At 72.1% G+C, this 448,414-nt stretch carries 446 protein-coding genes, 2 tRNA genes, 1 pseudogene and 3 riboswitches (2 of these 452 only partly in view); of the genes and pseudogenes, 145 read left to right on the forward strand and 304 right to left on the reverse strand.

Annotation, left to right across the window (positions count from 1 at the left end):
- The 6 genes from gltB to trpC form a co-directional block, all read right to left on the reverse strand.
- Positions 1–2,436, reverse strand: the 5' portion of a protein-coding gene (gltB, locus tag NOCA_RS16795; RefSeq protein ID WP_011756458.1) for a glutamate synthase large subunit. The gene continues 2,124 nt to the left of window position 1, outside the view; the window shows 2,436 of its 4,560 coding nt (coding positions 1–2,436); it begins with the start codon at positions 2,434–2,436; its stop codon lies off the left edge, out of view.
- 106 nt (positions 2,437–2,542) lie between these two features.
- Positions 2,543–3,487, reverse strand: a complete 945-nt coding sequence (gene lgt / locus NOCA_RS16800) for a prolipoprotein diacylglyceryl transferase (protein ID WP_011756459.1) — start codon at positions 3,485–3,487, stop codon at positions 2,543–2,545.
- On the reverse strand, positions 3,484–4,107 hold the full coding sequence (locus NOCA_RS16805) for an SCO family protein (RefSeq protein ID WP_238383363.1): 624 nt from the start codon (positions 4,105–4,107) through the stop codon (positions 3,484–3,486). The genes lgt and NOCA_RS16805 overlap by 4 nt, the downstream gene beginning before the upstream one ends.
- On the reverse strand, positions 4,100–4,924 hold the full coding sequence (gene trpA, locus NOCA_RS16810; RefSeq protein ID WP_011756461.1) for a tryptophan synthase subunit alpha: 825 nt from the start codon (positions 4,922–4,924) through the stop codon (positions 4,100–4,102). Before trpA ends, NOCA_RS16805 begins: the two co-directional genes overlap by 8 nt.
- Entirely contained in the window at positions 4,921–6,201 is a 1,281-nt protein-coding gene (trpB, locus tag NOCA_RS16815) for a tryptophan synthase subunit beta (protein ID WP_011756462.1), read from the reverse strand. Before trpB ends, trpA begins: the two co-directional genes overlap by 4 nt.
- Positions 6,198–6,980, reverse strand: a complete 783-nt coding sequence (gene trpC, locus NOCA_RS16820) for an indole-3-glycerol phosphate synthase TrpC (RefSeq protein ID WP_011756463.1) — start codon at positions 6,978–6,980, stop codon at positions 6,198–6,200. Before trpC ends, trpB begins: the two co-directional genes overlap by 4 nt.
- Positions 6,981–7,184: 204 nt before the next feature.
- Between trpC and NOCA_RS16825 the strand changes: the two genes are divergently transcribed.
- Positions 7,185–7,532 carry a DUF4190 domain-containing protein gene (locus NOCA_RS16825; RefSeq protein ID WP_083768183.1) on the forward strand — a complete coding sequence of 116 codons (348 nt, stop codon included), beginning with the start codon at positions 7,185–7,187 and terminating at the stop codon, positions 7,530–7,532.
- Between the two features lie 76 nt (positions 7,533–7,608).
- Here the strand turns inward: NOCA_RS16825 and NOCA_RS16830 are convergent, their stop codons facing one another.
- The 6 genes from NOCA_RS16830 to NOCA_RS16855 form a co-directional block, all read right to left on the reverse strand.
- Positions 7,609–8,055 carry a DUF2752 domain-containing protein gene (locus NOCA_RS16830; RefSeq protein WP_041546621.1) on the reverse strand — a complete coding sequence of 149 codons (447 nt, stop codon included), beginning with the start codon at positions 8,053–8,055 and terminating at the stop codon, positions 7,609–7,611.
- Between the two features lie 13 nt (positions 8,056–8,068).
- Entirely contained in the window at positions 8,069–8,269 is a 201-nt protein-coding gene (locus tag NOCA_RS16835) for an HGxxPAAW family protein (RefSeq protein ID WP_011756466.1), read from the reverse strand.
- Between the two features lie 69 nt (positions 8,270–8,338).
- The gene (locus tag NOCA_RS25950) at positions 8,339–8,917 is read right to left on the reverse strand and encodes a Trp biosynthesis-associated membrane protein (RefSeq protein WP_049774386.1); all 579 of its coding nucleotides are present in this window, start codon (positions 8,915–8,917) and stop codon (positions 8,339–8,341) included.
- On the reverse strand, positions 8,910–9,281 hold the full coding sequence (gene hisI / locus NOCA_RS16845) for a phosphoribosyl-AMP cyclohydrolase (RefSeq protein WP_011756468.1): 372 nt from the start codon (positions 9,279–9,281) through the stop codon (positions 8,910–8,912). Before hisI ends, NOCA_RS25950 begins: the two co-directional genes overlap by 8 nt.
- Entirely contained in the window at positions 9,278–11,086 is a 1,809-nt protein-coding gene (locus tag NOCA_RS16850) for an ABC transporter ATP-binding protein (RefSeq protein ID WP_011756469.1), read from the reverse strand. Before NOCA_RS16850 ends, hisI begins: the two co-directional genes overlap by 4 nt.
- Positions 11,083–12,876: an ABC transporter ATP-binding protein gene (locus NOCA_RS16855; RefSeq protein WP_011756470.1), complete on the reverse strand. Its 1,794-nt coding sequence runs from the start codon at positions 12,874–12,876 to the stop codon at positions 11,083–11,085. The genes NOCA_RS16850 and NOCA_RS16855 overlap by 4 nt, the downstream gene beginning before the upstream one ends.
- Positions 12,877–12,991: 115 nt before the next feature.
- Here NOCA_RS16855 and NOCA_RS16860 point away from each other — a divergent pair, with 115 nt between their 5' ends.
- From NOCA_RS16860 to NOCA_RS16875, 4 genes are all read left to right on the forward strand, one after another.
- Entirely contained in the window at positions 12,992–13,624 is a 633-nt protein-coding gene (locus NOCA_RS16860; RefSeq protein ID WP_011756471.1) for a TIGR03085 family metal-binding protein, read from the forward strand.
- Positions 13,625–13,770: 146 nt separating this feature from the next.
- A complete protein-coding gene (sqr, locus tag NOCA_RS16865; RefSeq protein WP_011756472.1) occupies positions 13,771–15,015 on the forward strand; it encodes a type III sulfide quinone reductase, selenoprotein subtype in 1,245 nt (414 codons plus the stop codon).
- A gap of 4 nt (positions 15,016–15,019) precedes the next feature.
- Positions 15,020–15,334 (forward strand): TusE/DsrC/DsvC family sulfur relay protein, encoded by a 315-nt coding sequence (locus NOCA_RS16870; protein ID WP_011756473.1) that lies wholly within the window; start codon positions 15,020–15,022, stop codon positions 15,332–15,334.
- A 13-nt stretch (positions 15,335–15,347) separates the two neighbouring features.
- Positions 15,348–15,857: a DsrE/DsrF/DrsH-like family protein gene (locus NOCA_RS16875; protein ID WP_011756474.1), complete on the forward strand. Its 510-nt coding sequence runs from the start codon at positions 15,348–15,350 to the stop codon at positions 15,855–15,857.
- A 183-nt stretch (positions 15,858–16,040) separates the two neighbouring features.
- Here the strand turns inward: NOCA_RS16875 and hisF are convergent, their stop codons facing one another.
- The 7 genes from hisF to hisD are packed head-to-tail and all read right to left on the reverse strand — an operon-like array spanning position 16,041 to position 21,540.
- Positions 16,041–16,817 (reverse strand): imidazole glycerol phosphate synthase subunit HisF, encoded by a 777-nt coding sequence (gene hisF, locus NOCA_RS16880; RefSeq protein WP_011756475.1) that lies wholly within the window; start codon positions 16,815–16,817, stop codon positions 16,041–16,043.
- Positions 16,814–17,548: a bifunctional 1-(5-phosphoribosyl)-5-((5-phosphoribosylamino)methylideneamino)imidazole-4-carboxamide isomerase/phosphoribosylanthranilate isomerase PriA gene (gene priA / locus NOCA_RS16885; protein ID WP_011756476.1), complete on the reverse strand. Its 735-nt coding sequence runs from the start codon at positions 17,546–17,548 to the stop codon at positions 16,814–16,816. The genes hisF and priA overlap by 4 nt, the downstream gene beginning before the upstream one ends.
- Before the next feature lie 9 nt (positions 17,549–17,557).
- Positions 17,558–17,887, reverse strand: coding sequence for a hypothetical protein (locus NOCA_RS16890; protein WP_011756477.1), 330 nt, complete (start codon positions 17,885–17,887; stop codon positions 17,558–17,560).
- A 19-nt stretch (positions 17,888–17,906) separates the two neighbouring features.
- The gene (hisH, locus tag NOCA_RS16895; protein ID WP_011756478.1) at positions 17,907–18,545 is read right to left on the reverse strand and encodes an imidazole glycerol phosphate synthase subunit HisH; all 639 of its coding nucleotides are present in this window, start codon (positions 18,543–18,545) and stop codon (positions 17,907–17,909) included.
- Positions 18,542–19,150, reverse strand: coding sequence for an imidazoleglycerol-phosphate dehydratase HisB (gene hisB / locus NOCA_RS16900; RefSeq protein WP_011756479.1), 609 nt, complete (start codon positions 19,148–19,150; stop codon positions 18,542–18,544). The genes hisH and hisB overlap by 4 nt, the downstream gene beginning before the upstream one ends.
- Positions 19,150–20,238 (reverse strand): histidinol-phosphate transaminase, encoded by a 1,089-nt coding sequence (locus NOCA_RS16905; protein ID WP_011756480.1) that lies wholly within the window; start codon positions 20,236–20,238, stop codon positions 19,150–19,152. Before NOCA_RS16905 ends, hisB begins: the two co-directional genes overlap by 1 nt.
- 3 nt (positions 20,239–20,241) lie before the next feature.
- The gene (gene hisD / locus NOCA_RS16910; protein ID WP_011756481.1) at positions 20,242–21,540 is read right to left on the reverse strand and encodes a histidinol dehydrogenase; all 1,299 of its coding nucleotides are present in this window, start codon (positions 21,538–21,540) and stop codon (positions 20,242–20,244) included.
- Between the two features lie 111 nt (positions 21,541–21,651).
- On the opposite strand from hisD, the gene NOCA_RS16915 reads away from it, so the two are divergent.
- Together NOCA_RS16915 and ybaK are read left to right on the forward strand one after the other, a co-directional pair.
- Positions 21,652–22,317, forward strand: coding sequence for an LON peptidase substrate-binding domain-containing protein (locus NOCA_RS16915; protein WP_011756482.1), 666 nt, complete (start codon positions 21,652–21,654; stop codon positions 22,315–22,317).
- Entirely contained in the window at positions 22,317–22,808 is a 492-nt protein-coding gene (gene ybaK, locus NOCA_RS16920; protein ID WP_011756483.1) for a Cys-tRNA(Pro) deacylase, read from the forward strand. Before NOCA_RS16915 ends, ybaK begins: the two co-directional genes overlap by 1 nt.
- Here the strand turns inward: ybaK and NOCA_RS16925 are convergent.
- The 26 genes from NOCA_RS16925 to mraZ form a co-directional block, all read right to left on the reverse strand.
- Positions 22,795–24,396 carry a DUF3352 domain-containing protein gene (locus NOCA_RS16925; RefSeq protein WP_011756484.1) on the reverse strand — a complete coding sequence of 534 codons (1,602 nt, stop codon included), beginning with the start codon at positions 24,394–24,396 and terminating at the stop codon, positions 22,795–22,797. The two genes, ybaK and NOCA_RS16925, sit on opposite strands and share 14 nt — an antisense overlap.
- Before the next feature lie 10 nt (positions 24,397–24,406).
- A complete protein-coding gene (locus NOCA_RS16930; protein WP_011756485.1) occupies positions 24,407–25,012 on the reverse strand; it encodes a hypothetical protein in 606 nt (201 codons plus the stop codon).
- Positions 25,009–28,560 carry a DNA polymerase III subunit alpha gene (gene dnaE, locus NOCA_RS16935; RefSeq protein WP_011756486.1) on the reverse strand — a complete coding sequence of 1,184 codons (3,552 nt, stop codon included), beginning with the start codon at positions 28,558–28,560 and terminating at the stop codon, positions 25,009–25,011. The genes NOCA_RS16930 and dnaE overlap by 4 nt, the downstream gene beginning before the upstream one ends.
- Positions 28,561–28,706: 146 nt before the next feature.
- The gene (locus NOCA_RS26600; RefSeq protein WP_011756487.1) at positions 28,707–29,420 is read right to left on the reverse strand and encodes a GNAT family N-acetyltransferase; all 714 of its coding nucleotides are present in this window, start codon (positions 29,418–29,420) and stop codon (positions 28,707–28,709) included.
- Positions 29,410–30,348: an RluA family pseudouridine synthase gene (locus tag NOCA_RS16945; protein WP_011756488.1), complete on the reverse strand. Its 939-nt coding sequence runs from the start codon at positions 30,346–30,348 to the stop codon at positions 29,410–29,412. Before NOCA_RS16945 ends, NOCA_RS26600 begins: the two co-directional genes overlap by 11 nt.
- The gene (lspA, locus tag NOCA_RS16950) at positions 30,345–30,941 is read right to left on the reverse strand and encodes a signal peptidase II (protein WP_011756489.1); all 597 of its coding nucleotides are present in this window, start codon (positions 30,939–30,941) and stop codon (positions 30,345–30,347) included. The genes NOCA_RS16945 and lspA overlap by 4 nt, the downstream gene beginning before the upstream one ends.
- Complete coding sequence (locus NOCA_RS28485) at positions 30,914–31,765, reverse strand: TraR/DksA family transcriptional regulator (RefSeq protein ID WP_011756490.1); 852 nt, start codon at positions 31,763–31,765, stop codon at positions 30,914–30,916. The genes lspA and NOCA_RS28485 overlap by 28 nt, the downstream gene beginning before the upstream one ends.
- Positions 31,766–31,940: 175 nt before the next feature.
- Complete coding sequence (locus NOCA_RS16965; protein ID WP_140404000.1) at positions 31,941–32,696, reverse strand: DivIVA domain-containing protein; 756 nt, start codon at positions 32,694–32,696, stop codon at positions 31,941–31,943.
- Between the two features lie 97 nt (positions 32,697–32,793).
- Positions 32,794–33,084, reverse strand: a complete 291-nt coding sequence (locus NOCA_RS16970; protein WP_011756492.1) for a YggT family protein — start codon at positions 33,082–33,084, stop codon at positions 32,794–32,796.
- Between the two features lie 9 nt (positions 33,085–33,093).
- Complete coding sequence (locus NOCA_RS16975; protein WP_011756493.1) at positions 33,094–33,591, reverse strand: cell division protein SepF; 498 nt, start codon at positions 33,589–33,591, stop codon at positions 33,094–33,096.
- A 58-nt stretch (positions 33,592–33,649) separates the two neighbouring features.
- The gene (locus NOCA_RS16980; RefSeq protein ID WP_011756494.1) at positions 33,650–34,354 is read right to left on the reverse strand and encodes a YggS family pyridoxal phosphate-dependent enzyme; all 705 of its coding nucleotides are present in this window, start codon (positions 34,352–34,354) and stop codon (positions 33,650–33,652) included.
- A complete protein-coding gene (locus NOCA_RS16985; RefSeq protein ID WP_011756495.1) occupies positions 34,351–35,046 on the reverse strand; it encodes a polyphenol oxidase family protein in 696 nt (231 codons plus the stop codon). Before NOCA_RS16985 ends, NOCA_RS16980 begins: the two co-directional genes overlap by 4 nt.
- On the reverse strand, positions 35,043–36,248 hold the full coding sequence (gene ftsZ / locus NOCA_RS16990; protein ID WP_011756496.1) for a cell division protein FtsZ: 1,206 nt from the start codon (positions 36,246–36,248) through the stop codon (positions 35,043–35,045). The genes NOCA_RS16985 and ftsZ overlap by 4 nt, the downstream gene beginning before the upstream one ends.
- A gap of 338 nt (positions 36,249–36,586) precedes the next feature.
- Positions 36,587–37,321 (reverse strand): cell division protein FtsQ/DivIB, encoded by a 735-nt coding sequence (locus NOCA_RS16995; RefSeq protein ID WP_238383364.1) that lies wholly within the window; start codon positions 37,319–37,321, stop codon positions 36,587–36,589.
- 4 nt (positions 37,322–37,325) lie between these two features.
- Entirely contained in the window at positions 37,326–38,666 is a 1,341-nt protein-coding gene (locus NOCA_RS17000; RefSeq protein ID WP_011756498.1) for a UDP-N-acetylmuramate--L-alanine ligase, read from the reverse strand.
- Complete coding sequence (murG, locus tag NOCA_RS17005) at positions 38,663–39,760, reverse strand: undecaprenyldiphospho-muramoylpentapeptide beta-N-acetylglucosaminyltransferase (RefSeq protein WP_011756499.1); 1,098 nt, start codon at positions 39,758–39,760, stop codon at positions 38,663–38,665. Before murG ends, NOCA_RS17000 begins: the two co-directional genes overlap by 4 nt.
- A gap of 10 nt (positions 39,761–39,770) precedes the next feature.
- On the reverse strand, positions 39,771–41,024 hold the full coding sequence (ftsW, locus tag NOCA_RS17010) for a putative lipid II flippase FtsW (RefSeq protein ID WP_011756500.1): 1,254 nt from the start codon (positions 41,022–41,024) through the stop codon (positions 39,771–39,773).
- Between the two features lie 42 nt (positions 41,025–41,066).
- Positions 41,067–42,533 (reverse strand): UDP-N-acetylmuramoyl-L-alanine--D-glutamate ligase, encoded by a 1,467-nt coding sequence (gene murD / locus NOCA_RS17015; RefSeq protein ID WP_011756501.1) that lies wholly within the window; start codon positions 42,531–42,533, stop codon positions 41,067–41,069.
- Positions 42,533–43,627, reverse strand: coding sequence for a phospho-N-acetylmuramoyl-pentapeptide-transferase (gene mraY / locus NOCA_RS17020; RefSeq protein WP_011756502.1), 1,095 nt, complete (start codon positions 43,625–43,627; stop codon positions 42,533–42,535). Before mraY ends, murD begins: the two co-directional genes overlap by 1 nt.
- Positions 43,624–45,000: a UDP-N-acetylmuramoyl-tripeptide--D-alanyl-D-alanine ligase gene (locus NOCA_RS17025; protein ID WP_337998997.1), complete on the reverse strand. Its 1,377-nt coding sequence runs from the start codon at positions 44,998–45,000 to the stop codon at positions 43,624–43,626. The genes mraY and NOCA_RS17025 overlap by 4 nt, the downstream gene beginning before the upstream one ends.
- The gene (locus NOCA_RS17030) at positions 44,997–46,457 is read right to left on the reverse strand and encodes a UDP-N-acetylmuramoyl-L-alanyl-D-glutamate--2,6-diaminopimelate ligase (RefSeq protein WP_337998998.1); all 1,461 of its coding nucleotides are present in this window, start codon (positions 46,455–46,457) and stop codon (positions 44,997–44,999) included. The genes NOCA_RS17025 and NOCA_RS17030 overlap by 4 nt, the downstream gene beginning before the upstream one ends.
- Before the next feature lie 76 nt (positions 46,458–46,533).
- Complete coding sequence (locus tag NOCA_RS17035) at positions 46,534–48,294, reverse strand: peptidoglycan D,D-transpeptidase FtsI family protein (RefSeq protein WP_011756505.1); 1,761 nt, start codon at positions 48,292–48,294, stop codon at positions 46,534–46,536.
- A gap of 42 nt (positions 48,295–48,336) precedes the next feature.
- Positions 48,337–48,966, reverse strand: a complete 630-nt coding sequence (locus NOCA_RS25960; protein ID WP_011756506.1) for a hypothetical protein — start codon at positions 48,964–48,966, stop codon at positions 48,337–48,339.
- Positions 48,963–49,922: a 16S rRNA (cytosine(1402)-N(4))-methyltransferase RsmH gene (rsmH, locus tag NOCA_RS17045; RefSeq protein ID WP_011756507.1), complete on the reverse strand. Its 960-nt coding sequence runs from the start codon at positions 49,920–49,922 to the stop codon at positions 48,963–48,965. Before rsmH ends, NOCA_RS25960 begins: the two co-directional genes overlap by 4 nt.
- 1 nt (position 49,923) lies before the next feature.
- Positions 49,924–50,091 carry a hypothetical protein gene (locus NOCA_RS27625; protein WP_158305678.1) on the reverse strand — a complete coding sequence of 56 codons (168 nt, stop codon included), beginning with the start codon at positions 50,089–50,091 and terminating at the stop codon, positions 49,924–49,926.
- Between the two features lie 257 nt (positions 50,092–50,348).
- Positions 50,349–50,783, reverse strand: a complete 435-nt coding sequence (gene mraZ, locus NOCA_RS17050; protein ID WP_011756508.1) for a division/cell wall cluster transcriptional repressor MraZ — start codon at positions 50,781–50,783, stop codon at positions 50,349–50,351.
- A 493-nt stretch (positions 50,784–51,276) separates the two neighbouring features.
- On the opposite strand from mraZ, the gene NOCA_RS17055 reads away from it, so the two are divergent.
- The 3 genes from NOCA_RS17055 to NOCA_RS17065 are packed head-to-tail and all read left to right on the forward strand — an operon-like array spanning position 51,277 to position 55,936.
- Complete coding sequence (locus tag NOCA_RS17055) at positions 51,277–52,215, forward strand: AAA family ATPase (RefSeq protein ID WP_443189700.1); 939 nt, start codon at positions 51,277–51,279, stop codon at positions 52,213–52,215.
- Between the two features lie 50 nt (positions 52,216–52,265).
- Complete coding sequence (locus NOCA_RS17060) at positions 52,266–53,540, forward strand: DUF58 domain-containing protein (RefSeq protein ID WP_011756510.1); 1,275 nt, start codon at positions 52,266–52,268, stop codon at positions 53,538–53,540.
- Complete coding sequence (locus NOCA_RS17065; protein ID WP_011756511.1) at positions 53,540–55,936, forward strand: transglutaminase family protein; 2,397 nt, start codon at positions 53,540–53,542, stop codon at positions 55,934–55,936. Before NOCA_RS17060 ends, NOCA_RS17065 begins: the two co-directional genes overlap by 1 nt.
- Before the next feature lie 21 nt (positions 55,937–55,957).
- Here NOCA_RS17065 and NOCA_RS17070 read toward each other — a convergent pair whose 3' ends face one another.
- From NOCA_RS17070 to NOCA_RS17085, 4 genes are all read right to left on the reverse strand, one after another.
- A complete protein-coding gene (locus NOCA_RS17070; protein WP_011756512.1) occupies positions 55,958–56,419 on the reverse strand; it encodes a DUF3040 domain-containing protein in 462 nt (153 codons plus the stop codon).
- 146 nt (positions 56,420–56,565) lie between these two features.
- A complete protein-coding gene (locus tag NOCA_RS17075) occupies positions 56,566–57,324 on the reverse strand; it encodes a methyltransferase domain-containing protein (protein ID WP_011756513.1) in 759 nt (252 codons plus the stop codon).
- 33 nt (positions 57,325–57,357) lie between these two features.
- Positions 57,358–57,789: an SAV_6107 family HEPN domain-containing protein gene (locus NOCA_RS17080; RefSeq protein WP_011756514.1), complete on the reverse strand. Its 432-nt coding sequence runs from the start codon at positions 57,787–57,789 to the stop codon at positions 57,358–57,360.
- 203 nt (positions 57,790–57,992) lie between these two features.
- Complete coding sequence (locus NOCA_RS17085) at positions 57,993–58,442, reverse strand: hypothetical protein (protein WP_011756515.1); 450 nt, start codon at positions 58,440–58,442, stop codon at positions 57,993–57,995.
- Between the two features lie 57 nt (positions 58,443–58,499).
- Here NOCA_RS17085 and NOCA_RS17090 point away from each other — a divergent pair, with 57 nt between their 5' ends.
- The 3 genes from NOCA_RS17090 to NOCA_RS17100 are packed head-to-tail and all read left to right on the forward strand — an operon-like array spanning position 58,500 to position 60,658.
- Positions 58,500–58,973: a YbaK/EbsC family protein gene (locus NOCA_RS17090; protein ID WP_011756516.1), complete on the forward strand. Its 474-nt coding sequence runs from the start codon at positions 58,500–58,502 to the stop codon at positions 58,971–58,973.
- On the forward strand, positions 58,973–59,329 hold the full coding sequence (locus NOCA_RS17095; protein WP_011756517.1) for an ArsC/Spx/MgsR family protein: 357 nt from the start codon (positions 58,973–58,975) through the stop codon (positions 59,327–59,329). The genes NOCA_RS17090 and NOCA_RS17095 overlap by 1 nt, the downstream gene beginning before the upstream one ends.
- A gap of 30 nt (positions 59,330–59,359) precedes the next feature.
- A complete protein-coding gene (locus NOCA_RS17100; protein ID WP_011756518.1) occupies positions 59,360–60,658 on the forward strand; it encodes a phytoene desaturase family protein in 1,299 nt (432 codons plus the stop codon).
- Positions 60,659–60,677: 19 nt separating this feature from the next.
- Here NOCA_RS17100 and metF read toward each other — a convergent pair whose 3' ends face one another.
- Complete coding sequence (metF, locus tag NOCA_RS17105) at positions 60,678–61,568, reverse strand: methylenetetrahydrofolate reductase [NAD(P)H] (RefSeq protein WP_011756519.1); 891 nt, start codon at positions 61,566–61,568, stop codon at positions 60,678–60,680.
- 64 nt (positions 61,569–61,632) lie between these two features.
- Between metF and NOCA_RS17110 the strand changes: the two genes are divergently transcribed.
- Positions 61,633–62,709 carry a polyprenyl synthetase family protein gene (locus NOCA_RS17110; RefSeq protein ID WP_011756520.1) on the forward strand — a complete coding sequence of 359 codons (1,077 nt, stop codon included), beginning with the start codon at positions 61,633–61,635 and terminating at the stop codon, positions 62,707–62,709.
- 41 nt (positions 62,710–62,750) lie between these two features.
- Here the strand turns inward: NOCA_RS17110 and NOCA_RS17115 are convergent, their stop codons facing one another.
- A complete protein-coding gene (locus tag NOCA_RS17115) occupies positions 62,751–63,122 on the reverse strand; it encodes an Rv2175c family DNA-binding protein (protein WP_041546629.1) in 372 nt (123 codons plus the stop codon).
- A gap of 185 nt (positions 63,123–63,307) precedes the next feature.
- Between NOCA_RS17115 and pknB the strand changes: the two genes are divergently transcribed.
- The 8 genes from pknB (at position 63,308) to NOCA_RS17155 (ending at position 74,476) form a co-directional block, all read left to right on the forward strand.
- Positions 63,308–65,221, forward strand: a complete 1,914-nt coding sequence (pknB, locus tag NOCA_RS17120) for a Stk1 family PASTA domain-containing Ser/Thr kinase (protein ID WP_172419848.1) — start codon at positions 63,308–63,310, stop codon at positions 65,219–65,221.
- A 214-nt stretch (positions 65,222–65,435) separates the two neighbouring features.
- Positions 65,436–66,821: a DUF222 domain-containing protein gene (locus NOCA_RS17125; protein ID WP_011756523.1), complete on the forward strand. Its 1,386-nt coding sequence runs from the start codon at positions 65,436–65,438 to the stop codon at positions 66,819–66,821.
- A gap of 324 nt (positions 66,822–67,145) precedes the next feature.
- On the forward strand, positions 67,146–67,607 hold the full coding sequence (locus NOCA_RS17130; protein WP_011756524.1) for a hypothetical protein: 462 nt from the start codon (positions 67,146–67,148) through the stop codon (positions 67,605–67,607).
- 370 nt (positions 67,608–67,977) lie between these two features.
- Positions 67,978–69,978, forward strand: a complete 2,001-nt coding sequence (locus NOCA_RS17135) for a MarR family transcriptional regulator (RefSeq protein WP_140404043.1) — start codon at positions 67,978–67,980, stop codon at positions 69,976–69,978.
- A 467-nt stretch (positions 69,979–70,445) separates the two neighbouring features.
- A complete protein-coding gene (locus tag NOCA_RS17140; protein ID WP_011756526.1) occupies positions 70,446–71,330 on the forward strand; it encodes a deoxyribonuclease IV in 885 nt (294 codons plus the stop codon).
- Positions 71,327–72,211 (forward strand): DMT family transporter, encoded by an 885-nt coding sequence (locus tag NOCA_RS17145; protein WP_011756527.1) that lies wholly within the window; start codon positions 71,327–71,329, stop codon positions 72,209–72,211. Before NOCA_RS17140 ends, NOCA_RS17145 begins: the two co-directional genes overlap by 4 nt.
- Positions 72,212–72,485: 274 nt before the next feature.
- Positions 72,486–73,529, forward strand: coding sequence for a 3-deoxy-7-phosphoheptulonate synthase (aroF, locus tag NOCA_RS17150; protein WP_041546630.1), 1,044 nt, complete (start codon positions 72,486–72,488; stop codon positions 73,527–73,529).
- An 80-nt stretch (positions 73,530–73,609) separates the two neighbouring features.
- Positions 73,610–74,476, forward strand: coding sequence for an NADase-type glycan-binding domain-containing protein (locus tag NOCA_RS17155; RefSeq protein ID WP_011756529.1), 867 nt, complete (start codon positions 73,610–73,612; stop codon positions 74,474–74,476).
- Positions 74,477–74,483: 7 nt separating this feature from the next.
- Here NOCA_RS17155 and NOCA_RS17160 read toward each other — a convergent pair whose 3' ends face one another.
- The 6 genes from NOCA_RS17160 to NOCA_RS17185 form a co-directional block, all read right to left on the reverse strand.
- Positions 74,484–75,479, reverse strand: a complete 996-nt coding sequence (locus tag NOCA_RS17160; protein ID WP_011756530.1) for a threonine aldolase family protein — start codon at positions 75,477–75,479, stop codon at positions 74,484–74,486.
- Complete coding sequence (locus tag NOCA_RS25965) at positions 75,476–76,054, reverse strand: plastocyanin/azurin family copper-binding protein (protein ID WP_011756531.1); 579 nt, start codon at positions 76,052–76,054, stop codon at positions 75,476–75,478. The genes NOCA_RS17160 and NOCA_RS25965 overlap by 4 nt, the downstream gene beginning before the upstream one ends.
- A 51-nt stretch (positions 76,055–76,105) precedes the next feature.
- Entirely contained in the window at positions 76,106–77,407 is a 1,302-nt protein-coding gene (locus tag NOCA_RS17170) for a class II 3-deoxy-7-phosphoheptulonate synthase (protein ID WP_049774599.1), read from the reverse strand.
- 115 nt (positions 77,408–77,522) lie between these two features.
- Positions 77,523–78,980, reverse strand: a complete 1,458-nt coding sequence (locus NOCA_RS17175; protein ID WP_041546632.1) for an APC family permease — start codon at positions 78,978–78,980, stop codon at positions 77,523–77,525.
- A 98-nt stretch (positions 78,981–79,078) separates the two neighbouring features.
- The gene (locus NOCA_RS17180; protein ID WP_011756534.1) at positions 79,079–80,305 is read right to left on the reverse strand and encodes a pyrophosphate--fructose-6-phosphate 1-phosphotransferase; all 1,227 of its coding nucleotides are present in this window, start codon (positions 80,303–80,305) and stop codon (positions 79,079–79,081) included.
- A 243-nt stretch (positions 80,306–80,548) separates the two neighbouring features.
- Positions 80,549–81,799 (reverse strand): MFS transporter, encoded by a 1,251-nt coding sequence (locus NOCA_RS17185; RefSeq protein ID WP_197687728.1) that lies wholly within the window; start codon positions 81,797–81,799, stop codon positions 80,549–80,551.
- A gap of 75 nt (positions 81,800–81,874) precedes the next feature.
- Between NOCA_RS17185 and NOCA_RS17190 the strand changes: the two genes are divergently transcribed.
- Entirely contained in the window at positions 81,875–82,717 is an 843-nt protein-coding gene (locus NOCA_RS17190; RefSeq protein WP_011756536.1) for a DUF1028 domain-containing protein, read from the forward strand.
- Complete coding sequence (gene glpK, locus NOCA_RS17195; RefSeq protein ID WP_011756537.1) at positions 82,714–84,195, forward strand: glycerol kinase GlpK; 1,482 nt, start codon at positions 82,714–82,716, stop codon at positions 84,193–84,195. The genes NOCA_RS17190 and glpK overlap by 4 nt, the downstream gene beginning before the upstream one ends.
- 76 nt (positions 84,196–84,271) lie before the next feature.
- Here the strand turns inward: glpK and NOCA_RS17200 are convergent, their stop codons facing one another.
- The 3 genes from NOCA_RS17200 to NOCA_RS17210 are packed head-to-tail and all read right to left on the reverse strand — an operon-like array spanning position 84,272 to position 86,409.
- Positions 84,272–85,156 carry a hypothetical protein gene (locus NOCA_RS17200; protein WP_011756538.1) on the reverse strand — a complete coding sequence of 295 codons (885 nt, stop codon included), beginning with the start codon at positions 85,154–85,156 and terminating at the stop codon, positions 84,272–84,274.
- A 9-nt stretch (positions 85,157–85,165) separates the two neighbouring features.
- Positions 85,166–85,669, reverse strand: a complete 504-nt coding sequence (locus NOCA_RS17205; protein ID WP_011756539.1) for a flavin reductase family protein — start codon at positions 85,667–85,669, stop codon at positions 85,166–85,168.
- Entirely contained in the window at positions 85,666–86,409 is a 744-nt protein-coding gene (locus tag NOCA_RS17210; protein WP_011756540.1) for a lysophospholipid acyltransferase family protein, read from the reverse strand. The genes NOCA_RS17205 and NOCA_RS17210 overlap by 4 nt, the downstream gene beginning before the upstream one ends.
- A 112-nt stretch (positions 86,410–86,521) precedes the next feature.
- On the opposite strand from NOCA_RS17210, the gene NOCA_RS17215 reads away from it, so the two are divergent.
- The 3 genes from NOCA_RS17215 (at position 86,522) to NOCA_RS17225 (ending at position 89,138) form a co-directional block, all read left to right on the forward strand.
- Positions 86,522–87,295 carry an alpha/beta hydrolase gene (locus NOCA_RS17215; protein ID WP_011756541.1) on the forward strand — a complete coding sequence of 258 codons (774 nt, stop codon included), beginning with the start codon at positions 86,522–86,524 and terminating at the stop codon, positions 87,293–87,295.
- Positions 87,296–87,316: 21 nt separating this feature from the next.
- Complete coding sequence (locus NOCA_RS25970; RefSeq protein ID WP_049774387.1) at positions 87,317–87,775, forward strand: hypothetical protein; 459 nt, start codon at positions 87,317–87,319, stop codon at positions 87,773–87,775.
- Between the two features lie 118 nt (positions 87,776–87,893).
- Entirely contained in the window at positions 87,894–89,138 is a 1,245-nt protein-coding gene (locus NOCA_RS17225) for an ornithine cyclodeaminase (RefSeq protein WP_041546634.1), read from the forward strand.
- Here the strand turns inward: NOCA_RS17225 and NOCA_RS17230 are convergent.
- Genes NOCA_RS17230 through NOCA_RS17250 form a run of 5 tightly spaced genes read right to left on the reverse strand, consistent with a single transcriptional unit; the run spans position 89,071 to position 93,192 of the window.
- Positions 89,071–90,078: an ROK family protein gene (locus tag NOCA_RS17230; protein WP_011756544.1), complete on the reverse strand. Its 1,008-nt coding sequence runs from the start codon at positions 90,076–90,078 to the stop codon at positions 89,071–89,073. The genes NOCA_RS17225 and NOCA_RS17230 overlap by 68 nt on opposite strands.
- 14 nt (positions 90,079–90,092) lie before the next feature.
- Positions 90,093–91,034 carry an ROK family glucokinase gene (locus tag NOCA_RS17235; protein WP_011756545.1) on the reverse strand — a complete coding sequence of 314 codons (942 nt, stop codon included), beginning with the start codon at positions 91,032–91,034 and terminating at the stop codon, positions 90,093–90,095.
- Complete coding sequence (locus NOCA_RS17240) at positions 91,031–91,495, reverse strand: hypothetical protein (protein ID WP_011756546.1); 465 nt, start codon at positions 91,493–91,495, stop codon at positions 91,031–91,033. Before NOCA_RS17240 ends, NOCA_RS17235 begins: the two co-directional genes overlap by 4 nt.
- Position 91,496: 1 nt before the next feature.
- Entirely contained in the window at positions 91,497–92,729 is a 1,233-nt protein-coding gene (locus tag NOCA_RS17245) for an ArsA family ATPase (protein WP_011756547.1), read from the reverse strand.
- A gap of 22 nt (positions 92,730–92,751) precedes the next feature.
- Entirely contained in the window at positions 92,752–93,192 is a 441-nt protein-coding gene (locus NOCA_RS17250; RefSeq protein WP_011756548.1) for an SRPBCC family protein, read from the reverse strand.
- 149 nt (positions 93,193–93,341) lie between these two features.
- On the opposite strand from NOCA_RS17250, the gene NOCA_RS17255 reads away from it, so the two are divergent.
- From NOCA_RS17255 to NOCA_RS17295, 9 genes are all read left to right on the forward strand, one after another.
- Positions 93,342–95,144: an AMP-dependent synthetase/ligase gene (locus NOCA_RS17255; RefSeq protein ID WP_011756549.1), complete on the forward strand. Its 1,803-nt coding sequence runs from the start codon at positions 93,342–93,344 to the stop codon at positions 95,142–95,144.
- A 201-nt stretch (positions 95,145–95,345) separates the two neighbouring features.
- Positions 95,346–96,080 carry a Flp pilus assembly protein CpaB gene (gene cpaB / locus NOCA_RS25975; protein ID WP_011756550.1) on the forward strand — a complete coding sequence of 245 codons (735 nt, stop codon included), beginning with the start codon at positions 95,346–95,348 and terminating at the stop codon, positions 96,078–96,080.
- Positions 96,081–96,086: 6 nt separating this feature from the next.
- A complete protein-coding gene (locus NOCA_RS17265; RefSeq protein ID WP_011756551.1) occupies positions 96,087–97,274 on the forward strand; it encodes an AAA family ATPase in 1,188 nt (395 codons plus the stop codon).
- Positions 97,275–97,278: 4 nt separating this feature from the next.
- Positions 97,279–98,754, forward strand: a complete 1,476-nt coding sequence (locus NOCA_RS17270) for a CpaF family protein (RefSeq protein ID WP_011756552.1) — start codon at positions 97,279–97,281, stop codon at positions 98,752–98,754.
- Between the two features lie 19 nt (positions 98,755–98,773).
- Positions 98,774–99,754, forward strand: coding sequence for a type II secretion system F family protein (locus NOCA_RS17275; protein WP_011756553.1), 981 nt, complete (start codon positions 98,774–98,776; stop codon positions 99,752–99,754).
- 1 nt (position 99,755) lies between these two features.
- Positions 99,756–100,670, forward strand: a complete 915-nt coding sequence (locus NOCA_RS17280; RefSeq protein ID WP_011756554.1) for a type II secretion system F family protein — start codon at positions 99,756–99,758, stop codon at positions 100,668–100,670.
- Positions 100,670–102,277 carry a sensor histidine kinase gene (locus NOCA_RS17285; protein ID WP_011756555.1) on the forward strand — a complete coding sequence of 536 codons (1,608 nt, stop codon included), beginning with the start codon at positions 100,670–100,672 and terminating at the stop codon, positions 102,275–102,277. Before NOCA_RS17280 ends, NOCA_RS17285 begins: the two co-directional genes overlap by 1 nt.
- Positions 102,274–102,912 (forward strand): response regulator transcription factor, encoded by a 639-nt coding sequence (locus NOCA_RS17290; RefSeq protein WP_011756556.1) that lies wholly within the window; start codon positions 102,274–102,276, stop codon positions 102,910–102,912. The genes NOCA_RS17285 and NOCA_RS17290 overlap by 4 nt, the downstream gene beginning before the upstream one ends.
- Before the next feature lie 206 nt (positions 102,913–103,118).
- A complete protein-coding gene (locus NOCA_RS17295) occupies positions 103,119–103,322 on the forward strand; it encodes a Flp family type IVb pilin (RefSeq protein ID WP_011756557.1) in 204 nt (67 codons plus the stop codon).
- A gap of 61 nt (positions 103,323–103,383) precedes the next feature.
- Here NOCA_RS17295 and NOCA_RS17300 read toward each other — a convergent pair whose 3' ends face one another.
- From NOCA_RS17300 to NOCA_RS17325, 6 genes are all read right to left on the reverse strand, one after another.
- Positions 103,384–104,619 (reverse strand): M48 family metalloprotease, encoded by a 1,236-nt coding sequence (locus tag NOCA_RS17300; protein ID WP_011756558.1) that lies wholly within the window; start codon positions 104,617–104,619, stop codon positions 103,384–103,386.
- A complete protein-coding gene (locus NOCA_RS17305) occupies positions 104,616–105,839 on the reverse strand; it encodes a hypothetical protein (protein ID WP_049774388.1) in 1,224 nt (407 codons plus the stop codon). The genes NOCA_RS17300 and NOCA_RS17305 overlap by 4 nt, the downstream gene beginning before the upstream one ends.
- Positions 105,840–105,903: 64 nt before the next feature.
- Positions 105,904–106,887 (reverse strand): C40 family peptidase, encoded by a 984-nt coding sequence (locus NOCA_RS17310; protein ID WP_011756560.1) that lies wholly within the window; start codon positions 106,885–106,887, stop codon positions 105,904–105,906.
- Positions 106,888–106,899: 12 nt separating this feature from the next.
- Positions 106,900–107,056, reverse strand: a riboswitch (cyclic di-AMP (ydaO/yuaA leader).
- Between the two features lie 191 nt (positions 107,057–107,247).
- The gene (locus NOCA_RS17315; RefSeq protein ID WP_041546637.1) at positions 107,248–107,457 is read right to left on the reverse strand and encodes a hypothetical protein; all 210 of its coding nucleotides are present in this window, start codon (positions 107,455–107,457) and stop codon (positions 107,248–107,250) included.
- A gap of 77 nt (positions 107,458–107,534) precedes the next feature.
- On the reverse strand, positions 107,535–108,812 hold the full coding sequence (locus NOCA_RS17320; protein WP_011756562.1) for an NYN domain-containing protein: 1,278 nt from the start codon (positions 108,810–108,812) through the stop codon (positions 107,535–107,537).
- A 10-nt stretch (positions 108,813–108,822) separates the two neighbouring features.
- Positions 108,823–109,110 carry a hypothetical protein gene (locus NOCA_RS17325; protein WP_238383365.1) on the reverse strand — a complete coding sequence of 96 codons (288 nt, stop codon included), beginning with the start codon at positions 109,108–109,110 and terminating at the stop codon, positions 108,823–108,825.
- A 90-nt stretch (positions 109,111–109,200) separates the two neighbouring features.
- On the opposite strand from NOCA_RS17325, the gene NOCA_RS17330 reads away from it, so the two are divergent.
- Genes NOCA_RS17330 through NOCA_RS17340 form a run of 3 tightly spaced genes read left to right on the forward strand, consistent with a single transcriptional unit; the run spans position 109,201 to position 111,939 of the window.
- The gene (locus NOCA_RS17330) at positions 109,201–111,006 is read left to right on the forward strand and encodes a DEDD exonuclease domain-containing protein (protein WP_011756564.1); all 1,806 of its coding nucleotides are present in this window, start codon (positions 109,201–109,203) and stop codon (positions 111,004–111,006) included.
- Positions 111,007–111,025: 19 nt separating this feature from the next.
- A complete protein-coding gene (locus NOCA_RS17335) occupies positions 111,026–111,304 on the forward strand; it encodes an Lrp/AsnC family transcriptional regulator (RefSeq protein ID WP_011756565.1) in 279 nt (92 codons plus the stop codon).
- A gap of 8 nt (positions 111,305–111,312) precedes the next feature.
- Entirely contained in the window at positions 111,313–111,939 is a 627-nt protein-coding gene (locus tag NOCA_RS17340; protein ID WP_011756566.1) for a hypothetical protein, read from the forward strand.
- Between the two features lie 26 nt (positions 111,940–111,965).
- Here the strand turns inward: NOCA_RS17340 and trpD are convergent, their stop codons facing one another.
- The 3 genes from trpD to NOCA_RS17355 are packed head-to-tail and all read right to left on the reverse strand — an operon-like array spanning position 111,966 to position 114,380.
- Entirely contained in the window at positions 111,966–112,991 is a 1,026-nt protein-coding gene (trpD, locus tag NOCA_RS17345) for an anthranilate phosphoribosyltransferase (RefSeq protein WP_011756567.1), read from the reverse strand.
- Complete coding sequence (locus tag NOCA_RS17350; protein ID WP_011756568.1) at positions 112,988–113,407, reverse strand: Rv3143 family two-component system response regulator; 420 nt, start codon at positions 113,405–113,407, stop codon at positions 112,988–112,990. The genes trpD and NOCA_RS17350 overlap by 4 nt, the downstream gene beginning before the upstream one ends.
- 13 nt (positions 113,408–113,420) lie before the next feature.
- Positions 113,421–114,380: a cytochrome c oxidase assembly protein gene (locus tag NOCA_RS17355; RefSeq protein ID WP_049774390.1), complete on the reverse strand. Its 960-nt coding sequence runs from the start codon at positions 114,378–114,380 to the stop codon at positions 113,421–113,423.
- A 66-nt stretch (positions 114,381–114,446) separates the two neighbouring features.
- Between NOCA_RS17355 and ctaE the strand changes: the two genes are divergently transcribed.
- The 4 genes from ctaE to qcrB are packed head-to-tail and all read left to right on the forward strand — an operon-like array spanning position 114,447 to position 118,856.
- The gene (gene ctaE / locus NOCA_RS17360; RefSeq protein WP_011756570.1) at positions 114,447–115,094 is read left to right on the forward strand and encodes an aa3-type cytochrome oxidase subunit III; all 648 of its coding nucleotides are present in this window, start codon (positions 114,447–114,449) and stop codon (positions 115,092–115,094) included.
- 38 nt (positions 115,095–115,132) lie between these two features.
- Positions 115,133–116,002 carry a cytochrome bc1 complex diheme cytochrome c subunit gene (qcrC, locus tag NOCA_RS17365; RefSeq protein WP_011756571.1) on the forward strand — a complete coding sequence of 290 codons (870 nt, stop codon included), beginning with the start codon at positions 115,133–115,135 and terminating at the stop codon, positions 116,000–116,002.
- Positions 115,999–117,105 (forward strand): cytochrome bc1 complex Rieske iron-sulfur subunit, encoded by a 1,107-nt coding sequence (gene qcrA, locus NOCA_RS17370; protein WP_011756572.1) that lies wholly within the window; start codon positions 115,999–116,001, stop codon positions 117,103–117,105. The genes qcrC and qcrA overlap by 4 nt, the downstream gene beginning before the upstream one ends.
- Positions 117,106–117,107: 2 nt before the next feature.
- Positions 117,108–118,856 (forward strand): cytochrome bc1 complex cytochrome b subunit, encoded by a 1,749-nt coding sequence (gene qcrB / locus NOCA_RS17375; RefSeq protein ID WP_011756573.1) that lies wholly within the window; start codon positions 117,108–117,110, stop codon positions 118,854–118,856.
- A 126-nt stretch (positions 118,857–118,982) separates the two neighbouring features.
- On the opposite strand, the gene NOCA_RS17380 is transcribed toward qcrB, so the two are convergent.
- From NOCA_RS17380 to ctaC, 4 genes are all read right to left on the reverse strand, one after another.
- Positions 118,983–120,191 carry a L,D-transpeptidase gene (locus NOCA_RS17380; protein WP_011756574.1) on the reverse strand — a complete coding sequence of 403 codons (1,209 nt, stop codon included), beginning with the start codon at positions 120,189–120,191 and terminating at the stop codon, positions 118,983–118,985.
- An 86-nt stretch (positions 120,192–120,277) separates the two neighbouring features.
- On the reverse strand, positions 120,278–120,676 hold the full coding sequence (locus NOCA_RS17385) for a cytochrome c oxidase subunit 4 (protein ID WP_011756575.1): 399 nt from the start codon (positions 120,674–120,676) through the stop codon (positions 120,278–120,280).
- Positions 120,676–122,424: an aa3-type cytochrome oxidase subunit I gene (ctaD, locus tag NOCA_RS17390; protein WP_011756576.1), complete on the reverse strand. Its 1,749-nt coding sequence runs from the start codon at positions 122,422–122,424 to the stop codon at positions 120,676–120,678. The genes NOCA_RS17385 and ctaD overlap by 1 nt, the downstream gene beginning before the upstream one ends.
- A complete protein-coding gene (gene ctaC / locus NOCA_RS17395) occupies positions 122,421–123,356 on the reverse strand; it encodes an aa3-type cytochrome oxidase subunit II (RefSeq protein ID WP_443189689.1) in 936 nt (311 codons plus the stop codon). The genes ctaD and ctaC overlap by 4 nt, the downstream gene beginning before the upstream one ends.
- Before the next feature lie 149 nt (positions 123,357–123,505).
- On the opposite strand from ctaC, the gene NOCA_RS17400 reads away from it, so the two are divergent.
- The gene (locus NOCA_RS17400; RefSeq protein WP_011756578.1) at positions 123,506–124,645 is read left to right on the forward strand and encodes a cysteine desulfurase family protein; all 1,140 of its coding nucleotides are present in this window, start codon (positions 123,506–123,508) and stop codon (positions 124,643–124,645) included.
- Positions 124,642–124,890 carry a sulfurtransferase TusA family protein gene (locus tag NOCA_RS28015; RefSeq protein ID WP_011756579.1) on the forward strand — a complete coding sequence of 83 codons (249 nt, stop codon included), beginning with the start codon at positions 124,642–124,644 and terminating at the stop codon, positions 124,888–124,890. Before NOCA_RS17400 ends, NOCA_RS28015 begins: the two co-directional genes overlap by 4 nt.
- On the opposite strand, the gene NOCA_RS17410 is transcribed toward NOCA_RS28015, so the two are convergent.
- Positions 124,874–125,857, reverse strand: coding sequence for a carbohydrate kinase family protein (locus NOCA_RS17410; RefSeq protein ID WP_011756580.1), 984 nt, complete (start codon positions 125,855–125,857; stop codon positions 124,874–124,876). The two genes, NOCA_RS28015 and NOCA_RS17410, sit on opposite strands and share 17 nt — an antisense overlap.
- Before the next feature lie 63 nt (positions 125,858–125,920).
- Here NOCA_RS17410 and NOCA_RS17415 point away from each other — a divergent pair, with 63 nt between their 5' ends.
- The gene (locus NOCA_RS17415; protein WP_011756581.1) at positions 125,921–126,169 is read left to right on the forward strand and encodes a hypothetical protein; all 249 of its coding nucleotides are present in this window, start codon (positions 125,921–125,923) and stop codon (positions 126,167–126,169) included.
- 72 nt (positions 126,170–126,241) lie between these two features.
- Here the strand turns inward: NOCA_RS17415 and erpA are convergent, their stop codons facing one another.
- Positions 126,242–126,604 (reverse strand): iron-sulfur cluster insertion protein ErpA, encoded by a 363-nt coding sequence (gene erpA / locus NOCA_RS17420; RefSeq protein ID WP_011756582.1) that lies wholly within the window; start codon positions 126,602–126,604, stop codon positions 126,242–126,244.
- A 91-nt stretch (positions 126,605–126,695) separates the two neighbouring features.
- Positions 126,696–127,769 carry a glycerate kinase family protein gene (locus NOCA_RS17425; protein WP_011756583.1) on the reverse strand — a complete coding sequence of 358 codons (1,074 nt, stop codon included), beginning with the start codon at positions 127,767–127,769 and terminating at the stop codon, positions 126,696–126,698.
- Between the two features lie 49 nt (positions 127,770–127,818).
- On the opposite strand from NOCA_RS17425, the gene NOCA_RS17430 reads away from it, so the two are divergent.
- Positions 127,819–128,700 carry a GNAT family N-acetyltransferase gene (locus NOCA_RS17430; protein ID WP_011756584.1) on the forward strand — a complete coding sequence of 294 codons (882 nt, stop codon included), beginning with the start codon at positions 127,819–127,821 and terminating at the stop codon, positions 128,698–128,700.
- Positions 128,701–128,730: 30 nt separating this feature from the next.
- A complete protein-coding gene (nadA, locus tag NOCA_RS17435; protein ID WP_011756585.1) occupies positions 128,731–129,915 on the forward strand; it encodes a quinolinate synthase NadA in 1,185 nt (394 codons plus the stop codon).
- Positions 129,916–130,126: 211 nt separating this feature from the next.
- On the opposite strand, the gene pspAB is transcribed toward nadA, so the two are convergent.
- The 3 genes from pspAB to NOCA_RS17450 are packed head-to-tail and all read right to left on the reverse strand — an operon-like array spanning position 130,127 to position 132,477.
- Complete coding sequence (pspAB, locus tag NOCA_RS17440; RefSeq protein WP_011756586.1) at positions 130,127–130,705, reverse strand: PspA-associated protein PspAB; 579 nt, start codon at positions 130,703–130,705, stop codon at positions 130,127–130,129.
- A 4-nt stretch (positions 130,706–130,709) separates the two neighbouring features.
- Positions 130,710–131,639 (reverse strand): zinc metalloprotease HtpX, encoded by a 930-nt coding sequence (gene htpX, locus NOCA_RS17445; protein WP_011756587.1) that lies wholly within the window; start codon positions 131,637–131,639, stop codon positions 130,710–130,712.
- Between the two features lie 55 nt (positions 131,640–131,694).
- Positions 131,695–132,477 carry a PspA/IM30 family protein gene (locus tag NOCA_RS17450; RefSeq protein WP_011756588.1) on the reverse strand — a complete coding sequence of 261 codons (783 nt, stop codon included), beginning with the start codon at positions 132,475–132,477 and terminating at the stop codon, positions 131,695–131,697.
- Positions 132,478–132,628: 151 nt separating this feature from the next.
- Between NOCA_RS17450 and NOCA_RS17455 the strand changes: the two genes are divergently transcribed.
- Complete coding sequence (locus NOCA_RS17455; protein WP_011756589.1) at positions 132,629–133,213, forward strand: DUF3043 domain-containing protein; 585 nt, start codon at positions 132,629–132,631, stop codon at positions 133,211–133,213.
- 94 nt (positions 133,214–133,307) lie between these two features.
- Here NOCA_RS17455 and NOCA_RS17460 read toward each other — a convergent pair whose 3' ends face one another.
- From NOCA_RS17460 to paaA, 6 genes are read right to left on the reverse strand one after another with little or no spacing between them, the layout of a single operon-like run.
- Positions 133,308–134,315, reverse strand: coding sequence for an aldo/keto reductase family protein (locus NOCA_RS17460; RefSeq protein WP_011756590.1), 1,008 nt, complete (start codon positions 134,313–134,315; stop codon positions 133,308–133,310).
- 24 nt (positions 134,316–134,339) lie between these two features.
- On the reverse strand, positions 134,340–135,401 hold the full coding sequence (gene paaE, locus NOCA_RS17465; RefSeq protein ID WP_011756591.1) for a 1,2-phenylacetyl-CoA epoxidase subunit PaaE: 1,062 nt from the start codon (positions 135,399–135,401) through the stop codon (positions 134,340–134,342).
- Positions 135,402–135,415: 14 nt separating this feature from the next.
- On the reverse strand, positions 135,416–135,901 hold the full coding sequence (gene paaD, locus NOCA_RS28020; protein WP_011756592.1) for a 1,2-phenylacetyl-CoA epoxidase subunit PaaD: 486 nt from the start codon (positions 135,899–135,901) through the stop codon (positions 135,416–135,418).
- A complete protein-coding gene (paaC, locus tag NOCA_RS28025; RefSeq protein ID WP_011756593.1) occupies positions 135,898–136,641 on the reverse strand; it encodes a 1,2-phenylacetyl-CoA epoxidase subunit PaaC in 744 nt (247 codons plus the stop codon). The genes paaD and paaC overlap by 4 nt, the downstream gene beginning before the upstream one ends.
- Positions 136,638–136,919, reverse strand: a complete 282-nt coding sequence (paaB, locus tag NOCA_RS17480; protein ID WP_011756594.1) for a 1,2-phenylacetyl-CoA epoxidase subunit PaaB — start codon at positions 136,917–136,919, stop codon at positions 136,638–136,640. Before paaB ends, paaC begins: the two co-directional genes overlap by 4 nt.
- Positions 136,916–137,836 carry a 1,2-phenylacetyl-CoA epoxidase subunit PaaA gene (gene paaA / locus NOCA_RS17485; RefSeq protein WP_011756595.1) on the reverse strand — a complete coding sequence of 307 codons (921 nt, stop codon included), beginning with the start codon at positions 137,834–137,836 and terminating at the stop codon, positions 136,916–136,918. The genes paaB and paaA overlap by 4 nt, the downstream gene beginning before the upstream one ends.
- An 86-nt stretch (positions 137,837–137,922) precedes the next feature.
- Between paaA and NOCA_RS17490 the strand changes: the two genes are divergently transcribed.
- The 4 genes from NOCA_RS17490 to NOCA_RS17505 all read left to right on the forward strand — a co-directional run bounded on the left by NOCA_RS17490 (position 137,923) and on the right by NOCA_RS17505 (position 139,800).
- A complete protein-coding gene (locus NOCA_RS17490) occupies positions 137,923–138,480 on the forward strand; it encodes a GNAT family N-acetyltransferase (RefSeq protein WP_011756596.1) in 558 nt (185 codons plus the stop codon).
- Between the two features lie 88 nt (positions 138,481–138,568).
- The gene (locus NOCA_RS17495; RefSeq protein WP_140404044.1) at positions 138,569–138,766 is read left to right on the forward strand and encodes a hypothetical protein; all 198 of its coding nucleotides are present in this window, start codon (positions 138,569–138,571) and stop codon (positions 138,764–138,766) included.
- Between the two features lie 24 nt (positions 138,767–138,790).
- Complete coding sequence (locus NOCA_RS17500) at positions 138,791–139,501, forward strand: AzlC family ABC transporter permease (RefSeq protein ID WP_011756598.1); 711 nt, start codon at positions 138,791–138,793, stop codon at positions 139,499–139,501.
- Positions 139,498–139,800, forward strand: coding sequence for an AzlD domain-containing protein (locus NOCA_RS17505; protein WP_011756599.1), 303 nt, complete (start codon positions 139,498–139,500; stop codon positions 139,798–139,800). Before NOCA_RS17500 ends, NOCA_RS17505 begins: the two co-directional genes overlap by 4 nt.
- Before the next feature lie 24 nt (positions 139,801–139,824).
- On the opposite strand, the gene NOCA_RS17510 is transcribed toward NOCA_RS17505, so the two are convergent.
- Positions 139,825–141,831: a PTS mannitol transporter subunit IICBA gene (locus NOCA_RS17510; protein WP_011756600.1), complete on the reverse strand. Its 2,007-nt coding sequence runs from the start codon at positions 141,829–141,831 to the stop codon at positions 139,825–139,827.
- Between the two features lie 220 nt (positions 141,832–142,051).
- On the opposite strand from NOCA_RS17510, the gene NOCA_RS17515 reads away from it, so the two are divergent.
- Positions 142,052–143,110 (forward strand): zinc-dependent dehydrogenase, encoded by a 1,059-nt coding sequence (locus NOCA_RS17515; RefSeq protein ID WP_011756601.1) that lies wholly within the window; start codon positions 142,052–142,054, stop codon positions 143,108–143,110.
- A gap of 500 nt (positions 143,111–143,610) precedes the next feature.
- Here NOCA_RS17515 and NOCA_RS17520 read toward each other — a convergent pair whose 3' ends face one another.
- Positions 143,611–145,194 (reverse strand): M4 family metallopeptidase, encoded by a 1,584-nt coding sequence (locus NOCA_RS17520; RefSeq protein ID WP_011756602.1) that lies wholly within the window; start codon positions 145,192–145,194, stop codon positions 143,611–143,613.
- A 136-nt stretch (positions 145,195–145,330) separates the two neighbouring features.
- Entirely contained in the window at positions 145,331–146,077 is a 747-nt protein-coding gene (dapB, locus tag NOCA_RS17525) for a 4-hydroxy-tetrahydrodipicolinate reductase (protein ID WP_197687729.1), read from the reverse strand.
- Positions 146,078–146,152: 75 nt separating this feature from the next.
- On the opposite strand from dapB, the gene NOCA_RS17530 reads away from it, so the two are divergent.
- The 5 genes from NOCA_RS17530 to NOCA_RS17550 all read left to right on the forward strand — a co-directional run bounded on the left by NOCA_RS17530 (position 146,153) and on the right by NOCA_RS17550 (position 149,424).
- The gene (locus tag NOCA_RS17530) at positions 146,153–146,668 is read left to right on the forward strand and encodes a class I SAM-dependent methyltransferase (protein ID WP_011756604.1); all 516 of its coding nucleotides are present in this window, start codon (positions 146,153–146,155) and stop codon (positions 146,666–146,668) included.
- 69 nt (positions 146,669–146,737) lie between these two features.
- Positions 146,738–147,334: a hypothetical protein gene (locus NOCA_RS17535; protein ID WP_011756605.1), complete on the forward strand. Its 597-nt coding sequence runs from the start codon at positions 146,738–146,740 to the stop codon at positions 147,332–147,334.
- Positions 147,331–147,882: a hypothetical protein gene (locus tag NOCA_RS17540; protein WP_011756606.1), complete on the forward strand. Its 552-nt coding sequence runs from the start codon at positions 147,331–147,333 to the stop codon at positions 147,880–147,882. The genes NOCA_RS17535 and NOCA_RS17540 overlap by 4 nt, the downstream gene beginning before the upstream one ends.
- A gap of 61 nt (positions 147,883–147,943) precedes the next feature.
- The gene (locus NOCA_RS17545) at positions 147,944–148,549 is read left to right on the forward strand and encodes a carboxymuconolactone decarboxylase family protein (protein ID WP_011756607.1); all 606 of its coding nucleotides are present in this window, start codon (positions 147,944–147,946) and stop codon (positions 148,547–148,549) included.
- Positions 148,546–149,424 carry an RNA polymerase sigma-70 factor gene (locus NOCA_RS17550; protein ID WP_011756608.1) on the forward strand — a complete coding sequence of 293 codons (879 nt, stop codon included), beginning with the start codon at positions 148,546–148,548 and terminating at the stop codon, positions 149,422–149,424. Before NOCA_RS17545 ends, NOCA_RS17550 begins: the two co-directional genes overlap by 4 nt.
- Positions 149,425–149,468: 44 nt before the next feature.
- Here the strand turns inward: NOCA_RS17550 and NOCA_RS17555 are convergent, their stop codons facing one another.
- From NOCA_RS17555 to rpsO, 6 genes are all read right to left on the reverse strand, one after another.
- The gene (locus NOCA_RS17555; RefSeq protein WP_011756609.1) at positions 149,469–150,167 is read right to left on the reverse strand and encodes a cupredoxin domain-containing protein; all 699 of its coding nucleotides are present in this window, start codon (positions 150,165–150,167) and stop codon (positions 149,469–149,471) included.
- An 11-nt stretch (positions 150,168–150,178) separates the two neighbouring features.
- Positions 150,179–150,982 (reverse strand): hypothetical protein, encoded by an 804-nt coding sequence (locus tag NOCA_RS17560; protein WP_011756610.1) that lies wholly within the window; start codon positions 150,980–150,982, stop codon positions 150,179–150,181.
- A gap of 9 nt (positions 150,983–150,991) precedes the next feature.
- Complete coding sequence (locus NOCA_RS17565; RefSeq protein WP_011756611.1) at positions 150,992–151,738, reverse strand: hypothetical protein; 747 nt, start codon at positions 151,736–151,738, stop codon at positions 150,992–150,994.
- Positions 151,739–151,949: 211 nt separating this feature from the next.
- A complete protein-coding gene (locus NOCA_RS17570) occupies positions 151,950–153,281 on the reverse strand; it encodes a M16 family metallopeptidase (RefSeq protein ID WP_197687730.1) in 1,332 nt (443 codons plus the stop codon).
- Positions 153,282–153,307: 26 nt separating this feature from the next.
- Positions 153,308–155,536 carry a polyribonucleotide nucleotidyltransferase gene (locus tag NOCA_RS17575; RefSeq protein ID WP_011756613.1) on the reverse strand — a complete coding sequence of 743 codons (2,229 nt, stop codon included), beginning with the start codon at positions 155,534–155,536 and terminating at the stop codon, positions 153,308–153,310.
- Positions 155,537–155,813: 277 nt separating this feature from the next.
- Positions 155,814–156,089: a 30S ribosomal protein S15 gene (gene rpsO, locus NOCA_RS17580; RefSeq protein ID WP_011756614.1), complete on the reverse strand. Its 276-nt coding sequence runs from the start codon at positions 156,087–156,089 to the stop codon at positions 155,814–155,816.
- A 196-nt stretch (positions 156,090–156,285) separates the two neighbouring features.
- Between rpsO and NOCA_RS17585 the strand changes: the two genes are divergently transcribed.
- Positions 156,286–157,017 carry a L,D-transpeptidase family protein gene (locus NOCA_RS17585; RefSeq protein ID WP_238383367.1) on the forward strand — a complete coding sequence of 244 codons (732 nt, stop codon included), beginning with the start codon at positions 156,286–156,288 and terminating at the stop codon, positions 157,015–157,017.
- A gap of 9 nt (positions 157,018–157,026) precedes the next feature.
- On the opposite strand, the gene NOCA_RS17590 is transcribed toward NOCA_RS17585, so the two are convergent.
- Both NOCA_RS17590 and ptsP read right to left on the reverse strand, forming a co-directional pair.
- On the reverse strand, positions 157,027–157,272 hold the full coding sequence (locus tag NOCA_RS17590; RefSeq protein ID WP_011756616.1) for a DUF6458 family protein: 246 nt from the start codon (positions 157,270–157,272) through the stop codon (positions 157,027–157,029).
- A gap of 205 nt (positions 157,273–157,477) precedes the next feature.
- Positions 157,478–159,163: a phosphoenolpyruvate--protein phosphotransferase gene (gene ptsP / locus NOCA_RS17595; RefSeq protein WP_041547830.1), complete on the reverse strand. Its 1,686-nt coding sequence runs from the start codon at positions 159,161–159,163 to the stop codon at positions 157,478–157,480.
- Between the two features lie 89 nt (positions 159,164–159,252).
- Here ptsP and NOCA_RS17600 point away from each other — a divergent pair, with 89 nt between their 5' ends.
- From NOCA_RS17600 to NOCA_RS17615, 4 genes are read left to right on the forward strand one after another with little or no spacing between them, the layout of a single operon-like run.
- Complete coding sequence (locus NOCA_RS17600; protein WP_011756618.1) at positions 159,253–160,020, forward strand: DeoR/GlpR family DNA-binding transcription regulator; 768 nt, start codon at positions 159,253–159,255, stop codon at positions 160,018–160,020.
- Positions 160,017–160,973 carry a 1-phosphofructokinase family hexose kinase gene (locus NOCA_RS17605; protein ID WP_011756619.1) on the forward strand — a complete coding sequence of 319 codons (957 nt, stop codon included), beginning with the start codon at positions 160,017–160,019 and terminating at the stop codon, positions 160,971–160,973. The genes NOCA_RS17600 and NOCA_RS17605 overlap by 4 nt, the downstream gene beginning before the upstream one ends.
- A 3-nt stretch (positions 160,974–160,976) precedes the next feature.
- Positions 160,977–163,025 (forward strand): PTS fructose transporter subunit IIABC, encoded by a 2,049-nt coding sequence (locus NOCA_RS17610; protein WP_011756620.1) that lies wholly within the window; start codon positions 160,977–160,979, stop codon positions 163,023–163,025.
- Between the two features lie 37 nt (positions 163,026–163,062).
- Complete coding sequence (locus NOCA_RS17615) at positions 163,063–163,320, forward strand: HPr family phosphocarrier protein (protein ID WP_011756621.1); 258 nt, start codon at positions 163,063–163,065, stop codon at positions 163,318–163,320.
- 3 nt (positions 163,321–163,323) lie between these two features.
- On the opposite strand, the gene NOCA_RS17620 is transcribed toward NOCA_RS17615, so the two are convergent.
- The 8 genes from NOCA_RS17620 to rimP all read right to left on the reverse strand — a co-directional run bounded on the left by NOCA_RS17620 (position 163,324) and on the right by rimP (position 171,632).
- On the reverse strand, positions 163,324–164,298 hold the full coding sequence (locus NOCA_RS17620) for a hypothetical protein (RefSeq protein WP_011756622.1): 975 nt from the start codon (positions 164,296–164,298) through the stop codon (positions 163,324–163,326).
- The gene (locus NOCA_RS17625) at positions 164,295–165,227 is read right to left on the reverse strand and encodes a bifunctional riboflavin kinase/FAD synthetase (RefSeq protein WP_011756623.1); all 933 of its coding nucleotides are present in this window, start codon (positions 165,225–165,227) and stop codon (positions 164,295–164,297) included. Before NOCA_RS17625 ends, NOCA_RS17620 begins: the two co-directional genes overlap by 4 nt.
- 20 nt (positions 165,228–165,247) lie before the next feature.
- The gene (truB, locus tag NOCA_RS17630; RefSeq protein ID WP_011756624.1) at positions 165,248–166,117 is read right to left on the reverse strand and encodes a tRNA pseudouridine(55) synthase TruB; all 870 of its coding nucleotides are present in this window, start codon (positions 166,115–166,117) and stop codon (positions 165,248–165,250) included.
- Complete coding sequence (gene rbfA / locus NOCA_RS17635) at positions 166,104–166,592, reverse strand: 30S ribosome-binding factor RbfA (protein WP_011756625.1); 489 nt, start codon at positions 166,590–166,592, stop codon at positions 166,104–166,106. Before rbfA ends, truB begins: the two co-directional genes overlap by 14 nt.
- A 172-nt stretch (positions 166,593–166,764) precedes the next feature.
- On the reverse strand, positions 166,765–169,581 hold the full coding sequence (gene infB / locus NOCA_RS17640; RefSeq protein WP_011756626.1) for a translation initiation factor IF-2: 2,817 nt from the start codon (positions 169,579–169,581) through the stop codon (positions 166,765–166,767).
- A gap of 101 nt (positions 169,582–169,682) precedes the next feature.
- On the reverse strand, positions 169,683–170,048 hold the full coding sequence (locus NOCA_RS26615) for a YlxR family protein (protein ID WP_011756627.1): 366 nt from the start codon (positions 170,046–170,048) through the stop codon (positions 169,683–169,685).
- A 73-nt stretch (positions 170,049–170,121) separates the two neighbouring features.
- The gene (gene nusA / locus NOCA_RS17645) at positions 170,122–171,105 is read right to left on the reverse strand and encodes a transcription termination factor NusA (RefSeq protein WP_011756628.1); all 984 of its coding nucleotides are present in this window, start codon (positions 171,103–171,105) and stop codon (positions 170,122–170,124) included.
- Entirely contained in the window at positions 171,105–171,632 is a 528-nt protein-coding gene (rimP, locus tag NOCA_RS17650) for a ribosome maturation factor RimP (RefSeq protein WP_011756629.1), read from the reverse strand. Before rimP ends, nusA begins: the two co-directional genes overlap by 1 nt.
- A 73-nt stretch (positions 171,633–171,705) precedes the next feature.
- Here rimP and NOCA_RS17655 point away from each other — a divergent pair, with 73 nt between their 5' ends.
- Positions 171,706–172,152, forward strand: a complete 447-nt coding sequence (locus tag NOCA_RS17655) for a hypothetical protein (protein WP_011756630.1) — start codon at positions 171,706–171,708, stop codon at positions 172,150–172,152.
- Positions 172,145–172,576 (forward strand): ferritin-like domain-containing protein, encoded by a 432-nt coding sequence (locus NOCA_RS17660; protein ID WP_011756631.1) that lies wholly within the window; start codon positions 172,145–172,147, stop codon positions 172,574–172,576. The genes NOCA_RS17655 and NOCA_RS17660 overlap by 8 nt, the downstream gene beginning before the upstream one ends.
- A gap of 152 nt (positions 172,577–172,728) precedes the next feature.
- Here the strand turns inward: NOCA_RS17660 and NOCA_RS17665 are convergent, their stop codons facing one another.
- The 9 genes from NOCA_RS17665 to dxr all read right to left on the reverse strand — a co-directional run bounded on the left by NOCA_RS17665 (position 172,729) and on the right by dxr (position 183,112).
- Positions 172,729–173,442 (reverse strand): HAD family hydrolase, encoded by a 714-nt coding sequence (locus NOCA_RS17665; RefSeq protein WP_011756632.1) that lies wholly within the window; start codon positions 173,440–173,442, stop codon positions 172,729–172,731.
- A complete protein-coding gene (locus NOCA_RS17670) occupies positions 173,439–175,208 on the reverse strand; it encodes a proline--tRNA ligase (RefSeq protein WP_011756633.1) in 1,770 nt (589 codons plus the stop codon). The genes NOCA_RS17665 and NOCA_RS17670 overlap by 4 nt, the downstream gene beginning before the upstream one ends.
- Before the next feature lie 345 nt (positions 175,209–175,553).
- Positions 175,554–176,399 carry a GNAT family N-acetyltransferase gene (locus tag NOCA_RS17675; protein ID WP_011756634.1) on the reverse strand — a complete coding sequence of 282 codons (846 nt, stop codon included), beginning with the start codon at positions 176,397–176,399 and terminating at the stop codon, positions 175,554–175,556.
- 36 nt (positions 176,400–176,435) lie between these two features.
- Positions 176,436–176,945, reverse strand: a complete 510-nt coding sequence (locus NOCA_RS17680; RefSeq protein WP_011756635.1) for a hypothetical protein — start codon at positions 176,943–176,945, stop codon at positions 176,436–176,438.
- Between the two features lie 27 nt (positions 176,946–176,972).
- Entirely contained in the window at positions 176,973–178,115 is a 1,143-nt protein-coding gene (locus NOCA_RS17685) for an alkaline phosphatase family protein (protein ID WP_011756636.1), read from the reverse strand.
- The gene (locus tag NOCA_RS17690; RefSeq protein ID WP_041546640.1) at positions 178,112–179,377 is read right to left on the reverse strand and encodes an alkaline phosphatase family protein; all 1,266 of its coding nucleotides are present in this window, start codon (positions 179,375–179,377) and stop codon (positions 178,112–178,114) included. Before NOCA_RS17690 ends, NOCA_RS17685 begins: the two co-directional genes overlap by 4 nt.
- A 64-nt stretch (positions 179,378–179,441) precedes the next feature.
- Entirely contained in the window at positions 179,442–180,605 is a 1,164-nt protein-coding gene (gene ispG / locus NOCA_RS17695; protein ID WP_011756638.1) for a flavodoxin-dependent (E)-4-hydroxy-3-methylbut-2-enyl-diphosphate synthase, read from the reverse strand.
- A gap of 23 nt (positions 180,606–180,628) precedes the next feature.
- Positions 180,629–181,990 (reverse strand): M50 family metallopeptidase, encoded by a 1,362-nt coding sequence (locus NOCA_RS17700; RefSeq protein WP_011756639.1) that lies wholly within the window; start codon positions 181,988–181,990, stop codon positions 180,629–180,631.
- A 3-nt stretch (positions 181,991–181,993) separates the two neighbouring features.
- The gene (gene dxr, locus NOCA_RS17705; RefSeq protein ID WP_011756640.1) at positions 181,994–183,112 is read right to left on the reverse strand and encodes a 1-deoxy-D-xylulose-5-phosphate reductoisomerase; all 1,119 of its coding nucleotides are present in this window, start codon (positions 183,110–183,112) and stop codon (positions 181,994–181,996) included.
- Between the two features lie 113 nt (positions 183,113–183,225).
- Between dxr and gabT the strand changes: the two genes are divergently transcribed.
- The gene (gene gabT, locus NOCA_RS17710) at positions 183,226–184,578 is read left to right on the forward strand and encodes a 4-aminobutyrate--2-oxoglutarate transaminase (protein WP_011756641.1); all 1,353 of its coding nucleotides are present in this window, start codon (positions 183,226–183,228) and stop codon (positions 184,576–184,578) included.
- A gap of 10 nt (positions 184,579–184,588) precedes the next feature.
- Here the strand turns inward: gabT and NOCA_RS17715 are convergent, their stop codons facing one another.
- Both NOCA_RS17715 and NOCA_RS17720 read right to left on the reverse strand, forming a co-directional pair.
- Positions 184,589–185,581, reverse strand: a complete 993-nt coding sequence (locus tag NOCA_RS17715; protein WP_011756642.1) for a hypothetical protein — start codon at positions 185,579–185,581, stop codon at positions 184,589–184,591.
- Between the two features lie 97 nt (positions 185,582–185,678).
- On the reverse strand, positions 185,679–186,431 hold the full coding sequence (locus NOCA_RS17720; protein ID WP_011756643.1) for an isochorismatase family protein: 753 nt from the start codon (positions 186,429–186,431) through the stop codon (positions 185,679–185,681).
- Between the two features lie 343 nt (positions 186,432–186,774).
- Here NOCA_RS17720 and NOCA_RS17725 point away from each other — a divergent pair, with 343 nt between their 5' ends.
- Positions 186,775–186,990: a hypothetical protein gene (locus NOCA_RS17725; RefSeq protein WP_041546642.1), complete on the forward strand. Its 216-nt coding sequence runs from the start codon at positions 186,775–186,777 to the stop codon at positions 186,988–186,990.
- A gap of 407 nt (positions 186,991–187,397) precedes the next feature.
- Here the strand turns inward: NOCA_RS17725 and NOCA_RS17730 are convergent, their stop codons facing one another.
- From NOCA_RS17730 to NOCA_RS17735, 3 genes are all read right to left on the reverse strand, one after another.
- Entirely contained in the window at positions 187,398–187,802 is a 405-nt protein-coding gene (locus tag NOCA_RS17730) for an NUDIX domain-containing protein (RefSeq protein WP_011756645.1), read from the reverse strand.
- 160 nt (positions 187,803–187,962) lie between these two features.
- The gene (locus tag NOCA_RS27170) at positions 187,963–188,373 is read right to left on the reverse strand and encodes a hypothetical protein (protein WP_140404188.1); all 411 of its coding nucleotides are present in this window, start codon (positions 188,371–188,373) and stop codon (positions 187,963–187,965) included.
- Entirely contained in the window at positions 188,366–189,433 is a 1,068-nt protein-coding gene (locus NOCA_RS17735) for a nucleotidyltransferase domain-containing protein (protein ID WP_011756647.1), read from the reverse strand. The genes NOCA_RS27170 and NOCA_RS17735 overlap by 8 nt, the downstream gene beginning before the upstream one ends.
- 185 nt (positions 189,434–189,618) lie before the next feature.
- Between NOCA_RS17735 and NOCA_RS28030 the strand changes: the two genes are divergently transcribed.
- Positions 189,619–189,882, forward strand: a complete 264-nt coding sequence (locus NOCA_RS28030) for a hypothetical protein (protein ID WP_011756648.1) — start codon at positions 189,619–189,621, stop codon at positions 189,880–189,882.
- Between the two features lie 12 nt (positions 189,883–189,894).
- On the opposite strand, the gene NOCA_RS17745 is transcribed toward NOCA_RS28030, so the two are convergent.
- The 5 genes from NOCA_RS17745 to NOCA_RS17765 are packed head-to-tail and all read right to left on the reverse strand — an operon-like array spanning position 189,895 to position 194,562.
- The gene (locus tag NOCA_RS17745; RefSeq protein ID WP_041546643.1) at positions 189,895–190,560 is read right to left on the reverse strand and encodes a hypothetical protein; all 666 of its coding nucleotides are present in this window, start codon (positions 190,558–190,560) and stop codon (positions 189,895–189,897) included.
- A gap of 43 nt (positions 190,561–190,603) precedes the next feature.
- Positions 190,604–191,440 carry an ABC transporter permease gene (locus tag NOCA_RS17750; protein ID WP_011756650.1) on the reverse strand — a complete coding sequence of 279 codons (837 nt, stop codon included), beginning with the start codon at positions 191,438–191,440 and terminating at the stop codon, positions 190,604–190,606.
- The gene (locus NOCA_RS17755; protein ID WP_011756651.1) at positions 191,440–192,288 is read right to left on the reverse strand and encodes an ABC transporter permease; all 849 of its coding nucleotides are present in this window, start codon (positions 192,286–192,288) and stop codon (positions 191,440–191,442) included. The genes NOCA_RS17750 and NOCA_RS17755 overlap by 1 nt, the downstream gene beginning before the upstream one ends.
- Position 192,289: 1 nt before the next feature.
- Complete coding sequence (locus NOCA_RS17760; RefSeq protein ID WP_011756652.1) at positions 192,290–193,507, reverse strand: ABC transporter substrate-binding protein; 1,218 nt, start codon at positions 193,505–193,507, stop codon at positions 192,290–192,292.
- On the reverse strand, positions 193,504–194,562 hold the full coding sequence (locus NOCA_RS17765) for an ABC transporter ATP-binding protein (RefSeq protein WP_011756653.1): 1,059 nt from the start codon (positions 194,560–194,562) through the stop codon (positions 193,504–193,506). Before NOCA_RS17765 ends, NOCA_RS17760 begins: the two co-directional genes overlap by 4 nt.
- Before the next feature lie 179 nt (positions 194,563–194,741).
- On the opposite strand from NOCA_RS17765, the gene NOCA_RS25985 reads away from it, so the two are divergent.
- From NOCA_RS25985 to NOCA_RS17780, 3 genes are all read left to right on the forward strand, one after another.
- Positions 194,742–196,139 (forward strand): polysaccharide deacetylase family protein, encoded by a 1,398-nt coding sequence (locus tag NOCA_RS25985; RefSeq protein WP_011756654.1) that lies wholly within the window; start codon positions 194,742–194,744, stop codon positions 196,137–196,139.
- A gap of 341 nt (positions 196,140–196,480) precedes the next feature.
- A complete protein-coding gene (locus NOCA_RS17775) occupies positions 196,481–197,764 on the forward strand; it encodes an HNH endonuclease signature motif containing protein (protein ID WP_011756655.1) in 1,284 nt (427 codons plus the stop codon).
- A 512-nt stretch (positions 197,765–198,276) separates the two neighbouring features.
- Positions 198,277–198,633: a hypothetical protein gene (locus NOCA_RS17780; protein ID WP_140404058.1), complete on the forward strand. Its 357-nt coding sequence runs from the start codon at positions 198,277–198,279 to the stop codon at positions 198,631–198,633.
- A gap of 11 nt (positions 198,634–198,644) precedes the next feature.
- Here NOCA_RS17780 and NOCA_RS17785 read toward each other — a convergent pair whose 3' ends face one another.
- The 4 genes from NOCA_RS17785 to speB (NOCA_RS17800) all read right to left on the reverse strand — a co-directional run bounded on the left by NOCA_RS17785 (position 198,645) and on the right by speB (NOCA_RS17800) (position 204,127).
- Positions 198,645–199,868, reverse strand: coding sequence for a saccharopine dehydrogenase family protein (locus tag NOCA_RS17785; RefSeq protein WP_011756657.1), 1,224 nt, complete (start codon positions 199,866–199,868; stop codon positions 198,645–198,647).
- Positions 199,869–199,995: 127 nt separating this feature from the next.
- Positions 199,996–201,429, reverse strand: a complete 1,434-nt coding sequence (locus NOCA_RS17790; RefSeq protein ID WP_011756658.1) for a gamma-aminobutyraldehyde dehydrogenase — start codon at positions 201,427–201,429, stop codon at positions 199,996–199,998.
- Positions 201,430–201,508: 79 nt separating this feature from the next.
- A complete protein-coding gene (locus tag NOCA_RS17795) occupies positions 201,509–203,125 on the reverse strand; it encodes an amidohydrolase (RefSeq protein ID WP_011756659.1) in 1,617 nt (538 codons plus the stop codon).
- A complete protein-coding gene (gene speB, locus NOCA_RS17800; RefSeq protein ID WP_011756660.1) occupies positions 203,126–204,127 on the reverse strand; it encodes an agmatinase in 1,002 nt (333 codons plus the stop codon).
- 107 nt (positions 204,128–204,234) lie between these two features.
- On the opposite strand from speB (NOCA_RS17800), the gene NOCA_RS17805 reads away from it, so the two are divergent.
- Positions 204,235–205,605, forward strand: a complete 1,371-nt coding sequence (locus NOCA_RS17805) for an aspartate aminotransferase family protein (protein ID WP_011756661.1) — start codon at positions 204,235–204,237, stop codon at positions 205,603–205,605.
- A 24-nt stretch (positions 205,606–205,629) separates the two neighbouring features.
- Here NOCA_RS17805 and NOCA_RS17810 read toward each other — a convergent pair whose 3' ends face one another.
- From NOCA_RS17810 to NOCA_RS17825, 4 genes are read right to left on the reverse strand one after another with little or no spacing between them, the layout of a single operon-like run.
- Positions 205,630–206,499 (reverse strand): ABC transporter permease, encoded by an 870-nt coding sequence (locus NOCA_RS17810; protein ID WP_011756662.1) that lies wholly within the window; start codon positions 206,497–206,499, stop codon positions 205,630–205,632.
- The gene (locus NOCA_RS17815) at positions 206,499–207,392 is read right to left on the reverse strand and encodes an ABC transporter permease (RefSeq protein WP_041546645.1); all 894 of its coding nucleotides are present in this window, start codon (positions 207,390–207,392) and stop codon (positions 206,499–206,501) included. The genes NOCA_RS17810 and NOCA_RS17815 overlap by 1 nt, the downstream gene beginning before the upstream one ends.
- Positions 207,389–208,522, reverse strand: a complete 1,134-nt coding sequence (locus NOCA_RS17820; protein WP_011756664.1) for an ABC transporter ATP-binding protein — start codon at positions 208,520–208,522, stop codon at positions 207,389–207,391. The genes NOCA_RS17815 and NOCA_RS17820 overlap by 4 nt, the downstream gene beginning before the upstream one ends.
- Entirely contained in the window at positions 208,515–209,741 is a 1,227-nt protein-coding gene (locus tag NOCA_RS17825; protein WP_011756665.1) for an ABC transporter substrate-binding protein, read from the reverse strand. The genes NOCA_RS17820 and NOCA_RS17825 overlap by 8 nt, the downstream gene beginning before the upstream one ends.
- Before the next feature lie 149 nt (positions 209,742–209,890).
- Between NOCA_RS17825 and NOCA_RS17830 the strand changes: the two genes are divergently transcribed.
- Complete coding sequence (locus NOCA_RS17830; protein ID WP_011756666.1) at positions 209,891–210,379, forward strand: Lrp/AsnC family transcriptional regulator; 489 nt, start codon at positions 209,891–209,893, stop codon at positions 210,377–210,379.
- Positions 210,364–211,764, forward strand: coding sequence for an NAD(P)/FAD-dependent oxidoreductase (locus tag NOCA_RS17835; protein WP_011756667.1), 1,401 nt, complete (start codon positions 210,364–210,366; stop codon positions 211,762–211,764). Before NOCA_RS17830 ends, NOCA_RS17835 begins: the two co-directional genes overlap by 16 nt.
- On the opposite strand, the gene NOCA_RS17840 is transcribed toward NOCA_RS17835, so the two are convergent.
- Positions 211,765–213,225: a M1 family metallopeptidase gene (locus NOCA_RS17840; RefSeq protein ID WP_011756668.1), complete on the reverse strand. Its 1,461-nt coding sequence runs from the start codon at positions 213,223–213,225 to the stop codon at positions 211,765–211,767.
- A 217-nt stretch (positions 213,226–213,442) separates the two neighbouring features.
- Between NOCA_RS17840 and NOCA_RS17845 the strand changes: the two genes are divergently transcribed.
- Genes NOCA_RS17845 through NOCA_RS17855 form a run of 3 tightly spaced genes read left to right on the forward strand, consistent with a single transcriptional unit; the run spans position 213,443 to position 217,118 of the window.
- Positions 213,443–214,345 (forward strand): serine protein kinase RIO, encoded by a 903-nt coding sequence (locus NOCA_RS17845; RefSeq protein ID WP_041546649.1) that lies wholly within the window; start codon positions 213,443–213,445, stop codon positions 214,343–214,345.
- A 19-nt stretch (positions 214,346–214,364) separates the two neighbouring features.
- Entirely contained in the window at positions 214,365–215,450 is a 1,086-nt protein-coding gene (locus NOCA_RS17850) for an LOG family protein (RefSeq protein ID WP_011756670.1), read from the forward strand.
- A gap of 27 nt (positions 215,451–215,477) precedes the next feature.
- The gene (locus NOCA_RS17855; protein WP_041546651.1) at positions 215,478–217,118 is read left to right on the forward strand and encodes a TIGR03767 family metallophosphoesterase; all 1,641 of its coding nucleotides are present in this window, start codon (positions 215,478–215,480) and stop codon (positions 217,116–217,118) included.
- Between the two features lie 23 nt (positions 217,119–217,141).
- Here the strand turns inward: NOCA_RS17855 and NOCA_RS17860 are convergent, their stop codons facing one another.
- The 8 genes from NOCA_RS17860 to rpsB all read right to left on the reverse strand — a co-directional run bounded on the left by NOCA_RS17860 (position 217,142) and on the right by rpsB (position 224,189).
- Positions 217,142–218,323, reverse strand: coding sequence for a glycosyltransferase family 4 protein (locus tag NOCA_RS17860; RefSeq protein ID WP_011756672.1), 1,182 nt, complete (start codon positions 218,321–218,323; stop codon positions 217,142–217,144).
- A 100-nt stretch (positions 218,324–218,423) separates the two neighbouring features.
- Positions 218,424–219,554: a 23S rRNA (adenine(2503)-C(2))-methyltransferase RlmN gene (gene rlmN / locus NOCA_RS17865; protein ID WP_011756673.1), complete on the reverse strand. Its 1,131-nt coding sequence runs from the start codon at positions 219,552–219,554 to the stop codon at positions 218,424–218,426.
- 67 nt (positions 219,555–219,621) lie between these two features.
- A complete protein-coding gene (locus NOCA_RS17870) occupies positions 219,622–219,966 on the reverse strand; it encodes a hypothetical protein (protein WP_011756674.1) in 345 nt (114 codons plus the stop codon).
- A 64-nt stretch (positions 219,967–220,030) separates the two neighbouring features.
- Positions 220,031–220,957 (reverse strand): phosphatidate cytidylyltransferase, encoded by a 927-nt coding sequence (locus NOCA_RS17875; protein WP_011756675.1) that lies wholly within the window; start codon positions 220,955–220,957, stop codon positions 220,031–220,033.
- 14 nt (positions 220,958–220,971) lie between these two features.
- On the reverse strand, positions 220,972–221,526 hold the full coding sequence (frr, locus tag NOCA_RS17880) for a ribosome recycling factor (RefSeq protein ID WP_197687734.1): 555 nt from the start codon (positions 221,524–221,526) through the stop codon (positions 220,972–220,974).
- A gap of 45 nt (positions 221,527–221,571) precedes the next feature.
- Entirely contained in the window at positions 221,572–222,285 is a 714-nt protein-coding gene (gene pyrH / locus NOCA_RS17885) for a UMP kinase (RefSeq protein WP_011756677.1), read from the reverse strand.
- Between the two features lie 104 nt (positions 222,286–222,389).
- Positions 222,390–223,202 carry a translation elongation factor Ts gene (gene tsf, locus NOCA_RS17890; protein WP_011756678.1) on the reverse strand — a complete coding sequence of 271 codons (813 nt, stop codon included), beginning with the start codon at positions 223,200–223,202 and terminating at the stop codon, positions 222,390–222,392.
- 63 nt (positions 223,203–223,265) lie between these two features.
- Positions 223,266–224,189 (reverse strand): 30S ribosomal protein S2, encoded by a 924-nt coding sequence (gene rpsB, locus NOCA_RS17895; RefSeq protein ID WP_011756679.1) that lies wholly within the window; start codon positions 224,187–224,189, stop codon positions 223,266–223,268.
- A 404-nt stretch (positions 224,190–224,593) separates the two neighbouring features.
- On the opposite strand from rpsB, the gene NOCA_RS17900 reads away from it, so the two are divergent.
- Positions 224,594–225,229, forward strand: coding sequence for a M23 family metallopeptidase (locus NOCA_RS17900; RefSeq protein ID WP_011756680.1), 636 nt, complete (start codon positions 224,594–224,596; stop codon positions 225,227–225,229).
- Here the strand turns inward: NOCA_RS17900 and NOCA_RS17905 are convergent.
- Genes NOCA_RS17905 through NOCA_RS17920 form a run of 4 tightly spaced genes read right to left on the reverse strand, consistent with a single transcriptional unit; the run spans position 225,202 to position 229,262 of the window.
- Positions 225,202–226,140: a tyrosine recombinase XerC gene (locus NOCA_RS17905; protein WP_011756681.1), complete on the reverse strand. Its 939-nt coding sequence runs from the start codon at positions 226,138–226,140 to the stop codon at positions 225,202–225,204. The genes NOCA_RS17900 and NOCA_RS17905 overlap by 28 nt on opposite strands.
- Before the next feature lie 28 nt (positions 226,141–226,168).
- Positions 226,169–227,305: a DNA-processing protein DprA gene (gene dprA / locus NOCA_RS17910; protein WP_011756682.1), complete on the reverse strand. Its 1,137-nt coding sequence runs from the start codon at positions 227,303–227,305 to the stop codon at positions 226,169–226,171.
- Positions 227,302–228,888, reverse strand: coding sequence for a YifB family Mg chelatase-like AAA ATPase (locus NOCA_RS17915; protein ID WP_011756683.1), 1,587 nt, complete (start codon positions 228,886–228,888; stop codon positions 227,302–227,304). The genes dprA and NOCA_RS17915 overlap by 4 nt, the downstream gene beginning before the upstream one ends.
- Positions 228,888–229,262, reverse strand: a complete 375-nt coding sequence (locus NOCA_RS17920; protein ID WP_011756684.1) for a YraN family protein — start codon at positions 229,260–229,262, stop codon at positions 228,888–228,890. The genes NOCA_RS17915 and NOCA_RS17920 overlap by 1 nt, the downstream gene beginning before the upstream one ends.
- Before the next feature lie 171 nt (positions 229,263–229,433).
- Here NOCA_RS17920 and NOCA_RS17925 point away from each other — a divergent pair, with 171 nt between their 5' ends.
- Positions 229,434–230,582 (forward strand): MFS transporter, encoded by a 1,149-nt coding sequence (locus tag NOCA_RS17925; protein WP_443189701.1) that lies wholly within the window; start codon positions 229,434–229,436, stop codon positions 230,580–230,582.
- 26 nt (positions 230,583–230,608) lie between these two features.
- Here the strand turns inward: NOCA_RS17925 and NOCA_RS17930 are convergent, their stop codons facing one another.
- The 11 genes from NOCA_RS17930 to rpsP form a co-directional block, all read right to left on the reverse strand.
- Positions 230,609–232,330 (reverse strand): pilus assembly protein TadG-related protein, encoded by a 1,722-nt coding sequence (locus NOCA_RS17930; protein ID WP_011756686.1) that lies wholly within the window; start codon positions 232,328–232,330, stop codon positions 230,609–230,611.
- A complete protein-coding gene (locus tag NOCA_RS17935) occupies positions 232,327–232,827 on the reverse strand; it encodes a TadE family protein (protein WP_011756687.1) in 501 nt (166 codons plus the stop codon). The genes NOCA_RS17930 and NOCA_RS17935 overlap by 4 nt, the downstream gene beginning before the upstream one ends.
- Positions 232,828–232,941: 114 nt before the next feature.
- Positions 232,942–233,250 carry a DUF2469 domain-containing protein gene (locus NOCA_RS17940; protein WP_011756688.1) on the reverse strand — a complete coding sequence of 103 codons (309 nt, stop codon included), beginning with the start codon at positions 233,248–233,250 and terminating at the stop codon, positions 232,942–232,944.
- A complete protein-coding gene (locus NOCA_RS17945) occupies positions 233,247–233,969 on the reverse strand; it encodes a ribonuclease HII (RefSeq protein ID WP_011756689.1) in 723 nt (240 codons plus the stop codon). Before NOCA_RS17945 ends, NOCA_RS17940 begins: the two co-directional genes overlap by 4 nt.
- 21 nt (positions 233,970–233,990) lie before the next feature.
- Positions 233,991–234,794 (reverse strand): signal peptidase I, encoded by an 804-nt coding sequence (lepB, locus tag NOCA_RS17950; protein WP_011756690.1) that lies wholly within the window; start codon positions 234,792–234,794, stop codon positions 233,991–233,993.
- 36 nt (positions 234,795–234,830) lie between these two features.
- Positions 234,831–235,181, reverse strand: coding sequence for a 50S ribosomal protein L19 (gene rplS / locus NOCA_RS17955; protein ID WP_011756691.1), 351 nt, complete (start codon positions 235,179–235,181; stop codon positions 234,831–234,833).
- 188 nt (positions 235,182–235,369) lie between these two features.
- On the reverse strand, positions 235,370–236,527 hold the full coding sequence (gene trmD, locus NOCA_RS17960; protein ID WP_011756692.1) for a tRNA (guanosine(37)-N1)-methyltransferase TrmD: 1,158 nt from the start codon (positions 236,525–236,527) through the stop codon (positions 235,370–235,372).
- Complete coding sequence (gene rimM, locus NOCA_RS17965; RefSeq protein ID WP_011756693.1) at positions 236,527–237,081, reverse strand: ribosome maturation factor RimM; 555 nt, start codon at positions 237,079–237,081, stop codon at positions 236,527–236,529. The genes trmD and rimM overlap by 1 nt, the downstream gene beginning before the upstream one ends.
- A gap of 4 nt (positions 237,082–237,085) precedes the next feature.
- Positions 237,086–237,754, reverse strand: a complete 669-nt coding sequence (locus NOCA_RS17970) for a GNAT family N-acetyltransferase (RefSeq protein ID WP_041546652.1) — start codon at positions 237,752–237,754, stop codon at positions 237,086–237,088.
- A gap of 123 nt (positions 237,755–237,877) precedes the next feature.
- Positions 237,878–238,120 (reverse strand): RNA-binding protein, encoded by a 243-nt coding sequence (locus NOCA_RS17975; RefSeq protein WP_011756695.1) that lies wholly within the window; start codon positions 238,118–238,120, stop codon positions 237,878–237,880.
- A 5-nt stretch (positions 238,121–238,125) separates the two neighbouring features.
- Positions 238,126–238,677 (reverse strand): 30S ribosomal protein S16, encoded by a 552-nt coding sequence (gene rpsP / locus NOCA_RS17980; protein WP_041546653.1) that lies wholly within the window; start codon positions 238,675–238,677, stop codon positions 238,126–238,128.
- A 183-nt stretch (positions 238,678–238,860) separates the two neighbouring features.
- On the opposite strand from rpsP, the gene NOCA_RS17985 reads away from it, so the two are divergent.
- Positions 238,861–239,436: a hypothetical protein gene (locus NOCA_RS17985; RefSeq protein WP_041546654.1), complete on the forward strand. Its 576-nt coding sequence runs from the start codon at positions 238,861–238,863 to the stop codon at positions 239,434–239,436.
- 322 nt (positions 239,437–239,758) lie between these two features.
- Positions 239,759–240,646 carry a response regulator transcription factor gene (locus NOCA_RS25990; protein WP_011756697.1) on the forward strand — a complete coding sequence of 296 codons (888 nt, stop codon included), beginning with the start codon at positions 239,759–239,761 and terminating at the stop codon, positions 240,644–240,646.
- Positions 240,647–240,654: 8 nt separating this feature from the next.
- Here NOCA_RS25990 and NOCA_RS17995 read toward each other — a convergent pair whose 3' ends face one another.
- Both NOCA_RS17995 and NOCA_RS18000 read right to left on the reverse strand, forming a co-directional pair.
- The gene (locus NOCA_RS17995) at positions 240,655–241,740 is read right to left on the reverse strand and encodes an amidohydrolase family protein (RefSeq protein ID WP_011756698.1); all 1,086 of its coding nucleotides are present in this window, start codon (positions 241,738–241,740) and stop codon (positions 240,655–240,657) included.
- Positions 241,741–241,800: 60 nt separating this feature from the next.
- The gene (locus tag NOCA_RS18000) at positions 241,801–243,837 is read right to left on the reverse strand and encodes a glycoside hydrolase family 3 protein (RefSeq protein WP_011756699.1); all 2,037 of its coding nucleotides are present in this window, start codon (positions 243,835–243,837) and stop codon (positions 241,801–241,803) included.
- Positions 243,838–243,978: 141 nt separating this feature from the next.
- Between NOCA_RS18000 and NOCA_RS18005 the strand changes: the two genes are divergently transcribed.
- Positions 243,979–245,142, forward strand: a complete 1,164-nt coding sequence (locus NOCA_RS18005) for an ROK family transcriptional regulator (protein ID WP_011756700.1) — start codon at positions 243,979–243,981, stop codon at positions 245,140–245,142.
- A gap of 20 nt (positions 245,143–245,162) precedes the next feature.
- Here NOCA_RS18005 and NOCA_RS18010 read toward each other — a convergent pair whose 3' ends face one another.
- The 11 genes from NOCA_RS18010 to tnpB form a co-directional block, all read right to left on the reverse strand.
- A complete protein-coding gene (locus NOCA_RS18010) occupies positions 245,163–245,531 on the reverse strand; it encodes a hypothetical protein (protein ID WP_011756701.1) in 369 nt (122 codons plus the stop codon).
- Positions 245,532–245,741: 210 nt separating this feature from the next.
- Entirely contained in the window at positions 245,742–247,313 is a 1,572-nt protein-coding gene (gene ffh, locus NOCA_RS18015) for a signal recognition particle protein (RefSeq protein ID WP_011756702.1), read from the reverse strand.
- 137 nt (positions 247,314–247,450) lie between these two features.
- A complete protein-coding gene (locus tag NOCA_RS18020) occupies positions 247,451–249,673 on the reverse strand; it encodes a [protein-PII] uridylyltransferase (protein ID WP_083768192.1) in 2,223 nt (740 codons plus the stop codon).
- A 79-nt stretch (positions 249,674–249,752) separates the two neighbouring features.
- Positions 249,753–250,091 (reverse strand): P-II family nitrogen regulator, encoded by a 339-nt coding sequence (locus NOCA_RS18025; protein WP_011756704.1) that lies wholly within the window; start codon positions 250,089–250,091, stop codon positions 249,753–249,755.
- Entirely contained in the window at positions 250,088–251,395 is a 1,308-nt protein-coding gene (locus tag NOCA_RS18030) for an ammonium transporter (protein ID WP_083768193.1), read from the reverse strand. The genes NOCA_RS18025 and NOCA_RS18030 overlap by 4 nt, the downstream gene beginning before the upstream one ends.
- Before the next feature lie 198 nt (positions 251,396–251,593).
- Positions 251,594–252,724, reverse strand: a complete 1,131-nt coding sequence (gene ftsY, locus NOCA_RS18035) for a signal recognition particle-docking protein FtsY (protein WP_011756706.1) — start codon at positions 252,722–252,724, stop codon at positions 251,594–251,596.
- Positions 252,725–252,763: 39 nt separating this feature from the next.
- Positions 252,764–253,018, reverse strand: a complete 255-nt coding sequence (locus tag NOCA_RS18040) for a hypothetical protein (RefSeq protein WP_011756707.1) — start codon at positions 253,016–253,018, stop codon at positions 252,764–252,766.
- Between the two features lie 91 nt (positions 253,019–253,109).
- Complete coding sequence (locus NOCA_RS18045) at positions 253,110–253,559, reverse strand: acyl-CoA thioesterase (protein ID WP_011756708.1); 450 nt, start codon at positions 253,557–253,559, stop codon at positions 253,110–253,112.
- Positions 253,559–257,125: a chromosome segregation protein SMC gene (smc, locus tag NOCA_RS18050; RefSeq protein WP_011756709.1), complete on the reverse strand. Its 3,567-nt coding sequence runs from the start codon at positions 257,123–257,125 to the stop codon at positions 253,559–253,561. The genes NOCA_RS18045 and smc overlap by 1 nt, the downstream gene beginning before the upstream one ends.
- Before the next feature lie 267 nt (positions 257,126–257,392).
- Positions 257,393–258,499, reverse strand: coding sequence for a pyridoxal-phosphate-dependent aminotransferase family protein (locus NOCA_RS18055; RefSeq protein ID WP_041546656.1), 1,107 nt, complete (start codon positions 258,497–258,499; stop codon positions 257,393–257,395).
- A gap of 215 nt (positions 258,500–258,714) precedes the next feature.
- A complete protein-coding gene (gene tnpB / locus NOCA_RS18060) occupies positions 258,715–260,091 on the reverse strand; it encodes an IS607 family element RNA-guided endonuclease TnpB (protein ID WP_087530601.1) in 1,377 nt (458 codons plus the stop codon).
- A 456-nt stretch (positions 260,092–260,547) separates the two neighbouring features.
- On the opposite strand from tnpB, the gene NOCA_RS26625 reads away from it, so the two are divergent.
- Entirely contained in the window at positions 260,548–261,282 is a 735-nt protein-coding gene (locus NOCA_RS26625; RefSeq protein WP_011756712.1) for a nucleotidyltransferase domain-containing protein, read from the forward strand.
- 114 nt (positions 261,283–261,396) lie between these two features.
- Here NOCA_RS26625 and NOCA_RS18065 read toward each other — a convergent pair whose 3' ends face one another.
- The 12 genes from NOCA_RS18065 to NOCA_RS18115 all read right to left on the reverse strand — a co-directional run bounded on the left by NOCA_RS18065 (position 261,397) and on the right by NOCA_RS18115 (position 273,407).
- Positions 261,397–262,758, reverse strand: a complete 1,362-nt coding sequence (locus NOCA_RS18065; protein WP_011756713.1) for an FAD-binding oxidoreductase — start codon at positions 262,756–262,758, stop codon at positions 261,397–261,399.
- 17 nt (positions 262,759–262,775) lie between these two features.
- Positions 262,776–264,023: an MFS transporter gene (locus NOCA_RS18070; protein WP_011756714.1), complete on the reverse strand. Its 1,248-nt coding sequence runs from the start codon at positions 264,021–264,023 to the stop codon at positions 262,776–262,778.
- A gap of 12 nt (positions 264,024–264,035) precedes the next feature.
- Positions 264,036–265,541 carry a hypothetical protein gene (locus NOCA_RS18075; protein ID WP_011756715.1) on the reverse strand — a complete coding sequence of 502 codons (1,506 nt, stop codon included), beginning with the start codon at positions 265,539–265,541 and terminating at the stop codon, positions 264,036–264,038.
- A 38-nt stretch (positions 265,542–265,579) separates the two neighbouring features.
- Positions 265,580–265,789: a hypothetical protein gene (locus tag NOCA_RS18080; RefSeq protein ID WP_041546657.1), complete on the reverse strand. Its 210-nt coding sequence runs from the start codon at positions 265,787–265,789 to the stop codon at positions 265,580–265,582.
- Between the two features lie 86 nt (positions 265,790–265,875).
- Complete coding sequence (gene mutM / locus NOCA_RS18085) at positions 265,876–266,763, reverse strand: bifunctional DNA-formamidopyrimidine glycosylase/DNA-(apurinic or apyrimidinic site) lyase (RefSeq protein WP_011756716.1); 888 nt, start codon at positions 266,761–266,763, stop codon at positions 265,876–265,878.
- 13 nt (positions 266,764–266,776) lie between these two features.
- Positions 266,777–267,607 (reverse strand): ribonuclease III, encoded by an 831-nt coding sequence (gene rnc, locus NOCA_RS18090; RefSeq protein ID WP_011756717.1) that lies wholly within the window; start codon positions 267,605–267,607, stop codon positions 266,777–266,779.
- Entirely contained in the window at positions 267,528–267,713 is a 186-nt protein-coding gene (gene rpmF / locus NOCA_RS26630) for a 50S ribosomal protein L32 (RefSeq protein ID WP_083768195.1), read from the reverse strand. Before rpmF ends, rnc begins: the two co-directional genes overlap by 80 nt.
- Positions 267,714–267,756: 43 nt before the next feature.
- Positions 267,757–268,335, reverse strand: coding sequence for a YceD family protein (locus NOCA_RS18095; protein WP_011756718.1), 579 nt, complete (start codon positions 268,333–268,335; stop codon positions 267,757–267,759).
- Between the two features lie 58 nt (positions 268,336–268,393).
- A complete protein-coding gene (gene coaD, locus NOCA_RS18100; protein WP_011756719.1) occupies positions 268,394–268,873 on the reverse strand; it encodes a pantetheine-phosphate adenylyltransferase in 480 nt (159 codons plus the stop codon).
- A gap of 9 nt (positions 268,874–268,882) precedes the next feature.
- Positions 268,883–269,479: a 16S rRNA (guanine(966)-N(2))-methyltransferase RsmD gene (gene rsmD / locus NOCA_RS18105; RefSeq protein WP_011756720.1), complete on the reverse strand. Its 597-nt coding sequence runs from the start codon at positions 269,477–269,479 to the stop codon at positions 268,883–268,885.
- 7 nt (positions 269,480–269,486) lie between these two features.
- Entirely contained in the window at positions 269,487–271,739 is a 2,253-nt protein-coding gene (locus NOCA_RS18110; RefSeq protein ID WP_011756721.1) for an ATP-dependent DNA helicase RecG, read from the reverse strand.
- 9 nt (positions 271,740–271,748) lie between these two features.
- Positions 271,749–273,407: a DAK2 domain-containing protein gene (locus NOCA_RS18115; protein WP_011756722.1), complete on the reverse strand. Its 1,659-nt coding sequence runs from the start codon at positions 273,405–273,407 to the stop codon at positions 271,749–271,751.
- Between the two features lie 182 nt (positions 273,408–273,589).
- Between NOCA_RS18115 and rpmB the strand changes: the two genes are divergently transcribed.
- On the forward strand, positions 273,590–273,775 hold the full coding sequence (gene rpmB, locus NOCA_RS18120; RefSeq protein WP_011756723.1) for a 50S ribosomal protein L28: 186 nt from the start codon (positions 273,590–273,592) through the stop codon (positions 273,773–273,775).
- Positions 273,776–273,846: 71 nt separating this feature from the next.
- Here the strand turns inward: rpmB and NOCA_RS18125 are convergent, their stop codons facing one another.
- Entirely contained in the window at positions 273,847–274,797 is a 951-nt protein-coding gene (locus NOCA_RS18125; RefSeq protein WP_011756724.1) for a thiamine-phosphate kinase, read from the reverse strand.
- A gap of 103 nt (positions 274,798–274,900) precedes the next feature.
- Between NOCA_RS18125 and NOCA_RS18130 the strand changes: the two genes are divergently transcribed.
- On the forward strand, positions 274,901–275,137 hold the full coding sequence (locus NOCA_RS18130) for an Lrp/AsnC ligand binding domain-containing protein (RefSeq protein WP_011756725.1): 237 nt from the start codon (positions 274,901–274,903) through the stop codon (positions 275,135–275,137).
- A 12-nt stretch (positions 275,138–275,149) separates the two neighbouring features.
- Positions 275,150–275,674 carry a DUF3515 domain-containing protein gene (locus tag NOCA_RS18135; protein ID WP_011756726.1) on the forward strand — a complete coding sequence of 175 codons (525 nt, stop codon included), beginning with the start codon at positions 275,150–275,152 and terminating at the stop codon, positions 275,672–275,674.
- A gap of 28 nt (positions 275,675–275,702) precedes the next feature.
- Here the strand turns inward: NOCA_RS18135 and NOCA_RS18140 are convergent, their stop codons facing one another.
- Entirely contained in the window at positions 275,703–276,824 is a 1,122-nt protein-coding gene (locus NOCA_RS18140; RefSeq protein WP_011756727.1) for a D-alanine--D-alanine ligase family protein, read from the reverse strand.
- Positions 276,825–276,856: 32 nt separating this feature from the next.
- Here NOCA_RS18140 and NOCA_RS18145 point away from each other — a divergent pair, with 32 nt between their 5' ends.
- Complete coding sequence (locus tag NOCA_RS18145; protein ID WP_011756728.1) at positions 276,857–277,936, forward strand: trans-sulfuration enzyme family protein; 1,080 nt, start codon at positions 276,857–276,859, stop codon at positions 277,934–277,936.
- Between the two features lie 47 nt (positions 277,937–277,983).
- Here the strand turns inward: NOCA_RS18145 and NOCA_RS18150 are convergent, their stop codons facing one another.
- Positions 277,984–278,991, reverse strand: a complete 1,008-nt coding sequence (locus tag NOCA_RS18150; protein WP_011756729.1) for an NAD(P)H-dependent glycerol-3-phosphate dehydrogenase — start codon at positions 278,989–278,991, stop codon at positions 277,984–277,986.
- Positions 278,988–279,791, reverse strand: coding sequence for a lysophospholipid acyltransferase family protein (locus NOCA_RS18155; protein WP_011756730.1), 804 nt, complete (start codon positions 279,789–279,791; stop codon positions 278,988–278,990). The genes NOCA_RS18150 and NOCA_RS18155 overlap by 4 nt, the downstream gene beginning before the upstream one ends.
- A 90-nt stretch (positions 279,792–279,881) precedes the next feature.
- On the opposite strand from NOCA_RS18155, the gene cofC reads away from it, so the two are divergent.
- Positions 279,882–280,517: a 2-phospho-L-lactate guanylyltransferase gene (cofC, locus tag NOCA_RS18160; RefSeq protein WP_011756731.1), complete on the forward strand. Its 636-nt coding sequence runs from the start codon at positions 279,882–279,884 to the stop codon at positions 280,515–280,517.
- 68 nt (positions 280,518–280,585) lie between these two features.
- Here cofC and NOCA_RS18165 read toward each other — a convergent pair whose 3' ends face one another.
- The 3 genes from NOCA_RS18165 to leuC form a co-directional block, all read right to left on the reverse strand.
- On the reverse strand, positions 280,586–281,194 hold the full coding sequence (locus NOCA_RS18165; protein ID WP_011756732.1) for an HU family DNA-binding protein: 609 nt from the start codon (positions 281,192–281,194) through the stop codon (positions 280,586–280,588).
- 230 nt (positions 281,195–281,424) lie between these two features.
- Positions 281,425–282,033, reverse strand: a complete 609-nt coding sequence (leuD, locus tag NOCA_RS18170; RefSeq protein WP_011756733.1) for a 3-isopropylmalate dehydratase small subunit — start codon at positions 282,031–282,033, stop codon at positions 281,425–281,427.
- Between the two features lies 1 nt (position 282,034).
- On the reverse strand, positions 282,035–283,450 hold the full coding sequence (gene leuC, locus NOCA_RS18175) for a 3-isopropylmalate dehydratase large subunit (protein WP_011756734.1): 1,416 nt from the start codon (positions 283,448–283,450) through the stop codon (positions 282,035–282,037).
- Between the two features lie 112 nt (positions 283,451–283,562).
- Between leuC and NOCA_RS18180 the strand changes: the two genes are divergently transcribed.
- A complete protein-coding gene (locus NOCA_RS18180; protein ID WP_011756735.1) occupies positions 283,563–284,285 on the forward strand; it encodes an IclR family transcriptional regulator in 723 nt (240 codons plus the stop codon).
- Positions 284,286–284,348: 63 nt separating this feature from the next.
- On the opposite strand, the gene NOCA_RS18185 is transcribed toward NOCA_RS18180, so the two are convergent.
- A complete protein-coding gene (locus NOCA_RS18185; protein WP_011756736.1) occupies positions 284,349–284,828 on the reverse strand; it encodes a methylated-DNA--[protein]-cysteine S-methyltransferase in 480 nt (159 codons plus the stop codon).
- 1 nt (position 284,829) lies between these two features.
- Positions 284,830–286,314 (reverse strand): AlkA N-terminal domain-containing protein, encoded by a 1,485-nt coding sequence (locus tag NOCA_RS18190; RefSeq protein ID WP_011756737.1) that lies wholly within the window; start codon positions 286,312–286,314, stop codon positions 284,830–284,832.
- 303 nt (positions 286,315–286,617) lie between these two features.
- On the opposite strand from NOCA_RS18190, the gene NOCA_RS18195 reads away from it, so the two are divergent.
- Positions 286,618–287,721, forward strand: coding sequence for an LCP family protein (locus NOCA_RS18195; RefSeq protein ID WP_049774400.1), 1,104 nt, complete (start codon positions 286,618–286,620; stop codon positions 287,719–287,721).
- Between the two features lie 40 nt (positions 287,722–287,761).
- On the opposite strand, the gene NOCA_RS18200 is transcribed toward NOCA_RS18195, so the two are convergent.
- From NOCA_RS18200 to NOCA_RS18215, 4 genes are read right to left on the reverse strand one after another with little or no spacing between them, the layout of a single operon-like run.
- Positions 287,762–288,712: a bile acid:sodium symporter family protein gene (locus tag NOCA_RS18200; protein WP_011756739.1), complete on the reverse strand. Its 951-nt coding sequence runs from the start codon at positions 288,710–288,712 to the stop codon at positions 287,762–287,764.
- Positions 288,709–289,449 (reverse strand): SDR family NAD(P)-dependent oxidoreductase, encoded by a 741-nt coding sequence (locus tag NOCA_RS18205; RefSeq protein WP_011756740.1) that lies wholly within the window; start codon positions 289,447–289,449, stop codon positions 288,709–288,711. Before NOCA_RS18205 ends, NOCA_RS18200 begins: the two co-directional genes overlap by 4 nt.
- 1 nt (position 289,450) lies before the next feature.
- Positions 289,451–290,395 (reverse strand): SDR family oxidoreductase, encoded by a 945-nt coding sequence (locus NOCA_RS18210; protein ID WP_011756741.1) that lies wholly within the window; start codon positions 290,393–290,395, stop codon positions 289,451–289,453.
- A 6-nt stretch (positions 290,396–290,401) separates the two neighbouring features.
- Positions 290,402–292,168, reverse strand: coding sequence for a thiamine pyrophosphate-binding protein (locus NOCA_RS18215; protein WP_011756742.1), 1,767 nt, complete (start codon positions 292,166–292,168; stop codon positions 290,402–290,404).
- A 115-nt stretch (positions 292,169–292,283) separates the two neighbouring features.
- On the opposite strand from NOCA_RS18215, the gene NOCA_RS18220 reads away from it, so the two are divergent.
- Complete coding sequence (locus NOCA_RS18220; RefSeq protein WP_011756743.1) at positions 292,284–293,390, forward strand: helix-turn-helix domain-containing protein; 1,107 nt, start codon at positions 292,284–292,286, stop codon at positions 293,388–293,390.
- Between the two features lie 35 nt (positions 293,391–293,425).
- On the opposite strand, the gene NOCA_RS18225 is transcribed toward NOCA_RS18220, so the two are convergent.
- The 3 genes from NOCA_RS18225 to NOCA_RS18235 form a co-directional block, all read right to left on the reverse strand.
- A complete protein-coding gene (locus NOCA_RS18225; protein WP_041546659.1) occupies positions 293,426–294,214 on the reverse strand; it encodes a methyltransferase domain-containing protein in 789 nt (262 codons plus the stop codon).
- A gap of 1 nt (position 294,215) precedes the next feature.
- Positions 294,216–294,578: a DsrE family protein gene (locus NOCA_RS18230; RefSeq protein WP_041546660.1), complete on the reverse strand. Its 363-nt coding sequence runs from the start codon at positions 294,576–294,578 to the stop codon at positions 294,216–294,218.
- 273 nt (positions 294,579–294,851) lie between these two features.
- Positions 294,852–296,417 carry an HD domain-containing phosphohydrolase gene (locus NOCA_RS18235; RefSeq protein WP_041546661.1) on the reverse strand — a complete coding sequence of 522 codons (1,566 nt, stop codon included), beginning with the start codon at positions 296,415–296,417 and terminating at the stop codon, positions 294,852–294,854.
- A gap of 160 nt (positions 296,418–296,577) precedes the next feature.
- On the opposite strand from NOCA_RS18235, the gene NOCA_RS18240 reads away from it, so the two are divergent.
- Complete coding sequence (locus NOCA_RS18240; RefSeq protein ID WP_011756747.1) at positions 296,578–297,687, forward strand: carboxylate-amine ligase; 1,110 nt, start codon at positions 296,578–296,580, stop codon at positions 297,685–297,687.
- 6 nt (positions 297,688–297,693) lie between these two features.
- On the opposite strand, the gene NOCA_RS25995 is transcribed toward NOCA_RS18240, so the two are convergent.
- The 9 genes from NOCA_RS25995 to NOCA_RS18285 all read right to left on the reverse strand — a co-directional run bounded on the left by NOCA_RS25995 (position 297,694) and on the right by NOCA_RS18285 (position 307,571).
- Complete coding sequence (locus NOCA_RS25995) at positions 297,694–298,809, reverse strand: aminopeptidase (RefSeq protein WP_011756748.1); 1,116 nt, start codon at positions 298,807–298,809, stop codon at positions 297,694–297,696.
- Positions 298,806–300,317, reverse strand: coding sequence for an FGGY-family carbohydrate kinase (locus NOCA_RS18250; protein WP_011756749.1), 1,512 nt, complete (start codon positions 300,315–300,317; stop codon positions 298,806–298,808). The genes NOCA_RS25995 and NOCA_RS18250 overlap by 4 nt, the downstream gene beginning before the upstream one ends.
- A complete protein-coding gene (locus NOCA_RS18255; RefSeq protein ID WP_011756750.1) occupies positions 300,317–301,123 on the reverse strand; it encodes a BtpA/SgcQ family protein in 807 nt (268 codons plus the stop codon). The genes NOCA_RS18250 and NOCA_RS18255 overlap by 1 nt, the downstream gene beginning before the upstream one ends.
- Positions 301,124–301,193: 70 nt before the next feature.
- A complete protein-coding gene (locus NOCA_RS18260) occupies positions 301,194–301,817 on the reverse strand; it encodes a DAK2 domain-containing protein (RefSeq protein WP_011756751.1) in 624 nt (207 codons plus the stop codon).
- 3 nt (positions 301,818–301,820) lie between these two features.
- Positions 301,821–302,822 (reverse strand): dihydroxyacetone kinase subunit DhaK, encoded by a 1,002-nt coding sequence (locus tag NOCA_RS18265; RefSeq protein ID WP_011756752.1) that lies wholly within the window; start codon positions 302,820–302,822, stop codon positions 301,821–301,823.
- Positions 302,823–302,836: 14 nt separating this feature from the next.
- Entirely contained in the window at positions 302,837–303,931 is a 1,095-nt protein-coding gene (locus NOCA_RS18270) for an ABC transporter permease (protein ID WP_011756753.1), read from the reverse strand.
- Complete coding sequence (locus NOCA_RS18275) at positions 303,928–304,950, reverse strand: ABC transporter permease (RefSeq protein ID WP_011756754.1); 1,023 nt, start codon at positions 304,948–304,950, stop codon at positions 303,928–303,930. Before NOCA_RS18275 ends, NOCA_RS18270 begins: the two co-directional genes overlap by 4 nt.
- Positions 304,947–306,446, reverse strand: coding sequence for a sugar ABC transporter ATP-binding protein (locus NOCA_RS18280; RefSeq protein ID WP_011756755.1), 1,500 nt, complete (start codon positions 306,444–306,446; stop codon positions 304,947–304,949). Before NOCA_RS18280 ends, NOCA_RS18275 begins: the two co-directional genes overlap by 4 nt.
- Before the next feature lie 78 nt (positions 306,447–306,524).
- Positions 306,525–307,571 carry an autoinducer 2 ABC transporter substrate-binding protein gene (locus tag NOCA_RS18285; protein ID WP_011756756.1) on the reverse strand — a complete coding sequence of 349 codons (1,047 nt, stop codon included), beginning with the start codon at positions 307,569–307,571 and terminating at the stop codon, positions 306,525–306,527.
- 192 nt (positions 307,572–307,763) lie between these two features.
- On the opposite strand from NOCA_RS18285, the gene NOCA_RS18290 reads away from it, so the two are divergent.
- On the forward strand, positions 307,764–308,501 hold the full coding sequence (locus tag NOCA_RS18290; protein WP_011756757.1) for a DeoR/GlpR family DNA-binding transcription regulator: 738 nt from the start codon (positions 307,764–307,766) through the stop codon (positions 308,499–308,501).
- Between the two features lie 132 nt (positions 308,502–308,633).
- Here NOCA_RS18290 and NOCA_RS18295 read toward each other — a convergent pair whose 3' ends face one another.
- From NOCA_RS18295 to NOCA_RS18305, 3 genes are all read right to left on the reverse strand, one after another.
- The gene (locus tag NOCA_RS18295; RefSeq protein WP_148217935.1) at positions 308,634–309,707 is read right to left on the reverse strand and encodes a zinc-dependent alcohol dehydrogenase family protein; all 1,074 of its coding nucleotides are present in this window, start codon (positions 309,705–309,707) and stop codon (positions 308,634–308,636) included.
- 50 nt (positions 309,708–309,757) lie between these two features.
- Positions 309,758–310,864, reverse strand: coding sequence for a S8 family serine peptidase (locus tag NOCA_RS18300; protein ID WP_083768196.1), 1,107 nt, complete (start codon positions 310,862–310,864; stop codon positions 309,758–309,760).
- A gap of 65 nt (positions 310,865–310,929) precedes the next feature.
- Positions 310,930–311,235 carry a Wadjet anti-phage system protein JetD domain-containing protein gene (locus NOCA_RS18305; RefSeq protein WP_011756760.1) on the reverse strand — a complete coding sequence of 102 codons (306 nt, stop codon included), beginning with the start codon at positions 311,233–311,235 and terminating at the stop codon, positions 310,930–310,932.
- A gap of 105 nt (positions 311,236–311,340) precedes the next feature.
- Here NOCA_RS18305 and NOCA_RS18310 point away from each other — a divergent pair, with 105 nt between their 5' ends.
- From NOCA_RS18310 to NOCA_RS18330, 5 genes are all read left to right on the forward strand, one after another.
- Positions 311,341–311,619: a type II toxin-antitoxin system Phd/YefM family antitoxin gene (locus NOCA_RS18310; RefSeq protein ID WP_011756761.1), complete on the forward strand. Its 279-nt coding sequence runs from the start codon at positions 311,341–311,343 to the stop codon at positions 311,617–311,619.
- Positions 311,609–312,040, forward strand: a complete 432-nt coding sequence (locus tag NOCA_RS18315) for a type II toxin-antitoxin system VapC family toxin (RefSeq protein WP_011756762.1) — start codon at positions 311,609–311,611, stop codon at positions 312,038–312,040. Before NOCA_RS18310 ends, NOCA_RS18315 begins: the two co-directional genes overlap by 11 nt.
- Before the next feature lie 79 nt (positions 312,041–312,119).
- Entirely contained in the window at positions 312,120–312,599 is a 480-nt protein-coding gene (locus NOCA_RS18320) for an alcohol dehydrogenase catalytic domain-containing protein (RefSeq protein WP_011756763.1), read from the forward strand.
- Between the two features lie 62 nt (positions 312,600–312,661).
- The gene (locus tag NOCA_RS18325) at positions 312,662–313,294 is read left to right on the forward strand and encodes a class I SAM-dependent methyltransferase (RefSeq protein ID WP_011756764.1); all 633 of its coding nucleotides are present in this window, start codon (positions 312,662–312,664) and stop codon (positions 313,292–313,294) included.
- A gap of 135 nt (positions 313,295–313,429) precedes the next feature.
- Entirely contained in the window at positions 313,430–313,834 is a 405-nt protein-coding gene (locus NOCA_RS18330; protein WP_011756765.1) for a DoxX family protein, read from the forward strand.
- Between the two features lie 27 nt (positions 313,835–313,861).
- Here the strand turns inward: NOCA_RS18330 and NOCA_RS18335 are convergent, their stop codons facing one another.
- Positions 313,862–315,658, reverse strand: a complete 1,797-nt coding sequence (locus NOCA_RS18335; protein WP_049774401.1) for a hypothetical protein — start codon at positions 315,656–315,658, stop codon at positions 313,862–313,864.
- Between the two features lie 340 nt (positions 315,659–315,998).
- Between NOCA_RS18335 and NOCA_RS18340 the strand changes: the two genes are divergently transcribed.
- The 3 genes and pseudogenes from NOCA_RS18340 to NOCA_RS28035 all read left to right on the forward strand — a co-directional run bounded on the left by NOCA_RS18340 (position 315,999) and on the right by NOCA_RS28035 (position 317,842).
- Positions 315,999–316,517 (forward strand): helix-turn-helix domain-containing protein, encoded by a 519-nt coding sequence (locus tag NOCA_RS18340; RefSeq protein WP_197687699.1) that lies wholly within the window; start codon positions 315,999–316,001, stop codon positions 316,515–316,517.
- Positions 316,517–317,080 carry a DUF6036 family nucleotidyltransferase gene (locus NOCA_RS18345; protein ID WP_011756768.1) on the forward strand — a complete coding sequence of 188 codons (564 nt, stop codon included), beginning with the start codon at positions 316,517–316,519 and terminating at the stop codon, positions 317,078–317,080. Before NOCA_RS18340 ends, NOCA_RS18345 begins: the two co-directional genes overlap by 1 nt.
- Positions 317,081–317,291: 211 nt before the next feature.
- Positions 317,292–317,842 (forward strand): annotated as a pseudogene (locus NOCA_RS28035) (tyrosine-type recombinase/integrase).
- Positions 317,843–317,891: 49 nt separating this feature from the next.
- Here NOCA_RS28035 and NOCA_RS18355 read toward each other — a convergent pair.
- The 7 genes from NOCA_RS18355 to NOCA_RS18385 all read right to left on the reverse strand — a co-directional run bounded on the left by NOCA_RS18355 (position 317,892) and on the right by NOCA_RS18385 (position 324,530).
- Positions 317,892–317,967 (reverse strand) — tRNA-Glu (locus NOCA_RS18355).
- Between the two features lie 92 nt (positions 317,968–318,059).
- Positions 318,060–318,131 (reverse strand) — tRNA-Gln (locus NOCA_RS18360).
- A gap of 55 nt (positions 318,132–318,186) precedes the next feature.
- Positions 318,187–319,179 carry a CPBP family intramembrane glutamic endopeptidase gene (locus NOCA_RS18365; RefSeq protein WP_011756771.1) on the reverse strand — a complete coding sequence of 331 codons (993 nt, stop codon included), beginning with the start codon at positions 319,177–319,179 and terminating at the stop codon, positions 318,187–318,189.
- Positions 319,172–320,647: a glutamate--tRNA ligase gene (gene gltX, locus NOCA_RS18370; RefSeq protein WP_011756772.1), complete on the reverse strand. Its 1,476-nt coding sequence runs from the start codon at positions 320,645–320,647 to the stop codon at positions 319,172–319,174. The genes NOCA_RS18365 and gltX overlap by 8 nt, the downstream gene beginning before the upstream one ends.
- A gap of 7 nt (positions 320,648–320,654) precedes the next feature.
- Positions 320,655–321,464: a fumarylacetoacetate hydrolase family protein gene (locus tag NOCA_RS18375; protein WP_011756773.1), complete on the reverse strand. Its 810-nt coding sequence runs from the start codon at positions 321,462–321,464 to the stop codon at positions 320,655–320,657.
- A gap of 30 nt (positions 321,465–321,494) precedes the next feature.
- Positions 321,495–323,864: a penicillin acylase family protein gene (locus tag NOCA_RS18380; RefSeq protein ID WP_011756774.1), complete on the reverse strand. Its 2,370-nt coding sequence runs from the start codon at positions 323,862–323,864 to the stop codon at positions 321,495–321,497.
- Positions 323,865–323,927: 63 nt separating this feature from the next.
- Positions 323,928–324,530: an MOSC domain-containing protein gene (locus tag NOCA_RS18385; protein WP_011756775.1), complete on the reverse strand. Its 603-nt coding sequence runs from the start codon at positions 324,528–324,530 to the stop codon at positions 323,928–323,930.
- Positions 324,531–324,563: 33 nt separating this feature from the next.
- On the opposite strand from NOCA_RS18385, the gene NOCA_RS18390 reads away from it, so the two are divergent.
- Positions 324,564–325,475 carry a hypothetical protein gene (locus NOCA_RS18390; RefSeq protein WP_011756776.1) on the forward strand — a complete coding sequence of 304 codons (912 nt, stop codon included), beginning with the start codon at positions 324,564–324,566 and terminating at the stop codon, positions 325,473–325,475.
- 4 nt (positions 325,476–325,479) lie between these two features.
- On the opposite strand, the gene NOCA_RS18395 is transcribed toward NOCA_RS18390, so the two are convergent.
- Complete coding sequence (locus NOCA_RS18395; protein ID WP_011756777.1) at positions 325,480–325,947, reverse strand: CoA-binding protein; 468 nt, start codon at positions 325,945–325,947, stop codon at positions 325,480–325,482.
- A gap of 121 nt (positions 325,948–326,068) precedes the next feature.
- Here NOCA_RS18395 and NOCA_RS27630 point away from each other — a divergent pair, with 121 nt between their 5' ends.
- The 7 genes from NOCA_RS27630 to NOCA_RS18425 all read left to right on the forward strand — a co-directional run bounded on the left by NOCA_RS27630 (position 326,069) and on the right by NOCA_RS18425 (position 329,221).
- Entirely contained in the window at positions 326,069–326,230 is a 162-nt protein-coding gene (locus NOCA_RS27630) for a DUF6767 domain-containing protein (RefSeq protein WP_337998999.1), read from the forward strand.
- A 112-nt stretch (positions 326,231–326,342) separates the two neighbouring features.
- Positions 326,343–326,627, forward strand: a complete 285-nt coding sequence (locus NOCA_RS18400) for an excalibur calcium-binding domain-containing protein (RefSeq protein ID WP_011756778.1) — start codon at positions 326,343–326,345, stop codon at positions 326,625–326,627.
- A gap of 47 nt (positions 326,628–326,674) precedes the next feature.
- Complete coding sequence (locus NOCA_RS18405) at positions 326,675–327,277, forward strand: dienelactone hydrolase family protein (protein ID WP_011756779.1); 603 nt, start codon at positions 326,675–326,677, stop codon at positions 327,275–327,277.
- A 6-nt stretch (positions 327,278–327,283) separates the two neighbouring features.
- Positions 327,284–327,805, forward strand: a complete 522-nt coding sequence (locus NOCA_RS18410; protein WP_011756780.1) for a 2'-5' RNA ligase family protein — start codon at positions 327,284–327,286, stop codon at positions 327,803–327,805.
- Between the two features lie 5 nt (positions 327,806–327,810).
- Complete coding sequence (locus NOCA_RS18415; RefSeq protein ID WP_011756781.1) at positions 327,811–328,377, forward strand: M23 family metallopeptidase; 567 nt, start codon at positions 327,811–327,813, stop codon at positions 328,375–328,377.
- Complete coding sequence (locus tag NOCA_RS18420; RefSeq protein ID WP_011756782.1) at positions 328,374–328,643, forward strand: DUF2087 domain-containing protein; 270 nt, start codon at positions 328,374–328,376, stop codon at positions 328,641–328,643. Before NOCA_RS18415 ends, NOCA_RS18420 begins: the two co-directional genes overlap by 4 nt.
- Positions 328,640–329,221, forward strand: a complete 582-nt coding sequence (locus tag NOCA_RS18425) for a pentapeptide repeat-containing protein (protein WP_011756783.1) — start codon at positions 328,640–328,642, stop codon at positions 329,219–329,221. Before NOCA_RS18420 ends, NOCA_RS18425 begins: the two co-directional genes overlap by 4 nt.
- 9 nt (positions 329,222–329,230) lie before the next feature.
- On the opposite strand, the gene NOCA_RS18430 is transcribed toward NOCA_RS18425, so the two are convergent.
- Entirely contained in the window at positions 329,231–329,788 is a 558-nt protein-coding gene (locus NOCA_RS18430) for a TetR/AcrR family transcriptional regulator C-terminal domain-containing protein (protein WP_011756784.1), read from the reverse strand.
- 117 nt (positions 329,789–329,905) lie between these two features.
- Between NOCA_RS18430 and NOCA_RS18435 the strand changes: the two genes are divergently transcribed.
- From NOCA_RS18435 to NOCA_RS18445, 3 genes are read left to right on the forward strand one after another with little or no spacing between them, the layout of a single operon-like run.
- Positions 329,906–330,529 carry a biotin transporter BioY gene (locus tag NOCA_RS18435; protein WP_011756785.1) on the forward strand — a complete coding sequence of 208 codons (624 nt, stop codon included), beginning with the start codon at positions 329,906–329,908 and terminating at the stop codon, positions 330,527–330,529.
- A 5-nt stretch (positions 330,530–330,534) separates the two neighbouring features.
- Positions 330,535–331,227, forward strand: a complete 693-nt coding sequence (locus tag NOCA_RS18440; RefSeq protein ID WP_011756786.1) for an energy-coupling factor ABC transporter ATP-binding protein — start codon at positions 330,535–330,537, stop codon at positions 331,225–331,227.
- Positions 331,224–331,838 (forward strand): energy-coupling factor transporter transmembrane component T family protein, encoded by a 615-nt coding sequence (locus NOCA_RS18445; protein ID WP_011756787.1) that lies wholly within the window; start codon positions 331,224–331,226, stop codon positions 331,836–331,838. Before NOCA_RS18440 ends, NOCA_RS18445 begins: the two co-directional genes overlap by 4 nt.
- A gap of 31 nt (positions 331,839–331,869) precedes the next feature.
- Here the strand turns inward: NOCA_RS18445 and NOCA_RS18450 are convergent, their stop codons facing one another.
- Entirely contained in the window at positions 331,870–332,556 is a 687-nt protein-coding gene (locus NOCA_RS18450) for a helix-turn-helix transcriptional regulator (RefSeq protein WP_011756788.1), read from the reverse strand.
- A gap of 125 nt (positions 332,557–332,681) precedes the next feature.
- Between NOCA_RS18450 and NOCA_RS18455 the strand changes: the two genes are divergently transcribed.
- The 3 genes from NOCA_RS18455 to NOCA_RS18465 are packed head-to-tail and all read left to right on the forward strand — an operon-like array spanning position 332,682 to position 334,953.
- Positions 332,682–333,122 (forward strand): hypothetical protein, encoded by a 441-nt coding sequence (locus tag NOCA_RS18455; RefSeq protein ID WP_011756789.1) that lies wholly within the window; start codon positions 332,682–332,684, stop codon positions 333,120–333,122.
- Complete coding sequence (folE, locus tag NOCA_RS18460; RefSeq protein ID WP_011756790.1) at positions 333,119–333,778, forward strand: GTP cyclohydrolase I FolE; 660 nt, start codon at positions 333,119–333,121, stop codon at positions 333,776–333,778. Before NOCA_RS18455 ends, folE begins: the two co-directional genes overlap by 4 nt.
- Complete coding sequence (locus tag NOCA_RS18465; protein WP_011756791.1) at positions 333,775–334,953, forward strand: NAD(P)/FAD-dependent oxidoreductase; 1,179 nt, start codon at positions 333,775–333,777, stop codon at positions 334,951–334,953. The genes folE and NOCA_RS18465 overlap by 4 nt, the downstream gene beginning before the upstream one ends.
- Position 334,954: 1 nt before the next feature.
- Here NOCA_RS18465 and NOCA_RS18470 read toward each other — a convergent pair whose 3' ends face one another.
- From NOCA_RS18470 to NOCA_RS18485, 4 genes are read right to left on the reverse strand one after another with little or no spacing between them, the layout of a single operon-like run.
- A complete protein-coding gene (locus tag NOCA_RS18470) occupies positions 334,955–335,611 on the reverse strand; it encodes an SDR family oxidoreductase (protein ID WP_011756792.1) in 657 nt (218 codons plus the stop codon).
- A gap of 15 nt (positions 335,612–335,626) precedes the next feature.
- Entirely contained in the window at positions 335,627–336,148 is a 522-nt protein-coding gene (locus NOCA_RS18475; protein ID WP_011756793.1) for a GNAT family N-acetyltransferase, read from the reverse strand.
- 4 nt (positions 336,149–336,152) lie between these two features.
- Positions 336,153–337,565, reverse strand: coding sequence for an amidase (locus tag NOCA_RS18480; protein WP_011756794.1), 1,413 nt, complete (start codon positions 337,563–337,565; stop codon positions 336,153–336,155).
- A 45-nt stretch (positions 337,566–337,610) separates the two neighbouring features.
- Entirely contained in the window at positions 337,611–338,162 is a 552-nt protein-coding gene (locus NOCA_RS18485; protein WP_011756795.1) for an NAD(P)H-dependent oxidoreductase, read from the reverse strand.
- 75 nt (positions 338,163–338,237) lie between these two features.
- On the opposite strand from NOCA_RS18485, the gene NOCA_RS18490 reads away from it, so the two are divergent.
- Positions 338,238–338,855, forward strand: a complete 618-nt coding sequence (locus NOCA_RS18490; RefSeq protein WP_041546662.1) for a TetR/AcrR family transcriptional regulator — start codon at positions 338,238–338,240, stop codon at positions 338,853–338,855.
- 84 nt (positions 338,856–338,939) lie between these two features.
- On the opposite strand, the gene NOCA_RS18495 is transcribed toward NOCA_RS18490, so the two are convergent.
- The 5 genes from NOCA_RS18495 to NOCA_RS26010 all read right to left on the reverse strand — a co-directional run bounded on the left by NOCA_RS18495 (position 338,940) and on the right by NOCA_RS26010 (position 345,263).
- A complete protein-coding gene (locus NOCA_RS18495; protein ID WP_011756797.1) occupies positions 338,940–339,359 on the reverse strand; it encodes a hypothetical protein in 420 nt (139 codons plus the stop codon).
- 19 nt (positions 339,360–339,378) lie between these two features.
- Positions 339,379–340,800: an aminotransferase class I/II-fold pyridoxal phosphate-dependent enzyme gene (locus NOCA_RS18500; RefSeq protein WP_011756798.1), complete on the reverse strand. Its 1,422-nt coding sequence runs from the start codon at positions 340,798–340,800 to the stop codon at positions 339,379–339,381.
- The gene (locus NOCA_RS26005) at positions 340,790–341,917 is read right to left on the reverse strand and encodes a M20 family metallopeptidase (protein WP_011756799.1); all 1,128 of its coding nucleotides are present in this window, start codon (positions 341,915–341,917) and stop codon (positions 340,790–340,792) included. Before NOCA_RS26005 ends, NOCA_RS18500 begins: the two co-directional genes overlap by 11 nt.
- A gap of 22 nt (positions 341,918–341,939) precedes the next feature.
- Positions 341,940–343,532, reverse strand: coding sequence for a citramalate synthase (gene cimA / locus NOCA_RS18510; RefSeq protein ID WP_011756800.1), 1,593 nt, complete (start codon positions 343,530–343,532; stop codon positions 341,940–341,942).
- Between the two features lie 93 nt (positions 343,533–343,625).
- Complete coding sequence (locus tag NOCA_RS26010; RefSeq protein ID WP_011756801.1) at positions 343,626–345,263, reverse strand: serine/threonine-protein kinase; 1,638 nt, start codon at positions 345,261–345,263, stop codon at positions 343,626–343,628.
- A gap of 276 nt (positions 345,264–345,539) precedes the next feature.
- Between NOCA_RS26010 and NOCA_RS18520 the strand changes: the two genes are divergently transcribed.
- A complete protein-coding gene (locus NOCA_RS18520) occupies positions 345,540–345,770 on the forward strand; it encodes a hypothetical protein (protein WP_041546664.1) in 231 nt (76 codons plus the stop codon).
- On the opposite strand, the gene NOCA_RS18525 is transcribed toward NOCA_RS18520, so the two are convergent.
- From NOCA_RS18525 to NOCA_RS27635, 3 genes are all read right to left on the reverse strand, one after another.
- Positions 345,771–346,844: a branched-chain amino acid aminotransferase gene (locus tag NOCA_RS18525; RefSeq protein ID WP_011756802.1), complete on the reverse strand. Its 1,074-nt coding sequence runs from the start codon at positions 346,842–346,844 to the stop codon at positions 345,771–345,773.
- Positions 346,845–347,007: 163 nt separating this feature from the next.
- On the reverse strand, positions 347,008–348,084 hold the full coding sequence (locus tag NOCA_RS18530) for a 3-isopropylmalate dehydrogenase (RefSeq protein WP_041546665.1): 1,077 nt from the start codon (positions 348,082–348,084) through the stop codon (positions 347,008–347,010).
- A 10-nt stretch (positions 348,085–348,094) separates the two neighbouring features.
- Positions 348,095–348,232 carry a hypothetical protein gene (locus tag NOCA_RS27635; protein ID WP_158305681.1) on the reverse strand — a complete coding sequence of 46 codons (138 nt, stop codon included), beginning with the start codon at positions 348,230–348,232 and terminating at the stop codon, positions 348,095–348,097.
- A gap of 387 nt (positions 348,233–348,619) precedes the next feature.
- On the opposite strand from NOCA_RS27635, the gene NOCA_RS18535 reads away from it, so the two are divergent.
- Positions 348,620–349,186 (forward strand): O-methyltransferase, encoded by a 567-nt coding sequence (locus NOCA_RS18535; protein ID WP_011756804.1) that lies wholly within the window; start codon positions 348,620–348,622, stop codon positions 349,184–349,186.
- 305 nt (positions 349,187–349,491) lie between these two features.
- On the opposite strand, the gene NOCA_RS18545 is transcribed toward NOCA_RS18535, so the two are convergent.
- The 3 genes from NOCA_RS18545 to yczE are packed head-to-tail and all read right to left on the reverse strand — an operon-like array spanning position 349,492 to position 351,313.
- Positions 349,492–350,094: a class I SAM-dependent methyltransferase gene (locus tag NOCA_RS18545; RefSeq protein ID WP_011756805.1), complete on the reverse strand. Its 603-nt coding sequence runs from the start codon at positions 350,092–350,094 to the stop codon at positions 349,492–349,494.
- Positions 350,095–350,132: 38 nt separating this feature from the next.
- Positions 350,133–350,576 carry an iron chaperone gene (locus NOCA_RS18550; RefSeq protein WP_041546668.1) on the reverse strand — a complete coding sequence of 148 codons (444 nt, stop codon included), beginning with the start codon at positions 350,574–350,576 and terminating at the stop codon, positions 350,133–350,135.
- Between the two features lie 50 nt (positions 350,577–350,626).
- Positions 350,627–351,313, reverse strand: coding sequence for a membrane protein YczE (gene yczE / locus NOCA_RS18555; RefSeq protein WP_011756807.1), 687 nt, complete (start codon positions 351,311–351,313; stop codon positions 350,627–350,629).
- Positions 351,314–351,374: 61 nt separating this feature from the next.
- Between yczE and yczR the strand changes: the two genes are divergently transcribed.
- Positions 351,375–352,811 carry a MocR-like transcription factor YczR gene (yczR, locus tag NOCA_RS18560; RefSeq protein WP_011756808.1) on the forward strand — a complete coding sequence of 479 codons (1,437 nt, stop codon included), beginning with the start codon at positions 351,375–351,377 and terminating at the stop codon, positions 352,809–352,811.
- 17 nt (positions 352,812–352,828) lie between these two features.
- On the opposite strand, the gene NOCA_RS18565 is transcribed toward yczR, so the two are convergent.
- The 3 genes from NOCA_RS18565 to NOCA_RS18575 are packed head-to-tail and all read right to left on the reverse strand — an operon-like array spanning position 352,829 to position 356,404.
- The gene (locus NOCA_RS18565; RefSeq protein WP_011756809.1) at positions 352,829–353,308 is read right to left on the reverse strand and encodes a MarR family winged helix-turn-helix transcriptional regulator; all 480 of its coding nucleotides are present in this window, start codon (positions 353,306–353,308) and stop codon (positions 352,829–352,831) included.
- Positions 353,301–354,227, reverse strand: coding sequence for an LLM class flavin-dependent oxidoreductase (locus tag NOCA_RS18570; protein WP_011756810.1), 927 nt, complete (start codon positions 354,225–354,227; stop codon positions 353,301–353,303). The genes NOCA_RS18565 and NOCA_RS18570 overlap by 8 nt, the downstream gene beginning before the upstream one ends.
- Positions 354,224–356,404, reverse strand: a complete 2,181-nt coding sequence (locus tag NOCA_RS18575) for an LLM class flavin-dependent oxidoreductase (RefSeq protein WP_011756811.1) — start codon at positions 356,402–356,404, stop codon at positions 354,224–354,226. Before NOCA_RS18575 ends, NOCA_RS18570 begins: the two co-directional genes overlap by 4 nt.
- A 122-nt stretch (positions 356,405–356,526) precedes the next feature.
- Between NOCA_RS18575 and NOCA_RS18580 the strand changes: the two genes are divergently transcribed.
- A complete protein-coding gene (locus NOCA_RS18580; protein WP_011756812.1) occupies positions 356,527–357,513 on the forward strand; it encodes an NAD(P)H-dependent flavin oxidoreductase in 987 nt (328 codons plus the stop codon).
- A 323-nt stretch (positions 357,514–357,836) separates the two neighbouring features.
- Here the strand turns inward: NOCA_RS18580 and NOCA_RS18585 are convergent, their stop codons facing one another.
- Positions 357,837–359,174 (reverse strand): PucR family transcriptional regulator, encoded by a 1,338-nt coding sequence (locus tag NOCA_RS18585; protein ID WP_011756813.1) that lies wholly within the window; start codon positions 359,172–359,174, stop codon positions 357,837–357,839.
- Between the two features lie 189 nt (positions 359,175–359,363).
- Here NOCA_RS18585 and NOCA_RS18590 point away from each other — a divergent pair, with 189 nt between their 5' ends.
- The 5 genes from NOCA_RS18590 to NOCA_RS18610 are packed head-to-tail and all read left to right on the forward strand — an operon-like array spanning position 359,364 to position 364,287.
- Positions 359,364–360,881 carry an APC family permease gene (locus NOCA_RS18590; RefSeq protein WP_011756814.1) on the forward strand — a complete coding sequence of 506 codons (1,518 nt, stop codon included), beginning with the start codon at positions 359,364–359,366 and terminating at the stop codon, positions 360,879–360,881.
- Positions 360,878–361,600: an SDR family NAD(P)-dependent oxidoreductase gene (locus tag NOCA_RS18595; RefSeq protein ID WP_011756815.1), complete on the forward strand. Its 723-nt coding sequence runs from the start codon at positions 360,878–360,880 to the stop codon at positions 361,598–361,600. Before NOCA_RS18590 ends, NOCA_RS18595 begins: the two co-directional genes overlap by 4 nt.
- Positions 361,600–362,373: an SDR family NAD(P)-dependent oxidoreductase gene (locus NOCA_RS18600; RefSeq protein WP_011756816.1), complete on the forward strand. Its 774-nt coding sequence runs from the start codon at positions 361,600–361,602 to the stop codon at positions 362,371–362,373. Before NOCA_RS18595 ends, NOCA_RS18600 begins: the two co-directional genes overlap by 1 nt.
- Before the next feature lie 52 nt (positions 362,374–362,425).
- Positions 362,426–363,391, forward strand: coding sequence for an agmatinase (speB, locus tag NOCA_RS18605; RefSeq protein ID WP_011756817.1), 966 nt, complete (start codon positions 362,426–362,428; stop codon positions 363,389–363,391).
- The gene (locus NOCA_RS18610; RefSeq protein WP_011756818.1) at positions 363,388–364,287 is read left to right on the forward strand and encodes a polysaccharide deacetylase family protein; all 900 of its coding nucleotides are present in this window, start codon (positions 363,388–363,390) and stop codon (positions 364,285–364,287) included. The genes speB (NOCA_RS18605) and NOCA_RS18610 overlap by 4 nt, the downstream gene beginning before the upstream one ends.
- Here NOCA_RS18610 and NOCA_RS18615 read toward each other — a convergent pair.
- Positions 364,281–366,176 (reverse strand): glycoside hydrolase family 3 protein, encoded by a 1,896-nt coding sequence (locus NOCA_RS18615; RefSeq protein WP_011756819.1) that lies wholly within the window; start codon positions 366,174–366,176, stop codon positions 364,281–364,283. The two genes, NOCA_RS18610 and NOCA_RS18615, sit on opposite strands and share 7 nt — an antisense overlap.
- Before the next feature lie 84 nt (positions 366,177–366,260).
- Positions 366,261–367,865, reverse strand: a complete 1,605-nt coding sequence (serA, locus tag NOCA_RS18620; RefSeq protein ID WP_041547897.1) for a phosphoglycerate dehydrogenase — start codon at positions 367,863–367,865, stop codon at positions 366,261–366,263.
- A gap of 219 nt (positions 367,866–368,084) precedes the next feature.
- Here serA and NOCA_RS18625 point away from each other — a divergent pair, with 219 nt between their 5' ends.
- Complete coding sequence (locus NOCA_RS18625; RefSeq protein WP_011756821.1) at positions 368,085–369,635, forward strand: ABC-F family ATP-binding cassette domain-containing protein; 1,551 nt, start codon at positions 368,085–368,087, stop codon at positions 369,633–369,635.
- A 3-nt stretch (positions 369,636–369,638) separates the two neighbouring features.
- On the opposite strand, the gene NOCA_RS18630 is transcribed toward NOCA_RS18625, so the two are convergent.
- The 8 genes from NOCA_RS18630 to NOCA_RS18665 all read right to left on the reverse strand — a co-directional run bounded on the left by NOCA_RS18630 (position 369,639) and on the right by NOCA_RS18665 (position 376,433).
- Entirely contained in the window at positions 369,639–370,013 is a 375-nt protein-coding gene (locus NOCA_RS18630) for a Dyp-type peroxidase (RefSeq protein WP_011756822.1), read from the reverse strand.
- Positions 370,014–370,036: 23 nt separating this feature from the next.
- Positions 370,037–370,921 carry an iron uptake transporter permease EfeU gene (gene efeU / locus NOCA_RS18635; protein ID WP_011756823.1) on the reverse strand — a complete coding sequence of 295 codons (885 nt, stop codon included), beginning with the start codon at positions 370,919–370,921 and terminating at the stop codon, positions 370,037–370,039.
- Between the two features lie 53 nt (positions 370,922–370,974).
- Positions 370,975–371,682: a DsbA family oxidoreductase gene (locus tag NOCA_RS18640; RefSeq protein ID WP_011756824.1), complete on the reverse strand. Its 708-nt coding sequence runs from the start codon at positions 371,680–371,682 to the stop codon at positions 370,975–370,977.
- Positions 371,683–371,738: 56 nt separating this feature from the next.
- The gene (gene ilvC, locus NOCA_RS18645) at positions 371,739–372,767 is read right to left on the reverse strand and encodes a ketol-acid reductoisomerase (RefSeq protein ID WP_011756825.1); all 1,029 of its coding nucleotides are present in this window, start codon (positions 372,765–372,767) and stop codon (positions 371,739–371,741) included.
- Between the two features lie 45 nt (positions 372,768–372,812).
- A complete protein-coding gene (ilvN, locus tag NOCA_RS18650) occupies positions 372,813–373,367 on the reverse strand; it encodes an acetolactate synthase small subunit (RefSeq protein WP_011756826.1) in 555 nt (184 codons plus the stop codon).
- Entirely contained in the window at positions 373,364–375,121 is a 1,758-nt protein-coding gene (locus NOCA_RS18655; RefSeq protein WP_011756827.1) for an acetolactate synthase large subunit, read from the reverse strand. Before NOCA_RS18655 ends, ilvN begins: the two co-directional genes overlap by 4 nt.
- A 224-nt stretch (positions 375,122–375,345) precedes the next feature.
- Positions 375,346–376,020, reverse strand: a complete 675-nt coding sequence (locus NOCA_RS18660) for a 4a-hydroxytetrahydrobiopterin dehydratase (protein ID WP_011756828.1) — start codon at positions 376,018–376,020, stop codon at positions 375,346–375,348.
- Positions 376,017–376,433: a VOC family protein gene (locus NOCA_RS18665; protein WP_011756829.1), complete on the reverse strand. Its 417-nt coding sequence runs from the start codon at positions 376,431–376,433 to the stop codon at positions 376,017–376,019. The genes NOCA_RS18660 and NOCA_RS18665 overlap by 4 nt, the downstream gene beginning before the upstream one ends.
- A 36-nt stretch (positions 376,434–376,469) precedes the next feature.
- Here NOCA_RS18665 and NOCA_RS18670 point away from each other — a divergent pair, with 36 nt between their 5' ends.
- On the forward strand, positions 376,470–376,817 hold the full coding sequence (locus NOCA_RS18670; protein WP_011756830.1) for a UBP-type zinc finger domain-containing protein: 348 nt from the start codon (positions 376,470–376,472) through the stop codon (positions 376,815–376,817).
- Positions 376,818–376,922: 105 nt separating this feature from the next.
- Here the strand turns inward: NOCA_RS18670 and NOCA_RS18675 are convergent, their stop codons facing one another.
- Positions 376,923–378,128, reverse strand: a complete 1,206-nt coding sequence (locus NOCA_RS18675) for a kynureninase (RefSeq protein ID WP_011756831.1) — start codon at positions 378,126–378,128, stop codon at positions 376,923–376,925.
- Positions 378,125–379,522: a xylulokinase gene (xylB, locus tag NOCA_RS18680; protein WP_011756832.1), complete on the reverse strand. Its 1,398-nt coding sequence runs from the start codon at positions 379,520–379,522 to the stop codon at positions 378,125–378,127. The genes NOCA_RS18675 and xylB overlap by 4 nt, the downstream gene beginning before the upstream one ends.
- 61 nt (positions 379,523–379,583) lie before the next feature.
- Between xylB and NOCA_RS18685 the strand changes: the two genes are divergently transcribed.
- Complete coding sequence (locus NOCA_RS18685) at positions 379,584–380,468, forward strand: aldose 1-epimerase family protein (RefSeq protein ID WP_011756833.1); 885 nt, start codon at positions 379,584–379,586, stop codon at positions 380,466–380,468.
- Here the strand turns inward: NOCA_RS18685 and NOCA_RS18690 are convergent.
- The 8 genes from NOCA_RS18690 to thiE all read right to left on the reverse strand — a co-directional run bounded on the left by NOCA_RS18690 (position 380,455) and on the right by thiE (position 387,399).
- Positions 380,455–380,637, reverse strand: coding sequence for a hypothetical protein (locus NOCA_RS18690; RefSeq protein ID WP_041546672.1), 183 nt, complete (start codon positions 380,635–380,637; stop codon positions 380,455–380,457). The two genes, NOCA_RS18685 and NOCA_RS18690, sit on opposite strands and share 14 nt — an antisense overlap.
- Positions 380,638–381,615: 978 nt before the next feature.
- Positions 381,616–383,301 (reverse strand): phosphomethylpyrimidine synthase ThiC, encoded by a 1,686-nt coding sequence (gene thiC / locus NOCA_RS18700; RefSeq protein ID WP_011756834.1) that lies wholly within the window; start codon positions 383,299–383,301, stop codon positions 381,616–381,618.
- Positions 383,301–384,113: a bifunctional hydroxymethylpyrimidine kinase/phosphomethylpyrimidine kinase gene (gene thiD / locus NOCA_RS18705; RefSeq protein WP_011756835.1), complete on the reverse strand. Its 813-nt coding sequence runs from the start codon at positions 384,111–384,113 to the stop codon at positions 383,301–383,303. The genes thiC and thiD overlap by 1 nt, the downstream gene beginning before the upstream one ends.
- Positions 384,110–384,703, reverse strand: coding sequence for a thiamine phosphate synthase (locus NOCA_RS18710; RefSeq protein WP_011756836.1), 594 nt, complete (start codon positions 384,701–384,703; stop codon positions 384,110–384,112). The genes thiD and NOCA_RS18710 overlap by 4 nt, the downstream gene beginning before the upstream one ends.
- Positions 384,700–385,458: a thiazole synthase gene (locus NOCA_RS18715; RefSeq protein WP_011756837.1), complete on the reverse strand. Its 759-nt coding sequence runs from the start codon at positions 385,456–385,458 to the stop codon at positions 384,700–384,702. The genes NOCA_RS18710 and NOCA_RS18715 overlap by 4 nt, the downstream gene beginning before the upstream one ends.
- A gap of 5 nt (positions 385,459–385,463) precedes the next feature.
- Complete coding sequence (thiS, locus tag NOCA_RS18720) at positions 385,464–385,652, reverse strand: sulfur carrier protein ThiS (protein ID WP_011756838.1); 189 nt, start codon at positions 385,650–385,652, stop codon at positions 385,464–385,466.
- Positions 385,649–386,764 carry a glycine oxidase ThiO gene (thiO, locus tag NOCA_RS18725; RefSeq protein WP_011756839.1) on the reverse strand — a complete coding sequence of 372 codons (1,116 nt, stop codon included), beginning with the start codon at positions 386,762–386,764 and terminating at the stop codon, positions 385,649–385,651. Before thiO ends, thiS begins: the two co-directional genes overlap by 4 nt.
- A complete protein-coding gene (thiE, locus tag NOCA_RS18730; RefSeq protein ID WP_041547899.1) occupies positions 386,761–387,399 on the reverse strand; it encodes a thiamine phosphate synthase in 639 nt (212 codons plus the stop codon). Before thiE ends, thiO begins: the two co-directional genes overlap by 4 nt.
- Positions 387,368–387,477: riboswitch (TPP riboswitch) on the reverse strand. (Overlaps the previous gene by 32 nt.)
- A 15-nt stretch (positions 387,478–387,492) precedes the next feature.
- Here thiE and NOCA_RS28490 point away from each other — a divergent pair.
- On the forward strand, positions 387,493–387,624 hold the full coding sequence (locus tag NOCA_RS28490; protein WP_274378261.1) for a hypothetical protein: 132 nt from the start codon (positions 387,493–387,495) through the stop codon (positions 387,622–387,624).
- A 111-nt stretch (positions 387,625–387,735) separates the two neighbouring features.
- Here NOCA_RS28490 and bluB read toward each other — a convergent pair whose 3' ends face one another.
- From bluB to bioB, 9 genes are all read right to left on the reverse strand, one after another.
- Positions 387,736–388,404, reverse strand: a complete 669-nt coding sequence (bluB, locus tag NOCA_RS18735) for a 5,6-dimethylbenzimidazole synthase (protein WP_011756841.1) — start codon at positions 388,402–388,404, stop codon at positions 387,736–387,738.
- The gene (locus tag NOCA_RS18740; RefSeq protein ID WP_011756842.1) at positions 388,404–389,177 is read right to left on the reverse strand and encodes a cobalt-precorrin-4/precorrin-4 C(11)-methyltransferase; all 774 of its coding nucleotides are present in this window, start codon (positions 389,175–389,177) and stop codon (positions 388,404–388,406) included. Before NOCA_RS18740 ends, bluB begins: the two co-directional genes overlap by 1 nt.
- Positions 389,174–390,646, reverse strand: a complete 1,473-nt coding sequence (cobJ, locus tag NOCA_RS18745) for a precorrin-3B C(17)-methyltransferase (protein WP_049774609.1) — start codon at positions 390,644–390,646, stop codon at positions 389,174–389,176. Before cobJ ends, NOCA_RS18740 begins: the two co-directional genes overlap by 4 nt.
- A 104-nt stretch (positions 390,647–390,750) precedes the next feature.
- Positions 390,751–390,963: a hypothetical protein gene (locus tag NOCA_RS28040; protein ID WP_011756844.1), complete on the reverse strand. Its 213-nt coding sequence runs from the start codon at positions 390,961–390,963 to the stop codon at positions 390,751–390,753.
- Positions 390,960–391,583 carry a hypothetical protein gene (locus NOCA_RS18755; protein ID WP_011756845.1) on the reverse strand — a complete coding sequence of 208 codons (624 nt, stop codon included), beginning with the start codon at positions 391,581–391,583 and terminating at the stop codon, positions 390,960–390,962. The genes NOCA_RS28040 and NOCA_RS18755 overlap by 4 nt, the downstream gene beginning before the upstream one ends.
- Entirely contained in the window at positions 391,580–392,425 is an 846-nt protein-coding gene (bioD, locus tag NOCA_RS18760; RefSeq protein WP_011756846.1) for a dethiobiotin synthase, read from the reverse strand. The genes NOCA_RS18755 and bioD overlap by 4 nt, the downstream gene beginning before the upstream one ends.
- Positions 392,422–393,564: an 8-amino-7-oxononanoate synthase gene (locus NOCA_RS18765; RefSeq protein WP_011756847.1), complete on the reverse strand. Its 1,143-nt coding sequence runs from the start codon at positions 393,562–393,564 to the stop codon at positions 392,422–392,424. Before NOCA_RS18765 ends, bioD begins: the two co-directional genes overlap by 4 nt.
- Positions 393,565–393,677: 113 nt before the next feature.
- A complete protein-coding gene (locus NOCA_RS18770) occupies positions 393,678–394,982 on the reverse strand; it encodes an adenosylmethionine--8-amino-7-oxononanoate transaminase (RefSeq protein WP_011756848.1) in 1,305 nt (434 codons plus the stop codon).
- A complete protein-coding gene (gene bioB / locus NOCA_RS18775) occupies positions 394,979–396,103 on the reverse strand; it encodes a biotin synthase BioB (protein WP_011756849.1) in 1,125 nt (374 codons plus the stop codon). The genes NOCA_RS18770 and bioB overlap by 4 nt, the downstream gene beginning before the upstream one ends.
- A 241-nt stretch (positions 396,104–396,344) precedes the next feature.
- Between bioB and NOCA_RS18780 the strand changes: the two genes are divergently transcribed.
- Positions 396,345–396,953 carry a BBE domain-containing protein gene (locus NOCA_RS18780; protein ID WP_011756850.1) on the forward strand — a complete coding sequence of 203 codons (609 nt, stop codon included), beginning with the start codon at positions 396,345–396,347 and terminating at the stop codon, positions 396,951–396,953.
- 25 nt (positions 396,954–396,978) lie between these two features.
- Positions 396,979–397,737 (forward strand): aspartate/glutamate racemase family protein, encoded by a 759-nt coding sequence (locus tag NOCA_RS18785; protein WP_011756851.1) that lies wholly within the window; start codon positions 396,979–396,981, stop codon positions 397,735–397,737.
- 778 nt (positions 397,738–398,515) lie between these two features.
- Here NOCA_RS18785 and NOCA_RS18790 read toward each other — a convergent pair.
- The 3 genes from NOCA_RS18790 to ilvD all read right to left on the reverse strand — a co-directional run bounded on the left by NOCA_RS18790 (position 398,516) and on the right by ilvD (position 401,655).
- The gene (locus NOCA_RS18790) at positions 398,516–398,689 is read right to left on the reverse strand and encodes a YegP family protein (RefSeq protein WP_158305682.1); all 174 of its coding nucleotides are present in this window, start codon (positions 398,687–398,689) and stop codon (positions 398,516–398,518) included.
- A gap of 2 nt (positions 398,690–398,691) precedes the next feature.
- Entirely contained in the window at positions 398,692–398,919 is a 228-nt protein-coding gene (locus NOCA_RS18795) for a hypothetical protein (protein WP_140403981.1), read from the reverse strand.
- A gap of 1,032 nt (positions 398,920–399,951) precedes the next feature.
- Positions 399,952–401,655, reverse strand: coding sequence for a dihydroxy-acid dehydratase (gene ilvD, locus NOCA_RS18800; RefSeq protein ID WP_011756853.1), 1,704 nt, complete (start codon positions 401,653–401,655; stop codon positions 399,952–399,954).
- Between the two features lie 90 nt (positions 401,656–401,745).
- Here ilvD and NOCA_RS18805 point away from each other — a divergent pair, with 90 nt between their 5' ends.
- Both NOCA_RS18805 and NOCA_RS18810 read left to right on the forward strand, forming a co-directional pair.
- Positions 401,746–402,486: an HAD family hydrolase gene (locus NOCA_RS18805; protein WP_041547910.1), complete on the forward strand. Its 741-nt coding sequence runs from the start codon at positions 401,746–401,748 to the stop codon at positions 402,484–402,486.
- A 17-nt stretch (positions 402,487–402,503) separates the two neighbouring features.
- Complete coding sequence (locus NOCA_RS18810; RefSeq protein WP_197687701.1) at positions 402,504–405,062, forward strand: glycoside hydrolase family 65 protein; 2,559 nt, start codon at positions 402,504–402,506, stop codon at positions 405,060–405,062.
- Here the strand turns inward: NOCA_RS18810 and NOCA_RS26015 are convergent.
- The 3 genes from NOCA_RS26015 to NOCA_RS18825 form a co-directional block, all read right to left on the reverse strand.
- Positions 404,956–406,005 carry a hypothetical protein gene (locus NOCA_RS26015; protein ID WP_011756856.1) on the reverse strand — a complete coding sequence of 350 codons (1,050 nt, stop codon included), beginning with the start codon at positions 406,003–406,005 and terminating at the stop codon, positions 404,956–404,958. The two genes, NOCA_RS18810 and NOCA_RS26015, sit on opposite strands and share 107 nt — an antisense overlap.
- A gap of 94 nt (positions 406,006–406,099) precedes the next feature.
- Positions 406,100–406,570, reverse strand: coding sequence for an SRPBCC family protein (locus NOCA_RS18820; protein ID WP_041546678.1), 471 nt, complete (start codon positions 406,568–406,570; stop codon positions 406,100–406,102).
- Between the two features lie 31 nt (positions 406,571–406,601).
- Positions 406,602–407,690 (reverse strand): WD40/YVTN/BNR-like repeat-containing protein, encoded by a 1,089-nt coding sequence (locus NOCA_RS18825; RefSeq protein WP_011756858.1) that lies wholly within the window; start codon positions 407,688–407,690, stop codon positions 406,602–406,604.
- A gap of 75 nt (positions 407,691–407,765) precedes the next feature.
- On the opposite strand from NOCA_RS18825, the gene NOCA_RS18830 reads away from it, so the two are divergent.
- From NOCA_RS18830 to NOCA_RS18845, 4 genes are all read left to right on the forward strand, one after another.
- Positions 407,766–408,644, forward strand: a complete 879-nt coding sequence (locus NOCA_RS18830) for an EamA family transporter (protein ID WP_011756859.1) — start codon at positions 407,766–407,768, stop codon at positions 408,642–408,644.
- 110 nt (positions 408,645–408,754) lie between these two features.
- Positions 408,755–408,976: a hypothetical protein gene (locus NOCA_RS18835; protein WP_011756860.1), complete on the forward strand. Its 222-nt coding sequence runs from the start codon at positions 408,755–408,757 to the stop codon at positions 408,974–408,976.
- 46 nt (positions 408,977–409,022) lie between these two features.
- Entirely contained in the window at positions 409,023–409,937 is a 915-nt protein-coding gene (locus NOCA_RS18840; protein WP_011756861.1) for an alpha/beta fold hydrolase, read from the forward strand.
- A gap of 1 nt (position 409,938) precedes the next feature.
- Positions 409,939–411,108, forward strand: coding sequence for a PQQ-dependent sugar dehydrogenase (locus tag NOCA_RS18845; protein WP_011756862.1), 1,170 nt, complete (start codon positions 409,939–409,941; stop codon positions 411,106–411,108).
- Here the strand turns inward: NOCA_RS18845 and NOCA_RS18850 are convergent.
- From NOCA_RS18850 to gatC, 9 genes are all read right to left on the reverse strand, one after another.
- On the reverse strand, positions 411,095–411,916 hold the full coding sequence (locus NOCA_RS18850) for an ECF transporter S component (protein ID WP_011756863.1): 822 nt from the start codon (positions 411,914–411,916) through the stop codon (positions 411,095–411,097). The two genes, NOCA_RS18845 and NOCA_RS18850, sit on opposite strands and share 14 nt — an antisense overlap.
- The gene (locus tag NOCA_RS18855) at positions 411,913–413,505 is read right to left on the reverse strand and encodes an ABC transporter ATP-binding protein (RefSeq protein WP_011756864.1); all 1,593 of its coding nucleotides are present in this window, start codon (positions 413,503–413,505) and stop codon (positions 411,913–411,915) included. Before NOCA_RS18855 ends, NOCA_RS18850 begins: the two co-directional genes overlap by 4 nt.
- Entirely contained in the window at positions 413,502–414,626 is a 1,125-nt protein-coding gene (locus NOCA_RS18860) for an energy-coupling factor transporter transmembrane component T (protein ID WP_011756865.1), read from the reverse strand. Before NOCA_RS18860 ends, NOCA_RS18855 begins: the two co-directional genes overlap by 4 nt.
- Entirely contained in the window at positions 414,623–415,486 is an 864-nt protein-coding gene (locus NOCA_RS18865; RefSeq protein ID WP_011756866.1) for a hypothetical protein, read from the reverse strand. Before NOCA_RS18865 ends, NOCA_RS18860 begins: the two co-directional genes overlap by 4 nt.
- A 1-nt stretch (position 415,487) precedes the next feature.
- Positions 415,488–417,131 carry a hypothetical protein gene (locus tag NOCA_RS18870; RefSeq protein ID WP_011756867.1) on the reverse strand — a complete coding sequence of 548 codons (1,644 nt, stop codon included), beginning with the start codon at positions 417,129–417,131 and terminating at the stop codon, positions 415,488–415,490.
- A gap of 318 nt (positions 417,132–417,449) precedes the next feature.
- Positions 417,450–418,748 (reverse strand): ISL3 family transposase, encoded by a 1,299-nt coding sequence (locus NOCA_RS18875; RefSeq protein WP_011755226.1) that lies wholly within the window; start codon positions 418,746–418,748, stop codon positions 417,450–417,452.
- A 253-nt stretch (positions 418,749–419,001) separates the two neighbouring features.
- On the reverse strand, positions 419,002–420,495 hold the full coding sequence (gatB, locus tag NOCA_RS18880; protein ID WP_011756868.1) for an Asp-tRNA(Asn)/Glu-tRNA(Gln) amidotransferase subunit GatB: 1,494 nt from the start codon (positions 420,493–420,495) through the stop codon (positions 419,002–419,004).
- Positions 420,492–422,015 carry an Asp-tRNA(Asn)/Glu-tRNA(Gln) amidotransferase subunit GatA gene (gatA, locus tag NOCA_RS18885; protein WP_140403968.1) on the reverse strand — a complete coding sequence of 508 codons (1,524 nt, stop codon included), beginning with the start codon at positions 422,013–422,015 and terminating at the stop codon, positions 420,492–420,494. The genes gatB and gatA overlap by 4 nt, the downstream gene beginning before the upstream one ends.
- Positions 422,012–422,311 carry an Asp-tRNA(Asn)/Glu-tRNA(Gln) amidotransferase subunit GatC gene (gene gatC / locus NOCA_RS18890; RefSeq protein ID WP_041546680.1) on the reverse strand — a complete coding sequence of 100 codons (300 nt, stop codon included), beginning with the start codon at positions 422,309–422,311 and terminating at the stop codon, positions 422,012–422,014. Before gatC ends, gatA begins: the two co-directional genes overlap by 4 nt.
- 58 nt (positions 422,312–422,369) lie before the next feature.
- A riboswitch (SAM riboswitch) is annotated at positions 422,370–422,482 on the forward strand.
- A 37-nt stretch (positions 422,483–422,519) separates the two neighbouring features.
- On the opposite strand from gatC, the gene NOCA_RS18895 reads away from it, so the two are divergent.
- The gene (locus NOCA_RS18895; protein ID WP_011756871.1) at positions 422,520–423,857 is read left to right on the forward strand and encodes an aminotransferase class V-fold PLP-dependent enzyme; all 1,338 of its coding nucleotides are present in this window, start codon (positions 422,520–422,522) and stop codon (positions 423,855–423,857) included.
- 13 nt (positions 423,858–423,870) lie between these two features.
- On the opposite strand, the gene NOCA_RS18900 is transcribed toward NOCA_RS18895, so the two are convergent.
- Both NOCA_RS18900 and ligA read right to left on the reverse strand, forming a co-directional pair.
- Positions 423,871–424,173: a hypothetical protein gene (locus NOCA_RS18900; protein WP_011756872.1), complete on the reverse strand. Its 303-nt coding sequence runs from the start codon at positions 424,171–424,173 to the stop codon at positions 423,871–423,873.
- A gap of 114 nt (positions 424,174–424,287) precedes the next feature.
- Entirely contained in the window at positions 424,288–426,378 is a 2,091-nt protein-coding gene (ligA, locus tag NOCA_RS18905) for an NAD-dependent DNA ligase LigA (protein WP_041546681.1), read from the reverse strand.
- A gap of 196 nt (positions 426,379–426,574) precedes the next feature.
- Between ligA and NOCA_RS18910 the strand changes: the two genes are divergently transcribed.
- Together NOCA_RS18910 and NOCA_RS18915 are read left to right on the forward strand one after the other, a co-directional pair.
- A complete protein-coding gene (locus NOCA_RS18910) occupies positions 426,575–427,222 on the forward strand; it encodes a TetR/AcrR family transcriptional regulator (RefSeq protein WP_011756874.1) in 648 nt (215 codons plus the stop codon).
- Positions 427,222–428,814: a DHA2 family efflux MFS transporter permease subunit gene (locus tag NOCA_RS18915; protein ID WP_011756875.1), complete on the forward strand. Its 1,593-nt coding sequence runs from the start codon at positions 427,222–427,224 to the stop codon at positions 428,812–428,814. Before NOCA_RS18910 ends, NOCA_RS18915 begins: the two co-directional genes overlap by 1 nt.
- 78 nt (positions 428,815–428,892) lie before the next feature.
- Here NOCA_RS18915 and NOCA_RS18920 read toward each other — a convergent pair whose 3' ends face one another.
- The 12 genes from NOCA_RS18920 to NOCA_RS18975 form a co-directional block, all read right to left on the reverse strand.
- A complete protein-coding gene (locus tag NOCA_RS18920; RefSeq protein WP_011756876.1) occupies positions 428,893–429,429 on the reverse strand; it encodes a type 1 glutamine amidotransferase domain-containing protein in 537 nt (178 codons plus the stop codon).
- Positions 429,430–429,471: 42 nt separating this feature from the next.
- Positions 429,472–430,488 carry a methionine synthase gene (locus NOCA_RS18925; RefSeq protein ID WP_011756877.1) on the reverse strand — a complete coding sequence of 339 codons (1,017 nt, stop codon included), beginning with the start codon at positions 430,486–430,488 and terminating at the stop codon, positions 429,472–429,474.
- Entirely contained in the window at positions 430,485–431,585 is a 1,101-nt protein-coding gene (gene mnmA / locus NOCA_RS18930) for a tRNA 2-thiouridine(34) synthase MnmA (protein WP_011756878.1), read from the reverse strand. Before mnmA ends, NOCA_RS18925 begins: the two co-directional genes overlap by 4 nt.
- 7 nt (positions 431,586–431,592) lie before the next feature.
- Positions 431,593–432,792, reverse strand: coding sequence for a cysteine desulfurase family protein (locus tag NOCA_RS18935; RefSeq protein ID WP_011756879.1), 1,200 nt, complete (start codon positions 432,790–432,792; stop codon positions 431,593–431,595).
- 79 nt (positions 432,793–432,871) lie between these two features.
- Positions 432,872–433,474 carry an endonuclease/exonuclease/phosphatase family protein gene (locus NOCA_RS18940; protein ID WP_011756880.1) on the reverse strand — a complete coding sequence of 201 codons (603 nt, stop codon included), beginning with the start codon at positions 433,472–433,474 and terminating at the stop codon, positions 432,872–432,874.
- Between the two features lie 35 nt (positions 433,475–433,509).
- Positions 433,510–434,625, reverse strand: coding sequence for a glutamate 5-kinase (gene proB, locus NOCA_RS18945; RefSeq protein ID WP_011756881.1), 1,116 nt, complete (start codon positions 434,623–434,625; stop codon positions 433,510–433,512).
- An 18-nt stretch (positions 434,626–434,643) separates the two neighbouring features.
- Entirely contained in the window at positions 434,644–436,194 is a 1,551-nt protein-coding gene (gene obgE / locus NOCA_RS18950; protein WP_011756882.1) for a GTPase ObgE, read from the reverse strand.
- A gap of 97 nt (positions 436,195–436,291) precedes the next feature.
- Positions 436,292–436,546 carry a 50S ribosomal protein L27 gene (rpmA, locus tag NOCA_RS18955; protein WP_011756883.1) on the reverse strand — a complete coding sequence of 85 codons (255 nt, stop codon included), beginning with the start codon at positions 436,544–436,546 and terminating at the stop codon, positions 436,292–436,294.
- Between the two features lie 31 nt (positions 436,547–436,577).
- Positions 436,578–436,886 (reverse strand): 50S ribosomal protein L21, encoded by a 309-nt coding sequence (gene rplU, locus NOCA_RS18960; protein WP_011756884.1) that lies wholly within the window; start codon positions 436,884–436,886, stop codon positions 436,578–436,580.
- 165 nt (positions 436,887–437,051) lie between these two features.
- On the reverse strand, positions 437,052–440,264 hold the full coding sequence (locus NOCA_RS18965; RefSeq protein WP_011756885.1) for an Rne/Rng family ribonuclease: 3,213 nt from the start codon (positions 440,262–440,264) through the stop codon (positions 437,052–437,054).
- Positions 440,265–440,612: 348 nt separating this feature from the next.
- Entirely contained in the window at positions 440,613–441,323 is a 711-nt protein-coding gene (locus tag NOCA_RS18970; protein WP_011756886.1) for a TIGR03936 family radical SAM-associated protein, read from the reverse strand.
- Positions 441,324–441,340: 17 nt separating this feature from the next.
- Complete coding sequence (locus NOCA_RS18975; RefSeq protein ID WP_011756887.1) at positions 441,341–442,531, reverse strand: winged helix DNA-binding domain-containing protein; 1,191 nt, start codon at positions 442,529–442,531, stop codon at positions 441,341–441,343.
- 50 nt (positions 442,532–442,581) lie between these two features.
- On the opposite strand from NOCA_RS18975, the gene NOCA_RS18980 reads away from it, so the two are divergent.
- The 4 genes from NOCA_RS18980 to NOCA_RS26650 all read left to right on the forward strand — a co-directional run bounded on the left by NOCA_RS18980 (position 442,582) and on the right by NOCA_RS26650 (position 445,094).
- Positions 442,582–443,787 carry an MFS transporter gene (locus NOCA_RS18980; protein ID WP_041546683.1) on the forward strand — a complete coding sequence of 402 codons (1,206 nt, stop codon included), beginning with the start codon at positions 442,582–442,584 and terminating at the stop codon, positions 443,785–443,787.
- 134 nt (positions 443,788–443,921) lie between these two features.
- A complete protein-coding gene (locus NOCA_RS26645; protein ID WP_197687692.1) occupies positions 443,922–444,230 on the forward strand; it encodes a hypothetical protein in 309 nt (102 codons plus the stop codon).
- The gene (locus tag NOCA_RS18985; protein WP_011756890.1) at positions 444,220–444,450 is read left to right on the forward strand and encodes a YlcI/YnfO family protein; all 231 of its coding nucleotides are present in this window, start codon (positions 444,220–444,222) and stop codon (positions 444,448–444,450) included. Before NOCA_RS26645 ends, NOCA_RS18985 begins: the two co-directional genes overlap by 11 nt.
- Positions 444,447–445,094, forward strand: coding sequence for an NUDIX domain-containing protein (locus NOCA_RS26650; RefSeq protein WP_011756891.1), 648 nt, complete (start codon positions 444,447–444,449; stop codon positions 445,092–445,094). The genes NOCA_RS18985 and NOCA_RS26650 overlap by 4 nt, the downstream gene beginning before the upstream one ends.
- On the opposite strand, the gene NOCA_RS18995 is transcribed toward NOCA_RS26650, so the two are convergent.
- The 3 genes from NOCA_RS18995 to rodA form a co-directional block, all read right to left on the reverse strand.
- Entirely contained in the window at positions 445,007–446,998 is a 1,992-nt protein-coding gene (locus tag NOCA_RS18995; protein WP_011756892.1) for a TIGR03960 family B12-binding radical SAM protein, read from the reverse strand. The two genes, NOCA_RS26650 and NOCA_RS18995, sit on opposite strands and share 88 nt — an antisense overlap.
- A gap of 86 nt (positions 446,999–447,084) precedes the next feature.
- A complete protein-coding gene (locus NOCA_RS27640; RefSeq protein WP_158305683.1) occupies positions 447,085–447,243 on the reverse strand; it encodes a hypothetical protein in 159 nt (52 codons plus the stop codon).
- Between the two features lie 72 nt (positions 447,244–447,315).
- Positions 447,316–448,414: the 3' portion of a rod shape-determining protein RodA gene (gene rodA, locus NOCA_RS19000; RefSeq protein WP_140403967.1), read on the reverse strand. 47 nt of this gene lie beyond the right edge of the window; 1,099 of the gene's 1,146 nt are visible here — the last part of the coding sequence; its start codon lies beyond the right edge, outside the window; its stop codon occupies positions 447,316–447,318.

Consider the following 448,414-nt stretch of genomic DNA (forward strand, 5'->3'; position numbering starts at 1 on the left):
GTGCGGCTCGCCCTCGCGGCGCCACTGGTACTCGCCGCCGATCGGCAGCTCGCGGTGCGCCGGGGAGATGCCGCCGCGCGGGTACGCCGTGGCGTGCCGGAGCGCCACCTCCTCCGCGATCGTGTCGAGCTCGATGCCGCCGAGCTTGGAGACGGTGCCGGTGAAGTACTTGTCCACCACGGCCTGGGACAGGCCGACCGCCTCGAAGATCTGGGCGCCGGTGTAGGAGGCCACCGTGGAGACGCCCATCTTCGACATCACCTTGAGCACGCCCTTGCCGAGTGCCTTGACCAGGTTGGCCACGGCCAACTCCTGCTCGACCTTCACGTAGTAGCCCTCGCGGGCGAGGTCTTCCACGGACTCCATGGCGAGGTACGGGTTGACCGCGGCCGCGCCGTACCCGACGAGCAGCGCGACGTGGTGGACCTCGCGGACGTCACCGGCCTCGACGAGCAGCCCGACCTGGGTGCGGGTCTTCTCGCGCACCAGGTGGTGGTGCACGGCCCCGGTGAGCAGGAGCGACGGGATCGGGGCCAGCTCTGCGGTGGAGTGCCGGTCGGACAGCACGATGATCCGGGCGCCGTCGGCGATCGCGGCCGACACCTCCTCACAGATCTCGTCGATCCGCTGCGCCATCGCGGCGCCGCCGCCCTCGACGGGGTACAGGCCCCGAGCGACGTGGGTGATGAAGCCCGGCATGTCGCCGTCGCGGTTGATGTGCCGGATCTTGGCCAGGTCGTCGTTGGAGATCACCGGGAACGGCAGCTGCACCATCCGGCACGACGCCGGGGCGGGCTGGAGCAGGTTCGACTCGGGGCCGATGGTGCCGGCGAGCGAGGTGACGAGCTCCTCGCGGATCGCGTCCAGCGGCGGGTTCGTGACCTGCGCGAACAGCTGGCTGAAGTAGTCGAACAGCAGCCGCGGCTTCTCGCTCAGGGCCGCGATCGGGGTGTCGGTGCCCATCGAGCCGAGCGGCTCTCCCCCGGAGTTCGCCATCGGGGTGAGCAGGACCCGCAGCTCCTCCTCGGTGTAGCCGAAGACCTGCTGGCGCCTGGTGACCGACGCGTGGGTGTGCACGACGTGCTCCCGCTCGGGGACGTCGTCGAGGTGGATCAGGCCGGCGTGCAGCCACTCGTCGTAGGGGTGCTCGGACGCGAGCTGGGACTTGATCTCCTCGTCCTCGATGATCCGGTGCTCATCGGTGTCGACGAGGAACATCCGGCCGGGCTGGAGCCGGCCCTTGCGGACCACCTTGGCCGGGTCGATGTCGAGCACGCCGACCTCGGAGGCGAGGACGACCAGGCCGTCGTCGGTCACCCAGTACCGCGAGGGGCGCAGCCCGTTGCGGTCGAGCACCGCGCCGATCTGTGATCCGTCGGTGAACACCACGCACGCCGGGCCGTCCCACGGCTCCATCAGGGCCGAGTGGAACGCGTAGAACGCGCGGCGCTTGGCGTCCATCTCGGCGTGGTTCTCCCACGCCTCCGGGATCATCATCAGCACCGAGTGCGGGAGCGAGCGACCGCCCATGTGCAGGAGCTCGAGCACCTCGTCGAACGAGGCCGAGTCCGACGCGCCGGGGGTACAGATCGGGTAGAGCCGCTCCAGGTCGCCGGGGATCAAGTCGGAGGCCAGCAGCGCCTCGCGGGCACGCATCCAGTTGCGGTTGCCCATCACCGTGTTGATCTCCCCGTTGTGGGCGATGAACCGGAACGGGTGCGACAGCGGCCAGCTCGGGAAGGTGTTGGTCGAGAACCGCGAGTGGACGACCGCCATCGCGGAGGTCATCCGCTCGTCGCGCAGGTCGGGGTAGACCTCGTCGAGCTGGGCGGGGGTGAGCATGCCCTTGTAGATCAGGGTGCGGGAGGAGAGCGAGGGGAAGTAGGCGTCGGTCTCGTGCTCGGCGCGCTTGCGCAGGCAGAACGCCTGGCGCTCGAGGGCCATCCCGGTGACCCGCGAGCCGGCGCCGGCGACGAAGAGCTGGGCGAACGACGGCATCACGGCGCGCGCGGTGCTGCCGAGGGAGTCCGGGTCGACCGGGACGTCGCGCCAGCCGAGGACCGTGAGGCCCTCCTCGGCCGCGATCTCCTCGATCCGCTGGCGGGTCTTGGCCGCCTGCTCGACCTCGGCGGGGAGGAACGCGGTGCCGACCGCGTACGCGTGGGGGGCGGGCAGCTCGAAGCCGAGCTCCGCGGTGACCGAGCGCAGGAACGCGTCGGGGACCTGGATCAGGATGCCCGCGCCGTCGCCGGAGTTGACCTCCGCGCCCGCGGCCCCGCGGTGGTCGAGGTTCAGCAGGGCCGAGATGCCCTGCTGGATGATCTCGTGGCTGGCGACGCCGGTCAGGGTCGCGACGAACGCCACGCCACAGGCGTCGTGCTCGTGGCGAGGGTCATAGAGCCCCTGGGGTGGCGGGAATGCGTGCGAGTAGGGCACGGGCGTGCTCCCGTCGTCTGGTCGAGCAGTGCAGTGGTGGCCGAGAGAACCGGCCAGGTGCAGGGGACGACATTGGCCCTAGCGGAGGTGACACATTAGCACCCGGTCAGCCGGGCGGCGCTCCGTCGTCGTGGGAGCGGACACCGCCGCCCGCAGCGGGCAGGTCGCCGGATTCCTCGGCAGCTCCCGGGTCGACGTGCTCGTCGTCGTACACCTGCTCCTCACGGCCCGGCCGCAGCCGGCCGCTGACCACGAAGCAGACCGCAGCCACGACGAACAGCACGATCGAGGTCCACACGTTGAACCGCAGGCCGCCGACGTCGGACAGCTCGACGTCGTCGATGCGCAGCATCTCGATCCAGCCGCGGCCGAGCGTGTAGGCCATCACGTAGAGCGCCAGCACCCGGCCGTGGCCCAGCCGGAACCGGCGGTCGGCCCAGATCACGAAGCCGAACGCACCGAGGTTCCACACGCACTCGTAGAGGAATGTCGGGTGGAAGGTCGGGTCCTCGAGATAGCCGAGCGGGCGGTGGTCGGCGTCGATCTCCAGGCCCCAGGGCAGGTCGGTCGGCTTGCCGAACAGCTCCTGGTTGAACCAGTTGCCCCAGCGCCCCACAGCCTGCGCCACCAGGACGCCGGGCGCCATCGCGTCGAGCACCGGGAGCATCCGGATGCCCTTGCGGCGGGCGCCGATGTAGACCCCGAGGGCGCCGAGCGCGATCGAGCCCCAGACGCCGAGACCGCCGCGCCAGACATAGAGCGCCTCGATCGGGTGCCGACCGTCGCCGAAGTAGAGGTCGCTGTCGGTGAGCACGTGGTAGATCCGGCCGCCGACCAGCCCGAACGGCACGGCCCACAGCGCCAGGTCCTGGACGTCGCCTGCGCGGCCGCCCCGCGCGATCCAGCGCCGCTCGCCGATCCAGATCGCCGCGACGATGCCGGCGATGATCGCGAGCGCGTAGCCGCGGATCGGCACCGGGCCGAGGTACCACACGCCCGAGGACGGGCTCGGGATCGACAGCACGCTCACCTGAGCGATCAGGGTGGTCACCGGTCGGCCTCCTCGGCGAGCAGTGTGTGGAGGTCGGCGGCCAGGTCGGCCGACGAGGTGTCCTGCGTCCACAGCAGCGGTGAGGTGTCGTCGGCGGTGATCGCGGTGACCTGCGTGCTGTGGCTGTTCAGGTCGCGGCCCCCGCTGGGCAGCCGCTCGCCGTCGGCGACGTACACCGCCAGCGGCTTGCCGACGGCCGCGATCGTGTCGAGGTCACCGGTCAGCCCGATGAAGGACGGGTCGAACCGGTCGAGGTACGCGCGCAGGTGCTGCTCGGTGTCGACCTTCGGGTCCGTCGTCACGAACACCACGTCGACGGAGCTGCGGTCGGCCTCGTCGAGCCGCGTGAGTGCGGAGGCGATGTTGGCCATCACGACCTGGCAGATGTCCGGGCAGCTCGAGTAGCCGAAGAACACCAGCGTCACCGGCTTGTCGGTGTCCTTCGTCAGGGAGTACGGCTGCCCGCTGGTGTCGGTGAGCGGTGTCGCCGAGACCGTGTAGGGGTCGTGGGTCACGGCGGCGCGGTAGCCGCCGTCGGTCTCGGCCGTGCTGGTGGAGCAGCCGGCGAGCAGCGCCCCGGCCAGCACCAGGGCGCCGATCCCCGCGAGCCGCCTACGCACGCCGGACACCGGCGGCGAGGTCCTCGGTCAGCTCGCGGAGCGCGCGCAGGCCCGCGGCCGGGTCGTCCGGGTGGTCGAGGAGCGTGCGCACGAACGCCGAGCCCACGATCACGCCGTCGGCGCCGATCCCGTTCCTGGCAGCCAGCTCGGCGGCCTGGTCGCCGGTGCTGACGCCGAGGCCCACGCCGACCGGCAGGTCCGCGCCGGCCGCCGCGATCGCGCTCCTGGCCCGCGCCACGAGCGGTCCGGCCAGGTCGCTGGTCGTCGCCCGGGCGCCGGTCACGCCCATCACCGCGGTGGCGTAGACGAAGCCGCGGCACGCCGCCGTCGTCATCGCGAGCCGCTCCTCGGTCGAGGACGGCGCGACCAGGAACACCTTGTCCAGGTCGTGCTCGTCGGCGGCGGCGATCCACTCCTGCGCGCTGTCGGGGGTGAGGTCGGGCGTGATCAGACCCGCTCCCCCGGCGTTGGCGAGATCGGCGGCGAACCGCGAGACGCCGTACCGTTCGACCGGGTTCCAGTAGGTCATCACGACGGTCGGCGTGCCGGTCGCCGCGACCGCCTCGACGGTGCGCAGGACGTCGGCGGTGCGGACGCCCCGCTCGAGGGCCTGCTGCGCGGCCGCCTGGATGGTGGGCCCGTCCATGACCGGGTCGCTGTAGGGCAGCCCGACCTCGATCACGTCACACCCGGCGTCGACCATCGCCAGCATGGCGTCGATGCCCCCGGCGACGTCCGGGAAGCCCGCCGGCAGGTAGCCCACGAGCGCCGCCCGGCCCTCGGCCCTCGCCGTGTCGAACGCGGTCCGCGTGCTCATCCGATCGGCTCCCCGGCTCCGTGGCCTCCGGCGTGCTGGCCGTCGACCAGGCCGAAGTACTCGATCGCGGTGCCCATGTCCTTGTCGCCGCGCCCGCTCAGGTTGATCAGCACCGTCGCGTCCGGCCCCTGCTCCGCGGCCAGCCGCTCGGCGACCCGGAGCCCGCCGGCGACAGCGTGAGCGGACTCGATCGCCGGGATGATGCCCTCGGTGCGGCTGAGGAGGGCGAGTGCCGCCATGGCCTCGTCGTCGGTCACCGGGAGGTACGTCGCGCGCCCGGTCGCGGCCAGGTGCGCGTGCTGCGGGCCGACGCCGGGGTAGTCCAGCCCGGCCGAGATCGAGTGCGACTCGAGGGTCTGGCCGTCCTCGTCCTGGAGGACGTAGGTGCGCGCCCCGTGCAGGACGCCGCGGTCCCCCGCGTGGATCGTGGCGGCGTGCCGGCCGGTCTCGAAGCCCTCGCCACCGGCCTCGAACCCGTAGATCGCGACGTCCGCGTCGTCGAGGAAGGCCGAGAACAGGCCGATCGCGTTGGAGCCCCCGCCGACGCAGGCCGCGATCGCGTCCGGGAGCCGGCCGAAGCGCTCGAGGCACTGCGCCCGGGCCTCGTCGCCGATGCCGCGGGTGAAGTCGCGGACCATGCTGGGGAACGGGTGCGGCCCGGCCGCGGTGCCGAAGAGGTATGCCGTGTGGTCGACGGTGGCGACCCAGTCGCGCAGCGCCTCGTTGATCGCGTCCTTGAGCGTGGCGCTGCCGGAGTCGACGGGGACGACGGTGGCGCCGAGCAGGTTCATCCGGGCGACGTTGAGCGCCTGCCGCCGGGTGTCGACCGAGCCCATGTAGACCGTGCAGTCGAGACCGAAGTAGGCCGCGGCCGTCGCGCTGGCCACGCCGTGCTGCCCGGCGCCGGTCTCCGCGATCACCCGGGTCTTGCCCATCCGCCGGGTCAGCAGCGCCTGGCCCAGCACGTTGCGGATCTTGTGCGCGCCGGTGTGGGCGAGGTCCTCGCGCTTGAGCAGGATCCGGGCACCGACCTGGGCGCTGAGCCGCTCGGCGACGTAGAGCGGGCTCGGGAGGCCGGCGTACTCGCGCAGGATCGTGTCGAACTCCGCGACGAACTCCGGATCGGCCATCGCGTCCTGCCAGGCGACGGTGAGCTCGTCGAGGGCCGCCACCAGGGCCTCGGGCATGAACCGCCCGCCGAAGCCCTCCGCGGGGCCGCCGAACCAGCCGAGCGCGTCCGCGTCGTACGTCGTCGTCCGCTCGGGCCTGGTCGTCATGACTCGACTCCTGTCATCCTGCGCACTGCGCCCTCGGGGTCGCCGTCCTTCACCAGTGCCTCGCCCACGAGCACGGCCCGGGCCCCCTCGCGCACGAACCGCGCCACGTCGTCCGGTCCGAAGATCCCCGACTCGGCCACCTTGACGCGATCGTCGGGGACCAGCGGCGCGAGCCGCCCGAAGGTGTCGTCATGGATCGCGAGCGTCTTCAGGTTGCGAGCGTTCACGCCGACCAGCTCCGCACCGAGGGCCACGGCCCGCTCGGTCTCGGGCTCGTCGTGGACCTCGACCAGCGCCGTCAGGCCCAGCTCACGGGCCTCGTCGTGGAGCCGGCGCAGGTCGTCGTCGTCGAGGGCCGCGACGATCAGCAGCACCAGGTCCGCGCCGGCCGCCCGGGCCTCGACGACCTGGTAGCTCGAGACGATGAAGTCCTTGCGCAGGATCGGGGTGTCGACCGCGGCCCGGACCGCGCGCAGGTCGGCGAGGCTGCCGCCGAAGCGGCGCTGCTCGGTGAGCACGCTGATCGCGGCAGCGCCACCCGCCGCGTAGCTGCGGGCGAGCTCGGCCGGATCGGGGATCGTGGCCAGGTCGCCCTTGCTGGGGCTGCGCCGCTTGACCTCGGCGATCACGCTCGAGCCGGCGGCCCGGAAGTGCGGCATCGGGTCACGGGGCGGGTCGACGTCGGCCAGCGCGGCCCGCAGGTCGGCGAGACTGGTCGCCGACTCGCGCTCCGCCAGGTCGAGCCGCACGCCGGCCACGATGTCGTCGAGCACGGACATGCGGGCACTCACTCCAGTCAGCGGGGCAGGGTCGATCGGGGTGGATCAGGGCGGTACGGCACTCGAAGTCTGTCACGACCCTGGTGGCCCGCGGACCGCGCCTCGGGACGCGGACGGCGAGGCGTCGGTGTCGGGGTTCCCGCACCGGTAGTGTCCGCAGCAAGCGGCCGGCAGACGGACGGCCAGACGAAGGGTTTCGAGCACGTGAGCTACTCAGAGCCACCTCCCCCGCCGCAGTACGGCGCACCCGTGCCGCCGCAGGGCGGCCTTCCTCCGAAGACCTCGGGCAAGGCGATCGGGTCGATGGTGACCGGCCTGGTCGGCCTGCTGACGATCTGCTGCGGGTTCTTCGTGGTGACCAGCGTCGTGGCGATCATCCTGGGCTTCCTGGCCCGCAAGGAGATCCGCGCGTCCAACGGCCAGCTGAAGGGCGAGGGCCAAGCGCTGACCGGCATCATCACCGGCTTCGTCGGGATCGCGATGGTGATCGTCACGATCATCCTGGTCGCGACCGGTGTCCTGGACACGAACTTCGAGTACAGCACGTCCTGAGCGCAGCGCCGGAGAGGTGCGAAGGGCCGACCCCGGCGGGGTCGGCCCTTCGCGCGCCTCAGGGGGAACGTCGGCCTCAGGGCGCCAACCAGGACCCGGCCGGCAGGTTGCGCAGCACCGCGAAGACGACGGCGACCACGCACAGCGTCACGGTGCCGACGGTGACCAGGCGCCCGTCCGGCTCGCGCTCGCGGCCCAGCCAGCGGTCGACGACCCACCGCCCGAGCAGGAACACCAGCAGCGGCAGCATCGCGACGAAGAGCAGGTTGCTGGACGCCGCCGCGCCGACGTCTCCGTGGGTGAGGTCGTTGACCGCGCGCAGGCCGCCGCAACCCGGGCACCAGAAGCCGAGGGCCGCGCTGGGGCAGTAGCCCCAGGAGCCGCTCTCGTGGGGGTCGCGGATGTGCAGCGCGAGGGTCGCCGCGCCGAGCGCGCCGATGGTGATCGCGGGCGCCGCCATCCGCTGCCACCGGCTCGCGCCGCCGACCGCCGAGGGGGCGGTGGGGGGCGCGGTGATGGTCACGGCCGGGGTCCGCTCAGTGACCCGACTGGTTGAAGCCGAGCTTGGCCATCACGCCGAACACGACCAGCGACGCCACCCCGAGCGCGACGCCGACCCAGAAGACCGGGTAGCTGACCGGGTCCAGCAGCAGGCCCACGGCACCGACGACGAACCCCAGCATCGCGATCGCGACCGCCGTCCAGGCCGCGGGGGTGTTGCCGTGGTTGTTCGACATGCGGGGGCTCCTTGAAGCGGGGTCCGGACGGGCTCGGTGGTGGGGCTCGTGCGCTCTCGGGGGCACAGTCTATTCAGGCTCGGCGTCCGTCGGGTCGCGACCCTCGTCGATCGCCTTCCAGAGATCGAGACTGGTCTGCTCCTCGGGTGGCGTCGCGGACGCTGCTGGGGCGGCGCCGGGTGCGTCGTACCGGCTGCCCATCTGCGGCCAGGCCGGCACCCAGGCGACCGCGGCCGCGGCGGCCAGCACCGACAGCAGGGCGCCCACGCCGGCCGCCCAGAACCAGGCGGTGTGACCGACGTCCGCGGTCGTGACACCGACCTGGGCCAGCTCGTCGCGCAGCCGGTCGGGCACCTGCTCGAAGCCGGCGACCACGCCTGCGAGGGCGCCCAGCGCGGCGAGCACGGCGAGTCCGGCGACGGCGCGGCGCACCCGTCCGCGGGTGACCAGGAGGACGCCCCAGCAGGCGAGCACCACGAGCGCGAGCGCGGTCACCACCGGCAGGTGCGCGTCGTAGGTGACCAGGGCAGCGCCGGCACCCTCCCCGTCCGCCGCGGCGGCGGGCCGGTCACCGGCGATGGCCGCCAGGGCACCGGCGGTCAGGCCGCCGAGCACGACGGGGCCGAAGGTACGGCGCGGCTCAGCCACGGGCGTCGGGGCCGGGTCGGTCGGCGCCGGACAGCAGATCGGCGTCGAAGCAGGTGCGGTCGCCGGTGTGGCAGGCGGCACCGACCTGGTCGACCTTCACCAGGATCGTGTCGCCGTCGCAGTCCAGCCGGACCTCCTTGACCCACTGCACGTGCCCGGAGGTCTCGCCCTTGAGCCAGTACTCCTGCCGTGAGCGGCTCCAGTACGTCGCCCGGCCGGTCGTCAGCGTGCGGGCCAGCGCCTCGTCGTCCATCCACCCCAGCATCAGCACCTCGCCGGTGTCGTGCTGCTGCACGACCGCGGGCACCAGCCCGTCCGGGTTGCGCTTCAGCCGGCCGGCGATGGCGGGGTCCAAGGTGGTCACTGCTGAATTGTCCCCTGCTGGGCGGTCCACGACGCGTGCAGGCCCGCGTAGACCGATCCGGCCTCGGTGACCAGCACCGAGTGCGGCCCGCGCTGGACGATCCGCCCGCGGTCGACCACCACGACCTCGTCGGCGCTCTCGGCGGTGGAGAGCCGGTGCGCGATCGTCACCGACGTGCGTCCGCTCATCAGCCGCTCGAGCGCGCGGCCGATCCGCATCTCCAGTGCCGGGTCGACGGCGCTGGTCGCCTCGTCGAGCACGAGCAGGTCGGGATCTGCGAGCTGGGCGCGCAGCAGGGCGACCAGCTGGCGCTCACCGGCCGAGAGCGACTCGCCGCGCTGGCCGACCCGGGTGCCGAGGCCGTGCGGCAGCCCCGCCACCCAGTCGCCGAGCCCGAGCTCGGCAGCGCTGGCGAGGATCTCGTCCTCGGTCGCCTCCAGGCGGCCGTACCGGACGTTCGCGGTGATCGTGTCGTCGAACAGGAACCCCTCCTGCGGCACCAGGACGACGCTGCGGCGCATCGAGACCTGCGCGATCTCACGCACGTCGATGCCGTCGAGCAGGACGGCTCCCTCGGAGGGGTCCATCAGCCGGGTGAGCAGCTTCGCGATCGTGGACTTGCCGGAGCCGGTCTCGCCGACCACCGCGACCCGGGTGCCGGCGGCGATGTCGAGGTCGACGTCGCGCAGCACCGGAGGCCCGCCGGGATAGGCGAACGTCACGTGGTCGAGGTGCACGTCGATGGGCCCGCGCGGGAGGGTGCGGCCCTGCTCCCCCGGGTCCACCAGATCGGCCGGCGTCTCGAGGATGCCGATCACCCGGCGCCAGCCGGCGATGGCGTTCTGCGCGTCGGTGAGGATCTGGGTGCCCATCTGGACCGGTCCGACGAACAGGGTGACGAGGAACGCGAACGCCAGCACCTTGCCCGCCGTGATGTCGGCGCCGGTGGGCAGCACCTCGAGCCCGAGCCAGATGCCGACGATGAGCACCCCGGCGTTGGCGAGCCCGGCCGACACCCCGCCGAGCGAGAACGAGAAGGCGGTGAAGCCCTGGGCGCGGGTGCTCGCCGCCTTGTACTCGTCGATCGCGGCGTCGATGCGGGCCTGGGTGCGGGCCTCGACGGCGTACGACCGGACCACCGCGGCGCCGACCACTGGCTCGGAGATCGCCGAGAGCATGACGCCGACCTGGCGGCGCACCGTGCCGTAGGCCTCGGACAGCTTGCGCTGGAAGTAGCGCAGCGACAAGAACAGCGGTGCGAAGCAGAGCCAGACCACCAGCGCGAGCTGCCAGCTGTAGACCACCATCACGATGGTCGCGACGAGGATCTGCCCGATGCTCACCACGAACAGCAGGCCGCCGAACACGAGGAACTGGCTGACCTGGTCGACGTCGCTGGTGACGCGGGACACCAGGGCCCCGCGGCGCTCGGTGTTCTGGGTGAGCAGCGGCAGGTCGTGCACGTGGCGGAACGCCTTGATCCGCAGCGTGGCGAGCCCGCGCTCGGAGGCGGTGAAGAGCCGCGCCGTCATGGCGTACGACGCCCAGCTGGTCACCGCGATCGCGACCGCGGCCCCGATGCCGGTGAGCACCGTGAAGGAGACGTCCGGGCCGCCGGGGCCGTTGAGGCCGCGGTCGAGGGTCTGCTGGACGGCCACGGGGACGACGACCTGGCCGAGGGAGGCGAGGATCGCGAGCACCAGCGTCCGCCAGATGCCCTCGGTGAGCTCCGGGGAGTAGTGCACGCCCCGGCGCAGCGTGGCGATCGCGCCGATCTCCTCACCGGAGTCGAGGACGGTGCTCATCCGGCGTCCTCCACCAGGTCGGCGTGCTGCTCGTAGGCGTTGACCAGGTGCGCGTAGGACGCACTGCGCTCCAGCAGCTCGGCGTGGGTGCCCCGGTCGGCGATCCGGCCGTCCTCGAGGTGCACCACCTCGTCGGCCAGGCCGATCGTGGCCTTGCGGTAGGCGACGACGACGAGGGTGCTGTCGCCGCCGCCGGCGCGCAGGGCGTCGAGGATCCGGGCCTCGACCTCGGGATCCACGGCGGAGGTCGCGTCGTCGAGGATCAGCAGCCGGGGACGCCGGACCAGGGCCCTGGCGAGCGAGATCCGCTGCCGCTGGCCGCCGGAGAGCGACGTGCCGCGTTCGCCCAGCCGGGTGTCCAGGCCGTGCGGGAGGGCAGCCACGAACCCGTCGGCCTGGGCGGCCCGCAGCGCCGCCCAGACGTCGTCGTCGGACACGTCGGCACCCAGGGTGACGTTGCCGCGCACCGTGTCGTCGAAGAGGAACGCCGTCTGGGGCACGACCGCGAGCGTCTCGGCCAGCTGGCCGCGGGCCAGGTCGCGCAGGTCGGTGCCGTCGACCAGGATCCGGCCGGCGTCGGGGTCGACCAGGCGCGCCATCAGGGTGGTGAGGGTGCTCTTGCCGGAGGCCGTGGCGCCGACGACCGCGACGGTCCGGCCCGGCTCGACGGTGAAGGTCACGTCCTCGAGCAGCCGCTGATCGGGGTCGTAGCCATAGGCGAGGTGCTCGACCTCCAGCCGGGCGCCGCCCGCGACGCCGACGGCGGGCCGCTCGCCGTACGGCATCTCGCCGGTCGCGCGCAGCACCGAGCGCACCCGGTGGTAGCCCACGACGCTGCGCGGGAACTCGCCGAGCAGCCAGCCGATGGAGCGGATCGGGAACGAGACGATGGTCAGCAGGTAGGCGACCGTGACCACGTCACCGGCGTCGGTCGAGCCGTTCAGCACCCGCTCGACGCCGACGGCGAGGACCACGAGCACGCCCACGTTGGGCAGCGCGGCGAGGGTCGGGTCGAAGGCGGCGCGGATCCGGCCGGCGCGGATGTTGACCTCGCGCAGCTGGTGGGCCTTCTCGGCGAAGCGCGCGGTCTCCTCGGGCTCACGGCCCAACGTCTTGACGACCATCGCGCCGTCGAAGGACTCGTAGGCGACCTCGCTGAGCTCGGCGCGCAGCTGCTGCGCCCGGGTCATCAGCGGCGAGGCGAGCCGCTGGTAGGCGAGGTTGGCGGCGATGACGGCCGGGAAGACGAGCAGGCCGACGAGCGCCATCACGACGTCGGCGACGAACATCTGGACGACCGCGATCACCATCATCGCGACGGTGCCGACAGCCATCGGGAGCGGCGCGATCGGCCCCCAGGCCGCCTCGACGTCGGAGTTGGCGTTGGACAGCAGCTGACCGGTCGGGTGGCGCTGGTGCCACTCCATCGGCAGGGCGAGGTACTGCCGCGTGACGGCGCGGCGGGTATGGGCCTGCATGCGGTACTGCATGACGCCGGCGCCGAGCCGGCGGGCCACGATCCCGACCGCGCGCAGGATCGCGACGCCGAGGAACAGCGCCAGCACGGCGAGCAGCAGGCCACCGCCGACCTCCCCGTCCTCGAACGCCGGGAGCACGACGTGGTCGGTCGACCAGCCGAGCACCCACGCGTCGGCCACCGTCAGCGCGCCGAAGAGCACGCTGCCGATCGTCGAGACCGCGAAGATCCAGGGCTCCCGCTTGATCGCGACCGCCAGGACGGCGAATCCCTCGCGCGTGGTCCCGCGCCGGCTCCCCCGCTCGTTCGCCACCTGGTCCTGGCCTGTCCCTGTCGTCCCGGTCTTGGTCCTTCTCGCGGGCCAACCCCGCAGCCCGGACAGGGTATTCCCCGGTGCCGACTCCCCGGCACCGACATAGCCTCGTGACATGAGTGCTCCCCTCGCCCTGCGGGAACGGACCGAGCTGTGCGACCTGGCCCTGGCTCTGGGCCCGGACGCGCCGACGCTGTGCGAAGGGTGGGACGCCCGCGACCTGGTCAGCCACCTGCTGATCCGTGAGCGCCGGCCGGTCTCGGCGCTCGGCAACATCGTGCCTCCGCTCGCCGGCCTCACCGACCGGGCGATGGCGCAGGGTCGGGAGCGGTCCTTCGGCGTGCAGGTCGAGACGCTGCGGCGGCCCTCGCCCCCGCTGCGGCTGGTGCCGCTGCTGGACGGGCTGATGAACACCTTCGAGCTCGTCGTGCACCACGAGGACCTGCGCCGGGCACAACCCGGCTGGGAGCCACGGACCCTGCCCGCCGCCGACCTCGACCTGCTCTGGTCGCAGCTGCGTCGCGGCGGGGCGTTCTTCGGGCGCCGGCTGCCGGTCCCGGCCGTCGTACGACGCTCCGACACCGGCGCCACGGCCACCGTGCGCAAGGGCCCTGATCCCGTGGTCATCGCCGGGCCGGTGGTCGAGGTGGTGCTGTTCCTGTTCGGCCGCGACCAGGTCCGCGACCTGGACTTCGAGGGATCGGCCGAGCGGGTGGCGGCGCTGCGCTCCGCCGATCTCGGGGCCTGACCCAGCCACCGCACGGTCGCCCCGCGCCACCGGAAACTCCGGGCTGCAATACCCCCCGGGGTAAGGACGTTCGCCTCTGCTTCGGCTCCGTGCCGCTGCCTAGCGTGGGGTTGCGTGGAAGAAGGCACATCCCCCAGGAGGCGACCATGAAGACTCTCCTCGTGCTAGGCGGAGGAACCGCCGGCACGATGACCGCGAACCGGCTCCGCCGCCGGCTCGACCACCGCGACTGGAAGGTCGTCGTGGTCGACCGCGACGACGAGCACCATTACCAGCCGGGTTATCTGTTCCTCCCCTTCGGGGGGTACACCCACGACCAGGTGATCCGACCGCGACGCGGCCTGTTCGCCGACGCGATCGAACTGGTGACCGCGGAGATCGACCGGGTCGACCCCGAGGCCCGGAAGGTCGCGCTGGTCGGCGGGCGCGAGCTGGCCTACGACTACCTGGTGATCGCCTCCGGGACCACGCCGCGCCCGGACCAGACGCCCGGCATGCTCGGCAGCGAGTGGCGGCACAGCATCTTCGACTTCTACACCCTCGAAGGCGCCGAGGCGCTCGCCGCCGCACTCAAGACGTTCGACCACGGCCGACTGGTCGTGCACATCACGGAGACGCCCATCAAGTGCCCGGTGGCACCTCTGGAGTTCACCTTCCTGGCCGATTCCTGGCTGCGCAAGCAGGGTTTGCGCGACCGTGTGGAGCTGGTCTTCGTGACGCCGCTCGACGGCGCCTTCACCCAGCCCGTCGCCTCGGCGACGCTGGGCGAGATGCTCGCCGAGCGCAAGATCCTGGTCGAGCCGGACTTCATGATCGAGCGTGTCGACGACGAGCGCCGCGCGCTGGTCTCGTTCGACGAGCGCAAGGTGCCCTTCGACCTGCTCGTGACGGTCCCACTCAACATGGGCGCCGACTTCGTGGCGCGCTCCGGACTCGGCAACGAGCTGAACTACGTGCCGGTGGACAAGCACACGCTGCTGTCTACCGCCTACGACACGATCTTCGCCATCGGCGACGCGAGCGACATCCCGGCCTCGAAGGCCGGGTCGGTCGCCCACTTCGCGGTCGACATCTTCGTCGACAACTTCCTCGACCACATCGCGGGCAGGCCGATGACGAAGTCGTTCGACGGGCACGCGAACTGCTTCGTCGAGTCCGGTGACGACAAGGCGCTGCTGATCGACTTCAACTACGACACCCAGCCGCTCCCCGGCAAGTACCCCCTCCCCTACGTCGGCCCGCTCAGTCTCCTGAAGGAGACCCGGGCCAACCACCTGGGCAAGCTCGCCTTCCGGCACATCTACTGGAACGTGCTCCTGCCCGGGCGCCCCGTCCCACTTCCGGCTCACATGTCGATGGCCGGTAAGCACCAACCCGAGAAGGAGGCCTGACGCCATGCCGACCACGACGATCGACGGGCACGAGATCCACGTCAACGAGGAAGGATTCATGACGGATCCCAGCGAGTGGTCCGAGCCCCTCGCGAAGGCCCTCGCGGCCCAGATCGGGATCGAGCTGACCGATGAGCACTGGCAGGTGATCCGCTTCCTGCGCGACGACTACGCCAGCGAGGGCGAGACCGCCACGCTGCGGCGCATCAGCGTGGTGGGCGGCGTCCCGACCAAGACGCTGTTCCAGCTGTTCCCCCAGAAGCCGGCCAAGAAGCTCGCGTACGTCGCCGGGCTGCCGAAGCCGCACGGCTGCGTGTGAAGGAGGATCCTCCATGACTACCACCGAGACCGCCCCCCTCGTCCCGTCGTTCGGCGAGGCGGATGCGGGGCGCAAGCTGGCCATCATCTGCTCCAAGGGCAATCTGGACATGGCCTACCCGGCCCTGGTCCTTGCGAACGCCGCCCTGGGTGAGGGCGTCGAGACCCACCTGTTCTTCACGTTCTGGGGCTTCGACATGATCAACAAGAAGACCATGGGCGACCTGAAGTTCACGATGCTCGGCAACACCGCGACGCACATGCCGCAGGGCCTGGGAGGCCTGCCGGGCATGACCGCGATGGCGACCCACCAGTTGAAGAAGTCGATCGCCGACGTCGGCGTGCCCGAGGTCCCGGACTTCCTGCAACAGATCGCCGACTCCGGCGGTCACCTCTGGGCGTGCCGGATGTCGGCCGACATGAACCACCTGACCGAGGCCGACCTGTACGACGAGGTGGAGGGGATCATCAGCGCCTCCGACTTCATCGAGATGACCGAGGGTGGGCAGTTGCTGTTCGTCTGACGCGTGGCGCCACTGCGACGGCCGCCCCCGGGCGGCCGTCGCGGACCCAGTCCGCGGCGTCGATGGCGGCGGCCACGGCCAGACCCCCTGGCCGGCGGTGCGTGCGCAACCGTTCGCGTGGCTGGTTCGGTTGCCAGGACACCGCTGTACCCCCGGACGTGTCAGGAGAGCCGGAAGACCGGCTCAGCGGACCGGGTAGCCCGCCCCCGCCAGCGACGCCTTGACGTCGGCGATCCGCAACGTGCCGAAGTGGAAGACGGTGGCCGCCAGCACGGCGTCGGCGCCGGCCTCGACCGCCGGCGGGAAGTGCTCGACCGCGCCCGCCCCGCCGGACGCGATGACCGGGACCGTGACCTCCCGGCGTACGGCCCGGATCAGCTCCAGGTCGAAGCCGTCCTGCGTCCCGTCGGCGTCCATCGCGTTGAGCAGGATCTCCCCCGCGCCCAGGTCCGCGGCGCGCACGGCCCACTCGACGGCGTCGAGGCCCGCCGACTTCCGGCCACCGTGGGTGGTCACCTCGAAGCCCGAGGCCGTGCCCGGGGCGCGACGGGCGTCCACCCTCCTTGCATCGACCGAGAGCACCAGCACCTGGTTGCCGAAGCGGTCGGCGATCTCGGCCACCAGCTCCGGTCGGTTGATCGCGGCGGTGTTGACCGCGACCTTGTCGGCGCCCGCGCGCAGCAGCCGGTCCACGTCGGCCACCGAGGACACTCCCCCACCGACCGTCAGCGGGATGAACACCTCCTCGGCCGTGCGCGAGACGATCTCCATCGTGGTCGCCCGCCCCTCGAAGGAGGCTGAGATGTCGAGGAAGGTCAGCTCGTCGGCGCCCTCGGCGTCGTAGGTGCGCGCCAGCTCCACGGGGTCGCCGGCGTCGCGGAGCTCCTTGAAGTTGATGCCCTTGACCACCCGCCCGGCGTCCACGTCCAGGCACGGGATGACGCGTACGGCGAGCGTCATCGGCCACCGCGCGTCAGCGCCAGCGCGTCCTCGAGCGTGAACCGGCCCTCGTAGAGCGCGGTGCCGGCGATCGCGCCCTCGACCCCGACCGGGACCAGCTCCATCAGCGCCTCGATGTCGGCGAGCGTCGTCACACCCCCGGAGGCCACCACGGGGGCGGACGTGGCGGCGCAGACGTCGCGCAGCAGCTGCAGGTTCGGGCCCTGCAGCATGCCGTCCTTGTTGACGTCGGTGACGACGTAGCGCGCGCAGCCCTCGGCGTCCAGGCGCGCGAGCGTCTCGTAGAGGTCCCCGCCGTCCTTGGTCCAGCCCCGGGCGGCGAGCGTGCGACCGCGTACGTCGAGGCCGATCGCGACCCGGTCCCCGTGCTCGGCGATCACCCGCCGACACCACTCCGGCTGCTCGAGCGCCGCGGTGCCGATGTTGACCCGGCGGCAGCCGGTGGCCAGCGCCGCCGCGAGCGACTCGTCGTCGCGGATGCCGCCGCTCATCTCGACCTGGACATCGAGGGCGCCGACGATCTCCGCCTGCAGCTCGCGGTTGGAGCCGCGGCCGAAGGCCGCATCGAGGTCGACCAGGTGGATCCACTCCGCGCCGGCCTCCTGCCAGCGCATCGCGGCCGCCACCGGGTCGCCGTAGGTGCGCTCGGAGCCGGCCACCCCCTGGGCCAGCTGGACGGCGCGGCCCTCGGTGATGTCGACCGCGGGGAGGAGCTCGAGATAGTCAGACATGGGTGCCCTTCAGGTACGTCGGAACAGCATCGTGTGGAACACGGGGGCGGTCAGCACGCTGACCACGAACGCGGCGAGCCGGATCTCCCACTCGCCGAAGACGATCCAGACCAGCAGGTTGACCGCGACGAGGGCGGCGACCAGCGCGCCGTTCTGGCGGCGCCGCCGCTGCGCGAGCAGCCCGCTCGGCCGCTTGGGTGGCCTCGGCAGCCGGTCGGTGACCGCGCGCACCCGGGCGTCCCGCCGCTCCCTGCGCTCGGCCTCCGCCGCCCGGGCCGCCGCGACCGCCGCGGCCTCCCGCTCGCGCTCGGCCCGGCGCCGGGCCCGCTCCTTGCTCACGGCACCGTCACCTCCACCCTCATGACAGGGACCCGACCCAGTTGCGCAGCAGCGCCGCGCCGGCGTCGCCGGACTTCTCGGGGTGGAACTGGGTGGCGCTGAGCGGCCCGTTCTCGACCGCGGCCACGAACCGGTCCCCGCCGTGCGAGGTCCAGTGCACCAGCGGCGCCCGGGTGCGGTCGTTGGTCTCCAGCGTCCAGTCCCGCACCCCGTAGGAGTGCACGAAGTAGAACCGCTCGTCCTCGACACCCTCGAACAGGGTCGATGCAGCGGCCACGTCCACGGTGTTCCAACCCATGTGGGGTACGACGGGCGCCTGCAGCCGCTCCACCACGCCGGGCCACTCGCCGCAGCCCTCGGTCTCGACCCCGTGCTCGACCCCGCGCTCGAAGAGGATCTGCATGCCCACGCAGATGCCGAGGACGGGGCGGCCGCCGGCGAGTCGCCGGCCGATCACCTCGTGGCCGCGCACCGCGCGCAGGCCGGCCATGCAGGCGGCGAAGGCGCCCACGCCCGGAACCAGCAGGCCGTCGGCCTCCTGGGCCAGCGCGCGGTCGGCGGTCAGCGTGACCTCGGCGCCGGCGCGTTCGACCGCGCGCACGGCGGAGCGGAGGTTCCCCGAGCCGTAGTCGAGGACCACCACGTTCGGACGGGTCACAAAGCGCCCTTGGTGCTGGGGATCCCGGTCTCGCGCGGGTCGAGCGCGACGGCGTCGCGGAAGGCCCGGGCGACCGCCTTGAACTGGGTCTCCACGATGTGGTGCGGCTCGCGGCCGGCCAGCACCCGGACGTGGAGGGCGAAGTGGCCGTGGAACGCGATCGACTCGAAGACGTGCTGGGTCAGCGAGCCCAGGTACGCCGGCGTGGTGCCACCCAGCTGGACGTACTGCTGCCCCTCGGGCTCGCCGGTGTGCACGCAGTAGGGCCGGCCGGAGACATCGACCACGGCCTGCACGAGCGCCTCGTCCAGCGGCACGGTCGCGTCGCCGAACCGGCGGATGCCCCGCTTGTCACCGAGCGCCTGGCGCAGCGCCTGGCCGAGCGCGATCGCGGTGTCCTCGACGGTGTGGTGGGCGTCGATGTGGGTGTCGCCGTCGGTCTGCACGGTCAGGTCGACCAGCGCGTGGCGGGCGAACGCGGTCAGCATGTGGTCGTAGAAGCCCACGCCGGTCGAGACGTCGTGGCGCCCGGTGCCGTCGAGGTCGACCTCGACGAGCACCTTGGACTCGCTGGTCTGCCGCTCGATGCGTGCCGTCCTCGTCATCACATTTCCTTCCTGACCTGGGTCAGTGCGTCCTTGAATGCCTGCATCTCCTCGGCGGTGCCGATCGAGACCCGCAGCCAGCCGTCCGGGCCGGTCTCCCGGATCAGCACCCCCCGGCCCAGCAACCCCTGCCACACAGCATGCCGGTCGGCGAAGGTCCCGAACAGCGCGAAGTTCGCATCCGTGTCCGCGACCGTCAGGCCCTGCTCGCGCAGCCAGTCGACCGTGCGGTCGCGCTCGGCCCGCAGCTCGTCGACCTTGCCGAGCAGCTCCGGCGCGTGCCGTAGCGCCGCGAGCGCGGTCGCCTGGGTGACCGCGGACAGGTGGTACGGCAGCCGCACGACCCGGATCGCGTCGCAGATCTCCGGCGCCGCCGCCAGGTAGCCGACCCGGGCACCGGCCAGCGCGAACGCCTTGCTCATCGTGCGGGTCACCACCAGGTTGCGGTGCCGCGGCAGCAGCTCCAGCGCGCTGGGCGTGCCGGCCCGGCGGAACTCGCCGTACGCCTCGTCGACCACGACGACCCCGGGCTGCTCGTTCCCGGCCGCCGCCTCGCACAGCGCGGTGACGGCGTCGAGCGGCAGCGCGGTGCCGGTCGGGTTGTTCGGGCTCGGGAGCAGCACGACGCTCGGCTGGCGCTCCTTGACGAGGTCGTGCGCGTGGTCGAGATCGAGCGCGAAGTCGGACTCGCGGTGCCCGACGACCCACTCGGTGACGGTGTCGCGGGCGTACTCGGGATACATGGAGTACGTCGGGGCGAAGCTCAGCGCCACCCGGCCCGGGCCGCCGAACGCCTGGAGCAGCTGGAGCATCACCTCGTTGGACCCGTTCGCCGCCCACACCTGCTCGTGGGTGACGCCGTGGCCGAGGTACGACGCCAGTGCCATCCGCAGGTCGACGAACTCGCGGTCGGGGTAGCGGTTCAGCGTGCCCGCGGCCAGCGCGACCGCGGCCGCGATGTCAGCGGCGCAGGCCGGCGATGGCCCGTAGGGGTTCTCGTTGACGTTGAGCTGGACGGGAACGTCCAGCTGCGGCGCGCCGTAGGGCTCGATGCCCCGCAGCTCCTCGCGCAGGGGTGGGAAGGTCACCGCTCAGCCCCCGAACCGCACCCGGACGGCCGCGCCGTGGCCGGGGAGGTCCTCGGCCTCGGCCAGCGTGACGACGTGCCCGGCCACGGCGTCGAGCGCCGCGCGGGAGTAGTCGACCACGTGGACCGACTTGGTGAACGCGCGCACCGAGAGGCCCGAGGAGTGGCAGGCGCAGCCGGCGGTCGGCAGCACGTGGTTGGAGCCGGCGCAGTAGTCGCCGAGGCTGACCGGGGCGTAGGGGCCGACGAAGATCGCGCCGGCGTTGCGGACCCGGGCGGCGTACGCCGCGGCGTCCTCGGTGTGGATCTCGAGGTGCTCGGCGGCGTAGGCGTTCACGACCTCGAGGCCCTGCTCGAGGTCGTCGACGAGGACGACCCCGGACTGCCGCCCGGAGAGGCTGGTGCGGATCCGTTCGACGTGCTTGGTGGCCGCGACCTGCGTCTCGAGCTCGGCCGCGACCGCGTCGGCCAGCCGGTCGGAGGGCGTGACGAGCACGGCGGCGGCGAGCGGGTCGTGCTCGGCCTGGCTGAGCAGGTCGGCGGCGACGTACGCCGGGTCCGCCGTGTCGTCGGCGAGGATCGCGATCTCGGTGGGGCCCGCCTCCGAGTCGATACCGACCAGGCCCTTGAGCAGCCGCTTGGCGGTGACCGTGTAGATGTTGCCGGGCCCGGTCACCAGGTCGACCCGCCGGCACGGCCCGGTGCCGTAGGCGAACATCGCGATCGCCTGGGCGCCGCCGACGGCGTACACCTCCTCGACCCCCAGCAGCGCGCACGCCGCCAGGATCGTCGGGTGCACCGCGCCTGCGAACTCACGCTGGGGCGGGCTCGCGAGCGCGATCGACCCGACGCCGGCGGTCTGGGCCGGCACGACGTTCATCAGCACGCTGGAGACCAGCGGGGCCAGCCCGCCGGGGACGTAGAGGCCGACCCGGCCGACCGGCACCTTGCGGTGGGTGACCCGGGCGCCGGGGCCGAGGTCGGTGACGGCGTCCTGCTCGAGCTCGTTCGCGCAGGTGGCCCGCAGCCGCGCGATCGACTCCTCCAGGGCGGCCCGGATGTCGGGGTCGAGCCGCTCGAGCGCGGTGGCCAGCGCCTCCGGGGCGACCCGGATGTCGTCCACGGCGACGCCGTCGAAGCGCTCCGAGAGCTCGCGGATCGCGTCCAGCCCGCGGGTCCGGACGTCCTCGCAGATCGCATGCACCGCCGGGACCGCGGCCTCGATGTCGAAGTCGGCACGGGGCACGGCTGCCCGGTAGTCGACACCCGGGTCGGCGCCTCGCAGGTCGATGCGGCGGATCATGGCCCCGATTCTACGAGCGCGCGCCGCCCGGCCCCGATTCCGTCCGGCGGTTGAGGTGCGCGCGCAGCGAGCCTGGAAACCCCGGACCTCCCCAGCGGCTACGTTGGCGTCGTGCCCGAGACGCTGCCGATGTTCCCGCTGAACGCGGTGCTGTTCCCGGGGGTGAGCGTGCCGCTCACGGTCTTCGAGGACCGGTACCGCGCGCTCGTGCACCACCTGCTGCGCATCGAGGACCCCGCCGCGAGGGTGTTCGGGTCCGTGGCGATCCGCGAGGGCTACGAGGTGGGCGAGCACGGCGCCCAGTCGCTGTACCGGGTCGGCTGCCGGGTGCAGCTCACCGAGGTCGAGGCGCATCCCGACGGCAGCTTCGACGTCGTGGCGGTGGGCCTGGAGCGGATCCAGCTGGACCGCCTGGACACCACCGGGCTGTTCCCGGTCGGCCACGTCACCGACCGGCCGGACCCCGAGGCGCCGGTCGCCGAGGCGGTCCTCGACCAGGCCCGGGTCGCGTTCACGGCCTACCGCGCGGCCTTGGCCGACATCCGGGCCGACCCGTACGCCGGCGCGCTGCCGCGGGACCCGACGTACCTCTCCTGGACGCTGGCCGCCGTCGCGCCGCTCCCGATGCCCGAGCGCCAGTCGCTGCTCGAGGCGGAGGACGCCGAGACCCGCCTGGTGCTGGTCACCGATCTGCTGCGCGCCGAGCTGCGCGCGATGAACGTGATCCCCTCGCTCCCGGCCACCGAGGTGGCCCGGACCCGGTGGAGTCCCAATTGATGAGCAAGAAGAGGTCGCCGGGCGGTACTCCGGCCACGGTGGCACTCGCGAAGGCCGGGGTGCCCTTCACCCTCCACGAGTACCAGCACGACCCCCGGGCGGCGTCGTACGGCCTGGAGGCGGCCGAGGCCCTCGGCCTCGACCCGGCCGTCGTGCTCAAGACGCTGATGGCCAGCGTCGACGGGAAGCTGGCCGTGGGCATCGTGCCCGTGACCGGTCAGCTCGACCTCAAGGCGCTGGCCCGCGCGCTCGGGGCGAGCCGGGCCGCGATGGCCGAGGTGGCGGCCGCCGAGCGGGCGACGGGGTACGTCGCAGGCGGGATCTCGCCGGTGGGCCAGAAGCGCGCCCACCCGACCGTGCTCGACGAGAGCGCGCTCCGCTTCGACACCGTCTACGTCTCGGGCGGACGCCGCGGCCTGGACCTGGCGATCGCGCCGGCCGACCTGGTGCGAGTGACGGGGGCGACCGTGGCGCCGATCAGTCGGTCGTGAGCCGGAGCACCACGTGGCTGGCGTCGTCCTGGAGCCAGCCGCTCAGGCCGAGGCCCTGCAGCGGCTCGAGGTTCTCCTCGACCTCCGGGTCACCGTCCGCGAGGCTGGCCAGCCAGTCCCCGGCGTCGAAGTTCACGAACAGGATCGCGGCCGCGTCTCCGGCCTCGCGCACGACGTTCTCGAACACCTCGGAGTCCCCGAGGTCCCCGTCCTCGAGCAGCTGCTGGCGGTAGTCGCCGTCGGGGCCGATGGCGATCAGGTCGCCGTCGCTGTCACTGCCGAGGAAGGACTCGGCGCCGTCGAGCTGGGGGCGCAGCTTGTCCAGCACCGTCTCGATCGCGTCCGGGTCGCCCTGGACCTTCAGCCCGACCGGCACGCCGCTGCCGTCCGTGGAGTTCACGAACGTCTCGAGGTCGAAGTCGCCCCCGATGGCCAGCGCGGCGGACTCGCCGGTCAGCGTCTCGACGTCCTCGGGCAGGTCGAGGCCGGACTCTGAGGAGAGCTCGTCGAGGAGCTCGTCGCCGCTCAGGTCACCGCCGAGCTGGCCGGCGAACTGGTCGACGAGGTCGCCGAACCACCCGTCGGCGAACCCGAGGCCCAGCGCGGCCGCGGTGTCGTCGGGCAGCGTTGCCAGCACGTCGTCCCCGCCGTCGGCGCCGTCGAGCGCGTCCTGGGACCTGCCGGTGTCGGCGGCCACCTCCAGCTCGAGCGAGCCGTCGTCGAAGCGGAGGGTGGCGGCCAGGCCGCGGAACTCCTCGAGGCCCTGGGTGACCTCGGAGGGCATCAGGTCGGTGTCGGAGCCGGGGACGGCCTCGCCGAGCCCGTACATCGGCGGCATCAGTCCGCCGAGGTTGTCGGCGAGGACCTGCCCGGCCTCGGGGGCGAGGTAGGCCGTCGCGATCCCGGCGTCGCCGGCCGCGTCGGTCCAGGTGCGGTAGTCCTCGTCGTCCGAGAGCGGGGACTTCGCGGCGTCGGCGGCGACCCGGTCGACGATCTCCTGGGTCTCCCCCACCAGCGCCCAGCCGTCGGCGATCGACCAGGCGCCGCCGTCGCCGCCGCTGCAGTCCTGGATCTTCGCCAGCCCCTGGTCCGCCTGGTCCTCGTCGCTCACCTGGAGCACGAACACGGGAGACAGAGCGTCCTCGCCCGCGTCGACCGCGGCGACGGCGATCCGGTCGCCGAGCCAGGGCTCGACGTCGTCGCCGTAGTCGAGGTCCGGGCAGGCGCCGGAGCCCTGGATCTCCTCGAAGATCCGTTGACGGACGTCGTCGTCGGTCTGGAGCCCGATGTGGTCCTTGAACGCCGGGAACTTGCGCAGCGTCCGCAGCGCCTCGATCTTCTGGCCACCGCTCGGGTCGAGGTCGACGCTGGCGTAGGCGATCGTCGAGCCGGGCAGTGCCTCGGCCGGCTGCGGGCCGGTGGCGAAGAACGACCAGGCCGCCCACGCGCCGGCGCCGACCAGGGCGACGAAGGCCACCGCCCCGCCGACGATCCAGCCGGTGCGGCGGCGCCCGCCACCGGTCGGTTCGGACGGGGTCCGGAGCGGTTCGCCGGCTCCGCTCTCGAGGTACTCCGGGCTGTTCTCCACGGGCGGGAGCCTACCCGGCGCGGTGGTCCGGAGAGTGCCGATCCGAGCGGTGCTCGGGATGGTCGTGGTGGTGGTGATCGAGGGGGTGATCGTGGTCGTGGTGGTGCCGGCGCCCCGGCGCGAACCCGAAGAAGACCAGGGTGAGTGCGACCAGCGCTCCGGCGGGCATCGAGACCCACGGCGTACGGCGGGACACGTCGAGCTCGTCGGGCAGGTGCGTGCCGTTCTTCGCGGTGAGCGCGAGCTGGGTCGGGTCGGGCGGCCCGAGGGCCGAGCCGACGCTCAGCATCACCCAGGTGCCGACCGCGGAGCCGAGGATGACGGTGAGCAGGGTGAGCAGCGGCACCCGGTCGAGGAAGGTCGCGACGAGACCGCCCGCGAGCAGTCCGGTGATGGTGGCGACGATCACGAACCAGCCGGTGCCGGAGAACTGCCCGCGCAGGCCGGCCTCGTCCTCGGCGAGCCACCGGTGGTCGGCGACGACACCCGCGGGCGCGGTCCAGACCCACTCCCACACCACCCCGGCGAGTGCCCCGGCGGCGGCGAGGACGACCACGCCGATCAGGAGCTGGACCAGGCCGGAGCGCAAGGAGGTTCGATGCCCGGGGTGGCTCACCCCGTCAGGCACCCGGGCCCCAGCAGCTGCTTGAGGTCGGCGAACAGCGCCGGGCTCGGGGTGACCCGGAGCCGGTCGTCGAGGCGCATGACCAAGGTCTCCTCACGGGTCAAGAGTCGCAGGCGGACCTCGGTCATCCCCGGGTGGGTGCCGAGGACGTCCTTGAGCTGCTCGACGACCGGCGGCGTGCACCGGGTGGAGGGGAGGCTGATCACCACCGGCCCGGACGGGCCGTCGGAGAGGTCGGGGACGGTGACCTCCTGGCCGTGGATCTCCGGCTGGTCCTTCTGCCGGGAGAGCCGGCCCTTGACGGTGAGGATCGCGTCCTCGACCAGGTGCGGGCCGGCCAGCTGGTAGGCGCTCGGGAACAGCAACACGTCGATCGCGCCGTCCAGGTCCTCGACGGTCACCATCGCCCACGCGTCACCGCGCTTGGTGATCTTGCGCTGGACGCTGGTGACCAGGCCGCTGATCGTGACCGAGGACCCGTCCGGCCGGTCCTCGTCGAGCATCAGCTGGCCGATGCTGCAGTCGCTGCTGTTGGCCAGCACGTGCTCGAGACCCAGCAGCGGGTGGTCGGAGACGTAGAGCCCGAGCATCTCCCGCTCGCGGCTGAGCAGGGTCATCTTGTCCCACTCGTCGACGTCGGGGAGCGCGATGCTGACGTCGAAGACGACGTCGTCCGAGCCCGAGCCACCGAACAGCGAGTCCTGGCCCTCGTCCTCGCGCTTGAGGCCGACGTAGCGGTCCACCGCCTCCTCGTGCTTGAGGTGGAGGGCGCGGCGCTTGTGCTTCATGTCGTCGAAGGCGCCGGCCAGGATCAGCGACTCGAAGACCCGCTTGTTGCACACCTGGGCGGGGACCTTGGACAGGAAGTCGTTGAAGTCCTCGTAGCGGCCCTTCTCCTCGCGGGCAGCGACGATGCCGTCGACGACGTTGCTGCCGACGTTGCGGACGGCCGTCAGGCCGAAGCGGATGTCGTTGCCGACCGGCGTGAAGTTGTGGGCCGACTCGTTGACGTCCGGCGGGAGCACCTGGATCTTCATCCGGCGGCACTCGTTGAGGTAGATGGCGAGCTTGTCCTTGTCGTCCTTCGCGGACGTCAGGAGGGCGGCCATGTACTCGGCGGGGTAGTTCGCCTTGAGGTAGGCGGTCCAGTACGTGATGACGCCGTAGGCCGCGGAGTGCGACTTGTTGAACGCGTAGTCGGAGAACGGCAGCAGGATCGCCCAGAGCGTGTCGATCGCCGCCTGCGGGAAGCCGCGCTCGAGCATGCCGGACTGGAAGCCGGCGTACTGCTTGTCGAGCTCCTCCTTCTTCTTCTTGCCCATCGCCCGGCGCAGGTTGTCCGCGGCGCCCAGCGTGAAGCCCGCGAGGACCTGGGCGATCGCCATCACCTGCTCCTGGTAGACGATCAGGCCGTAGGTCTCCCCGAGCACCGGCTCGAGAGCCTCGGCCAGCGCCGGGTGGATGGGCTCGATCGGCTCGCGGCCGTTCTTGCGGCGGGCGTACTTGTTGTGGGAGTCCGCACCCATCGGGCCGGGCCGGTAGAGCGCGCTGACCGCGGTGATGTCGGCGAACTGGTCCGGCTGCATCGAGCGCAGTAGCGCGCGCATGCCGCCACCATCGAGCTGGAACACGCCCAGCGTGTCCCCGCGACCCATCAGCTCGTAGGTCGCCCGGTCGTCGAAGGGCAGCTCCTCGAGGACGACCTGCTCGCCCCGGTTGGCCTCGATGTTCGCGACCGCGTCGTCGAGGATGTGCAGGTTGCTCAGGCCGAGGAAGTCCATCTTGACCAGCCCGAGCGACTCGCACATCGGGTAGTCGAACTGGGTGATGATCGCGCCGTCCTGCGGGCGGGCCATGATCGGCACGACGTTGATCAGCGGCTCGCTGGACATGATCACGCCGGCCGCGTGCACGCCCCAGTTGCGGATCTGGCCCTCGAGCCCGACCGCGGTGTCGTAGATCCGGCGCACGTCCGGGTCGGAGTCGTGCAGCGACCGGAACTCGCCGCCCTCGCCGTACCGCTTGTGACCGGGGTCGAAGATGTCCTTGAGCGCGACGCCCTTGCCCATCACGTCGGCCGGGAGCGCCTTGGTGATCCGGTCGGAGATCGCGAAGCCGAAGTCGAGCACCCGGGCGGCGTCCTTGATCGCGGCCTTCGCCTTGAGCCGGCCGAAGGTGGCGATCTGGGCGACCCGGTCGGCGCCGTACTTCTCGGTGACGTACTTGATGACCTCGCCGCGGCGGTGGTCGTCGAAGTCGATGTCGAAGTCGGGCATCGACGGGCGCTCGGGGTTGAGGAAGCGCTCGAAGAACAGCCCGTGCTCGAGCGGGCAGAGGTCGGTGATGCTCAGTGCGTACGCCGCGATCGAGCCCGCACCGGAGCCGCGGCCCGGACCGACGCGGATGCCGTTGCGCTTGGACCACTGGATGAAGTCGGCGACCACGAGGTAGTAGCCGCAGTAGCCCTTCTGCGAGATGATCGCGAGCTCCATCTCGACGCGGTCCTTGACCTCCTGGGTCAGCCGGTCGCCGGGATAACGGGCCTCGATGCCGCGCCAGACCTCCTTGCGGAACCAGCTGTCCTCGGTCTCGCCGGCCGGGACGTCGGCGCGGGCCATGTAGCCGCCCGTGGACTCGACGAACTCCACCTCGCAGCGCTCCGCGATGGCGAGGGTGTTGTCGCAGGCCTCGACGAGGTCGTGCTGGGTCCAGAGCTGGCGCATCTCGGCCGGTGACTTGATGTAGTAGCCACCGCCGTCGAACTTGAGCCGGTTGGTGTCGGAGAGCCGCTTGCCGGAGGCCACACAGATCAGGGCGTCGTGGGCGTCCGCGTCGTCGGGGTTGTTGTAGTGCGAGTCGTTGGTCGCCAGCGGCGGGATGCCGAGCTGGCGGCCGAGCCGGAGCAGGTCGTCGCGGACCCGCTTCTCGATGGAGATGCCGTGGTCCATCAGCTCGAGGAACACGTTCTCGCGACCGAAGATGTCCTGCAGCTCCCCGGCCTCGCGGACCGCCTCGTCCCACTGGCCCAGCCGGAGCCGGGTCTGGATGGCGCCGCTGGGGCAGCCGGTGCTGACGATGATGCCCTTGCTGTGCTGCTGGAGGATCTCCCTGTCCATCCGGGGCTTGTAGAAGTAGCCCTCGAGGCTGGACAGCGAGGAGAGCCGGAACAGGTTGTGCATGCCCTCGGTGTTCTCGGCCCACATCGTCATGTGGGTGTAGGCGCCGCCGCCGGCGACGTCGTCGCCGCCCTCCTCGGCCGCGTCGCCCTTGCCCCACCGCACCCGCCGGCGCTCGCCGCGGCCGGTGCCGGGGGTGATGTAGGCCTCGATGCCGATGATCGGCTTCACGCCGTGCTTGCGGGCCTTGGAGTAGAAGTCGAACGCACCGTGCAGGTTGCCGTGGTCGGTCATCGCGATCGCCGGCATCTGCAGGTCGGCCACCCGGCTGAACAGTCCGTCGAGGAGCGAGGCCCCGTCGAGCATGGAGTACTCGGTGTGGACGTGGAGGTGGACGAAGGAGTCCTGGGTGCCGGTCGACATCGTCGCGGGCCACTCCTCGGAGCTTGTGATGTGCGGGCATGCAGGAATAGAGCCGCGATCACGTCGCGGCGGCGTTCTTGGGGAAGGACGCCAGACTACGCGACCGCAGGCCTCGATGTTGGCACCCGCCGCCGACAGTCCGGGATTCACCCCTCGGTGGCCGCGTCCATGCTCTCGGTGATGATCGCGTGCACGATCCGCTCCAGCCGTGCGACGCCGAGCTCGGGCGCACGCCCGGCCATCGCCTCGGCGATCGCACGCTCACGGGCCGCGTCGCGGGACCGGTCCGTCTTGTGGGCCTGGACCGCCCGGGTGAGCGCGGTGCGGCGGGCCAGCAGGTCGCCGAGCTGCTCGTCGACCTCGTCGATCAGACCGCGATAGAAGCCGAGCGGGTCCGCGCCCGGCCAGGCCATCCGGATGTCGGGGGCCTTCTCCTCGTTGCCCGAGCCGTCGGTGCGCTCGAGCTCGACCAGGCCGTGTCGCGCGTAGAAGCGGCGGGCGCCGGTGTTGCTCTCGAACACCCACAGCGAGAAGCCGTCCGGGCGCAGCGACTTCACGAGATCGAGCAGCACCGAGCCGATGCCGCTGCCACGCAGCTCCGGGTCGATGAACAGGTGGTCCAGCCAGACCGGCGACATCAGCACATACCCGACGAGCCGCCCGTGCGGGAGCGTCGCGACCCAGGCCTCGTGGTCGTCCTTGGCCAGCTGGGCCGCCATCCAGTCCCGGTCCTCGGCGTTCGTGTGCGACGCCGGCGGCATCTGCGGGACGGCCGCGACCCGGGCGGCGGTGTAGAGGTCGGCGATCGCCTCGGCGTCCTCCGGCCCGGCCGGCCGGAGCAGCAGGTCGCTAGTGCGCATCGCGGATCACCTCGAGCGCGTGCGCGAGGTCCTCCGGGTACTCCGACTCGTACTCGACCTGCTTGCCGGTCTCGGGATGCTCGAAGCCGAGGCGTACGGCGTGCAGCCACTGCCGCTCCAACCCGACCCGGCGCGCCAGGCTGGGGTCGGCGCCGTACGTGGGGTCACCGACACACGGGTGCTTGAGCGCCGCCATGTGCACCCGGATCTGGTGGGTGCGGCCGGTCTCGAGGTGGATCTCCAACAGGCTGGCGAACCGGTGCGCCTCGAGCGTCTCGTAGTGCGTGACGCTGTGCCGCCCGTCGGCCATCACCGCGAACTTGTAGTCGGCCTTGGGGTGCCGCCCGATCGGAGCGTCGATGGTGCCCTCGAGCGGGTCCGGGTGGCCCTGCACCAGCGCGTGGTAGACCTTGTCGACGGTGCGGCGCCGGAACGCGTTCTTGAGCACCGAGTAGGCGTGCTCGGACTTGCAGATCACCATCACGCCCGAGGTTCCGACGTCCAAGCGCTGGACGATCCCCTGCCGTTCGGGGGCGCCGCTGGTGGAGATGCGGAAGCCGGCGCCGGCAAGGTGGCCGACCACGGTGGGGCCGGACCAGCCCGGCGAGGGGTGCACGGCGACGCCGACGGGCTTGTCGATCACCACGATGTCGTCGTCGTCGTGCAGGATCTTGATCCCCTCGACGACCTCGGGGACGACCGCGAGCGGGTCGGCCTCGACGGGGATGGTCACGGCCACGGTCGAGCCCGGCAGCACCCGGTCGCTCTTGCCGACCGGCGCTCCGTCGACGAGCACGTTCCCGGCGGCGATCAGCTCGGCGCCGCGGGTGCGCGAGAGGCCGAACATCCGCGCCAGGGCCGCGTCGACCCGCTCCCCCGCGAGGCCCTCGGGCACCGAGAGCACCCGATGGTCGGCGTCGCGGCTCACTCCGGCGCCTCCGGCCCCTCCGGCCGCGTGCTCTCGCGGGCCGTCCGGGTGCCGTCGAGCCGGACGCCGCGGTAGACCTGCACGAGGATGAGCACCGCTGCCACGTCGATGCAGATGTCCGCCACGTTGAACACCGGCCAGTGCGGCAGCATGAAGAAGTCGATGACGTGCCCGCGCAGCGGGCCGGGCGAGCGCACCAGCCGGTCGGTGAGGTTGCCGGCGACCCCGGCGAGCAGCAGGCCCAGCGAGACCGCCCAGCCGACGGTCCCGATCCGGCGGGCGAGATAGAGCAGCACCAGGACCGCGATGATCGCGACCACGCTGAGGACCTCGGTGTAGGCGGTACCGGTGCTGAAGGCCGCCCCGGGGTTGCGCACCAGGTGGAGCTGGAACAGGTCACCGACGAGCTGGACGTCGGGGCGCCCGCTCAGCCGGTCGACGGCGAGGATCTTCGAGCCGACGTCGACGGCGTACGCCGTGAGCGCGACCGCGGCGTAGACGGCCAGCAGGCGGTGCCGTCGCGGTCGGGTCGGTCGGGGCCGGGCCGGATCAGACTGGTCGCCGGTCAGCGACGTTCCTCGCGCTGCTTGCATGTCATGCACAGTGTGGCACGCGGGAACGCCATGAGCCGCATCTTGCCGATCGGGTTGCCGCAGGACTCGCACACGCCGTACGTGCCGTCGTCGATGCGCGCCAGGGCCCGCTCGATCTGGGCCAGCTTGTCCCGCTCGCTGTTGAGGACGGTCAGCTCGTGGTCGCGCTCGAAGCTGGTCGCCCCGAGGTCCGCCTGGTCCTGACCGGCTCCGTCACCGGAGTCGCGCATCAGGCCGTCGAGCTCGGCTTCCTGGGCCTCGATGATCCGCTGGCTGTGCTCGCGCTGTTCGTGCAGCTCGTCGAGCACCTCCTTGAGCTCGGCCTTGGTCCAGGCGGCCTCGCCCTCCTTGACCACGAGTGCGCTGGGCGACACCTTCTTCGCCGGTGCCGCCTTCTTGGCGGGTGCCGCCTTCTTGGCGGGCGTCGCCTTCTTGGCGGGTGCCGCTTTCTTGGCGGGTGCCGCCTTCTTGGCGGGTGCCGCCTTCTTGGCGGGTGCCGCCTTCTTCGCGGGTGCCGCCTTCTTCGCGGGTGCCGCCTTCTTCGCGGGTGCCGCCTTCTTCGCGGGCGCGGCCTTCTTCGCGGGTGCCGCCTTCTTCGCGGGCGCGGCCTTCTTCGCGGGTGCCGCCTTCTTCGCGGGCGCGGCCTTCTTCGCGGGCGCCGCCTTCTTGGCGGGCGCCGCCTTCGCCGCCGTGCCGTTCTTCTTCGCCGTCGTGGCTCCCGGAGTCGACTCGGTCGCAGCCTTCTTCGCCGGCCGGCGCGGCATCACCTTGCGGGCGGCAGAGGCCGCGTGTCCGGCGAGCGACTTCCTCGTGGTGCGAGCCATGGTCGGGCCTCCTCGGGCCTCGGCGGCTGTGGGGTCGGACCCACAGGTGTGCGTGGAGGGTAGCCGGTGATCCCCAACGCCTCCAATGCGGCACACCGCGATGCCCCGGGAACGCCACTGCGGCCGGCCCCCAGGGGGCCGGCCGCAGTGGTACGACGGTGTCGCGGAGCGTGGCTCAGGTCTCGTCCTCACCGAGGATGGAGCGCAGCCGCTTGGGCGCGGGGGCCTCGTCGCCCGAGGACATCGGGGCCTCGGTGCCACCGCTGAGCGCCTCGAGCTGCTGGGTGAAGTAGCTCTTGAGGCGGGACCGGTACTCGCGCTCGAAGGAGCGGAGGTTCTCGACCTCGCCGTTGAGCTTGTCGCGCTCCTTCTCCAGGTCGCCGAACATCTGACGGCGACGCTCGGCGGTCTCGGAGTCGAGCATCTGGGCGCGGGTGCGCGCGTCGGACTCCATCCGGTCGGACTTGGTCTTCGCCTCGGACTCCAGGCGCTCCGCCTTGGTGCGGGCCTCGCCGACGATCTTGTCGGCCTCGTTCTTCGCGTCCTCGACGAGCTCGTCGGCGTTGCGGGTGGCGATCTCGAGCAGGCGGGCCGCGGCGTTGGACGCCTCGGGGACGGTCTCGACCCGGATCGTCTCGACCGGGCTCGCGGCGACCACGGGGGTGGGCGCGGCGACCGGCTCGGGCTCGGGCTCGGGCGCCCGCTCCTCGACGCGCGGCTGGGGCGCGGTCTCGGTGGCGCCTCCGGAGCCCTGCGCCGTGGCCAGCTTCGACCGGAGGTCGTCGTTCTCCTTCGTGAGCCGCGCCAGCTCGGCCTCCACCTCGTCGAGGAACTGGTCGACCTCACCCATGTCGTAGCCCTCACGGAGCCGGACGGGAGTAAAGCGCTTGTTGCTCACGTCCTCAGGCGTCAGCGGCATGACCTCACCCATTCATTGATCGTCAAAGAAACTGTCCGTCGAACAATAGCGCCTGCTCCCGGGCCCGGCGCACTGCCCGGGACCACTTCCGCGCGGCGTACCGGGTCCATCAGAGCATGATCTCCCGGTTGATCTGGAGGAGCACGTAGGCAGTGATCATCACGATCAGGAAGCTCAGGTCGAGCGAGATGCTCCCGATCCGCAGCGGCGGGATCACCCGGCGCAACGCCTTGATCGGCGGGTCGGTGGTGGAGTAGACGGCCTCCAGGACCAGCAGCATCGGACCCCGCGGCACCCAGGACCGGGCGAAGATCTGCACCCAGTCCACGACGAACCGGATCCAGAGCAGGGCGATGAAGACCCAGAGGACGATCTCGATGATCGACCCGACCACGTGCACGTGCTGCCCTCAGCTCTGGTTGAAGAATCCGCCCTCAGCGATGCGCTGCTTGTCCTCGGCAGCCACCGAGACGTTCGGCGGTGAGAGCAGGAAGACCTTGTTCGTGATGCGCTCGATGGTGCCACGGGTCGCAAACACCAGGCCAGCCGCGAAGTCGACGAGGCGCTTGGCGTCGGCATCGTCCATCTCGGAGAGGTTCATGATCACCGGCGTGCCGTCGCGGAAGTTCTCCCCGACGGTGCGCGCCTCGTTGTAGGTGCTCGGGTGCAGGGTCGTGATGCGGGACAGCTCGGCCACCACTCCGGTCGGGCCGGACGCCGGACGACGGCGCTCGGACAGGTCGGACACGGGCGCCGGACGGCTCTCCCGCTTCGACGAGCGCGTGGCGACCGGAGCGGTCTCCTGGGTCTCGTAGTCCCCGGCGTAGTCGCCGTACTCGTCGTCGTACCGGCCGGTGTCCTCGAGCAGGCCGAGGTACTCGCCGATCCTGCGCATCGCGCCGCTCATGACTGTTCGCCTCCGGAACTCCGCGCCCCGGCGGGACGCATTCTTGGTGTTGTGGACACTACTTGAACCGCGGTCTCGATCCGAGGACCGCGGAGCCGATCCGCACGTGTGTCGCGCCGACGCGCACGGCGTCCTCGAGGTCCGCGCTCATGCCGGCCGAGAGCCAGGTCGCGTCGGGCCGCTCGAGCAGGAAGTCGCGGCGGAGGTCGGCCAGTCGGGCGAACGCCGCGGCCGGGTCCTCCCCGAGGGGCGCGACGGCCATCAGGCCTCGCAGCCGCAGCCCCGCGGCCTGCTCGACCGCGCCCGCCAGCGCGGGCAGGTCGGCCGGGTCCGCGCCGGAGCGGCCCTCGGCGCCGGGGGGGTCGAGGCTGACCTGGAGCAGCACCTCGACCGGCACGTCGCGCCGTTGCGCGCCGCGGCCGAGCGGGCCGACGAGCTTGAGCCGGTCCACCGACTCGACGACGTCGGCGTACTCGGCGACTGCGGCGGCCTTGTTGCTCTGCAGGCCGCCGATGAAGTGCCAACGCAGGCCGAGGTCGGCGCACTCGGCGGCCTTCGACTCGGCCTCCTGGTGGCGGTTCTCGCCGACGTCGGTGACACCCAGCTCGGCGAGCAGCCGCACGTCGGAGGCGGGGAAGAACTTGGTGACGACCACGAGCCGGACGTCGGCGGGGTCGCGACCCGCGTCGGCGCAGGCCGCGGCGATCCGGTCGCGGACGGTCTCGAGGTTGGCGGCGAGCTGGTCGCGGCGCTCGTTGCTCATGCCGCCCTCCAGACCACGCCGGCCAGCCGGCCCGCGGCTGCCCCGTCGCGGCGGTGGGAGTGCAGGGCGGGGAGCTCGCGGGTGCAGCCGCCCACCTCGACGACCGAGCATCCGGCCGCGTCCAGCTGGTCCCGGACGCCGGCGCCGAGGTCGAGCGCGGGCGTGCCCCAGCTCGTGGTGGCGCGGGTCGCCGGGACGGCGGCCGCGACCTCCTCGCGCAGCTCCTCGGGGACCTCGTAGCAGGCACCGCAGATGTGCGGGCCCACCCAGGCCCGCACCTGGCCGGCGCCCAGTGCCCGGAGCCGCTCCAGCGCGGCCGTGACGACCCCGCGGCGTACGCCCTCCCGTCCCGCGTGCACGGCACCGATCAGACCGGTGTCGGCCGCCAGCAGCACCGGCACGCAGTCGGCGGCCCGGGTCAGCAGCGCCCGCCCCGGCTCGGCCGTGAGCAGCGCGTCGACCTGCGGGTCCCAGGTCGGCGAGCGCCAGTCCTCGACCAGCAGCACCTCGGCACCGTGCACCTGGTGCATGAGGTACGGCGTCGCCCCGGTCGCGGCGGCCACCTCGGCGAGCCCGGCCTCGCGCACGGCAGGCGCCGCGCGGTCGCCGAGGTCGAGGCGCCGCTCGGTGAACCCGACCGACACCGTCCCCACCGGCCCCCAGGACACGGTGTCGCGGTAGAGGAAGGTCACTTCAGGAAGTCGGGGATGTCCAGGTCGTCGTCGTCGAACTGCACCTGCCGGGGCGCGGGCCGGGTCGCCGCGTCCGGGGTGGTGCCGCCCTGGGGCCGCGACTGGGCGCCGGCCGCCACCTTCTCCTTGTCCGCATCATCCGACCCGGCGGCGATGGCCTGGGCCGCGGCCCGGGTCTCCTGCTGGGTCTGCTGCGGGGCCGGAGCCTGCTTGGGCTCGCGCCGCAGGACCGTGCCCTCGCCGGTCCGCTTCGGCATCCCGCCGTCGAACCCGGCAGCGATGACCGTCACCCGGACCTCGTCACCGAGGGCGTCGTCGATGGTCGCGCCGAAGATGATGTTGGCCTCGGCGTGCACGGCCTCGGCGACCAGCGCCGCGGCCTCGTTGATCTCGAACAGGCCGAGGTCGGAGCCGCCCGCGATCGAGAGCAGCACGCCGTGCGCCCCGTCGATGCTGGCCTCGAGCAGCGGGCTGGAGACGGCCATCTCCGCGGCGGCCACGGACCGGTCCTCGCCCCGGGCCGACCCGATGCCCATCAGCGCCGAGCCGGCGTTCGACATCACGGACTTGACGTCGGCGAAGTCGAGGTTGATCAGGCCCGGTGTCGTGATCAGGTCGGTGATGCCGGAGACGCCCTGGAGCAGGACCTGGTCGGCCTGCTTGAAGGCGTCGAGGACCGAGACGTTGCGGTCGCTGATCGAGAGCAGCCGGTCGTTCGGGATCACGATCAGCGTGTCGACCTCCTCGCGCAGGCCCGCGATGCCCTCCTCGGCGGAGTTGGCGCGGCGCCGGCCCTCGAACGCGAACGGCCGGGTGACGACACCGATCGTCAGCGCGCCGAGCGAGCGGGCGATCCGGGCCACGACGGGCGCGCCGCCGGTGCCGGTGCCGCCGCCCTCGCCTGCGGTGACGAAGACCATGTCGGCGCCCTTGAGGACCTCCTCGATCTCGTCGGCGTGATCCTCGGCGGCCCGGGCCCCGACCTCGGGGTTGGCGCCCGCACCGAGGCCACGGGTCAGCTCACGGCCGATGTCGAGCTTGACGTCGGCGTCGCTCATCAGGAGCGCCTGGGCGTCGGTGTTGATCGCGATGAACTCGACGCCCTTGAGGCCGACCTCGATCATCCGGTTGACGGCGTTGACACCACCACCACCGATGCCCACGACCTTGATGATGGCCAGGTAGTTCTGCGCTGCTGCCACGGCGGGTTCGCCTCTCGCTGCTCGGGTGCGGATGTCTGTGCTGGTGACGCTGATGACGCTGATCTGGTCTGAGTCGGCTCGGTATGTCGGAACTCTTACCCTCAGGCTGAGGGTTATAGTTATGTCAACCTCGCCGTGGTCACGACGATAGGGAGCGCGACCGCCGATTCCGTGGCGACACGCCCAGTGCACGGCGAGCGTCCGACGAAAGTGTTGGCCCAATCCCGGAACTTCTCGGCCGAAGTTTCGGGCCAACAGTTCCGGTTTCCCCGGTTCACCGGGGAAACCGACCTCGCTGTGGGTTCGCAGCAGGAGGGCCAGAGTTCCCGGGGCCGACGTCAGCCGCTGGTGGTCGGCTGGCCGGGCACGCTCACGTCGTAGTGCTGCGCCTTCCGGGCCACCAGCAGGTCGGCGATCACCTCGGCCTTGAGCTCGGAGTCCTCCGCACTCCCCCACTCCACGGTCCGCCCGTCGCGCAGCTGCAGCGAGATCTCGTCGATCGTGGACGCCTCCACGTGGTCGACCTTGGCCCGCAGGTCCGCGGGCAGGGCCGCGACGACGAGCGCGGCCTCGCGCAGCGCCTCGCTCCCGGTGGTGGCGCCGGTCTCGACCCGGGGCAGCTCGGGCGGCGCCTGGGCATAGTCGCGGAACACGACGCCGTCGGCGTCCATCCCCTGCAACCGGCCGCCGATCTCGACCACGGCCACCGCCACCCGCTCCTCCACGTCGATCAGCACCTGGTCGGGCCACTGGCGCGAGACGTCGGCGGAGCGTACGGCGGCCAGCGCCTCGACCCGCGCGCGGACCCGGTCCAGGTCGACGCGCGCGAGCGCCTCGCCCTGGGGCACCGCCGCGGCCTGGCGGACCTGAGTGGCGCTGAGCAGGCCGACCCCCTGCACCTCGACCCCCTTCACCGACAGCCAGCTGGAGAAGTACACGAGCCAGCTGCCGCCGCCGACGATCGCGACCAGCACGAGCACGGCGACGACGTACCGCCACGCCAGCCAGCGCCGCGCCCACTGCCGGCGCGCGAACCGCCGGCGGCTGCGGTCGGCCGGGTCGCGCCCAGGCATCCGGCTAGCCATCCAGCAGCCCCAGCACCCGGGGCCCGATCGCCGTGACGGTTCCGGCGCCCAAGGTCAGGACCAGGTCGCCGGGCCGGGCCCGGGCGACCAGCTCCGCCGCCACCGCGTCGAAGTCGGCGACGTAGGCGACCCGCTCCGCGGGTAGCGGCACCGCACCGGCGACCAGCGCGCCGGTGACCTCGGGGTCGGGATCCTCGCGGGCGAGGTAGACGTCGAGCACCACGACCTCGTCGGCCGCCCCGAGCGCCCGGCCCATCGCGGTGCCGAAGATCCGGGTCCGGGAGACCAGGTGCGGCTGGAAGGCGACGACGACCCGGCCGGACCCGGCGACGGCGCGGGCCGCCTGCAGGTCCCCCGCGATCTCGGTCGGGTGGTGGGCGTAGCTGTCGTAGACACGCACCCCCCCGGCCTCGCCCTTGCGCTCCATCCGCCGCTTGGTCCCGGTGTACGACGCGAGCCCGCGGGCCAGGTCGGCGGCGGCGTACCCGAGCTCGACGCCGGCGGCGAGCGCGGCCAGCGCGTCGGCGAGGTAGTGCTCCCCCGGCGACCAGAGGGTCACGCCGTCCAGGGCGCCGGCGTCGCGGGCGGAGACGGTCACCACCCGCCGCCCGGCCGCGCGGTGCCGCTCGGCGAGCGCCGCGGCACCGGGATCGTCGGCCACGCAGACCAGGAAGCCGTCCGGCGCGAGGGTGTCGGCGAACTCGTCGAACGCCGCGGCGTAGGCCTCCGGCGTGCCCCACTGGTCGAGGTGGTCGGCCTCGATGTTGGTGACCACGGCGGCGTACGGCGAGTAGTGCAGGAAGGCTCCGTCGCTCTCGTCGGCCTCGGCGACGAACAGGTCGCCGGTGCCCTCGGCGGCGTTGACACCGGTCGCAGCCAGGTCACCGCCGATGGCGTACGTCGGGTCCGCGCCGGCGGCCTGCAGCGCGACCGTGAGCAGGGAGGTCGTGGTGGTCTTGCCGTGCGTGCCGGCGACGGCGACCACGCGCCGCCCGGCCATCACGGCGGCCAGCGCGGCCGATCGCGGCAGCACGCGCAGGCCCTGGCGCACGGCCTCGACGTACTCCGGGTTGTCCTCGCGCACCGCGGTCGAGACGACCAGGGTGTCGACGTCGTGGACGTGGGCGGCGTCGTGGCCCAGGTGCACCCGGGCGCCCAGCTCGCGCAGGGCCGTCAGCGTCGGGGAGTCGGTGCCATCGCTGCCGCTGACGGTGATGCCGCGGGCCAGCATGATCCGGGCGATGCCGGACAGGCCGGCGCCACCGATGCCGACGAAGTGCACCCGTCCGAGCCGGTCGGCGGGCAGCACCTGGTCGGGGACGGGCAGCCTCATCGGGCGGACGATCCGAGGCCGAGCTCGAGCACGATCCGGGCCAGCCGCTCGTCGGCGTCGCGCGGGATCAGCGCGGCCGCGGCGGCACCCATCGCGGCCAGCCGCTCGGCGTCGGCGACGAGGGGCGGGACGGTGCCGACCACCCAGTCGGTGGTGAGGTCGGCGTCCTTGACGAGGATCCCGCCGCCGGCGTCGATCACCGGCCGCGCGTTGCGTTCCTGCTCGCCGTTGCCGATCGGCAGCGGCACGAAGACCGCGGGCAGGCCGACGGCTGCCGCCTCGGTCACGCTGTTGGCGCCGGCCCGGCAGATCACCAGGTCGGCCGCGGCGTAGGCGAGGTCCATCCGGTCGATGTACTCCACGACGACGTAGGGGACGCCGGTCTCCTCGGCACCCGGCTGCGGGTCGGCGCCGCCGTGCTTGCCCTGGGCGTGCAGCACCTGGACACCGGTGGCGGCGAGCGCCCCCGCGGCGGCCGAGACCGCCTGGTTGAGCCGGCGGGCACCCTGGGAGCCGCCGGTGACCAGCAGCGTGGGGCGGTCGGGGTCGAGCCCGAAGAAGGCCCGCGCCTCGGCCCGCCGGGCCGCGCGGTCCAGGCCGGAGATCATCGGACGGATGGGGAGCCCGACGTACTCGGCGTTGCGCAACGGCGTGTCCGGGAAGCTCACCGCGACCCGCTGCGCGAACCGCGCGCCTGCGCGGTTGGCCAGCCCGGGCACGGTGTTCTGCTCGTGGACGACCAGCGGGATCCCCCGCTTGCGGGTCGCGACGTACGCCGGCATGGAGACGTAGCCGCCGTAGCCGACGACCACGTCGGGCCGGACCCGGTCGAGCACGGCATGCGTCGCCCGGACCGCCGCCCGCAGCCGGAACGGGACCTTGAGCAGGTCGGCGCCGGGCCGGCGCGGCAGCGGCACCGGCGGGATCAGCTCGAGCGGGTAGCCCGCCTCGGGGACCACCTTGTTCTCCAGGCCGCGGGGCGTCCCGAGACAGGTGATCTCGACGTCGGGCTCGAGGCGGCGCAGGGCGTCGGCGGTCGCGAGCAGGGGCGAGGTGTGGCCGGCGGTGCCGCCGCCGGCGAGGAGAACGCGCATCGGCACCAGCCTAGGAGAGCCGACCCGCGGAGAGCCCGGCGGAGCGGGCCTTCTTGCGCTGGGCCAGGGCGCGGGCGGCCTCCGGCTCGCGGCGCGCGAACCCGATGAGCAGGCCGAGCGCGACCAAGGACGGCACCAGCGCCGAGCCGCCGTAGGACACCAGCGGCAGCGGGATGCCGATGACCGGCAGCAGCGCGAGCACCATGCCGACGTTGATGATCATCTGGCCGAGCAGCCACACGACGATGCCGAACGTCGTGTAGCGCACGAACGCGTCCTGCGTGTGCGCGGCGACCCGGATCGCGGCGTACGCGATCGTGAGGAACAGCGCGATCACCAGCAGGGTGCCGACCAGGCCGAGCTCCTCGCCGAGCACCGCGAAGATGAAGTCGGTGTGTGCCTCGGGCAGGTTGCCCCACTTCTGCTGGCTGGCGCCGAGGCCCTGCCCGAACACGCCGCCGTGCGAGAGCGCGTACAGGCCGTGGGCGGGCTGCCAGCCGGCGTTGTGGAAGTCCTTGAACGGGTCGGCGAAGTTCGTCAGCCGCTCGCGCCGCTCGGGGCTGGTCGAGGCCAGCCAGATGGCGACGACGCCGATCACGGTCAGCGAGACGGAGAACAGGCGGCCGGGCGCGCCCACCACCCACAGCATCGCGAGCAGGATCGCCATCAGCACCAGCGCGGTGCCGAGGTCGTGGCCGAGGACGACCAGGCCGACCACCACGAGCATGCCGGGCACCACCGGCACGAAGACCTCGTGCAGGCTCCGCAGCCGCTTCTCCTTCAGCGCGTACACGTGCGCCGCCCACAGCACGATCGAGAGCTTCGCGATCTCCGCGGGCTGGACCACGAACGGCCCGACCCCGAGCCAGTTGGTGTTGCCGTTGACGGTGCGGCCCAGGCCCAGCTGGGTCAGCGCGAGCAGCACGATCGACACGATCAGCGCCAGCCAGGCGAACCGGCGCAGGACGGAGTGCGGCAACCGGGAGGCGATCCAGGCGCACGGGATGCCGATCAGCACCCAGAGCAGCTGGCGCTCGACGACGGCGTAGGAGCTGCCGTTCTTCTCGTAGGAGTACACGCTCGAGGCGCTGAGGACCATGATCAGCCCGATGGTCAGCAGCAGCGCGGACGCGCCGAGCAGCAGGTAGTAGGCGGTCAGCGGGCGGTCCAGCGCATGCCGGACGGCGGCGTACCAGCCACCCACCGAGCGCCGGCCGACCGGCCGCGCCCGCTCGACGGGGTCCAGGGGGTTCGCGGTCGTCATGCCCCACCCCCTCCCGTCGGGTCCGGTCTGCGTGCGGTCGGCCTACAGCCTGCGTCGTACGGCGTCGGCGAACGCGTCGCCGCGCTCGGCGTAGTTGGTGAACATGTCCATGGAGGCGCAGCCGGGTGCCAGCAGGACCGTGTCGCCGGGTCGGGCCAACTCGGCCGCCGCTCCGACTACGCGCTCCATGGCACGTCCACCGTGATCGCCCTCAGTCTCGTCGTCCTCGACGACGATGACGGGCACATCCGGCGCGTGTCGCGAAAGCGCCCCCGCGATGACGTCCCGGTCGCGGCCGAGCAGCACCACGCCGCGCAGCCGGTCGCGCACGGCGCGCACCAGGTCGTCGAAGTGGGCCCCCTTGGCGAGCCCGCCGGCGATCCACACCACCGGCTCGTAGGCCAGCAGCGAGGACTGGGCGGCATGCGGGTTGGTGGCCTTGGAGTCGTCGACCCAGGTCACGCCGCCGGCCGCGCCGACGACGGCGATCCGGTGCCGGTCGGGGCGGAAGGCGCGCAGCCCGTCGCGGACCGCGCCCTGGGAGACGCCGTGGGCGCGGGCCAGGGCGGCGGCGGCGAGCGCGTTGGCGATGTTGTGGGGCGCCGCACCGCCCGGCGAGTGCAGGGCCAGGTCGGAGATCGTGCACAGCTCCGCGGCGCTGGTGTCGCGCTGCTCGATGAAGGCCCGGTCGGCCAGGATGTCCTCGACCAGGCCCACCATGCCGACGCCGGGCATGCCGAGGGTGAACCCGACGGCGCGGGCGCCCTCGACCACGTCGGCCTCGCGGACCAGCCGCTCGGTCTCGGGGTCGGCGACGTTGTAGACGCAGGCCTTCTGGGCCCGCTCGTAGATCCGGCCCTTGTCGGCGGCATAGGCCCCGAAGGAGGAGTACCAGTCCAGGTGGTCCTCGGCGACGTTGAGCACCGCGGCCGCCTCGGCGCTCATCGAGTCGGTGTAGTGCAGCTGGAAGCTGGACAGCTCGACGGCCAGCACGTCGTACGGCTCGGGGTCCATCACGGCCTCGACGATCGGGAGGCCGACGTTGCCGACCGCGATGCTGCGCAGGCCGGCGGCCCGCAGGATCGAGTCGAGCATCTGCACGGTGGTGGTCTTGCCGTTCGTGCCGGTCACGCACAGCCAGGGGGTGCGGTGGTCGGGGTCGCGCAGCCGCCAGGCCAGCTCGACCTCGCCCCAGATGGGGATCCTGCGCGCGCGGGCCTGCGCGAGCAGCGGCGCGCTCGGCTTCCAGCCGGGCGAGGTGACCAGCAGGTCCACGTCCTCGGGCAGGGTCGTGGTGGTGCCGGCCCCGAGGCGTACGTCGGCGCCGAGCACCTCGAGCAGCTCGGCCTTGGCGGGCCGATCGCCGGCCTCGGACTCGTCGAGGGCGGTCACGCTCGCACCGAGGTGGTTGAGGTTGTCGGCGGCCGCGAAGCCGGAGACGCCGAAGCCGGCGACGACGGCGCGGACCCCTTCCCAGGAGTCGTGACGACCGAGGTGATCGAGATCCATCAGATGCCGGCGACCCATTCCGCGTAGAACACGCCCAGGCCCGCGGCGACACAGATCCCGGTGATGATCCAGAACCGGATCACCACGGTCACCTGCTCCCACCCGAGCATCTCGAAGTGGTGGTGGATCGGCGCGATGCGGAACAGCCGCCGCCCGGTGCCGGTCAGTCGCTTGGTGGCCTTGAACGTGGCGACCTGCAGCATCACCGACACCGTCTCCATCACGAACAGCCCGCCGAGGATGATCAGGAGCAGCTCGGTGCGGGTGAGGATGGCCAGGCCGGCGAGCGCACCGCCGAGGGCCAGGGACCCGGTGTCGCCCATGAAGATCGCGGCGGGTGACGCGTTCCACCACAGGAAGCCGAAGCACGCGCCGGTGATCGCGGCGGCCACGACCGCCAGGTCGAGCGGATCGCGGACCTCGTAGCACAGGTTCGGCTGGTCGAGGCCGGTCTGGCCGCACCACTGGTTGTTCTGCCAGATGTTCACGAACATGTAGGCGCCGAAGACCATCACGCTGGCGCCCGTGGCGAGCCCGTCGAGCCCGTCGGTGAGGTTCACGCCGTTGGACGTGGCCGCGATGATCAGCCAGATCAGCAGCAGGACGACGACGGTCGGCAGCGTGATCCAGCCGATGTCACGGATGAAGGAGATGTGCCGGGACGCCGGCGACTGCCCGCGGTCGTCCTCGAGCCACGACGACAGCGACAGGATCCCGAAGACCAGGGCCACCACGGTGAGCCCGATCATCTTCGCCTTGCTCCGCAGCCCGAGGCTGCGCTGCTTGGAGATCTTGATGAAGTCGTCGACGAAGCCGACCAGGCCGGTCCCGACGAGCAGGAACAGCAGGAGCAGCGCCGAGGCGGTCGGCATGTCGCCGGTGATCAGCTTCGCGCCGAAGTAGCCGACCACGGTCGCGAGGATGATGACGACGCCGCCCATCGTCGGCGTGCCGCGCTTGGTGTGGTGGCTGGTCGGGCCGTCGTCGCGGATCTCCTGGCCGTAGCCCAGCCGCGTGAACTGGTTGATCGCGACCCGGGTGCCGAGCAGCGAGACGAGCAGGGCCAGACCGCCTCCGAACAGGATGGCTCTCATGGCTCGGTTCGGTCTCCCTCCGGGTCGGTGTCGAGCAGTGCGTCCGCGACCTCCCACAAGGCGACGCCGTGCGACGCCTTGACCAGGACCACGTCACCGGACAGGACATTCTCGCGTACCCACTCGAGGGCCTCTTCGACCTCCTCCGCCACGACGCCATCGCCACGCCAGGCGGCGACCGCCTCGAGCCCCTCGACGATCCCGCCGGCGGCCGCACCCACGACGACGACGATGTCGGTGCCGAGCCGGGCGGCCGCCCGGCCGACGCGGACGTGCCCGTCGAAGGACTCGCGGCCGAGCTCGAGCATCTCCCCGAGCACGGCGACGGTACGGCGGTGCCGGCGCCGGCCGATGACGGCCAGGGACTCGAGCGCGGCGACGACGGAGGCGGGGTTGGCGTTGTAGGCGTCGTTGACGACGATCAGCCCGTCGGCGCGCTCGTGCACCTCCATCCGCATCGGCGAGGACGCGGTCGCGGCCGACAGGCCGGCCGCGATGTCCGCGAGCGGGATGCCGACGGCCAGCGCCATGGTCGCGGCGGCGAGCGCGTTCTGGGCCTGGTGCAGACCGGACTGCTGGAGCCGGACCGGGTACCACTCGTCGTCGTACCCGATCTCGAACGACGGCCGCCCGAGGTCGTCGACCTCGCTGCCGCGCTCGCTCACGTCGGCGTCGTCCGGCCCCCAGGTGAGCACCCGGGCCCGGGTCCGCGACGTCATCTCGGCGACCAGGGGGTCGCCCGCGTTCAGCACCGCGGTGCCCTCTGGCTGGAGCGCGGCCACGATCTCGCCCTTCGCGAACGCGATCGAGTCGCGGCTGCCGAACTCGCCGATGTGGGCGGTGCCGACGTTCAGGACCGCAGCGACGTCCGGGGGCGCGATCTCGCAGAGGTGCTTGATGTGGCCGATCCGGCGCGCCCCCATCTCCAGCACGAGGTACCGCGTCTCCGGGTGAGCGCGCAGCACGGTCAGCGGCAGGCCGAGCTCGTTGTTGAAGCTGCCGGAGGTGGCCACCGTCGACCCGGCGGCGGACAGGATCCGCGCGAGATAGTCCTTGGTGCCGGTCTTGCCCTGGGAGCCGGTCACGGCCAGCACGGTGGCGTCCAGCCGGCGGACGACGTACGCCGCCAGCTTGCCGAGTGCGGGGATCGGGTCGCGGACGACGATCGTGGGCGCCTCGGTCGGCCGGCTGCCGAGCACCGCATGGGCGCCGGCGGCGTAGTCGTGGCCGTCGACGTGCTCCCCCACGACGGCGACGAACAGTCCGCCCGGCACGGCCTGGCGGGAGTCGACGTACGCCGGCGCGTCGACGACGATGTCGGGGTCGCCGGCGACCGTGCCGCCGACCACCTTCGCGATCTTCCCCAGTGTCATCTCGAGCACGCGACGATCTCCTCCCGCACGACCTCGCGGTCGTCGAAGGGATGGACCACTCCGTCGACCTCCTGCCCCGTCTCGTGTCCCTTGCCGGCGATCAGCACGATGTCTCCCGGTCCGGCCCGGCGCAGCGCCTCGCGGATCGCGGCCCGTCGGCCGCCGACCTCGATCGCCTGACCGGTCACGACCCCGGCGAGCATGGCCGCCCGGATCGCGGCCGGGTCCTCCGTGCGCGGGTTGTCGTCGGTCACCACCAACAGATCGGCCAGCCGAGCGGCGATCCCAGCCATGATCGGGCGCTTTCCCGGGTCGCGGTCGCCGCCGGCGCCGAGGACGACGATCACCCGCCCCTCGGTGAGCGGGCGCAGCGTCCGGATGGCCGCCTCGACCGCATCGGGCTTGTGGGCGTAGTCGACGACGACCAGGAAGTCCTGACCGGCGTCGACGCGCTCGAGACGCCCGGGCACGCCCCCGGCCGCGGCGATCCCCGCGGCGACCACCGCGGGGTCCAGGCCGGCCTCGGCCGCGGCCGCCACGGCCGCGAGCGTGTTGGCGACGTTGAAGTCGCCGGGCAGCGCGCACCCGGCCGGGATCCGGCGGCCGTCGGGGGCGACGACGACGAACTCCGAGCCGGTGGCCCGCAGCCGCACGTCGACAGCCCGCCAGTCGGCCCGCTGTGCGTCGTCTCCCCGGCCCATCGAGAACGTCCGGACCGGCACGGTGGCCTCCTCGGCCAGCCGGCGGCCGTGCGCGTCGTCGACGTTCACGAGGGCGAACCGGGCGCGCTCGGGGGTGAACAGCGAGGCCTTGGCCGCGTAGTAGTCCTCGAGGTCGCGGTGGAAGTCGAGGTGGTCGCGGCCCAGGTTCAAGAACACCGCGACGTCGAACACGACCCCGTCCACCCGGCCCATCACCAGTGCGTGGCTGGAGACCTCCATCGCGCAGGCGCGCACGTCGCGCTCGCGCATCACCGCGAACAGGGCATGGAGGTCGGGCGCCTCGGGCGTGGTCAGCGACGACCGCACCTCCTCGCCGGCGATCCGGGTGCCGACCGTGCCGACCACGGCGGCCGGCACCCCGGCCTGCTGGAGGCCGGCCTCGAGCAGCCGGGTCGTGGTGGTCTTGCCCTGGGTGCCGGTGACCCCGACCATCCGCATCGACGCCGCGGGCTCGCCGTAGATGCGCGCCGAGAGCCGGCCGAGCACGGCGCGGGGCCGGTCGACGACCAGGTGCGGAGCCCCCGCGGGGCCCCGGTCGGCTCCCGCCTCGTCGGTGAAGACCGCGACCGCGCCGGCCGCGAGCGCGTCCTGGGCGAACTCGATGCCGTGGGCGCGGCTGCCGGGAAGCGCCGCGTAGAGGTCACCGGGCCGGATCCGTTGCGAGGACAACGAGATGCCGCTGACCTCCAGGCCCGCGGGGTTGCCGCGCAGCTCGGCACCGGCCCAGGCCGCCACGGTCGCGAGCGGCGTCCGGGGCGGCTGCGCGGGCCGGTTGGAGTCGCTCACCACGCGAGGCTATCGCTGCGCCCGGCTACCACTCGACCGGGAGCCGGGAGGGCTTGGTGCCGGTCGGCGGGACGGCGTACCGCTGGAGGGCGTAGCTCATGATCTTCGCGAACGCCGGGCCGGCGACCGAGCCACCGCCCCCGCCGTTGCGCGGGTTCTGGACCACGACGTAGATCGTGAACCGGGGGTCGTCGGCGGGAGCGAAGCCGGCGAAGGAGACGGTGAACGTGCCGTCGTAGCACCCGCACTCCGCGCCGACCCGCTGCGCGGTGCCGGTCTTGCCGGCCACCCGATAGCCGGGCACCGCCGCGCCCGGTGCGACGCCCACCTCCGGGTCGACGACGCGCTCCATCATCCGCGCCGTGTCGTGGGCCGCCCGGGTGCTGATCACCCGTCGCTTGCTGGTGGTGTCGGTGCCGACGACGTCGCCGTCGTCGGTGGTCGCCTCGCCCTGGACCAGGCTCGGCGCGACGCGCACCCCGTCGTTGGCGATGGTGTTCACGGCGGCGGCCATCTGCACGCCGTTCACGGAGAGCGACTGGCCGAACGCGATGCGGTCCTGCATCTGGTGGGTCCAGGCGCTGCCGTCGGGGAGCAGTCCCTGGGACTCGCCGCGCACCCCGATGTCGGTGCGCCGCCCCAGGCCGAAGTCGCGCAGGTAGTCGTAGAGCTGGCCCTGCTCGAACTTGTCGGCCGCGAGGACGGTGCCGATGTTGGAGGACTTCGCGATCACGCCCGCGAGGGTCAGGTGGATGGTGCCGTGGGAGAACCAGTCGTTGATCGGGCGGTCCTCCCGCTGGAGCTGAGGGGGTACGACGATCCTGGTGCGGGGGGTGACCAGGCCGAGGTCGAGCAGCGAGCTGACCGTGAGCACCTTCTCGACCGAGCCCGGCTCGTAGACGTCCTGCATCGCCCGCGACCCGAGGTCGGCCTTCGGCGACGACGTGGGGTCGTTCGCGTCGAACGTGGGGTAGTCCGCCACGGCCAGCAGCTCGCCGGTGCGGCTGTCCATGACCACGGCGAAGCCGCTGTCGCCGCGGGCGCCGACCACGGTCTGCCCCAGGACGCGCTGGGTGTACCACTGCAGGTCCAGGTCGAGCGTCGTGCGCAGGTCGTGGCCGTCGACCGGGTCGGTCACGGTGTTCTCGCCGAGCGGGATCCGGTTGCCGCCGCCGACCTCGTAGCGTGCCGAGCCGTCGGTGCCGGCCAGCTGGCGGTCGAAGGTGCGCTCCAGCCCCGCCAGGGGCTCGTCGGTGCCCATGAAGCCGACCAGGTTGGCCGCGACGTCACCGGCCGGGTAGTCGCGCAGCGGGTCGCGCCGGGTGTCGAGTCCCTCGAAGCCCTGCCGCTCGGCGGCATCCAGCACCTCGGTGGCCTTGGTGGCCGGCACCCGACGGGCGATGTACTCGAAGCGGCTGCCCTGCTCGCGGAGCTTGTTCAGGGTCGTCACGTAGTCGACGTCGAGCCGGCGGTAGAGGAAGCGCGCCAGCTCGGGCGCCCGCTCCGCGGTCATCGCCGGGTCGGCGACGACCATCAGCCCGTCGACCGAGCCGGCCAGCGGCTTGCCGTTGCGGTCGAGGATGTCGCCCCGCTCGGCGGGCAGGCCGACCTCGACCAGTCCCTCGGCGGCGGCCATGGCGGCGTAGGAGTTCGGGTCGAGGCCCTGCAGCTGGACCAGTCGCGCCCCGAAGACCGAGAGGGTCATCGCGATCACCACGAAGCCGACCCGCAGCCGCAGCTGCGGAGAGCCGCGGCGGGAGCCGCGGGGTGCACGGGGCTGGCGCAACGGGGTCTCCGGAGGTCGGGGGGCGGCTGGGTCGGCGGGAGGTCAGCGGCGGGTCTGCTGCTGTTGTTGCTGTTGTTGCTGCTGTTGCTGATGGGACTGCTGGTTCTTGTGGTTCTTCCTACCCTGTCCGTCGCCGTTCCCGGCGGCACCGCCAGCCGTGTCGCCGGATTCCCCGGCGCCGGCCGCGGGGGCGGTCACGTGCACGACGTTCGGTGCCGGGTCGAGCACCGCGGGCTTGGCCGGCGGCGGCGGCGTGATCCGGAACGGCACGCTGCCGTCGGCGGCGCAGGGCCGGCCGGACACCGCGCCGGAGCCCAGCCGGACGAAGGCCGGGCCGCACGCCTGCACCATGCCGAGCTTCTGGGCGGCGGCCGCGATCCGCTGGGGGTCGCGGAGCCGGTCGAGGTCCATCTGGAGGCCCTGCTGCCGTGCCGCGAGGGTGGTGGCCTGGCCCTCGAGCGCGGTCGCCGCGAACGAGGACTGCTGCATCGAGGTGTTGAACAGCAGCAGGCCGACGACGCCGCCGAGCAACACCAGGGTGACCAGCGCGACGAACGGCATCCGCGCGGCCTGCGCACGGGTGCGTGGGACGACGGTGAGCCGGGCCCGCTCGACGGCACGCTCGGCGATCCGCGGCATCCGCGAGCGGGCCTGGGGCATCGGACTGCTCATGCTGCTGCTCCCTTGCTCGTGCGCTCGATCGCGCGCAGCCGGACCGAGGCGGCGCGCGGGTTCAGGGCGATCTCCTCGGGGCCCGCCTTCTCGGCGCCCCGGGTGACCAGGCGCAGGGCCGGCTCGTGGCCGGCGGGCACGAACGGCAGGTCCTCGGGGACGTCGAGCCGGGAGGCGGCCACGAACGCCTGCTTGACCAGCCGGTCCTCCAGCGAGTGGTAGGACTCGACGACGACCCGGCCGCCCACGCCGATGGCGTCGATGGCGGCGGGGATCGCCCGTCGCAGCACGGCGAGCTCGTCGTTGACCTCCATCCGCAGCGCCTGGAAGGTGCGCTTGGCGGGGTGGCCGCCGGTACGCCGGGCCGGCGCTGGGATCTCCGCGTAGAGGAGCTCGACCAGCCGACCGGACCGGGTGAACGGCTCCTTGGCCCGCTCGCGCACCACGGCGGCCGCGATCTTGCGGGCGAACCGCTCCTCGCCGTACTCCCGCAGGATCCGGGCCAGGTCGGCGGCGGCGTAGGTGTTGAGCACGTCGGCCGCCGTCGGGCCGGTGCTGCCGTCCATCCGCATGTCGAGGGGGGCATCCTCGGCGTACGCGAAGCCGCGCTCGCGCACGTCGAGCTGCATCGAGGAGACGCCGAGGTCGAAGAGCACGGCGTCCACCGCGTCCAGGCCGAGCCGGGCCAGCACGTCCGGGAGCTCGTCGTACACGGCGTGCACCCCGGTGAAGCGGTCCCCGAACGGCGCCAGCCGCCGGCCCGCGAGCGCGAGCGCCTCCGGGTCGCGGTCGATGCCGACCACGCGCGCCAGGTCGAAGCGGGTGAGCACCGCCTCGGTGTGGCCGCCGAGGCCCAGGGTGGCGTCGACCAGGACGGAGCCCTCCCGCTCGAGCGGCGGGGCCAGCAGGGCGACGACCCGGTCGAGCAGGACCGGGACGTGGGAGGGGCCGCTCATGTCAGACCTGACGCGCCAGCAGTGCGAGGAGCAGGAACGCGAGGGCCACCCCGAGCGAGGTCGCGGCGGAGAACGCCATCACGGTCGCCGCGTCGCGGGCCTGGTGCCGGACCCGGCGCGCCGGGTCGACCCGTGGCCCGATCGGTGCCTGTGCTGGCGCGATGCTCATGAGTTCGACCCTCGTGTCCCGGAAATCGAGCAGTGAATAGGCGATCCGCCTGACCAGGTCCCTGCCCGCTCCCGGTCTGACGACGTGGGAAGGGCCATCTGGAACCGGGGAAGGTGCCCCAGATGACGTGCCGTCTGGAACCGGGGAAGGTGCCCCAGATGGCGGCGGGAGCGGGCTCGAGACCTCGTCCTGCGGATCGCTGTGCTGTTGTGTCCTGCTGGGTGCTGGCGGGTGCTGGCGGGTGCTGGCGGGTGCTGCTATCCCGAGGTGTGCGCGGGCTGCTCGTCGAGCTCGGCGAACTTGGCCTGGGCGCCGGCGGAGTACTCCCGCCACCGCACCGGGTCCCAGATCTCGATCCGGTCCATGACGCCGATGACGACGACCTCGCGGTCCAGGGCGGCGTACTCGCGCAGCGGGGCCGCGATGTTGATCCGGCCCTGCTTGTCGAGCGCCCCCTCGTCGGCGCCGGCGAACAGCACCCGGGCGTAGTCCCGGGCTCCGCGCACCGTCATCGGGGTCGCCTGGGCCCGGCGGGCCTCCTCCATGAAGACGTCCGTGGGCCACACGACCAGGCAGTTCTCCTGACCTTGGGTCACCACGAGCCCCTCCGCGAGTCGGTCCCTGAACTTCGCCGGGAGGAACAGCCGGCCCTTCTCGTCGAGCTTCGGGGTGTAGGTGCCCAAGAAGTTCATCGGGCGCCTCCACTCCGGTCACTCAGCGTGACCCTTCCTCCACTGCGCTCCACTTTACGCCACTTTGCACCACCGTCAACCACAATGCGCGTGTTGCCGAGCCGTTTCCGGCGCGCCGGAGTGCGCACCCGGCGCACGACGGGTCGCCGCGCCGTCCCGAGCGGCGCGGCCAACGACACCGGCGTACGGCGTGTTTCCGCAGGTCAGCGTGGGTTCAGGAGGGCGGGTTCTCGCCGGTTCACGGTCGCGGTGGTGCGCCGGTGGGGAGCCCGCGGCCGCCGGTGGGGCGCAGTGGAGCGGCTGGGAGCACTCCGCTCGCCGCCGTCGAACCAGGAGCGCAACCAAAACGTGATCCCAGGAGTCGGATGCAGCAAGGATCAGACGTCGTAGGTTTCCGGCACGACTACGGTTGGGGACCATCCGGTGACACGGGTCACGGGCAGGGAGGACGCAGACGGTGGGAACTGAGACGGGCGGTGCCGACCTCCAGACCTTGGCGCGCGTGGTGGGCCGGGTGCGGGCCAACGTCGAGCGGGTGATCGAGGGCAAGCCCGACGTCGTCCACGCCTCCCTGGTGGTGCTGCTCGCGGAGGGTCACCTGCTGATCGAGGACGTCCCGGGCGTGGGCAAGACCCAGCTCAGCAAGGCCCTGGCCCGCAGCATCGACTCCTCGGTGCGGCGGATCCAGTTCACCCCTGACCTGCTGCCCTCCGACGTCACGGGGGTGTCGGTGTTCAACCAGAACACCCGCGAGTTCGAGTTCCGTCCCGGCGGGGTGTTCGCCAACATCGTGGTCGGCGACGAGATCAACCGGGCCTCGCCCAAGACCCAGTCCGCGCTCCTGGAGTGCATGGAAGAGCGCCAGGTCACCGTCGACAACACGACCTACCAGCTCGAGCAGCCGTTCATGGTGATCGCCACCCAGAACCCCATCGAGATGGAGGGCACCTACGCGCTGCCGGAGGCCCAGCGCGACCGGTTCATGGCGCGGGTCTCGGTGGGCTACCCGGTGGAGGCGGCGGAGATCGCGATGCTCAACTCGCACACCCGCGGCAACCCTCTCGACGACCTCGAGCCGGTCACCGACGCGGCCGAGGTGCGCAAGCTGATCGGGATCGTGGGCCAGGTCCACGTCTCCGACGCGGTGCAGCGCTACGCGGTCGCGATCACGGCGGCGACCAGGCGCTCCGAGGAGCTGACGTTGGGCGCCTCGCCCCGCGCCACGCTGCACCTGGTGCGCGCCGCGAAGGCCGCGGCAGCGATGTCCGACCGCGACTACGTGCTGCCCGACGACGTGACCCGGCTGGCGCGCCCGGTGCTGGCGCACCGGCTGCTGCCGAGCGTCGAGGCCGCGATGAGCGGACGGTCGACCACCGCGATCCTCGACGCCGTCCTCGGGAACGTCGCGGTGCCCGACGGCGCCGCGCGCTGATCGCGGCGACCGGCGGCCTGCGGTGAGGGCTCGGCGATGAGGGGGCTGCGATGAGAGAGGCGCTGGCCGGGCTGACGGTCCGTGGCCGGGCGTTCCTGGCGGCCGGCATCACCGCCGTCGTGTGCGCGATCGCCCTCGACCAGACCGCCCTGACCCGGATCGGCGTGCTCGTCCTGGTCCTCCCGCTGCTCACGGCATGGGTGGTGGGGCGCAACCGGTACCGGCTGGCCCTGGTCCGCACGGTCACTCCACAGCTGGTCGCCGCGGGCCAGCCGGCCCGGGTGTCGCTGGCCCTGAGCAACGAGGGCCGTACGCCGAACGGCGTGCTGCTGCTGGAGGACCAGGTGCCCTACGTGCTCGGCACCCGCCCGCGCTTCGTCGTCGAGGGCATCGGCTCCGGCTGGCGGCAGACCGTCAGCTACCAGGTCCGCTCCGACGTGCGCGGCCGCTTCGAGATCGGGCCGATGTCGGTGCGGGTCACCGACCCCTTCGGGCTGGTCGAGCTGGGCCGCACGTTCCGCACCACCGTGCCGCTGACCGTGACGCCACGCACGGTGCCACTCCCCCAGATTCCGCTCGGTGGCGCCTGGACCGGGTCCGGTGACAACCGGCCCCGCGCCTTCGCCACCGGCAGCGCCGAGGACGTCACTGTCCGGGAGTACCGCCAGGGCGACGACCTGCGCCGGGTGCACTGGCGCAGCTCGGCCCGGCTCGGCGAGCTGATGGTGCGGCGCGAGGAGCAGCCGTGGCAGTCCCGGGCGACGCTGGTCCTCGACAACCGGGTGCTGGCCCACCGGGGACAGGGCATCGCATCCTCGCTGGAGGCGGCCGTCTCCGCCGCCGCGTCGATCGCGGTGCACCTGAGCCACCGCGGCTTCGCCGTACGCCTGGTCACCGCGCTGGGCGAGGACCCCAGCAGCGCCTGGCACCTGCGCGACGCCGACCTCAACACCGGGCCGCTGATGGAGGCCCTCGCGGTGGTGCAGGCGACCCACCAGTCCCGCCTCGACACTGCGTGGCTGGCCGAGGGTGCCCACGGCGGGCTGACGGTCGCCGTCTTCGGTGGCATCCTGCCCGCCGACCTCCCGGTGCTGCGCCGGATGCAGCACCAGGCCGGGTCGGCACTCGCGATCGCGCTCGACGTCGACGCCTGGACCGGCGCGCCGGCCGGCGTGGGCGCAACCCCGGCCCTCGGCCAGCAGGGCTGGCGAGCGGTGCCGCTCGGCCCGCGCGACCGGCTCGAGTCCGTGTGGCAGGAGCTCGGGCACACGAGCGCGCAGCGCTCCCGCGTCGTCAGCCGGAGTGCCTCGGAGGCGACCGTGTGATGGCCGCACTCACCCGGTCCCGCGGCAGCCTCTCGTCGAGCGCCCTCCTCGCGGCGGTGGCCGCCACGACCACGTTGGTCGCGGTGTACGCCTGGCGGGGCTTCACGCAGGCGCCCGGCGGCTTCTTGAACCCCTTGCTCCTGCTGGGAATCGTGGTCGCGGCGACCGGCACGGCAACCAGGTGGTGGCGGTGGCCCGGACCGGCCGTGGTCGCCGCCCAGGTCGTCGTCTCGGGCCTCGTCGCCAGCATGCTCATCACCGGGTCGCTGGTCCCGGGCACCGGCACCCTTGGCGACGTCCGGTCGGCGATCGTCGCGGCGCTGGACAGCTCCCGTGAGTTCGCGGCACCGGTGCCTGCCACCGCGCCGCCCATCGACCCGCTGCTGATCCTGTGCGGGCTGGCCTGCCTGCTGCTCGTCGACCTCCTCGCCTGCACGCTGCGCCGGGCGCCGCTCGCGGGCCTGCCGCTGCTGACGATCTACACGATCCCGGTGAGCCTGATCGAGACGTCGATCGCCTGGTGGGTCTTCGTCGGCACGGCGGCCGGCTTCCTCGCGATGCTCTTCCTCCAGGAGGCCGAGCACGTCAGCCGCTGGGGCCGACCGATCGCCGAGGACCGCGAGACCGGAGACCCGATCTCGCTCGGAGCCGGCGCGCACGCCGTTCGGCGTACCGCCACCGGCATCGGCGGGGCCGCCACCGCCCTCGCGATGGTGCTGCCGCTGCTCGTCCCGACCCTCGGCCTGCACGTGTTCGACTTCGGGCCCGGCAAGGGCGACGGGGACAACATCCGGATCGAGAACCCGGTGGCGGACCTGGTGCGCGACCTCAAGCGCGGCGAGGACACCGACCTGGTGCGGATCACCACGACCGAGACCAATCCGGCGTACCTGCGGATCCTGGACCTGAACCGCTTCACCGACGTCGAGTGGACGCCCGGCGACCGCGACGTCCCCACCAACCACGGCGCCGACGGCGCGCTGCCGCCGCCGCAGGGCGTCGACGCCGAGGTGACCCGGGAAGAAGTGCCCTACGACGTCACCATCCTGCCGGCGTTCGAGTCGCGGTGGCTGCCGACGCAGTTCCCGGCCAGCAACGTGCAGGCCGAGGGCGACTGGCGCTACGACTCGACCACGATGGACTTCCTGGCCGTTCCCGGGGACCTGACCACCGCGGACCTGCACTACACGATGAGCGCGCTCGACCTGGTCCTCAGCCCGAAGCGGCTGCGCGCGGCCGGTTCGTCCGTGGGCCAGGTCAGCGAGATCTTCACGGACCTGCCGCCGAACCTCCCGCTGGTCGTGCGCCAGCTCGCCGTCCAGGTGACCCAGGATCAGACCACGCGGTTCGACAAGGCGGTGGCCCTGCAGAACTGGTTCCGCAGCGAGTTCACCTACTCCCTGGAGACGCACGCCTCCGGCAACGGGTACGACGCTCTCACCACGTTCCTCGGCGACGGCCCCGACGGCCGGGTGGGGTACTGCGAGCAGTTCGCCTCGGCGATGGCCGTGATGGCCCGGGTGCTGGGCATCCCGGCACGGGTGGCGGTCGGCTTCCTGACACCGGAGCCGGACGGTCCCAACACCTGGGTCTACAGCTCGCACGACATGCACACCTGGCCCGAGCTGTTCTTCCGCGGCTCCGGGTGGGTGCGCTTCGAGCCGACCCCGGCCGACCGGGCGACCGGCGTGCCGTCGTACACGGTCTCCGGCCTGCCGGGCGGCCTGGACCCCTCCGACCCCGCGGCGACGCAATCCAGCACCAGCATCCCGGGGCCGTCGAACCGGGCCACCCAGACCGCGGACCCGACCGCCGACACCGGACAGAACGGCGAGGCCGACGCCGGCCTCGCGTGGGGACCGGTCCTCGGCGGCGGCGCCGGACTGCTGGTCGTGGCCGGCCTCCTGCTCCTGCCCCGGCTGGTCCGCCGTCGCCGGCGCGCGCGTCGCCTCACGGTGGCGGGACCGGAGGCGATCTGGGCCGAGCTGCACGACACCGCACTGGACCTGGGCGTGCCGTGGCCGGCGGGCCGATCCCCGCGGGCGACCCGCGACGTCCTCGTGGACCACCTCGGCCTGCCGGTGGACGCGACCAGTGCCGAGCGACCCGCCCACGGCGCCGACATCGCGCCCGAGGGGGCGGCGGCGCTGGACCGGATCGTGCTCGACGTCGAGCGGCTGCGCTATTCGCGCTCCCCCGCCGACGCCGACCGGCCCCGGCTCCGTGCCGACGGCCGGACCTGCATCGCCTCGCTGACCGGCGGCGCTCCTCGCGCGGCCCGGCGCCGGGCGACCTGGTGGCCGCGGTCGGTCCTGGCCTTCGTCAGCCGGGCGCCGCGGGCGGTCGCGCCGACCGTCGAGGCGAGGTACGGCGGGGTCGTCGACCACGCGAACTGACCGGACGCTGACGCGTCCTCGCTAGAACCCGCCCTCTTCGCGGCGGCGACGCCAGCGCTCGTCCATGCGCTCCATGAAGGAGTGGCCGGAGCGCCCGGAGTGACCGTGGCGGCGCGGGCGGCGGGACTTGCGGCCCGAGCGGCCGCCGTCGACGACGGTGAAGCCGCCTCGGCTGGGGTGCTGGAGGGTGCGCGGGTCGGGCGCCGGTGAGGCGGACTGGCCGCGCATCGCGGTCAGCGCGACGGTCGCGGAGCCCAGCATGATCACGAAACCGGCGATGCCGAGGGGGGTGATCTGGGCGACGGCGCCGGCCATCAGCACCACGACACCCAGGACGAAACAGGCGCCCGCGATGATCGCCCGGCGCCGGGCCGCGCGGCGGAACGCCGTGCCGCGCAGGGTCGAGGCGAGCTTGGGGTCCTCCTCGACGAGAGCACGCTCCATCTGCTCGAGCAGTCGGAGCTCCTCTTCCGAGAGTGGCACCGTTCCTCCCCTCAGGGTCATTCGCCAAGTGGTCGCCGCGTAGGTCGGCCAGCGCCTCAAGTCTAGGCAGCGGGTGGTCATCGCGGTAGGCGGGTTCGGGAAATTCGTGACCGAACCGTTCCCGGCCCGCGCGCCGGCGAACCGCGTCAGCGGGCGAGCAGGTGCAACTGGGTCGCCAGCGGGCGGAACTCGGCCCGTTCGGAGACCGCCCGCTCGAGGTCGACCAGGGCCGCGGCAGCCCCGGGCTCGAGGTCCAGCAGGGAGCCCGGGACCAGGTCGGCGAAGACCCGGATCCCGTGCACGGCGGTGACCTGGAACCCGGCGCCATCGACGAGGGCGGTGACCTCGTCCTCGGTGAACCTGCGACCGGAGCGGCCGCCGTGGTCCCGCGCCGGACCGCCGGGTGCCTGGTCGAGCATCGCGAGCGCCTGGGCGAAGTGCCCGGCCATCGCCCGGGCGACGACCGCGGCGTGGCGCTGGCCGACCAGGAGGCTGAGGGTGCCGCCGGGGCGCAGCACCCGGCGGAGCGTGGTGAGCGCGGCGCCGGGGTCGTCGACGACCTCGAGCACCCCATGGCACAGCACGACGTCCGCGGCGTCCGGGCCGGTGACGTCGAGGAGGGTGGACAGGTCGCCCTGCCGGCCGGCCACCGTGACCCCGGCCTCGCGGGCCCGGCGGTCCAGGGACGCGAGCGCGTCGGGGCTGGGGTCGACCACCGTCACCCGGTGGCCGAGCTCGGCGACCCGGACGGCGAACCCCCCGGTGCCGCCGCCGATGTCGAGCACGTCGAGCGCGGCGCCGTCCAGCGCCGGGAGCAGCGCGTCCCAGACCACCGACGTACGCGCCGCGGTGCGCCGTTCGCTGGGCCGTTCGCTGGGCCGTTCGCCGGGCCGGTCAGGAGGCATGGGGCAACCCTAGGACCCCCGAGAGCCGCTCCGTCAGCCGGCGCGCACCGCCGCCGCCCACGGCGAGGCCGCGGGATGCGGCACCAGGCCGAGCGAACGCTCCACGACGGCGAGGAACCGGTCGGCGTCGCGGACCAGGTCGTCGGCCTCGCGCTCGGAGACCGCGCGGGTCGAACCCGCCTCGGCGGCCGCCCGCTTGGCCGCGCCGGCGGCGAAGAACCGGGCCCACTCCGCCAGCTCCGGCGCCACCTCGGCCAGCAGCACCCAGGCGTTGCGCTGCGGGCGGCGCCGCGCCGGCTCGGGGTGGGCGCGGGCGGCGAGCAGCGCGGCGGCGGCGCGCAGCGCGGCGACGTGGGCATGCGCGTAACGGGCCGGGACGTCGGTCGCGGCGATCGCCTCGCTCAGCGACTCCGCGGAGCGCGCGAGGTAGGAGTGGGTGGTGGCGGGTAGGGCGTAGGGGTTCATCGAGGTCCTCTCCGTCGACCCCTGACCGGTGACCCCTGGCAACACCGGCGGACCGGCCCTCGACGGGGACGGGGGTCGAGGTCGTCCCCGCCGAGGTATGATCGAACATCTGTTCGAACACCATCACGGTACACCCCGCCGCCCCCCGGGCGTCAAGGGCGGGGTCGGCCCCGCGTCCGGTGCGGCGTGAGCACCGGACGGGGTCAGCGCGGCGGGGCCGATTCCGGCAGCGCGCGGGTGAAGGCCCGGGTGTCGGGGTGCCACAGCAGGACGGCGGCCGTCAGGTCCAGCGACAGGGCGACCACGGAGAGCACCAGGAAGAGCGTCGGTGGGTCGGCGCGCAGGCTCGCGAGCGTCGCGATCGCCATCATCACGACCAGCGCGCTGAGCAGCACCCTGGCCCAGTTGTGGCCCTGTCCGAGGAAGAGCAGCAGGATGATCGCCAGCACCGCGACCACCACGAACATCGTGATCGCCACGGGCGCGAAGGCGGGCGGCTCGACCGAGCCCAGGTCGGTCCGGTCCGCGGCCCAGGAGGCGTCCAGCTCGTCACCGAAGACCAGCGTCAGCAACGCCGTCACGCCGCTCGTCACGACCACGGCCACCAGCACCCAGATGGCGCCGGTCACGGCCACGGGCCGCTGCTCACTCATCCCCGCTCCTCTCCCCTGCTCGAACCGACTTCCTCGAAGACTCTAGGGTCTCGCAGTATGACCACCGAGCACCCGACGATCACGCGGTTCCGTGACGACCACCGGCGCCGGGGCGGCACCGGCCAGGTCGTCATCCTGCCCGACTCCGTGCACACCGCCGCGCTGGCCGCCGAGGCGCTCGGCTGCGAGGTGGGCGCGATCGCCAACAGCCTGCTGTTCGACGCCGACGGCTCGCCGGTGCTCATTCTGACCTCGGGTGCCCATCGCGTCGACACGACGAAGGTCGCGGCCGCGCTGGGTGTGACCAAGCTCAAGCGGGCCACGCCGGAGTTCGTGCGCGAGCACACCGGACAGGCGATCGGCGGGGTCTCCCCGATCGGGCATCCGTCGGAGGTCCCGACGTACCTGGACTCGTGGCTGCGCCGGTACGACGTCGTGTGGGCGGCCGCCGGGCATCCCGCCGCGGTCTTCTCGACGACGTACGACGAGCTCGCCGCGATGACCGGCGCGCCCACGATGGAGGTGGAGTGATGGAGATCTGGCTCAACCCGGCGTGCTCGAAGTGCCGCACCGCCGTGGCCGAGCTGGACGCCGCCGGGGTCGAGTACACCGTGCGGCGCTACCTCGACCAGCCGCCGACCGCGGCCGAGCTCGGTGAGGTGGTCGACCGCCTCGGCCTGGAGCCGTGGGACGTGGCCCGCTCGAAGGAGGCCGCCGAGGAGGGCATCGACCTGCCGCGCGACGCCGCGCACCGCGCGGACTGGCTGGCGGCGCTGGCCGCGCACCCCCGGGCGCTCCAGCGGCCGATCATCACCGCCGCGGACGGGACCACGGTGGTGGGTCGCGACGCGGACTCGCTGCGCCGGGTGCTCGACGCGGAGTCCTGATCCGGGATCCCGGGCTCTAGGGTTCGCCCCATGGCACGGGTCGTGGTGGCGGGTGGCGGCTTCGGCGGGCTCGCCTCGGCCGTCCGCCTGGCCAAGCTCGGCCACGAGGTCACGCTGGTCGAGCGCGCGGCCCGGCTCGGCGGCGCCCTGTCGGAGGTGAGCGCGGAAGGGTTCTCCTGGGACGCGGGCCCGACGTACACCCTGCTGCCCGCGGTGATCCGCGACCTGTTCCGCAAGTCGGGCCGGCCTGTCGAGCGCGAGCTGGAGCTGGTGCCGCTCGACCTGGTGCGCGAGCACCGCTTCGAGGACGGCACCGCCGTGCGGGTGGCGTCCGGCCGGGCCGCGCAGCTGCGCGCGTTCGACGACCTGGCGCCCGGGCTCGGCCAGCGCTGGGTCGACCACGTGGCGTCGTACGCCGAGGACTGGGACGTGCTGCGCCGCGGCTACCTCGAGAACCCGTGGCGGCCCGACGACCTGCCGGGTGACCTGGCCGCCCGTCTGGACAGCCGCGAGACGCTGGCCCGGCGGCTCAAGCGCACCTTCAGGGACGAGCGGCTGCGGATGGTCGCCGGGCACCCCCTGGTCGCCGAGGGCCACGACCTGCGCAACGTGCCGGCCTGGCTGGGCGTGACCGCCTACGTCGAGCAGCGCTTCGGCGCCTGGACCGTCGAGGGCGGGATGGCCCGCCTCGGCGCGGCGCTCGCCGACCGGCTGGCCACCCGGGGGGTCACCACGCTGACCGGGACGGAGGCCACCGACGTCGTGGTCAGCGACGGCCGCGCCGTCGCCGTGCGCACCACCGCCGGGGACCTGGACGCCGAGGTCGTGGTGTGTGCCGTCGACCCGCGCCGGCTGCCCGCGCTCGCGCCGTACGTCGTGCGCACCATGCCCGCGATCCCGCCGGTCGTCGTGCACGTCGGGCTCGACACCGCACCGGCCGACCTGCCCCACGAGCTGGTGCTGCACGGCGACCCGACCCTCGTGGTGCGCACCGGTGGCAGCGCCCCGGACGGCGGCGCCGCGCTCACCGTGCACGGCCGCGGCCGGCTCTCCGAGGACATCCTCCGGGCGCTGGCCCGGCACCGCATCGACCTGCGGCCCCACGTCGTCACCCGGGTGGACCGCAGCCCGCGGGACCAGGTCGAGCGGTGGAGCGGGTCGCCGATGGGGGTGCTCTGGCAGGGCCGGGCGACGGTGCGCCAGCGGCTCGGCCCGACCACGCCGGTGCCGGGCGTGTACGCCGCGGGCGCGCACGCCACCCCGGGCGCCGGGCTGCCGTTCGTGGGGCTCTCCGCGGCGCTGGTGGCGGCCGAGGTGGGGCCGGCCTGACCGAGCGGCCGCCGCGCGATCAGACGGGGAGGTTGAGGGCGGCGAAGATCTCGCGGGTCGCCTTGGACCGGTTGAGCGTGTAGAAGTGCAGGCCCGGCGCGCCCCCGGCGAGGAGCTCGTCGCAGAGCTCGGCCGCGATCGCGATGCCCTCGGCCCGCATCGCCATCGGGTCGCCGTCGTGGGCGCTGATCCGGCGGACCACCTCGGCCGGCACCTCGGTGCCGATCAGCTCGCCCTGGCGCCGGATGTTGGCCAGGTTCAGGATCGGCATGATGCCGGGCAGGATCGGCAGGTCCACGCCGCGGTCGCGGACCCGCTGGACGAGCGCGAAGTAGTCGGACGCGCGGAAGAACATCTGGGTGACGGCGAACTCCGCGCCGGCCCGGGCCTTCGCGACGAGCACGTCGGCGTCGTGGTCGAGCGAGGTCGCGGACGGGTGCCCCTCGGGGAACGCCGCCACGCCGACGCTGAAGTCGCCGCGCCCGCGGACCAGCCGGACCAGCTCCTCGGCGTAGGTCAGCCCGCCGTCGGTGGGCGCCCACTCGGCCCGCGGGCCCTCGGCCGGGTCGCCCCGCAGCGCCATCACGTTGCCGATGCCGGCCTCGGCGTAGGTGTCGAGGATCGTCTCGAGCTCGGCGCGGGTGTGCCCCACGCAGGTCAGGTGCGCCATCGCGGTCAGCGACGTCTCCGCGGCGATCCGCTCGGTGATCCGGACCGTGGAGTGTCGCGTGGTCCCGCCCGCGCCGTACGTCACCGAGACGAAGGTGGGCCGGAACGACTCGAGCTCGCGGATCGCGCACCAGAGCTGCTCCTCCCCCGCCTCGTCGCGCGGAGGGAAGAACTCGAACGAGAAGGACCGCTCGCCCTCGCGGACGAGGTCGCCGATCCTCCGGGTCCGCTGGTTCGCCATGGGCGACATCCTAGGTTCGGGACCGGCCGCCGCCCGGTGGCGTCCACTGGCTAGTCTCGGGGCCGTGAGGGCGAGCGAGGGCGACTGGGACAGCGCGTCCTTCCGGGACCGCATCCAGACCGCGGTCGACGCCTTCGTCGACGAGCAGGCCGGCCAGCTCGGCCCACTGGGCGGTGACGCCGCGCGGCTCGTGCGCGAGGCGCACACGTCGGTCTCCGGCGGGAAGCGCTTCCGGGCGGCGTTCTGCTACTGGGGCCACCGGGCGGTCGCCGCCGACGTACCCGACGAGACCGCGCTGGTGCGCGCCTGTGCCTCCTTGGAGCTGCTGCACGCCAGCGCGCTGGTCCACGACGACCTGATGGACGCCTCCGACACCCGCCGCGGCCACCCCGCCACCCACCGCCTGTTCGAGAGCGAGCACCGCGCGGCCGGCTGGCGCGGCGACCCCGAGCAGTACGGCGCGGCCGCGGCGATCCTGCTCGGCGACCTGCTGCTGAGCTGGGCCGACGAGCTGCTCCGCCGCTGCGGCCTCCCGATCGCCCAGGTCGCCCCGGCGTTGGAGGTCTTCGACCGCTGCCGCACCGAGGTGATCGCCGGGCAGTTCCTCGACGTGTCGGTGCAGGCCCGCGGCCGCGCGGACGTCGAGACCGCGATGACGGTGCTGCGCTACAAGTCGGCGAAGTACTCCATCGAGCGGCCGCTGCACATCGGTGCGGCGCTGGCCGGGGCGGGCCCGGAGACGATGGCGGAGCTGTCGGCGTTCGGGCTGCCGCTGGGCGAGGCCTTCCAGCTCCGGGACGACCTCCTCGGCGTGTTCGGCGACCCGGAGACGACCGGCAAACCGGCCGGCGACGACCTGATCGAGGGCAAGCGCACGGTGCTGGTCGCCCTCGCCCTCGACGCCGCGCCCCCGGCCGACGCCGCCCTCCTCGACCGCTCGCTCGGCACCGCGCTCACGGTCGAGCAGGTCTCCGAGCTGCGCCGCATCATCGCCGCCTCGGGGGCGCACGCCCAGGTCGAGGCGGTCATCACCGAACTGGCCACGCACGCCGTCACCGCGCTGGACAAGGCCGACATCCACGACGACGCCCGTCGGGTGCTGCGCCAGCTGGCGTCGGCCGCCACCCAGCGGGTGGTCTGAGCCCGACCGGTCGCGCGTGCGGCCGGCGTCCCGAGCTGCCGCTAGAGGGCCATCGCCTGGGCCCGGCGCTTGACCTCCGAGCCCCGGTTCTCGCGCAGGGCGTCGATCGGGCGACCGGGCAGGTCGTCGTCGGTGAACAGCCAGGCGATGCACTCGCGGTCGTCGTAGCGGCCGTCGTGCAGCATCGTGAGCAGCCCGGGCAGGCCCTTGACGACGACGCCGTCCTGGATGAAGGCGGCCGGCACCTGCTGGCCGGCGCCCGGCGTCGGCACGGCGGCGGCGAGCTCGTGCTCACGGATCATCGTGCGCACCTTCGCGACCGTGACGCCGAGCCGCCGGGCGGTCTCGGCCCAGTCCAGCCACTCGGGGACGAGGGCGGCGAGGTCGGCGTCGGCGAGTCGTGGCTGGTTCATGGCCACCAGTCTTCCACCGTGGCCCACGCCACGCCGGAGGCGGCTCAGCACGCTCCCGGGCCCCCGCGTCCGTACGATTGAGCAACCTGGTCCTTCCCCAACAGGTGCGCAGGAGGGTCGCTGTGCCGCCAGACCGGCAGTCAGATCGGCACGCCCACGCGGGCGCCGACGCGGCTGGCGACCCCATGACCGGCCGGCTGCTGGAGGGCCGCTACCGGATCGGCGCCCGGATCGCCCGCGGCGGCATGGCCAGCGTCTACGAGGCCACCGACATCCGCCTCGACCGCACCGTGGCGGTCAAGGTGATGCACCCGGGCCTGGGCGACGACGACGAGTTCGCCGCGCGGTTCGTGCGCGAGGCACGCTCGGCGGCGCGGCTCTCGCACCCCAACGTCGTGGCGGTCTACGACCAGGGCGACGACCACGGCACGGTCTTCTTGGCGATGGAGCTGGTCGAGGGCGTCACCCTGCGCGACGTGATCCGCAAGGAGAGCCCGATGCCCCCGGCTCGGGCGCTCGCACTGATAGAGCCGGTGCTGTCCGCGCTGGCGGCCGCCCACCGGGCGGGCATCATCCACCGCGACGTGAAGCCGGAGAACGTGCTGATCGCCGCCGACGGCAGGGTGAAGGTCGCCGACTTCGGACTGGCCCGCGCGGTCAGCGCCGACACCCAGCACACCGCGACCGGCGGGGTGCTGATCGGCACCGTCTCCTACCTGGCCCCCGAGCTCGTCGTCGACGGCCGCGCCGACGCCCGCGCCGACGTGTACGCCGCCGGCGTGGTGCTCTTCGAGCTGCTCACCGGCGGCAAGCCGCACGAGGGCGAGACGCCGATCCAGGTCGCCTACAAGCACGTCCACGAGGACGTCCCGGCGCCCTCCACGCTCGAGCCCGGGATCCCGGCGTACGTCGACGCGCTCGTCGCCCGCGCCACCGCCCGCGACCGCGGCCTGCGGCCGGCGGACGCCGGCGTGCTCCTGCACCAGCTGCACCGGGTCAGCCATGCGCTGGCCGAGGGCGTCCACGACGACCCGGACCTGACGGCCGACCTGACCCCGCTCCTGCTGCAGACCCAGCCCGTCGAGCTGGCCATCCCGGACGAGGCGGTCGTCGACCGGACGACGCCCATCCAGCTGCTCGAACGCCCTTCGGCCTCACCACCGTCCGCGGGACCGGAGCGGCGTACCCCGCCGCCGAGACGGCCACGACGCTCCCGCCGCGGCCTGGTCCTGCTGCTGGCAGCCCTGCTCCTGGTGGCCGGTGCCGGCGCGGGCGCCTGGTGGTTCCTCGACGGGCGCTACACCTCGACGCCCGGGGTGCTCGGCCTGACGAAGGCGGCCGCGGAGCAGCGGCTCGACGAGGCCGGCCTCGACGTCGCGTGGGGCGACAAGGCCTACTCCGAGACGGTTCCCGCCGGCCGGGTGGTCGCCACCGACCCGGAGCCCGGGTCGAAGGTGCTCGACGGCGGCACCGTCACCGTCGTGCTCTCGCTGGGCAAGGAGCGCTACGACGTGCCGAAGCTGAAGGGGCTGACCGTTGACCAGGCCCAGGACGCCCTCGCCGAGACCCATCTCGCCTTCGGCACCAGCACCGAGAAGTGGTCCGACACCGTCGAGAAGGGCGTCGTCATCTCGAGCTCGCCCAAGGCCGGGACGACGCTGCGCCCCGACGCCGCCGTCGACCTCGTGGTCAGCAAGGGCCCCAAGCCGGTCACGCTCAAGGACTGGGTCGGCAAGGACGCCGACGAGGCGATGGCCTGGGCCGAGGGCAAGGGGCTCGACGCCGCTGTCGCCAGCGAGGAGTACAACGACGACGTCGCCGCCGGCGACGTGATCTCGATGGACCCGCCCGCCGGCACCACGCTGCATCGCGGGGACAGCGTCTCGTTCGTCGTCTCCAAGGGCCCGCACCTGGTCGAGGTCCCCTCCGTGCGCGCGCAGGGGGTCGACGCCGCGACCGCGACGCTCGAGGCGCTCGGCTTCCGGGTCGTCACCGAGAAGGCCTCGGGCTATCTGGGCCTGGGCTACGTGTTCTCCCAGGACCCCGGCGGCGGCGAGATGGTGCCCTTCGGGTCGACGATCACCCTGACGCTCATCTGACGCTGACCCGGTCACCGCGCGGACCGTTGTCGGCCTGCGAGACGTCCGTGTTTGCGGTGGCGGGAACGAGATGACGTGGTCACCGTCGGCGGAGGTTGAGATGTGAGCGCAGCGAGCCTCGAAACCCCGCGCCCCCGCAGGACCTCGCACCCTCTCTGACCTGGGCAAACACGGGCTCGGAGGGACTGTCGGTGGCCCCTGTTGTACTGGTCTCATGAGCACGGCACGCGATTGGGCGGACCGGTCGGAGGAGCGGATCCTCGACCTGGCCGGTGCGTGCGCGCGGTCGATTCGTGACGCGGAGACCGAGCTGTTGCGGCTGGCGTATCAGTGGGCGATCGTGCACCCGGCGAACCGGCTGGATCCGGTCGAGGTGGACTTGCCGGGTCGCGAACGGGCGCGTCGGCTGGGTGGGGAGGGGACTCCGGAGGTGAGCGAGTTCGCGGCCGCGGAGTTCGGGGCCCGGATCGGCCGCTCACCGTATGCGGCGGCGTCTCTGATCGGGGACGCCCTGGACCTGCAGCACCGGTTCCCGCGCCTGTGGGCGCGGGTCGAGGCCGGGGAGGTCCGCGCCTCCTATGCCCGCTACGTGACCACCAAGACCCGGACCCTCGCCGCCGAGCAGGCGGCCTACGTCGATGCTCGCGTCTTCGAGTCCGCGGACGGGCGGCTGCCCTGGTCCCGGTTCGAGGAGCTGGTGGCCGGCACGGTCGCCCAGGCCGCCCCCGAGGCGGCCCGGGAGAAGGAGGAGCGCGCCGCCAAGGCGAGGTTCGCCAAGAAGGTCCGCCGCACCGTCGCCGACCAGACCCATGGAATGGCCTCGTTCCTGGTGCACGCCGACCTGCCCACCATCGAGGCCATCGACGACTACGTCACCCAACGAGCCAAGCAGCTCGCCGACACCCTGCCCGACGCCCCCCACCTGCAGAGTGAGGATGACCGGCGGGTGCACGCCTTCCTGCTGCTGGTCTCCGGCGCGCCGGCCGACACCGACCTGGCGGACCTGCTGCCGCAGGTGTGCCTGTACGTGCACACCTACGCCGACCCCGACGCCGACCGCACCCAGAGTTCCGAGGGGATCGTCCGGGTCGAGGGCCATGGTCCGGTCACCCAGGCGTGGGTCCGCCGGTTCCTCGGCCCGCACGCGCGGTTCACGATCCGTCCGGTCCTCGACCTCGCCGACCAAGCCCCGGTGGATTCCTACGAGATCCCCGACCGACATAGGCGGGCCGTGCATCTGATGACGCCGGCCGACACCTTCCCCTTCGCCTCCTGCACCTCACCGGGCATGCAGATCGACCACACCATCCCCTACGACCAGGGTGGTGTCAGCGGGGTGGGCAACTACGGGCCGATGACCACCCTGCACCACCGGATCAAGACGCATGGCGCGGGTTGGCAGGTCAAGCAGCCCTTCCCCGGCATCTACATGTGGCGCGACCCCCACGGCGGCTTCTACCTCGTCGACCACACCGGCACCCGCCGCCTCACCGACGCGTCCACCGAGGACCAGCCAGCACCGCCGCCGCGCAAGCCCATGGTCATCGAGCTCTGGCACAGCCCCATCCACATCGAGATCGCCGACGACTTCGCCGCCTAACTGAGTCGTTTAGGTCGACGTCATTGGCGGCGGTATGACGCGGCTTTGTCTAGCCCATGAGTAGCCGGCATGCGGGAAGCATTCACGGCGGCGGGGTGGGCCGCCCGTCGACGTAACGTTCAGTTCAGCGCAGCCTGCAGACAGATGGCCCTGCGCGCGCCGTCGAGAACCGCTTCTGCGTGGTGCCGTGGCTCGTGTGACTGGTGTGTCCTGGTCGCGCCGGTCGGCTGGCGAGGTTAGCCGTCGCCGGGATGCGCCTGGATTCGAGGCGCGGTCCAGTGGCGCGGGTCGGCGCGCGCGTGACGTGGTACGGGGGTTGTAGCGGTGAGCGAGGAGTCTTGGCACGAGGCACGGTTGATTCCGACCTCGGGTATCAACGGCGTCGAGGAGCGGGAACGACGTGCGACGTCTGCGCTGCTGGCGGATCTGGGCGCTGGGAAGGAGTTCGGCCGCACCTTCGTGAAGGCGTTCGGTGCGCCAGCGGCGGCCGTTGACGCTGGACACCGCCTGTCGGTTGACAGCGGCCGGTTCGGCTCCGATTGGCACCAGCAGGGTGACCATGTGATCAAGCCCGTCGTGTGCATGGGCGGACTGGCCAACCTCGTGGCGCTTGTCGAGTCGGAGGATCCGATCGTCGCAGGCGAGTTCCTCACCAGTGAGCAGGAGATGTCGTTGCCGCTGCACACCCACAAGGCGCTCACCGCGAGGCGGAACTCGGTGGGCACTGGGCTGAGCACGTGCTCGCGCGGATCGAGGCGTTCGACGGCTGCGGGGTCACCCTCTTGACCCCGCAGCACATCCGCGCCGACTACGTCCGCGCCGCCGACAAGGAAAGCGAGTCGCGGGCGCTGATTGTCTCGAAGCGTGTGTCCTTCCCCATCCAGCCCTGACCTCTCTCCGACGTTCTGGGCCCCGCTGCCTCCAGGGTGTAGCGGAGTCCGAACGCGGTGAACCCGATCTGCACCATCTGACTCTGTGTTGCTCATAATTCGTGGCAGGGTAGGGCGCGGACCCACGATCGGGAGGCCATGCGACGATGCCAAACATATCCGAGCGCAACTTGAAGGCGTTTCATGAGGCTGCTCAGTCCTTGAAACTGTACAGACGCGCGGAGCTTTCGGACGCTCGCGGGGAGTCGCTAGTCGAGCATTTGTACGTGGATCCCTTGCCGAATGACCACGTTCTCCAGACGATGTTGAAGAGCAACACTACTTTCCTGGTCGGGCGGAAGGGCACTGGCAAATCGACGGTCTTCCAGCGCGCGCAACATGAGTTGCGGAAAGCTGGAAAAGCGTCCGCATACATCGACATCAAGACCATCTACGAATCCAGCCAGGTCGATCCGGGTCTGGCCGCGAAGCTATCGGCAATGCCGGGTGCCATGAACTTGGACGAGATGGAGTCGTTGCTTCTCCATCGAGCATTCTTGGCCGCGATGATCCGAGCAATCCGCGAAGAGATCAAGAGCCGAATCAAGGTCTCTCTATGGCAGAAAGTTAAGAACTCGGTAGGTGGATCCGTGGATGATCTGTTTGAGGGCTTGGATGCCCTCCTTGAGGCAGCTGACGCGGACCGCTTTATCAGTGTTGTTTCCACCCGTTTAGTCGAAGAGCGCAGGCAGGACTCCGACGAGGTCATCAACAAGCAAGGTGTGTCCGGAAAGGTTGGCGCGGGTGCCACAGGGCCCGAGGCCTCCCTTGCGTTTGAAGACCAAACGAGCTACACGTTCGGGTCGGAGCGTGAACGGCAGTTTGCGGATATCTTGGTTCGCGTCTTCGACATCAAGTCGTATATACTGCAACTCAAGGAGTTGCTGAATCGAGTCGGACTGACACAGTTGTTCGTCTTCGTAGACGATTTTTCGGAGCTTCCGCCCCCCGCCATGCAGGTCGTCGTAGACGCTCTCCTCGGGCCCTTGAACAATTGGTCTGAAGAGTTGATTAAGTTCAAGATCGCTGCCTATCCCGGCCGCATCTACTACGGCCAAATCGATAAGACGAAGATTGATGAGATCAGCCTCGACATCTACAGCCTGTACGGCACCGCCGACATCGCGGGGATGGAAGAGAAGGCGGTCGACTTCACGCGCCGTCTGATCACGCGGCGTCTCGAGCACTTTGGTGTTCAAGCGCTCGGCGATGTCTTCGACACGCGTCGCTCCGGTGGAGATGAATTGTGGCGTCAATTGTTCTTCGCCACCATGGCAAACCCCCGTAATATTGGCTACGTATTGTATTTCATGTACGAGTCGAATCTCATCTATGGGCAGAAAATCAATCTTGCCTCGATCCGGGACGCGGCGCGTAGGTACTACGAGGAAAAGATTGAGGCGTATTTCGCCATGAATCGATTCCTGCACGAGAGCTTCGATGAACGATCTTCCATCTTTAGTCTCAAAGAACTACTCGACGCCCTCGTCATCCGAGCGCGTGAGTTGCGGTATCACACCACCTCGGCAGTAATGCGAGACCTCGAAGGTCGCCCACCTACGAGCCATTTCCACGTTGCGACGCAAATGGAGGCTCTGCTCGCAACCTTGGAGTTGAACTTCTTCATCACCAAGTACTATGTGATGAGTGACCGAGACGGTCGGAAGGTCACCGTTTACGCCCTTAACTACGGGCTATGTCAAAAGCAGAGCATTGAGTTCGGACGTCCTGAGGGGAAGCGCGAGTACCGGCTGTACTACGTGGAACGAGTGTTCGATGTCACTGCGATCCTCCAAGAGTACGTCAGAATGAATCAGGAAATCGTCTGCGACTCATGCGGCCACAACTTCGATCATGAAGCGCTTCCCGCCCTACAAATGTTTGACATGCTTTGTCCAGAATGCAGAACGGGCAAGTGTGTCATTACGAACCTCTCGAAGAAGTACGAGGCCACCCTTCGAGAGATTGATCCTGAACTTCTCCTGCCAAAGGTTGAGCTTGGGATTCTTCACACACTTGGAACCGAAGAGCGGGCTCTTTATGCCGCCGAGGTCGCTGGCGAACTGGACTGCTCGTATCAACTCGTTGGGAAGCGGGCGGTCAACTTGGCCGAGAGAGGCTTGGTGGATCGTGACAAATTCGACCAAGGGCGCCGCGAGCTGAGGGTTACTGAGTTGGCTCAGCGAACGTACTTGCGCGATCTAGTCGAGGACGTCGAGCCGGATTGAGGCGACCGCACGCGGGTGGTGCGCCATCTGCCCGGAGTGGGCTTCGAGCGCGCTAGCTGTGATGCCTAGGCACGTTGTGCGATCGGGTACCGCAATCGGTACATAGGTGAAGGCCAGCGGTTCAGCGACTACCAGCCTCGGGTGCGGGATACCGACCAGCGTCCCGGCAAGCAGCGCAGAGACACGATCGTTCATCTCTTTGGGCTCGCTGGCGACGCTGGCTCATTCGAAGGTGCGCTCCTAGAGGCGCCGAGCCAGGGGCGAGCACTCTTGGCCCGTGAGAGTGGTCTGTCATTCGGGCCGTTTCGACCTGCGTCAAAGTGGGCGAGATGCCCGGCCTGTCAATGCAACTGCGCCACCCTGAGCATGTGGCATCCCAGTCGCCGGATCCGCTCGATGCCATCGACGTGCCCGCGACGTCTGTGGGCGACGGTGGGACGACCGTCGGCGCCGAGTAGGTTGTGCGGGTGCTCGACCCCGCCCTCCGCAACCCGATCGGGACCCACGTGCTCGTCGGCAAGGGCCTCGTCGACGGCGCCGTCGCGAACGCGGACCTGGTCGCCTGCGAGACCTTCCAGGTCTTCACCGGCAACCCCCGCGGCTGGGCGCTGAGCGAGGGCAAGCCGGCCGACGACGCGCGCTTCCGCGACCTGATGGCCGCGCGCGGGACCCGGGTGTTCATCCACGCGCCGTACCTCGTGAACCTCGGCTCGCCGACCCCGGCGACCTACGAGCGCTCGGTGGCCTCGGTGGCGCACAACCTCAAGCGGGCGGCGGAGATCGGCGCCGAGGGCGTCGTCGTGCACACCGGGTCGTACGTCGACCCCGGCGAGGGCGACAGCCTCGCGCGGCACGCGCGCGCGATGCGGCAGGTGCGCGAGGGACTCCTGCCCCTGCTCGACGCCGTCGCCGGCGACGATGCACCCTGGCTGCTGCTCGAGCCGACCGCCGGCCAGGGCCGCTCCCTGTGCGCCGGCGTCGAGGACCTCGCGCCGTACCTCGAGGCCCTCGACCACCACCCGAAGGCCGGCATCTGCCTGGACACCTGCCACGTGTTCGCCGCCGGGGCGCCGCTGGACGAGCCGGGCGGCACCACCGCGACCGTGGACCGGGTGGTCGAGATCGGCGGCCCGGGCCGGCTGCGGCTGGTGCACGCCAACGACTCGATGGACGTCCGCGGCGCCTTCAAGGACCGGCACCAGCGGATCGGCGAGGGCCACATCGGCGAGGGCGCGTTCACCGAGCTGTTCGCGCACCCGGCCACCGAAGGCGTGCCGTTCATCCTCGAGACGCCCGACTCGCGCGACGTCGACAACCGCGACATCCCGCTGCTGAAGAAGCTGCGCGGATGAGGCGCACCACCCTGCTCGCCACCGCGACGCTGCTCGGCATCACCGCGTGCTGGGGGTCGACGTTCTTCCTGATCCACGACCTGCTCGACCGGATCCCGGCCGTCGACTTCATCGCCGTCCGCTTCTCGATCGCCGGCATCCTGCTCCTCGCGGTCGCGCCGCGCGCGGTGCTGCGGCTCTCCCCTGCCGCGCGCCGGCAGGCCGCCGCGCTCGGTGGCCTGTACGGCGTCGGGCAGATCCTGCAGACCAGCGGACTCGCCCACACCTCGGCCAGCGTGTCCGGGTTCATCACCGGGATGTACGTGATCGCCACCCCGCTGTTCGCGGCCGTGCTGCTGCGCAACCGGATCACCCGAGCGACCTGGTTCGCCGTACTGCTTGCCGCCGCGGGCTTGGCCGTGCTCACCCTGCAGGGCTTCTCCGTCGGCTACGGCGAGGCGATCACCCTGGTCGCGGCGATGCTCTTCGCGCTGCACATCGTGGGGCTGGGCGCGTGGTCGAGCACCCGGGACGCGCTGGGCATGTCGATCCTGCAGGTCGTGGTGGTGGCGGGGATCGGCCTCGTGGCCAGCGCCCCGCACGGCATCGTGCTGCCCGACAACGGGAGCGACTGGCTCTCGGTGGTCTACATGGCGGTCTTCCCCGCCGCGCTCGCGCTGCTCGGTCAGACCTGGGCGCAGGCCCACCTGTCGGCGACGAGGACCGCGATCGTGATGAGCATGGAGCCGGTGTTCGCGGCGTTCTTCGCCGTGCTCCTGGGTGGGGAGTCGGTGACCATGCGGATGCTCGTCGGCGGCCTGATGGTGCTGGCCGCGATGCTCACCGTCGAGCTGGCCCCGCGCCGCAAGGTCGAGGGTGAAGTGCCTCACATCGCCGTGTGATCACACCGCTGCCGGCGCTGCTCGGAGTCGCTCTGCCCAATGGTCCTAGTACCACTCGTTCCGCGACGCGAGGCGGGCCACCGGTCCTAGCATTTTCCCGGTCCGAGGGTGTCGGTAGCCCTCCCCCGCAGCGCAGCGGCGGGCGATGGCACGGGCACCCTCGGGCCTCCCAAGGCTCGGCCTCCTCCGCATCGGGTCCGTCCGGATGCTGAGTCGCGGCCGTCCGGCCGCCGCCGGTCACCTACGGTTCTCCCGCCCCCGAGAGGAGTCCCGCATGGTCGTCGTGATGTCCCCCGATGCCACCGCCGAGGACGTCGCCCACGTCGTCGCGCGGGTCGAGAGCGTCGGCGGCAAGGCGTTCGTCTCGACCGGCGTGGTCCGCACGATCATCGGACTGGTCGGCGACATCGACTCCTTCCACCACCTCAACCTCCGCACCCTGCGCGGCGTCGCCGACGTGCACCGGATCTCCGACCCCTACAAGCTCGTCAGCCGCCAGCACCACCCGGACCGGTCCACCGTCTGGGTCGGCGCCCCCGGCCGCCAGGTCCCGATCGGCCCGGAGACGTTCACGCTGATCGCGGGACCGTGCGCGGTCGAGACCGCGGAGCAGACGCTCGAGGCGGCGCAGATGGCCCGCTCCGCGGGGGCGACGATCCTGCGCGGCGGCGCGTTCAAGCCACGGACCTCGCCGTACGCCTTCCAGGGGCTGGGCGTCGCCGGGCTCAGGATCCTCGCCGACGTCGGCGCCGCGACCGGGCTGCCGGTCGTGACCGAGGTGGTCGACGCCCGCGACGTCGCCGTGGTCGCGGAGCACGCCGACATGCTCCAGGTCGGGACGCGGAACATGGCGAACTTCGGGCTGCTCCAGGCCGTCGGCGAGTCCGGGAAGCCGGTGCTGCTCAAGCGCGGGATGACGGCCACGATCGAGGAGTGGCTGATGGCGGCGGAGTACATCGCCCAGCGCGGCAACCTGGACGTGGTCCTCTGCGAGCGCGGCATCCGGACCTTCGAGCCGTCCACCCGCAACACCCTCGACATCTCCGCCGTGCCCGTCGTGCAGGCCACCAGCCACCTCCCGGTCGTCGTCGACCCCTCGCACGCTGCGGGCCGCAAGGACCTGGTCGTCCCGCTGTCGCGGGCCGCGATCGCCGTCGGCGCCGACGGCGTGATCGTCGACGTCCACCCGGACCCGGAGACCGCCCTGTGCGACGGACCCCAGGCCCTGCTCGGCTCCGAGCTGCGCGACCTGGCCCAGGCGGTACGCCGGCTCCCCGAGATGGTCGGCCGCCGACCCGCGGCCGACCACGCAGGCTGACGCGGCGCCGGTGGTCCCGCACCACTAGTCTGTCGCCGGGCCGGGCGCGCTCAGACTGACGCCGGCCCGCGAGGAGTCACATGAGGTTCTGCGTCAGCTGCGGCCACGAGCTGGGGGTCGGCCGCTTCTGCACGAACTGCGGCCACCCCATCGGCCAGCCCATCGACCAGGGCTGGCGCACCGACACCGCCGAGCGACCCGCGGTCGCGGTGCCTCCTGCGCCGCGGTACCCGCTGTTCGCCGACGAGGCCGTGGAGCCGTCGGCCGCCGCACACCGCCGGCCCGGCCCGCCCTGGGGACTGTGGGCCGCCGCGGCCCTGGCCCTGGTCGTCGTCGCCGGACTCGGCGTCTGGCTGCTCACCGGCGACGACTCCGGCCCCGACGCCCGACGCCCCACGAGCTCGCAGCCGCCGGCATCCTCGGGCCCGGCCTCGCCCCCGTCGCAGGACGAGCCCGGCCACGACCCGGCCCGGGTCACCGCCGAGGCGAGCGTCGAGGTGCCGGACACCGCCCCGCCCGGCCAGGACGTGTCCGGCAACCGGGTCGACTACGCGGGCGAGAACCTCCTCGACGGGATCCCGGAGACCACCTGGCGGATGCCCGGTGACGGCACCGGTGAGGAGCTGGTCATCACCCTGGCCGCCGAGACCCGGCTGCGCAGCGTGGGGCTGGTCAACGGGTACGCGAAGACCGCCCGGGACGCCGAGGGACGCGAGCTCGACTGGTACCACGGCAACCGCCGGGTCACCAGCGTGGAGTGGGTCTTCGACGACGGCACCACGATCACCCAGGACCTCGACGACACGACCGCGGTCCAGTCCGTCGACGTCGATGTCACCACCACGACCGTCACGCTCCGGCTGGTCGCCGTCTCGGCGCCGGGCCAGGGCCGGGCGGCCCGCGACTACACCGCGATCAGCGACGTGTCGCTGGTAGGTGCGTCCTAGGCACGCGTCACGCCAGGCGGGCCAGCACCGCCGCGGCCTTCTCGGCGTCCTCGCGGGTCACGTCGAGGTGCGTGACCAGGCGTACGGCGGTGGGGCCGACCGCGGAGACGAGCACCCCTTCGTCCCGGGCGGCGGCGACGAAGTCGGCGGCGTCGGCGCGGTGGACGACCACGATGTTGGTGTCGACCTCCGCCGGGTCGATGCCGCAGGCCTCGGCCAGGAGCCGGGCGTGCTCGTGGTCGTCGGCCAGCCGCTCGAGGTGGTGGTCGAGCGCGTGCAGCCCGGCCGCGGCCAGGATGCCCACCTGGCGCATCCCGCCGCCCATCCGCTTGCGCCACACCCGAGCCTCGGCGATCGCGTCGCTGCTGCCCACCATCAGGGAGCCGACCGGGGCGCCGAGGCCCTTGGAGAGGCACACGGACAGCACGTCGGCGATCGCGCCGTACTCCGCGAGCGGCGTGCCGGTCGCCACGTGCGCGTTCCAGATCCGGGCGCCGTCGACGTGCACGCCGACGCCGGCTGCGGTGGCGTACTCGCGCAGGTCGCGCAGGTCGTCGAGCGGCAGCACCGCTCCCCCGGCGAAGTTGTGGGTGTTCTCGACCGAGATGGCCGCGGTCGGCACGAAGAACGGGCCCATGTCGGGGGCGAAGATCGTGCGGATCGCCGCCAGGTCGACCTGGCCGCGCGGGTGGATCCAGGTGCGCATGGTCAGGCCCGTGTAGGCACCGTGCGCGCCGAGCTCGGCGCGGGCGATGTGCGCGCTGGCCTCGCAGAGCACCTCCTGGCCCGGCCCGACCAGCGAGCGCACGGCCAGCACGTTGGCCATCGACCCGGTCGGGGTGAACAGCGCGGCCTCGTGGCCGAGCAGGCCGGCGACCCGCTCCTCGAGGCGCGCGACCGTCGGGTCCTCGCCGTACACGTCGTCACCGACCTCGGCGCGCGCCATCGCCTGGCGCATCGCGTCGGTCGGCCTGGTCAGGGTGTCGCTGCGCAGGTCGATCACGAGGTCTTGACTACCACGGCGGGCGACCAGCCCGACGTGGCGGACCCCTGTGTGGTGCGCGCCCGCACCGACCAGGTGCCCGGGCGGGCGAAGCGGGTGCTCGCCGCCGTGGTGTCCGTGCGCAGCGCCTTCCACGGCCTGGTGCCCTTGCGGACCTGCACGTCGTACGTCGTCGTGTCGCCCCCGGCGGCGGTGGCCCAACGCAGCGTCCAGCCCGAGGACGCCGACCCGGACCGGGCCACCGGCACCCGCACCGACCCGGTCATCGACGGGTGGAACGTGCACCTGTAGGGATAGCTGCCGGCGCCACCGAAGGTGCGGGCGAAGGTCTGGCCGCCGGATCGGGACCCGCTGTTCCAGAAGCCCTGGGTGGAGGTGGTGGTGTGCGCGACGGCGTCCGGGAAGGTCCACGTCACCGAGGCGCCCAGCGCGGCAGTCACCCGGGACGGGGAGAACTGCATGTTCGCGGCCGACACGGTCGGGCCGCCGGCGGTCGAGGTCGCCACCGGTACGGCGGCGAGGCCGGTCGCCAGCAGGAGGCCGGCGACCACGCGAGGAGCGAGGCGAGCGATCATGCGCGGGACGCTAGACCCGGATCATGAGAGCGGGGCGCCACCGGACGGGAGTCAGGCCTGCCGGAGCATCTCCGCGACGAGGAACGCCAGCTCGAGCGACTGGACCCGGTTGAGCCGCGGGTCGCACACCGACTCGTAGCGGTTGCCGAGGTCGACCTCCATCAGGTCCTCGCCCCCGCCGACGCACTCGGTCACGTCGTCGCCGGTGAGCTCGACGTGCAGGCCACCGGGCCAGGTGCCGAGCGAGCGGTGTACGTCGAAGAAGCCCTGCACCTCGTCGATCACGTCGCCGAAGCGGCGGGTCTTGTAGCCCGAGCTCGCCTCGAAGGTGTTGCCGTGCATCGGGTCGCACACCCACGCGACCTCGAGCCCGGCGGCGGTGACCTTCTCGACCAGCGTCGGCAGGCCGTCGCGGATCTTGCCGGCACCGAAGCGGGTGATGAACGTGAGCCGGCCTGGCTCGTTGTCCGGGTTGAGCTTCGCGGCGAGCGCCAGCGCGTCGTCAGGCGTGGTCGTCGGGCCGAGCTTCACGCCGATCGGGTTGCGGATGTGGCTCAGCAGCTCGACGTGCGCGCCGTCCAGCTGGCGGGTCCGCTCGCCGATCCAGAGGAAGTGCCCGGAGACGTCGTACGGCGTGCTCGTGCGCGAGTCGATGCGCGTCAGGGCCTGCTCGTACTCCAGGACCAGCGCCTCGTGGCTGGAGTGGAAGTCGACCCGGTGGAACTCATCGGGGTCCGCGCCGATCGCCCGCATGAAGGTCAGCGCGCGCTCGATCTCGTTCGCCATCGCCTCGTACTGCTGGCCGACCGGCGACTCCCGCACGAAGTCGGTGTTCCAGGTGTGCACCTGGCGCAGGTCGGCGTAGCCGCCGGTCACGAACGCGCGCACCAGGTTCAGCGTCGCGGCCGACGAGTTGTAGACGTCGACCAGCCGCTGCGGGTCGGGCACCCGCGACTCCGCGGTGAAGTCGTAGCCGTTGACCGCGTCGCCGCGGTAGGCCGGCAGCGTCACCCCGTCGCGGGTCTCGAAGTCCGAGGAGCGCGGCTTGGCGTACTGCCCGGCGATCCGGCCGACCTTCACGACCGGCACGGACGCGGCGTAGGTCAGCACGACCGCCATCTGCAGCAGCACCCGCAGCTTGTTGCGCACGTTGTCGGCGGTCACGCCGGCGAACGTCTCGGCGCAGTCGCCCCCCTGCAGCAGGAACGCCTCGCCGCGCGCGACCTGGGCGATCTTGCCCTTCAGGTCGTCGCACTCGCCGGCGAACACCAGCGGCGGGGCCGTCCGCAACCGCTGGACCGCCGAGTCGACGGCGGCGCGGTCGGGGTACGACGGCTGCTGGGCGGCGCCCATGGCGTGCAGGGTCGCGAGGTCGGGGATCGTGCTCACCGGTCAAGGGTACGGCGGGTCCCCCACGCGGCCCGATTCGGTGGTCGCCGACGAGACACCGGCCCCCGCCGCCCGACGGTCACTCCTGGAGGTGCTCGATGTCGCGGAACCCGGTCCGCTTCCCGCGGATCCCGCGGTTGGTCAGCCAGGTGACCAGCCACAGCACGACGCCGAGCGCCAACATCCCGCCGGCCACCTGGTACTGGACCCAGTCCTCGCGGTCGCGCGCCCACGGCCCGGCGAGGTACAAGCAGGTGGCCGCGCCGAGCATCGGCATCCAGCCGGGCACCGCGAACCCGCCCTCGGGGCCCGGGTCGCGACGCAGCACCAGGCAGGCGACGTTGACCACCGCGAACACGCACAGCAACAGCAGCGCGGTCGTGCCGGCCAGGGCCGAGATCACCGCGGTCTCGGCGAGGAACGTCACGACCACGATCAGGGCGAGCGCGAGGAGCGTGGAGAAGAGGATGCCGGCGTACGGCGTGCGCCGACCCGGGAGCACTCGCCCGAGCGAGCGCGGGAGCACGTCCTGGCGGGCCAGGCCGTAGAGCAGCCGGCTGGCCATCAGCATGTTGATCAGGGCCGTGTTCGCGACCGCGACCACGGTGAGGAACGGGAACACCTTGTCGATCGGGAGCCCGGGCGCTCCCATCTCGACCACGTTGAGCAGCACCTTGCCCTCGTCGGCGACGACCGACTCGATCTCGCCCTCGGGGATCACCGCGACGACCGAGATCGCGACCAGGATGTAGAAGACCACGGCGATGCCGAGCCCGGTCAGCATCACCCGCGGGAAGATCCGCATCGGGTCCTTGGTCTCCTCGACCATGTTCACGGAGTCCTCGAAGCCCACCATCGCGAAGAACGCGATCGCGGTGGCCACCGTGACCGCGAGGAACAGGCCGCGGTCGGACCCGGAGTCGAAGACGACGACCCGGCCCAGGTCGGCGTCGCCCTGCGCCATCACCCAGAAGCCGATGGCGATCACGATGACGAGCGCGGCCATCTCCACCAGCGTGAGGAACACGTTGAACTTCACGCTCTCGCCCACGCCGCGCAGGTTGATGACCGCGAGCAGCAGCATGAACCCGATCGCCACCACGGTGATCGCCGTGTCGCCCTGCGGCAGCTGCCACCCGAGCCCGTCGAGGCCGGCCAGCAGGTTGGTGGCCAACAGGTTCGACGACGTCGAGGCGCTGGTGATGCCCGAGCAGATGACCGCGAAGGCCACCAGGAACGTGACGAAGTGGAGGCCGAAGGCCTTGTGGGTGTAGAGCGCGGCCCCGGCGGCCTGGGGGTACTTCGTGACCAGCTCGAGGTAGGAGAACGCCGTGAGGGTGGCGACCGCGAACGCCACGAGGAACGGCACCCAGACGACGCCGCCGACCTCGAGCGCCATCTCACCGGTCACGGCGTAGATGCCGGCGCCCAGGATGTCGCCGACGATGAACAGGAGCAGCAACCGCGGACCCATCACCCGCCTCAGGTCGGGGGTCGGTCCGTTGACGTCGACGGTCTCCGCGGCGCGGGTGCTCATCGGGCTCTCCTCGGTCGGGGTCGGATCTCCTGGATCGTTCCCCCACCGCACCCGGCCTCAATCCCCCGGCGTCTCCCGAGCGTCGTGGCCCGGCCGGGTCAGTGGTCGGCCGCCACCGGCTCCCCGGTGGGCTGGCCGATGCCCGCCAGCAGCTCGCCGAACCACGGCGCGGAGGTGTCGAACACCTTGCCGCCGCGGATCCGCGGGAACTCGCAGACCCGCAGCTCGCCGTCGGCGTCCTCGTCCTGGCCGACGACACCGCTCTCGCCGCGCAGGGCGGCGTCGACGGCGAGGTCGGAGCAGGCGCGGATCAGCGCGAGGTCCTCGTCGTTGGCGGCCGCCGAGCGGGAGAAGTAGCCGCTCTTCTGCACCATGGTCTTCTCGGCGCCCACGAGCTTGCCGAACTGCTTGCCGAACCAGGCGCCGGGGTTGATCGTGTCCAGCTTGACGTGGCCGAACGCGTCCCGCTTGGGCTCCTCGCCCCGCGCGAGCATCTCCTCGACGATCGTCGAGACGCCGGCGCCCTCGGACAGGAAGATGTTCACGCAGCCGGTCTGGTCCATCACGGCCTTGAGCCGCTCGGACTCGGCGGCGATGTCGAAGGACAGCTCGGGGACGTAGACGGCGTGCACGTCCCAGTGCTCCTGGGTGTTGCCGCCGAAGCCGGAGAACTCCTGGGCGACGACCCACTCGCGGTACTTCGCCGCGGTCGCCGCGGTCAGCCAGCCGCAGTTGCGGCCCATCACCTCGTGGATGATCAGCATCCGGGGGTTCGAGGAGTGCTCGGCGATGATGTTGCGCGCGAACAGCGCGCCCTGCTCGGCCGCGGTCCAGGCACCCAGCGACTGGCGGATCGGCACCACGTCGTTGTCGATCGTCTTGGGCAGGCCGACGACGGTCAGCTCGTAGTCGTTCTCGTGGAGGTACGCCGCCAGGTCGGCCGCGGTCGTGTTCGTGTCGTCCCCGCCGATGGTGTGCAGGACGTCGACGCCGTCCCTGGTCAGCTGCTCAGCCGCCACGTGCAGCGGGTCCTGACCCTCCTGGACGAGGCCGCGCTTGACGCAGTCCTTGACGTTCGTGAGCTTGACCCGGCTGTTGCCGATCGGGCTGCCGCCGTACCGGTGCAGCAGGTGAGCCTGGTCGCGCACCTCCGGGGTGATCGTGAGGTACCGGCCACCGAGCAGCCCGGCGTACCCATTGAGGTAGGCGATGATCTCGATCTCCGGCTCGACCTCGGTGTAGCGCTCGATCAGCGCTCCGACGGCCGAGGACAGGCACGGGGCCAGGCCCCCGGCGGTGAGCAGCGCAACGCGGCGGACGGTCATGGGGCTTCTGCTCTCTCTGCTCGGGGCCCCGGGGCGGGCACCTTTGGATCGTTCACAGTCACTACTTCGACTCTAGCCGGACCTAACCCTGCCCGGCCACCCCTCCGGCCGGGTCCTAAGCCACCAGCCTGCAGGTCGAACGGCACGGTAGGAAAGTCCCCGTGCCCTCGAGTTCCATGCCCCGGACCCACGCGGACCCGGTGCCGGTCGCCCTCACCCTCGACCCGGTCTCCTGGAGGGTGGTCAGGCCGGCAACGGCTCCTCGGCCCGGTTCGTGACCGCCTGAGCCGCGTGCGGAAGCACCCGGCCGAGCAGCACGGTCAGACCGGCACCGACCAGCGACATCACGACCAGCGCGACCCAGATCTGGGACGGGCCGCGGTCCAGGAGCCAGGCGAAGGCGACCGGCGCCACGGTGCTGGCCAGGTTCCAGGCCAGCTGGATCAGCGCGAGGTAGCGCCCGCGCAGGTGCTCCGGCGCGGCCTCCGCCGACAGCGCGCCGAGCACCGGCCCGCCGAGCAGCTCCCCCAGCGTGTAGATGCCCGAGCCGAGCACCACCACCGCCGCGGCGAGCCCGACCGAGAGCCGACTCGCGCCGAGCAGCACGACGAACGAGGCCGCGAACACCAGGTTGCTGAGCAGCAGCACCCGCCAGCGCAGCGCGCCGGTCATCGCCCGGACCGTCAGCCCCTGGCCGAAGCCCACCATCACGGTGTTCAGCGTGAACACCGCGCCGGTGACCCAGCCGGAGAGCCCGAGCACGGTGGTCGCATACACGGGCACCGCGAAGTTCAGCACCATCATCGCCGTCGAGTAGGCCATCTGGGTGACCCACAGCAGCCGGTACGGCCGGTCGCGCAGCACGGTGCCCCACGCGCCCTCGACCGCGCGGTGCGCGACACTCGCCGTCGGCGGCACGGCCAGCAGCAGGAGGAAGGCGACGACGTACGACACGGCGTTGGCCAGCACGACCGCCGAGTACGCCGTGGTGGTGCCGATCGTGATCGCGAGGCCGGACGCGAGCCCGCCGACCGCGAAGCCGACGTTGCGCAGCGCCCCGAGGAAGCCGAACCACTTCTCCCGCTCTCCCGGCGCCGAGATCGCGGCGACGATGTTGCCGTAGGAGCCCCAGAAGGCGGTCCGGCCCACCGTCACGACGACCGTCCACAGGGTCAGGCCGACGAAGGAGTCGGTCGCGAGGTAGGCGACGAAGCCGGCCGTCTGGAGCAGGTTGCCGGCGAGCAGCACGTGCTTGGCGCCGTAGCGGTCGACCAGGCCACCGAGCAGCGGGCCTGCGGGCAGCGCGACCGCCGACGCCAGTGAGATCGCGGCCCCGACCTGCACGAGCGACAGGTCGGTCGTGACGAGGAAGTAGAGGATCGAGACCGGCATGAACACACCGCTGCCGATCGCGTCGATGGCGATGGCGGTGACGAACCTGCGGTGGTTGCCCACGGAGGGGAACCCCAGCGCGGCGCCGATGCGGTCGAGCACCCCCACATCCTCCTGCCTCGGGCCGCGTGGTCGGCAACCCGATATCGCCATGCTGCCGTCCTCTAGGGTCGGGCCATGACGTTCTCGATCGTGGCCCGGTCCGCCGACGGTGAGTCCTGGGGCGTGGCCGTGGCCTCCAAGTTCCTCGCCGTCGGAGCCGCCGTCCCGGCGGCGGTGGCCGGGGTCGGCGCGATCGCCACCCAGGCCGACGCCAACGTCGCCTACAAGGGCCAGGCGCTCGCGCACCTCGACGACGGCGCCACCGCCTCCGTCGCCCTCCAACGGCTGCTGGAGGAGGACGACGGACGCGAGCACCGCCAGGTCGGCATCGTCGACGTGGACGGCAACGCGGCCAGTCACACCGGCGCGGACTGCCTCGACTGGGCCGGCAGCCTGACCGGCGCCGGCTACGCCATCCAGGGCAACATCCTCACCGGCTCCGAGGTCGTCGAGGCGATGGAGGCGGCCTGGCTCGCCGGGCCGCCGGACGCACCGCTCGCGCACCTGCTGCTCGCAGCCTTGGCTGCGGGCGACGAGGCCGGCGGCGACTCGCGCGGCCGCCAGTCGGCGGCGCTCCTGGTCGTCCGGGACGGCGCCGGGTACGGCGGCCTCGACGACATCGCCGTGGACCTGCGAGTCGACGACCACGCGAGCCCGATCGCCGAGCTGACCCGGCTGCTCGAGCTCAACGACCTCTACCTCACCGCGTCCACCGAGGAGGAGAAGGTCCCGGTCACTCCGGAGCTCGAGGCGGAGCTCGAGGAGCTGGCCCGCGCGGCCGGGGCCCGGGACCTCCAGGCCTGGGTCGGCACCGAGAACTACGAGATGCGGGTGGCGCCGGACGGGACCTGGATCGACGTCAAGATCCTGGAGATCCTGCGCGGGACCAGGGGCGGCGCCGGGGGTACCTCGGCATGAGCGTCCTCGCGATCGACGCCGGCACCACCGGGGTCACCGCCGTGGTGGTGGAGCACGACGGCTCGATCGCGGTCAAGGGCTACCAGGAGTTCGCGCAGCACTTCCCCCAGCCCGGCTGGGTGGAGCATTCCCCCGAGGAGATCTGGCAGGCCACCCTGGAGGCGGTCCGGGACGTGCTCCAGCGGTACGACGCGTCGCGGCTCGAGGCCGTCGGGATCACCAACCAGCGCGAGACGGTGCTGCTCTGGGACCGCGAGACCCTCGGGTCGCCGCGCCGCGCGATCGTCTGGCAGGACCGTCGTACCGCCGACCTGTGCACGCGGCTGCGCGAGGCCGGCCACGAGGCGCGGGTCAGCGAGCTGACCGGGCTGCGCCTGGACCCGTACTTCTCGGGCACCAAGCTGATGTGGCTGGCCGAGAACGAGCCGCACACCTGGGCGCTGGTCGAGTCGGGCCGCTACGCGATCGGCACCGTCGACTCCTACCTGATCGCGCGGATGACCCGTGGCACCTGGCACGCCACCGACGTGTCGAACGCGTCCCGGACGCTCCTGCTCGACCTGGAGACCGGCGAGTGGTCCGACGAGCTGTGCTCGCTGTTCGGGGTGCCGCGCGACGCGCTGCCGGAGCTGGTGCCGAACTGGGGCGAGATCGCGACCACCGACCCGACGACGTTCCTCGACCTGTCGCTGCCGATCTCGGGCCTGGCCGGCGACCAGCAGTCCGCGCTGTTCGGCCAGACCTGCTTCGACGAGGGCGACTCCAAGTGCACCTACGGGACCGGGTCGTTCATCCTCACCAACACCGGCACGACGATCCAGCGCTCGGACGCCGGACTCCTCGCGACGGCCGCCTGGCGCTCGCCGTCCGGCGAGCTCACCTACGCGACCGAGGGCGCGATCTTCGTGACCGGTGCCGCCGTGCAGTGGCTGCGCGACGGGCTGCAGATCGTGGGCTCGGCCGCCGAGACCGAGCCGATCGCGCGCACCGTCGCCGACACCGGCGGGGTCGTCTTCGTGCCCGCGCTGACCGGCCTGGGCGCGCCGCACTGGGACCCGCACGCCCGGGGCCTGGTCATCGGCATCACCCGCGGCACCACCCGCGCACACCTGGTCCGCGCCGCGCTCGAGGCGATCGCGTTCGAGGTCCGCGACGTGCTCGACACCCTCTCCGGCGCGGGCGCCGGGCTGTCCTCGCTGCGCGTGGACGGCGGCGCCTCCGCCAACAACCTGCTCTGCCAGATCCAGGCCGACCAGGTCGGCGTACCGGTCGAGCGCCCGGCGACCGTCGAGACCACCGCCTTGGGCGCCGCGTTCCTGGCCGGGCTCGGGGCCGGCGTGTGGGGGTCGACCGACGACCTCCGCGAGACCTGGCGGCTGGATCGGCGCTTCGAGCCCGCCCTCGACCGGCCCACCGCCGACGCCGCCCACGCCCGCTGGACCGACGCCGTCGAGCGCGCCAAGGACTGGGCCGACTGAGGCCTGCTCGACCCGAGCGATAGTCCCTGACGGTTGCGCGGTTCGGGAGCGCTCCCAGACCCGCAAACGTCAGGGACTACCGGCGAAGCTTCGCGAGGGCGGCGGCCGCGGCGTCGCGTTCCTCGCGGGCGTCGCGCCGCGCGGTCTCCGCCTCGTCGCGGGCCTCCTCGGCCTCCGCGATCTCGTCGTCGACCTCCTCGGCCACCGACTCCAGCTCGGCGATCCGCCCGCGCAGCTCGTCGATCTCCGCCTGGATCTGCAGGCTGCGCGCCGCGAGCTCGGCGTACGCCGCCGTCGCCTCGTCGTGGGCCTCGGCGGCCTCCTCGAGCTCGGTCTCGGCGGCCGCCAGGGCCTGCTCGGCCGCCGCGATCGCCTTGCGGTCCGCCTCGGGGTCGGGCACCACGTGCAGGTCGGGGCGCCGCGGCGGCTCGGCGGCACGCGCGGGGGCCTCGAAGCCGAGGGCCTCGGGGACCGCGATGGCGCCGGCGAGGTCCGCCGGGTCCAGGCCCGTGGTCGCGAGCGCAGTCACGAGCATCCCGCTGCGCACGGCCCGCGCGCAGTCGGCGTCGACCATCGCGGCGGTCAGCGTGGCCTCGACCTGGTCGGCGACCGCCTCGGTGACCCTGGTGCCCTCCTCCCGGGCGGTACGCCGGGCCCGGGTGGTGACCGCCGCCGTCAGCTGCCGGCGCTGCCTGGTGAGCTCGCGCAGCACGTCGCCGGACATCGCCGCCTGGGCCTCCCGCAGCGCCGCGCCGACGGAGAGCACCTGCTCGACCTGCTCGCTCTCGCGGCGGACCAGCAGGTTCACGACCCAGGCGGCGACCGACGGCTTCCGCAGCGCCTTGACCTGCTTGGCCAGGTCGGTGCCCTTGAGCTCCCTGACCCGGGCGTCGCGCGCCGGGGTGAACTCGGCCAGCGGCAGGCCGTACAGCTCGTCCGCGATCTCGAGCAGCTCGGCCATGGCAGGACCCTACGGGCGGACCCAGCGGCCGCGGCGGTGCACCAGGGGTTGGTCGTCCGCGCCGACCACGACCTCCTCGATCGCGAGGGTGAGCAGCGAGGACCAGCCGACCGCCGCGGTCGACTCCAGCCGCACCCCCGCCCAGGTCGACGCGTCGGCGAGCCGCGGCCCCCACGCGGTCTCCTCGAAGGCGGCCGTGCGGAACGGCCCGCCGGGCGCGGGCGCCGTCCCGGCGAACGCCTCCGCCAGGTCGCGGTGCACCCAGGAGAGGAGCTGGACGACCGCGCGGCCGGTGCGGGCGACGACCGCGGCCAGGTCGCTGTCGGGGTCCACGAGCGCGAGCACCCGGGCCGGCTCGCCGTTCGCGACCATCAGCGAGCTCACCGTGAGGCCGGCCCGGGAGGTGTCGTCACCGGCGGTCACCAAGGCGACGGTGCCGGTGATCCGGCCGCGGAACCGGCGGACCGGGTCGGGCTCCGGGTCGAGGAACGGGTGCGCGGAGTGGATCGTCAAGACGCGAGCTTGGGCTCGTCGGGCTCACCCGGCTCCTGCTGCGCGGCCGCGTCCTTCTCGCTCTTCCGCGACTCCTCCTTCGCCCGGGCGCCGTACATGTCGACGTACTCCTGGCCGGAGAGGCGCATGATCTCGTACATGATCTCGTCGGTGATCGAGCGCAGGATGTAGCGGTCGCTCTCCATCCCGTCGTAGCGGGAGAAGTCCAGCGGCGCCCCGAAGCGCACGACCGGGCGGGTGAACCGGCCGAACTTCTTGCCCGGCGGCGCCACCACGTCGGTGCCGAGGACCGCGACCGGGACCACCGGCACCTTCGCCTCGAGCGCCAGCCGCGCGACGCCGACCTTGCCGCGGTAGAGCCGCCCGTCGTGCGAGCGGGTGCCCTCCGGATAGATGCCGAACAGCTCGCCCTCGGCGAGCACCCGCTTGGCGGAGATGATCGCGCCCTCTGCGGCGCCGCCTCCCGACCGGTCGATCGGCACCTGGCCGGATCCCGCGAAGAACGTCCGCTGCAGCCAGCCCTTGAGGCCCTTGCCGGTGAAGTACTCGGCCTTGGCCACGAACGTCACGCGGCGCGGGAGCGTGAGCGGCATGAACAGCCAGTCGGCGTACGACAGATGGTTGCTGGCCAGGATCGCGGGGCCCTCGAGCGGGACGTTCTCGGCGCCGTACACGCGGGGCCGGAACACCAGGCGCAGCCACGGTCCGAGGGCGATCCACTTCAAGAACCAGTAGAACACCGACGACCTCCCAACCGACCCGAGACATCCGACGGGCGAAGCCTAGACCGTCGCGCGCGACTTCCCCCATACCGAGGTCGGCCGGACCCTCGGGTGCGGCAGAATCCCGGCCATGACCATCCACCCGCTCGCCACCCCGCTCTCCCGCCCGGCGCGGCCGGAGCTCACCGGCGGCCGACGCGTCGGCGTGCTGCTCAGCCACGGCTTCACCGGCCAGCCGGCCTCCATCACGCCGTGGGGCGAGGCCCTGGCGGAGCACGGGTACGCCGTCGAGGTGCCGCGCCTGCCCGGGCACGGCACGACCTGGCAGGAGCTGAACACCCTGACCTGGGCGGACTGGTACGCCGAGATCACCCGCACGTTCGAGAAGCTCCTCGCGGACAACGACGCGGTCGTGGTGGGCGGGCTGTCGATGGGCGGTGCCCTGGTGCTGCGGCTGGCGGCGGACCGCCCCGACCGGGTCGCGGGCGTCGTCGTGGTGAACCCCGCGCTCGCCACGAAGCGGCTGGACGTGAAGCTGCTGCCGCTGCTCAAGCACGTCGTGCCGTCCTTCCCGGGCATCGCCAACGACATCAAGAAGTCCGGCGTGCAGGAGCACGGCTACGACCGGACCCCGCTCAAGGCGATCCACTCGATGATGCGGGCCTGGCCCGGCCTGGTCCGCGACCTGCCCCGGATCACCGCACCCGTGCTCTACTTCCGCTCGACCGAGGACCACGTCGTCGACGAGGCGACCGAGCCGCTGATCCTGTCCGGGATCTCCTCGCGCGACGTCACGGTCACCCGGCTGCCGGAGAGCTACCACGTCGCGACCCTCGACAACGACGCCGAGCAGATCTACGCGGACACCGCCGCATTCGTGGCCCGCGTCACCTCCGGTTCGTAGCGCGGGCCTACGCTCGTGGGTGTGCAGCCGGACCGACCTGACCAGCCGGACCGCCCGGACGGCGACGACGAGGAGCGCGCCTGGCGCGCCATCGTCGAGAACTACGGGGAGCGGGCCGAGCTCGACGAGCCGCGCGCACCCGAGCCGCCGCCGTACTCCTCCGCGCCGTTCGGCGGGCGGTTCGGCGACCTGCGCGCGCTCGGGCACGAGGACGAGGACGAGCCGTTCGTGGCCGAGGAGGAGGGCTTCGAGCCTCCGGAGCCGCCGCCCCTCCCCCGGGTCGCACCCGACCGGCTGGCCGCTTGGCTCGGCGTCTTCGGCTCGCCCGCCGTGCTGCTGTTCGCCCTGGTCTTCTCGATCTCGCTGCCCGAGCTCGTCGCCTACTTCCTGATCGCGGCGTTCGTCGGCGGCTTCGGCTACCTGGTCTTCCGGATGCCCCGCGGGCCCCGCGACCCGTGGGACGACGGCGCCCAGGTGTGAGCGCCCCGGCCCGACCCGGGCCAGCGGTGAGATAGCAACCGCTTTCCGTCGGAAATTGGTTGTAGCCGCACCGCCAGCCTCGGCGCCCGACGCGATCCACCTCGTTATCGTGCAGCCCGTGAGTGCCCACGAGTCGGTAGAGATCACCGGCCACCTGATGGACCACGGGATCCTGTCCCGCGTGCTCGACGACATCCGCGAGTACGGCGGCGACTACGCGATCGAGCGCTTCGACGTGGGTCGGGAGACCGACGACCCCTCGCACGCGGTCATCACCGTGACCGCCGAGGACGGCGAGGCGCTGGAGCGGCTGCTGATGCGGCTGCAGACCCGCGGGGTCAACCAGGTCGACCCGGGCGAGGCGAGCCTCAGCGAGGCCGACCGGGACGGGGTCTTCCCCGACCACTTCTACTCGACCACGAACCTCGAGACCCAGGTCCGCCTCGGGGGTGCCTGGCTGCGGGTCGACAACCCGGAGATGGACTGCGGTCTGATCGTCGAGCGCGGCGCGGACGGACGGCCGGCGCGCGTCCACACCCTCCCGATGTCCGACGTGCGGCGCGGGATGCTCGTCGTGACCGGCGCGTCCGGCGTCCGGGTCGCGGTGCCCGCGCCCGACCGCACCGCCGGTGCGTTCGGGTTCATGGAGTCCGACGTGTCGTCGGAGAAGCCCCAGGCGGTGCTGGTCCGGCAGGTCGCCGACGGCATGCGCGAGGCCAAGGCCGCCGGCAAGCGGGTGCTGTGGGTCGGCGGCCCGGGCGTCGTGCACACCGGCGCCGCACCGGCGATGGTGGCCCTGGTGCACGCCGGGTACGTCGACGTGCTGTTCGCCGGCAACGCACTCGCCACCCACGACATCGAGTCCGCGCTCTACGGCACCAGCCTCGGCGTCGACCTGGCCATGGGACGGGGCGTCGAGCACGGGCACGAGCACCACATCCGCGCGATCAACACGATCCGCCGCGAAGGGTCGATCAAGGCCGCCGTCGAGAGCGGCGTGCTGACCGGCGGGATCATGCACGCGATGGTCACCCACGACAAGACGTTCGTCCTGGTGGGCTCGGTGCGCGACGACGGGCCGCTGCCCGACGTCTACACCGACGTGATCGAGGGCCAGCGGGCGATGCGGGCCAACCTCACCGACGTCGGGTTCTGCCTGATGGTGGCGACCATGCTGCACTCGGTCGCCACCGGGAACATCCTCCCGGCCTCGGTGCCGCTCGTCTGCGTGGACATCAACCCGGCGACCGTCACCAAGCTGGCCGATCGCGGGTCCGCGCAGGCCCGTGGCATCGTCACCGACGTCGGGCTGTTCCTCGAGCAGCTCGCCGTCGAGCTCGTGCCCGAGTACCGGCGCTCCTGAACGTCTGCCGGGCCAGCTCGGCGGCCCCGATCGCACCCGCCTCGGGGCCGAGGGCGGCGCGGACCACCGGCGGCACGGTGCGGTGGGCGGCGCCCACCAGCGACTCACGCATCGCGACCCGGGCCGGCTCGAGCAGCAGGTCGCCGGCCGCGGACAGGCCGCCGCCCACGACCACGATCTCGGGGTCGAACGCCGCGACCAGGTTCGCGACCCCGACCCCCAGCCACCCGCCGACGTCGGCGAAGGCCTCGAGCGCGACCGCGTCCCCGGCCTCGGCCGCCGCGGTGACCATCGGCCCGGTGAGCCGGTCGGGCTCGCCGGCGCAGGCGGCCTCGAGCGCGGTCGGCCGGCTGCCGATCCGGGCCCGCGCGTGCCGCACCAGCGCGTTGCCGCTGGCGTACTGCTCCCAGCAGCCGGTGCCCCCGCACTCGCACGCCTGACCGCCGGGGACCACCTGCATGTGCCCGAACTCTCCGGCCATCCCGTTGTGGCCCCGGTGGACCGCGCCGCCGAGCACCACCGCGCCACCGATGCCGGTGCCCATCGTCACCACGATCGCGTCGGCGGCGTTCCCCACGGCGCCGTAGGTCAGCTCGGCGCGGGCCGCGCAGTTGGCGTCGTTGTCGAGCACGACCGGTGCGCTCCAGCGCTCCGCGAGCCGGGCCCGGACGCCCTCGTCACGCCACGGCAGGTGCGGCGCGAACCGGACCCGCTCCCCCTGGGCGTCGACGAAGCCGGCGGCCGCGATCCCGATCGCGCCGATCCGGCGGAGGCCGGCGATCTCCTGGACCGCCTCGGTCAGCGCGTCCTCGACCAGCCGGGCCTCCACCCGCCGGCCCGGCGTCGTACGACGGGCGGTGCGCAGCACCCGGCCCGAGCGCGAGACCGCCGTGGCCAGCACCTTCGTCCCGCCGATGTCGACCCCGATGAAGAGTGGCACCCCGTCGGTCCCGTCTAGCGCCGGGACAGGTCGGCCGCGCCGATCAGCCCGGCGCGGTTGCCGAGCCGGGCCTTGCGGATCTCGGGGATCGGCCGGAAGCCGCGACCGACCAGCTGGCCGGAGAAGGCCACCCGGGTCGGCTCCAGCAGCAGGTCGTCGGCCTCGCTGACGCCGCCGCCGACCACCACCACGCCAGGGTCGATGATCTCGGTCAGCGACGCGATCCCCTCGCCCAGCCAGCGGCCGAGCTCCGCGAGCTGCTGGCGGGCGCCTTCGTCCCCGTGCCGGGCCGCCTCGGTGATCAACGGCCCGGTGATCTTCGAGATGTCGCCGCCGGCCCGCTCGAACATGCCCTGGGCGATCAGCGCCCCCGACATCGCCTGGGCCCGAGCCTCGCGGACCAGGGCCGAGCCGCTCGCGTACTGCTCGAAGCAGCCGTGCTTGCCACAGCCGCACAGGATGCCGTTGGGCACGACCCGCATGTGGCCGATCTCGGCGCCGACGCCGTTGGCGCCGCGGTAGACCTCGCCGTCGAGCACCAGCCCACCGCCGACGCCGGTGCCGACGGTCACCAGCAGCAGGTCGTCGACATCGTGGCCCGCGCCGTAGGTGAACTCGCCCCAGGCGGCGGCGTTCGCGTCGTTCTCGATGACGACCGGGAGGTCGATCCGCTTCTCGAGCTCACCCTTGAGGTCCTCGTTGCGCCACGCGACGTTGGGCGCGAACAGCACCACCGCGCGTGCCTTGTCGACGTACCCCGCTGCGCCGACGCCGACCGTCTCGATCGGATGGCGCTCGCGGAGCTCGACCACGAGGCCAGCGATGGCCTCCTCGATCGCCTCCGCGTCCGTGGCGGGCGACTCCACGCGCAGCTCCTCGAGGATCGTGCCCGACTCGTCGACCACTCCTCCGGCGATCTTCGTCCCTCCGACGTCGATGCCACACGCCAGGCTCATCTGTCTCCATCCTCAGGTCCACCCGGGGTGTCCGGCTGGTCCGGGTCGTCCGGGTCCTCCGGCCAGGAGCCGGGATCGTCATCGAGATCGATCCGCTCGACGCCCCCACGGGCGGAGCGGTCGTCGGGCACAGCGGTCGCGAGCAGCCCGGCGGCGGCCTGCAGCAGGGCGGTCGCGGCGGTGGCGAGCTGGGCGCGCACCTCCGGCGTGGTCTGGCGCAGGACGTGCACGGTGCGGCAGATCGGGCAGTAGGTGCACTCCGGCGCGCCGGTGGCGAGGTGGTCGTCGACCTCGTGCGCCGCCCGGGCGGCGTGACCGGCGAGCCCGGCGACGCCCTCGCCGATCCCGGTGCCCTGGTCGCGCGCCCACTCCGAGAGCGCACCGAGCAGCTTGGCCGCCTCCTCGGCGACGCTCCCGACCTCGGGCCCCTCGGCCGAGGGGCCCTCTCCGTCCTGGCTCACGTCATCTCCCAGCTTCGTCCGCAGCCGCGCCGACCGCCGTGCCGGCGGCGCTGGCGGTGTCGGCATCCTCGACGAACCGCACCTGCAGCTCCCCGTGCTCCACCCGGGCCCCGGCGATACGGAACCGCACCAGGCCCGATGGGAGCGTGATCAACCGTCGATACGATCCCACGGTCACGACGAGATCGTCGCCATTGCGGGCCAGGTTGACGTCCGTGCGGGACACCAACGGGAGGGCCAGCCGGACGACGGCGCCACCCTCGCTGCGCCGGATGCGGAACGGGGCCTTGCCGGGCGAGCTGGTCAGCGGGTCGTCGTCGCCGTACAGATCGCGGGCGAGGCCGGCCAGGGGCACGACGCCCACCGGCTCACGGGAGCGGTACTCCGAGCGCCAGATCGGCAGGCCGGCGAACGACTGCTCGACCCGGCGGAGCACCTCGTCCTGGGCGAGCACCCAGCCGGCCCGCCAGTCGTCGGCGTCCTCGGCGGGGAAGACCCGGTTGGCGACGACGCCGTCGACGCGGTAGCCGAACAGCGACAACGTCGTGTAGGAGCGCCGGGCCTCGGCGAGCACCACGTTCTCGGGAGTCAGCACCAGCCGCACGCTCGAGTCGGGGCCGCTGAGCAGCGTGCGCACCTCGTCGAGCTCGGCGTGCAGCCGCTCGATCGCGTCGAAGACGGAGTCGCCGGGCATCGGGACCCCGGCGGCCCGGCTCAGCACCGGCCGCAGCGCCTTGACGACGCGCCGCTCGACCGGGAAGACCCGGTTCATGTACCAGCCGAGCGCCTCGGGGAGGGCGAGCAGCCGGAGGGTCTCGGCCGTCGGGGCACAGTCGACGACGATCACGTCCCAGGCGCCGGAGAGAGCGTGCAGGCGGAGCTCGAGCAGCGCCAGCACCTCCTCGGCTCCCGGGATCACGGTCAGCTCCTCCGCCGCGACGGGATCGACCCCCGCGACATCGAGCACCGAGAGCAGGTAGCGCTGGATGTCGGCCCAGGACTGCTCGAACCGCAGCTGCGCGTCGACCTGTACCACGAACAGCCCCGGTGCGACCTCGGTCGCCTCTGGCCCGATCGCGCCGTACTCGCAGCCGTAGGCGTCCGCCAGGGAGTGGGCCGCGTCGGTCGAGAGGACCAGCGTGCGGTGCCCGTCGGCGGCCGCGAGCGCGGCCGTCCCGGCGGCGACCGTGGACTTGCCGACGCCGCCCTTTCCGGTGAACAGGAGGATACGCACGGTCAGCTGGTCCAGCGCCCCCTCAGTCGAGCGACTCGACGCGCTTCTTCAGCCCCTTCAGCGCCGTGTCGATGAGGATCTTCTCGCCCTTGCGCTTGAGCATCCCGATCAGCGGGATCGAGACGTCCAGGGCGAGGCGGTAGGTGACCTCCGTCGAGCCGTTGCCGAGCTCGCGCAGCAGGTAGGCCCCGTCCAGGGCACGGAGCATCTTCCCGTGCACGAGCGTCCAGGTGACCATGTGGTCGCCGTTCCAGACGTACTCGAGGGTGTACTCGTCCTTGATCGGCGGGACGTCGAGCTCGAAGAAGACCTGCTCCGCGCGTCCGTCGGGGAACTCGGCGACGACATCGGCGGTCCGCACGCCCTTGGCCCAGTGCGGGTAGGCGGGGAAGTCGGCGATCACCGCCATGATGTCGGGCGAGGGGGCGTCGATCACGATCGACGACGTGGTCTGCTCGGCCATCTGGGGCCCCCTTGGTCGCACTCTGTTCGCGGCTGGCTCGGTGAGCGAGCGTACCGGATCCCGCCGGCCGTCCGACCGGCGGTAACCTCGCTCGGTGAGCCCCAGCCACCTCCGTGCGGACGCGCGGTGCCGGACCCCAGGAGGCCCCCGTGCGTGAGTTCTCCAACCCGCTGACGATCGAGGTCCCCGCGACCGGCAACCTCACCGACGACGTGGTGGTCAACGCCCGCGAGGCCGGGGGGAGCATCGTGTTCAGCCGGCCCTCGGCGCACCCGGACGCCGCGGGCTGGGAGGACGTCACCGCCGCACAGTTCCTCGCCGAGGTGAGCGGCGTCGCCAAGGGGCTGATCGCCGCAGGCATCGAGGCCGGCGACCGGGTCGCCGTGATCTCCAAGACCCGCTACGAGTGGACCCTCCTCGACTACGCGGCCTGGTTCGCGGGTGCGGTCACCGTGCCGATCTACGAGACCTCCTCGGCCGAGCAGATCGCCTGGATCCTCGCCGACTCCGGCGCCCGCGCGGTCGTCGCCGAGGGCGCCGACCACCTGGCCCGCATCCGGGAGGTCCGGTCCGGGCTCGACCAGCTCAACCACGTCTGGTCGATCGCCGACAACGCCGTCGACAACCTGGTGCGGCTCGGCGCGGACATCTCCGACGAGGAGCTGGAGAAGCGGCGTACGACGGCGACCCCGCTCGACCTGGCCACCCTGATCTACACCTCCGGCACGACCGGTCGACCCAAGGGCTGCATGCTCACCCACGGCAACTTCATGTTCGAGCTGAGCGTCGCCGTCGCCGAGCTGCCCGAGCTGTTCGAGGGCGACGACTCGTCCACGCTGCTGTTCCTGCCGCTCGCGCACGTGTTCGCCCGGATCATCCAGGTCGGCTGCATCAAGACCCGCACCCGGCTCGGTCACAGCTCCGACATCAAGAACCTGCTCGCGGACCTGCAGGAGTTCAAGCCGACGTTCATCCTGGCGGTGCCGCGGGTCTTCGAGAAGGTCTTCAACACCGCCTCCCAGAAGGCCACGGCCGACGGACGCGGCCGGATCTTCGACAGGGCCGCGGAGACCGCGATCGCCTACTCGCGCGGGCTCGACCGGGGCCGGCCCTCGCTCGCCGTGCGCGCGAAGCACGCCGTGTTCCGCCGCCTGGTCTACGGGAAGCTGCTCGCCGCGCTCGGTGGCAGCTGCCGGTACGCCGTCTCGGGCGGTGCGCCGCTCGGTGACCGGCTCGGCCACTTCTACCGCGGCATCGGGCTGACCGTGCTGGAGGGCTACGGGCTCACCGAGACGACGGCCGCGCTGACGGTCAACCTCCCGGACGCGATCAAGGTCGGCACCGTGGGCCGGCCGCTGCCGGGCACCGCCGTACGCGTCGCCGACGACGGGGAGCTGCTGTTCCGCGGCGGCCAGGTGTTCGCGGGCTACTGGCACAACGAGACGGCCACCAGCGAAGCGTTGGAGCCGGACGCCTGGTTCCACACCGGCGACGTCGGCGAGGTCGACGACGAGGGGTTCGTGCGGATCACCGGCCGGAAGAAGGAGATCCTGGTGACTGCAGGCGGCAAGAACGTCGCGCCCGCCGTGCTCGAGGACCGGCTCCGGGCGCACGTGCTGATCGACCAGTGCATGGTCGTCGGTGACGGCCAACCGTTCATCGCCGCGCTGGTCACGATCGACCGCGAGTCCTTCCCCGCCTGGGCCGAGGCGCATGGCAAGTCGGGCAGCATCGCCTCCCTCGTCGACGACCCGGACCTCCGGGCGGAGATCGCGGCGGCAGTCGAGGACGCCAACAAGGCCGTCTCGAAGGCCGAGTCGATCCGGAAGTTCACGATCCTCCCCGACGAGTGGACCGAGGAGGGCGGACAGCTGACCCCCAGCCTCAAGATCCGCCGCAACGTGGTGATGCGGGAGCTCAAGGACGACGTCGCCGCGCTCTACCTGAGCTGACAGGTAGGGGCGGCGAGGACATGACGTCGTGCTCATGGCGCGACGAAACGTGGCCGATTTCACGTCTCTCGGCCCGGAAGCCGCCTAGAGTGCCGAGACAGCGCCGGATTACCGGGGGGTAATCCGCCGCCGACGAGGCTGCGGCACGTCCGTGGTCGGGTGCAACCCGGTCACGGCCCTTGGAGTGGGGAGGGCACGACGATGGATCGACGACGGCTCCTGATCGTGGCCGCCGCGCTCGTGGCCGCCCTCGGCACCGTGCTGGTGGTGGTCTATGCCCGCGGCGCCGACCAGCGGGCGGAGGACCGGTTCGAGTCGGTCGACGTCCTGGTCGCGACCCAGCCGATCGCGGCGGGCGAGACCGTCGAGGCGGCCCGGGCGGCCGACAAGATCGGCACCCGCTCGGTGGCGCTGCGCGACCGGCTCGACGGCGCGCTCACCTCGCTCGACGGCCACGCCGGCCAGGTGGCGCTGGTCCCGATCCAGCCCGGGGAGCAGCTGCTCCCGGCCAAGCTCGGGTCGAGCTCCGAGGCGGCTGCCCCGCTGCCCATCCCGCCCGGCCAGATGGCCGTCTCGGTGAACCTGACCGACGCGGCCCGGGTGTCCGGGTTCCTCAACCCCGGCTCGGAGGTCGCCGTCTTCCTCAACGGCGTCGACCAGCAGACCGGCCAGACGTTCACCCGGCTGCTCCTGTCCCGGGTGACCGTCCTCGGCGTCGGGTCGACCGCGCCCGTGGCGACCACGACGACCGACGACACCGGCGCCCAGACCGTCGAGCAGCTGCCACGCACGCTGCTGACGATCGCGGTGGACCAGAAGCAGGCGCAGAAGGTGCTGTTCGCCTCCTCGAACGGCGAGCTGGCCTTCGCGCTGCTGAACCCCGACAGCAAGGTGTCGTCCGGCAAGGGCGTGACCGCGCAGAACCTCTTCCGGTGACCTGAGATGCCCGTCGTCGTCGAGCCGGATCCCGTGATCGCCGCGAGGCTGCTCTCGGCGCTGCCGCCCGGCGCGCACGGCGTCGACTCGACCGACCGGCTCCAGGCCTGGGTCGGCGAGCACACCGAGGAGTACGTCGTGGTGCTCGGTCCGCGCCTCGGCCTCGAGGACGCCCTGGCCGCCTGCGAGGCGCTCCGGATCAGCCGCCCGACCGTCAGCGTGGTCGTCGTCCGGGACCAGTCAGACACCCCGATCGATGCCGTGCTGCTCACCCGGGCGATCAAGGCGGGGGCGCGCGACGTCGTACCGCACGACGACCTCGAGGCGGTGGCGGCGGCCGTCGGCCGCGCCCATCAGCTCTACGTGGCACTGCGCGGCCCCGACGGCGTCAGCCACCAGGGCCGCATCGTCACGGTCTTCTCGCCCAAGGGCGGGGTCGGCAAGACCACGATGGCGGTCAACCTGGCGCTCGCCCTGTCCGACGGCGGTGCCCGCCAGGTCTGCCTGGTGGACCTCGACCTCGCGTTCGGCGACGTCGCGATCACCCTGCAGCTGTTCCCCTCGCACACCGTCGAGCACGCGATCGGGTCCGAGGACACGCTCGACGCCGCGATGCTCGGCGCGCTGCTGACCCGCCACCAGGGCGCGGTCATGGTGCTCGCGGCGCCCAGCCAGCCCGACGTGCGGGAACGGATCACCCCGGCCCTGGTCACCCGGGTGCTGACCACCCTGCGCGAGACCTTCGACTTCGTCGTGGTCGACACGGCCCCGGCGTTCGACGAGACCACGCTCGCCGCCCTGGACGAGACCGACGAGTGCGTGGTCGTCGCCACCCTCGACGTACCGACCCTGAAGAACGTGCGGGTCGGCCTCGAGACCCTCGAGATGCTCGGCATCGCCCGCGGTCACCGGCACCTGCTGCTCAACCGCGCCGACGACGCCGTCGGGCTCGGCCCGGACAAGGTCGAGGCGATCCTCGGCCTGGCGGTGGCCGCCCAGGTGGCGACGTCGATCGACATCGCGGCCTCGACCAACGCGGGCACCCCGATCGTCAGCGGCAAGCCGGACCATCCCTCCAGTACGGCGATCCGGGCGCTCGCCGCGCTGCTCGCGGGGGCCCCGGCCGCCCCCGACAGGCACCCGGCCCACCCGACACCGCCGACCCCGACCCGCCGGTTCCGGCTCAGGAGGTGACCCAGTGAGCCTCGCCGACCGCCTCGCCGCGGCGCGCGCCGACGCCGCCGCGGAGGCACCCTCCGTGGACCCCGCAGCCGCGCTCCAGAGCTCGGCCGACCCGGCAGCCACCGACCCGGGTTCGGCACCGGCAGCTCCCGCCACGGCGGCGCCCGAGCCCGCCGCGGAGGCCGCACTGGGCCGGCGCCAGGCGCTGGCCGGCCGGCGCGACCGGATCGAGGAGGTCAAGGGCAGCGTGCACGCCGAGCTCCTCCAACAGCTCGGCCCCCAGCTCTACGACGCGGAGATGGACCAGGACGAGCTCGACCAACGGGTCCGGGCGGTGCTCGCCGAGGTGCTCGGCGCCGAGGACCGGCCGTTGAGCCACAGCGACCGGGCCCGGGTCACCCAGGAGATCAGCGACGACATCCTCGGCTACGGGCCGATCGAGCCGTTCCTGCGCGAGCCCACGGTCTCCGAGGTGATGGTCAACGGCGCGCACAGCATCTGGATCGAGCGGGCCGGGCGGATCGAGCCCACGGCGGCGCACTTCGTCGACGAGTCGCACCTGCGCCGCGTGATCGACAAGATCGTGTCGCGCATCGGGCGCCGCGTCGATGAGTCGAGCCCGATGGTCGACGCGCGGCTGCCCGACGGGAGCCGGGTGAACGCGGTGATCCCGCCGCTGGCGATCGACGGCTCGGCGCTCACCATCCGCAAGTTCGCCACCACGCCGCTGACCGCCGAGGACCTGGTCACGTTCGGCACGCTGAGCGAGCCCGCGCGGGACTTCCTCGCCGCCTGCGTCCGCGGTCGGCTGAACGTGATCGTCTCGGGCAGCACCGGCGCCGGGAAGACGACGACGCTCAACGTGCTCTCGTCGTTCATCCCCTCCGACGAGCGGATCGTGACCATCGAGGACGCCGCGGAGCTCCAGCTCGAGCAGGAGCACGTGGTCCGCCTGGAGTCGCGGCCGCCGAACATCGAGGGCCGCGGCGGCGTGGACACCCGCGACCTGGTCCGCAACGCGCTGCGGATGCGGCCGGACCGGATCGTGGTCGGCGAGGTCCGCGACGCCTCCGCACTGGACATGCTGCAGGCGATGAACACCGGCCACGACGGCTCGATCTGCACGGTGCACTCGAACGGCCCGCGCGACACGCTCGCCCGGATCGAGACCATGGTGCTGATGGCCGGCATGGACCTGCCGGTGCGGGCGATCCGCGAGCAGATGGCCTCGGCGGTGGACCTGATCGTGCACCAGACCCGGTTCAAGGACGGGTCCCGCCGGGTCACCCACATCACCGAGGTCGAGCGGATGGAGGGCGACGTCGTCACCCTCCAGGACGTCTTCGTCTTCGACCAGTCCCCCGGCTTCGACGCCGAGGGCCGCTCGTTGGGTCAGCTGGTGGCCAGCGGCCTGCGCCCCAAGCTGCTCGAGAAGCTCGCGCACGCGAACGTCACCGTCGACCCCTCGCTGTTCGTGGCGGGCCTGCGATGAACACCCCGCGGAGTCCCGAATGAACTGGCTCCTGGTCAGCGGTGCGGTCGCGGTCGGCCTGGGGCTGCTCACCGCGCTGCTGCTGCTCGCCGGCCCCGCTCGGTCGGCGGAGCCGACGCCGGCGGAACGGGTGACGGCGTACGTCGGCGCGGCCGGCGACGGCGGCACGGCGATCCTGTCCGCCGGCCACCGCCCCGACGCGCTCGCCCAGGCGAGCGGTGCCGCCGCCCGGGTGCTGCGGAGCAACCGCGGGCTCGAGGACCGGATCCGGCACCGGCTCGAGGGAGCGGGCAGTCACCTCGAGTCCGCCGAATGGTTGCTGCTGCACACGGCGGTCTTCGTGCTCACCGGGCTGGTCGGGCTGCTGCTCGGCACCGGCAACGTGGTGCTGTTCGTGCTGTTCCTGGTCGTGGGCGCCGTCGGGCCGTGGCTCTACCTCGGCGTGCGCCGCGGACGGCGGCGCAAGGCGTTCAGCGCCGCCGTGCCGGAGACCCTGCAGCTGATGTCGGGGTCGCTCTCGGCGGGGCTGTCGCTCGCGCAGTCCGCCGAGACGGTCACCCGCGAAGGCGCCGACCCGGTCGCCGCGGAGTTCCGCCGGGCGCTCGTCGAGACCCGCCTCGGCGTGCCGCTGGAGGATGCGCTCGAGGGCGTCGCCGACCGGTTCGACAGCGCGGACCTGGCCTGGGCGGTGATGGCGATCCGGATCCAGCGCCAGGTGGGCGGCAACCTCGCGGAGCTGCTCGACACCGTCGCCGAGACGATGCGCGAGCGCGAGTACGTCCGGCGGCAGGTCGCGGCCCTGTCCGCCGAGGGCCGGCTCTCCGCCTGGGTGCTCGGCTCGCTGCCGGTGGCCTTCCTGACCTACCTCCTGCTGGTCAACCGCGAGTACGTGATGCCGCTGTTCGAGGACCCGCGCGGGATCGTGCTGCTCGCCGGGGCGGCGCTGTGGCTGGCGGTCGGGGCGTTCTGGATGAGTCGCCTGGTCCGGGTGGAGGTCTGAGATGCCGCTGCTCCTCGGTGCCCTGCTGCTCGCGGTCTCGGTCCTGCTGCTCGCCGCCGCCCTCGGGGAGGGCCGGGACGCCCGGGGCGTGGGCCGTTCGCTGGAGCTGGTCCGGGCCGCCTCGGCGTCGCCCGAGGTGGTGACCCGCGAGGCGGAGGTGCCGTTCGGCGAGCGGGTGCTCGACCCGCTCCGCGAGCGCACCCTGGGCCTCGGCCGCCGGCTCGCCGGCCACGAGGCCGCGGACCGGATCCGGCACCGGCTCGACCTGGCCGGGAACCCGCCCGGCTGGACCGTCGACCGCTACCTGACCGGGACGGTCCTGGGCGCGGCCCTGGGGCTGGTCGGTGCCGGCCTGCTCGGCCTGCTGCTGGAGCCGGCTACGCCGGTCCTCGTGCTGCTGCTCGCGGCCGGGCTCGTCCTCGGCTACTTCGGGCCGCGGTTGTACCTCTACCAGAAGAGCTACGACCGGTCCGAGCGGATCCGCCGGGCGCTGCCCGACGCGATCGACCTGCTCACGATCAGCGTCGAGGCCGGGCTCGGCTTCGACGCGGCCGTCCAGCAGGTCGCCCAGCACACCGAGGGGCCGCTCGCCGACGAGCTGTCCCGGGTGCTCCGGGAGATGCAGCTCGGGCAGAGCCGGTCGGCGGCGCTGCGCTCCCTGTCCGCCCGCACGACGGTGCCCGAGCTGCGCGGCTTCGTCGGCGCGATGGTGCAGGCCGACGCGCTCGGCATCCCGATCGCGCAGGTGCTGCGAGTCCAGTCCCGGGAGATCCGGGTCAAGCGCCGGCAGCACGCCGAGGAGCGCGCCCAGCAGGTGCCGGTGAAGATCACGGTCCCGCTGATCTTCTGCATCCTGCCGTGCCTGTTCGTGGTGGTGCTCGGGCCGGCGGTCCTCAACATCATGGACACGTTCTGATGGGCCGCGGCGACACGGCACGCGCACGCCGGGGCTGGCCCACGGTCCGGGTTGCGACCGGCGCCCGCCTGTGCGGCTTCCTGGCGCTGCTGGCGCCCGCCCTGTGGACCCGGGACACGACGGCGGTGCTGGCCCTGGTCGCCATCGGCGCGGCCTGGCTGCTCGGCGGGCTCGCCGAGCTCAACGCCGCCCTGCCGGCCTGGCTGACCACCGTGCTCGAGCCGCTCACGGTCGGGGTGGCGTGCGGCCTGGCCCTGCACACCTCGACCGCCGTGCTCGGCGCGCTCGCCATCGGCCCGGTGACCGCGGCCCTGCGGTCCGGAGCGGCCGGCGCCTCCCTCGCGATCGTCTCCGAGCTCGGCGCGCTGCTCGTGATCGCGGTCGGGTCGGGCCTGCCCGTCGAGGACGCCGAGGGTCTCGCGATCATGAGCTGGAGCGTGGTCGCGCTCGGCCTGGGCATGATCGCGACCTACCTGCACGCCGTGCTCCGGCGCGAGCCCGACCCGCTCGGGCCGTACCACGACGCCCAGGCCCTGATCCGGCAGCTGATCGACCTCTCCGACGAGTTCGGCACCGGGCTGGACCCCGCCGCCCTCGGCACCCGGCTGCTCGACGTCGTGCGGGACGAGCTGCCGGCCGAGGTGCTCACGGTCTACGTCGCGCCGATCCGGGACCTCTCCCCGCTCGTCACCTGGTCGCTGGGTCCTGGTCCCGAGAGCGATCCCCTCGAGGAGGTGGCGACCGCCTGCTGGTGGGCGGGAAGCCAGGTCGCCGACGGCCAGGGGTTCGCGTTCCCGCTCCACTCGGGTGGCTCGACCGTCGGGGTCGTGGCCGGGCAGCTGTCCGAGCGCGTCGACGCCGACGGCATCGGGCTCGACGACCGGATCCGCGCGCTGGGCGTGCGGCTCGCTGCGAGCGTCGTCCACCTCGACACCGCCCTGCTCTTCGAGGCACTGCGCGACCGGGCGACGGTGGGTGAGCGGCGGCGGCTGGCCCGCGAGATCCACGACGGCCTGGCCCAGGACATCGCCTCGCTCGGCTACCTCGTCGACGCCCTCGCCGCCGACCCCGGGACGCCCGCGCAGGCGGCCCGGATCGCCGGGCTCCGAGAACGGATCTCAGCGGTGGTGACCGAGGTGCGCGACTCCGTCGTCACCCTGCGCACCGGCGTCGGTGAGAGCGCCAGCCTGGGTGCGGCGCTGGGCGGTCTCGCCCGCCGGCTGACCGAGTCGTCGGGCGTTCCGGTGCACGTCACCCTGGACGAGCGGGAGACCCGGTTGCGACCCGAGGTCGAGGCGGAGCTGTTCCGGATCGCCCAGCAGGCGATGACCAACGCCGTCCAGCACGCCGCCGCCGGCTCGATCGACGTGCACTGCCGGGTGCGGCCGCCCGAGGCGGTGCTCACGGTCCGCGACGACGGCCGGGGGCTCGGACCGGCGCGCCCGGACTCGCAGGGCCTGGACATCATGCGCGAGCGGGCCGCGCTGATCGGCGGCCGGCTCGACGTCGACCGGCGACACCCGCACGGGACCAGCATCACGGTCCGGGTGCCGGCACCCACGACCACGCCGGTGGCCGCGACCCGAGAAGAGAGCGTGACCGCATGACCACCGTGCTCCTCGTCGACGACCACGAGCTGATCCGCAGCGGACTCGCGGCCGTCATCGACCTCGAGGACGACCTGACCGTCGTCGGGACGGCCGCGACGGTCGCCGCCGGCCTCGCCGCCATCGCGCAGCTGGCGCCCGACGTCGTCGTCGCCGACCTCCAGCTGCCCGACGGCACCGGCCTGGACATCGCCCGGGCGGTCCGCGGCGAGAACGACAGCACCGGTCTGGTGGTGCTCACCATGCATTCCGGCGACGACCAGATCTTCGCGGCGATGGAGGCCGGAGCGTCCGGGTTCGTCGGCAAGGAGGCCCCCGCCCAGGAGGTGGTCCGCACCATCCGGCACGCGGCCGTCTCGCCGCGCTCGTTCGTCTGCAGCGGCCTGGCCGAGGCCATGGTCCGCCGGGTGGGTGCCGGCACCGCCCGGCTCTCGGACCGCGAGCACGACGTGCTGCTGCTGCTCGCCGAGGGCCTCGGCACCGCCGCGATCGCCGAGCGGCTGTTCATGAGCGAATCGACGGCGAAGTCGCACCTGGGGCACATCTACCAGAAGCTCGGCGCCGCCAACCGCGCCCAGGCGCTGGTCACCGCGATGCGGATCGGGCTGCTCTCCAGCGTGCAGCCCGGGACCTAGGTCCCGGGACCTTGGTCCCGATCTTCCTGGCCCGACCGCACCCCGCGGACGATGTCCGATCGTCGCCCGTCTCTAGTCATTTGTGACTACCGACCCTGACGCGGTCGTCCGATCCGGATGGCCCGGGCCGCGACGCACGATGGCTCTCGAGGGGTGAGGGACTCCTCGGTCCTGTCTCGGGACCGATTGGGAGAGGGAGAACAACCATGCTGCAGTACCTGCAGATCCTGCTGGCCGGGCACCGCGCGAGGATGGACGAGCGCGGGGCCTCGGCCGTCGAATACGGCCTGCTGATCGGCGGCATCGCCGCTGTCATCGTCGTCCTGGTCTTCGCGCTTGGTGACCAGGTCAAGGAGCTGTTCACTGACACCTGCACGAGCGTCGAGGCGAAGACAACCGCACAGTGCTGACTTTGCACTAGAGCTGGGTGGCCGCGGACCGTGAGGTCCGCGGCCACTTTCGTGCTCAGGGCTACTCCCCCGCGAGCTGACGGGCGATGGCGATCCGGGTCAGCGTCGTGGGGTGCGAGCCGAACCACCACTGCGACCAGCCCGGGGGCGTGGGGTCGGCCAGCGAGTGCAGCGCGAGCTGGCGCTGGACGCCGATGAACGCGCCCGCGTCGTGGGTCGCCTCCAGGGCGTCGACGTCGGCGCGGGTCTCGATCTGCCGGCTGATCCCGTTCTCAACCGGGGTGGCCAGCACCGTGCCCAGCGCGACCAGCGCGAGCACCAGCGGCACCACGACCGGGTCGCCCATCACCAGGCCGCGGCGGCCGACGGCGCCGACGAGCAGCCCGAGCAGGCCGACGCCGAACACCGCCCCGGCCACCCCCAGCAGCGACCCGGTCAGCACGTCGTCGTGGCGGGCGTGCGCGAGCTCGTGGGCCACCACCGACAGCGCCTGGTCGCGCGGCACGTCCTCGACCAGGTTGTCGTAGAGCACCACCCGCCGGGTCCCGCCGAAGCCCGAGACGTAGGCGTTGAGGGTCGTCGTCCGCCGGGAGGCGTCCGCGACGAGCACGTCGTCGACCGGGACGTGCTCGCGGTCGGCGAGCGCGAGCACCTGGGTGCGCAGCGGACCCGCCTCGAGCGAGGTGAACGAGTTGAACAACGGCTCCACGACCACCGGGTAGACGAACGACCCGGCCAGCACCAGCACGCCCAGCACGCCGCCGGCCACCGCCGGCCAGGCGCAGCGCCAGCGGCGGGCGCACCCGACCAGGACCAGCAGCACGATCGAGGTCGCGACGATCCCGACCAGCTCGTTCTTGACCAGGTCCAGCGCGAACGCCGACCAGGCCTGGTGGCTCAGCCCACGGTCGAGCACCTCGCGGCGCAGCAGCACGGTGAACGGCAGGGTCAGCACCCGTCCGACCACCGCCAGCACGGCGACCGCCAGCACCACCCGGACCCACCACCAGCCGCGCAGCCGGGCGGCCAGCCGTCGGCCCCAGGGCCCGAAGCCGAGCGTGCAGGCCACCAGCACGGAGACCACCAGCGAGCTCCGGCTCCAGACCCGCGCCCACCGGGAGAAGTCCTCGGCCCGCTGGATCTCCGCGGTCGTGAAGACCGACCCGGCGTCCGCCGGCCCCGGCGTGCCGCCGGGCACCGGGTGCCACGGCACCAGCACGACGGCGAGCGCGACGAACGCCAGGGCGCCCAGCACGGCGACGATCAGCGCGACGCGGCGCTCGGGCGGGGTGCTCACCCCGCCGATTCTGACAGGGCCAGGTCGGACAGCTCGTCGCGCCACTGCTGGGTGAGCTCGCGCAGGCTGATGCCGAACGCCGACTCCAGCGCCGCCCCGACCGGCCGCCCCTCGTCGACGGCCCGGTAGAAGCCCACGAGGGCCTGCTGGCCGCCCTCCCGGGCCAGCAGCCGGCAGGCGAGCCAGGCGCTCTCGTACGTCGCCCCCAGGTGCGTGGCCCGGGTGCCGAACTCGGCCGCCCCCGGCAGGGCGCGTGGTGGACCGTTCCGCCGGACCTCCGCGATCACCTGGGCGGCCAACCGCGACACCGGCAGGCCGACGTCGCGCAGCGCGACGTAGTCGGCGAAACCCTCCAGCAGCCACAGCGGCATCTGACTGGTCCAGGCACCGGTCGCGACGTGGGTCGCCTCGTGGCTCATCACGACCTGCGCGCCCGTGGGCCGCAGCCCGCCGAAGACGTCGGGGTTGACGAAGACGTGGACCGGCGCGTCCGGCGCCAGGGAGCCGTCGGCCGACGTGGTGACCGCCGCGATCTGGTCGTAGGTGCCGGGATCGGCGTCCAGGACCCGGTCGAGCGCGGTGACCGACGCGGGGACCTCGACGACCAGGCCGCGGTCCCAGTGCGGCAGGACACGGCGTACGACGAGCACCGCGGCGCGCGCCCGCCGGGCGTAGCTGCCGGCCTCGGCGGCGGAGCCGTCGACCAGCACCAGGGTGCGTGCGCTGCGGCGCACCTGGAGCGGGCCGGCGAGCCACAACGGCGAGACCCGGTCGCCGCCGCCGAAGCCGGTCAGCGCGACCCGGTCACCGTCCTCACGCAGGTGCACCAGCAGCTCCGCCCGGGCCGGCGACCGGTCGAAGCCGTCGAACCGCCAGGTGGCATCGACCGCGGCGGTCCAGTCCCCGTCCGGCCCGAGCGCGCCCTCGGCGTCGACGTAGCGCAGGCTGAAGTCGCTGACACCGATCCGCTCCGCGTTGCCGACCGCGGCGGCGAGCAGGTCGGCGGCGGCCGGGTCGTCGGCGGGCGCGAGCGCGCGAGCCGCGTCACGGTCCCCGTCGTGGACCGCGCGCACGAAGTCCGCAAGCGTCTGGGCGGCCAGCCCCGGCGAGACGCTCTGCGTGACAGGTGCCGGCGTGGGCGCGACGTAGGTGTCGTCGTCGGTCACCCACCAGGCGACCAGGCCGCTCGCGAGGAGCAGGCACAGCGAAAGGCCGGCCACCCACCAGCGTGGGTGACCGGCCTGTCTGCCGTGCTCGGGGGTCTCGCTCACCTAGCGGCCGGGGTCAGCCGGGGCGGACCGCACCGGAGTAGGGCATCGAGAAGACGCTGGAGACGACGACCCCGGTGCTGGGGTTGGCCGCGTGGACGATCATGCCGTTGCCGATGTAGATGCCGACGTGGCTGATCGGGCTGTAGTAGAAGACCAGGTCGCCCGGCTGCAGGTCGCTCGACGCGATGTGCGGGCCCGAGCCGTACTGGGCGCTCGAGGAGTGCGGGAGCGCGACGCCGGCCTGCGCCCAGGCCATCATCGTGAGGCCGGAGCAGTCGAACGCGTTCGGTCCCGCGGCGCCGTACACGTAGGCGTCGCCGACCTGTGCCAGCGCGTACTGGACGGCGGCGGCGGCGCGGCCGGAGACCGGGACGTCGGAGGGGACCCGCAGGCTGCCGCGCGAGAGGATGTCCTCGCGCTCCTGGGCCTTGAGGTCGGAGAGCAGCGACTCGGCCGCCTCGAGATTCTTGTCGATGGTCGCCTTCTCGGCGGCCAGCTTCTTCTCCAGCGCCGCGACGTCGCCCGCGCGCTTCTCGGTGGCGTCGCTGCGGATGCCGAGGGCCTTGAGCTCGGTGGCGTAGTCGTCGAAGAGCTGCGACTGGAGGTCGTTGAACGCCGACATCGTCGAGAGCTGGGAGAGGAAGGCCTCGGGATCGTCGGAGACGACGACCTGGCCGACCGCGCTGAGGTTCTGCCCCTCGTACTGCCGGACGACGGAGTCCTGGACCTGCTGGCGGACCACGTCGAGACGGTCGTCCTGGCGCTCCTGGTCGGCGCGCAGCGAACCCAGGTCACGCTGCAGCTCCTTGAGCTCCAGCTTGGCGTCGTTGTACCGCTCCGAGGCCTGCTCGGCCTCGAGGTAGAGCCGGTCGACCCGCGCCTGGACGTCGTCGATGTCGGGCTCAGCCGAGGCCGGCGAGGAGGGCATGAAGCCGACAGCGGCGATGAGCGCGAAGCCGGTCAGGAGGGTGATCAGTCGGTTCCGGCCGTTCTGCACGAGCGGGCGCTCTCCTTGTACGTCGTACGCCTACCGGGTGAGCTGACGGGTTCGGGCACGACATTTGCCCTACGCCTCGAGAGGCGATTCACCCCAGGTGGCCCGAACCACCGATGGTTCCCCGGCTCCCGGGCCGGTGAACCGGTCCGAGACTCAGCGCGGCGACCGCGCGGATCCGAGTGATCCACTTCCACGGCCACCTGAGCGTCACACGTTAACGGCGGCGTCCAGCGGCGTCCAAGTTACCGGGCATGTCTCGGTGAATTTCTTGTCACGCCAGCCGGATCTTTACCCGAGATGGACCACAGAAGTCACGCCAGTCACAAGAGTCACAGAAGTCACAGCCTGGCCGCGTCGGGCTCACGCCGACTCCACCACCGGTGGGCCGTCGACGGGCTGGACGAGCCGCAGGGGCGGGACCAGGCCGCCGCGGGCCAGGACGTCGAGGGCGCGCCGGCCGTCGTCGTCGAAGGTGAGCTCGGGAGGCGGCCCGAGCAGCACGGTCACCACGCAGTCGTGGCAGTGCAGACCCCGCACCGTGCAGGTCTCGCAGTCGATTCGCGTCGTCATGTCAGGAACGGTCGCAGGGACCACCGACAGCGGCGCCGGGGAGCGCCACCTCCCGGCGTGTCGCGCGGACCAGGTGACTACCGGGTCAGGACCTCGACGAGCGCCTCGGACGAGATCACCCGGGCGCCACTGCGGGCGACGTCCTCGGCGACCGCCCGGTCACCGGTGACGACGACCACCACCCGGCCCTCGGGCTCGACGGCCACCAGGTCGCGGAGCACGTCGTCGGCGATCACCCCGCGCGGGCTGAAGAGCACCTTGACGCCCCGTGGCGTGTGCACCAGGGGACGGTGGTCGGTGTCCGCCGCGTCGAACACCACGGTCGTCTCTGCCCGGGTCCGGGCGACCAGGGGGGCGAGCGCGGTGACCAGGCGGTTGCGCTGCGCCTCGAGGGGTGTCGTCGGCCAGGCGGTCTTGGTCACGTTGTAGCCGTCGATGAGGAGCCGGGCCCGGGGCATCGCGAGGTACTGCTCGAGCAGCGCGGCGCTGGAGGTCCCGAGCGCGCCCGCCGCGCTCGGCTCCCGGGTCCCCGCCGCGGCCACGTCGGCCTCCACGCGGTCCCCGGGCGCCCCGGCGACCGGCGGCAGGGCCAGCTCGCGGCGCAGGCCCGCGGCCGCGTCGATCACGGTGTCGAGGAGCATCCGCGCGCGCAACGTGGCGTCGTCGCGCTCCGAGCGGGCGTCGCGCCGGCCCCGGGCGGCCTCCGCCTCGAGCCGCTCCAGCTGCCCGCGCAGCCGCCGGTTGTCCTTCTCCAGCACCGCACACCGCTCCGCAGCCAGGGCCTCCGCGGCCTGCTGCGCCTGGCCGGCCTCGTCGGCCGCCGCGCGCGCCTCGCGCTCGGCGGCCCGGGTGTCCCCGAGCTTGCGCCGCAACGCTGCGTTCTCGGTCTTGTACTCGCCGATCTCAGATCGGTGTGCGGCCCGCAGGTCGCGCAGCGTCTGCTCGGCGTCGGCGAGCCGGCCGCGCAGTCGCTCGAGCTCATGGTCGTCGGGGTCCGGCCGAGCGGGAGCGGAGCGCTCGGACATGCGTCGTACGGCGTCCTCCAGCTCGGTCTCCCACCCCTCGGCCCGGGTCAGCCACCGGTGCGCGGCCACCGCGGCCGCGTCGTCCTCGGCCGGGGCGGGCCGGGCGGCGACCTGGGTGCCGACCCGGGCCCGGAAGTCGTCGTCCGCTAGCGCCCCCGCGATCGCGGTCCCGCCCAGGCGCGCGCGGCGGGTCGGGGCGAAGCCCGCCACCCGGCGTACGGCGGCGGGCAGCCGGGGCACGTCCGGCAGCGCCTCCGCGGTCATCGCGACGACGCGAGCGCGGACAGGCTCCGGCAGCTCGGCGAGCGAGCGCAGCACGGGCTCGGTCACGGCCGGCCCGTCAGCTCGGCCCGGAGTCCGCGCCCGCCGGCTCCTCGACCGGGTGCCGCGACACCACCTCGATCGCGTCGGAGCGGCCGCACCAGCGACAGGTCACCGACTCCACCGCCTCGTCGCGGACCTCGGTCTGCTCGACGTCGTGGTCGCCGGCGAGGTCGAAGTGCCAGAACTCGGTGGTTCGCCGGGTGCGGGTGACGTCGAAGCGAGTGAGGTTGCCACAGCCGGAGCAGCGCCAGCGGTGACCGGCGTCGGGGATGTCGGGGGTCATCGCGCTCCTCTCCTGGCTCACGGGTTCTCGTACCGCTCGGGAGCACAGCCTATGCCCCGCACCCCGCGCGTCTCCCCGGGATTGTCGGTGCCCCGATCTAGCGTCACGTGCATGAGCAGCCGTGTCGGAGAGGCCGGCTCCCGCTGGGAGTCGCAGCGCAGCTTCGACGAGCTCGGCCGCCCGCTGCGCGACATCACCTTCTGCGTGGTCGACCTGGAGACCACCGGTGGCTCGGCCGAGGGCGGCGCGATGATCACCGAGATCGGCGCCGTCAAGGTGCGCGGCGGCGAGGTCCTCGGCGAGTTCCAGACGCTGGTCAACCCGCGCACCGAGATCCCGGCGTTCATCGCCGTCCTCACCGGCATCAGCAACTCGATGGTCGCCGACGCGCCCCCGGTCGAGGCCGCCCTCCCGGCGTTCCTGGAGTTCGCCGCCGGCAGCGTCCTGGTCGCCCACAACGCGCCCTTCGACGTCGGCTTCCTGCGCTACTTCGCCGAGCAGCAGGGCCGGCCGTGGCCCGGCTTCGAGGTGGTCGACACCGCCCGCCTCGCGCGGCGGGTGGTCAGCCGCGACGACGCCCCCAACTGCAAGCTGTCCTCCCTGGCGAAGGCGTTCGGCTCCACGACCACGCCCAACCACCGCGCGCTGTCCGACGCCCGGGCGACCGTCGACGTGCTGCACGGGCTGATGGAGCGGCTCGGCGGCGTCGGCGTGCACACGCTCGAGGAGCTCCAGACCTTCTCCTCCCGGGTCAGCTCCGCCCAGCGGCGCAAGCGGCACCTGGCCGAGGGTCTCCCCCACGCCCCGGGTGTGTACCTGTTCCGCGACGAGCAGGCCCAGGTGCTCTACGTCGGCACCTCCCGCGACCTGCGCACCCGCGTCCGGTCCTACTTCACCGCCTCCGAGACCCGGTCCCGGATGGGCGAGATGGTCGGCATCGCCACCGTGGTCGACGCCATCGAGTGCGCCACCGCGCTCGAGGCCGAGGTCCGCGAGCTTCGGCTGATCGCCGAGCACAAGCCGAAGTACAACCGGCGCTCGCGCAACCCCTCGAAGGTCCACTTCATCAAGCTCACCCGGGAGCCCTGGCCGCGGCTCTCGCTGGTGCGCCGGGTGCTCGACGACGACGCCGACTACCTCGGTCCGTTCTCGTCGAAGAAGACGGCCGAGAAGTGCCTGGCCGCGCTGCACGAGACGTTCCCCGTCCGGCAGTGCACCGACCGGCTGCCCGGCGACCCGGCCGCCGCCGGACGCGCGCCGTGCGTGCTGGCCGAGATGGGCCGCTGCCTGGCCCCGTGCGACGGCAGCGTCGACCACGCGACGTACGCCGCCGTCGTCCACCAGCTGCGCGACACGCTGCTGCGCCGCCCCGACGAGGTCGTCGAGACGATCAACGCCAAGATGGGGGCGCTGGCCGCCGACGAACGGTTCGAGGAGGCCGGCGTCCATCGCGACAGGCTGGCCGCCTTCGTCCGCGCCGCCGCGCGGACCCAGCGACTCTCCGCGCTCACCCGCTGCCCCGAGGTGGTCGCCGCCCGCCGCGAGGACGACCCGACCGGACCGGGCGGCCGGTGGGCGGTGCACGTCGTGCGCCACGGCCGGCTGGCCGCGGCCGGGGTGATCCCGGCCGGCGCCGACGCGCACGCGTACGTCGCCACCCTGCGCCTGTCCGCCGAGACGGTCGCCGCGGCGCCGGGCCCGGTGCCCGCGGCGAGCGCCGAGGAGACCGAGAGGATCCTGCGGTGGCTGGAGTCCCCGGGGATCCGCCTCGTCGACGTGGACGGCGAGTGGAGCTGCCCGGTGGCCGGCGCGACCCGCCACCTCGCGATCCACGACTCGGCCAACCAGTCACGGCTGTCGCTGGTGCCGTTCGCCGAGCGGCGGGTGCTCACCACCATGCATCAGCCGGTGCGCTGACGGCGGTACAGTCCGGGGCGTGATCACCGCCATCGTCTTCGTGAAGGCCGACGTCGCCCGGATCCCCGAGGTGGCCGAGGAGATCGCCGCCCTCGACGGCGTCAGCGAGGTCTACTCCGTCACCGGGCAGGTCGACCTCATCGCGCTGGTCCGGGTGCGCAACCACGAGGACGTCGCAGCGGTCGTGGCCGACCGGCTCAACAAGGTGCCGGGCGTGACCGAGACCGAGACCCACATCGCGTTCCGCACCTACTCCCGTCACGACCTCGAGTCGGCGTTCTCCCTCGGCCTGGACTGACTCCGGCCGTGGACTGGGTCAGCGACTACTGGCTCGACATCGTCGGCTGGGGCGGCAGCGCACTGCTCGTCTACTCGCTGCTGCAGGCGCGGGTGCTGCGGTTCCGCACCATCAACACCATCGGCTGTGTCGTGCTGATCTTCTTCAACGCGATGCTCAGCGTCTGGCCGATGGTGGGCATGAACGTCGTGCTCGCGGCGATCAACGTCTGGTTCATCGTGCGGCTGCTCGGCGAGCGCCACGACGAGGCGGTCTTCGACGTGCTCGAGGTCCAGCCCGACGACCAGTACCTGCGCCACGTCCTGCGCCTGCACGGTGAGGACATCCTGCGCTACCAGCCGGACTTCACGTGCGAGCCCGGAGACGGCCACGAGCACGCCTTCATCGTGATGAAGGGCGACGAGACCGTCGGTGTGGTCGTGCTGCGTCGAGACGGCGAGACGGCGCGGCTCCTGCTCGACTACGTCACGCCGCGGTACCGCGACTTCACGCCGGGCGAGTTCGTGTGGCGGCGCAGCGGGATGCTGAACGCGCTCGGCGTGCACCGGGTGACGACATCTCCCAACATGATCGGCGCCTACTACGACCACGTCGGGTTCCGCCGCGAGGGCCAGGAGTACGTCCTCGACGTCTGATCCGCGGCGGGCCTGCCCGCGTCCGATCAGCGCGCGGTCGCGGCGACCCAGCGGTCGAGCACCCGCGCAGCGGCGCCGCTGTCCAGCGACTCGCGGGCCCGCTCGACGCCCGCGACCAGCGCCTGGTCGGGGGCGCTGCCGGGCTCGTCGTACACCGCGAGGGCGGCGCCGGCGTTGAGCACGACGGCGTCACGCACCGCGCCGGTCTCACCGGCGAGCAGCCGCCGGACCACCTCGGCGTTGTGGGCGGCGTCCCCGCCGCGCAGCGCACCGGCCTCGGCCCGCGCGATGCCGAGGTCCGCCGGGTCGACGCTGGTCTCGCGGACCTCGCCGCCGTGCACCCACCACAGGCGGGACGTGGTGGTGGTCGTCAGCTCGTCGAGGCCGTCGTCACCGCGGAAGACCCACGCGTCGACGCCGCGCCGGGCGAAGACGCCCGCCATCACCGGCGCCATCCGTGGGTCCGCGCAGCCGATCGCTTGTGCGTGCGCGTGCGCCGGGTTGGTGAGCGGGCCGAGGAAGTTGAACGTGGTGCCGACGCCGAGCTCGCGCCGGGGCACCGCGGCGTACCGCATCGCCGGGTGGAACGCGGCGGCGAAGCAGAAGGTGATCCCGACCTCCGCGGCGATCTCGGCGAGCCGGGCGGCGGGCAGGTCGAGGCGGATGCCGAGGCTCTCCAGCACGTCGGCCGAGCCCGACTGGGAGGAGGCCGAGCGGTTGCCGTGCTTCACGACCCGCGCGCCGGCGCCCGCGGCGACGATCGCGGACATCGTGGAGATGTTCACCGACATCGAGCGGTCGCCACCGGTGCCGACGATGTCGAGCAGGCGGCCGGGCACCGAGATCGGGGTGGCCAAGGCGTACATGGTGTCGACGAGGCCACTGACCTCCTCGACGGTCTCACCCTTGGCCCGCAACGCGATGGCGAAGCCGGCGATCTGGGCGACGGTGGCCTCTCCCGAGAGGATCTCCCCCATCGCCCACGCAGTCTGATCGGCGCTGAGGTCCGAGCCGGCGACGAGCGCGCCGAGGACCTCCGGCCAGGTGCTCACGTGCTCGCGGGCACGTGCGAGCGGAGCAGCGACACCACCGTCTCGGCCAGCTGGATCGGGTCCAGCGGGTGGGGTACGGCGGCCTCGGCGCGCGACCAGGTCGCGAGCCAGGCGTCCTGGGGCCGGCCGGTCAGGACCACGATCGGCGGGCACTGGTAGATCTCGTCCTTGAGCTGCTTGGCGATGCCCATGCCGCCGGCGGGCACCGCTTCGCCGTCGAGGATCGCCAGGTCGATGCCACCGGCGTCGAGGTTCGAGATCACGACCGGCTCGGTCGCCACCTCGACGTACTCGACCTCGGGCAGGTCGGGGTGCGGGCGGCGGCCCAGCGCCACGATGACCTGCTGCCGGGTGTTCACGTCGTCGCTGTAGACCAGCACCCGCAGGGCGGTCCGCTGAGAGGTCGAGTCGGTCACGCCCGCGATGTTACTAGGGCGCGTCCGCTGGCGACTGGGCGTCCCCCGAAGCGGCCCGCTCCCGTGCCTCGAGCAGGTCCAGGCGCCGGTCCTCGCGCTTGGCCTCCTTCAGCGAGAAGCGCACCCACTGGGTGAACAGCGCGGCGAACAGCGCGAGCGCGACCAGGTCGCCCGAGCCCCACAGGATCCCGCCCGCCAGGTGCTGGTCCGCCGCCGGATCGGGCAGCCAGGCACCCATCGGCCCCCGGTGCAGGTCGGGGTACCACGATCCGCCGAGGAGCTCCTCCTGGCCCATGATCGTGACGCCGAGGAAGGCGTGGAACGGGAGCGTCATCACCACCAGCAGCATCCGGAACGGGTAGGCGACCCGTCCGGGCACCGGGTCGATGCCGAGGATCGGCCAGAAGAACAGCGCCCCGACCAGCACCAGGTGGACGTGCATCATCTCGTGCACGTAGGCCGAGTGCAGGCTCGCGGAGTACCAGCCGGTGAAGTAGAGCGCCCACGGCGAGACGATGTACAGCGCGAAGGTGAGGGGCGGAAAGGAGAGCACCTTCGCGACCCTCGAGTGCAGCACGGCGAGGAGCCACCGCCGGGGGCGGGCCGGCAGGGTGCGCAGCGCCAGCGTGACCGGGGCGCCCATCGCCAGCGCCATCGGCACCAGCATCGAGAGCACCATGTGCTGGACCATGTGCACGCTCAGCAGGGTCAGGTCGTAGGTCCCGAGGCCGGATGCGGTGGCGAACGCGAACGACCCCATGCCGAGCCCGACGAAGGCCAGCGTCCGGCCGATCGGCCAGTGGTCGCCGCGGCGGCGCAGGACCAGGGTCCCGTACAGATAGAGACCCGAGACCCAGATCGTGAGGACGAAGGACACTGGTTCGAGCGACCACCCGGTCAGGAGGCTTGCGGCAGTGAACCGGGGAAGGTCGCCGGTGGCCTCGAGGAGGGTCCCGACCGCGACGTGAAGCACGGTCCGAACTCTAGGACCATGCGACACGGCACCCCCGGGGTGCCCTCCTGCCCGAGTCACGACATAATGACGCCCGTGGCGACTGCAACCGCGATTCCGGCATCCCGTCTGCACGGGCACCACGACCGACCGAGCATGGTCAGCGTGGGCACGATCATCTGGCTCTCCAGCGAGCTGATGTTCTTCGCGGCGCTGTTCGCGTCGTACTTCACGATCCGCGCGGTGAGCCCCGACCTGTGGGCCGAGAACACCCAGCACCTCAACGTGCCGTTCGCCTCGGTGAACACCACGATCCTGGTGCTGTCCTCGCTCACCTGCCAGCTGGGTGTCTTCGCCGCCGAGCGCGGCCAGGTCGGTCGCACCGGCTCGATCCTCAACGTCCCCGGGTGGGGCCTGCGCGAGTGGTTCGTGCTGACCTACATCATGGGCGCGATCTTCATCGGCGGGCAGGCCACCGAGTACGCCGAGCTGATCCGCGAGAACATCACGATCCAGGACTCGGCCTACGGCACCATGTTCTACCTGACCACCGGCTTCCACGGTCTGCACGTGACCGGCGGTCTGATCGCCTTCCTCTTCGTCCTCGGCCGGACCTACGTGGCGCGCAAGTTCACCCACGAACAGGCCGTGAGCGCGATCGTCGTCTCCTACTACTGGCACTTCGTCGACGTGGTGTGGATCGGACTGTTCGCGACCATCTATCTCGTCCAGTAGTCCCGACCCGCAGACCGACCAATCGCAAGGACTGAATTGTGCGCCTCCTGAACCGCTCCGCCGGTCGCCTCTCACGGCACCGCCGCGGACCGCTCGCCGGCCTCGCCGTCGTGCTGCTCGGCCTGCTCATGACCGGTGGGCTCTACACCGTCTTCTCCCCGGCCCAGGCCGGCTCGGCGGCCGCCAGCGAGGAGCAGATCGCCAAGGGACGCGAGCTGTTCCTGGTCAGCTGCTCGTTCTGCCACGGCCAGAACGGTGAGGGCATCCGGACCCAGAACGGCAACCAGCTCGGCCCCTCGCTGGTCGGTGTCGGCGCCGCCGCGGTCGACTTCCAGGTCGGCACCGGCCGGATGCCGATGGCCCGGCCCGGCGCCCAGGTGCCGCGCAAGCCGGAGACGTTCAACGACGACGAGATCGCGGCGCTCGCGGCGTACGTCGCCTCGCTCGGCCCCGGCCCGGCGATCCCCGACGAGAGCGACTACAGCATCGAGGGCCTCTCCGACGAGGAGCGCCAGCAGGCGATCACCAACGGTGGCCAGATCTTCCTGACCAACTGCACCGCGTGCCACAACTTCGAGGGCTCCGGTGGCGCCATGCCGCGCGGCGGCTTCGCTCCGAAGATCCGCGGCGTCGAGCCCCGCTACATCTACGAGGCGCTGCTCACCGGCCCGCAGAACATGCCGAACTTCTCGAACGGCAACCTCTCCCCCGACGAGAAGCGCGACGTGATCGCGTACCTCGCCTCGCTCGAGGACATGCCCCAGTACGGCGGCTTCGGGCTCGGCGGCCTCGGCCCGGTCTCCGAGGGTGCTGCCGCCTGGGTGCTCGGCATCGGCTCCCTGGTCGGCGTGGCGGTCTGGATCGCGGCGCACACGACCCGCTCGACGAAGAAGAAGGTGGAGGCGTGAGCGAGAGCCACGACAAGGGGTTCGACAGCGGGCCCGGCCACGAGCTCGTGAACGTCCCGGACGAGACGGTCGTCAACGACCTCTACCCCGACCCGGGCCTCCCCGCGCACCAGTGGCGGCCCACCGACGTCGACCCGCGGGCCGAGAAGCGCGCCGAGCGCCAGGTCGCGACCCTGTTCGGGCTCTCGGCGATCTGCACGATCCTGCTCCTGGTCTCGTACTTCGTGTTCGACATCGGCGACGACCCCGACGTGGTCGGCGGCCTCGGCGCCTCGAACCTCTTCCTGGGCCTCTCCCTGGCCGGCGCGCTGCTGTTCATCGGCATCGGCGTCATCCAGTGGGCCCGCAAGCTGATGGCCGACCACGAGATCGTCGAGGACCGGCACCCGTCCGCGTCCTCTGCCGAGGACCGCGAGGCCACGCTCGCCGCGCTCAGCACCGGCCTGGAGGAGTCCGGCATCGGCCGGCGCCCGATGGTCCGCAACTCGCTGCTCGGGGCCGTGGGTCTCCTCGGCCTGCCCGCGATCGTGATGCTGCGCGACCTCGGCCCGACACCCAACCACGTCAAGAACACCCAGCCCTACCCCGGCGCCGGCCTGGAGAACACGATCTGGGAGAAGGGCATGCGGGTCGTGCGCGACGTGGTCGGCACGCCGATCCGTCCGGCCGACCTCCAGATCGGCGACCTGGTCAACGCCGAGCCCGAGGGCATCTTCAAGAGCCCCGAGGACGGCGAGCCGCTCGAGGGCCTCGCGCTCCAGGTCAACAAGTCCAAGGGCGCCGTGGTCGTCGTCCGGATGGAGCCCGACGAGATCACCCCTGGCGACGGCCGGGAGAACTGGTCGGTCGACGGCATCGTCTGCTACTCGAAGATCTGCACCCACGTGGGCTGCCCGATCTCGCTGTACGAGCGCACCACGCACCACCTGCTCTGCCCCTGCCACCAGTCGACCTTCGACCTGGCCGACTCGGCCAAGGTCGTGTTCGGCCCGGCCGCACGGCCGCTGCCCCAGCTGCCGCTGATGGTCGACGACGAGGGCTACCTCGTGGCGCAGAGCGGCTTCACCGAACCTGTGGGACCGAGCTTCTGGGAGCGTGGCTGATCATGGACACCAGCAAGGTCGCCAAGAGCAACGCCACCACCGCGGCGACGACCAAGGGCCCGAACCGGGCCGGCGCCGCCGCCTCGTGGGCCGATGAGCGCCTCGGCCTCGCCACCGCCATGAAGAAGAACCTGCGCAAGGTCTTCCCCGACCACTGGTCGTTCATGCTGGGCGAGATCGCGCTGTGGAGCTTCGTCGTCCTGCTCCTCACCGGCGTCTTCCTGACGCTCTGGTTCACCCCGAGCATGGGCGAGGTCCAGTACAACGGGTCCTACGACCAGCTGCGCGGCATCCACATGTCCGAGGCCTACGCCTCGAGCCTGCGGATCTCCTTCGACGTTCGCGGCGGTCTCCTGATGCGCCAGATGCACCACTGGGCGGCGATGCTGTTCGTCGCCTCGATGATGGTGCACCTGCTCCGCGTGTTCTTCACCGGCGCGTTCCGCAAGCCGCGCGAGCTGAACTGGGTCATCGGCTGCCTGCTGCTGATCCTCGGCACCCTCGAGGGCTTCACCGGCTACTCGCTCCCCGACGACCTGCTCTCCGGCACCGGCATCCGCGCGGCCGACGGCTTCGTCAAGGCGACCCCGGTGGTCGGCACCTACATGTCGTTCTTCATGTTCGGTGGCGAGTTCCCCGGTGAGTCGATCATCCCGCGCCTCTACATCGTGCACGTGCTGCTCATCCCCGGCCTGCTGCTGGCCCTGATCGCGGCCCACATGCTGCTGCTCGTCTACCACAAGCACACCCAGTGGCCCGGTCCCGGTCGCACCGAGAAGAACGTCGTGGGCTACCCGATGCTCCCGGTGTACGCCGCCAAGGCCGGCGGGTTCTTCTTCATCGTCTTCGGCGTCACCGCCCTGCTGGGTGCGCTGCTGACCATCAACCCGGTGTGGAAGTACGGCCCCTACGATCCGTCCAAGGTCACCGCGGGCTCCCAGCCCGACTGGTACATGGGCTGGCCGGACGGCGCGCTGCGGATCATGCCGGGCCTCGAGTCGCACTTCTGGGGCATCACGATCAGCTGGAACGTGATGCTGCCGATCCTGGTGCTGCCGATGGTGATGTTCACGATCCTGCTGCTGCTGCCGTTCCTGGACGCCTGGATCACCGGCGACAAGCGCGACCACCACCTGCTGGAGCGCCCGCGCAACGCCCCGACCCGGACCGCTCTGATGGTCGCGCTGATGACCATGTACGGCCTGTTCTGGATCGCCGGTGGCAACGACATCATCGCCATCAAGTTCCACGCGAGCATCAACCAGATCACCTACTTCCTGCGGGTCGCGGTGTTCGTCGGACCGGTGATCGCGTTCGTGGTGACCCGGCGCTGGTGCATCTCGCTGCAGCGCAAGGACAACGAGATGCTGCTGCACGGCTACGAGACCGGCATCATCATGCGCTCCGCGGAGGGTGGCTACTCCGAGCGGCACCTGCCGCTCCCGGACACCCGGGCCTACGCGATCGCCTCCCGCGACCGCGACCCGGTGGTGGCGGACCACGGGCACGCCGAGGACGCCAACGGCGTCCCCGCGCCGACCGGTGGTCGCATCCACGCGCTACGGCACCGGCTGCGCACGCTCTGGTACGCCGACAGCGTCCAGAAGCCGACCCCGGCCGAGCTCGAGGAGGGCCACCACCACGCCGAGCACGAGCACGAGCTCCAGGCGTCGGTGGAGGGCCACGCGGCCGACGGCCACCAGTTCGACGGGCACCACCTGGTCGAGGACGAGGGCCTGCGTCACCACTAGCGAGCTGTCTCCTGGCAGACGAGCAGCCCCGGCCACGGTCACCACGACCGGACCGGGGCTGCTTCGTTCTCGTCGGCTCACCGCCCCCGCCCGGCCCGCGCCCGCACCGCGCCCGGCCGCCCCGGGTCAGCTGAGGGCGGAGCCCTGGCGGTACTGCTGGAAGGACTCGTTCCAGTCGCCGTAGCCGTTGGTCAGCGTCATCGGCTTGTCGGTGCCGGTGTACTCGACGACGTCGCCACGGCGCGACATGGCGTAGAGCCAGGCGGCGTTGGCGGTGCTCAGCCCGGTGCAGCCGTGCGAGACGTTGGCGTAGCCCTGCGAGCCGACCGACCAGGGTGCGGCGTGGATGAACTCCCCGGAGTAGGTCACCCGCATCGCCCACTGGACATCGTCGATGTCGTAGGCCTCGGAGCTGCCGGCGGGGATGCCGATGGTCTCGGAGTTCATCCGCTTGACGGGGAACTTCTCGATGATCACCTTGACCCCGGAGCGGGTGGTGAAGCCCGGCTTCCCGGTGGTGGTCGGCAGCGTGCGCAGGAGCTTGCCGTTGCTGAACACCTTGAGCTGGTGCGTCTGCGCGTCGACCCGGTAGATGTGGGCGTCCCCGACGTGGAAGTCGAGCTCGCGACTCTCCTGGCCGTAGATCCCGTGTCCGGCAGACACGCTGTTGACGTCGATGTCGACGTGGACGTCGGTGCCGGCCTTCCAGTACGCCTTGGGTCGCCAGTGAGCCTCGGTGTCGCTGATCCAGTGCCAGGCACCCGGCTGGCTGGGCGCGGACGTGACCTGCATGTGCTTCTCGAACGACGCCTTGTCGCTGACGGGGAGGTCGAAGCTGACGATCACCGGCATGCCGACACCGACCGTCTCGCCGGCGAGCGGCGCCACGGAGGGGTAGGTCTGCTCGTCGAGCGTGAGGTCCTGGGTGCGGAACCTGGTGGTGCGACTGACCCGGGTGCCGTCGGTCTTCGCGGCGACCGTCGTCATGGTGTACGACGTGCCCGGCTCGAGCCGCCCGCTCGCCACCCAGCGGGTGCCGTCGGCCCGGACCTGCCCGGGAACCTTGCCAGCGGGCGAGGACACCGACACGGAGTCGATCGAGCCGCCCCTGGCCTCGACCGCGAGCTCTCGATCGACCGCGACATCGGTGGCACCCTTCTGGACGCTCGTCACCAGCCGCAGAGCGGGCACCTCGGCCGACGCCGATGCGCTGGGGCCGTCCCCCGCGAGCGCCGAGGCGCCGGGGAGGTCGTCGGACCGGCAGGCCGAGAGCGTCAGCGCAGCGGTGAGCGCGAGGGCTGCGGCCGCGCCCGAGCGCGGACGACTCTGGGACATGCTGGAACTCCCCGTGACGAGCGTGCGTGTGGTCCGACAACCAGCCTAACCGCCGGTCCCCACCGCACCGATTCGGCGCGCAGCGGTCAGTGGGCGTGCGCCCCGCGGTAGTACTCGAAGATCCAGCCGCTGAGCGCCACCGCGCCGAGCACCACGCCGATGATCACCAGCCACCAGGCGGCCAGCGCGACGGCGTACACGATGATCCCCAGGGTCAGCGCGCACCACAGCGGCCACCAGGAGTACGGCGGGAAGAACCCCAGCTCGCCCGCGCCGTCGGCGATCTCGCCGTCCTTGCGGTCCTCCGGGCGGGGGTCCATCTTCTTCGCGTGGAAGCCCAGGTAGAGCGTCACCATGCCGGCCAGCAGCGCCGTCATGGTCAGCGCGGACGTGCCGGTCCAGTCCGAGGACATGAACCAGTACGCCGGGCTGATCAGCCCGAAGAAGATGGTGACGATCCCGAAGATCCAGGCCTCGGACTTCATCAGGCGTTGCCCTCCGGGTCGGTGTTGCGGTCGCGGAGCATCTCCTCGCGGCCCTCCATGTCAGGTGCGTCGGCAGGTGCGCCCACCCGGGCGGCCTCGTTGTCCTCCAACTCGATCGCCGCGACCTCGGGGTGGTGCAGGTCGAACGCCGGCGACTCCGAGCGGATCCGCGGGATGGTCACGAAGTTGTGGCGCGGCGGCGGGCAGCTCGTGGCCCACTCCAGCGACCGGCCCCAGCCCCACGGGTCGTCCGTGGTGACCAGCGGCGAGCGACGCGAGATGTAGACGTTGTAGAGGAACGGCAGCGTGGAGGCGCCGAGCAGGAACGCGCCGATCGTCGACACCTGGTTGAGCGTCGTGAAGCCGTCGCCCGGCAGGTAGTCGGCGTAGCGCCGCGGCATGCCCTCGACGCCGAGCCAGTGCTGGACCAGGAACGTGGTGTGGAAGCCGATGAACAGCAGCCAGAAGTGGAGCCGGCCGAGCCGCTCGTCGAGCATCCGGCCGGTCATCTTCGGCCACCAGTAGTAGAAGCCGGCGAACATCGCGAACACGACGGTGCCGAAGACGACGTAGTGGAAGTGCGCGACCACGAAGTAGGAGTCGGAGACGTGGAAGTCCAGCGGCGGGCTGGCCAGGATCACGCCGGTCAGGCCGCCGAACAGGAACGTCGTCAAGAAGCCGATCGACCACAGCATCGGGGTGTCGAACGACAACGACCCGCCCCACATCGTGCCGATCCAGTTGAAGAACTTCACCCCGGTCGGTACGGCGATCAGGAAGGTCATGCCGGAGAAGAACGGCAGGTCCACGGCGCCGGTGACGAACATGTGGTGCGCCCACACGGCGACCGAGAGGACGGCGATGCCGAGGGTCGCGCCGACCAGGCCGATGTAGCCGAAGATCGGCTTGCGGCTGAACACCGGGAGGATCTCGGTCACGATGCCGAAGAACGGCAACGCGATGATGTACACCTCGGGGTGGCCGAAGAACCAGAACAGGTGCTGCCACAAGATGGCGCCGCCGTGCGAGGTGTCGAAGACGTGGGCGCCCAGCTGGCGGTCGGCCTCGAGCGAGAGCAGCGCGCCGGCGAGGACCGGGAAGACGATCAGTGCGAGCAGGCTGGTGACCAGCGTGTTCCACACGAAGATCGGCATCCGGAACATCGTCATGCCGGGCGCGCGCATGCAGATGATCGTGGTGATGAAGTTGACCGCGCCGAGGATGGTGCCGAGGCCGGCCATCCACAGGCCCATGATCCACAGGTCGCCGCCGACGCCCGGCGAGCGCACCGCGTCGGAGAGCGGGGTGTAGGCGAACCAGCCGAAGTCGGCCGCGCCGGAGGGCGTGAGGAAGCCGGACGCGGCGATCAGGCCGCCGAACAGGAACAGCCAGTAGCTGAGCATGTTCAGGCGCGGGAAGGCGACGTCGGGCGAGCCGATCTGCAACGGCATGATCACGTTGGCGAAGCCGAAGAACAGCGGCGTCGCGAACAGCAGCAGCATGATCGTGCCGTGCATCGTGAACAGCTGGTTGTAGACCTCGTCGTTCACGACCTGCATGCCCGGGTAGGCCAGCTCCGAGCGGATCAGCATGGCCATCAGGCCGCCGATCAGGAACCAGGCGAACGACGTGCCCAGGTAGAGCTTGCCGATCACCTTGTGATCGGTCGTCGTCATGATGCGCGCGAGCTGCTGACCCAGCGGCGGGCGTGCCGTGATGGTGGTCGACGGTGCAGCGGTGGCGGTCACTCCGCGCCCTCCTCGGACTGGTCGCCGGAGTCGAGTCCGGCCTGCGTGCTGGCGTACTCGCCGCCCAGCAGCGGCGCCTGCGACGTCGCACCGGCGTCCTGGAGCTGCTGGAGGTAGGTCTGGTAGTCGTCGGCGCTGACGACCTTGACGTTGAAGAGCATCCGCGAGTGGTAGACGCCGCAGAGCTCGAAGCACTTGCCGGCGTACTCGCCGATCCGGGTCGGGGTGATCTCGTAGTGGTTCACCCGGCCCGGGACCACGTCCATCTTCAGCAGGAACGCCGGGACGCTCAGGTCGTGGATCACGTCCGGGGAGTGGAGGTTGAAGCGGGTGGTCTCCCCCACCGGCAGCACCAGGGTCGGGATGTAGGAGCCGGTGCCGGCCTCGTGGACGTAGGAGGAGTACGCGAAGACGTCGTCGGTCGCGTCGTCGTTGGCCGACGCGTCCTGCTCACCGATGCCGTAGTTGAAGGTCCACGACCACTGCTGGCCGACGACCTCGATCGTGTTGTCGACCGGGAGGTCGTCGTCGAGGATGGCGTTCTGGACCTTGACCGTGTGCGCGAAGAAGACGATCACCATGATGATCGGCGCGATCGTGTAGAAGATCTCGAGCGGCAGGTTGTAGCGGGTCTGGACGGGGATCTCGTCCTCGCTGCGCCGGCGGAACCGCCAGATCGCGTAGAAGATCAGGCCCCACACGATGACACCGGTCACGAGCGCCGCGATCCAGGCGCCCTGCCACAGGTTGAGCACCTGCTCGCCCTGCTCCGACGCCGGGTCGGGCATCGCCAATCGCTTCCACTCGCCCTGGGTCTCGGACGAGCAGCCACCGAGGACCAGGACGCCCACGCCGATCGCTGCCAGGGCGGCCACCCGACGGGCGGTCCCGCGGCTGCCGGCGGCGCGCTTGGGGAGTTGCAGACTCAACACCTGAGCCTCTCTCTCAACGAACACGGATAAGCCGAACACTAGCGGAATCCCGGGACCTAAGACCCGGTGGGGCCCCCTGGTGCCACGCCGAGTCCCGGGACTTTGTACCCGGCCTGCCGGCCGCGGACGGGACGGATAGGTTCGGGCACGTGACCAGCGCAGACCCGGCGGGCGCTCCGCGGCGTCCGACCTATCTCGACTCGGCGTCCTCCGAGCCGCTCCACCCGGCGGCCCGGGACACCCTGCTCGCCGCGCTGGAGCGGGGGTACGCCGACCCGCGCCGGCTGCACGGCCCGGCCCGCGACGCCCGCCTCCTGCTCGACAACGCCCGCGCCGTGGTCGCCGAGTGTCTCGGGGTGCGCCCCGACGAGGTCACCTTCACGTCCTCGGGCACCGACGCCGTCCACCGCGGGCTCCTGGGCCTGGTGCGGGCCTCGCGCCGCGGCGACGGCGTCGCCTACTCCGCCGTCGAGCACTCCGCGGTGCTGCGGGCGGTGGCGTGGGGTGGCACCGGGCACGAGGTCGGCGCGCGGCCCGACGGGCGGGTCGACCCCGGGCTCCTCGCCGAGGCCGCGGCGGCCGACGGGGTCGGGGTCGTCGCCCTGCAGAGCGCCAACCACGAGGTCGGCACGGTCCAGCCGGTCGGCGAGCTCGAGCCCCGCGACGGCGTACCGGTCTTCGTCGACGCCTGCGCGTCCATGGGCCGGCTGCCACTCCCGGACGGTTGGAACGTGGCGGCCGGGTCCGCGCACAAGTGGGGCGGCCCGGCAGGGGTCGGGGTGCTGCTGGTGCGCAAGGGCACCCGATGGCTCAACCCGTTCCCCGGGGACGACCGGATCGACGAGCGCGCCGACGGGTTCGAGAACGTGCCCGCCGCCCTCGCCGCCGCGGCGGCGCTCCGGGCGGTCGTCGCCGAGCGGGCCACCGTCAACCCGCGCCAGCACGACCTGGTCGACCGGATCCGCGCCGCCGCGGCGAAGATCCCCGACGTCGAGGTCGTCGGCGACCCGGTCGACCGGCTCCCCCACCTGGTCACCTTCTCCTGCCTGTACGTCGACGGCGAGGCGCTGGTCACCGAGCTGGACCGGCGGGGGTACGGCGCGGCCAGCGGCTCGGCGTGCACCTCCTCGACCCTGACCCCGAGCCGGGTGCTCGAGGCGATGGGCGTGCTCACCCACGGCAACCTGCGGGTCTCCCTGACCCGGGACACCACCGAGCAGGACGTCGAGGGCTTCCTCGAGGTGCTGCCACAGGTGGTCCGCGACATCCGCGCCGAGGCCGGCCTGTGAACACGCCGGTCGACCTCGAGCTCGACTGTCGCGGGATGCGCTGCCCGCTGCCGGTCATCGAGCTCGGCAAGCGGATCGGGGAGGTCCCCGTGGGCGGCCTGGTCGCGGTCGTCGCCGACGACGTCGCCGCCCGCGCCGACGTCCCGGCGTGGTGCCGGATGCGCGAGCAGGAGTACGTCGGCGAGGAGGCGGCCGCGGACGGCACCCCCCGCTACCTGGTGCGGCGGGTCAGCCCACAGCCTTGAGGTGCGCGGCCACCTCGTCGGCCGCGGCCACACCGTAGGAGTGCTCGACCCGGGCCAGGAACTGGCTCGGCGTGAACGAGTACTCCTGGGTGCCGACCGTCTCCACGACGTACGCCGCGAGCACGCACCCGACCTGGGCGGACCGCTCGAGACCCACCCCCCAGGCGAGCGCCGCGAGGAAGCCCGCGCGGAAGGCGTCACCGACCCCGGTCGGCTCGACCGCGACCACGTCGCGGGCGGCCGGCAGCTCGATGGTCTCCTCGCCCGCCCGGCTGATGCGCACGCCGTTCTTGCCGAGCGTGGTGACCTGGAGGCCGACGTGGGCGAGGATCTCGTCGGCCGACCAGCCGGTCTTCTGCTCGATCATCGCGGACTCGTACTCGTTCGAGAACAGGATCGCCGCGCCGTCGATCAGGCTGCGGATGAGGACCCCGTCGCTGAAGGCCAGCTGCTGGCTCGGGTCGGCGATGAAGGGATAGCCCCGCTGGCGGCACTCCTCGGTGTGGCGCAGCATCCCGTCGGGATCGTCGGCGCCGACGAGGACGTAGTCGGGCTCCCCCACCCGCGTGACGATCGGACCCAGCTCGATCAGCCGGGCCTCGCTCATCGCTCCCGGGTAGAACGAGGCGATCTGGGCGCCGGTCGGGTCGGTCGTGCAGACGAACCGCGCCGTGTGCCGGGTCTCGGAGATCCGCACGTGGCCACAGTCGACGCCGTGCCGCTCCAGCCAGGAGCGGTAGTCGGCGAAGTCCTCGCCGGCCGCCCCGACGAGCACCGGCCGGACGCCGAGCTGACCGAGGCCGAAGCACATGTTGGCGGCCACGCCGCCGCGCCGGATCTCGAGGTCCTCGACCAGGAAGGACACCGAGAGCTTGTCCAGCTGCTCGACGACCAGCGAGTCGGCGAACCGGCCCTGGAAGCTCATCAGGTGGTCGGTGGCGATGGAGCCGGCGATCAGCAGCGACATGCCGCGAACACTACCCATCGGTACCGCTGCCGTTACCCATCAGGAGCGCGTAGCGTCGATCCCATGACCGACCAGCCGCGCAGCCCCCGACTCGCGTACGACGACCCCGCGACGACCGAGGAGATGTGCGCCGACTGCCGGGCGGTGGGCGAGAACCTCCACCTGGAGCGGGCCGTCCGCGCGGTCGCCCGCCCGGCCCCGTCGCTGTACTTCGAGGACTACCCCCGCGAGCTGCCCAAGCGCGAGATCGAGATCTCCGCGGCCGCCGCCCGCCTGGCCGGCGCCCTCAACCTCCAGCTCGACGGGGACTGACCCGACCTCGAGCAACAGATCAGCCCCGGACCCATGGGTCCGGGGCTGATCTGTCGTTCAGGTTGCAGCTCGTCAGTGGAAGCTGTCGCCGCAGGCGCAGGAGCCGCTGGCGTTGGGGTTGTCGATGGTGAAGCCCTGCTTCTCGATGGAGTCGACGAAGTCGATCATCGCGCCGTTGAGGTAGGGGACGCTCATCCGGTCGACGACGACGGAGACGCCGTCGAAGTCGGTGACGACGTCGCCGTCCAGGCTGCGCTCGTCGAAGAACAGCTGGTAGCGCAGGCCCGAACAGCCACCCGGCTGCACGGAGATGCGCAGCGCGAGGTCGTCGCGGCCCTCCTGCTCGAGAAGGCTCTTCACCTTGGTGGCCGCCACGGGGCTCAGGTTGATCTGGTCCGTGCGGTGCTCGGTGGTGGTCTCGACCTGCTCGGTCATCTGCGGTTCTCCCAAGGTCTGTGGAAGGTGTGTTACCGCCTCAATGGTCGCACACGCCCGGTTATTCCGGTCATCGACGTGAGTATTCCGGTCACTGACGTGACCAGGTTCTCGCGACCCGCTCGGCGAGGTCGGCCAGGGCGCCCGCCGGATCGGCGAAGGCCCGCTCCTCCCCCACCAGCTCCACGAGGGAGTACGCCGACTCGATGCCCAGCGCCCGCATCTCCCGGGAGCCGACCAGCACCTGCCCGGCCAAGGCCACGCACGGCCGCAGCGCCGCCTGGGCGATCTCGGCCACGCCGTAGGGCACCTTGCCGGACCGGCTGGAGAAGTCGAAGGCCCCCTCGCCGGTCACCACCAGGTCCGCGGCACGCGCCCGCTCGGCCAGCCGCACGGCGTCCGCGACCAGCCCGATCCCGGGCTCCCGGGTGCCGCCGAGGAGCAGCAGTGCGAAGCCCAGCCCGCCGGCCGCTCCCGCGCCCTTGTCCAGCGACCGACGCCGGTCGGTCGCGGCCGCGAGCTCCTCGAGCCACCCGTCGACGACCGGCAGCCGCTCCTCCGCCACGCCCTTCTGCGGGCCGTAGACCTTGGTGGCGCCGAACAGCCCGGTGAGCGGGTTATCCACGTCGGTCGCCGCGACCAGGGGCAGTGAGAAGGCCGGCAGCACCACCCGGGTGACGCCGGCCAGGCCCGCCGCCCCCTCGTCGAGCGGTCGGTCCGCGGTCGCGCCGAGCGCCGCCAGCAGGCCGGCGCCACCGTCGTTGGTGCCGCTCCCCCCGAGCCCGACGACCACCCGCTCCGCGCCCGCCCCGGCGGCCGCGAGGAGCAGCTCCCCGACGCCGTACGTCGTCGCCGACTCCGCGCCCTCGCGCCCGGTCAGGTGCACGCCGCACGCCTGCGCCGCCTCGACGTACGCCGTGCCCGCGGCGACCAGCACGGTGGCCGGCGTGGGCTCGCCGTGCGGGCCGCGGACCGTGACCGCCAGCAGCTCGCCGCCGAGCGCCGCGTGCAGCACGTCCACGAAGCCCGGGCCGCCGTCGGCCATCGGCGCGAGGTCCAGCTCGTCGCCCGGGGCCCGCCGGCGCCAGCCGGCCGCGATCGCGTCGGCCGCCTCGACGGCGGTGAGCGTTCCGGCGAACTTGTCGGGGGCGACCAGGATGCGCATGCGGCCATCCTGACGGACGAGTCCGGCACGCCCCGTCTAGGGTGCGGCCGTGGGCGACCTCAGGATCCGGCCGATGACCGCCGCCGACGTCCCCGCCGCGGAGCGGGTCAGCGACGAGGGGTTCTACGAGCTCGACGTGCGCAGCCGCCGCGACAGCTGGCCGGAGCCGGAGCGGCGGACCGATCCGCACCGCAAGGTCTGGATGGCGCGCACCCGGCACCTCGTGGGCACCGACCCGCGCGGCTGCTGGGTGGCCGAGGACGCGACCGGGATCGTCGGGATCGCGACCTCGTTCCGGCGCGAGTCGCTGTGGTGCCTGGCGACGTACGCCGTGCTCCCGCGCCGGCAGGGGCAGGGCATCGGCAAGCCGCTGCTCGCCGCGGCGCTCGACCACGGCCGCGGCTGCGTGCGCGGCATGCTCTCGGCGTCCGCCGACTCGCGTGCGGTGCGGATCTACTACCAGGCGGGCTTCGAGCTGCACCCACAGCTGTTCCTCACCGGCACCGTCGACCGCACCGCGATCCCGGCGGTCGACAAGGTCCGCGAGGGCTCCGCCTCCGACATCGAGCTGATGGACTCCCTCGACCGGCGGCTCCGCGGCGCCGGCCACGGACCGGACCACGAGCTGATGCTCTCGACCTGGCGGCTCCTGGTCTCCGACACCTCCACCGGCTCGGGCTACGCCTACCTCGACGAGCGTGGGCGCCTGGCCCTGCTCGCCGCGTCCAACCGGCGGACCGCGACCCGACTGCTCTGGACCGTGCTCGCCGACGGGCCGGACGAGACGTCGATCCACCACGTGACCGGCGCCAACCAGTGGGTCCTCGACGTCGGCCTGGCCGCGCGGCTGCGCCTGGACCAGGAGGGTTACCTCGGGCTGCGCGGGATGAAGCCGCCCACGCCGTACGTCCATCACGGTGCGCTGCTCTGAGCCCACCGCCGCGAGAATAGGATGTCCAGCATGACGATCGCCGACCTCCCACTCCTCCCGCTCGGCCGAGGCACCGACCTCACCAGCGAGCGTGGCGTGGAGTGTCCCGGCGACCTGCCCCCGGCGTCCGATCCCGCGCTCGTGGAACGTGCCCGCGCCGCCAAGGCGGCGCTCGGCGACCGGGTGTTCGTGCTCGGCCACCACTACCAGCGCGACGAGGTCATCCAGTTCGCCGACGTCACCGGCGACTCCTTCAAGCTCGCGCGCGAGGCCGCCGCCCGGCCCGACGCCGAGTACATCGTCTTCTGCGGCGTGCACTTCATGGCCGAGTCCGCGGACATCCTCACCGGCCCGAGCCAGCAGGTGATCCTGCCCGACCTCGCGGCCGGGTGCTCGATGGCCGACATGGCGCGGCTGACCCAGGTCGAGATGGCGTGGGACGCCCTGGCCGCCGCCGGCGTCGCCGACTCCGTCGTGCCGGTCACCTACATGAACTCCTCCGCCGACATCAAGGCGTTCTGCGGCCGCAACGGCGGCCTGGTCTGCACCTCGAGCAACGCCGAGGTGGCCCTCGAGTGGGCCTTCGAGCAGAAGGGCGGCGTCGAGGGCGACGCCAAGATCCTCTTCCTCCCCGACCAGCACCTCGGCCGCAACACCGCTGTGCTGAAGATGGGCCTGAGCGTCGACGACTGCGTGGTGTGGGACCCGTTCCGCCCGGGCGGCGGCCTCACCCCGGAGCAGCTGCGCGCCGCGAAGGTCATCCTGTGGCGGGGGCACTGCTCGGTCCACGGCAAGTTCTCCCCCGACGTCGTCGACGAGCTGCGCGCCACGATCCCCGGCGTGCAGATCCTGGTGCACCCCGAGTGCACCCACGAGCTCGTCCTCAAGGCCGACCTGGTCGGCTCGACCGAGTTCATCATCAAGACGATCGAGGCCGCCCCGTCCGGCTCGAGCTGGTCGATCGGCACCGAGCTCAATCTCGTCAAGCGGCTCTCGGCGGCCCACCCGGACAAGAACATCTCGTTCCTCGACAAGACCGTCTGCTACTGCTCGACGATGAACCGGATCGACCTGCCGCACCTCGTCTGGGCGCTCGAGTCCCTCGTCGCCGGCACCGTCGTCAACCGGATCGAGGTCGACCCCGAGACCGAGACCTGGGCGCTGCTCGCCCTCGAGCGGATGCTCGCGCTGCCGGGCAAGTCCCACAAGGACTGACCCCCGCGGGGCACCTAGTGTCTCGACAAGCTCGACCACCGGTGACGACGCTCGCTGCTCCACCACCGCCGGACCGATCCCGGGGCAGCTCGCGGCGCCGCGATCCTGCCGCCGGCGTACCAGGTCACAATCCCGGCCGAACTGCCCCGCGTTCGGGTCGCGACCCAGGCCCGTGCCGCGACCGTGCCTCGACGAGCTCGACCGGCGGCGGCTACAGCCCGGGGGCGCCCCAGACCGCGAGCCAGCGGCCCAGGTCGCGCTCCATCGGCAGCTCGGCGGCGAGGGTGTCGCGCACCTGGATCTCCAGGAGGTTGTCGCGCCGGCGCTCGCCGCCGGGCACGGGCGCGAACGCGTAGAAGGTGCCCTGCTTGTAGAGGTAGACCAACCCGACCCGCCGGCCGCTGGTGTCCGCGAACGGCACCAGGGAGCACAGCAGGCCGGAGCCGAAGTCCTGCGCCTCCAACGCCGTGTTGACCGCGTGCAGGTCGGTGCAGAGCCCCGCCATGTCGGCGGGGTCGCGGTGTGCGACCAGCCACGTGAAGCCGTACTCGTCGCGCGAGACCGCCACGTCGGGGGCGTCCGGGTCGGCGTCGAGGAGCGCGACGACGTCGTCCTGGGTCTGCTGGAAGGCCGCTCCCGTCGCGGCGCGGTAGCAGACCGAGCCCTCGCCGGTGGGGGTCAGCCCGATCGCCGTCTGCAGGGTGATCGCCGCGCTGGGCACGAGGAAGAGCGAGTCGAGGTTCGCGGCCTTGGGCCGGCTGCGGCCGGCGATGACGTCCCAGAAACCCATGCGGTCAGGCCGCCGGGCGGCCGAGCTCGGCCTGGATCTTGGCGAGCTGCTCGAGCCGCTGCTCGAGGGTCGGGTGGGTCGAGGTCAGGGTGCGCAGCGAGACGCCCTGGATCGCGGGGGCGAAGAAGAACGCGTTCATCGCGCTGGCCTGGCGCAGGTCGCGCTGCGGGATCTGGTTGATCTCGCCGGTGATCTTCTGCAGCGCGGAGGCCAGGGCCTGCGGCTTCATCGTGAGGTAGGCGCCGGCCCGGTCCGCCGACAGCTCGCGGTAGCGCGAGAGCAGCTTGAGTAGCAGGAAGCTGACGGCGTACGTCACCAGGCTGACCACCAGCACGACCAGCCACACCGGGAGCCCGCCGCTGTTGTTGTCGCGGCGGCCGCCACCGAAGAACGCGCCGTACTGCGAGCCGCGGGTGAGCATGCCCGCGACGATGCCGGCGCTCGAGGCGGCCGTCATCACCAGGACGTCGCGGTGGGCGACGTGCGAGAGCTCGTGGGCGAGCACGCCCTCGAGCTCCTCGGCGGAGAGCCGGCGCAGGATGCCGGTGGTGACCACCACGACCGAGCGCTGCGGGGACCGGCCGGTGGCGAACGCGTTGGGCAGATCGGTGTCGGCGACGCCGACGCGAGGCTTGGGCATGTCGGCGAGCGCGCAGAGCCGCTCGATCATGTCGTGCAGTTCCGGGGCCTGCTCGCGGCTGACCTCGCGGGCCCGCATCGCCTTCATCGCGACGGTGTCGGACTTGTACCACTGGAACCAGACGATCACGAGACCGACGACGCCGATGAGCACCCCGGCTCCCATGCCGAAGGAGCTCGCAAAGATCGTCCCGACGATCGCGATCAGCCCGACGAACAGGGCGCCGAGCAGGAACATCACCAGCGTCATCCGGGCGGTCAGCCCGGCGTCGCCGACGAAACGCGTGCGTGCCATGTGTCCATTCTCCCGGTGTCACCAAGTCGGTCTCACCAAGGACAACGGCCAGGGCTCAGGCCTGGTTCCCCTCGGTGGTCTCCTTCTCGCCCTCCGCTTGGAGGATCGCGCCGTCCTCGGCGGGCTCGATCGCCTGCGGCGCCGAGCCGGCCTTGAGCGCGGCGAGCTCGGCCTCGACGTCGGCCTGCGAGCTCAGCGCGTCCAGCTCGCGGGCGATGTCGTCGCCCGAGCTCACGGCGCTGACGTCGTCGAGGGCGCCGGAGGCGATCAGCTCGTCGATCGCGCCGGCCCGCGCCTGCATCTGCGCGGTCTTGTCCTCGGCGCGCTGGATCGCCGCGCCGACGTCGCCCATCTCGTCGCCGATGCCGGACATCGCCTCGTTGATCCGGGTCTGGGCCTCGGCGGCGGTGTAGGTCGCCTTGATCGTCTCCTTGCGGGTCCGGAAGGCCTCGACCTTGGCCTGCAGCCGCTGCTGGGCCAGGGTGAGCTTCTCCTCCTCGCCCTGGAGCTGAGCGTGCTGCGCCTTGAGGTCGTTGATCTGGGTGGTGAGCCCCGACTTGCGGGTCAGCGCCTCGCGGGCCAGGTCCTCGCGGTCCATCGCGATCGCCTTCTGGGCCTGGTCCTGGAGCTTGCCGGACTGCTGCTCGAGCTGGTTGATCTGCAGCTCCACGCGCTTGCGACTGGTCGCCACGTCGGCGACGCCGCGACGCACCTTGGAGAGCAGCTCCAGCTGGCGCTGGTAGCTGTAGTCGAGGGTCTCGCGCGGGTCCTCGGCACGGTCGAGGGCCTTGTTGGCCTTCGAGCGGAAGATCAGGCTGATGCGCTGCCACATACCCATGAGGACGGATCCCTCTCCAGTCAGTCGTCGGCGTACGCCGGTCGGTGCCCCAGCCTAGGCTCAATGCCAAGCTTCGGGGCAAGGACCCGCGACCGCGCCGGTAGTCTGGTCACCGACCAGACCACCGCTCCCATTCCTGTTAGGCCGGCCGTTGTTCCGTCGTACCAAGTCCGAGACCACCGCCCCCGAGCCCGCCGTCACCAAGGTCGGGGGCAAGGGCCGGCCGACGCCCACCCGGCGGGAGGCGGAGGCCGCCGCCCGGGCCCGCGCGAAGACGCCCCGCACCCGCAAGGAGCAGGCCGCCGCCCAGCGCGCCGCGCGCGCCGAGTCCAGCCGGTCGGTGCGCCAAGCGATGAAGGCCGGCGACGAGCGCTACTACCCCGCCCGCGACCGGGGACCCGAGCGCCGCTTCATCCGTGACTTCGTCGACAGCCGCTTCTCGCTGATCGAGCTGGTCATCCCGCTACTGCTGGTGACGATGGTGCTGGGCTACTCCGGCAACCGCCAGCTGGCCGCGATCGGCAACACGGTTCTGCTGGTCACCGTGCTGCTGGTCGTCCTCGACATGATCGTGCTGCGGTTCCGCGTGCGTCGCGAGGTGGCCCGCCGGTTCCCGGACAGCTCGACCAAGGGGCTGACCTACTACGCGATCACCCGGGCACTGCAGATGAAGTTCATGCGGCTGCCCAAGCCCCAGGTCAAGATCGGCCAGCGGCTCCCCGAGCACTACCGCTGACCTGACCGCTGAGGAGCGCTCGGCGAGGTCCGCGAGACGCTCGCCCTGCTCCTGGATCTGTAGACAGTGCCCGGTGGCCATCGGGCCGCGTGGGTCAGAGCAGGTCGCGGCGGCGCGGCGTCCTGGTCTGCTCCGGGTCGCGCTCGACGATCGGGTCGACCACGGCGTCGATCGCCTTCAGGGTGTCCTCGTCGAGGCGTACGCCGGCGGCCGCCACGTTGTCGGTGACCTGCTCGGGGCGGCTGGCGCCGATGATCGCGGCCGAGACGTTGTCGTTCTGGAGCACCCAGGCGACCGCGAGCTGGGCCATCGAGAGCCCCGCCTCCGCGGCGATCGGCTCGAGCAGCTGGACCCGTTCGAGCACGTCGTCCTGCAGCCAGCGGCCGATCATGGTCGCGCCGCCCTTGTCGTCAGTGGCGCGGGATCCCTCCGGCGGCGCCTGGCCGGGGAGGTACTTGCCGGTGAGCACGCCCTGCGCGATCGGCGACCAGACGACCTGGCCGATACCGAGCTCCACGCAGGTGGGCACGACCTCGGCCTCGATCACGCGCCAGAGCATGGAGTACTGCGGTTGGTTGGAGACCAGCGGGATCCTCAGCTCGCGGGCCAGCTCGTGAGCGGCGCGGATCTGCTCGGCGCGCCACTCCGAGACACCGATGTAGAGCGCCTTGCCCTGCCGCACGACGTCGGCGAACGCCTCCATCGTCTCCTCGAGCGGAGTCTCGTCGTCGTAGCGATGCGCCTGGTACAGGTCGACGTAGTCGGTGCCGAGCCGGCGCAGCGAGCCGTCGATCGACTCCATGATGTGCTTGCGCGAGAGGCCGTGGTCGTTGTGGCCGCCCGGCCCGGTCGGCCAGTACACCTTGGTGAAGATCTCCAGGCCCTCGCGGCGCTCGCCGGCGAGCGCCCGGCCGAGCACGGACTCGGCGGCGGTGTTGGCGTAGACGTCGGCGGTGTCGAAGGTGGTGATCCCCTCGTCCAGGGCCTGCCGCACGCAGGCGGTCGCGGCCTCCTCCTCCACCTGGGATCCGTGCGTGAGCCAGTTGCCGTACGCGATCTCCGAGATCCTGAGTCCACTGCTGCCGAGGGTGCGAGTCTGCATAGGACGACCCTAGGACCCCGGCGGTCAGCCGTCGTAGTCGAGGACCACCCGCTCGGAGGTGGGGTGGGACTGACAGGTGAGCACGTAGCCCCGGTCGATCTCGTCCGGCTCGAGCGCGTAGTTGGCGTCCATGGCGACGGTGCCCTCGACCAGCCGGGCGCGGCAGGTCCCGCAGACTCCCCCCTTGCAGGCGAACGGCAGGTCCGAGCGCACCCGCAGCGCAGCCTCGAGGACCGACACGCCGTCGGGCCGCAGGTCCAGGTCGGACGAGCGCCCGTCGAGGCGGACGGTCACCCGCGCCGCGCCCTCGGGTGACCCGTCGAGGACCGAGACCGGCGCCCGCTGCACGGGGTCGGCGTGGAAGAGCTCGCTGTGCACGGACGCGGGGTCCACCCCGAGGGTCGTGAGGGTCGCCCGCAGCTCGGTCACGAGCTGCTGCGGGCCGCACAGGTACCACTGGTCGACCTCCTCGGCCGGCATCAGCGCGGCCAGGATCCGTCGTAGGCGATCGCCGTCGAGGCGCCCGGAGAGCAGCTCCACCTCCTGCTGCTCCCGGGAGAGCACGTGCACGACCTGCAGGCGGGTCGGGAACAGGTCCTTGAGGTCGTGGACCTCGTCGAGGAACATCACCGACCGGTGCGTGCGGTTGGCGTAGAGCAGCAGCACCGAGGAGTGCGGCTCCTCCTCGAGGAGCGCCGCGACGATCGAGAGCACCGGGGTGATGCCGGAGCCGGCCGCGATCGCGACGTGGGTACGGCGAGCGCTGGGGTCGACCGCGGCCGTGAACCGGCCCGCCGGGGTCATCACCTCCAGGTCGTCCCCCACCCGCAGGCTCCCGAGGACGCCCTCGCTGAACGCGCCGCCGGGCAGCCGCTTCACGCCGATCCGCAGGACCCCCGAGGAGGGCGTGGTGCAGATGGAGTAGGACCGGCGCACGTCATCGCCCCCGCGGATGGAGACGTGCTGGCCCGGGGCGAAGGTGAACTCAGCGGCCAGCGGCGTCGGGACGTCGAAGGTGAGCGCGACCGCGTCGTCGGTGAGCTCGTCGATCGCCGCGACCCGCAGCGAGTGGAAGGTGGCCGGCACTCAGATCCGCCCCATCAGAGGGCCTTGAAGTGGTCGAACGGCTCCCGGCAGCTGCGACACACCCACAGCGACTTGCAGGCGGTCGACCCGAAGCGGCTCGACTCCCGGGTGTCCACCGACCCGCACTGTGGGCAGCGCACGCTCAGGGGCAGGCTCAGGGGCTGGCCCGGGAGGCCGGACGCCGGCCGGTCACCGGGCGGCGCGATGCCGTAGGCCGCCAGCTTCTCCTTGGCCTCCGCGGTCATCCAGTCGGTCGTCCACGCCGGCGCGAGCACGAACTCGACGTCCACGTGCAGGTAGCCGGCGGCGGTCAGGCTCTCGATCAGGTCGGCGCGGATGGTCTCCATCGCCGGGCACCCGGAGTACGTCGGAGTGATCTGGACGTGCACGCGGCCCTGGTCGTCCTCGGTCACGTCGCGCAGGATCCCGAGGTCGGCGATGGTCACCACCGGCAGCTCGGGATCCGGGACGTCGGCGGCGATCTTCCACGCGGGCCTCACCAGGTCGCCCCTGGGTGCGAGCGGTGCAGGTGCTGCATCTCGGCGAGCAGGTAGCCGAGCTCCTCGGTGTGCAGGCCATGCCGGCCGCCGCCGCGCGCCGGGGTGACGTCGGGCACCGTGAGGGTCGCCTGCCGGACCACGGACTCGATCGTGTGCAGGACGCCCGCACGCAGGCCGACGGGGTCGACGGCCACGCCGGATGCGACCAGCGCGGGGTCGACCGGGGTGAACAGCTCCTCGACGTAGGGCCACTCGGCGTCGAGCGCGGCCTGCATCCGCCGGTGCGAATCCTCGGTCCCGTCGCCGAGCCGCAGCACCCAGTGGCCGGCGTGGTCGAGGTGGTAGGCCACCTCCTTGACGGCCTTGCCGGCCACGGCGGCCAGCACCGGGTCGGTGCTGTGCACGAGGGCGGCGTACAGCTCGGCCTGCCAGGCGGAGAGCACCAGCAGCCGCGCCATCGCGACCCCGAAGTCGCTCTGCTGGCGCTCGACCAGCCACACGTTGCGGAACTCGCGCTCGTCGCGCAGGTAGGCGAGGTCGTCCTCGGTGCGGCCGGCGCCCTCGATGGTGGCGGCGTGCGCGAGCAGGCCCCGGGCCTGGCCGAGCTGGTCGAGGCCGATGTTGGCCAGCGCGACGTCCTCCTCGAGCTGCGGCGCCCGGCTGATCCACCAGCCGGTGCGCTGCGCGGCGACCAGCGCGTCGTCCGCGAGCCCGACCACGTAGTCGAGGTGCGCACTCACAGATGCTCGACCCCCTCGGGGATCTCGTAGAACGTCGGGTGCCGGTAGACCTTGTCGTCGGCCGGGTCGAAGAACGCGTCACGCTGCCCGGGCTCGGAGGCCACGATCTCGGCCGACGGCACCACCCACAGCGACACCCCCTCCTGGCGGCGCGTGTAGACGTCGCGCGCGTTGCGCAGTGCCAACTCCGCGTCGGGGGCATGGAGGGAGCCGACGTGGACGTGCGAGAGCCCTCGACGCGAGCGCACGAAGACCTCCCACAGCGGCCAGTCCCTCATGCGGCCCCCTCGCGCGCGGCCTGCTTGGCGGCGTACGCCGAGGCCGCCTCGCGGACCCAGGCGCCGTCCTCGTGCGCCTTGACCCGGTGGGCCATCCGTTGCGCGTTGCAGGGCCCGCGCCCCGAGATCACCTCGGTCAGCTCGGTGAAGTCGATCGCGCCGGAGTCGTAGTGGCCGCGCTCCTCGTTCCAGCGCAGCTCGGGGTCGGGCAGGGTCAGCCCGAGCGCCTCGGACTGCGGGACGGTCATGTCGATGAACCGCTGGCGCAGCTCGTCGTTGGAGAACCGCTTGATCCCCCAGGCCATCGACTGCGCGGAGTGGGGCGAGTCGGCGTCCGGCGGCCCGAACATCATCAGCGCCGGCCACCAGTACCGGTCGACCGCGTCCTGGGCCATCGCCTTCTGGGCGGGGGTCCCGTGGGAGAGCGTGTGGAGGATCTCGAAGCCCTGCCGCTGGTGGAAGGACTCCTCCTTGCAGACCCGGACCATGGCCCGGGCGTAGGGGCCGTAGGAGCAGCGGCACAGCGGGACCTGGTTGACGATCGCGGCACCGTCGACCAGCCAGCCGATCGCACCGACGTCGGCCCAGGTGAGGGTCGGGTAGTTGAAGATCGAGGAGTACTTCTGCCGGCCGGTGTGCAGCTCGTCGAGCAGATCCTCGCGGTCCACGCCGAGCGTCTCGGCCGCGGCGTACAGGTAGAGCCCGTGCCCGGCCTCGTCCTGCACCTTGGCCATCAGGATCGCCTTGCGGCGCAGGCTGGGCGCCCGGCTGATCCAGTTGCCCTCCGGCTGCATGCCGATGATCTCGGAGTGCGCGTGCTGGGCGATCTGGCGCACCAGCGTGCGGCGGTAGGCGTCGGGCATCTCGTCACGCGGCTCGACCCGGCCGTCGTCGGCCAGCAGCTCCTCGAAGGACACACCGGCAACCTACCATCGAGTGTTACAGATCACAGCCCACCGAACGCGCCGCCGTAACACCACAGAGGGGCTGTCAGGATGGCGGCATGAGCACCCCGGGCCCCACCGCCGACGTCTCGGTGCGCGTCGCCTGGGCCGACGACGCCCCGGCGATCGCCGAGCTCCAGCTGCGCACCTGGCGGGAGGTGTACGCCGACGTCCTCCCGGCCGACGCGCTCCCGGGGCCGGAGCAGGTCGAGCCGGCGGCAGCGGCCTGGCGGGCCTCGTTGAGCGCCCCCAAGGACGCCCGCAACCGGGTGCTCGTGGCGCTGGAGCGCAACCGGGTCGTCGGCCTGGCGGTCACGACCCCGGCCAGCGACCCCGACTGCGACCCGATCGCCGACGCCGAGCTGCGCGAGCTGGCCGTCGACCCTGCCGAGCGGGGGCGCGGCCACGGCTCCCGGCTGCTGCAGGCCGCGGTCGACACCATGCAGGCCGACCGGTTCACCCGGGCCGTGCTCTGGGCGGTCAGCACCGACGACGCCCTGCGCACCTTCCTCACCGAGGCGGGCTGGGCACCCGACACCGCCCACCGCGAGCTCGACCTCGACGGCGAGGGCACCACGCTGGTCAAGCAGGTTCGGCTGCACACGGCGATCTCTTAGATCGTTCCCCTTGAAATCCCCGGCAACGGGTGCACGATGGAGTTCCACTCCAGATCGGGGGCCACTCGTGTTCGGTCCACTCCCGCCGTTGCACCGCATGCTCGTCATCGCCACCGTCCTCGCGGTAGGCGTCGTCTCCGGGATCTGGATCGCACAGTTCGCCAGTGCACCCGCCGCTGCCGCGGCCGGCGCCGCGTGGGGCGCGCTGGCCGGACTGCTGCTGGGCTACGTGCTCCTGCACGACTTCCACCACCGTCCACGCGCGGTGCGGGTGCGCCGGCACTGACCCGGCGCCGACTACCGTCGGGGCGTGAGCGCCGCGCCTTCCGACCCTGCGCCCCCTGACGCCCTCGACCCCTCGACGCGGTCGTCGATCATCCGCGACAGCCTCGGCGTCGGTATCGCGACCGGTGCGTACGGCGTGGGGTTCGGCGCGATCTCGGTGGCCGCCGGGCTCTCGGTGGCCCAGACGTGCGCGCTGTCCTTGCTGGTCTTCACCGGCGCCAGCCAGTTCGCCCTGGTCGGCGTGGTCGCCGCCGGCGGCGCGCCACTGTCCGGCGCCCTGACCGCCCTGCTGCTCGGCACCCGCAACACCCTCTACGGTCTGCGGATGGCGCCCCTGCTCGCCTGGCGCGGCTGGCGTCGGGTGCTCGGCGCCCATGTCCTCATCGACGAGTCGACGGCGATGGCGGTGACCCGGGAGTCGAGGCCGGCGGCCCGCCTGGCGTTCACGTGGACCGGCGGCTCGATCTTCGTGCTCTGGAACGTCGCCACCGCCGCCGGGGCGGTGGCCGGCAACGCGCTCGGCGACCCGCGCACCTACGGCCTCGATGCGGCCGTCGGCGCCGCGTTCCTCGCCCTGCTCTGGCCGCGGCTGCACTCGCGCCGCAACCAGCTGGTCGGCGCGGCCGCCGCGGCGGTCGCCCTCGGCGTCGTACCACTGGTTCCGGCCGGGGTACCGGTGCTCGCCGCGGCGGCGGTGGCCCTGGTAGCGGGCGCGCTCGCGCGGGACCAGCGATGATGTGGGTGGCCGTGCTGGTCGCGGCGGCGGGCTGCTACCTGCTCAAGCTGGCCGGCCTCTCGGTGCCGCCCCGGGTCCTCGAGCGCCCGTTGGTCGAGCGGATCGCCGACCTCATCCCGGTGGCGCTGCTCTCGGCCCTGGTCGCCGTGCAGGTGATGGCCCGAGGGCACGAGCTCGTGATCGATGCTCGTGCCCTCGGGGTCATGGTGGCGGTGGTGCTGCTGCTGGTGCGGGCGCCGTTCCTGGTGGTGGTGTTCGGCGCCGCCCTGGCAGCAGCCCTGGTCCGCCTGGTGTTCTAGCCGGTTCTGCGGCTGGTTCTCCGGCTAGACCGGCTGGACCTCACCGAGAACCGCACGGACGTCGGCGGCCGAGCCCGCTTCCTCGAGCCGGCGCACCTGCTCGGGGTCGACGAACACCTCGGCGATCCGGCCGAGCAGCTTGAGGTGCTCGTTGCCCATCGCCGCGATGCCCACCACGTAGCGCACCGGCTTGCCGTTCCAGTCGATCGGCTCGGGGTAGCGGACGAAGGAGAGCGCCGTGCGGCTGACCTCGGTCTTCGCCTCGTTGGTGCCGTGCGGGATCGCCAGCAGGTTGCCCATCGCCGTGGAGACCGAGCCCTCGCGGGTGTGCATCGCCTCGACGTAGGCCCGGGTGGCGGCACCGCTCGCGAGCAGCAGCTCACCGGCGCGGGTGATGGCCGCGTCGCGCGACTCCCCCGCGGGCGCGTCCAGGACGATCGCGTCGTCGGCCAGGAGCCCACCGGCTAGAGCAGGCTCCTCTGCGTCGGCGGAGCCGACCGACGCCGGCGCCGCGCCGCCGTTGCGCTCCCGGACCAGCTCGACGATCTCGTCGTACCGCGGGCTGCCCATGAAGTTCTCGACCGACACCTGGATCGCCGAGCCGGTCTTCAGCCGGGCGCGGTCGGTCAGGTCCTGGTGGGTGACGACCAGGTCGTAGCTGTCGGTGAGGTTCGCGATGGCCTTGTTGACCACGGTCACGTCGGTGAAGCCGGCGCCGTGGATCTTCTTGCGGAGCACCGAGGCGCCCATCGCCGAGGAGCCCATGCCGGCGTCGCAGGCGAACACGATGCTGGTGATCGCGCCGGAGTGCGCGGTCGAGGAGCCGACGAGCGAGGACGCGATGGACTTCTTGCCCTTCATCGCCTCCATGTTCGCGGTGGCACTGACCAGCTCGTCCTCGGCCTCGATCGTCTTGTCGGTCTTGAGCAGGATGGCCGCGACGAAGAACGACGCCGCCGCGCCGCCGAGGATCGACAGCGTGACACCGGTGAGGTTCCGCAGGTCGGTCGGCGCGGAGATGTAGACCGCGAACACCGAGCCCGGCGCTGCGGGAGAACGCAGACCGCTGGAGAAGATGACGTTGATCAGGATCTGGGTGAAGCCACCGGCGATCATCGCGAGGATCAGCTTGGGCTTCATCAGCACGAACGGGAAGTAGACCTCGTGGATACCGCCGAAGAAGTGGATGATCGCGGCGCCGGGCGCGGAGGCCTTGGCCAGCCCCTTGCCGAAGATGCTGTACGCGAGCAGCAGGCCGATACCGGCGGCCGGGTTGGCCTCGAGCAGGAACAGGATCGACTTGCCGCTGTCGGCGGACTCCGCGAGACCGAGCGGGGTCAGCACGCCGTGGTTGAGCGCGTTGTTGAGGAACAGCACCTTGGCGGGCTCGATCACGAACGAGGCGAACGGCAGCAGGTCGTGCTCGACCAGGAACTCGACGCCGTCGCCGAGCCGGTCCGAGATCCAGGTCAGGACGTCGCTGAGCGCGAAGAAGCCGAAGGTGGCGAGGATGCCACCCCAGATGCCGGCCGAGAAGTTGTCGACCAGCATCTCGAAGCCCGGCTTGATCTTGCCGTCCCACGTGCTGTCGATCTTCTTCATCGACCAGCCGGCCAGCGGGCCCATGATCATCGCGCCCATGAACATCGGGACGCTGGTGCCGGCGATGACGCCGAAGGTGGCGATCGCGCCGACCACGCCGCCGCGGACCAGGTCGTTGTAGACCATCTTGCCGCCGGTGTAGCCGATCAGCACCGGCAGCAGGTAGGTGATCATCGGGCCGACGATCCCGCCACCGGCGTAGTCTCCCCAGCCGCCGATATGAGCGACCCAGCTTCCCGGGCCGAGCCATCCGTGGTCGCCGCCGCCGAGGTTCAACCACCCGACCTCGATGAACATCGCGGTGATGAGGCCCCACGCGATGAACGCGCCGATGTTGGGCATCACCATGTTGGACAGGAACGTCCCGAAGCGTTGGACGTGGACGCGAGTCGAGGTTCGCTCGGCAGGTGTCTGCGTGGCTGTGGCCATGCTGCTCTTCCTCCTGAGGCTCCAGCCTGCGCAGGCTGGTCGGGCCTGGTCGTCGAGGGCCCGCACCGAAATGTGACGAGCGCCATGACGAATCTGTGATTGCCTGTATATCCCCGCGAAAAACGCCTCGTCAAGGGTCTAGAGCCACATGTTCACAGATAAACACAGATAAACGGTGCTACGGTGGGTGCCCCACCGACTTCCCGACAGGAGATGATCCATGAAGGCCCTGCGCTTCTACGCACCGGAGGACGTGCGACTGGAGGAGGTGCCGGAGCCGACGTGCGGCCCCGACGAGGTCAAGCTGAGGGTGCGCAACTGCTCGACGTGCGGCACCGACGTCAAGATCCTCCACAACGGCCACCAGAACCTCACTCCCCCGCGGACCATCGGCCACGAGATCGCCGGCGAGGTCGTCGAGGTCGGCGCCGACGTGAACGTGACGTACGGCTCGAGCTGGGCTGCCGGCGACCGTGTCCAGGTGATCGCCGCGGTGCCGTGCGGTGAGTGCTACGAGTGCCAGAAGGGCTGGATGGCCGTCTGCCAGAACCAGACTTCGATGGGCTACCAGTACGACGGCGGCTTCGCCGAGTACATGATCGTGCCCAGGCAGGTGCTCAAGGTCGACGGGCTCAACCGGATCCCCGACAACGTCGGGTACGACGAGGCCTCGGCGGCCGAGCCGTTCGCGTGCGCGATCAACGCCCAGGAGCTCCTCGGCATCGAGCCCGGCGACACCGTGGTCGTCTTCGGCGCCGGCCCGATCGGCTGCATGCACATCCGGATCGCCCGCGGTGTGCACCAGGCCGGCCCGGTCTACCTCGTCGACGTGAACGCCGACCGGCTGAAGATGTCGGCCGACGCCGTCCAGCCCGACGAGACGATCAACGCCGCCGAGGTCGATGTCGTCGCCCGAGTCATGGAGCTCACGGGCGGGCGCGGGGCGGACGTCGTGATCACCGCGACCGCCGCGAACATCACCCAGGAGCAGGCGATCTCGATGGCCGCCCGCAACGGTCGGATCTCGTTCTTCGGCGGCCTGCCGAAGACCAACCCGACGATCACCTGCGACTCCAACCTGGTGCACTACCGCCAGCTGCACATCCACGGTGCCAACGGCTCGGCCCCCGAGCACAACAAGCGTGCACTGGAGTACATCTCCACCGGCCAGGTCCCTGTCAAGGACCTGATCACCCGCCACATCCCCCTCTCCGACGTCCTCGACGCGTTCACCATCGTCCAGAACGGCGAAGCCATCAAGGTCACCGTCGAGCCCTGACCGACGAAGTCGGTCAGGGCGTGGCGACGGGGAGGTTGAGCAAGCCCCACGGCCGAGCCTGCGAGGCCGTGACGGGCGCGTCGAAACCCACCGCCGAGCGGAGGGTTGCCCGACGAAGTCGGTCAGGGCGTGGCGACGGGGAGGTTGAGCAAGCCCCACGGCCGAGCCTGCGAGGCCGTGACGGGCGCGTCGAAACCCACCGCCGAGCGGAGGGTTGCCCGACGAAGTCGGTCAGGGCGTGGCAACGGGGAGGTTGAGCAAGCCCCACGGCCGAGCCTGCGAGGCCGTGACGGGCGCGTCGAAACCCACCGCCGAGCGGAGGGGCCTGGCGCTGGTTGAGGTGCGAAGGCGCGCTAGCGCCTGAGCCTCGAAACCCCGCAAGCGAAGGCAGGGCGGCGACCACCACGGTCACCGCCCTGCGCATGCCCCGGGATCTCGACAAGCTCGATCACCGGAGTCCGAGCTCGGTCACCCGAGTCCGAGCTCGGTCACCGGGACCGTCAGTTGACGCTGACCGCGCTCCACGCGGCGGCCACGGCGTTCTGCTGCGCGCTGCCCGCGCCGTACAGGTCCCGCGCCGCGTTCAACGTGGCGGTGCGGGCGCCGGCGTAGCTGGTGCTGGAGGTCATGTAGACCGTGAGCGCGCGGTACCAGATCGCGCTCGCGGCGTCCCGGCCGATGCCGGTCACCGTCGAGCCGTTGCAGGTCGGGCTGTTGTGGGCGACGCCGCCGATGGTCTTGGCGCCCGAGCCCTCGGCGAGCAGGTAGAAGAAGTGGTTCCCGACGCCCGAGGAGTAGTGGACGTCGGCGCTCCCGACGGTCGACGACCAGCAGTTGAAGGAGCTGCCGTCCGAGGCCGGGTTGTCCATCCGCCGGAAGCCGAGGTGGTTCTTGAGGTCGAACTCCTCGCCGATCAGGTAGTCGCCCGGGTCGTTGGCGTTGGCGGCGAAGAACTCCACCATCGTGCCGAAGATGTCCGAGGTCGCCTCGTTGAGACCACCGGACTCGCCCGAGTAGGCCAGTCCGGCGGTGTTCTCGGTGACGCCGTGCGACATCTCGTGACCGGCCACGTCCAGCGAGACCAACGGTCCGTAGTTGGTCCCGTCGCCGTCGCCGTACGTCATCTTGGTGCCGTCCCAGAACGCGTTGACGTAGTTCTTGCCGTAGTGGACCCGGTTGTAGGAGCCGGCGCCGGTCCCGAAGATCCCGTTGCGCCCGTAGGTCGACTTGTAGAAGTCCCACGTCATGTTCGTGCCGTACTGCGCGTCCACGGCGGCCGACTCCCGGCTGCTCGTCGCGCCGTTGCCGAACAGGTTGTCCGGGCTGGTGAACAGGGTGCCGGTCTTGCAGTTGAAGCCGAAGTACTGGCAGCCGAGGGAGTCGCTCGCGTTGCCCATGTCGGTCGTGTAGGTGTTGCCCCGGGTCGGGTCCTTGAGCTGGTACGTCGAGCCCGACAGCGTCAGCTGCAGCGGCACGGTCCCGGAGTAGAGCGACTGGCCCGAGCCGTCCGCGGTCTGGATCTGCTGCTCGCGGCGGATCACCGCGCCGGTCCGGGCGTCGACGTACGTCGCCAGCCGGCTCGGCGTGCCGTCCTGCTGGGTGCCGCCGGTGATGACCTCCCACGCGAGCCGAGCAGTGCCGGTGGTCGCGTCGACGACCAGGCGGGTCGACTGCGTCTTCGCGCCGGTGGTGCCGCGCGTCGCCTTCGCCGGCGCGAGCGCCCGGACGGCCGCGGCGGCCTTCCCGACCGCCGGCGTCGTCGAGACGTGCACCTCGTTCTCGAGGGTCTGGCTCACCCCGCGCCACCCGCCCTGGGTACCGCGGTGGACGACCAGGTCCCCACCGAGCACGGGCAGGCCACGGTAGGTGCGGTCCATGCGGACGTGGGTGCTGCCGTCGGCGTCGGTCACGGTGTGGGTGACCGTGAACGCCGTTCCGTTGCTGGCCAGCGCCGCGCCCGGATGGGCGAGCAGGGCCTGGACCGCGTTCGGCCGCTCGGTCACGGCCTGGCTGGCGCCGGACTGGATGCCGACGGCGGTGAGAGCGAGAACCGCCGCCGTGGCGACGCCCGAGATTCTGCGCATGTGAGAGTCCTTCTTCATCGATGGGTGGGACTACGAAGGAGACGTAGCCTGCCAGCCACAACGAGATCGGGAAGCCGTTGCGATGTGCGGATTCCTGCAATGCAGGAACGTGCAGAAGCGGAGTTCTTCCGGCCGATCAGTCCAGGTCGAGGAAGTGTTCCAGTCCGACCGTGAGCCCCGGGTGGTCGGCGATCGAGCGCAGCCCGGTGAGCACGCCGGGGGCGAACGAGGCCCGATCCAGGGAGTCGTGCCGGATGGTGAGGGTCTCCCCCACCCCACCGAGGATCACCTCCTGGTGGGCGACCAGGCCGCGGATCCGCAGACCGTGGACGCGGATCCCGTCGACGTCCGCGCCGCGCGCGCCCTCGAGCGCCGTGGTGGTGGCGTCAGGCACCGGCCCGACACCGGCCTCGCGGCGCGCTGCCGCGATCAGCTCCGCCGTACGACGTGCCGTGCCGGACGGCGCGTCGGCCTTCGTCGGGTGGTGCAGCTCGACGACCTCGACCGACTCGAAGAACGGCGCCGCGACCGCGGCGAAGCGCATCATCAAGATCGCGCCGATCGAGAAGTTGGGCGCGACCAGGACACCGGTCCCCGGGGAGTCGGCGAGCCAGCCACGCAGCAGGTCGAGTCGGGCGTCGTCGAACCCGGTCGTGCCGACCACGGCGTGGATCCCGTGGTCGACGCAGAACTCGAGGTTGTCCATGACGACGTCGGGATGGGTGAAGTCGACGACCGCCTGGGCGCCGGAGGTCACCAGCGCGTCGATCTCGTCATCGGCGTCGACCTGCGCGACCAGCTCCAGGTCGTCGGCGGCGTCGACCGCACGGCAGACCTCGGAGCCGACCTTGCCGCGCGCGCCGAGCACACCCACCTTCATCACGCGGACAACCTACTAGGAGTGAGCACGGGTGAGCCGCTCCTCCACGCGGTGCTCGGCTTCTGGCAGTCTGTGGCCATGGCAGTGCAGACGATCCCGCCCCGGATCAGGTGGGCGGTGGACATCATGGACGTCCAGCCGTCCGACCACGTCCTGGAGATCGGCTGTGGGCCCGGCGCCGGCGCGGAGCTGATCTGCGAGCGGCTGGAGACCGGCAAGCTGTTCGCGATCGACCGCTCCGAGTCCGGGGTCGACCGCACCAAGCGGCGCTGCGCGCGCTTCATCGAGTCCGGACGGCTGACCGTGCGCCAGATCGACCTGGCCACGCTGCGAGTGCCGGTCAAGCGGCTGAACAAGGTGTTCGCGTTCAACGTCAACCTGTTCTGGGTGCGCTCCTGCGTCGACGAGGTGGCGCTGCTGCACGACCGGGTCGTCCCGGGCGGCGAGGTGTTCTTGTTCTACGAGGCCAGCCGGCCCGAACTGGTCCCGACGATCGTGAAGAAGGCCTCGGCCGCGCTGGCCGAGGGTGGCTTCCGGGTCTCGGTCGTGGACCAGAAGGCGCCACCGGTCGTGGGCATCATCGGACGCCGTTAGGATATTTCCTGAAGCGTTGCTTGCATTAGGTTATCTTCTAATGCACTCTGTTCTTCAGGGAGGAGCCTCATGTCGAGTGTGATCGTGCTGACGGTGGACCAGCGCGGCAGTCGCCACTCCGAGGACCGGATCCCCGCGGTGCTGACCCGCCTCGCTCCCCTGCCGACGCTGCTGGCGTTCGAGCGGACTGCCGGCGACGAGCTCCAGGGGGTCCTCGACGACCCGGACGCCGTCGCAGCCGCGCTCGGCGAGCTGCTGCGCGACGACACGTGGTACGTCGGCATCGGCGTGGGCCCGGTCGAGGAGCCGCTCCCGGACCACGCCCGGGCCGGCCGGGGCCCGGCGTACCTCCAGGCCCGCACGGCGGTCTCCGAGGCCAAGACCAGCCCCTGGCACGTGCGCGTGGTCGCCGACCACTGGGCCGGGCGCGCGCTCGAGACCACGCTCTGGCTGTGGGCCGCGGTGCTGGCCCGGCGCACCTCCCGCGGCTGGGAGGTCGCCGATCTCGTCGCGCAGGGCATGTCGTACGCCGAGGCCGGCACCCGCCTGGCCATCAGCCAGTCCGCGGTCAGCCAGCGCGCGCAGGCCGCGGGCATCGTCGAGGCCCGCCGCGCCGAGGAGCTCGCGGCGGTCCTTGCCCGGACCCTGTTGGAGGAGCGGCCGTGAGTGCTGAGAGCTGGGGAGCGCTGGTGCTCGTGCTGCTCGCCGCCGGACTCGTGTGCGCGGCCGCCGCCTGGGCCACCGCGGCGCGCCGGATCTGGGCGCCGGCGGCCCTGCTCCTGCTCCTGGCCGCGGGGGTCGTCGCCGCAGCCCCGCCAGACGTCGTGGTCGACGGCCGCGGCCTGACGACGGTGCTGGCGCTGCTCGGCGGCGCGCTCGCCGTCGCCGGCGGCGGACCGCTCACCGCCTTGGTCTTCGAGCTCGTCGACCGGCGGGAGACGCCGACGGAGTCGATGCAGACCGCGGGTCGCGTGCTGCGCGGCGGCGCCTGGATCGGCGCGCTGGAGCGCCTCGCGATCTTCTCCGCCCTGGTCGCCGGCTGGCCCGAGGGCCTCGCCGTCGTCCTCGCCGTCAAGGGCCTGGGCCGCTACCCCGAGCTGCGCGCCGCTGAGGACGGCGTCCGCACCGGCGCCGCCGAGCGCTTCATCATCGGCACCTTCACCAGCGTGCTGTGGGCCTGCGGCTGCGCCGGCGCCGTGCTGCTGGTGCGGTAGGAGTCCCACAGTCGCCGGCCCTCCGATGTCACATCCGCGGCCGCACCGGTGTCTCCATGGCATGACCACGACAACCACGGACCACGCGACCCGCATCCCCCCGGCCGAGATCACCGGCCTCAAGGGTGCCCTGATCAAGCGGATGATCGAGAAGAAGCTCGGCAAGGTCCCGACCGCGGTCGGGATCTACTGGCACAACCCCAAGGTGCTGTTCGCCACCTTCGGCCTCGGAGGCAAGCTGCAGAAGTGGGACGCCTGCGACGAGGGCCTGAAGTCCTTCGCCCACATGGCGGTCGCGTCGCTCGTCGGCTGCACGTGGTGCCTGGACTTCAACTACTTCGAGGCACACAACTCGGGACTGGACGTCGAGAAGGCGCGCCAGATCCCGCGGTGGCGCGAGACGGACGTCTTCACGTCGCTCGAGCGCGACGTCCTGGAGTACGCCGAGGCGATGAGCCAGACGCCGCCCACGGTCACCGACGAACTCGTGGACCGGCTGCACGCCGAGCTGGGTGCCGCCGCGGTCGTGGAGCTCACGTCGGTGATCTCGTTCGCGAACATGACCACGCGCGGCAACATCGCGCTCGGCATCGAGTCGGACGGGTTCGCCGCGGCGTGCGGCCTGAAGCCCCTCGCCGAGCGACCGCACGTAGCCTCTGCCTCATGAGCGAGGACCCCTTCGTCGCTCACCGCAGCCTGCTGTTCACCGTCGCCTACGAGATGCTCGGGTCGGTCGCCGACGCCGAGGACGTGGTGCAGGAGACCTGGCTGCGCTGGGCAGCCCTGCCCGCCGCCGACCGTGGTGAGGTCCGAGATCCCCGTGCCTACCTCGTGCGGATCGTCACCCGGCTCTCCCTCAACCGGCTGCGTACGCTCACCCGGCTGCGGGAGGAGTACGTCGGCGAGTGGCTCCCCGAGCCGCTGCTCACCAGCCCCGACGTCGCCGAGGACGTCGAGCTCGCGGAGAGCGTGTCGATCGCCATGCTCGCGGTCCTCGAGACACTGCTGCCGACCGAGCGTGCGGTCTTCGTGCTCCGGGAGGTCTTCGACGTGCCCTACGACGAGATCGCGGCGGCGTTGGACAAGTCCTCCGCTGCGGTGCGCCAGATCGCGTCCCGGGCCCGCAAGTACGTGGCGGCCCGCCGGCCCCGGACCTCGGTGAGCCGTGCGGAGCAGGAGCGGGTGGTCGAGCGGTTCCTCGCCGCCCTGACGACCGGCGACGTCGTGGGACTGCTCGACGTGCTCGCTCCGGACGTGCTCCTCGTGGGCGACGGCGGCGGCCTGGTCCCGACCGTCCCGAGTCCCGTGCGCGGGGCGGCCCGGCTCGCCCCGGTGATGGCCCGCTTCGCCGAGCTCGCGCCCGGCACGACGGCCGTCATCGTCGACCTCAACGGCGGCATCGCGGCGCGCATCGATCCCGGCGGCCAGAACGACACGGCCGTCTCGTTCGTCATCGAGGGCCACCGGATCGCGCAGATCTACGCGATCCGCAACCCCCACAAGCTCCAGCGCCTGGCAGAGGTGGCCGAGCTCCGACGGTGAGACCGGGCCGTGCCGTCCGGGCCGACGACCCCGGGGACCGACGCCTAAGCCGCTCCCGCCTCGTGCGGTCGCTCCGCGACCAGGGCGGCGTCGGTGATGGTCACCCCCGGACCCGTGACGACGGCGAAGAACACCGTCTGCCCCAGCACGACCTCGACCTCGGCCGGCTCGGGCCGGCCGTCGCTGATCAGGACGAGCGTCCCCTCGCCCAGGCGGGACTGCCAGGCGCGCAGCTCCTCCGCGTTGCGCGGCCTGGGGTCCTTGACCCGGACCACCCCGCGCAGGCCCGAGCCGTTCGCGTCGACGTACTCGTGCTCCCCCGGCGTCGTGAAGACGTGGGTGTAGCCGCACTCGTTGGTCAGGACGCTGCTGCCGAAGAACTCCTTCTGGCCGGCCACGGCGAACGGCCGGGCGGCCGCGTCGGGTGAGTTCCACACCACCATGTCGCCGGCCTCGACCGTCACGCGCTCCTGGTCGGGCACGAACCGGCCCGGGTCGACGGTGCGCTCGTCGCAGCAGTCGCCGTGGCGCTCCTTGACGAAGGACACGGTGACGGTCGTCTGGTGCATGTCGCGCTCCCGTTTCGAGGACGGCTCGCCGACCTCGACGACGTACGGGAAGTCGCCGCCGGCACCGGCGCCGCCGGCCGGGACCAGGGCGTAGGGGTAGGTGCCCGGCCTCATGAAGCGCTGGCCGTAGCAGTCGATGTTGCGCAGCGCGCGGCTGTCCAGGTACTCGGTCATGACAGTGCTCCTCAGGGCTGGATGTCGGCGAGGACGACCAGCTCGTCCTCGGGCGGGTTGTTCTGGACCTCGGCGCCGAGGCTCGTGACCGTCACGAACACGGCGGGGTCGAAGGGCCCGGAGGCGGGCAGCACCTCGAAGTGGGCGGGGACCTCGGTGATCGGGAACCGGGTGCCCGACACGAAGGGCGTGATGAGCGGCCCCAACAGTCCGGTCAGCCCGGCGATGCCGATCGCGGCGACGACGGCGCCGACGAGGACCGCCAGGAACGGCCCGATCAGCGGCACCCAGGCGACGGCCGCCGAGACCGCCAGGCCGATGGCGGCCAGGAGGGCGGCGGTCGACGCGCCGAACTGCAGGCTCGGCACGCCCTGGACGATGCCCTCCACCGTCCAGGCACCGGCGACGAGGCTCAGCGCCACGCCGAGGTCGACGGTGGTCAACACGTAGTCGCCGAAGGACACCGGCACCGTCACCGTCGGCCAGACGATGTCGATCTTCGGCGTGCACACGTCCCCGACGCAGGGGATGTGGACGCACACCTGCGGGATGTGGATGTCGGGGATGAAGTCCCCGATGTCGAGCTGGAAGCTCAGGTCGACGTGCCAGTCCAGTCTGAGGTCGGCGATCTCGACGGTGGCCGGGGCGATCAGGTCGACGGTCCCGTTGGACAGCGTCCCGGTCACGGCGTACGACACGGTGAACGGGCCGAGCGAGGAGGACCCGCTCGTGGACTGCGGCCCGAGCGCGGCGACCTCGGTGTCGAACAGCTGCTGGGCCGCGCCCTCGTCGATGGCGGCGATGATCTCTGACATGACTACCTCCTAGAAGTCGCCGCGGGCGAGGACCCGGTTGACGTCGATCAGGGGCCCCTGGGTCGGGGTCAGGGTGAACGCGCCCAGCTCGAGCGCGGTGACGGGGAGCGACAGGGTGGCGAGCACCGAGCGCAGCACCATCGTGAGCAGGCACTCGATCACCGACTCGAGCGCGTTGGGCTCGATGTCGACGATCTCGACCGAGTCGAGGGCGAACCCGATGGCCTGCTGCCCACCCGCCCAGGTGCTCACCAGGTGCCCGACGGCGAAGACGTCGAGCACGCAGCAGGTCGGATTGCGCGCCTTGCCCCAGTCGTCGCGGTCGTCGGGCCACAGCGGGTCGTCGCGGTCGTCGCGGTGGTCCGGGTCCTTGGGGTCGTGCTCGGGGTGGTCGTGGCCCTTCGGGTCCTCCCCCGGCGGCTCGTTGCGGCCGCGGGAGGCGCAGTCGACACACAGCCGGACCCTGGTCGACAGGCTGAACTGACCGGCCCCGAGGCTCAGCTCGGGCGGCAGCGCCACGTCCTGCTTGAACAGGTCCAGCACGGGGGTGCTCAGCCGTACCGACCACTGCAGCCCCGGGGACCCCGGGAACGGGATCGGGGCCATCTGGGTGGCCGAGACGCTGGAAGCGGGCACGAAGGCCGGCGATCCGTAGTCGAGCAGGTGTGGCCTGGTGGTGCACACCGCGGTGATGAGGTCGTTGAGCGCCGACTCCTCGACGGCGACGAAGACCTCGCTGGTTTCGGTGAGACTCATGGTTGTCCTCCCGGATCATCGGCCCTCCTGGGACGGGCCGTTGCTACCAGGAGTCACCGGGCGCGTCGGTGATACCGGATCCCCGTCGACCGGGAAGCGCATCCGCCTGGACAGCGCCGCGTCCGACTCGGCATCGAGGCGGCGGTGCAGCCGGTCGTCGATCGTGCGATCCAGCCGCCGGGCCGGCCTGGCTCGGGGCCACCTCGATCCGCTACGCCGGGCCGACCACCGCGAGGATCTCGGGCCGGGCGAAGACCTCGGCCGCGATCGACTGGACCTCTTCGAGCGTGACGCCGTCGATGCGGGCGATCACCTCGTCGATGCTCATCAACCGGTCGTGCACCAGCTCGGCCTTGCCGATGCGGGACATCCGGGACGCGGAGTCCTCGAGCCCCAGCACCAGCCCGCCCCGCAGCTGACCCTTGCCGCGGGCCAGCTCCTCGGCCGTGATGCCGGACTCGGCGACCTTGGCCAGCTCCTCGCGCACGACGGCGAGGACGTCGTCGAGCTTGTTCGGCAGGCAGCCGACCGACACGCCGACCAGTCCTGAGTCGGCGTGGTGGGTGGCGAAGGAGAAGACCGAGTACGCGAGCCCACGACGCTCGCGAACCTCCTGGAACAGCCGCGAGGAGGTGCCGCCGCCGAGGGCGGTGTTGAGCACGCCCAGGGCGAAGCGGCGGTCGTCGTCGCGGCGCAGGCCCTCCATGCCGAGGACCACGTTGACCTGCTCGAACGGCCGGGTCGTGGCGAGCACCCCGGGCCGGACCCGCTTGCGGGTGCCGTGCCGCGGCACCACCGGAGTGTCGCGCCCGTCGAGCCAGCCGTTGCGGGCGAACGCCGTACGGACCTGGCGCACCAGTTGGGCGTGGTCGACGTTCCCGGCGGCCGCGACCACGACGTTCGCGGGCCGGTAGTGACGCCGGTAGAAGCGGCGCACCTGGTCGCGGCTGAGCGAGCGGATCGAGCCGACGGTGCCGGCGATCGGCCGGCCGAGCGGGGTGTCTCCCCAGGCCTGCTCCGCGAACAGGTTGTGCACGACGTCGTCAGGATCGTCATCGTGCATGGCGATCTCGTCGAGGATCACGTCGCGCTCGGCCTCGACGTCCTCGGCGGTGAGCGTCGAGGCGGTGATCATGTCTCCGAGCACGTCCACGGCCAGCGGCAGGTCCTCGTCGAGCACCCGGGCGTGGAAGCAGGTGTACTCCTTCGCGGTGAACGCGTTGAACTCACCGCCCACCGCGTCCAGCGCCACCGAGATGTCCAGCGCCGAGCGCTCCGTCGTGCCCTTGAACAGCAGGTGCTCGAGGAAGTGCGAGCAGCCGTGCAGGCTGGGGCTCTCGTCGCGCGAGCCGACCCCCACCCACACGCCGATCGCCGCGGACCGGACGCCCGCCTGGTGCTCGCTGATCACCCGCAGTCCCGAGGGCAGGACCGTACGCCGCACCCGCGAGGTCACCTGGCCGTCGGCGTCGGTGGTCGTCTGCAGCGTGCGCGTCGTGCCCCGGGAAGACGGTGACCCGCCAGAGCTGCTCTGGCGGGTCACCGGTGAGGCTTCGGCCGACCGGGGCGTCACTCCTCCTCGGAGCCGGCCTCGGCGGTGTCGGAGTCGGCCTGGTCGCCCTCGACGACCGGGACCAGCGACAGCTTCCCGCGGTCGTCGATCTCGGCGATCTGGACCTGGATCTTCTGGCCGACCGAGACGACGTCCTCGACCGCGTCGACCCGCTTGCCGCCGGCCAGCGAGCGGAGCTTGCTGATGTGCAGCAGGCCGTCCTTGCCGGGCATCAGCGAGACGAACGCGCCGAAGTTGGTCGTCTTGACGACCGTGCCGAGGTAGCGCTCGCCGACCTCGGGCATGGTCGGGTTGGCGATCGCGTTGACGGCGTTCTTGGCCGCCTCGGCCGCCTCGCCGTTGGTCGCACCGATGTAGATCGTGCCGTCGTCCTCGATCGAGATCGACGCGCCGGTGTCGTCCTGGATCTGGTTGATGATCTTGCCCTTGGGGCCGATCACCTCGCCGATCTTGTCGACCGGGATCGTGATCGTGATGATCCGCGGGGCGTACGCCGACATCTCCTCGGGCTCGTCGATGGCCTCGGCCATCACGTCGAGGATGGTCAGGCGGGCGTCGCGCGCCTGGGTCAGCGCCTGGGCGAGGACCTCGGCCGGGATGCCGTCGAGCTTGGTGTCCAGCTGCAGCGCGGTGACGAACTCGCGGGTGCCGGCGACCTTGAAGTCCATGTCGCCGAACGCGTCCTCGGCACCGAGGATGTCGGTGAGGGCGACGTACTGGAGCTGGCCGTCGATCTCGCCGGAGACCAGGCCCATCGCGATGCCGGCGACCGGGGCCTTCAGCGGCACACCGGCCTGGAGCAGTGCGAGCGTGGACGCGCAGACCGAGCCCATCGAGGTCGAGCCGTTGGAGCCCATCGCCTCGGAGAGCTGGCGGATCGCGTAGGGGAACTCCTCGCGCGTGGGCAGCACCGGCAGCAGCGCCCGGCGCGCCAGCGCGCCGTGGCCGACCTCGCGGCGCTTCGGCGAGCCGACCCGGCCGGTCTCGCCGGTGGAGAACGGCGGGAAGACGTACTTGTGCATGTAACGGCGGTGCTTCTCCGGCGAGAGCGTGTCGAGCTGCTGCTCCATCTTGAGCATGTCCAGCGTCGTGACGCCCAGGATCTGGGTCTCCCCACGCTCGAACAGCGCCGAGCCGTGCACCCGCGGAATCACGCCGACCTCGGCGTGCAGCGGCCGGATGTCGGCCAGGCCGCGGCCGTCGATGCGGACCTTGTCGCGCAGGATGCTCTCCCGGACGACCTGCTTGTTGACCGAGCGGAACGCCGCGCCGATCTCCTTCTCACGGCCCTCGAACTGCTCGCCGAGCTTGGCCAGGACCTCGTCCTTGAGCTCGTCGGTGCGGTCGTTGCGCTCCTGCTTGTCGGCGATCTTCATCGCCGCGGCCAGCTCGGCCTTCACGGCCGCTTCGACCGCGTCGTACACGTCGTCCTCGTAGTCGAGGAAGACGGGGAAGTCCTGGACCGGCTTCGCCGCGACGTTCGCCAGCTCGACCTGCGCCTCGCAGAGCTGCTTGATGAACGGCTTGGCGGCGTCGAGACCGCCGGCCACGATCTCCTCGGTCGGCGCCTGGGTGCCGGAGCGGACCAGGTCCCAGGTCTGCTCGGTGGCCTCGGCCTCGACCATCATGATCGCGACGTCACCGGTCTCGGTGACGCGTCCGGCGACCACCATGTCGAACACGGCGTTCTCGAGCTGGCTGTGGGTCGGGAAGGCGACCCACTGGCCCTCGATCAGCGCCACGCGGACGCCGCCGACGGGGCCGGAGAACGGCAGGCCCGAGAGCTGGGTGGAGAGCGAGGCGGCGTTGATCGCGAGCACGTCGTACGGCGTGTCGGGGTTGAGCGCCATCACGGTGATGACGACCTGGACCTCGTTGCGCAGGCCCTTCTTGAAGGTCGGGCGCAGCGGCCGGTCGATGAGGCGGCAGGTGAGGATCGCGTCCTCGCCCGGACGGCCCTCGCTGCGGAAGAACGAGCCGGGGATCTTGCCCGCGGCGTACATCCGCTCCTCGACGTCGATGGTGAGCGGGAAGAAGTCGAAGTGGTCCTTCGGGTGCTTGCCGGCCGTGGTGGCCGACAGGAGCATGGTGTCCTCGTCGAGGTAGGCGGTCACGGCGCCGGCAGCCTGCCGGGCCAGTAGGCCGGTCTCGAACTTGACGGTGCGGGTGCCGAACTTGCCGTTGTCCAGAACGGTCTCGACGGCAGAGATCTCGGGGTCGGTCAAGGGTGTGTCCCTCTTCTGTCGCGGAGCGATCCGCGGCGTCCCGCTGCTGCGAGCCGGTCTTCGATCGAGGCCCGCAGATCTGCGCGGCAGAGCCGGCCGGATGCTGAGAGCCACTACCGAGGACCGAGCCAGAACGGGGCGGGTCGCTCCTGGGTGTTTTCAGATGTTGTTCACGGTGAATCTAGCCAAGTTCCTCCGAGAAGAGGAAACGCGCCGGCCGCCGCCCTGACTGAGCGGACGTCCGGCGCGTGTCCTGACAAGACGGAGTGCGCGTCGGCTATCGACGGAGCCCCAGACGCTCGACGATCGACCGGTAGCGCTCGATCTCGGTCTTCTGGAGGTAGTTGAGCAGCCGGCGGCGCTGGCCGACCAGCAGCAGGAGGCCACGACGGCTGTGGTGGTCGTGCTTGTGCTGCTTGAGGTGCTCGGTCAGGTGGCTGATCCGGTGGCTGAGCAGCGCGATCTGCACCTCGGGCGAGCCGGTGTCGCCCTCGGTCTTGGCGTACTCGGCGATGATCTTCTTCTTGGTCTCCGCGTCGGTACCGATCGACATGCGGGCTCCTTCCGGCCCTCTCGGGCTCTCTCGCTGCGCGGCGCGCCGGGGCCTGTTCACCCGGGCACTCTGGTTCCGCGGCCGTTGGACGGCAGGTCGCCTGCAGGCAGGCAACCGGAGAATCGTAGCGCGGGACCGCTGCGCCGGCCCAATCGAGCGGGCGATCATCGTGCGATGATCGTGCGATCATCTCAGCGTGACTCGGGCCCCTCGGACCATCCTCGCAGCCGCGGCGACCGCGGCCGCCCTCGCGGTGACCATGCTGATGGCGGCGCCCGCGCCCACGCAGGCACTGGAACAGCCCGGCACCCGCGGCCGCGCGTGGACGCCACCGTGGGCGCCGCTGGTGCCGGAACGTACGACGCAGGTCGTGCGCACGATCTCGAGCCACCAGTTCTGCCGCAAGGTGTGGTGCACGGTCACCCAGGCGTGGGAACGCGATGGCGACGGGCACTGGAGCAAGGCGCGCGAGTTCCGCTCGACGATCGGCCTGCGCGGGTGGGGCAAGCAGCGCGAGGGCGACAACCGCTCACCCGTCGGGGTCTATCGGATCAAGGTCACGTTCACGACCGGGTCGGAGAATCCCGGCGAGATGCCCTGGCGGCGCCGGCGGCCGACCTCGGTGGTCTCCTCCTCCGCCGGGCCGAACTACAACACCTGGCTCGAGGCCCGCGGGGTGACCAGCGGTGACCGGCCGTCGATGCGGTCCGGCTGGGTCGTCGACTACAACCGCGTCCGGCTGCGGCCCGGGGTCGGCCCGCGGCCGGTGCCGGGCAAGGGGAGCGGGATCTTCTACCACACCTCCAAGCCCGGCCACCGGTGGGCGCCGACGGCGGGCTGCACCCAGGTCGGGAACCCGCGCCAGATGCGCTGGCTGCTGACCTGGCTGCGCCCCGAGGCACGCCCGCGGATCGTCCAGGACCGGTGAGCGCCCGGGTCAGACGGCCGGCGGTACGTCGTCGCGGCGCTCACTGACCGTCCGACTCCCGTCGGCATGGGTCGTCACCGCGGTCGAGCGTCGCGCCCGGGCCAGCGTCGCCGCGGTCAGCACGAGTACCAGGGCGCCGGCGGCGGCAAGGATCCAGCCGACCATCGTCAGGTCGACGTTCGAGATGCTGTCGGTCACGGCCAGGGCCAGGATCAGGCCGAGGGCCAGGAGGAAGATTCCCAGTCCGTATCCCATGGTGGTTCCTTTCGCAGCGGCCCCGGTTGGGCCGTCACCTCCCCGTTTCCAACCGGCCCGACCCGGAAACGTCCCGGTCGGGACTGGCGGCCTAGCGCCTGCGGCGGGGGGTCGGTTTCCCCGGTGAACCGGGGAAACCGGAACTGTTGGGGCGAAACTTCGGGCCAGAAGTTCCAACATCCCCGGTGAACCGGGGAAACCGTCCTCAGCCCAGCAGCAGCGTGCGCACCGCGTCGCGGGCGGAGGCCGGGTCGGTGGCGGCGAGGGCGACCTCGGCGGCGTCCTCGCACAGGTCCATGGGGACCGTCGCGAGGCGGGCGCCGACGGGGCGCACGGCGGCCGCCGCCATCGACAGCGAGGTGACGCCCATCCCGACCAGGACACACGCCAGCAGCGGGTCGGCGGCGGCCTCGCCGCAGACGCCGACCGGCTTGCCGGCGTGGAAGCCGGCCTCGGCGGTGATCGCGATCAGCTGCAGCACGGCCGGCTGCCAGGGGTCGGTGAGGTGCGCCAGGTCGGTGGCCATCCGGTCGGCGGCCATCGTGTACTGGGTCAGGTCGTTGGTGCCGATCGAGAGGAAGTCGACGACCTCGAGCACCCGGTGCGCCAGCAGGGCGGCACTCGGGACCTCGATCATCACGCCGGCCTTCAGCCCGTGGGCGCGGACCTTGGTCGAGAACTCCGCGGCCTCGGCGACGGTGGCCACCATCGGCGCCATCACCCACGCCTCGGTGCCGGTGGCCGCGGCCGCCTTGGCGATGCCCTCGAGCTGGCGGTCGAGCAGGCCCGGGTTGTCGAAGGACAGCCGCAGCCCGCGCACGCCCAGCGCGGGGTTCTCCTCGCCGACATGGGTGGCGAACGCGACCGGCTTGTCCGAGCCGGCGTCCAGCGTGCGGACCACGACGTACCGCTCGTTGCCGAAGGCGCCGAGCACCTCGCCGTAGATGCTCGCCTGCTCCTCGACCGACGGCTCGTCCTGGCGGTTGAGGAAGCACAGCTCGGTGCGGAAGAGCCCGACCCCTTGCACGGGCGCGCTGCTCGCGGCGCGGGCGGACTCACCGTCGGCGACGTTCGCGAGGATCTTCACCGGTACGCCGTCGGCGGTCCCGCCCGGCCCGGACCACGAGGCGAGAGCGGCGCGCAGGGCGGCGTCCGCGGCGACCCGCTCCTGCGCCGTGGCGGGGTCGGGACCGAGCTCGACGGTGCCGGCGACCCCGTCGAGGAGCAGCGGGGTCCCGGCCGGGACGGCCATCGCCCCGTGGACCCCGACGACGCAGGGGATGCCGAGCTGGCGGGCGATGATCGCGGTGTGGCTGGTCGGCCCACCGCGCTCGGTCACCAGGCCGAGCACCACCGCCGGATGGAGACCGGCGGTATCAGAGGGCGCGAGGTCCTCGGCAAGCAGCACTGCGGGCGTCTCGGGCACGACCACACCGGGCTCGGGCTCGCCCACCAGCCGGGCCACGATCCGGCGCTCGATGTCGCGCAGGTCGGTGACCCGCTCGGCCATCAGCCCGCCCATGCCGGTGAACACGGTGACGAACTGCTCGACGCCGGCGTGGACCGCCGCGAGCAGGTCGTCCCCCGCGGACAGGTGCTTGCGCACCGCGCCCCGTAGCCCTTTGTCGCGGGCCAGGCCGGCGCTCGCGGTGAGCACCTCTGCCGCCGCCCCCGAGGCCTTCTCGGCCTTGCGCGCGAACCCGTCGGAGACCGACTGGGCGGCGCTCTCGTAGGTCTGCAGGGCGGTCTCGGGATCGAGGCCGGAGGGGTCGAACCGGGCGATCGCGTCCGGCGAGACCTCGGAGCGAACGAGCACGGCGGGCCCGTAGGCAACGGCAGGAACGACCGGGGTGCCGCGCAGCGTGGAACGAGCCTCAGGACTGGTGACCATGGTCACCAGTAAACGACCGCCGCCCTTGACAGTCAACACATTCGGGCGTAAAACCACAGATACAAAGATCGAGAGGAGCGGTACCGAGAATGTACGCCGAAGAGCGGCAACAGGCCATGGCCCAGCTCGTCGCCGAGCACGGGCGCCTGTCCGTCGCGGTCATCGCCGAGCAGTTCGACGTCACGACCGAGACCGTGCGCCGCGACCTCTCGACCCTGGAGCGGATGGGCCTGGTCCGCCGCGTCCACGGCGGCGCCGTGCCGGCGAGCTCGCTGGCCGTGATCGAGTCCGGCCTCGGCGAGCGCGACCAGGCCAACACCTCCCAGAAGGAGGCGATCGCGAAGGCTGCCCTCGAGCAGCTCCCTCCCCCGGGCGGCACCGTGCTGCTCGACGCCGGCTCGACCACCAGCCGGTTCGCGGTGTTGTTGCCGCGCGACCACCGGCTCACCGTGATCACCCACGCCGTCCCCGTGGCCGCCCGCCTGACCGGGATGCCGCAGATCGACCTCCACCTGCTGCCCGGGAGGGTCCGGTCGACCACCCAGGCGGCGGTCGGCGCAGACACCGTCACCGCCGTGCACAAGCTCAAGGTCGACGTGGCCTTCCTGGGCACCAACGGCATCTCGGTCGAGCACGGCCTCTCCACGCCCGACCACGACGAGGCCGCCGTCAAGCGCGCGATGGTGGGTGCGGCCCGCCGGGTGGTGTGCCTGACCGACTCCAGCAAGGCCGGCACCGACGCCGCGGTCCGGTTCGCCGCGCTCGCGGAGGTCGACGTACTCGTCACCGACGACCACCTGCCGGTCGGCGACCGCGTGGCGTTCGAGGTCGCGGGTGTCGAGGTCGTGACGGCGTGATCCTCACCCTCACCGCCAACCCGAGCCTGGACCGCACCGTCGTGCTGGCCGGGCGGCTGAAGCGCGGCAAGGTGATCCGGGCCGACTCGGTGATCTCCCAGGCCGGCGGCAAGGGCGTCAACATCGCCCGTGCCTGCATCGCCGCCGGGGTGCCCGCCATCGCCGTGCTCCCGGCCGCCAAGGACGACCCCTTCGTGCTCGAGCTGCTGGCCGCCGGCATCGACTGCCGCCCGGTGCACCACGACGGCTCGCTGCGCGTGAACATCACGATCACCGAGCCGGACGGCACCACCACGAAGCTCAACAGCCCCGGTCCCGAGCTCACCGAGCCCGTCCGGCGCGCCCTCGCCGACGCGCTGCGGCACCGGGCCGCCGCCGCGGACTGGGTGGTGCTCGCGGGCTCGCTGCCGCCGGGCGCCCCGCCCGAGTGGTACGCCGAGCTGGTGGTGCTGCTCCGCGAGTGCGGCGCCCGGGTGGCGGTCGACACCAGCGACGCGCCGCTGCGCGCCCTGGTCGACCGGCTGCCCACGGCGGCCCCGCACCTGATGAAGCCCAACGGCGAGGAGCTCGCCTCCTTCACGGGCGACGACCCCGAGCTCCTGGAGGCGGACCCGTACGCCGCAGCCAAGGCGGCGCGGACCCTCGTCGAGTCCGGGGTGGAGAGCGTGCTCGCCACGCTCGGTGCCCGCGGGGCAGTCCTCGTGACCGCCGACGGGGCCTGGCACGCCGCTCCTCCGCCGACCCCGGTGGTCAGCACGGTGGGAGCGGGCGACTCGAGCCTGTTCGGCTACCTGCTCGGCGAGCTCCGGGGCCACCGCCCGGAGGAACGTCTCGCCCTCGCGGTGGCCTACGGCAGCGCCGCCGCAGGACTTCCCGGCACGACCATGCCTCATCCCCACCAGGTCCGCCCCGATCTCGTCTCGGTGCGGGCCCTGGACCTCAGCGAAGGGTGACCCATGTCCGACCTCATCAACGCCGAGCTCGTCCGCCTCGATGCGGACCTCGGCGCCGACAAGCACACCGTGATCCGGGCGCTGGCCCGGATCGTCGGCGACGCCGGCCGCGCCGGCGACGCCGACCAGCTCGTGGCGGACGCGTTCGCCCGTGAGGCGACGTCCGCCACCGGCCTCCCGGGCGGGATCGCGATCCCGCACTGCCGCACGGCCGGCGTCGCGGAGCCCGTCCTGGCCTTCGCACGGCTCCAGCCCGCCGTGGACTTCGGTGCCAAAGACGGCCCGGCTGACCTGGTGTTCCTGATCGCCGCACCCACCGGCGGTGACAACACCCACCTCCAGCTGCTCACCAAGCTCGCCCGTGCCCTGGTGAAGCCCGCCTTCACCGACTCGCTGCGCGCGGCCGGGACCCCGGCAGAGGTGGCCGAGCTGGTCACCGGCGCGATCGGCGCTGCCCCGCAGCCGGCAGCCCCGGCAGCCCCGGCCGCCTCGGCCGCGCCGCGGCGGCTGGTCGCGGTCACCGCGTGCCCGACCGGGATCGCCCACACCTACATGGCCGCCGAGGCGCTCGAGGCCGCCGCAGCACGGGCCGGGGTGGACCTGCAGGTCGAGACCCAGGGCTCAGCCGGCGCGACGCCGCTGGACCCGGCCACGATCGCCGCGGCCGACGCCGTCATCTTCGCCGTCGACGTCGGCGTGCGCGACCGACACCGCTTCGCCGGCAAGCCCCTGGTCTCCTCGGGGGTCAAGCGCCCCTTCGACCAGGCCGACGCGATGATCGCCGAGGCCCTCCGGTACGCCGACGACCCGGACGCCCCGCGCGTCGAGGGCAGCGCGGCCGACGCCGCGACGACGTCTCGCTCGACCGCCGGCGAGAGCTGGGGCGCCCGGACCCGCCGGGTGCTGATGACCGGTGTGTCGTACATGATCCCGTTCGTCGCGGCCGGGGGTCTGCTCATCGCCCTGTCGTTCCTGCTCGGCGGCTACGAGATCGTCGGGCCCTACGGCGACATCGCCGTGAACAACACGCTCTTCGACCTGCCGGATCCCGACGCCCTCGGGCTCGAGCACGCGCTCCTGGGCTCCGGGCTCGCGGCCTACATCGGCGCGCTGTTCTTCATCATCGGCAAGACGGCCTTCATGCTCTTCATCCCGGCGCTCGCCGGCTACATCGCGTACGCGATCGCCGACCGGCCCGGCATCGCGCCCGGCTTCGTGATGGGCGGTCTGGCGGCGAACATCTTCAACGTGCAGAGCTCGGGTGACAGCCCCGTCTCGATTCCGGCGACCGGGTTCTTGGGCGCGATCATCGGCGGTGTGCTGGCCGGCCTGATCGCGCACTGGGTCGGCGGCCGGCAGGTCCCCGCCTGGATGCGCGGTCTGATGCCGGTGCTGATCATCCCGCTGGTCACCTCGATCGTCGCCGGCCTGTTGATGATCGTGGTGTTCGGCAAGCCGATCGGCTGGCTGATGGACCAGCTGAACGACGGCCTGAACTCGCTCAGCGGCAGCAGCGCGATGGTGCTCGGCGCCATCCTCGGCCTGATGATGGCCTTCGACATGGGCGGTCCGCTCAACAAGGTGGCCTACACCTTCGCCGCCACCGGCGTCGGCGGGGCAGCGCTCGCGAGCGACGCGCCGCAGCTGAAGATCATGGCTGCCGTGATGCTCGCCGGCATGGTCCCGCCGTTGGCGCTGGCCCTGGCCACCGTCGTCCGCCCCGGGCTGTTCAACCAGGCCGAGCGCGAGAACGGCAAGGCGGCCTGGGCCCTGGGCGCGAGCTTCATCACCGAGGGCGCGATCCCCTTCGCCGCGGCGGACCCGCTCCGCGTCATCCCGGCCATCATGTGCGGCAGCGCCGTCACCGGCGGCATCTCGATGGCCCTCGACGTCGGGGTGCGCGCGCCGCACGGCGGGATCTTCGTGCTCTTCGCCGTCAGCAACATCCTGGGCTACCTGATCGCGCTCGCGGTGGGCACCCTCGTCGGCGCCGCGGCCGTCATCGGCCTGAAGTCCCTCGGCAAGCCCGACCCCGACCTCGCCATCGGCTGACCCAGCCAACCAACCGTCCCGTCAAGGAGAACCATCCATGCTCACCAAGACCGTCGTCGTCGGATCCTCCGTCGGCCTGCATGCCCGGCCCGCCCAGCTCATCGCCCAGGCCGCCGAGGAGCTCGACAGCGAGGTGCTGATCGGCATCCCCGGTGGGGATCCCGTCGACGCGAGCTCCTCGCTGATGATCATGACGCTCGGGGCCGGACCCGGTGACCAGGTCGAGGTGTCCAGCGACGACCAGGCCGCTCTCGACACGATCGCCGCCCTCGTCGAGCAGGACCTCGACGCGTAGGGGTCAGGACCGCTCGCGCAGCGCCAGGTAGACCGCGCGCATGCCGACCGCGCGCTCCAGCTCGCGGGTGACCCCGGAGAAGAACTGGGCGCGGTAGGTCTCGTCGGTGACCGTGGAGACCGTCAGGTAGAGCCCGGAGAACGCCGCCAGGAAGACCGACACCTGGACCAGTGCCCGGGACTCGCTGAAGTCGTCCCCGGCCTGCCAGGCCTCGATCACCGGGCCGGTCATGATCAGGCCGCCGAAGACCATCAGGAACGCGAACACCGCCAGCGACAGCAGCAGCACCTGCACGACCTGGACGACCATCAGCACCAGGATCAGGTTCCAGCGTTCGAAGCCGGTGACCTCGGCGTACGCCGCGGGATCGGCGTCCGGGTCCTCGACCAGCTCCCGGCAGGTCTCCTCCAGCGGCGAGCCGGCGCAGGCCCGCAGCAGCAGCGCGTCGTCGACCGCGTCGTCGGCGCGGTCCACCTCCTCGGGCAGGCGCACGAGGAGGAACGCGACCGCGAGGAGCGCGAAGAGCAGGACCACCAGCCACAGCGAGCCGACGCTGAGGTTGCCACCGACCTGCCACATCTCGGTGTTGATGAACAGGAACGTGATCGCGAGCAGCAGCAGGGGCAGCGCGCGGGTCGTCATCGGCAGCAGCCGGCGCAGGCCCCCGAAGGTGCGCTTGAGGCCCCAGGCGACGATCTGGCGGGCGTGCAGCGCGGTCAGGGCGTACCAGACGGCCGCGGCCAGCCCCAGCGACACCAGCGTCGCCGGGGCCGCGCTGAACTGCCCCGAGACCCACGCGAGCGCCGCCCCGGCCGCCGCCGCCAGCAGGGCGACGAGGAGCAGCAGCGGCACGGTCCGGCGCAGCCGGAGCGCGTTGCGCACGTCCGCGCGGCGCTCGGGCACGAAGTAGGACAGCCCGTGCTGGAGGAACCACGCGTCCGCGGCCGCGATCGGCTCCGGGGGCGGGGGGACGGTCACGCCAGCAGCTCTCGGGCGCGGTCGACGTCGTCGTTCATCTGGGCCACGAGCTTGTCGATCGACTCGAAGGCGACCATGCCGCGCAGCCGGTCGACGAAGCTCACCTCGACCTCGACGCCGTAGAGGTCCAGGTCGGTCCGGTCGAGCACGTAGGCCTCGACCCGCCGGTCGCGGACGCCGTCGAAGGTCGGGTTGGTGCCGACGCTGATCGCGGCCGGGAACGTCTCACCGGTGTCCAGCCGGCGCAGCCGGCCGGCGTACACACCGTCGGGTGGCACCGCCGTGAGCTCGTCGGCCGGCACGTTCGCGGTCGGGAACCCGAGGTCGCGGCCGCGCTGGTCGCCACGGACCACGACGCCGCGCACGGCGTACGGCCGGCCGAGCGCCTCCGCCGCGCCCGCGACGTCGCCGGCGGCCAGGCTCATCCGGACGTACGTCGAGGACCAGACCTGCGGGCCACCGTCGAGTGCAATGCCCTCCGCCTCGAATCCGTGCCGCTCCCCCGCCTGGCGCAGGGTCGCGACATCTCCGGCGGCCTTGTTGCCGAACCGGAAGTTCGCGCCGACCACGACCACGGCCGCGTGCAGCGCATCGACGAGCACCCGCTCGACGAACTCCTCCGGTGTCCATGCGGCGACGCCCCGGTCGAACGGCAGCACCAGCACCGCGTCGGCGCCGGCGTCGGCCAGCAGCTCGGCGCGGATCTCCAGCGAGGTCAGCGTCGTGGGCGCGTGCTCGGGCCGCAGCACCGCCATCGGATGTGGCTCGAAGGTGACCGCGACGACGGTCAGCGACCGCTCGGCGGCCGTCTCGCGCGCCCGGTTGACGACGTGCCGGTGGCCGAGGTGGACCCCGTCGAAGTTGCCGATCACCACGGCGGTCGGCCCGAGGCCGGAGGGGACCTCCTCCAGGGAGCGCCAGATCTGCACCGGGGAAGCCTACCGAGCGCTCACACGAAGACCGCGACGGCCTTGGCCGCGCCGCCGCGCGGCTCGTAGAGCGCGAGGAACTCCCCGTCCGGGGCGAACACGGCGGTCAGGCCCGGGAGGTCGAGGTCCAGCGCCCGCCCGAAGCGGACGTCGGTGGCCTGGGCGTCATCGAGGTCGCGGCTCGCGAACGCCGCCCGCGCAGCCGCCGCGACCGGCAGCACCACGAGCTCCTCGCCGAGTTCGTCCAGGGTGTGCGCCACGTCCAGCCCGTAGGGGCCGACGGCGGTACGACGCAGCGCCGTCAGGTGGCCGCCCACGCCGAGGCGGGCGCCGAGGTCGCGGGCGATCGCGCGCACGTAGGTGCCGCTCGAGCAGCGCACCGCGACGTCGAGGTCGCAGGTGTCGCCGGCCGGTCGGACCTCGTGGACCACCAGTTCGTGGACCGTGACCGGGCGGGCCTCCAGCGCGACCTCCTCGCCCGCCCGGACCCGCTGGTAGGCGCGCTTGCCGTCGACCTTGATCGCCGACACCGCGGTCGGCACCTGCAGCAGGTCGCCCACGAACTCGGCGGCCGCCGCTCGGACGGTCGCCTCGTCCAGGCCCGCGGCCGACGCGGTCGCGGTCACCTCGCCCTCGGCGTCGTCGGTGCTCGTGGCGACACCGAGCCGGATGGTGGCGTCGTACGCCTTCTCGGTCAGCATCAGGTGCCCGAGCAGCCGGGTCGCCCGGTTGATCCCGAGCACGAGGACCCCGGTGGCCATCGGGTCGAGGGTGCCCGCGTGCCCGACCTTGCGGGTGCCGGTCAGGCGCCGCACCCGCGAGACGACGTCGTGCGAGGTCAGGCCGCCGGGCTTGTCGACGACGACCAGCCCGGCCTCACTCGTCGTCATCGACCCCGTCGAACTCGCCGGGTTCGCCGGAGTCGTCGGGCTCGTCGGCGTCGGCCGGACGCGGCTTCTTGTAGGGGTCGGCCTCGCCGGCGTACGCCGTGCCGCGCCCGGCTGCCAGCGCCTCGTCCTGCGCCTTCGCGCGGGCCAGCACCTCGTCGAGCTGGCGGGCGCTCTCAGGCAGCGCGTCGTGCACGAACTCCAGGGTCGGCGCGTGCCGCATCCCGAGCTGCTTGGCGACCTCGGAGCGCAGCAGGCCCTTGGCCGACTCCAGCGCGACCGCGCTGGCCGTACGGGCCGCCTCGTCGTCCTCTCCGAGGACCGTGTAGAAGATCGTGGCCTGCTGGCTGTCCCCCGAGACCCGGACGTCGGTGACGGTCACGAACCCGAGCCGCGGGTCCTTGATCCGTCGCTCCAGCATCTCCGCGACGACCACCTGGATCCGGTCGGCGATCTTGCGGATGCGTGGGTTGCTCATGTTCCTACCTTCACATAACGAACGGACAACACTCCCCGACGCCGCTTGGACGCCGGGGAGCGAAGCGAGCCGGCCCGCCGAACCGCGAGCGCAGCGAGCCTGGTTCGGCGGAACAAAGGGCAGCCCGGCGAAGCCGGACCGCGCCCTTGTTCCGCCGCAGGCGGAAGGGCCGTCAGGCCCTGGGGATCTCCCGCATCTCGAAGGCCTCGACGATGTCGCCTTCCTTGATGTCCTGGAAGTTGCGCAGCACGAGACCGCACTCGAAGCCCTCGCGGACCTCGGATGCATCGTCCTTCTCCCGCTTGAGCGAGGCCAGGTCGAGGTTGTCGGCGACGACGGCACCATCGCGGATCACGCGCACCTTGGCGTTGCGCCGGATCACGCCGCTGATGACCATGCAGCCCGCGATGTTGCCGACCTTGGACGAGCGGAAGATCGCGCGGATCTCCGCCTGGCCGAGGGTCGACTCCTCGAACTCCGGCTTGAGCATGCCCTTGAGCGCGGCCTCGATCTCCTCGATCGCCTGGTAGATCACCGTGTAGTAGCGGATCTCCACGCCCTCGCGGTCGGCGAGCTCGGTGGCCTTGCCCTGCGGGCGGACGTTGAAGCCGATGATGATCGCGTCGGACGCGGCCGCCAGGTCGACGTTGGTCTCGGTGATCGCACCGACACCGCGGTCGATGACCCGCAGGCTGACGTCGTCGCCGACGTCGATCTTCGCCAGCGCGTCCTCGAGCGCCTCGACCGAGCCGGACACGTCGCCCTTGAGGATGAGGTTGAGCTCCTGGCTCTCGCCCTTCTCCATGGAGGCCATGAAGTCCTCGAGGGTACGGCGCACGCGCCGCTTGGCCTGCATGGCGGCCCGCTCGCGGGCCTCACGCTTCTCGGCGATCTGGCGAGCCATCCGGTCGTCCTCGACCACGATGAAGTTCTGGCCGGCGCCGGGGACGGTGGACAGACCCAGCACCATGGCCGGACGCGACGGGGTCGCCTCGGTCAGCTCGTTGCCGTACTCGTCGAGCATCGCCCGGACGCGGCCGTGGGCCGGGCCCGCGACGATCGAGTCGCCGACGTGGAGCGTGCCGCGCTGGACCAGGATCGTGGCGACCGGGCCGCGACCGCGGTCCAGGTGCGCCTCGATGACCAGGCCCTGCGCATCCCGGTTGGGGTTGGCGCGCAGGTCGAGCGACGCGTCGGCGGTCAGCACGACGGCCTCGAGCAGCTTGTCGAGGTTGAGCTCGGACTTGGCCGACACGTCGACGAACATCGTGTCGCCGCCGTACTCCTCGGGCACCAGGCCGTACTCGGTCAGCTGGCCGCGGACCTTGGTCGGGTCCGCCTCCGGCTTGTCGATCTTGTTGACCGCGACCACGATCGGGACCCCGGCTGCCTTGGCGTGGTTGAGCGCCTCGACGGTCTGCGGCATCACGCCGTCGTCCGCCGCGACCACGAGGACCGCGATGTCCGAGGACTGCGAGCCGCGGGCACGCATGGCGGTGAACGCCTCGTGACCCGGGGTGTCGATGAAGGTGATCTTGCGGTCCTCACCGTCGACGTCGGTGTGCACCTGGTAGGCACCGATGTGCTGGGTGATGCCACCGGCCTCGCCCGAGGCGACGTTCGCGTGCCGCAGGGCGTCGAGGAGCTTGGTCTTTCCGTGGTCGACGTGACCCATCACGGTCACGACCGGCGGCCGCGCCTCGAAGTGCCCCTCGTCGTCCTCGTCGTCGGCGAACTCGATGTCGAAGGACTCGAGCAGCTCGCGGTCCTCGTCCTCGGGGGAGACGACCTCGACGACGTAGTTGAGCTCCTCGCCGAGCAGCTCGAGGGTCTCGTCGTTGACGGACTCGGTGGCCGTGACCATCTCGCCGAGGCTGAACAGCATCTGCACCAGCTGGGCCGGCTCGACGTTGATCCGCTCGGCGAAGTCGGTCAGGGAGGCGCCACGCGGCAGGCGCACGGTCTCACCGTTGCCCTTGCGGACGCGGATGCCGCCGATGGTCGGGGCCTCCATGGCCTCGAACTCCTGGCGACGCGCCCGCTTGGACTTGCGGCCGCGGCGCGAGGGGCCACCGGGGCGACCGAACGCACCCTGCGTCTGGCCGCGCTGGCCGGGACGGCCGCCGCCGGGGCGACCGCCACCGCTCGGCCCGAAGCCGCCACCGGGAGCGCCACCGCGGCCGGGGGCGCCGGTGCCGACGCCGCCGCGACCCGGAGCACCACCGCGGCCGGGGGCACCGCCCCGGCCGGGGGCGCCGGGACGAGCGGGGCCACGGCCACCGGGACCCGCGCCGAACGCGGACGGGGACTTCGGCATCATCGCCGGGTTGGGACGCGGCATGCCCGGGCGACCGGGGACGCCGCCCTCACGTGCGGCCGGCGGGCGCGGCGGACGGTTGTCGCCGGCGCCGGGAGCAGCGGGAGCGCCCGGGGCGGGCCGGCGACCCATGCCCTGGCTGGACGCGAACGGGTTGTTGCCGGGGCGCGGGGCACCTGGCCGGCCGACCGGGCGGGGCGCCGGCGCCTTCGGGGCAGCGGGCGCCGCGGAGGCAGCCGGTGCCTCCGGGGCCTCGGGGGCCTCGGGCTCGGCGGGCGGGGCCGGCTGCTCGGCCACGGGGGCCGGCTTCGGGCCGGGCTTGGGGGCCGCGGCCTTGGCGGCCGGTGCCTCCGCCTCGGCGGCGGCAGGCGCCTCGGCGGCGGCCGGCTCGGCGGCCGGCTCGGCTGCAAGCGCCTCGGGCTCCGCCGTGGCGGCAGCCTTCTTCGCCGGCGCCTTCTTGGCGGCCGGCTTCTCGGCCGGCGCCGCGGGAGCCGCGGACGCCTCGGCCTTCAGCTTCTCGCCGTACTCCTTGCGGAACCGCATCTCGGCGGGGAGCTCGACGGTGGAGCTCGCGGACTTGACGAACTCCCCCATCTCCTTGAACTTCTCGAGAACGAACTTGCTCTCGACTCCGAACTCCTTGGCGAGCTCGTGAACTCGGGTCTTAGCCACGCTTCTCCTTCTGGCCTGAGACCCGGGTCCAGTTCTGTGCTGGGGGGTGATTCAGACCGTTAGTGGTTGTGCAAACTCATCGCGAAGTACTCATCGAGTGCTCATGAGCTGCTGCTCCAGTCTCTGTCGGTCGATCGGGGGTGTGGTGCCGTGCCGTCTGCCGAGCCGAGGTACTCCCCCACCGGTGCACTGGAGAGCCCGGTCGTGACCCGGAGGGCCCGGCCGAACGCCTTCCGGCGCACCGCGAGGTCGTAACACTCCATGGTGGGGTGCAGGTGCGCTCCCCGCCCGGGTGCGGTGGCTGCCGGATCGGGTACGACGGCCGGGTGGCCGTGCGCATCCGAGCCGACGGTCACGCGGACCAGCTCGTTCTTCGCGGCCCGCTTCCGGCACCCGACACACGTCCGGACCGGGCCTGGCAGGCTGGAGGGTTCGGGGCATGCAGAAGGGATGTGTTCACGCGCCACTGGCGACAACCCTACCGCGATCGGGCCACCCTTATCGAACCGGGGACCCGTGGTGCCGCGATCCCGCCGCTCCTCAGGCGTCGCTGCCGGCTTCGGCCTCGTCGCTCCTGATATCGATGCGCCAGCCGGTGAGGCGGGCGGCCAGGCGGGCGTTCTGGCCCTCCTTGCCGATCGCGAGGGAGAGCTGGAAGTCCGGCACCACGACGCGCGCGGACTTCGCGGCCGCGTCGACGATCTCGACGGACGTGACCCGCGCCGGTGAGAGCGCGTGCGCGACCATCTCGGCGGGGTCCTCGGACCAGTCGACGATGTCGATCTTCTCGCCGTGCAGCTCGGACATCACCGCACGCACGCGCGAGCCCATCGGGCCGATGCAGGCGCCCTTGGCGTTCACCCCGGGCACGGTCGAGCGGACCGCGAGCTTGGTGCGGTGCCCGGCCTCGCGGGCGATCGCGGCGATCTCGACCGTGCCGTCGGCGATCTCGGGCACCTCCAGCGCGAACAGCTTCTTGACGAGGTTCGGGTGCGAGCGCGACAGCGTGATCTGCGGCCCGCGCATGCCCTTGCGGACCGACACGACCAGGCACTTGATCCGGGTGCCGTGGTCGTAGCGCTCCCCCGGCACCCGCTCGCCGACCGGCAGCAGCGCCTCGAGCTTGCCGAGGTCGACCATCACGTCGTCGGGGTTGCGGCCCTGCTGGATGATCCCCGAGATGATGTCGCCCTCCTTGCCGGAGAACTCACCGAACCGGACGTCGTCCTCGGCGTCGCGCAGCCGCTGGAGCATGATCTGCTTCGCCGTCGTCGCCGCGATCCGGCCGAACCCGGCCGGGGTGTCGTCGTACTCGCCGACGGCATTGCCCTCCTCGTCGACCTCCGAGGCGAGCACGGTCACGTGGCCGCTCTTGCGGTCCAGCACGACGCGCGCCTGCTCGTGCGCACCCGGCGACTTGTGGTACGCCGTGAGCAGGGCCTGCTCGATCGCCTCGACGAGCACGTCGAAGGAGATCTCCTTCTCCCGCTCGAGCATCCGCAGGATGCTCATGTCGATGTCCATCAGGCCTCCCCCGCCTCGTCGTCTCCGCCGTCGTCTCCGTCATCGCCCGGCCCGTCCGTGGGCCGGTTGAACTCGACCTGCACCAGCGCCTTCTTCACCTCGGCGTAGGCGACCTGCTGGCGCGTGCCGCCGACGTCGAGCGTGACCTGCTCCTCGTTGCTGTCGAGGATCCGTCCGGTGGCCGCCCGACCGTCGGCGAAGGCGACCTTCACCAGGCGGCCGGCGTTGCGCCGCCAGTGCCGGGGCAGGGTCAGCGGCCGGTCGACACCCCGCGAGGTGACCTCGAGCGTGTAGGGCTGCTCGCCCATCACCTCGGAGCCGTCGAGCACCCGGTTGACCTCGCGAGTCGCCTCGGCGACCTCGTCCAGCGTGACCCCGCCGTCCTTGTCGACGGCGACGCGCAGGATCCGCCGCTTGCCGGCGGGGGTGATCTCGACGGCCTCGATGTCGAGGCCCAGGGCACGCAGGGGGTCGTCGAGCTCGGCCTCGATCTGGCCCCGGGTGGCGTCCTGGTTGGCACTGCTCACGAGTGGGCGACCTCCTTGTGCTGTTGTTGATCGTCAACGATAGCGGCTGGCCGGTCTCGGTAGGGTCTTCGCCGTGCCCGCCGGTCCTCGTCTCGCCCGCCGCACGACGCTCGCCCTGTCCGTCGGTGCGGCCGTCGGCTCGGTGGTCGTCGCGGGCTGCGACGACGACTCCGGCGTGCCCGAGGGCGTCGGGCCCACCGCGACCCCCGATCCCGACCCCGACGTCGCGCTCGTGGAGCGGGTGCTCGACGAGCTCTCCGCGGCGCTGCGGCACGCGTCCTCGGCCGGCGCGGCGGGTCTGGTCGCGCTGCACCGGGCGCACATCGACGCGCTGGACGGGACGCCGGTCGGGTCGACGCCCGGCCGACCGGTCCCGGCCGGCGACCTGCGGCGCCGCGAGCGCCGGCTCCAGGGGCACCTGGTGGAGGCGGCCGTGGCCGCCGAGAGCGGTGCCCTGGCCGGGCTGCTGGCCTCGATGAGCGCCGCCGTCGCGCAGCGGCTGGCGGGCGAGGATGGCTGAGCTCGACGCGCTGCAGATCGCGCTGGCCGCCGAGCATGCAGCCGTCTACGTGTACGGCGCGCTCGGCGGCCGCACCTCACGGTCCGCGACCCCCGAGCTGTTCGCGTCGGTCGTCCGGGCGTACGACGCGCACCGGGCCCGGCGTGACCGGCTCACCGCCACGATCCTCGACGAGGGGGCCGAGCCGGTCGCCGCGGAGCCGGCGTACGAGCTGCCCCGCCTTGACACGCCCGCCCAGGTGGACCGGGCGGCGCTCGCCGTGGAGCGCGCCTGCGCGGCGACCTACGCCTACCTGGTGGAGCACACCGTGGGCGAGCAGCGGCGCAGCGCGGTCGGGGCGCTGAACGAAGCAGCGGTCCGCGAACTCGTCTTCCGGGGAACTCCCGAGATGTTCCCCGGAAGAGACGAGTACGCGGACCGCTGAGGCCTGGACGTGGCCGTTCGAGCGGATCCCGCCGGGATGTGGGGGGACTGGCGGGAGGACCGCTCTTGCAAAAGCATGCAACACGGCCGCCGGAAGCGCGACCGGACCCCAACCTCACGTTTTCGCATTGCACAAACCTGCAGAACCGCAGGTCAGAGCCACCCTGTGACGAGGTCTCCGATCTCGGCCAACCGGTGCGCGACCCCGTCCGGGACCCCCTCGGTGTGCCCGACCTGGTGGGGCGGGATCGCGCTGAGCGGGATGTGCACCGCCCGCATCCCTGCGTTCTGGGCGCCCCAGACGTCCTCGAACAGCCGGTCCCCGACGTACACGCAGCGGGCGGGATCGCTGACCCCGATCGCGTCCATCGCCGCACGGAAGGCCAGCGGCGAGGGCTTGGTCCACGCGATCTCGCTGGTGTAGACGTCGCCGTCGAGCAGCCGGTCGACGCCGTCGCGGCGGAACCACCTCTCGTGCCAGTCCCGCGGCCAGATCGTGTTCGAGAGCACGCCGACCTTCAGCCCGAGCTCGTGGAGCCGCTCGAAGAGCGGGCCGGCTTCGGGGTCGGTGAGCGTGTGCGGCTCCCAGAACTCGTAGTAGGCGGTGAGCAGCTCGGGGTCGTGCTCGAGCCCGGCCTCGGTGAACAGGTCCGCGACCGTCGCGCTCCGGTGCTCGTCGCGAGACCGGCCCCAGACCGCATCGCCGGCGGCGTGCAGACGCTCGCGGGAGACCTCGACGTCGTGGTCGGCGTTCACCACGGCCTGGGCGAGCGCCAGCGACTCCGCGTGGAAGTCGATGTCGTGCCAGGCCGTGAGCGTGCCGCCCCAGTCGAAGACGACCGCGTCGAGCGAGCCGGGGGCGTTCATGCCCTCACGATGGCGATCACCCGGTCGACCAGGTGGTCGGCCGGCACGTCCTGCCGCTGGCCGGTACGTCGGTCCTTGACCTCGATCGTGCCCGCGGCGAGGCCCTTGCCGACCACGACGATCGTCGGGACACCGATCAGCTCGGCGTCCTTGAACTTCACCCCCGGGCTGACCTTGGGCCGGTCGTCGTAGAGCACCTCGACACCCTGCTTGTCGAGCTCGTGCGCGATCCGCTCGGCCGCCGCGAAGACGTGCTCGTCCTTGCCGGTGGCGACGATGTGGACGTCGGCGGGCGCGACCTCCCGCGGCCAGGCCAGGCCCAGCTCGTCGTGGGTGCCCTCGGCGATGGCGGCCACGGCGCGCGAGGGCCCGATGCCGTAGGAGCCCATGGTCACCGTGACGAGCTTGCCCTGCTCGTCGAGGACCTTGAGGTCGAGGGCGTCGGCGTACTTGCGGCCGAGCTGGAAGATGTGGCCCATCTCGATGCCGCGGGCGGTCTCGAGGGTGCCGCCGTCGCCGCGCGGGCAGGGGTCGCCGTCGCGGACCTCGGCCACCTCGATCAGGCCGTCGCCGGAGAAGTCGCGGCCGGCCACCAGGTCGATGACATGGCTGCCGGCGGCGTCGGCTCCGGTCACCCAGCGGGTGCCCTCGACGACCCGTGGGTCGAGCAGGTAGCGCACGCCGGCCGGCTTCTTCTCCCCCAGCGCCCCGGGGCCGATGTAGCCCTTGGCCAGGGTCGGGCGGGCCGCGAAGTCCGCCTCGCCGAACGGCTCGAAGACGACGCCCTCGCCGAGGTGGGCCTCGAGCCGCTTGGCGTCGACCTCGCGGTCGCCGGGCAGGCCGACGGCCAGCGCCTCGGTGGCGCCGTCGGGGTGGTGGACCGAGAACACCACGTTCTTCAGGGTGTCCGACGCCGCCCAGGGGCGGTCCTCGCGGGGGAACCGCTCGTTGAGGTGGGCCACGAGCGTCTCGATCGTGGGCGTGTCGGGAGTCTGCTCGGCGTGGGCGGCGGGCGCGTCGTCGTACGGCACGGGCGGGATCGGCGGCGAGTGCACGGCCTCGACGTTCGCGGCGTAGTCGCACAACGTGCAGCGCACGTAGGTGTCCTCTCCGACGCTCGCCTTGGCGAGGAACTCCTCGGACTTCGACCCGCCCATCGCGCCGGACATCGCCTCGACGATGACGTACTCGAACCCGAGGCGGTCGAAGATCCGCACGTAGGCGTCGCGGTGCTTCTGGTAGCTCACGTCGAGGCCGGCGTCGTCGACGTCGAACGAGTAGGAGTCCTTCATCACGAACTCGCGCCCGCGCAGCAGCCCGGCGCGGGGTCGCGCCTCGTCGCGGTACTTCGTCTGGATCTGGTAGATCGAGAGCGGCAGGTCCTTGTAGGAGGAGTAGAGGTCCTTCACGACGAGCGTGAACATCTCCTCGTGGGTCGGGCCGAGGAGGTAGTCGGCGCCCTTGCGGTCCTGGAGCCGGAAGATGCCGTCGCCGTACTCCGTCCACCGGTTGGTCGCCTCGTAGGGCTCGCGCGGCAGCAGCGCCGGGAACAGCATCTCCTGGGCGCCGATCGCGTCCATCTCCTCGCGGATGACGTTCTCGATCTTGCGGAGCACCCTCAGGCCCAGCGGCAGCCAGGTGTAGATGCCGGGGGCGGCGCGGCGGATGTAGCCGGCGCGGACGAGCAGCCGGTGCGACGGCACCTCGGCGTCCGCGGGGTCCTCTCGCAGGGTCCGCACGAACAGGCTCGACATCCGCATGATCATCTCGGGGCCCCCGCGGAGGCGCGAGCGCAGCGAGCGGCTTCGTGGGGTGAGATCATGCGGAGAAGGCTACTTGTTCGGGACTGCAACCTTCGCCCGGGTTATGGCGTCTGGCGGGTATGAGGTCCTTCCTGCTCGCAGGTGCGGCGCTGCCCCTGGCCGCCTGTGCGTCGGACCGGTGACGGTTTCCCCGGTTCACCGGGGAAACCGGAACTGTTCGGCCGAAGTTTCGGGCCAGATGTTCCAACTTCCCCGGTTACCCGGGGAAACCGCCCGACGCCTGTCGCCCGCGGGGCCACTCGACCTGGCGCGTGCTTCCTCGTCCTCGCGAGCTCGGGCGAGGCGCGCTCAGAACATGACCGTGGCGAACCGGGCGGTCTCGCGGAAGCCGACCCGCTCGTAGGCCGCGCGCGCGGGAGCGTTCCACTCGTTGACGTAGAGCGACACGGATGGGGCGATCTCGCGGCGGACCAGGTCGACCACCGCGGCCATGCCAGCGGTCGCGAGTCCCTCGCCGCGCCGGTCCGGCGGGACGAAGACGCCCTGGACCTGGGCGGCGTAGGGCGTCGCGCAGGCGACCTCGGCCTTGAACACCAGCCGGCCTCCGTCGAACCGGGCGAAGGACCAACCCCGGTTGACCAGCTGGAGGACGCGGGCGCGGTACAGCTCAGCACCGCCGCCGTCCTCCGGCGAGATCCCGACCTCCTCGGTGTACATCGCGACGCAGGCCGGGTAGAGCTCGGCCAGGTCGGCCCGGACGGTACGGCGTACGAGCGGGTCCGGCTCGACCAACGGGGCCGCGGCGATCTCCAGGTGCGGCTGCTCCCAGCGGGTCTCCCGGGGCCGGCCCCAGGTCGGGGCGACGCCGTTCCAGAACTCCCGGACCGCCGCCTGCGGCCCGACGATGGTCGAGACGCTGCGGTTGCGGGTCAGCGCCCGCTCCGCGAACGCAGCGGCGTCGTCGGGGGTCGCCTCGACCGGGACCAGGTTCGCGCCGACGTGGCAGGCGGCGGCGAGCTCGCCGTCGTCGAAGCGGCCCCACATCTCGCCGCCCAGCCAACGCGGCTCGAGGTTCGTGGTCGTGGCGCGGTAGTCGACGAAGGCGTTCACGACCGGGCTCCTGCGCGCGAGCGCGAGGAACGCGTCGAGGTCGGCCGGCCCGAGCGGACGGACGCCGTGGCGGGTCGTGAGCACGGCCGAAGCCTACGTCGTGATCGGGCCGGCGACCCGTCAGATCCCGTCGATGACGGCGCGACGTCGCTCGTCCCGCTCGGCCTGGGTGATCAGCCCCTCCTCGAGGAGCCGGTCCAGCTCGCGCAGCCGCTCGCCCGCCGGCGGCACGGCCGGCGTCGGCGGCTGGGTGGGAGGTTGCGCGCCAGGCCGGGCGGGAGGCTGGCGCAGGTTGGCCGCGAGGTACGTCGCCTCGAAGCCGTCGTCGGTGAGCACGGTCATGATCGTGGCATCGTCCTCGTTCATGCCGGCCTCACGCGCCATCTTGCGGGCGGTGGAGATCTTCCAGGCCAGCACGAGCCCGCTGACCACCAGGCCGATCACGAACAGCGCGACCATCGCGCCCCCGATGCCGTCGCCGCCGGAGCCGAGCCCGCCGTCCTCGTAGCTGCGGTGCCAGCTGCCGTTGACGTAGGTGCAGGTCGGCAGCTCACCCTCGGCGTTCGTCCGGAAGCACCACGCCGGCGGGTTGCCGGGGTCGAGCACCGTGAGCAACGCGGTCCGCAGCATGGGCGACACCCTAGGACAGTCCGGGGACTACTGCTCCCAGCCGGAGTTGTAGACGTCGAGGCCGAACGTGTCGACGCCGGGGTCCCGGGCGTAGCCGAGCTTGGGCAGCCCGAAGATCTCCTCGATCGAGCCGAGCAGGGAGTAGTGGTTGTACGGCGTGGTGCTCCAGGTGCCCGGTTCGACGTACCTGGAGAGCACGAGCGCGCCGATCTTCCCCCCGCCGGGCCCGAAGATGCCGGGCATCGGGCTGTTCGCGGAGGTCGCGGGCCCGCAGCAGGCGGTGGCGTCGGTCTGCGGCCCGTCGGACTCGTCGGCGGTGATCACCAGCACGCCGTTCCTGCGGAACGCCGGGGACTGCAGGATCCGCGGCACCCACTTCCTCATCCACGCGTTGACGCTGCGCAGCCCGCCGGGCCGGCCGTCGGCACACGGCGCGTCGTGGCCGTCGTTGCACAGGTCGGGGGTGATGTAGACGAGGTTCGGCGTGGTGCGGAGGCGTGCCAGGTCGTCGGTGAGCCGACCGAGCCGCACCACGTGCGCCTTGCAGTACGCCGGATGGTCGGTGATCGAGCGGAAGTAGACGAACGGGTTGTGCCGCGCGGCGTAGTTGTGCTCCGCCGTCGCCCGCTGGGTCGGGTCCGGGGCGTCCCGCTCGGGGTGCTGGCAGGGCCGTTCCATGTCGTCCATGTAGCCGCGCCAGGTCAGCCCCTGGTCCGTGAGCTGGCCCGGCAGCGTCGGGACGTCGGCGGGGAACACGCACCCGGACCCGACCGCCTGGTCCGGCTCGACCGTGGTCACCCGGACGAACGTCGAGTAGGTCTGGCAGTCCGCCTGCATGTCGGGGTTCGGCCCCTGCCCCGAGATCTGCGCGACGTAGTTGGGCTGGGAGTTGTGCGCGGTGCCGTAGTACTTGTCGAGCAGGACGCCCTTGCGGCGCAGCGTCGTGGCGAGGTACGGCGCTGCGGACCCGGCGCCCCAGGTCCGGTCGTAGCCCTTGTTCTCGATGTTGATCACGAAGACGTGCCGGATCGGCGGGACGTAGGCAGCCGTGGCCGGCGTCCGCGTCGGTGCCCCGGTCGGGGCCCGGTCCGGCAGCGCGGCGCCCGCGGGCGGCAGCGCCAGCCCGAGGGCGAGCAGCCCGACGGGGACCAGCCATCGCCTCGCGCTCATCGGGGAAGCCTCCAGCCGAGGTCGCGCGCCAAGTGCTTAAGGGCCGCCCAGTCCGCGGACTTGGTCTCGTCGGGCGCGCAGCCCACCGGCGCGATGTCCGGGACGTCGTACGTCGAGGACGCGGTGTCCGGACCGCCGGCGAGGTCGAGCGCCTCAGCCATGTTGCGCGCGTAGCGGTCGCGCGGGGTCAGCGGCCGCAGCCCCCACCGCCACTCGATCATCCGGAGCACCGACGTGTGGTCGTAGACGTGGTGGGAGACGTGGCCGCGCCGGGCCAGCGGGGAGATCATCAGCGCCGGCACCCGGAACCCGCGCAGCGCCGTCTTCCTCGACACGTCCGGCGCGCGCCGCGGCCGGACGTGGTCGAAGAACCCGCCCCACTCGTCGTAGTTGATGACCAGCACCGTGCGCTCCCAGCCCGGGCCGGTGCGCACCGCGTCGTAGACCTGGTTGAGGAAGCTCTGGCCCGCGCGGATGTCGGCGAGCGGGTGGTCGTCGTTCGAGGTGCCGCCCTCCTCGTTGAGGAACCGCGGGTCGACGAAGGAGACCGCCGGCAGCGTGCCGGCGGCCGCGTCGAGCAGGAACGTCGCGAAGTGCTGGGAGATGTCGAGGTGCTTCTCGTACCAGAGCGCGGTGAAGGGGATGTCGCTGTAGTAGTAGGTGCCGCGGAGGCCCTTCTCGGCCAGCCGGTCCCAGATCGTCGGCAGCGTGGACCGGTCGGTGTTGTTGTGCAGCCGGTCGGTCTGCGCGGCGTGCTGGTAGAAGCGGTTGGGGTAGGTCTCGGCCATCACGGCCGAGAAGTAGCGGTCGAATACCGTCCAGTCCCGGGCCGCCCGCGCGTAGAACGAGAGGTCCTCGTCGGTGTAGTAGCCGATGGCGAGCAGGTCGTTGTTGCCCGACTTGAGGAAGCCGTCCAGCAACCCGTTGTTGAGCTGGATCCGGCCGCCTTCCCACGAGTGGTCGGGGTCCTCGAACCCGCAGCCGTCGTACGCCGTCAGCCGGTGCGTCGCGTGCCGCACGCCCTTGCGGTCCACGTAGCTGAGGCCGGCCTGCTTGCCGTCGGCGCCCGGGAGCCAGCCGAGGTAGTGGTCGAACGAGCGGTTCTCCATCATCACCACGACCACGTGCTCGATGCCGGACGCGTCCGGAGCCGGGAGCGGTGGCGGCGCGGCCGCGGCGGGCAGCAGCCGGGAGACGCCGGTGGCCGTCGCGAGGCCGGAGAGCGATGCCGCACCGATGAGCTGCCTGCGGGAGATCCTCACAGCCGCAGTGTGCGGTGCGACGGGCCTCCGCGTCACCACCCGAGCGGCGGTGTTCTCCGGCCGTTCAGCTGACGGTGACCGAGGCGCCGGCGCCGTCCACCGACTCCATGCCCTCCGCGATCCGCATGGCCTCCTCGATCAGGGTCTCCACGATCTTCGACTCCGGCACGGTCTTGATGACCTCGCCCCTGACGAAGATCTGGCCCTTCCCGTTGCCGGAGGCGACGCCGAGGTCGGCCTCGCGGGCCTCCCCCGGTCCGTTGACGACGCAGCCCATGACGGCCACCCGCAACGGCACCTCGAGCCCCTCGAGGCCGGCAGTCACCTGCTCGGCCAGCGTGTAGACGTCGACCTGGGCGCGACCGCAGGACGGGCAGGACACGATCTCGAGCTTGCGGGGCCGGAGGTTGAGCGACTGGAGGATCTGGATGCCGACCTTGACCTCCTCGACCGGCGGCGCGGACAGCGAGACCCGGATCGTGTCGCCGATGCCCTGCGAGAGAAGGGCGCCGAAGGCCGTGGCCGACTTGATCGTGCCCTGGAACGCCGGCCCCGCCTCGGTGACGCCGAGGTGGAGCGGCCAGTCCCCGCGCTCGGCGAGCATCTCGTAGGCGCGCACCATCACGACGGGGTCGTTGTGCTTGACCGAGATCTTGAAGTCGTGGAAGTCGTGCTCCTCGAACAGGCTGGCCTCCCACACCGCGGACTCGACCAGCGCCTCGGGCGTGGCCTTGCCGTACTTCTCGAGCAGCCGCTTGTCCAGGGAGCCGGCGTTGACGCCGATCCGGATGGAGGTGCCGCGGTCCTTGGCCGCGCGGGCGATCTCCTTGACCTGGTCGTCGAACTTGCGGATGTTGCCGGGGTTGACGCGGACCGCCGCGCAGCCGGCGTCGATCGCGGCGAACACGTACTTCGGCTGGAAGTGGATGTCGGCGATCACCGGGATCTGCGACTTCTGCGCGATCGCCGGCAGCGCGTCGGCGTCGTCCTGGCTGGGGCACGCCACCCGGACGATGTCGCACCCGGTCGCGGTGAGCTCGGCGATCTGCTGCAGGGTGCTGTTGACGTCCGAGGTCTGCGTGGTCGTCATCGACTGGACCGAGACCGGGTAGTCGCTGCCGACGCCGACCTTGCCGACCCGGATCTGGCGGGTCTTGCGGCGCGGCGCGAGCACCGGCGGGGGCGCTTCGGGCAGGCCGAGGCTGACGGCGGACGCGGGGGTGCTCATGGCTTCGATGTTAGGACCGGAACCTAGGAAACGAGGTGCAGGGGTACGACGAGGTCCCCGACGATCAGCACCACGCCCATGACGAGCAGCACCGCGGCGACGCCGTACGCGATCGGGAGCAGCTTGGCCACGTCGACGTAGCCGGGGTCGGGCCGGCCGCGGAGCCGGGCGAACCCACGACGGACGGCCTCCCAGAGCGCGCCCGCGATGTGGCCCCCGTCGAGCGGCAGCAGCGGGATGAAGTTGAACATCCCGATGAAGAAGTTGAACCCCGCGATCAGCGAGAGCAGGTAGACGGCCTTCTCGGCCACCGGGAAGTCCTGGTGGGACACGGTCTCGCCGGCGATCCGGCCGCCGCCGACGATGCTCACCGGGCTGTCGATGGAGCGTTCCTCCACACCCACGATCGCCTTCGCCACGCCCCACACCTTGACCGGGAGCGTGCCGAGCGCCTTGACCGTGACCACGGTCATCTCACCCATCTGGTCGAGGGTGTAGATCGGGCCGCCCGTGGTGGTCACCTCGTGGGTGGTCGGGGTGACGCCGAGGAAGCCGACCTGGTGCAGGGTCTCGTCGGTCGCGGAGGTCGGGCGCGCCTCGACGGTGGTGCTCGTGGTGCCGGTCATCGACTGGCCGTCGCGCTCGTAGCCGATGACCGCCTTGCCGTCGTCGTTTCCGCGGATCGCGCTGCGCAGCTGGTCCCAGCCGGTGATCGCCGTGCCGTTGAAGGTGGTGACCACGTCGCCGGGCCGCAGGCCCGCCTCGGCCGCCGGGCTGAGCGGGTCGGAGTCGGTGCATTCGCGCCCGCTCTCGGCGTACGGGATCACACACTGCGAGACCTCGTCGATCACCGGGGCGCCGGCGTCGGGCTCGGCCGTGCGCACGCCGTAGAGACCGAAGATGCCCCAGAAGATCGTGAACGCGATCAGCAGGTTGACCGTCGGCCCGCCCGCCATCACGACGACCTTCTTCCACCACGGCATCTTGTAGAAGAGGCGTTCGCTGTCCTCGGGCCGGATCGTCTCCCACTCCGCCGCGCGGGCGTCGGAGATGAGCTGGGTGAACATGCCGGTGTTGGACTTGCGCACCCGCACGACCTGGTTGCCGTCCGCGTCGACCGTGACCTCGTCGGCGATCTCCTCCGCGCCGGGCGGGAGCATGCCGACGATCTTCACGTAGCCGCCCAGCGGGATCGCCTTGACGCCCCACTCGGTCTCGCCGACCCGCTTGCTCCACACGGTCGGGCCGAAGCCGATGAAGTACTGCGTGACCTTCCCGCCGAACCGCTTCGCCGGGATCATGTGGCCGAGCTCGTGGAGGCCGATCGAGACCAGGATGGCGACCACGAAGATCACCACGCCCAGGAGGTAGAAGAGCGGTTCCACTGGTCAGTCCTCGATCTGGTCGGGCCGGAGGCGGGTGCGGGTGGCCTCGCGGGCCCAGGCGTCGGCGGCGAGGATGTCCTCGATCGTCACCTCCGAGGGTACGTCGTGCCGGCTGAGAACGGCCTGAACCGTGGGCACGATCTCGGTGAACGCCAGCGCGCCCGTGCGGAAGGCGTCGACGGCGACCTCGTTGGCGGCGTTGTAGACCGCCGGGGCGGTCCCGCCGCGCTGCCCCGCCTCGCGGGCCAGCGCCACGGCCGGGAACGCCGCGTCGTCGAGCGGGAAGAACTCCCAGGTCTCCGGCCGGCTCCAGTCGACCGGGGGCGCGGCGTCCGGCACCCGGTCCGGCCAGGACAGGCCGAGCGCGATCGGGATCAGCATGGTCGGCGGGCTGGCCTGCACCAGCGTCGAGCCGTCGACGAACTCGACCATCGAGTGCACGACGCTGGTCGGGTGCACCACGACCTCGATCCGGTCGAAGGGGATGCCGAACAGCAGGTGCGCCTCGATCACCTCCAACCCCTTGTTGACCAGGGTCGCCGAGTTGATGGTGATCACCGGGCCCATGTCCCAGGTCGGGTGCGCCATGGCCTGCGCGGGCGTCACGTCGGCCAGCTCCTCGCGGGTGCGGCCGCGGAACGGGCCGCCGCTCGCGGTCAGCACCAGCCGGCGTACCTCGTCGGCACGGCCGCCACGCAGGCACTGGGCGATCGCGCTGTGCTCGGAGTCGACCGGCACGATCTGGCCCGGCTTCGCACGCTCGAGCACCAGGGGGCCACCCATGATCAGCGACTCCTTGTTGGCCAACGCGAGCGTGTGCCCGGCGTCGAGGGCGGCCAGGGTCGGGCGCAGCCCGACCGCGCCGGTGATGCCGTTGAGGACGACGTCGCACGGCCGGGTGGCCGCCTCGACCGAGGCCTCCTCGCCCAGCCCGGAGAAGAGGTCGGGGTACGCCGGGGCGAACTCGGCCACCTGGCGCTCGAACAGCTCGGGGCTCGAGCCGCCGGCGGTCAACGCCACGACCCGGAACCGGTCCGGGTTGGCCCGCACGAGATCGAGCGCCTGGGTGCCGATCGACCCGGTGCTGCCGAGGATCGCGACGTCTCTGACCGGCCTGCTCACGCGTCCAGTCTCCCGCAGCGGGGACCGCGCGACGGAATCCGGGGCACCAGCCTTCGAAATCGTCGCCCTGACCCCCTCCCCGAGACGGATCCCGTCGGACTAGCCTCCTTCCTATGACCGAATCTGCTGTTGCCGCCGTAGGCGGCCCGACCCTCCCCCAGGAGCGCCGGGTCGTCACCGACATCCCCGGCCCCCGCTCGCTCGAACGCCTCGAGCGCAAGCGCGCCCACGTCGCCGACGGGGTGGGGACGATGCTCCCGGTGTTCGTCGAGGCGGCGGGCGGCGGCGTGCTCGTCGACGTCGACGGCAACTCGCTGATCGACCTCGGCTCGGGCATCGCGGTCACGACCGTCGGCAACGCCGCCCCGGCGGTGGCGCGCAACGTGCACGCCCAGGTCGACGCGTTCACGCACACCTGCTTCATGATCACGCCGTACGACGGCTACGTGGACGTCTGCGCCGCGCTGGCCGAGCTCACGCCCGGTGATCACGCGAAGAAGAGCGCGCTGTTCAACTCCGGGGCCGAGGCCGTCGAGAACGCGGTGAAGATCGCGCGCGTGGCGACCGGCAGGGACGCGGTCGTCGTCTTCGACCACGCCTACCACGGGCGGACCAACCTCACGATGGCGATGACGGCCAAGAACATGCCCTACAAGAACGGGTTCGGCCCGTTCGCCGGCGAGGTCTACCGGGCGCCGATGTCCTACCCGCTGCGCGACGGCCTGACCGGCGAGCAGGCCGCGGCCCGCGCGATCGACGTGATCGACAAGCAGGTAGGTGCCGCGAACCTGGCCTGCATCGTGATCGAGCCGATCCAGGGCGAGGGTGGCTTCGTGGTGCCGGCGCCCGGCTTCCTGCCCGCGCTCGCGCACTGGGCGCAGGCCAACGGCGTGGTCTTCGTCGCCGACGAGATCCAGTCCGGCTTCTGCCGCACCGGCGACTGGTTCGCCTGCGACCACGAGGGCGTCGTGCCGGACCTGGTCACCACCGCGAAGGGCATCGCCGGCGGGCTCCCGCTGGCCGCGGTCACCGGCCGCGCGGAGCTGATGGACGCGGTGCACGTCGGCGGTCTCGGCGGCACGTACGGCGGCAACCCGATCGCCTGCGCCGCCGCGCTCGGCTCGATCGAGGAGATGCGCGCGGGCCGGCTCGACGCCCGCGCCCGCGAGATCGGCGACCGCATGCGGGCGCGGCTCGAGGCCCTCGCGGCCGAGCACGCGGTGATCGCGGAGGTGCGCGGGCGGGGCGCGATGATGGCGATCGAGCTGTGCAAGCCCGGCACCACCGAGCCCGACCCGGTGCGCACCGCCGCGGTCTCGGCGTACTGCCACCAGCACGGCGTCGTCACCCTCACCTGCGGCACGTGGGGCAACGTGTTCCGGTTCCTGCCGCCGCTCTCGATCAGCGACGCGCTGCTCGACGAGGGCTTCGACGTGGTCGGGGAGGCGTTCGCCGCCACCGCGTGATGCCCGAGCATCACGGACCGGCACGCGGCTGACCGAGGGTGGCGTAGAGGTCCTCGAGGGTCGGCCACAACGAGTCGGCGCGGTCCCACGGGACGGCGTCGGTCGCGTAGTACCACCAGAAGTACCCGCCGACGAACCTCGGGCCGACCGCGTCCGCCAACCGGTCGTGCATCCCGATGTAGCGACGGGCGATCCGCTCCTTCTCCGCCGAGGTCGGGTCGCGGGGCAGTCCGTCGGCACGTCCTTGGGCGCCGAGCTCCCCGATCCCGACCTGGGCGTCGGGGAAGATCTCGCCCAGCGAGCGCAGCGTCGAGGCGAACTGCCCGGCGCTGGGGTGTGCTCGTGGTGAGCACGCCGTCTCGTAGAAGCTGAGCAGCACCAGGTCCACGCCGTGCCGCACCCTTCGCGGCAGCTGACGCGCGAACGGCAGCGTCGCCTCCCAGTCGTGGGCGTAGCAGTCCCGGCTGGGCCAGTAGTTGAGCGTGACGACCGAGCGCAGCCCCAGGTCGGCGTACTCGCCCTTGACCACGTCGTAGGCCGCCGCGACCTTGGCGTTGATCGACCGCGGCCGGCCCAGCCACTCGCCGTTCAGCTCGTTGCCGATCTCGTAGAGGTCCAGGCGGCTCCCGAAGCGGTGGACGAAGGCACGCGTCCGGTTCCGGTACTCGCGCACCGTGGTCCGGCGCACCGCGGTGGAGTCGAGGATCTCCCCCATCAGGTAGGAGTCGTCGTGCAGGCGACGCACGGCGCGCGTGTAGTGCGCCGGGCCGGCGCCGCGCTGGAACACGATCCGGGCAACGGGCCGACGACTGTGCCGGGCCAGTGCCTGCTCGATCTCGTCGAGGTGGCGCACCGACTCCAGCGTCACGCCCCGCAAGGGCACCACGGGCGACACCACCGGCGCCGGCGGGGTGCGGTCCTGGGGCCCGCTCGACGCGGGGCCGGTGCGGCCGCCGAGAGCGAGACCGGCCAGGACGAGCGCGACGAGGAGCCTCGGGATCACGACAGCATCCTGCCCGCCCGACCTCTCGACCCGCGTCAACTAGGGCTCGCGGAGTCGGTCCGGCACGCCGCCGCGCCGAATCAGCCTCCGCCGAGGCTCAGGCGAACGGGTCGGCCACCACCTTGTTGCCGTAGTTGTTCCAGAAGTTCTGCAGCACGTAGCCGTACTCGGACAAGTTCTGGTTGAACGGCTCGAGCATGGCGTTCGCCCACGGCTTCTTCCAGTCCGCCTGGAGCTCGCAGGCGAGCGCGAAGGTGGAGACGGGCTGCGCGCCGGCCTGCACCATCCGGGCGATCGCGGCGTCGGCCTCGTAGCGGTTCCAGGCGCCTGCGGCGTCGATCACCGGGTAGACCACATACCCGTCGTTCTGCAGCGAGAGGGTCGGGAACAGGGTGCAGGTGCCGATCGTGACCCCGGCCAGGATGACGTGGTCGCGGCCGGTCTCCTCGACGATCTTGTCGAAGGCGGCCCGGAAGGTCGGGTCCTCGTAGGCGTTGATGATGCCGGTCCGACGGATGATGGGGGTCTCGGGGAAGAGCTCCTTGATCTCCGGCAGCACGTCGCCGTTCTGCCAGTGCGCATTCGACGACGTGATCAGGGTGGGCAGCTCGAGGGCCTTCGCGACCCTCGCGAGGCCGACGATGTTGCTCTTGAGCTCCGCGGCGCTCGAGGTGTCGCGGGTGCTCGCGAGCAGGCCGATCTGGTGGTCGATCAGCAGCACCACGGAGTTCTCGACCGTCGGCTTGTCGTGTCCGAAGCGACCCGCGGCGCGGGCATCGGCAAGCGAGACCTTGTCAGGCAAGGCCTCGTCGGTGATCGCAGAGATGACGTCAGCAGGACGATCGGTCATGATCGCTCACTCTCGAAGAAGGTCCCATCGCTCCAGACACTCCGTTCCCGCCATCCACGCCGGTTGAGCGAGAGCAGGCGGCGACAGCGAACGGCTGGCCGTGGGACCGGGCTCGGCCGGGCTGCTGCGCCATCGATCGAGCATAGGGCGGCCGCTGGACCGGTGTCACCAGCCCACCGTCACCGCGCACCGGTGAGGCCCTCCGCGGTCGAGCCCGAGAGCCGCTGAGCCAGATAGATCGGGACTGCCGAGGCGAGCACCAGCACCGCGGCCACGACGTTCACGATCGGCGCCTGGTCCGGCCCGTCTCAACGATGCGTTGGAGGAGTACCACGAGAGCCCAGTGGAGCAGTACGGCGGACTCTCGCGGATGGTCAACCGCAACGACGCCGCCGTCCCCGCCGTGTTCATCGCCGGGCGCCGCGTGGTCGCCGACGGCGAGCCCACTCCCCTGTTGGGCCGCGAACGCACCGGCAGCTTCCTGCGGGCCGAGCAGGCCGCGACCGTCCCCACGGTGGCGGCCGCCCCGGCCGAGGCGGAGGTCGAGACCGCGCCCTGACCGGTACGGGCGGACCAGCTAGGCCGTCCGCGCCCTGTCGTACCCGCTCTCCAGGCGCCAACGACGATCATCGGGTAGAGCCCAGGGACATTCCGTAGCCCAGAATGGCGCGGGCCGAAGTCACACCCCCCGGGTCGTGTGCCTGAGAACGCGCTCTGGCGCGTGGTGGAGCACACGACCCGACCTGACCCAGCCGCAGATGAGTCACCAAGCCGCCTGCCGGACGTGCAGATCCGCTCGATCCTGCTGGGATGGACATTCATTGGCTGGATCGTCTCCCTGGAGATCGCGTGCACGGCTCACCAGGTCGCTCTCATCCAGCACCGAACCTGAGCAGGCGCCCAAGGAGTTCCGTCTATCCGCCGCCTGCGGGACGCACGGATCTGCCGACGACCGTGCGTCCAACTTCAGGCCCTGCTGGTCCGCATCACATTCACCAGAGCCGTGCGCATGGCTTCGTGCGCGAGCGGAGGCAGGTCGTCCGAACCGAACCATCCGATGTCGTCGTGCTCTTCAGGGGCAGTGTTTGTTGGAGTTCCTTGCCAGTCAGTGACCAGCCACGTGCTGAGGAGCACCGGTTGCTCCGCGCGCCCTGCGGTCAGCCGACATAGGTGGGACACCGAGGCCGTCGACACGGTCACGCCGAGCTCCTCCTGGAGCTCCCGCGTCAGCGCGCCCAGTTCGGTTTCGCCTGCCTCGACGACTCCCCCGGGCAGATCCCACACGTCCGGGTAGGCGATCTTGTTCGGGCTCCGATGCCCGAGCAGAACGCGATCTTCACTCATCAACGCGCCGACCACGACCTGAATCACGAGTCGATCACAGCACAGACAACCGACGTCAGAACCACCTACGCCACCTGGCGTTTGCGCCGTTGGCGAGGTGCGTCACTTCGACACGGTTGTGCATCAAGCAGTCGTAGTGACGACGGCGTTGCGTAAGAACGCGCGGGCCTCGCCTCGAACCACCCGGTCAGCGTTCAAGCTCTTCGACCGCACGCGAAACCAGGGTCTGCGCCCAACGCACTGCGTCACGCGCCTTGCGCGAGGACACGAGCGTCAGTCCGTAGTGCGCTTCGTCCTTGATGTCGATTAGGCGGCGGAACACCTGAGACAGCTTTGCTCCGTCGGGGGTCGCAGTGGCGAGGAGTCCGGAAGCCGTTCGATGGTCATCGCCGCGGTGAATCAGACCAAGTCGTCGAGCGCAGATCGCGTCGGACGCCGCGATGCCCGCGAGCACCGCAAGACCCGCCGCGACGCCAGGCATGGCGGCTGAATCATCATCGAGAACGAGACTGGCGACCTCGAGGTACGCGACGGCCGCTTGAGCCCGCGTCCGAGCATCCTCATTGTCGGCTGCACGGGTCCGCGGCGGCTTAGCCATCGGCTGAGTCCATGGTGGTCCAGATCGTGAGTCCGCGCGCCTTGACCAGCTCGACTCCGTCGCGACGGACATCGGACAGCAGAGGCTGATACTCCTGAGGCGGATGGCGCCATTCATAGAAGGAGAGGTCGACGATCTGCAGTGGGTTGCCGGTCCAGCGCTCGACCCGGTCGTGCAGATCGGCAAGTTGGCTCTCCCAACGCTTGTCCGCATCTCGATCAGTGGCGCTCAGAGTCACGGCGCCTGCTCCGTCCGCAACCTGACTTCGGATGTCGCTGCGGATGCTCTTCGGCCTCGTCTCACCAGGAAACACCTGGTGGACGACGAGCAGGTCGATGTCGCTGTCGACACCTCCATCACCTCGCGCCGCAGAGCCGAAGACTGCGGCGTAGAGCGGGCGGACCTTCCATGACTTCAACTCGGTCCGGAACCGCTCCCACAGGTCGAGCCTGAGCCCTGCCAAGAGCACCGCGACCTGAGCAGCGACATGGTCGCGATTGAGTTCGTGGACCTGGTTTCGTCCCATCAAGGTGGCCCGGACCGTGCCCTGCTCCACGAGTCGCGCGAGGCTTCGCCGGACACCGATCTCGGACCCTCGCGCCACCTCCGCCGCGACCTGGCCCACCGTCAACGGCCGGCCAGCAGTAGCTAGGACAGCCAGCACGGGACCGTCGAGAGTTGGCACCACGGCTCGCGTCGGATCAGATAGGTCCATATCTAATAGTATAAGTCCGGCTCTTCTTGGATACCCAACCTGAGTCGTGCCACCGGACGACCAGGCGCCGTTCGTCATCGCGACGACCGCGACGCCGGGACACACACCCTGGAGCTGCCGTACCTCGCGACCGTCTATGCGCAGGTGCTCGGCGAGCCGATGCGGGAGTGGACCTCGGCGACGCAGCCCGGAGCGGCGTTCACCGCCGCCCTCGATCGCCACGGCGTCGGGGTGGAACAGGGCCGGTACGGCGCAGCCTGGACGACCGGCCCGGCGCGGCGCGCCGCCGACCTCGATCTGGTGCGCGGCTGGCTCGCCGACGAGCGGCCCCCGACGATGCTGCACCGCGCCGCTCCGTGGGGGCCGGTGCCGATCTTCGGTCCGCGACCGGTTCGACGCGTAGCTAGGCCGAGCGGCTCCGGTTCCAGACCGAGCAGGCGAAGGTCTGCGTCTTCACCACCGTCGCCTCGATCAGCCTGCACGCCGGCGAGACCCTCGCCGACGGCCGCCAGGCGAGCACCGAGCCGCGGGTGGGCGTCTTCCACCAGGCGCGCTTCTCCGGCATCGCAGGCCGGCAGGTGACCGGGCGCACCCACCGCGACCGCCAGGTCTCGCCGTGGCACATCGCGTACGCCGAGGGCACGGTCGAGGAGCAGGTCGGCCGGGTGATGGTGGAGCGGATCGCCGCGGCCTCCGAGACGGTCGGCAGCGACACGACGGGCCTCGCCGATCTCGCCCAGCTGCTCGGAGCCGACTGGCTGCCGTCGACCACGCTGACCGAGGACGACACCTGACCCGGGCTCGACTCAGGTGAGCGGCACCCGGCGCGCCCAGCGGACCTCGCCGTCGTCGTCGGTGCGCACCATGGCCAGCAGCAGGTCGTCCTCGGGCCGGTCGGTCGCGAGCTCGGGGCGGGGCAGGAAGAACGCCAGGACGCCCTCCCCCTCCGCCGTCGCCGAGAGCAGCAATCCCTCGGCGGTGTCCGTGTAGCTGCCGTCGGGGTGGTGCCGCGCCGCGGTGCGGGCGAGCCACGGGTAGTGCTCCGCCAGTGCGCCGTAGGAGCCGGCCCAGCTGGGGCCGGACGCGCCGTCGGCGTCCCAGGACGCGATGGCCCCCAGAGGCTTCGGCGGGGACAGTCGCTGGTCGAGCAGCACGAACACGTAGGACCCGTCGGGGTCCGGCGTGCCACTCCAGGAGACCTGGAGGACGAACGACTGCCGCGCCCGCGAGTCGGCCGGCTCGGCCGGCACTCCGGCCGCGGCGAGCGCGTCCGGGTAGCCCGCACTGGTCGTCGCCTCGATCTGCGCACTCACGGTCACGCCGTCGCCGCCGTGCGCCCACTCGTCGTCACGTTCTCGATCGCGCGTCCAGGCGGCCGCCCCCACCAGGAGGGCCACCACCACCAGCGCCGCCAGGCCGACGAGCAGCGCTCGTCGCCGTCCGTCCCGAGATACCCCCGCCTTCTCGCTCACCGGCCCACCGTAGGTGGACCGGCGAGCACGCGTCACCTAGCGCTCACCTGGCGCCGGTCAGCCCCTCCGCGGTCGAGCCGGAGAGCCGCTGGGCGAGGTAGATCGGGACCGCCGAGGCGAGCACCAGCACGGCGGCCACGACGTTCACGATCGGCGCCTGGTTGGGCCGGAACAGGTTCTGCAGGATCCAGATCGGCAGGGTCTGGTCCTGGGGGCTCGAGGTGAACGTCGTCACCACGATCTCGTCGAAGGAGAGCCCGAAGGACAGCAGCCCGCCGGCGAGCAGCGCCGAGCGCAGCATCGGGAACGTGACCAGCCGGAACGTCGTCCACCGCCCGGCGCCCAGGTCCATCGAGGCCTGCTCGAAGTTCGTCCCGAGCCGCTGGAAGCGGGCCTGCACGTTGTTGAACACGGTGACGATGCAGAACGTCGCGTGCGCGATCACGATCGTCCAGATGCTCAGCTGGATCCCGAAGATGGTGCGGAAGCCGTTCTGGAACGCCAGGCCGGTCACGATCCCCGGCAGCGCGATCGGCAGGATGATCAGCAGCGACACGACGTTGCGGCCGAAGAAGCGGGTCCGCCGCAGCCCCATCGCCGCGAGCGTTCCGAGCACCAGCGCGATCGTGGTCGCGACCAGCGCCACCTGGATGCTGGTGAAGAGCGCCTCCCGGGCGCCCGTGCTCTCCGCGGCCACCTTCCACCAGTGCAGCGTGAGGCTCGGCGGCGGCCAGCCGAAGGTGTTGTCACTGTTGAAGGAGTTGACCAGAACCAGCAGCAGCGGGATGTAGACGATCGCCAGCACCACGGCTGTGAAGCCCGCGAGCGAGCGGCGCAGGCCACGGGACATCGCCATCGACGTGCTCGAGGGCCGGCCCATCACAGGTTCTCCAGCGCGCCGGTACGGCGGACGGCGGCGAGGTAGGCGAGCATCACGACGATCGGCACCGTCGCCACCGCTGCGGCGAACGGCAGGTTGTTGGCCGCGCCCTGGTTGTCGTAGACGACGTTGCCGAGCAGTTGGCTGGTGCCGCCCACGATCTTGACCGCGATGTAGTCGCCCATCGACAGCGAGAACGTGAAGATCGAGCCCGCGACGATCGCCGGGAAGGCCATCGGGACCACCACCCGGCGCAGGGTCGTCCAGGCGCCGGCGCCCAGGTCCGCGGACGCCTCGAAGAGCGAGTCGGGCAGCCGCTCGAGCCCGGCGTACACCGGCAGGATCATGTAGGGCAGCCACAGGTAGGCGAGCGTGATGATCACGCCGGGCAGGCCGTAGCCCGGCGTGTGCAGCCCGAACGGCGCGGCGATCCAGGCGATCGGGCCGTCCGCGGAGAGCATGCCGCGCCACGCGTAGGCCTTCACCAGGTACGACGCCCACAGCGGCGTCAGCACCGAGATCACCAGGATCCGCTGCATCCGTGGTGAGGCGACCTTGGCCATGTACAGCGCGATCGGGAACGCCAGCAGCGCGTCGACGACGGTCACCAGCGCCGCGATGCCGATCGTGCGCAAGGTGATCGTCCGGTAGACGTCGACCGTGAAGAGGGTCTTGAAGTTCTCCAGGGTCCACGAGCGCTCGATGTGGCCGGTGAAGTCGTTCTGGGTCCACAGCGAGGCGATGAGGAGAGCCGCCAGGGCCCCCAGGTAGGCCACTCCCAGCCACAGCATCGGTGGCGTCAGGAGCAGGCCCACCCGGAGGCCCGGGCGACGGTCGAGGACGGTCAACTCACCCCTTGATCTCGGTCCACGCGGTGGTCCACTGGCCGTAGTCGGTGCACGTCACGTCCGTGCGGCCGTCCAGGCACTGCTCGATCGGCGTGGTCCAGTAGTGGATCTGCGCCGCGTAGTCGGCGTCGGTCACGTGGTAGGTGTCGCAGAAGCCCTCCGAGGTCAGGTCGCACGCCTTCACGTTGGCCGGCGCCTCGCCGAAGTACTCCGCGACCGCGGCCTGCGCCTTCGGGCTGGTGATGTAGTCCATCCAGAGATAGCCACAGTTGGGGTTCGGCGCCTTCGAGCTGATCATCCAGGTGTCCGACCAGCCGGTCGAGCCCTCCTCGGGCAGGACGGCCTCGACCGAGTCGCCGATCGTCGACGCGATGACCTGCCACGTCGTGCCGATCACCGAGTCGCCGCTCTTGAACGCCGCGACCTCCTTGAGGTAGTCCGACCAGTACTCCGAGACGTTCGCCTTCTGCGCCTTGAGCAGGTCGACGGCCGCGGCGAGCTGGTCCTCGTCGAGCGCGTACGGGTCCTTGATCCCGAGGTCGGGCTGCGTCTTCATCAGGTACAGCGCGGCGTCGGCGATGTAGATCGGCGAGTCGTACGCCGTGACCTTGCCGGCGTACTCCGACGCGCCGTCGAAGACCGCACCCCAGCTGGTCGGTGCCGGGCTGACGACGTCCTTGGTGTACATCAGCAGGTTGGCGCCCCAGCCGTGCGGCACGCCGTACATCTGGCCACCGACGGAGTTGAACTGCTGGTCCTTCAGGAAGTCCGCGATGTCGCCGTAGTTGGTGAGCAGGTCGGTGTTGACGGGCGCCACGTCGCCACCCGCGATCAGGCGCAACGTCGCATCGCCGGACGCCGAGACCACGTCGTACTCGCCGGTCTTCATCAGCTGCACGGCCTCGTCGGAGGTCGCGAAGTACTTCACGTTCGCCTGGCAGCCGCTCTCCTTCTCGAACGGCGTGACCCAGTCGATCGACTTGTCGGTCGACCCGTCCTCGGCGTAGCCGGGCCAGGCCAGGATGCTCACCTGTCCCTCCGGGTCGCCGATCGCCTCGGCCATCGGCACGTCGGGGGCGGTGAAGCCACCCTGCTTCTCGCCGGCCTTCGCTCCGCCTCCGTCGCCGTCTCCCGAGCTCGTGCCGCAGGCGGAGGCGGCGAGTGCGAGCACGCTCGCGCAGGCCACGGCCGCCAGCCGCGTGGATCCGATCCGTCTCATGCTGTCTCCTCCTCAGGGGACGCCGCTGGGTCGGGGGAACCCAGGGACACCAGGTGGTCACGACGCCACGTGACGACGACGCGCTGGTCGCGTCGTTCGAGCGCGGCGTCGATCGAGGTGTCGGTGTTCGGGTGCGACACCGTCACCGTGGGGCCGGCCTCGAGCTCGACGACCGACATCGTGGACGCCCCGAGATAGACGACCTCGCGCACCACGCCGGGAGCCGTCACCAGACCCGGCTCGCGAGCGGGTTCGGCGACCAGCTGCAGCTTCTCGGGCCGGATCACGAACGGGCCCGGCTCCCCGACCAGGTCACGTGCGACGTCACCCTGGAGCAGGTTGGAGGTGCCGACGAAGCCAGCGACGAACGCGCTGGCCGGCCGCTCGTAGAGCTCGACGGGGCTCGCGAGCTGCTCGATGCGGCCCTCGTTGAAGACCGCGATGCGGTCGCTCATCGTGAGCGCCTCCTCCTGGTCGTGGGTGACGAAGACGAACGTGATCCCGACCTCGCGCTGGATCTCCTTCAGCTCGATCTGCATCTCGCGGCGCAGCTTGAGGTCCAGGGCGCCCAGCGGCTCGTCGAGGAGCAGCACCTGCGGCCGGTTCACCAGCGCGCGGGCCAGCGCGACACGTTGCCGCTGCCCGCCGGAGAGCTGGTGCGGCCGGCGCTCGGCGTACCCCTCGAGGCGCATGGTCGCCAGCGCCTGCTCGGCGCGGCGGCGGCGTTCGGCACCGGGGACCTTCTTCACCCGCAGCCCGTACTCGACGTTCTGGCGGACGCTGAGGTGAGGGAAGATCGCGTAGTCCTGGAAGACCGTGTTGACGTCGCGGGCGAACGGCGGCCGCCGGGTCACGTCCTCGCCGCCGAGCATGATCACTCCCGCGCTGGGCTCCTCGAAGCCGGCGATCAGGCGCAAGACAGTGGTCTTCCCCGAGCCGGAGGGACCGAGCATGGAGAAGAACTCGCCGTCGGCGATGTCGAGGTCCAGATCGTCCACCGCGCGCACGTCACCGAAGTACTTGCTCAGCCCCCGCACGGAGATCGCCGTCGCCATAGGTGGCAACGTAGCGGTGCTGCGCCACGCATTTCCATCGTCTCAGGGCTAGATCGCAACGATTTAGTACGTCGTTATCGCCTTGTGACTTCGGTTTACGACACTCCTCCCCGGTGTAGACAACCTCGGGACCGGCTCCGGCGTCCCACGGTCGAGAGGTGGACGGGAGGTGATCGGGGGTGCGCCGGATCCCCGTGCTGGTCGTGGTGCTGGTGCTGGTCGCGCTGCTGCTCGGCGGAGTGCCGGCTGTCGCCGCACCGGGCGGGGACCGTCCGATCGGGCCCTGCTCGCGCGGGCTGGTTGCCCTCACCTTCGACGACGGGCCGTCGACGGCCGTGACGCCCCGGCTGGCTCACCGGCTGGACCGGCTCGGAGTGCCGGCGACCTTCTTCGTGGTCGGCACCCGGGTGGCCGCCCACCCCGAGCTGGCGCGGCGCCTCTCCGAGGCCGGCTTCGCGATCGGCAACCACACCTGGGAGCACACCGACCTGACCGGGCAGACCGGCGGCCAGATCCGCCGCGCGCTGCAGCGGACCCGGCACGCCCTGATCGAGGCGGGCGTGCCGGCGCCGACGCTCGTCCGGCCGCCGTACGGCGCCGTCGACGGCCGGGTCCGGCGGGTGCTCGCGGCCGTCGGCTACACACCGGTGCTCTGGACCATCGACTCGCGCGACTGGTCGGGCGGCACCCCGCGGCAGATCGCCAGACGCGTGCTCACCGCGGTGCGCCCGCACCGGACGAACATCGTGCTCCAGCACGACGGCGTCACCCACTCCCCCGCCACACTCCGGGCGATCCCTCGTGAGGTGCAGGCGTTGCGCGAGCGCGGCTTCTGCTTCGCCGCCCTCGGCCCCGACGGCCGACCGACGCCCCCGGTCCCGGTCGCCAGCGTGTCCGCGGACCGGCCGCGGGTCACCGAGGGCGGCCGCGTGCGGCTCACCGTCCGCCTCGACCGGCCGACCAGCCGGGAGACGACGGCGCTCGTCGCGGCGGGTGGCTCGGCGAGCGGAACGGACTTCGAGATGACGACGCGCCGGGTCCGCTTCGGCGTCGGTGACCAGGTCGCCCATCTGTGGCTGCGGACCCGCCAGGACGACATCGACGAGGTCCGTGAGGAGGTGGATCTCAAGGTGTTCGGAGGCCGCGGGGTCCAGCCCGCGCTGGTCTGGCAGGCCGGGGTGTCCATCGCCGACGACGATCCGCCGCCGGTGGCGCGCCTCGTCGATGCCACGGTCACTGCTGCACCCCTGCTCGCCACCGGTGCGAGCGTGCGGGTCCGCCTCGACCGGGCCAGTGGCCGTCCGGTGCGGGTGCAGGTGCGCTCGCCGCTCGGTCGCGGTGGCGTCGTCGTCGCAGCCGGCAGCCGGACCGCGACCCTGACCCTCACCGTCCCGCCCGGCGCCCCACGCGACGGGGTCCACGACCTGCCCGTGCGGATCGTGGGGGCCACCCACGCGAGGGCGGGGGCCGGCGCGGTGCTCACGGTGCGTCCGCCCCGCCAGAGCCGCGCCGAGGCGATCGCCGCCGCCGTGGCCGCCGTCCGCTGGCCGGTGGCCACCGTGCCTCGCATCTTCTAGCGGCTGTGGCGGCGCCGTGGCGACCCGTCGCCGGCTTGCGGTCCGCGGTGGTCGCGGTTCTCGGCAGCGGCGGGGCGGTGGGCGCCGGGTCGCGGGCCCTCTCGCAGGTCACCGACCGCCGCCTGCCGGGCTGGGTCTCGCTACTCGACGACCGAGAGGATTCGTTGGTCGAGTAGCGAGCGCCAGCGAGCGTATTGAGACCCCGAGGGTCAAGGCAGGGCCCCGACCACCGGCAGCCCCCTCTCGCGACCCCAAGATTTTACTTTCGGATCTCCCGGAACCCTGTGGAACAAGGGGTTCTGGGCCTCTGACTGTCGGTGGCCGGTGCTTGGGTTGGACACATGGCAGCCCTGCCCCTCGAGCACCCCGACCCGGAGTCCACCGACTCCGCGGCCGGGGTCCTGGCTGCCCTCGAGATCACCCAGTCCGCGCTGGAGCGCAACGAGATCGACAAGTTCGCTCTCGCGGTGGAGTGGGCGATCGCGCACCCGATCACCTCGGTCGCCGACATCGCCACCGTCGAGGGCACCGAAGGCGAGGTCGCGATCGCCGGGACGGGTGCCCCGCTGGTGGCAGAGTTCTGTGTCGCCGACTTCGCCGCCGCGATCGGGATCACCACCGACGCGGGCCGGGCCTACCTGGGGGACGCGGTCGAGGTCTGCTACCGGCTCCCCCGACTGTGGGCCCAGGTCATGGGCGGGCGGGTGCCGGTGTGGAAGGCCCGCCGGATCGCCGCCCACACCCACTCCCTCTCCTTCGAGGGCGCCGCCTGTGTGGACCGGCACCTGGCCCCGATCGCGCACCGGGTCTCCTACGCCCAGATCGACCGCACCGTCGAAGCCGCCCGCGCCCTGCACGACCCCGCCCAGGCCGAACAACGCCGCCGCGAGGCCGCCGACGGCCGGTTCTGCGACATCGACACCACCCAGGTCGGCCTCCAGGGCACCATGACCGTGCGCGGCGAGCTCGACCTGGCCGACGCCCTCGACCTCGACCAGGCCCTCCAACACGGCGCCCAACAACTCGCCGACCTCGGCTGCACCGAGACCCTCGACGTCCGCCGCGCCCTGGCCGTCGGCGCCCTGGCCCGCGGCGACCTCCCCCTCGGACTCCACACCCACCCCGCCACCCACACCGAGGCGGAGCCGGTCCGGCCTCAGCGGTCCCGGCGGGGCCGCGGGCTGATGCTGTACGCGCACCTGACCGACGACGCGGTCCGCGGCCTGCTCGCCACCGTGGAGAACACCCGCTCGCAGGTCCTGGTCGGGCAGGTCGCGAGCTGGTGCGCCACCGCGACCGGCCCGGTCACGATCCGGCCCGTCCTGGACCTGCACGAACACCTGCAGGTCCCCGGCTACCGGCCCTCCCCACGGCTACGCGAACAAGTCCTCCTCACCCACCCCACCTGCGTCTTCCCCCACTGCACCAGACCATCACGCTCCTGCGACCTCGACCACGTCATCCCCTGGGCCGAGGGCGGCCCCACCTGCTCCTGCAACCTGGTCCCCGCCTGCCGGTTCCACCACCGGCTCCGCACCCACGGCGACTGGCGCCTCCACCGCGTCGGCGAACGACTCTTCGTCTGGACCAGCCCCCACGGCCGCACCTACACCCGACATCTGTGACCACCCGACCCCGCCGGCCACGGCCGACGGGGCCAGCCCCATGCCCCGGTGCCGGTTCCCTGCGCCCTGCCTTGGCTACCGGGGTCTCGACCCCCAGGCCCCCAGGGGGCCTTCGCCGCTCGCCCAACAGCGCACCCCCGGTGATCGAGCCTGTCGAGATCCCCGCCGCCCGCGCAGGGCCGCGACCACGATGCCGGCGCCGGCACCTTGCTGCGGCCCGCCCGGAACCACCCCCGCCGTCGGGCCGTCCCATCGGCGTGCGTGCCTCTTCCTCGGCGCTCGTCCTCGCAATGGCTACTGCGCTGGTGACAGGCGGCTGCGGAACCCCCACCGCCGCCGGCCCGTCGGTACACGCTGGTGAGGCCTCCTCCCACGCCGGCGAGGTCTGCCCGCCCAGGCTGCCCATCGGAGAGGACCCGGGCGGACACGGCTTCGGGACCGAGTCCGCGGCGCAGGAGCTTCCGTCCCTTCTCAACCCGGAGACAGCCTGGGTGTGTCGCTACGACACCATGATGGCGGGACGAGCACCGGGCGGCGGCGCCCGCTACTCCTGGGACCGCGCCGGACCGGCGCGGCTGTTGGACGCCGCGACCACGGCGGAACTCGCCGATGCTGTCGACGACCTCACTCTCCTCGAGGGCGAGCAGGCATGCACCGCCGACCTCGGGCCCCGGTGGATGATCGTCTACGACCACGGCGGCGACCTGACCGGCATGGTTGTGGACGACTACGGCTGTCACGACGTACGCCTGACCGACGAGCCGTTCTCGACCGCACCCGGCGCCTCCGGGCAGGAGGGCACGGTCGAAGGCATCCTGGGCGGCGGCGCCGACCTCCTCGACCGACTGGGCCTGGGCTCAGGCAAGTGACGTCGGCCCGCTCAGAGCTCCTTGATCCCCCAGGGGCTGCCGTACTCGGTCAGCAGGTCGAGGAACGGGACCGCGTCGAAGGCCTCCGGCCCGAGCACGCCCACGCCCTGCCACGTGCCACGCGACAGCAGCTCAAGGGCGATGACCGGGTTGATCGCGGTCTGCCAGACCACGCACTGGTGGCCGTACTCGCGCATCGTCCACTCGTTGTCGACCACGTGGTAGAGGTACGTCGAGCGTTCGGCCCCGTCCTTGCCACGCCCCGTCACCCACACCCCGGCGCAGGTCTTGCCGGTCATCCGCGGGCCGACCGTCGCCGGGTCCGGGAGCACCGCCGCGACCACGTCGCGCGGGCTCACCTCGACGCCCTTGACCCGCACCTTCTCGGTGCTGTCGAGGCCCAGGGTGTGCAGCACCTCGAGGATGTTGATGAAGTCGTTTCCCAGCCCGTACTTGAACGTCGCGCGCTTGCAGTCGATCCAGCGCGGCATGAGGAGGACCTCCTCGTGCTCGACGTTCACGCACTCGACCGGTCCGATGCCGTCCGGGAAGTCGAACACCTCCGGCTCGCTGAACGGCGCGGTGGTGTGCCACTCACCTGCCCCGGAACCATCACCGGCCCAGATCACCGGCGGGTTGAGGCACTCCTCGATCGTGGTCCACATCGAGAACGACGGCGCGAAGATCTCGTTGCCATCCTCGTCGGTGACCACCAGGTTCGCGCCGTCGCGGGTCCCGAGCTCGTCGATCTCGCTGAACAGGTGGTCGGCGGCGTACCGCGCGAACACGTCGGAAAGCCCCGGCTCGACGCCGATCCCGACGAGCGCCAGGCGGCCGGCCGACTCCCACTCCCGCTCATGAGCGAACTGCTCGTCGCCGAGCTTCACGCCGGTCTTCTCGTACGGCGCGGTCGGGTGCGGCCTCGACAGCGACATCGCCATGTCGAGGTAGTCCGCGCCCGCCTCGAACGCGCCGCCGAAGACCGACATGTCGAACACCGGGTCGACCGCGTTCATCACGTGCGTGATCCGGTGCTCGCGACACAGCGCCGCGACCGCGTCCGCCGACGACGCGTCGAGCTGGGCGGCGACGTACCGCTCGTCGGTGGCGGCGGCCCGCTCCGCCCGCTCGAGGGAGTAGTCCGACACCACGATCGTCTCGAAGAAGTCGCGCCGTGCCGCGATGGCGCACAACGCAGCACCGACGCCACCCGCACCGACAAGCAGGATCCTCACGACCTAAGCCCTCCCACCGACAGCGATACGAACGCTCACACCCCGTACGTCCTCACCTCCCGACCGTCGAGCCCAGGAGCGGGGCGTGCGAGGAGCGAAGCGACGAGTGCAGAAAGACATCCCCCAGTCAGGATCCGATATAGGACATGACGTGCTTAATGCGGGTGTAGTCCTCGAGGCCGTACATCGACAGGTCCTTGCCGTAGCCCGAGTGCTTGAACCCGCCGTGCGGCATCTCGCTGATGAACGGAATGTGGGTGTTGATCCACACCACGCCGAAGTCGAGCCCGCGGGACATCCGCATGGCGCGCGCGTGGTCCTTGGTCCACACACTGGAGGACAGGCCGTACTCCACCCCGTTGGCCCAGCGCAGCGCCTCCGCCTCGTCGGTGAACCGCTGGACCGTCATCACCGGGCCGAAGATCTCGGTCTGGATCTGCTCGTCGTCCTGGCGCAGGCCGGAGAGCACGGTCGGCTCGTAGAAGTAGCCGACGCTGCCGTGGCGGGCGCCGCCGGTCTCGACGCTCGCGTGGTCGGGGAGCCGGTCCACCATGCCGGAGACCCGGTCGAACTGGTTCTGGTTGTTGAGCGGTCCGAAGTAGGTGTCCTCGTTGGTCGGGTCACCGGTCGGCATGCCCTTCGCGGCCTCGGTGAGCGCCGCCACGAAGTCGTCGTGGACGCCCGCGCCCGCCAGCACCCGGGTGGCGGCGGTGCAGTCCTGGCCGGCGTTGAACAGGCCGGCGCCGGCGATGCCCTCGGCGGCCTTCTCGATGTCCGCGTCGTCGAAGACGATCACCGGGGCCTTGCCGCCGAGCTCGAGGTGCACGCGCTTGAGGTCGTGGGAGGCCGACTCCGCGACCTCCATGCCGGCGCGCACCGATCCGGTGATCGCGACCATCTGCGGCGTCGGGTGCGCAACCAGCGCCCGACCGGTGTCGCGGTCGCCGGTGACGACGTTGAGCACGCCCGGCGGCAGGAACTCCTGGGCGATCTCGGCCAGCAGCGTGGAGCTCGCCGGCGTCGTGTCGCTGGGCTTCAGCACGATCGTGTTGCCGCCGGCGAGGGCCGGGGCGATCTTCCAGATCATCATCAGCAACGGGTAGTTCCACGGCGTCACCTGGCCGACCACGCCGACCGGTTCGCGCCGGATCCACGACGTGTGGTCGGTCATGTACTCCCCGGCCGACCGACCCTCCAGCACCCGGGCGGCGCCGGCGAAGAACCGGAAGTGATCGGAGGCGTACGGCATCTCCTCGGACATCGTCAGGCCGATCGGCTTGCCCGTGTCCTTGCACTCGACGGCGTTGATCTCCTCCACCCGCGCCTCGATCGCGTCGGCGATCTTGAGCAGCGCCTCCGAGCGCTCCTTGGGCGTCGTGCTGCCCCAGGACTCGAACGCCGCCGCGGCCGCGGCGTACGCCCGGTCGACGTCCTCGGCACCCGACCGGGGCGCCTGGGCGTACACCTCGCCGGTGGTCGGGTCGACGATGTCGTAGGTCTCCCCCGAGGCGCTGTCGACGAGCTGTCCGTTGATGACGTTCTTGAAGGTCTGGTCGGCCATGCACGGAGCCTAGTGACCCGGCTACGGAATCTGTAGGCCTTGACCGCAAATCAAAACGGAATCAGTCGTCCAATAGGGCTCAGGCGGTGTGGACAGGTGCTCCGTCGACCCACGTCGACACGACGCGCGCGGCGCCGATCTCCTCGGGCGCGCCCGTGAACGGGTCCCGGTCGAGGACCACCAGGTCGGCGACCGCTCCCGGTCGCAGGACCCCGGCGGCCGGCTCGTCCCGCGGGCCGCGGTGGTTGGCCCAGGCACTGCCCGAGGTGTACGCCGCGAACGCGGTCTCGAGCGCCAGCGCCTGACCGGGAAGGAACGGCTCCCGCTCGCTGCCGGGCTCGACGCGCGTCACCGCGACCTGGACCGCCGGCAGCGGGTCGGGGGTGCTCACCGGCCAGTCGCTCCCAGCCACCAGCATGGTCCCCGCACGGTGCAGGTCGCCGAACGGGTACTGCCGGGTGGCCCGCTCGGGGCCGAGGACGGGCAGGGTCAGGTCGACCATCTGGTCGTCGAGGCAGGCCCAGAGCATCTGTAGGTTCGCGGCCACACCGAGCGTGGCGAAGCGGCGTACGTCGTCGGGGTGCACGACTTGGACGTGCGCGATCTGGTGGCGATGTGCCGGATCGGTGCCCTCGAACGCGTCGAGCGCCTCCCGCACGCCGCGATCGCCGATCGCGTGCACGTGCACCTGGAAGTCTGCGGCGTCCAGCGCGGCGACGGCCGCCCGGAGCCCGTCCGGGTCGACGAAGGAGTGGCCGGCGTTGCCGGTGGGGTGGCCGCAGCGGTCGAGGTAGGGCGCCAGCATCGCGGCCGTGCCGTTCTCCGCCACACCGTCCTGCATGATCTTGACCGTGGCCGCCCGGAACCGGCCACCGCTCATCGCCTCCCGCCGCGCGACGAGGTCGGCGACCTGCTCGACGCCCCGGCTGCGCTCCCACCACAACGCGCCGACGACGTGCGAGCGCAGGTCGCCGTCCGCGGCGGCGGTCGTGTACGTCGAGGCGACGTCGTCCATGCCCGAGTAGGCGCCGACGATCGCGTCCTGCCAGGAGGTGACCCCGACCGAGTGGAGGTAGGCCTGGCCCGCCAGCAGCGCGGCGTAGTAGTCGGCCTCGCTCACCGGCGGCAGATGGCGGGCGACCAGCGCGGTCGCGCCCTCGTGGAGGGTGCCGTTGGGCCGGCCGTCCGGGCCTCGCTCGATCCGCCCGTCGGGTGGGTCCGGTGTGCGCGCGTCCACCCCGGCGATCTCGAGGGCGCGGGTGTTGACCCACGCGCCGTGGTGGTCGCGGTTGGGCAAGAACACCGGCCGGTCCGGCACCACGCGGTCGAGGTCGGCCGCCGTCGGGGTGCCGCCCGGGAACGCGGGCATCGCCCAGCCGCCACCGAGGATCCACTCGGCCGCGGGATGCTCCGCGGCGTACGACGCGATCGCCGTGAGGTACTCCTCCGGGGTCGAGAGCTCGGACAGGTCGCAGCGCAGCCGTTCCAACCCGCCCTGGACGGGGTGCACATGCGCGTCGACGAAGCCGGGCGCGAGGAACGCGACGTCGACCACGGTGGTCGAGGCCCGAGCGACGCGAGCCTCGAAACCGCCTTCACGGACGTCGACGATCCGCCCGTCTGCGACCAGCACGTCCGTCCGCCCGACGTGCCGGTGCCCGTCGAAGGCACCCGCAGCGCGGAAGATCGTGCGCACTCAGCGACCTTCCAGCAGCGGGCCGGCCGGATCGTGCGAGATGCCGTGGCGGCGGGCCGCCAGGCCGGAGAGGGCCTCGAGGCAGACCCGGTTGGCGAGGTACGCGGTGATCTCGGCGTGGTCGTACGGCGGGGACACCTCGACCACGTCGATGCCGGCGACCGGGAGCTCGCGACAGATCCGGCGGACCGCGTCCAGGAGCTGGCGGCTGGAGAGCCCACCGGGCTCCGGCGTGCCGGTGCCGGGTGCGTGGCCGGGGTCGCACACGTCGATGTCGACGGAGAGGAAGACCGCATCGCACTCGTCGAGGGCGATCTCGAAGGCCTCGTCCAGGCACTCCTCGAGGCCGCGCCGGCCGATCTCGGTCATCTCGTAGGAGCGCATGTGCTGCGCCGCCATCCAGTCGAGCGTCTCGGGGCCGGGCCAGTAGCCGCGCAGCCCCATCTGGAGGAACCGGTCCCCGCGCAGCGCGCCCGACTCGATCAGCCGGCGCATCGGCTGGCCGTGGCGATAGAGCGACCCGAACTCGATGTGGCCGGTGTCGGCGTGCGCGTCGAAGTGGATCATCGAGACCCGGCCGAAGCCGAGGTGGCGGGCCACCCCGGTCGCATCGGGGAGCGCGATCGAGTGGTCGCCGCCGAGGACCAGCGGGACGGCACCGGAGCGAGCGACGGCGTAGACGGCCTCCTCGAGGTTGCCGAGGGCCCGGGTGATGTCTCCGGGCGGCATCTCGACGTCGCCCGCATCGACCACCCGCAGGTCGCGCAGGGCGTCGACCCGCAGCGCGAGGTGCGGCCGCGATCCGTCCTGGGGCAGGTAGTCGGTCTGCCGGATCGCGCTGGGCCCGAACCGGGTGCCGGGCCGGTGCGAGGTGCCGCCGTCGAACGGCGCACCGAGGACGACCACGTCGGCGGCGGCCAGCCCGTCGGCGTCGTCGAGGTCGATCGGGTCGACCCCGAGGAAGGTGATGTCGGGACCGAACTGGGCGCCGTACCGGGTCATGGGAAGTTCCTACCACGGCGGCACTACCCTTCGGATTCCGCGTCGATCAAGGCCGCACACAACTGATTCACTTGCCAGATCACGGTTCCACAGAGCATCATGGGCTCATGCACCCGGACTACGACCACCTCCAGCGGGCCGCCAAGGACCACCTGTGGATGCACTTCACACGCCACTCGTCCTACGCCGAGGCCGACGTGCCGATCATCGTGCGGGGCGAGGGTGCCTACATCTACGACGCCAAGGGCAAGCGCTACCTGGACGGGCTCGGCGGGCTCTTCGTCAGCCAGCTCGGCCACGGTCGCACCGAGCTGGCCGAGGCCGCGGCCGCGCAGGCCCGTGAGCTGGCCTTCCACCCGCTGTGGTCCTACGCCCACCCGAACGCGATCCTGCTCGCGGAGCGGATCGCCGGCTACGCGCCCGGCGAGCTCAACCGGGTCTTCTTCACCAGCGGCGGCGGCGAGTCCGTCGAGTCCGCGTGGAAGCTGGCCAAGAACTACTTCAAGCTCACCGGCAAACCGCTGAAGCACAAGGTGATCAGCCGCGCCATCGCCTACCACGGCACCACCCAGGGCGCGCTGTCCATCACGGGGCTCCCGCCGCTGAAGCAGCAGTTCGAGCCCCTGGTGCCCTCGACGTTCCGGGTGCCGAACACCAACATCTACCGCGCGCCCCTCCACGGCGAGGACCCGGAGGCGTTCGGCCGCTGGGCCGCCGACCAGATCGCGGTCGCGATCGAGAACGAGGGCCCCGACACCGTCGCGGCCGTGTTCTTGGAGCCGGTGCAGAACTCCGGCGGCTGCTTCCCGCCGCCGCCGGGCTACTTCCAGCGGGTGCGGGAGATCTGCGACGAGTACGACGTGCTGCTGGTCTCGGACGAGGTGATCTGCGCCTTCGGCCGGCTCGGGCACATGTTCGGCGCCGAACGTTACGGCTACCAGCCGGACATCATCACGTGCGCCAAGGGCATCACCTCGGGCTATGCGCCGCTGGGCGCGATGATCGCCAGCGACCGGCTGATGGAGCCGTTCCTGCGCGACGCGCAGATGTTCGCGCACGGCTACACCTTCGGCGGCCACCCCGTCTCGACCGCGGTCGCGCTGAAGAACCTCGAGATCTTCGAGGAGGAGAAGGTCCTCGAGCACGTCCGCTCGAACGAGGCGGCGTTCCGCTCCACCCTGGAGCGCCTGCACGACCTGCCGATCGTCGGCGACGTCCGCGGGGACGGCTACTTCTACGGGATCGAGCTGGTCAAGGACAAGACCACCAAGGAGTCCTTCACCGACGAGGAGTGCGAGCGGCTGCTCTACGGGTTCGTGTCCAAGCAGCTGTTCGCCGAGGGGTTGTACTGCCGAGCCGACGACCGCGGCGACCCGGTCATCCAGCTCTCTCCCCCGCTGATCTGCGAGCAGTCGCACTTCGACGAGATGGAGCAGATCCTGCGCGTGGTCCTCGACAAGGCGGGCACGCTGGTCTGACGGCGTCCAGCGCCTGCCGGTCGGTCAGCCCAGGCCGACCGACCGACGGCGCCGCCACAGCTCGCCGGCGACCACGAAGACGAACGACACCAGGAACATGATCGACCCCACGACGAACAGCTGCGGCGGGAAGTCCTTCAGCTTGCTGCCGTAGACGAAGATCGGGAAGGTGACCGACTGGCCGGCCGTGAAGTTCGAGACGATGAAGTCGTCGAAGGACAGCGAGAAGGACAGCAGCGCCGCCGCGACGATGCCCGGCATCGCCAGCGGCAGGGTGACCAGCCGGAAGGTCTGCCACTCGTTCGCGTAGAGGTCCATCGCCGCCTGCTCCAACCGGGCGTCCATGCCGACGAGCCTCGCCTTGACGGTCACGACCACGAACGACAGGCAGAACAGCACGTGGGCGATCACGAGCGTGGCGAAGCCGAGGGCGCCGTCCATCCCGATCGAGACGAACATCGCCAGCAACGAGGACCCCATGACGACCTCCGGGGTCGCCATCGGCAGGAAGATCAGGAGGTTCGACGCCGCCCGGCCCCGGAAGGAGTGCCGCACCAGGGCGAACGCCATCAGCGTGCCCAGCACGGTGGCCAGCACGGTGGCGGTCAGGCTCACGGCGATGCTCAGCTGGAGTGAGTCGCACAGGCCCTCGGGCTCGCAGATCGAGGTCCAGTTGCTCCAGGTGAACGACTCGAACTCCGCGGTCGCGGAGCGTCCGGTGGGTTGGTTGAACGACAGCGCGAAGATGTAGCCGATCGGTACGAACATGTAGACGAGCACCAGGATCCCGATGAACAGGACCATGTGATCGGCCAGCCAGCGGCCGACCGGCGGCCGGTCGCGGCCGCTGCGCCTGGTGCGGCTGGGGGCGGGCAGCTGCGTGCTCGTGGCCATCAGACCAGCTCCTCGGTGCCGGCCCGCCGGACATAGACGACGACCATCACGACGACGATCGCCATCAAGGTCAGCGACAGGCTGGCCGCCAGCGGGTAGTTGTGCTCGGTGAGGAACGCCGCCTGGATCCGGTTGCCGACCATGTACTGCTTCGGGGTCCCCAGCAGCTCGGCGTTGATGTAGTCGCCGCTGGCCGGGATGAAGGTGAGCAGCGTGCCGGAGACGACACCGGGCAACGACAGTGGGAAGGTCACCTTCCGGAAGCCGGTGAAGGGGCTCGAGTACAGGTCGCCGGCAGCCTCGATCAGCCGGTAGTCCACCTTGCTCAGCGAGGCGTAGAGCGGCAGCGTCATGAACGGCATGAAGTTGTAGATCAGGCCCGCGATCACCGCGACCGGCGTCGCCAGCAGCCGCCCGTCGTCGGGCAGCACCCAGATGGTCTGCAAGAAGCTGGTGACCGGACCCTGGTCGGACAGGATGGTGCGCCACGACAGCGTCCGCAGCAGGAAGCTGGTGAAGAACGGCGCGATCACCAGGACCAGCATGACGTTGCGCCAGCGGCCCGCCCTGAACGCGATGGCGTAGGCCAGCGGGTAGCTCAAGGTCAGGCAGACGAGAGTCGCGATGCCGGCGTACAGGAAGGACCGCGCGAAGAGGTTCCACGTCTCCCTGACGGCGTCGGCGTAGTTGGCCACGTGCCAGGTCATCGCGTAGCCCTGCTCGTAGGAGCCGCTCGGGTCGTAGAGCGAGGTGAAGAAGAGCTGGACGGTGGGGAAGAGGAAGAACACGGCCAGCCACAGCATGCCCGGGACCAGCAGCAGCCAGCCCCACCCGCGGCGCCGGCCCGACTCCGCGACCGGCTGCGGACCCACGGGTGCCGGCGCTGCGCTCACTCCTTGTCCTCCGGCGTCATCAGGCCGGCCTGGGCATCCTGATCGGCGTCGAGCAGGAACGTGTGCTCGGGCGCCCACAGCAGGTCCACCTCGTCACCGTTGCGGAAGGCAGGGCGCCGCCCGGTGTTCTGCTCGAACACCATCAGCTCCTGCCCCCAGGCGGTCGCGACGAGGTACTGCGTGCTGACCCCGACGAAGCTGACGTCGCTGACCCGGCCACCGGTGAGGGCGTTGACCCCAGCGTGGTCCTCGGTGCCGGCCTCGGCGATGAGCACCTTCTCCGGCCGGACCCCGAGCCAGGCGCTCCGCCCGGCGGTGTGCGAGCGCGACGCCGCCAACCGGAGCTTCTGGCCGTGGCAGTCGACGACGACGTCGGCACCCGTCGCGTCGATGACCTCGGCCCGGACGAGGTTCGACTGGCCGAGGAAGTTGGCGACGAACGTCGTCACCGGGTTCTCGTACAGGTCCGCCGGCGCGCCCATCTGCTCGATCACCCCGTGGTTCATCACGGCGATGGTGTCGGCCATCGTCATGGCCTCCTCCTGGTCGTGCGTGACGTGCACGAAGGTGACCTCGATCTCGGTCTGGATCCGCTTGAGCTCGATCTGCATCTGCCGGCGCAGCTTGAGGTCCAGCGCGCCCAGCGGCTCGTCGAGCAGCAGCACGCCCGGCTCGTTGATCAGGGCCCGGCCGAGGGCGACCCGCTGCTGCTGGCCGCCCGAGAGCTGGCCCGGCTTGCGGTCCCCGTAGCCGCCGAGCTCGACGAGCTCGAGCATGTCACGGGTCTTCTGCTGGTAGTCCTTCACGCCGCGGCGCCGCAGCCCGAACGCGACGTTCTCGGAGATCGTCAGGTGCGGGAACAGCGCGTAGGACTGGAAGACCGTGTTGACCGGCCGCTTGTAGGGACGCAGGTGCGTGATGTCGTCCTCGCCGATCCGCACCCGGCCTGCGGTCGGGTCCTCCAACCCGGCCACCATCCGCAGCGTGGTGGTCTTGCCGCACCCCGACGGCCCGAGGAGAGCGAAGAACGAGCCGTTCGGCACCGTCAGCGACAGGTCGTCGACCGCGACGAAGTCCCCGAAGCGCTTGGTCAGGTTCTCCAGCCTCAGGTCCGCGTTGCGCTCAGCCACCCATCACCTCGTTGAACCGGCGCTGGTAGTCGCGCTCCTGGGTGTCACTCAGCGGCATGAACTGGTGGCCCGACTCCATGGTCTTGGCATCGGGGAAGATGAAGTCGCTCTTGGCTGCGGACTTGTCGAACTGCGCGATCTCCTGCTGGGCACCCTTGACCGGGCAGAGGTAGTAGTTCCAGGCAGCGAGCTTCGCGGCGTTGACCGGGTCGTAGTAGTAGTTCATCAGCTCCTCGACGTTCGACTTGTGCGCCGCCTTGTTCGGCACCAGCATGTTGTCGGTCCAGATCGCGAAGCCCTCACTGGGCGGGACGTACTTGAACTTCCCGCCGCCGAGCAGGTTGATGACGTCGCCGCTCCACGCCTCGCAGGCGACGATGTCGCCCGACTTCATGTCGTCGACGTAGTCGTTGCCGGTGAACCTGCGCACCTGGCCGCTGTCGACGTAGCCCTGGAGACTGTCGATCGCGGCGGAGAACTCGTCGTCGGTGAAGTCCGCCGGGTTGCTGCCGTTCAGGAGCAGCATGAACAGCATCGTGTCCCGCATCTCGCTGAGCAGGTCGATCTTGCCCTTGAGGTCCGGGCGGGTGAGCAGCTCCTCGAAGCTCGAGACGGGGTCGGTGAGCTCGGCGTTGTAGCAGATGCCGGTCATGCCGCTCTGCCACGGCACGCTGTAGTCGCGGTTCGGGTCCCAGCTGGGCGACTTCAGGGAGTCGATCAGGTTCGCGTCGACGTTGGGCAGGTTGGCGTGGTCGAGCTTCTGGATCCAGCCGAGCTCGATCATCCGCGCGGCCATGTAGTCGGTCACGACGAAGACATCACGGTCCGTGGGCCGGCAGTCCTGCAGCTGGGGCGACACCTTGGCGAAGAACTGCTCGTTGTCGTTGACGTCGCCGTTCTTGTAGTCGACGGTGATGCCGGTCTGCTGCTGGAACTTCGAGAGCGTGGAGTCCGGCTTCTTGACGGGGTCGATGTAACCGATCCAGTTGGCGAACGTGATCGTCTTCTCATCAGCGCTGAGGTCGGTGCTCGTGCAGGAGCCGGCGTCGACCTTCGCGCCCTCGGTGCCGCAGGCCGAGAGCAGCCCCGGCGCCCCCACCGCGAGCGCCGTCAGCGAGGCTCCGCGGAGGAAGGACCGCCGCCCCATCCCGGACATCGCCCACGGGGGAACGCCGCCACCGGCCCGCGCCAGGGCCGCCAACCTCGCTGAGTCCGACATCCCACTACCTCCCGGAAGTTCAAAGCGCCTGTGAGTGTGGATAGTTGCAGAGCAACCGCCTCGCGACAAGTGAAACCGTTGAGTTGAAACATTGTCGCAACGAAAACCTTAGAAACGATCGGTGGCGAACATCGGGGCCGGCTGACAGTATGCGTCCCGTGGCGAGAACACCCAGACCAGCACGGCCGGCAGTCCACCTCGATGACGTCTCCAAGGCGATCATCGAACAGCTCCAGCAGGACGGCCGGCGCTCCTACGCCGCGATCGGCAAGGTGGTCGGGCTGTCCGAGGCCGCCGTCCGGCAGCGGGTGCAACGGCTGATCGAGGGTGGCGTCATGCAGGTCGTCGCCGTCACCGACCCGCTCGAGCTCGGCTTCGCGCGGCAGGCGATGGTCGGCATCCGGGTCACCGGGCAGCTCGAGCCGGTCGCGGAGGCGATCGGCGCGCTCGAGGAGGTCGACTACGTCGTCGTGACCGCGGGCTCCTACGACCTGCTGGTGGAGGTCGTCTGCGAGAGTGACGAGCACCTGCTCGAGCTGATCTCCGACCGGATCCGCACGATCGACGGCGTCGCGACGACGGAGACGTTCATGTACCTCAGCCTGCGCAAGCAGACGTACTCGTGGGGTGTGCGCTGAATCCTCCGACCGACCCGCACTGGGAGCGCCTGTCGCTGTGGCACGACACGGTCGACGGCGGCTGGGCCCCCCGCCCCGCGCTGTCCGACGACGTCGACGCCGATGTCGCGATCGTCGGCGCGGGCTTCACCGGGCTCTGGACCGCCTACTACCTCGCCGAGGCGGATCCGACGCTGCGGATCGTGGTGCTCGAGGCCGAGACGGCGGGCTTCGGGGCGTCGGGACGCAACGGCGGCTGGTGCTCGGCGCTGTTCCCGGCCTCGCTGCCGACGCTGGCCGGCCTCGCGGACCGCGACGGTGCGCTCGCTCAGCACCGCGCGATGCGCGAGACCGTCGACGAGGTGGTCAAGGTCGCCGCCGCCGAGGGCATCGACGCGCACGTCGCCAAGGGCGGCACGATCTCGCTGGCCCGCAGCCGTGCCCAGTGGCGCCGGGCCCGGGCCGAGGTCGCCGAGGCGCGGCGCTGGGACCGCGACGAGGACGACCTGCGGCTGCTCGACCGGACCGAGGCCACCGCCGTGCTGCGGGGCAGCCGGACCGTCGGGGCGACGTACACCCCCGACTGCGCGGCCATCCACCCGGCCCGGCTGGTGCGCGGCCTGGCGCAGGCCGTCGAGCGGCGCGGCGTGACCATCCACGAGCGCACCCGGGTGCGCTCGATCGGCCCGGGCCGCGCGCACACCGCGGACGGTGACGTGCGTGCGGCGACCGTGGTGCGCGCGACCGAGGGCTACACCGCGTCGCTGCGCGGTGAGGAGCGCACCCTGGTGCCGGTGTACTCCCTGATCATCGCGACCGAGCCGCTGTCGCCCTCGACCTGGGCGGAGATCGGGCTGGCGCGACGCGAGACGTTCACCGACCACCGGCACCTGATCGTCTACGGCCAGCGCACCGCGGACGACCGGTTGGTGTTCGGCGGCCGCGGCGCGCCGTACCACCTCGGGTCGCGGATCCGCCCGGAGTACGACCGCGACGAGGCGGTCTTCGCGCGGCTCTACGCGACGCTGGTCGACCTCTTCCCGATGCTCGCCGGCACCCGGGTCACCCACGCCTGGGGCGGCGCACTCGGCATCCCCCGGGACTGGTGCGCCTCGGTCGGGCTGGACCGCGGGACCGGGCTGGCCTGGGCCGGCGGGTACGTCGGCGACGGGGTGAGCACCACCAACCTCGCCGGCCGCACCCTGCGCGACCTCGTGCTCGACCGGGACACCGAGCTCACCCGGCTGCCCTGGGTCGGCCATCGCTCGCCGGCCTGGGAGCGCGAGCCGCTGCGCTGGCTGGGCATCAACGTCGGCCTGCGGGCGATGACCCTCGCCGACGCGGAGGAGTCCGTCACCCGGCTGCCGAGCGTCGTGGCCCGGGTGGTCTCGCCGCTGCTGGGCTGATCACCCGAGTCCGTTGGCCGCCGTGTCCGCCGGCTTGGTCGTCGAGCGCACCCAGGCGTCGAAGAACCCGCCCAGGTCCTGGCCGCTGACCTGCTCGGCGAGAGCCTGGAACTGCGCGGTGTTGCCGGTGCTGCCCGCACGCTCGAGCGCCCACTGCCGGGTCAGGGTGGTGAAGTCGGCGTCACCGATCCGGTTGCGCAGCGCCGCCAGCGCCATGCCCCCACGCTGGTACACGAAGGGAGCGAAGATCCAGCTCACGCAGTCCTCGCGGCCCGGGCACGGGTCCGCGACCTCGTGGCTCCAGAACGCGTCGTCGGCATCCGACTGGTACGCCTCGCGCAACCACGCGTCCGTCGTCGGCCCGCCGTGCTGCTCGCTGTAGTACTGCTCGAAGTACGTCGCCCAGCCCTCGTTGAGCCAGATGTCGGTCCAGCCCTCGACCGCGACCGAGTCCCCGAACCACTGGTGGGCGAGCTCGTGCACCACCGTCTTCACCGCGCCGGGGCCGTCGCCCATCCACGGATAGGTCGGCCGGGTCTGGTTCTCGAGCGCGAAGCCGACCGGGAGGGCCGTGGTCAGCCCGCCGGTCGTGGTGAACGGGTAGTCGCCGACCTGCCGCTCGAGCCACCGCAGCAGCCGCGGCGTCTTCTTCATCAGCCCCATCGCCACCTGTCGCTGGGCGGGGCTCAGCTGCTTCGAGACCGCCGAGTACCAGGGCCGGCCGAGGCTGTCACCGCGCTCGACCTCGAACCGGCCGGCGGCGAAGAACGCCAGGTACGGCACCATCGGTTCCCGCGCCTGCCAGGTCGTGGTCGCCAGCCGGCCGTGCACCTCCCGACCGACCAGGCGGCCGCCGGCGATGACCTGGTTCTCCTTCGGGACCGTGATGCTGATCCGGATGTGCGCCCGGTCGAGCGGGTGGTCGTTGGCCGGGAACCACCACGGCGCCATGTGCGGCTGGTTCATCGCGACGACCTCGCGCTCGCCAGCCAGCCAGTTGCCCTCGCCCTCGTAGGAGTACGCCGAGGGCCACCCGGCGTACCGCACCACCACGCGCACGGTCTCGCCCACCGCGACCGGGCGCTTCACGACCAGCTCGTGATGCGTCTTCTCGAAGGCGGCGTCGCGGCCGTCGACGGTGACGGAGCGGACCGGGAGCAGGAGGTCGAGGTTGAAGCTCGACAGCGACTCGGTCGCGCGCACGGTCACCGTGGTCCATCCGGACAGGTGCCGGTCGCCGAAGCGGTAGCGGTCGTGGACGTCGTAGCGCAGCACGTCGATGCCGCCGTTGCCGTCCAGCGGGAAGTACGGGTCGCCGATGCCGGCTGCGCCCGCGGGAGCTGCGGCACGGGCCCCGGCCGGCTCGGCGGAGGTGGACGGACCGGTCAGGGCGAGGGCACCGGTGAGCGCCAGGACAGCGGCCAGTGCGGCGGTCGGGAGGGCGATGGGACGGGTGGCCACGCGAGCAACCTAGTGGACGGGCGGACTGTCGGTGGCCTCGACGGGTGCCGGGCCGGCGCATATTCGGTTGCGGTGCCGCAACCGCCGCGGCGATACTCGACCGAGCCGTCCGGCAGCAGCAGCCGGGTGCCCGATCGAGGGGAGCGTGACATGTCGACGACTGCCCTTGGCCTGTCCGCAGACCACGACCTCTCGATCTCCTGGAGCACCCACCGCGATGTCTCACGACTTCACGCAGCACACGCACGACCTCTCTGACTCCGACCCGTCCGATCTCGACGCGGCCTTCGTCTTCGACTTCACCACGTACGACGAGCCCGAGGACGACACCCAGCGCTGGTCGACCTGGCTCAGCGTCGAGCCGCTCTGCCGCGGCCCGGAGCCCCGCCCCGACTGGGTGGTGACCTCCCAGGCCGCCGTCGACACCGAGCTCGGCATCCTCAAGACCGGCAAGGAGGCCGACGCGTTCCTGCTCGAGCGCTCGGTCCCCGGCAGCCCGCCCCCGGACCGAGGCGGCCTCGGGCAGTCGGTCGTCATGGTGGCGAAGCGCTACCGCAGCAACGAGCACCGCACCTTCCACCGCGCGGCGGCCTACACCGAGGGCCGCAGCGTGAAGCGGTCCCGCGACCAGCGGGCGCTCAAGCGCAAGAGCACCTGGGGCAAGGTCGTCGCCAGCAGCGAGTGGGCCGTCTCCGAGTGGGACGCGCTCAAGCGGTGCTGGTCGCTCGGGCTTCCGGTCCCCTACCCCGTCCAGATCGACGGCACGGAGATCCTGATGGAGTGGATCACCGACGACGACGGCGAGAGCGCGCCGCGGCTCGCCCAGACCCGGCCGGAGCGCGACCTGCTGGCGTCGTACTTCGACCAGCTGCGCGAGGTGCTCGCGACGATGGTCGGCAACGGGATCGTGCACGGTGACCTGTCGGCGTACAACCTGCTCGCCGCCGGCGAGCGGCTGGTCGTCATCGACCTGCCGCAGATCGTGGACCTGGTCGGCAACACCAACGGCCTGGACTTCCTGATGCGCGACTGCGCGAACGTCTGTGGCTGGTTCCGGTCCCGCGGGCTCGCCGTCGACGAGCAGGACCTCTTCGCCGAGCTGATGACCCATGCGTTCTAGCGGGTTCTAGGTTGACTGTGTGAAACGCACCCGCGGCCGCGTCGTCAACGTCGAGACCCTGGCGGAGCTCGACGACCGGCTGGCCGCGGGTGCGACCACGCTGCGAGGGTGGCGGATCCGCGAGGTCGACCTGTCCGGCCGGCACGACGCGCTGGCCCGGGTCCGGCTCGCCGGGGCGACGTTCCTCGGGTGCACGTTCGCCCCGGGTGACGAGGCGATGGTGCGGGCGGCCGGCGCCCTGGTGCTCCCGGCGACACCGGAGACGCCCGTCGACACGGCACGGGAGGCGCTCTACACGCCGGAGGAGCTGTACGACGACCTCGACTACCCCGGGTCGCTCGACGCGCGCGCCTACGCCTGGTCGCAACGGCCGTCGACCCGCGAGAAGGCCCTGGCCCGCGCACTCCACGACCACGCGATCGACCTCGCGCTGGAGTCCTGGATCGAGGGCCGCCACCTGGTCGGCGTGATGGGCCGGCACACGGCGGATCGCGGCGACCCGACGTTCACCGAGGCCGCCCGACTGGGCTCCGCGCTCGGTGCGACCCGCGTGGTCGCGACCGGGGGCGGACCGGGAGCGATGGAGGCGGCGAACCTCGGCGCCTGGCTGGCGCACCGGCCCGACGCGCTGGAGGAGGCGCTGTCGATGCTGACCGCGGTCCCGTCGTACCGGCCCTCGATCGGAGCCTGGGCCGAACGCGCCTTCGAGGTCCTCGCCCGGTTCCCGGACGGCGTCGAGTCGCTCGGGATCCCCACCTGGCACTACGGGCACGAGCCGCCGAACGTCTTCGCGACCGCGATCGCGAAGTACTTCCGCAACTCCACCCGCGAGGCCACCCTGCTCGAGATCTGTGACGCCGGCATCGTGTTCCTGCCCGGCGCCGGCGGTACCGTGCAAGAGGTCTTCCAGGACGCGTGTGAGAACTACTACGCCGACGAGTCCTCGATCGCGCCGATGGTGCTGGTCGGGGCCCGATACTGGACCGAGGACCTACCGGCCTGGCCGCTGCTGAGCCGGCTCGCCCGCGGTCGGCCGATGGCGGACCACATCCATCTCGTCGACTCCTGGCAGGAGGCGGCGAACCTGTTCGTTTCGGGGACGTGAGCGGCGGCCCGAGCCTAGATTGACGCGGTGCAGATCTCTCGCCGCGACCTCCTCCGTTCCGCCGCCGCAGCCGGTGGCGTCGCCGCTCTGGGCGGACTCGGCGGCCTGTCCGCCGAGGCCGTCGCCGGCACTGTCAGCCGATCGGGCACTCCGGGGGTCACCCGAAGTGTGGTCCTGGGCAAGGGGCGTCCCGGGGTCGGCGGATACCGACCGGTCGTCGCGCGGCCCGGCGAGGGCTCGTTCGTGCGAACAACCCTGGCCGATGCACGCGCTGGGCGGGCCGCCCGCCGTCAGGGCCTCGTTGCATTCGCCCAGGTCAGTGATGTACACATCGTGGACACCGAGTCGCCGATGCGGGTCGAGAACGCGGAGGCGTTCAGCAGCTCGGCGTACCGCCCGCAGGAGTTCCTGACCCTGCATGTCGCGGAGGCCATGGTCCAGGGCATCAATGCACTGCAGGCTGGCCCCGTGACCGGAACTGCACTCTCGTTCGTCTTGCAGACCGGCGACAACGCCGACAACGCGCAGTACAACGAGGTGCGCTGGAACATCGACGTCCTCGACGGCGGCCCGATCCAGCCGGACTCCGGGGACCACACCAAGACCGAGAGCGTCGCAGACTCCCTCGACCCGGCGTTGTACGACGTGATGTTCTGGCACCCGGAGGGCACCCCCGAGGGGAAGACCGACGACGACGCGCGCGCGAAGTACGGCTTCCCCATGATCCCGGGCCTGCTGGACAAGGCCCGGGCGCCGTTCGAGGCCACCGGCCTGGACCTGCCGTGGTACAGCGTGATGGGCAACCACGACAAGCTCGTGCAGGGCAACAACCACCCGACGGCGAGCGACCTGGCCCGCGCGACCGGCGACAGGAAGACCGTCGGCGTCAAGAGCCGCATCGTCACCCCCGACCCGGACCGCCGTCAGCTCAGCACCGCCGAGATCGTCGAGGAGCACTTCACGACCACCGCCCTGCCGGGGCCGGTCGGGCACGGATACACCGAGCAGAACCGCAGCGACGGCACCGCCTACTACACCTTCGACCGCGGTCGGATCCGGTTCGTGGTGATGGACACCGTCAACGCCAACGGCGGCGACGAGGGCTCGCTGAGCCAGACGCAGTTCGCCTGGATCAAGGACCTGATCGCGGCCTCGCGGCGTAAGCTGCTGGTGTTCTCCAGCCACCACCCCTCCTGGAGCATGGTCAACGAGCTAACCGGCGACGTCGACCCCGGCCCGCGCGTGCTCGGCACCGCACTGGTCAGGGAGCTGCTCGAGCACGACAACGTGATCGCCTGGGTCAACGGCCACACGCACAGCAACAAGATCAAGGCGCACCGACGCGTCGAGGGCGTGGGCAAGGACAAACACGTCGTCGGTGGGTTCTGGGAGATCAACACCGCCTCGCACATCGACTGGCCACAGCAGGGCCGGATCGTGGAGATCGCGGACAACCAGGACGGGACTCTCTCCATCTTCACGACGCTGCTGGATCACGCCGCGCCGGTGGCGTGGGACGCTGCGCGGCTGGGCGAGCCGCTCCAGCTGGCCGCGCTGTCACGCGAGCTCGCCGCCAACGACTGGCAGGAGCGAGACAACCAGCGGCACGGCAAGCCGTCCTCGCGCAATACCGAGCTGTTGGTGCGGGCCCCGCGCTTCCTGCGGTAGCCCGGGCGGCCGTCACCCCCGGATCACGCGGCGCGGCGGTGGGTGGCGCGCGCCGCGATCACGTCGCGGTAGTGGTGGACCAGCGCGTCGTTGACGCCGTCCCAGGACCGGCCGGCCACGCTGCGGCGCGCCGCGAGCCCCATCCGGCGACGAAACAGCCGGTCCGAGGCGAGAGCGTCGACGTACGACCTCAGCTCCGCGCGGCTGCCGGGCTCGTAGAGGAAGCCGGCCACGCCGTCGGCGACCACGTCGACCGGGCCACCGGCCCGCGGCGCCACCACCGGCACCCCGGAGGCCAGCGCCTCTTGAGCGGACTGGCAGTAGGTCTCGTGGCGACCGGTGTGCACGAACATGTCGAGCGACGCGTAGGCGCGGCTCAGGTCGTCACCGTGCAGGACGCCGAGGAACCTCGCGTCGGGGAGCAGCGAGCGCAGCCGCGGCGCCTCAGGCCCTCCGCCGACGATGACCAGTCGGTAGCGCGCGTCACCCGCGAGACACGTGAGCAGGTCGAGCTCCTTCTCGGCGGCCAGCCTGCCGACGTACCCGATCAGCAGCCGCCCCTCGGGTGCGAGCTGCTGGCGCAGCTCTACAGAGCGGTGGACAGGGTGGAACTGCTGGAGGTCCACGCCACGGGGCCACAGCGCCGTCGCGTGGATCCCGAGGTCGGCGAGCTGGCGCAGGCTGGTCGACGAGGGGGCGAGCGTGCGGTCGACGCCCTGGTGGATCCGGCGGGTCAGGTAGGCCATCGCCCGCTGGCCGCCGGCGATGTCGTAGCGCTCGGCGAAGCCGACCAGGTCGGTCTGGTAGATCGCAACCGTCGGGATGCCGAGCTCCTCGGCGGCACGCACGGCCTGGTGGCCGAGCGTGGCCGGCGAGGCGACGTGCACGACGTCGGGACGGAACCGCACCATCACCGCCCGGAGCCGGGCCCGTGTCTCCAGCCCGATCCGGAAGTCGCGGTAGAACGGCAGGCTCGCGCCGCGCGCCCGGGTGACGGGGAAGCCGGCGTACGTCGCCGGCCCCGTCGGCGCCACCAGCTCGGCCGGGTGCCCCTCGGCAGCAAGGTGGTCGAGGACGCGGCGCACCGAGTTGGTGACCCCGTTGACCTGGGGCAGGAACGACTCGGCGACGACGAGCACGCGGAGCCGGTCGGTCGGAGCAGTCGGGAGCTCGTGGGGTTCGGTGTGGTGCCGGCGCAGTCGCATGGTGCGTCCTTCGGGAGACGGTGTCCATCCGTCTCGGACCCTGCCGACCGGCGCGGAACGCGCGCCGATGCCGACGCGAACGCCACGTGAATGGTGGCGGTCAGGCCTCGGTCGCAGCGAGCTGCCCGCAGGCTCCGTCGATCTCACGGCCGCGGGTGTCGCGCACCGTGGTCGGGATCGCCTTCGCCTCGAGCCGGCGCACGAACTCGCGCTCGTCGGCCGGGTCGGACGCGGTCCACTTCGAGCCGGGCGTCGGGTTCAACGGGATCAGGTTGACGTGCACCCAGCCCCAGTCGCCATAGCCGCGGAGCACGTCACCCAGCAGGTCGGCCCGCCAGGCCTGGTCGTTGATCCCGCGCATCATGGCGTACTCGATGGAGACGCGCCGCTTGGTGACCTTGGCGTAGTTCCACGCGGCCTCGACGGTCTCCGCGACCGAGAACCGGGTGTTGATCGGGACCAGCTCGTTGCGCAGCTCGTCGTCGGGGGCGTGCAGGGAGAGCGCCAGCGTCACCGGGATGCCCTCGTCGGCGAGCTGACGCATCCGCGGCACCAGCCCGACGGTGGAGACGGTGACGCCGCGCGCGCTCATCCCGAGCCCGTCCGGCGCCGGGTCGGTGAGCCGGCGGACGGCTCCGAGCACGGCCTTGTAGTTGGCCAGCGGCTCGCCCATGCCCATGAACACGACGTTGGAGACCCGTCCCGGACCGCCGGGCACCTCGCCGCGGGCGAGCGACCGGGCGCCGGCCACCACCTGCTCGACGATCTCCGCGGTGGACATGTTCCGCTGCAGACCACCCTGGCCGGTCGCGCAGAACGGGCAGGCCATGCCACAGCCGGCTTGGCTGGACACGCACATCGTGGCCCGGTCGGGGTAGCGCATCAGCACCGACTCGACGAGGGCGCCGTCGAAGAGGCGCCACAGCGTCTTGCGGGTGGTGCCGCGGTCGGCCTCCATCGTCCGCAGCGGCGTCATCAGTCCGGGCAGCAGCCCGGCCACCAGCTCGGCGCGCTGGCCGGCGGGCAGGTCGGTCATCTGGTCGGGATCGTCGACGAGCCGCGAGAAGTAGTGGGTGGAGAGCTGCTTGGCCCGGAAGCCGGGCAGCCCGAGCTCCTTGGCGTACGCCGTGCGCTCGTCCGGCGCGAGGTCGGCGAGGTGCCGCGGCGGCTTCTTGCGACCGCGCGGCTCGTCGAAGACCAGGGGCAGGGAGGTGCGCTCGGAGTCGGACATCAGACCTCGATCATCCCATCCGGGTGGGCGGCCGGGCGATTCGCCGACGCGCACCGCCACGGTCGGTTCAGCTCTGGTAGGTGACCATGAACCAGAGGACCACGGCGCTCACGCCTCCGACGACGAGGGCGGTCACGCCCATCCCGACCAGCATGTACTTCCCGAACCGCCGGGTGCGCGGGGCGATCACCAGCCCGATGGGGACTGCGAGCGTCACCAGCACCAGCGGGAACAGGTCCTCGGCGGTGTGGTACTCGAAGATCCAGCCCAGGATCGCGGCGAACAGGCCGGGCACGACGATCACGAACGCCAGGCCGGTGAAGAAGCCGACGAGCGACGTGAACGTCGGGTGGTCGCGGTGCCACCAGTCCGGCTGGCGCTCGCCGGCAGTGGCCTGTTCGTCGGTGGACATCACGACGACTGTACGGCCGGATCGACCTCGATGACGTCCGGCATGCCGAGCGGCCTGACGAGCATCAGTAGACCAAGTAGTGCAGCAGCAGCCAGATCGGCGCGATCGTGGCGAGCAGGGAGTCGAGGCGGTCCATCAGGCCGCCGTGGCCGGGGATCACCTGACTCATGTCCTTGATGCCGAGGTCGCGCTTGATCACCGACTCACAGAGGTCGCCCAGGGTGGCCATCACCACGGCGATCAGGCCGAGCAGCAGCCCGACCCACCAGTCGCCCTCGAGCAGGTAGACGACCAGCGCCCAGCCTGCCGCCAGGCAGAAGACCACGGATCCGGCGAAGCCCTCCCAGGACTTCTTCGGTGAGATCACCGGCGCCATCGGGTGCCGGCCGAAGAGCACCCCGGCGGCGTACCCACCGGTGTCCGAAGCGACGGTGACCAGGACGAACGCCACGATCCCCTGCACGCCCGCGTCGTCGAGGCCGGCCGCGTTGACGCCGCCGCCCTCCGCGAGCAGCAGCGCGACGAACGACCCCAGGAACGGCACGTACACGAGGCTGAACACCGAGGCCGTGGCGTTCTGGACGTAGCCGTCGACCCCTCGCTGCAGCAGCCAGAGCATGATCACGAGTGCCGCCACCGCGGTGGCGGCGACCAACGCCGGCGCCCCCCAGAAGTAGGCGACCGCGATCATGACGACACCACCGACCATCAGCGGCTGCTCGGGCAGGTCGATGCCCAAGGCACGGAAGCCGCGGTGCAGCTCCCAGATCGCGACCACGACCGCCACGGCGACGATCACCATGAAGGCGGTCTTCCAGAACAGCAGCGAGAGCGCGATCGCGCCCAGCAGCACGATCGCGGACCCGACCGCCGCGGGCAGGTTGCGGCCCGCCCGACCGTGATCCTTCAGCGGCGGGCCCGAGCCGGACGGCACGGACGAGGGGACGGGAGGCTGGGTCGCCGGCGGCATCCCGGACGGAGCGTCGGACATGGCTTGTCGAGTGCTCAGACCTCGAGCAGCTCGGCCTCCTTGTGCTTGAGCATCTCGTCGATGGCGTCGGTGTGCTTCTTGGTCAGGCCGTCGAGGCGCTTCTCGGCCCCGGTCAGGTCGTCCTGGCCGACCTCGCCGTCCTTCTCGAGGCGCTCGAGGTGCTGCTTGGCGGTACGCCGCAGGTTGCGGACCGCCACCCGGCCCTCCTCGGCCTTGTGCCGGGAGATCTTGATGTACTCCTTGCGGCGCTCCTCGGTGAGCTCCGGGAACACGCAGCGGATCACCTTGCCGTCGTCGGCCGGGTTGACGCCCAGGTCGGAGTCGCGGATCGCCTTGAGGATGTTGTGCATCGCGCCCTGGTCGTACGGTGCGATCAGGATGATCCGCGCCTCAGGGGCGGTGAACGAGGCGAGCTGCTGGAGCGGCGTCGGCGAGCCGTAGTAGTCGACGACGATCTTGTTGAACATGCTCGGGTTGACCCGGCCGGCGCGGATCGCCGCGAACTCCTCGCGCGTCGCCTCGACCGACTTGTCCATCTTGCCGTCGGCCTCGTTGAGGATGTCGTTGATCACGGGTACTCCTAGCGTCGCTGGTAGGTGCTCAGGACCGGGCGATCAGCCCGCGGTCACGAGCGTGCCAATCCTCTCACCCTGCACGACGCGCAGGATGTTGCCCTCCGGCTCCATGCCGAACACCACCATCGGGAGCTTGTTCTCCCCACAGAGCGCGAACGCGGTCTGGTCCATGATCCTCAAGCCCCGCGCGATGGCCTCGTCGTAGGTGAGGTCGTCGAACTTGGTCGCGGTCGGGTCCTTGTGGGGGTCGGCGGTGTAGACGCCGTCGACCCCGTTCTTGGCCACGAGCACGACGTCGCACCGGCTCTCCAGCGCCCGCTGCACCGCGACCGTGTCGGTGGAGAAGAAGGGCATGCCCATGCCGGCGCCGAAGATCACGACGCGACCCTTCTCCATGTGCCGGATCGCCCGCCGTGGGATGTAGGGCTCTGCGACCTGGCCCATGGTGATGGCGGTCTGCACGCGAGTCTCGACACCCAGCTTCTCCAGGAAGTCCTGGAGGGCCAGGCAGTTCATCACGATGCCGAGCATGCCCATGTAGTCCGCACGGACGCGGTCCATGCCGCGCTGCTGGAGCTCCGCGCCGCGGAAGAAGTTGCCGCCGCCGGTCACGATCGCGATCTGCACCCCGGCGTTCACGACGGCGGCGATCTCGCGGGCCACCGTCTGGACGACGTCAGGGTCGACGCCGACCTTGCCCCCGCCGAACATCTCGCCCGACAGCTTGAGCAGGACGCGCTTGTATCCGGTCACGGGCGGCTCCTTCGTGGGGCAGGAAGCGAGAAGGCCGGTCCGATGATCAGGGTCGCTGTCATCGAACCGGCCTCCTCGATTGGTCTGGGCTAGAACCTATCTGCTCACGCGCCGACCTCGAAACGGGCGAACCGCTTCACGGTGGTGCCGGCCTCGTCCAGGACGGCCTTGACGCTCTTCTTGCTCTCGGTGACCGACGGCTGCTCGAGCAGCACGACGTCCTTGAAGAACCCGTTGAGCCGGCCCTCGGTGATCTTGGCGATCGCCTGCTCGGGCTTGCCCTCCTCACGAGAGGTCGCCTCGGCGATCTCCCGCTCCTTGGCGACCCGGTCCCCGGGGACCTCCTCGCGGGTGAGGTACTGCGGCCGCATGGCCGCGATCTGCATCGCGGCACCCCGGGCGCCGGCCTCGGCGCCGTCGTACTCGACGAGCACGCCGACCGCGGGCGGCAGGTCGGCCGCACGCTTGTGCATGTAGGCCACGACCGGGCCGTCGAAGTAGGCCACCCGGCCGAGCTCGATCTTCTCGCCGATGGTGATCGCGAGGTTCTCGACGACCTCGCCGACGGTCTTGTCGCCGAGCCGGACAGCCTTGAGGGCCTCCACGTCGCCGGCCTTGGCCTCGTCGGCCGCGTCGGCGATCTGCTGGGCGGCGGCGACGAAGTCGTCACCCTTGGCGACGAAGTCGGTCTCGCAGTTGAGCTCGACCAGGGCGCCACCGGAGGTGGCGACCAGGCCGTTCGAGGCCTCGCGCTCGGCACCGCGCTCGGCCATCTTCTTGCCGAGCTTGATGCGGATCAGCTCGGCGGCCTTCTCGAAGTCGCCGTCGGCCTCCTCGAGCGCCTTCTTGCAGTCCATCATGCCGGCGCCGGTGAGCTCACGGAGCTTCTTGACGTCGGCGGCGGAGATGTTCGCCATGGTCCTTCTTCCTCGAAGTGTCGGCAGGTTGTCGTCAGTGCTGCGGCAGCGGGCGGGGCCCGATCAGGCCTCGGCGTCGGCGGCCGGCTGCTCGGTGGCAGGCTCGGCCGCCTCGCTGACCGCTGCAGCCTCGCTGGCCGCACCGGTCGACTCCGCGGCAGGGGTCTCCTCGGTGGCGGCACCGCCGGTCGCGTCGACCGCGGCCTGCTCGGCCTCGCCGCCCAGCAGCTCGCGCTCCCACTCGGCCAACGGCTCCTCGGCGCCCACGGCCTCGGCGCCCTCGCCGGCCTTGACGCCCGAGCGGGCGATCAGGCCCTCCGCGACGGCGTCGGCGACCACGCGGGTCAGCAGGCCGACCGCGCGGATCGCGTCGTCGTTGCCCGGGATCGGGAAGTCGACCAGGTCGGGGTCGCAGTTGGAGTCCAGGATGCCGATGATCGGGATGCGCAGCTTGCGCGCCTCCTCGACCGCCAGGTGCTCCTTGTTGGTGTCGACGATCCAGACGGCGGAGGGGGTCCGCGTCATCTCGCGGATGCCGCCGAGCGACTTGTTCAGCTTGTCGCGCTCGCGGCGCATCTGCAGCAGCTCCTTCTTGGTGCGGCTGCTGCCGGCCACGTCGTCGAAGTCGATCTCGTCGAGCTCCTTGAGGCGGTTGATCCGCTGGTGCACCGTCGAGAAGTTCGTGAGCATGCCGCCGAGCCAGCGCTGGTTGACGTACGGCATGCCGACCCGGGTCGCCTGCTCGGCGATCGCCTCCTGGGCCTGCTTCTTGGTGCCGACGAACATGATCGTGCCGCCCTTGGCCACCGTCTCCTTGACGAAGGCGTAGGACCGGTCGATGTAGGCCAACGACTGCTGCAGGTCGATGATGTAGATGCCGTTGCGCTCGGTCATGATGAAGCGCTTCATCTTCGGGTTCCAGCGACGGGTCTGGTGCCCGAAGTGCACGCCGCTCTCGAGAAGCTGGCGCATGGTCACGACTGCCATGTGAATCTCCTGTTGTGTCGGGCCCACCGCCGTTCGCGCCCGGCCTTCGAACAGGCCGGACCGGGGCGGTCCCAGTCGTAGTTTTCAGTTGCTGCACCCGACGGGTGTCGGCTGCCCTGACGCTGCGCGCAACCCGACCGTCCGGTCGCCCGGACGGACTGAGGGTCGTCGCCCACGGGTGGTCGGGACCTCGGAGTTCCAGGGCCCGTCGCGGTCTGCGAGCGTGCGAAGTCAATCCACAAGGATTGCGTCGATCAGCCTAGTCGACGCCGGGGCGGGGCCGCCAATCCGGGGAGGCTCCGGGCCCGGCCCGGTCACCGCGCACAGGCCCGCCTCGGACCGGGTCGTCCCCAGGAGGCCACGGGCCGGTCGCGGCGGGCGCGTCGAGGGCGCAGGGTCGACCCATGGCCAGCCGACCCACCGCCCGCCACGTCGTCCCGACCCTCCTACTGGGTCTGGTGCTGGTCCTGCTCGCCGCGCCGCCCGCCTCGGCGGGCGAGACCGACCCGGTCGGCGTGTGGCCGTTGCTGCCCGCACCCTCGGTCGTCGCCGGGCTCGACCCGCCCGATGACCCGTGGGGCGCCGGGCACCGTGGCGTCGACCTGCTCGGCTCGCCGGGTCAACCGGTCCGCGCCGCACTGCCGGGCCGGGTCACCTGGGCCGGGCCGCTGGCCGGGCGCGGTGTGGTGGTCGTGGACCACGGCGCGACCCGCACGACCTACGAGCCCGTCGACGCCTCGGTCGGCGTGGGCGCGACGATCGCGGCAGGCGATCGGATCGGCCGGCTCTCGGCCGTCGGGTCGCACTGCCCGCCACGGGCGTGCCTGCACTGGGGATGGATCCGCGGTGACACCTACCTCGACCCACTGCGGCTCGTCGGCGCCGGACCGGTGCGACTGTTGCCGCTCTGGCGCGACGAGCCGGTCGGCCGCGGCGCCGTCGCGTCGCCGTGGCGTCCGCCGTCGCTGGTGTACGCCGGCTGGGTCGCGCCGATGGCGCTATGGGCCCGTCCTCAGGCTCTGGGGTGTGCCTGCTGGTAGGCCCGCCGCAGCCGCTCGGTGCTGACGTGGGTGTAGATCTGGGTGGTCGCAAGCGAGGCGTGGCCGAGCAGCTCCTGCACCGAGCGCAGGTCGGCGCCGCCCTCGAGCAGGTGCGTGGCGGCGGTGTGCCGCAACCCGTGCGGGCCGATGTCGGGCGCGCCCGGCACCTCCGCGATGCGCCGGTGCACGACCGTGCGGACCGCGCGCTGGTCGATGCGGCGGCCGCGGGCGCCGAGGAACAGCGCGGCGCCGCTCCCCTCGACCGCGAGCAGCGGCCGGCCGTGCTTGAGCCAGAAGTCCACGGCGCGGGCGGCGGGCCGCCCGAACGGAACGGTCCGCTCCTTGCGGCCCTTGCCGAGCACCCGGACCACGTTGCGCTCGCGGTCCAGGTCGTCGATGTCGAGGCCGACGAGCTCTCCCACCCGGATGCCGGTCGCGTAGAGCAGCTCGAGCATCGCCACGTCGCGCAGACCGACCGGGCTGCCGTCGTCGGCGTGCTCGACCGCCGCGCGGACCAGGTCGGCCGCTTCGTCGGTGCGCAGCACCGGTGGCAGCGTCCGGTGCGCCTTGGGCGCACCGAGGCTCGCGCCGGCGTCCAGCGGAGTGCGGCCGGTGCGAGCCAGCCAGGCGGTGAACACCCGCGCTGCGGTAGCCCGACGGGCGAGGGTGGTCCGGGAGCGGCCCATGGTCTGCTGCTTGGCCAGCCAGCTCCGCAGGGTCCGCAGGTCGAGGTCGCCGGGCTCGGTCTGGCCGAGCCGGCTGGCATGCTCCAGGAGCCCGGCCACATCCCCGATGTACGCACGCACCGTGTGCTCGGACAGGTCCCGCTCGGCGGCGAGGTGACGCTCGTAGTCGCCGAGCGCCCGGGCCATCGCCTCGGGAAGCCGCGCCGACTGCTCCTCCTCGCTCACGCCCCGAGTCTAGGAAGGAGGCCGGGCGCTACTGGTGAGCCAGTGCGGCGAGCCGCCAACCGCCCGGGACCTGCTCGGCGAGGCCGCGCTCGGCGAGCGCGACGAGCACCTTGCGGGCTTCGGTGAGACCGAGGCCGGCGGTGCGGGCGATCGATGTCTCGGGGGCCGCTTGGGCCACCGGCACCGCGTCGAGCACCTGCCGCTGGCGGGTGGTGAGTCGGTCGCGGGACCGGACCGGGCCGCGCGGCTCGGCGGCGAGGTGCTGGCCCGTGGCACTGACCACCTCGAGCACGTCCGCGCCCGAGGTCACCAGGACGGCGGCCTGGGAGCGGATCAGGTGGTGCACGCCCTCCGACGGCGCGCTGGTCACCGGCCCGGGCACGCCGAGCACGTGCCGGTTGAGGCGGGTGGCCCAGTTCGCCGTGTTGAGCGCGCCGCTGCGCGCCGCGGCCTCCACGACCACGGTGCCGACGCTCAGCGCGGCGATCAGCCGGTTGCGCGCGAGGAACCGGAGCTGGGTCGGCGACCAGCCCGGCAGCGCCTCGGACACGACCGCACCGTGGCCGGCGATGTATTCGATCAGCTCTCGGTGTGCGGCGGGATAGCACCGGTCGGCGCCGCACGCGAGCACCGCCACCGTCGACCCGCCGCCGACGAGCGCCCCGCGGTGCGCGGCCTGGTCGATCCCGTAGGCGGCACCGGAGACGACGGCGCGGTCGACGGCCGCGATCGCAGCCGCGAGGTCGGTGGCGACCTCGGCGCCGTAGGTCGTGGCGGACCGGGACCCGACGACGGCGACGGACCCGGCGAGGTCGTCGAGCCGGGCCGGGCCGCGCACCCACAGGCCGAGTGGGGCGCCGCCGCGGTTCTGCAGTGGAGCGGCCGTGGCCAGGTCGTCGAGCTGGGTCGGCCACTCCTCGTCTCCCGGGACGACGAAGCGCAGGCCTCGGTCGGCTGCCCGGGCCAGGGTCCGCTGCGGGTCCTCGGCCGCGCGGCGCGCGTCGGGATCGGTCTGGAGCTCCTCGAGCGTGTGCCCGGTCAGCAGCAGCTCGTGGACCGCGGCTGGCCCGAGCCGGGTGACCCAGTCCAGGAGCCGGGGGTCGCCGGGCTCACCGAGCGCCGACAGCGCGACCCGAAGCAGGCGGTCCTCCTCGGACGCGCTCATCCGACCCGCTCCAGCATCGACAGCAGCAGGAGGTCGCCGGTGCGGAGGCGCAGCGCGGTGTCGACCTCGTCGAGACCGGGCTGGTCGAGGTGTCGCAGGTCGGCGACCGTCCAGGCGAGCCGGTGGACACGGGTGGCGCCGCGCCGGCTCAACCGCCCGTTGTAGAGCTGGTCGTCGACCGCCTTCTGGCCGGCCTTGGTCAACGGCCAGCGCTCCCGCAGCACCGGGCCGGGCGCATGCCCGTTGAGCCGCCAGCTCTCCTCGGCGTACCGCTCGGCCTGGCGAGCACGGGCCGCGACCACCCGCTCGCGGACCTGGGCCGTCGACTCCGGCGGCGCGAGATCGGCGAGCGCGTCGCGCTTCCGCAGGGGCGGCAGGTGCCGCACGATGTCGACCCGGTCCGTCACCGGCCCGGTGACCTTGTTGCGGTAGGCGCGGCGCTGCACCTCGCGACAGCTGCAGTTGTTGATCCGCACGTCTGCGCTGTAGTCGCCGCACGGGCACGGGTTGGCCGCGAGGACGACCATGCATCGCGCCGGGAGGGTCACCGACTCGTCGCGTCGGGCGACCGTGACGTCGCCGTTCTCGAGCGGCTGCCGCAGCGCCTCGATGACGTCGGAGTGGAAGAGCGGGAACTCGTCCAGGAAGAGGACCCCGGAGTGGGCCTTGCTGACCTCGCCGGGGCGGACGATGCCGAGGCCGCCGCCGATCAGGCTGGCCTTGCTGGCATCGTGGTGCGGCGCCGAGAACGGCGGTCTGGTCGGGAAGCCCGCGGCCGGGTCGAGGATGCCGGCTAGGGAGTGGATCGCGCTCAGCTCCACCGACTCGGCGTGGGTCAGGTCCGGGAGGATGCCGGCGATCCGCTCGGCGAGACTCGTCTTGCCGCACCCCTTAGGCCCCGACATCAGCAGATGGTGTCCGCCTGCGGCCGCCACCTCGACGGCGTAGCGGGCGTCGTCGATGCCGACCAGGTCGGCCAGGTCGAGCTCATCGAGCCGCTCCTGGCCGCGCCACGCGAGGAGCTGGGCGCCCGACATCGGCGCCACCGGTGGCGCGTCGGGTGGCTCCTCGTCACGGAGCACGGCGACCACCTGGCTCAACGAGCGCACCCCGATCACGCTCAGGTCCGGCACCATCGCGGCCTCGGCGACGTGCGGCTCGGGCACGAACACGGCCCGGATGCCGCGCGCGGCGGCGGCGAGGGCCATCGGCAGGACTCCCGCGGCAGAGCGCAGGTTGCCGTCCAGGGTGAGCTCGCCGATGAAGGCGGTGCCCTCGAGGGACCGGGCCGGCACGCTGCCGGCGGCCGCGAGGACCGAGACCGCGATGGCCAAGTCGAAGTGGGTGCCGCTCTTGGCCAGGTCGGCCGGCGAGAGCAGGATCGTGATCCGCCGGGTCGCGGGCCAGTCGAGCTCGCTGTTGATGATCGCCATCCGGCACCGGTCGCGGGACTCGCTGACCATCGTGTCGGCCCGGCCGACCATGGTGACGCCGACCTGACCGGGCGAGACGTCGGACTGGACGTCGATGAGGTGGCCCACGGCGCCGTGCAGCGAGACGGTGTGGGCGGTCGCGAAGGGCATCAGCCGATCCCCCGCACGTGGTCGACGACCGAGGATCCGCGGCGCGGCCGGACGATGCCGACCAGGTCGATCCGGATGTCCCGCACCGCGACGCCCCGGTCCTGGACCCAGCGCGACGCCAGCCGGCGCAGCCGGGCGACCTTGATGTCGGTGACGGCCTCGTGCGGGGTGCCGTAGCGCAGGCTGCTGCGGGTCTTGACCTCGCACACCACCAGGACGTCGCCGTCACGTAGGACCAGGTCGATCTCTCCCGCCTCACAGCGCCAGTTGCGCTCGAGCAGGACCATGCCCTGCCCCACCAGGTGGCGCGCGGCGAGGGTCTCGCCGTAGGCGCCCAGCGCCTGCTTGATCGCGGCCGCAGCCGAACTCGTCATGTTCTCGACCTCCTGCGCAGGAGCCTCCCCGGCAGCACGGACGAAGCGGGCCTGCGATCGGCGTCCTTGTGGACGACCGGGATCGGAGGCGGGCTGTGGACGCCGGGCGGGCCGGACGGCCCGGCCAGGCCAGGCCAGGCCAGGCCTGGGTACCGTTCACGCATGACCCCCGTGTTCACCCGTGACCGGGTCACGTGGGTCATGTACGTCGTGCTCGGCTGGTTCGCCTACCTCCAGGCCGCCCCGGGTCTCGTCGTCCCGCACCTGCGCGACGAGCTCGACCTGAGCTACTCCACCGGCGGCCTCCACGTCGCGGCGTTCGCGGCCGGGAGCATGGCGGCCGGCATCCTCACCGCGCCGTTGGAGACAGCCGTCGGCAGACGCCTCCTGCTGTGGACCGCCGCCACGCTGCTCGGAGCCGGGACGGTCGGCTTGACCGCCGGCACCGCCGCTGCGGTGACCATCGGGTCCGTGCTGGTGATGGGCCTCGGCGGCGGGCTGCTCATCGTGACCCTGCAGGCCGTGCTCTCCGACCAGCACGGCGACTTCCGCACCATCGCGCTGACCGAGGCGAACGTCTCCGCCAGCGTCGCCTACGTGGTCCTCATCGGCGCTCTCTCGCTGACCGCGGCGCTCGGACTGGGCTGGCGTACGGCGCTGCTGGCCTCGCTGGCCGTGCCGGTGCTGCTGTGGTGGCGCAACCGGGGGCTCGTCCTCGAGACCCCGCCGCCGTCAGCCACGGCGACCGGCCGCCTCCCGCGGGCGTTCTGGGTCGCGGCCGGGATCCTGGTGTGCACGACGGCGGCGGAGTGGTGCATCACCGGCTGGGGGTCGAGCTTCGTCGAGGAGGCCGTCGACGTCTCGGCGGATCGTGCGGTCTCGCTGATGATCGGCTACTTCGGCGGCGTCCTCGTCGGCCGGGTGGTCGGCAGCCGTCTGGCCCGGCGTACGGACCCCGCCCGCCTGCTCGCGGCCGCGCTCGTGGTCAGCACCGTCGGCTTCGTCGCGCTGTGGCCGGCGACCACGGCGGTGCAGGCCGTCGCCGGCCTCGCGCTGATCGGGCTCGGAATCGGCAACCTGTTCCCGATGGGCATGTCGCTCGCCGTCTCGTTGGCACCCGACCGGGCGGTGCTCGCCAGTGGCCGGGCGGTCACCGCGACCTCGTTCGCGGTGCTCCTCGCGCCCCTCACGGTCGGCGCGGTCGCCGACGCCACCTCTCTCAAGACGGCCATGGTCGCCGTCCCGGTGTTCCTCGCCCTGGCGGCCGCCGGGCTTGCCGTCGTGGCGCGGGTCGGCACTCCGGTGCGGATCCCGTCCTGAGGGGCCGGTCGAGCGGGTGGGGCGGGTCAGCCGCGGAGCGCGACGTCTCCGCAGGACGGCCGCGGCACGGCAAAGACGTCGGCGCCGGCGATGCGGGCGCCGGCGAGCTTCGCCAGCGGCCCGGCCAGCGCGGAGTTGAGCTGGCCGACCGTCACGTTCGCGGCGACGGTCGCGGTGGCCAGCACCGTGTTCACCGCGGCTTGGACCGTCGGATAGGCGGAGAGCTTCGCGCTGGTGGTGACGCCCGCGAGGGTGACCTCGACGTCCGCGTCCGGGTCGGCGGTCGGGGTCGTCAGGCCGGCGAGGACCACCCCGGAGCCGAAGGTCTTGGCAGTGTCGTAGTCGTCCGGCGGGTGCCGGAACTGGACGGTCGTCGCCGGAGTGGTGCTCGGTCCGCTCGAGGTCGTCGTCGGGGTGGTCACGTCGACCGTCACCGTCGCCAGCCCGACGTCCACGGTGGCGGTCACCCGGATGCTGGCGGTGAGCGACACGCTCGAGGCGAGCGCGGAGCTGACCTGGACGTCGATGCCCTCGGCGTTGGTGAGCGCGGTCGCGTCGCCGCAGGTGATGTCGGTGAGAAGGCCCTCGGCGCTGGCCAGGACCAGGCCGGTGGTGATCGTGGTGCGGGCGGCGAACTGGGTGAGCAGGAGGTCGACCGAGATGTCCGCGAGGGTCCCGCTCACGGCCGTCGACGCCTGACCGCTGCGCGCCTCGGCGACGCCCTCGGCGCCGCACGCGAGCGTCGGCTGGTTCCCGACGTCCAACGTGCTGCTCGAGACCGTGCCCAGGCTGGGCAACAGCAGGCCGAGCCCGGGCATGGTCAGCACGTGGCTGCCGTTGGCCGCGAACGCGGCGGCGGTGACGACGTCGAGCACGTTGAGCGACGCACCGAGGGCGGCGGAGTCTCCGGTCGCGATGCTCAGCAGGTCGGCGAACCCGATCGTCGTCGGTCCGATGGCGTCGACGGCGATGGCCTGCAGCGCCGACACGGCGACCGCGTCGCCGCCGTTGTTCTGCAGCGCGGTCGCGCTCGCGCTGAGCACGTTGGCGACCGTCAGCCCGTCCAGCGCCATCAGCTCGTCGAACGACCCGACAGCCAGGGAGTCGACACCGACGAGGTCCATGACGCTCACGCCGGCGCCGGCGAGAGCCTGGTACGACGCCAGGCTGAGGTTGACGGACGTGCCGAGCAGCCCAGTGAGGAGCGTGTTGAGCAGGGTCGCGTCCTCCGTGCTGACCCCGGCCGCGTAGGAGCCGAGGCGGAAGCAGGCCGACGGGCTCGGCTGGGCCACCGCGGTCCGCACGGCGCCACCCGATCCGGTCGCGAACGCGAAGTCGACCGAGCCCTCGGCCTGGACCCACACGGCGTTCGGCACCTCGGTTCCGCTGTAGGCCTTCACGGCGCCGCCGGAGGTCTCCAGCAGGCCGGTCGCGGCGTCGAGGTGGACGAGCTTGTAGGTCACCACGGGCGCGTCCCCGAGGGTGTCCCTGTTGCGGGCCACGCTGCGGCCCAGCTCGGTGGAGATGGTCGGGAAGCCGTTGTAGCCGGCCTCGATCTGGGCCGCGGTGCGGCCGTTGACGAGTCGGGAGAGGTCGAGGGCGACGACGTCGGCGAGGGCCTGCATGTCCCGGCGCACGACGCGCTGCATTCCCAGGTCGACGGCGAACGCGGCCATTGCGATCAGCAGCGTGAGCGTCACCGCGACGAACGGGACAACGGCCCCCCGCTCGTCGCGCTGGCGCCTCATCCGCTGACCTGGGCCACCGCGTCGTACCGCAGGTGGTCGGGCAGCACGGCGCCGAGCCCGGGGACGCTGGGCAGCAGCGGGTGGTCGGCGTACTCGTAGTCCAGCGACGCCGTCACGCACTCCTTGGTGCCGTCGTTGGCGCACGCTGCCGTGAGGACCGAGCAGGAGCCGACGGCGGTGGTCCCCTTCAGCAGGCTGGAGCCCGCTGCGGTGCCCTGGCACGTGACGCCGTAGGAGTCGAGCGCCTCGTTGACGGCGTCGAGCGCGGCCTGCTGCTTGTCCGCGGCGGCCGGCAGCGCCGACACTGCCGCCGCCCGCGCTCCCTCGGCGGCGCCCTGGCTCAGCGCCTGGCGGAAGCTGAGCATGTAGCCGTAGCTGATGATGCCGAAGACCAGCAGCAGCAGGATCGGGGCGACCAGCGCGAACTCGACCGCGGCGGCGCCACGCTCACGCCCGCCGGCGCGCACACGGCGTCGCCGTGCCTCCCCACCGGCCATCGCTCACCTCGGTGTCAGACGGCGGTCCCCACGGCCGCCGAACCACAGGCTATGTGGCGTAGACCACGTCGGCGGCCGATTCGGCGGAACTGGTCTGGTCCGGCCGGAGCGCGGTCAGGCCTTCGGCGGGTCGATCTCGGAGGGGCTGAGCTCCTCGACGTTGACGTCCTTGAACGTGAGCACCTTGACGTTCTTGGCGAAGCGGGCCGGGCGGTACATGTCCCAGACCCACGCGTCGCTCATCGAGACCTCGAAGAACACGTCGCCGGCCTCGGTGCGGGCCTTCACGTCGACCTGGTTGCAGAGGTAGAAGCGGCGGTCGGTCTCGACGACGTACTTGAAGATGCCGACCACGTCGCGGTACTCGCGGTAGAGGGTCAGCTCCATCTCGGTCTCGTACTTCTCGAGATCCTCGGCGCTCATCTCGTTCCCTCCGTGACCTCGACCAGCTCGACCGCTTCCTCACCATTCTGCACGGGATCCAGCGGCTCGAGCCCCGCGGCCCGCCGGACGTTGACGAAGCGCATCCGGTGGATCGGCGAGGGTCCGTGCGCGGTGAGCGCGGCGCTGTGCACCTCGGTGATGTAGCCCTTGTGGGTCTTGAAGTCGTACGCCGGCCAGGACGCGTCGAGCTCGGTCATGATCCGGTCCCGGGTGACCTTCGCGAGGACCGAGGCCGCGGAGATGCACGCGGCCACCCGGTCGCCCTTCCACACCGCGAGGCCGGGGACACCGAGGCCGTCGACCGGGAACCCGTCGGTCAGGACGTACGCCGGCGGCAGGTCGAGCAGCGCCACCGCCCGCCGCAGGGCCTCGACGTTGGCCACGTGCATGCCGAGCCGGTCGCACTCCTCGTGCGAGACCACGACGACCGACCAGGAGACCGCCCGGCGCACGATCTGCTCGTAGCAACGCTCCCGCGCCCGCTCGGTGAGCAGCTTGGAGTCCGCGAGGCCGGGGACGATGCCGGCCTTGCCGGGAGGCAGGATGGCGGCGCCGGCGACCAGCGGCCCGGCGCAGGCGCCACGGCCGGCCTCGTCGACGCCGGCGATCGGCTCGATCCCGTGCCGGCGCAGGGCCCGCTCGTAGCCGTACAGGCCGGCGTCCTTGCGGATCGTGGATCCGCGGGGCAGCTCGCTCATGGCGCTGGCTCGGTCACGGCGCTAGGACGGGTCGGGCACGCCCGCGAAGGTGTCGGGACGATGCAGGAACTTGAAGTGATCACTGGGCCAGAGCAGCACGAACACCTTGCCGACCACGTCACCGACGTCGACGTACGGGTTCTTGGTGCAGTCGGTCTCGCTCGGCTTGCACATGTGGAAGGAGGAGTCGGCGGAGTTGTTGCGGTTGTCGCCCATCACGAAGATGTGGCCCGCCGGGATGGGCCCGATCTCCCAGTCCTTGTCGCAGCCGTCGACCATCGGGCCGTAGCACTCCGCCCCGTCGAGCCGCGCGTAGTCCTTCTCGTCGAGCGGCTGGCCGTTGACCTCGATCCGGCCCCGGACGTCGCAGCAGGAGACGGTGTCGCCCGCGACCCCGATGACCCGCTTCACCAGGTGGCCGCCGGAGGGGTAGAGGCCCACCTTGGACAGCAGCTTCGCGACCCCGTTGGTCGGCCCGGCCGACTCCTCGGCGGTCAGCCAGCCGCCCGGGTCCTTGAACACGACGACGTCCCCGCGCTCGGGGCCGCCGCCGAACCAGTAGGACACCTTCTGTACCAGGATCCGGTCGTTCTTGACCAGACCGGGCTCCATCGACTGCGACGGGATGTAGAAGGCCTGGACGAACAGCGCCTTGATGACGATCGCCAGCACGACGGCGATGCCGAGGAGCAGGATCGTCTCCTGCCAGACCGGCAGGTGCTTCTTCTTGGCGGGCTTCGAGGCGGGTGCCGGGGAGTGCGAAGACCGCGCTCCGGTCTCGTCGGGTTCGGCGACGGACGTGGAGTCGCGGTCTTCGGAAGTCACGCGGGAAGCGTAGTCAGGCTGCCTGAGAAATCTCGCTCAGGCCTCGCGGCGCTCCTTGATCTTCGCCTTCTTGCCGCGCAGGTTGCGCAGGTAGTAGAGCTTCGCGCGGCGGACGTCACCGCGGGTCACGACCTCGATCTGCTCGAAGATCGGGGAGTGCAGCGGGAAGGTCCGCTCGACACCGACGCCGAAGGAGACCTTGCGGACGGTGAAGCTGCGACCCACACCGGAGCCCTGGAGGCGGATGACGACGCCCTGGAAGATCTGGACGCGAGACCGGTTGCCCTCGACGACCTTCACGTGCACCTTGACGGTGTCGCCCGAACGGAAGTCGGGGAGGTCGGTGCGCTTGGTGGCGTTGCCGAGCTCGGCGATGACGTTGCTCATGTCTCTCCTCGCGAGTGCCACAGGTCAGCCGCGGTATCGGAACCGTTCACTTGTGGGCCCAGTCCGTGCTGGCCGGCGGCGCCATGTTCCCCCTGTGGCAGGAACCGGTGCGGAGCCCCGGCGGACATGTCCTCCGGGCGATCCTTGTTTGGCCGACTGGGCCGAGGAGCCAGTCTGCCACAGCTCCGTCAGCGCCGGGAAATCCGCTTGGTCATCCGGACCACCCCCGGCTCGACCTCGCCGCGCAGACGGTAGCCCGCCTTCTTGTACATCCGCTGGTTGCGGGCGCTGCCCGCGCCCGTGAACAGCGCGTACGTCGTGGCCTCGGGCGGCGCCAAGGCCTCGATGCGGGTCAACAGCGTGCGGCCGAGCCCGCGACCGGCGAGGTCCGGCGCGACCATCAGCCGGCCGACCTCCCAGGTCTGCTCGTCCAGGGACGCCCGCACCGCCCCGACCAGCCGACCCCCGGCCCGCGCCACCAGCACCGTGTCCCGGTCCAGCCAGGCCGCCAGGTCCTCCAGGGACTCGTGCAGCGCCGGGATCCGCACACCCGGGTTGGCGTGCAGCTCCTGCACCCAGCAGGCCAGCTGGAGCACGTACAGCTCCCCCGCGTCGGCCGGCTCGGCCGCGCGCACCTCGACACCGTCCAGCACCACCGAGGGGTGGAGGAGGTCGGGCCGGCGCTCGGCGGTCCGGCGTACGGCCTGGTCGTGGCGCCAGGCCGCGATGGCGGCGTGGTCGCCCGACAGCAGCACGGGAGGTACGGCGCGTCCGCGCCAGGACCCGGGCTTGGTGTAGACGGGGTACTCCAGCAGGCCGCCCTCGTGGGACTCCTCGAGGAGCGACTCGGCGTTGCCCATGAACCCGGGCACCAGCCGCACGACCGCCTCGGTGATCGCGAGCGCGGCGACCTCGCCTCCGTTGAGCACGTAGTCGCCCAGTGAGATCTCGCGCAGCTCGGCGCGCTCGGCGACCTCCTCCAGGACCCGCTGGTCGATCCCCTCGTAGCGACCGCAGGCGAAGACCAGCCGCTCCCGCGTGGCGAGCTCGCGCGCGACCTCCTGGGTGAACGGCTGCCCCGACGGGGTGGTGACCACGACGGTCGCGCCGTCTCCGTCGAGCACGCCGAGCGCGTCGAGGGCCTCGCCCCACGGCTCGGGCTTCATCACCATGCCGGCGCCGCCGCCGTACGGGGTGTCGTCGACCGTGCGGTGCCGGTCGTGGGTCCAGGCGCGCAGGTCGTGGACCCGGACGTCGATCAGGCCCTTCTCGCGCGCCTTCCCGGCCAGCGAGAGCTCCAGGGGCGCGAGGTACTCGGGGAAGATCGAGACGATGTCGATGCGCACTAGTGCTCGTCGTCCTCGGGCAGCGGCGTGACCAGGCCGGGACGGTCCGCGATGACCACGCGACGGCCGGCGAGGTCGACCTCGGGGACCAGTGCCTTGACGAACGGCACGAGCGCGTCGCGGCCATCGGGGGTGCGCACGGTGAGCAGGTCCTGGGCGCCGCCGTGGACCAGTCCGGTGACCGAGCCGAGCGCGGCGCCGGAGACGTCGTACGCCGCGAGGCCGACCAGCTGGTGGTCGTAGTACTCGTCGGGGTCGTCCGGGGCGGCGTCCGCGGGGACGGTCGCGTGCAGGAGGATGCCGCGCGCCGCCTCCGCGGCGGTGCGGTCGGCGACCTCCTCGAAGGCGACCAGCAGCGTCGACTGGTGCCAGCGGGCGGACCGCACGGTGACCCTGCGCAGCCGGGAGGCGGACCCCGCCGGCGGCTCGGCGCGCAGGACCGCGCCGGGCGCGAACCGCCGTTCGGGCTCGTCCGTGCGCACGTCGAGGGTGAGCTCCCCCCGGATGCCGTGCGGCTTGCCGATCCGTCCCACCAGGACCTCGATGGTCTCCACGCGGTCAGGGTAGGGGGTAGGCCCCCTCCAGCCCGACCAGGCGTCGGAACCCGGGCAGCCCCTCGACCTCGAGGGGGGCGCCACGGACCAGGTCGTCGGGTGAGAGCACCAGCTGCTGGTTGACCGCGAGCTCACCGGGTCGCCGCTCCAGGCGCCGGCGGCCGTTGTCGCGGTAGCCGAGCTTGCGCGAGACCGCCAGCGAGGCCGGGTTGTCGAGGAAGGCCCCCGAGGTCACCTCGGTCGCCCCCAGGTGGTCGAAGGCGAACGTGCAGACCGCCTGGCGCATCAGCGTGCCGATCCCCCGGCCCTGGTGCGCGCGGCCCAGCCAGGACCCGGTCTCGCCGCTGCGGGTGACGAGGAAGTCGCGGGTGCGGAAGCCCTGGCAGCCGACCAGGACGCCGTCGTACCGCACCCCGAGCTCGAGCGCCCAGGACGCGACGGAGTAGTCGGCCCGGTTGCGCCAGTGGTAGCTCGCCGTGCTCCGCGCGAGCACACCGGGCGGGGCGTCGGTCCACGGCACGTAGAAGGGCATCTGCTCGGGTGGGTGGACACCGCGCTGCGCCAGCTCACACAGCCCGAGCAGGTCCTCGTCGGTGATCCCGCGCAGCTCGAGCGGACCGGCGGTGATGTGCAGCCCGAGCACCGGGTGCAGGTCGGCGAGCGTGAGAGTCATGGCTCGAGCCAACCGACCCCGCTCGCCGGACGCAACCGCGGGACGAGACCCGGCCCCGGAGACGCGGAACGGGCGCCGCCCCCGTGGGGACGGCGCCCGTACGTGCTCGCGTGGCTCGTACCGCTATCGACGACGGTCCACGTCGACGAAGTCGATGCGGGCCCCGCCGCGGCCGGCGAGCGCGGAGATCACCGTGCGGAACGCCGTGGCCGTGCGGCCGCTGCGGCCGATGACCTTCCCGAGGTCATCGGGGTGCACCCGGACCTCGAGGATGGAGCCGCGACGCAGCTGCTTGTCCCGGACGCTCACGTCGTCGGGGTGGTCGACGACGCCGCGCACCAGGTGCTCGAGCGCCTCGGCGAGCATGGCGCTCAGGACTCCGCCTTGCCCGTGTCGCCGGTGCCCTCGGCGGCCTCGGCCGCCTCGGCCGCGACCTCGGGGGTCTCATCGGCGGGCACCGGAGCGGGAGCCTCAGCCTCAGCCGGAGCCTCGGCAGGAGCAGCCTCGGCCTCCTCGGGCTTGGCCTCCGCCTTCTTCTTCGGCGCGGCCTTCTTGGTCACGGCGTCGCCCTTGGGCTCGCTCGCGGCCTCCTTGAGGGCCTCGTTGAAGATCTCCAGCTTGTCGCGCTTGGGCTCGGCGACCTTGAGGGTGCCCTCCTGGCCGGAGGTGCCCTTGAACTTCTGCAGGTCGCCGGTGATCTTGAGGATCTTCGCGACCGCCTCGGTCGGCTGGGCGCCGACTCCGAGCCAGTACTGCGCCCGGTCGGAGACGACGTCGATGTACGACGGGTGCTCCTTGGGGTGGTACTTGCCGATCTCCTCGATCACCCGGCCGTCGCGCTTCTGGCGGGCGTCGACGACGACGATGCGGTACTGCGGCACCCGGACCTTGCCCAGGCGCTTCAAACGGATCTTGACGGCCACGTCTGTGGTGTCTCCTCGGAAGTTGTGTGTGGGTGAAGGGCACCGGGACCAGGTGGGGAAAGCACCGGCCGGGACCTTCGATGGGCTCTGCGGCGACCGGATGAGAGGGGCCGGGCGCGCAGGACTCAGCCGCCAAGTCTGCCAGACGGCGTCCGCGGGGCGAAAATCGGGCAGAGTCGTCCCATGAGCTGGCCCACGCCATCCTACGGACCGCCGCCGCCCGCCAAGCCACGGCCCAGCGCCTGGTGGTTCGGACTCGGGATCGCCCTGCTGGTGGCCGCGGTCGGCGCGGGGATCGGCCTGTTCGTGTGGACCCTGTCCGCGTTCGTGCACACCGACGTCGAGGTGCCTCGCGACGGTGCGCCGCACGCGGTCGAGCTGGCCTCCGACGGGGAGCAGATGCTGTGGAACTTCGACGGCGACTCCGTGCCGGCGTGCACGGTGGCAGACCGAGAGACCGGCGAGTCGGTCCCGTTGCGAGCGCCGGGCGGGGAGTTCCGCCGCGGCGCGGGTCCGGTCGGCGACTGGGTCGGCGCCTGGCGATTCGACCCGGCGTCCGAGCACGTCGAGGTCACCTGCAGCCGGACCGGTTCGGGCCCGGGATCCCTGGTCGAGATCGGTCCCGCGCCGCGCATCGGCAGCTTCGTGCTCGGGCTGCTGGCCACGATCTTCGTGCCCCTGCTGCTCGGTCTCGCCGGGGTCGCCGTGCTGCTCGTCACCGGCATCCTGTGGTCGCTCCGCCCGGCGCGGGGCCGCTGACAACCAACCTCCGGCAGGTCGCGTCCCACCGGTGTGACCCCCTCCCAGCGCCACCCGTGGCTGAAGCCGGCGGCCGTGCTCGCCCACCGGGGCCGGTCTCCTACTCGGTCGAGGCGCGAGCCGAGCGCTTCGAGCAGGGCGAGGACGGGCTGGTGCGCCGCAGCAACGAGATCTGGCGGACCGTCCACGGCCGGCACACCGGGGCAGTCCTCGGCGAGGAGCTGATCCGGCGCAACCGCGCCGTGGTGAAGTACGCCTCTCCGGGCCGCTTGCCTGGCCGATCGGCTGACGGGGCCGCCCTTCGGGGGCGATACTCCATGCCGTGTCGGAAGTCTCGGTCACCCAGCCAGTAGCCCTCGTCATCGACGATGATCAAGACACCGTCGACCTGCTGGAGGTGCTGCTGAGCCAGGCCGGCTTCGGAGTCGTCACCGCGACCAACGGGCCCGACGGTATCGCGCTCGCCCTCGAGCACCGCCCCGCGCTGGCGACCATCGACGTCACGATGCCCGAGATGGACGGCCTGGAGGTGACCCGGCGGGTTCGGGAGGCGACGCCCACCTACATCGTCATCATCAGCAGCCGGTCCCAGGAGCACGACGTGCTGGCGGGCTTCGACGCCGGCGCCGACGACTACATCCCCAAGCCGATCCGCCCGCGCGAGCTGCAGGCCCGTCTGGCCGCGGTCGCCCGCCGGCCCATCGCCTCGGTGACGGGCGGGCCCACCGCCACGGCGTGGGCACCGGCCGCCGAGGACGCCGCTCGGTCGGAGTACCTGCGGCTGGTCGTCTCCGGAGAGGCGGTCGGCTTCGACCACGAGGACGAGGCCGAGGGCCAGGACGGCCGCGACGGGATGCTCGAGCTGGGCATGCGCTTCGTCGGCAGCTGGATCGAGTTCCACGGCCTGCGGATCAACCCGGCTCGTGACCTGCTCGTCATCGACGACCTGATCGTCGACGCGCTGCCGGAGCAGATCAAGCTGATCGAGACGATGCTGTACGCCGGCACGCTGACCTTGACCGCCCGCCAGCTCGCACTCCGCTACCGCGGCGAGAGCGAGGAGGCACCCACCAGGGGCCCCGAGCAGGACCGGAAGTGGTTCGACGCGGAGATCCCCAAGCTGCTCATCCAGATCGGCGACGACGCCGTGTGGCCGCGCTGGTTCCGCGTGAACCAGGGCACGTTGCAGCTCGTGGACCGGCGGGTCTGAGGGACGGCTCAGGCGACGACCCGCCCGCGCAGCACCACCCGCGCCGGGCTCAGCAGCACGGAGAGATCCACGAGCGGGTCGGCGTCGTAGACGACGAAGTCCGCGGGTGCGCCCTCGTCGAGGCCGGCGTTCCAGCCCAGCCACTCCCGGGCGCGCCACGAGGCGGCGCCGAGCGCGTACTCGGCCGGCAGCCCGAGGGCGGTCATCGCGATCACCTCGCCGGCCAGGTTGCCGTGCCTGCTGACCCCGCCGTTGTCCGACCCGGCGTAGAGCGCGACGCCCGCGTCGTACGCCGCCATCAGCGTGGCCCGGCGGCGCAGGAACAGGTCGGTCATCGTGCGGGCGTAGTCGGGGAACTTCCCCCGCGCCGACCAGGCGTACTCCGGGAACTTCTCGGTCTGCATCACCGTCGGCACGAGCGCCACCCCGCGCTCGACCATCAGCGCGAGGTGGGACTCGTCGAGGCCGGTGCCGTGCTCGACGCAGTCGATCCCGGCCTCGAGCAGGCCTCTGAGCACGTCACGGCCGAAGCAGTGCGCGGTCACCCTGGCACCGTGGTCGTGAGCCACCGCGATGGCCTCGGCGAACGTCTCGCGCGGGAAGGACGGCATCAGGTCGCCGTCGTCGCGCGAGATCCAGTCGCCGACCAGCTTGACCCACCCGTCCCCGCGCCGCGCCTGCTCGGCGACGTGCGCCGACAGCTCGCCGGGCTCGACCTCGTGTGCATAGTTGCGCAGGTATCGCCGGGTGCGCGCGAGGTGCCGGCCGGCGCGGATGAGCCGCGGCAGGTCGTCGCGCTCCTGGACCCACCGGGTGTCGACGGGCGAGCCGCAGTCGCGGATCAGCAGCGTGCCACCGTCGCGATCCTCCAGGGCCTGCTGCTCGGTCTCGTCGTCGCTGATCGGCCCGTCCTCCCCCAACCCGAGGTGGCAGTGGGCGTCCACCAGGCCGGGCACGATCCAGCCGTCGGCGGCGTGCTCCGAGCCGGCCGTCGGCTGGTAGGTCACCCGGCCGTCGCGGACGTAGAAGGTCCGGGGCTCTCCGTCCGGTAGCACGGGTCCCGAGAACCGCAGCGCGGGTGTCGACGCAGCCATGCCCCGGACGCTACCGGTCAAGTGGGGTGCGTCCGGGGCAGGGCCCCCGCTGGTCCGTGGTCAGCGGGTGCGCAGGCCGTAGCCGAAGCGGTAGAGCGGGTCGTAGCCGGGGTCGCCGACGTTGATCGGCTCCTGGTCGACCGTACGCGGCCAGCTCACGGGCAGCCTGCCGGTGAAGGGACGGTTCCCGAACAGCACGTCGGCCACCCCCGCACCCTCGCTGCCGGGCAGCCAGGAGGCGACGAGCGCGTCGATGTCGCGCAGCAGGGCGGGCGGGATCTCCAGGGGCCGGCCGGAGACGACCACGACGGTGCAGGACGCGGCGCGGTCGCAGACCTGCTGCACGGCGCGGGTGTCGGCGTCCGAGAGCCGCATGGTCTGCGCGGGGCGCGGGACCCCGTGGTCGCCCGGGTCGTAGGCCCACTGGGGCCCACCGACGTCGCCGAAGCCCTCGGCGTACGGCGTCTCCCCGACCACGACGATCCCCGCCGCCCGGCGGGGCACCCGGGCACTGGCGTCCTCGCTGAACACCACGTCGCCACGAGCCGCCTGCTCGATCCCGTCGAAGATCGTGGTGCCGGGCACCACGTTGGTCGAGCCGCCTTGCCAGGTCAGCGTCCAGCCGCCGGCCTGGTTGCCGATGTTGTCGGCGTTGCTGCCGGCGACGTACACGTCCCGCATGCCGCGCAGCGGCAGCGTGTGCCGCCGGTTGCGCAGCAGGACCTGGCTCTCGGCCGCGGCGCGGCGGGCGAGGCGGTGGTGGGCCGCGCTGCCGATGTCGGCCAGGTGGGTGCGGTCGGTGAAGGGGTGCTCGAAGAGCCCGAGCTCGAACTTCGCGGTCAGGATCCGGGAGACGGCGTCGTCGATCCGTGTCATCGACACCTCCCCCGCGTCGACGAGCTCGGTGAGCGTGGGGATGAACTCGTCCCAGCCGCTCGGGTTGTTCGGCGCCTGGATCGGCTCCATGAACATGTCGATGCCGGCGTTCACGGACGCCTTCACCTGGTCGGCGTAGGTGCCGGGCAGCTGCCGGATGCCGCGCCAGTCGGAGATCACGAACCCGTCGAAGCCCTGCTCCTGCTTGAGCCAGCCGGTGATCAGCTCGGCGTTGCCGTGCATCTTGACGGCGTCGTCGGTGCTCCCGCCGTTGAAGTCGGTGCTGGAGAAGGACGGCATCACCGAGCCGACGTGGTGCTCGGCGACGGCTGGGACGTACGGCGCGAGCGCGAGCCGGTCGAACTCCTCGCGGGTCACCCGGTCGACCCCCTGGTCGATCGGGTACGCGCCGGTGCCGGCCGCGGCGGCGTCGTAGCTGGTCAGGCCGTCGCCGGCGAAGTGCTTCGCGGTCGCGAGCACTCGGTCCGGCTCGTCGAGCCGGCCCGGCGCGCCCTGGAATCCGTCGATCGCGGTCTCCATGGACTCCACCAGCGCCGGGGTCTCACCGAAGCTCTCGTACGTGCGACCCCAGCGGTCGTCGCGGGCCACGCAGACGCACGGCGCGAACACCCACTGCGGTCCGCTCGCGCGGGTCTCCTCGGCGGTCACGTGGGCGATCCGCTCCACCAGCCCGGGGTCGCGGGTCGCACCGAGACCGATGTTGTGGGGGAAGACCGTCGCGCCGAGCAGGTTGCCGTGACCGTGGACCGAGTCCACGCCGTACAGCAGCGGGATGCCCAGCGGCGTCGCCAGCGCCGCCTGCTGGTAGCGGTCGACCATGTCCGCCCACGCCTCCGGTGTGTTCGGGTCGGGGACAGACCCGCCGCCGGAGAGCACGCTGCCGAGCCGGGCCTCGGTGATCAGTGCCGGGTCGGCGTCCACGTCGGCACGCTCGGCCTGGGTCATCTGGCCGATCTTCTCCGCCAGCGACATCCGGCCGAGCAGGTCGGCGACCCGCTCGGCGACCGGCAGGCTCGGGTCCTGGTACGGCGCCGCCTCGTCGCCGTCGGCCGGCACCTGGACCTGCAGCAGGGCCGCGGTGACCGCGCCGGCGGCCAGGACGGCCAGGAGCGCGGGCCGTCGCCGGCGGCGGGGCGAGTGGCGCAGGCGGCGTGGCCGCCGTACCGGAGGTGAGGTGGGGTCGCTGGACGTGCTGAACATGGGAGGTCTCCTTGCCCGATCAAGAAGTGCTGCGCGAGACCCAACGTAGGAAGGCCAATACTCCGAGTCAATGCGGAAAGATCCGCTGTCCCGGCCTTGTTTGTTCTTCTTCCGGACGAATGCGGCCTAGGCTCGGACGACATGGCGACCTCCAGCTCCCTCGAGCGCCTCCGGGACACCAACCGGCGCTCGATCACCTCGCTGCTCGCGGCCGAGGGGCCGATGAGCCGCGCCGATCTGGTGCGCGGCACCGGGCTGTCGCGGACCACGGTCTCCAGCCTGGTGGGCGACCTGATCACGAGCGGGCACATCGTCGAGACCGCGGACCGCGGCCGCCCGCACAAGGGCGGCAGCGGCCGGCCGCCGCTCCTGGTCGCGCTCAGCACGCCCGGCGGCGGCGTGGCCGGCGTGGACATCGGCCACCGGCACGTCCGGGTCGCCGTCGCCGACCGGGTGGGCACGGTGCTGGCCGAGGAGACCGCCGACCTGGACGTCGACGAGGACGGGGCGGCCGCGCTGGACCGGGCCGCCCGGATGGTCCGGCACGAGCTGCGCGGCGCCGGGCTGGAGCTCGGCGACCTGCATGCGGTCGGCATGTGCGTGCCTGCTCCCCTCGACCGGCGCTCGGCGAGCATCCGCACCGGCATCCTGCCCGGCTGGCGCGAGCTCTCCCCCGCCGAGGAGCTGCACCGGCGCCTGGGGGTTGCGGTGTTCGCCGACAACGACGCGAACCTCGGCGCCCTGGCCGAGCTCGGGCAGGGCGCGGCGCGCGGCGCCGGGGACCTCGTCTACGTCAAGGTCGCCAGCGGCCTCGGCGCCGGCATCGTGCTGGGCGGCCGGCTGCACCGGGGCGCCAGCGGCATCGCCGGGGAGCTGGGGCACGTCCAGGTCGACGAGGACGGGCAGGTCTGCCGCTGTGGGAACCGCGGCTGCCTCGAGACCCTGGTGTCCGCGCCGCGCCTGCTGGCGCTGCTGCAGCCGGCGTACGACGAGCCGCTCTCGGGCGAGCGGATCCTCGCACTGGACGAGGCCGGCGATGCCGGGGTGCGCCGGGTGCTCAGCGACGCGGGTCGTGCCATCGGGCGCGCGCTCGCCGACCTGTGCAACAACCTGAACCCGGAGGTCGTGGTCGTGGGCGGCTCACTCGGACGCTCGACGTCGTTGGCGGACGGCATCCGCGCCGCCGTCGACCGCTACGCCCAGCCCGAGACCGCCGCGGCGGTCCGCGTGGTCCCGGGTGCCCTGGGCGACCGCGCCGAGCTCGTCGGTGCGGTGTCGTTGGCGATCGCCCGGGTCAGCGTCTGACCGGGCGCCCAGCGTGCTGGCTAGATCTGGTCGAGAAGCCAGGACGGGCCGAGCGCGACCGCGCCGACCCCCTGGACCCTGGCCTGGAGCATCCGGTCGGCCGTGACGACCGCCACCCGGTCGCCGCGCTCGGCGGCGGCGCGGGCCTGCTCGAGGATCGTGTCGTCGCCGTGCCCCTTGGCGTGCACGGTCCGGACGTGGCCGTCGCGGCCGGCGCGGACACCGGCCTTGGCGGCACCCTCGAGGACCAGCACCACCTCGTCGTACGACGGGTCCGCGACCAGCAGCCGCTCGTGCAGCCGGCGGGCCGCTCCGGCCCGGTCCTTCCACCAGCCGTCCGGTCTGCTACCCACCACATTCGCGGCGCCGACCACGAGGACCGAGGTCACCGGAGCCACCTGCGGGCACCGCGAGCCAAGCTCGCCCGCCGAACCGCGAGCGCAGCGAGCCTGGTTGGGCGGAACGAAGGAGCGGGGAGCGAAGCGACCACGACGCAGTTCCTAGTCGCGCGTCGAACCGCGAGCGCAGCGAGCCTGGTTCGGCGGAACGAAAGGGCGGGGAGCGAAGCGACCACGACGCAGTTCCTAGTCGCGTAGCGACTATTTGAGGAACTTGGAGAAGTCCTTGGGCAGGTTGAGGGCGGCCGCCGCCTTCTCATAGTCCAGCTCCTCCCCGTCGGGGGTCCCGAACGGGTTGGCGGGCGCGCCCTGGGCCTTCTCCTTCGCGGCCGCGGCCTGCTGGGCTGCCTTGGCAGGGTTGCCGGAGACCCGCTTGCCCCCCTTGCCCTTCTTCGGGGCCTGCTTGGCCTTGGCTCGCTTGCCCATCCCCGGCATCCCGGCCATCCCGGGCATCCCCGGCATCCCGCCGCCCTTGGCCAGCGACATCATCATCTTGCGGGCCTCGAAGAACCGGTCCACGAGCTGGTTGACGTCGGAGACCTGGCGTCCCGAGCCTCGCGCGATGCGGGCCCGGCGGGAGCCGTCGATGATCTTCGGGTTCGCCCGCTCGGCCGGAGTCATCGACTGGATGATCGCCTGGATCCGGTCGATCTCGCGCTCATCGAAGTTCTCCAGCTGCTCGCGGAACTGCCCCATCCCGGGAAGCATCCCCATGATCTTCGACATCGAGCCGAGCTTGCGGACCTGCTGCATCTGCTCGAGGAAGTCGTCGAGGGTGAACTCGCCGCCCTGCCCGGTGAGCTTGGCCGCGGCCTTCGCGGCCTGCTCCTGGTCGAAGGCCTTCTCGGCCTGCTCGATCAGGGTCATCACGTCACCCATGTCGAGGATCCGCGAGGCCATCCGGTCGGGGTGGAAGAGGTCGAAGTCGGTGAGCTTCTCGCCGGCCGACGCGAACATCACCGGCTTGCCGGTGATCGAGGCGATCGACAGCGCGGCGCCACCGCGGGCGTCACCGTCGAGCTTGGTGAGCACCACGCCGTCGTACCCGACGCCGTCGAGGAACGCCTGCGCCGTCACGACGGCGTCCTGGCCGATCATCGCGTCGACGACGAAGAGCACCTCGTCGGGCTGGACCGCGTCGCGGATGTCCGCGGCCTGTTGCATCATCTCGGCGTCGACGCCGAGGCGGCCGGCGGTGTCGACGATGACCACGTCGTGGAGGGTGCGCTTGGCCTCCTCGATCGAGGCCCGGGCCACGCCGACCGGGTCCCCGACGCCGTTCCCGGGCTCGGGCGCGAAGACGGGTACGCCGGCGCGTTCGCCGTTGACCTGGAGCTGGTTGACCGCGTTCGGGCGCTGGAGGTCGGCGGCGACCAGCAGCGGGCTCTTGCCCTGCTCCTTGAGCCAGAGCGCGAGCTTGGCCGCCAGCGTCGTCTTGCCGGCGCCCTGGAGGCCGGCGAGCATGATGACCGTCGGGCCGGTCTTGGCGTAGCGCAGCCGCCGAGCCTCCCCGCCGAGGATCGCCACGAGCTCCTCGTTGACGATCTTGACGACCTGCTGGGCCGGGTTCAGCGCCTGGCTGACCTCCTCGCCGCGAGCGCGCTCCTTGACGGCGCCGACGAACTCCTTGACCACCGGCAGCGCGACGTCGGCCTCGAGCAGGGCGATCCGGATCTCGCGCGCGGTGGCGTCGATGTCGGCCTCGGAGAGCCGACCCTTCCCCCGGAGGTTCTTGAAGGTGTCGGCGAGCCGGTCGGAGAGTGTGGCGAACAAGGGTGCGTCCTACGGGCTTGGCGGCTGATCTGGCGGGTTCAGCCTAGACGGCGGCCCCGCAGGCGGGCGCATCGTCCCCGGGCCGGGCCGCCTCAGGAGTCCCACAGGTTTCACCTGGCGGCCGAAACCCGCACGCCTCACCCCGACCCGCTGAGTGCGGCGCGGACGGCGTGGGCGGCCTCGGCGGCCCGCTGGTCGGTGAGGACGCCGGCGGCCGACTCCTGGAGGTAGAACACGTCCACGGCCTGGGGCCCCAGGGTGTCCACGTGCGCGGAGCGCACCGCCACGTCGAGCCCGGCCAGCGCCGCGCAGACCCGGTGGATCACCCCGAGCTGGTCGGCGGCGCGCACCTCCAGCACCGTGGCCTGCTCGGATGCCTCCGGCCGCACCGCGACCGACGGCTCGAGCGACCCGGCCGCGCCGACGCCGCGGAGCCGGCGGGCGACGTCGACCTTGCCCTCGGCCACCGCCGCCAACCGCTCCCGCAGGACCGCCGCGTCGAGGTCGGGCACCCCGACCTCCCAGACCGAGACGGCGTACCGGTCCTGCGACCACGCCCGCGCCGCGCGCACCGGGATCCGCTGGAGGGCGAGCGCGGCGGCCACGTCGGCCAGGAGGCCGACCCGGTCGGGTGCGATCACCGTGACCCGGGAGCCGTCGGTCGCCGGCACGACCACGACCGAGGTCGAGCCGCGGCGTACGGCGCGCGGCACCTCGACCTCCTCGACGGCGACCGCCGGCGGCGGTTGGTGCGGGTCGAGGACCGCCCGGGTCCGGCGGGCCAGGTCGTGGACCAGCCCGGCGCGCCACGACGACCACGCCTTGGGTGCGGTCGCCCGGGCATCGGCCTCGGTGAGGGCGACCAGCAGGTCCAGCGCCTCCCCGCCGCCGAGGCGGGACGCGACCCGTTCGGCGGTGGCCGGGTCGTCGGGATCACGCGTGGTCGCGGTCTCCGCCAGCAGCAGGTGCCAGCGCACCAGCCGGGTCACGAGGTCGACGGCGTCGGGCGCGAAGCCCATCCGCTCGGCGATGTCGCGGGCGATCGGCTCCCCCGCGACGCTGTGCTCGGTCAGGCCGCCCTTGCCGATGTCGTGGAGCAGCGCGGCCACCATCAGCACGTCGGGCCGCGCCACCGAGCGGATCAGCGCGGACGCCGCCACGCAGGTCTCGACCACGTGCCGGTCCACCGTGAACCGGTGGATCGCGGAGGCGTGCGGCAACAGCCGGATCCGCTCCCACTCCGGCAGGAACCGCTCGAGCGCGCCGGTCTCCTCCAGCGTCTCCCACACCCCCCGCAGGCCGCGCCCGGAGGCGAGCATCCGCACCAGGAGCTGGCGAGCCTCGTCCGGCCACGGCGCCGGCATCGGCGCGCACTCGCGGACCAGGCGCGCGGCCGTGGCGGGCGCCAGGACCACGTCGTTCTCGGCGGCGGCCGCCGCCGCGCGCAGCAGCAGCACCGGGTCCTCGGCGGGTCGCGCCCGGTTGTCGAGCACCACCTCGCCCGACGAGAGCGCGACCCCGGGCGCCAGCCGGGTGAGCTCGGGCCTCCGGGCGCCCCGGTAGGACGCGGGGCGGGCCAGCACCGCCTCCACACGTCGCCACGTCAGGTGCGAGAGGTGGGCGGTCCGGCGGCCGAGCTCGCGCACGTGGACCTGCGCGGCGCGGGCGTCGGGCAGGTCGAGCCGGTGCGCGACGTCGCTCCACAGCTCCGGCGCGATCCGGTCGGTGCCCCGCCCGGCGGTCTCGTGCACCACGTCCCGGACGTCGAGGAGCGCGAGGCGGGTGCGCTCGAGCTCGCCGTGCGGGACATCGACCAGCCAGGTGGCGACCAGCGCCTTGAGCACGGTGGCGTCGCGCAGCCCGCCCTCGGCCTCCTTGAGGTCCGGCACCGAGAGGTGGGCGAGCTCGCCCGCGAGCTCATGGCGCGCTCGCACCAGCTCGCGCAGCTCCGGGAGCCGCTCCCGGGCATGGCGGCGCCAGTGCGCGAGCATCGTGGTGCGCAGCCGCAGCGTCAGCCCCGGGTCGCCGGCCAGGTGGCGGACGTCGAGCAGCCCGAGGACCACCTTCAGGTCTGCCTCCGCGGCCGTGAGCATCTCCGGCAGCGTCCGCACCGCGTGGTCCAGCTTGGCGCCAGAGTCCCAGACCGGATACCAGACCTGCTCGGCGACCGAGCGCACGTCCACGCCCTCGTCGGAGACGAGCACGACGTCGAGGTCGGAGTACGGCGCGAGCTCGGAGCGGCCGTAGCCGCCGACCGCCACCAGGGCGGCACCGGCCTCGGGGCCGCCGTACGCCCCGTAGGCCCGCGCGCAGAGGACGTCGGCCTCGGCCGCACGCAGGGCTCTGTCGTCGGCAGTCAGGGCGCCACCTCCTGGGGGCGATCATGCCCCGGCCGGGCAGCGGCCCGGCTCCTCCGTGGGGAGCCGGGCCGCGGCGCGGTCACAGGGCGGCGTCGTCCCGGTCGCCGGTGCGGACCCGGACGACGGTGTCGATCGGGCTGACCCAGACCTTGCCGTCGCCGATCCGCCCGGTCTGCGCGGTCTTGACGATGATCCCGACGACGTCGTCGGCGTCGTCGTCGGCGACCACGATCTCGATCCGGACCTTGGGCACCAGCGCGATGTCGTACTCCGCGCCTCGGTAGACCTCGGTGTGGCCCTTCTGCCGGCCGTAGCCGCTGACCTCGCTGACGGTCATGCCGGTCACGCCGAAGGCCTCGAGCGCCTCACGGACGTCCTCCCACTTGTGCGGCTTGATCACCGCGGTCACGAGCCTCATGCGTTCACCCCTTCGGTGACAGTGTTCTTGACCAGGACGGAGGCGGGCGCGTTCGCGCTGCCGCCGAGACCACTGTGCAGGTCGTACGCCGTCTCACCGTGCTGGTCGAAGTCGACCCCCTCGACCTCGGCCTCGTCCGGGATCCGCCAGCCGATCGTGAGCTTGATGGCGTACGCGATGATCGTCGTCGCGACCGCCGACCAGACGATCGCGATGAGGGCGGCCATCGCCTGGTCGCCGAGAGAGCCGAAGCCGCCGCCGTAGAACAGGCCGTCGATGCCGCCCGGGGCGTCCGAGGACGAGACCAGGCCGATCAGCACCGTCCCGATGACGCCACCGACCAGGTGGACGCCCACCACGTCCAGCGAGTCGTCCAGGCCGACCTTGTACTTCAGGCCCACCGCCCAGGCGCAGGCGGCGCCGGCGACCGCGCCGATCAGGATCGCGCCGGGCAGCTCCACCGCGCCGCACGACGGCGTGATGGCGACCAGGCCGGCGACGATGCCCGACGCGGCACCGAGCGAGGTGGCCTTGCCGTGCAGGAGCCGCTCGACGAGGAGCCAGCCGAGCATCGCGGCGCAGGTCGCGATCGTGGTGTTGAGGAACGTCACCCCGGTCTCGGAGTAGAACTGCGCGATGTTCTCCTCGTCGGTCGACCCGGTGAAGACGATCGAGCCGACGTTGAACCCGTACCAGCCGAACCACAGCAGGCCCGCCCCGATCATCGTCAGGGTCAGGTTGTGCGGGCGCATCGGCTCCTTGCCGAACCCGATCCGCTTGCCGATCACCAGCGCGAGCACGAGCCCGGCGACGCCGGCGTTGATGTGGACGACCGTGCCGCCGGCGTAGTCCTGGGCCCCGAAGTGCTCGGAGATGAAGCCGCCGCCCCAGACCATGTGCCCGATCGGGAAGTAGCTGAGCGTGACCCACAGGGGCAGGAACACGACCCAGGAGGAGAGCTTGACGCGGTCCGCGATGGCGCCGGAGATGAGCGCCGCGGTGATCGCGGCGAACGTCATCTGGAACATCACCGCGAGATAGCCGTCGGGCGTCACGTCGTTGAGGCCGAAGAGGTCGAACGGGTTGGCGAACAGGCCACCCACGTCGTTCGGGCCGAAGGTCATCGACCAGCCCCACAGCACGTAGACGATGGCGACCACGGCCATCGCGACGTACGACATCATCATCATGTTCAGCACGGACTTCGAGCGGCTCATGCCGCCGTAGAACAGAGCCAGTGCGGGAACGGTCATCATCAGGACGAGGGCTGTCGCCACGAGCATGAAGGCGTAGTAGCCGTCCACGGAACCTCCAGGGATCACGTCTCGGGAGGGCGGCTCCGGCGGCGACGACGATGTCGACCGGGCCCCGCCCCATTGGTGAGAACCCTGTGGTCGGGAGGTTTCGACGTACGCCGCGCCATGTTGCGTCGGTGCAACGAGTCCCAGCCGGGTGTTACTTCGGTGTTACAGGAACCTCAACGTCGTTGCCACCGGCCCGGATCAGCCCAGCAGCGCGTCGACGAAGGCGCCGGCGTCGAAGGGTGCGAGGTCGTCGGCGCCCTCGCCGAGGCCGACCAGCTTGACGGGTACGCCGAGCTCGCGCTGCACCTGGACGACGATGCCGCCCTTCGCTGAGCCGTCCAGCTTGGTCAGCACGATGCCGGTCACGTTGACGACCTCGCTGAAGACCCGCGCCTGGATCAGCCCGTTCTGGCCGGTCGTCGCGTCGAGGACGAGCAGCACCTCGGTGACCGGCGCCTGCTTCTCGATCACCCGCTTGACCTTGCCGAGCTCGTCCATCAGGCCGGCCTTGTTCTGCAGCCGGCCAGCGGTGTCGACGATCACCGTGTCCGCCTTGGTCTCGACGCCCTCCTTGACGGCCTCGAAGGCCACGCTGGCGGGGTCGGTGCCCTCGGGCCCGCGCACGACGTCGACGCCGACCCGCTCGCCCCACGTCGCGAGCTGCTCGACCGCGGCGGCCCGGAACGTGTCGGCGGCACCGAGCACCACACTGCGGTCCTCGGCGACGAGGATCCGCGAGATCTTGCCGACGGTGGTGGTCTTGCCGGAGCCGTTGACGCCGACCACCAGCACCACGCCGGGCATCCCGTCGAGGCCGCTGACGTGCAGTCGCCGGTCCATGTCCGGGTCGACCAGCGCCAGCAGCTCCTCGCGCAGCACCCCCCGGGCGTCCTCCGGGGCGCCCTCCACGCGCAGCCGGGTGCGCAGCCGCTCGACCAGCTCCTGGGTCGGGCCGACGCCCACGTCGGCGGTGAGCAGGGTGTCCTCGATCGACTCCCAGGTGTCCTCGTCGAGCCGGTCCCGCGACAGCAGTGCCAGGAGGCCGCGGCCGAGCCCGCCCTGCGAGCCGGCCAGCCGCTGGCGCAGCCGCACCAGGCGGGACGCGGTCCCCTCCGGCTTCTCGAGGACCGGGGCGGTCGCGCCCGCGGGCGCCTCGGCCGGGGCCTGTGCGGGGGCCTCGGCCTCCTCCGGAGGAGCGAGTACGTCGGTGCTGGTGCCCCGGAGCGGCTCGGGCTTGCGCCGGCCGCTCACCACCAGCCCGGTGACCGTCGCCACCAGTCCGATCGCGACGACGGCGATGGCGAGGATCAGGATGACCACGGTGTCCATGGCGCCAATCCAATCAGAGGGCCGAGCAGGGCGGGTCGGTCAGGAGGTGCGGTGCCGCCGCTCGTCGACGGCCGCCACCGGCGCCTCCTCGAACGAGTCCCGGAACCGGGAGCGATCGTCGATGCCGTGCTCCTCGGGCACGATCGTGGGCGCCGCGTCGACAGCCCGGGCCATCGCCTCGCCCAGCCAGGGGGCGGCCGGCACGTCCTCGCCGCGGTGCGGGTAGGCGACGTAGACCACCACCAGCCCGGCCAGCACGAGGATCAGGATCATCACGACGACGACGGGCAACACCGCGGCACACCTCCGAGACCGAGCACAGGACGGGGACACGTGCGACGTACCCCGGGACCCACCGTCCCACACGCCTGGGCACCGGCTCGCGTCAGGTGCGCAGGAGGGGCGCGACGGCGGCCCGGATGACGTCCGGGACCGGGGTGACGGGTCGCGCCGGGTCGGTGTTGTCGACGTACACGTGCACGAACCGGCCCTCGGCCGCGGCCCCGTCCCCCGGCCCCTGGAACAGCCCGACCCGGTAGACCACCGACGAGGTCCCGATCCGGTCGACCACCACCCCGAGGTCGACGGGCTCGGGGTAGCCGACCTCGGCGAAGTAGCGGCAGGACACCTCGGCGACCACGCCGATCGCCGGCAGGTCGCGGATGTCGACGCCGGTCGCGGTGGCCAGGTGGTTGTTGACCACGGTGTCGATCAGCTCGAAGTAGCGCGCGTTGTTCATGTGGCCGTAGACGTCGATGTCCGCCCAGCGCGTGGTGGCCTGCTCCCAGTGGACGTACGCCGACCGGGTCGGCCGGGCCGGCCGGTCCTCGGGCACTAGGCGGACTCCGCGTCGCGCAGCCGCTGGCTGATCACCGCGGACACGCCGTCGCCACGCATGGTGACGCCGTACAGCGCGTCTCCGACCTCCATGGTCCGCTTCTGGTGGGTGATGACGAGCAGCTGGGAGGTCTCCCGCAGCTCCTCGTAGATCTCCAGCAGCCGGCCCAGGTTGGTGTCGTCGAGCGCGGCCTCGACCTCGTCGAGGATGTAGAACGGCGAGGGCCGGGCCTTGAACAGCGCGACCAGGAACGCGACCGCGACGAGCGACCGCTCGCCACCGGAGAGCAGCGAGAGCCGCTTGACCTTCTTGCCGGGCGGCCGGGCCTCGACCTCGACGCCGGTGGCCAGCATGTCGCTGGGGTCGGTGAGGACCAGGCGGCCCTCGCCGCCCGGGAACAGCCGCGCGAAGGTCGCGTCGAAGGCCTTGCTCACGTCGGCGTACGCCTCGGTGAAGACCTGCTCGACGCGCTGGTCGACCTCGCGGACGATGTCGAGGAGGTCCTTGCGGGTCTTCTTGAGGTCCTCGAGCTGCTCGGTGAGGAACTTGTGCCGCTCCTCCATCGCGGAGTACTCCTCGAGCGCGAGCGGGTTCACCTTGCCGAGCATGGCGAGCGCCCGCTCGGCGGCCCGCAGCCGCTTCTGCTGCTCCTCGCGCACGAACGGGACCGGCTCGGGCGGCTCCTGGCCCTCCTCGAGCTCACCGGCGAACGGCACCAGCTGGTCCGGCCCGTACTCGCCGACCAGGGCGTCCGCGTCCAGGCCGAGCTCCTCGAGCGCGCGCTCCTCGAGCTGCTCGATGCGCATCCGCTGCTGGGTGCGGGCCATCTCGTCGCGGTGGACGGAGTTGACCAGCTCGTCGTGCTCCTGGTCGAGGCGGCGCAGCGTCGAGCGGACCGCGAGCAGCTCCTGCTCGCGGCCGGCGCGGGCCTGCTCGACTGCGGTGCGCGCCTCGGTCGCGCGGTGCACGGAGACCTCGAGCCGGGCCAGCACGTAGCCGACGGCATGCCCGACCGCCTCGGCCGCGCGGCCCTCGCGGACCAGTCGCTCGCGACGCTCGGCGGCCCGGGCGCGGGCCTCGCGCTCGGCCTGGGCCGAGCGGACCATCGCGTCGGCGCGGCCGTGCAGGGCGCGGGAGCGCTCCTCGGAGGTCCGCAGCGCGAGCCGCATGTCCATCTCGGCCTGGCGCGCGGCGCGAGCCTCCTCGACCAGCCGCTCGCGCACCGAGGTGTCCGGCTCCTCGTCGGGCGCCTCCTCCGCGGTGGCGAGCCGGGTCTCCAGGTCCGCGAGGCCCGCGACCGCATGGACCCGGGCCTCCTCGGCCTTCTCGATGGCCTGCGCCAGGCGGTCGGCCTCGCCGCGGGCGGCACGGGCCTGCGAGCCGTACTGGCCGAGCTCCTCGGCGACCGCGGCGAGGGTGGCGTCGGACTCGTGCAGCTTGGCCAGCGCGACGTCGACGCGCTTCTGCGCCTCCAGCCGCTCGCTCTCCAGCCGAGACATGTCGAAGCCGAGCCGCTCGGAGGACGCGATCGCCTCGGCGAGCTGGGCGGCGGCCTCGTCGACGGCCGCCTGGACCTCGATCAGGCTGGGCTGGCTCGAGGAGCCGCCGGAGGCGAAGTGGGCCCCGAGCACGTCCCCCTCGCGGGTGACGGCGGTGACGTCGGGCAGCTCGGCGACCAGTCCGCGCGCCACGGTCAGGTCGTCGACGACCGCGACCTTGAACAGCAGCCGGGTGAGCGCGGGGCGCAGGGCGTCGGGGCAGTCGACGACGTCGACGGCGTACGACGCGTGCCCGGGCAGGGCCGGCCAGTCGCGGTCGGCTCCGTCGACGAGGGCAGGCCCGCCGCCCAGCATCATGCCGGCGCGCCCGAGGTCGTCGTCCTTGAGGTGGCCGATCGCCCGGACCGCGGCGTCGGCATCGGCGACCGCGACCGCGTCCGCCGCCGACCCGAGGGCCTGCGCGACCGCGGCCTCGAAGCCGCTGTGCACCGTGAGCAGCGCGGCGACCGAGCCGAGCAGCCCGGAGACCGACTCGGTGGCGGCGAGCAGGGCGCCGGCGCCGTCCTTGCGGTTGAGGCCCATCTCGAGGGCGTCCTTGCGGGCGGCCAGGGCGGTGCGGTCCCGGTCGGCCTGCAGCGCCTCGTCGCGGGCCTTGGCGAGCCGCTCCTCGATGTCGTCGAGCGCGCCGACCGCGGCCTCGTGCTCGGCGTCCAGGCCCTCCTCGCCGGCGTCCAGGCCGGCGACCTTGGTCTCCAGGGAGGTGAAGTCCCGCTGGGCACGCTCGGCGCGGGCGACCGCCTCCTCGCGGGCCAGCCGGAGCCGGCCGACCTCCTCGTCGGCGGCCGCGGCCCGGGACTTCAGCGCGTTGACCTGGCCGTGCAACCGGGCCAGGCCCTCGCGGCGGTCGGCGGCGGCCCGCTGGAGGCCGGCGATGCGGCGCTCCTCCTCGGCGGCGGCGTCCTCGGCGGTGCGCCGGGCGCTCACGGCCTGCTCGAGCGCGCCCCGGTGCTGCTCGACCTCGGCCGCGATCCGGCGCTCCTGCTCGCGCACCTGCTCGGCGTCGGCCTCGAGCTGCTCGGGGTCGCGGCCGGACCGGGCCTCCTCGACGTCGGCGGTGCCGGCGGCGTTGCGGACCCGCTCGGCCGCGAGCGACTGGGTGCCGCGCAGTCGCTCGCGCAGTCCGGAGAGCGCGAACCAGGTCTCCTGGGCGCGCGAGAGCGCTGGCAGGTCCTCGCGCAGCGCGGCCTCCAGCGCGGCCTCGGCCTCCCGGGCCTGCGCGATCTCGGCCTCCACCTGCTCCCGGCGCTCGACGAGGATCGACTCGTCGGCGAGCTCTTGCTGCAGCGAGGAGCGGGCGGCGACCAGGTCGTCGGCGACCAGACGCGCCCGGGCGTCGCGCACGTCGGCCTGGACGCCGGCGGCCTTGCGGGCCACCTCGGCCTGCCGGCCCAGCGGCTTGAGCTGGCGCCGGATCTCGGTGAGCAGGTCGCCGAGGCGGGTCAGGTTGCCCTCGGTGGAGTCGAGCTTGCGCAGCGCCTTCTCCTTGCGCTTGCGGTGCTTGAGGACGCCCGCGGCCTCCTCGATGAAGCCGCGGCGGTCCTCGGGGGTGGCGTGCAGGATCGAGTCGAGCTGGCCCTGCCCGACGATCACGTGCATCTCGCGGCCGATGCCGCTGTCGGAGAGCAGCTCCTGGACGTCCAGCAGCCGGCACGGCTGGGAGTTGATGGCGTACTCCGAGCCGCCGCTACGGAACATCGTGCGGCTGATGGTGACCTCGGCGTACTCGATCGGCAGCGCGCCGTCGGAGTTGTCGATCGTCAGCAGCACCTCGGCGCGGCCCAGCGGCGGACGGCCGGAGGTGCCGGCGAAGATGACGTCCTCCATCTTGCCGCCGCGCAGCGACTTGGCGCCCTGCTCGCCCATCACCCACGCCAGAGCGTCGACCACGTTGGACTTGCCCGAGCCGTTCGGGCCCACGATGCAGGTGATGCCGGGCTCGAGCTGGAGCGTGGTCGAGGAGGCGAAGGACTTGAACCCCTTGAGGGTCAGGCTCTTCAGGTACAACGTCTGGCTCCCAGCGGTCGGTGAGGCGGTTCGTCGGCAGTTCTCGGCAGTTCCGTCGGCTGAGGACGAAGGACCGGGACGACCTGTGACAGCGCAGCATCATCGCAGTCGGCCTGAGGGGGAAGCTCAGCGCGGCTCACGATACCGGCAAGGCCCCCTCCGCCGTGGCATCCCGGCTCGGCCGTGTCCGGGACGGATAGTCCCTGACGTTTGCGCGGTCTGGGAGCGCTCCCACGCCCACAAACGTCAGGGACTATCGTTCGGATGTCAGGCGTGGGCCAGCGCGTCGCGGAGCGCCGCCAGCACCAGGAGCACGGCGTCGGGGCGGGCGTTGTGGCCCATCAACCCGATCCGCCACACGGTGCTCGCGTACGCCCCGGCACCGGCGCCGATCTCGACGTCGTGGGTGTCGAGCAGGTAGCGGCGCACCGCCGCCGAGTCCACGCCGTCGGGCACCTTGACCGTGGTGAGCTCGGGCAGCCGGTGGCCCTCCGCGGCGAACAGCTCGAGCCCGAGCTCCTCCAGCCCGGCCTGGAGCTGGCGGCCGGCGGCCTCGTGCCGGGCCCAGACCGTCTCCAGGCCCTCGTCCAGGATCCGGGCCAGGCCGGCGTGCAGGCTCGCGACCATCGCCACCGGCGCCGTGTGGTGGTAGGTCCGGCCGCCGGACCCGCTGGCCTCGCCGACGTAGCCGCCGAGCAGGCCGAGGTCGAGGTACCACGACCGCGGCTTCTCGACCCGGCGGCCGAACGCACGGTCGTTGATCGTGAACGGCGCGAGGCCCGGCGCCACGCCCAGGCACTTCTGGGTGCCGGCGTAGCCGATGTCCACGCCCCAGTCGTCGGCGCGCAGCTCGATGCCGCCGATGCTGGTCACGGCGTCGACGAGCAGCAGCGCATCGCCCTTGCCGGCACCCAGGGCGGCGATGTCGGAGCGTACGCCGGTCGAGGTCTCGGCGTGCACCGCCGCGATGATCGCCGGGGCGGGGTGCGCCGCCAGGACCCGCTCGACGTCGATCGGCTGGCCCCACTCGTGCTCGACGGCGACGACCTCGGCGCCGCAGCGGGCGGCCACGTCGCACATCCGCTGCCCGAACAGGCCGTTGACGGCGACCACGACGACGTCGCCGGGGTGCACGGTGTTCACGAACGCCGCCTCCATGCCGGCCGAGCCGGTCGCCGAGAGCGGCAGCGTGCGGGCGTTGCCCGTGCCCCACACCTCGCGGAGCATCTCGCAGGTCTCGTCCATCACCGCCAGGAAGGCCGGGTCGAGGTGGCCGAGCAGGGGCGCGGCCAGGGCGAGCGTCGCCTCCGGATAGGCGTTCGAGGGGCCCGGACCGAACAGGTGACGCTCGTGGATGCGCGCAGGAGGAGTCATGCGCCCGACGTTACTGAGCGTGTCCCTTTCGCGGACCCGCCGGCTCCCCTTGACCCGCCGCACCTCACGGTGCGGTGGGTTCTTGGTTGCCTTCCAGCCGCCGGCACGCCTTGGTGCTGGTCTGATGCTGGTTCCGACCCAGGGCCCCTTCGTGGTGCGGGGTGGCGGTCGGCTCTACGGCCCGGCTCATCCAGGCGCGGACAGAAGCTGCTCTGTCAGGCGGCCGCGGGTAGCGGCGGAGAAGTCTGGGTGTCCTGCCCGTAGCGGGCGAGGTTGATGGCGGCGTTCAGGTCGCGGTCGATGACCAGGCCGCAGCCGGAGCACCCGTACGTGCGGTCCGACAGTGTCAGGTCGGGGTCGATGTTGCCGCAGCCGGAGCACGTCTTCGAGGACGGGAACCACCGGTCCGCGACGATCAGCTCGGTGCCGTACCAGGCCGTCTTGTAGGCGACTTGCCTGCGGAACTCTCCGAACGCCGCGTCCGAGACATGCCGCGCCAACGACCGGATCTGGAGCATCCCTGCTGCGTTCAGGTCCTCGATCGTCACGCTGACGTACGCCCGTGCGAGCTCCGTGGTGATCCGGTGCAGCAGGTATTTGCGGATGGCGGCGACACGTCCGTGCATCTTGCCCAGGCGTCGTGCTGCCTTCGCTCGGCCACCAGATCCCTTCTTGGTTCTCGAGTAGGCCTGGTCGGCGAGCCTGAGGCGTGCCTGGGCGTGCTGCAGCGCTTTCACCCCCTCGTGCGCCTGCAGCTGGCGTCCGTGCTCGTCGGCGACGACCGCGAGTGTCTTCACGCCGAGGTCAACACCGACCCGGGCCGGGTGTCGGTCGGGGGCGGTGCGGCACTGGTGGTGGAACTCGGCTGCGACGCCGGTGATGGAGACGACCCAGCGCCCGCGCTCGTAGCGGAACGACGCCGCGTACGCGTGGAACCGGCCGCGGTCGAGCATCTTCGCGAGACGGCCGGTGTGCTCGTGGACCCGGAGCTCGCCGAGCTTGGGGAACCGCATCGTGCGCGGTCCGGTCGGCCGCACCGGCGGAGCCTCGCCCTCGGTGTACTTGGAGCGGAGCCGGAACGCCGGGGTGGTCTTGTGCCGGGACTTGAACCGCGGGAACCCGGCCGCCTTGCCCGCACGGGTGCCCTTCTTCGAGTCGGTCCAGTTCTGCAACGCCTGCGCAGCGTTCACGCTGGCGGTCTCGAACACGTCGGCCGAGACCTCACCGCGCCAGGTCAGCCCGCGGGTGCCGTCGTCGTTGACGTGCGCGGACGGGTCGCGACCGTCCTTCCACCGGTTCATGTGGTTGATGAGGGAAACCTTCGACCACGACTGCCCCGGGGTCAGGCCCGCGTCCGCGACGCCGTACGACCTCTCCGCAGCGCGCTGGTCCAGGTTGGCCTTCACCCGGGCGATCTGGTGGTTGAACGCCATCCTGGAAGCCCCAGCGTGCGCGAGGAGTTGCTGGTGCTGGTCCCGGGTTGGGTCGAGGGTGAACCGCACTGTCATCGCGCGCGTCAACGGAACCCCGGCGTGCGAGACCAGCGGAGGTGTCTCCGCCTTCTCGCGCTTCAGCGTCGCTGTCTTCGGCACGCCCGCATGGTGCCGGACTGCGCCGACATCGCACACAGCGCCGAAGGCGTGGTGTCCGGGTTCGCCCTCCGACGAGACCGATCGTGCCTGCCGGGTTCCCGCGCGGCAGTAGCCGGAACCGGTGCGACCTGGCTCGGGCAGCCTGGTGTCCGCGGATGTGACGCCGCGGTGACGGTGCGGAGCGCTGCTGAGACCTTCGAAAGATCATGAACCGGCCTCCAGCGTCCGCCATCAGTCCTACCGTCGCCTCGGTCGCTCGCGCCGCTTGGCGAAGTCGTTCGAGAACACCACTGCGTCCGCGACCGGATGGCTCCAGGTCGCCTGTATCGCCACCACCTTGCGCCACCTGTCCCACGAGCGGGCTCGCCACCGTGGAGTCGTCGTCGGAGCGTGAGGCGCCGACTGTGAACAGCCGAATGCGCCCAAACTGCGAGACTCGCGGGCAACATTGACACCGTGAACACGCCCCCGGCCGTCGTCGAGAAGCTGGCCGGCAATCTCGGTTCACTGGGTTGGGTGACAGATCTGCTTGTCGGTGGATCAGCTGCCACCGGCGACTACCGCACAGGGGTAAGCGATCTCGACCTCGTCGCTTTGACCGATGGACCGATCGATGCGGAACGCCGGGCAGTGATCGCCGCCATCCACCGTCATCTGGACGCCACCGCGACTGCGGGGACCAACCTTGGCTGCGCCTACGTCGCGATCTCGGCCCTGTCCGACCCGGCCGCAAGGCATCCGATCTGGACTCACGGCGAACTCGTCGAACGCACTCTTTCCGGGATCGTCAGAGCAGAGCTCGTTCGGTCGGGATTCGCAGTCTTCGGGCGCCCACCCCAACAGGTACTGCCGCGCATGAGCGACGATGACGTGCGCCGCGCCGCGCAAGCCGAGCTAACCGGCTACTGGGCAACGGCAGCACGCCACCCATGGTGGTGGCTGAACCCATCCATCGCCGACCTTGGCCTGACCTCCATGGCGCGCGGCCGCCACGCACTTGCGACCGGCAGCCTCATCACCAAGACCTCGGCAATCGACTCCGCCCAGGCGCCCGAGTGGCTTCGCGCTGACCTCCATGCTCGGCGGAACGGAGAACCTGTGCGATCCCCGCGCCTGCGCACCGCCTGGATCGCTTGGCGCGACGCACGCCGGACTACCGCCGCCGCCCGGCGATGGCGTCCCCAGCGGTGACGACGACGTCGTTCATCGACGCGCTCCGCGGACACTCATCGGCAACCTCGGCAACCTCGGCAACCTCGGCAACGGTGTGCCCAGCGCGCCGGCGGTCAATAGCGACACACCCGGTTAGAGCACGGCCCCCGGGTTCAGGATCCCGAGCGGGTCGAGGGCGTCCTTGACCCGGCGGGTCAGCGCCATCACGTCCGGGCCCAGCTGGTCCGGGAGGGCGCCCTTCTTCGCCCGGCCCACGCCGTGCTCGCCGGTGATCGTGCCGCCGAGTCCGATGGCGACCCGCATGATGTCGGCGAACGCCGCCCGGGCCCGCCGCTCGGAGTCGGCGTCGGCGGGGTCGTAGACGATGATCGGGTGGGTGTTGCCGTCGCCGGCGTGGGCGACGACCGGGATCTCCACGCGGTGCTCGGCGGCCACGGCCGCGATCGCTGCGAGCAGCGCCGGCAGCTGGGGCACCGGGGCACCGACGTCCTCGAGCAGCAGCGCGCCGCGGGCCTCGATCGCGGGGAACGCCGCGCGGCGGGCCGCCACGAACAGCTCCCCCTCCTCGGGATCGTCGGTCACGAAGACCGCGGTCGCGCCCGCGCCCTCGCAGGCCGCGCGCATGGCCTCGACCTCGACGGCCCGGGCCGCGGCGGGGGCGTCGGACTGGGCCACCAGCAGCGCGCCGGCGGCGCGGTCCAGACCCATCGGCTTGTAGTCCTCGACCGCGTTGATCGAGGCCCGGTCCATCAGCTCCATCATCGAGGGCCGCAGCCGCCGCCCGACCGCGAGCACGGCCCGGGCGGCGCCGTCGACGTCGGCGAAGGTCGCGACCAGCGTCGAGCGCGCCTCCTGCGCCGGCACCAGCCGCAGCACCGCCCGGGTCACGACGCCGAGGGTCCCCTCGCTGCCGACGAAGAGCTTCAGCAGGCTCAGTCCCGCGACGTCCTTGATCCGGCGACCGCCGAGCGTGACCAGGGTGCCGTCCGCGAGCACCACGTCCAGGCCGAGCACGTAGTCGGTGGTGACGCCGTACTTCACGCAGCACAGGCCGCCGGCGTTGGTGGCCACGTTGCCACCGATCGAGCAGATCTCGTACGACGAGGGGTCGGGCGGGTACCACAGCCCGTGCTCGGCCGCGGCCGCCTTGACCTCGGCGTTGAGGGCGCCCGGCTCGACGACCGCCACCCGGCAGTCGACGTCGATCTCGACGGCGCGCATCCGCTCCAGGCTGAGCACCAGGCCGCCATCGACGGCCGTCGAGCCACCGGACAGGCCGCTGCCCGCGCCGCGTGGCACGAGCGGCACCCGGTGCTCGGCCGCCCACCGCACCGCGGTCTGCACCTGGCCGGCATCCTCGGCCCGCACGACGGCCAGCGGGGTGCCGGCGGCCGGGTCGCGGGACCAGTCGAAGCGGTACTTCTCCATGGCGTCGCCGTCGGTCACGACGACGCCGGCCGGGAGCGCCTCGAGCAGGTCGGTCAACGCGTGCATGGGTTCATGCAACCACCTCAGGCCCCCGCCGGCTGCCCCTGCTCGTCGGCGTGCGCGATGTGGACCAGCTGGCCCCAGATCAGCACGACGAAGACCGCGGAGCCGGCGAACGCGAACCAGAACGGCGCGGTCACGCCCCAGTGCTGGGCGAGACCACCACCGATGCCGGAGCCGATGACCAGGCCGCCGAACACGCCGACCAGGTTGACGCTGCCGACCCGGCCCTGCAGCTCGCCGGGCACGGCGCGCTGCCGGACGGTGGTCGACGTCGTGCCCCAGATGAAGGCGTGGGCGCCGAAGACGAAGAAGATCGCCATCGCCACCGCCGGCCGCGTCGTGAGGGCGAGCGCCAGGTGGGTGAAGGTCTCGAAGACCAGGCCCGCTCGCATGATGTTGGCGAGGCTGACCCGGCGGGTGATCCAGCCGTAGGCGAGGGTTCCGATCAGGCCGCCGATCGCTGACACCGTGGTCAGCAGCCCGAAGCCGACTTCCCCCATCCCGAGCCGCTGGGTGGCGTAGAGGACCAGGATCGACCAGGCCGCGCCGAAGGTGATGTTGAAGACGAAGATCGTCAGCACCAGGGTGCGTACGGCGGCGTTGTGCAGCACCCAGCGGAACGCCTCGACCACGTCCTGGCGCAGCTGCGGCCGCTCGTCGCGGGACCGCCCGTGCGGCGGCAGCGCGATCTGCGCGGCGAGCAGCGCGCCGAGCGCCACCACCACCGCCTGCGCGACGAACGGCACGGCGTGCCCGGCGGCGAACAGGGCCGCGCCGATCGGCGGGCCGGCGAGCTGGTTGACGGTGATGAAGCCGGTGGTCAGCCGGGCATTGGCGACGCCGAGGTCGTCGCGGTGCACCAGCATCGGCAGCAGCGTCGACGCGGTGTTGTCGGCGAACACCTCCGCGGTGCCGAGCAGGAACATCGTGACGAGCACCAGCGTGATCGTGACCAGGTCGGTCGCGATCGCGAGCGTGAGGAGCACCAGGACGACGGCGCGCAACAGGTCGACCGTCACCACGATCAGCCGGCGGTCGAGGCGGTCGGCGAGCGCCCCGGCGTACAGCCCGAACAGCAGCGGCGGCAGCCACTGGAGCAGCGCCGCGAGCGCGACGAGGAACGGGTCGTGGGTCTGGGACGCCACCAGCAGGGGCCCGGCGGCGAGGGCCAGTCCGTCGCCGAGGTTGCTCACCCAGGACGACGCGAGCAGCCACCGGAACCCGGTGCCGAGCCGGCGGGGTGCGACGATCTCGGCCAGGCTGGTCACAAGGGCCAGACACTAGCCTCCGAGGGTCGCCCCGGGCATCCGATTTGCGCGTCGGCGTACGGCGAGCGCCAGGGCCAGCGCCAGCCCGAGCAGGCCGGCCGGCAGCACGCTGTCGCTGGCCCGGGCGGCGGTGCCGCGGGTGGGCACGGCCGCCGAGGACGGCAGCGCGCCGATCCCGTCGCCGGGCACGTCGACGGCGTAGACGTCCAGGCCGCGCACCAGGTCGATCGAGTAGACGACGTTGCTGGTCGCACCCGTCCGACGGCCGTCGGCGCCGTAGACCGGGACCCACATCGCGTCCCAGACCTCCGAGCCCGGCCACAGGGCGTGCCCGAACGGCTCGAGGTGCCGCGGGTCGCGGGCGTCGATGAGCTGGGTGCCGCCGCCGTAGAAGCCGACGGCGACGATCCCGTCCCGGTCGTCGAACCAGTGCGACGAGCAGAACGCGCCCTGCGGGAGCGGGTAGCTGCCCAGGTCCGCCAGCTCCACCTTGTCCAGCGGCACGATCCCGCCGCGGCGGCCGTCGAGCCGCTTGACCCACCAGGTCTGGAACGAGCCGGCCTGGGTGCAGTCGGTCTGCTCGTAGTCCTCCTCGGTGGCCAGCAGCACGTTGCCGTGGGCGAACGAGGGCCGGCTGCCCGGCTTGAAGGCCTGCGCGTTCGGCCGGAACGAGTTGTGCAGGATGAAGTCGTTCCACCCCGGGTGCTCGGGGTCGGTGCCACGGCCGGCGCGGCCCGTGGTCGTGAGCAGCCGCGGCCGCGCGGGCCGCGAGGCGTCCCACATCGAGGCGCCGCCCCAGCCGGTGTGGGTGCCGATGCCGGCGGCGTCGAAGTTCCACTTGTGACCGGCGGTCGGCGACGCCGCCGGCTGGACGCCGGGCGTGCCACGGTCGGTGTCGACCTCGTGGGGGGCGTCGAGGTCGCGCAGGTCGAGGATCGAGAAGTGCCCGCCGTCGCCGGCGGTGTAGACGAATGTGCAGTCGGTGGCGTCGACGCAGGTCACGGTGTGGGTGCTGGTGGTCGCCGGGGCGCGCGACGCGATCCGCGGCGCGGCCGGGTCGGTGACGTCGACGACGATGAGCTCCCCGCCGCCGACGTTCACGTGCTGGGGGTCGCCGGGCGAGGCCTGCACGGCGTCCACGCCGATCAGCGCGAACCGGCGGATGCCGTCGGGGGTACGCCGCTCGCCGCAGTTCATCGCCTCGTTCTCGAACTGCGCGCTCGGCAGCACGCCGGTCAGCTGCGGGTGGGCGGCGTCGCTGACGTCCCAGACGCGGACCGAGTCCAAGCCGCTGGTCACCAGCAGGGGGGCGGTGCGCAGGAAGCAGCCCGAGATCCCGACCTGGGAGGGGAACCCGCCCAGGTGGGTGACGTTCGGGCTGGTGAGGACGCCCCCGAGCGGGTTGTCGTCCTCGGCGGACGCCGGCGCGGACCCGAGGCCGATGGCCAGGGTCGCCCAGGTCGCGACGACGAGGGTCAGCGCCGCGGCGGTCCGGGTCGCGGTGGTGAGAGGTCGCATGACGGGCTAACGACGTGGTGTCGCTGCCGTCACGTGGGTCAGGCGGGCTGCATCTCCTGCAGGGACTCGTGCTCGAGGTCGAGCATGGTGACCGCCTGCGCGGCGGTCAGCTTGTCGTTCTCCTCGCTGAGGCGGAGGACGAGTGCCTCCAGCTCGCGCACGCGCGTACGCAGCCGGTGGTTCTCGGCTACGAGGTTGGCGGGCGTCCGCAGGTCGCTGTTCATGTATCCGATCAGCGCCTTGGCCATGGACAAAGCCTTCCGGGTGGTGGGGAGGGTCCGCGATGGCGGGCCGTCTTCAAGAGTCCCACTCGCGAGCCTCCGGGTCAATTCGCTCAGTCCGGGACCCGCACCCGCGAGGAGGCCGCCCGACGTCTCCTGGGCGCCGGCTGGCACACCGGGCAGAAGTACGACGACCGATTCATGAACGCGACCCTCCGGATCGGCGTGCCGCAGCGCTCGCACGCCTCGCCCTCGCGCCCGTACGCGTGCAGCGAGCGGTCGAAGTAGCCCGACTCGCCGTTGACGTTGACGTAGAGCGCGTCGAAGGAGGTGCCGCCCTCCCCCAGCGCCGCGAGCATCACCTCGCGCGCGTGGGCGAGGAGCTCACGGACCCGGGTCGCGGTGAGCCGGTCGCCCGGGCGCTCGCCGTGGATCCGCGCGCGCCACAGCGCCTCGTCGGCGTAGATGTTGCCGACCCCGGAGATCAGGTTCTGGTCCAGGAGCTGTCGCTTGACCCCCGACGTACGCCGGCGCACCCGGCGCACGAAGTCGTCGTCGTCGAACTCGGGATCGAGCGGGTCACGGGCGATGTGCGCGATCTCGGGCGGCAGGTCCGCGCCGCCCGCCGAGACCGACAGACCGCCGAACATCCGCTGGTCGACGAACCGCAGCTCCCTGCCCTCGTCGGCGCCCTCGAGCGCGAGCCGCACGCGCAGGTGCCGCTCGTCGGGGGCATCGGGCGGCTGGACGAGCAGCTGGCCGCTCATGCCCAGGTGGCCGAGCAGCGCGTCGCCGTTGTCCAGCGGCAGCCAGAGGTACTTGCCGCGTCGGCGGGCCGCCTCGATGCGGCGGCCGGTCAGCGCGGCGGCGAAGCCGGCCGGGCCGCGCAGGTCGCGGCGCACCGGCCGCGGGTGCAGCACGTCGACGCGGGCGATCGTGGCGCCGAGCACGTGCCGCTCGAGGCCGGCGCGCACCACTTCGACCTCGGGCAGCTCCGGCAAGTCGTGCCTCGGGTCAGCTCTTGTGGGCGGAGTGGGCGGCCGCGTCCACGGCTGGGTCGTCGACGCCGAGGTCGGAGGCGATCTCGCCGTACGCCGTCTCCGCGGCGGCCTGCTCGGCCTCCTTCTTGGAGCGGCCCACGCCGTTGCCGTACAGGCCCTCGCCCACGCGGACCTGGGCGGTGAACGTCTTCATGTGGTCGGGGCCGTCGTCCTCGATGACGTACTCGGGGACGCCGAGGCCGTGCTCGGCGGACAGCTCCTGCAGGGAGGTCTTCCAGTCGAGGCCCGCCCCGAGCGCGGACGCGGCCTCGATCAGCGGGTCGAACAGGCGGTGCACCACGACCGCGGAGGTGGTGAAGCCGCCGCTGAGGTGCACAGCGCCGATCACGGCCTCGACGGTGTCGGAGAGGATCGAGGCCTTGTGGCGGCCACCCGTCGACTCCTCGCCGCGCCCGAGCTTGACGTGCTCGCCCACCCCGATCCGGCGGCCGACCTCGGCCAGCGCGCGGGCGTTGACGACTGCGGCGCGCAGCTTGGCCAGCCGGCCCTCGGAGAGGTCCGGGTGCTTGAGGTAGAGCGTCTCGGTGACCACCACGCCGAGCACGGAGTCCCCGAGGAACTCCAGTCGCTCGTTGGTGGGCAACCCGCCGTTCTCGTAGGCGAACGAACGGTGCGTGAGGGCGCGCTCGAGCAGCTCGGGGTCCAGCGTGGGATCCCCGAGTGCCGCTCGGAGCTCTGCGTAGTTGGTCAGCGGACCGGTCGGATCAGAGGACCTGACGACGGTCGGCGCGCGCGCCGTACTGGCCGCACTGGCCGCACGCGCGGTGCGGCAGGTGCTTGGCACCGCAGGCGGGGTTCGCGCAGGTCACCAGGGTCGGGGCGACGGCCTTCCAGGCCGAACGACGGTGACGCGTGTTGCTGCGCGACATCTTCCGCTTCGGGACAGCCACTGTTCTCTCCTCTACCAAGACCGGTTGTCCGGCCGACGGGATGCTACTCGGGTGCTTCGGGGTCCTGCTGGAGCTCGGCCAGACCTGCCCACCGCGGATCGACCGGCTCCTCGTGCACGTGTCCGGGCGCCTCGGCCAGGCGCACCCCACATTCGGGGCACAAGCCGGGACAGTCGTCGGTGCACAAGGGCTGGAACGGCAGTGCGAGCACCACCGCGTCCCGCAGCAGCGGCTCGAGATTGATCAGGTCGCCCTCGAGCATGCTGACCTCGTCGTCCTCCTCGGAGGAGTAGTCCTGGTCGTCGTACACGAACAGCTCCTGGAACCGGACCTCGATCTCGTCGGTGATCGGCTCCAGGCACCGCGCGCACTCACCGGCGAGCTCGGCCGAGGCCGAACCGGTGACCAACACACCCTCCATGACCGCTTCCAGCCGCAGGTCGAGGTCGACCGGCGAGCCTTCCGGGACACGGAGGACTTCGATGCCCAGATCTGCCGGTGCCGGAACCGTCCGCTTCTCCTGACGCTGGGACCCCGGGCGGCGGCCGAGCTCGCGGGTATCGAGCACGAGCGGCGCTCTCGGGTCCAGGCGGTTCAGGGGTCTACTTCCGGGTCCGGGCACGAACAGATCGTCCGAAAGCGTACCGGGGACCGGTCGGGACGGGCAAAACCGGCGGCCGTCAGCCCGCGGCGAGCCGGGCCTGCAGCCGCCCGTGCACCGCCGGCGGCACCAACGCGGAGACGTCCCCGCCCAGCGAGGCCACCTCCTTGACCAGGCTGGAGGAGACGTAGCCCCACGACGCGTGCGTGGTGAGGAACACGGTCTCCACCCCGGTCAGGTGCGCGTTCATCTGGGCCATCGGCAGCTCGTACTCGTAGTCGTTGCCGCCCCGCAGCCCCTTGACGATCGCCTGGGCGTCGATGTCACGGCAGAAGTCGACGATCAGGCCGGTGAAGCCCATCACGGTCACGTTCGGGAGGTCCGCGCACACCTCGCGCAGCATCTCGAGACGCTCCTCGGGGTCGAAGAGCCGCGACTTGGACACGTTCGTTCCGGTCGCCACGACCAGCTCGTCGAAGATCGCGGCCGCCCGCCGGACGATGTCGAGATGACCGTTGGTCACCGGGTCGAACGAACCGGGGCACACCGCGCGGGTCATGGCGGGAGGCTACCGCCTCCCGGCCGCCGTCGGCTGATCCGGCGGCCGGCCCTCCTGGGCGTACCAGAGCGTCGTCTCGCCGTAGCGCTTGTGGCGGGTGCCGGACAGGCCGGCCGGCCAGCTCGGCTCCGGGCTCCGCGAGGACCGCTCGACGACCACCAGCGCCCCGGCGGCCAGCCAGCCGTGCGCGACCAGCAGCGCGAGGTCGCCGCCGAGGGCGGCGTCCTCGAGGGGATAGGGCGGGTCCAGGAACACGACGTCGTACGGCGCCGCCGCGCCCCGGGCCAGCACCGTGGCGACCGACGCGGCCACGACGTCCGCGCCGGCGAACCCGAGCGTGCGGGCGTTGTCCGAGACGAGGGCGGCGGTGCGGCGGTCGGACTCCACCAGGGTGACGGCCTCGGCGCCGCGCGACCACGCCTCCAGGCCGACCGCCCCGGACCCGGCGTACAGGTCGAGGACGCGGAGCCCGTGCAGCGAGCCGCACCACGACTCGATCGCGGAGAACAGCGCCTCGCGCACCCGGTCGCTGGTCGGCCGGGTGGCGGCCCCCCGGGGCGTGTTGATCCGGCGGCCGCCTGCCCGGCCTCCGATGATCCGGGTCACGGGGCGCTCACGACCGCTCGATGAAGTCGGACTGCACGGACTCCTCCATCGCGGCCACCGCGGCCGCCAGGTCGGCCGTGCCCGCGAGATCGGGATCGGCCTCGAGCAGGTCCAGGGCCGCTCCCCTGGCCTCGACGATCGTCTTCTCGTCGCGGAGCACCCGGAGGTCGTGCAGGCTGGAGCGGTAGCCGGACTGGGACCGGCCCAGCACGTCGCCCTCGCGACGCTGCTCGAGGTCGACCCGGCTCAGCTCGAAGCCGTCGGTAGTGGCGGCGACGGCGGCGAGCCGCTCGCGCGCCGGCGTCTCCTGCTCGGCCCAGGACACCAGGAGGCAGATGCCGGGGTGGCCGCCGCGGCCGACCCGGCCGCGCAGCTGATGGAGCTGGGAGACCCCGAACCGGTCCGCGTCGAGCAGCACCATCGCGGTGGCGTTCGCGACGTCGACGCCGACCTCGATCACGGTCGTGGACACCAGCACGTCAACGCCACCCGCGGCGAAGGCACGCATCACGGCGTCCTTGTCCTCCGGCGCCATCTTGCCGTGCAGCCGCTCGACCCGCAGACCTGCCAGCGGGCCGTCGGCGAGCTGGGCGGCCACCTCCTCGACGGCGTTCAGCGTCACCGATGCCCCCGGCGGCGCGAGGATGTTGCCGTCCTCGTCGAGGTCGACGTAGATGGACTGGGCGTCGGTCTCCCCCTGCTCGGACTCGTCGCCGGTGATGCGGGGGCACACGACGTAGGCCTGACGCCCCTTGTCGACCTCCTCGCGCACCCGCTCCCAGACCCGGGGCAGCCAGTGCGGCTGCTCGGCCAGCGGGACGACGTTGGTCTGGATCGGCGCGCGCCCCGCAGGCAGCTCGGTGAGCGTCGAGGTCTCGAGGTCGCCGAAGACCGTCATCGCGACCGTGCGCGGGATCGGCGTCGCGGTCATAACCAGGACGTGCGGCGGGGTGCCGGCCTTGTCGGTGAGCGCGGCGCGCTGCTCGACGCCGAAGCGGTGCTGCTCGTCGACCACGACCAGGCCGAGGTCGGCGAAGGCCACCTTCTCCTCCAGCAGGGCGTGGGTGCCGATCACGATGCCGGCCTCGCCGCTGGCCAGCCGCGACATCGGCGCGGTGCGCTGGGCCTTGGTCATCGATCCGGTGAGCAGCTCGACATTCGTGGCCTCGGCCGCGCCACCGAGCATGCCGCCGCCGGCGAGGTCGCCGAGCATCGCGGTGATCGATCGGTGGTGCTGCTGAGCGAGCACCTCGGTCGGCGCCAGGAGCGCCGCCTGGCCGCCGGAGTCGACGACCCGGAGCATGGCGCGGAGCGCGACCAGGGTCTTGCCGGAGCCGACCTCGCCCTGGAGGAGCCGGTTCATCGGGTGCGGCTGGGCCAGGTCGGCCTCGATCTCGGCACCGATCTCGCGCTGCCCGGCGGTCAGCTCGAACGGCAGCCGCGCGTCGAAGGCGGCGAGCAGACCGCCGTCCTCGCCGGTGCGGGCCCGGGCCCCGAGCTCGCGCACCGCGCGGCGGCGCCGGGCCAGCACGAGCTGGGTGACGAGCGCCTCCTCGAACCGGAACCGCCGTTGTGCGCTGGTGATCTGAGCCCGGTCGTCCGGGTTGTGGATGTGCCGCAGCGCGGTGCGCACGTCGAGCAGCCCGTGGCGTTCCCGCACCTCCGGCGGCACCAGGTCGGGCACGTCGTCGACCATCGTCAGTGCGAACGCGACCGCCCGCTGGAGGTCCCAGGAGTCGACGCCCTTGGTGAGCGGGTAGATCGGGTAGAGCTCCCCGATGGCGTCCAGCGACAGCTGGGCGGCGTCCTCGTCCGGCGTACCGAAGAGCACCACCTGCGGGTGCGTCAGCTGCCAGTTGCCGCGGAAGCTGCTCACCTTGCCGACGAAGATGCCGCGCCGGCCGACCGGCATCCGCTTCTCCTGCTGCCACTCCCCCATGTGCCTGGTCTTGGCGAACATCGAGATGCGGAACGACGGGCCGTCGGTGCGCACGGTCACGTCCACGCGGTACGCCGGCCGATGGGTGCGGCGGTCCTCGTAGGTGTTCAGCTTGCTGGAGGTGATCTGGCCGACGACCGTGAGCAGCTCGCCCTCGTGGAGCTCGTCGATGCGGGTCAGCTCGCCGGTCTTGACGTAGCGCCGCGGGAAGTGGCGCAGCAGGTCCCCGACCGTGCGCAGGCCGAGCCGCTCCTCGATGGCCTTGCGCTTCTTCTTGTGGTCGCCGAGCACGGCGACCACGGGCGTGTCGAGGCTGATCACCGGCGCCTCCTACTCCACCGACATGAGGAGCGGGTAGCGCTCCTGGCCACCGTCGTACACCACGACGTCGACGGCGGGGTGGTGCTCCTCGACGTAGCCCGCGCACCGGGTCGCGAGGGAGCCCTCGGCGTCCTCGGCCCCCGCCACGATCGTGACGAGCTCGCCACCACCGCCGAGCAGGCGGTCGAGCACCTCGACGGCGACGGCGTACAGGTCGCTGCCCACCACGGCGAAGTCGCCGGCGATCACGCCCAGGGCGTCGCCGGTCTCGCAGGGCCCGGCCATCGTCATCGCCTGCTTGGCCGCGATCGTGACCGCCCCCTGACGGGCGTGGCGCGCGGTGGCGGTCATCTCGAGCACGTCCTGCTCGAACGAGCGACCGGGCTCGTGGACGGCGACCGCCGCCAGGCCCGTCACCTGGGCCTGCGTCGGGATCACCGCGACCCGGACCGCACCGTCCGCGTCAGCCTCGGCCGTGCTCGCCGCGATCTGCGCGACCCGCACCGAGTCGTGGTCGTTGGGCAGCACGATGACCTCGGAGGCGCCGCATGCGGTGATCGCCTCGAGCAGCTGACCCGTCGAGGGTCGGCGCCCCGGGCCGCCGGGCACGACGACCGCGCCCGCCTCCTCGAACAGCGCGGCGAGCCCGGGCCCGGCCGCGACGGCCACGACCCGGCGGCCGTCGCGGGCGGCGGTGCGGCCGCGGACCGCGGCGATCTGCTCGGCGAAGTGGGTGACCCGCACCCGGTGCGGCCGGCCGGCGGCGATGCCCGCCTCGATCGCGGCGCCGACGTCGTCGACGTGCACGTGCACGTTCCAGAGGCCCTCGCCACCGACGACGACCAGGGAGTCGCCGAGCCCGCCGAGCGCGGTTCGCAGGCCCGGGATCGCGGCGTCGTCGGCGTCCAGGAGGTACATCACCTCGTAGGAGGGTCCGTCCGGGGTCAGGTCGCCGGTCTTCGCCGCGGTGGGGATCGGGATGTGATGGCTGCCGAACGGCGCGGTGACCGGCACCGGGCGGCGGCCCGTGAGCACCGTCTCGGCCGCGTCGAGGATCACGCTCACGCCCCGCCCGCCGGCGTCGACGACCCCCGCCTCGCGGAGCACGGGCAGCTGCTCCGGGGTGTGCGCCAGGGCCTCGCGGGCGGCTGCCGCGGCGGCCGTGAACACGTCTCGGGCCCGGCAGCCGGGGTCCCGGGCGATCTCGGTCGCGGCCTCGGAGGCGGCCCGGGTGACGGTGAGCATGGTGCCCTCGACCGGGATCCCGACAGCGGCGTAGCTGGCCTCGGTCGCCCGGTGCAGCGCGTCGGCCATCACCAGCGCGTTGCGCTCCCCCGGCTCGGCGCTCCCGATCCGCCGCGCGATCGCGCCGAGCATCTCGCTGAGGATCACCCCGGAGTTGCCGCGGGCGCCGAGCAGCGCGCCCCGGCTGAACGCGGCGAGCGCCGTACCCAGGTCGGAGGCCGGGTCTCCCCCGGTCGCCTCGCGCACGGCGTCGCGGGCCGCCGAGACCGTGAGGTACATGTTGGTGCCGGTGTCGCCGTCGGGGACCGGGTAGACGTTGAGCGCGTCGATCTCCTCGCGGGCGTCGGCCAGCGCGTCGGTGGCGATGTCGACGAATCGCAGCACCACCTCCAACGTGATGGCGCCGCTGCGGGGAGTTTCCATCGCCGTCCTCGATCGTGGAGACTGCTCCGAGGTCCTGCTCGGGCTGGTGAGTCCCACAGGTTAGTGGCAGCCGCTCGATTTCCGGGTGCCCGGGGCCATCGGATACTCTTGTGCGGTTGCCCGCTGAGCGGGCGCCCCCTTGCTAACCGGTTTCACACCCTCGATCGTTTAAGGAGCACACGGTGGCTGCCGTCTGCGACATCTGCGCCAAGAAGCCCGGCTTCGGCAACAACCGTCCGTGGTCGCGCAAGATCACCAAGCGCCGCTTCGACCCGAACATCCAGCGCGTCCGGGCCACCGTCAACGGCACCCCCAAGCGCCTCAACGTGTGCACCGGCTGCCTGAAGGCCGGGAAGGTCACGCGCTAGCGGTCGCGGCGAAGCCGCCATCGCTGGCGAGCAGGCCGCCACCCCTCGGGGTGGCGGCCTTTTCGTTTGCCTCAGAAGTGCGTCCAGCCGGTGGGGCCGTCGTACGCGGCGCCGTCGACGGTGACCCCCTCGCCCGCGGCGGCGGCGCCGATGACCGACCAGCCGTCGGGGACCGACGCGACGTCCGGGAAGGTGGCGAGCAGCGCGTGGTCGTCGCCGCCGCCGAGGATGAACTGGATCGGGTCGGCCCCGATCGCCGCGCCGACCGCGTGCAGCGGCTCGGGGACGTCGAACGCGGCCGCGTGCACGTCGATGGCCACCCCGGAGTCGGCCGCGATGTGGCCCGCGTCGGCGAGCAGCCCGTCGGAGACGTCGATCATCGCCGTGGCACCGGCCTCGGCGGCGGTCCGGCCGGCGTCGTACGGCGGCTCCGGGCGACGGTAGGCCTCCACGAGGACCCGGGGTGAGCGGAAGCCCCGCCCGAGCACCGCGAGACCGCCGGCGGCCCAGCCCTGGCGACCGCAGATCGCGAGGACGTCGCCCGGCCGCGCGCCGGAGCGCAGCACCGGCGACTCGGTGCAGGCGCCGAGCACGGTGACGGCGACCACGATCTCGTCGGCCCGGGTCACGTCACCGCCCACGACGCTGGCGCCCACCAGGTCGCACTCGGCGGCGAACCCACGCGCGAAGTCCAGGGCCCACTGCGCGGGCAGGTCCGCCGGCGCGGCCAGTCCGATCGTCAGCGACGTGGCTCGGCCGCCCATCGCGTTGACGTCGGAGAGGTTCTGCGCGGCCGCGCGGTGCCCGACGTCGGCGGCCGCGGCCCACTCGCGCCGGAAGTGGCGGCCCTCGACCATCAGGTCGGTCGAGACGACCACGTGGCCGGTCCGCACCCGGAGCACCGCGGCGTCGTCGCCGGGGCCCACCAGGACCTGCTCCCCCTGGGGGAACAGGTCCACGAGTGCGCGGATCAGGCCGAACTCGCCGGCATCGGCCAGCGTCGCGTCAGGGGGGAACGACATGGACCCATCCCACCAGATGCGGGCAGGGGTACCGCGCGGTAGGTTGGCGTGGCACAACGCCAGCAGAACCAGATCACCCGTTCCAGATCCCAGGGAGAGCTCGATGGTCGTCCAGGCGTACATCCTGATCCAGACCGATGTCGGCAAGGCCGCCGAGGTGGCCGCCGCCATTGCCCAGGTCAAGGGCGTGACCCTCGCCGAGGACGTCACCGGCCCCTACGACGTGATCGTGCGCGCCGAGGCCCGCAACGTCGACGAGCTCGGCAAGCTCGTCGTCTCCAAGGTGCAGAACCTCGAGGGCATCACCCGCACGTTGACCTGCCCGGTCGTCCACATCTGAGGCGTCCGCCCGGTGCCCACCACCGGACGCCGCCGACGCCCCGGGTCCCCACGGATCCGGGGCGTCGTCGCGTGCACGGCCCTCGCGGCGGCGGCGCCGCTGCTGACGGCCTGCTCGGCCGGCCCGGTCGAGATCGACGCAGGCCGGCTGAAGCCCGCGGACCAGCGCGCCTGCCGTGACCTGGTCGCCGACCTGCCCGCCACGCTCGCCGGCCTGGACGCCCGCGAGCTGTCCGGCGACACCGAGTACGGCGCGGCCTGGGGCGACCCGGCGATCGTGCTCACCTGTGGCGTCGGCACACCTGAGGAGTTCGACGAGTTCTCCGCGTGCACGGAGGTCTCCGGGGTGGGCTGGTTCGTCCCGCCGGAGCAGGAGAAGGAGCAGGACTCCGACGTGCTCCTGACGGCCGTGGGCTACACGCCGCTGGTCTCGCTGCTGGTGCCGGCCGACCAGCGGGGAGCGCCGTCGGCCGACGCACTCGCCTCGTTGGCGCGGCCGGTGCGCGAGCACCTCACCCTGCGCGACGAGTGCCGGTGATCGTGGGTGGGGCGCGGCCGACGCAGGGTCAGCGCAGCCCGGTGTCGCGCCGCAACGCGAGCTGGATCAACCGGTCCACGAGCGCCGGGTAGTCCAGGCCCGAGGCCGCCCACATCCGCGGGAACATCGAGGTCGGCGTGAAGCCCGGCATCGTGTTGATCTCGTTGACCACGAGCCGCTCACCGGGGAGCACGAAGAAGTCGACCCGGGCCAGGCCCTCGCAGCCGACCGCCTCGAAGGCGCGCACGGACAGCTCCCGGACCTGGCGGACCAGCGCCTCGGGCAGGTCGGCCGGCACGTCCAGCTCGGTGTGCTCCTCCGGCAGGTACTTCGCGGCGAAGTCGTAGAACTCGTGCGCACCGGAGATCCGGATCTCGGCGGGCACGCTGGTCTCCGGGGTCCCGTCGACGGCCTGCAGCACGCCGCACTCGACCTCCCGGGCGTCGATCGCCGCCGTCTCGACCAGCACCTTCGGGTCGTGCTCGAAGGCCAGCTCGATCGCGCCGTCGAGCTCGGTCGCGTCGTGGACCTTGGAGATGCCGAGGCTCGAGCCGCCCCGCGCGGGCTTGACGAACAGCGGGTAGCCGATCTCGTCGGCGCGAGCGCGGCAGCCGGCGGCGTCACGCGCCCACTCACGGGTGGTCACGGTCACCGACGGCAGCACCGGCAGGCCGGCGGCGGCCAGCACCACCTTCATGTACGCCTTGTCCATGCTCACCGCGGACGCGAGCACCCCGGCGCCGACGTACCGGACACCGGCCATCTCGAGCAGGCCCTGGATGGTGCCGTCCTCGCCCCACGGACCGTGCAGCAGCGGGAACACCACGTCCACCTCCCCCAGCGCGCGCGGGGGCTGTGCCGGCTCGGTGACGACCAGGCTCGTCGATGCGGTGTCCGGGGCCAGCGCGATCGCCGCGCGTTCGCCGTCGACGTGGGGCAGCCGGTCGGGGCCCTCGATGCGCAGCCGCTCGGGGTCGCCCGACTCCAGCACCCAGCGGCCGTCGGTGGCGATGCCGATCGGGACGACGTCGTACGCCGCCCGGTCGATCGCGGCCAGCACGCTGCCGGCCGTGACGCACGAGATCGCGTGCTCGCTGGACTTGCCGCCGAAGACGACGGCGACCCGGGGTCGGCGGCTGGACTCGTTCATCGGGCCCGACCCTATCCGTCTAGCGTGGTCCCATGAGCAGCGCCTCGCGGGACCTGAAGCCGGCCACGATCGCCGTCACCTCCGGCCGGCCGGAACGCGAGCCGGACCGCCCGCTGAACGAGCCGATCACGATGACCTCGACGTACGTCGCCGGCGGCGCGGTCGAGTACGGCCGCTTCGGCAATCCGACCTGGACGGCGTTCGAGGACACGCTCGGGGCGCTGGAGGGCGGGCGCGCGCTGGCGTTCTCCTCCGGGATGGGCGCCGTGACCACGGTCCTCGACCTGGTGGCCCTCGACGGGCTGGTCGTCGCGCCGGCGCACGCCTACAACGGCACCCTGCTCCAGCTCGGCGACCTCGAGAGTCGGGGTCGGGTGCGCACGAAGCTGGTCGACATCAGCGACACCGAGGCCGTCGTCGCCGCCTGCGAGGACGCGGCGCTGGTGTGGCTGGAGTCGCCCACCAACCCCGCTCTCGAGCTCGCCGACATCCCGACGATCAGCGCGGCGGCCCGCGCGGCCGGGGCGTACGTCGTGGTCGACAACACGTTCGCGACGCCGATCCTCCAGCAGCCGCTCACCCTGGGAGCCGACCTCGTCGTGCACTCGGTGACCAAGTACCTCGCCGGCCACAGCGACGTCTTGATGGGTGCCGTCGTCACCGGCGACGACGAGCTGTACGCCGTCCTCAAGGGCCGGCGCGACCTGCTCGGGGCGACGCCGGGCACGCTGGAGGCCTGGCTGGCGCTGCGCGGCCTGCGCACCCTGCACCTGCGCGTCGAGCGCGCCCAGGCCAACGCCGCCGAGCTGGTCCGGCGTCTCTCCGGGCACCCGGCCGTCGCCGAGGTGCGCTACCCCGGCTTCGGGGGGATCGTGGGGATGGTGCTCGCCGGCGGCGCCCCTGCCGGGGACCTGGTCACCCGCAGCATCCGGCTCTGGGTGCACGCGACCTCGCTCGGCGGCGTCGAGTCGACGTTCGAGCGCCGCCGCCGCTGGAAGGCGGAGCCGCCGTCGATCCCGGACGGGCTGGTGCGGATGTCGGTCGGCGTCGAGGACGTCGACGACCTGTGGGAGGACCTGCGGCAGGCACTCGACATGCTGGGCCGAGGCTGAGGCCCCAGGCATCTCACGCGTCGCGCTCGTTCCTCGCGCGCCGCTGCTCAGTCAGTCTCGGCCTTGGTGTCGCGGGCGATGAAGGAGTCCATCATCTCCTGCGCGGTCATCCGGCCGTCGACCACGGCGGTGACGTGGTGGGCGATGGGCGCGTCCACGCCGGTGCGCTCGGCGAGGGCGAGCAGCGAGGCGCAGGACTTGGCGCCCTCGGCGACCTGCCGGGTGGTGGCGTAGATCTCGGCCGCCGTCATCCCCTGGCCAAGCTTCTCCCCGAACGTGCGGTTGCGGGACAGCGGTGAGGAGCAGGTGGCGACCAGGTCGCCGAGGCCGGCCAGCCCCATCAGGGTCATCGGGTTCGCGCCGAGCGCGGTGGCGAGCCGGGCGGTCTCGGCCAGGCCGCGGGTGATCACCGACGCGGTCGTGTTGTCGCCGAAGCCCAGGCCGACGGCCATGCCGACCGACAGCGCGACGACGTTCTTGTAGGCGCCCCCGACCTCGCAGCCGAGGACGTCGACGCTCGTGTACGGCCGGAACGCCGGCGAGTGGATCCGTGCCTGCAGCTGCCGGGCGACCTCCTCGTGCTCGCAGGCGACCACGGACGCGGCTGGCTCGCGGCGGGCGATCTCCTTGGCGAGGTTGGGCCCGCTGATCACCGCGATCCGCTCCGGTCCGGCGCCGGTCACCTCCGCGATCACCTGGCTCATCCGCTCGAGGGTGCCGAGCTCGACGCCCTTCATCAGCGACACGAGCACCGCGTTCGGCTCGACGTAGGGCGCCCACTCGCTCAGGTTGGCCCGCAGCGACTGCGACGGGGTGGCGAGCACGACCAGGTCGGCGCCGTGCAGCGCCTTCTCGACGTCGTGGGTCGCGGACACCTGCGGCGGCAGCTCCACCCCGGGGAGGTACTCGGGGTTCTCCCGCTGCTCGGTGATCGCCGCGGCAACCTCCTCGCGGCGGGCCCAGAGCGTGACGTCGTTGCCGGCGTCGGCGAGCACGATCGAGAACGCGGTGCCCCACGACCCGGCGCTGAACACCGCGACCTTGCCGGCGCTCATGCGCTCTCCTCGGGGGCCCGCTTCCGGGGGCTGCGGCTCGTGGTCCCCTTCGGCTCCTTGTTGGGGTTGCCGATCTGGCGCACGCCGGCCTTGCGCATGTCGAACCGCTCGGCCGGGGCGGTCTCGCCACGGACCTCCTCGACCAGGCCCGTGATCGCGGCCATGATCCGGTCGGTCGCCTGCTGCACGACGGCGGTGGTCTGCGGCTGGCCGAGCAGGTCGGTCAGGTCGACGGGGGGGCCGACCCGCATCTGGATCCGCTTGCGCGGGAACAGGTCCGGCAACTTCCCGTACGGCGCGAGCAGCTGCTGCGCGCCCCACTGCCCGACCGGGATCACCGGGCACCCGGTGGCCAGCGCGATGCGGGCGGCACCGGACTTGCCGGTCATCGGCCAGCCACCGGGGTCGCGGGTGATCGTGCCCTCGGGATAGACCACGACGCACTCGCCGCGGCGCACGGCGTCGACGGCCGCTTCGTACGCGCCCGCGGCGTTCGTGGTCAACCGCTCGACCGGGATCTGTCCGGCCGCGGTGAAGAAGAAGGCGCCGGCACGGCTCTTGAACAGCCCTGACTTCGCGAGGTAGCGCGGCAGCCGGCCGTGGTCGTACACCAGGTGCGCGGCGGTGAGCGGGTCGACGTGCGAGACGTGGTTGAGCGCGAGGATGAACCCACCGGATTCGGGGATGTTCTCGCCGCCGACCCACTCGCGGGTGGTGGTGGCCAGCAGCAGCGGCTTGATCACGGGGACCGCGAGGTTCCACGCCCATCCGCGCTTCTGCTGGAGCTTGCGTACCGTCACGGACGCAGGTTACTCGGTCGGTGCGCTCCGACCCGTCGCACCGCAGGGTGCCGCGCCGCACCTCCGGGGAGACCTGACAGGATCGGGGCGATGTCCGAGCAGACGCCCGATCAGCTCTACGCCGCGCTGGTGCCGGTGAAGCCCCCGGCCGTCGGTAAGTCGCGCCTCGCCGGCCTCGGCACGCAGGCCCGGCGGGCGCTGGCGGAGGCCTTCGCGCTGGACACCGTCGCCGCGTGCCTCGATGCGGCTCGGGTCGGCCGCGTGCTGGTGGTCACCGACGACGTGCGGGTGTCCGCGGCCGTCGCGGCGCTCGGAGCCGACGCCGTCCCGGACGGTGTCAGCGGTGCGCTCAACGGGACCCTGCGACAGGCGGCAGCCGAGGCATCCCGGCGCTGGCCCGGGCTGCGACCGGTGGCATTGTGCGCCGATCTGCCGGCGCTGCGCGCCACGGACCTCGACGAGACACTGGCCCGGGCCCGGACGCAACACCCGTGGTTCGTGCCCGACGCGGACGGCGTCGGGACCACGATGTACGCCGCGGCCCACGGCGAGTTCGACCCGCGGTTCGGCCCGGGGTCGCGAGCCGCGCACCTCGATGCCGGGGCGCTGGAGCTCGCGGACGTCGCCGCGTCGGTCCGCCGCGACGTCGACGACCTCGACGATCTGCGGGCCGCCGTCGCCCTCGGCGTCGGGCCGCACACCGTGGCCGTGCTGCCCGAGCTGTGACGACGGCCCGGACGTGACGACGGGCCGCCACCCGTGAGGATGGCGGCCCGTCGCTCCGTGGTGCGGTGTCAGGCCTTCTTGGCGGTCTTCTTCGCCGGAGCCTTCTTGGCCGGAGCCTTCTTGGCCGGTGCCTTCTTGGCGGGCGCCTTCTTGGCGACGGCCTTGGTGGCGGTCTTCTTCGCCGGAGCCTTCTTCGCTGCCGGTGCCTTCTTGGCCGGAGCCTTCTTGGCGGGCGCCTTCTTGGCGACGGCCTTGGTGGCCGTCTTCTTCGCCGGAGCCGACTTCGCCGCCGTCTTCTTGGCGGGCGCCGCCTTCTTGGCCGGAGCCGCCTTCTTGGCGGCCGCCGTGGCCTTCTTCGCCGCCGCAGGGGCGGCGGCGAGGGTCAGCTTCGGGAGCTTCTTGGCACCCGAGACGACGTTCTTGAGGTCCGCTCCGGCCGTGAACTTCGGCACCGCCGTCTTCTTGGCCTTGATCCGCGCTCCGGTCTGCGGGTTCCGCACCCAGCGCGCCTCACGGACCCGCTTCTCGAACGACCCGAAGCCCGTGATGGCGACCTTCTCGCCCTTCGCGACCTCTCGGGTGATCGTGTCCAGCACGGACTCGAGAGCGTGGGCCGCGGCCTTGCGGTTCCCCTCGTAACGCGCGGCCAGCGCGTCGATGAACTCTGACTTGTTCACTGTCTTCCCTTCCAATGAACGACAAGTGGTCGAGCCCGTGCTCGACTTTCTTCAACGCACGCTAGGTATTCGCGGCGCCAGTCACAATCACCACCGCGCGTTTTTCGGCGTGTTTTTCGGATTCTCCTGGCGCCGGAATCCGGTCAGCAGAGCGGGATTGCGGTTATGGAAAGGGCGAATCCCCAAGCCTGCTTGGGGATTCGCCCTTCTCGAATGTTCTCGTGGCGCCGTCAGTGCGCGTGGATCGTCGCCGGCCTCCAGCTCGGTCGGGTCGCCTCGTACGACGCGATCGCGTCGGCGTGCCCGAGCGTGATGCCGATGTCGTCGAGCCCTTCGAGCAGCCGCCAGCGGGTGTAGTCGTCGATGTCGAAGGAGGCCTCGATCGCGTCGACCCCCTCGCCCGCCCGGACGGTCCGCGACTCCAGGTCGACGGTCACGGCCGTGCCAGGGTGCTCGTCGAGCAGGTCCCAGATCTTCTGGACGACCGACTCGTCGACCTGCGCGGCCAGCAGCCCCGCCTTGCCGGAGTTGCCGCGGAAGATGTCGGCGAACCGCGGGGAGATCACGACCTTGAAGCCGTAGTTCTGCAGCGCCCACACGGCGTGCTCGCGCGACGAACCGGTGCCGAAGTCCGGCCCGGCCACGAGGACCGAGGCCCCGGCGTACCCCTCGTTGTTGAGCACGAAGCTCGGGTCGTTGCGCCAGGCCGCAAACAGCCCGTCCTCGAAGCCGGTGCGGGTGACCCGCTTGAGGTAGACGGCCGGGATGATCTGGTCGGTGTCGACGTTGCTGCGCCGCAGCGGGATCCCGACGCCGGTGTGGGTGGTGAACTTGTCCATCTCAGTTGCTCCCAACGGGCTCGAGGTCGGCGGGCGAGGACAGGGTGCCGCGGATCGCGGTCGCGGCGGCGACCGGCACCGACACGAGGTGGGTGCGGCCGCCCTTGCCCTGGCGGCCCTCGAAGTTGCGGTTGGACGTCGAGGCGCTGCGCTCACCGGGCTGCAGGGTGTCGGGGTTCATGCCCAGGCACATCGAGCAGCCCGCGCCGCGCCACTCGCCGCCGGCCTCCTTGAAGATCACGTCGAGGCCCTCGTCCTGGGCCTGGAGACGCACGCGCACCGAGCCCGGTACGACGAGCAGCCGGGTGGACTTGTCGACCTGGCGGCCCTTGATGATCTCCGCGGCCGCGCGCAGGTCCTCGATCCGGCCGTTGGTGCACGAGCCGATGAAGACGGTGTCGACCTTGATGTCGCGCATCGGCGTGCCGGCCTCGAGGCCCATGTACTCGCATGCCTTCTCAGCGGCGATCCGGTCCGAGGGGTCGTCGTACTGCGCCGGGTCCGGAACGCTGCCCCCGAGCGGCACGCCCTGGCCGGGATTGGTGCCCCAGGTGACGAACGGCGTCATCGTGCTCGCGTCGAGCACGATCTCCTTGTCGAACGTCGCGTCCGCGTCGGTGACCAGCGTCTTCCAGTGCGCAACGGCGGCGTCCCAGTCGGCGCCCTTCGGCGCCTCCGGCCGGCCCTCGATGTAGTCGAACGTCGTCTGGTCGGGGGCGATCAGGCCGGCCTTGGCCCCCCACTCGATGGACATGTTGCAGACGGTCATCCGGCCCTCCATCGAGAGCTCCTCGATGGCCGGGCCGCGGTACTCGACGATGTAGCCCTGCCCGCCACCGGTGCCCGTGTGGGCGATCAGGGTCAGCACCAGGTCCTTCGCGGTCACGCCGTCGGGCAGGCTGCCCTCGACCGTGACGGCCATCGTCTTCGGCTTGGCCTGCGGCAGCGTCTGCGTGGCGAGGACGTGCTCGACCTCCGAGGTGCCGATCCCGAACGCGATCGCGCCGAATGCTCCGTGCGTGCTGGTGTGGCTGTCGCCGCACACGATCGTCATCCCGGGCTGGGTCAGCCCGAGCTGCGGGCCGACGACGTGCACGATGCCCTGCTCGACGTCGCCGAGGGGGTGCAGCCGGACTCCGAACTCCGCGGCGTTGCGGCGCAGCGTGTCGACCTGGGTCTTCGAGACCGGGTCGGCGATGGGCTTGTCCCAGTCGAGGGTGGGGACGTTGTGGTCCTCGGTGGCCAGCGTGAGGTCCGGGCGACGCACGGTGCGGCCGGCGAGCCGGAGGCCGTCGAAGGCCTGCGGGGAGGTGACCTCGTGGATCAGGTGCAGGTCGATGTAGAGGAGGTCCGGCTCCCCCGGTGTCGACCGGACGACATGCTCGTCCCAGACCTTCTCGGCCAAGGTCCTGCCCATGGCGCTCTCCCTCGTGAGCTCACGGTGCCCGCCCGGATCGGCGACACCTCGTTCGACAACATCACAGATCCTAGCGCTTGCATCCCATGATCTGAGACGCCAGTATTGCTATATGGACAATTCCAGCGGAGTGGGCGTCCTCGACAAGGCCGCCCTCGTGCTCACCGCCCTCGAGTCCGGCCCGGCCACGCTGGCGGGCCTGGTCGCCGCCACCGGACTGGCCCGGCCGACCGCACACCGGCTGGCCGTGGCGCTCGAGCACCACCGCCTGGTCGCCCGCGACATGCAGGGCCGGTTCGTGCTCGGCCCCCGCCTCGCCGAGCTGTCCGCCGCTGCCGGCGAGGATCGTCTGCTCGCCACCGCCGGACCGGTCCTCGCGCGGCTGCGCGACATCACCGGCGAGTCCGCCCAGCTGTGGCGCCGCCAGGGCGAGCATCGCGTGTGCGTGGCCGCCGCCGAGCGCCCCAGCGGCCTGCGGGACACGATCCCGGTCGGCTCGCAGCTGACCATGCGGGCCGGGTCGGCCGCCCAGATCCTGCTGGCCTGGGAGGACCCCGAGCGGATGCACCGGGGCCTGCAGAACGCCGCCTTCTCCGCCGCCGCACTCTCCGGGATCCGGCGTCGCGGCTGGGCCCAGTCGGTCGGCGAGCGCGAGCAGGGCGTGGCGTCCGTCTCCGCGCCCGTCCGCTCCCCCGGCGGCAAGGTGATCGCCGCCGTCTCCGTCTCCGGCCCGCTCGAGCGGCTCTCCCGCCAGCCCGGCCGGATGCACGCGCCCGCGGTCCTCGCCGCCGCCGAGCGGCTCAGCGAGTCCCTACGGCGAGCCGCCGCGGAGTAGCGGATCGGGCTCGGTCGTCCGGGCCATCGCTGTCCCGACTGCTCCGTCGCGCTCGACCTGCGCTCAGAACAGCGCATCCTGCTCGAGCTCGAGGAGCAGCTGCTTGCGCGGCAGGCCGCCGGCGTAGCCGGTCAGGGTGCCGTTGGCGCCGATGATCCGGTGGCACGGGATCACGATCGGGATCGGGTTGCGGCCGTTCGCCAGGCCGACGGCGCGCGAGGCCGCGTTGGTCATGCCGAGGCGGTGGGCGATCTCGCCGTACGACGCGGTCTCGCCCCACCCGACGCCGAGCAGCTCGTGCCAGACCCGCTGCTGGAACGCGCTGCCGGCAGGGGCGAGCGGCAGGTCGAACTCCTTGAGGTCGCGGTCGAAGTACGCACGCAGCTGCCGGGCGGCCTCGACGAGGAGCGGGTGGTCGTCGCCGCGGTCGCCGCGCGGCCGCCCGTCGTTGTCGCGGAACGGCGAGAACTCGATCGCGGTGATCGCGCCGTTGTGCTCGACGAGCCGCAGCTCACCGACGGGTGAGTCCATCACGGTCCACATCTCAGTTCTCCTTGCTGAGGGTCTGCCAGAGGTACACCTGCGCGTAGGAGCGCCAGGGCGACCAACGCCGAGCGAGGTCCGCCGCCGTCGACGGGTCCCGCCCGAGGCCGGTGAGCGCGTTGCGGATGCCGACGTCGGTCGGCAGGAAGACGTCCGGATCGCCGAGCGCCCGGAGCGCGATGTAGTCGGCCGTCCACGGCCCGATCCCGGGGATGGCCAGCAGCGCCCGGCGTACGTCCCCGCGGTCGGGACCGCGGTCCAGCGCGATGTCCCCGGAGGCGACGGCGTGGCACAGTGCGATCAGCGCCCGGCCGCGGGAGCGCGGCATCGGCAGCTCCTCGGGCGCCAGCCCGGCCAACACGTCGGGGTCCGGGAACAGGTGGGTGAGCGTGCCGTCGGGTCGCGTCACCGGGCGTCCGTGCTGCGCGACGAGCCGCGCCGCGAGGGTGCGGGCCCGGGCCACGCTGACCTGCTGGCCGAGCACAGCGCGGACCGCGATCTCGTGGCCGTCGACGTGGCCGGGCACCCGCAGGCCCGGCCGGGCCCGCACGAGCGGCCCGATGACGGGATCGCCCGTGAAGGCGTCGGCGACGGCCACCGGGTCGCAGTCGGCGTCCAGCAGCCGGCGCACCCGCTCGGTGGCGGCGGCGGTGTCGCGGAGGTCGTCGAGCACGAACGTGGCGGTCGCGAACGCCGTCAGCCCGGACTGGACGACGTCGGGCACCTGCAGCCGGACGGTGCCGGTGCCATGCGGCAGGGCGAGCGTCCGCGCGTACCAGTCCGCGCCCGCCGCTTCGACGCCCGGCACGGCGCGGGTGGCGAGGAAGCCGAGCAGCGCCGACCCGTGGTACGGCGTCCGCACGGCCAACCGCATCGTGACGGTGCCGGTGGCGGCGCGGCCGCCGCGCCGCCCGCGCAGGTCGGTCGGGGACGCGTCGTACACCTCGCGGATCGTGTCGTTGAACTGCCGGACGCTGGAGAAGCCGGAGGCGAACGCGGCATCTGCGTAGGTCAGCTCGGTCGTCTCGATGAGCACGCGTGCGGTCTGCGCCCGCTTGGCCCGCGCCAACGCCAGTGGGCCGGCGCCGAGCTCGGCGGTGAGGATCCGGGTGAGGTGGCGGGGGGTGTAGCCGACCCGGCGGGCCAGCCCGTCGACGCCCTCCCGGTCCACGACACCGTCGGCGATCAGCCGCATCGCCCGGCCGGCGGCGGTGGCCGCGACGTCCCAGTCCGGGCTGCCGGGCGTGGCGTCCGGCAGGCAGCGCTTGCAGGCGCGGAAGCCCGCGGCCTGCGCGGAGGCCGCGCTCGGGTGGAACGTGACGTTCTGGTACGCCGGGGTCCGGGCCGGGCACGAGGGCCGGCAGTAGATCCCCGTGGTGCGGACCGCGGTGTAGAAGACGCCGTCGAACCGGCGGTCGCGCGACTTGACGGCGCGATAGCAGGACTCGCGGTCCAGCCGATCGTCGCGCGTCTCGGTGCCGGTCATGGGACCATCCTGACCGACGCCACCGACCACATCTGGCGGGAATCGGACACGACCGTCAGCCTAGTGGCGCGTCTCGGAAGTTGTTGAACGGTTGGCGTTCTCAGGGTGGGTGCATCGCAAGGCGCCGGCGCGCCGCCATACCCGCTCGTCTCGCAAGCGTCGGCAACGCAGCGAGGTGCGTGCCATGTGGGCGCGAAGCGCCCAAGAACTTCTGGGACGCGGCACTGGGACAAGGCGGTCCGCCGACGCGCACGTACGCTGGACGTCCGTGGATCTCGGGAATCCTCTGGAAGGATCCCCGACGTGCCCGACGCGCCGCCCCCTCATCACCATCGCCGCACCATCCTGCGGGTCATCCTGGTCGCCGAGCTGGTGATGGCGGTGGTGACCGGGGCGACGGTCGTGTTCGCCTATCGCCACCTCAACGGCAACATCGAGACGCTGCCGACGATCCAGCACCTCGTCGAGCCGCCCGCGGACGTGGCCGACGAGCCGCGCCAGCCGATCAACGTGCTCGTGATGGGCTCGGACACCCGCGCCTGCGACGGGTGCGGCATCGACCAGGAGGCCGGCGAGGGCGGCTCGGACACGACGATCCTGCTGCACGTCTCGGCCGACCGAGAGCAGACCTACGGGCTGAGCCTGGCGCGCGACACGATGGTCAGCCGGCCTGCGTGCGAGGTGGACGGCGAGACCGTTCCCGCGGAGGACCCGGTCATCTTCAACGAGGCGTTCGCGGTCGGTGGTCCGCTGTGCACCGTGCTCCAGGTCGAGCACGTGACGGGCATCCACATCGATCACACCGTCGTCGTGAACTTCGCGGGGTTCGAGGACATGGTCGACGCCGTGCACGGCGTGGAGGTCTGCGTCCCCAAGCCGGTCGACGCCTACGGCATCCATCTCGAGGCCGGACGCCAGCTCGTGACCGGCCGCGACGCGCTCGGCTACGTGCGCGAGCGGCACGTGCTCTCCCCCAACTCCGACCTCGGCCGGATGAAGCGCCAGCAGGCGTTCATCGCGTCGATGGTCAAGCGGGTGATGTCCGCCGACACGCTCACGATGCCGAACCGGCTCTACAACTTCCTCGACGCCGCGACCAAGTCGATCCAGGTCGACAAGGACCTCGCGAGCCTCGGCAAGCTGGTCGACCTGGCCCAGCAGTTCAAGGGCGCGGACCTGAAGAAGATCAAGTTCGTGACCGTGCCGGTCGAGGAGTACCCCGCCGACCCCAACCGGCTCCAGTTCGCCCCGGACGCGAAGCAGCTGTGGGAGCTGATCCAGCACGACCAGCCGCTCGGCAAGTTCGCCAAGGGCGCGATCTCGGCCGACGACAAGGTCGGCGACCTCGGCGGCGACCCGAACGACCCGGACGCGAAGGAACGGCTCGCCAACGGGCTGTGCGCCTGACGGTTGGGCGGCCCGGGGCGGTCCCAGCCGCGCCCTGCGCTCACCCTCGGGCCGGGACCGGCGTGCGGGTTCGAGCACGCCACACGCGCGCGACGGCCAGTGCGGCGATGATGTCCCAGATCCCCCACCAGGCGGCGACCAGCGCCATCCCGCCGAGGCCGTCGAAGAAGCTGAACACCAGCAGCAGGCCCAGCCCGGCGTTGCGCACGCCGACCTCGAACGTCATCGCCTTCGTCGCGTCGCCGGGCAGCCGGAACACCCGGGCGATCGCGTAGCCGAGGCCGAGCGCGAGCGCGTCGTGGAGGAGGACCGCGATCGCGACCACGCCGATCCAGGTGAGGAAGAGGTCGAAGTTCTTCGCGAGCGCCAGCAGGATCAGCAGCCCCAGGGCCGCGAACGCGAGCGGGCCCACGACCTTCCCGGAGCGGGAGGCGACCCGGGGCCACAGGTGGGCCGCCGTGATGCCGAGCACGAACGGGAGGCCGATCACCACGAGGACCTCGATCAGCATGTCGACCACGTCGAGGTCGATCGAGCGCATCATCGGGCCGCCGGTCGGGTGCAGGTTGCCCCAGAGCGCGAAGTTGAGCGGCATCAGCACGATCGCGAGCAGGTTGCTGACCGCCGTCATCGACACCGACAGCGCGACGTCGCCGCGGGCCTGGTGGGTCACGATGTTGGAGACGTTGCCCGGCGGGCAGCACGCGACCAGGATCATGCCGAGTGCGACCGACCCGCCCACCCCGAGCAGCAGGGTGAGCACGAACGTGATGGCCGGCAGGATCAGGAACTGCGCGCCCACGCCAACGGCGATCGCCTTCGGCCGCCGCGCCGCCCGCCTGAAGTCGTCGAGGGTCGTGTCGAGCGCGATGCCGAACAGGATGCAGGCGATGATGACGCGCAGCAGCATCCGGGAGCTCTCGTCGAACGCGATCTTGATGTCGTCGACGTTGTCGGCCATCGCGACCAGGGACAGCAACGGGTCATTCACGGGTTCTCTCCTGTCCCGGCGCGCAGCCGACGGGTCATCAGGCGGGTGTAGGTCCGAGGGGCGTGCCTGCTCACCGCCCAGGCCAGGCGGGCCGTGCGACCCACGAGGACGACGTCGCGCCGTCCCTCGGCCGCATCGACGATGGCGTCGGCCACCTGCTCCGGCGTGAGCTCGGCGCCGGCGGTCGTGCGACGGTCGTACCCGGCCTGGTCGGCCACCCCCATGCCGCCGGTGACGAACGTCGGGTGCACGACCACGACGCGCACCCCTTGGGCAGCCAGCTCGGGACGCAGCGCGGTGAACAGGCCGGTGACCGCGTTCTTGGCGGCGACGTACGCCGGGCGGCCGAGCACGGGCGCGAAGCCCGCCACCGACCCCACCAGCACCACGGTGCCCCGGGCCCGCCGCAACGCCGGCAACGCGGCCAGCAGCGGCCCCACGGCCGAGAAGTGGGTGCCGTCCATGACCCGCCGGTGGGTGGCGAGATCGTGGTCGTCGACGGTCCCGATCGCGGACAGGCCGGCGCAGAGCACGAGCAGGTCCAGCCGCGGCAGGTCGCCCAGCGCCGCGCGGACCGCGTCCTCGTCGGCGAGGTCGCAGACCCGGGTGTGCGGACCGGGTGCCAGGTCGAGCCCCTGCACGGCGTACCCGCGCTCGATCAGCCGGTCGACGACGTGCCGGCCGATCCGGCCGCTCGCGCCGGTCACCATCGCCACCCCCGCCGATCCGGTCGCCACGTCAGCCCCGTCCCGACCGGCCCTGGCGGAAGACCTCGTAGGTCTCGCGGGTCGTCAGGGTCGGGAGCCCCGGGAAGTCGCGGCGCAGCCGGCTGTTGTCGAGCACCGGGCGGTGCAGCAGGAACTCCACCTGCTCGGGGCCGTAGCGGCCGACCCCGAGCCGCTTCATCGCGGCCAGCGCGGTCCGCACGACCACGGCCGGCACCGCCACGACGCGGGTGCCCTCCACCGCGGCGATGTCGCGCAGCGTCATCACGCCGTCGCCCGCGAGGTTGTAGGTCCCGGTGCGCCGGGCCAGCACGCCGGCCACGACGATGTCGGCCACGTCCTCGTCCCAGATGAACGTGAACGGACCGTCGGTCTCGGCGAGCGTCATCACGATCCGCCCCGTGAAGAGCGCGGTGATCTGGTTGTCGGTGTGCGCGCCGAGGATGGTCCCCGGACGCAGCACCAGCTGCCCGAGCTCGGGATGCAGCCGACGGGCCCCCGCGAGCAGCGCCTCGACGGCGGCCTTGTGCCGGGAGTACGCGAACTCGTCGCTGCCGGGGACCGGGTGGTCCTCGGTGAGCAGGCGGCCGTCGTTGCGGGCGAGATAGCCGTACGCCGCGCCCGAGCTGGTCACGGTCAGGTGCCCGACGCCCGCAGCCAGGCAGCCGTCGACCACGCGCTGGGTGCCGCCGACCTCGATGTCCTCGAGCTCCGCCTCGGACATCCCCTTGGGGGGCTCCACGATCGCCGCGAGGTGCACCACCGCGTCGACCTCGTGCTCACCCATCAGAAGCGCCAGGTCGAGCCCACGCAGGTCTGCGGTCACGTAGGTGACCCCGGGGACGGGGTCGCGCGCGTCACGAACGTCGACCGACACGGTCCCGATCCCCCGGTCGGCCAGCCGGCGCACGACGAGGGAGCCGAGGTAGCCGGTGCCACCGGTCACGAGGACGGTCATCGCGGGTCAGCCCTTCGGCTCCTGGTGCATCTTCTTGAACGCTTGCAGGCCCGGCGCCCAGAGGTGCTCGACCTGGTCGACGTGCACCTGCACCACGGCGGCGCGGCCGCAGTCGCGGGCCCGCTCCAGCGCGGCCGGCAGGTCGGCCGAGTCGGTCACCAGCTCGCCGTGGGCTCCCATCGCCTCGCCCATCAGGTCGTAGCGGCAGGGCGCGAAGTCGGCGTACACGATCTGGTCCGCCGGCAGCGTGGTGTTGGTCAGCATCTTGTGCGCCACCGTCGCGATCGGGCGGGCCTGGATCTGCTGGCTCATCTTGACCATGCCCCACGCGCCGTCGACCAGGACCACGTAGACGATGGGCAGCCCGAGGCGCACCGCGCTCTCGACCTCGGTCGGGTGCATGCCGAACGCACCGTCGCCGATGAGCACGCAGACCCGCTGGTCGGGCGCCGCGACCGCGGCGCCGAGGGCCTGGCCCATGCCGGCGCCGAGCATGCCGAACTTGTACGTCGACAGGATGGTCCGCGGCACGTCGGCCGAGTGGTGGAAGTTCGACCACACGACCGTGTTGCCGCCGTCGAAGACCCACACGGTGTCGTCGGGCATCACCTGCTGCGCGACCGACGGCACGTGACCGGGGTGGACCGGGCTCCCGGGCTTGACCGCCTTGGCGAGCTTCGCCCGCTCGTCGGCGACCTTGCCGCGCCACACCTCGAGCCGGTCCCGGCGCGCGGCCAGCCCCGGGACCGTCCGCCGCTCCACCGCGTCGGCCAGGGCCCGGAGCGCCTCGCGGGCGTCGGCCAGGATCGCCAGGCTGACCGGCTTGTTGACACCCAGCCGCTCGTCGTCGACGTCGACCTGGATCGTCCTCTGCAGCGCCGGCGGCGCCCAGTTCGGCGCCTTGCCCCACCAGTCGGTCTCCCCCAGCCGGCTGCCGACGACCAGTGCCACGTCGGCGGCGTTGCGGACCTCGTCGTTGACGCCCAGTGCCGTCATCGGGATGGCCTCGGGCCGGGCCTCCGACAGTGCGCCGCGGGCCGCCCAGCTGGTGGTCACCGGTGCGGCGAGCAGGCCGGCCAGCCGCGCGAGCTCGGCTTCCGCGCCGGCGTGGTAGACCCCGGAGCCGGCGTGGATCATCGGCCACTCGGCCTCGACGAGCAGCTGCGCGGCCTTCTCGACGAGGACCGGGTCGGGCTGCAGCGGCGTCGTACGCCGGTAGGACTCCGGCGCCCGCACCGCCCCGGCGTCGAGGCCGGTCGGCTGGTTGACGATGTTCTCGGGGACGTCGACGTGCACCACGCCCGGCCGGCCGCTGAAGCTCACCCGCAGCGCCCGCCGCAGGATCTCGGGCAGTCGGTCGGCGCTCGGCACGTGGCAGGACCACTTGGCCATCGGCGCCGTCACGGCGGTCTGGTCGAAGTTCTGGTAGGTGCCGCCGCGGTCGGGGTGGGTGATGCCGACCCGCCGGCCGCTGGTGATCAGCAGGATCCGGTTGCCCTCGCCCTGCTCGACGGCGACGCCGGGCAGCACGTTCGCGACGCCGGGGCCGTTGGAGGCCATGCAGACCCCGAGCCGTCCGCTGACCCGGGCGTAGGCGCCCGCCATGTGCGCCGCGGCCGCCTCGTGGCGCGGGGAGTGCAGCGTGATGCCCTCGTCGCCCAGCGCCCGGTAGAGCCCGAAGTACGTGCCGTCGATGATCCCGAACACCTGGTCGACCGCCTCGGCCGCCAGCATCTTGGCGATCAGCTGACCACCGGTCAGGCCCTTGGCCATGACTCCTCCTCTTGTGGCTGTGCCCACAAGATAGGGGTCGCTCACGGCTGCCGTACTGTTCCTCCGCCTCAGAAGTCCCCTTCCGTTGTGACGCGCCACAATCCAGACTGTCCCCGTGTCCAAGTGGGATTCCATCGCCGACCTCATCGAGCGGGTGGTCGCCGCGCCCGACCTGATCGACGACGTCGTCGAGGAGGTGCGCGCGTCGATCCGCGAGATCTCCGGCCTCGAGGCCTCCGACGTCGCCCGGCACACGCGGGCCCTGCTGGCCGCCGCGACCCGGGCGATCGCCTCCCGGCGCGGACCGACCGAGGCCGAGCTGTCCTTCGTCGAGGACCTCGCCGTCACCCGGGCCCGGCAGGGCGTGCCCATCCATGCCGTGCTCTCGGCCATCCACGTCGCCGAGCGCCGGATCTGGGCGCGCGCCAAGGTCGCGGCCGCGCAGTCGGGCGTGGAGCCGGCGCTGGTCCTGGACGCCCGTGAGCTCTACGACGACTGGGCGCAGGAGGTGCGGGCGCGGCTGCTCCAGGCGCACCGCACCGTCGAGGCGACCGAGCGCGCGATCGACACCGATGCCGACACGGTACGGCGGCTCCTCCAGGGCGGCTCCGCAGCGTCACTGGCCGCCGCCGCGGCGGGGCTGCCCGCCACCGGCGTGCACGTCCTCGTGGCACCGCACCCCGACCTGGCCGGCCTCACCGCCGCCGTACGCCGGGCCCGGGTCGGCGTCGTCACCGACACCGAGGCCGAGACCATCGCCGTGGTCGGCCGGCTGCCCGGCGGGCTCGCGGGCGCCCCGGGCCCGGTGGGCGTCGCCGGACCGGGCCGGCCGGAGGAGGCCGCGACCCTGCGGCGGCTGGCGGCGGCGGCCGCACGGGCCGCGCAGGCGCGGGGGCGCACCGGCACCGTCGGCGTGGCCGAGGTCGCCACCCTCGCCGCCCAGCAGGACCGCGGCGACCTCGCCGCGCTGCTCGTCGAGCGCCACGCCGCGGCCGTCGACGGCCTCGGCCGGGTCGCCGACCACACCGTGGCGACCGTGCGGGCCTGGCTCCAGTGCGGCTGCGACGCGGAGCGAGCCGCGCGCGCGGAGTACGTGCACGCGAACACCGTGCGCAACCGGGTCGCCGCGCTCACCGCGGCGACCGGGTTGGACCCCCGCGACCCGTTCCAGGCCGTCGACCTGTGGTGGCTGTGCGTCACCTGGCAGGCGCGGCGCACCTGACCGGCACAGCCGGTCGCCTGTCGCCCTGGCGCGGGTCAGCGACGCCGAGCCAGCAGGCTGATGCTCCGCACGCCGTAGGTCGCGGTCGCGCCGGCGGCTCGCTCGGAGACGAACCGGTAGTCGTTCTCGCGGACCGTCTCCACGGCGAATCCGGCCGCCCCGATCAGCGCCAGGTAGTCGTCGCGCTGGGCGGCGCCCCCGATGCACGCGGCCCACAGCGAGGCGTCACACGTCACGCCGTCGGGGAGCCGGGTGGCGGTGACGATGTCGGCGAGCGCCAGGCGCCCGCCGGGCCGCAGGGCGGCGGCAGCGGAAGCGAACACCGCGGGCTTGTCCGGGGACAGGTTCACCACGCCGTTGGAGATCACGACGTCGATGGACCCTGGCACGACCGGTGGGTGCTCGATGTAGGCCTCCAGGAACGAGGCGTGGGCGAGCCCGGCCGACTCCGCGAGCCTGGTCGCCTTCGCGAGCTGGGCCGCGGTCATGTCGACCCCGACGACGGCGCCGCCCGGTCCGGTGGCGACGGCGGCCAGGAGGCTGTCGGTCCCGGAGCCGCTGCCGAGGTCCAGCACGGCCTCGCCGGGCGTGATCGCGGCGAGGTCGAGGAAGTAGCCGACGCCGGCGAACGAGTCGATCGCCTCCGCGGGGATGGCGTCCAGGTCCGGCGCGGGGTAGCCGAGGTGCTCGGCCAGCCGCCGCCCGGTCTCGAAGTGGAACTCGCGCTCCGGCGTGAGCGCGACCTCCTCGTACATCGCCTTGACGCGCGCCTCGAGCTCGGTCGTGTCGAGCCGGCGCGTCGCCGGGGTCGTCGGGGTGGCCATGTCAGTAGCTGAACGTCGTGGCCGGCTCGTCGCCGATCCAGGTCCACATCGGGATGGTGCCGTTGATCTCCGCCCCAGGAACGAGGTCGTCGGGATCGATCCGGCGGGCATTCACGCAGATCGGGCAGACGTAGTACCGGCCACCCGCGGCGTCGTACCGCTTGACCAGCTCCTCGATCGAGGGGCAGCCGTCGCAGGCGACCCCGACGGCGACCCCCGGGACCGCCAGGCGGACCGCCTCCTTGGTCAGGAACATCAGGGTCTCGCGGCCGGTCTCCGCAGCGCCGACCGCGACGAGGAACGCGACGACGACCTTCTCCGGATCCTCCAGGCCGGTGGTGAGGCTGATGACTGCTTTGCTCATGACGGACTCCCTTGCATCGGGCTTGCATCGCGGCGGATCGAGTGCCACGACGCTAGGCGCGCCGACGGGAGGTGTCGTCGGGCGAACACCCGACAAATGGCGAGATCGCCTCAGCCTCGATCCACCGATTTGCGGCGTCGCGAGCGTCACCAGATGGGTGCGCTGGCAAGGCGTCCGGCGCGAAGGCATACCAGGGCGTCTATCGAGCGTCGGCAACGCAGCCAGCGTGCCCAGATGGTGGCGCGCAGCAGGCGGAAATCGGTGGATCGAGGCTCAGGTCGCGAGCGGGTCGAGGAGGCCGTTGCGCAGGGCGAACAAGGTCGCCGTCGAGCGCGAGCACGCGCCGGTCTTGGCGTAGATCCGCTCGATGTGCGTGGCCGCGGTCTTGCGGGACACCCCGAGGCGCGCCGCGACCTCGTTGGTCGCCACGCCGCGCGCGATCAGGACCAGGACCTCGACCTCGCGCTGGGTCAGCCCGGCGGGTCCGGCGACCCTGCGTCGGCCGCCTGCTCCTGCGGCGGAGAGGACCGCATCGGTGGCGTCGACGTCCAGACGGCCGGCGCGCACCTCGCTGCGGAGCTCCGTTGCAGCGTCCTTCACCGACTTCGGCGGCCGCCCGACCCGGGGTTCGGTCAGCGTGCGCAAGGCGCAGGCCGCCGCCAGGACCCGGCCCGCCATCGGGATCGACGCCCCGCTCGCGCCCCGGTGGTAGCCGCTGCCGTCCATCCGCTCGTTCGTGTACGACGCGATCGCGCCGATCCTGGCGAGTGGCGCCGGCTGCGCCAGCACCCGCTCGGTGTAGTACGAGCTGACCCGGACCCGTTCCCACTCCGTCGCGGACAGGGCACCCGGCTTGTCCAGGATCGTCGACGGGACACCGTGGAGCCCGATGTCGTGCAGGTACCCGGCTCGTCGCGACGCGGCCACGTCCACGGCCGGAAGGCCGAGGCACGACGCGGCCGACCCGGCGAGCTCGGCGACGCCACTGGAGTGGCCGGCGCGGTTCGGTGAGCGCAGGTCGGTGAAGTCGGCGAGCGCTGCCAGCGCCTCGTCGAGCTCGGGCCCGGACAGGCAGCGCCGCAGGGCGGGCTCGTCGGCGAGCATGCCACGGAGGTCGTCGTCCTCGCCGAGAGCAGGCAGGACTTCTGGTGCGATCTCGCAGAAGGCGTCGGCGAGAGCCGGGTCGAACTGCCGTCCTCGGCGCTCCCGCGCGACCCGGACCGCGGCCTCCACGCCGCCGTTGCGGTGGTACACCTCGGTGATGTCGCCGACGTGGAAGAGCCGGACCCAGGGCGACAGGTCCTCCCCGCCGACGTGCGGCGGGACGCCCTGGCCGTCCCAGCGCGCGAAGAACTGCCGCACCGCCGCCGACACGGCGTCGTCGAGACCGAGCCGCTCGGCCAGTGTGGACGTGATCAGGCAGTGGGCCTGGATGCCGCGCATGACGCGGCGACCGCCGGTGGCCAGGAGCGTGGCGACCACCCTCGCGCGCGCCGTCGCCGAGGCGCCGGCCCCCGCGTGGCCCAGGAAGAAGCGGTACGCCGCCATTCCCCCGAGGTCGACGTCGTAGCTGTCGGAGCGGAAGGAGATGTCGTCCCCGAAGGTGGCCGCGACCTCCGGTGCGTCCGCGACGCAGCCCACCCACGAGAGCATCGCGACGTAGAACAGGGCCGCCTGCTCGCCATCGGGGAGTCCGACGTGGGTGCCGAGTCGGGCGGCGATCCGCCACGATCGGAGCAGGTGCTCCATCGGCTGGCCGAGGCCGAGGTCGGTCGCCAGCGAGTACGCGGCCAACAGCTCCGCCAGCGTCACGCCCGAGTCGTCGGCCTCCCGCTCCACGACGCTCAGCGTACGGCGCCCAGGCGGGCGCGGCCATCCACGACGAGAGGACGGGTGCGGGTGACGCCGGGGTGCCCTCGCCGCGGCCTCCGGTGTCGTCGTGGCGGCGCGCAAGTACGAAGCGCTGGAGCGGCCAGCCGGACAGTCGCAGACTGTGGGCATGCGGACCGTCGGGGTCGAGGAGGAGTTCCTCTTGGTCGACGCCGACCGGAGTCGGCCGATCCCCGCTGCGAGTCGGGCGCTCCGGGTCGCCACCGAGTGGGGTGTCGCCGGGGGCCAGGTCGGGGCAGGAGCGCTGGTCCACGAGCTGCAGGAGCAGCAGCTCGAGATCTACACGGCCCCCCAGGTCCGGATGGCGTCGCTCGAGACCGAGCTGCGGGCCTGGCGGGCCGCCGCCGCCGCGGCCGCGGCCGCGGTCGGCGCGCGGCTGGTGGCGAGTGCGACTTCCCCCGTCGCGGTCGAGCCGCACCGGGTGCGGAGCCCGCGCTACGACCGGATGGCCGAGCGGTTCGGGATCGTCACCGACGAGCAGCTCACCTGCGGCTGTCACGTGCACGTCGCGGTGGGCTCGACGGCCGAGGCCGTGGGCGTCCTGGACCGGATCCGGGTCTGGCTGCCGGCGCTGCTCGCCCTCAGCGCCAACTCCCCGTTCTGGCAGGGCCGGGACACCGGCTACGCGAGCTTCCGGATCCAGGCGCTCGGTCGGTGGCCGCTGTCCGGCCCGACGGAGCTGTTCGGGACCGCGGCGGCCTACCAGGAGCTGGTCGAGCGGGTACTGGCCGCCCAGGTCGTCCTCGACCAGGGGATGTTGTACTTCGACGCCCGCGCGTCGCATCGCTTCCCCACCGTGGAGATCCGGGTGGCGGACGTCTGTCTCGACGTGCGCGACACGGTGCTGATCGCCGCCCTCTGTCGCGCGCTCGTCGAGACCAGCGCCGCGCGCTGGGCGGCCGGCGAAGCACCGCCGCAGGTGCCCGCCGTGCTGCTGCGGCTGGCCACCTGGCACGCCTCCAGGTGGGGCGTCAGCGCTGATCTCCTCGATCCGATGACCGCACGCCCGCTCCCCGCCGCCGAGGTCGTCGGCCGGCTCGTCGAGCATGCCCGCCCGGCCCTGCGCCGCAGCGGGGACGACGGCCTGGTCGCCGACGGGATCGCCCGGATCCTCGAGCACGGGAACGGGGCGACCTGGCAGCGCGACGTGTTCGCCGGGTCCGGCCGCCTCGACGAGGTGGTCTCCGCGCTGGCCCTCGTCACGAGCGGTGGTGCGTGACCTCCGTCAAGCCTTCGGCTCCGCCGCCACCGTGGCCGCCTGCAGCGCCGGCTGCACGACACCGTCCCGGATCAACCACTCGTCATCGATGCGGAGCGATCCCCGACATCCACCGTCGCTGCCCCGCAGGTCCTTCACGATGTCCCAGTGGAGGGAGGAGGAGTTCACTCCACCGCACTCCGGGTAGGCGCGACCGGGCGCGATGTGCACGGTGCCGAGGATCTTCTCGTCGATGAGGAGGTCGCCGGTCATCAACGTCAGCGCCGCATTCGTTCCGATCCCGAGTTCCCCGAGGCGTCGGGCCCCGTCGTCCGCATCGAGCAGCTCGCGGACGAAGTCGACGCCGGCCGCGGCCCGCTCGGAAACGATGCGCCCGCCTTCGAACTCGAACTCCAGGTCACGGATGAGGACGCCACCGAAGGACAGCGTGCCGTCGAAACGGATCCGACCGTTCACCGCCGTCTCGACCGGCGCGGTCGCGATCTCCCCGTCGGGCCAGTTCGCGTTGCCTGCGAACGGAACCCAGGTCCGACTCTCCAGGCCGAGCTCCAGCACGCCCCACTCATCCTCGATGACGGCCATCCGCGCGCCGGCGAGCCGGTCGCACAGCGCCTGCATCCGCCGACCGGCGTCGGCCCAGTCGGCGTCGAACGACGCGGCCCACTCGCGCAGCATGGCGCTGGCGTCCAGCCCCATGGCATCGGCCCACTCGGCGGTCGGGACACGGACGAGTGCCCAGCGGGTGTTCTGCCACCGCATGGTCGAGACCACGCCTCGGCCGCGTCGCAGTGCTGCGATCCGTCCGGGGTCGGCGTCGACGACGGGCTGGGACATCGCGCGGAAGGAGACGTGGACGTCCGACCACCCCATCGCCGCGGACTCGAGCGGCATCGGCGACTGCAGCACCGCCACGTCCGCCCACCGAAGAGCGCTCGCGTCGAAGCGCTCGTCCGGTGCCAGCACCTGCACCACCGCTCCGCGCTGCCACCCCTCGTCGACGAACGCGGCAACGGCATCCATCACCGATGAGCCGGTGACGAACACCGACACCCGGTCGCCCCTCGACAGCGATACGCCGTCGGCCACCAGCCGGCCGATCTTGGCCCAGTCCACCGTGCTCATCCCGCCACCTCCTCGACCCGATTCCGTCGGGACGTGTTCCAAGGCGCCAGCGTCCGGTACAGCGCGACGAACGCCTCGTGGTCGGAGCGGAGCTGCGCCGCGTGGCCAGCGTCGGGCTCGACCGTGCCCGTCGACGACCACCACCCGGCGCCGGCGGACAGGTCGGGGACCCCACCGACGGCGAGCGCCGCGAGGAACGCGTCGCCGTACGCCGCTCCGGGCGAGTCGGCGATCTGCTGCCTCAGGCCGGTGACCGTCGAGACCGTGCCGGTGATGATGCGGTTCTTCGTCGCACCGCCGATCGCCACGACTCGGTCGATGGGGACCCCCGCCCGGAGGTAGGTGAGGATCGCCTCCGCGACGGCGTGCCCGGCGCCCTCGAGCACCGCGCGGGCGATGTCCGAGCGGGTGTGCTCCAGTCCCAGGCCGACCACCGCAGCGCGACTGTCCGGGTCCTGGAAGGGAGTGCGCTCGCCGGAGAGGTGGGGCAGCGCGAGGACGCCACGAGCTCCGGGCGGCGAGCCCTCGGCGAGCTCGAGCAGGCGACCGAACGTCACGGAGTCCTCGTCGTCGGTGATGCCGAGCACGTCGGAGATCCAGCGTGTCGCCGTGCCCGTCGCCGCCGTGCCTGCCGCGAGCACGTACCTGTCCTGGAACACGTACGGCGCCGACCACAGGTCCGGGTGGGTGATCGGGCTCGAGCCGACGCGGATGAAGTACCCGCTCGACCCGTACATGGCCATGAGGGACCCCTCGGAGACGACCCCCGCGGCGACTGCCTCGGCCGGCGCGTCGGTCGTCCCGACGATGACGGGTGTCCCCACCGGTAGTCCCGTCTCCGCGGACGCTCGCTCGTGCACGGTCCCGGCGATCGTCGTCGTCCACTCCAGCCGTGGGAGCCGATCGCTGGTGACGACGTCCTCGCATCCCGCGAGGTTCCACTGCGCCTCCCGGAGGTCGTAGAGAGGGTGGAAGTAGCCGGCGGTGGCGTGGTCCATGACCACCGCGCCGGTGAGCTTCGCGACGAGCCAGGTCTGGCTGGTCATGAACCAACGCGCGCGGGCCCAGGCCTGCGGCTCCTGGTCCCTGATCCACGCGATCTTCGGACCGGCCGACTGGCTCGTCAGCGGGTTACCGCACCGCCGGAAGATCTCCGCGGCACCGAGCCGGTCCGTCAGGTCCTCGATCTGCGCGGTGGCGCGCGTGTCCACCCCGTAGAGGATCGCGGGACGCACGGGCGACAGATCGTCGTCGACTGCCACCACACACGGTCCGATGGCGCTCACCGCGGCCGCCTGGAGATCCCGCGCCCGAGGGTGCTTCATCAGCTCGGACGCGACCGCAGCGAGATCCGCCCACCAGTCGGTTTCCGGGTGGTGCTCGACGTGGCCGGGCCGCGGTGTTGAGATGCCGTGTCGCCGCCGGGCCAGCGCAAGGACCTCACCGTCCGCATCGACGAGGACACCCTTGGTCTCGAAGGTGCCGATATCGATACCGATGAACGTCATCAGCGCAGCTCCCTGACGACCCCCATGAGCTCCGCGACGCGCGCGGCGTCGACGTCGTTCGTGAACTTCCCCTCGCGCTTGAACCAGGTACCCACGATGGCGCCGTCGGCGTACTGCAGGCTCTCGGCGACCGTGTCCGGGCGAACGCCCGTGTTGACGAACACGGGGACGTCGCCGGCGTTCTCCTTGACGATCTTGAGGGTCGGAGTGTCGGTCGCCGCTCCTGCCGTGAGGCCGGAGACGCACAGGCCGTCGGGGGCGCCGTTGAAGACCGTCGAGCGGGTCATCCGGTCGAGTTCTCGACCCGCGACGTACGTGGCGCCCTCCGGGACGATGTTGTACAGCAGCCGGACGCCACCTGCTCCGACCTGGGCGCGGTGACGGGCGGCACGGCCGACGTCCGTGTTCCACATGCCGAAGTCGGAGGCGTAGACCCCGGTGAACACCTCACGCACGAATGCCGCGCCGGTGGCCATCGCGAGGTCGATCGATGCGACGCCGTCCCAGAGCACGTTCACACCGAACGGAACCTGGATCTCCGAGATGAGCTCGCCGATGGTCCGCGCCATCGTGATCGCCGTGATCGGCTCGGTGCGGGTGAGGTACGGGAGGCTGAACTCGTTCGAGATCAGGATGCCGTCGACACCACCGGTTTGCAGGGCGTCGATCTCCTGGCGGGCGTGGGCGAGGATCTTGTCCATCCCGCCCGCCGCGTCGTATCCAGGGTCTCCGGGAAGTGCCGGCAGATGGCACATTCCCACGATCGGCTTGGGTACGTCGAAGACCTCGTGCAACCAGTTGCTCATGGGTGGTGCGGTTCCTCTCCTGTGGATGCGGGTGGCCGTGGTCTGTCCGGCACGGCCAAGGGGGCGAGCATCAGGAGGACGGCCCATCGACGCGCGACCATGCCTCGACGAATCTCTGGAAGGCCGTCGCGCCCGGGTCGGCGAGACCGATGCTGCGCTCCTGGAGCCATGAGGCGCGCCCCCTGCGTGACTGGAGGCTCCGGGTCTCCTCGACCGCGCGAGCGGCGGCGTCGACGACGGCGGCCGCGGCCTGCCCGGAGTCGCTCGCCGACCGCAGCGTCTCGGCGGCGGCGTGGATGCCATCGAGGATGGTCTTGTCACCCACCTGCGTCTTGCCCCGTTGGGCGATGCTGTTCGCGGCTGCGGCGGCGAACTCGGCCGCCTCGGGCAGGCCGATGTCGTCCTTGCCCTCCCAGGTACGCGATCCCGCGAGCAGTGCTCCCGCGACCAACGCTGCCATCGTGGACGGGTTGGCGTTGGCGAAGGCCTTGGCGCAGGTGCGCGCGATCTCCGTGGGCGTGGCGTCGTCGGCCAGCTGGTCGAGCTCGGCGACCACGGCGTGGGAGCCGGCGGTGATCGTGATGCCGAGGTCACCGTCCCCGAGCGCCTGGTCGAGGTCGCGCAGCTCGTCCGCGGACTCCGTGAGGATCTCCAGGCTGCGCCGGATGTGGTCGTTGAGGTCCTTGGCGTTCACGGGTCAGCGCTCCTGGAAGAAGGGGGAGAGTGCCGGGGCGTTCAGCAGCTCCAGCCGTGCGTCATCGAGCTCCAGCAACGAGATCGACGCGCCAGCCATCTCGAGGCTCGTGGCGTACTCGCCGACGTACCTCTTGACAATCTCGATACCGCGCTCGGCGAGGAGCTGGTGGGCGCGTCGGTAGAGGAGGTAGAGCTCCTCGAGCGGCGTCGCACCGAGCCCGTTGACCAGGATCGCGACCCGCGCCCCCTCACGGAGCGACAGGTCACCCACGAGGGCCTCGACGAAGTCGGTCGCGATCTCGTCGGCGGTCTCCAACGGACCGCGTCGTGACCCGGGCTCGCCGTGGATGCCGATGCCGATCTCCATCTGACCGTCCGGCAGTTCGAAGCTGGGCTTGCCGGTGGTCGGCAGGATCGTCGGCGCCAGACCGATCCCGATGGTCGCGGTGTGCGCGACAACGTCCTCGGCAATCGCGGCGACCCGCTCGAGAGAGTCTCCACGCTCGGCAGCGGCGCCCGCGGCCTTGTACGCGAAGAAGATGCCCGCGACGCCCCGACGCTCGTGCTCGTTGTCCTTCGGCTGGCTTGCGACGTCGTCCCGGCCGACGACCGTCATGGTCGGGACCCCCTCGAGGTCGGCGAGATCAGCGGCGAGGTCGAAGTTGAGCACGTCTCCGCCGTAGTTGCCGTACAGGTAGAGGACGCCGGCACCTCCGTCGACGGCCATGGTCGCTTGGAAGATCTGGTCAGAGCTGGGTGAGCTGAACACGTTGCCGATCGCCACACCGGAGCACAGCCCCCTACCGACGTACCCCTTGAACAGCGGCAGGTGACCCGAGCCACCGCCGGTGACGATGCCGACCTGTCCGGCAACCGGCGCATCGGCCCGCACCATGACTCGCACGTCGTCCCCCGGCGTCTTCACCAGGTCCGGATGGGCCAGCAGGATCCCCTCGACGAACTCGTCGACGAAGTTCTCCGGGGCGTTGATGATCTTCCGCATGGCATTCGGTCCGTTCACTTGTCGGGCGCTGTGGAGGATGGTTGCGGGTCGGTCACGACGGGCACGGGTCGGCTCGGCTTCCTGAAGCTGAACTGGTCGAGCACCATGACGCCGATGAGGATGACCCCTTGGGCGATGGCGTACTCGTAGGCGGAGAGCCGCAGGGCGGTGAAGCCGCTCGACACCACCTGAAGGGTCAGCGTGGCGAGCACGACGCCGAGCACGGTCGCGAAGCCGCCCATCGGGTTGGTCCCACCGAGGACGACGATGACGATGACGAGGAGGACGTAGCTCGATCCGTAGTCAGCGCTGGCGGACGGGTTCCGGCTCAGGAACAGCAGACCTGCGATCGAGGAGAGCAGGCCGCTGATGACGTAGGTCATCATCAGCGTGGTCCGGTCGCTGATGCCGGAGTAGCGTGCCGCCACCGGGTTTGCGCCCTCGAGCTGGATCTTCCGCCCGATCGGGGTGCGGTTGATCAGCACCGCGAGCAGTGCCGCTGCGGCGAGCAGGATGACCAGCAGCACGGGCACCCCGAGGACGGCCGTTCGTCCGACCGTCCGGAGCGCCGACGGCGCTCCGGAGATGGTGACGCCTCCGGTCCACACGAGCGCCAGGCCGTTGAAGAGCTGCATGGTGCCGAGCGTGACCAGGATCGGCGTGATCCGCGCGATGCTGATCAGCAGCCCGTTGACGGTCCCCAGCACCAGACCCACGGCGAGCCCGACGAGCAGGATCAGGGGCGTCATCGACTCCGCGGCCGACGAGCCCTGCGCCTCCGCGATCGCGGTGTAGAGCGAGGAGACGGTGATGGCCGTGCCGTTGGCGATAGCCACTACCGACAGATCGATCCCACCGGTCAGCATCGCGATCATCACGGCGAGGGCGAGCAGCCCGATCTCCGGAGTGCCGATGGCGATGTTGGTGAGGTTGACCGAGTTGAGGAAGATTCCGGGCCGCAAGAAGGCGAACACGGCAAACGTGGCCACGAGCAGCAGCGCCATCCGGCCGACGCCGCGCGAGACATGGATCCGGACAAGCGCCGCCGACCATGCAGCGCCCGCCCGCTCGTTGAGCTCGGACATCGAGTCGCGCAGATTCTGGTTCACGTGGCGGCCTCCTTCGGTGCAACCACGACCGGTCGCCGACGACCACGGCTCGCGCCGAGAGCCTGCACGCTGACTCCGAGCAGCAGGAGCACGCCGACCGTGGCACGTTGCCACGTGCTGGGGATGCCCAGCAGTACCAGGTTGTTGTTGATGAGCTGGACCAGGACGACTCCGAGCACCGTTCCCAGCACGGACCCGCGGCCGCCGAAGATCGACGCGCCGCCCAGCACGACGGCCGCGATGATGTCCAGCTCGATGCCGACCAGGCTCTGTGGATTGGCGTTCCTGCCGAGGATCACGAAGGTCAGGCCTCCGAAGGCCGCGAGCGAGCCGACCAGGACGTAGAGCCACACCTGGGTGCGGACGACCCGGATGCCGACCCGACGGGCCGCCTCCGTGTCACCGCCGATCGCGTAGATGCTGCGACCGAACATGGTCCTCTTCAGCATCAACGCGATGAGCACGGTGACGATGGCCACCGGGATGATCATGAAGTGCAGGTAGCCGCCGCCGCTCACCTCGACCAGGTGGGCTCCGGACAGGTCGTTGATCGGGGTCGGCAGGTCGGCCGACGCGATGTACACCGAGCCGATGTAGGCGATGAGCACGCCCTTGAAGATGCTCTGCGTCCCGAGCGTGACGATCAGAGTCGGGAGCCTGAACCGGGCGATGACCACCCCGTTGAGGAGCCCGAGAAGTCCCCCGACTGTCATGGCGATGATGAAGACGACGACGGGGCTGGGGTCGAGCCCCGCCTCGAGCAACCACTTGACAGTCGCGTAGGCGGCGAAGATGGCGATCGCCGGGAACGAGACGTCAATCCCCCCGGAGATCAACACGAGGAGCACCCCGAGGGCGAAGACGAGGGGGACCATCGAGCTGCGCACCAGGGCGAAGAACGTGCTCGGGCTGAAGAAGGCCGGACTGGCCAGCGCCATCGCCACGACCACGACGATGATGACCGCGACGAGCAGGCCTTCGTTGTTGGGTCCCCGCAGCCGTGCGAGCTTGCCGCTCAAGCCGCCATCCTTCGCTCGATCTCGTGTGCGTCGATGTCGTCACCCACGAACTCGGCGCTGATCCGGCCGTCATGGACGACCAGCACCCGGTGACAACTCGTGACCAGCTCTGGGATGTCGTCGGAGATGACGATCACCCCCATCCCCCCGGCGGCCTGTTCGCGCAGGATGTTGATGATCTCTTCCTTGGAGCCGATGTCGACGCCGACCGTCGGCCCGTTGAGGATGAGGATCGCCGGCCGCCGGTCGAGCCACTTGGCGAGCACCACGCGCTGCGCGTTCCCCCCGGAGAGACTCCGCACGACCGCGCCCACGTTGGGCGCCTGGATCCGCAGCCGCGCGAACAGACTGGCGATGGATCCCCGGATCTTGCCCCGGTCGAGCAGCCCGGCCCGCGTGCGATAGGAATCGAGCGACGACGCGATGATGTTGTCCGCGATGGAGACATCCAGGAACAGGCCCTGAGTGAGCCGATCCTCGGGGACGTAGCCGATGCCGGCACGGACGGCGTCGCGGATCGACCGGATGCTGCGACGCTCCCCGGAAACGGTGATCGTCCCCGAGTCCGCGGCATGAACACCGAACAGTGCCTCGGCGATCTCGGATCGACCTGAGCCCAGGAGTCCGGTGATGCCCAGGATCTCTCCTGCCTTGAGCGTGAAGCTCACGTCCTGGAACCCAGCCTCGCGGCTGAGGTTCTCGACCTGGAGCAGGACCGGCGCATCCGCGTCCAGCGTGCTCACCTTCCGCTCCTCGTGGATCTCGCGACCGGTCATGGCCCGGGCGATCTTGCGTGAGTCGTAGTCGGTCGCCGGCCCGGATTCGACCAGCTCACCGTTGCGGAGCACCGTGACCCGCTGCGAGATCCGCAGCACCTCGTCGAGCTTGTGGCTGACGAACATCACCGCGACGCCGTGCTCCTGAAGTTGGCGGACGATCCGGAAGAGCCGATCGACCTCGGTGTGGGTGAGCGCCGTCGTCGGCTCGTCCATGATCAGGACCTTGGCGTCGTTGACCAACGCGCGGCAGATGGCAATGAGTTGGCGGTCGGCGACCGAGAGGTCGGCGACGTCCGCCTGGAGGTCGAGCCGCAGGCCGAGGTCGTCGACGACCCGTTGAGCGGCAGCGAACATGCGTGACCGCGAAGAGAACGTACGCCGCTCCGCGAGCTCGCTGAGCATCGCGATGTTCTCGGCCGCGCTGAGGTTGGGGAACAGGGAGAAGTCCTGGTAGATCACCTGGATGCCGCTGAGGATCGCGTCGTTGGGGGCCAGGTGACGACGCACCGTCCCGTCGATCGCGATCGTGCCCGCGTCCGGCTTCTCGACACCGCTGATGATCTTGATGAGAGTCGACTTGCCGCTTCCGTTCTCACCCGCGAGGCAGTGAACCTCACCGGGGACGAGCGACAGCGAGACCCGCTTGAGCGCGTGGACGCCGCCGTAGACCTTGGTGACATCGCGGACTTCCAACACGGGTGCCACGGGTGTGGTCATCCTGCCGCCTCCCTTCGATGCTCCGACGTGACCGGGTGGGCCTGCAGGTCAGGCCCACCCGGCACGGAGATCGGTGTACTAGAAGTCGTACTCGTCCATGTTCTCGACGTCGACCGCGACCCCTGCGTTGCCGGCGAACGCGTTGTCAGCACCGTCGAGCTTCACGAGCGACTCGTACCCGGGGACCCCCAGGTCGGTACCTTCCTCGATCGTTCCGCCCTCAGCGAGGATCTTCGCGACGGCCAGCTGTGCCTTGCCCGCCATAGCCGGGTCCCAGAAGAAGATCTTGTCGATGGCTCCACTCTCGAGGTAGCCACCCGCGACGGACGGGATGCTGGTGCCCATCACGCAGACGCTGTCGGTCTTCCCTGCCTCCTCGACGGCACGAGCGATGCCCACGACGTCGGTGCCGGCCGAGCCCTGGAAGCCCTTGATGTCCGGGTACTTCGAGAGGAGCTCCTTCGCCTTGTTGTAGGCAACCTCCTCGTTCTCCTCCGACTCGATCGGGTCCTCTACCCGCGTCATGCCGGGGAAGTCCGCCTGCTGCTTCTCATAGGCGCCCTTGACCCACTCCGAGTGAGATCCGTTGGTCAGCCGCCCGACGAACTGGACGTATTCGCCTTCGCCGCCCGTGCACTCGCCGAGGTTCTCCATGATCTGCGCGCCGTAGGCCGTGTTCTCGAAGCCCTCGATGTCGATGTCGACGTTCTTGATGCCGACGGCCTCGTGGCTGACGACGATGATTCCCGCATCGCGGGCCTGGCCCAGAACGCTCTCCAGGCCGGCAAGGTCGTTCGGCACGACCGAGATGGCGGTGGGCTTCTGTGCGATGAGGTCCTGGATGATCGCGACCTGGCCCTCGTTCGTGGCCTCGGACGGGCCCTCTTCACGTGCGTCGAGCCCGGTCTCGGAGGCCCACTCCTTGACGCCCACCTCCATGCGGTCGAACCAGCCGATGCCGGTCGCCTTCACGACGACGACGTAGGCACCGTCGCCTCCGGACGCGCTGGAACCGGCCGCCCCGGGGTTGTCGTCGGATCCACTGTCATCGACCGAACTGCACGCCGCGAGCGCCAACGCGAGCGCGCCGACGATGGCTCCACGGGCAAGTCTGCTGTGCCTCATGCGGTTACTCCCCTTTTGAATGAGCACGATGCGCCGTTGCGGCAGCGCGACGGCAGCCGCGCATCACGGTAGGGAGACCCGCGCACTCTGTCAACAGAATCTCGCAAGAATTGTCTCTAAATTGCGCAATCATCTGCGTGATATCGCGCATACCGTGCGCTAGGCTGCCCGCTGAGCGAAAGGGGCCCCTCCATGTCACGGCAGGCGGAGACCGTCGAGCTGCTGCTCGAACGGGGATTCGTTTCGGTCGCGGACCTGGCCAAGCACTTCGACGTGACCGAGTCCACGGTCCGGCGGACCCTGGCGCAGCTCGAGGCGCGCGACCTGGTCCAGCGCACCCATGGCGGGGCGCTGCCGGTGCGGCAGACCGAGGCACCCACCGATCTCAAGCAGACCCTGCACCAGGCCGAGAAGAGGGCCATCGGCAAGGCCATGGCCCAGCGGATCCTGCCGGGCCAGACGGTCCTGCTCGACAGCGGGTCGACGACCCTCGAGGTCGCCCGGCACCTGGAGGCCCGCCAGCTGACCGTGGTCACCAACGACCTGCTGATCGGCAAGGTCATCGCCGAGCGGCAGAACGCGCACCTCGTGTTCATCGGAGGCGAGCTCTTGCCGAACCTCTACACGATGTGGGGACCGACGTCGGTCCAACAGCTGCAGAACCTCCGGGTCAACCTTGCCGTCTTCGGCGCGGACACGGTGACGGCCGACGGGATCTACAACACCACGAGCTACGAGCTGGAGGTCAAGCGCACGATGCGGTCGATCGCGGCGGAGGCATTTCTCGTGGCTGACAGCTCGAAGTTCGGCAGAGAGGCGTTGTTCAAGGTCTTCGACTTCGATGCCTTCACCGCCGGCATCACCGATGACCTCATGGCCCCGATGCGGGCGGCGCAGTTCCCCGTGCCGCTCATCCGGGCCAAGGTGTAGCCGGGGCGCCGTACCCCGGCCCAGCAGTGGCGGCCGCACACCTGCGTGGCCACCACTGCTGGATCTCGAGTGCCATCTGCTGGCAGAGGCGGAGAAGCCTGTCGTCGAGGTGGCCTGAGGCCACCGCGGGCTCTACTCCGTCGAGTTGTACAGCACGCCTCGCGAACGCAGCTCGCCGTTGGCCAGCCGAGTCAACGCATCCTCGGCCTGAGCCATCGGGAAGCGCTCGACGACCGTGCGGATCTTGCCTTCCGCGGCGAGCTGCAGGACAGCTCGCATCTGTTCGCGGTTGCCCAAGATCGAGCCCTTGATCGTCTGACCCTTGTTGAAGTGGAACTCCTCGACGTTGATCGGCACCCCGTTCACGAGGGTGCCGCCCCACTTGAGGGTTCGCATCGCCTGTGCAGTGACCTCGTCGGATCCGGCGAAGGTCAAGACGGCGTCGGCGGTGTCCGCGATGAGGTCGAGAGCATCCTGATCGGTGGAGTCGACCGTGCGCGCGGCGCCGAGCTCTTTCGCGACCTCCAGGTGGGCCGGCGTCCGGCCCACCGCCACGACCTCGGCCCCGGTCAACACCGCCATCTGGACGGCCATGTGACCGACGCCCCCGAGACCGAAGACGGCCACGACATCTCCCGGCCCTACATCGATCTTGTCGAGGGCCCCATAGGCAGTGATCCCGGGGCAGAACAACGGCGCGGCATCGATCAGGTCGAGCGACTCCGGGATCCGGTAGGTGTGCTCGGCAAACGAGAGCATGTACTCCGCGTATCCGCCGTCGACGTGTTCCCCGGTGATGATCCGCTCGTGGCACAACTGCTCCCGGCCGGTCGTGCAGAACTCGCATTCGCCGCAGGTCCACCATAGCGGCTGCACACCCACGGGGTCACCGACCTCGAATCCCTCGACGCCTGCACCGATCGCGGCGACCCGGCCGGTGACCTCGTGCCCCGGGATGATCGGGCTGATTGCCGGAACCCCGCCCTCGACCCAGTCCCCCTCGATCATGTGGAGGTTCGACCGGCAGACTCCGCAGCCTGCCACCTTGACCAGCAGCTGGCCTCGGCTCGGTTCGGGACGGTCGACATCGGTCCAGAGGAGTGGATGGTGCGAGAGGTGGGCGGGGGTCGTGAGCTGGTTCGCGTGCATCGTTATCACAACGAGGACTATATTGCCCAGCCCGTGCGGCGCTGACGGCGCGATCACTCATGAACACCGGGGCCGCGGACTCATCCCCACGCGCGGAGTTCGACGGTCTACTTCCGCTTCCCGTGCGGCCGGGCAACGGTGGCCGTCAGGACCGGATACGCCACGGCGGCTTGGGCGTCGACGATGCCGTGGCCGTAGCTGCTCGTGAACACTCCAGTGCCGAGTCCCGGCGTGCGGGCGGTATCGACCAGGGCGTCGTGGACGTTGGCCGCCGTGCGTCCCTGGGCGTAGAGCAACGCCGCCACCCCTGCGACGTGCGGAGTCGCCATCGAGGTGCCCGCGTAGTAGTCGTAGTCCTGCTGGCCGCAGGCCGCCGACCCGGTGCCGACGGGCACCGTGGACACGATGTCGTCCGCGCAGGCCACCAGGCCGGCACCACCGGGCGCGGCCACGGCGTCGACGTCGGGCTTGATCGCCCCGTTGGAGTACCACGCCGGCGTCTCGTCGCGAGTCGTCGAGGTCACGCACAGGGCACCGGCCTCGAAGGACGGGGTGTCGCAGACCGGGAAGCTCTCGTTGCCTGCGGCGGCCACCACGAGCACGCCCTGGGCGGCGGCGTAGGCGATCGCCTCGGTGACGGCCGTGTCCAGTCCGGTGAGGCTGAGAGCCTGACCACCCGGGACGGCACCGAGGCTCAGGTTGACGACGCTGGCGCCATGGTCGACGGCGTACCGGATCCCGTTGGCGATGTCTCCGAAGGAGCCGCTGCCGTCCTCGAGCGCCTTGATCGGCATCACCTTGGCGTCCCGGGCGACACCCGCGACCCCGAGGCCGTTGTCGGCGGCCGCGGCCACGATGCCACTGACGTGGGTGCCGTGGCTGTCGGCGGGCTGGGCCGCACCGTCCATGCCGACCCAACTACCGTCACCGCAGTAGCTCTGCTTGGGTCCGCAGCCGACGGTGGTGATGCCCGGGACCAGCTGGCCCTGCAGGTCAGGGTGGTTCAGGTCGACGCCGGAGTCGACGACCGCGACCACGACCCCGGACCCGGTCGTCGTTGCCCAGGCGGCCTCGGCCCGGACCTGGTCGAGACCCCACTGCTGCGAGCGCAGCGGATCGTTGGTCACGGCGCCGGCGGGGCCGCCGACGAGGATGGTGGCGACGACGACGGTCAGGACCGCGCCGAGGATGTTGATGATCGTGCGCAGAGGCATGCGAGAACTCCCGAGTGAGTGGATGTGCGATCCAACGAGCCTCCTGCTCGCAGGTCACGCGGCCTTCACCGTGCGAGCGTCACCGCAAGCCGCTGCCGGGCCCACGCCCAGTCGACGCGCTCCTGCTCGAGCCGGATGTGCTCACCGAGGCGGTCGGTGACGAGATCGTCGTACAGGTCTCGCTCCGCGTCGCTCAGCCGGGTCAGCCGGGTCAGCCGGGACCTGGCCGGCCGGTCCTCGCGCACCCAGCGGTCCCGGTGGGCGAGCAGCGTCTCTCGGTCCATGAGCAGTGACCGACTGTGCGGCAGCCAGGCACGCAGCCGCCAGGCGGCGTGCCGCTCCCGCAGCGCGTCGACTGTCTCGTGGTCCACGGCGACACCTTCCTGTCACGTTCGAGGGCCAGCCTAGGCAAGCGCACCGACAGCCTCCTCGGCGACGCGCCAAGCTGATGTAGCACGAAGTGCTACCGTGTGAACATGAGCCCGCAACCCGAGATCAGCCAGCGCGACCTGCGGCTGCGGTCGAAGGAGATCATGGACTCCGTCGAGCGCGGGCAGGCCTTCACGGTCACCCGCGACGGGCACCAGATCGGGGAGCTCATCCCCCTGCGGAGGCGGCGCACGTTCGTCTCGCGGGCGACCTTCCTCGCCCCGGGCGGCACGAGCACGATCGATCCCGAGCGGCTCCAGTCCGACCTGGACGCGATGATCGACAACGACGTCACCGACCCCTACGCGGTCCGGCATGCCGACTGAGCACGCCCGCGCCCTGATCGACACGAACATCGTCATCCTGCGGGACCGGCTCGCGCCGGAGGACCTGCCCGACGAGATGTCGATCAGCGCCGTGACGCTCGCCGAGCTGTCGGCGGGCCCGCACGCCGTGGTCGGCGACGATCCCCGAGCCCGTGCCGAGCGCGGACGCCGCACCGCGATCCTGCAGCGCACCGAGAGCGAGTTCGAGCCGCTCGCGTTCGACGCGGCCGCTGCGCGCGTCTACGGCCAGCTCAGCGGCGCGGTGCGGGCCCACGGCCGGACACCCCGCCGCCGGCACGCCGACCTCCAGATCGCGGCAACCGCCGTCGCGAACGGACTGGCTCTCTACACGACCAACCCGGACGACTACGCCGGACTCGACGACTGGCTCACCGTCGTGTCCGTGGCCCGACCGTCATAGCGACGCCGAGCGTCCGAGCGACCCCTTGCCGCCCTCGCAGCAATGGCTACTGTGAGGTCAACCCCGAGCAGGAGTCGCCGTGCCCACCTGCGTCAGCGCCCATGTCCTCCGTGAGCCCCAGGGCTCGTTCGAGCTCGTCGACGGGATCGAGCTCGCCGACCCGCGTCCCGGTGAGGTTCTCGTCCGTTACACCTCGACGGGGTTGTGCCACACCGACCTGTTCGCGCGCGACGTCTTCCACCACCCCGACTTCCCGCCGGCCATCTACGGCCACGAAGGCACGGGCGTGGTGGAGCAGGTGGGACCGGGCGTCACCGACGTCGCCGAGGGCGACCGCGTGATGGCCTCCTACACGTCGTGCGGCCAGTGCCGGACCTGCCTCACCGGCCGGCCGTTCAACTGCGAGCGCTTCAACGACGTCAACTTCGCTCTCGCCCGCGGCGACGGCTCCTACAAGGACCTGCAGCTGCAGGTGTACCGGGTTCGCGGGGCCGACCTCGACCGCCCTCCTCTGGCGGACCAGCAGTACGGCGCGGCCCAGCACTCGTCGGAGTCCTGATCGACTCCGGGCCAGCCGGAAGCCGCTCGTCAGGTGGTAGATGCCGAAGGAGTCTCGAGCACATGAGTCAGGACCGCAGGAACGCACGCTGGCAACGCGCCTGGGACAAGCATGCGGGCCACTACGACAAGGAGATGGGGTTCTGGGACCGTCACCTCTTCCGGGACAGCCGGTCCTGGGTCTGTGGGCGTGCCCGCGGCGACGTCCTCGAGGTCGCCGTCGGCACCGGCCTGAACCTCGGCGAGTACCCGATGGACGTGGCGCTGACCGGGATCGACCGCTCCCCGGCCATGCTGTCGATCGCGCGCGAGCGAGCGACGGACCTGCGCCGGGACGTCAGGCTCGAGGAGGCGGACGCCGCGCGCCTGCCCTTCCCCGACGCCAGGTTCGACACCGTGGTCTGTACCTACGGCCTCTGCGCGATCCCGGATCACCGGGCGGCGCTCGCGGAGATGGTGCGGGTCCTGAAGCCGGCGGGTCGGCTCCTGCTGTCCGATCACGTCGTGGCCACCAACCCCGTCGGGCGCGGGGCGCAATGGCTCCTCGAGCTGGCCACGGTGCCACTCCAGGGCGAGCACTTCCGGCGCCGACCCGCCGAGCTGCTCGCCGACCTTCCCGTCCGAGTCGAGGTGCGTGATCGGTTCGGTCCGGCCGGCATGGTCGAGCGGATCGCGGCCACCAGGCTCACCGGCTGAGCAAGCGCGAGGCGACCAGTTCACCGGCCGACATCGAAGACCTCGCAGCACACCGCAGCCTGGCCCTTGGGGTAGTTGAGGCATAAACTAGGGCACCCGGCGGCTACGTCGCCGACGGTCTTCGGAGGTGGTCTTGTGGACGTCGTCTTCCTGGTCGGCCGGATCTTGTTCGCCTTCCTGTTCCTCGGATCCGCTGTCGGGCACCTGACCAAGAGTGCTGACATGGGCGGCTACGCCAGCTCCAAGGGCGTCCCGGCAGCCAGGATCATGGTGCTCGGCACCGGCGTACAGCTGGTTGTCGGTGCGCTCATGGTGCTTTTCGGCGTCTGGGGCGACCTCGGCGCCCTGCTGCTGGCACTGTTCCTGTTCGGCGCGGCATTCCTGATGCACGCGTATTGGAAGGAGAGCGAGCCGATGGGCAAACAGATGGAGATGATCCAGTTCAACAAGGACATCGCCCTCGCCGGAGCCGCTCTCGCGTTCTTCTGGGTGTTCCAGAACGGAGTGGACCTGACCCTCACCGACGGACTGTTCTCCTGACGGCAGGCAGCCTCGGCTCACGGCGACTCACTGCGTGGTGAAGGCGATCTGGTCGGTGATCGGCAGCGGCACCGAGTCTCCGGTGGTGAGCAGGAGGTCGATCGAGCCCTGCAGCAGGTAGCTGCACTTGGGCAGCGACGCGATCGTGACCGGGTTGTCGGCACTGTCGAGCAGGGTGTTGACGGTGCCGAAGAAGTCCTGGGCGATCGGCGGGAGGGGATAGTGGTACGGCCCGCCCGGCCCCGTGACGGTCAACGACATGCTCCCCAGGTCGGGGTGCGCGGCGGTGTAGTTCACGTTGAGCGCGTTGGTGATCCGCGCGCAGCCGTGGCCGATGAGCTCCTGGACGTCCAGACTGATCACCCCGAGCTGGCCGTCGACCCGCGTGGGCACCCACGACCCGTGCTTCTGCACCTGGTCGTAGGTCGTGTTGGCCAGCGCGACCCGTTCGGCGATCCCGGCCTGCACCTGGGTGGCCGGCTGGCCGGCGACGCGCACCACCATCCGCAGAGCCACGTACTCGTCGGCTGCGAGGCCGGCGGGAGCGGTGCTCTGCCCGGCCACGATGCCGGCCAGGTCGTGGGTCTGCGCCGAGATGCTCGCGCTGTCGAGGCCGAGCAGGTTGTTGTTCGGCACGAAGAGGCCGGTGGTCAAGCTGTTGTCCTGCGGTACGGCGATCCAGCCGTCCGCGTCCGGAGCCACCGCGACCTCGTCGGGCCCGTTCGCACCCAACACCACCACCCTCTTGGTCTCCACCGGCGGGAAGGACCCGGTCAGGCGCTGCCACGTACCGATCTGCATCGCGTTCATGAGGGCCGGGCGTACGGGCTGCCAGCCAGCCCCGGCGTCGAACTCGAAGCGGTACTCCGCCGGCTGACCGCTGAAGAGCCGTCCGAGGACCCCGTTGAGCCGCAGGCCCGCGTAGAACGCCCGGTCGTCGCCGAGCGTGTGGCCGGTGCCACCAGGCGCGCTGTCGAATCCGGTGAGAGTCTTGTAGCTGCCGATGTGGTCGAACCAGGGGTAGGGCTGGTCGGTGCCTGGCGGCACGTCCTCGACGCACAGATCGACGCAGAAGCACGGTCCGACGTTCTCCCGATCGGGCTGGCGGCCACGCGAGCGCGGCTCGTGGAGGAGTACGCCGGTGGGTCCGTCGACCCAGAAGTACACATCCGGCCCCGCGACCAGCTCGATGTTGATGGACGGCGACCATGGTGTCCGCCGGAACGCGTCGGCGGTGTAGTCGATGCGGAAGTGGCCGCTCGTGTCGGTGACCGCGCTGCCCAGCGGGTCGTCCTGGAGCCAGTCGACGTCGAACGCGCTGACCTTCACGCCGGGCACCGCGATCGCGGAGTCACACACGCGCACGTGCCCGCAGATCGACCACCAGCCGAGCCGCCCCCGGAGGCCGCACCAGATCCGGTGCGGGATGTCGTAGGACCAGGCCGCCACGAAGCCGTCCTCGACCGGCCGCCACTGCGGAGCCAGTGTGGTCAACGTGAACGACAGCGGCTTGGGCGGCACCTTGTGGCCGGTCATGGTGCCGCAGAAGATGTCGACGTCGAACGCCTCGCCGTCGTACCGCTCGGCGAGCTCGACCCGGAAGAGGCCGTCCTCGCCGATCACCGCCTCGCCGAGGAAGTCATCGGCCCGAGTATCAGCCACCGAGGCCTCGAGCACGATCGCGGTGTGCTTCGGATCGGCAGCAGCATCGCTGCTGATCGTGATGCTCGTGCTACGAACCAGGCGGACGGTCGCCCCGACCAGCGGTTCGGAACAGTCGTCGCAGAGAAGGCCGATCAGCCGGCCCGTGAACAGGTGGGACATCGTGTGCTCCTCGAGACAAGCCAGGCCCGCGGTGAGCCGTGGCGACTTGGAGGAGCGCCTCGGCGGCTCGTCTGATACGCCGGCTCCGGCTCGACCGACCGGATCGCCCAGGAGCTCACCGCCGCCGGGCTGCGGCTCGAGGGTTGGCGGCACGCAACAAAGCCCCAGCAGGAGCGGCTGGGGCTACGGAAGTCACTGAAACTGCAGGCCAAAGCGGCAATTCGTGGTTGACCGTCGTTGGTCGTTGTGAGCTGTTTCTGGACCCTCGTGTTGCCCCCGTGTTGCCCGAGAGCAAGATCCGGAGCCCGAGGGGCATAGCAGAAACTGCTATAGTATGGGTATGACCAGTCGGAGCGACGTGCTGCGCAACGTGATGCTAGAGACGAGCACCACACAGTCCGACTTGTCCCGGCTCAGCGGCGTGCGCCAGCCGAGCATCAGCGGCTTCCTCTCCGGCAATGTCGACATCAGCGACGACATGCTCGACCGGCTGTTGTCCTGCATGGGCTTTCGCCTTGAGGTCGTACGTCGCCCCGTTGTCCCCGAGCTGACTCGCTCCGAACGCCGCTCATGGCAACTGCACCGGCGGCTCTCGACGCTCCTGAACCGCGAAAGCTTCAAGGAGTGGCGGCCGACGATCGAGCACAACCTCGACCGTCTCGGCAACCGGGTGACTGGGCAGCCGCACGAGCGGAATCTGGAGCGCTGGCGGCAGCTCGTCGACCGTGGCGACGTTCCCGGCATGCACCGCATCCTCACGGGTCTCGACCGAGACTCGATCGAGATGCGCGAGGTCTCCCCCATGTCCGGCCTGCTCCCTGACGACCAGCGGCGCGAAGTCCTGCACCTGGCTAGCTGATGCGCCGAGACCAGCTGGAGCACGCCATCCGCACGGCCTGCCAGATCATCCAGCAGCCCGAGGTCATCGTGGTCGGCTCGCAAGCGATTCTCGGGACGTACGACGAGTCACAACTCCCTGACGCGGCCACGATGTCGATCGAGGTCGACATCCTCCCCATCGCCGACACCAATGCCGAGGCCGCGCGGTTGGCCGACCTCATCGAAAGTGTCGCCGGCGAGCTCTCGCCGTTCGAGGAGTTGCACGGCTTCAGCATTGACGGCGTTGACCTCCAGACGGCCGTACTCCCTGACGGCTGGCGCGATCGACTGGTCAAGGTGCAGAACGCCAACACGGCAGCCCCGGCCGGCGAGCCACGGTTCACAGGCTTGTGCCTCGACAAGGAAGACCTGTGCGTCGCCAAGCTGGTCGCCTTCCGCGACAAGGACCGCAACTTCGTCGCCGCGCTGCTCAAAGCGAACCTTGTCGACGCCGACCTCATCGCCGAGCGCCTGTCCACAGTCCCGCCCAAACACGCAACGGCAGTCGAGCAGGGCCTGACCTGGCTGACTTCGACGCGCTAGACCGGCCCGCAACGTGGCCCACGGGGTCAACCTCCCACGAGTCGGCAAGCACGAGCACCGCTACCTGACCCACGAGCAGGCCGACGACCGCGCCACCGCGACCGGCTACCCAGCCGATCCAAGCAAGCACAGCAGCCTCGACACCCGCACCAACGAGACCTACCGGCTGGTCGTGTTGTTCCTCGCCTACACGGGAGTGCGGTTCGGCGAGATGGCTGCGCTCCGGGTCGCCCTGCTCGACCTGCGCCGCAGCCGCGCCGTCATGGTCGAGTCCGTGACCCCAGTGCAGGGCCACGGGCTCGTCTGGGGCAGCACCAAGACCCACCAGCGCCGCGAGGTGCCGATCCCCCGGTTCCTGGCCGCCGAGCTTTCCCAGCACGTCATGGGCAAGCAGCCGGACGACCTCGTCTTCGCCGGTATCCGGAACGGCCAGCCGCTGCGGGTCAGCACGTTCCGTACGGCGTTCAGCGCGGCGGCGAGGACGATCGGCGTACTCGACCTGCACCCGCACCGCTCCGGCACACCGCCGCCAGCCTGGCGATCGCCAGCGGCGCCGACGTGAAGGTCGTCCAGCAGATGCTCGGCCACAGCTCGGCGACCATGACGCTCGACACCTACGGCCATCTCTTCGAAGACCGGCTCGACGAAGTCGCCAGTGCTCTCGACGCCGCCCGCGAGGCGGCTCAGCAGCGCCGGGACGACCTGCGAGCGTTGCCCCCGTGTTGCCCCAGTGTTGCCCGAGCTCGGTTTCGTCGAAAATGACGAAGAGGCCCCGTCCAGCGTCTCCGCTGGTCAGGGCCCCTCTTCCAACTGGTACCCCCGACCGGATTCGAACCGGCGCTACCGCCTTGAGAGGGCGGCGTGCTAGGCCGCTACACAACGGGGGCTGGTGCTCTGCGAGCAACCCGAGAACCTTATCGGAGCGGGGTGTTCGCACAAAATCGCGGCCCGCCGGCGAACCTTCGGGACCGCGACCTCGCTGGGATACTAGGACTCGAACCTAGACTAACTGGACCAGAACCAGTCGTGCTGCCAATTACACCATATCCCACTGACTTACTTGTTTTATGCCCTTCCGCCGAGGCGGTCGGGCACGGTGGAGAACATTACACGCGACCTCTCGGAGCGACCAATTCGCCTGGCCCTGCAGGGGTTTCGGTGGTGCTGCGCAGGCCGAGCCGGCGGGCGAGGAGCATCACGAGCGCCAGGTAGACCAGCGACTGGGTGAGGGTCACCGGGATCGACCACCAACTGTCGCCGGTCGGGTTCAGCGTGGACGCCATGTCACCGAACGCGAGCGCCAGGCCGAACGCGAGCCAGTTGTTGAGGACGTGCATCGCGATGCCGGCCTCGAGACCGCCGGTGAGCACGACGAGCAGTCCGGCCACCAGCCCGAAGGCGAACCGGTCGAAGAAGACCGGCGCGCTCTGGGCGCCGTGGGCGAGCGCGAACAGCAGCGCCGGGAAGAGTACGGCGGCCCACGCGCGGCCGAACAGCCCGCCGAAGGCCTGGGTGAGGTAGCCGCGGAACGCGTACTCCTCCCCCGCGGCCTGGAGCGGGGTGAGCAGCACCACGACGATCAGGAAGTCCCGCGTCGTCGAGGTGAAGTCGTTGAGCTGGCCGCTGATCTCGGTGCCCTCACCCTGCGACGGCACGACCGCGGACACGACGAGCGTCGCGAGCAGCGCGGCGACCGACAGCCCGAAGCACGCGAGGAACCAGCCCCAGCGCAGCCGGGGGCGCACGGACGCGAGCCAACCCGGGCGCAGGCCGTGCAGCGCCCGGGTCAGCAGCCACGCCACCGGGATCGCGCAGGCGAGCACCACGTTGAGGTAGGCGAGCCCGAGCGGCGTCGGGTCGTCGAGGTCGAGCAGCCGGTCGACGCCGTCGACCACGTCGCGGCCGGCGAGCGCGAGGCCGAGGGCGAACGGCAGCTGGACGATCACCGGGATCACGACGAGGAACGCGAGCCCCAGGCCGAGGACCCCGACGACCGGGCGCCACGAGCCGCGGCGGCCGCCCCGGTGGACGAGGTGGTACGGCAGCGGGGCCCGAACCGGAGCCGGCTCGACCGCCGGCTGCGCCCCGTGCTCAGCCAAGAGCGCTCCGCAGCCGGGCCAGCGATCGGTCGCGGCCGAGCAGCTCCATCGACTCGAACAGCGGCGGCGAGACCCGGCGCCCGGTCACGGCGACCCGGACCGGACCGAACGCGTTGCGCGGCTTGACCCCCATCGCCTCGACGAGCTCGGCCTGCAGCGCGTCCTGGATGGCGCCCGTCGACCACTCCCCGACTCGCTCGAGCGCGTCGAGGGCGCGGCGTACGACGGCCCGCCCGTCGTCGTTGAGCAGCTTCTCCGCGTCGGCCTCGTCCCGCGTGAACGACTCCTCGTCGACGAACAGGAAGCCGAGCATGTCCACGGACTCGGTGAGCTTGTTGATCCGCTCGGCCACCAGCGGCATGGCCAGCTCGAGCAGCTGGGTGTCCGCGGGGTTGACCGGGTCGGACAGCACGCCGGCGCCCTTGAGGAACGGGAGCACCCGCTCGGTCATGACGTCGAGGGAGAGCAGCCGCATGTGCGCGGCGTTGATCGCCTCGGCCTTCTTCATGTCGAAGCGTGCGGGGTTGGGGTTCACGTCGGCGATGTCGAACGCCGCGACCATCTCCTCCATCGAGAAGACGTCACGGTCGGCGGCGATCGCCCAGCCCAGCAGGGCCAGGTAGTTGAGCAGGCCCTCCGGCAGGAAGCCCTGGTCGCGGTAGGCCAGCGCGTGCGCCTCCGGGTCCCGCTTGGACAGCTTCTTGTTGCCCTCGCCCATGACGTAGGGCAGGTGGCCGAACTCCGGCGTCGCCTTCGCGATGCCGAGCTCCTCGAGCGCGGCGTACAGCGCGATCTGGCGCGGCGTGCTGGAGAGCAGGTCCTCGCCACGCAGCACGTGGGTGATCTCCATGTACGCGTCGTCGACGGGGTTGACCAGGGTGTAGAGCGGATCGCCGTTGGCGCGGCACAGCGCGTAGTCGGGCACGAACCGGGTCTCGAACGTGACGTCGCCGCGCACCAGGTCGTGCCAGGTGATCGACCCGTCGGGCATCCGGAACCGGACGACCGGTCGCCGGCCCTCGGCCTCGAACGCGGCGCGCTGCTCGGTGGACAGGTCGCGGCAGAAGCCGTCGTACCCCATCACCTTCGAGCCGGAGGCCTTGCGGCGCGCGTCCACCTCCTCGTTCGTGCAGAAGCAGTCGTAGGTGTACGACGACTCCGCGAGGCGGGCCAGCGCGTCGCGGTAGATGTCGCCGCGCTCGCTCTGGAAGTACGGCGCGTGCGGCCCGCCGACCTCCGGGCCCTCGTCCCAGTCCAGGCCGAGCCAGCGCATCAGGTCGATGATCGCGTCGTAGGACTCCTGGGTGCTGCGCTCCCGGTCGGTGTCCTCGATGCGGAACACGAAGGTGCCGTGGTGGTGCCGCGCGAACGCCCAGTTGAAGAGCGCGGTGCGGACCAGGCCGACGTGCGGGCTCCCGGTCGGGCTGGGCGCCATCCGGACGCGAACGGTCTTCGGCTGGTTGTTCACCGCTGGGTCACCTTGCCTTGACGGGGTTCGTGAGAGTGCCGAGTCCGGCGATCGAGACCTCGACCTCGTCGCCGACGTCCATGGGGCCGACGCCCTCGGGGGTGCCGGTGAGGATGACGTCACCGGGGAGCAGCGTCATCACGCTGGACACGTACGCGATCAGGGTCGGGATGTCGAAGATCAGGTCCTTGGTCGAGCCGTCCTGGACCAGGTCGCCGTTCAGGTGCGTCTGGACGCTGCGGCCCTCCGCGAAGTCGTGCGGGTCGAGGTCGGTCTCGATCCACGGCCCCAGCGGGCAGAACGAGTCGAAGCCCTTGGCCCGGGTGAACTGCACGTCGCTGCGCTGCAGGTCCCGCGCGGTCACGTCGTTGCCGATCGTGTAGCCGTGGATCACGTCGGTGGCCTGCTCGGGAGGTACGTCGCGGCAGATCCGGCCGATCACGACGGCGAGCTCGCCCTCGTAGTGCAGGTTCTGCGTCTGCGGCGGGTAGAAGATCGGGTCGCCCGGGCCGATCACGCTGGTGTTCGGCTTGAGGAACATCAGCGGCTCGGTGGGTAGGTCGTTGCCCAGCTCCGCCGCGTGCGCCGCGTAGTTGCGGCCGATCCCGACGACCTTGCTGCGCGGCAGCACCGGCGCGAGCAGTCGCACGTCCTCGAGCCGGTGCTCCTGGTCGAGCAGCTTGACGCCGACGTAGAGCGGGTCGCCGGCCAGGGCCACGACGACGCTGTCGGGGTCCGGCTGCCCGAACTCGTCGAGCTCGCCCGTGACCACGCCGTACAACGGGTCTTCGCCCGTGGTGAACCTTGCGATGCGCACTAGGGGAGCCTACCGAGCGGGCGCGCGGGCTCAGGGCGCCAGGTGCACGACCTCCACGAGCTGGTCGCGGATCTGCGCGGCGGTCCACGGGAAGCGCACCCACTGCTCGTTCGAGAACATCTCGGTCTGGTCGTCCGACCAGCGGGACGTCGGGTCCTCGTACTGGCTGTAGGTGAGGATCGTGCGCGCGTCGACGCCGGTCCGGCCCCGGAAGGCGACCGCCTGGAGGTACGACGAGCCGCGGGTGACCGGGTCGAGGACCGGGTCGCCGAGCGTGCTGCTGACCGCGTTCGCGTCGCCGGACAGGTCGCCGAGGCCGCCGCCGAGCGGCCAGCCGGCGGAGCCCCGGTCGCCCGAGCGATGGAGCTCGCCGTACGTCTTGGTCAGGCCGGCGTCGCGGTCGGTGACCAGCGCGATCGCCGCGGCCAGCGCGTCGACGACGGGCTGCGCGGTCGACAGCGTGCGCGGCGTCGTCAGCGGGTGGGCGGGCGAGAACGGCACCTCCCAGAGGCCGACGTCGCGCTGGTCCGCGAGCCGGACGAACTCCTGGAAGATCGCGGCGCCGGCCGAGGAGGTCGCGTCCGAGCGGCCGTCCCAGTCGTGCAGCAGCCGGCAGGCGGCGACCAGGCCGGTGGCGTCGCAGACCCGGTCGAGCCGACCGCCGACCCGGGCCACCTCGGCGGCGTACACCCGGTTGGCGTGCTCGTGCGCCGCCAGCGTGCGCGGCGTCTCCTTCCCGACCTCCAACCGGTCGCGCACGTAGGCCATCACGACCTTCGTGCGCATGGTCCGCTCACAGTCCTCGCAGCCGATGATCCGCGGGTAGCCGGTCAGCCGCACCTCGTCGTTGGGCAGCCAGTAGGAGTCGTTGGCGTTCATCACCCAGTCGCGGCGGACGACCTCGGGCAGGTGCGAGGGGCCGAGGATGCCGGGGCGCTGGGCATCCTCGTCGGTGCCCCACGCACAGCCCGTGCTGGCCCGGGTGCCGTCGAGCCCGGGGAGCCCGGCGACGCTGAAGATCAGCCGGCCGGCCGGGGTCATGCACCGGCGCGCGAGGGCGTCGGTGACGTGCGGGGTGACCGCGTGGTCGGCGTACAGGACGTCGCCGGCGCGGTCGGCGGCGACCGTGTTGACCCACGGCATGCCGCCGCCCCGGTCCTGGCGGCGCAGCAGGTTGCGCACCGAGCTCGCCATGTTCATCGCCAGGAAGGTGTCGAAGGTGCGCAGGTGCTCGGCGTTCGCGTCGCGGAACGCCCAGAAGCTGCCCTTGGTCCAGCCCATGAACAGGCTCGGTGCGTTGAGGACGTAGCCCTGCGGCGTCCGCCAGAGGGTGCGGGTCACGGTCTCGACCCCGGCGTCGGTCCGGACCTGCACGTCGACGTCGCGCCGCTCGAGCTCGGCGGTGCCGCCGTCGGCGGTCCGGTAGCTGGTGGGGGTGTCGGCGGTCGTGTACTGGTACGGCGTGAACCGGAAGCCGGTCGACACGGTGTGGCTCCACGCCACGTCCTTGTTGAAGCCGATGTTGATCGCCGGGAAGCCGGTCAGCGCGCCGCCGGCGACGTCCAGCTTGCCCGGGACGGTCAGGTGCATCTGGGTGAAGCGGTACCGGCCGAGCCAGGGGAAGTGCGGGTTGCCGAGGATCATCCCGCGGCGGGTGGAGGTGTCCTCGCCGCCGACCGCGGTGGCGTTCGACCCGAACTCGGCGTCGGGCTCGAGCGCCTCACGCAGCTCCGCCCGCGTCGGCCTCGCGGTGGGCTTCACGCCGGCGGCCGGCGGCGCCGCGTCGGCGATCTGCGGGAGCAGGCGGGTCGTGGAGGAGATCAGCTGCGCGAGGTAGAAGGCGTACCAGACGTCGGTGGTCGTGACGTCGGGCGCGATCCACGCCTCGTCCGCACAGGCCGGGTCGGTGATCTCGTGCTCGGCCAGCCAGGCGTTGATGCCGGCGGTCTCGGCGGCCACCATCGCCTTCGCCCGACCACTGGGGCCGGCGACCGGGTCGGCGAGGAGCTGCTCCACGACCTCGCGGTCGCGCAGGTCGGTGACCAGCGTGTCCCACTCGAGGTTCGTGGCCGAGCCGCCGACGTTGTCCTTGTAGGTGGCGTCCGGGCCCTCGTAGAGGGAGCGCTGCCCGCGCGCGGTGAGCAGCGTGTCCATCAGGTTGCACGTCGCCTCGGCCGTGGTGATCCAGCCGGCGCCGTACGCCATGCCCGGCAGGGTGTTCGACCGGATGTGCGGGATGCCGTGCTCGGTGATCCGGATCGTCACGTCGTACGCCGGCGCCTTCGCCGCCCGTGTGGCCGCGACGGGGGCGGCCTCGGCGGAGGTCGCGGCCGCGGAGAGCGGTGCGAGCAGGAGCAGGGTGGCCAGGGCGGCCCCGGCGCGAGTGGTCTTCGGCTGCACGGCCGAAACCTAGCTCCCGCGCGCGGCGCCGGCAGCGGATCGCCACACCGGTCTCGACCGGGTCTACACCGGCACCAGGGGCTCGTGATCTCCGTCCGGGAGCTCGACGACGATCGGCAGACCGGCGCGGATCTGACCGCCACGCTCGACGACGGCCATGACCCCGGCCTTGCGCACGATCCCGACGCCGTCGACCGACTCGGCCCCTCCGGTCGCGCCGAGCGCCACGTCCGAGCTCGACGCGCGGCCGTCGATCCGGGCGACGACGACCTTGAGCAGCCCGGCGGAGAGGTCGTCGATCTGGCGGCACGGGTTGCGCAGGCCGGTCACGCGCAGGACCGCGTCGCCGATGTGCAGGCGGGTCCCGGTGGGCAGGCGCAGCAGGTCGAGACCGCCGGTGAGGATGTTCTCGCCGAGCCCACCGGCGCCCACGTCATGGCCGGCGGCCCGGGCCTCCTCGAGGAGCTCCTGGTGGATCAGGTGCACCTGGCGCAGGTTCGGCTGGTTCGGGTCGCGCCGGACCCGGGAGCGGTGCTGCACGAGCGTGCCCGCGTGGGCGTCCCCGGCGACGCCCATGCCCTCGACGAGGGTGATCGACTCCTGCGGGATCTTGCTGAACCGATGGGTCTCGTCGCGGGCGACGGCGACGACGACCGATCCGACCACGCTGGGATGCTACGCGCGTCATAGCCTCGTGGCGTGCAGTGGCTGGAGCGCGGGGAGTGGGAAGCGAGGGCGACGGCCCACCGCGAGCGGCTCCTCCCCTACGTCGAGCCGCACCTCGAGCGCAGACGACGGGGCACCAAGCATCCGGTCCACGACTTCCTCTTCACCTACTACGGCTTCCGGCCGGCACAGCTGCTCCGGTGGCACCCCGGCTTCGGAGTCGCCCTCGAGGACGCGCCCGAGCATGCGGGCCTCAGGGGCTACGCCCGGGTCGTGTGCCCGAGCACGCGCCATGGCGCGTCCTCAGGCACACGACCCGACGCCGCCGCGGTGACCGAGCAGCACGTGGCCTCCCAGCGGCCGTTGCTGGAGGCGCTGCGGCGCCTGCTGCGTGCGACCGAGGCGCGGCCGGCGAACTTCGGCTGCTTCGGCCTGCACGAGTGGGCGATGGTCTACCGGCTCTCCGAGGACGAGACCCGGCACGCCGCCTGGCCCCTGCGCCTCGGCGCGGCCGGCACCGACGCGGTCGTGGAATCGCACCGGATCGCCTGCTCGCACTTCGACGCCTACCGGTTCTTCACCCCCGCAGCCACGCCGCTCAACACGCTGCGACCCACGTCGGCCGACCGCCCGGCGTACGAGCAGCCCGGCTGCCTGCACGCGGGCATGGACCTCTACAAGCACGCCTTCCGGCTCACCCCGATGATCAGCTCCGACCTGGTCGCCGACTGCTTCGAGCTGGCGTGGGACATCCGGGGGCTCGACATGCGGGCCGCGCCGTACGACCTGACGGGGCTCGACGAGCGCGCCTTCGAGCCGGTGCGGATCGAGACGGCCGCCGGCAAGGCGGAGTACGCCGAGGCGCAGCGCGGCTTCGCCGAGCGGGCCGCCCCGCTGCGCGCGCGGCTGGTCGCCGAGTGCGAGCGGCTGCTCGCGGCCGAGTGATCGCTCAGACCTTCCGAGGCACGTTGCCGGTGAGGCTGAACATCCAGCGCATCGCCTTGTGCCCGCCGTCGGCGGTCGGGCCGAACATGCACGGGCAGCCGCCGGGGATCACGGTGACCCCGTGCTCGCGCCCGTACGCCGTCGCGGCGTCCGAGACGCTCCCGGCGCCCGGGCCGCGGTGCATCCAGACGTGCGTGATGCCGAGGTCGACGCACTCGTGCATCGTCTCCTCGGCCGTCGACGGACGGGTGCCGATCACGACCGCCTCGACCCCGCCGGGCACGGACCTCAGGTCCGGGAAGCAGGCGTCGCCCTCGACGCGGTCGGCGTTCGGGTTGATCGCGACGACGTCGTACCCGCGCTCCCGCAGCCGCTGGTAGACCATGTTCGCGCCGTGGCCCTTCGGCGCGTGGGACACGCCCGTGACGGCGATCCGGTTGTGGGCGAGGAACTCGGTTGCGGCTTCCTTCATGGTGACCACGAGACCGATGCTCGTCGCCGCCGGGCCGACCGGCCAGGGCCAAAGGGCCCGCCACGATGACCTTCGACCCTGGGTCCTCCCGAGGCCCCGACCTAGCGTCGAGGGCGTGGGAATGCCCGTACCGAAGTGTCCGATCCGCCCCGGCGACGCGTGCACCCTGTGCCACCCCGGCGCGCACGGGCCGGAGGACTGCGGCCTGGTGTGGCTGGTGATGGGCGACCCCGAGCTGCGCGAGCGGCTCGCCGAGATCCGTCGCGAGGCTGCCGCCGGCTGACCCCGGGCCCACCTGTCATGTGGGGATCCGGGTTCGCCGAAACGGCTCCTGGAACGGCCGCCCGCTCCTACCCTGACCTGACACACGCCAGTCGAGGTCCGGGGGTTCGGTCATGTTCAAGCAGGTTCAGGTCGCGTTCGTCACCGCCGCCCTGGTGGCGGCTCCGCTCGTGGTCGGGATCGCCGGACCAGCCGAGGCCGCGGGCAAGTACTACGCCAACTGCGACTCGCTGCACCGTGACTACCGGCACGGCGTGGCGAAGAGCGCGGGCGCTGCCGCGAAGCAGGTGCGCGACGGGTACGGCCGCCCGGCGTACGGGAAGCAGGCGCGCGCCGTCTACGCGACCAACAGCTCCCGCCTCGACCGCGACAAGGACGGCACCGCCTGCGAGGCCTGAGCCGCGCTCGCGCGGCCGTTGTCCGTAGCTCGCCCTACGGTGTCGGCATGGCAGAGATCGTGCTGTTCCACCACGTCCAGGGTCTGACCGACGGGGTGCGGGCCTTCGCCGACGACCTCCGCGCCGGCGGGCACACCGTGCACACACCCGACCTCTTCGAGGGCCAGGTCACGACGTCGATCGAGGACGGCATGGCGCTGCGGGGCGACATCGGCGGCGACGTCCTCGACGAGCGTGCGGACCGAGCGGTCGCGGACCTCCCGGCGAGTCTCGTGTACGCCGGGTTCTCCTTCGGGGTCGGCGCGGCCCAGCGGCTGGCGCAGACCCGGCCGGGGGCGCGCGGGGCGCTCCTCTACGAGGCGTGCTACCCGATCACGGGCGAGTGGGCGTTCGGGCCGTGGCCGGACCGGCTGCCGGTCCAGGTGCACGGCATGGACGCCGACGACTTCTTCGCGCTCGAGGGCGACCTCGACGCCGCTCGCGAGCTGGTCGCGACCGCCAACCGGGGCGCGGGCGAGGGCGTCGGCGAGCTGTTCGTCTACCCCGGTGACCGACACCTGTTCGCCGACCGCTCCCTGCCGTCGTACGACGCGGACGCGGCGGCGCTGCTGCTCGAGCGGACCCGCGCCTTCCTCGACCGGCTCGGCTGAGGGGCGATGCACCCCGGCCACTCGGTGCTGCAGGTCCCGGTCCCGCAGCTGGAGTACTTCGTCCGCGCACGGACCGAGCACTACGACCCGTCCTACCTCTCCGCGGACACCGCCCACGTGCACGCCCACGTGACCGCGCTCGGTCCGTTCGTGGCCGAGCTGACCTCCGACGTCGACCGGCGGGTCGCGGCGATCGCGGCCGAGACGCCGGCCTTCGACTTCGTGCTCGAGCGGGTCGGGCGCTTCGCCGACGGCATCATCCACCTGGTGCCCGAGCCCGACGAGCCGTTCCGCAAGCTGACCGCCCGGCTGGCGGCCGAGTTCCCCGAGCACCCGCCGTACGCCGGCCGCTACGCCGACGTCGCGCCGCACCTCACCCTCGACCTGCTCTCCCCCGACGTCACCGAGGCCTCCACGCTCGCCCTGCTCGACGGGGTGCTGCCGGCTCGGTGCCGGGCGACCCGGCTCGATCTCGCGTGGTACCAGCCGCACGCGACCGGCGTCCTGCAGTCGTGGCGGCTAGCGTGAGCCGCATGCGCCTCGGACGCCTCGCCGCACCCCTCCTCGCCCTGGCCCTGGTCGCCACGCTGACCACGGCGGCCGACGCCCGGGACGATCGCTGGGTCTTCTACACCAAGGACAAGACCTACTACACCTCCCCGTGGTTCCAGGGCGCGCACCGGATCATGATCCCGTTCGGCTGCACCCGCGCCCCGTACTACTCCCCCGACCCGCGCTGCCGCGACGACCGCGGGTTCCACCACGGCATCGACGTCGCGATGCCCTGCGGGACGCCGCTCTACGCCCGGTTCCGGCTCCGGGTGCTCCCGCACGACTCGCTGGGGTCGGCGTACGGCGACAACCCGGTGCTGCTGCGCAACCGCAAGAAGGGCTTCGACCTGGTCATCGGCCACACCCGCAGGGTCTACGTGCGACCCGGCGACATGGTCAAGAGGGGCACCATGTTCGCCCGCGCCAACGACCGCGGTGCACCCGACGGATGCCACCTCCACTTCGAGAAGCGCGCGGTCCAGGGCGGCCTCTCGACGGCGGTCAAGCCGCGCCGGCTGCTCGCGCTGACCCCCAGGGAGAAGTCGTGAGCGAGGAGCGGGTGCTGCGCGCCTTCCTGACCGACGACGGCAGGCTGCACACCATCCCCGCCAAGCACGCCAAGCTGCTGGTCGTGCTCGACCACCTCGCCCAGCGCTTCGAGCCCGGCGAGCGCTACCCCGAGGCGGAGGTCAACGCGGTGCTGCAGGAGTTCCACCCAGACCACGCCGCGCTGCGCCGGTACCTCGTCGAGAACGGCTTCCTCACCCGCGAGGACGCCGTGTACTGGCGCAGCGGCGGGACGGTCGAGGTATGAGCGAGGACCTCCGCGACCTGGACTGGTACGCCGAGGACCTCGGCGCGGTCTCCTACGCCGGCGCCACATTCACCGACGTCGACCTGACCGAGTGCACCACCAAGGGCGCGACCTTCGAGAGCTGCACCTTCCACAACTGCCGCTTCAACTCCTCCACCCACATCGCGACCGCCTTCGTGGGCTGCGACTTCCGCCGCACCAGCTTCTTCGACGCGATGCTCGACGGGTGCAAGCTCACGGGCTCGACGTTCGCCCAATGCGTGCTGCGGCCGCTGTCCGTGCGCGGCGGCCAGTGGCTCGGCGTCTCGATGCGGGGCACCAACCTCTCCGGCCTGGTGCTCGACGACCTCGACCTGCGCGAGGCGGACCTGTCGATGTGCGACCTCACCGCCAGCTCGCTGCGCGGCGCCCGGCTCGCCGGGGCGACCCTGCGCGAGACGGTCCTGACCGAGGCGGACCTGCGCGGCGCCGATCTCGCCGGCGTCGACCTCAGGGTCGCCACCCTGCGCGGCACCAGGCTGGACCTCGCCGGCGCCGTCCAGCTCGCCGAGCAGCACGGCGCGCTCGTCGAGCCGTAGCCCGGCCGGTCAGCCCACGCGCTGGCGCAACCTGATCCCGTCCAGCACGAGCCCGAGCCCGAGCGCGAAGTCGGAGGTCTCGCGCGGCTGGTCGTCGATGGCGCCCGCGGACCCGGCCTGCAGGTGGGTCTGCTCGTCGGTCGCGTGGCCGAAGACGAAGTGCAGCAGCGTGCGCGCGGCCGTCGGCACCAGCACCGGGTCCAGCCCACCCTCGCGAAGGGCCACGACCAGCTCGTCGTACGGCGCCGCCGCGCCCAGCCCGAAGGAGTACGCCGTGGCCACCAGCTCGGCGCCGTCGCGGTAGGCCAGCATCGCGTCGCGCAGCTCGCCGCAGACCGCGGCGACCCGGTCGTCCCATGCGTCCGGCCGGGGCCCGCTCGGCCCGCGCGCCAGCACCTCGTCGGCGACCGCGGCCAGCAGGGTCTGCTTGTTCGCGAAGTGGTGGTAGAGCGCGCTCGGCTGCACGCCGAGCTCCGCGCCGAGCCGCCGCATGGTCAGGTCCGCGAGCCCGTAGGCGTCCAGGACCCCGACCGCCCGGTCGACGACGTCCGCGCGGTGGTAGCGCATGTCACACCTCTCCTGGTCTCCTGGAGGCGAACACCCGTTGACCGCCCCTGTCACGAACCCTAACCTGAACACCGTTCACCTGACCACCGTTCAGGTACGTGACCGAAGGATCAGAGCATGACGATGGCCGAGACCGCCGACAGCACGACCGACAGCTCCGCCGCCGACGCCCCGGCCCGGCGCCACCGCTCCACGACGACCGATATCGCCCTGATCGCGGCGTTCGCCGCGCTGATCTCCGCCTGCGCCTACATCGGCGGCATCCCGGTCGGCGGCGGCCAGGTCGCGATCACCCTCCAGACCTTCGGGGTGATGCTCGCCGGCGCCCTCCTCGGCCCGTGGCGCGGCTTCCTCTCCGTCGCGCTCTACCTCGCCCTCGGCGCCGCCGGCCTGCCGGTGTTCTCCGAGCACAGCTCGGGTCTCGGCACCTTCAGCAGCGCGAGCGCCGGCTACCTCTGGTCGTTCCCGGTGGCCGCCCTGCTCACCGGCCTCCTGGTCCAGTACGCCGCCCGCAGCTACCGCACCAGCGCCCTCGCGGTCTTCCTGTGCGCGGTCCCCGGCATGGTGCTCAACCACGTCGCCGGCGTGGTGGGCATGAAGCTGTTCTTCGACATCTCCTGGCCCACCGCCTTCACCTACGACGCGCCGTTCTGGCTCGGGGACACCATCAAGATCCTGGTCGTCGCGCTGGTGGCCGCCGAGGTGCACCGCGCGTTCCCCCAGCTGCTGCGGCGGCGCTGACGTCCGTGCCGATCCAGTTCGACGCCGCCGGCCTCACGATCGAGGCACCCGACGGGGAGCGGGTGGTCCTCGAGCCGACGTCGGTGGAGCTCGTCGAGCAGCGGATCGGGATCATCGGCGCGAACGGGTCGGGCAAGTCCACCCTGGCCCGGATGATCAACGGCCTGGTCGTCCCCTCGACCGGCCGGGTGCGCGTCGACGGATACGACGTCGCCGGTCAGGGCCGCGAGGTCCGGCGCCGGGTCGGCTTCTGCTTCACCGACCCGGCGGCCCAGCTGGTGATGCCGACCTGCGTCGAGGACGTCGAGCTGTCGCTGCGGCGCACGGTCAAGGACGCCCGGGCCCGGCACGACCGCGCGCTCGAGGTGCTCGGGCGCCACGGCCTCGCGGAGCACGCGGACGTGAGCGTGCACGCGCTCTCCGGCGGCCAGAAGCAGCTGCTCGCGCTCGCCGGGGTGCTCGCGGTCGAGCCGGCGGTGCTGGTCGCCGACGAGCCCACCACGCTGCTCGACCTGGCCAACACCCGCCGGGTCGCGGACCTGCTGTTCGGCCTGGACCAGCAGCTGGTGCTGGTCACCCACGACCTCGACCTGGCCCGCCGCTGCGACCGGGTGCTGGTGGTGGCCGACGCCGCGGTGCGGTACGACGGGCCCGCCGACGCCGCGGTCGACCACTACCTGGCGAGCGTGACGGCGTGAGCAACCCGCTGCTCGTCGGCGTCTACCAGCCCGGCACCAGCGTGCTGCACCGACTCCCGGTCGGGGCCAAGATCGGCGGCCTGGCCGTGCTGTCGCTGACGATCGTGCTGGTGCGCGACGCGCGGGCCGCGGTCGTCCTCCTGGCGGTCGCGCTGGCCCTGGCGGTCCTGGGCCGGGTCGGCCTGCGAATGCTGGCCCGGACCACCCGGGCGGTGCTGATCGTCGCGGTCATCGCGGCCGCACTGCAGTGGTGGGTCAGCGGGCCCGCGAAGGCGGTGGAGACCCTCCTCGACCTGATCTCGCTGGCCCTGGCGGCGATCGCCGTCTCAGCCACGACGCCGGTCAACGCGATCCTCGACGCCCTGGTCCGCTGGATCTCGCCGCTGCGCCGGGTCGGCGTCGACCCGGACCGGGTCGCGCTCACCATCGGCCTGGCCATCCAGGCACTGCCCGGCACGGTCGCCCTGGCGCTGGAGACCCGGGATGCCGCCCGGGCCCGCGGACTGGGCCGCCACCCGCGCGCCTACCTCACGCCGTTCGTGATCCGGGTGGTCGCGCGCGCCCACGAGACCGGTGACGCACTGCACGCCCGGGGCGTCGGGGACGACTGACGCCCCCGGCTGGACATCACGGCTGGCAGCGCTAGGACTCGCGGCTGCGCACCTTCACGCAGCACAACCCCTCCTCGGGGTCGAGCACCGCGTCCAGGGACTGACAGCCCAGCCCCTCGATGACGCCGTTGACCAGGCCGAGGTTCATGCCGCACACCAGCTCGACGTGGTCGCGGGCGAGCCGGTCGAAGGGACAGTTGGACAGGCTGAGGGTGTCGCCGTCCTGGTGCGGCTCGTAGCCGTGCTCGGCCAGCACCGCCGCCGTCCGCTCCAGGTCGTCGCCGGCGCTCACCTCGCTGGCGGCGGCCATCACCTGGCCGCGGGCCTCGGCCACGGCCAGGACCGAGTCCTGGACCGAGGAGCCCGCGCGGGCCGCCTCGTCGATCGCGGTGGCGAGCACGTCGCCGGCCAGGTCGTAGTGCCGCTCCGGCAGCGAGACGGACACCTCGCGGTCCGCCCGACGGTAGAGCTTCGAGGGACGACCGGCGCCCGGGCCCGACCGACCGGAGAGCCGTCGGTACTCGACCTCGAGGAGGCCCTCGTCGACGAGCCGGTCGAGGTGGAACTTCGCCGAGTGCAGCGGCAGCTCGCAGGCCGCGGCGGCCTGCTCGCGGCTGATCGGCTCGGCCTGGGCCGCGGCGTACAGGTAGAGGGCGCGGCGGGCCGGCTCCATCAGTGCTCCGACCCCGCTGACGGCGGTCACGAAGTCCTCGTTCACCGGCCTCCTCCTCACTCGCTCTGCGTCGCGGCGGATTGATCCTATCTCTAGCGGATCAATCCATTGACAAAAGAACATACCCTCTCTAACGTCGCATTTACAGTCCTTTAGAACGGAGCATGGCGATGACCCACACACCCGATACCGGCACGCGCACGAGCGACGTGACCACAACTGCCCTCGACCCCGGTGCCCACCGCGCCTACCTGCTGCTGCGCACCGTGTTCACCATCGCCCCCATCGCGTTCGGCCTCGACAAGTTCCTCGGCTGGCTGACCGACTGGGACGACTACCTCGCCCCCTGGATCAACGACATCGTGCCCGGTTCGGCGCACGACGCGATGCTGATGGTCGGCGTCATCGAGGTCGTCGCCGGCGTCCTCGTGGCGCTCGCCCCCCGCCTCGGCGGGTACGTCGTCGCGCTGTGGCTGGCCGGCATCATCGTCGACCTGGTGTCGATGCAGGACTACTACGACATCGCGCTGCGTGACTTCGGCCTGTTCGTCGCGGCCCTGGCGCTGGCCCAGCTCGCCGCCACCCACGCCCGCAAGGGCGGACTCTGGTGAGCCAGCTGGTGACCCAGCCGTTGAACCAGCCGTTGAGCCACGCCGCCAGCGAGGCCCGGGCCCGCTGGCGGCCGCGGGTCTCGCAGCCCGCGGCCGAGGTCGACCTGGTCGCGGCCGAGAGTGCCGCCAGCGACCTGCTGCGCGCCCTCGGCCTGGACATCGAGACCGACGAGATGGTCGAGACCCCGCGCCGGCTGGTGGCGGCGTACCACGAGCTGCTCACCGGCCCCGACGTCGACCTGACGACCTTCCCCAACACCGAGGGCTACGATGAATTGGTGCTGGTGGCCAACATCCCCGTGCGCTCGGTGTGCGAACACCACATGCTGCCCTTCGTGGGTGTCGCCCACGTCGGCTACCTGCCCGACGAGCGGATCCTGGGACTCTCGAAGTTCGCTCGACTCGTCGAGCTCGTCGCCCGCCGTCCGCAGACCCAGGAGCGGCTGACCACCGAGGTCGCCGATCACCTGACCACGCACCTCCAGCCGCGTGGCGTCGGCGTCGTCATCGAGGCCGAGCACACCTGCATGAGCCTGCGCGGCGTGCGCGCCCAGGGCACCCGCACGGTCACCTCCGCGCTGCGCGGGACCCTGCGGGACCACGCCGCCCGCGCCGAGTTCCTGTCGCTGGCCCGCGAGCAGGGGGCCCGGCCGTGAGTGGACGAATCGTCATCGTCGGCGGCGGTCTTGCCGCTGGGACCGCCGCCGCGGCTCTTCGCGACGCGGGGTACGACGGCGACGTCGTGCTCCACGCCGCGGAGCCGCACCTGCCCTACGAGCGTCCGCCGCTGTCCAAGGGTTACCTCGCCGGGGACGCCGAGGCCGACAGCATGCTCGTCCACCCGGCGTCCTGGTATGCCGAGAACGACGTCGAGGTGCGCACCGGCTCCCGGGTCGAGCGGATCGACGCCGACGGCCACACGGTCACCGCCGGTGGGGCGACCGAGTCCTTCGACCGACTGCTGATCGCCACCGGCGCCTCCCCGCGCCACCTGGCCGTCGCGGACGAGAGCGGCGCGCCGGTCGCCTACCTGCGCACCCGCGAGGACAGCGACCGGCTCCGCTCGGTGCTGTCCCCCGGCCACCGGATCGCGATCCTCGGTGGCGGCTTCCTCGGTCTCGAGGTCGCCGCGGCGGCCCGCACCGCCGGGGCGGACGTCACCGTGCTCGAGGCGCTCGACCAGCCGCTGCTGCGGGTGCTCGGCCCCGAGATGGGCGCGATGTTCGCCGACCTGCACCGCGAGCACGGCGTGGACCTGCGCCTGGGCGCCAAGGTCACCGGCTTCGACGGCGACGGGCGCACGGCGCGGCTCACCGTGGAGGGCTCCCCCGACGTCGATGCCGACCTGCTCGTCATCGGCATCGGCGCCAGCCCCGACGTCGCCCTCGCGGAGGCGGCCGGTCTGGCGGTCGACAACGGCATCCTGGTCGACGAGCGGATGCGCGCCTCACGCCCGGACATCTACGCCGCGGGCGACGCGGCCCGGGCCCACCACCCCGTGCTGGGACGGTCGATCCGGGTCGAGCACTGGGACAACGCCATCCGCCAGGGGCGGGTCGCCGGGCGCGCCATGGCCGGCGACGAGGATGCGGTGGCGACCGACCTGCCGTACTTCTTCACCGACCAGTACGACCTCGGCATGGAGTACGTCGGCGACGTCGGCCCGGAGGGCTACGACGAGGTGGTGATCCAGGGCGACCTCGCGAAGCGGGTCTTCAAGGCCTTCTGGGTCGCGGGCGGCAAGGTCGTCGCGGCGATGCAGGCCAACGACTGGGACGCCAGCGACTCGCTGCGCCCGGCCATCGGGAAGAGCCTGGCCGAGATCTCGTAGGTCACCCGGAGTAGGGGATCTCGGAGCGCCACCCGTCCTCGTCCTGGCGGGCGGCGGCGAGGATCGCCTCGGCGACCCGGTCGGGCGTGAACGGGCCCTCCTTCGCCAGCGTGCCGCGCACCGTGACCGAGACCGCGCGGATGCCGTCGGGTGCCAGGGTGGCGTCGAGGCTGTGCACGAGGTTGCGCAGGCCGGCCTTCTGCACGCCGAGCGAGGCGGCCCGGTGCCACGGCTTGTCGGCGGCCATGCTGCCGGTGGCGGTGACGCGGCCGCCGGCGGACAGGAACGGTCGGGCCGCCTGGACCGCGACCAGGAGCGCGCCGACCCCGAGCGTGACGTCCTCGAGCAGCTCGGGGACGGTCAGCTCCAGCGGGTCCTTCTCCCGGAACGCGCTGGGGTTGAAGTGCAGCACGTCGATCCGCCCCGTGTGCTCGCCGATCCGCCGGATCGCGGCGCCGGCGGCCTCGGCGTCGGTGATGTCGACGACCGCGTGGCCGACGGTGGCGCCGAGCTCCTCGAGCTCGTCGGCGAGCCGCTGCAGCTGCTCCTCGTCGATGCCGAGGAGGCCGGCGTCGTACCCGTCCCGGGCGAACGCGCGCGCCACCGACCCACTCACGCCCGGGCCTGCACCCACCACCACGATCACCGGTCTGCTCATGGGCTCACCCTAGGCTCACCACACGTCGCCGTCGCGCCAGTCGCACGTGATCGGGCCGTCCAGGTCGACGCCGCTCGCCCCGGGTAGGACGTAGATCGACCCGTCGTCGTCCGGCGTGGGCACCGGCCCGTCGAGGGTCAGGACGGAGGAGGGACCGCGCCACAGCGACCAGCCGCGAGCGCGGTAGAGCGGGACACCACGTGCCGAAGCACTCAGCGCGAGCAGGTCGTACGCCGGCGCCAGGTCCTCCAGCGCCGTCATCACCGCCGACCCGAGTCCCCGGCGTTGCACGTCGGGGCGGACGGCGACGGCCTCGACGTACCCGCAGTGCAGCGGGTGCCCGCCCTGGAGCAGGCGCCTCGGCACCACCGACCCGTGGGCGAGCACGCGGCCCTCCTCGACAGCCAGGGCATGCACACCGCCGAGGGCGTGGGACCAGTCGTGATCGCTGAAGTCGGTGAAGGCGGCGTCCAGCAGCGCCCGCGTCTCGACCAGCTCGACCGCCGACAGCTCGTCGGTGCCGCAGCGGACGATCACGCCGTCACCATCCCGGCGGCCGCCGGTCCGACCACGGTGCGGCCGCCTCCACCTGGGCCGACAGGGCGAGCAGCAGCTCCTCCTCGGCCGGGCGCGCGGCCAGCATCACCCCGACCGGCAGGCCGCCGGCGGTCCAGTGCAGGGGCAGCGAGATCGCCGGCATGCCGGTGACGTTCCAGGCGGAGGTCCACGGCGTGAACTCCTTCTGCGCCGAGAAGTCCGCCGCCGGGTCGCCGTCGTCGCGCATCGCCCCCACCGGCACCGGCGGGGCGGCCAGGGTCGGGGTGAGGACGGCGTCGTACGGCGCGAGCGCGGTCAGCGCGTCTGCAGCGTGGCGGCGCATCGCGCCGATCGCCAGGCCGAACTCCGGCCCGTTCACCTCCCGGCCGGCCGCCGCGAGCCAACGGGTCAGCGGCCGCAGCAGGTGCTCACGCTCGGGCGGAACCACCGAGAGCGCGGTCAGCACCGCCCAGCAGACCTCGAAGACCGGGACCGCCTCGGGAGGCAGCGGGGCCGGCACGTCGACGACCTCGTGGCCCAGCGACTCCAGCAGCCGGGAGGCGTCCTCCCATGCCTGCACGCAGTCGGGGTCCACGGCGACCTCGGCGATGACGGGCTCGATGAACCGGGCGATCCGCAGCCGGCCCGGGTCGCGGTCGCAGGAGGCGAGGAAGGACTCGGTGGGGGCCGGCGCCCAGGACGGATCCCCGGCGCGACGGCCCGCGAGCACGTCGAGCAGCGCGGCCGCGTCGCGGACGGTCCGGGCGATCGGCCCGGCGGTCGCCAGACCCACCGGGTCGCCGTACATGGGGTAGCCGCTGATCCGGCCGCGGCTCGGCTTCAGCCCGACCAGGCCGCAGCACGAGGCCGGGATCCGGATCGAGCCGCCGCCGTCGGACCCCTGCGCCACCGGCACCAGCCCCGCGGCGACCGCCGCGGCTGCGCCGCCCGAGGAGCCGCCGGCGGTCCGGGTCCGGTCCCAGGGCGTGACCGCGGGCGGGGCGACGTCCGGCTCGGTGTAGCAGGGCGAGCCGAACTCGGGGGTGTTGGTCTTCCCGAGGCTGACCATCCCCGCGGCCTCGATCGAGATCGTGACGCCGTCGGAGACGTCGGGGACGAAGTCCGCGAAGGCCGCCGAGCCGAACGTGGTACGCACCCCCGCGGTCAGGTTCAGGTCCTTGATCGCGGTCGGTACGCCGAACAGCGGCGACTCGCCGGGCCCGGACAAGAACGCCTCCTCGGTCAGCGCGCTCGCGCGGTCGCGGGCCCGGTCGGGGGTGAGCGTGACGAACGCGCCGACCGTGTCGAGACGGTCGGCGCGTTCGAGGTAGTGATCGGTGAGCTCGAGGGGCGAGACCTCGCCCCGGCGCACCAGGTCGCCCTGCTCGAGCCCGGTCAGGTCATGGAGTTCGGCCACGACCCGACGCTAGCGCCTCGGAGCGCACGAGGATCGGGCCGCGGGTCAGGCCGCGGCGCCCGCGGCGACGTCGTACTCGGCCAGCGCGCGGACCGCGCCGTGCAGGCGGGCCAGCACGTCGGGGTCGGTGAGCACGTCGACCTCGGCCGCGGACTGGGAGACCGTGATGTCCTCGACGACGACGGCGCCGGCGATCCGCGCGGACCGGGCCGCGTCGGCGTGCGCCCACTTGCCGCCGTACGGCGTCGGGGTGGTGCCGACCACGCCGAACGGCTTGCCGACCATCGCGCCCTCGCCGTAGGGGCGGGAGAGCCAGTCGATGGCGTTGTTGAGCACGGCCGGCATGGTGCCGTTGTACTCGGGGGTCACGGCCAGCACGCGGTCCGCGCGGCCGATCCGCTCGCGCAGCGCGGCCGCGCCGGCGGGAAGGTCGGTGGGGTTGTCGAGGTCCTCGTTGTAGAACGGCACGTCTGCGAGACCCTCGACGATGTCGACGGTGACGCCCAGCGGTGCCTGGTCGCGGAGGATCTCGGCGAGCTTGCGGTTGACGGAGTCGGTGCGGAGGCTGCCGACGAGCACGGCGATGGTGTTGGTCATGGGAGCCAAAACGGACTGCGGTCCGTTTTCTATTCCCGGGCGCCGGAATCCGGTCGTCCCTAGGCTGTGCCGGTCATGTCCGAGCTGTCCGAGCCGCGCCTCCTCCCCCTCCTCAGCGAGCCGCCCGTCGAGCGCCGCGACGCCGCGCGCAACCGCGAGGCGCTGCTCGTCGCCGCCCGGGGGCTGGTCGCGCGGTGCGGTGCGGATCGGGTGACGATGGACGCCGTGGCCGCGGCGGCCGGCGTCGGCAAGGGCACCGTGTTCCGCCGGTTCGAGTCCCGCGAGGGCCTGATGGCCGCCGTGCTCAACCACTCCGAGACGGAGTGGCAGGGGCAGGTGATGTCCGGCCCACCGCCGCTCGGGCCGGGCGCGGACCCGTGGGACCGGCTGCTGGCCTTCGGCCGGACCCGCCTCGAGACGACCCTGCTCCACGCCGAGCTGATCCGGGAGGCCGGGCGGGCGGCGATCCGCGCGGCCGGCGCTTACTCGTTCACCGCCACCCACGTGCGCTACCTGCTGCACGAGCTCGGGGTCACCGGCGACCTGCCCCTGCTCGCCGTCGCCCTGCTCGCGCCGCTGGAGCTGCCCATCCTCGAGCAGCAGGTCGAGATCGAGGGTTTCCCGGTCGACCGGCTCTACGAGGGCTGGGTCGACCTGGCGCGGCGGATCGTGGGGCAGGGCGCGTCCGGCTGACCCCTGCGGCATCGGGGCTCGGGACGTCATACGGATGGTGGAAGGGGCAACACTGTCCGCATGACGTCCTGCGGCGCCGCGTGATCAGGGTCGAGCGCCGGCCGTCCGGTCGCGTCGCTGCCGCCGGGCGGTTAGCAGGGCCTGCAGGAGGAGCATGTTCAGCAGCGCGGCGGCGGTCAGCGCGAGGATGCCGAGCACGTCGGCGGTGACCGCGAACCAGTCGGCGAGGTCGCCGCTCGTCGACGTCGTGCACTCCCCTGCGGTCGTGCACGAAGACGACCCGCTGCTGCTCGACGGGTTGGCACCCGGCACCTGAGCCAGCAGGCCGTACGCGAGGTAGTAGGCCGGGACGGCGGCGAGGCTCGACGGCACCGCCAGGAGCGCGGCGACCAGGATCACCGCCGTCGAGTCGGTGAGGAACCCGTCGCCCGCCACCACGAGCACGACCATCACGTAGGCCCACTGCGCGGGATGGAGGTGCCCGATCCGGCTGATGATCGGCATGCACCCATCATCCACTCGGTCAGTCGGCCGTCACCCGCAGCGTCGCGAGCGTGGGGTCGGCGGCGTAGGCGACGCGGACGCCGGCGTGGCGCGCGTGCTCGAGCGCGTCGAGGGTCTGGTCGGTGACCAGCTCGCCCGGGGCGAGCACCGGGATGCCGGGCGGGTACGGCGCGACCAGCTCGGCGCTGACCCGGCCGACGGCCCGGTCGAGCGGGACGGGCTGCGCCGCGGCGAAGTAGGCCTGCCGCGGGGGCAGCGCGGCGACCGGCTCGACGCGGTAGGCGGCGGGGCCCACGACCGGACGTGCCGGGCCGCGGCGCCGCTCGACCGACTCCACGATCACGTCCGTGAGCATCCCGATCGTGTCCGCGGTGTCGGCGAGCGAGACGATCGCGACCAGGACGTCCCGATCGGCGGACTCGACCGGCAGCCCACGCGCCAGGAGGTCCCGCTCGACGGCGTTGCCGTCGGCGCCCGTGGCCGACAAGACGATCGTCAGCTTCAACGGGTCGACGTCGGGGCCGTCGAGGACGGCGACCGCCTCGACGGCGCGCAGCCGCTCCCGGGCCCGCGCCGTCGCCGCGATCGCGTTGCCCAGGAGCTCCTCGCCGTCGCGCTCGAGCAGGGCGCGAGCGGCATCGGTGCTGGCGAGGATGGCGCCGGCCGGGCTGGTCGTCGCGGTCGCCTCGACCCCAGCGTCGAGGCGCGCGGCGTCGACGCGCCCGGTGCGCGCGAGGACCAGCGCGGCCTGGCTCCAGGCGGGCAGCGTCTTGTGCGCGCTGGTGACCATCACGTCCGCCCCCAGCTGCAGCGGGTGGCGCGGCAGGTCGGAGTGGAAGCCGAAGTGCGCCGCCCAGGCTGCGTCGACCACCAGCGGCACCCCGTGCTCGTGGGCGGCGTCCGCCAGCCCGGCCACGTCGCCGACGGTGCCGACGTACGACGGGTCGCCGACGAAGACGGCCCGCGCGCCCGGATGGTCCGCCAGCGCCCGCCGTACCGTCTCGGGCGCGACACCGAGCGGCAGCCCGGTGGCCGCGTCGACCTCGGGCCGCACCCAGACCGGCACCAGCCCGGCGAGCACCAGGCCGAGCAGGAGCGAGCGGTGCAGGGTGCGGCTGACGATCACCGTGTCGCCGTCGCCCGCGACCGCGAGCGCGACTGCCTGGTTGGCGTGGGTGGCGCCGCCGGTGGAGAACCGGCACCAGTCCGCTCCCCACAGCCGCGCGGCGCGGGCCTCCGCCTGTGCGAGCACGCCCGTGGCGAGCTTCATCGTGTCGAGACCCGCGTACAGCGGCACGTCGCCGGCGACCACGTCGCCGACCAGGTCGGTGCGCTGCTTGTGGCCGGGGATGGTGAACGGCGTGACCGGATGCTCCTGGAAGCGGAGCCAGGCGTCGAGGAGTGGCGCGTGCTCCCGCAGGCCGCGGGGGTCAGTCGGCATCGGGCCGCCAGTCACCCAGCACCGTGGTCAGCGCCGTCGCCAGCGCGCGGACCTGGCGCAGGTCGACCCACTCGTCGACGGCGTGCATCCCGCCGCCGGAGGGACCGCACACCAGCGTCGGGCAGATCTCCTGCCACAGCGGCGCCTCCATCCAGTACGGCGCGTCGAAGCTCGACCCCGCGCCGAGTTCGGCTCCCAGCCGGCGCGCGAGGCCTGCCGCCGGGCCGTGGTCGTCGAGGCGCCAGCCCTCGCGATGGGTGAGCAGCTCGGCCTCGGCCTGCCACTCGGGCTCGAGCAGCCCGCGCACCAGCGCGAGCGCGTCGGCGCTCGAGCGATCGGGCGGGGTCCGCAGCTCCACGAGGCACTCGGCCCGGTCGGGCACCACGAACGCCGACGAGCCGCCGGACGCCAGCGTCACCAGCAGCTCGCCCCCGTCCGCACGGACGGAGTCCGCCCGCAGGTCGACGGCGTGCAGTAGGCGCCCGAGATGGGTGATCGCGTTGCTGCCGAGCCCGGCCTGCGAGCTGTGCGCGGCGCGGCCCGCGAACGTGACGCGGACCAGCGCGAACCCCCGCAGCGAGCGGCACAGGACACCATCCGTGGGTTCGGCGATCAGGCACGCGTCGGGCCGGACGCCGAGCCCGGGGAGCGCGGCGATCACCGCCTCGCTGCCGAGGCTGGCGTCCTCCTCGTCGGCGACCAGGGCGAGCACCGGGCGCACCGGGGCGCCCGCGGCGACCAGGTGCTCGGCGGCGGCCACGATGGCGGCGACACCGCCCTTCATGTCGGCCGCGCCGCGCCCCATCAGCCGGTCCCCGTCGATGCGCGGCGTGAACGGCTCCGGCATGCCGGCCACGCCCACGGTGTCGACGTGCCCGTTGAGCACGACCGTCGGCCATTCCTCCGGGCCGGGCGGCACCGCCACCAGGCTCGGCCGGTCCTCGGGCCCGGCCGCCGGCACCATCGTCGTGGCGAAGCCCGCGGCCGCGAGCCGCGCCTCCAGGTGCTCCACGATCCGCGGCTCCCCGGCCGCGCCCGGCACCAGCGCCGGGTTGACGCTGTCGATCCCGACCAGCTCCGCCAGCAGCTCGACGGCCGCGGTCTCCAGTTCGCTCACGCCCCGAGCCTAGGGACCGGGCTCAGGCCTCGTGCTTGCGCAACCCGAACGTGAGCCCGTCGACCAGCGCCCCCCACGACGCCTCGATGACGTTGGCGCCGACCCCGACGGTGACCCAGGAGGTCTCGCCGTCACTCGTCTCGATCAGCACCCGGGTGATCGCGTCGGTGCCGTGCCCCTGGTCGAGGATCCGGACCTTGTAGTCGATCAGCTCGAACTTCGCGACCTGCGGGTAGGCCTGGACGATCGCCTCACGCAGCGCGTGGTCGAGGGCGTTGACCGGGCCGTTGCCCTCCCCGGTGACGACGTACCGGACGCCCCCGGCCTTGAGCTTCACCGTGGCCTCGGAGACCGCCTCCTCCCCGGCACTGCGCTTGGCGAGGGTCTCGGTGATCACCCGCCACGACTCGACGTCGAAGTACGACGGGCGCTGCCCCTCGACCTCCTCGATCAGCAGCAGCTCGAAGGAGGCGTCGGCCGCCTCGAACGTGAACCCACGACTCTCGAGCACCTTGACCCGCTCGGTGATCCGGGCGACGAGGTCGCGATCGCCGGAGAGGTCGAAACCGAGCTCGCGTCCCTTGAGCTCGATCGAGGCCCGGCCGGCCATGTCGGAGACCAGCAGCCGCATGTCGTTGCCGACGCCGGCGGGGTCCATGTGCTGGTAGAGGTTCGGGTCCACCTTGATCGCGCTGGCGTGCAGCCCGGCCTTGTGGGTGAACGCGGAGCTGCCGACGTACGGCTGCCGCGATGCCGGCGGGAAGTTCGTGACCTCGGCGACCGCGTGCGCGATCCGGGTGGCCTCGGTGAGCAGGCCCGGGGGCAGCACCTGCCGGTCCAGCTTGAGCTCGAGGTTGGCGACCACCGCGAGCAGGTCGGCGTTCCCGGTGCGCTCGCCGTACCCGTTGATCGTGCCCTGGACATGGGTCGCGCCGGCGTCGACGGCGGCCAGCGTGTTGGCGACCGCGCAGCCGGTGTCGTTGTGGCAGTGGATGCCGACCCGCACCTGGGCGTTCTCGCGCACGTCGTGGACGACATCGCTCACCCAGCCGGGCAGCATCCCGCCGTTGGTGTCGCACAGCGCGATCACCTCGGCGCCCGCGTCGTACGCCGTGCGCAGCACCTCGAGCGCGTAGTCGCGGTTGGCCCGGTAGCCGTCGAAGAAGTGCTCGGCGTCGAGGAAGACCGTCTGCCCCTCGGCGCGCAGGTGGCTGACGGTGTCGCGGATCATGGCGAGGTTCTCCTCGAGCGTGGTCCGCAGCGCGAGCTCGACGTGCCGGTCGTAGGACTTGGCCACCACCGTGACCACGCTCGCGCCGCTGTCGCGCAGCGCCGCGACCAGTGGGTCGTCGGCCGCTTTGACGCCCGCGCGCCGGGTGGCGCCGAACGCCGCGAGCCGCGCGTGCTGGAGGTCGAGCTCGGCGGCGGCGCGGCGGAAGAACTCGGTGTCCTTCGGGTTCGCGCCCGGCCAGCCGCCCTCGATGTAGCCGACGCCCAGCCCGTCGAGCTGCCGCGCGATCGACAGCTTGTCGGTGACGGAGAGGTTGAGCCCCTCCTGCTGGGCGCCGTCGCGCAGGGTGGTGTCGTAGACGTGGAAGGCGCCGTGCAGGTCCATCGCTGACTCTTTCGGGTTCGAGCAACAAAAAAACCCCTCGGGAACGAGAGGTCGGCGCGTCGGGCGCCCCGTGACTTCCGGGGCTGCGACGCGCTAGGAAATGATGATCTCGCTGGAGATCGCCAGGTGCTGCATGGCGACCATGGTGCCACGCTCGCCGGCTCCAGGGGAGGACTTCTCGGCATGCGGGCGTCCGTCGGCCGGCGTCCAGGTGGTGCCGGTGAGATCCGCGCGGAACCCGAGACCGGCGGCCACGGCGAGCACCAGGAGCAGTGCGATCACCCACCGGCGGGGGTCGGCGGCCAGCGGGTTGACCACGCGCGAGACCGGGCCCCGGACCCGGGAACCGCCCGGCCCGAGCCACAGCGACACGGTCAGCGCGGTGCCGCAGACGAACAGCGCGAGCGCGAGCCCGGTGGCGACGGCGTAGCAGACCAGCGCCGCCGCCACCGCCAGTCCGACGCTCCACAGCGCCAGCAGCAGGGTCCCCGGCAGCGACTGCACGAGGTGCCAGGGAGTGGCGACGAGCAGCTGCACGCCGTCGTACCACTTGCGCCCGCGGTACTCCCGGCGCTGGTCGCGTGCCGAGCCGGCCAGCGACCCGCTGCGCAGCAGCCAGACCGTGACCAGCAGCAGCGCGAGCGTGATCCAGGGGAACGCGGCGGAGCCGGTCCCGGCGGTCAGGGCCAGGCCGACGAGGAGCAGCCCCCGGCGCAGCCGCTCTCCGAGCGACACCGCGGGCGCCGCGGGCACGGGGGCGTCGTACGACGTCAGCGCCAGCGTGTACGGCTCGGCGCTGTTGTGCCCGGGCCAGACGTCCGTCTCGTCGTCCGCGGCAGCCTGGGCGGCGAGCGCGAGCGGGACCGTGTAGGGGTCGTGCGGCGGCGCGGTCGGCGGCAGCGTGCGCGGCTCGCCGGGCCGGGTGGTCAGCGGCCGCAGCCAGGCCAGGATCTGCTCGAGGCTCGGGCGCTCCCTCGGGTCGGGGTCCAGCGCCGCGGCCACCACCTGATGCAGGTCGTGCGGGAGCCCGTCGAGGTCGAACTGGCCGCGCCGGACCCGGTCCATGATCGCCATCGACGGGCCCCGGCCGAACGGCGGGTGCCCGGTACCGGCGTACGCGACGGTCGCCGCCCAGGAGTGCACGTCGGAGGCCACGGTCGCGTCCTCGCCGTACAGGATCTCGGGCGCGAGGTAGCCCGGCGTGCCCAGCAGCCAGCCGGTGTGGGTGAGCTTGGGGTCGTCGGCGACCCGGGCCAGGCCGAAGTCGATGAGGATCGGGGTGCGGCCCTCCATCAGCACGTTCGAGGGCTTGACGTCGCGGTGGAGGACGCCGACCGCGTGCACCGAGGCGATGCCCTCGGCCAGGCAGGAGGCCAGCCAGAGCAGGTCGGCACCGGTGATCGCCCCCTCCTCGACCACGTGGTCGTGCAGGGACAGGCCGGGGACGTAGCGGGTGGCGACGTAGGGCACCTCGGCCCACGGGTCGGCGTCGACGATCTCGGCGACCCACTGGCTGCGCACCCGGCTCAGCGAGCCGACCTCGCGAGCCAGGCGCCGCCGCGCCTCCTCGTCGCCGACGATGTGCGGGCGCAGCACCTTGAGCGCGACCCGCTCGCCGGCCTCGCGGCGGGCCAGGTGGACCACGCCCATCCCACCCTCGCCCAGCCGGGCGAGCAGCGTGTAGCCGCCGACCGAGCGCCGCGGCGGCGACGGCTGGGGAGTGGTCGTCACGCGCCGAGGCTACCCGCGGAAGAGCCCGCGGACCGGCATCCGAGGGACCCGGTCGCGCGAGCGCGTCCAGATCTTCAGTAAGGTAAGCCTTACCTGCTTTACTTGCGAGGATCCCGTTGACGTCGACACCGCCGGCCCCGGTGGCCGCCGTGCGCCGGCCGGCCTCGCCACGTCCCGCACGCGCGGCCCGCCCGGGCCGGGGGAGGGCGCCTTCCCGGTGACGATCACGCACAGGTACGGCGCGACCACGATCGAGTCCGCGGCGCAGCGGGCGCGGTGTTGATCGACCTGAACGCCGACCCACAGGTCGCCGAGATCTTCGCGGGCTCCCCGGCGTACGACGAGGGCCGGTGGGTCGACATCACCGACGCCGACGGCTCGCTCTACGTGGCGCACAGCTTCGTCACGCCGCTGAGCATCCCGTACCTGCTGGACCGGTACGTGCCCCAGCTCGTCGCGGCCGCCGACGGCGACCCGTCCACGGAGCCGCCCGCGGCGAAGGCCTGATCAGACGATCCGGTGCATCCAGCCGAACGTGTCCTCGGCGCGGCCGTACTGGATGTCGACCAGGGCCTGCCGGACCCGCATGGTGAGGTCGGTGCTCGCGGGGGCGGGCGCCGACCCGCCGTCCCACTTCAGCTCGCCGACCGGGGTGACGACGGCGGCGGTGCCGCAGGCGAAGATCTCCACGATCCGGCCGCTGCGCACGCCCTCGCGCCACTCGTCGATGGAGAACCGGCGCTCCTCGACCTGGTGGCCGAGCTTGCCGGCCAGCTCGATGATGCTGGAGCGGGTGATCCCCTCGAGGATGGTGCCGGTCTCGGGGGTGACGATGGTGCCGTCGTCGTGGACGAAGTACATGTTCATGCCGCCGAGCTCCTCGACGTACTGCCCCTCCTGGGCATCGAGGAACACGACCTGGTCGCAGCCCTGGGCGCTCGCCTGCTGCTGCGCGACCAGCGAGCTGGCGTAGTTGCCGCCGGTCTTCGCCGCGCCCATGCCGCCGCGGCCGGCGCGGGTGTACTCGTCGGTCAGCCACAGCGTGACCGGCTTGACGCCGCCCTTGAAGTAGGCGCCGGCCGGGCTCGCGATCACCATGAACGTGACGTGCTGGGCCGGCCGCACGCCCAAGAACGCCTCCGAGGCGAACATGAACGGGCGCACGTAGAGGCTCTTCTCCCCCGCCGGGTCGGGGACCCAGCGCTGGTCGGCGGTCACGAGCGCGTCGACCGCCTGGACGTAGTCGGCGACGTCGAGCTCGGGCAGCGCGAGCCGCCGGCTCGAGCGCATCATGCGCGCGGCGTTCTCCTCGGGCCGGAACGACCAGATCGACCCGTCCGCGTGCCGGTAGGCCTTCATGCCCTCGAAGATCTCCTGCGCGTAGTGCAGGACCGCGGTCGCGGGGTCGAGCGTGAGCGGCCCGTACGGCTCGATGCGCCCGGCGTGCCAGCCGGCGTCCGGGGCCCACTCGACCGTGAGCATGTGGTCGGTGAAGTGCAGGCCGAAGCCGGGGTTGGCGAGGATCTCGGCGAGGCGCTCGTCGGAGACCGCGGCGCTCGACGGGGTGGTGCTGATCTCCATGGGGGACAACTTAGTAGGCCTTCCAACGAAATGGGCGGGGCGGGAGGCCTCGGAGATGCGCCGGGTTCGGCTGCTGGCAGCCCATCCCCGCACGACACGCCGAGGCACGCCGGCGTGTCGTGCGGGTTTCGGCTGCCGACAGCCGAATCCCGCAGCCCGCCGGCTAGCCGGCTACTCGGGCGGCGATCGCCTCACCGACGTCGGCGGTACGCCGGGCCGCGCCCGGCTCGCGCGCGGCGAGATCGGCGATCGCCGCGGTCTCGATGACCGCGGCCGCGTCGGCGTACCCGAGGTGGTCGAGCAGCAGGGACGCGGAGAGGATCGCGGCGGTGGGGTCGGCCTTCTGCTGGCCCGCGATGTCGGGTGCCGAACCGTGCACCGGCTCGAACATGGACGGCGCGGTCCGGTCGGGGTTGACGTTGCCGGAGGCCGCCAGGCCGATGCCGCCGGTGATCGCGGCGGCGAGGTCGGTGATGATGTCGCCGAAGAGGTTGTCGGTGACGATCACGTCGAAGCGTGCGGGGTCGGTGGTCATGAAGATCATCGCCGCGTCGATGTGCATGTAGTCGACGCTGACCTCGGGGTACTCCGCCGCCACCTGCTGGGTGATCCGCCACCACACGGCACCGGCGTTGACGAGCACGTTGGTCTTGTGGACCAGGGTCAGCTTCTTGCGCGGCCGGCGCTGGGCGCGCGCGAACGCGTCGCGGACGACGCGCTCGACGCCGAAGGCGGTGTTCACCGAGACCTCGGTGGCGATCTCGTGCGGGGTGCCGACGCGCAGGGCGCCACCGTTGCCCGTGTACGGGCCCTCGGTGCCCTCGCGGACCACCACGAAGTCGACCTCTCCAGGGTTGGCGAGGGGCGACGCGACACCCGGGAAGATCCGGGACGGCCGCAGGTTGACGTAGTGGTCGAGCTCGAAGCGCAGCCGCAGCAGCAGCCCGCGCTCCAGGATGCCGGGCGGCAGGTTCGGGTCGTTCGGCTTGCCACCGACCGCGCCGAGCAGGATCGCGTCGTGCTCACGGATCTCCTCGAGCACGGAGTCGGGCAGCACCTCGCCGGTCGCGAGGTAGCGCTCGGCGCCGAGGTCGTACCGCGTCTGCTCGAACTTCACGCCGGCCGGGGACGCGACCTCGAGCACCTTCAGGGCCTCGGCGGTCACCTCCGGCCCGATGCCGTCGCCGGGGATGACGGCGAGGCGCAGGGAGCCGGACGTTCCAGTGTGGGTGGTGGTCATGCGGCCGAGGCTAGTTGTCGTCCGGGCGCTCGCCGCCGTTGTCCCGCAGGTCGAGCGAGGCCTGGACGGCCGCGGTGACGTTCTCGTAGCTGCGCGGGTTGTCGGGGTGGTGGCTGGCGGGACCCCAGTCGGGGTACATGTCGTACATCGGTCTGTTCTCTCTCGTGTGCTCTTCAGGTGGATGGGTAGCCGTGCGGTCCCGATACACCTGAGACGAAGATGGCCCGGCGCCGGACGCGCGGTCTGCTCGTGGGTCGCACGAGCCGAGGGAGAACCATCAGGATGCGGATCACGCCGTACTGCTGGGGCGGGCCTCGCGCGGAGACATCTTCGACTCAGATGTACCGAGAGACCGTGCAACGCCGAACTCCGCGGCGAGGTGGCCTCTCTTAAGAAGCCTCGCCGCGGCGCTCAATAAGTACGAAGACGCTCCGCATGGTGCGACCACCGTAGAGCACGGCACCGCGACCGGTCTCGACATTCCGCAGAGTGTTCGACATGCGAGACAACAGTCCCGCAATGAAAGACTCCCCCCATGAGCGCCCCGCCCGAGCTTCCCGACGTGGTGTCCCGCGCGTTCGACGTCTCCCGCAAGGCGGGCTACGCGTCGTTCTGCCGCAACGAGACCGGCCGGCTGCTGGCCGCACTGGCGGCCACCCGCGACGGCGTGATGGCGGAGTTCGGCACCGGCTGCGGGGTCGGTACGGCGTGGCTGCGCTCGGGTGTGCGGGGCGAGGCCCGGATCGTCACCGCCGAGCTGGACGCGAAGCTCGCCGACGCCGCGGCCGAGATCTTCGTCGACGACCCGCAGGTCGAGGTGCTCTCGGCCGACTGGGCGACGCTGTTGGACAAGGGCCCGTTCTCGCTGCTGTTCCTCGACTCCGGCGAGCCCACCGAGGTGGGCGTCGACTCCGTCGCGGACCTGGTGGAGCCGGGCGGGATCGTCGTGCTCGACGACTTCACGCCATGCGAGATGTGGCCACCGATCGCCTACGGTCGGGTCGACACGCTGCGCGAGCAGTGGCTGACCGACGATCGGTTCACCGCGGTCGAGGTGATGGTCGCCCCTGACGCCTCGGCCCTGATCGCCACCCGACGCTGAGCCTCCTCGACCCAGCTCCGAACCGGAGGTGGTTGCCGATCGAGGCGCCCCGCGGGACGATCGGGAGGCACAGCGCCGCTTCGCGCACTCGGTGCAAGCAGCGCCGAAGGGCCAGGTGAGCTCGGATGTCGAACCAGAACTTCACCAACGAGGTGTGGAAGGGCTTGAGCGGCGGAGACCGCCGCAGCTCAGCCGGACGCGCTCCGAAGGCCCCCGGGGCCCCGCACGACCCGGATCGGCCGGACGGGGGCCGCGGGAAGTGGTCGGTGCTGCTGTCGCGGTGGTTCGGCCGCCGCTCGGACTGATCAGCGCCGCAGGACGCTGACGCAGAACGACGAGTCGTCCTGCCACGGGCGCAGGTCCCAGGTGGCGAACCGCTGCTCGAGCCGCAGGCCGGCGCCGGGCAGCGTCGCGTCCAGGTCGGCCGGGGTGAAGCCGGTGCCGGTGCGGCACCCGACGACGAGGAACCCGTCGGTCTTGAGATGCGCCGCGACCCGCTCGATCACCGCCGCCCGGTGGTCCTCGGTCACGAAGTCCATGACGTTGCCGGCGATCAGCGCGCCGTCGAAGGGCTCGGCCTCCCCCGCGGCGGCCAGGTCGAGGGTCGCCAGGTCGCCGACCAGCCAGGCCACGCCCGGGTAGTCCTCGCGCGCCGCCTCGATCAGCGTCGGGTCGATGTCGACGCCGACGACGTCGTGGCCGAGCTGCGCCAGGTGCCCGCCGTGCCGGCCCGGGCCGCAGCCGGCGTCCAGCAGCCGGGCGCCGCGCGGCGCCAGGACGTCGGTCAGGCGGGACTCGCCCTGGAGGTCCTGGCCGCTGGCGGCCATCGCCCGGAACCTTCCGACGTACCACTCGGAGTGGGCGCTGTCGGACAGTCCGGGCCAGGTGGAGTGCGGCGAGGTCGACACCGCCTCATCCTCCCACGAGGGCCCTACCCGGCGACGACTCAGGAGGTCGCCGAGCGCACCAGCGCAGCGACCCGGTCAGCGACCTCGGGGGTCCAGCGGGTGATCGCGAAGACGGTCGGCCACAGGTCGCCGTCGTCGAGCCGCGCGGCGCCCTCGAAGCCCAAGGTGGAATAGCGCTCGCCGAACTTGCCGGCGTTCTTGAAGAACAGCACGACCTTGCCGTCCGCGTTGGCGTAGGCGGGCATGCCGTACCAGGTCTTCGGCGCCAGGTCGGGGGCGTGCTCGGTCACCGTGACGTGCACTCGCTCGGCGAGCGCCCGGTCCTCGGGCGTCATCTTCTCGATCGCGTCGAGGACCTGCTGCAGGCCGTCGGCGAGCTTGGCGCCCTTCTTGCCCGCGGCCCGCAGCTCGGCGGCGCGCTCCTTCATCGCGGCCCGCTCCGCGGCGCTGAAGCCCGTGGCCCCGTCGGTCTCCGTGGACACTGTCGGTCTCCTTCCGTCCGGCCGGCACCGTGCCGGCGACATCAGGAAACCTAGTTCGAAGCCAGCACGATCGCTTCTTGATTCCTGACCGGCAGCTCGACGGTGAAGGTCGGCAGCCAGAGCTGGGTGAGCGGCCCGATCGCCAGCGCATAGAGCACGGTGCCGACGCCGAGGGTGCCGCCGAGCAGCAGGCCGACCACGACGACGCCGAGCTCGAGCCCGGTGCGCACCAGGCGCAGCGAGCGGCCGGTACGCCGGGCCAGGCCGGTCATCAGCCCGTCGCGTGGCCCGCGGCCGAGCTGGGCGCCGATGTAGAGCGCGGTGGCCAGGCCGCAGAGCAGCACGCCGCCGATCGTCAGGCCGATCCGCAGCACCAGCCCGTCGGGCCGCTCGAGCAGGGCCAGGGTCGCGTCGGCGGAGAAGCCGATGACCAGGGCGTTGGAGATGGTGCCGAGGCCCGGCACCTCGCGCAGCGGGATCCACGCGAGCAGCACCACGAAGCTCATCACGACCACGGCCTGGCCGAGCGTGAGCGGCACGTGGCGGATCAGCCCGGAGTGCAGCACGTCCCACGGAGCGAGGCCGAGGTCGCCGCGGACCATCAGGGCCAGGGAGACGCCGTAGGCCACGAGCCCGAGGAAGAGCTGGGGCAGGCGGCGGGCCAACCGGCCGGCGCGCAGCTGGGCGATCGGGCCGAGGTCGGTGAGGCCCCGCGGGGCGGTGGCGATCTGGGTCACCGGACCAGTCTGACCCAGATTGGCCTTCTCAGAAATAGCCAATCGTGCGAGAGTGGCCTGTATGAACCGCACCGTGAGCGCCGGCCGGGTGGCCGCCCTGGTCGGCGACTTCGACCGCTCCCCCGCCTACGCCGGCCTCGCCGACGCCCTGGTCCTGCTGATCGGCGACGGCCGGATCGCGCTGGACACCCGGCTGCCGAGCGAGCGGGAGCTGACCGAGGCGCTCGGGCTCTCGCGCACCACCGTGACCCGGGCGTACACCGCGCTGCGGGAGGCGGGGTACGCCGAGGCGCGACGCGGCTCGGGCACGTTCACGCGGGTGCCGGGCGGGCCGGCGCGCGCACACGACCGGGCCCTGCTGCCGCGGCCCGGCGACGACGAGGCGATCGACCTGAACTGCGCGGCGCCGTCCGCCCCGGCGGGCCTGGCGAAGGCGTACGCCGAGGCCGCGGCCGAGCTGCCGGCGTACCTCGGCGGCCACGGCTACTTCCCCGCCGGGCTCCCCCAGCTCCAGCAGGCGATCGCGGCGACGTACGAGGCGCGCGGCCTGCCGACCGCGCCCGACCAGATCATGGTCACGCCCGGCGCGCTGTCGGCGGCGTCGATCGTGGCGCAGGCGTTCACCTCGCCCGGCGACCGGGTGCTGGTGGAGTCGCCGGTGTACCCGAACGCGATCGACGCGCTGCGGCACGGCGGCGCCCGCCTCACGCCGGTGCCGGTCGACCCCGAGGGCTGGGACCTCCCCGCCGTCGGCGCCGCGCTGCGGCAGACGGCACCGCGGCTGGCCTACCTGATCGCGGACTTCCAGAACCCCACCGGCCACCTGATGACCGAGGCGCAGCGCGAGGAGTACGCCGGCCACCTGCGCCGGGCGCACACCACCGCGATCGTCGACGAGGCCCACCAGTGGCTCCCGCTCGAGGGCCAGGACATGCCGCGCCCGTTCGCGGCGTACGCCCCCGACACGATCACGATCGGCAGCGCCAGCAAGGGCTTCTGGGGCGGCCTGCGGCTGGGCTGGATGCGGGTCCCACCCGGCCGGATGGACCGGCTCACCCAGGCCCGGGTGAGCATGGACCTCGGCGCCCCGGTGATGGAGCAACTGGTGCTGGTCCGGCTGCTCGCCGAGGCCGACGAGGTGCTCGCCGCGAACCGGGCGCGGCTCCGTGCCCAGCGCGACGCGCTGGTCGCGGCGGTGCGTGCGCAGCTCCCCGAGTGGACGTTCCGCGTGCCGTCCGGCGGGTTGGCGCTGTGGTGCCGGCTCCCCGCCGCCTCGGGCTCGGCGGTCGCGGCCGAGGCCGAACGCCTGGGCGTCATCATCCCGCCCGGCCCGGTCTTCGCCGTCGAGGGCGGTCTCGACCGGTTCGTGCGGATCCCGTGGACGCGGCCGGCCGAGGACCTCGTCGACGGTGTCGCCCGGCTGGCCGAGGCCTGGGCCGTGGTGCGCGAGCGGCCGGCGTCCGGGCCGGGTGTGTCCGGGCGGGTGATGGTGGCCTGAGCAGCAGGCCGCTGCCGTCAGGACTCGTCGCGTGCGTCGACGGAGGCGTGCGATCCGAGGTTGTCCAGCACGGCATCCGCGGCCTCGCGCATGGCTCGTGCCTGGGCGGGTGTCAGCGCGGAGAAGAAGAGCTCGCGGACCCGGGCGACGTGGGTGGGGGCCGCGGCTCGGATGGCCGCGCGGCCGGTCTCCGTGAGGCACATGAGCGGCGCCCGCTGGTCGTCGGCGCACGCGTCGCGCCGGACGTAGCCGCGCTGCTCCATGCGTCCGATGTGGTGGGCCAGGCGGCTCTTCTCCCAGCGCAGCTCGCACCGGAGCTCGCGTGCGCGGAGGACCCCGTCCGGCGCCTCGGAGAGGATGGCGAGGACCTCGTAGTCGGAGATGGACAGCTCGGAGTCGGCCTTGAGGGCCTGGGCCAGGGCGGCGGTCAGCTGGGTGTGCATCCGCAGGACGCTGCGCCAGGTGTGCTGCTCGTCCTCGGTCAGCCAGTCACTCATGGCGGCCGGTGCCGCGCGCGTCGGCCACGAGCTCCTTGACGGCCGGGGCGACCTCGGCGGCGAAGGCCTGGGTCAGCGCGGTGTCGTCGGAGGCGAGGATGAAGCCGCTGGTGCCGTACGTGAGCGCCACGTCGGTGAGCTCCTCGGCCCACTGGCTGGGCGGGCCCTGGAGGAAGCCGCGGCGCTGGGCCGCGAACTGTCCGCCGATGTTGAGGAAGCGGCGTACGTCGCTCGGCTCGCGGCCGGAGGTGAGCGCGGCCTCGTCGATGTGTCGGTTCATCTCGGTCAGCTCCGGTAGGCCGTTCTGGAGGTACTGGATCGACGGGAGCCAGCCATCCGCGGCACGCCCCACCAGGCGCAGGATGCGGGGTTTGTAGGCGCCGACCCAGATGCCGACCGGGTGCGCGGGGGCCGGGCCGCGCTTGGCGCCGTGGACGTCGTAGTGCCGGCCGCGCACGGACAGGACGCCGGGGTCGCTGGTGTTCCAGACGGCGCGGATGATCGCGATCGCCTCCTCGAGCGCCTCGATGGACTCCCCTGGCGTACGCCGGGGGCCGCCCATGCCGACGACGCCGTCCCAGAAGGCCCCGGCACCGATGCCCAGCTCGATCCGGCCGCCGCTGAGCAGGTCGAGCGTGGCGATGGCGCGGGCGAGGACGGCTGGGGGCCGCAGCGGGAGGTTGGTGACGTTCGCCGAGAGGTGGATCCGCTCGGTGCGGGCGGCGGCGTAGGCGAGCAGGGTCGAGGTGTCGTGGAACTTCGCCACGTACGGGTGGTCCTGGAAGGTGACCAGGTCCAGCCCGGCGCGGTCGGCGACGACGGCCTGCTCGACGGCGTGGTGGACGGGGTGGTTGGTCGGGGTCACGAAGGTGCCGAAGATCAGGTCGTGGCCGTAGTCGGTGCTCGTGCTGCTGTTCATGAGGCGGTCCTGGTGTCGTGGGTGGGGGCGATGTTGAAGTTGTCCTGGAACAGGTTGTGCGGGTCGACCTCCGCCTTGAGCCGGCGCAACCGGTCCAGGGTGGCCGGCGGGAACGCATCGGCGATCCGGTCCGGGTGACGGTCGCTCTCGAAGCTCAGGTAGAGGCCGTCGGAGTGGCGGCGTACCGGCTCGAACCAGCGGTCCAGGCGCTGGGCGTTGCCGCCCATCACGGCGAGGGCGAAGTTGGCGTCGCGATGGGCGTACGCGGTGGCGTCCGGCGCGACGTCCGCCACGGCCCCGCCGACGGTGCGGATCTGGTACCAGTGGGACGCTCCGCTCCGGATCAGGTCGGCGGACGCGGAGGCGAAGGCCGGGGTGATCTCGCGGGTGAACGCCGACCGGGAGACCGGTTCGCCGTACCCGTTGTGGGGGGTCTCGGGGAACATGTTCATGACGGCCGCGTACGGCGCGATCACGACCTGCTGCTGCACCAGCGGCGCGATCTCGGCGAACGGCTGGAGCTGGCCGACGATCACCTCGGGGTCGGCGGAGTCGACCATCGCCATCACCTGCGCGACGCCCTGGCCGAGGATCAGGAACGGCGTCGTCTCGCGTGGCGTCTCGGCGACGACCCGGGCGAACCCCTCGAGGTACGCCGCCGGGTCGGGGGCCTGGAAGGCGAGCTGGGCCCAGCCCACCTCGGCGACCTCGTCGACGACGAACTCGAACGCGACCGCGATCCCGAAGTTCGCCCCGGCGCCGCGGACCGCCCAGAACAGCTCGGCGTTCTCGGTCGCGCTGGCCCGCACGAGGCTGCCGTCGGCGAGCACCATCTCGACCGCTCGCAGGTGGTCGATGGTCAGGCCGTGCTTGCGGGAGAGGAACCCGATCCCGCCCGCGGTGGCGAGCCCGCCGACGCCCACCCCGCCGTAGTCACCGGAGCTGAGCGCCCAGCCGTGGGGCTGCAGCGCCGTGGCGACGTCGCGCCAGCGGGCGCCGGGCCCGATCCGCACCAGCCGGGCTGCCTCGTCCAGCACGGTGACGTCGTCGAGCGCGCCGACGTCGATGACCAGGCCGCCGTCGTTGGTCGAGCGGCCGCTGATCCCGTGCCCGCCGCTGCGGATCCCCAGGGGCAGATGCCGGTGCACGCGGGCGAAGCCCACGGCGCTGGCCACCGCCGCGGCGGTGCGGGGCCGCAGCACCAGGCCGGGGTTGCCGCCGCGCAGGTACGTCGAGCGCACCTTGGCGAACGCGGCGTCGCCGGGCTCGACGGCGGTCTCGGCCAGCTCGTCGGGGACGTCGTCATAGGAGATGTCCGGTCGGCGCCGCGCCCGAACGTCGGCGCGTCGCACCTGCCGCGACGAGAGGGCACCCGGTGGCAGCGCGCGCTCGGCGCCGTCGCGGACCGCAGGGGCGACCGTGTCGATGAAGGTGCGCAGCAGGGGCTCGTCCTCGGTCCCGACGCGGAGCAGCACGGAGCTCACGCCGTGGTCGACCACCAGTGCGGTCAGGGCGTCCGCGTCGGGCAGGTCACCGGGGGCGAGTGCCACGGACCGTCGTACCTCGCGGACGTCGCGGCCGGCATCGACCGCGGCCCGGTCCAGCACCGCGCTCAGCGCCGCGAGTCCCTCGACGCCGACCTCGTCGAGGTCCACGACCCACCCGTCGGCGAGCCGGCCGGCCAGGGCGGCGGCGGTGGAGTCCGACCCGTGCAGCCACAGCGGGACGGCGAGCTCCAGACCAGGACCTGGCTCGGCATCGGCGAGACGGTGGCGGGTCCCGGCCGAGCTGACCCGAGGTCGGGAGGTGTCCAGCAGCGAACGGACCACCGCCACGGCCTCCTCGAGCGCGTCGAGATTCGCAGCCGCCGACTCCGATCCGAGCAGCAGCAGGGCCCGGCCACCCGACAGCAGCTGGAGGCTCCCCGCGCCTCGCGCGACGATGGACGCCGGTCGCGCCGTGGCGTCCAGCCGCGATGCGGCGACCTGGGCCCTGCTGGTCCGTGCGGCCGCCCACGCCGCGAGGGTCGAGGCGTCCGCACCGCCCCGGTCCGGGAAGGTCACGAGGTCGTAGCCGAGGTCCTCGACCAGCACCGCCAGCGCGACCGCGTCCTCCGGCGCCTCGCCGGCTCCGGTGACCTCGACGCCGAACCCGATCCGATGGCCGTAGTTCGTCACCGTGATCCTCCGAGCACCCACTTGGTTGACATGTCAACCAAGGTATCGCGCGCAGGTTGATGTATCAACCTGCCTCGTGGCACGCCGCACCGCGCACGGCCTAGCTTCACTAGCATCCGGGCATGGACCTTCGCGACCGGATCGGCTTGGAGCACCCGGTCGTGCAGGCCGGGATGGGCGGCGGGGTCGCCGGTGGGCCACTGGCCGGAGCCGTCTCGGCCGCCGGCGCCCTCGGCACGGTCGGGATCATGGCGCCCGGGCGGTTCGCCGACGCCTTACGCGACGCGCGCCGAAGGGCACCGGGGAAGCCGGTGGCGGCCAACCTGCTGACGCCCTTCACCCGGCAGGCACACGTCGATGCATGCATCGAGCTCGGTGCCGCACTGGTGGTCTTCCACGGCGGCCTGCCCGGCCGGTGGTTGAGGCCGCTGCAGGCGGCCGGATCGCCGGTGTTCGCCACCGTCGGCACGGCGCAGGAGGCCCGGGCGGCGCTGGCCGCCGGGGTCGACGGGCTCGTCGTGCAAGGTCTCGAGGCCGGCGGGCACCTGGTCGGCGTGGAGCCGCTCGCAGCAGCACTCCCCCGGGTCCTGGACGTCGCCGGTGACAAGGTCCCCGTCCTGGCGGCCGGCGGCGTGGCCGACTCGGCCGACGTACGACGACTGCTCGAGAGCGGCGCCAGCGCCGCGGTCGCCGGAACCCGCTTCCTGCTCACCGACGAGTCCGCAGCGCACCCTGTCTACAAGGAGCGCGTACTGGCCGCAGACCGCACCATGGTCACCATGCTCTTCGGCGTCGGCTGGCCGATGCGGCACCGGGTCGCGCCCAACGCGGCGACCGAACGGTGGTGCACCCGCGACGACCTCGATCCTCACTGGGTCCGACAGATCGCGCGCTCCACCGCCATCGCCGGTCGCGTCCTGCCCCTGTCCGCCCTGGACCCGCTGACGGCCCGTCAGCGCGTGAACATCCCGCTGTTCACCCCCGCACTCCCCCTGGCCGGCATGCCCGCCGAGAGCGTGGACCGCACCGCGCTGTACGCCGGCGAGACCCTGCACCGGATCGACACGATCATCCCCGCAGGAGAGGCCGTCGCCGAGCTCGTTCGATGAGCGCTTGGAGCCGCGTCCGAGGTGGCGCGCTCCGCCGCCTGGACGGAGGGCATCGCGCCCAGTTAGGCGCGGACCGAAGTCACACCCCACGGGTCGTGTGCCTGAGAACGCGCTCTGGCGCGTGGTGGAGCACACGACCCGACCTGACCCAGCCGCAGGCGAGGACCTGGCCCGGGCACTCCGAGAGCGGAAGCCGTTCCGGCGGTTCAGAGACCGGATGTACGACCGGCACCCCGAGCTGATCTCGCCATGGCAGGCCTTGCGGAACGCTCGGGGTCGCCGCCGGGCCGCCTCGCACCTCGACGGTCGTCCTGGCCCGGTGCTCACTGTCGACCGCGGCGCTCCCAGGCCCACAGCCCGACGGCCAACGCAGCCCGGTCGGCGAAGATCCGCGGATCCGTACCGGTCAGGTCGCCGATGCGCTTGAGCCGGTGGCGCAGCGAGTTGGGGTGGAGGTGCAGGTCGCGTGCGGTCTGCCCGATCGACCCGTTTCCGTGGAGGAACGCGCGGAGGGTCGGCACGAACGCGGTCCCATGATCGCGGTCGTGCTCGGCCAGCGGGACCAACAGCGTCTCGGCGAACGGCCGCAGCCGGTCCGTCGGCTGCTGCTCGAGGAGGCCATCGAAGCTCACCAGGTCCCGGTGGGTCGCCGGCGCACCCCGGCGACGGGAGAGGTCAAGTGCCGCGAGCGCAGCCGGCAGCGCTGACGCGACATCGCCGAGCACGCACGACGCCGCGACCCCGCAGGGCAGGGAGCTGTCGACCGCGACCCCCAGCACGACGTCACCGTCGCCGCTCAGGCTCACACAGGCGCCGCTCGAGCCCTCGAGCCCGGGGAGATCGGCGAGCAGCGCGGCTCCCAGGGCGCCGGCGACCAGAGCCGCGGCCTTCTCGGGCCAGGCGGCGACGACCATCCGACCGTCCGGGTCGAGCCCGGCCGCGCACAGCGCCTCACGCAGGCCCTCGGGGTCGGCCTTGCCCACGGCGACCAGGCGCAGCAGTCGGCCGGCCTCGGCCCGACGGTGGGCGAGGGCGAGGTCCTCCTCGTGCCGGCGTACCGCCAGCACGGAGCCGACGTGGCGCAGCATCGAGGACGACGGCGGTACGTCGGCCGCCCCGGACGGCTCCCAGCCGAGCACCCCGTCGCGGTAGGCGAGCTGACCGCCGAGCTCGGCGGTCACGATCGCGAGCAGCTCGTCCAGCGACCGGTCGGCGGCCATCGCGTCGAGCAGCTGGGCGGACAGCTGGTGGACCTGCCGCTCCCCCGCGGTGCGCGCCTCCGCGCGCCGGTCGGCGAGCAGCTCGGTGATCGCCTGGAACGGGACCGCGGCGGGCACCTCGAGCAGCGGGAGCCCGCGCTCCCGGCACGCAGCGACCAGCTCGACCGGGACCTGCTCGGTGACGTCCCCGACGCCATAGCCCACCGCGCACGCCCCCGCTTCGAGCAGACGACCGACGAACACCGGCCACTGCGCGGGGTCCTCCGCCAGGGAACTGCCCACCGTGAGCACCAGCTCCCCGCCCTGCAGGTAGGGCCGGGGGTCCACCAGCTCGGTGGGATGGGCCCAGCGGATCACCGCATCGATCACGGCACCGGCGCTCAGCAGCCGGAGACCGAGACCGGGCACGGTCAACAGGTCGCGCACGGTCACTGTGCCCACCGGGGCCCTCCGGGCCGGTGCAGCCGAGATGTTGCCGGTCACCCTCGCAGCCTAGGGCCGGCGACCGTTGTGCGAGTCCACATCCGGACACCCGCCCCGTTGGCACTTCGGCCGAAGTTGTGGCCCTCCATCTTGTCCGCGGGGTGACCTGGCTCTCATCCTGTCCGCGACCCCGAGGAGGATCCACGCATGCCGACCGAGCAGATCCGGACCGAAGACGTCCACTCCGACCATCGACTCAAGCGCGAGTTCACGCTGTGGTCCGCGTTCGCGTTCGCGTTCGCGTTCATCTCACCGATCGTCGCGCTGTACGGCATCTTCGGCCTCGCCTACAGCACGGCCGGCCCCTCGTTCTGGTGGAACTTCCTGATCGTCTTCGGCGGCCAGCTCCTGGTCGCGATGGTGTTCGCCGAGCTCGTCTCGCGCTGGCCGATCGAGGGCTCGATCTACCAGTGGTCCAGGAAGCTGCTCGGACAGGGCTACGGCTGGTCGGCGGGCTGGGTCTACATGTGGACCCTGGTGGTCGCGATGTCGGCGGTGTCCATGTTCGCGGCGGGCTTCGTCGGCAACGTGTTCGGCTGGGACCTGAGCGCGGGCGAGCAGGCGATGGTGGCCTGGGTGATCCTGATGCTCGGTACGGCGGCCAACATCGCCGGCCGACTGGTGCTGCGGGTCCTGATGACCAGCAGCATCATCGCCGAGATCATCGGCTCGATCGGCCTCGGCATGTGGCTGATCCTCTTCCACCGCGAGAACTCGTTCTCCAGCCTGACCGACGGGTTCGGTGACCCTGGCTACCTCAGCCTCTCCGGGCCGTTCCTGGTGTCCATGGCCTTCGTGGGCTGGTCGTTCGTCGGCTTCGAGAGCGCCGGCTCGATCGCCGAGGAGGTCCACCACCCGCGCCGGAACCTGCCCAAGGCGGTGATCTTCTCGATCGGCTTCATCGCCCTCATCGTGATGTTCTCCGCGCTCGCGATCATCCTCGCCATCCCCGAGGACGTCGCCGTCAACAGCGCGGACCCCGTCTACGACACGCTCGCCTTCCAGCTCGGGTCGGGCCCGGCCAAGCTCGCCGAGATCTTGTTCACGGTGGGCTTCCTGGCCTCGTTCCTGGCGCTGCAGACCTCGGCCTCGCGGCTGATCTGGTCCTACGCACGCGACCGGGCGCTCCCGGCGCCGCGGCTGTTGGCCAAGCTGACCAAGGTCCAGAAGCAGCCGGTGTCCGCCCTGCTGGTCGCCACCACCATCGGTACCGTGGTCATCGTGCTGAGCCAGCTCGCTCCGGACTTCTACACGCTGATGCTCAACTTCACCTCGGGCGGCTTCTACCTGGCCTTCCTGTTCCCCCTCGCCGGCAACCTGCTGGTCCGGCTCCGCGGTGACTGGCAGCCCGGGCCGTTCAGCCTCGGGCGCTGGAGCATGGTGGTCTCGGTGGCCGCGGTGCTGTGGGCCACCTTCCAGTTCCTCAACATCGCCTGGCCGCGCAACTTCTACCCGGACACCCCGTTCCTCAACTGGTCGGTCGCACTCGCCGTGGTCGGGCTCGCCCTCGTCGGCGCGGCGATCTATGCCGCGCGGCGCGGCGAGATCACGACGTTCCCGACGTTCGAGGTCGACGACCCGGAGGACGACGCGGAGACCCGCGACTACCTCGCCGCCGAGTCGGCGGTCGCGGTCGACGAGACTCGCACGCTGGACGGCGTGTGAGCGGGGGCGGAGCCTCCGGGACCGACTCGCGGCCACGGGTCGCGATCGTCACCGGCGCCGCGAGCGGCATCGGAGCCGCCGTCGCAGCCGAGCTGACCGACCGCGACTGGCAGGTGGCCGGGTTCGACCTGCGTCCGTCGGGGTGGGACGTCAGCCAGGTCGTCGACGTCGCGGACGCGGGAGCGGTGCGGGACGCGGTCGCCCGCGTCGAGCTCGAGCTGGGGCCGGTGGAGGCCGTGGTCTCCGCGGCCGGCCACTACGCGATGGTCGACTTCGGCGACATCACCCCGACGGAGTGGAGGACCATGCTGCGCGTCCATCTCGGTGGCCTCGTGCACCTCGCCCGTGCGGTGCTGCCGCGGATGACCGAGCAGCGGCGGGGCAGCATCGTCGCCGTGACCTCCGAGCTGGCCATCGGCGGCGGGGATCGCGATGCCCACTACGCCGCAGCCAAGGGGGCGATCGTCGGGCTGGTCCGCAGCCTCGCCGCCGAGGTCGCCGCCACCGGCGTGCGGGTCAACGCCGTCGCGCCCGGGCCCACAGACACGCCCCTGATCGGGCCCGACTCCCCGTGGCGCGACCCGGACTACCTGGCCAGGATCCCGCTTCGACGGCTCGTCGCGCCCGGCGAGGTCGCTCGTACCGTGGCGTACCTGGTCGAGGAGGCCACGTTCATGACCGGTGAGATCCTGTCACCGAACGCCGGGGCGGTGATCTGATGGCCGGCTCCCAGCATCCGCTCGCCGGCCGGGTCGCCCTCGTGACCGGGGCGGGCCAGGGCATCGGGCGGGCTGTCGCCGAGCGGCTTTCCCGCGACGGCGCCACCGTCGCCGTCAACGACATCGCCCACGACGCGCGGATGGACGCGGTGGTCGCCGCGACCGGCGGCGTCGCCGCCCCCGCCGACGTGTCGGACCGCGAAGCGGTCTTCGCGCGGGTCGACGACCTCACGCGGAACGTCGGCCCCGTCGACGTGCTCGTCCTCAACCATGCCTACATGACCATGGGCGCCCTCGTCGACCACGACCTCGAGGACTGGTGGCGGGTCGTCGACACCAACCTCGGGGGTGCCTTCCACCTGATCCAGGCCGTGCTGCCCGGCATGCTGCGCGCCCGGTTCGGACGGATCGTCATCGTGTCCTCGGAGTGGGGGGTGATCGGCTGGCCGCAGGCGACGGCGTACGCCGCGTCCAAGGCCGGGCTGATCTCCCTGACCAAGACCCTCGGACGAGAACTCGCGCCGCAGGGGGTCATCGTCAACGCGGTGGCCCCGGGCGTCATCGACACCCCCCAGCTCGAGGTCGACGCCCGGGCCGCGGGCGTCACCCGCGACCACATCGTCGCGGAGTACGCCCAGGGCATCCCGATGCGCCGCGTCGGGCAACCCGACGAGATCGCGGCCACCGTGGCGCTGCTCGCCGACCCACGGATCTCCGCCTTCGTGGGACAGGTCCTGCAGGTCAACGGCGGGTCGACCCGCTCCCGGGCCTGAGCGCTCGGACACAGCGCGGCCCAACGAAAACGCAACGAGAAGAAGGAGCCCCATGCACGAGCCTCGGGTCAACGACGGCGGCACCGTCGGGCCGGTCGACGGTCTGCAGGTCCCCCGGTTCGCGGGGCACAGCACGTTCGCCAGGCTGCCACGCCTGGAGGACGTGGAGACCTTCGACGTGGCCGTGGTCGGCGTGCCCTTCGACTCCGGTGTCACCTACCGTCCCGGCGCACGCTTCGGCCCGTCCCACATCCGCCAGGGATCACGCCTGCTGCGGCCGTACAACCCCGCGCTCGACGTCTCCCCGTTCGCCGGGGTCCAGGTGGTCGACGCCGGCGACATCGCCGCCAACCCGTTCTCCATCGAGGACGGGCTCGAGCAGATCGAGGCGGGGGTGCGAGAGCTGTCGGCCGACGGGCGCAACGTCGTCCTCCTGGGTGGTGACCACACGGTCACGCTCCCGGCGCTGCGTGCCCTCAAGGCACAGCACGGGCCGATCGCGCTGGTGCACTTCGACGCCCACCTCGACACGTGGGACACCTACTTCGACGCACCGTTCACGCACGGGACGCCGTTCCGGCGTGCCTGGCAGGAGGGCCTGCTCGACGCCGACCACACCATGCACGTGGGGATCCGCGGGTCGCTGTACTCCAAGGACGACCTCGCCGATGATGCCTCCATGGGCTTCTCGATCGTGCCCGCACGCGACCTGGACCGCCTCGGCGCGGACCGGGTGGTGGAGATGGTCCGCGAACGGGTCGGGGACGCGCCGGTCTACATCTCGATCGACATCGACGTGCTCGACCCCGGCTTCGCGCCGGGCACCGGCACTCCCGAAGCCGGTGGCCTGACCAGCCGCGAGCTGCTCGCGATGGTGCGCGGGTTCGCCGGCGCGCACGTCGTCGGCGCCGACGTCGTCGAGGTGTCCCCGCCCTACGACCACGCGGAGATCACCGCCATCGCTGCGGCGAACCTGGCCTACGAGTACTGCTCGGTCTTCGCCTGGAACCGCCGGTGACCGCCGCGCAGCCGGGACCCGTGCCGGCCGGTCCGATCACCTGGCCGAGCGGATCGAGCGCCGCCGCCGCGTTCTGCTTCGACGTCGATGCCGAGTCCGCCGTCCTCCACGCCGCCCCGTCGACCGCCGACCGGCCCGGAGTGATGAGCCACCAGTCCTACGGACCGCTCGTCGGGGTGCCGCGGATCCTCGAGATCCTCGACCGGCACAGCGTGCCCGCGACGTTCTTCGCACCCGGGTACACCGCCGAGCGCTATCCGGGCGTGGTGCGGGACATCGTCGCCGCGGGCCACGAGGTGGCGCACCACGGCTACCTGCACGAGACCCTCGAAGGGGTCGCCCCCGAGACCGAGGCGGCGTACCTCGACCGCGGGCTGGCGGCCCTGGAACGCGTGGCCGGCGTCCGGCCGGTGGGTTATCGCGCGCCGATGTGGGAGCCGACCTGGGCCACTGCACGGCTGCTCGCCGAGCGCGGCTTCCTCTACGACTCCAGCCTGATGGACGCCGACGTCCCCTACGAGCTCGCGGTCTCGGGGGTGGCTGGGGTGCCGTCGATCGTGGAGATCCCGATCCAGTGGGCGCTCGACGACTGGGAGCAGTACTGCTTCATTCCCGGCGTCTCCGGGGAGGGCCTGATCGAGAGCCCCGCCAAGGCACAGGAGCTGTGGAGCCTCGAACTCGACGCGATGCGCTCGGTCGGTGGATGCTTCGCGCTCACCAACCACCCGTTCCTCACCGGCCGCCCGTCGCGGGCGCGCGCGCTCGAGCGGGTCGTCGAGCAGGCCGTGCAGTACGGCGACGTCTGGATCGCGCCGCTGCGCCGGATCGCCGAGCACGTCCGCACTCTCGGCCTCGCGCCGCGTACTCTGACGCGGCCGGTCCTGGACCCTCAGTAGCCCAGACCGTGGCCGAGCTCGAAGAGCTCGCCGGTGCCGTTGGGGCCGGGGATCGCGACCGGCAGCCGGCCGGTCGGCTCGACCTCGCCGAACAGCACCCGGACCAGCGACTCGACCTGGGCCGCGGTGTAGCCGTAGGTGTCCAGCACCGTCGGCGCCGAGGGGAACGAGGCGACGTCGTACGGGTTGCGCACGGCGGCGACCACGACCGGCCTACCCGTTTCGAGCAGGGCGCGCACCAGCCGGGTCTGCGCGGCCGCGGCGTTGGTCGGTGCCCCGGTCGACGCGTCGACGGCGTACGCGTTGTTCGTCGTCACGACGACCAGGTCGGCGTCCTGCGCCGCCGCGACGGCGTCCTCGATCGCCGCGTCCGAGGGCGTGGTGCCGGACTCGAGGACCTGCGTCGTGGCGCCGCGGGTGCCGAGCGCCGTCGCGAGCGTCTGCGTCGTCGTCGCGCCCCACCCGGCGACCAGGACCTGCCGCGGCCCGGCGGTCAGCGGCAGCAGCCCGGCGTCGTTCTTGAGCAGCGTCGTCGTGCGGTCGGTGATCGCCTGCGCGGTCGCGAGGTGCGTCGGGGCGCCCACGATCCCCGCCGCCGCGGCCCGGTCGACGTACGGGTCGCCGAAGAGCCCGCGCTCGTACTTGTGCAGCAGGATCCGGTACACCGACTCGTTGAGCCGCTCCCTGCTGATCTGCCCGCTGCGCACCGCCTTCAGCACCGCGCGGTACGCCGTGTCCATCTCGGGCGGGATCAGCAGCTGGTCGGCGCCGGCGAGCAGCGCCCGCACCGGCGCCACGTCGGGCGGGTACGTCGCCGTCGCGCCACCCATGTCCAGCGCGTCGGTCACGATCAGCCCGTCGAAGCCCAGCTCGCGGCGCAGCAGCCCGGTGAGGATCTTCCGCGACATCGTCGCGGGGACACCCGGGTCGATCGCCGGCAGCACGACGTGCGCGGTCATGATCGTGTCGACCCCGGCGGCGATCGCTGCACGGAACGGCGGCAGGTCGATCTCCTCCAGCTGCGACCGCGTGTGCGTCACCTCGGGCAGCCCGAAGTGGCTGTCCACGCCCGTGTCCCCGTGTCCCGGGAAGTGCTTCGCGACCGCGGAGACTCCGCCGCGGTGGAAGCCGCGGACCTGGGCGGCGACCAGGTCGGAGACCAGCGCCGGGTCGGAGCCGATGGACCTGATCCCGATCACCGGGTTGTTCGGGTTCACGTTCACGTCCGCGACCGGCGCGTAGTCCTGCGTCACCCCGACCGCCGCGAGCTCGGCGCCGATCACGGTCGCCGAGCGGCGGGCGTCCGCCGCCGACCCTCCGGTCCCGAGCGCGCCCGCACCGAGCGCCATGTTCCCCGGCAGCTGCGTGGCTCCCGACGCCGCGCCGAAGCGCGCCACGAGGGCACCGCCCTCCTGGTCGACCGAGATCTGCAGCGGGATCCCGCCCGGCAGCGCCCGCGCCGCGGCCTGCAGCCCGTTCGACAGCCTGGCCACCTGCTCCGGCGTACCGATGTTGTCGTCCCCGTTGCGGGTGGTGAAGTAGATGACCCCGCCGGGCTGGTACTTCGCGATCGCCTGGGCCGGGGTGTCGACGCCGTACAGCCTCTGGTTGACCGCCTTCGCCGCGTCGCTCACGTCGTTGGCGTCACGACCGGCGACCTCGATCACGAACAGCTGCCCGACCTTCTGCTTGCGCGTCAGCTGCGCCAGCGCGGTGCGCGCCCGGTCGTACGACGGGCCGGCGGCGGCTCGGTCCCCGACAGCGGCGGTCGCCGGGGGTGGCGACAAGGTCGGCCCGAACGCTGCGGCGAGCAGCAGGATCAAGCCCGCACCGAGGGTCCGGACGGCGGTCCTGCGGCGACGGGTGGCGGCGCTCGGCCGGGCTGGCATGGGGGCGACGCTAACGCGAGAACGCGGGCCGCGGGCTCGAATCGGGTGCGCCGACCAAGCAGTCCGGCCCGGCGTGGCGCGAAGTCAGACCAGGTCGACCGCGCGCACCGAGATCGCATCGATCGCGTGCTGCATCTCGGCGAGCACCTCGGCGGGGATGGCGGTGTCGACCGACAGCGCGACCAGGGCCCGGCCGCCCTTGGCGTCGCGGGCGACCTGCATGCCGGCGATGTTGATGCCGGCGTCCCCGATGATCACGCCGACGGTGCCGACCATGCCGGGCCGGTCCTCGTAGGTGAGGAACGCGAGGTGCTCGGTGGGCTCGAGGTCGACGTCGAAGCCGTTGACCTCGACCAGCCGCTCCTTCTGGTTGATCCCGATCAGGGTGCCGCTGACCGAGACCTGCTCGCCGTCGGCGAGGGTGCCGCGGATCGTGATCAGGTTGCGGTGGTCGGGGCTCTCCGGGTCGGCGACCAGGCGTACGGCGGTGCCGCGCTCGGCGGCGAGCAGCGGCGCGTTCACGTAGGAGACCTGGTCCTCGACGATGTCGGTGAAGATCCCCTTGAGGGCCGCCAGCTCGAGCACCTTGACGTCGTAGTCGGTGATCTCGCCGCGCACCTCGACGTCGATCGACAGCGCGACCTCGCCGGCCACGGCGGTGAACACCCGGCCGAGCTTCTCGGTGAGCGGGATGCCAGGGCGCACGTCCTCGGCGATCACACCGCCCTGCACGTTGACCGCGTCGGGGACCAGCTCGCCGGACAGCGCGAGCCGCACCGACTTCGCGACCGCGATGCCGGCCTTCTCCTGCGCCTCGTCGGTGGAGGCGCCGAGGTGCGGCGTGGCGACGACGTTCTCGAGCTCGAACAGCGGGCTGTCGGTGCACGGCTCCTGCGCGAACACGTCGAGCCCGGCCGCCGCGACCCGGCCCTCCTTGAGGGCGGCATAGAGGGCGGCCTCCTCGACGATGCCGCCGCGCGCGGCGTTGACCAGCACCAGCGAGGGCTTGACCTTCGCGAGCTGGTCGGCGCCGATCAGGCCGACGGTCTCGGGGGTCTTGGGCAGGTGCACGGACATGAAGTCGGCCTCGGCCAGCAGCGTGTCGAGGTCGACCAGCCGCACGCCCATCTGCGCGGCCCGGCCAGCCTGCACGTACGGGTCGTACGCCACGATCTTCATGCCGAAGGCGCTCAGCCGCTGCGCGACCAGGACGCCGATCCGACCCAGGCCGACGATGCCGACGGTCTTCTCGTAGAGCTCGGTGCCGGTGTAGCGGGCCCGCTTCCACTCGCCGTTCTTCAGCGCGGCGTGGGCCGGCGAGATGTGCCGGGCGGCGGCGAGCATCAGCGCGACCGCGAGCTCGGCGGCGGAGACGATGTTGGAGGTCGGGGCGTTGACGACCATCACGCCCGCCTGGGTCGCCGCGCGCACGTCGACGTTGTCCAGGCCCACACCGGCCCGGGCGATGACCTTGAGCCGGCGGGCCGCGGCGAGCGCCTCGGCGTCGACCTTGGTCGCGGACCGCACCAGGATCGCGTCCGCCTCGGGGAGCGCGGCCAGCAGCTCGCCGCGATCCGCGCCGTCGCAGTACCGGATCTCGAAGTCCGGTCCGAGTGCCTCGACGGTCGCCGGACTGAGCTCCTCGGCGATGAGTACGACGGGCCGGTCGGCGGGCGTGGCGGCGGGCATGGTCACAGCGTGGAGTCCTCGCGGAAGAGGGGTGGTGTCTCGATCGGCGCACGACGCTGTGCTGCATCTCGCACTCTACCCGACCGCGCCGAAGTATTCGGTCGCGTCCGCGGATGCGCCGTACCTATCCTGGGCGTCGTCCCAGCCCCTCCTCATCGGCAGGTCCACTTGAAGCTCTGAGGTCGCCGCCCCCCACGCCACCTCTTCTGGAGCTTCTCCATGCCCGCACCCCTCTCTGTCATCAGCGCGTCCGGCCTCGGCTTCGCCTGGCCCGACGGCACCCCGGTCCTCGCCGGCCTCGACCTGCTGGTCGGGCCCGGCCGCTCCGGCCTGGTCGGCGTCAACGGCGCCGGGAAGTCCACCCTGCTGCGCCTGGTCGCCGGCGCCCTGCAACCGACCGCCGGCCAGGTCCGGGTCGCCGGCGAGGTCGGCTACCTCCCTCAGGACCTGACCCTCGACGTCGCGCAGCCGGTCGACGACTTCCTCGGCATCGGCGCGGTGCGCCGCGCGGTCCGCGCCGTCGAGGGTGGCGCGGTCGAGGAGGCCCTCTTCGACACGATCGGCGACGACTGGGACGCCGAGGACCGCGCGGTCGTCGAGCTCGGCCGCCTCGGCCTGCCGGCGGACGTCCTGGACCGGCGGCTCGGCCAGCTCTCCGGTGGCGAGGTCACCCAGCTCGGCCTGGCCGGGCTACTGCTGCGCCGCCCCGACGTGCTGCTGCTCGACGAGCCGACCAACAACCTCGACGCCGACGCCCGCGGCCGGCTCTACGACGTGGTCGACGGCTGGTCGCGCTCGCTGCTGGTGGTCAGCCACGACCGGCAGCTGCTCGAGCGGATGGACCGGATCGGCGACCTGCGCGACGGTGCCGTGCGATGGTACGGCGGGGGCTACTCCTCCTACGCCGCGCAGGTCCGCGCCGAGCAGGACGCGGCCCGGCAGGCGGTCACGACCGCGCGCTCCGACGTACGCCGTCAGCGCACCGAGCGGGTCGCGGCCGAGCGGATGCTCGCCACCCGCAAGCGGGTCGCCAAGAAGGCCGAGCTCACCACCGGGCTCGGCAAGGCGGTCGTCAACGCCAAGCGGCAGCAGGCCGAGGAGTCCGCCGCCCGGCACCGCCGGGTGCAGGACGACCGGGTCGAGCGGGCCCGCGAGCGGCTCAGCGCGGCCGAGGCGCGGCTGCGGGAGGACCGGGAGATCCGCATCGACCTGCCCGGCACCGAGGTGCCCCGCGGCCGGGTGGTGCTGGAGGGCGGCGCCGTACCGATCAACGGCCCGGACCGGATCGGGCTGGTCGGCCCGAACGGGTCGGGCAAGACCACGCTGCTCGGAACCCTGGTCGAGCGGGCCCGGGTGCCGGTCGGGCTGCTCCCCCAGCGTCTCGATCTCCTCGACGACGACGGGAGCGTCTACGACAACGTGAAGCGGCGGGCACCCGAGGCGCCGGCCAACGAGGTGCGCGCCCGGCTGGCCCGGTTCCTGTTCCGCGGCGCCGCGGCCGACCGCAGGGCCGGCGACCTGTCCGGCGGCGAGCGGTTCCGCGCGACGCTGGCGGCGCTGCTGCTGGCCGACCCGGCCCCGCAGCTGCTTCTGCTCGACGAGCCGACCAACAACCTCGACTTCGCGTCGTACGACGCGCTGGTCTCGGCGCTCGCGTCCTACCGCGGCGCCCTCGTGGTCGCCAGCCACGACCGGGCGTTCCTCGAGGACATCGGCGTGGACCGGGTGGTCGACCTCGCAGACCCCGGTGCACAGGAGGCCGCAGGCTGAAAGTCAGTGGAACAGCGCCTGCCCGACGTACTCCCCCGGGGCGGCGCCGGGAGGTGCGGCGAACAGGGCGGAGCCGGTGACCTCGAGGTACTCCATCATCGCGTCGGACTTGGCCATCTTGTTCTGGATCGGGATGAAGTGGGTGTCCGGGTCGCGCACGAACGCGATGAAGAACAGCCCGGCGTCCAGGCCGTCGACGAAGTTGTAGCCGCGGCGCAGCATCCGGGCGCCGTGGTTGAAGTCGGGGTGCACCACCCGGACGTGGGAGTCGCGTGGGATGACCGGGCCGTCGCTGCCGGGCATCGTGAAGTCCGGCTCGCTGAACTCGCGGCCGCCCGAGAGCGGCGCGCCGGTGTCCTTGGTCCGGGGGGTGCGCATCGGGGAGCGGGATCCTTCGCGGGTCAGCGGCTGGCGGGCGCGGCGGGTGCCGGGTCCGTCGCCGGGGCGGGAGCAGCAGTGGGGGCCGCGACGTTGCGGCCACGGACGCCACGCACGAACAACGCCATCGTGGGGACGACGTACAGCGTCCAGACGACGGCCTCGAGCACGGTGGTGACCGGGGAGAAGTTGACGACGCCCTTGAGGAGTGCGGCGTACCAGGTCGACGGGTCGATCGCGCCGGACACGTCCCAGGCGATGGTGTGCAGGCCGGGGAGGAGGCCGGCCTCCTGCAGGTCGTGGACGCCGTAGGACAGGACGCCGGCGGCGACCACGATCAGGAAGCCGCCCGTCCAGGCGAAGAACCGGCTCAGGTTGATCGAGATCGCGCCGCGGAAGAGCAGGTAGCCGAGCGCGACGGCGGTCGCGATGCCGAGTCCGGCGCCGAGCAGCGGCTGCCAGGTGGCGCCGCTCTCGCGGGTCACGGCCTCGGTCGCCGACCAGAGGAACAGTGCGGTCTCGAGGCCCTCGCGGCCGACCGCGAGGACGGCCACCAGGACCAGCGCGATCCAGCCGCCCTCGGCGGCCTTGTCGATCTGGCCGCGCAGCTCGCCGCTCAACGTGCGCGCGGCGCGGGCCATCCAGAAGATCATCCAGGTGACCAGGCCGACGGCGACGATCGACAGGGTGCCGCCGATCGCCTCCTGGGCCTCGAAGGTCAGGCCGCGCGGGCCGTAGAACAGGGCGAAGCCGAAGGCCAGCGAGACCCCGACGGCGAGCGCGACGCCCGCCCAGATCCGGGGCAGCAGCCCACGCCGCTCGGACTTGACCAGGTAGGCGACCAGGATGCTGACGACCAGCGCCGCCTCGAGGCCCTCACGGAGACCGATCAGGTAGTTCGCGAACACGAAGCCCGAGCATACGCCTCGGACTTAGGTTTGCCTAACCTCATCTCGCAGGCTCAGATGGCGCAGCCGTCCGGGCCGCACGCCTCGGCGTCGCCGCCGACGGTCTGGAGCACCGGGTGGGACTCGGTCCAGGCCTGCTCGAGGACCTGGCTGAACACCCCGGCCGGCTGGGCGCCGGAGACGCCGTACTTCTGGTCCACGACGAAGAACGGCACGCCGGTCGCGCCGTACGCCCGGGCCTGGGCGATGTCGGCCTCGACCGCGTCGGCGTACTCGGTCCCGGCGAGCACCTCGCGCACCCGGGCCTCCTCCAGCCCGGCCGCGTCGGCCACCTCGGTGAGCACGTCGTGGTCGCCGACGTTGCGCGCGTCGAGGAAGTACGCCGCGAGCAGCGCCTCCTTCAGCTCCCGCTGGAGCGCCGCGCCCCCGGTCTCGAGGGCGAGGTGCAGGACGCGGTGGGCGTCGACGGTGTTGGTGTGCACGGTCTCGAAGATCCTGAACGCCAGGCCCTCCTCGGCGGCCAGGTCGACCAGCTGCTGCTGCATCTGGCGCATCTCGGCCTCGCTGCGGCCGTACTTGCGGGCGATGACCGGGGTGCTCAGCTCCTGCCCGTGGGCCGGGGCGCTCGGGTCGAGCTCGAAGGACCGGTAGACGACCTCCACCTGATCGGCGTGCTCGAAGCCGGCCAGGGCGGTCTCCAGCCGCCGCTTCCCGACGTAGCACCACGGACAGACGACGTCACTCCAGATCTCGATGCGCATATCTGGTTGAACGCGCAACGAGGCCGGCGCATTCCGCCGGCCTCGTCACGGGTGGTTCAGCGGGTGGCGGTGCCCTCGGTGTAGTCGGAGTCGTGCGACTTCACCCAGGCCATCAGCTTGCGCAGCTCGCGGCCGGTCTGCTCGATCGGGTGCTGCTCACCCTTCTTGCGCAGCTCGTTGAACTCCGGCGAGCCGGCATCCATGTCGTCGATGAAGCGCTTGGCGAAGGAGCCGTTCTTGATGTCGGCGAGGACGCCCTCCATGTTCCTCTTCACCTCCGGGGTGATCACCCGCGGGCCGGAGACGTAGTCGCCGTACTCGGCGGTGTCGGAGACCGACCAGCGCTGCTTGGCGATGCCACCCTCGTACATCAGGTCGACGATCAGCTTGAGCTCGTGGAGGCACTCGAAGTAGGCGACCTCGGGCTGGTAGCCGGCCTCGGTGAGGACCTCGAAGCCGTACATGACCAGCTGCGAGGCGCCGCCGCAGAGCACGGCCTGCTCGCCGAACAGGTCGGTCTCGGTCTCCTCGGTGAAGGTGGTCTTGATGCCGCCGGCGCGCAGCCCGCCGATCGCCTTCGCGTAGGACAGCGCGAGGTCCCAGGTGCCGCCGGACGGGTCCTTCTCGACCGCGACCAGGACCGGGACGCCCCGGCCGTCGACGTACTCGCGGCGCACCAGGTGGCCCGGGCCCTTCGGCGCGACCATGAACACGTTCACGCCCTCGGGCGGGGTGATGTAGCCGAACCGGATGTTGAAGCCGTGCCCGAACACCAGGGTGTCGCCCTCGGTGATGTTCGGCTCGATCTCCTCGGCGTACAGCTTCCGCTGGTGCTGGTCGGGGGCGAGGATGACGATGACGTCGGCCTCCTCCGCGGCCTCGGCCGGGGTGAGCACCCGCAGCCCCTCGGCCTCGGCCTTGGCCCGGCTCTTGGAGTCCGGCTGCAGGCCGACGCGGACGTCGACGCCCGAGTCGCGCAGCGACAGCGCGTGGGCGTGGCCCTGGCTGCCGTAGCCGATGACGGCCACGTTCTTGCCCTGGATCAGGGACAGGTCGGCGTCGTCGTCGTAGAACATCTCAGCCACGGGGGCTTCTCCTTCGTGTTGGGCCTTCGTGTTGGGTGTGGTGCTTCAAACCGCAGCGGGCGGGGCGGGGATGGCGACCGGGCGCAGGCTGCGCTCGGAGATGGAACGGGAGCCGCGCCCGATCGCGACCATGCCGGACTGCACGAGCTCGCGGATGCCGAACGGCTCGAGCACCCGGAGCAGGTCCGAGAGCTTGTCGGCGTTGCCGACCGCCTGGATCGTGATCGCGTCCGGGGCCACGTCGACGACCTTGGCACGGAACAGCTGGACGGCGTCGAGGACCTGGCCGCGGGTCTCCGCGTCGGCCTTGACCTTGACCAGCAGCAGCTCGCGCTTGACCGAGGCGGCGCTGTCGAGCTCGACGATCTTGATCACCTCGACCAGCTTGTTCAGCTGCTTGGTGACCTGCTCGAGCGGGGAATCCTCGACGTTGACCACGATCGTCATCCGGGAGACCTCCGGGTGCTCGGTCGGGCCCACCGCGAGCGAGTCGATGTTGAAGCCGCGACGGCTGAACAGGCCCGCGATCCGGGCGAGGACGCCGGGCTTGTTCTCCACCAGGACGGACAGGGTGTGTCGGGTGTTGGCGGAGGTCGTCACGGCCGGAGCTCCAGATCTGCGTCGTCGTCGAACTTCGGGGCCAGGTTGCGGGCGTACTTGATCTCGTCGTTGCTGGTGCCGGCGGCGACCATCGGCCAGACCATCGCGTCGCGGTGCACCCGGAAGTCCACCACGACGGGGGCGTCGTCGATCTCCATCGCCTTGCGGATCGTGGCGTCCACGTCGTCCGGGCTGTCGCAGGACAGGCCCACGCAGCCGTAGGCGTCGGCCAGCTTGACGAAGTCTGGGACCCGCTTGGAGTGCAGATCGGTGTTGGAGTAGCGCTCGTTGTAGAACAGCGTCTGCCACTGCCGGACCATGCCCAGCGACTCGTTGTTGATGATCGCGACCTTGATCGGGATGTCGTTGATCGCGCAGGTGGCGAGCTCCTGGTTGGTCATCTGGAAGCACCCGTCGCCGTCGATCGACCACACGGTCGCGTCGGGGCGGCCGACCTTGGCGCCCATCGCGGCGGGCACGGAGAAGCCCATGGTGCCCAGTCCGCCGGAGTTGATCCAGGTGTTCGGGTTCTCGTAGCCGACGAAGTGCGCGGCCCACATCTGGTGCTGGCCGACGCCGGCGCAGTAGATGGCCTCCGGGCCGGCGATCGCGCCGAGCCGCTCGAGGACGTACTGCGGGGCCAGGCCGCCGTCGGTGGGGGCGTCGTACCCGAGCGGGTACTTCTTCTTCACCCCGGCCAGGAAGTCCACCCAGGCCTCGTAGTCGCCGGTGTGACCGGCGTCGGCCTCGGCCTTGAGGGCGACGACCAGGTCGCTGATCACCTCCCGACAGTCGCCGACGATCGGGACGTCGACCGCGCGGTTCTTGCCGATCTCGGCCGGGTCGATGTCGGCGTGGATGACCCGGGCGCCGGGGGCGAACGAGTCGAGCTTGCCGGTCACCCGGTCGTCGAAGCGGGCGCCCAGGCTGATGATCAGGTCGCTGCGCTGCAGGCCCGCCACGGCGGCGACCGTGCCGTGCATGCCGGGCATGCCGAGGTGCTGCGGGTGGCTGTCGGGGAACGCCCCCCGGGCCATCAGGGTCGTCACCACCGGGATGCCGGTGAGCTCCGCGAGCACACGCAGCTCCTTCGAGGCGCCGGCCCGGATCGTGCCGCCGCCGACGTAGAGCACCGGTCGGCGCGACTCCAGCATCAGCTTGGCGGCCTCGCGGATCTGCTTGGAGTGCGGCCTGGTCACGGGTCGGTAGCCGGGAAGCGCGAGCTCGGTGGGCCACGCGAAGTCGGTCGCCGCCTGCAGCGCCGACTTGGCGACGTCGACGAGCACCGGGCCCGGGCGGCCGGTCGAGGCGATGTGGAAGGCCTCGGCGATCGTGCGCGGGATCTCGGCGGGGTCGGTGACCAGGAAGTTGTGCTTGGTGATCGGCATCGTGATGCCGCGGATGTCGGCCTCCTGGAAGGCGTCGGTGCCGATCTGGGCGGCGCCGACCTGGCCGGTGACCGCCACGATCGGCACCGAGTCCATGTGCGCGTCGGCGAGCGGCGTGACCAGGTTGGTCGCACCCGGACCGGAGGTGGCCATGCAGACCCCGACCCGGCCGGTGGCGGCGGCGTACCCCTGGGCGGCGTGGCCGGCGCCCTGCTCGTGGCGGACCAGGATGTGCCGGATCGAGGAGTCCATCAGCGGGTCGTACGCCGGGAGGATGGCGCCGCCCGGGATTCCGAAGATGTGCTCGGTGCCCACTGCCTCCAGCGACCTGACCAGGCTCTGGGCCCCTGTCATCTGCTCGCTCATCGTTGTCTGTCCTGTCTCGCTACCTGGTGCCGTGCCCTGCCCAACAAAAAACCCCTCGGCCCGGGTGGGCGGCGAGGGGTGACGTGTGCGCTGCGGTCGTGTCGACTCAGCTCACACGTCGCGTGCGTACAAGAATGCCGTTGCGCATGGGGCCCACGCTAGCGGCACCGGCCTCCCGCCCGCATCCGAGTGTGACAGGCGTCCCAGCATCCGGGACGCCGGTCTCACTCTCCGGCGGTCTCCCGCCCATCAGCGGTGCAGACGCAGACCTTGTTGCCGTGGGCGTCGGCGAGCACCCAGAACGCCGGGACCGCGTCCTCGCTGACCAGGCGGCCGCCGGCCGCGACCGCCGCGGCCACCCGCTCCTCGGCCACCTCGCGCGGGACGACGATGTCGAGGTGGAAGCGCTGCTGGACCTCACCGGTCGCGTCGGGGGCCTCCTGGAACCACAGCGTGTTGTTGCGGCCGCCGGGGTCCATGACCTCCGGCCAGTCCTGGTTGTCCTGGTAGCCGAGCACGGCCCGCCAGAACGGCTTGACCGCCCCGGCGTCCGGGACGTCGAGGGCCAGCTCGAGGGTGGAGACGTCCCGGGGCGCCGACTCGACACCGAGCTCGGCCGCGATCTCGGAGATGCGCCGGGCCAGGTCGACGTCGCGGCTGGTGACGCCGTGCACGTCGTGGCTCTGGAGGTCGACGTCGACCTGGGGGTAGGTCAGCACCACGTCGGGGTGGTGGTTGGCCGCCTCGGCCGCCTCGGTGATCCGGGTGACCAGCTCGAGCCCTTTCGTGAAGCTGCCGGTCTCGAACCGGGCGTGCAGCTTCATGAGGAAGAACCGCCAGTCGTCCAGCCCCTCGGCCTGGACCTGGGGGAACCTGAGCACCTGCTTGGGGTCTGTCACGGGAGCACCACCTGTCCGATCGGTCCGGGGTTGAAGGCGATCTCCCAGCGGTATCCGTCGGGGTCGCCGAAGTAACCGGTGTAGCCGCCCCAGTCGCGCTCGACCGCCTCGTGCACCGGGTCGGCGCCCGCCGCCCGCGCGGTCGCCAGCACCGCGTCGACCTCGTCGTGCGTCGGGACGTTGTGGGAGAGCGTCAGCGGGGCGACACCCGGCCCGCGGGCGATCTTGCCGACCTCCTGCTCGAACGCGGTGTCGGCCCAGAGCGAGAACACGAGGCGGTCCCCCGCCTGGATCATCAGCACCTCACCGGGCACGAGGAGCGCCGCCTCCCACCCCAGGCCGTCGAGGTAGAACCTGCGGCTCGCGTCGAGGTCGCGCACGGCCAGGGTCACGAAGCTGATCCGCTGGTCCACCTCGTCACCATGGCACAGCCTGTCTAGTCTCGGAACATGTCCGAGCGCGCGGGGATCGATCCGTCGGTGCCACCCAGTGGGACCGGGTGCATGGAGTGCGAGGCCACGGGCGGGTGGTGGGTGCATCTGCGCCGGTGCGCGCAGTGCGGCCACGTCGGGTGCTGCGACTCCTCTCCCGCCCAGCACGCCACCGCCCACTTCCGCGAGACCGGGCATCCGGTGATCCGCAGCTTCGAGCCGGGCGAGGAGTGGTTCTGGGACTACACCACGGAGGAGGGCTTCGCCGGCCCCGAGCTCGCCCCGCCCCTGTCCCATCCCACCGACCAGACCGTCCCCGGCCCGGCCGACCGGGTGCCTGCCGACTGGGAGGACCGCATCCGCTAGACGGCCGGCTCGCGGCGGCGGTTTCCCCGGTGAACCGGGGAAACCGGAACTGTTGGGCCGAAACTTCGGCCGAGAGGTTCCGGCTTTGCCTGAGAAGTCCTGGGCTCAGGCCTCGAGGACCTCGCGCACCGCCTCGAGGCCGGCCCGCACCTCGGCGAACGACGTGGACAGCGGCGACAGCCCGATCCGCAGCCCGTGCGGGTCGCGGTAGTCGGGGATCACGTCGCGCTCCCACAGCGCGGCGGTGACCTCGCGCATCCGCGGGTGGTTGAGCGTCACGTGGCTGCCGCGCTGCGCGGGGTCGCGCGGCGAGCCCAGCACCACGCCGAGCGGGGCGAGCAGCTCGTCGGCGACGTCGACGGCGTACGACGTGAGCGCCACCGACTTGGCGCGCACCGCGTCCATGCCGACCTCCGCGATCAGGCCGAGCATGTCCTGGAGGGCCAGCATCCCGACGATCGGCGGGGTGCCGGAGAGGAACCGGCGCACCCCGGCGGCCGGGGCGTACGACGGCCCCATGAGGAACGGGTCCGCGGCGCCCATCCAGCCCTGGATCGGCTGGGTCAGCTCGCCGAGGTGCCGCTGCGCGACGTAGGCGAACGCCGGGGAGCCGGGGCCGCCGTTGAGGTACTTGTAGGTGCAGCCGACCGCCAGGTCCACGCCGGCGGCGTCCAGCGCCAACGGCACCGACGCCACCGAGTGGCACAGGTCCCACAGCACCAGTGCCCCCGCGTCCTGGGCGATCCGGGTCAGCGCCGGCAGGTCGGCGAGCCAGGCCGAGCGGTACGCGACGTGCGAGAGCACGACCAGCGCGGTCTGCGGTCCGACGGCCTCGGCGAGCAGGTCGACGGTGACGCCCGCGGCCGGGTCCACGTCGATCCACCGCAGCGTCAGCCCGCACTCCTGCGCGACCCCCGCGGCGACGTACCGGTCGGTCGGGAAGTTGTCGCGGTCGATGACGATCTCGGTGCGCCCCGGCCGGTCGGCGACGGCCGCGCGCATCAGCTTGTAGAGCAGCACCGTCGTCGAGTCGCCGACGACGGTCTGGCCCGGGGCCGCGCCGAGGACCACCCGGCCGAGGTCGTCCCCGATCATCTGCGGCAGCTCGAACCACCGCTCGTCCCACCCGCGGATCAGTCGGCCACCCCACTCCTGCTCCACGAACGCCGCGAGCCGCGGGCCGGTCGCCGCCAGCGGCCGGCCCAGCGAGTTGCCGTCGAAGTAGACGAGCGGCTCGGCGGCGCCGACGAAGCGGGCGCGGTACGACGCGAGCGGGTCCGCGGCGTCGAGCCGCTCGGGGGGCTCGGTCACGGCCGGGTCGCTGTCAGGTCGCGGACCTCGGCATACCGGGCCCGCACCTGTGGGGTCGGCTCGACCTCGGTGGCGACCACGTCAGCGAGCGGCCACGCGGGTGGCTCGGCGGCCCCCGAGAGCACCCAGGCGGCTTGGCGGGCGGCACCGCGGGCGACGTACTCCCCCGGCTGCGGGACGGTCACCGGGAGCCCGAGCACGGCCGAGGCGATCTCGCGCACGGCGCGCGAGCGGGCGGCCCCGCCGACCAGGATGATCCGTTCGACCGGGGTGCCGAGCGCCCGGACGGCGTCCACCGCGTCGGCCAGGCCGCAGAGCATGCCCTCGACCGCGGCGCGGGCAAGATGCGCCGGGTCGGTGGTCTCCAGCCGCATGCCGTGCAGGGCCCCGGTGGCGTCGGGGCGGTTCGGGGTGCGCTCGCCCTCGAGGTAGGGCACCAGCACCATGCCGCCGGCACCGGCCGGTGCGGAGAGCGCGAGCTCGGAGAACTCGCTGTGGTCCACGCGGAGGATCCGCTCGGCGGCCGCGAGCACCCGCGCGGCGTTCATGGTCGCGACCAGCGGCAGGAACCGGCCGGTGGCGTCGGCGAACCCGGCGACGGCGCCGGAGACGTCGCCGACGGGCTGCTCCGCGACCGCGCAGGCCACCCCGGAGGTGCCGATCGAGACGATGACGTCGCCCGCGACGGCTCCCAGGCCGAGCGCGCTCGCCGCGTTGTCGCCGGTGCCGGGGCCGAGCAGCTGGCCGGCCGGCGTCCGGCCGGCGACCTCGGCCGGGCCGAGCACCCGCGGGAGGACCACGTCGCGGCCCAGGCCGAGCTCGAGGAGATCGCGGCGGTACTGCCCCGTCGACGGCGACCAGTAGCCGGTGCCGCTGGCATCGCCACGGTCCGTCACCAGCGCGTCCAGCGAGGGCGCGCCGGCCAGCTTCCAGGTCAGCCAGTCGTGCGGCAGGCAGACGGCCGCCGTGCGGGCGGCGTTGTCCGGCTCGTGGCGGGCCAGCCAGCGCAGCTTGGTGACGGTGAACGACGCGACCGGCACCAGGCCGACGGCGTCGACCCAGGCGCCGGGTCCGCCGAGCTCCTCGATCAGGTCCAGCGCCGCCTGCGCGGAGCGGGTGTCGTTCCAGAGCAGTGCCGGGCGCACCACCGCGCCCTGCTCGTCGAGGCAGACCATGCCGTGCTGCTGCCCGCCGACGGCGATCGCCTCGACCTCGTCGAGCCCGCCGGCGGCCGCACTCGCCCGCTCGAAGGCGACCCACCAGGCGTCCGGGTGCACCTCGGTGCCGTCGGGGTGGGGGGCCGCGCCGCTGCGGACGAGCTCCCCGCTCTCCGCGTCGCAGACGACGACCTTGCAGGACTGGGTGGAGGTGTCGACCCCCGCGACGAGTGGCACGACGCCGAGGTTAGTCCGAGGCTCGGTGCTCTGAGTGGGAACGTGCCCATAGGGTTGGCACGTGCGTGATCCGGCCGGCCAGAACCTGGTCCTCTCCCATGGTCCGTACCGGGCCGAGGTCGTCACCGTCGGCGCCGGTCTCCGGTCGCTCTCGTACGACGGGCGTCCGCTGGTGGCCGGCTATCCCGCCGGCGAGATGTGCCCAGACTACCGCGGCTGGGTGCTGATGCCCTGGCCGAACCGGGTCGGCGACGGCGCGTACGAGTTCGCCGGCCGGCGCCTACAGCTGCCGCTGACCGAGCCCGAGCGCGGCAACGCCCTGCACGGCTTCGCGGGCTGGGCGGAGTGGACGCTCGCCAACCACGACGACAACCACGCCGCGCTGCGGCTCGCCCTGGTCCCGCGGACCGGGTACCCCTTCCCGCTCGACCTGGCGGTCGACTACGACCTCACCGACGCCGGGCTGCGGGTCACCCTCGCGGCCACCAACGCCGGCGGCACGGTCGCGCCGTACGGCACCGGGCACCACCCGTACTTCACCTTCGACCGGCCGGTCGACGAGCTCACCCTGCGGATCCCGGCGACCACGTGGTGCCCGATGGACGAGCGCGGCCTCGCCGGCCCGGCGCGGCCGGTGGCCGGCACGGCCTACGACTTCCGCGACGGCCGGCTCGTCGGCGACGCCGTGATCGACCACCCGTTCGGCGGTCTGACCGACCGGGTCGTCACGATCGCCGACCCGGACGGACACGCCGTGACGCTCACCCTCGACGACGGCTTCGACTGGGTGCACGTGTTCACCTCCGACACCCACGACCCGCCGCGCCGCTCGCTGGCCGTCGAGCCGACCACCTGCCCGCCGGACGCGTTCCGCACCGGCGTCGACCTGGTCGTGCTCGAGCCCGGCGAGACCCATCGGGCCTCGTTCACCATCACTGGAAGCTGACGAACCGCACCCGGGGCCGCAGCGCGAAGACCTCGCGCGGACCCATCCGGTGGACGTCCTCGTCGTAGAAGAGCTTGAAGCCCATGGTGAACCGCCGCGGCCGGGCGACGTGGTGGTACGTCGCGCGCTTCTGGCGCCGGGTCCCGAAGCCGTCGACATGCTGGACCATCGCGAAGCCGGGCCAGCCAGGCCGAGGTGCGGTTGACCTCGGCGGCCCGGACCCGACCGACGGTGCGGGCCGGCACCTGGTGCGGGCCCATCCGCCACTCGGGGTCCAGTGCCAGGCCGACCCACGGGTCGCGCAGCGCCCACGCCCAGCGCTTCGCCACCTCGAGGAACCCGGAGCGCCCGGGCTGCAGGTCGAGCAGGAGCAGCGCCTGGTTGCGGTGCGCGGCGCGCAGGTAGGTCTCGACGACCGAGCGCGGGATGTCATGGCTGTGGTCGCCGTCGGGCCCGGGGTGGCCGTCGGCGACGGTCACGATCAGCTCGTAGACGTGGCGTACCGGTCGTTCGGGGCCGGCGAACGGCCGGGCGACCCGACGCAGCCGCCGGTGCATCGTGTCCGGGTCGCTCTCGCCCAGCACACCCATCGACGCGGTCTGGCCGGTGCCGTAGTAGGCGACCAGGACGTGGTTGCCGCCGAAGATGCGCGTGCCGCCGTCGGGGAGGGCCGTGGGCGGGTCCGGGTCCGGCTCCGGGTCCTGACCTTCGGGGTCGTCGCCCTGCGTCGGTGCGGGGGTCTCGACATCGGTCGGCGCCGGGGCGCCGTCCTGCTCGACCAACGGATCGGAAGGCTCGACCACCGCCGGGGTTGGGGCGTCGGACGACCGGGCGCCCTCCTGGCCGACGCCCCAGGCGATGACGAGGAGACCGACGATCAGCAGCAGCACCAGGAAGAGGATTCGGTCCCCGCTGGTCGGGCTGCTGCGGTCCGCGCCCGACTGGACTTCGGGGGGCGCAGAAGACCGAGCGGCAGCCGTTGCGCACCGGCAAGCTGAACGGGTGCAGGACGCAATCGGGTAGCCGCGATCGCCGCCGTTGCGTTCGCGGGCCATCCGGACAGCCCCTCCCGCGTCCCGGGTTCGGAGACCACGAGGAATGGCTGCCGAGGTCTGGCCGGCGATGAGGGGTATCGGCCGCTGTCAGGTCACGGTGCCGCGGTGTAGGTATCACCCTCGACGTAGACCGAGGAGCCCAGCTCCAGGAACTGCGCCGACTTCTCGGCCATGCCTGAGGTGACGTAGTCGCGTACGTCCTGGCTGATGCGCATCGAGCAGAACTTCGGGCCGCACATGGAGCAGAAGTGCGCCGTCTTGCTGGCCTCGGCCGGGAGCGTCTCGTCGTGGAAGGACTCGGCGGTGTGCGGGTCGAGGGAGAGGGCGAACTGGTCGTGCCAGCGGAACTCGAAGCGGGCCTTGGACAAGGCGTCGTCCCAGTCGCGGGCTCCGGGGTGGCCCTTGGCGACGTCGGCGGCGTGCGCGGAGAGCTTGTAGGTGATCACGCCGGTCTTGACGTCGTCGCGGTTCGGCAGTCCGAGGTGCTCCTTGGGGGTGACGTAGCAGAGCATGGCGGTGCCGTGCATGGCGATGGCCGCCGCGCCGATCGCGGAGGTGATGTGGTCGTAGCCGGGTGCGATGTCGGTGGCCAGCGGGCCGAGGGTGTAGAACGGGGCGCCGTGGCACCAGTCCTGCTGCAGGACGACGTTCTCCTCGACCAGGTTGAGCGGCACGTGCCCAGGTCCTTCCACCATCACCTGGACGTCGTGCTCCCAGGCACGCTGGGTGAGCTCGGCCAGGGTACGCAGCTCGGAGAGCTGCGCCTCGTCGTTCGCATCGGCTGTGCAACCGGGGCGCAGGCCGTCGCCGAGCGAGAAGGACACGTCGTAGCGTGCGAAGATCTCGCACAGCTCGTCGAAGTGCGTGTAGAGGAAGTTCTCCTGGTGGTGCGCCAGGCACCAGCCGGCCATGATCGACCCGCCGCGGGAGACGATCCCGGTGATGCGCTGCGCGGTCAGTGGCACGTAGCGCAGCAGCACCCCGGCATGGATGGTCATGTAGTCCACGCCCTGTTCGCACTGCTCGATGACGGTGTCTCGGAAGATCTCCCAGGTCAGCCGGCTGGCGTCGCCGTCGACCTTCTCCAGGGCCTGGTAGATCGGGACGGTCCCGATCGGGACCGGTGAGTTGCGGATGATCCATTCCCGGGTGGTGTGGATGTCGTCGCCGGTGGACAGGTCCATGACGGTGTCGGCACCCCAGGTGACCGCCCAGGTGAGCTTGTCGACCTCCTCGGCGATCGAGCTGGTGACCGCGGAATTGCCGATGTTGGCGTTCACCTTGACCAGGAACCGGCGCCCGATGATCATCGGCTCGGCCTCGGGGTGGTTGAGGTTGGCGGGGATGATCGCGCGCCCGGCGGCGACCTCGGAGCGGACCAGGTCGACGTTGCAGCCCTCGCGGATCGCGACGTACTCCATCTCCGGGGTCACCACGCCCTGCCGGGCGTAGTGCATCTGGGTGACGGTGCTGGTACCGCGCCGCGGCCGGCTTCTGGTCCCTCGCCACTGGTCGCGTGCCTCGCCCCGTCGGATGGCGGCCCTGCCGTTGTCGAGCAGCTGGGTCTCCCGGCCGGCGTACTCCTCGGTGTCGCCGCGCTGGGCGATCCAGTCAGCGCGCAGGGGCGGCAGCCCGACCTCGGGGTCGCTGCCGGGTCCCGCAGTGGCGTACCGGTCGAACGTCTCGCCGTTGGTGAGCGCGACCCGGGTGAAGGGCACGCGGATGTCGGCGCGCGATCCGGTGCGGTGGACGGTGCTGTGGCTCGGGTGGATCTGCATCACGCCTCCTGTGGGGATGGGTTCGTCGTGGGATGGGCAAAGGTGTGGGCGACGGGGCCGCGACCGCGGCCCAGGCGCCAGCCGGCGCTGCGGCGCAGTGCGGCCGCGACGAAGGCTTGGGCTGACCGGGTCGCGGCGGGGAGCGCCTCTCCCCGGGCGAGGTGGACGGCGAGGGCGGCGGAGAACGTGCAGCCGGTGCCGTGGTCGTTGGTGGTCGGTACGCCGGGGTGCTCGAGCACGTGCGCGCGGCCCCGGTCATCGACGACGAAGTCGCGGCACCAGTCGGACTCGGGGTCGCCGCCGGTGAGCACGACCGCGGGGCCGAGCGCCTGGAGGGCCCGCGCCACGTGCTCGAGCGGCTCCTCCGAGCCGGCACCGGCGAGCCGGCGTGCCTCGGCGAGGTTGGGGGTGACGACGGTGCAGCGCGGGAGGATGTGGTCGCGGTAGGCGGCGACGAGGGCGTCGTCGGCGAGCACCGAACCGCTCGTGGTGCGCAGGACGGGGTCGACCACGAGCGGCAGGCCCGGCGGCAGGTCCGCGACTACCCCGGCGATCTCGGCGGAGCCGAGCATGCCAGCCTTGGCGACCGCGACCGGCAGGTCGTCGAGGACCGCGTCGACCTGGGCCCGCACGTGGTCGGCGGAGAGGTGGACCACGGCGTGCACGCCGGTGGTGTCCTGCGCGGTGACGGCGGTGACGGCGCACGTCCCGTGCGCGCCCAGTGCCGCGAACGTCGCCAGGTCGGCGGCGACTCCGGCGGCACCGCCGGAGTCGGTGCCCGCCACGGTGAGGGCGACCAGGGGGCTTCTCATCGGGCCTCCCCCAGCACGCGCTCGACGACGTCGGCCGGGTCGGGGGCGCGCATGACGGCACCCATGACGGCGACCCCGTGGGCGCCGGCTGCCCGCATCGCGGCGGCGTTCTGGACCTTGACCCCGCCGAGGGCGAAGACCGGCACCTCGCCGGCGAGCGCAACCGCGCGGCGTACGCCGTCCTCCCCGAGGATGGGGCCGTAGCCCGGCTTGGAGGCGGAGGCCGCGACTGGCGAGATCGTCAGGTACGACGCGCCGCCGGCGACCGCGCGGCGTATCTCGTGGTCGTCGTGGCACGAGCGGCCGTGGAAGGGCGCGGCACCGGCGTCGTGCGGGCTCTGGGCGGCGGCGAGGTGCACCGCCGCGGCGCCGGGGAGCCAGGTGCGCGCGAGGATCACGGTGACGCCGGTGGCGCCGAGCGCGCGGGCGAGCGCTTGCCGCTCCTGCCCGGGCAGGTCGAGCTCCCGGAGCAGAACGGCCTCGAGACCGGCCGCGACGCAGTCGGCGAGCGCGCCGACGAGGTCGCGCCCGGCAGGGAGCTGGTGACGGTCGGTGAGGACCAGCAGCCGCGGCAGGTCGACCCCCGTCACGTCCCCACCCGTCCGGCCATCGGGCTCGACGCGCGAGCGGTGGTGAGCCGGGGGATGCGACCGGCCCCGCGTGCCAACTCACCGGCCTCGACCGCGGCCCGCAACGCCGCCGCCATCTGGGCCGGGCGGTCCGCGCGCGTGATCGCCGTCGCCACCAGCACGGCATCGCACCCCAGCTCCATCGCCAACGCAGCGTCGCTCGCGGTGCCGATCCCGGCGTCCAGCACCACGGGAACCGTGACGGCGGCGCACACGGCCTCGACGGCGCGCGGGTCGTCGATGCCGCGACCGGTGCCGATGGGCGAGCCGAGCGGCATGACGGCCGCGCACCCGACGTCGGCCAAGCGTCGCGCGAGGACCGGGTCGGCGGTCGTATAGGGCAACACCGTGAATCCCTGCTGCACCAGCGTCTCGGCCGCGTCGAGCAGCTCGACGGCGTCGGGCATCAGGCTGGTCTCGTCGCCGATGACCTCGAGCTTGACCCAGTCGGTCTGGAGGGCCTCGCGCGCCAGCTGCGCGGTCAGGATCGCCTCGCGAGCGCTGTGGCATCCGGCCGTGTTGGGCAGGATCCGCACGCCCTTCACGCGGAGGGTGTCCAGCAGCCCGCCGCTGCTGGTGTCGGAGGTGCGACGGATCGACACCGTGACCAGGCCCGGGGCGGCGGCGTCGACGACCTCGGAGACCGCGCTGATGTTCGTCAGCCCGCCGGTGCCGATCCACAGCCGGCTCGGGAGGTCGATGCCCGCGATCCGCATCCGGCTCACCCGCCCTGGTGCGCGGTGACGACCTCGACCGCATCCTTCTCCGACAACCGGGTCGACTCCCACGATGCTGCGGGCACGATGGCCCCGTTGAGCGCTGCCGCGCATCCGCGGGCCGACGGAAGCAGGTCCTGCAGGGTCGCGCCCTCCTCCACGACGTGCGGCTGGCCGTTGAGCTTGATCCTCATGAGATGGGGTCCTTCCAGTGGTCGGTGGGGGAATCGGTCCGGTGCGGGCCGAAGCGGCTCGGCGCGAACGGACGCGCGACAGCGGGGACGTCGCCGTTCTCGACGTGAGCCCGGATCACCTGGGCGGTCAGCGGCGCGAGCAGCACGCCGCCGCGGTAGTGCCCGACGGCCAGCACCTGCCGGACCGCTCCTGGCCCGTCGGTGACCCCGAGCAGTGGTCCGTTGTCGGGGGTGCCGGGGCGATGCCGGGCGGTGATCTCGACGACGTCGGAGCTCTCCAGCCCGGGCACCAGGGTGCGCGCGGCGTGCAGCAGTCGCACCACCGCGCCGAGCGTCGCCACCGGTTCCGAGGCATGCTCCTCCTCAGTGGCACCCACGACGACCTCGCCGCCCGCCCGCGGCACGACGTACACCGCCTCGCCGTGCACCCGCGCGCGCAGCACCCGGGACGGCCGGTCGATCACCCGCAGCCGGATCGTCTCCCCGCGGACCGGCCGGACCTGCGGCACCAGGCTCCGGGCCTCGGCACCGGTCGCGATGACCACCGCGTCGCACGGGAACTCGATCCCGTCCGCGAAGCGGACTCCACCGTCGATCGCCGACGCCCGGGCCCGGACCACCCGTTCACCCAGCAGGCGTAGCAGGGCCTCAGCGACCAGCCGCGGGTTGACGTTGTGGTCCTCGGGGACGAGCACCGCGCCTGCGACCCGAGACAAGGTGGGCTCGTCCGACCGTGCCTCGCGCCGGTCGAGCTCCCGGAAGGCGATCCCCTCGGTCGAGAGCACCTCGAGCGTGCGCCGCACCTGCTGAAGGTCGTCATGGTCCTGGCCGATCAGCAACGTGCCCTCGGTGCGCAGGTCGACGTCCACGCCGGAGACGGCCCGCAGTCGAGCCGCGTACGCCGGCCACAGTCGCGCAGAGGCCACGCCGAGCCGCAGCAGGTCCGTCTCGCCGTGCCAGGCCTCACCGGCCGGTGCGAGCATCCCGGCCGCCGCCCGGGTCGCGCCACCAGCCGGGTCGGGGTCGAACACCCGCACGTCGTGCTTCGCGCGGACCAGTTCCTCCGCGCAGGCCAGACCGACGATGCCGGCCCCGATCACCGCCACCCTCATGCGAGCGCGACGGCGCCGACGAGTTCCCTCGCGGCCAGTCCGGGCTGAGGTGATCGGCAGATGGCCGAGGCCACCGCGATCCCGTAGGCCCCGGCCGCCATCACCTCGGGCGCGCGCTCGGCGTTGATGCCAGAGATCGCGATCGCCGGCAGGACTCGCGCCGCATCACGCAGCGCGTCCAACCCGATCGGGTCCGGGAGACCACTCTTCGTGGTCGTGGCGTAGACCGGTCCAACGCCTATGTAGTCGGCGCCCTGGGCCCTCGCCTCACGGGCCTGGTCGGCGTTCCGGCAGGTGCCGCCGACGAGGAAGCCTTGCGGTGCCAGGCGTCTGGCCTCGGCGACCGCGAGGTCATCACGGCCGAGATGGACGCCTTGCGCTCCCGCAATGAGCGCGATGTCGACGCGGTCGTTCACGATCACCGCCGCCGAGGTCCCCGCAAGGCGGTCCACGAGGGCGCGGGTGAACGCAACCACCTCTCGGTCGGACACCGACTTCGCACGCACCTGGACGGCGTCGACGCCCTCACGGACGACGGCCTCCAGCAGGGTGATCGCCCTGTCGCCGTACGACGAGAAGTCGGTGATGCAATGAATGCGGGGTAACACGTCGCTCCTCACTTCCTTCGCCGGCATTACCCGGATCAGGTTCGACGGTCGGAGCGGCTCCAGCCCCATCTCAGCCCGATGCCTCGGGCTCCCGTGTGGAATGCCACGACCGTAGCAGCCGTGCAAGCTCTCTCGGAAGGGACCCGCAAGCAGGGCGATGCCGAGGACCACGCCATCTTCGTCGGCGGCGGCGCCACCCGCGACGGGGTGATCGACGCCTGCCTGGCGGCGCTCCGGCCGGCGGCCGGCTGATGGTGCCCGGTGTGACGCTCGAGACCGAGATGCTGCTCGGGCAGCTGTACCGGGAGCACGGCGGCGAGCTGACCCGAGTCTCGGTCGAGACCAGCGCACCAGTCGGCGCCTTCACCGGGTGGACTCCGGCACGTACCGCCACACAGTGGGCATTGACGCGCTGACGCCGTACCTCTCCTCATGCAGGGCACTCGCCAACGGCGAGCGGTGCCGCCAGCCGTAGCGCTCCAGGTCAGGAACGTCCGGTAGCTCCGAGACGGTGCCGACGCAGAGCCAGGCTACCGGCCGTACGTGCTCCGGCATGCCGACGAGATCGCGCAAGAACTCCTCGCGGTAGAAACTGACCCACCCCACCCCGAGGCCCTCGGCGGTCGCGGCGAGCCAGAGGTTCTGGATGGCGCAGACCACCGAGTAGAGCCCGGCGTCGGCGATGGCATGCCGACCGAGCACCCTCGGCCCGCCGCGAGTCGGGTCGTAGCCGACCACGATCCCGAGCCGCGAGTCGCGGATCCCTTCGACCTTGATCCGCGAGAACGTCTCGGCGCGCTCGCCGCTGAGCGTCGCCGCGAACGTGTCCCGCTCGTGCGCGACGTGGTCGGCGAACGCGCTGAGCGTGTCCGGCGAGCGGACCAGGACGAAATCCCACGGTTGGCTCATCCCGACACTCGGGGCACAGTGAGCCGCCGACAACAGCCGCTCCAGCACCTCGGCGGCCAACGGCTCACCTGTGAACTCTCGGCGAGTGTCACGACGACGGTTGATGACGTCGTAGAACTCCATCACAGCCCCCGATCGTCGCGTCGCTTCGAGGTCCGGTCGCGGGCCGCGTCGTAGAGATAGGACTCGCCGCCCTCGCCGGCCAGTGCCCAGCCGACCAGGATCACGGCCGCCTGGCGCAGCCCTGCCGCCTCCACCACCTCCGAGATGGTTGCCACCGTGCCGCGCAGCACCTGTTCTGCGGGCTGGCTGGCGCGGTAGACGACGGCCACCGGGCAGTCGCCGCCGTACTCCGGTTCGAGCTCGGCCATGAGCGGCCGCACCCGCGTGATCGCCAGATGCAGCACGAGCGTCGAGCGAGTCGTGGCGAACGCCGCCAGCGACTCGGACTCCGGCATCACGGTAGAGCGAGCCTGGGCGCGGGTCAGCACCACCGACTGGGCCACCAGCGGCACCGTCAGCTCGCTGCCGACCAGCGCAGCAGCGGCGGCGTAGGCCGGCACCCCGGGCGTCACCGACCAGGCAACACCAGCAGCATCGAGCCGGCAGGTCTGCTCGTGCAGCGCGGAATAGAGCGACGGATCGCCGGACGTCAGCCGCACCACCGCCTGGCCCGCGCCGGCTGCACGGACCATTTGGGCGACCATCGTGTCGAGGTCGAGGTCTTGGGTGTCGACGAGCTCTGCGCCCGGGCCGACGTGGGCCAGGACCTCGGGATCGAGGTAGGTGCCGGGATAGAGCACCAGGTCCGCCTGCGCCAGCAGGCGAGTCGCGCGCACGGTCAGCAGGTCGGCCGCGCCGGGTCCGGCGCCGACGAAGTGGACGGCAGCACTCACCGCACGTACCTCGGCGTCCACACGCCGGCGCGGCTCACCCGTGTCCTCTCGGCACCCACGATCAGCAGGCACTTCATGTCGATCGTCTCCGGGTCCAGGTCGGCCAGCGTCGTGACGGTCAGCGACTCCTCGTCGCGCCCGACGTCGCGCCCGACGATGACCACGGTCTCGGGCTTGCGATGCTCCAGCAGGACACGGTGGGCGGTGGCAATCTGCTCGGTCCGGGAGCGGGGGGCCGGGTTGTCGATCGCCAGCACGAGGTCGGCGTCGGCGATGGCGCGGAGGCGCCGTTCCACGACCTCCCACGGCTCGAGCCTGTCGGAGAGCGAGACAACGGCGAAGTCTGCCCCAATGGGCGCACCGGCACGGGCGGCCACCGCCTGCACGGCGCTGACCCCCGGCAGCACCCGAATCTGGACGCCGGCGTACGTCGGATCCTCAGCCGCCTCGAAGACGGCCGCTGCCATCCCGAACACACCGGCGTCGCCGCCAGAGACGACCGCGACCCGCTCCCCCGATCCGGCCAGGTCGAGCGCGACCCGAGCCCGGTCGACCTCGACGGTGTTGCCTGACGCGTGGCGGGTGATTCCGGCACGCTGCGCGACGCGAGCCACGCACGGGGCGTAGCCGACCACGTGATTGACCTCGCCCAGAGCCGCCGACGCTTCTGGCGTGAGCCAGTGGTCGGGGCCGAGGCCGACGACCAGGAGTTCAGCGGTCCGCCCGTCGGGTGCCGCGACCGATGCGCTGGGCTCCGCCTCGCGAGCGCGCAGCCGCTGAGCGGTCTGCCGGTCGGCCGTGTCACCCGGGACGACGATCAGGGAGAAGTAGGGCACCGAGTCCGGATCGACCTCGGCTACAGGCAGCCACCGCTCCTCGGACTGCGACGCCCGCTCGACGTACCAGGCGCCCTCGAGCCGCCCCGCCTGCGCCAGCGCGGAGCGCACGGCTGGAAAGTTCCGGCCGAGCTTCATGATGACGGCGGCCTCTGTGTCCGCCAGCCGCCTCGCGAGCTCCGGCTCGGGCAAGGTTCCGGGCAGGACGGTCAGGACATCTGTCTGTCGAACCAACGGGCCCGAGCTGCCAGCGATCGCCGCCGTCGCCGCCGCGAAGGCGGGCACGCCCGGCACCACCTCAATCGGGTAGATCTCCTTGAACCGGTCGTGGAGATACATCGACGAGCCGTAGAAGAGGGGATCGCCCTCCGAGAGCAGGACCACGTCGCGCCCCGCGTCGAGGTGAGCCGACAGCCGTACCGCGCAGGACTCGTAGAAGTCGGTCATCGCCCCGACATACCCACCGGGATGGTCGGTGGTGCCGGTGGTGACCGGATAGCGCAACTCCTCCTCGATCACCTCGGCTGGAATGATGCCGCCGGCAATGCGACGCGCGTGGGACTTCGTCTTCACCCCAGCGTGGTACGCAACGACGTCAGCCGCGCCGATGATCCGAGCGGCCTTGAGCGTCATGAGCTCCGGGTCGCCGGGGCCGATGCCGACGACCGTCAAACGGCCGGTGCCTTTCGGGGCCCCCGCGGCGCCCGGAGCGGAGCGAGGACGACGTGGGGTGGTGCTCACTCTGCCTCCTGGGCGAGTGCATTGAGGGCTGACGAGGTCATCGCCGATCCCCCGCGGCGGCCACGGACGGTGGCGGCGAGCTTCTCGGCATCGGCCGGCACGGCCCGCAGGCCGGCCTCTCGCCGGATGGTGGCGAAGGAATCGACATAGATGGCGGGTCCGGAGTCCACGTACTCGGAGCGGCGCTTCGGCCTGCGCAGGTCGGTCATCTGCTCTCCTCGGGAATGAGCACGCCACGCCACGGCGTGACGACCACGTCACCGACTGCTGCGGTCAGGTCATCGATGGCTTGGCGGCCGAGGCCGGCCTTGGGAACCTCGATATGCCGGCCACCCGGCACCGGGCCGAATGGCAACGACTTGGCCGATTCCGGGAGCCCGGGATCGGGGCCTCTCGGTTCGACGAGAGGCTCAGCCAACTCCGACACGTGCCAAGCCGCAGTCGGTCCGCGCCCTCGGCGTACGACGAACTCATGCGCCAGCTCGGCGATCCGCCCTGCCGCCTCCGCGAGCGGCACAGTCGCCCCCCACCCGGTCCCGATCCGTAGCTGAGCCCAGGTCGAGCCAAGCGCAACCAGCCCAAGGTCGCAGCTGCGAGCCAGGAGATCGCCGCGTCCGTCGTCGAGCACGAACAAGAACCGGCCCGGCAGTGCCGGGAGCTCTGGGTCAGCGCACAACCGGTCGTCCAGCTCACGTGCAACCACCCGGAGGTCGGCCTGCCCCCCGACCAAGCCGGTCTGCGGGGAAACCATCACATTGCGGACCAGCTCGTGGGTCCTGGTCGGCACGAGGCCCGTTCGCTCGAGGGCGGCGTCGACGCTGAGAATCACTGAGGACCGGAGATCAGTGGCGCAATTGTTGACTGGCTATCGCGGGTCTTCTTGGGCGGTATCTGGACCTCGTGTTGCCCCAGTGTTGCCCGAGCCCTCCGATGGATCCAGGCGAGTTCCAGACCTCGCAGCTCCCGCTGCGCAACCCTGCTGAACTCTGGAGGCGTCAACGCACTGACCCCGGCCGGGATCGTTCCGAGGAGCGGGAGGTTGGTGACGCGTGGAAGGTCGTCGAGGTTGCAGCGTTCAGCAAGTCCTGCGTCGCTCGGCCAGGAGCCGATGATGATGCCATCGACGACGTGTCCGCGAGTCCTGATGGCGGCGCTGGTGAGCTCTGTGTGGTTGAGGGTGCCGAGGCCGGCGCCGACGACGACGACAAAGGACACCTCGACGGATGAGATGGCCGGGTCGACGAAAGCGCCCGGGGGGCCCGGGGGGTGGTCGCGAAGGTCGTCGGCGAGGTCGAGGACGGTGCCGCCATTGGTGTCGAGGCGGACGAGCAGGCCGCCGGCGCCTTCAACCAGCACGAGGTCGTGGGATCGGGCGAGAGCGCGGATCCGAGCGGCGTGGACGGCGATGGGCGGGATCTCCACGCCGGCGCGTCGGGCGGCGGTATCCGGAGCGAGCGGCTCGGCCAGGACGGTGTACTGGTGGACGTCGATGCCGGTGAGTCGGCGGATGACTGCCGCGTCGGGGGTGTCGTCGGTGGTGCCGGTCTGAACGGGCTTGACCACGGCGACCCGTTCTCGGTGGCCGAGCGCGCGAGCGGCGAGGGCCGCGGTCGCAATGGTCTTCCCGACGCCGGTGTTGGTGCCGGTGACGATGACGATCCGGCCGGTCATGACCGGGCCCTGCGGGTGACGCTGTGAAGGGCTTGCGTGGCTCGTTGCCAGTCCTCGGGGGCCATGCCGGCGCTGGCGGTGATCCGGAGCCGGGAGATCCCGTCTGGTACTGAGGGTGGTCGGAAGCAGCCGACCCGCACGCCGCCTGTGAGCAGCTCGGCCTGGGCGGCGAGGGCATCCGAAGGTGAGGGCATCGGCACCGACAGCACTGCGCCTGCCGGCGCGGGGACGTCGAGGAGGCCGGCCAGGGCGGTGACGCGGGCGTGGACAGTGGCGGCCAGTTGGGGGTGGATTCGGGTGATCCGCGTCGCGGTCAGGGCAGCGGCGGTGGCGGCGGGGTTGAGGCCGGTGTCGAAGATGAAGGGGCGGGCGGTGTTGATCAGGTGCTCGATCAGCGCGGTGGTGCCCAGGATCGCGCCGCCTTGGCTGCCAAGGCTCTTGGAGAGGGTGGCGGTCACGATCACGTCGGGTCGGTCGGCCAGGCCACATGCCTTGACGAGTCCGGGTCCGTGCACTCCGAGCGCGTGGGCCTCGTCGACCAGCAGCCAGGCGCCATGGCCCGCGCAGGCGTCGGCGAGGTCGACCAGAGGGGCGCGGTCGCCGAGGACGGAGTAGACCGACTCGGCCAGCACGAGCGTCCGCCGGCCGGGGTGCGCGGTGAGCGCGGCCCGGACCGCGGTCACGTCGTTGTGGGGGACCACGGTGAGTCGGGCGCTCGAGAGCCGGACGGCGTCGATGAGGGACGCGTGGATGTGGGCGTCAGAGATGATGTGCGCGTCGCGGTCGGCGAGCGCGGTGACGGCGGCGAGGTTGGCGTGGTAACCGGTCGAAAGCACGAGAGCGGCCGGCTGTCCGAGCCAGTCGGCGAGCTCGGCCTCGAGGTCGGTGTGCAGGGTCAGGGTGCCCGTGACCAGCCGGGACGCGGTCGCTCCGGCGCCCCAGCGCAGGGCCGCGGCGGCCGCGGCGCGACGGACCTGGGGATGGTGGCTGAGCCCGAGGTAGTCGTTGCTGGCGAGGTCGAGGACCGTCTCGTGCGGTCGACGGGGATGAAGGCGCCGGACCAACCCGGCCTCCTCACGGTCGGCGGCCCGGCCCGTGAGCCAGTCCTCCCATGTGATCGAGTCGCCCAGAGGGCTCATCGAGGGTCGGACCCGGTCGTGGGGTCCTCGGGGCTGTAGGTCACCGGTCGGCACGGCGCCGGCGCTGACAACGGGTCGGCCGGCGGAACATTCGTCCCAGGTGGGTTCGCTCATCAGGCGACCGCGGCGGCGTGGGCGATGGCGGCGCATATGTGGGCGGCGTCAGCCTGTTGGGTGGGGTAGGGCGGCATTGTGTAGACCAGGTCGCGGAACGGGCGCAGCCAGACCCCCTCGGCGAGGGCGGCGTCGGTGGCTTTGGCGACGTCGACTTCGTGGTCGAGCTGGACGACGCCGACCGCCCCGAGGACCCGAACATCGGCAATGCCGGGGGCGGCACGCAGCGGCTCGAGCCCGGTGGTCAGGGCGGCGTGGAGACGCCGTACGTCGGCGCCCCAGTCGCGGGTCTGGAGCAGGTCCAGGCTCGCCAGGGCGACCGCGCAGGCCAGCGGGTTGCCCATGAAGGTGGGGCCGTGCATCAGCACCCCAGACTCGCTGCCGGAGATGCCGTGGGCGATCTCGGCGGTGGCGAGGACCGCTGCGAGGGTGAGGTAGCCGCCGGTCAGTGCCTTGCCCAGGCACAAGATGTCCGGGGTGACGTGGTCGCTGACGAACAGGTGGCCGGTGCGGCCGAAGCCGGTGGCGATCTCGTCGAAGACCAGCACCAGGTCGTGCTCGTCCGCGATCTCGCGCAGGATGCGCAGGCAGGCGGCGTCGTAGACGTGCATGCCGCCGGCGCCCTGGAGTAGGGGCTCGATGATGATGCCGGCCAACTCGCGGGCGTGGGTGGCGGCCAGGCGGCGGACACCGTCGGCCCACCCGTCCACGTCGCCGCCCGGGCCGGGGGGCCGGTCGGCGAACACCTGGGAGTGGTGGACGGCGGCGAACATGGCGTGCATCCCGCCGATCGGATCGCACACGCTCATGCACCCGAAGGTGTCGCCGTGGTAGCCGCCACGCACAGTCAGCAGCCGGGTCCGCTCCGGCCGACCGACGCCGCGCTGGTACTGGAGCACCATCTTGATCGCGACCTCCACGCTCACCGACCCGGAGTCAGCGAGGAACACGTGCTGCAGCGCATCCGGGGTGATCGCGACCAGCCGCTGGGCCAGCCGAATGGCGGGGGCGTGGGTGAGGCCGCCGAACATCACGTGGCTCATGCGCTGCGACTGTGCCACGAGTGCGGCGTCGAGCTCGGGGACTCGGTACCCGTGGATCGCCGACCACCACGAAGACATGCCGTCGATGACCTGGGACCCGTCGGCCATGGTCAGGCGTACGCCGTGGGCGCCGGTCACCAGCCGCACCGGGGTCGGGTCCGTCATCGAGGCGTACGGATGCCACACGTGCGCCCGGTCGAACGCCAGCAGCCCTGCGAGCGTGGTCCGCTCGGCCGGTTCGGCGACGAGGGCGGTGCTCACGCGTTGGCCGGCACGTCGGTTCCGGCGCCACGGCGGCGGATCGCCGGATCCGGGGCGGACCCCGCAACGGAGGTGCCGCCGGCAATGTCGTGGGCTGTCTGGGCGCGGTGGGCCGCAGTGGCCGTGCCGGCGGGTTTGGCCTCCGCGCCGAGGATGGCGAACCCGTTGTCGCGCAGCATCTCCAGGTCGGCGCGCGCGTCCTGGCCCTCGGAAGTGAGGTAGTCGCCGAGGAAGATGGAGTTCGCGACATGCAGGGCGAGGGCCTGCAGCGACCGCAGGTGCATCTCGCGGCCGCCGGCGATGCGGATCTCGGTATCGGGACACACGAATCGTGTCATCGCCAGGATCTGCACGCACCGGATCGGCGTGAGCTCGAAAGTGCGCTCGCTGGGGGTGCCGTCGAACGGCATCAGGAAGTTCACCGGGATCGAGTCCGCGCCCAGAGCCTTGAGCGCGAACAGCGCCTCGACCAGCTGCTCGTCGGTCTCGCCGAGTCCGGCGATCAATCCCGAGCACGGCGAGAGCCCAGCGGCCGCCGCCTTCTCGATGGTGTCCACTCGATCGGAGTAGGAGTGGGTCGAGACAATGGTGTCGTGGTGGGATTCGGCGGTGTTGATGTTGTGGTTGTAGGCGTCCACTCCGGCTGCCCGGAGCCGCTCGGCCTGCCCGTCCTTCAGCAACCCTAGACAGGCGCAGATCTCGACGCCGGGCTGCTCACCCTTCAGTTCCTGGGCCATCGCTGCGACCCGGTCCACGTCCCGGTCCGACGGGCCACGGCCCGAGGACACCAGGCACACCCGCGTCGCCCCGCCTCGCAGGCCGGCACCGGCCTGCTCCAGGACCTCCTCGGACGAGAGCCAGTTGTACTTGAGGATCGGCGCCCGGGATCCCAGCGCCTGGCTGCAGTAATGGCAGTCCTCCGGACAGAGCCCGGACTTCAGGTTCACCAGGTAGTTGACCTTCACCGTGTTGCCGAAGCGCGCGCGGCGCAGCCGACCCGCTGCCGCAACCACGTGGAGCAGGTCCTTCTCGTCGGCGCGTAGCACCGCCAACGCGTCGGCGGGCGTCGCGTCACCTCCGGCAAGGATGCGGTCCGCCAGGTGATCGAAGGATGTCTGCATCCAGCCTCCTCGACGAGATCCTGAACAGCGTTCAGGTGAACAGCGTTCAGGTGAACAGCGTTCAGGTGAACAGCGTTCAGGTGAACAGCGTTCAGGTTAGCGGGCGGACCGATGCGGCACAAGCGGGGCGAGCCTCGCATCAGCGACGGCGGCGCAGGACCGGAACAACTTCTTCCGCGGCGCACCGGCCCTGCCCGGGTTCGAGTGGATCCCCGAGCGCCTGCGCGAGCAGCCGGTCCTCATGATGCCGATGATCTGGGCAGGTGACCCTGTCGAGGGTGAGCGCCAGATCGGCGCCAAGATGGACCTGCTCGGCGATCTGGTGACGGTGGCCACGGGCGGAGTGATGCCGTACGTCGTGCTGCAGAGCCTCTTCGACGAGGTCTTCGCCCACGGTCGTCGGCACTACGCGAAGGCCGGCTTCCTGGTGGAGCTGCCGGACGAGGTCCTGGACACGATGATCGAGGCGATGCATCGGCTCCCCCACCACGCCTCGCAGATCGAACTGATGCGACTCGGTGGAGCGGTCGCACGCGTTCCCGAGGACGCGACCGCCTTCCCGCATCGCAAGGCCGACTGGCCGTTCAACCTGATCGGCCTGTGGGACGAGGCCGACCAGGACCCGGAGGTTCGGCAGTGGGTGCGCGATCTGTACGACCGCCTCGAACCGTTCGCGACCGGCGGCACCTACGTGAACTACGCGGGTGGCGAGGAGACCGGCGGTGCGAGGTCGGCCTACGGCGACGGCGTCGGCGGCCGCACCTGGGACCGCCTGGTCGAGCTGAAGCAGAAGTACGACCCCGAGAACCTGTTCCGCTTCAACGCTAATCTGGCCCTGACCACGGCGTGATCGACCCTGGTTCAGGAGTGTCGTGATGCCCAAGATCTTGGAGATCGTCCCGGTTCCCGTACCCGAGGAGGCCTTGGCCGGCTTCCATGACATGGTCCCGACGCGGGCGATCTTCCCCGGCTTCGAGACCACGTTCGTCGCCACGCGCGCTGGCGCCGCCAACGCGATCGACAGCCCGTACGAGCAGACCCTGTGTGATGCCTTCGTCCTGGACGCCGGGTGCCGGGCAGAGGAGGAGGGGTACGACGCCGTCTGTGTGAACTCGATGAGCGACTCCGCGCTCTCCGCGCTCAGGTCTCGTCTGACCATCCCCGTGGTGGCGCCGAGCCAGGCGTCGATGCTGGCGGCGTGCCTCCTCGGCAGGACGTTCTCGGTGATCACCATGTGGCCGAACTGGCATTCGCTGTACCGCAAGGTCGCAGCCGAGCAGGGGCTGACCGGTCGCCTCGCGTCGATCCGAGACATCGGGGTCCGTCCCGACGCGGAGCAGTTGCTCGCGGGAAAAGAGGACTTCGTCTTCGATGTCCTGGAAGGAGCCTGCCGGGCCGCGATCGACGAGGACGGGGCCGATGTCCTCATCCTCGGTTCGACAACCATGCACCAGAGTCACGCGTACCTGAGTGAGCACCTCGAGGTGCCGGTGCTCAACCCGGGCGTCATCGCCTACAAGGCTGCCGAAACGCTGGTGCTCCTGGGCCTGTCGCACAGCAAGGTGGCGTACCCGTCCCCCGAGACGATCCAAGACGACCTCCTGCGCTCGGTCCCGGCGACGTTTGCACGGTGAGCGTGACCGCGCTCCGGCCGCGCCTCGGCATCGCCGGGTCACGTGGGCGGCCGGCCACCACGTGCCACGAGCTCGATGCGATGCAGGTGCCGTGCCGTCCGACCCCCGGACCGCAAGAGAGGCCGCTTGCAGACGGTGGCGGTCGCGGACCGGTCAAATAGCGAACCATGACGGTCATCGACGCCGCCCACGTCGCGGCCGCGAGGTGTTGCGCGACCAGTACCAGCAACCCCGACCCGCGCCGGACCCTCACGACGAGCCTGCGCGGGACCTGGCCGACTACCACGGGGCCTCATCGACGGCGGCCTGACCGACGGCGCTATCGACGATGAGGAGGTGGCCAGGATCCTGCATGAGGATCCCGATCGGCCGCGCCGGGGTCGTGGTCGCGTCGGTCGCCTACTGGCCCGCTGGCTTCCGCTAGGTGCCGGGACTGTGCCGCTGGGGTCGGTTCGGCGTACGTGTCGGCGAAGGCGGCGTTCCACAGAGGTGGCTGTCATGGTGAGCACGTCCGTGTCGGCACCGGCCGCAACCAGGAGGTCAGCGATCGCCTTGCCGACCGACTCGAAGAGCGGAATGGCCCTCCACCGTCCACTGGCTCGCCCCGCCGCCACACCGAGCAGAACAGGATCTGCGCTGATCCGCCGCAGCTCCACGACCGCCTCGTCGATCGGGATTGCGCTGCGGATCGCTCGGCGTGCGATCTCCTCCAGAGTGGCGATCTGCCGCCTCTCCCGGGCGAGCAACCTCATTGCAAGCGCCCCAGCCGCATCGCTGGTCACGCCTCAACGACGTTCGCGGTCAAAGCCGTCACCCGCAACCGCTCGATCTCCATCAGCGCCCCGATCCGGGAGACGTAGCCGCCGTTACGCGCCATCACCTCACCGTCCCAGTCGCGCAGCACCCAGTGATGCTCGCCATCTTGCTCATAGACCTCGAACAGGCCTGCCATCTTCAGCACGTCCCGGCCCGCCTCGCCGGGGTCGACCGCGTCTCGTGGTCGCCGCGGTCGGACAGCCCGTCCGTTACCGTCAGCGAGTTCTCGACGCGCTCCCCCCAGACCCGCGCCGTCCCGAACTGAAGCAGCCTCGCCCCCAGAACCGCCCGCACCTTCCCCGGGAGGACATGATCGAACGGGGTCGGCCCGCTCGCTGCCACGGTTGCTGCATGGGTCGCGTTCATGGCGTCCTCTCAACAGACGTGTCCGGATGACCGTTCAGGAACGGGCCCCTGGCCCACCGGTTCTGCACGCAGATCCGGTGGGCCAGGAGCTGCTCGCCAGCCGCCTGAGGAAGGAAGGGAGGGGGCGACCGGCTCGCCCTTGCTGCCAGCGGAAACAGATCTCGCCGATCCCACGCCAGCCCGCCGAACGTTAGGGAGCCCGCCACGCGTGGTCGCCATGACCGACGAGTAAGAGACCCACGTCACACCGTCAGCAGGCGTCCGGAGAACGGCGATCTTCCTGCAAGCCCCAGCTGCCCAGAGGTCGTTCTCGCCAGCCGGCCATCCGGGGCGCAGGAGTTTCTCCACCTATCGGAACCCACGGAAGAGTCGACGCCGACGGCGGCCACCTAGAACGGTCTAGACCACACCCCTCGAACTTCCCCCAACACTTCACCGAGACTGGCACGCGGCACAGCTTGGGCGAGGACTGAAGTCCCGAGCTGGACACAGGATGCTGCGATTGGTGGCCAGCCTTCGAAGCGTGCCGGCGGTATCTGCTTCACCCGGGTTCGTGAGCAGATTGCGCGAGCACGTGACGGCCGAGGTCTTCGCCACGGTCATAGACCGGACCGACCAGACCGGACTTGACGAGACCGGATTTGATGAGTCCGGCCCCACTCGCGAACGGTTCACCCTGCCGGATGGCTGCTCGTTGCAGTCTCACGCACAGGACGTGGCCGCGGACCAGGCCGCCGCACAAGAAGCACGCCGCGCTTCGCGATCGCCTCCTGGTTCGGAACCTGGGCAAGCGCAATCTCCCCAGCATGTAAGGAATGCACGCCTTACGGTGGGCCCGCATTCGACGTTCGCCACCGGCTTGGGCCTCGGTCGCAGCAGGTCACTCCTCGAGCGGAACGACGATGGGCGTCCCGGTGACGGGATCGTCCACGGTCAGGCAGGCGACGCCGAAGACCTCTGACATGAGTTCGGGGGTCACGATGTCGCGGGGCCGGCCCGAGGCATCGGTCCCCTGTCTGCCCGGCGGGCGACTCAGCCGGTGATGGCGCCGTGCGCGGCGGACTGGACGATCTTGGCGTACTTGCCGAGCACCCCGCGGGTGTACTTGGGCGGATTCGGCTCCCAGCCGACCTTGCGGCGCTCCCACTCGGCCTCGGCATCGGGACCGACGACCTCCACCTCGAGCAGCCGGTTGGCGACGTCGAGGGTGATCTGGTCGCCGTCGCGGACGAACGCGATCGGGCCGCCGTCGACGGCCTCGGGGGCGATGTGGCCCACGCACAGGCCCGTCGTACCACCGGAGAACCTGCCGTCGGTGATCAGCAAGACGTCCTTGCCGAGGCCGGCGCCCTTGATCGCGCCGGTGATCGCGAGCATCTCGCGCATGCCGGGGCCACCCTTCGGGCCCTCGTAGCGGATCACCACGACGTCGCGGGGCTGGATCTGCCCGGCCTCGAGGGCGTCCATCGCGGCCCGCTCGCCGTCGAAGACGCGGGCGGTGCCGGTGAACACGGAGTCGTCGAAGCCGGCCGTCTTGACCACGGCGCCCTCGGGAGCGAGCGAGCCCTTGAGGATCGTGAGCCCACCGGTCTTGTGGATCGGCCGGTCCAGCTTGCGGATCACCTCGTCATCGAGCTCCGGCGGGGCCAGCTCGGCGAGGTTCTCGGCCAGGGTCTTGCCGGTGACGGTGAGCGCGTCGCCGTGCATCAGACCGGCGTCGAGCAGTGCCTTCATCACGACGGGGATGCCGCCGATCTTGTCGACGTCGTTCATGACGTACTTGCCGAACGGTTTGAGGTCGCCGAGGTGCGGCACCTTGTCACCGATCCGGTTGAAGTCGTCGATGGTGAGGTCGACGTCGGCCTCACGAGCCATCGCGAGCAGGTGGAGCACGGCGTTGGTCGAGCCGCCGAGCGCCATCGCGACCGTGATCGCGTTCTCGAACGCCGCGCGAGTCATGATCTGGCGGGCCGTGATGCCCTGGCGCAACAGGTTGACCACGGCCTCCCCCGAGCGGTGCGCGAAGCCGTCGCGTCGGCGATCGACCGCCGGCGGGGCCGCCGAGCCGGGGAGCGACATGCCGATCGCCTCGGCGATGGAGGCCATCGTGTTCGCGGTGTACATGCCGCCGCAGGCGCCCTCGCCCGGACAGATGGCCCGCTCGATCCGGTCCACCTCGTCGCGGCTGATCTTGCCGGCCAGGCACGCCCCGACGGCCTCGAACGCGTCGATGATCGTGACGTCGTTGCCGTCCACCTGCCCGGGCATCGTCGAGCCGGCGTAGAGGAACACGCTGGCCAGGTCGAGGCGGGCGGCGGCCATCATCATGCCCGGCAGCGACTTGTCGCAGCCGGCGAGCAGCACCGAGCCGTCCAGGCGCTCGGCCATCATCACGGTCTCGACCGAGTCGGCGATCACCTCGCGGGAGACCAGCGAGAAGTGCATGCCCTCGTGGCCCATGGAGATGCCGTCGGAGACCGAGATGGTGCCGAACTCCAGCGGGTAGCCGCCGGCCGCGTGCACGCCGTTCTTCACGGCCTTGGCGAGCCGGTCCAGGGACAGGTTGCACGGGGTGATCTCGTTCCAGCTCGAGCCCACGCCGATCTGCGGCTTCGCGAAGTCCTCGTCGCCCATGCCTACCGCCCGCAGCATGCCGCGCGCGGCGGCCTTCTCCAGGCCGTCGGTGACGTCGCGGGAGCGGGGCTTGATGTCGGGGCGGGAGGTGGGCTCGGTCATGGGCCCAGGGTATTCGCCGGAAGGGGTGGGGCGCCGCCCGGCCCGACTCCCGAGAAGCCCTAGCCTTCTCGTGTGAGTCCCGTGCGTTCGGTGAGCTGGCCAAGGTACGACGCGGTGCTGTTCGACCTGGACGGTGTGGTGACGCCCACCGCCGAGGTCCACATGCGCGCCTGGTCGGACATGTTCAACGCGTTCCTGTCCGCCTACGACGGGCCCGGGGACGCCGCGCCGTACACCGAGGTCGACTACTTCGCCCACGTCGACGGCAAGCCGCGGTACGACGGGGTCCGCGACTTCCTGTCCTCGCGCGGCATCGCGCTGCCCGAGGGGACGCCGGCCGACCCGGCGTCGGCCGACACCGTCTGCGGCCTCGGCAACCGCAAGAACGATGCGTTCAACGTCGTGCTCGAGCGCGACGGGGTCGCGGCGTACCCGGGCTCGCTCCTGCTGCTGGACCACCTCGAGCAGCTCCGCCTCCCCCTGGGGGTCGTGTCGTCGTCGGCGAACGCACCGGCGGTCCTGGAGGCGGCCGGCATCGCCGGCCGGTTCGGCACCGTGATGAGCGGCACGGTGGCCCACGAGCGCGGGCTGCCCGGCAAGCCGGCGCCGGACACCTTCCTCGCCGCCGCTCAGGACCTCGGCGCATCGGCCGATCGGACCGTGGTGCTGGAGGATGCGGTGTCGGGGGTGCGCGCGGGCGCCGCCGGGGGGTTCGGACTGGTGATCGGCGTCGACCGGGGCGCCGGTCCCGAGACGCTCGCCGCTGCGGGCGCCGACGTCGTCGTCTCCGACCTGGCCGAGCTGGTGCCGGGCGCGGGTGACCTCGCGTGATGGCGCACAGCCACGCCATGAGCGCCGACCCGCTCGACCGGGGCCGGTTCCCCGCCGACCCGTGGGCGCTGGTCGAGACCGGCTACCGCCCCGACGACCTGGGCGTGACCGAGACGCTCTTCGCGGTCGGGAACGGCTACCTCGGCATGCGCGGCAATCCCGAGGAGGGCCGCCCGTCGTACGCCCACGGGACGTTCGTGAACGGCTTCCACGAGACCTGGCCGATCCGGCATGCGGAGTCGGCGTTCGGCTTCGCGCGCACCGGCCAGACCATCGTGAACGCGCCGGACACCAAGGTCCTCAAGATCTACGTCGACGACGAGCCGCTCACCTTCGGCACTGCCGACCTCGAGCACTACGAGCGCCGGCTCGACTTCCGCGACGGCATCCTGCGTCGCCACCTGATCTGGCGTACCCCGTCGGGCAAGCGGGTCCGGATCGACTCCACCCGGATGGTCTCGATGTCGCAGCGGCACCTCGCCGTGATGACCCTCGAGGTCGAGATGCTGAGCGGCGACGCCCCCGTGGTGATCTCCTCGCAGATCCTGAACCGGCAGGACGGCCTGGACGAGTACCGCGCGGTGCACCCGGTGCCCGGCGACGTGGTCGACCCGCGCCGCGCGGCGGCGTTCGGCGAGCGGGTGCTGCTGCCTCGACTCAGCTACGCCACCGACGACCGGATGGGGCTGGCCTACCAGTGCGCCCACTCCGGGATGACGATCGCGGTGGCCGCCGACCACGTCCTGCACACCACCGACGTGCACGAGGCGTTGCCGCGCTGCACCGACGACCAGGCCAAGACGGTGATCCGGGTCGACGCGACCCGGGGCACGACGATGCGGCTGGAGAAGACGGTCGCCTACCACACCTCCCGGGTCGCCCCGGTCCGCGAGCTCTCCGACCGCTGCGACCGCACCCTCGACCGGGCCCGGAGGCACGGGGTCGAGCACTACCTGGCCGACCAGCGCGACTGGTTCTCCGACTTCTGGGACAGCGCCGACGTGGAGATCGCCGGCAGCACCCCCGAGCACCGCGCGCTGCAGCAGGCGACCCGTTTCAACCTGTTCAGCCTCGCCCAGGCCACCGGCCGCATCGACGGGCTCGGCGTACCGGCGAAGGGTGTGACCGGCTCCGGCTACGAGGGCCACTACTTCTGGGACACCGAGATCTACGTGGTCCCGTTCCTCAGCTACACCCGCCCGGAGGTGGCGCGCAACGCGCTGCACTTCCGGTCGGTCATGCTGCCCGCGGCCCGCGAGCGGGCCCGCGAGATGGCGCAGAGCGGCGCGATGTACCCCTGGCGCACCATCAACGGTGAAGAGGCCTCGGCGTACTACGCCGCGGGGTCTGCGCAGGTGCACATCGACGCGGACATCGCCTACGCGCTGGTGAAGTACGTCCGGGCGACCGGTGACTACGGCTTCTTGATCCGCGAGGGCATCGACATCCTGGTCGAGACCGCCCGGATGTGGGCGGACCTCGGGTTCTGGCGCAGCAACGGCGGGCCCACGTTCCACATCCACGGCGTCACCGGTCCGGACGAGTACACGACCGTCGTCAACAACAACCTGTTCACGAACGTGATGGCCCGGTTCAACCTCGAGCAGGCCGTCGAGTCGCTGGAGCGGATCCGTGCCTACCACCCCGACGACTACGTGCGCGTGGTCGCCCGGCTGCGCGTGGACCCCGACGAGGTCGCTGAGTGGCGTGCCTGTGCGAAGGGCATGACGATCCCGTACGACGAGGGGCTCGGCATTCACCCGCAGGACGACTACTTCCTCGACCGCGAGGTGTGGGACCTGTCCCGCACGCCGGCCGAGCTGCGCCCGCTGCTGCTGCACTACCACCCACTGGTGATCTACCGGTTCCAGGTGCTCAAGCAGGCCGACGTCGTGCTGGCGCTGCTGCTCCAGGGCGACCGCTTCACGCTCGAGGAGAAGCGCGCCGACTTCGAGTACTACGACCCGATCACCACCGGCGACTCCACGCTGTCGGCGGTCGTGCAGTCGGTGATCGCCGCCGAGGTGGGCTACCACGAGGCGGCGCTGCACTACTTCCACGAGTCGCTCTACGTCGACCTCGCGAACCTGCACGGCAACACCGTCGACGGGCTGCACATCGCCTCGACCGGCGGGGTATGGAACGCACTGGTCTTCGGTTTCGGTGGCATGCGCGACCACGGGGGGCGGCTCAGCTTCGACCCGCGGCTTCCGGTCAGCTGGCCGGGTCTGACGTTCCGGATCTGCTGGCATGGCTCGCGGATCCTCGTCGAGATCACCGAGGACCGGGTGGTGTTCACGGTCACGGCCGCGGGCGAGGAGGCGGTGCCGCTGACCGTGCGCGGCACGGAGTACGTCCTGACCGCGGACGCTCCCCTGGTCGTCGACCTGCCCGACCAGGGCGACCGGATCGACGGGCTGCTCGGCGAGCACCCGATCATCGGCGGCACCCGCGCCGACGGCAGCACGATCACCGCCGGCGTCCCCGACCCGATCCTGCCCCCCGAGGAGAGCGACGCGACCGGCGAGCTGCCGGCGTACGTCGACCCGCCCCCGCCGCTGCCGACCCAGGGCTGATCGCCAGCACGCCGACCACACCGACCAGGACGCCGACGAGCACCTTGACGACCAGCACCGTGTCGATCGGGGCCCAGTCCGCCTCGGGCGGTGGGGTCGCGAAGAGGTAGACCAGCCGGTTGACCAGGACCGTGAGAGCGTCGAAGACGACGAGGGCGCCCGAGCCGATCCAGGTGAGTGCGGCGGGCAGCCAGAGCGCCCGCTCGCGGCCCCATCGGCCGGCGAGACCGAGCACCCCGGCCGCGGCGACGAGGGCGCCCGCCGCGCGCGCCGCCTGCATCCCGGCGGTGTCGTGGGCCCGGGCGTCGGAGAGCCCGGCGGAGCCACCGGCCGCCCAGTAGACGCAGACGAGGGCCACGGCCACCGCCACGACGGCGGCGAGCGCGGCGAGCCGGCCGAGGCGGGCCTGCTGCGCCGGTGGCAGCGCGACGACCTCGCCGGTGCGCCTGTTCAGCAGGCCGCCCCAGCGGGCGCGGACGTGACAGCCGAACGCCACGGCCAGGGCAACCCCCTGGACCGCGAAGGACGCATAGACGAGCACGTACACCCAGGGGGCGATGCCGCCCAGCTCGGTGCCGGAGTCCTGCGCCGCCGTCGAGGTGAGCACGGTCAGTGCCGAGCCGACGACGACCTGGAACAGCAGGCCGGTCCCGACCCACACCGGGAGGAGCAGGATCCAGGCCGGCACCCTCCGCGACGACGGCCGGACCAGCGCCAGCACCAGGACCACCGCCACGAGCTGGACGGCGGCCATCACCGCGTTCCCGGCGACCCACCCGCCGCTGTGCAGCACCGACCGGTCGGTGAGACCCACCGGCTGGTCGAGGGTCCAGGCCACCTTCAGGAACAGGTAGGGCAGGCACGCCGCCGCCGACACCCAGGCCGCGACCGTGCCGAGCCGACCGACCCCGGCGGCCGGCTGCGAGACCTGCACGTCGGCCATCCCCAGCGCTCCCCAGCCCCGCTCTACGCCTCCGCGAGACCGGGCGCCACCGTCGAAGGTCCCCGAGGGAGCGGCAGTTCTACCTACCGGGGCCTCAAGGCTGCTCGGCGACCCCCTTGAGCCGGGCCAGCCCCTTGTCGAAGTCCTTGCCGACCATCTTGTCCATCGGCAGCAGCCGGCCGACCAGGCCCCACAGGCCCTTCGGCTCCCCGCGCATCCGCCACTCGACGTGGGTGCCGGGCGCGCCACCGACCTGGGTGGGGGTGAAGGTGAACGCGACCGGGTTGACGGCGGCGAACGGCTTCTGGAAGACCAGCTGGATGTCGATCCGCTCGGGCGTCGATCCGGTGATCTCCATGCTACCGGCGCCGGCCTTGCGGTTGCCGCGCCAGGCGTAGTGGGCACCGACGCCGGCATCCGGCCCGGTGTAGGTGCGTTCCAGCGCGGGGTCCAGGTCCTCCCACGGCGACCAGGTGGTCCACTCCTGGAAGTCGTCGACCAGGGCGTGCACCCGGGCCGGGTCCGCCGCGATGTCGGTCGTGCGGACGACGTCGTAACCACCCATGTCGTGTCCTCCTGGGTCTCGGGTCACCGTCTCAGATCGCGGCGGCGCGGACCACCATCACGTCGGGCAGGTCGCAGACGACCTGGCGCCAGGTCTCGCCCTCGTCGGCCGAGCCCCAGACGGCGCCGTTGCGGGCACCGAAGTAGAGCCCGGGGCGGTCGTGGTCGTCGGCGCACATCGCGTCGCGCATCACCGCGACGTAGAACCCGTCCGGCAGGCCGGCGCCGAGCTCCTCCCACGTCCCCCCGGCATCGCGCGAGCGCCACACCCGGGCCCTGCCGCCGGGCGGATAGCGACCGTCGCCGCTGCCGTTCGGGAAGACGAAGACGGTGTCGGGATCGTGCGGGTGCACGACGATCGCGAACCCGAAGTCCGAGGGCAGGCCGTCGGCGATGTAGGTCCAGGTGCCGCCGTGGTCGTCGGAGCGGTAGACGCCGCCGTGGTTCTGCAGGAACAGCCGCTCCGGGCGCGAGGGGTGGCGGGCGATCTTGTGGACGCACTGGCCGAACTCGGGGAACTGCTGGCCCTCGGGCAGGAACTCGGCGCGGATGCCCTGGTTGCGCGGCGCCCAGGACGCGCCGCCATCACTGGTCTGGTAGACGCCGCCGGTCGAGATCGCCGCGGTGAGCGACATCGGATCGGTGGGGTGCGGCAGCACGGTGTGGAAGGCCTGGCCGCCGAACCCGGCGCCCCACTCCGCTCGGTGGGGGTGGTCCCACAGTCCGCGCACCAGCTCGAACGTCTCGCCGCGGTCGCCCGAGCGCCAGACGGCACCGGGCTCGGTGCCGGCGTACACGACGCCGTCCTCGACCCCGGGCCCGAGCTGCCAGACCCGCTCGACGGTCGCGTCGGTGCCCTCGGGGAAGCGGATCGCACCGCCGGCGGTCTCCTGCCAGGTCGCGCCCAGGTCGTCCGAGCGTCGGACCTGGGGTCCCAGCCAGCTCGAGGACGCGCCGGCGAGCAGCCGCGGCGGGTCCGAGCGGGTGTCCACCAGGCAGGAGTAGACCTCCTCCATGTTGCAGTGCGGACCGGTGAACTCCCAGTCCGTGCGCGCTTCGTCGGAGGTGCCGAGCCAGAGGCCCTTGCGGGTCCCGACCATCAACAGGGTCCGATCAGCCATCTCCACTCCCAACGTCGCCGGCATCGCCTGAGCCCAGGGTGCACCCACCCGGGGACAACCTTCTAGATTGACCGGGTGACCGACCCGAACTCATCGCGCGGGCTGGTCTCCCCCGTCTCACCGATCTGGCTGGTGCTGATCGGCATCCTGTCGGTGCAGTTCGGCGCCGGCGTCGCCAAGAGCCTGTTCGACGAGGTCGCGCCGACCACCCTCGTGTGGCTGCGGCTGGTCACCAGCGCGGTCGTGCTGCTCGCGCTCGCGCGGCCGGTGCTGCGCGGCCGGTCCCGGGCGGACTGGCTGGTGGTGCTCGGGTTCGGCGCCAGCCTCGGGGTGATGAACTGGGCGATCTACCAGGCGTTCGCGCGGATCCCGCTCGGGGTCGCGGTGACCCTCGAGTTCGTCGGCCCGCTCACCCTCGCCGTGCTCGGCTCCCGCCGCGCCCGCGACCTGCTGTGGGTGCTGCTCGCGGCCATCGGGGTCGCGCTGCTCGGCCTACGCGACGGCGACCTGACCCTGGCGGGCGTGCTGTTCGCGTTGCTCGCCGGCGCCATGTGGGCGTCGTACATCCTGTTGAGCGCGCAGACCGGGCGCCGATGGCCCGGCTTCGACGGGCTCGCCCTCGCCTCGGTGGTCGCGACCGCGCTGCTGACGCCCTTCGCCGTCGGGGTCGGCGGGTCGGACCTGCTGGACCCGCGGATCCTCGCGCTCGGCGCGGTCGTCGGCCTGCTCAGCTCGGTGGTCCCCTACAGCTGCGAGCTGGTCGCGCTCCGCTCGCTGCGGCCCTCGGTGTTCTCGGTGCTGATGAGCCTGGAGCCCGCCGCCGCGGCGCTCGCCGGCATCGTCGTCCTCGACGAGCTGCTCAGCGCCGAGCAGTGGATCGCCCTGGTGTGCGTGGTCATCGCCTCGGTCGGCGCCACCCGCTCCGCACCGACGGCGGCACCGGCACCGGACTGAGACAGCCGCCAGCGAGTTCACAGAACCGTCACACAGCGTTGACGCGGGCGCATCCAACGGTCCTTAATGTGGAGCGCACCACTGCTCGGGAGTGCCTCACGGGAGCCGCCATGAACCTCGCCGCCCACCTGCTGCGCCGCACGTACGACCGGTCGATCGCGAGGATGCGGCGCTGGCCGGTCGAGTCCCAGCTCGGGGCCCGCCGCAACGCGATGGTCGCCGCCACCGCGCTCGCCCAGCAGCGCGCGGAGCGCGACGAGGTCGAGGAGTTCCTGGCGGCCCACCGGCAGCCCCCGGCGGCCGCGGTCGCGGCCCGGGCGGCGCAGGGCTGAGCCGGTCCCGGGGGTCGACCGGGCCCGACGGTGCAGAATCGGGCCCATGTCCGCGAACCCCGCCAGCGCCGTCCCGGCGCCGACCCTCGCGTTCCACGAGGTGCGCTCCGACGATGGCACCCGACTGCGCGCCTGGACCAACGACCCGGACGGCACCATGCCCGGCCCGACCGTCGTGCTGTGCAACGGCCTCGGCACGAGCGCGTGGGCCTGGCCGGCATTCCTCGACCCGGACTGCGGCGTCCGCGTGGTCTCGTGGAACCACCGCGGGACCGGCGGCTCCGACCGCCCGGCCGACCCCGACCACGTCGGCATCGAGGCGTTCGCCGAGGACGGCCTCTCGGTCATGGACCACTTCGGCATCGACCGCGCGGTCCTGGTCGGCTGGTCGATGGGCGTCAACACGATGTACGAGCTGGCGGTGCGCCACCCCGAGCGGATCAGCGGCCTGTTCGCGGTCGCGGGGGTGCCGGGCGACACGTTCGCGACGATGTTGCGCCCGCTGCGGGTGCCGCGCTTCGCCGCGAAGGCGCTGGCGGTGAACATCGCGCGGGTCCTCAAGTACGGCGGGCACCTGGTCACGCCACTGTCCACCCGGCTGCCGGTGGGCCGGCGCACCATCGACGTGCTCAGCCACAGCGGGTTCATGTTCCCCGTCGCCGACCCCGAGCTCGCGCGGCGGGCGATCGCCGCGTTCCTCGAGACGCCGGTCGAGTGGTACTTCCACGTCGCGCTGCACACCGCCCAGCACCCGCGCGTGTCGCTGAGCCGGATCCGAGTGCCCGCGGCGTTCGTCGCCGGCACCTTCGACCTGCTCGCCGGCACCCATGCGATGGCCAGTGCGGCCGCCCGCATCGACGGGGCCACCTACACCGAGCTGCGCGGCAGCCACTTCGTGCAGATGGAGCACCCCGAGCGCGTGCACACCCTCCTGCTGGAGTTCCTGCGTAGGGTCGGGTGACATGCGACGCGCGGCAGCCGTGGCCGGCACCGCCGCCCTCACCGCGGTGCTGCTGACCGCGTGCAGCGGCGGCGAGGAGCCCGCCGACAGCGGCGATCCCGGGGACACCGTCACCGCGACCCCGCAGTCGAGCGCTCCCGCCACCGAGCCCTCCAAGCCGACCGGTGACAACACCCCCCAGGTCGACGACGGCCCGGCTCGGGTCGTCGGCACGATCGCGACCGGGCTCGCCGCCCCCTGGGGCGTGGCCTTCCTGCCGGACGGCGACGCCGTCGTCACCGAGCGCGACACCCGGCGGGTGCTGCTGCTCGAGGCGCCGTCGTACGACGTGCGCGAGATCGGCCTGATCGACGCCGCCGTGTCCAACGGCGACACCGGTGGTGAGGCGGGCCTGCTCGGCGTGGCCGTCTCACCGGACTTCGCGCGCGACCGGACCCTGTTCTTCTACCTGAGCACGGCCGCGGACAACCGGATCGTCAAGGCGCGCCTCGAGCACGGTCGGCTCGGCCCGCTGACCGTGATCCTCGACGGGATCCCGGTCGGGGGGATCCACGACGGCGGCCGGCTGGCGTTCGGGCCGGACGGCTACCTGTACGCCTCCACGGGCGAGACCGGCCAGGGCGACCTCGCGCAGGACAGGAGCACGCTCGCCGGCAAGATCCTGCGGATCACCGCCGACGGCGACCCGGCGCCCGGCAACCCGTTCCCGGGCTCGGCGATCTGGTCCTTCGGGCACCGCAACGTCCAGGGCCTGGCCTTCGACGACGCCGACCGGCTCTGGGCCTCGGAGTTCGGCGACCAGACCTTCGACGAGCTGAACCTGATCCGGCCGGGCCGCAACTACGGGTGGCCGATCGTCGAGGGGCGCGGCGGCCGGAGCGGCCTCGTGGACCCGCAGGTCGTGTGGTCGACCGACGTCGCGTCGCCATCCGGCCTGGCCTGGCTGGACGGGCAGCTCTGGCTCGCATCGCTGCGCGGCGAGCGGCTGTGGCGGGTCGACGTCCACGGCGACCACGCGAGCCACCCGGTCGACTTCTTCGTCGGTCAGTACGGCCGGATGCGCACCGTGGTCGTCACCCCGGAGGGCCGGCTGTGGGTCACGACCAGCAACCGGGACGGCCGCGGCGACCCGGGACCGAAGGACGACCGGATCCTGCTCATCGAGCCGTGACGGTCACCGAGCCGGTCACGGTCGCCCGGCGCGCCGCCCGGCGCAGCGTGGTGAGCACCGCGGGGCCGAGCACGACGATCGCGACCGCGTTGGTGACGGCCCGGACCGTGTCCCAGCTGCCCGTGGAGGTCAGCAGCGTGTAGACGAGGAAGCGGTGCAGGTTGTCCAGGACCGGCGCACCGGCCACGTAAGACAGCGACCCGGCATGCCCCGCGACCTCGATGCCGGTCAGGAACGGCCAGCCCGACAGGTTCATGAACAGCCCGAACAGGTACGCCGCGGCCACGCCGTACGCCGCCAGCATCGCGATCTCGGCCCGTCCGGTGACCCGCCGCGGGAGCAGCCCGGCCCCCATCCCGACCCAGGCGGCGCACAGCATCTGGTAGGGCAGCCAGGGTCCGACCCCGGCGGTCATGAGCGCCGACGCGAACAGCGACGTGCAGCCGAGGACGAACCCGAAGCCGGCGCCGAACACCCGCCCGGCCAGGATCAGCAGGAAGAACGTCAGCTCGACGCCGGCCGTGCCCGGCGAGATCCCGCGGAGGATGGCGTTGACGGCGCTGAGCACGCCGAGCACCGCGAGCACCCGCGGGTCCAGCCCGCCCTCGTTGAGCTCGGCCAGCACCACCGCGAGCACCACCGGGAGCAGCGCGACGAACACGAACGGCGGATCGACGCGCGCCCCCTCGGGGACCCTCAGCAGCAGCGGCCAACAGAGCATCATCAGCCCGGCCGCCGAGGCGACCGCGAGCACGGCGCCCGAGCGCGGCGCGATCCGGACCGCGGGCGCGCCCGCACGCCCGGTCACGAGGCGCTCGCCTGCTCGGCGAGGCGGCGGACCACCTCGTCGACCCGCAGCCAGGGCGGGCCGAGCACCTTGGTCACCTGCGGGGCGAACGACGGCGACTCGGCGACCACCCGGCGCACCGGGCCGGACGAGACGACCTCGCCCTCGGCGAGCACGAGCACGTCGTCGGCGACCTGGGCCACGAACTCGACGTCGTGGGTGGCGACCAGGACCGCACGGCCCTCGGCCGCGAGCCCGCGCAGCACGCCGGCCAGCACCCGCTTGGCGGCGTAGTCCAGGCCGCGGGTGGGCTCGTCCAGCAGGAGCACCCGCGGGCGCGCGCTGAGCACGATCGCGAGCACCAGCGCGAGCCGCTGGCCCTCGGAGAGGTCCCGCGGGTGCTGGGTCGCGGGGATGCCCGGCACCAGCTGCTCGAGCAGCTGCCGGCACGCCCCGGTGCCGCCGTCGGCCGCGGCGCACTCCTCGGCGACCGTCTCGAGGTAGAGCAGGTCGGCGGCGTTCTGCGGGACCAGCCCGACCAGGGCCCGCCGGCCGGCCGCCGTCAGCTGCGCCGGGTCGGTGCCGTCGACGCTCACCCGGCCGCCCGAGCGGGGGCCGCTGCCCTGCAGGGCCCAGATCAGCGAAGACTTCCCGGACCCGTTGCGGCCCATCAGGGCGGTGACCCGGCCGCCGCCGAGCGCGAGGTCGACGTCGCGCACCGCGACGGTCTCGCCGTGGACGACCGCGAGTCGGCGTACGGCGACGGCCGGCTCCGGCGCGGGCTCCTCGACCTCCGGCAGGCTGCCGAGCCGCTGGGCCAGGCCGCGGGCCAGGCGGCGGGCGTCGCGGACGTTCAGCGGCAGCGGCCGCCAACCGGCGGCCCGGCCGAGCTCGACGATCGGGGGCGCCACCGGCGAGGTGACCAGCAGCTCGCCGGGCTCGCCGACGTGGACCCGGCCGGCGCCACCGAGCAGGCACATCCGGTCCGCGAACGGCACCACCCGCTCGAGGCGGTGCTCGGCCACCAGCACCGAGACGCCGAGGTCGTGGACGAGCCGGGTGAGGGTGGCCAGCACCTCCTCGGCCGCGGTGGGGTCGAGCGCGGAGGTCGGCTCGTCGAGCACCAGGAGCCGCGGGTGCATGGTGAGCACCGAGCCGATCGCCACCCGCTGCTGCTGGCCGCCGGACAGCGTGCGCAGGTCGCGGCCGCGCAGGTCCGCGATCCCGAGCAGGTCGAGGGTCTCCTCCACCCGGCGGCGCATCGTGTCGGGCGGCAGCCCGAGCTGCTCCATGCCGTAGGCGAGCTCCTCCTCGACCGTGTCGGTGACGAAGCCCGCAGCCGGGTTCTGGCCGACGTAGCCGATCCGGTGCGCGCGCTCCCGCGGCGGCGTGCGCACGATGCTCACGCCGTCGAGCAGCACGTCGCCGCTCAGGGTGCCGCCGGTGAAGCGCGGCACCAGCCCGGTCACCACGCCGAGCAGCGTCGACTTGCCGGCGCCGGTCGGCCCGGAGACGAGGACCAGCTCCCCCTCGTCGATGACCAGGTCCACGTCCGCGAGCACCGGCGGGCCGTCGCCGTAGGCGAAGCCGATGTCGCGTAGCTCGATCACGCGGCCACCCCCTGCGGCTCGTCCCGGCGCGCCGGCGTGCCGGCGACCGGCCGGGCGGGCGGTGGCGAGCAGAGCGCGCCCCCGAGCGCGAGGACCGCAGCCAGCAGCGCCGTCGCGCTCACCGGCGGGACCGCGTCCAGGGCGGGGTAGGCGACCGCGGGCTGGTGGTGGTCGAACCACCACCCGGCGGCACCGACGACCACGCCCGACGCCGCGACCGCCAGCTCGGGCCAGCGCCAGTGGTCCGGGCGGTAGCGGGTGCGCTCCACCCGTCGGCCGGCGCTGAGCAGCCCCGCGCCCGCCGTGAGCGTCCCGAGCGCCAGCATCGGCAGCGCCAGGTAGCGGGGGGCGGTGGTGTCGAGCACCGCGTAGGTGCCCACGCAGATGCCGCCGAGGCCGGTCAGCATGAGCGCTCCCGTCGTACGTCGTTGGGCGCGGGTGAGGCTGGTGGCCCGGCCGTAGCCACGGGTGTCCATGCCCGCGGCGAGGGCGAGCGAGCGCTCGAGGGCGTCCTCGAGCACGGGCACCAGGAACCGTCGGAGCCGGCCGATCCGCGCGGTCTCGCCCTCGCGCAGGCGCTGCGCGGCGCGCACCCGGCGGACGCTGTCGGCAAACTGGGGCAGCACGCTGACCGCGACCACGAGCGCGGTGCCGATCTCGTAGAGAGCCGGTGGCACCGAGCGGAGCAGCCGCTTGGGGTTGGCCAGGGAGTTCGCGGCGCCGACGCAGATCACAATGGTGGCCAGCCGCAGCCCGTCGTACGCCGCGGCGAGCAGCGCCTGGGCGTGCACCGGCCCCAGCAAGGTGATGCCGGCGACCCAGTCGGGCAGCGGGATCTCGGGCAGGTCGAGCAGCACCGGACCGCCGGCCCAGCCGCCGAAGACCACCCGGAAGGCCACCCGGATCACCACGATCGCGACGCCCAGCCAGACGTAGAGGACGAACGAGCGCGCCCACGGCTGGTCGGAGCGTCGCAGCGACACCGCCGTCGCCGCGACGCCCACGAGCAGCAGCAGGACCAGCGGGTTGGTCGTGAACGACGCCGACACCGCGAGCCCGATCGCCCACAGCCACCAGGCCACGGGGTGCAGGTCGCGGTGCCGGCGCACGTTCGGGCTCACGGCCGCCGGGCTCCCCTGCGTCGGCGGACCAGCGTCGTGCCCCCAGCCGCACCGAAGAGCAGCGCGATCACCGCCGGGGCGACCCAGGCGGGCAGCCCGCCGTCGTCGGGATCGGCCGGGTCCGAGGTCGCGGCGGTGAGCGCGGGCGACTCACTCGGCGCCGCGGAACCGGTCGTCGTCGGTGACCCGCTCGCCGTCGTCGTCGGCGACCCGCTCGGCTTCCGTTCGTGCCTGCCGGGCTTCGTCGTCGCCGTGGCCGACCCGATCGGCGTGGCCGAGGTGGCCGTGCCCGGCTGACCGGGCGACGTTGCGCCCGATCCGGAGGGCGCCGACGAGCCCGCGTGGCCGGGTCCCTGGGTCGATGCCTGCGTGGGCGTCGCGGTGGCGGTGGGGTGCGGCGTCGGGCTGCTGCCTGGGGGCGTGCTGTCGCCGCCCCCCTGCCAGGAGAACCCGACGTACCCACCGTCCGGGACGTGCTGGCCGCCGGCGCCGCTGGTGGCATAGGTCCACCGCCCGGACTTGCCGTCGGACCAGTACAGGCCCCAGTAGGCGTCGGCGGGTGGCGTGTTCACGCACGGGTTGTCGGCGGGCTTGCCGGACACCCGGCAGACGAAGCCCGGCTGGCGCTGGACGTAGTCCAGCGGGAAGCCGGCGGCGGGGAACAGCTCGGCCGCGGTCTGCCCGCCGCCGTCGGCCACGCAGGCGGTCTGCACGCCGCCACCGAGCTCGTGGAAGTCGACGACCACGGTGACGCCGTCCGCGGAGGAGCAGCCGGCCGCGGCCACGGGGGCGGCGGGGAGGCCGGCGTACGCCGCCGCGGCCAGGGTGGCCGCGGCGACGATCCGAGACAGCACGCCCACGTCAGCGGGTGACGGTGAAGGAGGCCTGACCCTTGCGGTCCTTGAACTCGCCTCGGGCCTTCACGGTCGCGGTCCCGACCTGCTTCTCGGGCGCGCGGAACGCGACGCGGAACACACCGTTCCGGTCGGCCTGGCCGGCCGTCGCCGCGCCGGAAGCGCTGCGCTTGCCGGATGGCCAGGTGATCGCGACCCTTGCCAGCTCGCCGGGGGCGAGCCCGCGGACCTTGACGACCTGCCGGTCACCGGTCGCGACCCGCTTGCTCCGCAGCGCGACCTTCAGGGTCTTCGCGCCGAGCGCGTGGATCCGCGCGTCGCCGATCTCGCCGCCGGAGTTGGCGACCGTGACGGTGCTCCTGCCGGCCTGCGCGGGGACCCGGAGCTTCAGCAGGCCCTCGCCGAGCGGGTTCGCCCACCCGAGGACCGACTGCTCGCCGAGCATCGCGCACAGCGCCTCGCCGGGCGCCGCGTCGGTCACGCCGACCGCGGTGGTGCCGCCGGCCTTCACGTAGCCGGGCGCGTAGAGGACGTTGGGCGCGCCCGGACCGGTCTGGGCGGCGGCCAGGCCGGTCAGCGCCTGGGTGGTCGCGCGTAGTGACTGGTCACCGAGCGCCGCATCCATCGGGCCGCCCTGGGCGGCCTTGCGAGCCGCGTTGTCGTACAGGACCGCGCCGGCGTCGGCGGCGTCGTAGTACACGCAGTTGGCGACGTTCGTCACCTGGTGCGCACGCAGCCAGGCCGCGGCCTTGACGGCGGCGGCGGTCTCGCCGGAGACCAGCAGCGCGCTCGCCGCCCCGCCCGTGCTGTTGGCGTTGACCGTCGCGATGTCGGCGCTCGAGCCGAAGCCGCCGTTGGCCTTCTGGTGCGCCACGAGCCACGCGACGGCATCGGCGACGTGCGCGGCCACGTCGGTGTCGTCGAGCTGGCCCTGGAGCGCCTGGATCGCGAGCGCCGTGGCATCGACGCTCGGCTTCCCGCTGCCGCCGTCGCACGTCTGGTCGGCGGCACCGACGTCGGCGAAGTCCTGACGGAAGTAGCCCGCCGAGCACTGCTGGGCGAGCAGGAAGTCGGTGACCGCGTCGGTCTTCGTGCTGGCCGCGGCGTCCAGGCCCTGGGCGGCGAACGCCTGGCCGAGCACGTTCGCGTAGTCGGCGGCGTACTGGACGCTCGGGTCCCAGTCGTCCTGGATCCGGCCGGTGTTCGCGCCGGCGGCCGACACCCGACCCTCGAGGTCGGTGACGAGGTCGCGCCCGCCGTACGACCCGGGGTCGTCGCCCGCGGCCTGGGCGAGGACCAGCGCCTTCGCGGTCCCTCCGGCCGAGAGGTTCGTTCCGTAGCCGGGCGCGACGTAGGCGTCGATGTGGCCGGCGATCGCGTCGCTGATGCTGTCGACGACCGAGGCCGGTGCGCCCACGCTGTCAAGCGCCAGGCCGGCGTCGATCGTGAGGCCGTAGTCGTCGAAGTCGTACTGCTGGTTGTGGGCGATCCAGCCGGTGGCCTGGAGCTTGCCGACCAGCCAGGTGCCGGCGTCGCTCGCCGGGCCGGCGTCGATGGCGGCGTGCGCCGGCGACGAGATCGCCGTCAGCGCGGTGAGAGAGAGTGCCGGGACCGCCAAGGCGGCAGCCGTCCGACGCAGGAGGTGCTGCATGGTGTTCCTTCCCGCTGCGGCAGCGGGAGGCGATCGGGGTAGGTCCCGGAGGCCACCCGCTGCTTTCCTCGACAGCGTGTGATCAGGACGCGTCGCATCGGGTGCTCCGGCTCGCCCCCGACCCTGGCTGGTCGGGAGGCCTACGGTTGCGGGTCAGCGCCGGACTCGGACCGGCTTCCCCCGCTGCGGGCGTGATGAATGTGTGGAGTTGTGCGAGCGCAGCATATCCCCCACCGCCCCACCCTCATCTCGAGTCCACGGAGCGGGTTCCGCGCCCGATCGATACGCCGAGTCGGGCTCTCCTGTCGTTTGTGTGGGTCATGTTCGGCCCGGTAGTGCGGGTGTGTGGCCGCTGAGGGTGAGCATCAGGAGGCTGATCAGGGCGTCGGGGTCCTTGATGCCGAACGCGATCCGGTTGCGGAGTCGGATGCGGGTGTTGACCGATTCGCTGATCGCGTTGGAGAGGCCGTGCTCGATCGCGGCCAGGATCGGGCCGCGTTGCTCGGCGACCATGCGGGCGAGGTCGACAAACTGGGCGATACGACATCGCCGTGCCGAGCGGCACCAGGCGTCGATCGCGATGCGGGCTTCGGCGGCCGGCAGTCGCAGGACGGCGCGGAGGCCTTCCTTGAGTTGGTAGGCCCGCCACAGTCGGGGGTCGGTCTTGGCGATCCAGTCCAGTCGGGCCTGCTGGTGGGTGGTGAGGTTCTCGGGGTTCTTCCACAGCGCGTACCGCGAACGGGTCAAGATCCGCAGCCGCTGGTAGGCGGGGAACTCCTCCTGGACGTCGGCGGGTGCGCGGCCGCGGCCGCGGGAGTTGGCCCGGGCGATCCGACGGGTCTCGCGCCAGACCTCGAGCCGGACCTCGCCGAGGGCGTCGTTGGCCCACTTCACCACGTGGAAGGGATCGGCGACCCGGACCGCCTGCGGGCAGTTCTTAGCCGTCGACTTGGCGATGTAGGGCGCGGCGTCGGCGCTGATGTGGGTGATCTGTGCGCACCGGTGCGGCCCAAGGGCATCGAAGAACGACTGGACGGTCGCGGTGGTGTTGCCCTTGCCGACCCACACCAAACGACCGGTGTCGTGATTGACGACCGCGAGCAGGTAACGCTGATGACGGCGCCAGGACACCTCGTCGATCCCGATCCGGGTCAACCCGTCGAGCAAGTCGACCCGGGCGGCGATCTGGTTCCAGACCCGGGTCAAGATCCCGCTCACGGTGCGCCACGACACCCGCATCAGCTCAGCCACCGTGGACAGCGAGGTCTTGGTGACCAGCCAGGCGACCTGATCCTCGAACGCGTGCGTCGCCCGGGCTCGATGGCGAGCCCAGGGCACGTGCGCGACGACCACGCCATGCGCGCGGCACCGCACCCGTGGCGAGTCGGCTTCCAGGTAGACCCGCACAGTGGCGCTATCCAGGGCACGCCACCGCCGCCGACCGCGCCCAGCGTCGTACCCGGCCGCCGGCGCGCGACACCGCCCACACCGGCCCCGGCGACGCGCCATCGGCCGAACAGCGACCACGAGCACCCGTTCATCGCGATCGAGCTCGACACCCTCGATCACGGTGTCTTCGAGCCCGAGCAGGCACCGCCATAGGCTGACATCACGCACGCCGCTCTCCTTGACGCCGGTTCTGGTTCCTAGACAGCTCCAAAACCTAGGCAGAGAGCGGCGTGCGCCCGTCTACGGCACGCTCAACCCACCCACACATTCAGCAGGAGAGCCCGAGTCGGCGCAACATGCCCACCTTCTCCACACCCGCGGCGGGCGAAGCGAGCAAGACGCGCCGACTCGACCCTCCTGAGCGAGCAAGACACGCCGACTCGACCCTCCTGAGCGAGCAAGACGCGCCGACTCGACCCGGCTAGGCGAGCTTCTCCAGGATCAGCTCGCGGACCCGGGCGGCATCGGCCTGGCCGCGCATCTCCTTCATCACCGCGCCGATCAGGGCACCGGCGGCGGCGACCTTGCCGTCGCGGATCTTGTCCGCGACGTCCGGGTTCGCAGCGATCGCGCTGTCCACCGCCGCGGACAGGGCGCCCTCGTCGGAGACGATCGCCAGGCCGCGGGCCGCCACGATCTCGTCGGGGCTGCCCTCGCCGGCGAGCAGCCCGTCGAAGACCTGGCGCGCCAGCTTGTCGTTGAGCTTCCCCTCGTCGACCAGCACCTGGACCCGCGCGACGTCGACCGGGGTGACCCCGAGCTCGCCGACCTCGACACCGGCCTCGTTGGCGCGGCGGGCCATCTCGCCCAGCCACCACTTGCGGGCGGCCTGGGGCGAGGCGCCCGCCGCGATCGTCTCCTCGACGATCAGCAGCGCACCCGCACCGACGGTGTCGCGCATCTCGAGGTCGGAGAAGCCCCACTCCGCCTGCAGCCGGGCGCGCTTCTGGGTCGGGTTCTCGGGCAGCGTGCCGCGCAACTCCTCCACCCAGGCGCGGGTCGGAGCGACCGGCACCAGGTCGGGCTCGGGGAAGTAGCGGTAGTCCTCCGCGTCGGACTTCTCCCGGCCGCTCGTGGTGACGCCGGTGTCCTCGTGCCAGTGCCGGGTCTCCTGGAGGATCGGCCGCCCGGCGTCCAGGACGCCGGCGTGGCGGGACATCTCGTAGCGGACCGCGCGCTCGACCGAGCGCAGCGAGTTGACGTTCTTGGTCTCGGTGCGGGTCCCGAGCGTCCCCGAGTCCTTGGGTGAGAGCGACAGGTTCACGTCGGCGCGGATCGACCCCTGGTCCATCCGCGCGTCGGAGACCCCGAGCGCGATGATCAGGTCGCGCAGCTGCGCGACGTACGCGCGGGCGACCTCCGGCGCCTTCGCGCCGGCGCCGACGATCGGCTTGGTGACGATCTCGATGAGCGGGATGCCGGCCCGGTTGTAGTCGACCAGCGAGTGGTCGGCGCCGTGGATGCGGCCGGTCGCGCCACCGACGTGCAGCGACTTGCCGGTGTCCTCCTCCATGTGCGCCCGCTCGATCTCGACCCGGAACGTCTCGCCGTCCACATCGACGTCCATGTAGCCCTCGAAGCAGATCGGCTCGTCGTACTGCGAGGTCTGGAAGTTCTTCGGCATGTCCGGGTAGAAGTAGTTCTTCCGCGCGAACCGGCACCACTCGGCGATCTCGCAGTTCAGCGCCAGCCCGATCCGGATCGCCGACTCGACCGCCTTGCCGTTGACGACCGGCATCGCCCCGGGCAGGCCCAGGCAGGTCGGGCAGACCTGGGTGTTGGGCTCGGCGCCGAACTCGGTCGGGCAGCCGCAGAACATCTTCGAGGCGGTGTTCAGCTCGACGTGGACCTCCAGGCCCATCGCCGGGTCGTAGGAGGCCAGGACGTCGTCGAAGGCGACGAGGGTCTCGGTCACGGGCGTGCTCCTTCCAGAGCGGGGGCCTTGTCGAGCAGGGGTCCACCCCACTGGTCGTGGAGCAGCGCCTCGAGGGCGGCGCCGACGCGGTAGCAGCGGTCGTCGGCGAGCGCGGGCGCCAGGATCTGGAAGCCCGCGGGCAGGCCGTCCTCATCGGCAAGGCCGCTGGGGACCGAGATGCCGGGCACGCCGGCGAGGTTGGCCGGGATCGTCGCGAGGTCGTTGAGGTACATCGCGAGCGGGTCGTCGAGCTTCTCCCCGAGCTTGAACGCCGTCGTCGGGGCGGTCGGCGAGACCAGCACGTCGGCCTTCGCGAACGCGGCGTCGAAGTCGCGCGAGATCAGCGTGCGCACCTTCTGCGCCTGGCCGTAGTAGGCGTCGTAGTAGCCGCTGGAGAGGGCGTAGGTGCCGAGGATGATCCGGCGCTTGACCTCCGGGCCGAAGCCGGCGTCGCGGGTCGCGCGCATCACCTCCTCGGCGCTCGCGTCGGGACGGCCCTCGGGCCAGACCCGCAGGCCGTAGCGCATCGCGTCGAACTTCGCGAGGTTGCTCGACGCCTCGGCCGGCAGGATCAGGTAGTAGGTCGCCAGGGCGTGCACGAACGTCGGGCACGAGACCTCGACGACCTCGGCGCCGGCCTTGACCAGCAGGTCCACCGACTCCTGGAAGCGGGCCATCACGCCCGGCTGCCACCCGTCGCCGGCGAGCTCGGTGATCACGCCGACCCGCAGCCCCGAGAGGTCGCCGGTGGCGCCGAGCCGGGCGGCTTCGACCAGGGACGGCAGCGGCTGGTCGATGCTGGTGGAGTCTCGCGGGTCGTGGCCGCCGATGACCTCGTGCAGCAGCGCGGAGTCGAGCACGGTCCGGGTCACCGGGCCGACCTGGTCCAGCGAGTTCGCGAGCGCGACCAGGCCGTAGCGCGACACCCCGCCGTAGGTCGGCTTGACGCCGACCGTGCCGGTCACGGCGCCGGGCTGGCGGATCGAGCCGCCGGTGTCGGTGCCGAGCGCCAGCGGCGCCTCGAACGCGGCAACCGCCGCCGCCGAGCCTCCGCCGGAGCCGCCGGGGATCCGGTCCAGGTCCCACGGGTTGTGCGTGGGGCCGTACGCGGAGTGCTCGGTCGAGGAGCCCATCGCGAACTCGTCCATGTTGGTCTTGCCGAGGATCGGCAGGCCGGCGGCGCGCAGCCTCGCGACCGCGGTGGCGTCGTACGGCGGGATCCAGCCCTCGAGGATCTTCGAGCCGCAGGTCGTGGGCAGGCCCTCGGTGGCCAGCACGTCCTTGACGGCGATCGGCACGCCGTCCAGCGGGGAGAGCGGGGTGCCGGCCGCGCGGCGGGCGTCGGACTCGGCCGCCTGCGCGAGCGCCCCCTCGGCGTCGACGTGGAGGAACGCGTGCACCGCGCCGTCGACGGCGGCGATGCGGTCCAGGTGCGTCCGGGTGACCTCGGCCGAGGTGGTCTCGCCCGCGGCGAGCGCGTCGGCGATCTCGGCGGCGGTGCGGCGGATGATCGACATCAGGCCTCCTCGCCCAGGATCCGCGGCACCGAGAAGCGCTGCTGCTCGACCTCGGGGGCGCCCGACAGCGCCTGCTCCGGGGTCAGTCCGGGCACCACGACGTCCTCGCGGAAGACGTTGGTCAGCGGCAGCGCGTGCGAGGTCGGCGGGACCTCGGCGCCGGCGACGCCGCTGATCGAGGCGACCGACTCGAGGATGACGCTCAGCTGCGGTGCGAGCTGGTCGAGCTCGGCGTCGGACAGGTCGATCCGGGCGAGGTTCGCCAGGTGCGCGACCTCGTCACGAGTGATCTCAGGCATGGTGTCCATCCTAGGAGAGAAGGTCTGCGGGCCCGCCGCTGGCTGCTAGCGTCCCGTCCGTCACGAGTACTGGCGCGAAGCCCCGGCTGGCCAGTCGGCAACCCTCCTCCGCGGCGGGGTGCCCCGGGTGAGGACACGGCCGACTGCGACCGCAGCCGGCAAGCGCGGACTCGGCGACCCGGGTCCCTGACCCGACGGATGTGCCCACATGCCCACGAACACTCGCACCTCGGCCCAGGCCCGGGCCGCTCGGACCCGCCCACTGGCCCGCCTGGTCGGTGCGGACCAGCAGGTGCCGCTGGTGACCGGCGGCCCGGTCCGCTACGCGAACCTGGACATCGCCGCCAGCGCCCCCGCGCTCCAGTCCGTGGCGGACCGGGTCGCGGAGTTCCTGCCGTTCTACTCCAGCGTGCACCGCGGCGCCGGCTACGCCTCGGCCGTGAGCACCGCGGCCTACGAGACCGCACGCCGCACCATCGGTGCGTTCGTGGGCGCGCGGGGCGACGACGTCGTGCAGGTCGTCCGGAACACCACCGACGCGCTCAACCTGCTCGCCACCGCCGTCCCCGGCGATGTCGTGCACCTCGACGTCGAGCACCACGCCAACCTGCTGCCCTGGCAGGGCCTGGGCCGGCGCGCCCGTGCGGTCACCGCGCGAGAGACGGTCGCCGCCACCCTCGCTGCGGTCGAGGCCGAGCTCCACCGGGCGCCCGCCGCACTGCTCGCCGTGACCGGCGCGTCGAACGTGACCGGCGAGATCCTGCCGCTCGCGGACCTGGTCGGGATCGCGCACCGCGCCGGCGCGCGGATCGCCGTCGACGGCGCCCAGCTGGTCCCCCACCACCGGGTGCACCTGGAGCGGCTGGGCGTCGACTACCTCGCGTTCTCGGGGCACAAGCTGTACGCGCCGTACGGCGCCGGCGTGCTCGTCGGCCGCCGCGACTGGCTGGACGCGGCGCCGCCGTACCTCGCCGGCGGCGGGGCGGTGCGCAGCGTCTCGCTCGAGCACACCTCCTGGGCCGACGCTCCGGCCCGGCACGAGGCCGGCACCCCCAACGTCGTCGGCGCCGTCGCGCTGGCGGCGGCCTGTGAGGCGATCGCCGCCCTCCCCGACAGCGAGCTCCGGATCCACGAGGAAGGGCTGCGCGACCGACTGCTCAACGCACTCGAGTTCCTCGAGGTGCCCACCCTGCACCTGTGGCGCGGCCAGGTCGAGGCGATCGGCGTCGTCACGTTCACCGTCGCCGGCTACGACGCCGAGCTGGTCGCGCAGTACCTGTCCGCCGAGCACGGGGTCGGCGTGCGGGACGGACGCTTCTGCGCCCACCCGCTGCTGGAGCGCCTCAACGGCGGCCGCACCGCGGTCCGGGCGAGCCTGGGGCTGGGCTCCACCACCGAGGACGTCGACCGCCTGGTCATCGGGATCGCCCGGCTGGTCGCGCAGGGACCGGCTTGGACGTACGACGCCCAGGGCAGGCCCGCCCCCGACCCGCGTCCGCTCCCGCCCTGGGTCACCGAGGCCGGTCCGGGCGCCGCCTGCGCGTAGCCGCGGAGCAGGCTTAGGTCTGGTAGGTGTGGTCGAGCAGGTGTCGGGCCCGCTCGGCGTCGCCCGGACGCGGGCAGGCGACCAGCAGCCGCTCGGGCGTCTCCTCGACGGCGACGAACCCGGCGCTCCGCAGGACGCCCATCAGGACGGCCGGGTCGCGGCCCGGCGGGACTGGGAAGAGCTCGCTGTGGGAGCCGGGCTCGTGCAGCTCGGCCTCGGTGCGGCTGACCTCCTGGCCGAAGCCGCGGAGGAGGGCGAAGGTGGCGATGGTCGCCACCAGGATCCCTCCGACCACCATGAACGCGATCACCACCATGACGACCTCCCGGGTGCGAGACGGATGACTCCGATGGCACCGAGCATGGGCCGATGAGACCTAGGTCACGAGAGGCGTACGTCCCGAGCCCAGGGCCATCTGTCACAGGCGGCGTCACAGGGCCGCGGGTCCGCCGTCCAGCAGCGTCTTGAAGCCGGCCTCGTCGAGGACGGGGACGCCGAGCTGCTCGGCCTTGTCGGCCTTGGACCCGGCGTTCTCCCCCACCACGACGTAGTCGGTCTTCTTCGACACCGAGCCCGCGGCCTTGCCACCGCGCGAGAGGATCGCCTCCTTGGCCGAGTCACGGCTGAAGTCGACCAGGGAGCCGGTGACCACGACGGTCAGCCCCGCCAACGTCCGCGGCGTGGACTCGTCGCGCTCGTCCGCCATGGTGACGCCGGCGCGCTCCCACTTGTCGACGATCTCGACGTGCCACGGCTCCTTGAACCACTCGATCACGGCCTCGGCGATGGTCGGGCCGACGCCCTCGGCCGCGGCCAGCTGCTCCTCCGTCGCGGCCCGGATCGCCGCCATGGAGCCGAACTCCGTCGCCAGCGCCCGCCCGGCCTTCGGCCCGACGTGCCGGATCGACAGCGCGACCAGTACCCGCCACAGCGGCACCTGCTTCGCCTTGTCGAGGTTGTCGAGCAGCCGCTGGCCGTTCGCACTCAGCTGGGGTCCGTCCTCGTCCTTCTTCGGCGCCCGGGTGAACAGCGGCGCGCGGAGCAGCGCGGCCGCGTCCAGGTCGAACACGTCGCCCTCGTTGGCGATCACCTCGGCGTCGAGCAGCGCGACCGCGGCCTCGTAGCCGAGCCCCTCGATGTCGAACGCGTTGCGGCTGGCGACGAAGAAGACCCGCTCACGCAGCTGGCCCGGGCACTTCTCGTGGTTGGGGCAGCGCCGGTCCTTGTCGCCCTCCTTCTGCTCCACCAGGGGCGTGCCGCAGGACGGGCAGGTCGTCGGCGGCACCCACGGCTGCAGCCCCTCGGGCCGCAGCGCCAGGACCGGGCCGAGGATCTCGGGGATCACGTCCCCGGCCTTGCGCAGGATCACCGTGTCACCGGGGTCACCGGGGCCGCCGGGCCGGACGTCCTTGCGCTCGACCTCGTAGAAGTTGTGCAGCGTCGCGTTCTCCACGGTCGAGCCGGCGACCTTGGTCGGCTCCATCACGGCGTACGGCGTGACCCGGCCCGTGCGCCCGACGTTCACCCGGATCTCGAGGAGCTTGGCGTTGACCTCCTCGGGCGGGTACTTGAACGCGATCGCCCAGCGCGGGGCCCGGCTGGTCGAGCCGAGGCGGCGCTGGAGCGCCACGTCGTCGACCTTCACGACGACGCCGTCGATCTCGTACGGCACGATCGTGTGCCGCCTGGCGCCGGCGTTCTCGATGTAGCCCTCGACGCCCTTCAGGGTCGACACCACCCGCACCTGGTCGCTGGTGGGCAGCCCCCAGGCGGCCAGTGCGTCGTAGGCGTGGGACTGGGCCTGGGGCTCGAAGCCGCGGCGCTCGCCGATGCCGTGGCAGACCATCCCCAGCGCCCGGGACGCCGTGATCCGGGGGTCCTTCTGGCGCAGCGAGCCGGCAGCGGAGTTGCGGGGGTTGGCGAACGGCGCCTTGCCGGCCTCGAGCAGCGACTCGTTGAGCCGTTCGAACGCCTCGACGGGCAAGAACACCTCGCCGCGCACCTCGACCAGCGCGGGCACCGGGAACTCGTCGGTGCCGGTGAGGCGGTGCGGGACCGAGGTGATCGTCTTGACGTTCGAGGTGACGTCCTCACCGGTGGTGCCGTCACCGCGGGTCAGCGCCCGCACCAGGCGGCCCTCCTCGTAGAGCAGGTTGATCGCCAGGCCGTCGACCTTGAGCTCACACAGCAGCGCCGGGTCCTCGACGCCGTCCCGGCGCAGGCGGGCGTACCACGCCTCGACCTCCTCGACCGAGAAGGCGTTGTCCAGGCTCTCCATCCGGCGCAGGTGGGGGTGGGAGGTGAAGTCGGTCGACACCGCCCCGCCGACCGTCTGGGTCGGCGAGTCGGGGGTGCGCAGCTCGGGGAACTCCTCCTCGAGCGCCTCCAGGCGCCGCATCCGCCGGTCGAAGTCGGCGTCGTCGATGGTCGGGCTGTCCAGGACGTAGTAGCGCCACCGGGCCTCCTCGATCTCCTCGGCGATCAGGCGGTGCTCCTCGCGCGGGTCGGTCACGCAGGACATTGTGCCGGGGCCGACCGACACCTGCTCAGGCCGTGCTCGCACCCGGCCCGCGCCCGCTCCGGTCCAGACCACCGCCCCGCCTGCGGAAGCGATCGCGGAAGAAGTCGAGTTGGAGGGAATGCCGCGCCGACCTACGCTGTTCGATGGAACGAAACCGTTTCGTTTCATCCAGGTGAACGGCAGGCGAAGGACAGCGATGACCCCGATCGAGCGCCCCCGGGTCGAGGGCGACCGTGAGCAGGAGATCCTCGACGCGACGTTGGAGGTGCTCGCCGACGTCGGCTACGACCGGCTCACGATGGACGCCGTCGCCGCCCGGGCCAAGGCGTCCAAGGCCACGCTGTACCGGCGCTGGAACAACAAGGTCAGCCTGGTGATCGAGGCGCTGCACTCCGCCAAGGGACCGGCCGAGCTCCCCGACACCGGGACCCTGCGCGGCGACCTGCAGGGAGTCTTCTGCGGGATGGGCGGCCTCGTGGACCCGCAGAGCGTGGCGACGTTCGCGAGCGTGCTCACCGCCATCGCCCGCGACGCCGACTTCGCCGAGGCCTTCCGCCGCGAGGTGGTCGGCCCCAAGATCGCGGTCTCCCAGGAGATCTGGAGGCGCGCTCGCGAGCGCGGCGAGGTCTGCGCCGAGGCCGACCTCTCCCTGCTCGAGCCGGCCCTGGCCGGCATCGTCCTGCACCGCGTCTTCGTGATGGGCGAACAGCCCGACGAGGACCTGATCACCCGGGTGATCGACCAGATCATCCTGCCGGCCGCCACCTGTTGTGCGGTCCCGGCCACGACGGACCCGTCCCCCTCCCCGTCCCACAAGGACTCCCACAAGGAACAGGAAGACTGATGACCGAAGTCACCAGCACCGCCGGCGCGGAGACCACCGCGCCGCCCGGAACGACCCGCCACCTGGGATGGGCCCTCGTGCTCATCTCGGTGGCGCAGCTGATGGTGGTGCTCGACGGCACCATCGTGAACATCGCCCTCCCCTACATCCAAGGTGACCTGGGCATCTCCGACGCGAACCTGCGCTGGGTCGTGACCGGCTACGCCCTCGCCTTCGGCAGCCTGCTGCTGCTGGGCGGCCGCCTCGGCGACCTCTACGGCCGGCGCCGGGTCTTCATGCTCGGCCTGATCGTCTTCGGGATCGCGTCCCTGCTCGGCGGGCTCGCCACCAACGAGCCGCTGCTGCTGGCCGCCCGTGGCCTGCAGGGCCTCGGCGCGGCGCTCGCCTCCCCGGCGGCCCTCGCGCTGATCGCCACGACGTTCCCCGCCGGGCCCGCGCGCAACCGCGCCTTCGGCGTGTACGCCGCCATGTCCGGCGTCGGCGCGGCCGTCGGCCTGCTGCTCGGCGGCTGGCTGACGGGGATGGACAGCGTCCTCGGCATGGACGTGGAGGGCTGGCGGCTGACGCTGCTGATCAACACCCCGATCGGCGTGGCCACGGCACTCCTGGCGACCCGCTTCCTGCCGGAGTCCGAGACGCACCCCGGCGAGCTCGACCTGCCCGGTGCGGTCACCGGCACGCTCGGCGTGCTCGGCCTCGTCTACGGCATCAGCCGCGCGGGGACGGACGGCTGGGGCGACACCTGGACCGTCGCCAGCCTGGTGGTCGGCGTCGCGCTGATCGCGGTCTTCTTGACCCTGGAGCGCCGGGTGGAGCACCCACTGCTGCCGGTGCGCGTGTTCACCAACCGCACCCGGGCGGCCAGCTTCGTCGCGATGTTCTTCGCCCCGGCAGCGATGTTCGCGATGTTCTTCTACCTCAGCCAGTACATCCAGACCGTGATGGGCTACAGCCCGATCAAGGCCGGCGTGGCGTTCCTGCCGTTCGTCTTCGGCCTGATGGCCGCGGCCGGCATCTCGTCGAACATGATCAACCGGGTGGACCCCCGCTTCCTGGCCGGGATCGGCACCCTGCTGTCGGCCGGCGCGCTGTTCGGGTTCTCCCGGCTGCCGTACGACACCTCGTTCCCGGTGACCGCCGTGCAGGGCAGCTACGCCACCGACATCTTGCCGTTCATCTTGATGATGTCGTTCGGCATGGGCCTGGTGTTCGTGCCGCTGACGCTGACCGCGGTGCACCACCTGCGGGTCGAGGACGCCGGGATCGGGTCCGGCGTGCTGAACACCATGCAGCAGGTGGGCGGCGCGCTCGGCCTCTCGCTGCTCGGCACGATCGCCACGCAGACCATGGACGACCGCTCGGCCGAGCTGTTCCCGCAGCTCGCGCAGGCGGCCGCCCAGCTCGACCCGACCCAGGCGGGGATCCTCCAGAAGGTCGCCGGCATCGAGATCTTCACCGAGGGCGCGACCGATGCGTTCCTGCTGGGCGCGGGCCTGATGCTGCTGGCCTCGCTCGTGACGTGGGTGTTCCTCAACGTCAAGCACCAGGAGCTCGCCACCGACGGACCCGAGGCCCCCGTGCACGTGGGCTGACGTCCCCTCTCCCAAGGAGTGGCGAAAGCCGGTGCCCCATCCCCGCACGCCGGGGGTGGGGCACCGGCGCGTTACGGGTCAGGAGAGCGCGTCCTCCAGGGCCTTGATGAAGGCGGGCAGGTCCTCGGGGCTGCGGCTGGTGATCAGGTTGCCGTCGACGACGACCTCCTCGTCGGTCCAGGTGCCGCCGGCGTTGCGGACGTCGTCGGCGAGGCTGGGGTAGCTGGTCAGCCGCCGCCCGCGGGCCAGTCCGGCCGAGACGAGGAGCCAGGGCCCGTGGCAGATGACGGCCAGCGGCTTGCCGTCCTCCATCGCCTGGCGCGCGATGTCCTGGGCGCGCGGCTCGGTGCGGATCCGGTCGGCGTTGACGGTGCCGCCGGGCACGACCAGGGCCTGGACGGACCCGACGTCGAGGTCGTCGAGGGTGCCGTCCACCTCCACCTTCTGCGTCGGGGTGGTGTCACCCTCGACTCCCTGGATCGGGTCGGTGCCGGTCGAGTAGACGAGCACCGTCGCCCCCGCGTCGCGCAGCGCGTCGCGTGGCTGGACGAGCTCGGCCTCCTCGAAGTGGTCGGTCGCGATGATGGCCACGGTCCTACCTGTCAGGTCGCCCATGGCCGGTCGGTACCCGCACAGCAGCCGCCTGATGCGGCCGGCTCAGCCGGACAGGCTGGCCGCGCTGGTGCGCAGCAGCCCCAGCGCCCGGCGTACCCACGTCGGGGTCGCACCGGCGAAGCCGCAGCCGGCGGTGACGACCAGCCGGTCGGCCACCTCGGCGGGGTCGAGGCCGACCATGTCGAGCCAGCGGAGCACCGACTCGGTGACCCCCGCGTCGGTGGGCGCGGTCGGCGGGTCCGACGCGGGCACGACGCCGAGCGCGACCGTGCCGCCGGCCTCGAGCGCCTCGGCGACGGCGTCGTGGTCGGCGGCCGTCGCCACGGCGAGGTCGACCGAGAGTCCCCGGGCACCGGCTCCGGTGAGCAGCCGGACCGGGGCGTCCGGCGCGCAGGTGTGCACCCACGGTTCGGCGCCGGCGGCCGACACGGCGCCGAGCACCCATTCGAGCGCCTCGGCGGCCTCGGGGGGATGGACGCTACGGTGCCGGCCGAAGCCGGACGCGGTCGGGACCTTCCCGGCGAGGACGGCGGCGATCGCCGGCTCGTCGACCTGCACGACCAGGCGCTGCACGTCCGGCAGCCGCCGGCGGACGTCGCGGACGTGGTCGCCGAGCCCCTCGGCGAGCGCCTGAGCCAGCTCGCGACGGGCGCCGGCGTCGCTGACGATCTTGTCACCGCGGGGCTTCTCGACGGTGGCGGCCAGGGTCCACGGGCCGGCGACCTGGATCTTGAAGGCGCCGGCCAGCCCGGCCGCCTCCTCCTCCAGTGTGTCCAGGTCCTGGGCGAGCAGGCTGCGGGCCCGGCGGTGGTCGACGCCGGATCCGCCGTGGGTGCCGGTGAGCCGCCACCCGGCCGGTTGGAGATCGGCCGTCAACTCCGCGACGACCGCGAGGCCGCGTCCGGTGAGGGTGGCGGTTGCACCGCGACCGGGGACCTCCGGCAGGTGCGGAAGGCCGGTGCCGCCCTCCCCCAGCTCGCCGAGCACCGTGCGGACCGCCTCGTCGTACGCCGCCTGGTCGACGCCCGGGTAGGAGCCGACACCCGTTGCGAGCGTCATCGCGCGGCCACGCGGTCGGTGGCGGAGATCGTGGCCGAGCCGACGACGCGGCTCCCGTCGTACAGGACCGCGGCCTGGCCCGGCGCGATGCCGTACGCCGGCTCCAGCAGCTCGATGTCCACCTCGTCGCCGTCGCGGACCAGGACGGCCCGGTGCTCCTCGCCGTGCGCGCGCAGCTGCACCGTGCCGCTCAGCCGGTCGGGGACGGTGCCGCACCAGCGGGGGCGGATGCCGCGCAGCCGGTGGACGGCGAGCCGCTCGTGCGGGCCCACGGTGACGGTGCCCGAGACCGGCTCGATGTCCAGCACGAAGCGCGGCCGGCCGTCCGGGGCCGGCCGGCCGATCCGCAGGCCCTTGCGCTGGCCGATCGTGAAGCCGTAGCTGCCCTCGTGGCGACCGAGCACCTCGCCGGTGTCGTCGTCGACGATCGTGCCCTCGTGGTGGGGCGCACGGTCGCCGAGCTTCTCGCGCAGCCAGCCGGCGTTGTCGCCGTCGGCGATGAAGCAGATGTCGTGGCTGTCCGGCTTGTCGGCGACCAGCAGCCCCCGCTCGGCCGCCTCGCGGCGGACCTCGTCCTTGGTGGACCCGCCGAGCGGGAAGAGCGAGTGGCGCAGCTGGCCCTGGTCGAGCACGCCCAGCACGTAGGACTGGTCCTTGCCGTGGTCGACGGCCCGGTGCATCTCGACGAGACCGTCGGCGCCCGCCACCAGGCGGGCGTAGTGGCCGGTCGCGACGGCGTCGAAGCCCAGCCCGAGCGCGCGGTCCAGGACGGCGGCGAACTTGATCTTCTCGTTGCAGCGCAGGCACGGGTTGGGCGTGCGGCCGGCGGCGTACTCGGCCATGAAGTCCTCGACCACGTCCTCGTGGAACCGGTCGGACAGGTCCCAGACATAGAACGGGATGCCGATCACGTCGGCGGCGCGCCTGGCGTCGTTGCTGTCCTCGATCGTGCAGCAGCCGCGCGCGCCCGAGCGGTAGGACTGCGGGTTGCGCGAGAGCGCGAGGTGGATGCCGGTGACGTCGTGCCCCGCCTCGGCCGCGCGCGCAGCGGCCACCGCGGAGTCGACGCCGCCGGACATGGCGGCGAGGACCCTCATCCCGCGATCACCTCCGGGCGGCCCGGGCCCGCTCGACGACCGGCCCGATCGCCTCGGCGACGGCGTCGACGTCGGCCGCGGTGGTCGTGTGACCGAGCGAGAAGCGCAGCGAGTGGCGGGCCTGGTCGGCGTCGCAGCCCATCGCGAGGAGCACGTGGGAGGGCTGGGGCACGCCGGCGGAGCAGGCCGATCCCGTGGAGCACTCGATGCCGCGCGCGTCGAGCAGCATCAGCAGCGAGTCGCCCTCGCAGCCGGGGAAGCCGAGGTGGGCGTTGCCCGGGAGCCGCTCGGTCCCCCCGAGGTCCAGCGCCGCGCCGTGCAGGTGCGCGTCGGGCACCACCTCGATCACCCGGCGGACCAGCTCGTCACGCAGCGCGCCGATGTGCGTCGCGTGGTCGGCCTGGTGCTTGACGGCCAGCTCGACGGCGGCGGCGAACCCGGCGATCGCCGGGGTGTCGAGGGTGCCACTGCGGATGTCGCGCTCCTGGCCGCCGCCGTGGACCAGCGGCCGCACCGGCACCTCCCGGCGCACCACGAGCGCGCCCACGCCGTACGGCCCGCCGAGCTTGTGGCCGGTGAGGGTCAGTGCGTCGATGCCCGATGCGGCGAAGTCGACCGGCACGTGCCCGACGGCCTGCACGGCGTCGGTGTGCACCGGGATGCCGTGCTCGGCCGCGAGCGCCACGACGTCGTGGATCGGCTGGAGGGTGCCGACCTCGTTGTTGGCCCACATCACCGAGACGACGGCGACCGACGCGGGGTCACGCTCGATGGCGGAGCGCAGTGCGTCGACGTCGAGCCGGGCCCGGTCGTCGACCGGCAGCAGCTCGACCTCGGCGCCCTCGGCGTGGCCCAGCCAGTGCACGGCGTCGAGCACCGCGTGGTGCTCGACCGCGGTGGTCAGCACACGGGTGCGGCGGGCGTCCTCGTCGCGGCGGGACCAGAAGATCCCCTTGACCGCCAGGTTGTCGGCCTCGGTGCCGCCGGAGGTGAACACGACCTCTCCCGGCCGACAGTTCAGCGCCTGCGCGATCGTCTCCCGCGACTCCTCGACGACCCGGCGAGCTCGGCGGCCGGACGCGTGCAGCGAACTCGGATTGCCGACCTCGCGCAGGTGCGCGGTCATCGCCTCCACCGCCGCGGGGACCATCGGGGTGGTCGCGGCGTGGTCGAGGTAGACGGTCCGGCTCGGGGCAGCTGCAGTCATCGCACCGACCAGCGTACGGCGCCGCCGGACTCGGCCACCAACGGACCGGCCCCCTCGGACGTGCGCCGGGGCCGGAGCGTCACGTGCGGGCGAGGACCGCGACGACCGCCCGGTGGTCGCTGCTGGGCAGGTCGGCGGTGCGGACCGAGACCACCGCGAGCCGCGAGCCGACGAGCACGTGGTCGATCCGGGTGAGCGGTGGCGCCGCGAGCCCGATGACCTGCCAGCGGCCGCCGGCCGGCCAGGTGCGCTGGCAGCCCCCGTTCGCGAGCTCGACTGCGTCCCGCAGGCCCGTGTCGGTGAGCGCCCGCATCGGCGCATGGTCGTCGGTGGCGTTGAGGTCGCCGAGCACCAGGTCGGGGTCGTGCCGGCGTACGGCGTCCAGCAGCGCCGCGTGGTCGGAGCGCCACAGGTCCGGCTCGGTCGGCGCCTGCGGGTGCGTCGGGACCACCACCAGGTCGCCCGCCCGGACCACGCAGCCGTCGTACCAGGTGGCGGTGCGCTCGGGGCGGCCGAGCTCGGTCGAGCTGAAGACCATGGTCCCGTGCCCGTCGCTGCGCGGCTCCCCCGCGTGGTAGGGCAGCCCGGGGGCTGGGGCGGCGGTAGCTGGCCCGGGTCGGTTTCCCCGGTGAACCGGGGAAACCGGAACTGTTGGGCCAAAATTTCGGGCCAGAAGTTCCAACTTCCCCGGTGAACCGGGGAAACCGCCACCCCCGTCTACAGCAGGACCAGGTCGTCGCGGTGGACGACCTCGCGCTCGTAGCCCGCCCCGAGCTCGCGCTTGAGCTCGTGGGAGGAGCGGCCGAGGAGGTTCGGGAGCTCCTCGGCGTCGAAGTTGACCAGGCCGCGCGCGACCGGGGTGCCGTCCGGCGCGGCGATGTCCACCGGGTCGCCCGCGTGGAAGGTCCCCTCGACCCCGGTGATCCCGGCGGCCAGCAGCGAGGCCCGGCGCTCGACGACGGCGCGGACCGCGCCCGCGTCCAGCAGCAGCGTCCCCTTCGGCTCGGTCGCGTGGGCCAGCCACAGCAACCGGGTCGGCCGCCGTCGGCCGGTGGCGTGGAACAGCGTTCCGACCGGCTCCCCGAGCAGCGCGGCCGGCGCGCGCTCGGCGGAGGTGAGCACGACGGGGATCCCGGCACCGGTCGCGATCCGGGCGGCGTCGATCTTGGTGTGCATGCCACCGGTGCCGAGGCCGGCGGCGCCGGCCTTGCCGATGCGTACGTCGGCGAGGTCGTGGACCGAGACGACGTCGGGCAGCATCGAGCTGCCCGGCGCGGCCGGGTCGGCGTCGTACAGGCCCTCGACGTCGGAGAGCAGCACCAGCAGGTCGGCGTGCACCAGGTGTGCGACGAGGGCCGCCAGCCGGTCGTTGTCGCCGAACCGGATCTCGCTGGTCGCGACGGTGTCGTTCTCGTTGACGATCGGCAGCACGCCGAGCTCGAGCAGCTTGGCGAAGGTCTGGTAGGCGTTGCGGTAGTGCGAGCGGCGGGTGACGTCGTCGACGGTGAGCAGCACCTGGCCGGCGACCACGCCGTGCCGGGCGAGCTCCTCGTTGTAGCGGTGCACGAGCAGCCCCTGCCCGACGGAGGCGGCGGCCTGCTGGGCGGGGAGGGAGCGGGGCCGGCGCCGCAGCCCGAGCGGCGCCAGTCCGGCAGCGATCGCGCCCGAGGAGACCAGCACCACCTCGCTGCCGCCGGCGCGCAACTTCGCGAGCACGTCGACGAGGTCGCGCACGCGGCCCGGGTCGATGCCGCCGGCCGCCGTGGTGAGCGAGGAGGAACCGATCTTGACGACGATCCGCTTCGCCTCGGTGACCTCGTGGCGCAGGCTCATGACTGCCTCATCTCCTGCTCATTCCCCGAGATCCTCCTCGGCCCAGTCCGGGTCGTCCCTGCCGCCGATCTCGTAGGACTGCGGCCCGTAGGCTCCGCCGTCCTCACGGGCGGGCCGGTCGAGCCGACGGGCGACGTCAGCGCGGGTCTCGCCCTCAGCCCGGTCCGCCATCGCCTCCTCGATGGCCCGGCGGCGCCGCGCCGCGGGCCGCGACTCGTCGAAGCGCTGGTCCTCGCCGCGCCGGCTGAGGATCTCGGCCGCCGCGTCGACCCCGGGCTTGAAGTCGAACACGACCGCGTTCTCGGGGTCGCCGATGAGGACGGCGTCCCCCTCCTCCGCACCCATCTCGGCCAGCCGGGTCTCGACGCCGAGCCGGTTGAGCCGGTCGGCGAGGAAGCCCACGGCCTCGTCGTTGCTGAAGTCGGTCTGCCGCACCCAGCGCTCCGGCTTCTCGCCCCGGACCCGCCAGCCGTCCGGGGTCGCGGTGACGGTGAACGCGTCGCTGCCGTCGACCGAGGGCGGGCGCAGCACGATCCGGGTGGCCTCGACCGCCGGCTTCGCGGCGCGGGCCGCCTCGACGATGCCCGCCATCGCGAAGGTGAGCTCGCGCAGGCCCTCGCCGGAGGCCGCGGAGACCTCGAAGACGCGCAGCCCGCGCTGGCGCAGCTCGTCGACGACGAAGCCGGCGATGTCGCGGCCGTCCGGGACGTCGACCTTGTTCAGCGCCACCAGGCGCGGCCGGTCCTCGAGGCCGCCGTACCGGGTCAGCTCGTTCTCGATCACGTCGAGGTCGTCGACCGGGTTGCGGCCCGGCTCGATGCTCGCGGTGTCCACCACGTGCACGATCGCGGCGCAGCGCTCGATGTGGCGCAGGAAGTCGTGGCCGAGGCCACGGCCCTCGCTCGCGCCCTCGATCAGGCCGGGCACGTCGGCGACGGTGAACGTCGTGTCGCCGGCGGACACCACGCCGAGGTTGGGCACCAGGGTCGTGAACGGGTAGTCGGCGATCTTGGGCCGGGCCCGCGAGATCGCCGCGATCAGGCTGGACTTGCCGGCGCTGGGGAACCCGACCAACCCGATGTCGGCCACCACCTTGAGCTCGAGCACGATCTCCAGCTCGTCGCCCGGCTCGCCGAGCAGCGCGAAGCCGGGCGCCTTGCGCTTGGCCGAGGCCAGTGCCGCGTTGCCGAGACCACCCCGGCCGCCCTGGGCGACGACCAGCTCGGTGCCGGGTCCGACCAGGTCGGCCAGCAGGTGTCCCTGCGGGTCGCTCACGACCGTGCCGTCCGGCACCGGGAGCACCAGGTCGGCGCCGTGAGCGCCGTTGCGGTGCGCACCCGCGCCGTGACCGCCGTGCTCGGCGCGCCGCTTGGGGCTGTGGTGGTAGTCCAGCAACGTGGTCACGTCGGGGTCGACCCGCAGGGTCACCGATCCGCCCGGACCACCGTTGCCGCCGTCGGGGCCGCCGAGCGGCTTGAACTTCTCCCGGTGCACGGACGCCACGCCGTTGCCGCCGCGCCCGGCGCTGACGTGCAGCGTCACGCGGTCGACGAAGGTCGGGACTGCCATGGTGCCTACTCTCTCGGAGAACTCGGTGGAAATGCAGAAACGGGCGCCCCGTCAGGGACGCCCGTTCGCAGCTGCTGCGTGGGATGCGAGCGTCAGGTCACTCGCCCGGGACGATGTTCACGACGCGGCGACCGCGACGCGTGCCGAACTGGACGGCACCGGCGACCAGCGCGAACAGGGTGTCGTCACCGCCGCGGCCGACGCCGCTGCCCGGGTGGAAGTGGGTGCCCCGCTGGCGCACGATGATCTCGCCGGCGTTGACGACCTGGCCGCCGTACCGCTTGACGCCGAGGCGCTGGGAGTTGGAGTCGCGGCCGTTCTTGGTGGACGCCGCGCCCTTCTTGTGTGCCATTTCGTGTCCTTCTCGGGTGCTCGAGCGGTGCTCAGAGGGAGATGTCGGTGACCTTGACCTGGGTGTACTTCTGCCGGTGACCCTGGCGCTTCTTGTAGCCGGTCTTGTTCTTGTACTTCTGGATCACGATCTTGGGACCCTTGGTGCCACCGAGGACCTCCGCCGTCACCGACGCCTTGTCGAGCTTCTTGGCGTCCGAGGTGACGGTCTCGCCGTCGACGACGAGGACGACCGGCAGCGTCACCTTCTCGCCAGCCGCGGTCTCGACCTGGTCGATCTCGATGACGTCGCCCACGGCAACCTTCTGCTGCTTGGCGCCTGCGCGCACGATCGCGTACACCGCGGTCTCCTTCGTCGGGTCTGATGCGTTACGTCGGGGTCTGGGGCGCACACGGTCGGGCGCCGCACAGAAGAGGCACGCCTGGACGCACCGAGGATCAATACTACGGATCGGGCACCACTACGGCAAAACCGGAGCCGGACCGGGACCGGCCCCGGGACCGCCTCAGCGCTTCCGTGAGCCCTTCTTCTTGATCGGCACGTGCTCGATGGCCGGGACGTCGTCGGTCTCGGCCTCCGCCGTGCCGGGCTCGACCACACCGCTCACGGGCGGCACGCCGACGCTGCCGATGGCCCCCGGCGGGGGCGTCTCGGCCACCGGGCTGGCCGGGCTGGCCGGCGCCTCGGTGACCGGCGGGCCTGCGGGCCGGCTGGCGGATCGACGCCGGGTCCGGGTGACGACCTTCGGGGGCTCCGGCACCGGGTCCGGAACCGGCTCCCCGACCGCCTCGGGGACGGCTTCCTCGGCCGGCTCCGCGACGACCGGCTCCGCGACGACCGGCTCCGCGACGGGCTCTGCTGCGGGCGCCGTGGCCGTCGTGGCCGTCGTCGGGGTGCCGGCGGGCCGGCTCGCGCTGCGCCGACGGCTGCGGGTCACGACCTTGGGCGGCTCGGGCTCGGCGGGCGTCTCGGGCTCAGGCGGTGTCTCGACGGGCGCCGCCGCCTCGACCGGCTGGTCCGTGGGTCGCTCCGGGGTCTCCTCGGCCGCCACCGGTGGCACCTCGTCGACCTCCGGCACCGCCGCCTCGGTCGCCGCGTCGGTCGCTGCCTCGGTGGAGAGGTCGGCGCTGTCGGGCCGGGCCATCGCGGCCACGTCCTTGGGCGAAGGAGCCTTCTGCGGCGCGCTCGCCGCCGCGTCCTGGTCGGAGCCTCGGCCTCGGCCACCGCGACCGCGGCGGCCCGAGCCGCGGCGGGAGTCGTCCTCCGCGCGCCGGGGCTCGACCGGCGCCTCGTGCACCAGCACGCCGCGTCCCTGGCAGTGCTCGCAGGTCTCGCTGAACGCCTCGAGCAGTCCGGTGCCGATCCGCTTGCGGGTCATCTGCACGAGCCCGAGCGAGGTCACCTCGGCGACCTGGTGGCGGGTCCGGTCGCGGCCGAGGCACTCCACCAGGCGGCGCAGCACGAGGTCGCGGTTGGACTCCAGGACCATGTCGATGAAGTCGACGACGATGATGCCGCCGATGTCGCGCAGCCGGAGCTGGCGGACGATCTCCTCGGCCGCCTCCAGGTTGTTCTTGGTGACGGTCTCCTCGAGGTTGCCGCCCGAGCCGGTGAACTTGCCGGTGTTCACGTCGACGACGGTCATCGCCTCGGTACGGTCGATGATCAGCGAGCCGCCCGACGGCAGCCAGACCTTGCGGTCCAGCCCCTTGGCGATCTGCTCGTCGATCCGGTACTCCGCGAACACGTCGGCCTTGCCGCCCGCCCCGTCCGCGCCGGGGTCGTAGCGCTCGAGCCGGGCCTCCAGATCGGGCGCGACGTGGTGGACGTAGCCCTGCACCGTGTCCCAGGCGTCCTCGCCCTGGATCACCAGCTTGGAGAAGTCCTCGGTGAACAGGTCTCGGACGACCTTGAGGGTCAGGTCCGGCTCGCCGTAGAGGAGCTGGGGGGCGCTGCCCTTGGCCTTGCCCTCGATGTCCTCCCAGCGGGCCTTGAGCCGCTCCACGTCCCGGGTGAGCTCCTCCTCGCTGGCGCCCTCCGCGGCCGTGCGAACGATGACGCCGGCGCTGTCGGGGACGATCTCCTTGAGCAGCGCCTTGAGCCGGGTGCGCTCGGTGTCGGGGAGCTTGCGGGAGATGCCGCTGGTGGTGCCGTCGGGCACGTAGACCAGGAACCGGCCCGCGAGACTGATCTGGCTGGTCAGGCGGGCGCCCTTGTGACCGATCGGGTCCTTGGTGACCTGCACCAGCACGGACTGGCCCGAGGAGAGGACCGACTCGATCTTGCGCGGCTGCCCGTCCTTGTGGCCCAGCGCCGACCAGTTGACCTCACCGGCGTACAACACCGCGTTCCGGCCCTTGCCGATGTCGATGAACGCCGCCTCCATGGAGGGCAGCACGTTCTGCACGCGGCCGAGGTAGACGTTGCCGATCAGCGAGGTCTGCGACTCGCGCGCGACGTAGTGCTCGACCAGGACCCGGTCCTCGAGGACGCCGATCTGGGTCAGGTCCTCGCGCTGGCGGACGACCATGACCCGGTCGACCGACTCACGGCGGGCGAGGAACTCCGCCTCGCTGACGATCGGGGCGCGCCGACGGCCGGCCTCGCGGCCCTCGCGCCGCCGCTGCTTCTTGGCCTCGAGGCGGGTGGAGCCGGAGACCGCGGTGATCTCGTCCTCCGCGGAGCGGCGGCTGCGGACCCGGGTGACGGTGCCCTCGGGGTCCTCGGCGGACGCGCCGCCGTCCTCGCCCGAACGGCGGCGCCGGCGGCGCCGGCGCGAGCTGCTCTCGCCCCCCGACTCACCACCCGACTCGGGGCCGGAGTCCTCGGCGGCCGCGGCGTCGGAGCGGTCCGAGGCGTCCTCGGCGTCCTCACCGGGGCCCGCGTGTGCCGCGTCACCCGAGCCGCTGTCACCGTCACCGGCCTTGCGCCGACGGCGCCCGCCACGGCGGCGACGACGACGGCCGGTGCCCTCGCCACCGGTCTCGGCGCTCTCGGCATCCTCGGGCTGCGTGGTCTCGTCGTCCTCGTCCTCGGTAGCGGTCTCGGGCTGGTCGCTGGATCCGTCGGCCTTGCGCCCGCCGCCCTTCTTGGCGGCGGTCTTCTTGGCAGCGGTCTTCTTGGCGGCGGTCTTCTTCGCCGGCCGGGCCGACTCCTCGGCCGTCTCGGCACTGTCGGCGGCCGCCTGGTCCTCGTCCGGAGCCGTCGCGGCGGCCTTCTTGGCCGGGGCCTTCTTGGCCGCGGCCTTCTTGGCGGTCTTCTTCGCGGGCTTCGTCGACTCGGGTGCCTGGAACAGCACCGCGGGGGCGGCCGGCCCGGCCTGCTCGGTCGTCGGCTGGGCGAGCGGGTCGCCGTGGGGCGGGGTCGGCGCCTCCTCGGCCGGTACCGGCTCGGCCGCTGCCTTCTTCGCCGCCGACTTCTTGGCCACGGCCTTCGCGGGGGCCTTCTTCGCGGCGGCCTTCTTGGCGGCCGTCTTCTTCGCGGCGGTCTTCTTCGCGGGCGCCTCGACCGCGGCGTCGCCGCCTGCGTCGGCGGGCGCGTCGAGGAGGGGCGCGTCGACGAGGGTGTCGGCCGGCTCCGCGGCGGCGGCCTTCTTCGCGGTCCTCTTGGCCGCGGTCTTGCGAGCGGTCGCCTTCTTGGCGGCCGGCTTCTCTGCTGTGGGCGCCTGCTCGGGCGCGTCGGTGGTGGGTTCTGCTCCGGCCTGGAGGTCGTCGGGCATCGTGTGTGCTCCTAGGCCCGAACGGCGTGCGCCCGGGCGGGTCCGACGTCGCCCGCCCGGGTGTTCAGAGCGGGCGACGCAAAGCCTGTCGTGTGGCGGCGACACCCTCCGCGGTGCGTCACCGGTGCACGTCGCCCCACCTGCCGCGGTCGCCTGGCCTGAGTCCCTGGGACTCGCGGTGGGTCGCTGTCACCGACCTACCGGGCCGCGTCGCGGTCTGGTGGAACGACATCCAGCCAGCGTGCCGACCCTGGGTGGGCCGGCGAGAACGTCGTCGTACCGTTCCGGGCAGGTTGCCCGGGCCGATCCCTGCGAGTATCGCACACGTCGCGGTGGTGGCCGTCACCGTCAGCCGCCCAGCGGGTCGCCGATCTCTCCGGTGGTGGGGTCGAGCGGGCCCTGGGCGAGCCGGGTGAGCAGCGGGGCGCCGGGCATCTCGAGGCCGGAGACCGCGGTCAGTCCGGCCAGCACGTCGTCCGGGCGCACCGACGGGACGCCGTGCCGGAGCACCAGGTCGAGGCGGGTGCCGGTCCCGTGCGGCTCCGCGGCGAGCGCGATCACGGCCGCGCGGCAGTCGAAGTCGCGCAGCCCCTTCTTGGTCATCCGCTGCACCGGCACGGCCTCCGCCGCAAGGAAGGTCGTGACAGCCGGGCCGGTGACCTCCGGAGCGACCTCGAGGTCGAGCAGCCAGTGGCTCGCCTCCAGGAGGTCCGCGAGGGAGCCCCCGGCGGCTTCCACCACCTCGACGACGTCGAGGCCGTCGGGCAGCGCCTCCTCCAGGGCGGCGCGCACGGTTGCGGGGTCGCGGACCTCGGCCAGCCCGATCTCGAGGTACTCGGCCTCGCTCGCGGACCCGGTGGGCGCAGCGCCGGCGTACGAGATCCGCGGGTGCGGGTTGAACCCCGAGGAGTAGGCCATCGGGACCCGCGCGCGGAAGACCGCCCGCTCGAAGGCCCGGCTGAAGTCGCGGTGGCTGGTGAACCGGAGCCGGCCGCGCTTGGCGTAGCGGATCCGCAGCCGCTGGACGGGTGGGGCTTGCTGCTCGGGCTGGTCGCGCACCGGTCAAGGCTACGGGTTCAGCGCGCGACGGCCTGCTTCATCGCCGCAGACGGGTAGACCGTGCTGACCCGATCGCCTCCCAGCCACGCGGTCAGCCGGGCCGCCTCGACCTCCAGCGCGGCGGCGCCGTCGCTGCCCACGTCCTCGAGGAGGTTGAGCAGCACCAGGCCGTCGGGGTCCTGCACCCAGCAGCCGACGACCCGGCCGTCCCACCAGACGGTGGTGCCGGCGTTGCCGTTCGCGTCGAACAGGGCCGGCGCGTGCGGTCCGAGGAAGAAGGACCGCTCCTTCCAGCCCATCACGGTCGGGTCGAGCACCGGCAGGAGCGCCGCCCACGGCTCGATGTCGGGCTCGGGGTCGACGGCCAGCGGGTCGTCGGGCAGCAGCCACCCGGCGCCACCGCCCTCCAGCGCGACCTCGACCGCGGCGACGTCGGCGAGCGCGGCGCGGACCGCGCCCTTGGTGGCGCCCAGCCACCACACCAGGTCGGCCTCGGTGCCCGGCCCGAAGGTGCGCAGCCAGCGGCCGACCAGCTCGGCGTACCCCTCCCGCTCCTTGGCCGGCTCGGGCACCTCGCCCAGCCAGGTCGAGGTCAGGGTCCACTGCGGCCGGGCGGTGCGCCAATGGCCCGCGTTGCGGCCGCGGACGATGCTGCCCTCCACCCCGAGCTGGGTGAACAGCCGGGGCGCGATCGGGACGTGCCCGCCGTAGGACTTGCCGGGCGACATGTGCAGGCGCCCCTCGAGCTCGGGCAGCTCCTCGCGCAGCTGCGCGGCCGAGAGCTCCGAGCCGTCGGCGAGCCGGGTCAGGGTGGCAGCCTCGGCGGCCGCGACCCAGGCCTCGCCGTCGGCCGCGAGACCGGCGGCCTCGACGTCCTTGGCCAGTCGGGCGCGGTGGGCCCGGGCGACCCGGGCCGACGCGCTCCCCCAGGCGGCCGGCAGCAGGTCGCGCGGGAAGACGAACAGGGTGCGGCGCATCGCGAGCTGCTTGACCAGCGTGCGGTCGGCGTACAGCGCCCGGTCGACGTCGGCCACCGTGAGCCCGTCCGCCCGCGCCCACAAGGAGAGGTAGACCGTCGGTGCCTCGGTGGCGTGCAGCACCGTCATCGCGTACGTCGCCGCCTCGGGGCCGGCGGCGCGGTGGCCGGGTGCGAGGGCGTGGCGGCGCGCCAGTCGGGACCGGCGCTCGGTGTCGCGGATCTCTCGCATGGCGCCATCCTGCCGCCGCCCACCCCCGGCCGGGTGAGAGCATCGCCCGGGTGAGCACCCCCGCGCGCCGCACGGCCGCCCTCGTCCTGGTCGGCCTGGTCCTGCTGTCCTTCAACCTGCGCCCCGCCGCGATCAGCGTCGGGCCCGTGCTCGCGGAGGTCCGGGACGCGTACTCGATGTCGGGGGCGACCGCCGGGCTCCTCACGTCGCTGCCGGTGATCGCGTTCGCCGCGTTCGGCGCGCTCGCGCCCGCTGCCGCGCACCGGATCGGCATCCACCGGGTCACGCTGCTGGCGATCGTGGCCGCGATCGCCGGCCTCATCGGTCGGGTGCTGACCCACCGGGAGTCGGTGTTCCTGGTGCTCTCGCTCGTCGCCCTCGCGGGGATGGCGATGGCGAACGTGCTGCTCCCCTCGCTGGTGAAGCTGCACTTCCCCGACCGGATCGGCCGGGTCACCGCGATCTACACGACCGCGCTGTCCGTCGGCCTGACGGCGTCGCTGGTGCTGACCGTCCCGATCGCCGACGCGTTCGGCGGCTGGCGCTCCGGGCTGGGGGCCTGGGCCGTCCTCGCGGTGCTCGCCGCGGTGCCCTGGCTCTCCCTGATCGCCCACGATCGCCACCTCGAGAGTGCCCCGCGCTCGATCCGGTACGTCGACGTCGCTCGCACGCCGCTGGGCGTGGCGATGTCGTTGTTCTTCGGGCTGCAGTCGTTGCAGGCGTACGTGGTCTTCGGCTGGTTCCCGCAGCTGTGGCGCGACAGCGGCTACTCCGCGACCGTCGCCGGCGTGCTCGCAGGAGTCGTCGCCGGCATGAGCATCCCGCTGGCGCTGTGGCTGCCGAACGTGCTGGCCCGGAGTGAGGACCCGCGGCGGCTGATGTTCACGGTGATCGCGGCCTACCCCGTCGGCTACATCGGCCTGATGGTGGCGCCGTACGCCTTGGCGCCGGTGTGGGCCGTCGTCGTCGGTGTCGCCGCGGTGACCTTCCCCCTGATCCTGACCCTGATCGGCCTGCGAGCGCGCACCCCGCAGGGCACGGCGGCGCTGTCGGCGTTCACCCAGTCGACCGGCTACCTGGTTGCCGCGGTCGGCCCGTTCCTGATCGGCGTCGTGCACGACGCGTCCGGCGGCTGGAACCTGCCGCTGCTGATCCTGCTGCTGCTCGCCCTGCCGCTGTTCGCGCTCGCCGCGTACGTCGCGCGGCCGATGTACGTCGAGGACCAGCTCAAGCGCTCGGGCTCGCCGCGCACCTGATCACACGACGCTGAGCGGCAGCAGCTTCTGGCCCGTGGGGCCGATCTGGATCTCGGTGCCCATCTCCGGGCAGATGGAACATTTCGCAGACTCGATGCGACGAGTAGCGTAGTCGTTTGTTATACAATCCAGTTGTGGACTCACTCGACCTCGACCTGCTGTCCGAGGAGCCATTCGAGGTCGATGCCCAAGCTGCACATCTCTTCAAGCACCCCCACCTGGGGCTCAAGGATGTCTATGACGTCTGGACGAGTGATCCATTGTTCTACCCAGCCAGGCCACCGGCCCACTGGCTGATGGTGGCCGAAGTCGTCGGGCGCGTGCTCGTCGTCCCCATCGCCCCTTCTCGGAACGGCGATCCGACCCGCTGCCGACCCATCGGCTGCTACGAGGCCAGCGTCGAACTGGCGCGAACCTACCGAGGTGATCGTAATGACGTCTGAGATGACTCCCGACGAGGAGTACGAGTTCTACGCCGATCCCGCCAACCGCGAGCCGGTCGGCCCGCCGCGCCGCCGGAAGGCCAATCTGACCGCGCCCATCCCGGTCCGGTTCCCCGAGAGCGTTCTGGACGAGGTGAAGAAGCGCGCCGAGGCCGACGACCGCTCAGTGTCGTCGTGGATCCGCAGAGCCGTCGAGCACGAGCTCAACCGTTCGGCGTGAGCGATCTCCAATGGCCACGAGTTGTGGCGAGCAAGCGTGCTTACACCAACGCCTGGTTCTCGATCCGTGAGGACACTCTGGCCGCGGCGCCTGGGGAACCGCGAACGTACTCGGTGTTCGAGAGTCGTGACATTGCGCTCGTCCTCCCGATGGCACGCGGCCGGGTGTACCTCGTCGATCAATACCGACACCCCGTCGGAGGACGTCGTTGGGAGTTCCCGTCTGGAAATGTCGAAGAACAGGATCCCGATCCCGCCGGCGCTGCTCGACGAGAATTGCGTGAGGAGACCGGACTGTTAGCTGAGGCCCTGACCCCGATCGGCGCGCTCGAGGTCCTGCCCAGCACGTCGACCCAGACCTGTTGGGTGTTCCTCGCGACAGATCTGGTCCAGGGCGCGCCCTCGCTCGACGCCGACGAAGAGGGGCTTCGATCGCAGTGGTTCACCCGAGTCGAGTTCGAACGCATGATCTCCGGCAGGGAGGTGACCGACTCCCGGACGATCGCGGCGTACGGCCAACTTCTCATCCATGAGAAGGCGTCCCGGGCCAGCTGCGATCAGACCACCGACAGCGGCAGCAGCTTCTGGCCCGTGGGGCCGATCTGGATCTCGGTGCCCATCTCCGGGCACACCCCGCAGTCGTAGCAGGGCGTCCAGCGGCAGTCCTCGACCTCGATGTCGGCGCCGTCCGCGGCCGCGAGGGCGTCCTCCCAGTCGGCCCACAGCCAGTCCTTGTCGAGCCCGGAGTCGAGGTGGTCCCAGGGCAGGACCTCGTCGTACTCGCGCTCGCGGGTGGTGTACCAGTCCAGGTCGACGCCGGTGCCGGCCAGACCCGCCTCGGCGGAGGCGACCCAGCGCTCGTAGGAGAAGTGCTCGCTCCAGCCGTCGAACCGGCCGCCGTCGCGCCAGACCTGCTCGATGATCGCGCCGACGCGGCGGTCGCCCCGGGAGAGCAGGCCCTCGATCGTGCCGGGCTTGCCGTCGTGGTAGCGGAAGCCGATCGCCCGACCGAACCGCTTGTCCTCGCGGACCACGTCGCGCAGCTTCTTCAGCCGCTCGTCGGTGGTCTCGGCGTCGAGCTGGCCGGCCCACTGGAACGGCGTGTGCGCCTTCGGCACGAAGCCGCCGATCGAGACCGTGCAGCGGATGTCGTTGCGCCCGGAGACCTCGCGGCCCTTGGCGATCACCTGCTTGGCGAGCTCGGCGATGGCCAGCACGTCCTCGTCGGTCTCGGTCGGCAGCCCGCACATGAAGTAGAGCTTCACCTGCCGCCAGCCGTGGGAGTACGCCGCCGCCACGGTGCGGATCAGGTCCTCCTCGGTGACCATCTTGTTGATCACCCGGCGCATCCGCTCCGAGCCGCCCTCGGGGGCGAACGTGAGGCCCGAGCGTCGCCCGTTGCGGGAGAACTCGTTGGCGAGCGTGATGTTGAAGGCGTCCACGCGGGTGCTCGGCAGGCTGAGGCTGACGTTGGTGCCCTCGTAGCGGTCGGCCAGGCCCTTGGCGACGTCCCCGATCTCGGTGTGGTCGGCGCTGCTCAGCGACAGCAGGCCGACCTCCTCGAACCCGGACTTGCGGATGCCGTTCTCGACCATGTCGCCGATGGTCCGGATCGACCGCTCGCGCACCGGGCGGGTGATCATCCCGGCCTGGCAGAAGCGGCAGCCACGGGTGCAGCCGCGGAAGATCTCCACGGAGTACCGCTCGTGGACGGTCTCGGCGAGCGGGACCAGCGGCTTTGCGGGGTAGGGCCACGCGTCGAGGTCCATCAGGGTGTGCTTGCGGATCCGGAACGGGATGCCGGGCCGGTTCGGCACGACCGCCTCGATGGTGCCGTCCTCGGCGTACGCGACGTCGTAGAAGCGCGGCACGTAGACGCCGCCGCTGACCGCGAGCCGGCGCAGCAACTCGTCCCTGGTCATGGCGGAGCCGCCGGGGCCGTTCTTCTCCTGCTTCCACTCGCGGACCACCTCGGAGATCGCGAGCACGACCTCCTCGCCGTCGCCGAGCACGGCAGCGTCGATGAAGTCGGCGATCGGCTCGGGGTTGAACGCCGCATGGCCGCCGGCGAGCACGATCGGGTCGTCCGCGTCGCGGTCGGCGGCGTGCAGCGGGATGCCGGCGAGGTCGACGGCGTTGAGCATGTTGGTGTAGCCGAGCTCGGTGGAGAAGCTGAAGCCGAACAGGTCGAAGGCGCGGACCGGCCGGTGGGCGTCGACGGTGAACTGCGGGATCGGGCCGGCGGCGTCGCCCGCGCGCATGACCTTCTCCATGTCGGGCCACACCGCGTAGGTGCGCTCCGCGAGGATCCAGTCGCGCTCGTTGAGCACCTCGTAGAGGATCTGGGTGCCCTGGTTGGGCAGGCCGACCTCGTACGCGTCGGGATACATCAGCGCCCAGCGGACGGTCTCGCCCTCGGGCGCGCAGTCCCAGTCCTTGACGGTCGAGTTGAGCTCGCCGCCGACGTACTGGATCGGCTTGGAGACCGACGCGAGTCGGGGCTCGAGGCGGGCGAAGACGGACTCCGGGGCGCTCACGGGCGCGGACATGCAACTACCTCGCAGAACTGCGTCGACGGTCGGGAAGATCCCAGGGTACGACGGGTCCCGGCCCGCGGCGAACTGTCGCGCGGAGCTCAGTCGGTGTCCGGAGCGAGCTCCTCGAGCGCGCGGCGTGTCGCCACCAGCTCCTGCTCGGCGAGGACGATGAGGTCCTCGAGCCCGCGGGCCCCGTAGCGGTTGGCCACGCTCTGGACGGCCTCGGCGATCTCCGGCTCGATGTCGCGGTCGCTCATGTCCCCATCCAAACACGAGCCGGCCCACCGGCCCCTCCCCACGATGTCCTGGCCGAGCGCAGGTCCCCGTCCTCAAGCCCTGACGCTGAGCCCGGAGCGGACCGCACGCAGCGGCAGCGCGTGGCGCAACGGGAGGCTCTGGGTGGAGCGCAGGTGGATGTTCTGGAGCAGCCCGATCGCGAGCATGCCGGCGAACATCGAGCTGCCCCCGTACGACACGAACGGCAGCGGGACGCCGGTGACCGGCATGATGCCCAGGCACATCCCGACGTTCTGGAACGCCTGGAAGCCGAACCAGCAGGCGATGCCGGCGGCCGCGAGCCGGCCGAACGGGTCGTCGGTGCGCGCCGAGATCGCCAGCGCCCGCCAGATGACGAGCCCGAGCAGGGCGATCAGGAGGCCGGCGCCGACCAGGCCGAGCTCCTCCCCCGCGACCGTGAACACGAAGTCGGTGTGCTGCTCGGGCACGAAGCCGGCGCGGGTCTGGGAGCCGTCGAAGAGACCCTGACCGAACAGCCCGCCGTTGCCGATCGCGATTCGCGCCTGCTCGACGTTGTAGCCGGCCCCGCGCGGGTCGAGGTCGGGGTTGGTGAACGCGAGGAAGCGGTCGACCTGGTACTGCTTCAAGAACCCGGCAGCGACCGCGGCGGCCGCCGCGGTGACCCCACCGGCGGCCAGCAGGCCCAGCCAGCGTCGCGGTGCACCGGAGACCGCCAGGACCCCGAAGACGGTCGCGGAGAGCACGAGCATCGTGCCGAGGTCGGGCTGGAGCATGATCAGCGCGGCCGGGAGCCCGGCGATGCCGAGCATGCCGAGGACGTCGCCGAGGCTGCCGCCGGGCCGGCCCCTGCGCACGTCGGCGCGCTCCGCGACCCACAGCGCCATGCCGATCACGACGGCGAGCTTGGCGAACTCGGAGGGCTGGATGGACATCCCCCCGAGCTGCAGCCAGGACCGGGAGCCGTTGATCGTGGTGCCCATCGTCAGCACGAGGGCCAGGCCGCCGAGGGAGGCGACGTACACCAGCGGGGCGACGATGCGGACCCAGCGGTGGTCGGTCGCGAGCACGACCACCATCAGCACCAGACCGATGAGCACGTTGACGACCTGCTTCTTCAGGTACGCCGTGGGGTCACCCCCGGTGAGGTCCTCTCGGTGCGTGGTCGCCGAC

This window comes from Nocardioides sp. JS614 (assembly GCF_000015265.1).
Classification (GTDB): Bacteria; Actinomycetota; Actinomycetes; order Propionibacteriales; family Nocardioidaceae; genus Nocardioides.

What these genes read in the sequence shown, in the direction of transcription:
- NOCA_RS18145 (WP_011756728.1), top strand. Translation starts at nt 276,857, where the DNA reads ATGAGCAGCGCCTCGCGGGACCTGAAGCCGGCCACGATCGCCGTCACC.
- NOCA_RS18455 (WP_011756789.1), top strand. Translation starts at nt 332,682, where the DNA reads ATGACCCACACACCCGATACCGGCACGCGCACGAGCGACGTGACCACA.
- NOCA_RS17665 (WP_011756632.1), bottom strand. Translation starts at nt 173,442, where the DNA reads ATGAACGCCCCCGGCTCGCTCGACGCGGTCGTCTTCGACTGGGGCGGC.
- NOCA_RS17425 (WP_011756583.1), bottom strand. Translation starts at nt 127,769, where the DNA reads ATGCGCATCCTGGTCGCCCCCGACAAGTTCGCCGGAACGCTCACCGCC.
- NOCA_RS18080 (WP_041546657.1), bottom strand. Translation starts at nt 265,789, where the DNA reads ATGGCCAAGGCGCTGATCGGATACATGAACAGCGACCTGCGGACGCCC.
- NOCA_RS17945 (WP_011756689.1), bottom strand. Translation starts at nt 233,969, where the DNA reads ATGAGCGAGCTGCCCCGCGGATCCACGATCCGCAAGGACGCCGGCCTG.
- NOCA_RS18225 (WP_041546659.1), bottom strand. Translation starts at nt 294,214, where the DNA reads ATGGCCACCCCGACGACCCCGGCGACGCGCCGGCTCGACACGACCGAG.
- NOCA_RS16850 (WP_011756469.1), bottom strand. Translation starts at nt 11,086, where the DNA reads ATGAGCACCGTCCTCGACTCCGGTGAGGAGATCGGCGCGATCGCCACG.
- NOCA_RS18000 (WP_011756699.1), bottom strand. Translation starts at nt 243,837, where the DNA reads ATGTTCAGCACGTCCAGCGACCCCACCTCACCTCCGGTACGGCGGCCA.
- NOCA_RS18600 (WP_011756816.1), top strand. Translation starts at nt 361,600, where the DNA reads ATGGCCGGCTCCCAGCATCCGCTCGCCGGCCGGGTCGCCCTCGTGACC.
- NOCA_RS17090 (WP_011756516.1), top strand. Translation starts at nt 58,500, where the DNA reads ATGACCACCGAGCACCCGACGATCACGCGGTTCCGTGACGACCACCGG.
- NOCA_RS18425 (WP_011756783.1), top strand. Translation starts at nt 328,640, where the DNA reads ATGAGCGAGGACCTCCGCGACCTGGACTGGTACGCCGAGGACCTCGGC.
- NOCA_RS18285 (WP_011756756.1), bottom strand. Translation starts at nt 307,571, where the DNA reads ATGAGGCACAGCAGACTTGCCCGTGGAGCCATCGTCGGCGCGCTCGCG.
- rbfA (WP_011756625.1), bottom strand. Translation starts at nt 166,592, where the DNA reads ATGAGCAACCCACGCATCCGCAAGATCGCCGACCGGATCCAGGTGGTC.
- NOCA_RS18690 (WP_041546672.1), bottom strand. Translation starts at nt 380,637, where the DNA reads ATGGTCCAGCATGTCGACGGCTTCGGGACCCGGCGCCAGAAGCGCGCG.
- NOCA_RS18125 (WP_011756724.1), bottom strand. Translation starts at nt 274,797, where the DNA reads ATGTCGTTCCCCCCTGACGCGACGCTGGCCGATGCCGGCGAGTTCGGC.
- NOCA_RS17200 (WP_011756538.1), bottom strand. Translation starts at nt 85,156, where the DNA reads ATGGCCGAGCTGCTCGAGATCGCGGACGAGCTGTACGGCCTGCCGCTG.
- NOCA_RS18065 (WP_011756713.1), bottom strand. Translation starts at nt 262,758, where the DNA reads ATGCACGCGTTGACCGACCTGCTCGAGGCGCTCCCGGCCGGCGTCGTC.
- NOCA_RS17545 (WP_011756607.1), top strand. Translation starts at nt 147,944, where the DNA reads ATGACCACGACAACCACGGACCACGCGACCCGCATCCCCCCGGCCGAG.
- glpK (WP_011756537.1), top strand. Translation starts at nt 82,714, where the DNA reads ATGAGCGTCCTCGCGATCGACGCCGGCACCACCGGGGTCACCGCCGTG.
- hisD (WP_011756481.1), bottom strand. Translation starts at nt 21,540, where the DNA reads ATGATCCGCCGCATCGACCTGCGAGGCGCCGACCCGGGTGTCGACTAC.
- NOCA_RS17830 (WP_011756666.1), top strand. Translation starts at nt 209,891, where the DNA reads ATGCGTCCCGTGGCGAGAACACCCAGACCAGCACGGCCGGCAGTCCAC.
- NOCA_RS17000 (WP_011756498.1), bottom strand. Translation starts at nt 38,666, where the DNA reads ATGAGGCTGCCCGTCCCCGACCAGGTGCTGCCCGCCGACCGGCTCGGA.
- NOCA_RS16975 (WP_011756493.1), bottom strand. Translation starts at nt 33,591, where the DNA reads ATGAGCGGCGCGATGCGCAGGATCGGCGAGTACCTCGGCCTGCTCGAG.
- NOCA_RS17275 (WP_011756553.1), top strand. Translation starts at nt 98,774, where the DNA reads ATGAACTGGCTCCTGGTCAGCGGTGCGGTCGCGGTCGGCCTGGGGCTG.
- NOCA_RS17085 (WP_011756515.1), bottom strand. Translation starts at nt 58,442, where the DNA reads ATGAGTGAGCAGCGGCCCGTGGCCGTGACCGGCGCCATCTGGGTGCTG.
- paaB (WP_011756594.1), bottom strand. Translation starts at nt 136,919, where the DNA reads ATGAGGGACTGGCCGCTGTGGGAGGTCTTCGTGCGCTCGCGTCGAGGG.
- NOCA_RS27170 (WP_140404188.1), bottom strand. Translation starts at nt 188,373, where the DNA reads ATGGCTAAGCCGCCGCGGACCCGTGCAGCCGACAATGAGGATGCTCGG.
- NOCA_RS18895 (WP_011756871.1), top strand. Translation starts at nt 422,520, where the DNA reads ATGCCCACGAACACTCGCACCTCGGCCCAGGCCCGGGCCGCTCGGACC.
- NOCA_RS18530 (WP_041546665.1), bottom strand. Translation starts at nt 348,084, where the DNA reads ATGACCACCACCCACACTGGAACGTCCGGCTCCCTGCGCCTCGCCGTC.
- NOCA_RS17875 (WP_011756675.1), bottom strand. Translation starts at nt 220,957, where the DNA reads ATGTCCGACGCTCCGTCCGGGATGCCGCCGGCGACCCAGCCTCCCGTC.
- NOCA_RS17660 (WP_011756631.1), top strand. Translation starts at nt 172,145, where the DNA reads ATGGCTGAGCTCGACGCGCTGCAGATCGCGCTGGCCGCCGAGCATGCA.
- NOCA_RS17380 (WP_011756574.1), bottom strand. Translation starts at nt 120,191, where the DNA reads ATGTCCCAGAGTCGTCCGCGCTCGGGCGCGGCCGCAGCCCTCGCGCTC.
- NOCA_RS17760 (WP_011756652.1), bottom strand. Translation starts at nt 193,507, where the DNA reads ATGAGACGGATCGGATCCACGCGGCTGGCGGCCGTGGCCTGCGCGAGC.
- NOCA_RS18825 (WP_011756858.1), bottom strand. Translation starts at nt 407,690, where the DNA reads ATGGCTGATCGGACCCTGTTGATGGTCGGGACCCGCAAGGGCCTCTGG.
- NOCA_RS26600 (WP_011756487.1), bottom strand. Translation starts at nt 29,420, where the DNA reads ATGCGCACTAGCGACCTGCTGCTCCGGCCGGCCGGGCCGGAGGACGCC.
- cofC (WP_011756731.1), top strand. Translation starts at nt 279,882, where the DNA reads ATGTCCGAGCAGACGCCCGATCAGCTCTACGCCGCGCTGGTGCCGGTG.
- NOCA_RS17520 (WP_011756602.1), bottom strand. Translation starts at nt 145,194, where the DNA reads ATGCGCAGAATCTCGGGCGTCGCCACGGCGGCGGTTCTCGCTCTCACC.
- hisF (WP_011756475.1), bottom strand. Translation starts at nt 16,817, where the DNA reads ATGACGCTCGCCGTACGCGTCATCCCGTGCCTGGACGTGGACGCCGGG.
- NOCA_RS17180 (WP_011756534.1), bottom strand. Translation starts at nt 80,305, where the DNA reads ATGACCGTCCGCCGCGTTGCGCTGCTCACCGCCGGGGGCCTGGCCCCG.
- NOCA_RS17170 (WP_049774599.1), bottom strand. Translation starts at nt 77,407, where the DNA reads ATGGGCGCCGCCCAGCAGCCGTCGTACCCCGACCGCGCCGCCGTCGAC.
- NOCA_RS18395 (WP_011756777.1), bottom strand. Translation starts at nt 325,947, where the DNA reads ATGAAGGAAGCCGCAACCGAGTTCCTCGCCCACAACCGGATCGCCGTC.
- NOCA_RS17215 (WP_011756541.1), top strand. Translation starts at nt 86,522, where the DNA reads ATGACCATCCACCCGCTCGCCACCCCGCTCTCCCGCCCGGCGCGGCCG.
- NOCA_RS18345 (WP_011756768.1), top strand. Translation starts at nt 316,517, where the DNA reads ATGCGCCGAGACCAGCTGGAGCACGCCATCCGCACGGCCTGCCAGATC.
- NOCA_RS17065 (WP_011756511.1), top strand. Translation starts at nt 53,540, where the DNA reads ATGGCCGCACTCACCCGGTCCCGCGGCAGCCTCTCGTCGAGCGCCCTC.
- NOCA_RS17385 (WP_011756575.1), bottom strand. Translation starts at nt 120,676, where the DNA reads ATGAAGTCCGAGGCCTGGATCTTCGGGATCGTCACCATCTTCTTCGGG.
- NOCA_RS18965 (WP_011756885.1), bottom strand. Translation starts at nt 440,264, where the DNA reads ATGCCCGACGACCTCCAGGCCGGAGCAGAACCCACCACCGACGCGCCC.
- NOCA_RS17075 (WP_011756513.1), bottom strand. Translation starts at nt 57,324, where the DNA reads ATGCCTCCTGACCGGCCCGGCGAACGGCCCAGCGAACGGCCCAGCGAA.
- NOCA_RS18590 (WP_011756814.1), top strand. Translation starts at nt 359,364, where the DNA reads ATGCCGACCGAGCAGATCCGGACCGAAGACGTCCACTCCGACCATCGA.
- rpsB (WP_011756679.1), bottom strand. Translation starts at nt 224,189, where the DNA reads ATGGCAGTCGTGACCATGCGCCAGCTTCTCGAGAGCGGCGTGCACTTC.
- rplS (WP_011756691.1), bottom strand. Translation starts at nt 235,181, where the DNA reads ATGAGCAACGTCATCGCCGAGCTCGGCAACGCCACCAAGCGCACCGAC.
- NOCA_RS18470 (WP_011756792.1), bottom strand. Translation starts at nt 335,611, where the DNA reads ATGAGCAGACCGGTGATCGTGGTGGTGGGTGCAGGCCCGGGCGTGAGT.
- NOCA_RS25960 (WP_011756506.1), bottom strand. Translation starts at nt 48,966, where the DNA reads ATGAGCAGTCCGATGCCCCAGGCCCGCTCGCGGATGCCGCGGATCGCC.
- NOCA_RS17125 (WP_011756523.1), top strand. Translation starts at nt 65,436, where the DNA reads ATGAGCACGGCACGCGATTGGGCGGACCGGTCGGAGGAGCGGATCCTC.
- trpA (WP_011756461.1), bottom strand. Translation starts at nt 4,924, where the DNA reads ATGAGCACGCGGACCGCGTTCGACACGGCGAGGGCCGAGGGCCGGGCG.
- NOCA_RS18790 (WP_158305682.1), bottom strand. Translation starts at nt 398,689, where the DNA reads ATGGCAGGCCTGTTCGAGGTCTATGAGCAAGATGGCGAGCATCACTGG.
- NOCA_RS17590 (WP_011756616.1), bottom strand. Translation starts at nt 157,272, where the DNA reads ATGGGATACGGACTGGGAATCTTCCTCCTGGCCCTCGGCCTGATCCTG.
- NOCA_RS18310 (WP_011756761.1), top strand. Translation starts at nt 311,341, where the DNA reads ATGAGCCCGCAACCCGAGATCAGCCAGCGCGACCTGCGGCTGCGGTCG.
- NOCA_RS17100 (WP_011756518.1), top strand. Translation starts at nt 59,360, where the DNA reads ATGGCACGGGTCGTGGTGGCGGGTGGCGGCTTCGGCGGGCTCGCCTCG.
- NOCA_RS27635 (WP_158305681.1), bottom strand. Translation starts at nt 348,232, where the DNA reads ATGTACGACATGTACCCCGACTGGGGTCCCGCCAGCCACCACCCCGAC.
- NOCA_RS18780 (WP_011756850.1), top strand. Translation starts at nt 396,345, where the DNA reads ATGATGCCGATGATCTGGGCAGGTGACCCTGTCGAGGGTGAGCGCCAG.
- aroF (WP_041546630.1), top strand. Translation starts at nt 72,486, where the DNA reads ATGGTCGTCGTGATGTCCCCCGATGCCACCGCCGAGGACGTCGCCCAC.
- thiS (WP_011756838.1), bottom strand. Translation starts at nt 385,652, where the DNA reads ATGAGGATCAAGCTCAACGGCCAGCCGCACGTCGTGGAGGAGGGCGCG.
- NOCA_RS18655 (WP_011756827.1), bottom strand. Translation starts at nt 375,121, where the DNA reads ATGAGCGAGCAGATGACAGGGGCCCAGAGCCTGGTCAGGTCGCTGGAG.
- speB (WP_011756817.1), top strand. Translation starts at nt 362,426, where the DNA reads ATGCACGAGCCTCGGGTCAACGACGGCGGCACCGTCGGGCCGGTCGAC.
- NOCA_RS18265 (WP_011756752.1), bottom strand. Translation starts at nt 302,822, where the DNA reads ATGCGGAAGATCATCAACGCCCCGGAGAACTTCGTCGACGAGTTCGTC.
- NOCA_RS17265 (WP_011756551.1), top strand. Translation starts at nt 96,087, where the DNA reads ATGCCCGTCGTCGTCGAGCCGGATCCCGTGATCGCCGCGAGGCTGCTC.
- NOCA_RS17720 (WP_011756643.1), bottom strand. Translation starts at nt 186,431, where the DNA reads ATGACCGATCGTCCTGCTGACGTCATCTCTGCGATCACCGACGAGGCC.
- NOCA_RS18795 (WP_140403981.1), bottom strand. Translation starts at nt 398,919, where the DNA reads ATGAACGCGACCCATGCAGCAACCGTGGCAGCGAGCGGGCCGACCCCG.
- NOCA_RS18340 (WP_197687699.1), top strand. Translation starts at nt 315,999, where the DNA reads ATGACCAGTCGGAGCGACGTGCTGCGCAACGTGATGCTAGAGACGAGC.
- thiE (WP_041547899.1), bottom strand. Translation starts at nt 387,399, where the DNA reads ATGCCGGCGAAGGAAGTGAGGAGCGACGTGTTACCCCGCATTCATTGC.
- NOCA_RS18810 (WP_197687701.1), top strand. Translation starts at nt 402,504, where the DNA reads ATGAGCGCCGACCCGCTCGACCGGGGCCGGTTCCCCGCCGACCCGTGG.
- NOCA_RS18215 (WP_011756742.1), bottom strand. Translation starts at nt 292,168, where the DNA reads ATGGCCAAGGGCCTGACCGGTGGTCAGCTGATCGCCAAGATGCTGGCG.
- NOCA_RS18490 (WP_041546662.1), top strand. Translation starts at nt 338,238, where the DNA reads ATGTCCGAGCTGTCCGAGCCGCGCCTCCTCCCCCTCCTCAGCGAGCCG.
- NOCA_RS27630 (WP_337998999.1), top strand. Translation starts at nt 326,069, where the DNA reads ATGCCCGTACCGAAGTGTCCGATCCGCCCCGGCGACGCGTGCACCCTG.
- NOCA_RS17330 (WP_011756564.1), top strand. Translation starts at nt 109,201, where the DNA reads ATGAGCAGCCGTGTCGGAGAGGCCGGCTCCCGCTGGGAGTCGCAGCGC.
- NOCA_RS17940 (WP_011756688.1), bottom strand. Translation starts at nt 233,250, where the DNA reads ATGAGCGCCGAGGATCTCGAGAAGTACGAGACCGAGATGGAGCTGACC.
- NOCA_RS18670 (WP_011756830.1), top strand. Translation starts at nt 376,470, where the DNA reads ATGTCCGAGCGCGCGGGGATCGATCCGTCGGTGCCACCCAGTGGGACC.
- NOCA_RS17775 (WP_011756655.1), top strand. Translation starts at nt 196,481, where the DNA reads ATGGCAGCCCTGCCCCTCGAGCACCCCGACCCGGAGTCCACCGACTCC.
- speB (WP_011756660.1), bottom strand. Translation starts at nt 204,127, where the DNA reads ATGACCCGGTACGGCGCCCAGTTCGGTCCCGACATCACCTTCCTCGGG.
- gabT (WP_011756641.1), top strand. Translation starts at nt 183,226, where the DNA reads ATGACCGAATCTGCTGTTGCCGCCGTAGGCGGCCCGACCCTCCCCCAG.
- lspA (WP_011756489.1), bottom strand. Translation starts at nt 30,941, where the DNA reads ATGCAAGCAGCGCGAGGAACGTCGCTGACCGGCGACCAGTCTGATCCG.
- trpC (WP_011756463.1), bottom strand. Translation starts at nt 6,980, where the DNA reads ATGTCCGTGCTCGACGACATCGTGGCCGGCGTGCGGCTCGACCTGGCG.
- NOCA_RS17290 (WP_011756556.1), top strand. Translation starts at nt 102,274, where the DNA reads ATGACCACCGTGCTCCTCGTCGACGACCACGAGCTGATCCGCAGCGGA.
- NOCA_RS17415 (WP_011756581.1), top strand. Translation starts at nt 125,921, where the DNA reads ATGACCGACCAGCCGCGCAGCCCCCGACTCGCGTACGACGACCCCGCG.
- NOCA_RS18835 (WP_011756860.1), top strand. Translation starts at nt 408,755, where the DNA reads ATGAACCTCGCCGCCCACCTGCTGCGCCGCACGTACGACCGGTCGATC.
- murG (WP_011756499.1), bottom strand. Translation starts at nt 39,760, where the DNA reads ATGCGCGTTCTCCTCGCCGGCGGCGGCACCGCCGGCCACACCTCGCCC.
- NOCA_RS18925 (WP_011756877.1), bottom strand. Translation starts at nt 430,488, where the DNA reads ATGACGCTCGCAACGGGTGTCGGCTCCTACCCGGGCGTCGACCAGGCG.
- NOCA_RS18335 (WP_049774401.1), bottom strand. Translation starts at nt 315,658, where the DNA reads ATGTCCCACCTGTTCACGGGCCGGCTGATCGGCCTTCTCTGCGACGAC.
- NOCA_RS16860 (WP_011756471.1), top strand. Translation starts at nt 12,992, where the DNA reads ATGAGTGCTCCCCTCGCCCTGCGGGAACGGACCGAGCTGTGCGACCTG.
- NOCA_RS27640 (WP_158305683.1), bottom strand. Translation starts at nt 447,243, where the DNA reads ATGAGCGACCGCGACATCGAGCCGGAGATCGCCGAGGCCGTCCAGAGC.
- NOCA_RS17845 (WP_041546649.1), top strand. Translation starts at nt 213,443, where the DNA reads ATGTCTCACGACTTCACGCAGCACACGCACGACCTCTCTGACTCCGAC.
- NOCA_RS18565 (WP_011756809.1), bottom strand. Translation starts at nt 353,308, where the DNA reads ATGAGTGACTGGCTGACCGAGGACGAGCAGCACACCTGGCGCAGCGTC.
- NOCA_RS17555 (WP_011756609.1), bottom strand. Translation starts at nt 150,167, where the DNA reads ATGACCGAGTACCTGGACAGCCGCGCGCTGCGCAACATCGACTGCTAC.
- NOCA_RS18500 (WP_011756798.1), bottom strand. Translation starts at nt 340,800, where the DNA reads ATGCCGACTGACCCCCGCGGCCTGCGGGAGCACGCGCCACTCCTCGAC.
- ybaK (WP_011756483.1), top strand. Translation starts at nt 22,317, where the DNA reads ATGAGCAAGAAGAGGTCGCCGGGCGGTACTCCGGCCACGGTGGCACTC.
- NOCA_RS17920 (WP_011756684.1), bottom strand. Translation starts at nt 229,262, where the DNA reads ATGACGAGTTCGGCTGCGGCCGCGATCAAGCAGGCGCTGGGCGCCTAC.
- NOCA_RS17780 (WP_140404058.1), top strand. Translation starts at nt 198,277, where the DNA reads ATGGCGGGACGAGCACCGGGCGGCGGCGCCCGCTACTCCTGGGACCGC.
- NOCA_RS17550 (WP_011756608.1), top strand. Translation starts at nt 148,546, where the DNA reads ATGAGCGAGGACCCCTTCGTCGCTCACCGCAGCCTGCTGTTCACCGTC.
- NOCA_RS17860 (WP_011756672.1), bottom strand. Translation starts at nt 218,323, where the DNA reads ATGCGACTGCGCCGGCACCACACCGAACCCCACGAGCTCCCGACTGCT.
- NOCA_RS17535 (WP_011756605.1), top strand. Translation starts at nt 146,738, where the DNA reads ATGTCGAGTGTGATCGTGCTGACGGTGGACCAGCGCGGCAGTCGCCAC.
- NOCA_RS18185 (WP_011756736.1), bottom strand. Translation starts at nt 284,828, where the DNA reads ATGTGGACCGTGATGGACTCACCCGTCGGTGAGCTGCGGCTCGTCGAG.
- NOCA_RS17560 (WP_011756610.1), bottom strand. Translation starts at nt 150,982, where the DNA reads ATGTCAGAGATCATCGCCGCCATCGACGAGGGCGCGGCCCAGCAGCTG.
- NOCA_RS17935 (WP_011756687.1), bottom strand. Translation starts at nt 232,827, where the DNA reads ATGGCCGGTGGGGAGGCACGGCGACGCCGTGTGCGCGCCGGCGGGCGT.
- NOCA_RS17450 (WP_011756588.1), bottom strand. Translation starts at nt 132,477, where the DNA reads ATGGGTATGTGGCAGCGCATCAGCCTGATCTTCCGCTCGAAGGCCAAC.
- thiO (WP_011756839.1), bottom strand. Translation starts at nt 386,764, where the DNA reads ATGAGGGTGGCGGTGATCGGGGCCGGCATCGTCGGTCTGGCCTGCGCG.
- NOCA_RS18405 (WP_011756779.1), top strand. Translation starts at nt 326,675, where the DNA reads ATGGCAGAGATCGTGCTGTTCCACCACGTCCAGGGTCTGACCGACGGG.
- cimA (WP_011756800.1), bottom strand. Translation starts at nt 343,532, where the DNA reads ATGGACCTGCACGGCGCCTTCCACGTCTACGACACCACCCTGCGCGAC.
- NOCA_RS18180 (WP_011756735.1), top strand. Translation starts at nt 283,563, where the DNA reads ATGGACAATTCCAGCGGAGTGGGCGTCCTCGACAAGGCCGCCCTCGTG.
- NOCA_RS18300 (WP_083768196.1), bottom strand. Translation starts at nt 310,864, where the DNA reads ATGCCTCTGCGCACGATCATCAACATCCTCGGCGCGGTCCTGACCGTC.
- ilvD (WP_011756853.1), bottom strand. Translation starts at nt 401,655, where the DNA reads ATGACCGAGCCCACCTCCCGCCCCGACATCAAGCCCCGCTCCCGCGAC.
- nadA (WP_011756585.1), top strand. Translation starts at nt 128,731, where the DNA reads ATGACGATCGCCGACCTCCCACTCCTCCCGCTCGGCCGAGGCACCGAC.
- NOCA_RS16835 (WP_011756466.1), bottom strand. Translation starts at nt 8,269, where the DNA reads ATGTCGAACAACCACGGCAACACCCCCGCGGCCTGGACGGCGGTCGCG.
- NOCA_RS17235 (WP_011756545.1), bottom strand. Translation starts at nt 91,034, where the DNA reads ATGAGCCTGGCGTGTGGCATCGACGTCGGAGGGACGAAGATCGCCGGA.
- ftsY (WP_011756706.1), bottom strand. Translation starts at nt 252,724, where the DNA reads ATGGACACCGTGGTCATCCTGATCCTCGCCATCGCCGTCGTCGCGATC.
- NOCA_RS17410 (WP_011756580.1), bottom strand. Translation starts at nt 125,857, where the DNA reads ATGTCGCTGCTGATCGCCGGCTCCATCGCCACCGACCACCTGATGAGC.
- qcrB (WP_011756573.1), top strand. Translation starts at nt 117,108, where the DNA reads ATGGACACCAGCAAGGTCGCCAAGAGCAACGCCACCACCGCGGCGACG.
- NOCA_RS18280 (WP_011756755.1), bottom strand. Translation starts at nt 306,446, where the DNA reads ATGACCACACCCGTGGCACCCGTGTTGGAAGTCCGCGATGTCACCAAG.
- NOCA_RS17985 (WP_041546654.1), top strand. Translation starts at nt 238,861, where the DNA reads ATGAGCTGGCCCACGCCATCCTACGGACCGCCGCCGCCCGCCAAGCCA.
- htpX (WP_011756587.1), bottom strand. Translation starts at nt 131,639, where the DNA reads ATGGCACGCACGCGTTTCGTCGGCGACGCCGGGCTGACCGCCCGGATG.
- NOCA_RS18525 (WP_011756802.1), bottom strand. Translation starts at nt 346,844, where the DNA reads ATGGAGATCAGCACCACCCCGTCGAGCGCCGCGGTCTCCGACGAGCGC.
- NOCA_RS17530 (WP_011756604.1), top strand. Translation starts at nt 146,153, where the DNA reads ATGGCAGTGCAGACGATCCCGCCCCGGATCAGGTGGGCGGTGGACATC.
- NOCA_RS17930 (WP_011756686.1), bottom strand. Translation starts at nt 232,330, where the DNA reads ATGAGGCGCCAGCGCGACGAGCGGGGGGCCGTTGTCCCGTTCGTCGCG.
- NOCA_RS18290 (WP_011756757.1), top strand. Translation starts at nt 307,764, where the DNA reads ATGTCACGGCAGGCGGAGACCGTCGAGCTGCTGCTCGAACGGGGATTC.
- NOCA_RS18005 (WP_011756700.1), top strand. Translation starts at nt 243,979, where the DNA reads ATGGCGACCTCCAGCTCCCTCGAGCGCCTCCGGGACACCAACCGGCGC.
- cpaB (WP_011756550.1), top strand. Translation starts at nt 95,346, where the DNA reads ATGGATCGACGACGGCTCCTGATCGTGGCCGCCGCGCTCGTGGCCGCC.
- leuC (WP_011756734.1), bottom strand. Translation starts at nt 283,450, where the DNA reads ATGGGCAGGACCTTGGCCGAGAAGGTCTGGGACGAGCATGTCGTCCGG.
- NOCA_RS17145 (WP_011756527.1), top strand. Translation starts at nt 71,327, where the DNA reads ATGAGGCGCACCACCCTGCTCGCCACCGCGACGCTGCTCGGCATCACC.
- NOCA_RS18075 (WP_011756715.1), bottom strand. Translation starts at nt 265,541, where the DNA reads ATGCGACCTCTCACCACCGCGACCCGGACCGCCGCGGCGCTGACCCTC.
- NOCA_RS17080 (WP_011756514.1), bottom strand. Translation starts at nt 57,789, where the DNA reads ATGAACCCCTACGCCCTACCCGCCACCACCCACTCCTACCTCGCGCGC.
- NOCA_RS17995 (WP_011756698.1), bottom strand. Translation starts at nt 241,740, where the DNA reads ATGGCTGCGTCGACACCCGCGCTGCGGTTCTCGGGACCCGTGCTACCG.
- NOCA_RS17315 (WP_041546637.1), bottom strand. Translation starts at nt 107,457, where the DNA reads ATGACGACGCGAATCGACTGCGAGACCTGCACGGTGCGGGGTCTGCAC.
- rlmN (WP_011756673.1), bottom strand. Translation starts at nt 219,554, where the DNA reads ATGTCCGACTCCGAGCGCACCTCCCTGCCCCTGGTCTTCGACGAGCCG.
- NOCA_RS18190 (WP_011756737.1), bottom strand. Translation starts at nt 286,314, where the DNA reads ATGACCGGCACCGAGACGCGCGACGATCGGCTGGACCGCGAGTCCTGC.
- NOCA_RS18415 (WP_011756781.1), top strand. Translation starts at nt 327,811, where the DNA reads ATGCGCCTCGGACGCCTCGCCGCACCCCTCCTCGCCCTGGCCCTGGTC.
- priA (WP_011756476.1), bottom strand. Translation starts at nt 17,548, where the DNA reads ATGTCTGACTATCTCGAGCTCCTCCCCGCGGTCGACATCACCGAGGGC.
- NOCA_RS18935 (WP_011756879.1), bottom strand. Translation starts at nt 432,792, where the DNA reads ATGACTGCAGCTGCCCCGAGCCGGACCGTCTACCTCGACCACGCCGCG.
- NOCA_RS17615 (WP_011756621.1), top strand. Translation starts at nt 163,063, where the DNA reads ATGCTCACCAAGACCGTCGTCGTCGGATCCTCCGTCGGCCTGCATGCC.
- NOCA_RS18400 (WP_011756778.1), top strand. Translation starts at nt 326,343, where the DNA reads ATGTTCAAGCAGGTTCAGGTCGCGTTCGTCACCGCCGCCCTGGTGGCG.
- NOCA_RS17060 (WP_011756510.1), top strand. Translation starts at nt 52,266, where the DNA reads ATGAGAGAGGCGCTGGCCGGGCTGACGGTCCGTGGCCGGGCGTTCCTG.
- pknB (WP_172419848.1), top strand. Translation starts at nt 63,308, where the DNA reads ATGACCGGCCGGCTGCTGGAGGGCCGCTACCGGATCGGCGCCCGGATC.
- rpmA (WP_011756883.1), bottom strand. Translation starts at nt 436,546, where the DNA reads ATGGCACACAAGAAGGGCGCGGCGTCCACCAAGAACGGCCGCGACTCC.
- NOCA_RS17970 (WP_041546652.1), bottom strand. Translation starts at nt 237,754, where the DNA reads ATGACTCTCACGCTCGCCGACCTGCACCCGGTGCTCGGGCTGCACATC.
- NOCA_RS17790 (WP_011756658.1), bottom strand. Translation starts at nt 201,429, where the DNA reads ATGGCCGACCAGACCTTCAAGAACGTCATCAACGGACAGCTCGTCGAC.
- NOCA_RS18900 (WP_011756872.1), bottom strand. Translation starts at nt 424,173, where the DNA reads ATGGTGGTGATCGCGTTCATGGTGGTCGGAGGGATCCTGGTGGCGACC.
- NOCA_RS18435 (WP_011756785.1), top strand. Translation starts at nt 329,906, where the DNA reads ATGACGATGGCCGAGACCGCCGACAGCACGACCGACAGCTCCGCCGCC.
- NOCA_RS18820 (WP_041546678.1), bottom strand. Translation starts at nt 406,570, where the DNA reads ATGGGTGGTTACGACGTCGTCCGCACGACCGACATCGCGGCGGACCCG.
- NOCA_RS17285 (WP_011756555.1), top strand. Translation starts at nt 100,670, where the DNA reads ATGGGCCGCGGCGACACGGCACGCGCACGCCGGGGCTGGCCCACGGTC.
- NOCA_RS17825 (WP_011756665.1), bottom strand. Translation starts at nt 209,741, where the DNA reads ATGTCGGACTCAGCGAGGTTGGCGGCCCTGGCGCGGGCCGGTGGCGGC.
- NOCA_RS18580 (WP_011756812.1), top strand. Translation starts at nt 356,527, where the DNA reads ATGGACCTTCGCGACCGGATCGGCTTGGAGCACCCGGTCGTGCAGGCC.
- NOCA_RS17515 (WP_011756601.1), top strand. Translation starts at nt 142,052, where the DNA reads ATGAAGGCCCTGCGCTTCTACGCACCGGAGGACGTGCGACTGGAGGAG.
- NOCA_RS17460 (WP_011756590.1), bottom strand. Translation starts at nt 134,315, where the DNA reads ATGCAGACTCGCACCCTCGGCAGCAGTGGACTCAGGATCTCGGAGATC.
- NOCA_RS18615 (WP_011756819.1), bottom strand. Translation starts at nt 366,176, where the DNA reads ATGCCAGCCCGGCCGAGCGCCGCCACCCGTCGCCGCAGGACCGCCGTC.
- pspAB (WP_011756586.1), bottom strand. Translation starts at nt 130,705, where the DNA reads ATGGGTTTCTGGGACGTCATCGCCGGCCGCAGCCGGCCCAAGGCCGCG.
- NOCA_RS17900 (WP_011756680.1), top strand. Translation starts at nt 224,594, where the DNA reads ATGGCCAGCCGACCCACCGCCCGCCACGTCGTCCCGACCCTCCTACTG.
- NOCA_RS17295 (WP_011756557.1), top strand. Translation starts at nt 103,119, where the DNA reads ATGCTGCAGTACCTGCAGATCCTGCTGGCCGGGCACCGCGCGAGGATG.
- NOCA_RS17175 (WP_041546632.1), bottom strand. Translation starts at nt 78,980, where the DNA reads ATGAGCACCCGCGCCGCGGAGACCGTCGACGTCAACGGACCGACCCCC.
- thiC (WP_011756834.1), bottom strand. Translation starts at nt 383,301, where the DNA reads ATGCAGATCCACCCGAGCCACAGCACCGTCCACCGCACCGGATCGCGC.
- proB (WP_011756881.1), bottom strand. Translation starts at nt 434,625, where the DNA reads ATGAGCCTGCGCCACGAGGTCACCGAGGCGAAGCGGATCGTCGTCAAG.
- NOCA_RS18785 (WP_011756851.1), top strand. Translation starts at nt 396,979, where the DNA reads ATGCCCAAGATCTTGGAGATCGTCCCGGTTCCCGTACCCGAGGAGGCC.
- ligA (WP_041546681.1), bottom strand. Translation starts at nt 426,378, where the DNA reads ATGTCCTGCGTGACCGACCCGCGCGAGGAGCACCGCCTGATCGCCGAG.
- NOCA_RS18765 (WP_011756847.1), bottom strand. Translation starts at nt 393,564, where the DNA reads ATGAGCCCTCTGGGCGACTCGATCACATGGGAGGACTGGCTCACGGGC.
- dprA (WP_011756682.1), bottom strand. Translation starts at nt 227,305, where the DNA reads ATGAGCGCGTCCGAGGAGGACCGCCTGCTTCGGGTCGCGCTGTCGGCG.
- NOCA_RS18910 (WP_011756874.1), top strand. Translation starts at nt 426,575, where the DNA reads ATGACCCCGATCGAGCGCCCCCGGGTCGAGGGCGACCGTGAGCAGGAG.
- NOCA_RS18325 (WP_011756764.1), top strand. Translation starts at nt 312,662, where the DNA reads ATGAGTCAGGACCGCAGGAACGCACGCTGGCAACGCGCCTGGGACAAG.
- NOCA_RS17610 (WP_011756620.1), top strand. Translation starts at nt 160,977, where the DNA reads ATGTCCGACCTCATCAACGCCGAGCTCGTCCGCCTCGATGCGGACCTC.
- NOCA_RS18840 (WP_011756861.1), top strand. Translation starts at nt 409,023, where the DNA reads ATGTCCGCGAACCCCGCCAGCGCCGTCCCGGCGCCGACCCTCGCGTTC.
- NOCA_RS17870 (WP_011756674.1), bottom strand. Translation starts at nt 219,966, where the DNA reads ATGTCCACCGACGAACAGGCCACTGCCGGCGAGCGCCAGCCGGACTGG.
- ctaE (WP_011756570.1), top strand. Translation starts at nt 114,447, where the DNA reads ATGACGCCCGTGGCGACTGCAACCGCGATTCCGGCATCCCGTCTGCAC.
- NOCA_RS18130 (WP_011756725.1), top strand. Translation starts at nt 274,901, where the DNA reads ATGGTCGTCCAGGCGTACATCCTGATCCAGACCGATGTCGGCAAGGCC.
- NOCA_RS18495 (WP_011756797.1), bottom strand. Translation starts at nt 339,359, where the DNA reads ATGCCGATCATCAGCCGGATCGGGCACCTCCATCCCGCGCAGTGGGCC.
- NOCA_RS18025 (WP_011756704.1), bottom strand. Translation starts at nt 250,091, where the DNA reads ATGAGGCTCGTGACCGCGGTGATCAAGCCGCACAAGTGGGAGGACGTC.
- NOCA_RS18430 (WP_011756784.1), bottom strand. Translation starts at nt 329,788, where the DNA reads ATGCGCTACCACCGCGCGGACGTCGTCGACCGGGCGGTCGGGGTCCTG.
- NOCA_RS17505 (WP_011756599.1), top strand. Translation starts at nt 139,498, where the DNA reads ATGATGTGGGTGGCCGTGCTGGTCGCGGCGGCGGGCTGCTACCTGCTC.
- NOCA_RS18485 (WP_011756795.1), bottom strand. Translation starts at nt 338,162, where the DNA reads ATGACCAACACCATCGCCGTGCTCGTCGGCAGCCTCCGCACCGACTCC.
- NOCA_RS18920 (WP_011756876.1), bottom strand. Translation starts at nt 429,429, where the DNA reads ATGGGCGACCTGACAGGTAGGACCGTGGCCATCATCGCGACCGACCAC.
- mnmA (WP_011756878.1), bottom strand. Translation starts at nt 431,585, where the DNA reads ATGAGGGTCCTCGCCGCCATGTCCGGCGGCGTCGACTCCGCGGTGGCC.
- NOCA_RS16995 (WP_238383364.1), bottom strand. Translation starts at nt 37,321, where the DNA reads ATGCCTGGGCGCGACCCGGCCGACCGCAGCCGCCGGCGGTTCGCGCGC.
- NOCA_RS17025 (WP_337998997.1), bottom strand. Translation starts at nt 45,000, where the DNA reads ATGACACTGGGGAAGATCGCGAAGGTGGTCGGCGGCACGGTCGCCGGC.
- NOCA_RS17685 (WP_011756636.1), bottom strand. Translation starts at nt 178,115, where the DNA reads ATGAGCGCGAGGCGATGGCTGGTCCCCGTCGGGCTGCTCGCCCTCGGG.
- NOCA_RS17250 (WP_011756548.1), bottom strand. Translation starts at nt 93,192, where the DNA reads ATGGCCGAGCAGACCACGTCGTCGATCGTGATCGACGCCCCCTCGCCC.
- cobJ (WP_049774609.1), bottom strand. Translation starts at nt 390,646, where the DNA reads ATGACGCTCAAGGCCGCTCGGATCATCGGCGCGGCTGACGTCGTTGCG.
- NOCA_RS26015 (WP_011756856.1), bottom strand. Translation starts at nt 406,005, where the DNA reads ATGGCCGACGTGCAGGTCTCGCAGCCGGCCGCCGGGGTCGGTCGGCTC.
- NOCA_RS25965 (WP_011756531.1), bottom strand. Translation starts at nt 76,054, where the DNA reads ATGATCGCTCGCCTCGCTCCTCGCGTGGTCGCCGGCCTCCTGCTGGCG.
- NOCA_RS18115 (WP_011756722.1), bottom strand. Translation starts at nt 273,407, where the DNA reads ATGGAAACTCCCCGCAGCGGCGCCATCACGTTGGAGGTGGTGCTGCGA.
- gatC (WP_041546680.1), bottom strand. Translation starts at nt 422,311, where the DNA reads ATGCCTGAGATCACTCGTGACGAGGTCGCGCACCTGGCGAACCTCGCC.
- serA (WP_041547897.1), bottom strand. Translation starts at nt 367,865, where the DNA reads ATGCCCGCCGCCACGCCCGCCGACCGGCCCGTCGTACTCATCGCCGAG.
- sqr (WP_011756472.1), top strand. Translation starts at nt 13,771, where the DNA reads ATGAAGACTCTCCTCGTGCTAGGCGGAGGAACCGCCGGCACGATGACC.
- obgE (WP_011756882.1), bottom strand. Translation starts at nt 436,194, where the DNA reads ATGGCAGTCCCGACCTTCGTCGACCGCGTGACGCTGCACGTCAGCGCC.
- NOCA_RS27625 (WP_158305678.1), bottom strand. Translation starts at nt 50,091, where the DNA reads ATGAGCATCGCGCCAGCACAGGCACCGATCGGGCCACGGGTCGACCCG.
- NOCA_RS28485 (WP_011756490.1), bottom strand. Translation starts at nt 31,765, where the DNA reads ATGGCTCGCACCACGAGGAAGTCGCTCGCCGGACACGCGGCCTCTGCC.
- NOCA_RS18535 (WP_011756804.1), top strand. Translation starts at nt 348,620, where the DNA reads ATGAGCGCCCCGCCCGAGCTTCCCGACGTGGTGTCCCGCGCGTTCGAC.
- dnaE (WP_011756486.1), bottom strand. Translation starts at nt 28,560, where the DNA reads ATGTCGACCGGCACCCAGGACTCCTTCGTCCACCTCCACGTCCACACC.
- NOCA_RS17565 (WP_011756611.1), bottom strand. Translation starts at nt 151,738, where the DNA reads ATGAGTCTCACCGAAACCAGCGAGGTCTTCGTCGCCGTCGAGGAGTCG.
- NOCA_RS25995 (WP_011756748.1), bottom strand. Translation starts at nt 298,809, where the DNA reads ATGAGCACGGTGGACTGGGCCAAGATCGGCCGGCTGGTGGCCGACGGC.
- NOCA_RS18210 (WP_011756741.1), bottom strand. Translation starts at nt 290,395, where the DNA reads ATGACCGTCCTCGTGACCGGTGGCACCGGCTACCTCGGCTCCCTCGTC.
- NOCA_RS17280 (WP_011756554.1), top strand. Translation starts at nt 99,756, where the DNA reads ATGCCGCTGCTCCTCGGTGCCCTGCTGCTCGCGGTCTCGGTCCTGCTG.
- NOCA_RS16870 (WP_011756473.1), top strand. Translation starts at nt 15,020, where the DNA reads ATGCCGACCACGACGATCGACGGGCACGAGATCCACGTCAACGAGGAA.
- NOCA_RS17490 (WP_011756596.1), top strand. Translation starts at nt 137,923, where the DNA reads ATGAGCACCCCGGGCCCCACCGCCGACGTCTCGGTGCGCGTCGCCTGG.
- NOCA_RS17510 (WP_011756600.1), bottom strand. Translation starts at nt 141,831, where the DNA reads ATGGCCACAGCCACGCAGACACCTGCCGAGCGAACCTCGACTCGCGTC.
- NOCA_RS18230 (WP_041546660.1), bottom strand. Translation starts at nt 294,578, where the DNA reads ATGAGCAAAGCAGTCATCAGCCTCACCACCGGCCTGGAGGATCCGGAG.
- NOCA_RS18250 (WP_011756749.1), bottom strand. Translation starts at nt 300,317, where the DNA reads ATGACGTTCATCGGTATCGATATCGGCACCTTCGAGACCAAGGGTGTC.
- NOCA_RS18995 (WP_011756892.1), bottom strand. Translation starts at nt 446,998, where the DNA reads ATGTCCGCGCCCGTGAGCGCCCCGGAGTCCGTCTTCGCCCGCCTCGAG.
- ptsP (WP_041547830.1), bottom strand. Translation starts at nt 159,163, where the DNA reads ATGGTCACCAGTCCTGAGGCTCGTTCCACGCTGCGCGGCACCCCGGTC.
- NOCA_RS18240 (WP_011756747.1), top strand. Translation starts at nt 296,578, where the DNA reads ATGCGGACCGTCGGGGTCGAGGAGGAGTTCCTCTTGGTCGACGCCGAC.
- truB (WP_011756624.1), bottom strand. Translation starts at nt 166,117, where the DNA reads ATGACGACGAGTGAGGCCGGGCTGGTCGTCGTCGACAAGCCCGGCGGC.
- NOCA_RS18055 (WP_041546656.1), bottom strand. Translation starts at nt 258,499, where the DNA reads ATGACTCCTCCTGCGCGCATCCACGAGCGTCACCTGTTCGGTCCGGGC.
- coaD (WP_011756719.1), bottom strand. Translation starts at nt 268,873, where the DNA reads ATGACCCGCGCGGTGTGCCCCGGTTCGTTCGACCCGGTGACCAACGGT.
- ispG (WP_011756638.1), bottom strand. Translation starts at nt 180,605, where the DNA reads ATGAGCACCCCCGCGTCCGCCGTCAGCCTCGGCCTGCCCGAAGCGCCC.
- NOCA_RS17670 (WP_011756633.1), bottom strand. Translation starts at nt 175,208, where the DNA reads ATGATCATGCGGATGTCGAGCCTGTTCGTGCGGACCCTGCGAGAGGAC.
- NOCA_RS18640 (WP_011756824.1), bottom strand. Translation starts at nt 371,682, where the DNA reads ATGCGCATCGAGATCTGGAGTGACGTCGTCTGTCCGTGGTGCTACGTC.
- hisB (WP_011756479.1), bottom strand. Translation starts at nt 19,150, where the DNA reads ATGACGAGGACGGCACGCATCGAGCGGCAGACCAGCGAGTCCAAGGTG.
- NOCA_RS16980 (WP_011756494.1), bottom strand. Translation starts at nt 34,354, where the DNA reads ATGAGCAACGAGCGCCGCGACCAGCTCGCCGCCAACCTCGAGACCGTC.
- NOCA_RS17975 (WP_011756695.1), bottom strand. Translation starts at nt 238,120, where the DNA reads ATGCTCGCCGAGGCGCTCGAGCACCTGGTGCGCGGCGTCGTCGACCAC.
- NOCA_RS17750 (WP_011756650.1), bottom strand. Translation starts at nt 191,440, where the DNA reads ATGGGCCGGCCCTCGAGCACGTCGATGGCGATGTCCCGTGGCCTGCGC.
- NOCA_RS18315 (WP_011756762.1), top strand. Translation starts at nt 311,609, where the DNA reads ATGCCGACTGAGCACGCCCGCGCCCTGATCGACACGAACATCGTCATC.
- NOCA_RS17115 (WP_041546629.1), bottom strand. Translation starts at nt 63,122, where the DNA reads ATGAACCAGCCACGACTCGCCGACGCCGACCTCGCCGCCCTCGTCCCC.
- bluB (WP_011756841.1), bottom strand. Translation starts at nt 388,404, where the DNA reads ATGGAGTTCTACGACGTCATCAACCGTCGTCGTGACACTCGCCGAGAG.
- NOCA_RS18625 (WP_011756821.1), top strand. Translation starts at nt 368,085, where the DNA reads ATGCCCGCACCCCTCTCTGTCATCAGCGCGTCCGGCCTCGGCTTCGCC.
- erpA (WP_011756582.1), bottom strand. Translation starts at nt 126,604, where the DNA reads ATGACCGAGCAGGTCGAGACCACCACCGAGCACCGCACGGACCAGATC.
- NOCA_RS16875 (WP_011756474.1), top strand. Translation starts at nt 15,348, where the DNA reads ATGACTACCACCGAGACCGCCCCCCTCGTCCCGTCGTTCGGCGAGGCG.
- NOCA_RS17765 (WP_011756653.1), bottom strand. Translation starts at nt 194,562, where the DNA reads ATGGCGACGGCGATCTCCGTGCGGGGGCTGAGCAAGTACTTCGGTGAC.
- NOCA_RS18140 (WP_011756727.1), bottom strand. Translation starts at nt 276,824, where the DNA reads ATGAACGAGTCCAGCCGCCGACCCCGGGTCGCCGTCGTCTTCGGCGGC.
- NOCA_RS18870 (WP_011756867.1), bottom strand. Translation starts at nt 417,131, where the DNA reads ATGCAGCACCTCCTGCGTCGGACGGCTGCCGCCTTGGCGGTCCCGGCA.
- thiD (WP_011756835.1), bottom strand. Translation starts at nt 384,113, where the DNA reads ATGAGAAGCCCCCTGGTCGCCCTCACCGTGGCGGGCACCGACTCCGGC.
- NOCA_RS18255 (WP_011756750.1), bottom strand. Translation starts at nt 301,123, where the DNA reads ATGAGCAACTGGTTGCACGAGGTCTTCGACGTACCCAAGCCGATCGTG.
- NOCA_RS18975 (WP_011756887.1), bottom strand. Translation starts at nt 442,531, where the DNA reads ATGCGAGAGATCCGCGACACCGAGCGCCGGTCCCGACTGGCGCGCCGC.
- mraZ (WP_011756508.1), bottom strand. Translation starts at nt 50,783, where the DNA reads ATGAACTTCTTGGGCACCTACACCCCGAAGCTCGACGAGAAGGGCCGG.
- rpsO (WP_011756614.1), bottom strand. Translation starts at nt 156,089, where the DNA reads ATGTCGATCGGTACCGACGCGGAGACCAAGAAGAAGATCATCGCCGAG.
- NOCA_RS17190 (WP_011756536.1), top strand. Translation starts at nt 81,875, where the DNA reads ATGACGTTCTCGATCGTGGCCCGGTCCGCCGACGGTGAGTCCTGGGGC.
- NOCA_RS17810 (WP_011756662.1), bottom strand. Translation starts at nt 206,499, where the DNA reads ATGGCCACGAGCACGCAGCTGCCCGCCCCCAGCCGCACCAGGCGCAGC.
- NOCA_RS17915 (WP_011756683.1), bottom strand. Translation starts at nt 228,888, where the DNA reads ATGCCCTTCGCGACCGCCCACACCGTCTCGCTGCACGGCGCCGTGGGC.
- NOCA_RS17680 (WP_011756635.1), bottom strand. Translation starts at nt 176,945, where the DNA reads ATGCTGCGGACCGCGTTGCTCACGGTGCTCGACCCCGGCAACCCGCCG.
- NOCA_RS18915 (WP_011756875.1), top strand. Translation starts at nt 427,222, where the DNA reads ATGACCGAAGTCACCAGCACCGCCGGCGCGGAGACCACCGCGCCGCCC.
- NOCA_RS16965 (WP_140404000.1), bottom strand. Translation starts at nt 32,696, where the DNA reads ATGGGTGAGGTCATGCCGCTGACGCCTGAGGACGTGAGCAACAAGCGC.
- nusA (WP_011756628.1), bottom strand. Translation starts at nt 171,105, where the DNA reads ATGGACATCGACATGAGCATCCTGCGGATGCTCGAGCGGGAGAAGGAG.
- tsf (WP_011756678.1), bottom strand. Translation starts at nt 223,202, where the DNA reads ATGGCGAACATCTCCGCCGCCGACGTCAAGAAGCTCCGTGAGCTCACC.
- NOCA_RS18845 (WP_011756862.1), top strand. Translation starts at nt 409,939, where the DNA reads ATGCGACGCGCGGCAGCCGTGGCCGGCACCGCCGCCCTCACCGCGGTG.
- NOCA_RS17600 (WP_011756618.1), top strand. Translation starts at nt 159,253, where the DNA reads ATGTACGCCGAAGAGCGGCAACAGGCCATGGCCCAGCTCGTCGCCGAG.
- NOCA_RS18985 (WP_011756890.1), top strand. Translation starts at nt 444,220, where the DNA reads ATGACGTCTGAGATGACTCCCGACGAGGAGTACGAGTTCTACGCCGAT.
- bioB (WP_011756849.1), bottom strand. Translation starts at nt 396,103, where the DNA reads ATGCAGACATCCTTCGATCACCTGGCGGACCGCATCCTTGCCGGAGGT.
- NOCA_RS17805 (WP_011756661.1), top strand. Translation starts at nt 204,235, where the DNA reads ATGCACCCGGACTACGACCACCTCCAGCGGGCCGCCAAGGACCACCTG.
- NOCA_RS18570 (WP_011756810.1), bottom strand. Translation starts at nt 354,227, where the DNA reads ATGAACAGCAGCACGAGCACCGACTACGGCCACGACCTGATCTTCGGC.
- trpB (WP_011756462.1), bottom strand. Translation starts at nt 6,201, where the DNA reads ATGACGACCAGGCCCGAGCGGACGACGACGTACGACGCGGACGCGCTC.
- NOCA_RS18630 (WP_011756822.1), bottom strand. Translation starts at nt 370,013, where the DNA reads ATGCGCACCCCCCGGACCAAGGACACCGGCGCGCCGCTCTCGGGCGGC.
- metF (WP_011756519.1), bottom strand. Translation starts at nt 61,568, where the DNA reads ATGGCGAACCAGCGGACCCGGAGGATCGGCGACCTCGTCCGCGAGGGC.
- murD (WP_011756501.1), bottom strand. Translation starts at nt 42,533, where the DNA reads ATGGATCTCGATCACCTCGGTCGTCACGACTCCTGGGAAGGGGTCCGC.
- leuD (WP_011756733.1), bottom strand. Translation starts at nt 282,033, where the DNA reads ATGGACAAGTTCACCACCCACACCGGCGTCGGGATCCCGCTGCGGCGC.
- NOCA_RS17155 (WP_011756529.1), top strand. Translation starts at nt 73,610, where the DNA reads ATGAGGTTCTGCGTCAGCTGCGGCCACGAGCTGGGGGTCGGCCGCTTC.
- rsmH (WP_011756507.1), bottom strand. Translation starts at nt 49,922, where the DNA reads ATGAGCGGCCCCTCCCACGTCCCGGTCCTGCTCGACCGGGTCGTCGCC.
- mraY (WP_011756502.1), bottom strand. Translation starts at nt 43,627, where the DNA reads ATGAGAGCCATCCTGTTCGGAGGCGGTCTGGCCCTGCTCGTCTCGCTG.
- yczR (WP_011756808.1), top strand. Translation starts at nt 351,375, where the DNA reads ATGAACCGCACCGTGAGCGCCGGCCGGGTGGCCGCCCTGGTCGGCGAC.
- NOCA_RS17095 (WP_011756517.1), top strand. Translation starts at nt 58,973, where the DNA reads ATGGAGATCTGGCTCAACCCGGCGTGCTCGAAGTGCCGCACCGCCGTG.
- NOCA_RS18410 (WP_011756780.1), top strand. Translation starts at nt 327,284, where the DNA reads ATGCACCCCGGCCACTCGGTGCTGCAGGTCCCGGTCCCGCAGCTGGAG.
- ftsW (WP_011756500.1), bottom strand. Translation starts at nt 41,024, where the DNA reads ATGACGACCGCGAACCCCCTGGACCCCGTCGAGCGGGCGCGGCCGGTC.
- NOCA_RS18150 (WP_011756729.1), bottom strand. Translation starts at nt 278,991, where the DNA reads ATGAGCGCCGGCAAGGTCGCGGTGTTCAGCGCCGGGTCGTGGGGCACC.
- bioD (WP_011756846.1), bottom strand. Translation starts at nt 392,425, where the DNA reads ATGACCGGCCGGATCGTCATCGTCACCGGCACCAACACCGGCGTCGGG.
- NOCA_RS18715 (WP_011756837.1), bottom strand. Translation starts at nt 385,458, where the DNA reads ATGCGGATCGCGGGCATCGACCTCCCGAGCCGGCTGTGGATCGGCACC.
- NOCA_RS28040 (WP_011756844.1), bottom strand. Translation starts at nt 390,963, where the DNA reads ATGACCGACCTGCGCAGGCCGAAGCGCCGCTCCGAGTACGTGGACTCC.